The organism is Singulisphaera sp. GP187 (genome assembly GCF_900129635.1).
GTDB lineage: Bacteria > Planctomycetota > Planctomycetia > Isosphaerales > Isosphaeraceae > Singulisphaera.
Window position 1 is genome coordinate 865,074 of the sequence record NZ_FSRB01000002.1, and the last position, 461,373, is coordinate 1,326,446.

The window sequence follows — 461,373 nt, forward strand, 5'->3', positions numbered from 1 at the left end:
TCGTCTGCGACGCCGCTTATATGGGCTTCGATCTGGTCCGGGCGATCCTCGGTGTCAAGCGATCGTTCCTGTTCCGGATGTCGTCGCGGGTCGACCTCTACACCCTCGAAGTGGCGAACCTGGAGGATTGGACCGAAGGCCCTGTCTTGTACTGGCCGAACTATGTCCAGAAGAAAGGGGAAGCGCCGATCCAATGCCGCTTGATCCGGATCCCGGCCAAGGGCAAGGGTAAGGGGTCGGTCAAACGCGACGTCTGGCTCCTGACCGACGTCCTCGACCCAGCCCGGATGTCGGCGGCGACGGCCGCCAAATTCTACCGCTGGAGATGGCGTAATGAAGGACTATTTCGCACATACAAGCGTATAATCAATAAATTGAAACTCGCTAGCCGCACGGTGGCCTTGGTGCATCGCGAGGCCGAGTTGTCACTGCTGGCCACGCAGATCCTCCTGGCGCATGCCGACCTGGCGCTTCGGCCGGCGTCGGCGTCGGCGACCGATGGCCCAGTGATCAGCCCCCGCAAAGTTCTGATCGAGATCCGCAAGGAGATCGACGCGGCCGTGAAACCCAAGGCCAAGTGTTACCACAAGCGACTCGCGGGCTGCCGCGCCGGGTGCCGGAAGCAGAAGAGCCCGAAAGCCACACGCAAGTGGCCTCGTCGCAAACCGCATAAGCCGCCGAAACCGCCTGTGCTCCACACCCTGACTCAGGAACAGAAAGCCTTGCTAAACAAGCACATGAGTGCAGTAGGATGAGGCATCAGTAATCGACGTTGCGTGGCACCCGGAAGGGATCACCGTATCCATCGGAAAGCGTCGGTTGCTTTGCCGGATGCGCGGGCCGCCTGGGGAGCGATCGGTCCCTTCTGTCAGGAAGGGGTCAGTCCGTCCACGGGGGGCGAGTCGCGGGGAAAGCTGATCGTTACGAGGAGCGAGGCGTCCTCGATTCCGAGGACCGAGTGGAGTTGCTCACCCGGAACGTAGAGCAGTTGGCCCGCCGCCAGTTCGTGGGTGATGCCAGCGGTCGTGAACGCGATCCGGCCTTCCAGGCAGTGGACCGTGATCGCTCCCCGGGTCTTGTGGGGAGGGATCTCCTTGCCTCGGGGGATGATCAGCCGGATCGCCTCGAGGTTCTCGTTCTTGATCAGGGTCGTTGTTTTCGTGCCGGCCAGCGCCGGCCCGAGTGGGCGGACATCAATGACCTCGCCCGGATTTGCATGAGGAATCGCCATGAGACTCGCTCCTTTTCGTGCCCTTACCACGGACAAGAGTCGACGCGGGATCGGATGAGGGTGGAGGGGAGGCGAACTGTCTTCAGGAGATCGCTCGGCCCCCTCTTTACGCGTTCTCAATCGTTGGTCAACGTCGAAGGATTACCGAGCCAGTTCAGGCTCGGTTCGTTCCGTCGCGGGGCGATCGAGCCCGCCCACGCTGTCCTGCTCTGCCGTGATCGACCATCCGGTCTTGAGGCCCACCACGAACCAGCCCAAGGCGAACAGGCCGGCGGCGAAAATCGTGTCTCCGACGACTCGCATCCAGCGAAGCGAGTGCATCGTCGGCGTCTGCATGAATTCGGCCGATCGCGCATACCAGGTGCCGTGCTCGACGCTCGCCCAGGTCTGCAACAGGCCGACCGGCAGCAAGCTCAGGAGTACCATCAGCGACAGCCCAATGTTGATCGCCCAGAAGGCGAAGGCCAAGCTCCCGGTCTTCCAGATATGGCGCGTTGTCAATCCCTTCAGGCAGAACAGCATCAGGCCGATCCCGAGCATGCCGTAGACCCCGAAGAGCGCGGTGTGGCCGTGCACCGCCGTCGTGTTCAGCCCTTGCATGTAATAGAGGGCGAGCGGCGGGTTGATCAGGAAGCCGAACAGGCCCGCGCCCACGAAGTTCCAGAACGCCACGGCGACGAAGAAGAGGATCGGCCATTGGTACGCCCCCACCCACGGCCGCACTCGACTTAGCGTCAGGTTCTCATAGGCCTCGAACCCGATCAGGACCAACGGGACCACCTCCAGTGAGCTGAACGTCGCTCCCAGCGCCAGGATACCTGTCGGGGTGCCGGCGAAGTAGATGTGGTGGAACGTCCCGATGATCCCGCCGGTCAAGAAGACGGTCGTCGAGAACAGGACCGCCGCGGTGGCCGTGGCCGTCCGGAGCAAGCCCATCCGCGTGAACAGGAAGGCGATCACCACGGTGGCGAAGACCTCGAAGAAGCCCTCGACCCAGAGGTGAACCACCCACCACCGCCAATATTCGGCGATCGCCAGGTTCGTCTGCCGATGCCAGAACAAGCCAGGGACATAAAACAGCGGGATTGCGGCCGAGGCGAGCAAGAAGAGCGCCAGCAGGTGCCGGTTCTCTCCCGACCGGAAGGCGGGCCACATCGCTCGGACCATCAGGAGCAGCCAGAGAAACAGGCCGACGGTCAGGAAGAGCTGCCAGAACCTGCCCAGGTCGACATATTCATACCCTTGGTGGCCGAACCAGAAGTTCATCGCGAGGCCCATCCGCTGCCGGGTGGCGTACCACTGACCGACCATCGAGCCGACGACGATGATCAGCAAGCAGACGAACAGGAAGTTGACGCCCAGCCGCTGGAATTTCGGCTCGTGCCCTGAGATCGCCGGCGCCATGAATAAGCCGGTGGCCAGCCAGGCGGTGGCGATCCAGAAGATCGCCAGTTGGGTATGCCAGGTGCGGGTCACGGAATACGGGATCCACTCGGCCAGTGGGAAGCCGTAGAAGCCCGAGCCCTCCACGCCGTAGTGCGCCGTCAGGATTCCACAGCCGATCTGGACGAGGATCAGCGCCATGACGACCCAGAAGTATTTCAAGGTCGCACTCATTGAGAGCGTGGGCTGGAAGGCGAGCAACGGGTCCTGGTCGGGCAACTCATGGCTGTCGTCCGTCTTGCCGTGTTGGATGGCGAAGTACCAGGCCAGGGTCCCGATGCCCGCCAGCAGGACCACAAAGCTGATCAACGACCAGATGACGATCGTTCCGGACGGCTTGTTGTCGATCAAGGACTCGGCCGGCCAATTATTGGTGTAGGTGATCTCACCGCCGGGCCGATTCGTGGCGCAGACCCAGGAGGCCCAGAAGAAGAAGGCATTGAGCTGCCGCATCCGTTGCGGGTCGCGAATCGCGTTGGCTGGGATCGCGTACGCGTCCCGCAGCTTGTGGGCCTCCGGATCATTGCCGAACAGCGAAGCGTAGTGGTTGCCGATGTCCTGGATCGCCGCGGCCCGTAACGGCGAGATCACCAGATCCCCCGTCTTCGGGTCATACGTATTGCGGCGGATCTCGTTTTTCAGCCGCGCTTTCAGGGCCGCTTGATCCTCGTCCGTCAGCGCGGTGAATGGCTGATCGTGATCGGCTCGGGCCCAATGGTCGAGCAGCCAGGTCGCCTCCCGGTGCAGCCAGTCGGCCGACCAGTCGGGCGCGACATAGGCGCCATGGCCCCAGACGGAGCCCACTTCCTGGCCTCCCATCGACTGCCAGACATTCTGTCCGTCCTTGATGTCTTGACCCGTGAACTGGACTTGACCGTCGCTCGTGACAACCCGATCGGGGATCGGTGGGGCCATCCGGTAGACTTCGCGCCCGTAGTAGCCGAGCACCGCGAACGAGGCGGCGATCACGGCCCCGAGGCTGACCCAGAGCTTGGTGTAGCGGATGGTTGCCGCGCTCGCTCGCGCGGAGGAACCGTCACTGGTCGTTCGCAACTCCGCGTTCTTGTCGTCCATCGTCCTCGTCGTCTCCCCAAACGATGCGCGCACCGGGACCCGTTCAGGCCGTGTCGCCTTGTCACGCCCGCTGCGCCAATCTCAATTCTCCCGAGCGACCTCGCGGTCGCTCCGAGACTCGGTGCCCTTGTTGGCACCGGCTCTCAGCTTGGAGTGTCCCGCGCCTTGGTTGGGTGCACGGAGTCGGTGGCACTCACTGTGCACGAGTGGACTCGTGCTTGGAATGAACCTATCTTTGATTCCCGGGGCCTGCCGCCGCCCCATCCACCAGCCTCAGGCTCTTGGTCAAGCCGTCTCGCATCCGCTGGGCGCGGACGAGGAATGCGTCGGCCTCCTGCAACGGGCAGAGGTCGCGCACCGTCGCTTCGAAGAGCTCGATCCAGCGGCCGAAATGCGCTTCACTGAGCGCGTCGATCAAACGGTGCCGCTCCACCGGCCTGCCGGAGTAGCGGCCCGTCCGCAGCAGGGCCGTCGACCAGAAGTCGATCATCCGACCCAGATGGCTTTCCCACTCGTGGATGTGTGCCTCGAACACCGGTCCGAGTTGCCCGTCCCGACGCGCCCGCTGGTAGAACTCCATGACCACGTCGTGGATCAGCCCTTCCGTGATCCCTTCGGCGTCCGGATGCGGAAGCCCGACCGGTTCCGTCAGGGGGAGCCGATAGGAACGGTGTGGGGCCGGTTCACCCATCCCATGAACGCTCGCTGGGCGTTCCATGTGTCGATCCTTTCTGTTTCCCATTCAAAGGCCGCGATCCGCGAGGACGCAGGCGCCTGCGGCGCCGCCTTTTAGGAGTCCGGCAGATCGGTCTTCGCCACGCGAAGGAATTTGAGGATCGCCGTGCGATCGATCGTCCCCAGTCACTGAGTCTTTGGCCATCCACGCGGAAGGGCGGCGAACGTCGGCCATGACACCGCCTCGGCGCGCCTGACAGGGCGACCCACCGCCCTCTTTGAGATCGTGGAACGCCGATGAATGCCCTCGACCGTGGGGGACTCTAAATCTGTATTCTGAATCCATATTATAGTGGTCCAGGCGATTGTCAATCGGCCGCTGGCATTTCCTCCTCTCGGTAGGGCGCAAGCGCGCGAGGCGTCACCGAGTATCTGACCCGATTCTCCGACGACAGCTTGCGACTGGCGATCGACTTGGCCTGTCACCCTGACCAGGTGGTCTCGGCCGACGAGATCAGCCGGTCGTTTGCGATTTCGCGACGGCTCCCACTCGCCCAGCAAGCGTTCCTGAGCGTCCTCGACCAGTTCCGCCGTGAACAACTCCTGACCCGTCGGTCCGAACTGGTCACTCTGCTCGATAACCCACAACGACGCGGGGCTCGGCCCGAGAATTCGGACGAGGAATGACGGCTCCTCTGACCTTCGAGGCCGAACCTTACGACAGTCGAGTGAAAACCTCCTGATTGGTGGGTTCCGTGCAGTCCCGAAGGGGGAACCGTTCATCGCCAGGGGGCGCAAGCCTTGAAAATTAAGATATGATTAAAGCAGAATTGATTTTTGCATTTCCTACAGGGGCGACCGTCAAACGCGTAGGCCGGCTCTGACGGTCGACCCGCCTGGGCTGCAAAATGCGTGCATGACTTGTTGGGCTTGCAAGAGTCGCTGCGATCGCGTGGTAAATCGTTGGTGCGAGTCGAGTCACCGGCGGCTCGCCGACGTGAACGACTGGCACGCCTGCCACGCGGTCATCTGCAACAGCGCCAGGTCCTTCTCCGTCAAGCCGGCGACATCGCTGCCAATCCCGACGGGACTTTCCTGGAACAAGGCGGCGAGGAAAAGCGACGCCGCCAGGTACGACCCGGCAAGCGTGGGATGGCTCTGGTCCGGATCGTGCAAGGCAGGCTGGTCGTGTTCGCGGAGAAAGGTCTGCCAGGCCAGGCCCACCGGAACGATCGTTGCGCCGAGTTCCCGGCCGATGCTGAGGTAGGCGTCGGTGATCGCCTGTTGCGATTCCGGCGCATGCCGTCGTGCCCAGGTCAAGTAGAGAACCGTCTTCGCGCCCGCGTTCTTGATCGCTTCGTCGAAGAGTCGGACATTCTCATGCATTCGCTTGGCGTTCTTGATCGGCAGCGTGCTTTGCTCCTGCAGTACGACGTGGTCGTACTGGCCATCCCCGATCGCCTTCAATGCTTCGCCAGCGTTCCAGTGGGTGCGAAGCGATGCGCCGCCGGCGCTGATCAGGCGATGCTCGAGGTGTTTGCCCCGCGCCGCTGCCAGTTGCGTGAGCAGGCCGGGGAGATCGTTGCGCGCGGTGAAGCTATTGCCGACGAAAAGGACCTTCCTCGGCGGCGGAGCCACGTCTCGAATCTCTCTCGCCATGTTGCCCTCTTGATTCCGCAACCTCAACAGGGCCCCTCGTTTCTGGCATGATCCGCCGCCGTCATTCCCTTGAACGCTCCGGAGTGTCGCGGTGCGCTGGCGTCAGGCCGTTCACCCCGGTAGGCTGAACTGAGGTCCCGGCGGGCGCGGCCGCGCTCGCCCGCCAGGGACAGTCTATTTGGTGACGGGGTAGTAGAAATAGGTCCCAGTCGCCGGGTTGTAGTAGAGCGGATAACGGTAGCCGTCGCCCGGCTCGTAGGTCTGATTCGTGAGGTAAGGGGTCGAAGCGGCCGGGGTTGCGTACGTCGGCGCAGAGGAGTAGCCGCTGGAATACGTGGAGTACGGATCCGACGACCCGTAGTAGCCATTGCCATAGCCATTGCCGTAACCATAGCCATAGCCATAGCCATTGCCGTAACCGTTGAGCCCATAGCCGAGACCACCGAAGCCGAATCCCCCGTAGTATCCCCCACCGCCGTAGAATCCCCCGCCTCCGCGGTATCCCCCACCGCCGTGATATCCCCCGCCTCCATGGTATCCCCCACCGCCATGGCCGCCACCTCCACCGTGTCCGCCCCCACCGCCGCCATGCCCACCACCACCACCGCCGTGCCCGGCAAACGTCGGCGTGATCGAGCATGCCATCACCACCATTGCCAAGGCCGCCGACTTCCGGGCGAATCCGCTCATGAGGCTCATTGCTGCTCTCCCAAGTCTCGAGAAGTTGTGGAGCCGACCGGGCCTAACGCCAAGTTGACTCGCACAATCTTGCTACGTCGCTCGGGAGAGTCGAGGTCGTTTCCTGGCCCGGATCATCACGAATCTTTCGAGACGCTCGCCAGGTGGTGCGCGCAGTCGAGCGGCCCAAGACCAACCCGGATGGTAGACGGAACTGGGAGATCCCTCTTGCTGGCGCGCATCCAATTGGTTCGGAGCCCCGACGGGGCGACCACTTCTCAAGTCCGATCTGAGAAACCGAATGCCCCCGTTGGGTCACCATTCCCTGGCAAGAGTCGATCGACTCTTCTTCTCTTCGCCTGGACGCGGCTGCCGTGATTCTGGCGATCGCGGCCGGCTGTCGACGCCTCAAGCGAAATCTGCGTGAAGTGTGATCGGAGCCTCTCCAAGTCGCTGTCCGTTGCGGCTCGGATTGTGAAATGTGGCTCGTGATCGGACTCGCCTGGCCGTTTGAGATCGGTTGGCCCAAACTTCAAGTTGGCTTCGACTCCCACGATCAGGAATCGCTTGCGAGCGGGCGAAACGTCATGCCGGTGAAATGTGCAAGTCGGCATTTTTCCTTCGCTTGAGAACGGAAAGGACGCCGATCAGGATCAAGCCGATCCCAAAGGAAATGAACGAGGCCGGCTCCGGCGCAGCAACCACGGGATGCGTGGGATCCGTCGGAGTGACCGTTCCAGGGTTTGTTGAAGGGTCCGTCGGAGGCGTTAAGGTCCCGGGTGGCGGGCCGGACGTTTCTGACGGAGCCTCGGTGCCAGGAGTGGTAGGCAAGGGGGCCGTCGGAGGACTCAATGTCTCGGGTGACAGTGTCGGTGTTTCTAAGGGGTTGCCGATTGGATGAGTGATCAAACAATGCTCGCGTGCCTGGGCGTCTCGAGCGAGCAGTCGACCCAGAAACGGGTGATTGTGGGTGAAACGACCGGGATTTAGCGCGTAGCGACTTCGAAGTCCGTCGTAGAACTTCCCCTGCGGTAACATCCCGATGCACTTGGCGTCAGTGAGCAACGGGGCCAGCGTGGGATGGTAAAACGTGAATCGGCCAGAATTCAATTCCATCCTCGTCCCAAGCTCACTCCAGCGGGCCGTTACAGGAGCATGCCCTGTGAACGAATAGACAGTAAGTTCGTGTCGCGAAACCATCAATCCCATGCCTTGAGCTCCAGGGGCGTTAAGCTTAGCTCACACTTTCGAATCCTAGTGTGAAAAAATGCAGGCTTCCATGCCTTGTTGCGAATTAACCACCAAGCCGTCGTGGTCGTCACCGTTCTGCGGAACCGGACTTGTTGAGGCCTCCTGCCCCTTGTTCGCAAACGATTCCGTCGGCTCCCGACGAGCCGGACTCACTCTGGCTTCGGAGTGGAGGCCCGAGCCCGTTGGCTCAGATCCCCTCCATAGCGGTGCGGAGGACGGACCCTCGGAAGACTTGTGCCCGCTCATCCTCGCCTACGCGGGCCAACCGCATTCGTGACCCCTACCGGCCTCCCGAGCCTGTGGGAACTCACGGGAGTTCGAAAAATCAGGAACAGGAGGGCCGATGAGGCCGCCGAGGTCGAACCCATCGGCGCGAGTGAGAATGGCGTCGGCGAAGCTCGGTGCCCGGTCCGTTCGTTGGCCAGACGTTCTCCCGTTGTGGACTTTCCGCTCACCCGCCTTCCGCCTCCCTTTATTCTGGACGACTCGGGCCAATCTGCCGGTGGTCCGAATCTCGGGGATTCACAGCGAGGTTCTTCCCAAAGTTTGTGGGGACTTATGGGTCGTGTCCGGCTCGCCGCGCGATGAATGCTTAACTTTGCCGTCTGAAGTGGCGAAAGGAAAATGGGTTTCGCTCGCCCGTCGTGTCACCGCACGCTGACCAAGATCGGCGTTTCAGCTCCCGCTCGATGGACGATAGACACCATCCACGATGGGAGCAGCCCTCGCGTGCTCAACCTCCGGCAATCCATGACGAACGGCTCCGTGGTGAAAGCCGTGCGTCTTGATTTGTCGAATCGGCTGGTATCTTCCTTGCCTCAGAGCAACGTAAACATGGAGCATGCATGCCTCTGCATTCGCAAATTGGTTCGCACAACTTTTCGAGGAGCCGCGAATAATAGATTGGCGGCTGACTGACTCAAGACGTGGTGTTCTTGCTGTCAGCCCATCGCCCGCGCGTGGGAGGAGTAGAGTCTCCCGTTTCGAGCCTTTTCAAGGGAGGCGGCGATGCGTCGCTTTCGATTCTCGATCACGGCAGCCAGCGTCTTGCTGGCGGTAGCCCTGGCTGGTGTTCCGGCCGCCTTCGCCCGTGGTGGCGGTGGTGGCGGACACGGTGGTGGATTCGGTGGTGGCGGGTTCCACGGTGGTGGATTTGGTGGTGGCGGGTTCCACGGCGGTGGATTTGGTGGTGGCGGGTTCCGCGGCGGAGGATTTGGCGGTGGCGGGTTCCGTGGTGGTGGATTCGGTGGTGGCGGGTTCCGTGCCCCCTCCTCCATCGCGCCAAGGACATTTAGCGCCCCCATGGGAGGATTTCGCGGTGGCAACGTGATGCGAGCGCCCGCAATGGGCGGATCGCGAATCCAAAACTTCTCCGGGGCGCGTGGGTTCCAGCCCGGCCGTGCCTCGGTCGGCACGCGTGCTCCGGTCGCCAACTTGGGCAATCGAGCTGGCGTCGGCAATTTCCGAAGCTTCGGTAATCGTTCTCCGGTCGCCAACTTTGGCAACCGAACTGGCATGGGCAACTTCCGGAGCTTCGGTAACCCAGGATTCGCGGGTGTCAATCGCGTCAGCAGCATCAACAATGTGAATCGGACCAACATCGTCTCCAACCGGTCTCAGTTCAACAATTTCGGCGGCCGAGGTTTTGGGCGTTTCGGGCGTGGCTTCGGCTTCGGCTGGGGCTTCTTTCCGTTCGGCTGGGGCGGCTGGTGGTTCCCGTGGGGATTCGGGCTCGGGTACGGCCTGGGCGGCTATGGGTATGGCGGCTATGGGTACGGCGGATACGGGAATTGGGGTTATCCGTACGGCTATGGGTATGACGACTATGGATACGCGCCGACGAGCTGGCTGTACGGTGGGAGCCTCTATGGGTATGGCTATTCGCCGTATTCGAACCCCTACTACGATTCGTTGACCGGGGTTGCGGTCGACCCCTACAACTATGCGCTGCCGATCAATACAGGGAGCGCACCACCCGCGGACGCCGCGGCCGATGAAGCCGTCGCGCTCTTCGGCTCGGCGCGCGACTCGTTCAAGGAGGGCAGCTTCGCGGCGGCGCTCCAACAGGCAGACGCCGCGCTGGTCAAGAGTCCCAACGACACGTCCTTGCACGAGTTCCGTGCGCTCTGTCTGTTTGCGCTGGGACGCTATGACGAGTCGGCGACCGTTCTGTACGCTGTTCTCTCGGTGGGACCCGGCTGGGATTGGCCGACGCTGATCGGTCTCTATCCCAACATTGACGTCTACACGACGCAGCAGCGTGCCCTGGAGGCCTATTGCAACGCCAACCCGCAATCGTCCTCGGCCCGATTCGTGCTGGGTTACCACTACCTGACCCAGGGGCATATCGACGCCGCGGCGAGCACGCTCAAGCAGGTGGTCGCATTGAAGCCGAGCGACACCCTCTCGGCGAAGTTGCTCGAAACGCTCGAGTCCGTCCGCAAGCACGCGGCGGCGGGCGGCACCGAGGCTGTTCAGCCGTCGCCGGCTCCCGCGTCGGTCCCGGCCGTGAACACCGCCCTGCCTGAAGGGGCGACGATCAGCGGCGCCTGGACCGTCCAGCCGAGCCCCGATACCTCGGTGTCGCTGACGATCCAGGCCGATGGAGCGTTCCACTGGCAGGTCGCCCAGAAGGGCCAGACTCGTGAGTTCGCAGGCCACTCGAATTTCGGGGGTGGCATCTTGACGCTGGTCCCGGACAAGGGCCTGCCCATTGTGGGTCGCGTGAGCTGGACCGACCCCAGCCACATGACCTTCCGCGTCATCGGCGACCGCCCTGATGCCCCGGGGTTGAGCTTCACGAAGTGAATCGAATCGCGTAACCGGTTCACAAAATCAAACACACCTGCCGGTCACCGACCGGTGCGCCGCCTGGAGTGATCCAGGCGGCCACGACCCCAAGAGGTCGTCAAGATCACGACTGGTTTCGCTGTTTTTCTCAGCAATCGAGATCCTTCCCTTTGGCATAGAATGTACACGAAGCAAGGAAAATTATCGTGATTGCTTATGCCCTGCCGTCTGGGTGGTGCCTGGCCGCAAATGAGGGATCAGGTCGATCCAGGTCACTGTCCTCGGGTCGTCGAGTGCGACGTTGACCGGTTGGAGCAGGGCTGGGTCGGGTCGACTGTAAGGAACGCCCGGGGAGGGTGCATTCCCGGGCCCTCCCGGGTTGATTTATTGAGTCAACCGAACGGCCTTCGTCCGAATGATCGGAGCTTGTTCCCGTTCGGTGGCGAGTGGGAGGACGGGAAGAGAGAACGTGTGAGTCGTCGTGACAGTCTCAATCCAGGGTGTGACTCCCCACTCCCCCACCCGGGGCTGGTCTGGAGCTTCCCCACGAATGGCGAGCGATCCTATGACCGGTGCTGGCGCCATCGGGCGCCGGGCTCCATGTCACCGAACGAGTTCGAACGAATCACGCCCGCCTTCCTCGGGGTACTCCATCTTGAGGACGTCGCTCGGCTGCGAGGCGAGTGCCTTGATGTAGGCCACCGTGGCCTCCTGGCGATTCCGCTCCGCCTGGGCTCGATCGAGGGCCAGAGCGGACCCGAGGATCAGCAGTCCGCCGAAGGAGGCGAGAGCTTGCCATCGTCGCTTCGACGCTCGCAGTCGTTTGACCTGGATATCAAGTTCCATCGAAGTGATTCCGTGTTGCCTAACGCCAAGGAACTGAGCGGCCGGCCACAGTGGCCTCTCGCTCAACCATGTTACTGCGGCCGGCCCGCTCCAGCGACAGGGTTAGGCGGCAGCGTCACGATTGGCCAGGCACCCAAATTGAACAAAACGGGAGGCCAGGGTGACCTGTTCGGACGCCCGGCTAATATGCTATTCTACTTAAACTACTCAAGCTTCCTCGCTGAAGTGCCTGGCGACTTAGCCCCTCGCTGATCTTCGCGCCCCAGGTGGCCGGGATCTTGAGCAACCGATTCACCTCGTCGTACAACAATCCCGCCTCGACCAGCTTCCTCACCGTCAGTAGGAGCACGTCGTCGAAGAACTCGCCCATCTTGTCGGCCCCGAGAAACACCACGGCAAGGTGTTTGCGCTCATCCCACTGAACTGTCGAAGTGGTCTGTTCCGTCAGTGTGGTGTGAGCCCGATCTCATATGGCGCATCTCGGGACTATAGGCCACTGGGGAACCCCATGGGGTTTCTACTGTCATAACCCCTTTTGTAGTACCAGCCAATCGCGATTTCCAGTTCCGTCGATTTCCCCGCCACCGCCGCCAGAACGCATCCAGAATCACCGGGACTCTGTCGCCAGGGCCTATTGAGTGGTGCCCCATCGTCCCTTATTCTCAATAAGGATAGCTCAAGCAAAATTCTGACGATGCGAGACCCCAATGAAGAATCTGATGATGTGGTCCGTATTTGCTCAGCTAACGATGGCTGGCTTGGCGAACGCCCAGACGAAAGACCCCTGGGTCGGCAGGCGTGTCTTCACGCGGTTCGGGACGGTCCTCAAAGTCGGGAATAAGGTCGTGGACGATGAAGGACGTACCGCCAGCATCACGGCTTCGGGAAAAGACCGGAAGTCTAGCCGTACCTACCGAGTCCAGCACGTCAACGGCAAGTGGCTCTGGCTCCAGGACGAGATGAGCGGGATCAGCGGTTGGGTGCAGGCCAAGCACGTCATCCCCTACGAGCAAGCCATTGATTTCTATACCAACCGGATCAGAGCGAACCCTGAATCGCATCTTTATAATTCAAGAGGGCTAGTATGGCACGAGAAGGGAGAGGCTGACATCGCCATCGCCGACTACAATGAGGCCATCCGACTTGAGCCGAATGAAGCCTTGTATTTCAACAATCGGGGTATCGCCTGGAAGGACAAGAATGAATGCGAGAAGGCTCTCGCCGACTTCAACGAGGCAATTCGACTCGATCGAACTTATGCCAGAGCTTTCAAAAATCGGGGGGACACTTGGAGAGTCATGAAGAACGACGAAAAGGCCATCGCTGATTACAGTGAAGCCATTCGGCTCGATCCCCAATACGTAAACGCATACAACAGTCGTGCCCTCGCCTGGAAGGACGAGAAGGAATACGAAAAGGCTATCGCCGACTACACTACAGCTATCCGAATCGATCCGGGCTATGTCCATGCGTACAATAACAGAGGCAACGTCTGGCTGGACAAGAAGGAACACGAAAAGGCTATCGCTGACTACACTACAGCTATCCGAATCGATCAGGGATATGTGCATGCGTATAACAACAGAGGCAATGCCTGGAAGGACAAGAAGGAGCACGAAAAAGCCATCGCTGATTACAATACGGCCATTCGGCTCGATCCCAAATATGCCTATGCTTGCAACAACAGAGCTTTGGTGTTGAGCAGTAAAAATGAATACGGGAAAGCGATTATGGATTGCAACGAAGCCATTCGTCTCGGCCCAGAACATGCGTGGGCATTCAAGAATCGGGGTGACTTCTGGCGGAATAAGAAAGAGTATGACAAAGCCCTGTCCGACTACAACGAGGCCACCCGACTCGACCCTAAATTTGCCGAACCCTACAACGGACGTGCTTGGTTGTGGGCTACCTGTCCCGATGAAAGGTTCCGAGACGGGAAGAAGGCAGTGGAATCAGCCACCACGGCTTGCGAATTGAGCGAATGGAAAGATACAAATATCCTCGGTACCCTCGCCGCCGCTTACGCCGAGTCGGCAAATTTCGATAAAGCCGTAGAATGGCAAGAGAAGGCTCACAGGCTTTCGACCGACACCGAGAACAAGAAAGAGTTTGAGGAGAGGCTGAAGCTCTATAAGGACAAGAAGCCGTATCGGGACACTAGGTGATCGACCGCAAACCTGTCTCAGGTTGGCGCCACAGCCTCCACGACCAACACGTCGAATCAAGCCAGGAACGACCGGATTGGCCAGGCACCCAAATTGAACAAAGCGGGAGGCTTGGGTGACCTGTTTGTGCGTTCGGCTAAACTGCTATTCTGCCTAAGCTGCTCAAGCCTCCTCACCGAATTGCCTGGCGGCTTCGTCTCTGGCGGCTTAGTCTTAGTCCGTCGATGGTGGCGATCGGAAAATGTCAGATCCGACCTATTGCTTTGATGGCGGATCTGACACATGATTCCTCCGTGAGCACGGCGAACGAGCAACCCCAAACCCTGTTCTTTCTCCACGGCGAGATCAAGACTCCGCCCTTCTCGGAAGCGGCGAGGCTCGAGGCGGGGGCGTTGCTCCGCCGGCTCCAGGATTGCGAGATCTTCGGCATGCCCCACTCCCGTCCCATGCCCAGCATCGGGCCCCGGTGTCACGAGTTGCGGATCAAGGACGAGAACCGGCCCTGGCGGGTCGTCTACCGTGTATCGATGCGGGGACGATCGTGGTTGCCGATGTGTTCGCCAAGACCACTCAGCAGACGCCGAAGGCCGCGATCGACCGTTGCAAGGCGCGACTCGCCCGGTACGATGAGGCTCTGGCCAAGGCGAGGAAGGAAAGACCTAGTGGATAAGCACGAACTCGAAGCGTTGGAGGCGGCTGGCTTCCGGGCCACGACCGTGGCCGAGTTCCTCGGCTTGACGGAGGTCGAGGAGAAGATCGTAGAATTCCGCGTGATGTTGGCTCGGGCCGTCCGCGAGGGCCGTGAGGCGAAGGGGCTGACCCAGAAGCAACTCGCCGGGGCGATCGGGTCGAGCCAATCCCGGATCGCGAAACTCGAATCCGCGACGGCCGACACGTCGGTGGACCTGATGCTGAAGGCGCTGTTCACGGTCGGCCGTCAAGTGCCCGAGGGGCTGGCGGTCGCGTCATCGAGCCCGGAGCCGAAGCCAGCGAGGAAGCCCAAGGCAAAAACGAAGGCGTGACCGGCTAGGCGTGCCAGAATTCCCCCATGGGGGAATTAGGGTGTTTCCTTCTTGGCCCGCCACTCAAACGAGAACCACGCTCCGTCGGGAGTCTGGAGAACCGTGTGGATCACGATTGGCCAGGCACCCAAATTGAACAAAGCGGGAGGCCTGGGTAGCCTGTCTGGACGCCCGGCTAAACTGCTATTCTGCCTAAACTACTCAAGCCTCCTCGCTGACGTGCCTGGCGATAGCCCATCTGGAGCACCTCACCGCAAACCCAAGCGAGACAGAGCCACGTGCGGCGTTGCTCAGGCCCAGACGGAGCGGTCGAGCGAGCGGTATCCGACGGCCTCGGCGATGTGTTGGGGGAGGATGATCTCGCTTTCTTCGAGGTCGGCCATGGTGCGTGCGACTCGGAGCACCTTGTCGTGGGCCCGGGCCGAGAGGCCGAGTTCCTCCATGGCAGCCTTGAGTAGGCTGAGCGCCTCGGGCCGGAGCGGACAGAACTTGCGGACTTGGCGGGGCGTCATCCGGCCGTTGACGACCGGGCCCTTGTTGCCGAAGCGTTGGGCTTGGCGGGTGCGGGCCTTGAGGACCTGGTTGAGGAACTCGGCCGAGGTTGGCCCTGGAGGCGCCTCGGTGAGTTGGGTGAACGGGACGGCGGGGACCTCGACGTGGAGGTCGATGCGGTCGAGGAGCGGCCCGGAGATTTTGCTGAGGTATTTTTCGACTTGGGGCGGGGTGCAGTTGCAGGCGCGTCGCGGGTCGCTGCGGTATCCGCAGGGGCAGGGATTCATGGCGGCGACGAGGACGAAGTCAGCGGGGAAGGTGGTGCTCCGCAAGGCTCGACTGATGGTGACGTGGCCTTCCTCAAGGGGCTGGCGGAGAACTTCGAGGGTCTTGCGATTGAACTCGGGGAGCTCGTCAAGGAACAAAACGCCTTTATGTGCTAAACTGATCTCCCCCGGCTGGGGCGTGCTGCCGCCGCCGACGAGTCCGGCGTCGCTGACGGAGTGGTGGGGCGATCGAAACGGTCGGACGGCCATGAGCGGCTCACCGGGGCGGAGCAAGCCCATGGCGCTGTAGATTCGGGTGGTCTCGAGGCTCTCGGTTGGCGTCAAGGAGGGCATGATCGTGCCCAGCCGCTTGGCGAGGAGCGTCTTGCCGGTGCCAGGAGGGCCGATCATCAGGACGTTATGGCCGCCGGCGGCGGCGATGACGAGGGCCCGCTTGGCGTAGTCCTGTCCTTTGACGTCGACGAAGTCTTCCTCGCCGCGAGTCAGGCGGCGGAAGACTTCTTCGAGGTCAACCGATCGGGGGTCGATGTCGAGCTGTCCGGAGAGGAATCCGACGGCCTCGGCGAGGCTGCCGATCGGGAAAACCGGGATTCCTTCGACGACGGCGGCCTCGGAGGCGTTGGCCTCGGGGACGAGCAGGCCGTCGAACTTTTCGTGGGCGGCGGCGAGAGCCATGGCGAGGACGCCCTTGATCGGGCGGGTTTCGCCGGTGAGAGCGAGCTCGCCGACGACGGCGTACCGTCCCGGTCGTTCCATGGCGGCCTGGCCGCTGCCGACGAGCATGCCCAGGGCGATCGGGAGGTCGAACCCGCTGGCCTCTTTTTTGAGGTCGGCCGGTGCGAGGTTGATGATAATGCGATCAATCGGCCGGCGATATCCGGAATTCACCAGGGCGCGTTCCACCCGGTGGGTGCTCTCGCGGACCGCGGCCTCGGCGAGGCCGACGAGGACGGTTTTGGGCATTGAGGAGGAGGAGATATCAACCTCGACCTCAACCGTGACAGCCTCGATCCCGACGAGGGTGAAGGAGGCGAACTTGGCGAGCATGAAGGCCTCGACCACCCGTGTGATAAGCATCGCCGTCAGCGCCATTGCCGCGGCATGATCGACATCAGTTTAGCATGAGAGGGCGGGCGAATCATCCTTGCACTCGAAAATCTAGCGAGGCGTTCAGGCAACAGTCCTGCGGGCTGGCGACTCGATGAGGGCGTCTTGCTCGTCAGCCCTCCAGAACCGAGGCGGCAGACTGGATTTTACCCTCTCTTGCCTGAACTGCTGAAATGTTGACGAAGTTGCAATTGGATTAAGTAAACATTTCGGTTTGTTTATGGCTGATTGTTCGTAAGGTGTTTGATTGGAATTGAAAAGCGGAGCGTCGAAGAGTTCATGAGCCTGGAGGTCGACGAAGCCGAGTTGTTGGCGAAGGTCCGGAGGAATCTCGATCGCCTCTGAATCCAGTTCTCGGAGATCTGGCCTTACGGACGATTTTCCGGAGGACGGGCAGGCTTGTCAGGATGACCGATGAACGAGTTGGTCCGATGGGAGCCGGAACCGAAGAGCGGTGACGAAGCCCAGTACGTCGCCGGCCTGGATCAAAAGGGTTGGGCATTGGAACGGAAGTCGCCGAACAGGCTAATGGCCTCGGAGGCTAGGTGCCACTCAGCGGACTGGGTCGGCGCAGCGACCCAGGGTCGGTCGGCGGCGTGGAGGCACTGAAGTGACATTGAGTCGAGGCGCGCGGCGATCGATTCGAACTGGCGGATGTACTGGGTGTGAACCGTCACGCGTCTTTTGGTCGCGTTGGCTTCGACGCGTCCCGGGAGGTACTCCAGGTGGCAGCACCTGCAAAGGGGGGGCTTGGGATTATTACAGGCCTGGAACTCGGCCGCGTATTCCCGTGCCGACCTCCCCATGGCGGCCAGGCTGCGGGCTCGCGCATAGAGCCGCCCCCCTCGACCAATCGACCGATTAAGGGTCACCCAGGCCGATAGCGAGACTGCAAGCAGCGCGATCAATACCATCAGGCCCCGTAACGAAAACCGTGGCACACGCATAGCTCTGTCCTTGACCGGAGGGGACCGATCATCAAAACAATCGACGCCCCTGGTTGATGTTGAATCTCGATCTTCATGCGTTGGTCCAACCGAGCCCACAGCACCGTCGGCAGCACCAACGTTCACCCTGCAATTCCTCGTATCGAGTTCCATCGCAGAGAGAGCAAACCGCACCCCCGTCGGCCTTCGGAGGCAGGACTTCGACAAGTTCCGCCAGGCCGGCTTCCGGAGCCCAGCGGACGACGACGGAAGCGATGTCCTTCGGGGCCTCCAGCACCACGGGCGGGAAGCCTTCGTTGTCATTCACGGTGATCGCTCGCCCGTCCAGACCCAGGTATGCCGAGTGTCCGCCCCCGCTTTTGAGGCGGACGACCTCCTCGTTGAGGAACACCTCATCGACGACCTGAGGGCGACCAGCACGGCATTCCGCCAATTGGAGTTCACGCAATTGCCGGAGTCGCTCCCGCAACTGCTCGTCGATGGGTAATCTCATGGAAGTCAACTCATCGTCCGCACGAAGAACGCGGGTGTAATTGGCCCGATCATGAAGCCGTTATGGCCGGCGGCGGCGATGACCAGGGCCCGCGTGGCGTAGTCCTGGAGGCAAACTTGGCGACCATGAAGGCCTCGACCACCCGTGTGATGTGCATCGCTGTCAGCGCCATCGCCGCGGCATAATCGACATCAGTTTAGCAGAGCAGGACGTATCAATCATCCTATCGTTTGAAAATCAACGGTTCGGACCGGCACGCTTCGACTTTCTCTGCGGGAATGACGGGACGGCCAAGCTCGGTGGATGCTCGTTGGGCCAGGCAAGTTCTGAGTTTCGGGGCCGTGGCTCGACCACGTTTCTCTCGAATTTTCGCTCACTCCTGATGAATATCGACAGTGCAGCAGTGTGGATGCGTTGTCGTTGGGGTCGTCTGCGTGACTCGCCTGGAATCGCCTTCATGCGCGGTGCGGAGAGCGAGGGATTCACGAGACGATCGTCACACTCTGTAAAAGTTGCCGGGGAGGTGAGGCGGGCCTTCCAATGATCGCCCGAGGTCGTGGCGTTCGTGCCCTCAATTTCGGCGGTCGCAAGCGGTCGAACCGGAATCGGGGACAAAAGCCCAAGATGGAGTCTTGACATGTAACAGACGATTTTGGAAGGGGTTAGGGCGGATTCGGCGGGTCATTTTCACGGGGGGACGGCGAAATTTGAAGGTGGGGGGCGGCCTTTGGCGACTCATTTGCTTTAAGCTCGTGCGAGTTTCCCAAAGAGAGGCCAAGCAAGAGGAATGACCTCTCGCGTCTTGAGTGCGATCTCACCAACTCCGATTCCGAGTTGTCCCATGTCCGTCCTGTCACACCGAACTCCCGCCATCGAAACCCTTCAGCGAATGACGAGTCGCCTGGCCGACTCGAGCTTGACCATTGACGAAGCGAGTCTGCTTCGGTCCATGATCCATCAGTTAATGGACGAGATTAGCGCGGTGGTACCGGCACCGGATCGGATCGTCTGGCCCGACGATGGACGAGCCAACCGAGGCGGTCCGGTCTCGGCCGGCAGTGAGCCGACCGGCTCGTACCGGGTCCCGGCTCAGGAGCGAGAGACATCGGGCGCGTCGATCCCCAACGCGGTCGCCAGATCGGTTTGATGCTCCTGTTCGTCGATCAGGATCTCGCGGATCTGCTCGGCGATGGCGTACTCCCCGAGCGCCTCGCACTGGCGGGCCCGCTCGCGATAGGCCCGAATCGTATCGTTCTCGTTCTCGAGGTCGAACCGGAGCATGTTCTCCTCCGGCTCCGACGTCTTCACGGGCTTGACCGTGACCGTCGGCTGGCCGCCCAGATCGTCAATCTGGCCGGCGATCGTCAGGGCGTGAGCCAATTCCTCACCGGCATGGACCTCGAACTCCTTGGCAATACCCTGTACTGCGCACCTTTGATGGCCTGCGATTCAACGACGTAAGCGATGATCGCCTGGTATTCTCGGGAGCGGTCCTCGTTTAACAATCCGATCAATTCATCGTGTGTAATTGCCTTGCCGCTTTCCGATGCTTTTGATTTGTCAGCCATCGTCCACCCCCCCCAATGGTTCTCGTAAACCGGCCCAACACGCGGTCCTTTGCCAGCATAAAAGGATGCCGAGTCCCGTTCTGTCTTTCCGGTTCGGAGAAGATCAACGAGAGCCCTCTCCTGGGGGGTGGAGAGGAGAGGGGAAGCGAGTCGAATTGGGTTTGGAGGCTGGACCTTGCATCTGAGAATGGTCGAGTACCCATCCAGGGCCGAAACGTCAACGACGGTAGCCGCCATATCCCCGGCGGAAGCGAGGGGCGTAACTGTACCCGCGTCGGAAGCCCGGCGCGGAGTAATAAGGAGAGCGGGACACGTACGGGGGGAAGACGTACAACGGTGCGTAGTACGAACCCCCAGAGCCGAAGCGGTAGCCGGGGGCGCGGTAGCCGGAATAGTAATTCCGATACCCGAATCCACCGAAGCCGAAGCCGCCCACTCTCCCATAGCCTCGGGAGTAGCCGCCGCCATGGTGATAACCGCCTCCGCCGTGTCTGCCGCCGCTTCGAGCAAACGCCGTCGACCCCGACCCCGCGACAACGGCCAGCACCAAGGCCGCGGTTCCCAACACGCTCGATACCCGCCTGAACCAGGCACTCATCGGAATTCTCCTTCGAGAGGCGCGAGCCTCGTCGCGGAGCGAGGAACGCTCGCCCCTGCGTGGACTCCTCAGCTTGCGAGTGTCAGGAAGACCCCCCAGGTCTCATCCTCACCCGGCATTCTTCCTACGAGGGGAAAAGGCAAACTGGTCAGAGGATGCTTACTTTTTTTGATGCGGGCACCCCCCGATCCTCACGCATGGTTCGAGCCTCCGCCCGTCCGTCCGACCCGCCTCGCGGATGATGGGTGCGGGAAAGCCACGTTTTCCTTCGGACTCTGTCACGAAAGGTAGAATCATCGTAACCTGAGTAGGGAGGTCGACCTCCTTGGGAAGACAGCAGGGTGAGGCGACTCGCTGAACGACTCGTCAGACCGCGATGGGTGCGGTCCCCTGCCCCCACAAAGGATCTTCCCGCAATGAGTTCCTGCGCTGGGGGCAACCGACAACCGGTTGTCCCCAGCCTCATGGCGATTTCGCCGCGAAACGCCGCATGACGACCAGAAGTCTTGTGGGGTTTTGTCGAGTGGGTCAGGCCCATTCTTTCAAAGAAATGAAAATGAATTAATAAATTTGTTTTAGGTTGGTTTTTCTCGACTTGTGGGTTCCACTCCAGCGGCCTTCTTGGACTGGGTCGCTTTGTGCGATTCGATAGGCTTGCAACTCTTGATAATGCGTTTAAGGACGGATCTCCCGTTCAGAATTGCGCGGTCTGATTACCCCCCCTGGGACCGCGGGCGTCCCGCCCACAATTCAATTATCAATTTCAAAATTCCTTCCAAGAGCGGGCGGGACACCCGCGGTCCCAGGGGGGGGAGAAGAGCAGAAGAGGAGGACGGGCCGGTGCTATTCTTGGCTCGAACGGCACCGATTGAGGCTGCGCTTCTTCGATTGAAAACTGCCTCGATTGTCCAGAACCCCCAAATTCAAGTGGGCGATTGAGTGAATGGGTTGTGTGTCAACACGCCGACACGATTTTCCCGTCAGTCCCTGGAAGGGAGGGGAGCCGACGCTAGAATCTCAGAACGACCTGAACGCGTTTGTCGCAGGGCGTTCGAGACTTCGAAGCACCTTCAAGACTTCCAGGGCCCGTTGAAATGGCACTTTTGACCCTGCCTCTGGGAATTTGTTTGCTCGTTCTGGCCGATCCGACCATGTCGACGGCGGTTGGGACCGGCAAGCTGGGGCGGCCCGCGGATGGCGGACCCGCGGTCGAGGTGCCGTTGAACATGCCGTTTGACGTCGCGTTCGACTCGGGGGGCAACCTTTACCTTTCCGACACGATGAACCACTGTATTCGGCGGGTCGACGGTAAGACGGGGGCGATCACGACGGTTGTCGGCAGCGGGACCAAGGGGTTTTCAGGGGATGGTGGGCCTGCCTTGAAGGCGAAGTTGGACGAACCCTACGGAATTGTGCTCGATTCGCGCGGGAACCTTTACTTCGCCGATCGGCTCAATCGCAGGGTGCGCCGGGTTGATGCGGGGACGGGGATCATCACGACCGTGGCGGGGGATGGGTCCAAGACTTATTCGGGCGACGGTGGTCCTGGGACGCGGGCGGGTTTGGTCGAACCCAACGGAGTGGCGCTGGACCCCAAGGAAGCGCGGCTCTTCATTGCCGACGTGGCGGACAATCGGGTGCGCGTGCTGGACCTCGGGACGGGTGAAATCGCCGCGTTCGCGGGGACGGGCCGCGGCAAGTTCGCGGGGGACGGCGGACCGGCCTTGGCCGCCTCGATCGCGGGGGCCCGCGCTGTGGAGGTCGGGGCCGACGGCACGGTCTTCATCCTCGAACGGCAAGGCAACCGGCTCCGGGGCGTTGACCCGCGGGACGGCCTGATCACGACCCGGGCGGGCACGGGGGCCAAGGGGTATTCGGGTGACGGCGGCCCGGCGAAGGAGGCCACGTTCGACGGTCCCAAGGAATTGGCGATCGACCGCGCGGGGAACCTGTTCATTGTTGATACCGAGAATCACGCGATCCGGCGGATCGACGCCCGGACCGGCCTGATCCGGACCGTGGCCGGCACCGGTCGCCGGGGCGGTGAGGGGGACGGTGGCGCGGCCACCTCGGCCCTGTTGGACCGTCCCCATGGCGTGGCCGTGGGGCCCGATGGCGCGGTCTACATTGGTGACACCGGCAACCACCGGATTCGCAAGGTCGGCCCGTGAGTCGGGGACTGACGACGACACGTCTCGGGCTGAGCGGAAACGACGACCTCGGACTTTTTGCTATGACGAGCTTGATGGCACCACGGTGCTCTGACACGGGAATTCCCCCCTTCGTGCCCCATCCCTGGGTGCGTGGCGGGCACACCCAGACGATTGTGGGTCGCTATCTTCCCGGACCGCGGATCAAGTTCCCGTCGACGTCTCACGTGATCGACGTCGACCAGGGGGATCGGCTTTGCATCCTCGATTCCGCGCCGGAGGGGTGGGTGTCGGGGGACCCGGGGGTGGTCCTGATCCACGGACTCGGCGGCTGCGCTCGAGCGCCCTATGTGGTGCGCGTGGCCGCTCGCCTGTTGCGGTTGGGGATCCGGGTGGTTCGGATGAACCTCCGCGGCGCGGGTGCCGGGTTCGGATTGGCCCGGGGCATTTACCATGCGGGCCGCACCGAGGACGTGCGGCGGGTGGTCGACTGGCTCGGCTCCACGGCTCCCGGTTCGCCGCTTGCCGTGGCTGGGTTCTCCCTGGGGGCCAACCTGGCGTTGAAACTGGCGGCGGAAGCCGTCGACAGGCCGGTGGAGGGACTCGACTCGGTCCTGGCGGCCAATCCGCCGATCGACCTGGCGGCCTGTTGCCGACACATCCAGCGTCCGGAGAATCGGATTTACGACCGCAATTTCGTACGCCTACTCCGTGCCGAAGTGGCCCGGTTGCAGGCCCGCTTTCCCGACCTGGAACCGATCGACCTGACGCCTGCAAAGACCCTCCTCGACTTCGACGACCTCTACACTGCGCCCCGGAACGGTTTCCGAGACGCCGTTGATTATTACGCTCAGAGCAGTTCCGGGCCGCTGATCCCCCGGATCCAGATTCCCGGCTTGGTGATTCATGCCGAGGATGACCCCTTTATCCCTCCTGACCCATTTCGCTATATTAAATTTCCTCCCGGTTTGGCATTGGAATTGAATAGCAGTGGTGGGCACCTTGGCTATTTCAGCCGGACGCGCTGGGGTGGAAATCGCCGTTGGCTTGATGCACGCGTTGCGGCCTGGTTCGCAACGCGTTGGGGACGCGTCAACCCGCCTGTTGGATCTTGAGTCGACCTCTCGGACTGAGCCGACATCCCGCTTCGATAAGACTACGGAGGAGTGAACGACCATGCCTGACCGGCTTTTTAATAAGTATCGAGCGGCGATCGAAGTGCTTCAGAGCGGTCGCGACGTTTTGGTCGAGGGCCTCGCCAACGACATCCTCGATCAAGGGGAAGACTTGATTGAAGGGGGATTCCTCTTCAACGAATTCCTGGAAACCCAGGGAACTCGACTCCATTTTCTCGGCTTGCTGGTGAGTCAACTCGAGCAGTCGGCCGAGGCGCTCGAAGAGGCGAGTGTCCCGCCGCCCCCTCCCAAACCTCCGGCCAAGCGTCGACCACGTGCGAAAGCGAAAAAGCTCGAGCAGCAGGCCACCAAAAAAGAGTCGACGGACGAGCACTAAATCAAAGCCAGGGTGGGACCCGACCCGGGCCCGAGAGTGGAGATCAGGCGTCCCGGTGCCGGGCGGAGCGATGGACTTCGCCCCGGACAAACGCGGAAAGTTGCTCGGGATGGCCGAGGTTGAGCTCGCAAGGGATCCACTCCCCGGTGGATTCATCCAGGAGCGCGGCGCGGACCGAGCCTTTCGGGTGGGTGGACGGGTGACACCAGATGAGTCGATCGTCCTCGTTGGTGAACCCTTGGCCGTCCCACTGGCCAACCCCCCCCACGGCGGTCCGTAACGCGGTTCGAATCGCCAGGATTGCCTCGATCGCCGCGGGAGAATGGCTCATCGGCTCGGGATAGACCCGGATGGCATAGATCGCGCGGACGGTTTCCAGATAGTCGCTGAGCCAGCGGACGGCCGCGGGCGGGCCGCCCGAGTCGAGGCTGTCGATGTATTCGGCAACCTCTTCGGCTCCCAAGGTGTTGGGGGCGACTGGGTTGCATTCGATGGTGGCCCAGACGTTTTGCGAGTCGTTCGGGTCGGGACCGATCGCCAGATAGTTGCCGAGCGTGCCCGGATGATCCACGGACCAGACCGCGCCGATGTTGGCGGCTCGCTGAAGAGTGGCCAGAGGAATTTCCCGGTCGCTGGCGGTCAACAGGCGAAGATAGTCACCCATCGGCCGACTCCGTGACGAGGTTGCCCGTGAGTGCGACTGAACCCCGCACACCATCGGTTCCCAACGGACGCGCCTCGTCGCCGACGTCGATTCGTGGGGTGGTTGCGGAGTCCGGCCGGAAACTCGCACAAAAATAGACTAGCAGTGCCCCATCTATCACGCAAGGGATTAAGAATACCAAAGCGGAATCCCTGGAGAACCATGTTGATATTTCGCCCGCAAGCACGCTTCCCAAGAGCGAACCAATCCCCGCGGTAAGGACCGTTAAAAGGGCTTGCGCACCGGCGCGTCGCTCGGCGGGAGCGCGGCTGTCCATGAACACCTGCCCGCCGATCGTGAAGCAAGCGACGCCGATCCCTTGGAGTGGGATCCCGGCCAGGATGACCCAGAGGGGCGGGTCGACCACCAGGCTCAAGAATCGAACGGCCAGAGCGGCGATGCCGATCGCCAAGGTCCCTTGAAACTGGAACCGCCGAAACATCCCAGGGAGGACCGCCAAGGCGGCGATTTCGGGAACCTGGCCGAGGGTCATGGCCGTGGAGATCCAGGCGCGGGGCAACCCGCGCGACTCCAGGTGGGTGGGCAACACTTGATAGATGAACGGCGTGGTCAGGCAGACGCAAAAGGCGGTCCGCAAGTACACCTCGATCTCGCGACGACGGAGCATCGCGACCGCCGCGCGAAGGCCTGAAGTGGTCCGGGCGCCGACCGCCAGCGGGGGCGTATGCGGCAACGTCAGACTATAGACCGCGAGGACGAGGGAAAGGCCGGCCGCGACCCAGAACGCCTCATAGGCCCCTTGCCCGGCGCTCGACGAACCCACGCTCGACATCAGCACCGAGACGAACCAGCCGGCAACCATCCAGCCGATCGTGCCCCAGAGCCGCACCCCGGCAAATTCGTTTTGCGGTTTGGCCAGGTTGCGAAACGCGAGCGTCGCGCCGATCACGGTCGTTGGCGCCATCACCAGCCAGTAAGCGAGGAACCAGGCGAACAAGGGCCAGGGCGTGACCGAGACCCCCACGGCCAGGGCGGCCAGGATCGCCGCCCCCATCAGGTAAGCGAGGGCCAGGAACCGTTGGGCCGGCATCAGCCGGTCGACCAACTGGCCCGCGCCCAGGGGCATGGCGAACGACCCGAGAGCCAAGGTCGCGAAGATCCAACCGCGGCCCCGGCCATCGATCCCAAGGTCCCGCAGGTGGACCGCCAGGAGCGGCCAGAACGCCCCTTGGATCGCGTAGATCAAGGCCATCATCCCGGCGAGCCGCCACCGCGTTCGTGCGTCGATCCCTCCCACCGTCGGGTTCTCCTTTGAGTCGTTGCGGACCACCCGGGATGATGATCAAAAAGTTCTTGAAATTCGTATGCGCCGACATCGTGCATTGTGGATTCAAAAAGAGTTCAGTGCGGCCTGGCCGATCCGACCCGACCCGACGATCAGGGTTCGAGGCCCCGTTGGCGTCTGCGTTCGGCCTTGCGCTCGAGCCGGTTGGCCCGCCGTTCCTGAAAGGTGGGGGGTGGGGGGGCGTTGGGATCGCGGGGCTTCTGAAGCTGCTTGAACATCTCGGCCGCGCCCCGAATCATCCCGTTGCCGAGGATCGATTGGCCGAGGTTCTTGAGGGAGAGGTTCATCGCCTCGCGGTCGATCTCCGGGTTCTTGAGTGTGCCCCGGATCGGCACGCTGATCCGCTGGTTCTCCACCATGGCGCTGAGGACGGGGGCATTGCCCACCATCGCGGCCGTGATCGGCAGGCTTGCGGTCAACTCGAGGTTGCGGTCGAAGTCGACCCAGCCTTCAAGCTCGACTCGGGTGAGCTGGCCCAGCGGCAAGGCCATGCCCTTCTGATAGACCCGGCGATCGGCGATCGTCAGCGCGACCGGTTCATCCAGCTTGATGGTGGGTCGATCAGTCCGCCCGAGTAGGTTCAAGAGCTGCTCTGCGAACGGGCCGGGGAGGAACTCGACGGCTTCGAAGACGACTTGCCCCTCCACCTTGGCCTCACGCTTCACCGGGCCGCCGAGTGGGAACTCCGCTTCCTCGATGTCGACGGAAACTCGCCCGTGAGCACGCGTCGCTCGGTCGAGCACCGGGGCCACGTACGAGAGGAACCGTCGCGAGACTTCATCATTGATCTCTGCGTTCGCGATCGACGAGTTTTCGTCGAGCGTGAGCGTCGACCCATGCTCGCGATCGAGGGTGAGCACGGGCTCGAGGTGGATCCGACCGCCGTTCAACGAGGTGTCGATCACGTCGATCTCGAGCCTGCCCTCACGGGTTCGCGCCACGATCGGCAGCGGGCCGACGCGGAGCCCGTAGATATTGGCATCGGCAAACTCGAATCCGAACTCGAGGTCGAGCGACTTGAGGACGTCGGGCAGCGACGCGCCCGCCACTGGACCCTTGATCCGCCACGCCCGCGGCTTGCCCGAAACGCGGGCTCCGGGCTCGACGCGTTCGGCAAGCAGGGTGTTGATCGCATCCCAACGCGGGGTCAACGAACCATGGAGGTCGGCGTTGCGCTTGCCCTTGGGGTCGGTCAGGCGACCGGACCCCTCCAGGGTTGCGTAGCGGCTCGCCAGGACGAGTTCGGCCACCTGAAATTCGTTCGTATCGGTTGGGCGAAGCACGTTGAGCGAGAAGGTGATCGGCCCCTCGTCACGAACGACTTCGTTGGCCGGGCCGGAGGTCATGAGCGGATGGAGGTCGACCTTGCCCACGAACCGAACGCCGTCGTCGGTCGATTCGGCCGTCGCACGCGCCGACCAGGGGCCGGTCAGGCCCCCGTTTGAGGCTCCATCACCGGGCGCGATGAGTTGCCGGACGGCCCCGAGGTCACCGGCAAACCCCGCCGAACCGCGAAGGGCTCCGGTCCCGCCGAGACCCGAGACCCGGATCCCTTCGGGAGCCAACGCGAAGGCTGACGGTCCCGGCGCTGCGGTCGTGGGAGTCAAGACGAACTCCCCCGCGCTCCGGTCATAACGTCCCTTCGCGTCGACCCGGATCGGCTCGTCTCCTGGTTTCGCGTTTTCGGCAAGGGCCGTGAGCGAGACCGCGAGGCGGTCGATCACGACGCCGGTCGAGCTCCACTGGGCCTCAAGGTGTCCCTCGGCGCGGCGCGGGGGATCGACCCAGACGATGGGAGCCTTGGCATCCAGGGTCACGGAATTCGCATTCGGCCCCGACTTGGTGGTGAGCTTGACCGTGGTGTCATCGCTCGCGAGATCGAACCGAACCGAGTGCAAAGCCGCGGGCAGACCCGAGGCGGCCGCCGTTCCGTCGAGCGCGAGATCGAGATGCAGGAGCTCGCGCCGGAGCGGACCCGCCGCGAGGCCGTCGACCTGCAAGCCGCGGAGGTCGGAGGTCAACCTCCCTTGGAAGCGGGTCCCGTCGCGGTGATAGCGTCCCGAGAGTTCGCCCGCGCCGGCCAACGCGATGGCGCCGAAGTCGACCAGGTCGCGAAGCTGTCGCTGGAGGCCGCCGAGGTCGATGGTCCCCGACCAGTCGATTCCGCGGTCGACATCCCCCTGCCCCGTCACGTTCAAGAAGGCGGTACGCACGGCCACCCGCTCGAGCGCGATCCCCTGCCCTTGATCGCGCCTCGCCAGTCGGCCGGTGAGCGTGGCTGGCTCACGGAGAGTGAAACGACGTCCGTGATCCTGCGCCTCCAGGTCGCTGATTTTCGCCTCGAGATCCCAGCCCTGTCCCTGCTGTTTGGGATCGTCCCGCGACTCGATGCGGACCTTGGCCGAGCCGCGGTCGAGCGCGATCCCGTCGCGCAGCCGGAGCGCATGGGGCAACTGGCGCGCGACTGCGGCGAGGTCGAGCGTCCCCTCGACTTTCGCCACAGCATTGGCCGAGGCCGGCCGCTGACCACTGGCCTTGATCGAGCCGAGCGGCGAGGTCAGGTCGAGGCGGTGGACGACCCACGTTCCCGCGGTTTCGGTCAGGTTCCAGGACCCGGTGACGCGGTCGAGCCGGAGGTGGTCGCCGGCCAGACGCGAACCGGTCGCGTCGACGTCGAGCAGGCCAAGATCTCCCGAGACCGCCCAGTTCCCTGCCTCACGCCCGAGCGAGAACTGGCCGTCCAGGTGCCCCGCCGATTCCAGGCCGGGCACGCTCACGGCCCAGGGCCAGCGTTGCGCCTTGACCTCCACGACCAGCGTGTTCGCCGGCTTCCAGCGCTCGAACCGGCCCCCGATTTGGAGCTTTGCCGAATTCCGAGTCGCGGGGTTTTCCAACTGCAAGTTCCAGGCGATCGGCCGAGGGGCGGCGGGGACGTCCAGGGTCAGGTCCGCACGCTCCGCCGTCACGGGGACTGGCTGCCCTGCGGTTCGGAACCTGAGTCGGGCGCGTTGCATCCGGATGTGCAAATCGGTGCCTGGGTTTTTGCCGAGAACCGGCTTGATCGCCTCGTAAAGGTCGATCGAACCGTCGGCGTGCCGCTCCACGTCGAGGCTCGCGCTCTTGAGGTCGAACGTCCCGAGCCGAGGGCGCTCAAAGAGAATCTGCCGGAGGTTCCGGTCCCAGACGGCGTTGGGCGAGGCGATGACCTGGTCATGCTGGGCGTCGCGGAGCACGAAGTTAGTGAGCCGGGTCGGGCCGAACCACGAGAATCGGATCGTGGCGAAATCGATCCCGGCGGGCGCGAGTGCTCGGTTCGCCTGCGCGAGCAACCACCGCCGCGCGGGCCTCGTTCCCAACCCCCAAGGGATTGCGGCGATCGCGCACACAATGAGGATCAGCACTCCGGCCAACACCTTCCAGCGGCGCCGAGTCATCCGACCTAGGTTTGAAGTTGCCATGGGTCTCGAGATGAACTCCTCTTCCGCACGCCTCAAGGCCGGGCTGATTCTCATTGAGTCCGCGATCGAGTGGCTCGACTTGCGGCTTCTCCATCTTATCCGGGTGCAGGGGTTAAGAGACAGGCAGGCTTTGGAGAGACAGTGGGGAATGGGGCGGGACTGATTTCAAGGGGGAAGAAACCGTCAGAAGGAGACAGTCGCCACGTGACCGGGGGCTTCGTCACGTCGGAAGACAGGGAGCTGATCGCTCCCTGTCTTTGGGCCTTTGCATGGGCGGGCCCGTTTGAGTCACGGTCGATCCCATTTTCGAGGGTGTAGAATCGGCCAAGGAGACGAGAGGATCGAGGGGATTTGGTGTGAAGCGTCAATCGGGTCAGGCGGTCCTCGCCTTGCGACGACGCATCCAGGCGAATCCCAGGCCCATCGGGAGGGCGGTGGAGACCAAGACGAGGGTTGAGGGCTCGGGGACGGGTTGAATCGATTCAAAGGCGAAATTGTCAATCATCAGGCCCATGGACGGGTCGACGAATTTGACGCTGCTGAACGCGGTGTCGGATACGACCCCAAAGAAGGTCAGGGATTTTGACGAGAAAGCCAGATCACTCTCAATCGTTGTCGGGATGGTTTCCCCTGTCGAGAGGATGACTTGGATGTCTCCCGGCTGAGCGGTCATCCCCCAATTGAACAGGCTGCCCAAGTCTGCGCCGAATGCATAGGTGTTGGGGTTTGTGAATGTCGCTGTAACCGTTGTGGAGCCGTTGTCATTCAAGTTGAGGTATTGTGTCGTGCCTGATGTGTCGTAGTAGCTGGATTTCAATAAGAATAGACTGCCACTGCCGTGCGGATCTGTAAATGTCACGCCGCCGAAGTCGGACCCGGTCGTTGCCCCGTAGTAGTGGAATTCGTCAGTTCCGAGCGACGTTTCAAAGTCGATCATTGTTTGGCCCGAAACGGCGGCATCAAAATCGGCGCGGTTGTTATAGACGACGAGTCCCGCCCTCGCCTGTTCCGCCACCCCGACCATGAAGCCCAGAACCGCGACCACAAGCCCGATCCGCCTCGTTGTCTTCATCATCGAATGACTCCTGTGCGGCGAGACTTCGCCGATGCCTGCTAGCATGGATTCAACATGAATCCGGGGGCAGCTTCGCCCGGACTGAGAGCAGGATCATCCATGAATCATGCCGGTCAGGCAAGGGCGTCTTTTGTTGTTGGTTGAGGATGCCACCCCAACAGTGCGCGATCAAACTGACATGCCATTGCACCGAGCATTTTATAGCCTTGACGACCGATTTGTGTCAGCGTTGCAGTTAAGGATAGCCGGAATCTGTGTTTGATTAAGACAGGCATGCGAGCGTGCTTTCCGTCTCTGTGAGTGTGGCCCTACTCCCCGAGGTTGGCTCGCGCCGGAAAGTGGTGGGGCGGGAAGGGGGAGGAGTCGAAGCGGTGGTGGATCATCGACCATCGACTCCTGACTACTTTCTCTTGCCCCGAACGACGTCGCGAGCGAGGACCGCACGCGCCGGCTGAGAGGGATGCTCAACCGTCTCGATCCCATTGCCGATCCCACGGCGGCATGCGAAACTCGCGGGGCATGAGCCGAAGACACTTGTCATTGGAACGCTCACCGATGAGGAGGCCTGGAATGTGGGATCGACGTCGCCGGGCGGTGCGAATGGTTTGCCTCGGGGCCTTGTTTCTTTTTCTTTCCCCGGGCGGGGCGGAGGCTGGTCGCGTCCGCGGCACGGTCGTCGACCGCGCGGGGAAGCCGGCGGCCGGCGCGTTGGTCTGGGCCGCGAAGCTCAGCTTCCTCGAAGCCCGCGAGACCCAGGAGGCGACGGCCGACGGCTCGGGGGCCTTTGACATTGAGGTCGGGCCGGGCGATTGGCTTGTCTTCGCCCTCCGTGGCGATGAAGGCGGCCGGGGCGGTTGGGGCTCGATCGCGAAGGTCGGGGATGGCAAGGACCCCGCGCCCGTGGCCATTCGCCTCGGTGCGCCCACCCGGTTCAAGGGCCGTCTGCTCGACGCCGAGACCGGCGATCCTGTCACCCAGGGGCGGTTCGCATTGGATGATGCCCGGCTCCTGGAAGTGGACGCCCAGGGGCGGTTCGAGGCGCCGGGGCTGGATTTGACCAACCACGAGGCCTACCCGCTCTGCCCCGGCTTCGAACGCAAACGCATCCTGTTCGACACGACCGGCCGACCCGACGCGGAGCTGGAACTTCGGCTGCCGAAGGCGGGAAAGATCGTCGGGCGTGTCCTTGACGAGGACGGTAAGCCGATCGCGGGAGCGAGCGTGGGGCTGAGAACCTCAGGCTCGATCTTCTCCGGCTCGGCGCTGTGGGAGAAATGCTCCGCTGACGGCCGGTACTCCTACGATGGCAAGCCGTTCGGCCGCACGGGCCGACTCGCCGCTCGCGCCCCCGGCTATCAGGACCAGGAACGCGAGGACGTCGTCGCCCTCGACGCTGCGGTGCCGACAGAGATCAACTTTACGCTTCGGCCCGATCCGCGAAAGGGATCGACCGCGACGGCGAAGACGGTCGCCAAGGCCCTGAACCGGCGCACCGTGTCCGGCACGATCGTCGACTCCGATCGCAAGCCGGTCGCCGGGGCCGTGGTGCGCTGGGACCTGCTGGTCAGCAGCGACAGCGTCCCCGAGACGAACTCCGACGCCGAAGGCGCATTTCGCCTGGAAAACGTGCCCGACGCGGCCAATGTCCTCTCGGTGATGGCAAAGGGGCTTGCCCCCGCCTTTCCGCCGGTCGAGTCCGGGGGCGACCTCCAGGTGACGGTGGAACTGAAACGGGGCGTCACAATCCGGGGACGTGTCGTGGACGAAGAGGGCAAGCCCATTGAAGGAGTGCGCGTCGTCCCCCAGATCGATAACCCCAAGCCCAACTGGGCCGGCTTCGTTTACCTCGACACCCTTCAGGCGGAGACCGATCGCGACGGCAAATTCACCCTGGAAGGGATGCCCGAAAACGTCAGGTGCGACGTCGTGGCCGAGGGGCGGAGCGCGGCCCGCCAACGGCCGCTCTCGCCTTCGGACGAGTCGAAAAACGAGGTGGTGTTGCTCGGCGGGGGCGCGATCCGCGGCCGAGTTGTCGACCCGCTGGGGAATCCCGTCAAAAACTTCCGGGTTCAGGTTGGGATTCCCAAGAACGCCAAACCGGGCGATCCCGTGGGCGGTTATTTTGCGGGGTATGGGGGCACGGGCCTGGCGTTCACCCGCAACGACGGTGAGTTCACCATCAGCGGCCTGACGGCCGGGAACATCCACCGCCTGACCGTGATCGCCGAGAATTTCGGCGCGGGCGTGGCGGAACGCGTCGAGTCCCAGTCGCTCGGCCGCCTGAAGCCGGCCGACGATCTGACGATCAGGCTCGGAGTCGGGCACACGCTGCGGGTCCGCGTGATCAGGGAGAAGGGCAAGGTGGTCGAGGGTGCCCGGGTGACGATCATTCAGAACGAGGGCCGGGGCGGCTTCCAGTGGGGGTACAGCGACAGCTCCTGGGACGACAGCGTCACCGCGCAAGCCAATGCAATGGGCTGGGCTGAGTTCCCCAACCTGGCGTTCGGCAAGGGGACCGTCGTCGTGAGGGCCAAAGGCTTCTCTCGGACGAGGCTCGAATGGGTGAATGACGAGGAGGAAGTCGACATCTTTGTCGAGCCCGAATCGAGACTCGCGGGGACCGTGCTCGACGAGTCGGGGAAGCCAGTCTCGGGATCGCGAATCATGCTCTCATGGGGAAATGGTGAGATGATGAACATTCTTGTCGACGAGAAGGACGGCCGGTTCCTGGCCGACGAGTTGGGCTCGGGCAAATACTCGCTGAACGTCATTCCCAGCGCCGGCCCCGCGCTCTACTCTGGCTCGGTCGATTTGGAGCCCGGAAAGACGGTCACGGAAGAAATCCGCGTCAAGAGACCGACGCCGGCCGCGGCGCGTGAGAGAAAGTAATCGCAGGCAGTGGCGTCAGGCGGGCAATCGGTAATGCCAGACCGAGCTTACACTGCCAGCGGGGCGGAAACGGGGGAAAGAAGCCGAACAGGTAGAGGAATCATCGGACATCGGCTCCTGTCCCCTTTCCCCCACCTGGCAGCCATACTGGAGTAAGCCGTCATAGACCTTCGCCTTCCGGCAACCGAACGTGCAGCGGAGCGGGTAGGGCCTCGCGGAGCCAAGCTGGCAAACGACGACTCAGCCATCGAAGCTGTCCCACACCCAGAACCTCTCACGTTCGAGGGCCTGGAGGACTTTGCTCGTCGGGAGCATCCTTCTCGGGCTTGGCCAACTCCAAAGCTTCTCGTTCGATCTCTGCGTGCCGAAATTGACTCCCCTCAAACCAATAGCAGTTCACTTTGGCTTGTCCGGGATTGATGAAGCCAGCCGTCATTCTCGGGCCGCCTGTCTTCAACTGCACGATATCACCTGACTGTATTGACATGACTGCCTCCCTTGGGGCCGGAGGGATGATCGTATTGGGGTGACCGCGATTTCAAACGAGGCCCGACCGTGGATCGTCCTTTGAAGCCAGCCGCCTCATCTACCGTCGCCGCCCGCGCCAATTCCACCGTCACGCGGCACCCCAAGACGTGCGCAAACGTCGCCAGGTTCGAGTCGGTGGGGTTCGGCACCTAAGCAGGTGGTCCTAGTTTTCGTTGACATTGAATCATGTGCAAGCCGCTGGGTGCCACGGGTTGTACTCAACCCGTGAGCCTAAAACCCGGGCGATCGCTCACGGGTTGAGTACAACCCGTGGCACCCAGCGGCCTTTTGCATCACTGCGGTCGCCCATCAAAAAGCAAAGAAAACCATGACCCATGGCTTAGCCGTTCTCAATCTTGGACAAAGTGGCCGGTCGATCCCGGTCTTCTCCTGGAGGTCGGTCAGGCTCATCGACGGTCAGGGCGGCGGCGATGTGCTGGAGGTTGCCGCTCATGTCGTCCCAGTCGATGAAGCCGAAGTCGAGCATTGACTCGCCTCAGGTATCTCCCGTGCTTTGTTTCGATGTTGAATTATACGCAAACGACGCTGATATGTGAAATGATGCGCCCGAAAAAATGCCAGGATCGGGGTTGCAGGCGGACGTAAAAGTAGGGGGTGCCAACGGGTTCGGCTTCGCGTTGAAACGTGAGCCGGCTGTCCTCAGGGCGGCAAAACCGTCGGTGGTTGGCTTCGATCTGGTTGTTGTTGGGGAACCGTCCTTCCGGATGACTTGAGGCTCAGCCGAATTCTCATGGCCGGGCCGCTCGGGGATGAGTTCCTCGTGAAGTCGAGGTTGCGGTGATCTCCGGCTACGACTAGCTTGCTACGGAGTCGGATGCCCATTGACCTCCGAATCGTGGGCGTACGGACCTCCCACGGTCGATGAGCCGGCGCCTTTTGATCCTGATTCGGGGGTTGGTGGCCTTGGTCCTGCATGGTCGGAGATCAGGGTTGGTGTCTGTCCGGAAAATCCGCCGAAGGTTCAGGACCCGAGCCATGAATCAAACAAAGAATTCCTTTTATGCCTATGAGATGAGCGATATTTCGCAGATGGCGATTCAGACGGCCCCGGTCGGCCGCGACTGGATGGACGCGTCGGAGCGCCGGTACGCGTACCGCTGCCTGCCCTTGACGATCGCGAACCAGGCCGGCTGGGTCATCGCCTGTCCGGCCACGTTCGTCGTCACCTGGGACGGCCAAAACACGAGGGACGGCCTTCGAATTGACTTCGGGCCTTCCGTCGAGCACCGCGATTCCCGGGTCTTGAGCCACTTCGGCAGCGGCATCCTGACCATCGCCATCCCTTACCTGTTCCGGACTCCGGAAGGGATCAACCTCTGGACGAAGGGGCCGTGCAACCAGTTCAAGGACGGCGCACAACCTCTCGAAGGGATCATCGAGACGGACTGGCTACCGGCCACCTTCACCATGAATTGGAAACTGACCAGGCCGAATCATCCCGTCCGGTTCGAGCGTGGCGAACCTATTTGCATGGTCGTTCCCATGGCTCGCGGTTTGGCGGAAAGCTTGGAGCCGCGGCAACTTCCCATCGGTGCCGACCCCCTGCTCCACCAACAGGTTTTCGACTGGGCTCGCTCCCGCGCCGACTTCAACGCCGCACTCAACACGCCGGACAGCGAAGCGGCACGCCGCGGCTGGCAGAAGGAATACACGCTCGGGGTGATGGCCAACGGCGTGCGTGCCAGGGAACATCAAACGAGCCTTCGGCTCAAAGAATTCGCGAAACCAGATGCATCGACTCCTTAGCTTAGCCGACCCCCATTACCTCCACCTTCGACTCCGCGACCTACCGGCCGGTGATCCGAGCCCTTGGGATGTCGGGCTCGAATCATTGCGGTGCGGCGAACGAACCTCAGCGGGGAGGGGTGTCGGAGGGGAGGTGCTGGGTGACGAAGGCGGCGACCTGCTTTCCGAGCCGATCCTGCCCCTCGGCGATGAAGTGAACGCCGTCTGGGGTCATGATCTTGGCGGTGGCCTGGGCGTCGGGTAAGGCGGCTCGCAAGTCATCGACGGGCACCTTGAGGTCGTTCATCACCTGGAGGGCGAGCGTGTTGTATTGGTCGATGGAGGCTTGAGTCAGCTTGTAATCCTCCTGGGTCCGCGCCTTGGCGGCTCGGTCGTCGACGATCGGCGTGGAGGTGGCGAACAGGACGACCGCGCCCGTCTCCTTACGGATCCGCGTCACGATTTTTCTCAGGTTGGCCTGATACTGCGCGGGCGGGACCTGGAACGTTCCGGTCGACTTTGATTGCTTGGTGTCGTGAATCCCGCAGTTGAAATGGACGACGTCCGGCTTCTCGCGAATGACCCACTCGTCGAGGTGCTTGAGTACGTTCCGGCTGTCGCCCCCGTTCGGCGCGGGACTGACGATGATCGCCTTACCGGCAAGTTCGGTTTTGACGATAGGTGCATAGCTCATGCGGATGGAGTCGCCGACGAGGACGACCTTGGGCGGCGGCTTTGGCGCCGCTGCTTTTTCCGCGGCCAAGCCCGAGGTGACGGCGAGCATCGCCGAGGCGAAAGCGATCATGAGGCGCATTCGAGGGGTCCTTCGAGGACAGTCTTTACCTGTTCAAAGCGGCCGGGGCGATTTCGATCGGCGCGCGAACGGGTTCGGCTCGCTTGCTCCACCCAGCGTAGGAGGCGGTTGGGCCGAGATCAAGCGATCGAGGGAACTTCGCGTCGCTCACCTGGGTTCGTCATCATGGTTGGCTCTTCGCGATTGAGCGTGGAGAGTTGGTTGCGGTGCGATCTGGGCTCTGGCAATGTAGGGCGACCGATCGTTTGTCCTCCCGCTTGCTCGGCTCGGGCTGGTGATGCAGGGAGGCGAGGAGGCTCTGCCCGTGGCCCAGTCTGCTGGATACTCAGATGTTGCCGTGACGACTCCCCCGATCAGGGCGGAGCGGTGGGCCTGGGGGATCTGCTGGTTGATGTTCGCGTCAACCGTCCTCAACTATATGGATCGGCAGTCGATCGCGCTGGTCGGGCCGATGATTCAGAAAGAGTTCAAGATCAACTTTGTCGACTTCGGCTGGGTCTTGGCCTCGTTCCAGTTGACTTATGCCCTCTTCCAGGTGCCGGCGGGCTATTTGGTGGATCGCTGGAACGTGCGTTGGGCGTATGCAGGCGCCGTGGCCTTTTGGTCGCTGGCAGGGATGGCGGCGGCGTTTGCGCCGACCCTGGCTGTGCTGATGGTGCTGCGTGCGTTGCTGGGCGTGGGCGAGTCGTTCAACTGGCCTTGTGGGTTGCGTGCGAATGCGATGATCCTGCCTCCGGCCGATCGCAGTCTGGGCAACGGAATCTTCAATTCGGGAGCCGCCGTGGGGGCGGTGCTAACCCCCTTGGTGGTGCCGGTCGTGGCGGCCAAGTACGGCTGGCGGACCGCGTTTGTGGTGGTCGGGCTCTTGGGCTTTCTCTGGGTTGGGGTCTGGTTGATCGCGCTTGGCGGGCGGCGGCGCGACATCTTCGCGGGCCGATCGGCTTCGAAGCCCGTGTCGGCCGACGACCTGATGGCGAGCGAGAGCCCGTCGACGTCGGGACTCTCGCGCCAGGCCCTCTTCGGCTTCGGCAGTGTGGTGGTCGCCGCCCTTGTCGTGTCCTCGTCGGCCGTTCAGTTTGGAAAACCGGCGATCTGGTGGGGAATCACGGTGCTCATGGTCGGTCTGTTGCTGGCCGCCCTGCGCCTTCCGATGCATGCGCTCAAAGGGGCCGACTGGGCCCAGAGCCTGGGCGAGATCGTCAGGCTCCGGCGATTCTGGATCTTGGTCTTGGTCTCGATCACGATCAACGTTTGCTGGCACTTCCTGATTAACTGGCTGCCTTCGTTCCTGATCAATGATCGCGGTATGAAATACCTTGCCGGCGGCCTGTTCAGCACGGTGCCGTTCTTGGCGGCCGACGTGGGGAACATTGGCGGTGGGGCCTTGTCGTCGTTCCTGGCCCGTCGGGGGATGAGTGCCATCAAGGCCCGACTGCTCGTCATCGCCCTCTGCACGCTCTTGATTACCGGCGGGGCGTTGGTCGGTTCGGTCTCGAGCAACTTCCTGGCACTCCTCCTGATCGCGTTCATGGCGATGGGGACCGCGGCCTTCATGGCCAACTACTTTGCGTTCGTCCAGGAGGTGTCGCCCTATCACACGGGATTGGTCGCTGGAATTCTGGGGGGACTGGGGAATCTTTTTGCCGCTGGATTTCATCCCGTCGTCGGCTGGGTCAAAGACACCACCGGCAGTTTTGGGGTCTTGTTCGTGATCGTGGGCCTGATTCCGTACCTCGGATTAGGCGCCCTGGTTTTGGGGTGGGGGAGCGAATCGGAGGAGCTGAAATCGAGCTAGACGGTTTTTGGGGAATCTGACATGATCCGCCGCGATCCTGTCAAAAGGGCGTACGCCTCCTCATTTCTTCTGGGGCGACGTCCCGGTCCGGACCGACTCTGGTCCTTCGCAAGGTGGTGTCGCAATGAAGCGTCTCATCCTCGGTCTCGTCTGTGCGTGCTGCTGTCTCAGTGGCTGCGAGCTGCTCGATCACGACAAACGGTCGAAGTCGGGCGACCTGGTTCACGAACACGAGCAGTCGGAGGAGACCGACAATGTGGGAGCGGTCAAGTCGCCGCCCCCCAAAGGATTCTTTCACGGGAGCCGGCTCCCAGGCGCACTGAGCTCCGATGCCCGCGACATCGAGCGGAGCCTGGGAGTTCCCTGACCGAGCGAGGTGTCATGAACCCGATCGTGCGGGCCGCCTTGAATCGACTGCTCGGGAGCCGAGGGGAGCGTCACGCCGCACGCTACCTGCGTGAGCAGGGATTTCGCATTCTGGCGAAAGGTTACCGCACGCCCCTCGGCGAGATTGATCTGATCGCACGCGACGGGGACGTGCTGGTCTTCGTCGAGGTCAAGTCACGCCGGCAGGGGCAACCGGCCGAGGCAGTGACCCTGGAGAAGCAGCGGCGGCTCACCATGGCCGCGCTCCAGTTCCTCGCCCGACACCGACTGCTCGAAAACCAACAGGCGCGGTTCGACGTCGTGGCGATCGTCTGGCCCGACGACCGCAAGGCCCCGACCGTTGAACACTTCCGCAACGCCTTCGAGGCGGTCGGCCGGGGCCAGATGTTTCGATGATCGAATGAATTTTCAAGCGTTGCTTGGTGAGTTGCTCCCGCCTGACCACTTCCTCGGCCATGATTACTTTCACTTTTTTGTGTATTGAAACTAGGCATGCAAGGCAGCGCGCTGCGCGGAACCTCGCGGTGTGTTGCACATCCTGAGTATTGAGTGGCGGGGTGATTGCAAAAGGTGGTGTTAATATAGAGAAGGGAGTCAAGCAGGCAAAGTTTGAGGCGAAGGATTCCGTTGAACATTGGAATGAAGACCGTCCTGGCATCGAGCTTGCTTGGCTAAGTGCCGACGACACCGCCGGTTGGTCTGGCCAGGAGTTTGGCTAGGGTTGACCGGTCGGCACTGGTCGCTCGCGATGAGCCGATCAAGGAGGGGACATCCAATGATGACGCTACGATCACTTGGGTTGGGCCTGCTGGCGATGGGTTTACTGGTCTTGCCCGCGAGGGGGGATGACAAGGACAAGAAGGTGGTTGTGGATCTTCCCGGTCCGATCGACAGCCTAGACGATCTTCAGGACTCGGGCCGAATGCTGTTCATGATGGCCGACGCCAACCGGGACGGTCAGATTTCGCAGCAAGAAGCGATCGACGCGGGGAATTTGCTCGTCGGCGGCTACTTCTTCCGCGCTGACAAAGATGGCAATGGAAGCGTCAGCAAGGAAGAAAGCGATCAGGCGCGTGAGGCGCTGCTGGCGCGGCGGCCGATCTTGCGCGTGATCGTCCAACGTGCGCAAGCGAAAGACCCCAAAGTCACGGCCGCGACGCGCAACGTCCAGCAGGGGGTGATGAGCCTGCTCGACACCAATGGCGACGGTCAGATTCAGGCGCCCGAGGTGAAGCAGGCGGTCCAGACGACCGTCCAGAGCGTGTATGCCGTGGCCGACACCAACCGCGACGGCCAGATGAGTCCCAGCGAAGTCAATGCCGCCATAGCGGGCGCCGTGCGGTCGGTCGTTCAGGCGATGTATCAGAAGGCCGACGCCGACGGTAACGGTCAACTGAGCCAGGCCGAATATGACAAGGCGATTGTCGAGCCGGCCCACGTCGTCTTTCTCGTGCTCGACGCCAATAACGATGGGCAGCTTTCTCCCCAGGAGTTCCAGGCAGCCGAGCGCGCCCTGACCAGCCAGATCCGGAAGATGTACCTGCCCGAGCCGGCCAACTCACCCAAGAATTTGATCGAGTCGGGCCGCACTCCGGCCCAGGCCGCCCCGGTGCCGAACTTCAATGCGTTGGGTGTTCGTCCCGCCCAGCCGCAACCCGCGCCGACTCCGACGCCTACGCCCGCGCCCCAGCCTCGCCAATAACGACCCGCCGGTGGAGGGATGACAGCGACGCGTTCACCCGCGGTCGCCCGGACGACGAACTGGAGTTTACGAAACCGCGGAGGGGAAGGTTTTGGCCTCTCTCTCCGCGGTTTTTCGTTCACGCGTTGCAAGTGAAATACGTTTTCCGAGCCTGATCTCACCCTCGATGGATGGGACGCGGCGGTATTGCGGGTCAGGCTGTCCGTGCGGCAGACAGAATTGCGTCGAGGGCCGCCATTTGGTTCAGGCCGTCCTCGGCCGGTTTGCTCAGACGCCCACCGTCGGCCACGGCCCGCGACATCGCATCAACCATCCCGCCGTACTGGTTATCGCCGTCGAAGACGAGCTCTTTGACCGCGTCAGCCGTGCGGAGCTGGGCGGACGGCCGGGCCGGAGGAAGGTACGCGTCGGGAACTTCGATCACGCCGGTCGTGCCGACCAACTCGTAAGTGCAGCGTAAGGGTTGCTCGAAGCTGCAATCGACTTGCCCGAGCACCCCGTTGGGGAACCGCAGGCTGGCCGTCAGGGAGAGGTCGACCCCCGTGGGGCCGAACCGAGCGACCGCCGCGTAGGTGTCGGCCTCAACGCCGGCGAAGAGCCGTGCCGTGCTCACCCCATAGCAGCCGACGTCCCAGAGCGCTCCGCCGCCCCGACTGGGATCGAGTCGCCAGTCGCCCGGGTCGATCGGGAAGGAGAATGAGGAACGGACCAAGCGGAGTTCGCCGATCGCCCCTTCCGCCACCAGCCGTCTGAGCGCCGCGGTCCTCGGCTGATGGCCCCACATGAACGCCTCCATCAAAACCACGCCGCGTGACTTGCAGTGGGCGACCATCTCACGCGCCTCGGCGAGGTTGAGCGCCAGTGGCTTCTCGCAAAGGACGTGTTTCCCGGCGTCGGCCGCCGCGAATACCCATTGGCGATGGAGTTCGTTCGGCAGCGGGATGTAAATGGCATCGACATCCGGGTCGCTAAGCACCTCTTCATAGGAACCGAAGGCGCTCGGAATTGAGAACTCGGTCGCCCAGGCGCGGGCCGTTTCGAGGTTACGGCTGGCGATCGCTTGCAGGTGGTTCTGGGCGGAGGCGCGGATCCCGGGAATGAGACCACGGCGCGTGATCCGGGCGCACCCGAGGATGCCCCAGCGGAGCTTCGGGTTGGCAGTCATGGGCGAATCGGCTCCTCGGTTTCAGGGCGTTTCAATCAGACCTTGGCCACCTTCGCCGAACCTCGGTTCGAGGGCAAGGGGGCAACGCGAGCAACGTCGATAGTTTCCAGCGGCATCGTGATTTCTGAGGCGAGCGGGGAGCGTAAGCTCCCTGTCCCCTCGCAATGCCACACCCCATGGTTTTCCGCCAGGAGCTTCCTGGGACCGCGGGCGACCCGCCCGCTCTTGTATTGAATTGAAAGATCAAATTGAATTGCGGGCGGGTCGCCCGCGGTCCCAGGGGGGGCGATCGCTGACCTGCGGGCGGGATTCGCTCACCTTGGGAAGGCGAGCGAAAGCTTCACGCAAGCTAGCGCGCAACAAAAAACGCCCCGACCCTTCGATAAAGAAGGATCGGGGCGTTTGTAAAGGATTCCGGCGATCACCGACTTTCGCGCCAAAGGCACTATCATGGGCCTGACGGGCTTAACGGCCGTGTTCGGAATGGGAACGGGTGGGACCCCGTCAGTATGTTCGCCGGAAAAGCACTCGGCAAGCGATCAAGCCTGCCGAGCACGTGTCAGTCGTTCAGGTTCGTGTGGTCATCACGCAAGCTCAAACCGCGCGTTTCGATGGGCATGACCAACCGTCTTCGAGTCTCTTCACGACGCGTGGTCCCCGTATTGGATGGGATCCGTCGCCGTGTGATCGATCGAATGCGATCGGTGAATGATGCAACCCTGATTCCTGTCCGATTCGAGTCCCAATCAAGGGAGCCGGCGGACGGATCGGGGTGGTCAAGCGATCGGCTGTTAGGACCGGTCGGCTGCGGCGATCACTCGCCGTGCACTCCCGGCCTATCGACCTGGTCGTCTTCCAGGAGCCTTCGCACTTGCGTGCTGGAAACCTCGTCTTGAAGAGGGCTTCGCGCTTAGATGCCTTCAGCGCTTATCCTTTCCCGACCTAGCTACCCGGCGATGCCCCGAGCGGAACAGCCGGTACACCAGAGGTCGGTCCTCCCCAATCCTCTCGTACTAGGGGAGACCCTTCGCAAGTTTCCTACGCCCACGGCAGATAGGGACCGACCTGTCTCACGACGGTCTGAACCCAGCTCGCGTACCGCTTTCATTGGCGAACAGCCAAACCCTTGGGACCTTCTCCAGCCCCAGGATGCGATGAGCCGACATCGAGGTGCCAAACCTCCCCGCCGCTATGGACGCTCGGGGGAGATCAGCCTGTTATCCCCGGAGTACCTTTTATCTGTTGAGCGACGGCCTTTCCATCCAGCACCGCCGGATCACTAACGCCGACTTTCGTCCCTGCTCGACTGATGGGTCTCGCAGTCAGGCACCCTTCTACGTTTGCGCTCATGTTGCCAGATTGCCGACCTGGCCGAGGGTACCATTGCACTCCTCCGTTACTCTTTGGGAGGAGACCGCCCCAGTCAAACTGCCCGATGAGCATGGTCCCGGTCCGGGCTACGGACCGGTGAGGATCAGAGTCATTTCAGGGTGGTATTTCACCGATGGCTCCCCGACGGCTGGCGCCGCCGGATCACGGCCTCCCACCTATGCTACACAGAAAGGACGCTGACCCAATGCCAACCTGCAGTAAAGGTTCACGGGGTCTTTCCGTCTGACCGCGGGTACGTGGCATCTTCACCACGGCTACAGTTTCACCGGGTCCCTCGTGGAGACAGTGCTCCAGTCGTTACGCCATTCATGCAGGTCGGAACTTACCCGACAAGGAACTTCGCTACCTTAGGACCGTCATAGTTACGGCCGCCGTTTATCGGGGCTTCGGTCGCCAACTTCAGCTTACGCCTCATCGGCTCCCTTAACCTACCGACACCGAGCAGGCGTCAGACTCTATACGTCCTCTTGCGAGTTGGCAGAGTCCTGTGTTTTTGATAAACAGTCGCTAGAGCCGATTCTCTGCGGCTCTCCTTACGGAGAGCACCCCTTATACCGAAGGTACGGGGTCATTTTGCCGAGTTCCTTCACGAGGGTTCTCCCGAACGCCTTCGGATACTCGCCTAGCACACCTGTGTCGGATTGCGGTACGGGCCGGATGGTTCGTCCCGACAGGGCTTTTCGTGGCCGGCTTGGCATCAGGCTTCCAGATCGAATGCTGTCGGCCTTGCGGCACGGGGTATTCTAGCACCCCGACCTGACTGAAACCGGCGTCCTCTGTCGTTCAACCTTACCATCGGGTGGCGGAATATTAACCGTCTGTCCATCGGCTACGCCCTTGGGCCTCGCCTTAGGTCCCGACTGACCCTGGGCGGATTGACCTTCCCCAGGAAACCTTGTGCTTTCGGCGGACAGGCTTCCCACCTGTCTTGTCGTTACTCGTTCCGGCATTCGCACTCGCCCACGCTCCACAGATCGTTTCCATTCTGCTTCGTTGCGGTGGGCGACGCTCTCCTACCATCAGTTTTTAACCTGATCCGCGACTGCGGCACGACGCTTAGTCCCCGTCATTTTCGGCGCGGGATGGCTCGACCGGTAAGCTGTTACGCACTTTTGAAATGATGGCTGCTTCTAAGCCAACATCCCGGCTGTCACCGCGATCCCACTTCCTTTGCCACTGAGCGTCGATTTGGGGGCCTTGGTCGGCGGTCTGGGTTGTTTCCCTTTTGAACGTGAAGCTTATCCCCCACGTTCTGACTCCCGGGGTCCGTCACGCGGTATTCGGAGTTGGGTTTCGGAGGGTAGGCGGGAAGCCCCCCTACCGAATTCCGTCGCTCTACCCCCGCGTGATATGTCCCGAGGCTGGCCCTAAAGCCATTTCGGAGAGAACGAGCTATCTCCAGGTTTGATAAGACTTTCACTCCTCCCCACGGGTCCTCCCCCAGTTTTTCAACACTGGTGGGTTCGGTCCTCCACGACCGGTTAGGGTCGCTTCAACCTGCCCATGGGTAGTTCACCTGGTTTCGCGTCTACTGCACCCGACTAATTCGCCCGATGAAGACTCGCTTTCGCTACGGCTCCCCCCCTGAAGGGGTTAACCTGGGGCCGGATACAGTAACTCGCCGGATCATTATGCAAAAGGCACGCGGTCACGCGGTCTCCGAAGAGACATCGCGCTCCCACCGCTTGTAGGCACGGGGTTTCAGGTTCAGTCTCCTCCCCTCATCGGGGTTCTTCCCACCGTTCGGTCGCCCTACTGGGTTCGCTATCGGTCGTCATCGAGTGCTTAGCCTTGCGGGATGGTCCCCGCCGATTCAGGCCGGGTTTCACGTGCCCGACCCTACTCGGGTACCGAAGAGGGGAGGTTGCATCGTCGCTTACGGGGCTATCACCCGCTCTGGCGCTCCGTTCCAGGAGACTTCAGCTGACGCTCACTCATCCCATGTTATCGGCCCCACGACCCCGAGTGGTGTCCCACTCGGTTTAGGCTGATCCCCGTTCGCTCGCCGCTACTGAGGGAGTCTCGGTTGATTTCCTTTCCTCCGGGTACTGAGATGTTTCAGTTCCCCGGGTCTCTACAGGCATTCCAGGATCGACGTTCGTTGGGCAACTCCCCTGGACTTATCGCAGCCTTCCACGCCTGTCTCTCTGATGACGCCTAGGCATCCCCCCCGTGCCCTTAGGAGCTTGACCACGCCGATCCGGACGCCGCGGTTTCCCGAAAGAAACTCGACTGCCAGACTGGCGAGGGGTCAGTCCCCGATCTCTCTTCGATCGAGTGCCCAGCGTCTCGCGACGCAGGAATCACTCTCACTTGGGTAACGATCCCAATGTGAGGTCGGTTGCTTCGCAGCAAGCGACTCTCACGCATCCGTAAGGGTTCCACTGTATTGTGGAGAGATTCTTCTACTTTGGTCTGCCACGACCACTTCGTTTGCGGTTCTCACTTGCGTGATCTAACCACCGAATTGGAAAAGAGCTGACCGAACTCCCACGACGGACCCGCAAGGCCGAAGCCTTGAAGTTCCCTCCTGAGAATCCGCACTGGCCGCTGGCCAGGGGGCAACGCCGCGAACGGCCCTGCCCCGCACCCAGCAGTGCAAGCAGCAAACAGTGAACCTTGACAAGAAGAAAACCCCTCTTACGAGGGGCTTCTTCCCTGGTCGATCGTGTGCGTGTGGTTCGAGAACCTTGGTGGGAAGCCGGCGTAAATACCATCTGATCAAGGAGCCGGTGCCGATGCGGCCCTTCTTGAATCGTCATTGTGACCGAAGCCACGTCGAACGATCCTCAGAGCCGAGATTTTCTAAGAAAAATCCTTAGAAAGGAGGTGATCCAACCGCAGGTTCCCCTACGGTTACCTTGTTACGACTTAGTCCCCATCACGGGTTTCATCTTCGGCGCCTGCCTTGCGGCTCCGGCGACTTCGGATGCCCCCCGCTTTGGTGGCTTGACGGGCGGTGTGTACAAGGCTCAGGAACACATTCACCGCGGCATGCTGATCCGCGATTACTAGCGATTCCAGCTTCATGCGGGCGGGTTGCAGCCCGCAATCCGAACTGAGGAACGGTTTTTGCGATTAGCGTGACTTTGCAGCCTAGCAACGCTCTGTCCGCCCCATTGTAGTACGTGTGCAGCCCCAAGCATAAGGGCCATGAGGACTTGACGTCATCCCCGCCTTCCTCCGGCTTAACGCCGGCGGTCTGTCTAGAGTTCCCACCGTTACGTGCTGGCAACTAGACACAGGGGTTTCGCTCGTTAGGGGACTTAACCCAACACCTCACGGCACGAGCTGACGACAGCCATGCAGCACCTGTGCACGTTGTACCTTGCGGCCTCACCGACGTTTCCGCCGGCTAATCCGTGCATGTCAAGCCTGGGATAAGGTTTTGCGCGTAGCCTCGAATTAAGCCACATACTCCACCGCTTGTGTGAGCCCCCGTCAATTCCTTTGAGTTTCAGCCTTGCGACCATACTCCCCAGGCGGGGTACTTCACGGTTTCCCTACGACAGGGAGCCCATCGGCGAGCCCCCTATCCAGTACCCATCGTTTACGGCCAGGACTACCGGGGTATCTAATCCCGTTCGCTCCCCTGGCTTTCGCGTCTCAGCGTCAGTAGGCATCCAGGACCTCGCTTTCGCCACGGGCGTTCCTTCCGATCTCAACGCATTTCACCGCTCCACCGGAAGTTCCAGGTCCCCCTATGCCCCTCCAGACTCGTCGTATCCGCGCCCCTTCCCCGGTTGAGCCGGGGGATTTCAGCGACAGACGCACGAACCCGCCTACACGCGCTTTAAGCCCAATGATTCCGAATAACGTTCGCACGGTTCGTCTTACCGCGGCTGCTGGCACGAACTTAGCCCGTGCTTCCTCCAGGGATCAATCAAGGCCTTGCGACCCTTTTTCCCCCTCGACAGGAGTTTACAACCCGAAGGCCTTCATCCTCCACGCGGCGTCGCTCGGTCAGGCTTGCGCCCATTGCCGAAGATTCTCGACTGCAGCCTCCCGTAGGAGTCTGGGCAGTGTCTCAGTCCCAGTGTGCCGGGCCACGCTCGCACGCCCGGTAGGCATCGCAGCCTTGGTGGGCCATTACCCCGCCAACAAGCTAATACCACGACAGCCCGTCCCAAGACGCCGAAGCTTTGGCAAAACACCGATGCCGGTGTCGTTGCGTCGCTGGGGATTACCCGCGGTTTCCCGCGGCTATACCCAATCTTGGGGTTGGTTACCGTCGCCTTACTCACCCTTGCGCCACTGGCCTTGCGGCCCGTTCGACTTGCATGCCTAATCCACGCCGCCAACGTTCATTCTGAGCCAGGATCAAACCCTTCGAGATTGGTCGTCTCCCCGACTCCGAAGAGCCGAAGATCCGGTCCTCACCTTCCAAAGGGTTGAGGAATTTGCTAACTGGTCGCAGCTCGAGGGCACCGGGGCAAGCCCCTGCTCCCTCGTGCTGTTGGCTGTTGGATCCGTCTCCGTCGCGATTCGACCTCCAACCAAACGGGGTCGAGACGACTCAAACGGCTCCACGCCGGCTTCCCTCAAAGGTTCTCTGTTAACCACAGAACCACGATCGACCGGATTGTCAAAGAACGAAGCTGCCGCCGAAGCAATTGGCCGGAGCGACTTGCCCGTGAAGGCGTGTCACGCCGGCCCACCCTACCGACAACATCGCGGCCCGCTGTCTTGGTCGTCGGTTTCCCGCCGCCAGGTCAGCCGGCCGTTTCGTTGTCACCCGTGGTGACACAGGCGACAGGGAAATAATATCCGGATCCGGACCGAAGTCAATCGTTTGCTCGTAAATCTCTCGTCGAATTTTCTTAAAACCTACTTGGCAAGGATGTTAGCGTCTGAGGATTTCGTTGGTCGAGGGGGGTGCCACCACTGACGGGGGGGATCAGTGCGATCTCCTCGCCGGCTTTGATGCTCCGTTGGTCATCGGCGTACTCCGAGTTGATGGCGACCATCAGGCTGGAAACCAGAGGGGCCAGCTCGGGGCAGGTCCGGGCGATCTCTTGCCTCAGGTGGGCGACGGTGGCGGATTCTGGGAGTTCGAGGGTGATCTCGGGCCGCCCTGCCTTCTGTTTGGCCAGGGCGAAGAGTCGAATCGTGAGCTGCAAGCGACGGCTTCCTTTATGTATGGCCCGGGGTGAACGAAGGTCATGACTCGGGGATGAGACGGAGAAGCGGTCACTTTAGGCCATGCATGTGTCATCCCAAAGACAGGGAGCGATCAGCGCCCCGCTCGCCTTATGGGCGGGCGGAAGAGGGAACCCAGCGTTGGTAGTCATCGGGGGTGTCGAGATCGTCGAGAATGCTGGGTTCGGACACTTCGACTTCGGCAACTTCCGAGGGATGGAGGGCGATGAGTGAATTGAGGCCCGCACCCTGTGGTAACTCGCGGCTTTTGAGTGCCATCGTCCAGGGAAGGATGATCGGGTGTCCGCGTCGACCTTGATAAGTGGGAATGAGGATCGAGTTGGGAGCGGTCTCATGATGGTTCACGAGCTGGGCGACGAGGGCGGCGGTGATCCCTGGGCTGTCGGCTGGTGCGAGCATGACTGCCGAGGGGTGGTCCGAACTTTCCAGATGAGTCAGGCCGAGGTCGAACGTGGCCCGCATTTCGGGCGGTCGGGTCTCCGCGACCACCACGATGGCCCCTGCCCTCTCGGCTTCGTCGATCAAGGGACCGGCGCCCGCCGCGTCACGTGGGGGAGTGACCACGACAACCGGCTTCGCACCCCCCTGCTCCAGGGCTTGGACCACTCGCGCGATGACCGTTCGGCCCTCAATGGACAGGATCAGCTTGGGACGCCCCATCCGTTCACTTCGTCCGGCGGCGGGAACGATCGAGGCGATCATGGGGGGGTGAGCCCGGTAACCGGGACCTCGTCTGGCGCCGGCTCGAGCGCCGGGCGACTTGCCTGTCCTCCCGGTCCGCAGTTGCGCCGTGCAATCAGCTCGGCCACAATACTGATCGCGATCTCGGGGACGGTCTGCGAGCCGATGTCCAGGCCGACCGGCGCGGCCACGCGACCGAGCACGGCCTCAGAGAAACCCATTTCCCGCAAACTCGCGAAAATGAGGCGGATTTTGCGGCGACTACCGATCAGGCCGACATAAGACGCGGGCGTCGGGGCCAGGTGATAGAGCGCTTCCTGGTCGTGGCCATGTCCCCGGGTGACGATCAGCGCGTAGGTTTGCGGCGTGATCTCAAGCGCGGGGAGGACTTCGTCGATCGGTCCGACGACGATCCGCGTCGCCATGGGAAATCGCTCGGCGTTGGCGTATTGATGACGGTCGTCGACGACCCAGACCTCAAAATCCGCCTGGGCCGCGAGGTTGGCGACCCCCTGCCCGACGTGTCCTCCCCCCACCACGATCAGGCGGATCCGCGGTAAGGTCGGTAGAAAGGCGACCCCAGCCTTGACGCTGGGCCGAGGCCGATCGGAGAGCGGAATCACGCCTTTGACCGCGGCTCCCGGGGTCTGGGTTGCCGGCCATGCCGCTGCGAGCGTCCCGTTATGATCGAAGAGAAACCGGCAGCCGACCGCGGCCCCCGCGCGTTCCTCGTCGATCACGACAGCCTCGGTGTACCCTTCGCCGGCCTGGAGGAGTTGCTGGTAGACGCGGAAGTAGGCGAGCGGATCGAGCCCACGGAGGGCCTCGGCGGCGATCACCATCTTGCCGCCGCAAATCAGGCCGTCGGCCCAGGCATAGTCGTGATCAAGAATGAATAAATGGATCTCCGCGCCGGTCTCGCCGATACGGCGGATCGCCTTCTGCTTGACCTCGGCCTCGACGCATCCCCCCCCGAGCGTACCGGACTGACCGCCGTCGGGGTCGACGACCATCAGGGCCCCCGCCTTTTGGGGAGTCGATCCCTTGGTCTCGACCACCTGGCAAAGGATCTGTTCCCGCCCGCGCTCGAGGGCGTCGGTCAACCGTTGCAGCACGTCGCGCATTGCGCCTGGGCCCTACCCGATCGAGGCAAATCGTGAAGCTGCCACCACGCCAAGGCTATCCCGTCCGTCGCCATTCGACAATCAGGCACTTCGCTCACCCAGAACGATTGTCTCGACCCTCGTTGGTCCAAGGCCTTCCTCAGGGGCGCAACGTCTGACCCGTGTCGGCGTCGAACCAGGCCGTGCGATTCGGGTCGATGCGAATGGGAACGCGATCGCCGACCCGGATCGGAGTGCCGGGAAAAATCCGCAGACTGAGTGGGTGCGGCCCGAGGTTGAGCGTCGCGAGCGTCTCGTGTCCGAGCGGCTCGAGCCGGAGCACCTCGGCGGACGCCTTAAGAGGCTCGGATGCCGTGGATTCCCCATCCGTCAGGGTGATCTGCTCGGGGCGCACGCCGAGGTCGACCCGGGCCGGTTTTCGAGCGAGCAGCGGTTCGGTCCAGCCCGAGCCAAGACGTATCGTCCAGGCCGACTCCAGGGGCGTGCCCTCGACCCGAATCCTGATCGAGTCGCTCGACCATTCGAGTTCGCACGGAAGGATATTCATCGGTGGACTGCCGATGAACCGGGCGACGAAGCGGCTCGTCGGGTGGTGATAGACTTCCAGGGGAGTTCCCGCCTGAACCACCCGGCCTTGGTCCATCACTGCGATTCGGCCCCCCATCGCCATCGCCTCGGCCTGGTCGTGGGTGACGTGGATCATTGTCGTTCCGAGCTTTCGGTGAAGGTCGATCAACTCAGCCCTCATTGAGGCGCGGAGCGGGGCGTCCAGGCTCGAGAACGGCTCATCAAGGAGAAACACGCGCGGTTCACGGACGATCGCACGCCCCAGCGCGACCCGCTGACGTTGGCCTCCGGAAAGTGTCGCCGGCCAGCGGTTGAGGAGATCGTCCAGGCCAAGCCGGGCCGCGACTTCCGTGACGCGCTTCACGATCTCCGGCTTCGGGAACCGCCGGGCGCGCAGGCCGAACGCGAGATTTCCAAAGACCGAGAGATGGGGATAGAGCGCGGGGCTCTGGAACACCATCGCGAGGTCGCGATCCGCGGGAGCCAGTCGATCCGCCCTCCGTTCGCCGATCCAGAGTCCGCCCGCTGTGGGCGTTTCTAGCCCGGCGATCAACCGCAAGAGCGTGCTCTTGCCCGAACCCGACGGGCCGACCAGCACGAACAGTTCGCCATCAGCGATCTCGAGGTCGATCGCCGAGACCGCCGCGACCCCCCCGGATAAGTCTTCGAGAGATTCTTCAGTGCGACCTGAGCCAATGACTTGCCCCGCTCTCGCTGGCTTGAATCCCCGGCCAATTCGTGTCCGGACTCAGCCGATCATACCGTGACGGGACCCTCCATGGTGCATCCGGCATGGACGTTTCTCTACGAATGTCAAAGGCTGGAGTCGCCTGGCCGGGCGACCGGTTTCGATGGCTTGGTCGCCCCTGGGGAAACACTCGGTTTTCCGGGCCTTTCGTCGTGGTCAAGGACAAGGGATTCTTGTTGCTCCGGGGTGGAGGCAGTGTTAAACTTTCCTTAAAAGTGTGGTCGATGAGATCATGCACGTACTTCGTGAAACGGTGACGCGGTGGTCGACCTCTTTTTCGACGAGGGAGTGGCCCGATGTTCCAGCTCAAGAATGGGTCGAATCGGGATTGTGACGGGGTGACTCGGCGCGATGTCCTCCGAGTCGGATCGCTCTCGGCGCTCGGACTGGGGTTGCCCGACCTGCTGCGGGCACGGGCGATGGCTGGGTCGCCGGGCAAAGAGGTGTCGTGCATCCTGCTCTGGCTTCAGGGGGGGATCAGCCATATCGACAGTTTTGATCCCAAGCCCGAGGCCCCAGCCGAGATCCGCGGCGAGTTCGGGGTCATCGATACCAAGGTGGCCGGCATCCAGGTTTGCGACCCGCTCCCCCGGCTCGCTCAACATCAGGACAAGTTTTCGATCCTCCGCTCGCTCAACCCGCGCAATGGGTCGCACGGAGTGGCCGACGCTTACATGATGACGGGCCATCCGTTCAACCAGTCGGTCACTTTTCCTTCGTTTGGGTCGGTCGTTGCCAAGGAGAAGGGGGATCGCAACAGCATGCCCCCCTACGTGCAGCTTGGCGTGGCGATCGACCAGCGGTTTGGTGGGGGCGTGGCCGGCTTCCTGGGGGATCAGTTCAACCCGTTCGTCCTTCCCGGCGACGCCTCGAGCCCGAGCTTTACCGTCCGCGACGTGTCCTTGCCCGGCGGCGTGGACCAGGAGCGGTTCCAGCGCCGGATGAAGGTGCTGGAAACCGTCGACACCTGGCAGGCCCAGTTCGAGTCGAGCACCTCGGCGCTCGAAGCGGCCGACACGTTCTATGAGAAGGCGTACAACCTGGTCACCGCGCCCCAGGCGAAGAAGGCGTTCGACATCGGTCGCGAAGACCCGCGCATCCGCGATCGCTATGGTCGGCACTCGCTGGGACAGGGTTGCTTGCTGGCGCGCCGGCTGATCGAGTCGGGCGTCCGGTTCGTCACCGTGACCGACGGCGGTTGGGATACCCACCAAAACAATTTCACCGCGCTCAAGGACAGGCTGCTTCCACGCCTCGACTCGGCGCTCTCGGGCCTGCTTCAAGACCTTTCCGACCGCGGCATGCTCGAGTCGACGATCGTCCTGACCTTGAGCGACTTCGGTCGGACGCCGAAGGTCAACCCGTCCGCGGGACGCGACCATTGGTCTACGGCCGGCATCGCGCTTCTCGCTGGTGGCGGGATCCGCCCCGGAGTTGCCGTGGGATGCACCGATGCTCTGGGCGAGCAACCCACCGAGGCTCCGTACTACACGGAAGACCTTGCCGCGACGCTCTACCACGGTCTCGGCATCCCCCTCGATACCACTCACACCACGCCCGACGGCCGCCCGATCCAGATCAACTACGAGGGGCGGCCGATTCGAGAGCTTGTCTGAGGGATTCGTGACCCGGCTTTGAGTTTCAGGCGGCTGATTTCGGCCGCCTTTTTTATGCGCCTCGCCTGACGAGATGAGGTTGCCTCATCGACTTGAACGGGACCTTGAAGTGGGGTCGATTGGCTGGATTTGCGCAAAAAAAAACAACGATCCGCCAATGGGCTAAAAACCAGTAGGATTTGGGTGTTTCTGCAAAAGGTTTACCCGAAAAGAGTTGCGTCGCTGCGTCGACTGCAAACCATGACAGGATAACGACTTGCTGCGTCCGCTCTTTTCAGTTGGTTTTTAGCCCATTGGCGGATCGTTGAAAAAAAAACGAGGACGGATGGCCGGTCGATGCCGGCCATCCGCCCTCGATGAATCAGAAGCCCTGACCCGAGGGGATCACGGACTGGTAGGAGGGGAAGCTCGTGGGGGCCGAGCAGGAATCGCAGGGGGCGGGGGCGGCGTAGACGACCGGGGTCGCGCAAGCCTGCTTCTTGTGGTGGAAGAGACCGCCGAACAGCTTCTTGCGGGGGAAGCCGCACTTCGGTGCCGGCGCACAGACCGGGGCGGGCGCACAGACCGGGGCGGGCGGGGGACAGGGGGCAACCACGACGGTCGCGACCGGGGCGCAAGTCGCGGGGGACTTGCAGCGCTTCTTGTGGCAAGCGCTGGCATCGCTGCTCAGCAGAAGGGTGCCGAAGAGACCGGTCAGGGCCAGGGTCAACAGTTGTCGTCGCATGGACTTGTCTCCTAGATTACTTCATACTCAAACTCAGGACCCCACGGGAGGTCCGGCAATGCGAGTCTGCCGATTGGGCAAAATTGTGTGCCTCTGGAAGGATAGAATAAAATAAGGATCGCATTCGTGCAACGGATTTCCTTCAACTTGGGAAAATTAGGTGGGATAGGTTGTGTGGTTTGGATATTGCTGGATTGTGGATCTTTCGATTTCAGGTGGCATGATTCGACCAGGCATGTGCGTGTGTGAGCGTAATGGCGAATTCTGAGCGCAGTCGAGCTGACGAGCACGAGTCGATCCGGCTGTTCTCCGGAGCGCGGTGGTGGTTGGCCTGTGGGGTCGTGTTTGCCACGACCTTGGTGGCGATCTTGCCGACGACGGGGGACATCGGCCTGACCTGGGACGAGCCGGCCTACCGGTACAGTCAGGTCATGTCGGCGCAGTGGTGGGAGCGGTTGGCGCAGGCGAGGTCGAGTGAGGAGATCTCGACCCTGTTTGACCCCGACGTTCTGCTCTACTACTGGCCTTACGGCCGGCACGGGATCAATTTTCATCCCCCGCTGGCCGGGCAGTTGAACCTGGCGACGCATGCGCTCTTCGGGCGGTGGGTGAAGGATATCCCGTCGCGGCGGTTGGCTTCGGTTTTCGAATACGCGTTGACGATCACGATCGGGTTTGGGTTCTTGACGCGGCGGTATGGGGCTTGGGTTGGCGGTGTGATGGCGGGGGCCTTGCTCTGCATGCCGCGAGTCTATGGAGACGGCCATATCGCGGGGACCGACATGCCCGGGCTCCTGCTTTGGGCGGCCACGGCCCTGGCGTTCTGGAAGGGCCTGTATGAGCCGAGGGCGCGGCGGTGGCGAGTCCTGGTGGGAGTGCTGATCGGCTTGGCGTTCGTGGAGAAGATGGCGGCCGTGCTTGTGGTCATCCCACTGCTCGGTTGGCTGATTCTCAGCCACCTGCCGAGGGCGTTTCGCCGGGGAGGCGGAGCGAAGGCGGCCTGGATCGATGGCGTGCTGACCAGCTTGGCCATGCTCGTCCCGCTCGGAATTGCATTCGTCGAGATTCTCCGCTTGAAGGCGAAACTCCCGCCGCCGTTGAACACGAACCTCTTCATCGCCCGGCCGCCGAGCGTTCTGCCCGGCATCATCCTGGCCCTCCCGTTGATGGTCTGGATCGTTCGTCGGCTGCTCGGACGGGTTAATCGTGGGAGCCCGGTCTGGGGGCCGGAGCGGCCGGCGCTTGAGACCTGGACGGCAATCTTGGCGTTTGCACCCGTCGTGAGCTGGCTCGGGAACCCGGCCTGGTGGCGCGAGACGCTACCGCGGTTGGCCCACTATTACATGCTCAACACCGACCGCCGCGGGTCGCTTCCCGACATCTGGATCCTCTACCTGGGCCAGCTCTACGAATTCAGTCTTCCGTGGCACAACGGCTGGGTCTTGATCGCCGTCGTCACGCCCGCGGCGATCGTTTTCGCGGCGCTGGCCGGGATGATTTACGCGATTCGGGTCGTGCGCCAGGATCGCATCCCGCTCTACTTCCTCATTCACTTCTTGACCTGGCCGATCCTCCGGATGCTGCCGACTCCCGCACATGATGGCGTTCGCCTTCTCCTGCCGGCCTTCTTTTTCATGGCGGGGCTGGCCGGCTGGGGGACGGTCTGGGTGGCGGACGGCCTGGCACGACGGCTTGGGGCCCGCACGGTCTGGACTCGGAGCGTGCTGGCCGGCCTCGTTCTGCTGAGCTCGGCTTGGCAGTCGGTTAAGGTCCATCCGTTCGAGCTGTCGTACTACAACGAGCTGGTCGGAGGGCCGAAGGGGGCGCGTGAAAAGGGCTTTGAGCTCGCCTATTGGTACGACGCCTTCAATCCCTCGGCGATCGCGGCGATCAACGAGCTCCTGCCGCCGGGGGCCGCCGTGAGCTTCTTCACGGGCAAGGTGGAGGCCCCGACGTTTTCGGAGCTTCAGTCGTTAGGGGTCTTGCGCGGGGACATTGACCTCGGGATGAAGGACTCGAGCAAGTTCCCCCATGGCTGGTTGCTTACCCAGGATGCCAAAGCCTCTTCGCAATCCCGGCTCTTGTTTGCCATGAAGCCGTTATACGCGCTCGCTCCCGCGCAGCTCGATCACTTGAGGGTCGCGTCGGTGGCCGATCCGGTGGCCGTCTCCCGCGCGGTGGCGTTGAATCTGCTTGCCTCCGAATCGGGTGTGCCGGCCCCTCGCGCCGAGGTCCCTGATTGGGTCCGCGAATCGGCCCCGTGGCTCGGTCGGTTCTGGGGAGAGGGGCTCACCAGGGCTCCAGTCCTGAGGGTCAATGAACCTCTGTTCGAGTGGGCTCATGACGATGCGAGCGGTCTGCGAGCCGCCGCGCAAGCGATCGTCGCGGCCGCGCCCGCGATCGTGAAGGGGGACCCCATCGTCCTCGATCCGGGGGCCACTGCGCTGCTGGCCGTGCTGACCCGGTTCGACAGCCCTGGCTCGTCCAAGGGACAGGTCCCGGATCGCCGGTTTGCGGCACAGCTCCTCCGGACCCGCCCGGAGGCGCTGACCGAGGCCATCGAGATGATGATCCGTCGCCCCGATGCCGTGCGGACCGTACTGACGCGATACGCCTACACCGACGCGGCCGCGATCGGCGGTTATCTCGATCAGGACTTCGCTGTCAGGCCCTCAAAAACGGGGCGTTAGAGCGGTTTACCCCCCGGGGCATTTTTTTGTCGGGGCTGTGCTCACCCGTCAATTGAGCGTGAGCACGGTCTGCCAGCCAGGGTCTTTGCATCACGACGGTTGCCTAAAGAAAACCGGGCTCCTCAGCAGAAACTGTGGGTGTGGTTGCCAAGGTCATGGGCTAGCGAGAGCCTTTGAAGAGAAGTGAGGTGCATCCTGGGCAGACTCCGGATTAGGATTGGTTTACCACAACTAAGCCCAACCGGAGCCCACCCAAGATGCAACTCAAGACTATCCTCAATCGCGTCCATCCGCTCAAGTCCTTCGTCTATGAGCAGGTCCGCCTGGTTGAAGAATCGGGAGGGCCCGTCATCGAGATCGTCATTCAGCCCAGAGCCAATAGCCAGCCCGTCTGCTCCGGTTGTGGCCGAAAGCGACGCGGATACGACCGTCAATCCCAAAGGCGTTTTCAGTTCATACCGCTCTGGGGGATGGCCGTCACTTTTCTCTATACGATGAGACGAGTCGATTGCCCAGGTTGCGGGGTGGTCGTCGAGATGGTCCCCTGGGCCGAAGGCAAGAACCACCTCACTATCGCCTATCGCTGGTTCCTGGCAACCTGGGCGAAACGACTCTCCTGGAAGGAGGTCGCCGAGGTGTTTCACACGACTTGGGAGAACGTCTTCCGATCCGTGAAAATGGCGGTGACCTGGGGCCTGGAGCATCGCAACCTCGACGGTATCAAGGCCATCGGCGTCGACGAGATCCAGTGGCATAAGGGGCACAAGTATCTGACTTTGGTTTACCAGATCGACGACAACGTTCAGCGACTGCTCTGGGTCGGAGAGGACCGAACGACCAAGAGCTTCCTCCGCTTCTTCCGGATGCTGGGCAAGGAGCGGTCAGCCGCGATCAAATACGTTTGTAGTGACATGTGGGGTCCTTATCTCAAGGTCATCGCCAAAAAGGCCTCGAAGGCGATCCATGTTCTGGATCGCTACCACATCATGGCCAAGATGAACAAGGCGATCGACGAGGTCCGTGCCGACGAGGCGAAGCGCTTGAAGCAGAAGGGAAAGACACCGGTGCTGAAAAACTCGCGTTGGTGCCTTCTGAAGCGGCCGGAGAACCTGACGGAGAAACAAACCGTGAAGCTCTCCGAGTTGCTGAAGTGCAACTTGAAGGCGGTGCGAGCCTACCTGCTTCGCGAGGACTTCCAGAGATTTTGGGAGTACCGAAGTCCGGCATGGGCCGAGAAGTTTCTCAAGGAGTGGTGCACGCGGACGATGCGCTCGAAGATCGAGCCAATGAAGAAGATGGCCCGGACCCTACGATCGCATGAAGGGCTGATCCTGAACTGGTTCAGGGCGAAAGGGACGATGTCCTCGGGGGTCGTCGAAGGTCTGAACAACAAGGTGAAATTGACCATGAGAAAGTCGTACGGTTTTCGCACAAGCGAGGCGATAGAACTCGCGTTATTTCATACGCTTGGGGCGCTCCCTGAGCCGAACCACACCCACAGATTCTGCTGAGGAGCCGAAAACCGAGACCAACGGCCTAGTTCTACTGTATCGCCGCCCCGTTCTGAATTAAACTCTTTTAAGATACTCACTTCTGATATGGGTGCTTCAACGAGCGAGGCCTGCGATGGACCCGCGATTCCACACCCGATTGAGAGAGATGCTGGCTCAGGCGGATGTCCCCCCGAACCTGGTGGAGGGCTTTCTGTCGCGTCTGGAGACCTTCGTCGTTCCTTACGCGGCCTCCATGGCCAGCGAGGAGCAACGACGACATACCGTGGAATACTTGACCGGACTGATCTCGAAGCTCGAGCACAAGACGGGCGAGGGAATCGCCTACTTGCATGACCAGGAGCGACAAGCCCTCCAGAAATTCATCGGCCTGAGTCCCTGGGATCATTCACCTCTGCTGCGGACGCTTGCCAAGCAGGTCGGCAACGAACTGGGCGAACCCGACGGTGTGATCGTCTTCGACCCCTCTGGCTTCGTCAAGAAGGGGACCAAGTCGGTGGGCGTGATGCGGCAATGGTGTGGCCGAGTCGGCAAGAAGGAGAATTGCCAGGTGGCCATCTATATGGGCTACGCATCAGCACGCGAACATGCTCTTGTCGACACGCGTCTTTATCTTCCTGAGGAGTGGACGAAGGATCGGAAGCGTTGTAACGCGGCCGGGGTCCCTCGAAAGATTCAGTTCCAGACACGCCACGATCTGGCGTTGGAGATGCTGGATCAACATGGCCCGTTGTTGCCGCACACGTGGGTGGCGGGGGACGACGAGATGGGGCGTCCCTCGCCATTTCGCTTGAAATTAAGGAGTCGGAACGAACGGTATCTGTTGGCGGTCCCCTGCAACACCTTGATCCGCGACCTCGAAGCGCCTCCGTCGGAACGGGGGGGCCGGGGACCGGCCCCTTGGACTCCGTTTCGGCGAATCGACCACTGGCGAGAGACCTTGGCGGAGTCGGCCTGGACGACGATCGAGGTCCGCGACGGGGAAAAGGGTCCTCTGGTCGTCGAGGTTGTGAAGTGTCGAGTCCGGGCGCGAACACCGACCAATGGGACAGGGCCGGAAGAGCTCATGTTCATTACTCGTGAGAAGCAGTCGGACGGAAAATTCAAGCATGATTATTATTTATCAAATGCCGATCCTACGACCCCTCTGAAGGAACTGGCCCGCGTAACCAAGGCGGCCCATCGAATCGAGGAGTGCTTCAAGCGAGCGAAGGGAGAGGCCGGCTTGGGCGACTACCAGGTGCGGACCTGGACTGCCTGGCATCGTCACCAAACCTTGGCCCTCCTCGCCGCGTGGTTCCTGAATCAGGAGACGCGGCGGGGAAAAAATCCGGACCGCCGCGCTGAGTTTACCGCAGCTCCGACAACTGCTCGCCGCAGCGATCGAGGAGCACCTCAAGGTCAACCAAGTCGAGGTACAAAGCCGCCGCAGCACGCGCTGGTCGCAACGCAACGAGTCGGCTCGGTTGTATCACCACTGGTCGCGTAAGGTCTTACCGCCGTTGAAGACGCAGCTGAGAACCTAGCGGATACAGTAGAACTAGGCTCCTCGCTCGTCTGCTTGCTCGCTGCCGACGGCCAAGGGTTCGTCGAGCTCTCGGTTGGGCCGATGGGTTCGGGCGACGGTCAGGGCCAGCAGGAGCGCCACCGCGCTGATGGCGGCGGCCTCCCAGAACGGAGCGGCCGGGCCGCTTCGCGCCAGCAGGAGATTGGCGACGACGTAATTCGCCATTCGCGCCAGGGTCTGAGCCGACGAGAGGACGCCGAAGACGGCCCCTTGTTCTCGATCGGGGGTGAATCGGGAGAGTAAGCCGGTCACGGTCGGGCTGGCCAGGCCTTGGCCGACCCCGACGATCAGGGTCGCTCCCAGCAGCACGGGGATGCTTTCGGAGAGTGCGAGGCCGACGAATCCGAGTCCCACCGTGGCCACGCCGACGAGGATCAGTCGGGCTTCACCGTACTTGGGGACCAGGCGACGGATGAACCCGCCTTGCACGAGGGCGCTGACGAGTCCGAGGTACGAGAAGCCAAAGGCCGCTCCGCGCGCTTCCCAATGGAAGCGGTCCCGGAGGAAGAGGCTGAACGTCCCTTCGAGCGCGGCGAAGGCGAGGACGACTAGAGATCCGAGGACCACGAGCCGGCCCACACCGGGAATCGTCATGGTGTCGACGATCCCTCGCCAGCTCACCACCCGTGCGGCTTGGCGGGCCTTGGTGTCCTGAGGGAGCGACTCGGGGAGGCGGGTGAAGACGAGCACCCAGGCGAGCGTCGAGAAGGCGGCCGCCACCAGGAACGGGATCCTCAGCCGCCAGGCCGGATCGACGGGCAACTCGAGTAGGAGGCCTCCCATCAGTGGTCCCAGCACGAAGCCGAGGCCGAACGCCATGCCGATCAGGCCCATCCCGCGTGCCCGGTTCTCCGGTTTCGTGACGTCGGCCACGTAGGCTTGCGCGACGAGGATGTTGCCGCCGGAGGCGCCGTCGAGCATCCGAGCCAGGAGCATCACCGTGAAGTTCGACGAGAGACCGAGGATCAAGAACGAGAGCGCTGTGCCCGCCTGACTGACGATCAGGACGGGTCGACGGCCGTAGCGGTCGCTGAGGCGGCCGAGGATCGGACCGGCCACGAGTTGGCACATCGGATAAGCGGCGAACAGGAGGCCGATCTGACCGCCCGAGAACCCGTATTGCTTGGCGAAGGGCGCCAGCAGAGGCATGACGATGCTGAAACCGAGCAGATCGATCAGGACGATCGTGATCACGACACCAAGCGGAGACATTAGCGGCGGTCCTCCCCCGACGCCACTTCCGCGGCGACATTCGTTGAATCGGGCCCATAGCGGGCCTCGCGCATCTGATCGGCCCGGGCCTTCACTTCCAGAAGGAGCCGGGCTTGGGCGACGATCACCGCGTAGATGACGGCAAAGGCCCCGAGGTTGAAGGCGATGGTCGCTGCGGCGATTCCCAGGTGCCAGAGCGGATTTAGCCCCTGCGTGTCTGCCGCGGCGCCGAGCCAGGCGGTAATTGCGATCAGGCTCATGCTCCAGAACTCGAAGCGAAACGCCTTCCGCTTATTCTTCTTCGCCTGGTCGTTGATCCAATCGGGGAGCTGGTAGACTCGCACCACCTCCTTGGCCCACTTTCCGGTGGCCAGGAAGTAGGTGTAGGCGATCGAATGGACACCGAGCGTCGCCATGGTGGTGAACAAGGCGAACAGCAAGTGAATTCCGCGCCAGATCGAACCCGGCCCGCGCGGCTCGCCGCTGGCTAGCAGACCAAGGACGAAGCTGGCGATCAGGAGGGAGCCATCGGTGACGGCAAGAACGAGGAAGTAGCGAAGCATTTTGCCACTCAGCGGAGCATTGCAGCGAACCTTCTTCCGAGGTCGATCGCTCTAAGGTACGCGAAGGCTCCCGGTCTTGGCAACGTGAGGCCCCTCACGACCTCTGGCCCTGCGCGTTATAATTCTTCTCCCGATGTCCCTTGACCACCGAACCCCTTCCTTTGCCTCGAGGCGGAGCCGCCCACGTGAACGACGCCTGGATCGCCGACCGGATGAAACAGATCGAAGCCTCGGGGATCCGCAAGGCGTTCGACATGTCGAAGTCCATGAAGGACCCGATCAACCTCTCGATCGGCCTCCCCGACTTCGATGTCGACACCCCCGTCAAGGCGGCCGTGATCGAGGCGATCGAGCAAGGCCGCAACGCCTATACGGTCACCCAGGGGATCCCCGAGCTCCGCGGCAAACTGCAGACCGCGGTCGATGCCGAGTTCCACCATCCGGACCGGCAGGTGATCGTCACCTCGGGCACCTCGGGTGCGTTGTTGCTGGCGCTTTCATCCGTCGTCAACCCCGGGGACGAAGTGATCGTCTTCGACCCCTATTTCGTCATGTACGGCAACCTCGTGGCACTCGCCGGCGGGACGACGGTCCTGGTCGACACCTACCCCGACTTCCGGATCGACGTCGAGAAGGTTGCCGCCGCGATCACGGGGCGGACCAAGTGCATCGTGGTCAACTCACCGGCCAATCCGACCGGCGCGGTCGCCACGGCCGAAGAGATGGAGGCGCTTGCCAAGCTCTGCCGCGAGCGCGGGGTCCTGCTGATCAGTGATGAGGTCTATCGCGCTTTCTGTTACGACGGCTCGTTCGCGACCCCCGCAACCTGGAACGACGAAGTGCTGGTCGTCGACGGCTTCAGCAAGGCCCACGGCATGACCGGTTGGCGACTCGGCTTCGCACATGGCCCGGCCCACGTGATCCAGGAGATGGCCAAGCTTCAGCAGTTCAGCTTCGTCTGCGCTCCGAGCCTGGTTCAGTACGCCGGAGTCGTTGCGCTCGACCAGGATCTCAATGACCGGGTCGAGGCCTATCGCAAGAAGCGCGACACCGTGGTGGCGGCCCTCTCCGAAGGTTTTGAGCTCGCCTGCCCCGAAGGCGCGTTCTACGCGTTCCCGCGTGCCCCGTGGGGAACCGCGACCGAGTTCGTCGCCGAGGCGATCCGCCGCAACGTGCTCATCATCCCCGGCAACGTCTTCAGCAAGCGCGACACGCACTTCCGGATCTCATACGCCGTCGACGACACGACGTTGGCACGCGGCCTCGACGTCCTCCGCGCGATGGCACGCACCCCGGTGACCCAGGCCCACTCCTAAGACGAACCGTCGATTGCGGCGGAGGGCGATGGGAACAGTCGCCCTCCGTCGATCAGTTTGGGCCGAGCCGAAAACGCCACGACGATCCGGCGAAGGGCTCGCACGGATCGTCGTGGTCTTTGTTACCGGTGCTGGCTGAGGCTCAGGCGCTTTCTTTCTTGCGCTCCGAAGCCGACTTGGCGGGGGTCAGCGGGAGCGGCGGCGTGTCGAAGAGGTTCTTTTCCTTGCGGACGACCTCGGGGGTCACCACGAACCGCCCCTTCTCCTTGGCGGAGCGATCGGGCAGCTCGTACATGATCTCGAGCATGATCTCTTCGACGATCGACCGCAGACCGCGGGCGCCCGTGTCTTTGGCCTTGGCCTTCTTGGCGATCTCGATCAGGGCCTCGGGGGTGAACTCGAGGTCGGCCCCTTCCATCTCGAAGAGCTTGCGGTACTGCTTGACCAAGGCGTTGCGGGGCTCGGTCATGATCTGGACCAGGGCGTCGACATCCAGGGGCATGAGCGGGCAGACCACCGGGAGGCGGCCGACGAACTCGGGGATCATGCCGAACTCGAGGATGTCGTCCGACGTCACCTTGTCGAGCAACGATCCGAGCTCAACGTTGTGCTCGGCCTCGGACTGGCTCCCGAAGCCGATGGTCTTGCGGCCGACCCGGCGGGCGATCAGGTTGTCCAGGCCGACGAAGGTCCCGCCGCAGATGAACAGGATGTTCGTCGTGTCGAGCTGGATGTACTGCTGCTCGGGGTGTTTGCGACCGCCTTGGGGCGGCACGTTGGCCACCGTCCCCTCGAGCATCTTGAGGAGGGCCTGCTGCACCCCCTCGCCCGAGACGTCACGGGTGATCGAGACGTTGTGGTTCGTCTTGCCGATCTTGTCGATTTCGTCGATGTAGATAATCCCGCGCTGGGCACTCTCCAGATCGAAGTCGGCGGCATGGAGCAGTTTCAGGAGGATGTTCTCGACGTCCTCACCCACGTAACCGGCTTCGGTCAGCGTGGTTGCATCGCCGATGGCGAAGGGAACGTTGAGGATCCGGGCGAGGGTGCGCGCCAGGAGGGTCTTGCCGCACCCGGTCGGGCCCATCAGGAGGATGTTCGACTTGTCGATTTCGATCGAGCTGTCGGCGTCTTCGCCATGCACCAACCGTTTGTAATGGTTGTGAACGGCCACCGAGAGGACCTTCTTGGCGCGGTCCTGATCGATGACGTAGGCGTCGAGCTGTTCCTTGATCTCACGCGGGGTCGGAATGTCGGTGAAGAGGGTTTTGGGGACCCCTCGTCGTCGTCGCTCCTGGTCGAGGATCGACTGGCAGAGCTCGATACATTCGCCGCAGATGTAGACGTCGCCGGGGCCTTCGACGAGGGGACCGACGTCGCGATAGCTCTTACGGCAGAACGAGCAATACGCGTTTTTCTTGTTGCCACCGGTCGTGCTCGTCGGAGCACTGCCGCCGCCCCCCCCGCGCTTTCCGCCTCCGCCCGACGACCCACCACCCGTAATGTCCTTACCCGATGGCATGCATAATCCCTTTCGCCCCCCGTTGGGGGAGACGCCCTGCCGGCGCAAAAGCGGCCGGGCGGTGAGTTTGGGTCCGCTTCAATCTTGCGGTGGAGCGTCCTAATCCCGCGGCATCATTGCGGTTGAGAAGTGGGCCGTCGACGTAGCCGCGTCCTGCGGCGGCCCAATCCTACAACGGCCGCCTCGATACAATCCATTCCACCCGTCTCTTGAAGAGATCAAGAGCACCCTCGTCATCCGCCAACTGACCCATTCTAGAGTACGATTTCGCTCCGAGCAAGGCCGCCGGATGGAATCGAGACGCGAACGCGACGCTGTTGCGGATACTCCGCGACGGTCGGCTTGTGTCAGTCGTCCGACTCGAAATCCGGGAATTTCGCCTCGTGTTTGGCCACCCAGGCGACGAGACGCCGGCTCGCCGCTCCAAACGGATAGCTTGGCAGATTCTCGGGCTTTTCCCAGATCGCTCGGACCAAACCCGGCCCTGGCTTCAACGTTTCGCTCAGCCCGACCCCGGTGGACGCGTCGAGCTGAACCCGATGCTTGGTCACACTGAATCGGACGGTCTGCACGACCGGCCCCATGCGAACGCGGACACCCGTTAAGCGCTGGATTCCCTCCGCCAGATCCACCGCGTCGGCAAACGACCGCCCCGCGGGATCCACACCAGTGAGGTGGATCGTCGGAAATTCCCAGAAGTGCTCCCAGAGCCGGCCGGGACCGCGCTGGACGATCAGGACCCGACCGCCCCGGGCGATCAGACCGCAAGCTTCCGCCACCTCCAGTGGCGGCGGCTTGGGCGTGGTCGTCGGCACTTGATCCTGAATCCCCAGGACCCGAGCGCCGCATTCGGCGGCGACTGGGCAGACAAGGCAACTTGGGGAGCGTGGAGTACAGAGAAGGGCGCCGAGTTCCATGAAGGCCTGGTTGAAGACGCCGGCTCCCTCGGGGGGGACGAGTCGTTCGGCGGTTTCCCAGAGCCGGGCCTGGGTGCGGCTCGATTTGAGGTCTTCGCGCCAGGCCAGCCAGCGTGCCAGCACGCGCTGGGTGTTGGCCTCGACGATCGGAGCCGGTTGATCGAAGGCAAACGACTGGATCGCCCCGGCGATGTACCGACCGACTCCCGGCAAGGCCCGGATCGCCTCTGGGGTCGTGGGGAACGCTCCACCATGCTCGGTCACCACGGCGCGGGCGGCCGCGTGAAGTTGACGGGCGCGGCGGTAGTAGCCCAGCCCTTCCCAGGCCTTGAGCACCTCGGTTTCGTCCGCGGCGGCGAGGGCCTCGATTGTGGGGAACTGGTTGAGGAACCGCTCGAAGTAGGGGATCACGGCGGTGACCGTGGTCTGGACCAGCATCATCTCCGAGACCAGGACGCGGTAGGGGTCCCGATCGGCTCGCCAGGGCAACGGGCGTTGCGCCTCCGCGTACCAGGCCACGAGCCGCTCACGGATTCGTGCGACCCAAACCGGGTCAAGGTCGGGACTTGCCGTGGCTTGCGGTGCGTCTGGAACGGTTGTTTCGAACTTCAGCTTACGAGTGCGTCCCACGGAAACCCGGCTCCCTCGTTCCGGGCCATGCGGCGGCTCCGGGTGCGACGGGTTCCGTACTCGGAACCCGTGTGTCACAACAGGCCAGGGTGGTTTCCACACGGGTTCCGAGTACGGAACCCGTGGCACCCAGCGAACTTCCGTGGTCGGCTCGCTTTGCTCCGCCTGGTTCAGGCGGCTCGTCCGCTTCCCTTCTTCGAGGACTTCGCCCGTTCCTCGAAGATCTGGCCGATCGACTCGACGACGTGGCGTTGGGCCTCCTCGGCCAGTTCCGGATACATCGGCAGGGCCAGGGTCTCGTTCGCGGCGGCTTCCGAGTGGGGGAAGTCGCCCGGGGTATGGCCGAGTGCGGCGAAGCAGGTCTGCAAGTGGAGCGGGACCGGGTAGTAGATCTCGGTGCCGATCCGACGCGCGGCCAGTTGCTCGCGGAGCGAGTCACGTACGGCCGAGGGGACCCGGATCACGAACTGGTTGTAGACGTGGAACCGGTCGGTCGACTCGGTGGGCAGGCCGATCTCGCGGGTCGACTTCTGGCCCTCGAAAAGATTTTGGTAGCGTCCCGCGACCGTGCGTCGTGCTTCGGTCCAGGCGTCGAGGTGGCGGAGCTTGACCCGGAGCACGGCGGCTTGAAGGGCGTCGAGCCGGGAGTTGAAGCCGACCTCATGGTGGTGGTACTTCGGCTCCATGCCGTGAACCCGGAGTCGGGCGATCCGCTTGGCAAGCTCGGGGTCGTCGGTTGTGACCATCCCGGCATCACCGAACCCGCCGAGGTTCTTGGACGGGTAGAAGCTGAACGCGGCGGCCGTGCCGAGTCCGCCGGTGCGTCGCCCCTTGTACGAGGCGCCGATGGCCTGGGCCGCGTCCTCGACGACCGCCAGTCCATGCTTCTTGGCGATGGCGTTGATCGTGTCCATGTCGGCCGTCTGGCCGTAGAGGTGGACCGGAATGATCGCCTTGGTCCGGGGCGTGATCGCCGCTTCGATCAGGGCCGGGTCGATGTTGTACGACTCCGGGTCGATGTCGACGAAAACGGGCTTGGCCCCGGTGCGCCAGATCGCCCCGGCGGTCGCGAAGAACGAGTAAGGGGTGGTCACCACTTCATCGCCGGGGCCGACTTCCAGCGCCATCAAGGGCAGCAGGAGGGCGTCGGACCCAGAGGCGCAACCGATCCCGTGCTCGGACTCGCAGTACTGGGCGACCTCGGCTTCGAGGTTGGAGACTTCGGGACCGAGGATGAAATACTGACTCTCGATCACGTCGCGGACCGCTCGATCGATCTCGTCGCGAATCGTCTGATACTGCGCCTTCAGGTCGAGGGCGGGGACACTCAAGGACTCAATCGAGAGACTCATCGCCTTCACTCCTTTGAGGCCCCGGACCGTACCCGAGGCGGTTCTCCATCCATGGAGAAAATCGGCCGACGCACGCTAGTCCTTCGGTCGATTTGTGTCAAGAGAGGCCATTACCGTGAGGCCTTCCGAACCCTCGTGATGATCCATCGGCGCGTAAAGCTTTGCCAGATCATCGGATGAGGCGAAAGCGGGGGCCTCGTCGTCGCTGTCGAGCCGGGCAATTCGTTCGGCGACAAGTTGTTCCAGGAGTGGATCGGGCCCCAGGGCGGGGCCGAGTCGGAACTCGACACCGGGGTGGGCTTGCCTCAAGCTGTCGCGCGCAGCGGTCAGGTCGCGCAGCAAGTGGACGCCCGCCGAGAGGAAGTAGGGGATCATCAGGACCCGAGTCGCACCTTGGGCCACGCACCGTCCGCCGCCCTTGAGGATATCGGGCGCGGCGAGCTCGAGGAAGCAGGGTTCCACGATCGGGTGATCGCCCCGCTCGATGAACCGGGCCGCGAGCTGATGCAAGTCATCATTGGCCGGCGCGTGCCGGCTCCCGTGAGCGATCAGGAGCACGGCGGTCAGGTCTGCGGTGGGCGCCATCAGTCTGGGCTCGTTGATCTTTCGTGAATTCAAACGGGAGACGGCAAGGACCCGCGACGAGTCTTTGCCGTCTCCCATTCTAATCATGAGGTCCGCGCGACGATCAAGGTGGATCACCGCCGCGCGATCAGGAATTGCCGATAGTGCTTAATCGGGAGCGCCGCCAGTCATTTTCGCTTTAGCCTGCAACAAGGCGTGTTCGTGAACGAGTTGGTTCATTTCTTTCTCCAGTTCCTTGATCAGTTGCTGCACCCGAGAGTGCTTGGCGACTGGTGGTGCAGGTGCGTTGGCTCGCTCTGCGGGCTGTAACACTCCTGATAACTTTCCCAGCCTTTCGTCAAACTCCTTCTCTGTGAGGCCCGTTTGCAAGCTCGTTTTCGTATTGGGGTCGGGATGTTGTCGGCTCGTGATCTGACGAAGTTGGCGGAGCCTGTCTGCGATCTCGGCGTGGACCTCATCGGTGTGACGGATGATGAGAGTGACGCTCAGAAAGAAGGGAGTGACCGATCCGATCGGTCCTGTTTTGTTGAGCGGCCTTCCATTCGCGCCCAACAAGTCTTGATTCCCAATCCTCCAACTACCAGGGGCGACGGATGATGTGAGAAGTTCGATCACGGGCTCAAAGTCGGCTTTGGGCCGATCGCCCGAAGGGGGAGCCTTTTCTTCCCCGTTTGCAGTGACGGTGGAGAGGCCGACCAGGTCGCCGACGTAGTAGGTCTTTGGGTAGGTTCTCGAATGCGACTCGCGAGTGGTGGATTCGACCTGGTCAGCCTGCGGGGGCTTAGCCGGAACGGTCTCGCCAGGCGTGTCGTCCGGTGCTTGGACGGCGAGAGCCACGACACCGGTCATCACGAACCCGGCCATGATCGCCACTGCGACAGCGGTTTTCATCTTGGTCAACCCCATAGCGCTCAGGACTCCTTCCATCAGCGCGGCCACCGGGGCCGAGAGGACCCCCGTTAGCGCCGCTCGACCGGCCGCGATCCGCATCGCGGCTTGAATTGTCTCTTCGGACAAAATGCGGGGAATCGTCGCCGCCGTGGTTTGGCGCGAGGCCCCGATCAAGAACCCGGTGGAGAGGGCGACGCCCTTGCGCGTCAATCGGTCTCGCAGCAACCGGCGGGCCCGAGCCATCCGGCTTCTCACGGTGCCGACCGGCCAGCGGAGCTGTTCCGCGGCCAATTCGTGGGTCAGGCCCTGGAAATAACAGAGGACGATCGGGGCGCGGAGCCGCTCGGGGAGCCGCGCAAGCTCGTCATGGAGCAGCGGTGCAACATCGTGGCCGTCGAGGTCTCCGGCGGGGGCCTGAGGATCCAGGTCCGCCATGGCGTTTTCCCGCCTGATTCGGAGGGTTCGGTTCGCCCGAGCCCGGATCGCCACACGATAAGCGACCGAGTAGATCCAGGGGCCGAGTGAAGCCTCGAGCTGGATCGCCCCCGCCTTGCGGACGAGGACGAGGAGGGTCGCCTGAAACGCGTCCTCGACGTCGTCGCGGTCGCGGAGCAGGTTGCGGCAGACGGTCAGCACAAGCGGGCCGTAGCGGGCGAGCAAGGCCTCGAAGGCGGCTTGGTCGTTTCGGGTGGCGAACCGCTCGAGGAGTTGTCCGTCGGTCAAGCCGGCGAGGGTTCCGCCGTGGAAGATCCGCTGAATCTGGGGGAGGACCGCGCCGCCGAGTCCGTTCGCCATGGCCGCTGACACTCCGTGTGAGAAGGCTCTGCCCACTTAAGATAATGCGGCGAAGCCCGGTTTCAATCTCGATATTTCTGACTTTCGCTCATTGCGGAAACCAGTCGCCGACCCGGCAGCGGAATCCGGGGAGCAATTCGCCGCCGTCGAATTCCTCGTCGGCCGTAAAAACGGTGAATGCGCTAGGGCTGTGGTACACCGTGACGGACCGAGTTCTCGGTTTCACGATCCAGACGGCCTTGGTGCCCGCACCAAGCCAGTCCGCCACTTTTTCGTCGACCTCTTCGACCGTGTCACCTGGCGAGACGACTTCGACCGCCAGGTCGGGAGCGCCTGGCCAGAAGGCTTTGGGGAGGCCGGTTTGTGGGAGCCGCTCGCGGCGAACGAACGCGATGTCGGGGGCAAGCACCGTGTCGGGGTCGGTCGCGATCTTGAAGCCGGTCTCTGCCCCGACGACGACGCCGAGTTGATGGTCCGTCACGAACTGGTCGAGAGGGCGAGCAATCCTCATGATGATGAATCCGTGTTCGAAGCCCGCCGGTGACATGGATCTTAGTTCTCCTCTCACCAGTTCAAGTCGAGCTCCGGTGTTCGGCATTTTCCAGAGTTCATCCGCGGTCGTGGCGTGGGAAATGCTCATGCTTACCTCGGTCAAAGCAATTCGTGTTTGCTTAATCCTTCTTGGGCCGATACCAAACGACGTTGTGAGTGGAACCACCGACGGCGACGATGTCGGGGGTGCCGTCACCGTTGTTGTCGGTGACCTCGACCTGGTAGGCACCCGGGAAGTGGTCGTCGATGACGATCCGCTCGAATTGAGGAAGGGGGCGAGGGTCGGCGGCAATGCAGGGCAAGCTGCAGCAAAGGCCGATCGGAAGCAGGAACGCGGCCACGGAACGAGACGAGAGCCGGGATGTTAAGGCCTTGGCCGCGCTGGTGAATCCAAGGTGTTTCACAGGGTGATCCTTTGGGCCTCAAGTGGTGATCGACCGTCACGTCAGTTCATGTTTGCCCCAGCCGGCGGGAGGCCCGGCGGTATCCTCGGGCTTGACGCGGAGTTGGGCGAGGTCGATCTCGTTGTGGATATCGGACTCGGCCGACTTGAGGCGGTTCTCGAGCCGTGCGATCCGCACGCTTAGGCCTCGTCGGGGGCGAGGCACCTTGCGAGAGTCCAATTGAGGTTGCAAGTCGTGGTGGGCCGGCGCGTGCCGGTTCTCGTGAGCGATCGGGAGCACGGCAGTCAGGCCTGTGGTTGGCGTCATCAGATCGGGCTCGTCGGTCCGAGGCGGGCCGGAACAGGTGCTGTTCTCCCTTGATTTACTGTAACAAAGAACGATCCGCGTTGGGAACATTGCATGGACGCTACCTCCTTACCGCTCCGAGTGATTCCAGGGAGTAGAGAACTCGCGTCGAGACCTCGGCCCAGGAATGGATTCCGCCCCACTGACTGAAGGCGTCCACTGCATTTCTCATGAGTCCCTGCTCATCGCGATTAACCTCATCATCTTTCTTGATGACTTTCCATCCTTCCAAGGGCTTGAACTCGAAGTGAGAGTCGTCCACGGGGCCGTCGCGAGTGACGGAAAGAAATCGGAATGTTTTGGTGGTTCTAGTCTCGGGCTCGATGATGACGACGACCCGGGGAAGAGACTGGATCTTGTCAAAGTCAACAAAAACGTGCTGGATCCAGTTGTCTTTTGTCGGATTCCGTGGTGTGAATCTTATCACGGCGGAGTTTGCCGTTTCTTCGAGCAACTTGATCGTGAAATCTCGCTTGATTTCGGCGACATGCATGGAGAATAGGAAAGGGAAGCTCTCATCGCTCAAGAAAGTGGAGAGGGTGTCTGCCAGACGAGCATTGAGCCAGGCTCTGACGCCGAGCATCACGAGCGATTCTCGCGGCCCATCCTTCATGCCTCTTGGTTTGTCGACAACCAGAACCTGCTTTGATGAGTGCCTGTATTGATAGAGGCGCTCGCCACTTCGCATCAGGCTCTCGTGAGGAAGTTTGGATTGCCCTTTGACCTGATCGGTCGCGATGAACGAATGGTCGGGAGACTTCATCAGAAATTTCCCCTCATACGTTTCTTTATACCTTTTCGGGGATTTGTCAGTCCGGGAAAACGTGACGTTGAGGGTACGTGCTCCACCATTCTTCTCCCATCGAGCGAGAAGCGCTTCTAGGCCGAGGATGGATGGCGTACTGGTGTCGGCGTTGAGCACGAGTTTCGGTGGCGACTTGTCACGATCGGAGTCGGCCTGCTCCGTTTGCCGTAAGTTGGCGGGTGTCGCTGGGCCAGCCTCGTTGCTCGGGGGTTGGGCGGCAAGAGCAACCAGACTTGCCAGAACGAATCCTGGTAAGAGGGCGACTGCCGTGGCGGCTTTCAGTTTGGATAACCACATCGCGCTCAGGACTCCTTCCATCAGCGCGGCCACCGGGGCCGAGAGAGCCCCCGATATCGCCGCTCGACCGGCCGCGATCCGGATCGCGGCTTGAATCGTCTCTTCTGACAAAATGCGGGGAATCATCGCCGCCGTGGTCTGTCGCGAGGCCGCGACCAAGAACCCGGCGGAGAGGGCGACGCCCTTGCGTGTCAATCGCTCACGGAGCAGCCGGCGCGCTCGCGCCATCCGGCTCCGCACGGTGCCGACCGGCCAGCCGAGCTGTGCCGCGGCCAATTCGTGGGTCAGGCCCTGGAAATAACAGAGGACGATCGGGGCGCGGAGCCGCTCGGGGAGCCGCGCGAGCTCGTCATGGAGCAGTGGTGCCACATCGTGGCCGTCGAGGTCTCCGGCGGGGGCCTGAGGGGGCAAGTCCGCCACGGCGTTTTCCCGCCTGATTCGGAGGGTTCGGTTTGCCCGGGCCCGGATCGCCACGCGATAGGCGACCGAGTAGATCCAGGGTCCGAGCGAAGCCTCGAGCTGGATCGTCCCCGCCTTGCGGACGAGGACGAGGAGGGTCGCCTGAAACGCGTCCTCGACGTCGTCGCGGTCGCGGAGCAGATTGCGGCAGACGGTCAGGACGAGCGGGCCATAGCGGGCGAGCAAGGCCTCGAAGGCGGCTTGGTCGTTTCGGGCGGCGAACCGCTCGAGGAGTTGTCCGTCGGTCAAGCCGGCGAGGGTTCCGGCGTGGAAGATCCGCTGAATCTGCGGGAGGACCGCGCCGCCGAGTCCGTTCGCCATGGCCGCTGACACTCCGTGTGAGAAGGCTCTGCCCGCTCAGATAATGCGGCGAAGCCCGGTTTCAATCTCGGTTTCTGCGAATTCTCTTGAGGTTCAGGGGGCGAACACGTCAGAAACGCGATAGCGAAATCCGGGCAGCAGTTCACCCCCGTCGATTTCGTCGTCGCCCGTGAGAACGACCACGACATTGGGGGCGCTGAAGACCGTGACGGTCTGCGTCTTTGGCTTCACGATCCAGACCGCCAGCGCCCCGGCTTTGAACCAGTCGGCGACCTTCTCGTCGACTTCCTCAACGGTGTCGTTCGGAGAAACGACCTCGATGGCCAGGTCAGGAGCGCCGGGCCAGAAGGCCTTCGGGAGACCGGTTTTCGGGATCCGCTCACGGCGGATGAATGCGACGTCGGGGGCCCGCACCGTGTCAGGGTCGGTCGAAAGCTTGAATCCGGTTTCCGCCCCGAAGACTTTGCCGAGTTGATGAGACTTTACGAATGGCTGGAGCGAACCCGTGATTTCGGCGATGATCGATCCATGCTCGCTTCCCGCTGGTGACATGGATCTTAGCTCTCCTCTCACCAGTTCAAGTCGAACTCCGGTGTTCGGCAGTTTCCAGAGTTCATCCGCGGTCGTGGCGTGGGAAATACTCATGCTCACCTCGGTAAAGCAAGTGATTCTTGCTTAATCCTTCTTGGGCCGGTACCAGACGACGTTGTGAGTGGAACCGCCGACGGCGACGATGTCGGGAGTGCCGTCACCGTCAATGTCGCCGCCGCGAAGGTCTTGGGCGGCGATGGCGGTGTCGATGACAGTGCGGTTCCAGGTTTTGCCGTCGAAGTCATAGCCGAGCAGGCTCGTGCCCTGGCCGCGATAGCCGGCGAAGACCTCGTCGTCGCCGTCACCATCCACGTCGGCCACCCAGAGGGCGTGGCCATCTTTGAGGGTCGAGTCGATCACGGTTCGGGGGCCGAACTTCGGTGAGATGAACGGTTCTGTTGGTTCGGATAGGTAGATGGCCACATCGGTTCCGTGCCAGGGCTCGACCGTCGCCAGGAACCTGCGGCCGTCCTTGAGCCGACCGACGTGGATCTCGCTCGCTCCTTGCTTGGGGGCGTCGCCAGGCGCGCCCGGGACGAGAGTTTCGGTTCTGTAGAGGGCCGCACCGCTATAGGCAAAAACAGAGTGCATGGTCACCCCGAGATTGCTTGCTCCGAGAACGACGTAGATTCCGTTCGCCATGAGATCGACCACGTCGATCGCATGAAGGACGGGAGCTTTGCCGATCTCCCGAGGCAACTGATGTCCCTGATCACTCGTCACCGGATGGGCGAGACGCGGCTTTGGATCGACGCTCTTTGAAGTCAGACCGGCTCCGCCTCCGACGCCGCCTGTTCTCTCCTGGTCCTTAGGCAATTCTACAGGAAAGAGGACCAAGTGAGCCGGCTCCTCGGCGAAGGTGGGGGGCTTGGCCGAGGGGCCGAAGAGAGGCGCGACAACCAGTTCGGTCCACTTCACCACTCGCATGTCTTTTTCGCGGTCTTGACCGGCAGGACGTGAGCCGAAGGAAGCCGAAGTCTTGCCAATATGAGCCTCGGAATGCATCCAACGAAGCCGATGGATGCTCGGAATATCGGCGACCGGCACGAGCGTCCAGGGGTCGTCGAGTCCTTTGCCAGGGTGCGCTAGCAAGAGCTTGCCCTTGGCGGGTTGATTCATGGCGAACTCGTAGGCGATGGCGATCTCGGCTTTACCGTCGCCGTCGAGGTCGGCCGTGGCGGTGCTGATGATTCCGGGGGTTTGCTGGGGGTTCGTGACGATCCGCTTCTTCCAGGTTGGGTTCTCATACCAGGCGCAGGTGCCGCCGCCGAGGGCGACGACGTCGGGCTTGCCGTCGCCGTTGACGTCGGCGACCTCGACCTGGTAGGCACCCGGGAACTGGTCGTCGATGACGATCCGCTCGAATTGAGGAAGGGGGCGAGGGTCGGCGGCGACGCAGGGCAAGCTGCAGCAAAGGCCGATGGGAAGCAGGAACGCGGCCACGGAACGAGACGAGAGCCGGGATGTTAAGGCCTTGGCCGCGCTGGTGAATCCTCGGTGTATCACGGGGTGATCCTTTGGGCCTCAAGTGGTGATCGACCGTCACGTCGGTTCATGTTTGCCCCAGCCGGCGGGGGGCCCGGCGGTGTCCTCGGGCTTGACGCGGAGTTGGGCGAGGTCGATCTCGTTGTGGATATCGGACTCGGCCGACTTGAGGCGGTTCTCGAGCAGCGCGACGCGCTGTTCGAGCAGGGCGATCCGCGCTTCGGCCTCGTCGGGGCGTCGGGGGCGGGGCACTTCGGGGTAGTTCAGTTGCCGTTGCAGGGCCGAGAACAGGTAAAGCGGGTCGCGGCCTCGGTTGGCGCGGGCGATTTTCCCTTCCTTTTCGCCGAACAGGATCGGGAATTTCGGCTCGAAACCGGGGTTTCGTCGCTTCTGTTCTGTTACGTAGAAGGCGGAACGGACGAAAATCAGGTCGGCAAAATCGACGTCGCCCAGGCGTGCGCGAAGCAAGAGGATGTAGTCGTGCCAGTCTTCGGTGAAAAACGGATCGGCGGCGATGGCTTCGAGGCCCTTGCCATAGCCCAGGCGGTTCCGTGACATCGCCTCGAACTGATAGACGAACAGACCCGAAAGGGTCGGTCCGTCGGCCTTATAGCGGGCCTCGCGCTCCAGAATCAGCAGCGCCTGGTCCATCGGGAACCGGCTGGTATCGTGCTCAGCCTCCGCGATGACGTGGGTCTGGAACGGGGTGAAGTAATGGCCGATCCGCACCATGGCCGGCGCCATGAGTCCGATCGTCTTGATCTCGGTGGCGAGGTAGGAGACCGCTAACGGAAGGCGGGTGGTCGAGAGGAGTTCCTCGCTGATGCGTGAGAGGACGTCCTGCGACGGCAAGCCGTCGAGCACGCGCTCACGAAACGCGTGAAAAAAATAGGCCTGCTCGATGTATTCCTCCCGATCGAGCACCGGCATGAAACGCTCCTTGTCTGTCTCGGCTGGGGGCACCCCGACCTCTCGCGGCAAAAAAAACGCCGTACGGTGAGGATTGTACACAACGGATCCGCTTCCCATGCACCCTTTTCCGTCGTCGGCGGGTCTCGACTCGGTGCACTTGCTCAGGCACGCTCCCAGCAGCGGGGAATTGCTGGAACGGCCCGAGCCGTCGGCATCGGGAGGGGACCGCGGGGGCTGACCATCAGCAACTTCACGTTTGATCGCCATACTGATCCGTTGCGTCGAAGGAGTCGCTGAGGTTAACCTTCAGAAAAGGGAGTGCGTTTTTGAGCGGTTTCACATCCAGGCTTTTTTGTATCACCTCCGCGCATCGCCGTCCTGTTCGGTCATCGCGCCGACCTTCTGAGACCGGGAGAGGATCCCATGAATCCGCAGGTGAGTTCAATTGTTGACGTGATTTTGGATCGGACGCCGGAGGAGTTGATCGGCGGTGTTTTTATGGCTCTGGTGCTCGCTCTTGGGCTCTCCGGCCTGTTTCACCTGATCCGTCGGAAGGTGAGCGACACTTCGACTTTGATCATTTGCTTAGCGCTCGGCTCCAACCTGGTTGCGATGACCGTGGCCGGGGCGTTCATTCGGTCCAAGTTCATTGGTGGGAGAGCGTCGGGGCGAGACGCGATCATGGCGGGACCGCATTTTCCACCCCCCGGAATGGGTGGGATCCGTTCTTCGTTAATCGCCAGTCGGATTTTCGAAGCGGCTGATCTCAATAGTGATCGCTTCCTGAGCGCGGACGAGGCGGCCTTTGCGGCCGCCCAGTTTGTCAAGGAATCCGGCGAGGGGGGGGACGCACCGCTCGATGAAGGTCGCCTGCGTGCCGCGATTCGAACCCGGCTTTGGCCGCACGGCGGCATGGGGATGGATGGACCTTCGCATCCCGGCGAACGGCCCTGGGCGAACGGCGAGGGAAGAAACCAGCGTTCCTCGCAAAACCGGGAACAAACGCCGCACGGAGGCTGACGAAAATCGTCCGATGGGAAGCCCAACGGCCGGAGATCCTCGCTTGAACCGAGCCGCGCACGCAGCGCAACTGGAGTCAGCGGTTACCGATTGACGTTCCGAGATACCGAGCGCAACCCAATCGCTTACTCCACCGCGCTGTGAGCGCGGCTCGGTTTAAGAGGTGGTCGTTGACTCCACTCCGTTGCGTGCGCGGTTTCGGAGAGTTTCCGGGAGGTCGATGCCTTGCGAAGCGCCGTCTCGGCCCTGCTTCTCACCGCTTATGGTGGTCTGCTCGGCTGGCTGACCTTGTCACCCCACTCCGTCGCTCCTCTCTCCTGGGAGAATCGGCTCCAGCTTCATCCGTTGCGAACCACGGCCGAGTTCCTCGCCGTTGGGGGCTGGCCGATGTTGGTGAACGTTGTGGGGAATCTCGGGGCCTTTATGCCGCTGGGGCTCCTCTGGCCGGTCGTCAGACGGGGACGGACCAGTGTCTGGCGAGTCGGGTGCCTTTCCGCCGCGCTGAGCCTACTGATCGAGACGATCCAGTACGGTTCGGGACGACGGATCGCCGATGTCGACGACCTGCTTCTGAACACCCTGGGGGGGTTGCTCGGATATGGGTTGTATCTCGTCCTGTACCGTTATGTTCCCATCCTCGTGGTCCCTTCGTCGCACCCGGATTTGGTGACGAGCGAGGGAGAAACCGGGTCGTCGGAATAGCTAGGCCTTGAGTTCCGGGACGGGCAACAGCGGGTACGTTTCGAGCAAGCTGTCTCGGGTAATCTCGGTCTGAGGCGTGAAAAACCGCGCGGCGAGCCGGGAGGAGCCGAGACAGCACTCCTTCTCCAGGAGGTAATAGCGGTTGTACTGGTCGATGAGGCGGTTGACGTGATCGACGCCGAGCTCGTCGAGGAATCGAGTCCAGCGGCGGTTGAACCGGACCGCGCTGGCGATCAGGTCGAGCGCGATGGTTCGCTGACGCCGGGGAGGGGCGGATTGGCGGGCCCAGGTGGGGGCTTCCGCGCCACTCAGGGGCCAGAGCGAATCGAGGGGCGCGGCGAAGACCGCCACGCTCGATTCGGGACCGGTGACCGCGCTGGACCACTGGCGGAGGCGGACACGAACCATGTCGAGCATCGCGCTCCGTTCGCGTTGGCAGCGTTCATGCGTTCGTTTGATCGCGTATTCGAGATCCTGCCCACGCCTGGCGAAGGCAGGAAGGTCGAACAGGCCGATCAACTGATTGATCTCGGCGTTGCCGCCGATCGTGGGAGTCGCGTCGTCGTCAGGCTCGTCCATCCGAGGTCTCGTCGAAAGCTGTGGCTCAGGGGGCGGGTGCGGGCGCGGGAGGCTTGGGCGCGGTGGCCAGGGCACTATTGAGGCTACGGCGATAGTGCCAGAGCTGACGCTTGACCCCACGCTGCTTGGTCCGTTCGGTCCATGCGCTGGCGACCGCTTGCAACGCGGTTTCGGCCGGTTCGCCCCGAACTACCGCGGCCCGGCCCTTGGCGAGGTCGGCGAGGTAGCCTTCGGCGTCGGGGATCCGAAGTCCTGGGATCACCCGGGAGTCGGCAAGGGTCTGGATGACCGCATCGGACCACTGGCGCGCATCGACACCGAGGCTCGCCCTCGAGTCGGGCGGTCCCTGGCTGAGCAGAGCGGGTCGAACCGCCAGCATCGGGAAGTCGGGGTCGGCACGGACCCGGCTGGCGATTTCGGGGCTGATGAGATACTTGGCGAAGTCGAGCGCCGCCTCGCGTTTCGGACCCTTCGCCGCGGCGCTGATGGCCACCAGCCAGCCGCCCCCATAGGGCAGATAACTGGGCCGATTGGGGGGCGAGGCCGGCTCGAACTGGTTGCGGTCCGGATTGAACACGCGCTCCGAGCCGGGCAAACGGGCCACACCGATCGACTTGCCGTCCCCCCAACTCGCGGCGTCCTCGGCGCGATCGATCATCATCGCTGCCTCACGACCGCCGAACGCCTGCCGCGCGGCCTTGATATCGAACGCCTCGCTGGTGGGAGGCCCGTAAGCCTTCAACGCTGTCAGACCCCGGAGGGCCTCGACGAACGGCGGCGAGTCGATGCGGGGAGCCATCGAGTCGGCGTCGAAGAGGAACGAATACTGGTCGTGGTGCTGCCCCAGGCTGGCGGCGCGTGCCAGGTAGGTGGCATCTCCCACCCCTTCCGGATCGGGGCCGAGTGCGAGCGCGACACCGGACCGAGGCTTGCCGTCTTGACCCCAGTCACGACCGTGAAAGAACTTGGCCAGGGCGTCGAACTGTTCCCAGGTCTCGGGGAGCTTCAACTCGATCCCAGCTTCCTTCGCCGCCGCCCGGTTGGTCTCGCTCTCGAAGGCGTCGCGGTGATACGCCAGCACCAGGGCCGAACCGCCGTAAGGAAGGCCCAACCTCACGCCACCGTACTTGATGACCTGGTCACGATAAGCCGGGAGCAAGTCGGCGAACTGGAGCGGGTCGGCGGGCCGCTCTCCCGGCGGCACCTCGGCTTGCCCGGGCTCGGGCCTGACGGAGGGCGCGGGGGGGCGGGTGACCGCCTCGGGTAAGTCGGCCAGGAGGCCGAGATCGACCAGTTCACCCAAGCGGTCGCCGCGGAAAAGAAAGACGTCGACCCCTTCCGACCGGGGATCGACCGGTTTCTCCCGAATCGTAACCTCGGCCCCTCGGTTTGCGGACCACTCGCCGCGCTGGGCTGTCAGGGTCGGGAGGATGCCAGGGTCTCCGATCGCCGCGGCGACGATCGTGACGCCCTTGAACGGCTGCTCAGGGGCCGTGGGTGTGTTCGAGCTCCCGGTGCAGCCCACCGTGCTTGTCAGGAGAACGAACAGACCAAACCGGCATCGCGGAGTCACCAGCCTCGTCATTCCGGCAGACCTCAACGTGATCCGAAAAGGCGTGGCTCCGGGACGCGAGCCCGGAGTGAATCCAATGGTACGCAACGCGGCATTGAGCGGTCAAACAGCGCGACCAAAGCTCAGCGGGGCGAGGCCTCGGAAAACCGAGGCCCCGCCCCGCGGGGTGCTCATCAAGGGTGCATCGGAGGGGCCGAACCCAATGAACGTAAACGTGATTTGGGTCGCTTCGTCTTCGCTGAGACTTAGCTTCTTAGCTTAGTGGTCGATTCCCAAGCGGTAGCGGAGCTCGTCAAACTGATCGCGGTAGACGTCGTCCGTCGAGTGCAGGTGCTCGGCCTCGGAGATGAACTTCAAGCTGTCGTCACGACGCAAGCCGTGGTCGAGGAGGATCGCCTCGAACGGCTCGAGGTCGTTGGCATAGACGAAGAGCAGTTTGTGCTCGTCGAACTGCACTTCCATCGGACCGTTGGGATTGAGCGCGGCCAAGCCCGTGCAACCGTCATGGAGCAAGAGCGGCTCATAGTCATAGAGCGTGCTCTTCAAGATGACCGTATCCATGTGCTCACGGTAGAGGTCGGCGTGCGCTCCGGGCTCGCTCTCATGGCTAGATTCCATGACGACGTCCACCTCGTCCCCCAAGGGATCGAGCAGATCCATCAAAACATCAAAGAGCCGCTCGGAGGAAACCGAGGCGGCGAGGACCGGCATCTTATTGCCCGTCTCGGGATCGCAATAAACATCGCGGCGATATCCTTCGCGAGGAATCACCTCAAGACCGAATGAGGGGCGCACCGCATCGGTCAGCGCGAAGTTCCCGTATCGTCCTACGCTGAGATGAGCATCAAGCTGATCTTGGCTGAGGTCGTCGAAGCTGGTTCGAGGCATACGGCTCGTGTTGGTACGCAACACCCGCTCGAGGAAGCGTGAGAGAAAATTCATGGGAAAGGGACCCCTCCTAACCGCGACGAACATTGGGAATGTTTCGTGAGAATCCTCGGTCACTGCGTCGAACGACCTCGGGCTTCCGCCCGAACCTAGCCATCCCAGGCGTTCGTTCGACACCGCGCCCAAGGGAGCCGAAAGCCACCCCGGGGACGGTCGCCTTTCCTTTGGCACCGCTTCAATGCCGTTCTTCTATATATACCACGTCCAGCGTCGAAAACCCGCCCGAGCTGAAAAACAGAGTGAAGCAAAAACAAGGAGCAGACCGATGCGAGAACGAGGTAATTCGATCGGTCCCTGATCGAACGGCCCGTTGGTTTCTCGTTGCGAAAAGATCTATTCGCAAATCCAGTACCAGTCGTACGACTCCACGGGGAAAATCCCCCTTCGGCCTAGCCTGGTCGAAACTTGAGTCTTCTTGGTCGTCATCGGCGTGCGCGCGTTGGGGAAGTCAACGATGCAATCCGACCGGTCCTTTTTGTAAACTTTGCGCGTCTTGCATACAAGTCTTCCGCTTTTCTCATCCCCGGCGTGTGACGCGGGAATGCAACATTCCTTCTGTCTCACGCTCGCTCCGCGTTTCGCACGGCCCCGGCACGCAGGAGTGGTCCAGGTGGAATCGTGCATGAGGTGATGGATTTGCGGCTGGCGGATTGACTGGGTCCTTGCGCTTCCCCAAGCCATCGCCCAGGCTCGTCGGGGCTGTTATACTGGGTTCCCCTTGCGGAATTCCGCATGATTGAGGAACGTCCGGAACCAGGTACTGACGAGGGCTGTTGGACATGGCGATCGACCGGGTGGATGCCTATATCGACGCTCATCGCGCGGATTTCGTGGAGCAGCTCAAAGCGCTGATCCGGATTCCAAGCGTCAGCGCCCAGCCCGATCACAACGCGGACACCCACCGCGCGGCCGAGTTCATTCGCGACGACCTCGCGGCGATGGGCTTGCAAGCCGAGCTGATCGCGACCAAGGGGCATCCGATCGTCTTTGCCCAGAACCCGCCCCGCCCCGGTCTTCCCACGCTCCTGATCTATGGCCATTACGACGTTCAGCCGCCCGAGCCTCTGGAGCCCTGGATTTCCCCCCCCTTTGAACCGACCGAACGCGATGGCAACCTCTATGCCCGCGGTGCGACCGACGACAAGGGGCAAATGTTCACCCACCTCAAGGCCGCGGAGGCCTGGCTCAAAGGGGCGGGTGAGCTTCCCTTGAACGTGAAGTTTCTGATCGAGGGGGAGGAGGAGGTTGGGGGGGCGAACCTGGAACAGTTTGTCGCCGACAACCAGACAAAACTCGCGTGCGACTATGCCGTGATTTCGGACTCCAGCCAATTTGCCCCGGGCATGCCGGCGATCACTTATGGACTGAAGGGGTTGGCCTACTTCGAGATCCTCGTCCAAGGGGCGCGAGTCGACCTCCATTCGGGGACGTTCGGGGGGGCCGTCGCCAATCCGTGCAACGCCTTGGCGGAGATCCTCGCGAGCCTCAAGGGGTCGGACGGCAAGATCCAACTCCCTGGTTTCTACGACTCGGTCAAGCCGTTGGAGGATTGGGAGCGGGCGGAGTTCGCCAAGCTGCCGTTCTCGGAGGCCGAATTCCAGGCGAGTACCGGTGTGCCGTCACTGGAAGGGGAGTCGGGATATACGACGCTCGAGCGGAAGTGGGCCCGACCGACCTGCGACGTGAACGGGATCTACGGCGGTTACCAAGGTCCTGGACCCAAGACCGTGCTCCCGTGCAAGGCGGGAGCCAAGTTCAGTTTCCGTCTCGTCCCCGACCAAGATCCGGCGACGGTCGCCGAACAGCTTCGAGCCCACCTCAAAGCGGTCTGCCCGCCGGGTGTCACCTATGAGCTCATCGTTCACCACGGTGCGCCCGCCGTCCTCGTCGGAGTCGACAGCCCCGGCGTTCGGGCGGCCGTCCGCGCCGTCGAGGTGGGCTTCGGCAAGGCGCCGGTCTTCATCCGCGAAGGGGGCTCGATTCCCGTCGTCGGTCTGCTCAAGGACCAACTCGGCGTCGATACCCTGCTGCTCGGCTGGGGTCAGAACGACGACAACCTGCACGGGCCGAACGAGAAGTTCTCCCTGGCCGACTTCCAGAACGGAATCAAGGCCAGCGCTCACCTGTTCGAAGAGCTGGTCAAGGAGGGAGATCGATCGAAACCCGCGGGGCCCTGAATTCGAGGCGACTTTCGAACCTCCAGGGAGTCGCGGGTTGTCTTGAGGATGAATGCGAAGCTCAGCACGGGTGGGTGTTCATCCGTAGGCCGTGACTTCGAGGGAATTTCCAGCTCGGAGGGCGACCGATCGTGGCCGGGCCGGCCACGATCGGTCGCCCTCCGGGGTTGCGATTACGCTTTGGTGCGTGCCGTGTGTCATGGGGAATCCACCCCTGGCGACGACTGCCGGTCGCTTTATCGAAGTTAGACGTTTCTATCCATCACGAGACCTTTTGTTTTCTAGGGTCGTTCGATGCTCGATATCAAATATCTCTTGGCCAACGTTGAGGCCGTCAAACAGAATTGCCGCAATCGAAACGTCCCGACTGATATCTTGGATGCCGTTGATGTCGTCGTCGAGTTGGAGCAGAAGCGGAAGACGCTCCTCCAGGATGTCGAGGAAGTTCGGCGGCTCCAGAATGCCAACGCTCAAGCGACGGGTAAGGAAAAGGACCCGGAAAAGCGGCAGGCGTTCATTGCCGAGGGGAAACAACTCAAGGCCTCGATCGGCACCAATGAGACCGAGCTCAAGAGTCTTGATGCTCAATTGAAGAGCCAACTGGGTCGGATCCCGAATCTCACCCACCCCGCCGCTCCCGTCGGCGCTCTCGAGGACGAGAGCCTGGAGCTTCGCAAGGTGGGCACGCCTCGTGTCTTCGATTTTAAGGCCAGGGACCACGTTGAGATCGGCAAGGCGCTCGACCTGATCGACTTCGAGAGTGGTGCCAAGGTCTCGGGCCATGGCTTCTACTTCCTCAAGAATGATGCGGTCTTGCTTGAGCTCGCACTCCAGCAGTTTGCGATCCAGACGCTGGTCAAGAAGGGGTTTTCCCCGGTCGTGACGCCCGACCTGGCGCGGAACCAGATTCTCGAGGGGATCGGGTTCACGCCGCGAGGGACCGAGACGCAGATCTACTCGGTTGAGGATTCCGACCTCAGCCTGATCGGCACCGCCGAAATCACCCTGGGCGGAATGCACGCCGATGAGATCTTCGACGAGGCGGTGCTCCCGCTGAAGTACGTCGGGCTCTCGCACTGCTTCCGAACCGAGGCGGGCGCCGCGGGGCGGGCGAGCAAGGGGCTTTATCGGGTTCACCAGTTCACGAAAATCGAGATGTTCGCGTTCACGACGCCCGAGGCGTCCGACCAGACGCACGCGGAACTGCTCGCGATCGAGGAAGAGATCTTCACCGCCCTTGGCATCCCTTATCGCGTCCTCGACATCTGCTCGGGCGACCTTGGGGGCCAGGCTTATCGCAAGTACGATCTTGAGGCCTGGATGCCGGGTCGCGGCGAGGCCGGGGAATATGGTGAGGTCACCAGCACGTCGGATTGCACCGACTACCAGGCGCGTCGGCTCAACATCCGCTACCGGCCGTCCGCCCAGAAGGGAACGCGATTTGTCCATACCCTCAACGGTACGGCGCTCGCTTTGAGCCGGGCCCTGATCGTCATCCTCGAGAACTATCAGCGTGCCGACGGCCTGGTGGATGTCCCCCCCGTGTTGCAGCCGTATATGGGCAAAGCGATTATGGGCCAACGGCCCTGAGTTGTCCGACATGAACCCCCCGAATGTCATTGCGTCCATGAGGGTACCGAATGCGAAACCCGCTGCTGGTTCCCGACCTGCGCGAGTTGATCCAGGCCGGTGAGACGGCGGCGCTTCGCGACTTTTTCAGCGATCACCACCCCGCCCAGGTCGCCGAGATGATCGAGGACCTCCAACTGGTTGAGGGGGACACGATCCTCGGCCTTCTCCCGGCTCGGAACCGCGCCGAGATCCTCAGTTACCTCGATAGCGAGCGCCAGGTCCACCTGATCGAGTCGATGTCGCCGGCAGAGTCGGCCGCCCTGCTCCACCTGATGTCCCACGACGAGCGGGCCGACCTGGTCAACCGGCTCGAAGAGGACAATGTCGACCGTATCCTCCCCCACCTGGCGCAGGCCGAACGCGAGGACATCCGTCGGCTCGCCAGCTATGAGCCGGGGACCGCCGGCTCGGTGATGACGACCGACTACGTGACGCTTTCCCCCCAACTGACCGTCCGCGAGGCCCTGGAACGGCTGCGTCACGATGCGCCCGACAGCGAAACGATCTATTACAACTACGTCGTCGACCCCCAGCGAAAGCTCGTCGGCTTCGTTTCGCTCAAGACCCTGATCCTCTCGCGGAGTGCGTCGGCCCGGATTGGCGACATCATGCGGCACGACGTGATCTTCGCCCGGGTCGACGAGGATCAGGAGTCGGTGGCCCGCCAGATTGGTAAATATGACCTGATCGCGATCCCCGTCGTCGATAGCGCGGACATGCTGGTCGGCATCATCACGCACGACGATGCCATGGACATTCTCCGGAAGGAGCAGACCGAAGACATCCTCGCCTTTGGTGGTGTCTCGAAGGATGCCGAGGCCGATGAGGAGTCGTACTGGCAGGGGCGAATCGTCGAGGCGGTCCGGCGGCGGATCGGCTGGCTGCTGATGCTCTTTCTCGCCGGCACGATCACACGCTTTGTGGTGCACTCGTTCAACTGGGTTGACGACCGGTTCCCGCTCCTCGAGTTTGACACCTTCATCCCGCTCCTGATCGGGACGGGAGGGAATGCGGGGAGTCAGAGCGTGGGAACGATCATCCGCGGCCTCGCCCTGGGCGATATCCGCACGAGTGACACCCTCAAGGTGGTCGGCCGTGAAGTGCTCACCGGCCTGCTTCTGGGGATGCTCCTGGGGGTTCTCGGATTTGGGTTTACCTGGTTGATCCTCGGCCATCCCCCGATCTTCGGGGCGGTCATCGGCCTGGCGATTCTGGGGATCTGCATCTGGGCCAATGGCGTTGGGGCCCTGGTTCCCTTACTGGCGCGCCGGTTTAACATCGACCCCGCGGTCGTCTCGGCACCGTTGATCAGCACGCTCGTGGACGCCACCGGTCTACTGATCTTTTACTCGATCGCCATTCTGTTGTTGATTCGACTCGCCGTGTGAGGAGGCCGCCGCATGCGTTTCGCCGAAATGACCGCCCCGGAACTTCGTGCCCTTTCGCGCGAGCGCACGCTGATCATCGCACCGATCGCCGCGTGTGAGCAGCACAGCCGGCACCTGCCGGTGTTCACCGACTCGATCCTGGTGGCGGCGGTGGCCGACGCAGTCGAGCGCAGCCTGCCCGAGCAGGTGCTGCTCCTCCCCGTGCTCTGGATGGGGGCGAGCGAGCATCACCTGCCGTTCGGCGGCACGTTGACGGCCACGCTGCCGACCTATGAGCTGATGCTCATGGAGTTGCTGACCCCCCTGCTCCGCGACGGGTTCCGGCGGACCATGCTCTTGAACGGCCATGGCGGGAACATCGACCCGCTTCGGATCGCGCTGAGACGGCTCGACACTCAGTTTCCACAGGCCGTGCTGACGGGCGCTGCGTACTGGGAACTCGCCGAGGCCGAGATTGCCGCCCTCTGTCAGGGGCCGCGCAAGACGATGGGCCATGCCTGTGAGATCGAAACATCGATGATTATGCACCTCCGCCCCGACCTGGTGCGCAAGGACCTGATCCTCGACGATCCCGACCCGGACACCGGCGCACTCCGTTCCATCACCTGGGCCCGCGACTTCGGTCGGCGGACCGACCATGGCGCTGTGGGTTACCCGGAAGCGGCCGATGCCGACCGCGGCCGCAAGATGCTCGAGGCGATCGGCCACAAGGTCAGGGCGGTCGCTGAAGGGGTCTTGAACCTTCCGCTGAGCTGAGTGGGGGCTCAGGTGGGCTGCCTGGGTGAATCCTTGGACCACTGGGAAGCACCCAGGCCATTGCTCTGGACATCAATCAAAGAATGGCCGGATAGGCATGTTCAGGAGTTGGTGTAAAGCCGACCCGCGCGGGTTGATGTGGCCCACTTCGGCCGGTAGCGGAACCAGACCAGGGCGTCGGAGTGGGCGTAGTAGGTAAGGCCGAGCACCCGAAACGAGACCATCGCCGCATAGAGGGCGAAGACCCAGAAGCCCCAGAGGCCGATGGCGGCCAAGCGAAGTGACGGGATCGCGAACAGGACGGTCCAGAGGAAGCCGCCGCAGAGCATGACGCTCAAGCCGGCAACCAGGGCCGGCTGAACGTAATCCCAGCCGATGCGTCCGATCGCGACGAGGACCGTGATCGGGTTGGCCGCGGCGAGGCTCTCGTGCAGGAGCGCCGCGGCCAAGGTCATTGACGCGTAACCGGCGCCCATGATGATCAGGTCGGCGAAAACGATCCGGTCGAACCAGTCGATATTGCCGCAGTACATCCAGTAGAGCACGGTCGGGAACCCCCCCACGGCCGCGCCGAAGAGGGCCGCCCAGATCCAACGGCCGAGCCCTTCGGAGATCGTTTCCGGGTTCCACTCGGGCCAATTCGGCTGATCGCCCTCTCCCATGGCGCTGGCGACCAGCATCTGACCGAGGACGAGCAGGGTGTATCCCAGGGTCATCGAGAAACTGAATAAGAGGGGGAGGAAGATCGGCAGGGCCAGCAACCCCAGGGCCCAGTTCGCGCGGCGGAACGGATCGACGATCGCGATCCAATCAAACACGGGGAGCGAGAGTCCGAACAGGACCGGAGGCATGAACACGAGCAAGGCCACTCCGGGCCCGTCACTGACCGGGTGAAGCAGGCAGGAAACCAACCCTGAGCCGCGGAGCCGGCGATTCCGTTCTCGTTGACCGGCCCGGACCGTCCGGATCTCCGCGATGGTTGGAACGACAGGTGCGTTGGGATCGTACCAAGTCTTGCGCATCTCAGCCGCCCCACCTCGGTCGCTCACGGAACCAGCCCAACACCCGGGCATGGCGATGGTAGAAGAGCCCAAGCACTCGCAGGACGACCATCGCCCCGTAGCAGAGAAAGACCCAGTAGCCCCAGTAAGCCAGAGCGGAAAGCCAGGGGCTTTGGACCTCAAGAAGGACCGTCAACGCGTACCAGGCCACGGTCAGGAACGTCGCGATCACGATCGACGGGAAAACCCAGGCCCACCCGACCCGCCAGATTGCTCGGACGACGGTCCCGGGGTGAGCCCCCAGAGGATCGTCATACAAGATTGATGCCAGCAACGCGACTTGACCGTAGATTGCCCCCACGGCCGCCAGCTCCACGAGGATGATCGCGTCGAACAGGTCAACATCCCCACAATATAGCCAATAAGCCACCGAGGGGAACCCACCAAGCAGGCCGCCCACCAAGATGGCCCAGATCCAGCGGCCAATCCCGTGGAGCATCTCCACCGGATCCCAGTCCGGCCAGCGGGGATGATGGACCTCGCCCACCGCGCTCGTGGTGACCACTCGCCCCAGGAAAAGCAGTGTAAAACTCCCCAGCGGCAGAAGCACGAGTCCGGAGGGAAGCAGGGCGAGCATGGTCCCGAGCGGACCGCTGACGCTCCCGGCTCCCCAGGCCAGAACGATCGTCAGGAGCGGGATCGTGGCGAGCCAGAAAACCGGCGGCATCAGAATCAGAAGCGCGATCCCGGTCTCACCCCAGAGCGGGTAGAGCAGGCTCTCGCGCAATCGGGTCTCCGGGTGGGGCGGAACCCGGATCAGCCCGTTCCAACGGGACTTGCTGGATGCGGTCGACGGCTCCCGAGGGGAACGAACCCGCGTGGGGGAGTAACTCGAAGGCCGGGAAGTGGAGGCCGCCGCCAATCCGTAGGCTCCGGCGGTTGCTTCAGGATCGGGATCGGGATTCGGATCGGCCCCGACTGAGGGGGGCGCTGGGATTGCGATAGCCTTGGCGTCTGGGACCCGGAGTAGTCCGCCGCAGGCGGGGCACTTGCCGACGCGGCCGGGGACAGCCCCGGCCGCTCTCAGCCTCATGCCGCAGGCACAGACCAAAATGGTGACGTCGGCCACGATTTTGGGGTCACCTCACCGCAACGGTTTTCGTCTCTTCCGCTTGCGCCGGGGCCCGCAGGGTTTTCAGGAAGGCGATGACCGCGTCGCGATCGGCGCCGGGCAGTTCCTTGAAGCGTACGGCCACGTCGCTCGCCTCGCCCCCGTGGAGCACGATCGCATCCTCGAGCGAGTCTGCGCGGCCGTCGTGAAGGTAAGGGGCCGAGTCGGCCACGCCCCAGAGCGGGGCTGTTCGCCATTCGGCGGGAGTCGGCTGCTCCGAGACCGCGAATTTATCGTTGCGGACCGCCGGTTGGGGGATGATCGAGCCGTAGTATCCTGTGCTCGACTCGAGCTCGACCCCCATGTCGTGGAGCAGCATGTCGGAGTAGATTCCCGCGATCGGTCCGAGCTTCTCCGAATGGCAATCGGCGCAGCCCACCTTGGCAAACAAGGCGTGCCCGGCCTCGACCTGGGACCGGCCCTTCGCGTCGGAGGGAAGGACCTGGGTGGGAGCGGCGAGGTCGCGGATGAAGTCGGTCATCATCACGCACTGCTCGTCGGTCAAGTCGGTCCCTTCCGCCTTGTAGGCGAGCTGACCGAGGGGGACGGCTTGCGGCCGGCCGGGATTGGAGAGGCCCAGCTCGTTGGCGCAGGCGGCCTTGACGAAGTCATTGAGCGTGGCGAACTCGAGTTTCCAGCCGAACCGACCGATCCGGCCGTCGGCGAGCCGGGCGATCCGGCCGCGCACCTTGGAGTCGCGGGCGCCGTTGAGACCGACGAGGCGGGCGGCGGTCGAGTGCTCGCGTTGATGGGAGAGCAGGGTCTCGTCCGCGACGGCGTCGATCAGGCCATCGCCGAACAAGGCCGGGGTATTTCTCTGGGTGATCACGACTTCGGGTGAGCGCGGTCGGGTCCGGTCGGTCAGCACGCTCAGCGGGATCGACGGCTCACGCGGGAGCGAGCTATGAACCAGGTTCAACGTCTCCTGGAGTTCCGGTCGAATCGCCTTCTGGTGAACGACGCCCGAGGGGGGCACCTTACTCTTGGGATCGCTGGAGAGCCCGTAGACGGTCACGTTCCGAGCGACCGGACCGCCGCCCCCGGCTCCGCCTTGATTGTGGCAGGCGAGGCACGAGGTGGCGTTGAAGACGGGCCCGAGGCCGTCCCCCTTGGTGAGCGGATCTTTGACGGTCCAATCGTGATTGAACAGCGTGCGGCCCTCGGCCACCGATTCCGCACTGACCACCTTGGGCCCGGATCGGCTCAGCCGTTCGACGACTTTCCAGGCCGGGGCCAAGACCAATGCCAGGACGATCCAGTGCGCCGGGCGCATGCGCGAACGTGCGGCCATATTTCGGTCTCCCTCTCCGCGGCAGGTCGAGTTGCGGGCGATGTGTAGGACGACTGTAAGAGGCGAACCCAAAGGTCGAGGCCAGCGCCTGGCGGGGGAACTGGCCGGACCATTCGATCAGATCAGAGCCGATCGGTTGAGTGCAGTTCAGAATCAGAGCCGATCAGATCGGTTCAGGCGGACGGCGAGGAGTCGTTGCCTTTTTTCCGGGAGGCGTCGCCGGTCATCTCTTCGAGGACCGACTGGACTTCTTTGGCCTGGCGGGCGTCAAGCGGGTGCGACTTCAGCAAGTGGAGCACGAGCAGGCCGGTCTCCCCCTGGTAAAGCTTCTCGACCAGGTTGTTGACTCGCTTCTGGCGGACTTCCTGGGTCGTGATCGCGGGCCGGTAGACGAACGCCAGTTCGCTCCGGTCGCTGGTGACCACTCCCTTGGTCTCGAGTCGGTCAAGCAGGGTGGCGACGGTGGCGTACGACCACTGACGCCCGGCGGCGCGGAGGGTTTCCAGAACCTCACGGACCGTGGCCTGGCCTCGATCCCAGAGGACCTTCAGTACATCGAGTTCCGAGTCGGGTATGGTCAGTGGACGCTTGGCCATCGGCGGTCATCTCAAAAATCGAACGGGTCAAATCCGCCCCGATCTCGCGCCCCGTTGGGACCCCGCGAGCCCGGGGCCGGGACGGACCGTCTCTCCCGGCTTTCGTATCCTAAGACAACTGTCTCACAACGTCAAGCCCCTCTGTTCTGACAAACGTCTGGATTTCGCTCGGTGTCGTCTCGAACTCTCGATTACCGAAACTGTTAAGGTCGGAGGGCGAGTGGAGCGAATGGGCGGCCAATTTCGTATTTCTTGATTGATTTCGCGGTGGTGGTCGGGGAGATGTTCTTCGATTTTTCTGCTTCGGAGGTGTCGCGGAAATAACAAACTGGGATATCCTCCGAAGAAGATCAGGGATAATTTGAATCATTGAGGTCATCATGATGGCCAATTCTGGCCAACCGGTTGTCGACACATCGCGGAGGCGACAGATGGAGCGAGGGCAACCCCCCCGCGGGTTGCTTTGTCCTGGTTGCGGTTCGGGTCTGGAACCGCTGGACGAGGTTGCGGGCGATGATCATCGACTTCGTTGCCCGCAATGCCGCGAGACCTTTCGCGCGCGCCGTCGCGAGCCGAGTGACGAGCTGGCCGCGGCCCGTCCCAGCACCGAACCGCCGCCGCCAGGATCGATCTCCTTGTTCTGGCGAGGCCTGGCGCTGCGCTGGCTGGAGAATGCGTATTGGACCGGAGTGTTTGTCGGCTCGGCCGGTCTGCTCGTCTTCGGGGGATTTCTGCCGGTGATTCGAGGCTGGCTCCGGGACGAGGTTCGCGGCTGGGGTGGGGTTCTCGAGACCTTGGGTGGGGTCCATGTGATTACCGAGACCCGCGACCCCGACGCGGATCTGGGGCCGGTGCTCGCTCGGTCGGATGCCCCCCTGCTCTTCTCAGCCATGGACGACGTGGCGCGACGGCTCGGAGTGAAGCCTCCCGGGCAGGTCCGGCTGACGTACCTGCCGTGTTGCGGGGTCGTCGCCTGGGAGCGTTCGCGGGCCCTGATTCTCGGCCTGCCCTTGTTACGGGTCCTGACCATGGCCGAAGTGCGCGCGATCCTGGCGCACGAGCTCGCCCACCTGGCGCGGGGCGACGCGACCCGCGCGGCCCGCTCGGTTCGGTTTGTCGAAGGCCTGCGCCAGGCGCTCGACCAAGCCGCGGGTCAAGAGCACGGGCCGCTCGGCTTCTTGGCGCGGACCTGCTTCCGCTGGTCGTCCCGCCTGATCGGCCCGATCGCTCGCGGGCAGGAGACCCGGGCCGATCGCTCGGCGGCCGCGATCGCCGGCGGCAGCGCGGCGGCCTCGGCCCTGGTGAAAGTCGCGCTCGTCCAACCCCTCTTTCGCGAGGTCCTCGAACACTACGACCCCGAAGATCTCGAGGCGCCCAATCTCTACGCCTTCTTCCGCGCCTTCTGGTATCGACTCCCCGCCGAAGTCCATACCGCGTTGCGGCTCCAAGTGCTGACCGACGGCGGCGCGCACGACCCCGCGCACCCTCCCCTGCCCGACCGCCTGGCCCTGCTCCAGTCCTATCCCGACCCCGCCAGCGTCATCGGAGACACGATCCCCGCCACCTCGTACGTCGGCGATCTCGAGACGCTTGAACAGATGCTCCACAACCGACTATTCGGTCTCCCCGCCATCGAACCGAGCGTCTTCCACAAGCTGAGGGTTTGAGCCCTCGATCGGAATCCTCAGTCGGGAACATGTGTCCGAATGAAATTCCCTGGGACCGCGGGCGTCCCGCCCGCTCTTCCATTCGATTCAAGTGCGGGCGGATCGCCCGCCGTCCCGGGGGGGGGGGCTCCGCCACCCCGGCCACTCAGATCAACCAAGGAATATGGGGCCAACGACTTAATTAAGAATCACGGTGTCGCCCAAACGGACCGCTCCCACGCGAACGACCGACGCATAGACACCGGCGTTTCCATGGTTCCCCTGGACCACGGTGCGGAGGACCCGTGGGTCTTTGGGCAAGTCTCCCTGGCTCAGCGTCGTCATGATGCAGCGCGGGCACGGCCCGTTGATCCGTAGCTCGGCTTCCCCGATCGTGAGCGTCCGGCCGATCCAATCCTCCTCGACGAAACCGTCCGTGCCATTGGTGGGTTCAATGACGAAGTTGGGACGGAACCGGCGCACATCGAATCGGCTTTCGGGAGCCAGGGCTTGCAGGCGGTCGAGTGTCGCTGTCGTGAGCAAGTGAACCATTGAGTCATCGAAGAACGCGCCCGCCGGGAGCGGAAATTCGAAGACTTCGTCCGGATTGGGGAGCCAGTCATGGTCGGGCCAGTACCCCTCGGCCGTGGCACCCTCAACGCCCGCGCGTGCCAGGCGCACCGGTCGCCCCACGGCATCGGACAGCCGCCTCTCGACGTTTGGCTGGTCGGTGGTCACGGAGTTGCCGTCCGGCAGGGTGATCCGGGCCGACGGCAACGCCAATGGCCCGGCCTCGGCGAACGGTTCCGGGTATTCCGCCCGGAAATCGAACAGGTTGGGCCATCGCCTCGGGTTCTTCGCACTCGCGATCTTCCCGGTCTCGGCGTCGACCAGCGCATAGATCCGGTCGCCGAGCAATCCGCGTTCGGTCACCTTGGTCGAGTCCAACACCTCACCGAGCATCGACTTGACGGGATAGCGTCGGATCTCGCGGACTCGACCGATGACAGCTCCCGGAGACTCAGGCATCGTCGTTCCCCTTTTTTTCCTCTGTGTGCGACACTCCGCGTACGCTCGGGTCGTGACGACGGATTCAGAACCACATCGCCTTGTCGGCGACGTTGATCAGCGGTTCGCCGCGGCGAAATCGCTGGACGTTTTCCACGAGGGTGGCGAGGTGACGCGCGGCGATCACGGGGGAATAGCCGGCCGTGTGAGGGGTGATGATGACGTTGGGGAAGTCCCAGAGCGGGTGTTCCTTGGGGAGCGGTTCGACCTCGAAGACGTCGAGCGCGGCCCCGGCGATCCGCTCGGCACGGAGGGTGGCCACCAGGTCGTCGAGCACGACGATGGCGCCTCGACCGATATTGATCAGGTAGCTGGTCGGACGCATGTGCGCGAGAAGCTCGGCGTTGAAGAGGCCGAGGGTCTCCGGCGTGTGGGGAGCGGCGATGACGACGAAGTCGCTCGAGGCAAGCAAGTCGGGGAGTCGGTCGAGCCCGTCCAACGAGGTCACTCCCTCGGGAGTCAGCTTGCGATCGGCGTAGCGGTCCACCGCGCGGACGTTCATTCCGAACGCCAGGGCACGACGGCCGATCTCGCTGCCGATCGCTCCGAAGCCGACGATCCCCATCGTCGTGTCGGGCAGGAAGATCGTGGCCCGATCCATCGCGTTGACCGTTCCCGGGCCCGCGGCGTTGTTGACCCGCGCGGACTCGCCGCCGACCGGTTCGTAACGATGCTCGACCTGGCGCCGGACGTAGGTATGCAGGTTCCTTGCGAAGCAGAGGACGTATCCCATGACCTGGTCGGCGATGACGTCACCGAACAGGCCGCGGGCATTGGTCAGCACGCAGGGATGATCCACGAGCTCGGGGAAGATGTAGTGCTCGAGGCTGACCGTGAACGCCTGGACCCAGCGGAGTTGGCCGGCTTGGGCAAGCAGTTCGGGCGTGATCTTGCCGAGGAAGGCGTCGGCCCGGGGCATTGCAGCCAGGGCCTCGGCCGGGTCGGCGGCGTTGACCCAGCGGGCCGTGGGAAACTTCGACCGGAGGATGGCGAACCGCTCGGGCTCAACGGCGGGGTGGATCACGATCTGGGTCGAACTCATAGCGGTCTCCGAGGCGGTGTACTCCGGCAGGTCTGTGCCAGCCGTTCGGCAATCCGCGCCGCGCCGTCGGCGGGGAACGGGGGGGCCCCCGGTTTCAATGCCAGGGCCTTGTCCAGGTGCGAGGTGAGCTTGAACTCGGCGAAGGCTCGGGCGGAGGCCGGGACGCCTCCTCCCCAGCTTCGCAGGGCGCGATCCAAGGCGCGATGTTCGGCGAAACCGGTCCTGGGAGGATAGATCATCGGCGTCCCCGAAACCATGGCCTCACAGGTGGTGCCATAGCCGGCCTTGGCCACGATCACGTCGACCGAGGCCGCCAGGTCGGCCCCCGTCCAACCGGTCGCCCCGATCGCGTGCAGGTTGGCCAGCGGACCCCCAGGGGCCTCATGAAAACCCACGAAGTGAATTCCGCGGCTCTGGAGCCGTTCAAGCCGCTCCCAGCCGAGATTTGCCTGGCCGTACCGGCCGACGTAGAAGTAGACGAGCTTGACCGACGGGGAAAGCCCGAGCTGTTTCACCAGCTCGTCTCTCCGGTTCCGGCCGGGGGTTACGACCATCCCCACTTCAATCGTCGGAGCGAGTTCGGACATCCGGAGCGCTGGCTCGGCCCGGAACAAGGCCGTGGCCTGGCGATAGTCACGACGCATCGCGGCGACAAAGGCCGCGGCTTCTCCCCCCAGGGCCTTGGCATACGGGGCATAGATATCGGCCCAGGTGAAGTTGGCCAGCAAAAACCCGGGGATCCCCGCGCGCCGGGCGGCCACCAGCGGTACGGGCGGGACGTCGCAAAGCACGGCCGCCGTCCCCTCGTCGCGCAGCTTGGCGGCCTCCTCGTCGACCCGGGCGATCGCCTCGGCATGCACGCGGCCCGCCATCGCCAGTGTGGCCTCGCCGTCGGTGGCATTGCTGTCGCCGGGCGGGTTCAGGGCACCCACGTCGGAGACGTGAGCGTCCAGTTCCGCCGGACGGCGGAGCCGCTCGCGCCAGTGATCGAACAGGTTCGGATGGCAACGGACCGTGACCGGAATGTCGGTTGGCATCCGGTTGATCACTGCCACCGAGCGGTTCAGGTGGCCAAAGCCGTGGCTCGTCACATACACGGCCAACCCGCCGCAACGTCCCATGGAAAACCTCTACCTGCCGCCACGATGGGGGCGTATTGAATTTGGCCAAGACGGGTTGGGCGAGGATAACCGACTCGGCGATCGGCCGGCAAGACCTTGCCAACAGGGGCGGGTGGCCCCGCGATTCTTCGGACCTGAACGCCTTGACGCGTCGTCATTGGCCTGGACTTTTTTCGAGGGTTGGCGCTGGATGAGGCGCGAAAGGCCTTGGCGATCCGGTCGAACCGACCGGCCGCTCGGGGCTGTTGGCGGTTCAGGAAGGGCTTTGAGCGATGTCTTCGCCTCGACTCTTTGGTCCGGCGGTTCGGACCCGATCGCCGCGCGTCTCCCGCGTCCTGGTGGGCAATCCGCCTGCGGGGGGGCGCGTTTCGACCTCGTCGATTCCTTGGGGTCTGCTCGGCATGCTCGGCCTGCTGGCTGTGATCGAATGCGGGGTGGCCCGGCATCCGCTTGATTTTTCCGACCCGGTCAGCCTGAGCTGGCGGCTCAGTGCCCAGGCGGCTGAGCGCGATGCACCCGGGTGCACGATCCTGGGGGTGGGCGACAGCCTGGTCAAGCACGGCGTCATTCCGTCCGTGCTCGAGGCGGAGACGGGAGAGCGGACCACTAACCTGGCGATCGCCCGCGGACCCGCGCCGGCGACCTACTTCCTGCTCCGTCGCGCCCTCGACGCAGGCGCCCGGCCGAAGGCGATCGTGGTCGACTTCAAGCCGGGGGTTCTTGTGGGCAGCCCGCGCTACAACCTCCGTTACTGGCAGGAGATCCTCACGGTTCGGGAATGTCTGGACCTGGCGCGAAACGATCACGGCGGCTCGCTCCTGATCCATCTCGCCCTGGGTCGGCTCCTGCCGACGTTTCGGGGGCGTCTGGAAGTCCGTGGCGCCATTCTGGCGGCGCTGCGGGGCGAAGACTCCCCGATGCGGCTGCTTAACCGGATCTGTCAGCGGAACTGGGGGGTCAACGACGGCGCGAACGTCGCGGCCAGGAACCCCGCCTTCAACGGCGAGGTGAGTGCCGAGCAGCACAAGACACTGCTCTCGCACCTTTGGTACTGCCATCGCGTGAACAAAACCTATGTCCGCCGCATTCTCGATCTGACGGCGGAGCACGGAATCCGGGTCTACTGGCTCCTTCCCCCGGTCTCCCCCGCGCTTCAAGCGAAACGCGAGGAAACGGGGGCCGAGGCCGGATCCCTGAAATTCGTCCGCTCGTTTCAGCAACTCTATCCTGAGATCACCGTCGTCGATGGACGCCACGCAGGTTACGACCCCACCGCGTTTGTCGATGCGACTCATCTCGACGGTCGGGGAGCCTTGACCCTGTCGACCGAACTCGGGCGCTTGCTTCGGCGCGACCTCGCCGGTGGCTCAGTCGCCTCGTCCCGCTGGGTCAACCTTCCCCCCTATCGTCCTGATCCCTCGCCCGTCCCGCTCGAAGACGTCGAGGAATCCCGGATCATCGTGAAGTCCGGCCGCTGATGAGTCGCTCGCCCTGGTCGCGTGGGTCTACCCCCGTTTCGCAGGGTGGGCACGGCCCACTAGGTTTCAACCTGAGAAAGACGTTTTGCCCTGAGTGTCAAAAGGCAAGGTGGGCCGTGCCCACCCTATCTACCTTCTCGCACACGCTGTTAGAGCGAGATCGAATCGGCCGGTGCCAACTGCGGGGCGAAATTGAAGTCTTTGCGACTGGTCCAGACGATCCCGCCCAGCGTCAGCATTCCACCGAGGGCAAGCGTGGGTGTGACTGCCTCGTGGAAGAGCCAGATTCCCCAGATGACGGTCAGAATGGGCGAGGCGTTGCCGACCGAAGCGACCTGGCTGGCATCGAGTCGGCGCAGCGCCTGGTTCTGAAAGGCCAGACCGAGGATGGTCGACACCAAAATCAAAAAGGCAAGCCCGCGCCAGGCGGCCGGTGAGGCGGCCAGAATCGCCGTCCAACTCGGCCGGGTCGCCAGCGCGATCGGCAAGTCGAGGAGACTGCCGAGCAGGAACGTGGCCGCGAGCACCGGCAGCGCCCCGTGCTTTGCGACCAGCGGCTTATTGACCGTCATGTAGGCGCCCCAAGACACCACGGCTCCCACGAGGAGGAGGTCGCCCCAGATTGCGTCTCGACTCTCCGCGCCCCCCTGCCAGAAATTTCCCAGGCCGATGATGACAACGCCCAGGATGCTGGCCAGAACGCCTCCGAGCCGGTCGAGATTCAAACGTTCCTGGCCCAAGGCGCTGGCGAGGAGCAGGACGACCAGGGGGACCGCCGCATAGAACAAGGCCACGTGCGATGTGGGCGCCAGCCGCGTCGCGTTGAGAAAGAACGACTGATTGATCGGCACGCAGAGCGCCGCTCCGATGAGGAGCCGCAGGCCATCGTTCCGAATCAGGCGGCTCAGGCTCCCCTCACGCCAGACGACCGGCAGCAGGCAAAGCCCCGCGCAACCAAATCGAATCACCGGGACGAGCCCCACCGGCAATTCGCGGACGACATATTTCGCGGCCGTCGCCGTGGTCGATCCGATCAAGACCATTAACGCCAGGGAGACATACGCGCCAAGCTCCCCTACCCGATCCGAACTCGTCTCCCCGTGCACGATCTCCGTCACCGACATAGCGATCAACCGCCTTCTCGACAGCATCAGTGCTTGCTTCCGAGCGACCGGTACGCGGGCGCTCGCTACATTCCCCATCCTAGAGCAGAGGGCAAGGCAGAAGGTTCACCTTGATTGGCGTATGCCTAGCGTCAGGCGACTTGCCGGATCCACGCCCGCGCTTTTCATAAAGTGAAGTCGCATACAGTCAATCCGAGCGTGCGTGGCTGGGTAATTCTGCTCGTGAGGCGAAGGCAATCGCTGGACGATCCTGGTGGCCATTTTTTTTTGAGGGAGTTGAGCCTGCGGCCGGGTACTTCTTCAAAGACAAGATCGAGAGTGGAGTATCAGACCGATGGGGAAAGCGGGTGCGAGCAGAGTCGAGCGGCTGATCCAGACCCTGTGGGACGCAGGGTCGGTCGGCTCGCTGGACGACGCAGAGTTACTGAGGCGATTCCTCCGCGGCGATGCGGCTGCCGAGGCAGCATTCGGGGCCCTGGTCCAGCGGCACGCGCCGATGGTGCTTCGCGTCTGCCGTGATGTGACCGGAGATCCCCATGACGCCCAAGACGTTGCCCAGGCCACGTTCCTGATCCTGGCCCAAAAGGCCCACTCGGTCCGTCGCCATGAGACGCTCGCCAACTGGCTCTTCGGCACTGCCCGCCGAGTTGCCGCTCGGGCGAGCCGCGACTCGGTCCGCCGCCGCCGGCACGAGCGCCGGTATGTGGAGACGGCTGCGGAACGGCGCCCCTCGGATCCCACGTCGGATGGTCTTGATCGGGATTGGTCCGGGTTGTACCAGGAGTTGGATCGGTTGCCCGAGCGCTACCGGGTGCCGATCGTCTTGTGCGACCTTGAGGGTTTGACCCACGAACAGGCCGCGATCGCGATGGAATGCCCCCAACGCACACTTCAGACTCGGCTCTATCGCAGTCGTGAACGGCTTGGGCGGCGGCTGGTTCGCCGCGGCCTGATGCCGGCGGTCGGACTTATGGAGGGGGCTTTCATTGCGGAGGCGAGGTCGGTCGCGATCACGACGGCCTGGGCAGATTTCACGACCCATGCCGCGACTCAACTGGCGCTGGGTCGGGCCGCGGCCGCGGTGGCTCCGGTTGCCGTAACCGTACTCATTCAAGGGATGAACCGAGCGATGTTGCTGACCAGGCTGAAGTGGACCGCGACGTTTGCCGTCATCGCCGGACTCTCGGCGGGCCTGACTCACGAGCTCGCCCGGTTTACGCCGGGCGCCGGGATCCAAATGCCGAAGGGGGAAACGGGAGGGGACATTCCGCCCACGCATCGGAGTCCAGTCGGCTCAGGGCAGACGACCAAGGGTGGAAGTGCGGCGAAGCCGCCCGCCGAGGCTGCGGAGCCCGCGCAGCCAGCCCCGTTGACGACCCCAATCACGGTCAGTGGCCGGGCCACCAACGGAGAGGGAAAGCCGGTCGTTGGTGCCACGATCTTCCTCGTTTCGTCCAACGACACGGATCCCCCCCTTGGCACGACGACCACCGACCACGACGGATCGTACACATTCCGCGAGGCTCGCCTTCGCGTCTCTCAAACGCGGGAGGACATCCCCTCGCAGGGAGGCTTTCAGATTTTTGGCACGGCGCCGGGCCACGGCTTTGCGTGGCATGGCATGCGCGCCTATCAACCCCGGCCCCGCCCCGCAGCCTGGAGGGTCGCGGGCGAGGACTACACTATTTTTCAGGGTGAGCCGCTGGTCATGGACCTGCGTTTTTTGCCTGCCGCGACTCTCGCCGGTCGCGTTGTCGACGAAGCTGGCCGGCCGGTGCCGGGCGTCAGGATCCGGCTCATCGACTGTGACTACCTCGACACCGAGCACAAAGAATCGCACCCCAACTGCCGGGAATTCTGGTCCATTCAGTCCGCCCCCCGCGTCTTTACGACGTCGGAGACCGACAAGGACGGTCATTTCCGCCTGGAAGGACTCCTACAAGAGGCCGGCTATAGGGTCCACGTGCAGCACCCGGATTATGCCAGGCTCAGCCTCTACGCCGCGACGACCGCTCGGCCGACGACGGCGTTCGAGTACCCACGCCAGTCGATCGGTTTTGGACAGGAGCGACCGCCGGTCCAGACCGGGGAGCTGAACGTGATCCTGCGCTCGACGCGGCGGATCGCCGTCCGGACGGTCTACGCCGACACAGGGCGGCCGGCGCCGAAGGTCCGCGTTTCCGCGTCCCAAAAATCCGCCGGTGCTAGCGCAAACGGCATCACGGATGCCGCCGGCAAGCTCCTGTTTTGCCTCCCGCCTGGCGAGTATGACCTCAGGGCCGATCCGACCGATGGAGGCGCGACTTGCATCCGCACGCTATCGACACTCAGGGTGACTGATGAACCCGCCGAGCAACCGCTCGAGGTTCGCGTGAATCCAGGGTGCATCCTGTACCTCGAAGTCGTCGACGCGAAGACGGGCGAAGGCATCCCCGGGGTCACGTTCCTGTCCGAGGCCGACGGCAAGCCCGGATCACGGTCTTCGGTACAGAGCCGGTCGGGCTACATTGATAATCCCCGATCCGACGCCAAGGGCCAGCTCCGCGCCGTCGTCGAACCCGGCGACTGGGTCTACTCGCTGGGGTATATCCCTGGATCCGCCGGTTACGGCCAGATCTCCCTGGAGAAGCAAGTTTCCCTTCCCGCCGGGCAGACGATGACCATTCGTTTCGAACTGGACAAGTGACAAGTTGGGCCATGGGAGGCGATGCGAGCCTGGGGTGGCCGGGTCAAAGTGCGGTACGACCCGGCCGCCCGTTTCATGAACCGGTGAGGATATGCCCGGCCTCTTGCTTCGCGAGCCCGCCGCGACCTCTCCCTGGGGAACCCTCGCCAGAGTGATTCCCGGTTCCTCGAAGGAAATCGGGAATCCGTCGATTCAGACGCCGGCGATTCCCTGGCCCGAGTTAAGCGGAGGCCGTCCCGCGACCGGCCAATGATCGCTCCGGCGCTCGTGCGCTCGCTGGAAGGCGCGTTCCCGCTCCAGACGAGTTTGCTCGTACAGGTCGAGGTAGAGGTGTTCTTCGATCTCGGTGAAGACCTGTCCTCGGCGACCCATCACGATTCGGGCCGTGTCGAACATCTGGTCCAGCGGGAAGCCGGGCGCGACCTTGCCATAAAGCACTGCGGTGAAAGAAGGAACGTGCTTGGGCAACAGCGGGCCGGCCGGCAGGACGTTGCACATGACACCGATCACCGTTCCGGTATTCAGCATGCTGCCCAACCCGGTTCGGGTGTGGTCGCCGATGAAGCAACCGACCTTGGCCTGCTTGGTGCCGATCGGGTCGCCACCAAGCGGGACGAACACTTCGCCGTAGTCGTTCCGCAGGTCGCTATTGGAGGTGATCGCCCCCAGGTTGACCCATTCACCGACGTAAGCGTGCCCCAGGAACCCTTCGTGGTATTTGTTCGAGTGGCCGTGAACGACCGTTGCTTCGACTTCGCCGCCGATCCGGCAGTTGGGGCCGAGGGTCACCCCCCCTCGCAGGTTGGCGCGGAAGAGTTGGGTGTCGCGGGCAATGAAGCAGGGCCCTTCGATCCGGGTGAACGGCTGGACCCAGGCGCCGGCCGACACCGTGATCGGCCCATTCGTGGTATCGAACACGGTGTACGGGTCGATCCGCGCGGTCTCGTGAACGAAGAGGCGATTGGCCGGTCCCACCAGCGCGGCGGTCGTGAGGTGGCGGTTGCTCAGGCCCACTTTTCCATCGGCGTTGAAGTCGCGCACCAGGTGGTCGGCATTCTTGACGACGATGTCCCAGGGGCGTTCGATCCATTCCCCGCCCAACTCGACACCGCCCAATCGGGACAATTGCTCGTCAAACCAGGTGCCGGCGTTGTTTGACTCCAGCCCGATCGCCTGATCCGGGCCGACCAAGGCACAGACCGGCTGGCCGTTGCACAGGCCAACCCAAGGCGTGGATGCGTTGGGGACCTCAAGCTTGGCGGGAGGCACCCAGCGGCTGTTGACGGCCAGGACGGGACCACGTGCCAGCCAGTCGCGATCATTCACCGGCGTTTGCGGATCGAGCGCTTGCTGGAGTGCGGCCAGGTACGGGCGAATGACGACGCCCCTGCGGTTTGGACCCGGACCGACACCGAACGCTTTGACGATTTTCGAGCCGAGAGTGTTCGATCCCAGAAGGAGAGAGAACACCGGACGGGTCAGAGTCAATGGCTCAAGGCCTGCGACAGCGTTGTCTTCAACCAGGCAGAGACGCATGAATCCCTCCGTAGCTAGATCGGCGTTTCGACCTTCGCACGCACCGCGTCGTGCGCGGATGAGAGCAGCGATGTCGAGATTGCCGTCCTTAGCCGGCATCGCGATCGTGATTATAGGCCGCGATCTGCAAAGCCCGCCAGATCGGAACCTTTTAACTAGCCCGAATTTCACCGTCCCTGATGATCGGAAACATCCAGATGAACCAGTTCATCCGAGTCCAGGTCGAGTCGAGCGACCGTCCAGGTCGGGGCGCGATGGAGCGCACCCGGGTTGATGTATCGAGTCGGCCCATGTTTTTCGTCGGCCGGAACATGAGTATGGCCAAACAGCAAGTAGTCGGGGCCGAGCGCGGCCAGGCGGCGGATTTCCCGGGTCGAGTCTCCGTGAGTCACCGCGATCCGCCGTCCCGCCAGGGTGAACTCGCCCCCTTTTCCGAGGCAGACCCCGCCTCCGAGGGTCATCGAACGGCACAGTTCTGATTCGTCGAAGTCATTGTTGCCAAAGACGTAATAGCAAGGTAGGGCCGAACATTCCTCGACAACTTCACGGTTGGTCAGGTCGCCGCAATGGATGAGGGCGTCCACCCCTTGGGCGATCAGCAACCGCACGGCGCGTTGGGTTCGTTCGACGCGGTCGTGGGTATCGGAAAGGATTCCGACTCGCATCATGACTCCTGTTGAGAAGAAGCGTCATCGGTCCCTCAATTCGATCGAGGAGATCGGCTCGAGGTCACTCTCGCTCTGGCCGAACGTGGAATCCGGCGGTAAACTAACCCGTGGAGAACACGAGGCCCGCGCACTCCTGGTCACGATTTTGTCCTGAGGACGCGGTTCTTGGAAGGCTCTGTGCCGCCCTTGTCACGGGCAGGCACGCGGCCGACCGCGAGAAAGGTCGGTCGCGGGAAGGGAGTTCTGGTTTCGGTCCGCAACGCCGGATCGCGGCTCCCCGTCCCTGGTTTTTCCCGCGTTTCGCGGGGAGGTATCGCATGTCGATCGCAATTCGTTCTAAGCGTCTCATTGCGTCGGAACACTCGACGTCCCTTTCGTCCTCTTCCATTGTCGAGCTTATTTATCAGGATATTGAGGCTCCCGAGCAAGCCGAGGTTGCTCGCGAGGCCCCCGAAATGCGCGCCGGCAGCGTTTTGGAAGCCCCTGATGCCGGAGAGGGTCGCCACGGCCTCGTGGAGCATGAATTTACCCATGGCCGGAGCCAGAGCTGAGCGGTCGGGCCAGGATCTCTCCTGGGACACCGGAGGCCCCACCGCCCCGTTCTACCGGCCTTTACGGGTTACTCCCCGCTAGGGAAGGACCGCTGATCCAAGGGTCGGACGTCCCACCTGTCCTCAAATGCCCCGCCTCCCCCCTCTGACCAAACCGGTGGGGAGTGCGGGGCATTCTGCTTGGTTCGCTGGCTCAAAGGGCGAGCGGGGAGCGTCCGTTGCCCCGTGCAAAGTCCTGAGCACTTCGATGGTGTCCGCTTTGGTCGGGCAAGCGACCCGAGGTGATCTGATGCTTGCCGATCGATCGGCGACCCGCGCGGGCAAGGTCAACGCGGGAGCGGTCGCACGCTGACCCTCGAACCCGCGGAGGGCTTCCGTTCCTCGGTTCGAGGGCGTTGTGCCGCTTGATTGCCGGGCCGATCTTGGCACGAAGATTTCTCGGTCATCGTCAGCCGATCTGGCCCGGGGCCGCGCAGGCTCGGATGACTCGCACACTCGAAAAAAAAAGGCGTGCGGATCGCCCCGTCTCCGGCAGCTATCTTATGTGGCGACAAGAGCCGGGAGTCGGGGAGATCGAAGACCATGGCAAGTGGGCAACTGGGGTCCGCCTTGCGGACCATCCATCGGCTATTCGCCGAAGGCTCGGTCACCGGGGTCTCCGACGGCGAGATCCTCGAACGCTACCTCTCCCGCGGGGATGAGGCGGCTTTCGAAGCCCTGGTGGCGCGACATGGGCCGATGGTTCTGGCCGTCTGTCGCCGGACGCTCGATGATCGGAGCGACCTCGACGACACGTTCCAGGCGACGTTCCTCGTCCTCGCCCGCCGCGCTCGGTCGGTCCGGGATCGGGTCGCGCTCGGGGACTGGCTCTACGGCGTTGCACGACGGGTCTGCCTGCTGGCCAATCGCTCCGCGGCGCGGCGGCGGAGGCACGAGCGGCAGGCGGCCGAGCGGCGGAAGGCTCGGGAGGTGACCACCGTAGCGAACGACGAACTGGGGCCAGTGATCGACGAAGAGATCGAACGGCTGCCCGCTCCCTATCGACTGCCCACCGTGCTTTGTCTGCTGGAGGGGAAGACCCAGTCGGAGGCCGCGGCCGAGCTCCGTTGGAGCGAGGGGATGGTTCGCGGCCGGCTGGGCCGGGCCAAGCAACGGCTCCGGGCCCGCTTGATCCGCCGAGGCCTGGCACCGGCCGCCACGCTGGCGGCCCTCGCCCGCGAAGGGGTGGGCGCGGGGGCTTTGCCCAGTGCCTTGATCGAGACGGCCGCCCGCGCGGCGGTGGGCGGCGGAGTGTCGGCATCGGCGGCCGCGCTGACCCAGGAGTTGATCAATACCATGTTACTCAAGACGGTGATGCTGTCCGCTACCCTCTTCGTCGCGGGCGCGATCGCCCTCGCGGCCTCCGCCGCCTTGATCCCGGGCGGGGATCAGACTCAGTCCGATCGCCCTCGGGAAGTCCTCAGCACGTCGCGAACGCCCCGTCTTCCCGCGGCACAACCTGACCCCACTCCGCCCAACCGGGTCGGAATCGCCTTGGTCCTCGGACAGGTCCTCGATCCCGACGGCAAGGCCGCGCCCGGGGCCCGGGTCGCAGTCGTGCACCGGTCCAATGCGACTCGACAGAGCGATAACAAGCAAGGCGGTATGCCGTTGAAGCCGTTGGGGATGACCCGGGCCGACGCTGAAGGGAGATTCCGCCTCGAAGTCCCCCGCGAATCGCTTGACCTCTTCCCCACCTATTACGCCCTCGCCACGGTCGAGGGGCACGGCTTCGGCATCCGAAGCTTCGATCCCGGACTCGATCGCCAGGAACTGACGATCCGGCTGACGCCCGATCAGGTCATCCACGGCCGGCTGTTCGATCTTCAGGGCCAGCCCGCCGCGCATGTCACGGTCGATGTGACCGCGTTCGGCAATGAGTCCGCCGAGGGAAACGAGATGGTCTCTTCCGATTTGCCTCTCACCAGCGTGTCGCTCTGGCCCGCGGCGGCGACGAGCGACGACCAGGGCCGATACACCTTGCGTGGCATCGGCCGGTTCCCGCTCGTCGTCCTCCACGTTCGCGGCGCGGCCTGTGCGGATCAGAGCCTGGTTGTCAGAAGCGACAAGCCGGTCGCCGTCAGGGAGGTCTCGCACGCGCTGGCGCCGGCGATGATCATGCGGGGTCGGGTCACACTCGAGGATACCGGGGCACCGATGCCCGGGGCACGCCTGGTGATCCACAAGGGGAGCTACGATGGCTGGACGGGCCCCGGAATCGCCATCGATGCCGACGCGGACGGCCGTTACCGCGTCAATCTCCCGCCCTACGAGGGCGAAGGGGACGACTACAACGGTTACCTGATCTGGTGTTACCCGTCCGGGGACACTCCCTACATCGGCGTGACGAAGGAACTGAAATGGCCCAAAGCGAAGCGCGGGCACACGCTCGACTTCGCGTTGCCCAGGGGCCAGTACCTGCGCGGGAAGGTTACCGAACGCCCTTCGGGCCGTCCGGTCGCCGGGGCGAGCCTGATCTACTCGCAGCGACTGCACGGCAACAAAGACTATCGCGATAACCTTATCCTCGGATGGGATAACGCGGCGGTCTCCGGGCCCGATGGCACATTCCGGGCGACCGTCATGCCGGGGCTGGGACACCTTAGCGTGTACGGCCCCACCCTCGACTACGTCTACCCGGACATGGGAAGTTTCCAGATCTTTAGCGGGAAGCCCGGCGGTTCTCGGATGTTCGCCCATGCCTGGGCGATGCTCGACCTGAAGCCTGGCGAGGATCGGGATGTCCCTGTCACGCTGCAACGTGGCGTGACGGTCCACGCCCGGATCGTCGGCCCGGACGGCCGGACCGACCCCGACGCGATGGTCCACTGCATCCTGAACCAGCATCCCGGGATCGTGCGGCATGCGGGGTACGGCCTCCCCGCACGCGGTGGGCGGTTCGAGTTCACCGGATGCGACCCCGAGCGACCCGTCACCGCGCTGGTCTTCGACTACGGCCGACGACTGGGCACGACCGTGACCATCTCGGGAACGCAGGCCGGGGAGGAATTGACGATCCGGCTTGCCCCGTGCGGCTCGGCTTGGGCGCGGTTCGTCGACGAGAAAGGACAGCCGCTCGTGAGCTACACGCCGCACCCGATGGCCGTGCTCGCCCCCGGACCACGTTCGTACGTGAAGCCTCCACAACGCCTCCTGGCAACGGAAGACCAGATTGGATTTCCCGCCCCGTCGAGTCCGAAGGCGTACAAGCAGCGCGAGCAGACCGACTCGGAAGGGCGGGTGACCCTGTACGGGCTGGTGCCGGGGGCGACCTACCGGATCGGCGGCGCCGCCGACGATGCCTGGAGGGAGTTCACGGTCGCAACGGGCCAAACCGTGGACCTGGGGGACGTGACCATCAAGGATTCCGAGTGAGCGAGGTGACCGCCATGACGATGGACAAGGGGCCTTGGGCGGCGTTCGAGCCCTCGGCCGACGACCCCTGGGACCTCCGCAAAGTGGCCCACCTCCACCGTCGCGCCGGCTTCGGCGCGACCTGGGGCGAGCTCCAGCGCGACCTCGAGGCCGGCCCGGCCGCGAGCGTCGAACGGTTTCTGCACCCGGGGCACGAGTCGCCCGATGAATGCCAGGTGCTCGATGGCCTCCGCCAGGGCGTGCTCCGCTCAAGAGACCCGGAACGGCTCAAGGCGTGGTGGCTCTATCGGATGGCCTTCGGCGCCGACCCGCTTCGCGAGAAGATGACCTTGTTCTGGCACGGCCATTTCGCGACCAGCCAGCGCAAGGTGGACGACATCGCGCTCATGGTCGGGCAGAACGAGCTCTTCCGCCGCCACGCGCTTGGCAACTTCGCGATGCTGTTGACCGAGGTCCTGAGCGATCCGGCCATGCTCGTCTGGCTCGACGGCGTGGATAACCGCAAGGGACGCCCCAACGAGAACCTCGCTCGCGAGACCCTGGAGCTCTTCACGCTCGGACGTAGACACTTCAACGAGCGGGATGTGCGCGAGTCGGCCCGTGCCCTGACGGGTTGGGTTCGCGGCGAAGGGACGGACTCGTTCGAGCCCTACCGCTTCCCGTTCGACCTGACGCAATTCGACTCGGGGGAGAAGACCGTCCTGGGCCAGTCCGGTCCCTGGAAGGGGGACGACCTCGCCCGGATCGTCGCCCGACATCCCGCCACTCTTGAATCCCTCGCGCGGAAGTTGTATCGCGGCTTCGTCAGCGAAGGCGACGACCCCTCGGCGGACCTGATCCGCCCTCTGGCGGAAGCACTTCGGGGCGAGGGGGACGGGATCGGCCGCGCCGTCGGTTTGATCCTTCGATCGCGACATTTCTACACCCGCGCGGCGATCCGCCAACGTATCAAGGGCCCGGTCGAGTTCAACGTCGGATTGGTCCGCGCCCTGGAGGTCCCGCGAGGGTCCCTGAGCTTGCCGGGGCTGTCGGCCTCGTGCGACCGCCAGGGCCAGGAACTCTTCTTCCCGCCGAACGTCGCCGGCTGGGAGGGGGGGAAGCCTTGGATCAACAGCACCACCCTGATCGAACGCTCCAACTGGGCCGCCGACATACTCTGGGGCGACTCCGAGACCGGCCAGAGTCCCTACGATCCGTCGGCGTGGGCAGAACGTCACGGCCTCGCGGCCAATCGTGTCACTTCGGCGTTCACCGAGCTGCTGCTGCAAGGCGACCTGGGCGCCGAGGCCCGCGCCCTGATCCTCAGCGCCGGGAGCAAAGGAGGGGCCGAGGGGCTGCGAAAGGCGTTGCTGAGGCTCGTGAACTGTCCCGAATCCCATCTGGCCTGAGGAGGTCTCCATGAATCCGACTCGCCGAGCGATGTTGCGACTTGGCCTGGGCACGCAGGCACTGCTGGCCTGTGGGACGAGCGTGCCGACGTTTCTGGCAAAGTCGGCCCGAGCCGTCGAAGGCCGGCGAGACCGCGTGCTTGTCGTGGTCCAGCTCGATGGCGGTAACGACGGGCTGAACACGGTCGTGCCCTATCGCGACGACGATTACCGCAAGCACCGGCCTCGGCTGGCGCTGGGGGCAGACCGGGTGCGCAAGATCGACGATCGCCTGGGATTTCACCCCGCGCTCGGAGGCTTCTCGAAACTCTTGCAGGGGCATCGGCTGGCGATCGTGCAAGGGGTGGGGTACCCGAACCCGAACCGCTCGCACTTCGAATCGATGGCGATCTGGCAGACCGCGCGGCTCGACCCCACCCGCGACGCTCCCGGATGGCTGGCACGCCTTCTCGACGGCATCGCGACGGATGAGGAGGGGGACCCCTGCGCACTGAGCGCCGCCGACGGGTTGCCACTCCGCTCCCTGTCAGGCGGCCGACGCTACGTGCCCACTCTGACCGGTCCTGAGCCGTTCCGCCGGCGGCTCGGCGATCTCGACGGGGCCGACGCCCTGGACCAGCGCGCGGCCCTCGACCGGATCGGCCACCAGCATCGAGGGACCCCCGGCTCGCTCCTCCAGTTCGTCGAGCGGATGTCGACCTCCACTTGCCTCAGCGGAGGCCGGCTTGACGCCGTGCTCGACGCCGCGGCACCAGTCGGCTCGTCCTACCCGGAATCGCTCGGGCTTGCCCGCCGGCTTAGGCTGGTCGCGCAGCTCATCAAGGCGGGGCTGTCGACCTCGATCTATTACACTGCGCTGGGCGGTTTCGACACTCACGCCGATCAGCGGGAGAAACACGAGGGCCTGCTCTCCGAGGTGGGAGATTCGCTTCAGGCGTTCCTCGACGATCTGGACGCGGCCGGACACGGCGAACGCGTCCTGACCCTGGTCTTCTCCGAGTTCGGCCGGCGCCTGGCGGAAAACGGTAGCGGAGGGACCGACCATGGCACGGCTGCGCCCGTCTTCCTGCTTGGCAAGGGAGTCTGCCCTGGCATCCACGGCGTGGCCCCCGACCTTCAGCACCTGGAGGACGGCGACCCGAAGCACACGACCGACTTCCGCCAGGTCTACGCGACGCTTCTCGACGATTGGCTGGGCGCGTCGAGCCGGGACGTCCTGGGCGAGCCATTCGCCCACGTGCCGATCCTCAGGAGCTCAGAGTCGGCACGCGGGTCATAGCGAGCCGGGTTAGTCCGACGACGCCGTCTTGCGCTTGCCGCGACTTAGGCCGCATCGCGACGATGCCTCGACCGAAGCTCGGGTGCGTCGCAAGCCATGGGAATAGCAGGCTCGACGCGGTGATCGATGATCGCCCCGTCTCGGCGATAGCCGAGGCCGCCGTCGTCCTTCGCCACTTCGTCGTGGACCTCACCACCGCCAAGCGTGACACCCAGCCAGACCCCCGAGTGCGGGTGATCCTGGTGAAGACCACGCCTCACACCAAGCGCGGAGGCCGCAACGGGGCGCGGTCGGCCCTCCCTGCGACGGTGTGCCGCGGATCGCCACGAACCTCAGGGATGTCCCTGTTGATGCTGAATGCGGTATTCGGAAATTTAATTACTGAATTTAATGGGGTGTTTAAGATTTGTTTGTTTGTTTGTTTGGATTTAGCCCCAACGGGGCGGTCCAAGGTGGCCCAGGGCAACGTCCTGGGGATTCGGCCACGAGGATAAGCAGCCCTGAAAGGGCGACTTAAAGGGTTATGTTGGCATGACCTACCTCGCAAGGCCCCGCTCGGATTAGGCCGCCCTTACAGGGCTATGGAATGTGAGCATGTCGATTTTTCGGGGCGTTTCCCCGGGCTACCTTGGGCAGCCCCGTTGGGGCTGAAACCGGCGAGAGCGTGTGCCACTCGACGGTAAATCGCCGTAGGTCTCGCCCCAGCCTACCTTCGTGGGGTTAGATTCGGGAAGTTATTTGCGTCCCGTTCCTGAGGGTGAGTCTTTCTCGCATCAGACGCTTGCGTGGTTGAGTCAAAGCCGTAGAGAAAACTGAATAACTAACAAATTTGCATGAGTCAATCTATTGTCTCTCTCCACCGAATGATATCCCGAGTGGCTGAGGGATCAACGCGGCCTCCCCGGAGCTGTGGCAGGGAAACTCGAAGGTCGAGGATCGCTTGCGGCTTACACCCGTCGTAGATATCACGAAAGGCGGATCGCCACCTCAGCCCTCATTTCAAGGAAGGCGTCGTCGCTCACTTTGCGGAAGACGGAGGAGCGAATCTTGCCTTGTTTCAGGACGGGAGAACAAGACCCAGCGGCTGAGGCGTGAGCGGTGCGAGCATAGCGAGAACTCGTTTCGCAATACTGGCAATAATGGAATTGATGGGAATTTGTATGGTGGGGCAAGCAAATTGAAAATTGAAAAATGAAAAAGTGTAATAAATTGATATTTGCATGGGAGTCAAATAATTGAGAAGTAGGTGTTGCGCGATTTCGCCTCGTTTTTCTGGAGGGTCTACTCTAAGGTCGCCAGTTCGCGGCGTTAGACCGGCCTGTGATCCGCAAGAACCGCTTCGGCAATCGGAGCGAACGTAGAGCCGATACTCAAGCGGTGTTGATGAGCGTCTCTCGGACCCTGCAACAACGCGGTCATACCCCGCACAAAATGATTGTCGATGCCATTGTCTGTCGCCTGACTCCCTACGGTCCGACTCCCTCCGTTACCGTTCGATTTGACTGCAGCCGGCTAAGGTTTTTGAGACTGGAGCAAGGATACCGGAATCCCGCGAATTTCGGCCTCCGGGGCAGACAGGCGGCCCGGTTTTCTTGCGACAGACTCAAGTTTTTCGATTTTGCTTGCACCGGTCCCCGATGCAGGTAAAGTCGTTAACGGTCATGCTTAAGCAAGGGATGAAGAAATATAGGGGTTCAACATAGGGTGTGCCGGCGGGGTCGATAAGATTGGAGTCGATCGCCACCTTGCGCCGGCCGCTTATTCTCGCGGCCCGGTTGAGTCCGGCCCGCTAACTAGGAGGTTGCGATGGCAGACATCACGATCAACGGTATTACGGTCGATCCCTTCGATACACCCCATGTCGGCTTAGCGAACGCGTCTCCGGCTTTGAGGGGTGCCGCCACCGCCCTCTCCACCGCGGCCGCCACTCTGCCGTCGGAGGACACGAACTATGTACTCATCCAGGCGAAGGGCCCACTGACGGCCGCCTACCGGAAGGACCTTGAGGCGGCGGGTGCAAAGATCTTGGAGTACGTGCCGGAGAGTACCTACGTCTGCCGGTACGAGCCGGCCGACCTCGATCCGGTCCGCAAGCTACCGTTCGTGGAGTGGGCTGGGCCTTACCTCCAGGGGTTCAAGGTGGCTGCGTCCCTCACTCCGGATCCGATCGGGCGGATGTCCCTGATGGAGGCCGCAGTCGGCACCCCGGCGGTCATGCGCAAGACCCCAAAGGTCGTGGATGTCGTGTTCCATGGGGACGTGAACGTGGCCGCGGCGGCTAAGGAGGTGGCGATCGCGGCCGGGATCGACCCGACCGACGTGAAGCCGTCCCGGAACAAGGTCCGGTTGACAGTCCAGGCCAACCGGCTGAACGACCTGGCCGCCTTGGACGTGGTCCGTTCGATCGAGCCGGTCTTCCCGGCCAAGCTGCACAACGACATCGCCCGAGGCATCCTCGGACTCGACAGCTCGAACCCCGGATCGCTCCCGTTCGAGGGGGGAGGGCAGACGGTTGGGGTCGCGGACACCGGGTTCGACAAGGGGTCGACCGCATCTGTCCATCCGGCGTTCACAGGACGAGTCCAGAGGCTTTACGCCCTCGGCCGGCCGGGGAAGTCGAACGACCCGAACGGGCACGGCACCCACGTTGCCGGGTCGGTGCTTGGGGATGGCGTCTCGGCGGTACTGGGCACCTCGATCCGGGGGACGGCCCCGAAGGCCCGGCTCGTCTTCCAATCGGTCTTGGATGCGGGAGGCGGGCTCGGCGGGCTGCCCACGGACCTAAGGGACCTCTTCAGCGACCCCTACAATTCCGACGGTGTCCGGGTCCATACCAACTCTTGGGGGAGCACCGTCGGGGACAGTCGGTACGACTCCCAGGCGTTCGAGGTGGACGACTTTGTCTGGAACAACCGAGATTGCGTGATCTGCTTCGCCGCCGGGAACGAGGGTGTGGATGCGGACGGCGACGGGCTCATCGATCGATCGTCGATTACCCCGCCAGCGACCGCCAAGAACTGCATCACGGTGGGGGCGAGCGAGAACAATCGCCCGAGCTTCGCTCTGACCTACGGATCGGGCTGGCCGTCGGATTTCCCGGCCAATCCGATCTTCTCCGACAAGACGGCCGACCACCCGGAAGGGATGGTCGCATTCAGCAGCCGCGGGCCGACCAGCGACCAACGGTTCTGCCCGGACGTGGTGGCCCCCGGCACCTTCGTGCTCTCTGCCCGCTCTCGGGACACGACGAAAGTCGGGTGGGGCCTGTCCGCCGACCCGCAGTACATGTTTGACGGTGGGACGAGCATGGCCACGCCGCTGGTCGCGGGCTGCTGCGCTCTCATCCGGGAGTACTTGATCGGTCAGAGGAACCTGTCGACACCGAGCGCTGCCTTGGTGAAGGCGATGCTGATCAACGGGGCGTTGGGCATTCCAGGGCAGTACACCCCGACTGAGGCCGGGCCGATCCCGAACTTCGCGGACGGGTTCGGACGTGCGGATATGGCGGCCGTGCTTGGCCCGGGGGAGGTCCAGCTCGCCCTCGTCCAGGATGAGGGCCGTCAACTCGACACCGGGGACGAGGAAACGGTTACCGTTCAAGTCCCGGCGGGGGTCGCCGAACTGAAGGCGACGCTGGTCTGGACAGACCCGGCGGGGGCCACTCTCCAGAATGACCTCGATCTGATCGTTCGTGCGGGAGGCCAAGAGTGGCATGGGAACGTAGCCTCGGGTTCCCTCGCGTTCGACCGGGTGAACAACGTCGAGCAACTGATCTGGCCGTCCCCGCCGGCGGGCCAGGTCGAGGTTGTGGTTCGGGCGTTCCGAATCACACGGTTCTCGCAGCCGTTCGCTCTTGTTGTCCGGCTGAGGTAGGAGGGCTGCGAGTTGGAGGGCGGGAACGGGGCCAAGGGGCCGTCACCGGCGAGGTGGCGGTCCCCGCCTCCAGCGTTCTCCCTCCAATATTGAGAATTCGGCCCGGGTGGCCACGCACTTCAGTGGGGAGGCCTGGGAGGTTCCGAGAGGTTGGTGTGGCCGTAGCCGAGGTCGGGACTCCGCTCGCCGGGCTCGTAACAATAGACCGAATACTGGCTGCCCTCCCAACCCATGGGGAAATATCCAAGGCAATACAAGTTCAGGAGGGGGAGGAAGGGATTCGGACCGGGGATCAGGTCGGCCACGAGTTCTCCGAGCAACGCCTCGCTGATCCACGACTGGGCGGCACAAAGAAGCCCCCAGGCGACGACCCGATCTCGGTCTCCCCACCCCGTGGTTCGGCTCGGGGGCAGAGCGGCGAGATCCGGGATCACGCATTCTCCAACGACGTTCGGATTGCCCGCCAAGGGCCAAAGCGGCGGAATGAGCCGGGCCCGTGCGGCGGTAAGCCCCACGACACGAGCTTGGAGGTCGGCAACGACCCCGCCCAAGGCCTTTTCGGACTCCGCCCATCGCGGTCCCCAAGGTTCGTACGGATCGATCCCCCAGCGATCCCGGTGGAGCAGCTCGAGGCTCCCGCCCAGCCATTGCAGTTCCTCGACCTTGGATGCCGCCGTGCCGAGCGCACGCAGGTGAACTTGGACGAGTGACTCGGCCATGCCCCGGGGTGGGAGCTGCCCCGGGGATGCGAACCAGGAGATTGAGCGTGCCGCGGCGAGGGACGATCCCAGTCGCCCCGCCGCCGCTCCATAACAAGTCAGGACGTCGTGGTCGATCAAGGCGGAGAACTCCCTAAATTCTGAGAACCGTCGCGTGACGGAGGAAATCTCCCGCCGGAATGGAGTTCAGGGGCAGTTTCGCAGGATTTCCTCCGTCCCCCTCGTTGTTGTTGTCTCAGACAACGGGCGCGGTCGGCAACTCACCGGCGGCGAGCGCTTTGACATCAGCCGTGGTGAACGCCTTGCCTGCGATGCCCCAACTGCCGCTTTTCACCTCCTCGATGACCACCATGGTGACCGCTCGCAGATTCTCACCTTCGATGGTGACCATCGCGTCGGTGAGCTTGCGAATCATCTCCTCCTTCTGGGACTCCGAGAAGACGCCCTCAATGACCTTCACCTGAACGAGAGGCATGGTGCATACTCCTTATAGTAAATGCGGAAAAGTCGATTCTGTTAAAAATAAGTATAGGCTGTGATGTTTGTCTTGGATGGCCGCGGCGCCACGGTTCACGATGGGCCGGGCAGGAGAAGTTGTCAGGAACCCCGTTTTTCTTGGGGGCGTCCTCATGGCTTCTCCCGCCTTGAGTCGTCAGGGAGGTCCCATAAGCGACATCGAACACTCTCCTGGCCACGTTGAGGCGGATCCGGCTCAATCCTGGATCAGAATGTTGTCGCCTGGTCCTCCGTCGAGGATGTCGAGGCCCGGGCCGCCGACCAGGACGTCGTCCCCCGCGCCGCCGGTCAGGGTGTCATTGCCTGCCCCGCCGATGAGGACGTCGTCGCCGTTGCCGCCATCGGCAGTGAAGGCGATCGAGCCGGCGGCGAGGCTGGAGCCGTCCACCACGTCATCGCCGTCGCGGGCATTGATGATCAGCCGGTCATTGGCGGCCTCGGCGCCCTTGATGTTCACCTGGGCGGTGAGACCGATCACGGAGACGCCGCTCGCATCGCCCAGGGCGGTGATGGCGTCGTCCCCGTTGGTGCCGTTGACGATGACGGTATCGGCCTGGCCGTCGCCTGTGCCGCTCCCCGGAGTGGCGGCCAGGTCGAGGTTGACCTGCTTGAGGTCGGTGCCGGTCAGGTCGTTGACGGTGATGGTGTCGGCTCCGCCCAGGGCGTTGACGTCGACCCCCTCGACGCCGTTGAGGTCCATCGTGACGTTGCCGACGTCGCGGGTCAGGCGGGCACGCTGGCCGTTGGCGGTGATGGCGATCTGCTCGTTGATGTTGGCGCCGTTGAAGACTAACGTGTCGTTGCCGTCCTGGCCCTCGACGGTGTCGCTGCCGTCGCCCGGGTTCCAGACGAAGGTGTCGTCGCCGGCGCCCATCAGCGCCACGTCGGTGCCCCGGCCGCCGTTGATAAGGTCGTCCCCCTGGCTACCGATCAGGGTGTCGTTGCCATCGCCCCCGTTGAGGGTCAGGGCGATCGCGTTCGCCGGGAGCGCACTCGCGTCGATGCGGTCGTCGCCCGCGAGACCGTTGACCGTGAGTTGGTCGCTCGACGCCTCGCTCCCCGCGATGTGCACCGAGGCGGCCAGGCCCGCGACATCGATGCCGGACGCCGAGCCGGCGACCGCGATCCTGTCCGCGCCGTTGGTGCCGTTGACGATGACGGAGTCGCCGGTCCCTATGCCGCTCCCCGGCACGTCGGCCAGGTTGAGGTTGAGTTGGGTGACGCCGGTGCCGGTGAGGTCGTTGACAGTGACGGTGTCCGCGCCGCCCAGGGCGGTGAAGTTGATCACCTCGACGGCGTTGAGGTCCATGGTGATAGAACCGACGTCGCGGGTGAACCGGACCCGGCTGCCGTTGGCCGAGACGTCGATCCGCTCGCTGTCATTCGAGCCGTTGAAGAGCATCGTATCGCTGCCGTCCTGGCCCTCGACGGTGTCGCTGCCGTCACCCGGGTCCCAGCGGAAGGTGTCGTTGCCAGCGCCCAGGAGGGCGACGTCGTTGCCCCGGCCGCCGTCGACGAGGTCGTTGCCGTCGCCGCCGAACAGCCTGTCGTCGCCGCTGCTGCCGAAAATCGCGTCGTTGCCGTTGCCGCCATCGGCCGTCAGCTTGATCATGCCAGCGGGAAGTGCGGTGGCGTTGATGGTGTCGCTACCCCCGAGCGTGTTGATGAAAAGCGAGTCGCTGGCGCCTTCGGACCCGTTGACCGCCACGTCGGCCGGCAGGCCGGTGACCGCGAAACTGGACCCCGCGCCGGTGACGCCGACTGCGTCGCCGTTGTTGGTGCCGTTGACGATCACGGTGTCGGCCTGGCCGTCGCCCGTGCCGCTCCCCGGAGTGGCGGCCAGGTCGATGTTGACCTGCGTGAGTTCGGTGCCGGTCAGGTCGTTGACGGTGATGGTGTCGGCTCCGCCCAGGGGGGTGACGTCGACCCCCTCGACGCCGTTGAGGTCCATCGTGACGTTGCCGATGTCGCGGGTCAGGCGGGCACGCTGACCGTTGGCGGAGATGGCGATCTGCTCGTTGTTGTTGGCGCCGTTGAAGACCAGCGTGTCGTTGCCGTCCTGGCCCTCGACGGTGTCACTGCCGTCGCCCGGGTTCCAGACGAAGGTGTCGTCGCCGGCGCCCAACATCGCCACGTCGGTGCCCCGGCCGCCGTTGATGAGGTCGTTGCCGTCGCCGCCGATCAAGGTGTCGTTGCCGTCGCCGCCGGTCAGCGTGTCATTCCCCGCGCCGCCATCCTCCGTGAGTTGAATCAGCGTGGCGAGGCCGTTGCCGGCCGTGATCATGTCGTCGCCGCCGTTGCCGTTGACGACCAGGCTCTCGGTGGTGCCGATGTCCAGGGTGAAGGGGACGGGGCTGACGCGATCGAACCGGACTCGCGAACCGTTGGCCGTGATCGTGAAGTTCTCGGCGCCGTTGCCGCCGTTGGACTCGACGGTGTCGATCCCGGCGCCGCCCTCGTTGAGGTCGCTACCATCGCCAGGGTTCCAGATCATCCGATCGTTACCCGCCTGGCCGAAGGCCTGGTCGGTCCCGGCGCCGCCGATCAGTACGTCATTCCCGGCGCCGCCGAAGAGTAGGTCGTTGCCGCCCTTGCCCAGCAGGGTGTCGTTGCCCGACTCGCCGAAGAGCATGTCATTGCCGCTGCCGCCCGTGATCGTGTCGTTGCCGTCGCCGCCGAAGAGATTCGCCTTCGGTAAGCTACCATTGGCCTCGTCCAGGAAGAGGTTGTCGTTGCCGCAGAGCCCGAAGATCTGGATCTGAGTGGTGTTGGCGACGGTGGCGATCCTGCCCCTGATCCTCACCGCGCCGCCGTTCACGAGGATCGTCCCGGCCGCGTCGCGGGAGACCCCGATGGTGTTGTCCGCCGCATCGCCAATCACCGTTAATAGGCCCACGCCCTGCGCGACGGAAAAGGTGGCCGTGACCGCGGGCAGGACGCGGCGATCCAGCAACTCGAGGCGATTGAGTTCGACGAGTCGAACACGTTGCGACGATCGCGGACGGCCAGATTGACGGGTAAGAGCATCACGAAAATAACGCTTCCACATGAGTGTCGTCTCCAAAGTTGTAAGGAAGCCGCGGGAAGCCCGAAGGCTCCCTGAATGGAATCTGGGTACGAACCTTCGACGCCCGACCTTGCTCGAACGGCTGGTCACGTCGGCACTCGAAGTTCTTCGCGATCCCCTGGCGAAGACCAAAAGGCCGGCCTTTGGAGGGATCGCCGTCTCACGCCACGATCGGAGAACCTCTCCACAGGCGTGTTCAAATGACCGGGCGAAACCCGGCGCGTTACGCACGACCCGTACTGGGGACGAGGGCCGCCGCCGCCACTCGTCGCCCGCGATAGGGTTAGTGGTGCGCCCGTTGGTAGAAGAAATAGTCGGCGGTGTAAGGCACTCTTGCCACGTCGCCTGGGAAGGCGCCGGGGTGGATCGGGGCGTTGCCGCCCACGGTGTTCAACCGCTGGATGTAGGTCACGTGGCGGAAGAGACCGTGTCCCTCGGTGGATGCCGCTCCGAGCAAGAGCCAGGGAATGGCGTTGGGGTCTGGGGTGCAGTGATCGATCACCGTGCCGACCACTTTGCTGCCGCCGATGCTCTCCCAAGTGGGGCCGGCAAAGTGCATGCCGATGGCACTGTCCTCGCCCGCGTCGGCAAACAAGACCGCCGCGGGCGCCACGAAGTCCCAACTCGTGCCGTTCCAGCGGTAGATCTGTACGCCCACGCCGAACGCATGGAAGAAGACCTTGTTCCCCACCGGCACCTGTAACTTTTGACAATCTCCCAGGTCTGGAGCCTGGTTGTCATGGCCCGAGTCCGCCCCCGCGGGAGCGACGAACGCGAAGAATAGGAGCAGAGTCAGGGCCAGCGCGGCCGGCGCCACGTTGACGGGGGAAAACCGAAACAAACGTTGAGTTCTTGGCGTGCTCATTGTTGGTTTCCTTGGCCTTGGAATTGTTGAGAAGACGCGGGGAATCCGTAACAAACGTTGAGTTCTTGACGTGATCATTGTTGGCTTCCTTGGAATTGGAATTGTTGAAAAGACGCAGGGAATCCGTGAGCCCCCCCCCCGCAGGGCCGGACTTGGCTTGTCAGTCCACGAGCAGCCTGGCGAATGAGCCGACCGCGCCCTGAGGACCGGGGTTGAAGCGATCGACTCCTGGATTCGACCGACTCATTTTCTCTGTTCCCGGGCGGTCTCAGCACTCGGCCCGGATCACATGCGGCGTAACGGTCTGCGATGACATCTCCTCCGCGGTGCGGTACAATGCCTGATGAGAACGACTTTCCCCGACTCCACACGTGTCAATCCGGGTCGGCGTGCGTGTCGGCCAAAAAATCCAAAGAATCCGCTGGCACCCGACGGGAGTGGCCATGGCCAACACCGAGTCGTTCGCGCGCTTGATGGCTCGGCTCCGCTCCGGCGAGGACGCGGCCGCGCGGGAGGTGTTCGAGCGGTTCGCCGGTCGGCTGGTCGCGCTGGCCCGCGGCCGGTTTAACCGCCTCCTGGCTCGCAAGGTGGACCCGGAGGACGTGGTGCAGTCGGCCTTCAAGAGTTTTTTCGTCCGTCACCGCGAGGGGAAACTGGACGTAGGTGACTCGGGCGGGTTGTGGAACCTGCTGACCCTCATCACGCTGCGCAAGTGTGCCGATCGGGCCGAGTATTTCCTGGCAGAGCGGCGTGACGCCGCAAGGGAGGCGACCGGCTCGGCCGGCGGGGACGGGCCGGACGCCTGTCTGGGGGCGTTGGACCGCGAGCCGCGGCCGGAGGAGGCGGTGATCCTGGCCGAGACCGTCGAACGCTTGTTCCGGGACGCGACCACCCACGAACGCCCCGTCCTGGAGTTAAGCCTCCAGGGCTACACGACCTCGGAGATCAGTGTTCGGCTCGGCCGGGCCGAACGCTCGGTCCGCCGCCTGCGTGAGCAGATCCGCGTGCGGCTCGAGCGCCTGCAAGAGGCGGATTAACGTGCGGGAGAGGCTACGCCGATGGACGACTCCGCCACCCTGCCGGGTCGAGCTCGGGACGAATTCGAGGACGTGATCCGGCGCTTCGAGGACGCCTGGCAGGGCTCGGCGCGGCCGGAGATCCTCGCCTACCTGCCGACCGGCGCCGATCGCACCCGTCTGCTCACTGAGCTGGTCCACGTCGATCTCGAGTACCGGTTGCGGGCCGGCGAGTCGGCCCGGGTCGAAGAGTATCTGGCCCGCTACCCGGAATTGACCGCTGAGCGGGCGGTCATCCTCGAGCTGATCGCCGCCGAGCACGAGTTTCGCCGGCGCCGCGAGCCCGGCCTCGCTCTCAGCGAATTCTTCCAGCGGTTTCCCGAGTACCGCGGCGAACTGCCGGGACAGATGACCCAGACGACGATCGACGGTCGGCACGTACCGCTCGGGCCAACGGACCCGCGGGCGGAGGCCCTGCCCGAGGTCTCCGGCTATGAGATTCTGGGGCTGCTCGGCCGCGGCGGTATGGGGGTCGTGTACCGAGCCCGGCAACTCGGCCTCGGTCGCATCGTGGCGTTGAAGATGATTTTGACCGGGTTTCAGCCCGGCCCAAAGGAGCTGGCCCGGTTTCGCGCCGAGGCCGCGGCACTCGCTCGCTTACAGCATCCCAACATCGTCCAGATTTACGATGTCGGCGAGACCGGGAGCAGGCCGTACTTTGTCTTTGAGTTCGTGGCCGGCGGCAGCCTGGCCCAGTACCTCCAGGGCACGCCCCAGCCGGTACGGCCGGCGGCCCAACTGGTCGAAACCCTGGCGCGGGCCGTCCATGTCGCTCATGCCAACGGCGTGATCCACCGCGATCTCAAGCCGGCCAACATCCTCCTGAGGGACGAGCGGGGAGACGCGAGGGGCGAGTCCCGGGAGGCCAGGCCGCTCGCGTCGCGCCTCGCGTCCCTCGTCCCCAAGATCACCGACTTCGGCCTGGCCAAGTGCGACGACGGCGACGGGGAGGCGGCGGGCCTTCGCGGTCACACGGTCACGGGCGACTTACTCGGTACGCCCAATTACATGGCCCCCGAACAGGCGATGGTGCCCCGCCAGCCGGTTGGCCCGGCTGCGGATGTCTATGCCCTCGGCGCCATCCTCTACGAGCTCCTGACCGGCCGGCCGCCGTTCACGGGGGAGACGCCCCTGGCGACCGTCCTGCAAGTGCTCCACAACGAACCGGTTCCCGTGACCAGCCTCCGGCCCAACGTGCCGCGGGATCTGGAGACCATCTGCCTGAAATGTCTCCGCAAGGAACCCCGCCAACGCTACGCCACTGCCCTGGAGTTGGCGGAGGATCTCCATCGGTTCCTTCGCGACGAAACGATCCGGGCCCGACCAGTCAGTGCGGTGGAGAAACTGAGGCGTTGGGTGCGCCGCCGCCCGGCGGCCGCGGGACTACTCGCCGCCGGCCTGCTAGCGCCCGCGGTGGCCCTGATCACCATGTCGCTGCTTTCAGCCCGGTTGGTCCGCTCGAACGCCTTGGATAGTGCCGCGCAGCAAGCTGAGCTGCTTGAAGAAGCCACCAAGGAGTACAGCCGAAACGTCCAGCACGTGGAGAAGGCGGGCTTTACGGTCAACAAGACGGTCCCGCCTACGCCTGGCACCGTGCCGCTGAGCATCCCGGCTACCTATCTGCACGACGTCGGCCAGCAGTTGGGCCTGACCGGTAGGACCGGCGTCAAGGTGCGCCAGTACAGCGACTACCCGTTCCCCTGGCGAACCGACGGTGGCCCGCGGGATGAGTTCGAGCGCGAGGCGCTGCGGCGTCTGCGTCGGAGCAAGGGGCGGGAGACGGTCCATCAATTCACCGAAGTGGGTGGGCGGCGCGTTGTCCGCTACGCTCAGGCACGTATCATGGAGCGTTCCTGCGTCCAGTGCCACAGCACACACGATCAGTCGCCGCGGAAAGATTGGCAGGTCGGCGACGTGCGCGGGGTCCTCGAGATCATCCGCCCCCTGGACAAGGACGAGGCGCGAGTCAGTGAGGCCCTCCGCCTGGCCCTGCTGCTGAGTGCGGTGGTGTCGGGCCTGTTGCTGGGGGGAAGCATGCTCATGGTCTGGGCCGGCCGCAGACGCACCCAGGTCGGGTCGTGAGCGGAGGATGGAAAATTTCAAGCGACGGAGGGGATCTTGACAGACCATTCCTCAACTCGAATCCAATCGGGACGCCGCTCGCCTACCGCGCAAGAGTTGAGGTGCGGCATTGGCGGAGCAGGATCGTACGGATAAAATGATCAGATCAAGTGCATCTCGACGGACTTTGCGGTGGAGATCCCAACTTGCCTGCGATTTCAAAGGCTGAAGCAGCCGAGAAGCTCGCCAAGGTCGTAGAGAAGGCGAAGCCGACCGACCTCGTGGAAATCTTCTCCGAGCTCTTTCCGGAAACGCCCTCGCCGGCCTCCCTGGTTGCGGGCGATCTCGTCAAGCACATCCGAAGCGGTCTTGAGGCGGAAGAGATCGTCGACCTTTGGAGCGTCGTGTTCCCGGAGGACCGCAACGTTTGGTACGACGAAGAAGAAAAAGCGATCCGCTTCAACGAAGAGATGGTCGGGTTTGCCGACTGATTGTGGGCGATGCTCGACCTCACGATTTGGAGCCGACCGTGCCCGCCACCGCCCTCCAGCACTTCCAGGAAGACATCGCACGAGCCAAGGCGATCGTCGGTCATGCGGACCCTCTTCCACGCACGAACGACGCCGAGCAACTGCTCCGCTCCGATTTGTTACGCAGCGTCTGGATGTTCGCGGTCGGGGCTTTGGACGCTTACACCGACATCGTTGCCGCGACGGCGAGTTCAAAGAGCCGGCAGCCCGCGATTGTCCTACCGGAGTGGGTCTACGAGATCAAATTTCCGATCAGAGCGATCCTTGAATAATATGATAATCCAAATTGGCGATGGAGGATGGCGGCCCGTAAGATGATGGAGCGGGAGAACGTCATCAGGTTCTCGGCGATTCAATCGCTCTTCAACAAGTTCTTCCGCAAGGGCCACAAGTTCTTCGGTGATCTCCTTGATGGTTGGATCTCACGGCCGGATGCGAAGATTCGGCTCTTCGGCGTTTCGCGTGCCGATTACCTCGCGATGAACGACCTGGACAAGCACAATGCGAGAAAGAACGCGAACGATCAGCTCGAGGACAGGTTCCGCGCCATCTTCCAGAGGCGGCACGACTGCATCCACAACTGTGATCGGCCGCGGATGTCGCCGCAGCCCCTCGACAAAGGTGGTACCGTTCTGAAGGTCATCCAGGACATCGAGTACCTCGTGAATCGAAGCAACGAGCATATCAATACGGAATTTCGACAGTTCCTTGTCAGCACGGGATGCTCGGCAGTGACGATCGGACAAACTGGTTATTGAACCGCACCTTCGACTCTAATCGCCGATCTTCGCCAGGCCATTGACCGGTCGTAAGCCATTTTACTCTTGAAAGATAGGGCTTATGCCCTGGTAGATGAAGTTCGCCACAACGCTCGTCGCCAGCGACACAAGCATGGGCACCGCAGAAGAGTCATTAGTCAGGCACCCAAAGAAGGCAAGGCGGGGGATCTGAGCGATTCGTCAAGCCTCCTGTCTGGGTGCTCATTTTCGCTGAACTTCCCAAATGTCCCAATTGAAGTGCATGGCTGTTTGTCCGGCTGGTCATGGAGAAGGCCTGAGGTTGCTTTCGTTATTTGCATGGCGCAAATGGCGAGACTGGTCAAGCGCCGATTGCATGAGTGACAACCTTGATCCGGTGGATCGCATGTTGGCGCAGAACGGTCGTCGCGGTGTCGATCAGTCCTGGAGATCAGAGGCGATGAGCGACGAACAGGCGTGGGACGACAAGTCACGAGACGAGCTCCGCGAGCAGCTTCGGTCTGCCATTCTTGGTGAGCTTCGGTTGGCGAAGCTTGGGCATGAGGAAATCCTCCAGAACTGCACTGAGGTTTACATTGAGGATGCTCCTCAATCCGAGAGGGAAGGATTCATCCAGTTCTCTGCGGACGAAATCGAACGAACGGCGACTCAACTTGCATCTGAACGCGCGACATGGTCCGACGAAACCGATTGCGATCGTCTCGACCGCGTCGAAAACGCCTTGCGTGAGCGAGGGATACTCCTCTGGCAAGTCTCTCCCTGCTGCGACACTTGCACAAGAGCCGAACTCTCGGATCGGATTGGCGTCATCAACGAACGTGATCCAGGCTTTCGCGATCGCGCCCGAGGGTATTCTTTCTTTATTGATCAGAACCTGCCCGAAAGTTTAGCCGACAATAGCCATCTGGATGTCTATCTTGCCTACGGTTGGGTCTCGCCAGGCAACTCCGAAGTCGCTCCAGATGTCTATCAGAAGAACGCGATCGTCATCGGTCGTGAAGTTTGTCAATACTTGCGAGACGAGGGCTTTGAGGTCGATTGGAACGGTGATTTGTCCCGCAAGATTGGTATCACGCTGAATTGGCAGCGCCGCACGATGCTTCAATGACGTTCGTGATCCGGCGAGTCATCAGTGCCTCCATCCGATTTTAGTCGTGTGTTGTTATGAATCCCGGAGAATTACGCGGCGGATTATCTCTGTCGCACGGATTTCGTGCTTTGCAGGGAATTCTGACATGAGCTTCACATTTCGGGTAGGTTCCCTGATGCGAAGTTAAATGTGTTTATGTGAAAGAAATCTTGAATTCATCAATAGTGCTGACATTTTGGCAATATCGGGTGTTACATAGTGGATTGAATGAATAGTTTGATGCGGTTGGTGCAGGCTGCGTCAAGAATTAGGGATGCCCCCATTCCGACGCCTCGCTTTGCGTTCGCCCGCGAGATCCGCCCTCGCCTCGAAGCGTTGAAACGAGCCGCCGAAGGATGAGGAACGGACGGAGAGGAGGAGGCGGGAGCCCGCGCGATGCCTCCGAGGGCGGGTGGAAAGCGGCTGGGTTCCCCGCAACTTTACAACGGTGGGCGGTTTGGGCCATGATACTCGCCTTGGTCCTTGAACGACCGTCGCGGAGGGACTGCCCGTGGGAGGCTTCTACAGCTCGATCCAGGTTCGCGGCGAGGACCACGACGCGGTCCGGGGCGTGCTCGAGCGCCTGGCCCGGACGGACAAGGACCGCTACTGGGTCGGCCCGGCCCTCGGCGGTTGGGTCGGGGTCTACCCGAGCCTCCACGTTCAGGACTCAGGCGTTACTCACGACCTCGCACGCTCGCTCCGAGGCGAACTCATCTCGCTTTTTGTCTACGATGACGACATCTTTGCCTACGAATGCTATCGCGATGGCCAATGTGTCGATCGGTACAACTCCCGTCCCGATATGTTCGGTCTCTTGCCCGAATCCGCGCGCGAGCCGTTGCGAGGCCGGCCTGAAATGTTCGAGCACCTGGCGACCGACCCCGAGCGATTCGCGCAGCTCCGGACTCGGCTCGCCGAACAGCAAAGCGGACCCGTGGTGTTCGCCTCCGAGCTCCTCACACTGATCGCCGCGGCGCTTGGTATCGAGAACGTTCAAACTTCTTATGAATACTTGATTAAGGGCGAGAACGACGTCGAAGGTTGGGACAGGTTTGTCCATATCCCCGACCTTCGGACCGAGCAGGCCCGGCATCACGGGATTGACAAGGCCCTTCAAGAGGAGGCCCGGCGCCTCTTGCGCGAAGGACTTCTTCTCGCCGAGCTCGGCGGCCGGCGAAGCCGGGCCATTCCCTCGCCGCACTGGTGTCCGGCGCCCGACGGTGCGGGGTTTCTCGTCGCCTGGGCCCCGGCGGAGTTCACCAGCCTTGAGGCGGTGCCCCTCGAACGATGTGGCCCTCCCTGGTCCGCGGGGCCGATCGCGACCGGGCTGACGATTGACCCGAAGGTCTGGCAACTTGCTCCGAGCCCGTCCGGGCGCTATCTCGCCATCGCATGTACGAATTCCAATCCAAGAGGTGCGGCCTGGGACCTGGTCCACCGGCGCTGCGTGGCTCGGATGCCAGACGGTTACTCGGTGCTTCAGGTCGATTTCTTGCCTGACGAATCGGCCATGGTCTGCGTCGCCTCGTCCCTGGACGAGGGCGTGATCGGGATTGTACCGCTCGGTCCCGGCGAGCCTCGGCTCATCGCGTTTTCGCGACCCAACAAGCGGGTGGCGGTCCACCCGGCCGGGGGAACGCTTGCGGTGCTGGATGGCCGCAACCGTCTCTCGGTGCTCGAACTTACCTCGGGCCAGGTGGATCGGGCTCGCTTTGTCGGTGGGATTCGGCCACCCATCGACCTGGCGTATCTGCTCGGGCCGGACTATCCACGCGACTGGCTTACGTTCGACGCGGAGACGTTTGAAGAGGTGTTGCGGCAAAGGGAAGAGGAGCTCCTCCGGGATCACGAGTCGCAGATCCGGTCTCAGCCCGCCGCGCAAGTGGAATCGTTGATGAAGGAATCGCGTGCCCGGATCGGAGCGGCGGGTAGGCATGCCCGCGTGGCGCTGGCGGAGACTCGATCGCCCGGCTGGCTTGAAGAAAAGGCGTTTTCGAGCGAGTTCGTCGTTCAACTGGCGTTCGACCCCGCGGGAGAACGGCTGTTCGCGGCGACTCTCCTGGGCGTGCGGGTCTATCGTTGGCACGACGTCCTCGCCGCGACCGGCGCGATGCCGCCGCCCGCACTTGCGGTGGACCTCGAGCCCTGGTTCGAGGAGACGCCCGAGGGACCTGTGTCGCGCAACAGTTTCGTGGCGGCTCTCACCCACGACCCTGAACGCGACCGACTGCTCTTCGGCGGCCAGGAGGGGCTGGTCCGCTACCTCGACCTGGCCGACGGCCGTACGGGGGTCCTGGTCGAACCGCCGGGCCGCAAGCCGATCGGCCACCTGGCGCTGTCGCGTGATCGCACGGTCCTGGGCGTCACCTCCGGCCCCGATATCAACGAGGAAGGGCCGACTCGGCGTGCCGCGACGATCCAGTTCTGGGACTACTCCGCCCTTTGCCGCAGGCTGTAGCACGCCTCACTTCCGCATGGCCCACGAGGGGAGTCGTTAGCCAGGCACCTGAAGAAGGCAAGGCGAGGGATCTGGACTATTCGTTAAGCCTCTCGTCCGATCGCCTATTTTTGCTAAACCTCCCAGATATCCCAATTGAAGTGCATGGCTGTTTGTCTGCTGCTTTTGAGCAAGGCGAGCTGTGTAATGGAAAAATGAACTGACACTGATAGTCCCTTTGGGCGGTGTGATCAGGAGGCGACCGATGACGGGACGCGAGCTGATTTTCAGGCCGACGGCGTTAACGATCGCATGTACCGACTTGGATCGGTCCCGGCGTTTCTACAAGGATGTGCTGGGTGCCTCCCCTGACCCCCGCGATGGTTATGGCTGCCCATGGTTTCGGCTCGGGGCCTGGTCCATCACCCTGATGCCGAATGCGGCCGAGAGAAGCCAGTCGTCGTTTCCGGACCATGCCATGACGATTCTTTGGCTGGAGGTTGACGACCTGGGGGCCGCGGAGCGGCTCTTCGCCCGGCATCAGGTCGAGGTGATCCAGCCGTCCGACGGTCAGTTCATGATGATCGCCGACCCGGATGGCCTGATGATCGAGGTATGGCAGGCCGAATGAATTCAATCGAGGGGAGTCGTTTGCCAGGCACCTAAAGAAGGCAAGGCGGAGGATCTGGGCGATTCGTTAAGCCGTCCGTCTGGGTGCCCATCTTTGCCGGACCTCCCAGATGTCTCAATTGAAGTGCATGGCTGTTTGTCTGGGCCTGTTTACGTGGAAATGTGTAAGAATATTGGGGCCGAGTTTGTGGACAGCGAGGTCCTGCGTCCCAGGGCGTCCTAAAGGAAATCCGAAACCGTTCCCCATGCGTCGAGATTCGACAGTCGATAGGCCCGCTCGTCATCGCTGTAGAATGCGGACAAGTCACCGTCTTGCGAGATTACGAATGCGATGGCCCCGGGGACCGCGCGGACAAACTCGGCGGCAGATCGGTGTCGCATTCCGCCGCCGTTTCCTTCATCGAGCAAGTGGCCCGTGACCGCATCGTGAAGGGCCAACGTCGGTATCGCACCGACGATTTTCGCGCCAAAGCCACACAAACTCAGTTCGCTGTCGAAAACGACGGCTCCGTCGGTCGCCGACAACCTCCCGTACATCCGTGCCACGCGCAGGAGGTGTCCCCGTTGCAGCAGCCATTGTTTGCGGCCTTCGGAGACGTTCTCGCCCGCGCGTTGTATCAACGTCACGATCGTCGACTCGAAAGCGCGAAAGAGATTGCCTTTCGCTCGAAACCTCGGTTCCACGCAAGGACAATGACGATGCGGAATGATCAGGAAGGCTCCTCCATCCGGTGAGTTGATGACGTCCGCCATCATCGTCGCCCAGACGTAGAGGAACCCGTCCACGAGCAATTCCGCCGACAGAACAGGGTCGCCCTTGATTGCATCAGGAGGCTGCAGAAATTCCTCGCAGAGCTGTCGCACCAGTCCACGAAAAGGCAGGACCGCTTTGTCGAAGGCGATCAATTCCCTGATCTTGTTTCCCCGCAGATGAAACACGGGGCCGGGCTGGATCGTGGCGCGGAGTTCCCCTGGCCCGTCCACTCGGACCGTCAGCGTCCCTTCCGGGAGGGAGACTTCGGAAATTGCCTCCATGTCGCCTCGGGCCGAATGCTCCTGAAAATCAAGAATCTGGAAGGCCCTGAAGCCTTGCCGTGCATCCCCAACGATCCTGACCGCTGTGTTCGGATCGGAGATGGCCGGAGCGAGGTAACGGATTGCCTCGACGGAATTCATGCTCGGCCAAGGGACGTCGAACTCGACGGTGTGTCCAAATGTTTCATTTCCACAAATAACGCGAAATCGTGGGTATCGGCCTTCATCCGGGATCAGGCTGGCATGAAACAGGAGCTTGATGAGCCGGGAGAGGTCATCAATGCCGGCGACGTCGGGATCGAAATACGGCATGAGTTTCGCCGCCAGCTCCTCCGGCCCCTCGAACGTTTCGTCCGACGTCTCCAATTCCTGCAATGGCTTCATAGTTGATCTCCCGACACGGGCGCAGAAGGAGAATGGGACACTGCTGGTGCTCCCGTTCTGGGAAAGACCAACTTTGGGGGAATCGATTCCCGGAGGTGCATCGACCCATCCCGCCCGCGGCATGCCGAGCCGCAGGCCTTCGCCAACCAGGGGCCGTGTGGCCTTCCATTACCGCTGGTGTTCCCGTTCTGGGAAAGACCAACTTTGGGGGAATCGATTCCCGGAGGTGCATCGACCCATCCCGCCCGCGGCATGCCGAGCCGCAGGCCTTCGCCAACCAGGGGCCGTGCGGTCTTCCATTCGTCGATGACAGTGAAGTTTCAGGACCTGAATCGCCGCCGCCCTTCCCTTCCCTTCCCTTCCCTTCCCTTCCCTTCCCTTCCGGCCGGCCTCGTCTTCGGGATGGGACTATTTCCGTCGCAACCGGCGGAAGAAGCGGGCGAACGGCTCGTCCTCGACCGGCGGCGGTCGGTCAACCGCCTTGAGCTTGGGGCCCCCTCGAGGGACCTGCTCCTCGCCCGGGCTGAACTCGAGGCCGCTGGACGTCCAGTGGCCGCTCCGCCCCATCTCCCGGCCCTTGGCGTAGAGTTCGTGCATCTTCGCGGCATCGAATGCGAGCGGGTTGTCGTCGAGTTGCCATTCCTCCGGGACCGCGGCGACGTGTAACCCCGCCCCGACGTCACGACAGAGCACGTGCAGCTTGAGCAGGTCGTCGTCCTGGCGGCCCGCGAGGAGGCCCAAGAGGGCCTCCTCGGTGACCGCCCTGACCCGTCGCTCGACCGCCTTGCGGGTCGGGGCGAGCTTGCCCGAGAGCACCACGTACACCTCCGCCCGCCCGTGGGTCGGCCCCGCGGCCCCGTTCGGCCCGACTCCGAATACAGAGGCCGGGAGGAAGGCATTGGCCCTGACCGCGCCGTCCACGTGCAGCTCCGTGTGAATCCGGCCGTCGATCTCGACGTCGATGGGCACGGGCGGGAACACCGCCGGGACGGAGCACGAGGCGAGGAGGATGTTGCAGAAGAGCACCCGCCGGCCCGGAGCGGCGCCGGAGGCGATCGCGCCGAGGTCCCAGATGACGCCCGTCTTTGAATCCAGGTCGGTGGTCGCGACGTAGAGCCGGCGCCCCTTGCGGTGCTCCTCGGCCACCCGCCGCAGGAAGTCGGGCGTGACCTCGTCGTCGATCCGCTTGCGGAGCGGGGCCGGGTCGGCGAGCGAGTCGCCCCAGGCGAGAGCCGTCAGCAAGGATCGACGATGAAAGACGTCGCGTTCGCCGGTCGCTATATAGAACTCGCCCAGGCGATCGTCGCAGTCCGGCCCGAGGAAGGCGAAGATCGCGATGAGGGCGCCGGTGCTGACGCCGGTCACCACGTCGAACTGGGGGCGACGCCCCGTCGTGGTCCATCCCTTCAGGATCCCGGCCGCGAAGGCGCCGTTCGCCCCTCCGCCCGACAGCACCAGCGCCGTGCGGGCCGGGACCGGAGGGCGTGACTCCTCCACTGGGACCAGGACGGTGTGCGCGGGCACGTCGGGCGAGGGATGGCGGCGAGCGATGCTGCCGCAACCGGTCGCCAGGACCGCGAAGACCGCGACCATCGATCCGACTCGCCGTCGCAAGGGAGTCTTTCTTGTACTCACGGGTTCGTGCTCGACGGTGGAAACGAAGTGTGCCATCGATTGCCGCCACTCCATCCGCCCGTCCCCGCGACTCCAGCTCGCCGGGCCAGGTTCGGCTTCGCTCACTTGCGACCCACCGCTCGGATGACGCCTAAGGTGCCCCCTCGTTCGCTCACGCCGAGCCTTTCGAAATCCTCTTCTCGCGCGGGCATGACCTGGAGGAAGGCCAGGGACATTTCATCCGTGGTCTGCTCACCCCACCTGACCCGCTTCGGCGGCTGGTTCGGGTTGTGGATGTTGTCGGCCGAATTGTCATGCACCGATTCCATGACGACCCGCGTGCCCGCAACCAGCTTCACGGGGGCGGCGTACTGGTAATAGACCTGCCAGTTGAAATCCCAGTCATCGATCCAAAGCAGCGAGAACGGCTCGCCTTTCGGCGGGTAGGCGGTCAGCTTGAACTCGCGGCCGATGAGGTGCATGTGGGGGAAGCTGCCCACGACCTCGACATCGATCGGCACTCTGAGTTCAGCCCGTGTGCGATACGACCGTTCGCCCGGCGGGATGTCGATCTTGAAATCGATCAGCAAGAGGTCCACCATCGACCTTCGTGGCGGCTGGTCGGTCAGGTAGAACCCGACGCTGGACTGCTCAACCTCGGGCTTGCCGGTCGGGTGGAGGTGGAGGTTGAGGACGAAATCGGCTCCGGGTTCCCACGGCATTGCGATGCCGTCGGGCAGCGGGATGGGGTCGCGGCCGGGGGTCCACGTGGCCAGGCTGCCGGGGAAGAGTTGGCCGGGGGGAGTCCCCGCGCCATCGAATCCCGGGGCTGGGTCGGCCTCATCCTGCTTGCGAGAACGGCCGGTCACGTCGACCGTCAACTGCGCGTGGTGGACCACCCGACGGTTGGAGGGCCGGAACTCCGCGGCCTTGATGAATTTCCCCTTGGGGATCTCGAGTGCGAAGACGAAATTGCGATAGGCATCGCGGCCCTCCGCCGGGACCTCGTAGGCCGCGGGCATCGCTACCACGATATCGGGCTCGCCGAGCTTCCAACCGTCGGTGAACCGAGGAGGGGCCGGCAAATCCTTGCGGTCCCCCTCCGGCTTGCCTTGGGTCACCCAGCGGGCGATGTGCTCAATCTCCTCGGCCGCCAATCGTCGTTCCCCGACGAAGCTTCCGTGCCCCTCGACACTCTTCCAGGGGGGCATGATGTGCTCGGAGATCACGCTCTGGATCATCGTCGCCCGCTTTTTCGCGTCGGCGTAAGTCAGCAACGAGAATGGGGCGACCTGCCCCGGTCGATGACACTCCACACACTGCCGGAAGAGAATCGGAGCGATCTGCTTGTTGAACGTCACCGGCGCCGGATCGGCGGCCGGAGCCACGGGCTGCCCTTGGGCGGCACAGGGGCTGCAACGGGCGAGGAAGACCGCGAAGGCACAGGCGAACCCGACGATAGAGGGTTTCATCGAAGTCTGTCTCCTAGTGGATATCAGGGATGATGCATCCCACGGCCTTGGTATGTGGTTGGGGGACGGGTCGCCCGGCCAAGATTGCGTCCAGGGAGTCGCGGAGGTCGTGCAAGGTGACCTGGGGCCGCCGCTTGCCGAGACCGGCGTAGCGGTTATCGACCCGGCCGAGGTAGAGCAACTCGCCCGCGGGCGAGAGCACGGCTGCTTCCGGGGTGATGGTCGCACCGACCTTCCGCACCCAGGCGTGCCGCTCGTCCCGCACGACCGGAGGCCGAAGCTGATGCTCTCGGGCGTGCTCGCTCGCACCTTCGATGGATAACTGCGGGTCGACCTGGACCAGGAACAAGCGCACGCCGCGTGGCTCGTAATCCGCATGCAGCCGATTGAGCTCCGGTATGTACGAGTCGGAGATGGGGCAATCGGGCACGAGGAAGACGAGTACGACCGCCCGCACCTTGGAGTCATCAAAAGGCCGGTGGGTCGAACCGCCGATGTCCACGAGCCTGCGTTCCCGTGGCCGCAGGTTGCCTCCGACGTTGTCACTGGCCACGCCCTGGCCGCATCCGATTGCGACCGTGACCAAAGCGAGAGCCATGACGATTGTCATCGTTGCCCATAACCCGATTCGGCAGGGATCAAATAGACGTAGTGTCACCAATGGGTAATGTAAATAAACGGGGGGCATCGTGGTTGCTTCACTCCTTTCATCGGGAAACTCTCGGCACCCGGCAACACCACGGCGGGGGACGCCCCCCGGTCGGGCCGTGCTCATCCCTTCGGCTTGTCGGTCTCACGCTTCCTCGTGAAGGGGAAGGAGCCGCTCCGTTCAGTGGGGATCCGGTGTGGCCTCGCAAGGGACGGCCACGCGCGCCTTGCGGAAATTGGCGCCTCGATCACGAGCCCGACCGTTCTTGCCGGCTTGCTGGGCCTCCACGAACGCGATGAGGTGGAGAACCTCGGCGGAGAGTTGCCCGCGTGCTCTGAGAATCTCGACCGTTTGCTGCAAACCCTTCTTGGCCCGATACAACAACCGGTGGGCTTCGCGGAGGGTTTGGATCGTCTCTTCGCAAAAGAAGTCGTTGCGCCGCAGGCCCAGCGTGTTGAGGCTACGGACCCTCGAGGGATAGCCATCGATCCGCATGTATCGTGGGACGTCCTGAGTGACCTTCGACTGGCTGCCGACGAAACTGAATCCACCGACCGTGACCTCGTGGACGACGGCCACTCCATTGGCAATTTCCACATCGCTCTCAACATGGACGTGGCCGCCGAGGACCGTGCGCTCGGCAATCGTGATTCGGTCGCCGAGCTGACAGTCGTGGGCGACGTGTGCGCCGGCCATCAGGACGTTGCGGCTGCCGATGCGGGTTGTGCCATCCTCTTTCTCGGAGCCACGGTGGACGGTCACGCATTGGCGAAGAACGTTGTAGTCGCCGATCTCGACCCGAGTGGGAGTCCCCTTGTAGGAGAGATCTTGAGGGGCGTCCCCGAGTGTTACAAACGGGCCGATCGTGTTGAACTCACCCAAGGTCACGTCACCCATGATGCAGACGTGGGAGATCAGGCGAGTGCCTTGTCCGATCCTGACGTCAGGCCCGATCGTACAAAAAGGGCCGATCTCCACGTGGAATCCCAACTCCGCGCGGGGATCGATACGCGACAGTGAGGTCAGTTTGGTCAAGTTCGGGTTCCCCAATCCTTCGAGGCGGTACACAGCCATTCGCCGTGGGAAATGTCAGGAGGTTCCCATGATCCTGTCAGCGGGCAATGGTTTCCCGGAGTTCCTTGGCGGCCCGTCGCATCGCCTTCCTGGCATGTTTGAGGCGAATGAAGTTCCCGAAGAAGTCAAGCGGGCCGCCGGCGGAGGCGCACGTGATGGCGGCGATTTGCCGGTTGTCTGGGCCGACGACCTCGGCCTCGACACACGCCCCGCCGGTGAACATCGGCAGTGGGACCGGAACGCCGACGACCGTGCCCACGATCCCAGCGACATGGAAGACCGCGTTTGTGTAAGGCCGGGAGAGTCGCGCGACCGTGATGACGCTCCGTACGCGGGCGGTATTCGCGCCGGGCCGCTCGACGACCGGTCGGATGGTGCCGAGTTGATCGCGAAGGGCGATCGAAAGCTCCGCGGTCAATGCGGGGCGACTGCTCGAGTCACGCCCGGCTCTGCTCTGCTCGTCGACCATCCAACCGGCCGGCTCGATGTAAAACGAGTCGATCCGTGCGAGGGCCTCAGGCGTTGCGTTTCGGGAGAGATTCCGTTGCTTGCCAAGGCCGCCATTGATGTGGAAGGAGTCCTTGGTGAGCCCGGCGTAGTCGCTGAGTACGCCGCTCTGCGTGGGTTGATAAGGGTCGAGAGACTTGCAGCCGGAGGACATCGCCGCAAGTCCAGCCAACAGACACGCGGCGACTCGATAGACTTGTGTGGTCCAAAATTGCGGCGCTGACACGAGAGCTGTGTGCACGGGTCCGTCCTTGAGAATCGGCCCAGTCCCTGGGCTCGTGGCCACCAGCCCGGGAGTCGAGCCGGCATGCCGTCCGCAAAACTCGTAATGACTATTTACGCTGTTTCGGTCAGTGGGTCAATATGGCTTCAGCGAGCACCGAGGTGATTTCGCGAGCCAGACGGTTTCCGCCGCACCCGGTGGTGTCATGACGGCGAGGATTCGAGCGGTGGTGCAGAGCATCGCTCGAATGTCCGAAGAGCGAATGCCCCGCACTTCGGCTCTGCTCATTTGGCCAGACGAACTTGTCCCTGCGGCAGAATTGCGGTAGAAATCCGTTGGTGTTCCTCTCCGCGGCACCCCGCTGGTTCTTACAGAGTTGACTGTCAATGGCTGACGAAAGCGTTCTTGCACACAGTGACAAGCGTTCACGGATTATCGTGGCCGCTCAACGACTCTTTCTGCGTCACGGCTTCAAGCGGACTTCCATCGAAGACGTCGCAAACGAGGCGGGGGTTGCCAAAGGCACGGTCTATCTTTACTTGGATTCCAAGGAGGCGCTCCTCTCGGCGGTAGCCGAGCGCTTCTGCGAGGAGACACTCACCGAGGCCAGTGCCGCGCTCGTTGAGCCCCGACCACCAACCGAGCAGTTGGTCGGGTTCCTGGATGCGTACGTCGGCAAGTTCAGCCGCCACATCTCGCAGACGCCGGAAGCGGCCCAGGTCCTAAGATCCCATAAGTCGATTTTGACAGAGGTCGGTAAATCCTTCGATGCTCGGCTCCTGACACTGCTTCAGTCAGCCTTGAAGACATTGGGGATTGAGCGAGAAGACGCGGCCGACATGTTCCTCGCCGCTGCATGGGGGGCCTTCAAGACGGGCGATCCGGCCCCAGAGCCGTATCGGGCACGCTTGGCCGCGATGATCGACATCCTGATCGTGGGCTTGAAACACCCCTAACGCAGATTCAAGCGACCTTTTGTACAAGAGGTTCCGGTCGGTCAAAACCGAACCGTAGGACAACACCGACGCGGTCCTTGACCTCCTGAGCGGTCAGAAGCCGGTCCGGCTCGACGATCGCCCTCTTGCCGTGGCCCCACTTCGGCTCGATCGGGTTGAGCCACGGGCTCTTCACCGGCTGTCGACAGCCGGCCTCCGAACACCCCCTCCTGCTTCACCCGGAGGTTGTGCGCCCGGATCCAGGACCGCACCCGCTGGCTGATGCGCCAGGACGCGTGATCCCAGACCTGCAACAACGCCGTCTTCCCTCGGGACGCCAAGCAGTCGCACACCCGTGCGGAATCAAATCTCGGAGCGAAAATTGACATTTGTTAATAATGTTGTCATTTAAGCGGTGTGGGATATTGGATGGTGTCTCATGGGAATGATTTTGTCCAGCTTGCGCATGCCGCGTCAAGAATTAGGGATGTCCCCATTCCGACCTGCGGGTTCGCCGTGGGACAGTCCGCCACGCCGTCCGAGCCACACGGACAAGCGGCGGCCGTGGCTTCGTGCGCTGCTGGGTAAGGAAATCTGTACGACTCTTGAACATTGTTGCATTGCACGTGATGGGGCCTATTGAATGTACGCTGGGTTCAAAGGTTCGAATGCCTGCCTCGCCGCGTCCTCGTGCCTCTGGATTTCCCACAACGTGTCGATCAGGTGGCAGTTCTCCTGACGAGTGCGCCTCCCGGAAGGATAGATCGGGCCGTGGATGAAACCTTTCCAGATCGCTTCGCGGCGGAGCGTGACGGATCGGCGAGCGAACCAGGCCGACTCGCGGCGTAAGATCGCCCGAGCCTTGGAACTTTTCGGCACGGTTGCCCAGTCGGATGCGCAGCAGGCGAGTCGCGTCGTCCGATCAGCCAGCATGGCATAGAATCGAGACTGCCGTTCGTACGCCGAGTGAACCAAGAGACCAAGGAGGATTGGGATCTCAACCGCCAACCGGACCCGGGACGGGAGTTGAGAGATCAGGAGGGTCGGGATCGCGAGGATCAAGAGGATCCAAACGGTGGAGGCCGGCGGCAGTGCGAGCATGATGCCGAGGATCGCCACTACGACCATCCAAAGACGGATTGTGAACCTCGGGAGTCGCATGCTCGTCTCTTTCGGACGGATGGCGCCGAACGGTTTTTTGGGGGGGACTCCCGAGACATGTGGCTATTGTACCAGCGAAGGCCAGGGTATCGTGCAGGCCACTCGCCCGACCTGGACGGTTTCTGAACTCAACAATCGGCCGCTGGCCGGGTCATGCCGACGGAGTTCCGGGGTAGGGTTGCAGAGGCAGAGATTCAGGCCGCCGCCAGGCTGCCTAGCCTGGCGGCATCATCAAGCGCGTTCTCTCGGAAAGTACAGTCTCTGCCCAACTGCGAGGCCGAATTCTTGGGGTTCAGAGTGGGCGACAAGGGTGGATCGGGTCGAAGGCGAGTACGGTGAGTCGCAAAGCGATCCACGATTGGCACTGTCGTAAGCAGTTATGTATGGGAATTCGCGCGGAGCGAGGATGGCCACGGTGAGTGCACCCGCTCTCCGATCAACCTATCGTCTTGTCAATCGTATCGCGATTTCCTGCGGCTTGCTCCGAAGCCCCCCTGTCAGGTTCAGGGCGATGACGTTCGGCAAGCCGATGGTTGATCTTGAGGGCGGAGCTCAATGCGGTGGACCGGTTCGGCTTACTCCGCCGCCTTCACCTCGATCTCGTCCAGCAGTTTGTTGACTGTCTCTTCCAACGACTCGCCTCTCAGTTCCTTGGCGCGGATGATGCCCTTGGCATCCAGGACGAAGATCGTCGGGTAGTGTGTGACGTCAAGCGCTTCGATGATCTTGCCTTCCGACCCGTTCCACCAGTGGGTCCAGGGCATCTTCTCGGTGGCGAGGAACTCGGTCAGCGTCTCCTTCTGTTCGTCCACGCTGATGCTGACCAGGGCGAACGGCTTGTCCTTCAGGCGGGCGACCATTCCGCGCTCGTGTGGGATCATTTCACGACAAGGTCCGCACCATGTCGCCCAGATGTCGAGGACGACGACCTTGCCCCGGTAGTCGGAGAGTTTGACTTCCTTGCCGTCGAGGGTCTGGCTGGTGAGTTCCGGGGCCGGTTTGCCAATCGAGAGGTCGGGCACGCGGTCACCGAACAATTCGAGGGCGATCTTGCGGTATCCCTCGAGGTCTTTCTTGCCACGCTCGCCTCGTGCCAGGGACCGCTCGACGTAGCTCTTCCCTTCATGCGCCTCGAGATCTTTCCGGACCGACTCGTCGGCCTGGATCCGCTCGGCACGCTGGATCGCCTCCTCGGTGTGACGGATCAGCGTCTTGTACGCCATGATTCGGACCTCGCGATCGGGGTTCCGGGCGATGATCTCGTAGACGAACTTCTCCGATTCCTCATCGGGCGAGATCACGAGTTGTACGATCACACGCTTGATCTTGGGATCGGTCACGTAGGACGAGCGGAGCCTCTGGATCGTGCGGGCTCGCGTGGTCGGATCCTCGAAGCTTCCATTCACGGCACGCTCGAGCGCATCGAAGGCGAGCGGGTCGCCGGGATTCTTCTCGGCGAATTCGAGGAATCGTGCCGCGAATCGCGCCGGGGGCGTTTTCTCGAAGGGAATGTAGAAGCGTTTGCCTTCGGCCGTCGACTTCGCGAACTCCTTTCCCATGACTTCGCGGAATGCCATTTCCGCATCGTCGTACTCCTTCTTCATCGCCTCGAAGTCGGCCGCCGGCTGCGCCGACTTCGGGGTCTGCGCTGGCGCGGTGGTGAGGGTGAGAGACACGAGAAGCACAGTCATCAAGGCATGTTGCATGACGATCGCTCATATTCTCTTTTGAAGGGAAGGGAGGCCCAAGCCTGAACGCGGTGTTCAATCAATACTGATCGGCGCTGAGCACTTCGCCGCCGTTGCGGGTCGAAAGTTTCTGGTAGACGCCGAGCTTCGATCCCGTCGCGAGGGTGAGCCCGTAGTCGGAGCCATTCGACGCCGGGGTCCGGCTCGCTCCGGCCGGCATGCCGTTGACCTGGGGCGAGGGGATGGTCCACGAGTCGATCGAGTCCTTGAGGAAGTGGACCGAGCCATCGCAGAAGGCGGCGTTCACCCCACCGGGATGGAAGCTCATGGCATCGAAGGTCGCCCACTGGGCGAGTGCGTTGTTGCCCGGATCGTTGGCCGGGTCGGAATAGCGCCGGCCCCAGTTGGGCGGAAACCGGGTCTCGAGGCACCAGTCGCTCGGCTGGCCCACGTGCCACTGGTGCAGGTAGCTTTGAGACCCGGTCGTGAAGACGCCGTGCCCGTTCTCGGAATACATGAGCGTGTTGCTCGTGCCGTCGGTCACGGAGGCGATGGTGATCGGTCCCCCTGCGATGATCACGCCGCGCGCGTAGCTGGACAATTGCGGGTCGGTCGTGAGGCCCGACGGCCCCTGGACAGCGCCGAAGGCGTTCCAAGGGCCCACGTTGCCCGAGTAGTGGTTGTGAAACTGCAGGAAATTCGGCGGTCCGTACGGGATGGGGTTCGACTTGAAGGCGGAGGGATCGCTGGGGCAGAAGAGCGTCGAGAAACCGGTGCCGCCAACCGTGTAGTTATCGGGGAAGAAATAGGAGAGCGTGAAGTTCGTCGCGTTGTAGATTGCATTCTGCTCCAGGTAGGGGCAGATGCGGACCAGTGACGAGAATCCGATGCTCGGGAAGTTGAAGAGCATGGCCGGCGGATAGACGCCGTTGGCGGCTTCGTAGCTGCTGGCCGCCAGGGCGATCTGCTTCAGGTTGTTGGTGCACTGGGCACGGCGGGCGGCCTCGCGCGCCGCCTGGACGGCGGGGAGCAAGAGCGCGATCAGGACGGCGATGATCGCGATGACGACCAGGAGCTCGATGAGCGTAAAACCTCGACTTCGACGACTCGGAAGGCGGGGGTTTTCGGAGTGCATGTCCAGATCCTCAAACTCATTGAAATGAGGGATGGATGGTTGAGAGAGGCAGGGACGGTGGGAACTCCGGCCTGTCACTGGGCGCGGGAGGGGATGCTGGCGGTCTTGCCGTTGCCGTTGCCATTGCCGCGTCGGGCGGCCGCCTTCTCCGGAATGACAAACCCGGCCGGCTTCGGGACGTCAATCGACCCGGCGCCTCGGACGGTATCGTCGCCGCCGCACCCGGCTCCGGCGACGAGCGAGACACCGATGCTCAGCCCAAGGATGACGGATCGGCAGAACCGGATGTTGCGATTCTTCATGGGAGTGGATCTTTCCTTATCAGCGAGTGCGATTGGTCTGATCGGGGACCCTCGGGACGCTCGCAAGCCACGATTCGGGCGAGTTCGACCAGGTGATGCATCGTCGGCAGCAAGTCGCGAATCGGCCCGGCGCAGTCGGGGTGCTGGGCGACGTAGGCTTCCGCGTCGAACGCTTCTCCTGCCAGGAGACGACGCGTGATCTCCTCGGTGAGTTCGGCGAGTCGGGAATCTCCGTAGGGGGTCGGGGGAACGCTCGGACCGCCTCGATCGATCATCCTTTCGCCTCCAGCAAGCTCCGCGTGTGGATCAAGGCGCGGAGCAGACGCGCTTTCACCGCCCCTTCGGTGATCCCGAGCGTCTCGGCAATCTCGGCCGCGCCGAGCTGCTCGAGGTAGCGCATCACCAACACCTCGCGATCACGCGACGAGAGGGCGGCCAGCGCCGCCATGACCTGGTCGCGCCGCTCTTTGCGCGAGAGCCGATTGCTCGGGCTTGTGTCGTTTGCCAGGAATCGGCGTGTGAGCGCCCGAGTCGAATCATCGAGCCACCCGCCAATCCGGTCCTCCCGGGTAATGCTCCTGCGCTGCGAGACGATGTGCCGCCGGTGGGTGTCGATCACGCGCTCGCTGGCGAGCTGGCGCAGCCAGCCGAGAAAGGGGAGCGGCCGGTCACGCAGGTATTCGTCCATCCGCGTCGAGGCGTCGGCCAAGGTCTCCTGGACGACGTCTGAGGGATCGACCCGGGAGGCGAGCCGACGATCGAGGCGGAACGCAACCATCCGCCTCAGGTTCTGGCGATAGAGCTCCAGCAGCTCCTGACGAGCGTCAGCGTCTCCTCGGAGGGCTTGGTCGATCAGCTTTTGAACGACCCGGGTTGTCTCGGTCATCGGCGATCCTCCTACCCACAGACCCCGTGATCGCGCGAAAAAGGATACGCGAGAAATTTCTCGATTTTCTCACCCAAAGCAACACAGTGATTTCATGCTCGCGCTCTGGCCGCCGTCTCGCCGAGTTCGAGGACGGGGGGCGTGATCACGACACGGGAGGGCGGCGAGCGAAAACAAAAAGGGGCTCAGGGATCTGCCACTCCCGTCGGTTGTGTTGAGTCGGGATGTGTGTGGTGGGATCGGTCCTTGAGCAGATCGTCGAGCCGGGCGGCCGAGAGCAATGTATGGCGATGCTCTGGTCCCAGAACGCGGCGCTGGGCGTCGAGACAGCGCCGGAGCAGCGTCTCGGCCTCGTCGAGCCGGCCTCGGGTCCGGAGGAGGGCGGCGAGGCTGCTGGCGACGTAGAGGGTGGAAGGATGCTCGGTGCCGAGAGACTGTCGCCGCGCCTCAAGGCTCTGGCGGAACAGAGGCTCCGCTTCCTCGAACCGCCCTTGCTGGTTCAGCACGTGGCCCAGGTTGTAGAGGGCGGTCACGGTGTCGGGATGGCGGGCGCCGAGGATTTTGCGGTCGGTGGCGAGCGACTCGCGGAAGATCTGTTCCGCCTCGGCGTACTTTTTCTGCTTCTCGAAGGAAACGCCGAGGTTGTTGAGCGTCGTCAGCGTGCTCGGGTGCTCCGGTCCCTTGCTGCGCCGCTGCTCGTCGACCAGGCCCCGGTAGAGCGTCTCGGCCTCGTCGAACCGACCTTCCTGGAGGAAGACGTCGCCCAAGTTGAAGCGGGCGGAGAACATGATGTCCGGATCAGGTTTCGAGGCGAGACGCGCGGCTCCGAGGGAACTCCGATAGAGCGACTCCGCTTCCTGGAGCCGCCCCTGGGTCCGGTGGACCTCCGCGAGGTACTCGGCGGTTCGCAACGAGGTTGCGTGCGAATGCCCGAGCGTGCGGCGTGCCTCGGCCAGGGACCGGGTGAGGAGCGTCCGGGCCTCGTCCCAGCGGCCGAGGTGCGAGAGCAGATGGCCGAGCCCCGACGCCGCTTCGAGCCGGTCCGCCCGATCGCGATCACCCAGGCGTTCGAAAAGCTTGTGAGCCGCGCGATAGTGGGACTCGCTCTTGAAATACTCGCCGAGGCCGTGATAGGCGCGGCCGACGGCAAGCTGAATCGTCGCCTCGATCTCGGACTGGCCGGCGAACGACGAGCCGACCTTCGCCGCGGCGCGGTCCAGAGCTTCCGATAGCGTCAGGCGGTTCGCGGCGGGGTTACTCGCGGGCTCCGCTCGATCGAGCAGGCCCTCGATCAGGAACCGGTTGATGGCCGCGGCCTTGGCGGCCTCGCCTCGGGCCTCTTGCTCGGCGACGAGCATGAGTCGCTTCTGCCGTACGGCCTCGCGCCAGTTCCAGGTGATGCCGGCGAAGCCGACGACTATCGCCAGCCCGAGGGCCGCGACGAGCCCCGCCTGAATCGGCTTGCGCCGGCACCAGCGCCACGACCGCGCCAGCGGTCCGACCGGACGCGCGACGATCGGCCGGCCATCGAGGAACCGACCGAGGTCCTCGGCGAGGTGCCAGGCCGTCTCGTATCGATTCGATGGGTCCTTCGCCATCGCCTTGGCGATGATCGTCGCCAGGTCGAACGGGACAGCGGGGTTCAGACGCCGGAGCGGCGTCGGCTCCTCCTCGGCGATCCTCCGGAAAATCTCCTGGCGATCGTCGCCCGTGATGGCGGGTCGCAACGTCAAGAGCTCGTAAAGAGTCGCGCCCAACGAGTAGATGTCGGTGCGGCGGTCAACCAACGCCCGTTTGCCGAGAGCCTGCTCGGGGCTCATGTAGCGCAGCGTGCCGGGCAAGTCACCCGTGACGGTGAGGCCGGCGTCCCCCTGGACGTCGGCCATCCCGAAGTCGGCCACCCAGAGCTCGCCGCGCAGGTCGACGAGGAGGTTGGCCGGCTTGATGTCGCGGTGAACGACCCCTTGGTCGTGCGCGTAGCCGAGCGCCTCGGCCGCCTGCACCCCCAAGCCGGCGACTGCGCGGAGAAAGGCGCGACTGCGTAGTGACGGCCCTCCCGAAGCGTCGGAATGGTCCGATCCGCGGGCGGGTTGCGAACCGTGACGGCTCCCCTCGGGCTCGCGCCGGAGCGGGGCCAGGCGCCCCGAGAGTAGCCCCGCCGCAACGGTGCTGAGTCCCTCGGAGGAAGAGTGACTCGCGGCCACCTCGCTGTGGCCATCGACCAGGTGGCGGAGCTCGCCGACCAGGTCGGCCAGGCTCCCCCCCTCGATGAATTGCATCGCGTAATAGGGGACGCCGTGGACCAGGCCCACATCATGCACCGGGACGATCCGGGGGTGTTGGAGCCAGCCGGCCACTTGCGCTTCAAGCTGAAATCGCTGCAAGGCGCGGGGATCCATCGCCGAGGCCTGGGGCAGAATCTTCAAGGCGACCCGGCGCTTGAGGGCCACTTGCTCGGCCTCGTAGACGACGCCCATCCCTCCTCGGCCCACTTCGCGGAGGATCCGGAAGTTGCCGAAGACCGTACGCCCTTCCTCGTCCCTCCCGGCCTCCGGAAAGTCCTCACCGCCGCCCTCCGCAAGCTCGGCCAGGCTTCGCATCGCCGGCAGCAGGCTCCGGAGCATCTCGGCCCAGGCCGGATGCTCCTCGACGATCTTCTCGATGTCGATCGTCTCACCCCCGAGGATCCGCTTCGTCGCCTCCTCCACCAGATCGACAAGCACCGGGTCAAGGGCTGCAAGATCGGCAGGCGACCCCGAGAGGCTCGAACGAGTGCCGCCCGAGGGCGACGAATCCAAAGGCTGGCCGACGGAGTGGCGCGGGGCTCGAGCGTGCCAGGACGCGACCTCGACGTCATCATGGTTCTCAGGATGCGGCATCGCGGAGACTCACGCGGGATCGACCCCGGCAAACGAGGATCCGAGCGTGCTCAATCAAGCCCGCCCGGCGAGATCGGCTCGCAATCGACGACGAGGAACAGCAGCCAGTCCGGGGGAGGGAACCGTCCGGCCGGGAGAGAAGCGATCGGGAGAGGTGGAGATAAGAGCAATGCGTCCCAAAAATCCCTGGCAGGGGATCTCAAACCCTCTCGAGGATATCCATCTTCAAGCCCATTTGACCAGACCTCTCGCTCCCCATATCGGCAAAAAAAGGGCCCGCTCTCCCGCGGATGAGTGACTCGATGATCTATCTTTCGTTCCGTCCTCCAACTCGTCAAGGATCATTTCCTGCTAATTTGATCGAGATAGTGGCACATCGGTCTCTCGAGGAGAATTGCCAGAAAACTCAAGCGAGAGATGGCCGACCGCCCAGATTTCCGTGGAATCACCAGCGAGTGACGCGAAGGATCGGTTTTTCAAAATCCGTTTGAGAAGAAAAATAGGCCGGTCGGTCTCAGCTCAGGTCTTATATGATGACCTCGCAACGGCCTGAGGAGACGAGCAAGAAATGGGGGCCCGATCACGGCACGTCCAGCCCTGTTTTTCTGACGGGCCCGGCGGTAAGACCAGGACGCGCGGGTTCGTACCTGAACCTCACTGATCTCGAGGACGGAAACCTCAAAAGGGAGGTCGACATGCTCGGCTTACTGACGCGACTCGGAGTGATTGCCTGTCTCTGGCTGGTGACCCAGTTCGGGACGACGGAGGCTCAGGAGTCCGTCGGCACGAAGGAAGTCCGTTACCGGGAGAGCCGCACGGCCATCGCGAACCCGGAACGCGGCTTTTATGCGCCCAGGATGAGCGAACGTATGGACGGGCTGGAGGGGCTGCGGGCACGCGGGATCACGCTGCTCCTCGTCGAGATGGACCTGCGGGATTTCAAGGACCGTGAGCTCAGCCCGGAGAAGCTCGCCGAGTTGCGGCTCGCCTTCTCCAAAGCCAGGGAGAACGGGCTGAAGGTGATCTTCCGCGCCGCGTACGGCTTCACCGGGCGGGATTACCAGGCCGACCCCAAGGACCTGGGGCGGATCCAGGGCCATATCAAGCAGCTCGGGACGGTCTTCGCGGCGGATCGCGACGTTCTCTTCGCAGTCCAGGCAGGATTCCTCGGCCCCTGGGGGGAATGGCATGGATCCAACCACGGCGAGACCCCGTCGCTGGAGGCACGCCGTGCTGTGCTCTTCGGCTTGTTCGAGGCGGTTCCGTCACCAGTCGCGGTGCAGGTCCGGCGGCCGATGTTCATCCGCGACCTGTTCGCCGGCGAACCCGACCTGACGGCCGAGACCGCCTCGAAGGGGGTGTTGCTCTCGAGGACCGGCTGGCATAACGACGCGCTCCTGAGCCTGCCGACGGACATGGGGACCTACGCGGAGCGGGGCTGGGATCGGGACCGCGAGCTCCGCTGGTGCGAGAACCAGGGGCGTTACACGCCGTTCGGCGGCGAGACGGTCCCCAGTTCGGCGAGGACGCCCATCGAGCAGGTGGTTCGAGAGCTGGAGCAACTGCACACCACGTATCTGAACAGTGCGTATCACCGGGGGACGCTCGACGGCTGGCGAAAAGCCGAGCACCTTGGCGAGAACGCATTCAGCCACATCGAGCGACGGCTCGGCTATCGGCTGGTGGCGGATCGGCTGCGCTACCTGGCGGTCATGCCGGGCGAGCCCATTCGCATCGAGTTGGAACTGAGGAATGTCGGTTTCGCCGCACCCGTCCTGCCGCGCGAGGTCGCGATGGTGCTGAGCCGGGGAGACACCCAATACCGGGCTATTGCCGACGCGGACCCCCGGCGCTGGGACCCGGGTGTGGCGATCCGCGTCGGTTGCGAGCTGCGCCTGCCGCCAGACGCTCCCCGTGGCCCTTGGACGCTGTCGCTGCACCTGGCGGACCCGTCGCCGGGTCTCCGGGACGACGGCCGGTATGCCATCCGGCTGGCCAATGAAGACATCCGCTTCATCGAGCAATCCGGCTGGAACGTTCTGGCCGAGGACGTGGAGATCCGCTGACGATTGCTAAGGGGGACACAAGGCCGTCGGGCAGCTCGCGGTCGACGAACCCGGCGAAATCTCGGGCGGTGAACGAGGCGAAGCCTTTTCCGGCCCAGTTCCCGGAAATGCTCGACACCATGACGCCGAAGCGTCTCGCGTCCTCCTGCTCCTCGGTCCATCGGCCACGGGTAGCACGGATCGGGGCGGGGCGCAAGTCAGCTTGTTCCAGGCCGCGGGCCTCGATCTCCTCATTCCTCATTTTCCGGGGCTGGATCGGCGCGGCCACAGGATCGCGCCTGCCACGCCGATGAGCAGACCGAAGATCGCCCCGCCCACGGCCCCGACGGCGAGGTCGATCGCGAAAATGACGAAGGGCGCGAACCCGGCAGACTCGAAGCCCATCGTCCCCGGAGCCGGGGGGAGTGTGTTCACCACCGTCATGGCCCGGTAGCCGCCGACGGCGAGTCCGCCGATCAACCCAAGGATCGTGACAAGGATGACCATGGCCGAGCGGCCAAGGATCGACTTCAATCGGGCACTTCGCGCGGACGTGGGCATGGCAGGCTCCTTTCGGGTCTCTATCTGGATCTGGCGGAACGTCCGCATGCCGTGCCATCGCGGAGGAACCGCTTGCACCTCCAGCCCGGCCGGAAGGCAAGAGGCGGGTCGGGATCTTCCGCGGGCGTGAGCCTCCAGGCCGTGCTACGGCTTGGGGATGCCGACATTCAGCAATCCCCAGAAACAGCCATTGCACGTAGCAGTCGCCCAAGCGTCGGAAAACCTTGTCGCGACCGCTACGTCGAGGGGCTGATAGTGAGGATGTTACTTGAATAGGGAAATGAGCATGTGCGTCGACGGCTTCGAGCCATGCCACCTTTGTGGCAAGAGTTGTGATGCATACAGGCTATCCCTTGTTTTTGCGAATCATCATTGAACGTGTGACATAAAATTGTGCAGTCGTCAATATTGTTGTTGTTTCTCTGCTCCTGGCCCCACTCCTTGGGGCCGTATGCGGAATTGCGGAGAGTCCCGAAGGAAAACGGTCATTCCGTATGAGAGGCGATGCGCCGTGTTCAGATTCCCTTGATACGGCCTGTTTGCGGGGCTGAGCGGGGAAATCGAGCGACCTGACGGCCCAACGACCGGCACTATCCCCGGCCACGTCACCGGAGTAGGATGGCCGGAGAGTGAAGCAACTGAACCGATCCCAAAGAGGCGGACCGCGGAGGGAATCAGCATGGCGATGATGCGTGTCGCGCAGGTCTCGAGCCCCAAGGGCTCCTTCGAGATCGTGGAAAGACCGATCCCCGAGCCAGGAGCGGGGACGGTGCGGATCAAGGTGCAGGCTTGCGGAATCTGCCACAGTGATTCGATCACCAAGGAAGGGCTATTGCCGGGGATCCAGTATCCACGGGTTCCCGGGCATGAGGTCGCCGGGGTGATCGACGCGGTCGGCCCCGGTGTCCCGGGATGGGCGGCGGGCCAGAGGGTGGGAGTCGGATGGAACGGCGGCTATTGCGGTTATTGCGATCACTGCCGCCGCGGGGAGTTCTTTGCCTGCGTGCGGGGCCAGGTCACCGGCATCACCTATGACGGTGGCTATGGGGAATACCTGATCGCCCCCGCCAGCGCGGTCGCGCTCATGCCCGCCGACTTGCCGGCTGTCGAAGCTGCGCCACTGATGTGCGCCGGCCTGACCACGTTCAACGCCCTGCGAAATAGCGGGGCGCGTGCGGGCGATGTCGTTGCCGTTCTCGGGCTGGGCGGCCTCGGACATCTCGGCGTCCAGTATGCCGCGAAGATGGGCTTCCGCACGGTCGGCATCGCGCGGGGGAAGGAGAAGGAGCCGCTCGCCCGTCAGCTGGGCGCGTCGGTCTACATCGACAGCCTTTCGCAGGACCCGGCGGAGGAGCTCAACAAGCTGGGCGGGGCCAAGGCCATCCTGGCGACGGTGACCAACGGCGAGGCGATGAGCGCAGTCCAGGGCGGCATCGCGGCGAACGGGACGTTGCTCGTCATCGGGGCGGCCGAGTCGATGCAGGTCTCGCCCCTGCTCTTGCTCTCGGGGTGCCGTTCCGTCAAGGGTTGGTATTCCGGGACCTCGATCGACTCGCAGGATACGCTGGCGTTCAGCGTGATGGCCGGTGTGCGCTCGATGAACGAGACCTTCCCGCTGGAAAAGGTTGCCGAGGCCTACGACCGCATGATGAGCGGCAAGGCGCGGTTTCGGGTCGTCCTGACAATCGGGGAGTAGGCCAAAGCGAATCGTTTGAGCAAGGACACGCATTGTGATCTTGGAATCGCATTACGTGTCCAGGCTTTCCACGATTACGTTCCTTGCCAAGGGTCGATAATCAGGGCTCCCCACGCCTCGAAATGCTTCGTGTTTCGGGGGCGGACCTTCGCTCAAGGCGAGGTTCACCACCTCGGAGCGTCGGTTCTTCGCATCGGCGAGATTCCAGGTCATTCGGCACCTCCATGATCGAACTGGCCACGCTAGCCAGCCTGCCACGTTTGAGGACTTTCGGCAGGGACGCATTGAAGCCCCCCGCCCTGCCCCGCAACTTCATCACCAAGGTGAAGGAAGCCGACGGACAAATTGCCTATTTTGCCGGCGTGATACCCTATCCTTCTCGCATGCATCGCAACTACAATGCTTGCTTCCGTAGGGTGAACGAGGTTGGCGGTGGTAGTCCGCCCCGAGGTTGCCCTTTTCCGATTGCTCCCCCAAAGCCCAGCTTCGCCTCACCGAGACGGCAGCAGGTCAGCGCCGGCAGCGTCGGGTCGCAGGGGGTGTCCTGCAGTCATGCCTACCAGAGGACGAGGGTGTCCCCCGGGAAAACGCGATGGCCGCACGCGACTCATTCAACAGCCGGACGTCCGAACTCGGCCCCCCCGCGCCGGAGTCCCTGGAGCCGCTACGGGCCGTGCACACGACGAACTTCCCCGCATTGCTGCGGCAGTTGGGCGTGTCTCTGCTGGTAACCACCTACCAAGCCGGCAAGCTGGTGATCGTCCGCGAAGAGGGAGACCACCTCAACGCTCACTTCCGCCTCTTCCACGCCCCGATGGGTCTCGCCCTCGACGGTGGCCGGCTGGCCATCGGCACACTAGTTCAAGTGCATGAATACGTCGATGTTCCGGCGGTGGCCTCCAAGCTCGACCCGCCCGGCCGGCACGACGCCTGCTTCCTGCCCCGCGCCAGCCACCACACGGGCAACATCCAGGGGCACGAGATGGCCTGGGACGCCGATGGGGCACTCTGGGTTGTCAACACCCGGTTCTCCTGCCTCTGCACGCTCGACCGCTCGGCCAGTTTCACGCCGCAGTGGCAACCGCCGTTCATCACGGCGCTGGAGCCGTCCGACCGCTGCCACCTCAATGGCCTGGCCATGGTCGACGGCCGCCCACGCTATGTCACGGCGCTTGGCGAGACTGACGAGCCGTCGGGCTGGCGCGCGAACAAGTCCAAAGGCGGCATCGTGATGGATGTCGCCTCGGGCGAGGTGATCACCCGTGGCTTGTCGATGCCCCACTCGCCGCGTTGGCATGGCGGCCGGCTCTGGGTCTGCGAATCGGGCACGGGGACGCTTGGCACGATCGACATGACAACCGGCAAGTACGAGCCGATCGCCGAGGTGCCGGGCTTCACACGGGGGGTCGACTTCGTCGGCAACCTCGCCTTCGTCGGCCTCTCTCAGGTGCGGGAGAGCGCTGTCTTTAGCGGCATCCCGATCACCGAGCGACTGCCCGCCGACGAGCGGACCTGCGGGGTCTGCGCGATCGACCTGAGGAATGGCCAGGTCGTTGCGCTCTTGCGTTTCGATACCGCCGTGCAGGAGGTCTTCGCCCTGACGGTTCTACCGGGCCGACGATACCCGGAACTGATCAACGACGACGCGAAGCTGCTGGCCAACTCATTCGTGGTGCCCGATGCGGTGCTCGCCAACGTGCCGGCGTTTCTGCGCGGGCCGGCGCAAGCGACCCTTGGTGCGGCGGGATCAGCCGAGCGCAGGAGTGTGCCACGCGGGACGTTCAGGAGCGTGTGAGACAGGTTTTCCTCCATCAATGTTGTTCAACTCCAGTCACAAGGCATAACGATGAGTTTCCATTTGGCGCAGAATCCGCCGAAGGCCGTGAGGGGAACGCTCGAAGGTCGGCAACGTCGACGGCAACGACCGACGTTGATGGCGCTCGAGGAACGCCAACTGCTCTCGCTGTTCACCGTCACGAAAACGACCGACGACGGCAGTGACGGCACGCTGCGCTGGGCGGTCGGCCAGGCGAATGCGGCCTCCGAGTCCAGCACGATCGAGTTCTCTCCCCTATTCAACACACCTCAGACGATTACGCTGACCCAAGGCAGGACTTCCGGCCTCGAATTGACCAACCAGAGTTGGTCGGAAACGATCCAGGGCCCGATGGTGAAAGTGAGGGTCAGCGGCAACGATGGCAATGTCAATAACGTACTCTCGGTCTTGACCGGCGTGACCGCCTCGATTTCCAACCTTGAAATCACCGACGGATATGATCCTGACTTTGTCGCTTATGGCGGCGCTGGCCTGTTCATTGGTTTCAGCGCGACAGCGACGGTGACCAACTGCGACTTCAGTAACAACGTCGCCCAAAATGCCGGCGGCAGCATCTTGAACTTGGGCACCGCAGCTCTGACCGGATGCACCATCAGCAACAGCCAGTCCCCCCATGGCGGCGGCATTGCCAACGGCTCGGGCGGCAAGCTGACGATGACCAATTGTACGATAAGCGGCAACCTCGCGATGGATAGCGTGGGTCCCAATGCGGGAGGGGGGGGCGGCCTCTACAACGGTAATGTGGCGGACCTGACCAACTGCATAATCGAACGAAATAGCGCCGCCGAAAAAGGCGGTGGCGTCTTCAATGTGCTGGCCAAGACGGTGAACATGACCGCCTGCACCATCAGCGGCAACGGCACCGCCTCTGACGGTGACGGCGGCGGTTTCTACAGTGAAGGTACGCTGAATCTCCAGGGATGTACCATCAGTAACAACTCGGCCAACCGGGGGGCCGGCGCCTTCAGTGTCGCGGAGGGGGAATATATTGGCGGTGTCTTGAACTTGACGGACTGCACCGTCAGCGGCAACACCTCCAGCGCGAGCGGCGGCGGCCTGTACAGTGGCGGCATCAGTGTGAGCCTGGTGAATTGCACCGTCAGTGGCAACGAGGCACGCTCCGGCGGCGGTGGTGGATTGCTCTCCAGCCACGGCACCGCCACGCTGACCTCGAGCACGTTCAGCGGCAACACTGCTGGCCAGTACGGCGGCGGCCTGTACAACTATTACTGCACGGCGACGATCACCAACTGTACTGTCTTCAAGAACTCCGCCGGCCCTGGCTATTACGGCGGCGGCCTGTACAACGACGGCTACTCGGCCACCCTGGTGTTCTGCACCTTTAGCCAGAACTCGGCCACCTACGGCGGTGGCGTGTATAACTATCATACCGGCACGGTGAACCTGCAAAACAACATCGTCGCCGGGAACACGGCTTCCAATCAGGGCTCCGACGCCGGCCCCGACGTCTATGCCACCGTCTCCTCTCTTGGCGGCAACTTGATTGGTGTGGTCGACAGCGGAAGCGATGGTTGGCAATCCTCCGACTTCACCACGGGCACGCGCACCAACCCGCTCAATCCCCGTCTGGCAACGTTGGGCAATTACGGCGGACCGACCCAGACCATGGCCCTTCTGCCCGGCAGCCCGGCCATCGGCAATGGCGTACCCGTCGGAAAGATTCTGACCGATCAGCGCGGCCAGGGGCGATCCGGGCGTAGCGATATCGGAGCCTTCCAGAGCGGCGGTTTCATCCTCACGCCGGTCGCCGGCAGCAGCCCGCAATCGGCCGTCGTCGGAAAGGAGTTCGCCCACCCGCTGATCGTCACCGTGAAGGCCAACAATCCGGTCGAGCCGGTCGACGGCGGCGTCGTCCTCTTCGTTGCGCCGGCGGCCGGCGCCTCCGCCACGCTCTCGGCCGCCACGGTGATCATTGCCAACGGCCAGGCCGGCGCGACCGCCATCGCCAACGCCACGCGCGGCGCGTACACCGTCACCGCGACCGCCGCCGGCGCCGCGTCGGCTCGCTTCGCCCTGGCCAATTCCGAGGCGCCCAGCCTGGTGGTGACGGACTACCAGGACGTGGTGGACGCGTTCGACGGCCTGACCAGCTTGCGCGAGGCAATCGCGTACGCCAACAGTCACCCCGGCCCCGACACCATCACCTTCACCCCGGCCGACTTCTTCGGCAAGTCACTCCGAACGATCCGGCTTCTCGCCGGCCCGCTGGTGCTGACCGATCCGGCGACCACGACGATCCACGGTCCAAGGGCGAGGCGGCTGACGATCAAGGGCGACGGCCGGAGTCGGGTCTTCGACGTCCAGGCTGGGTCGGCGGCGCTGTCGGGGCTGACGATCGCCGGAGGCCGGGCCGACCACGGCGGCGGCCTGCGCAACGACGGCGGCACGCTGGTGCTGTCCGGCGTCATTATCCGCAACAACTCCGCCCGTGGCTTCGGCGGTGGCCTGTTCAACACGGGCCGGGCGCGGCTCACCAATGTCATCATCGGCGGCAACCACGCCCGCGTCGGCGGCGGTATCGCCAACCTCGGCAAGCTGGCGCTGGCCCGCGTCACCATTGGCCACAACTTCTCCCCCGTCGCCCGCGGGCTGTTCAGCCGCCGCGCGGCGACACTACTGCCTCGATGAGGCCCGGTCGGACCGCGGGCGGTGACGCTGGCAACGGCGCCACCGGATCGCGCCGCGGGCCGCCAGGGAGCCTGTTGGCCATATCCCGGCCGGTGCGCTATTTTAGGTAGAGAACCCACCGCAGAATCGACGGGGACCGGAGGCCGCTAGTGTCTTTCACCGTTCATGAGGTGAGGTCGAAAAGGGGGCATTCGTCAATAATGCCGTCATTTGGTCAATCTGGGATATTGCATAGTGTCTCACAGGAATGAGTTTATCTGATTTGCGCAGACTGCGTCAAGAATGAGGGGCGTCCCCATTTCAACGCCCCGGGCGAGATGTGCGGACCGTCAGCAGGGTCGTGAACGATTACTTATCGAAGTACTCGTCCGCTACCGGATTCCACTGATCCAGCGAGATGGATTTGATTGTCTTAGCCTTGACCGGTGCCCACTTTCGTAGATCGCAATGGACGCACTCACGGGCCATCAAATTGCCGTAGAACCAGGTGAGATGAAAGGGACGCCCGCAATTTGGGCAGGGCCAAAACAATTTCCTCCAATGAGCGACCATGATATTGCCCAACGCCGGCAGGGCGGCAATTAATATGAAAAGGATGTCATAATTTAATCCAAAGCGGGCGATGAAGTCGCATAGCAACGATCCGAATGCGAACCATGGTGGACATAGAAGGATCGCCAACCAGAACGCACGTTGTCGTCGCCTAAATTCGTCCCAAGCAGGGTCCATGGGAACCTTCGAATTGGTTCGGGATACATCGGTCTATGTGAACTTGGGACGAGAGCCCAAGTCCGTCGCCGCTCAGCACGCGATGTCTAAGCGGGTGGACTCGGTCCCCCTATAATTCAGTATGATTCGCACACCAATTGACGACGCAACCCGTGATGAACTCCAAGCCTTGCGCCGGAACCCGATTCCGCCGCGGGTCCGTGATCGTGTCGAAATGATCCTCCTCTCCGACGCGGGCTGGTCGGCCCCTCGCATTGCCATCCACCTGGGGGTCTGTGGCCAGACCGTTCGCGACGTCCTCCGGGCGTTCCTCGCCCGCGGCCTCGAGGCGCTGTATCCCTTCCGCTCGGGACCCGCCCCCAACCTCGCCAATCGCGACCGTGTGGCCGACGAGTTGAGGCGGTTGCTTGCCGAGGAGCGAACCTGGACCAGTCGGCAACTCAGTCAAGCTCTCGCCGAGCAGGGGATCGTCCTGGGTTCCAAGCAGGTCCGCCGCCACCTCAAGCGAATCCAGGCCAGTTACCACCGCACGGCCTGGACCCTGAAGCATAAGCAGGATCCGGTCAAAGTGGAGCGAGCCGGCCACATCCTGGACAACCTCAAGGCGAAGGCGGACAACGGGGATTTGACGCTCTACTTCCTCGACGAGTGCGGCTTCGCTCCCACCCTGCCGGTCGGCTATAGCTGGTCGTTGCCCAAGCAGCGCAAGTTCATCCGCTACGAGGCTTCGCAACGGCGCCGGGTCAACGCGATGGCCGCCTATCGGCCCTATGGCCGCACGCCACGGCTGGAGGTGTTCACGGCCGAGCGGACCTGGGATTCGTATGACCTGCTTGGATTCTTGAAGGCGTGTAAGCGCTCGAGATTCCCAGGGGGGAGGCCGCGATTGGCACTCCCGTCACTCCGCGCATCGGACCGCCCTTGGATCACTTCCGCTTGCGACGATCCGCTCGTTTTGCGTCGCGACGCCGTGCCCGCTCACGTGATTCCTCCAGGCGATGCGTCAGCACGTGTCCCGGATGGTTCCGAGCCCACCGATCGGGCAAGAGGTCCTCGACTCGTTCCGGGGCCACGCTCAGCGTCATCAGCACGTCCTTGACGTAGGCCCACGGCTCCAGACGATGACGCTTCGCCCCTGCCACTATCGTGCTCAACACCGCCGCTCGCGGTCCCGCATCCACATTCCCCAGGAACAACCAATTCTTCCGGCCGATGGCTTGGTCGCGGAGGCGACGCTCCGCCACGTTGTTGTCGATCGTCAGCCGGCCGTCCTCGGTGTAGCGGCACAACGCCTTCCACTGATTCCGCGCATAGGTCAGAGCCTGGCCCAACGCCGATTTCGGCAGCGACTGGTCCGCAAGCCGATCGAGGTCCCCTCGAAGCCGTTCCAGGATCGGCACCGCTTCTTGCGCACGCAGGGCCTGTCTCGCCTCAACGGACAACCCTCGGGCGCGATCCTCCACGTCGTATAACCGGCGGATCGCTTCCAGGATCAAACCCGCGTTCCCCGGCGACGACGACCGCGCATCGTAGAACTTGCGGCGGGCGTGCGCCCAGCAAGCGACTTCAAGGATCGCCGAAGGCGACCCGAGATAGAGTCCGTCATATCCGGCATATGCGTCAGCCTGAAGATAACCCGCGAAGCCGGCGAGGAACGTCGCCGGCCCGTCGCGTTTGCGACTCGCCGTATGGTCGTACACGTCGTAGGAATGATCCTCGTCCCCATGATAGAGCCAGAACCGTGTCGTCAGGCTCCCGGGAGCCTCGCCGCCCAGCGCCTTGACGGGGGTGTCATCGGTCCAGATCACCGGAGATTGGAGCACGAGCTGCTTCTGGAGGTCGTAGAGCGGCCCCATCAACTCGGCGGCCTTGCGGACCCAATCGCACAGCGTCGCACGCGGCAGGTGCAAACCGTAGCGAACCGAGATGTCCTCGAAGCGGTACAGGGTCAAGTGATCGATAAACTTGGAAATCAGCAATTGCGAAAGCAGACCCGCTCCCGCGATGCACCCCGGGAGCGGCCGCTCCGGTCCGTCGGGGCTTTTCACACCGTCGTGGCAGTGCGAGCACGCGTACTTGGGAAGGACGTGGACCCGGACCTCCAGGCGAGCCGGGATGAATTCGAGCTCACGCCGCTCATCCTCGCCGATGCGTGCCTTGGACCGGCCGCAGCATGAGCAAGTCTTGTCCGCCTCGGGCACGTCATGTTCGATGCGGACCTGGGGCAGGCGGCTGAAATCCAGCGTCCGCGATGGCCGGGACTTCCTCGGAGCGGCCGGCGTCGGGGCCTCCGGTTCGGCCTCGGGAGTCACCTCGAGGTCCTCGCCGAACGCGAAGAGATGACCTTGTCCGGGATCGTCGCATCGTTCGCTACGTCGCCCGTAGACATAGCGGCGGTACCGCTCCAACTCCTGGCGCAGGCGGTCGTTCTCTTGCGCCAACTCCTCATTGGCCCTGGTGGCTTGATCGAGTGCGGCGAGCAGGTCCTGGATCCGTTGCTGCATCGCATCGACGGGAGGGGCCGCGTCGCCAGAGACTGGCGGCGACGCGGGCGATTCGGGGCCGGATTGGGCATTTCGACCGAGAGGAATAGTCATCACTTGAATTATCGCATGCTCACCTCTGATTTCAAGTGGTTTTCCCGGGATTCTCCCTGTTTTTCTCAGGCCTCCGGTATCGTTTTCGTTGCTGGGCGTTCCCCAGGTCGATGCCGCCCAGGAGCATGGCGAGTTGGGCGGACCGGAGTTCGATCGGGGCGTCGGAGGAGGGCCGGAGGGGGACCTGGAACGAGCCGGCTTCGAGGCGATAGTACCAGATCGCCAGGCCATCGACATTCCAGTAGAGGATCTTGATGCGATCACGTCGGCGATTCAGGAAGAGGAAGAGATGGCCGGAGAGGAGCTCCTCCTGAGGGAAGGCTTGGCTGACGATTCCCGAGAGCCCGTCAAAGCTTTTTCTGAGGTCGACGGAGTCGGCGTGAAGGAGGATCCGCACGGTGTGTGGGACGCTCAACATGAGGTGTCCTCCATCCTCGCCGCGACGCGGGCGACGGTCTCGACGACCCGGCAGACGAGTTCGTCGCCCGCGGCGATGGGCAGGAGGATTCGTCCGCCGTCGGGGAGTCGGATGGTGAGGAATTCAGCGGAATCGCCGGATCGCGACTCGGGGGCGGCGGCGAGGATGACCGGCACGAATGCCGGTTCGCGAGCCGGAGAGGGGACAGGGCCAGGCGAATCCGAGGCGAGGCGTCGCTTCCAAGCGTGGAAAGACGCGGTCGAGATCCCTTGGCCGTGGCAGAACTGGCCGATGGTGAGACCGCTGTCGGACTGCTGTTGCAGTCGCCGACGCCAGAGGACTGGGAGGGCAGGATTGGCGGCACGTGGCATCTTCTGACTCCGGAGGACGAACAAAATGGTCCGTCTTCCAGGCTATCAGGCGGCACAAGACTGGCTATTTCGAGCGCTTACGAAGGCGTTGCCATGGTCGAGTCGCCCGCGTGTCGTGGTACTGGACAATGCCAGCTTCCACACGAGCGCGGTGATCCGACAGGCCCGTCAGGAGTTGGCGGCATCGGGAATCTATCTCTACTACCTGCCGCCGTATAGTCCGGAGTTGAACCTGATCGAGTCGGTGTTCCGACAGGTGAAGCATCAGGAGATCCCTCAACGGAGCTTTCCGACACGCTGTGAATTGCGGAACGCCGTGGAGACTGGGTTCTCCAACTACGGCGAGCACCTTCCATCAAAAACTCCAAAAAGATTCCGTCCGGCCGCTTAGGAATAGGCCGGGGATAACTTCCGTGGTTGGCATCGGTTAGGATGTCAGACCAGATGTTTGGAGGGAGTATACGGGAGGGTCACATGGAAGCCTACACACCGACAGTCCAACGGATGATGAAACGGCTCTTCGGCTCGTTGAAAGAGAACGACCGGCGGCGGTATGCGGCGATCGAGGCCGCGAAGTTGGGGCACGGCGGGGTCGAATACATCGCGGGTGTCCTGGAGTGCGACCCGAAGACGATCCGGTTAGGCCTCGGGGAGTTGGAAGGCGAGGACGACCTGGACACGGGCCGCACTCGCAAAAAAGGGGCGGCCGGAAACGGTTGATCGAGGTCGACTCGGCCATCGAAGCGAACTTTCACAAGGTCCTTGAGGACCACACCGCGGGCGACCCGATGCGACTTGAAGTGAAATGGACCAACTTGTCGCGGCGCCAGATCGCCAAGCGGATGGAGGAATTGGGGACACGCGTCAGTCGCGACATCGTCTCGAAGTTGCTCCGGAAGCATGGTTACCGCAGGCGGAAGGCGGTGAAGAAGAAGACGATGGGGCCGCGCCACCCGGATCGCAACGCCCAGTTCGAGAATATCTCCCGTCTCAAGAAGAGGTACTTGAAGGCCGGCTTGCCGGTAATCAGCATCGACACGAAGAAGAAGGAATTGCTGGGCGATTTCCAACGCGACGGGGTGATCGATACTCAAGAAACGATCGTGGTCAACGACCATGACTTCGGGAGCATGGGCTCGGGTACTGTGATCCCGCACGGGATCTACGACGTGGGGCGGAACCTTGGATTCGTCCACCTCAACACCAGCCACGACACCAGCGAACTGGCCTGTGACAGCATTGCGGCTTGGTGGGAATACCACGGTCGGTTGGCCTATCCCGGGGCAAAGAAACTGCTGGTGCTGTGCGACGGCGGAGGTAGCAATAGTGCGTCGAGATATGTATTCAAGGAGCAACTTCAGAAGTTGGCGAATCGGCTGGGCATCGAGATCCGAATCGCCCATTACCCGCCGTACTGCTCGAAGTACAACCCGATCGAGCACCGCCTCTTCCCGCACGTGACGCGGGCCTGCCGCGGGGTGATCTTTCGAACGTTGGAGACGGTCCAGTACTACATCTCCAAGACCGAGACTGCCACGGGCTTGAAGGTGGCAGTGCGAATCCTTGAGAAGGTGTATCAGACCGGCATGAAGTGCGCCGAGGGATTCAAGGAGGGCATGAAAATTGTCTTCGACAAAGTCCTGCCCAAATGGAACTACCGGGCTCTCCCCAAACCAGCATGAAAACGGGAAGTTATTCCCGGCCTATTCCTTAGCAACGCGGAACAGCAAGGACATGCATTGTAACGCTGGCCTGAGTGAAATTGAATCGTCGAAACGGAGGTGGAGCAGTCCCAGGCGGTCGGCCACCTCACGCAACCGCGGTTGACTCGAAGCGAAGTAGCGCCCCAGCAACCAGCCATGACTCCGCTTCAACAGCCGAGCGAGTACCCCGGGCAACTCCCCCGAGATCGACGCCTTGCCTTCCCGGAACAGTTGGCCCGTGTCATCGAATGAGCAACAGGTCGTTCCCCAGCGTGAAGCCTTCGACCATCCCCTCACGCGTCGAGTCCAAGCCGCGGCGATCCTCGATCGGGCAGAGCCAGTGTGACTTCACCAGGCCGGAGGATAGCGCCTGGGCGGCCACGCTCCCCGCCTCGGCGGCTTTGAGTGCTCGACACGCCCCCATCGCGTGACGTCGGGGTCGACGAGATGAGCGAGAGCGATCGTTATTGCTGAGTCTCCTGGGTGAATCTGAGGATTTTCCCAGATTCTGATGCCAGGGTCCAGAGTGCAATACATGTCCTTGCTGTCAGGGATGTCCCCATGTCGACGCCCCAGCAGGGTTAGGAATCGGCGGAAGGTGGGCCGGGTGAAGATCGGGGCGAAGGCGTCCCGGAATCCGCGGGAGTCTCGGGTGGAATGGGCATGAGTCCGCCTCGGGCGGTGCGCGTCGAGAAGTCTGTTTAGCCTCTCGTCGTACCGCCCGAGGCGGACTCAGAACTGCACAAGTCGAGCTTAGTGGCGGGCGTTCTTGCCGGCTGCGCCGGGCCGCGGGGGCGGCTGCATCTGCTGGAGCTTCTTCGAGGCCTCCAGACCAGCGTCCGGGCGGGTCTCATCGACCGTCGGCGCAGTCTTACCGCCACCCTCGCCGCCGCAGCCGGGGAGGGCAAAGAAGACCGCCAGAACGAGGCCGACCGACATCATTCGCACGAAAGACATGAAGCAATCCTCTTCGCGTTTGTCAAACAGTAAGGGATAGGCCGGGCGTTTCGCATGACCGGCCTTCGGGGCGTCGATGATTCTGTTGGAGAGTCGCAAGGAGGGCTCGAACGACGACCTTCTCCCGTTGAGGGAGAAGTTGCCCCACGGGGGCGGATGAGGGGTCGACCGCCGCGGGATCTCATCATCGGCCCGGGCACGTCCCGCCTTCCGATCCGAAGGTCTCAGGTCGTACTCCTCATCCGGCCTTCGGCCCGCTTCTCCCGCAAGGGGAGAAAGGTTTCGCGTCGCGAGCGTTTCCCGCATCTCGACAAAACAGACGTCGACTCACAACGAGTCGGAGCTGACGATCTCGCCGCCGGCCCGGGTGCCCACCGCCCACCAGGTCGAGATCGCGATCGTGTCCTTGAAGAACCGGACGGAGCCGTCGGCCATGCAGGCGTTGACGCCGCCGGAATGGTTGCTCCCCACGGTGATGGCGTCGATGGCCTGACCCGGCGGATAGTTCTCGGCCATGCACGAGATGCCGTTGGGCGTGTTGACGTGGGTGTAGCTGTTAAACCGAAGGGTGTTGGCATGCGAGCCCGCCCAGACCGCGCCGGCGATCCAGGAGTTGTTCGTCTGTCCGGCGGTGGAGGTGGTGGCGGGCAGTCCGCGGCAGGCCTGGACGAACGCCATGGCCTGCGCGCTGCCTCCCGAGTCGGCCGAGACGGTCGGCACGGGGCCGAAGGTGACCCGCCTCGCATCCGCTGAGCCGCGGGTGACCGTAACATCGTTAGGCCCGATGCCGACCAGCCGCTCGCTGAACGCCACAGTGTTCGACGTGCCGTCGATCACGCCCTCGAGGCCGATCGTCCTGCAGTTGTTGGGGTAGTTCGTTCCCACCCTTGTCTTCCCGGGCTCTTCCTTCATTGGAATGATGATACCGCTCCAGGTCGACATCGACGCCGGTCCGCCGGCATTGGCGCAGTAGTTTGTCCAGGAGGACGCGAGCCATGGCCCCGTGCCTACGCTCTCCGACGGGCAGATGAACGTCGCCACCCGCGCCCGGCAGACCGTCTGGTAATTCTCCGTCGCGTTCGCGCCGAACGAGTAGTTCGCCGCGTTGGCCAGCTGCTGCTGCTCCATACTCGGCATCAGCGACGCGGCCCAGCCCAGCGGCCAATCGCCCATGGCGGGTTTCGCAGGACCAGTTTCCCACATGTTGCCCGCCAGCGGCGGGAAGCTATTGTGCGTAGACACATAGTTATGGAGCCCCAGACCGATCTGCTTGAGGTTGTTGACGCACTGGGCGCGGCGGGCGGCCTCCCGGGCCGCCTGCACGGCCGGCAGGAGGAGGGCGATCAGGACCGCGATGATGGCGATGACCACGAGGAGCTCGATGAGAGTGAATCCCGAGCGCCGACGCAAGGCAGGGAGACTCATGCGCGTAGTTCCTTCCTGGAAGGAGACGTGATAAACGAGATGTTCGCACGATAGAGAGTCGCGGGACCGGCTCTGAGAAAGGGATGGTCCCGTCAATCTAATGTTAGATAATGCTTGGCCGCCCAGGTCAAGGGTGCTCTGAAGAAACTAGGAGGAGAATCACTCCTAAGGTCAACGTCCTCCACGGGTTCGAAGACGTCGGAGTCCCCGAGGATTTACTCTTGGAGGGTCGAAAAGACAGCCATGTTAGGAGACGGTCAAAACGAGGGCGGGCAGCCTGGGGACGAAGTGGCCCCGTCTCGGCCAGGCCTACTGGCAGTTTGGTCAGTTTTGGGGACGAACTGGGGGACGGTGGACCATCTCTGTCGCTACGGATTACACTTGTCACATCAGGGGAGTGACCCCACACCGCCGGATCCGAGGTTGGTGGTCGGACAGAGCGCCACGCTTTGACCACGGTTTTGCGCCACGGGGACATTCGACGTGATTCGGGCCCTCGGCCGGTCATCACTCTGTGGGATCATGTTCCCATGACACAAGTGGAATCAACGCAATGTGTTAATATTGCCGTTGTGTTGGTAGTATGGCAAATTATGTATTGGCTCACAGGGATAAAATTATCCAGCTTGCGTAGTCCGCATTAAGAACTAGGGATGTTTCGATTTCGGAGAAAAAAGGGGGACATAGCGATTTATGCCTGCTCCTTCCGGGGACGCCCCCGGGGACGCAAGCACGACTCCAGTCCCAGCCGGATCGCCGTCTCCCGGGTCCATGATTCCCCACCATAAGGTCGGCCTCGGGATACCGAGTGCCGCAACCGTTCGAGGTCGCCGACGGAGAGGGGTTCGTTGACCCGCTCCAGCCACCCCTCGTCCCGGACCGACACCTCGCCCTTCCACAACCACGGATCGCCACGCTGCCAACCGGGCAGACTCGACCACTTCCAGTCCTCGGCGTGCGCGACCAGTTCGGCACGCAATGCGTTGCGTTCGACGTAGCGGAGCACCGTGACGAGATGGCCGTCGTCCTGGACGGGGAAGGCTTTGAATCGCCCCTGCCAGACGTGGCCCGTGGTGCCGTAATGGCGATGATAACGGCGTGCGTGCGCCGTCAGCAGCCATTGCATCCAACGGCCGAGGTCACCATCGCCATGGGGCCTCACGAGGAGGTGAAAATGGTTGGGCATCAGACAATACCCGAGCAAGTCCACCGGTACGCGGCTCCCTGCGTCAGCCATCGCCTGGACGAAGGCGTCGTAATCGCCGGGCTTGTGGAAGACGGCCTCGCGGCGGTTGCCCCGATTCAGGACGTGATACCAGAGGCCAGCGACGGAGGCACGAGCGGTTCGCGGCATGCCACACACGATAATCGCCGTGGCGTCTGCTGTCAATAAAGTGCTATGTCCCCATTTTTTTCCCGGCGGGCGACTCAGCCTTGTCGGCGAGCACATGCACAGGAAGAAACGCGGGCTTGGGCTGGTCGCGCCGCTGAAGTTCCCTCCGCCACCAATAAAACGACGGCGCACTCACGCCCTCGGCCAGGCAGAACGCCCGGACCGACAGTCCACTCCGCTTCCACCGGGCCAGAACCAGCCGCCAGTACGGCTCCCGCCCGTTTCTCGATCCTGCCACTCGGCCCATCGTTCACCCCCTTTCGGCCATGCTCCGATCGTAGCATGGGCCACAAGAAGGGGTTCACCGGACGCACACGGTTTTGGCGATCCCTGGTGATCGCGCGGTGTTCCAAAAGCTCACGCCCGGATTCCGGCAACTCCTGCTCAACGGCCTCGCCCCCGCGGCCTGAACCTCCGCCAAGCCGCTTGCCAAGCTCAAAAGCCCGGTCCGAGACGCCGTCGCAAGGGGTCTCCTCGGATCAGCGTGCGCGCTGGCACGACAAGGTCGTCAAAACGGCAAAAGTCAAATTTAGTGATTCCAAGAAATCTACCAAATTCTGATGCCAGGATCTAGATCGCAATGCATGTCCTTGCTGTTGCTGAAGTGCCTGGCCTCTGGGGCGCCCTTGGCCTCTGTGACGCTTTCGAGTCATTGAGCGGGTTCCCCGCTCGGTGAGCCGATCCTGGACGAGCGAACCGCCAATCGAGTCCGGCAACTTTGCTGTAGACTCTGGAAGTTGGGTGATTCATTTCAGGGGGATCGGGGCGAGAAGCTCTCTGAGTGCCCTCGAGAACTTCTTGTCGTTCTCTTTGACCTTTTCCCAATCAACTGTCGAAAACCCAGGAAACCTGAGAGTTTGGCGTAACTCAGAATCCCTAGCACCCACGCGTATCGAGCAGGCCCTCATCATTAAGGCCCACCCAGTCAGTTTCTCGACTAACCCATTGCTTGGCCATTCCCGTACAGTGATTCTCTCGGCCAATGTTTCCTTGGAAGGAAACCTAAAGGGATCTCGAACAACAGGTGTATTTAATAAAATTTTATCGATACAAATTGGTGTAAAATGTTGTTTATTGTCAATAATTTCAAGTTTTTGAAATGGGCATGCCACGGACATATCAACTGAAGCAACCAAAGAGTTTCCTCTCTCGGTTATCTGTGTCAGGCGATATTTCCCATTCCCAACTAGGTCCACCTTGCTAGACCTTACGGATCCGCCAAGCAACGACTTGATATCGAATGACAGCTTGCAAGGCTTGCTTGTGTGGATCAAATCACCAGATAACTCAAATTTGTCCATAATTTGCATTATAGAGAATTCAATGTTGGTGTCATTGCTAAGCAGCACAGAATAGCTAACCGGATCATAAAGAAGGACTTTATGATTGCATGAATACAAGATCGGAGTTCCATCTGCCGCGTCTTGGAGAAAGAAGGCGAATTGGTCGGGCGATTGATAGAACGCTTGGAACCGCATGTAAAAATCGTCTTTTTCTTTGAGGTAGCCGCCAATTTCAATGCTCTTGCATTTCTCGTCCGAACTGCTGATGCGCGGCGCCAAACTGATCAGATCGCCGGCCGATAGTACTTCGGCTGCTCTGGAAGGAACGCCGATTGTGAGGAGGTGCGAGAAAACGACCGTAGCAAACAGGCATGGTACTGCACGCATCATTCGAACCCCTTTTCGATAGCGGAATAGATTTTTGGTTTCCCTGTATACCCTGAATCACAAGGAGCGTTAGCATCCGCAACGCGGAACGTGCGGCTGTGCTTTCTAAACGACAAGGTCCGAAAGCGTCAATGCGTCCTCGCACTATCTCCTCAGATTGTGGCAACTAAGGAATAGGCCGGGAATAACTTCCCGTTTTCATGCTGGTTTGGGGAGAGCCCGGTAGTTCCATTTGGGCAGGACTTTGTCGAAGACAATTTTCATGCCCTCCTTGAATCCCTCGGCGCACTTCATGCCGGTCTGATACACCTTCTCAAGGATTCGCACTGCCACCTTCAAGCCCGTGGCAGTCTCGGTCTTGGAGATGTAGTACTGGACCGTCTCCAACGTTCGAAAGATCACCCCGCGGCAGGCCCGCGTCACGTGCGGGAAGAGGCGGTGCTCGATCGGGTTGTACTTCGAGCAGTACGGCGGGTAATGGGCGATTCGGATCTCGATGCCCAGCCGATTCGCCAACTTCTGAAGTTGCTCCTTGAATACATATCTCGACGCACTATTGCTACCTCCGCCGTCGCACAGCACCAGCAGTTTCTTTGCCCCGGGATAGGCCAACCGACCGTGGTATTCCCACCAAGCCGCAATGCTGTCACAGGCCAGTTCGCTGGTGTCGTGGCTGGTGTTGAGGTGGACGAATCCAAGGTTCCGCCCCACGTCGTAGATCCCGTGCGGGATCACAGTACCCGAGCCCATGCTCCCGAAGTCATGGTCGTTGACCACGATCGTTTCTTGAGTATCGATCACCCCGTCGCGTTGGAAATCGCCCAGCAATTCCTTCTTCTTCGTGTCGATGCTGATTACCGGCAAGCCGGCCTTCAAGTACCTCTTCTTGAGACGGGAGATATTCTCGAACTGGGCGTTGCGATCCGGGTGGCGCGGCCCCATCGTCTTCTTCTTCACCGCCTTCCGCCTGCGGTAACCATGCTTCCGGAGCAACTTCGAGACGATGTCGCGACTGACGCGTGTCCCCAATTCCTCCATCCGCTTGGCGATCTGGCGCCGCGACAAGTTGGTCCATTTCACTTCAAGTCGCATCGGGTCGCCCGCGGTGTGGTCCTCAAGGACCTTGTGAAAGTTCGCTTCGATGGCCGAGTCGACCTCGATCAACCGTTTCCGGCCGCCCCTTTTTTGCGAGTGCGGCCCGTGTCCAGGTCGTCCTCGCCTTCCAACTCCCCGAGGCCTAACCGGATCGTCTTCGGGTCGCACTCCAGGACACCCGCGATGTATTCGACCCCGCCGTGCCCCAACTTCGCGGCCTCGATCGCCGCATACCGCCGCCGGTCGTTCTCTTTCAACGAGCCGAAGAGCCGTTTCATCATCCGTTGGACTGTCGGTGTGTAGGCTTCCATGTGACCCTCCCGTATACTCCCTCCAAACATCTGGTCTGACATCCTAACCGATGCCAACCACGGAAGTTATCCCCGGCCTATTCCTAAATTTGACTCAGGAAGAGTCCGTTTAACGCCCTTCTGGATTCGACCCGGCGAAGCAGCCCCCCCCCACGGGGTTATGAAGCACCCCGCCTCCCCGGATCGATGTTGGTGCAATCATGTTTGATTCGTGATCAGTGCTTAATGACTCAGTATCGGATCTCATATTTGAACTTGAAATTAGGATCATGGTGGAGGAATCGTCGGGGATCGCACTCAAATTCCCAGGGCCCTTTCTTGTAGACAAACGGATTCTTGGGCTTAGGCAGATTTTTATACCATGGAGGGGGGGTGAGGTCCATGTTTGGCCCCTTGCTATCAGGCCATCCATCCCACCATGGTGTGTTGGGAGGTGTCCATGGCATGTAGGGTGGAGGTGTCGGAAAGAGTGGGCCATCTCCAGGATTGAAAGGATTGGGGACGGAACCACTAGGAGGGAGAGGGTCTGGGGGAAATGGATTTGATGGCGGATCCTCGGGGCCAAAAGGAATCGTCCCGATTGGCCCCAGGGGAAGGGGATAATTTCCGGTCGGATCAACGGCCTTTAGGGGATCGTTTTTAATGTAACGATTGAGATTGGTATCCCCGGCAGCAAAGCCAACCAGATCCTGGCTAATCCACCTGCCACTCGTCGGATCCTCACTCCGATTAAACGCTAGGTTCAGTCCTACCCTCGGGTCATAATTCGTCTCTGCGAACTTAAACCGGTCTCCGTTCGAGAAGTTGGTCTCATTCAGCACCTGCCCGAACGCACCATATTCGATGTGGTCAATCACGGCGCCGGTGTTATTCACTATATCACCGACTGTCCCAAGGCGGTCGGGTAGATACCACGCCACATTCCCTGAGGGCGTGTCGCGAGCCAGGACCGTATCGACTCCCACTGCGCTAGGACCGTTGAGATATCCCGCGGTTAGAGTACTTGAACCGTTGAAGTCAAGGAGCGGAGAAGTCCCATCGAATAGCGTCCAAGTTGTCGATCCTCCCTCCGCCATTCCGATCCGACGGTTCATGGCATCGTATGTGTATGTCGACAAAACTGTTGTCACTCCACCTACCACCTGGGATACCTCGATCAGCCGATTACGGAAATCCCAGGTGTAAACCGTCTTGTCGCCGCTGGAAATCTCCGTCTTGCTCGACAGATTCCCCTCGTCGTCGTAGGCATAGTTGAAAGTCCCATCCGACAACAGACGATTGCCTGTGCCCGTCGAATAGCCGGTTGTGTTCCGGTTGCCGTTAGCATCATAGCCGAACGACTCATTGGCAAACGAGCCATTGGTGTGGGACACGCCCGTCAACTGGTTGTCGTTGGTGTACGTGTAGCCGAGCGTGTCGCTGGCCGAACCGCCGGTCGACGTCCAGGTTTTCACCTCCTGCGTCAAGCGGCTCGCCGCATCCAGCGTGTAGCCATAGGACGAGACCACCGTCCCACCCGTGAGCGCTGTCTCGTGGACGAGGTTAGTCAGGCGATCTGCCGCGTCGTAGGAGTAAGCGGTCGCCAGGACTGTCGACGTTCCCGTAAGGTCCGAGTAGCGAATCAGGCTCGTCCGCCGGCCCGCGTCATCGTAGGTGAAGTCCACCCGCTTATTCGTCACTCCCGTACCGGACTGCGTCAGACGTACCAGTTCGTTCCGTGAGTCGTAGACATACGACGTCACGCCTCCGAGGCTGTCGGTTAAGCTCGTCCGATTTCCCACCGCGTCGAAACCGTAGGTCAGAGTCACTTGCGGAAGGCCCGTGGTCCCCGCATCGTCCACTGTGATCAAACGATCAGCATTATCGTACGTGTAAGCGTAATGGCTGACGTTGTCGCTGATGCCGGTCACCCGCCCCGCCGCGTCGTAGTTCATGGTGATGACGTTCGTCGCCGCGCCGCCGCCGATGGGGATCCAGGACTCGGTCGTTGGGCGATCATCGGCGTCGTAGCCGAACTGGCGGATTCGCAGGTCGCGGTCAGTCACCTGCGTCAGGTTGCCTGCCAGATCGTATGCATAGGTCGTCACCTTGCCCCGCGGGTCGGTCTCCGTTGTTTCGCGGTTTGCAGCGTCATAGCCATAGCTGGTCACATTGCCTACCGGATCGGTCAGGCTCGTCAATCGTGAGTGCAAATCGTAGGTGTACGTGGTCGTTCCGCCACCGGAGGGGGCCCTCTGGCTCGCCAGACGGTCGCGGACGTCATAGGTGTTGGTGATGACATGGCCGAGCGGATCGGTCATGGTCGTTGCATTGCCGTCGGCGTCGTAGCCATAGCTGGTCGTCTGATTCAGTGGGTCGGTGACGGCAATCCGGCGGTCGAGGTTGTCGTAGCTGTAGGTTGTCTTGTGGCCGAGCGGGTCACTGACGCTGGTAAGGTTGCCCTGGAAGTCGTAGTCATAGGTGTAGGTGACTCCTCCAAACCCTCCCGAGCCGCCGGAGCCACCCGAGCCACCCGGGTTGAAGGCATTCAGGATCATCGTCTCGAGCCGGCCCAGATCGTTGTACGTGTATTGTGTGGAGTGATTGTTGGGATCAGTGACGAGGGTCAACTCGCCAGCCAGGTCGTAGATGTATGTCGTTCGGTGCCCCGCGGCATCAAGGATGCCCGTCAGGCGATTGTCGTTATCGTAGTTGTACGAGGTTGTGTGACCCAGCGGATCGGTGCTCGTCTTGAGGTTGCCCCGGGCGTCGTAGGAGTACGTCGTGTGGTGGCTGGTTCCCTGGTTGACCGGATCGGTCATGCCGATCCGCATGTCGCGTTCGTTGTAGGCGTAGGTGGTGACGTGTCCCAGGGCGTCGGTGACGCTGGTGACGTTGCCGTCGGCGTCATAGGTGTAGGAGGTCGACTTCCCCGCCGCCGCCTGCACCGGATTCTGCTCCGAGAGCACGCGGCCGGCCTGGTCGTAGGTGAACGTCGTCGTGTGACCGAGTTCGTCGGTGATCGAGGTGAGGTCACCGGCGGAATTGTAGCCCGAGACCACGTGGGGTGACCCGGCACCGGGGTAAGTGACCGTGGTGAGCCGGTCACGTGCGTCGTAGGCGTATGTGGTCGTGTTCCCATTGCGACTGGTGTCGGTAAGCTTCTGGCCGGCCGAGTTGTAGGTCCAGTCTTCGTGCAATCCGTCCGGGTCGGTGCGACGCAGCACGTTGCCGTGAGAGTCGAGCGTATACGTGGTCGTGTGTCCGTTGAAGTCGGTGATCGACGTGGGAACTTGATAAGGCCCGTAGGTGATCGTCTCGATGTTGGGGGAAGAACCACCCGAGCCTCCCGACCCCCCTGACCCACCCGCACTGGGGCCCGGTCGGGTGATCGAGGTAATGTTGCCCAACGAGTCGTAAGTGAACGTCGTGATCCGGCCGAGCGCGTCGGTCTGGGTCACCGGAAAACCACGGTTATTGTAAGTGGTGGTCATCGATGCCCCGGTGGCGTCGGCGACACCGGTGAGGTGGCCGCTCCTGTCGAAGGTAATCGTCGTCGTGCGGCCGTTGGGGTCGGTGACACTCGCGTTATAAGCGGTAGAGAGTCCCCCGCTATCCCCGGGGGCCAGCAAGCCGTGGTTCCGCGATGGCGAGACCGAGGTCGACGAGGTGCCGTCGAAGAGGGTCTCACTGGCGAATTGACCGAAGGCGTTGTAGTAAGCGGTGGCGGTGTGGCCGTTGGGGCTGATCTCGGTCGTGATCAGGTGGTTTGCGGGGGTCGAGTAGCCGTACTGAACGATGGCGCCGTCAGGATCGGTGATTGCGGTGAGGTTGTCGTTGGAGTCGATGGTGATTGTCGTGACCCGGCTGGCGGGATCGGTGATCGCGGCCAGGTGGCCGGAGCCATCGTAGGCCAGGGTCGTGACCAGCCCGACCGGGTCGGTGATGGTGTGCAGGGCGCCGGCGGCCACACCGCTGGCGAGGTAGGCGTAGGAGGTCGAATTGCCGTTGCGGTCGGTTTGGGAGGTCTCCCGGCCACCGGTGTCGAACTGGATCACGATTCCGTCGGGGTAGGTGTGAGTCCAGGTGCCGTCGAGATTGTGGACCAAGGTGGAGGGAGAAATGCTCGTCCCCCGGAAGCCCGGGGTGGCGGCTTGCCGGTCAAACGGCGCCACGGTGATCATCCCGACATTACCGTAGCTCGAAGGGAAGGGAACGGAATCGAGCGGGAAGAACTGGTTGGAACCGGGGTCGGCCAGGAACAGCCGCACCTGTCCCGTGCCGTCGGTCAGAGCAATGCTCGGCCGGCCCGCGCCGTTGAGGTCGGCCGCCACGATGTTGCCCGGTTGGTAAGCGTAGTTGAACGGTCCGGCCGTGTGGAGGGTGCCATTTCCCCAGATTCCGGAGGACGACAGCGGGATGATATCGAGGTAGTTCCAGGCATTATTGTCGTTGACGGGCACGGCGATCTCCAGGCCCGAGTCTGGACCGTTGAAGTCGCCTGCCACAAGTCCGATCGTGGATTTGTCGGACTGACCGACGGTCTGGTAGGTGGAGGTGAAACTGAAACTACCGCTGCCGCTTCCCGTAAAGAGGTCCAGGCTGACGAAGGGATAGAAGCCGAACTCGGCCACGTTCATGTTGTTGGACTCGACGACCAGATCCGGATGGCCGTCGTTGTTGTAGTCGGTTGCGACGACGCCGATGGCCGTGTGCCCCGAAGGGAGTGCCAAGGCCGTGGCCGACCCCATGGAGCCGCTCCCCGTGGCGAGCATCACGTCGGCCAGCCCGTTGTCCGTTGCAAACGCCAGGTCGTCCTTGCCGTCGCCATTGAAGTCGCCGAAGACCATCGAGTCTGGTCTGGAACCCGAGGAGACGCCGTTGCCGGCCGAGGAGACGACGGGTGTTGCGAAGGTGCCGTCGCCATGGCCGGTGTAGATGGCGACGGAGTAGTTGCCCGAACCGGAGCTTGGGGCCAGGAGGACCGCGACGTCGAGCACGCCGTTGATGTGGCCGGTGAAGTTGCCGAGGGCGACGGCCTTGCCGATCGTCCCGGTCGGAAGAGTGTAGGAACTGCCCGCGGTGAAGCCCCCCGCGCCGTTGTTGAGCCGGATCGCCAGGGTCGACGAGTCGGCCACGACCTGATCGATCCAGGAGTCGCCATTGAGAGCCCCGGCCACGGTTCCGACGACTCCCCCATAGGTTGTGACCGCGGCGGCCGTGAAGTGCCCCGCCCCATCATTGGCCAGGATCTGCGAGTCGGTGACAGCGGAACCCAGGGCGAGGTCTTGAACATAGGATTGGCCGTCGTTGTAGACCGCGTCGAATCGCTCCGACCCCTGCTTACCCCGACTCAGAAGCGCCGACTCCCCTGGGGTGACCTGGGAAATGTGCTCCAGGCCACCGATGCTCCAGCCGGCTCCCAGTGCGTCGCTTGCCGAGTTGACGACGTTGACGTACCCTTCCCCGGAGGTCGTCAAGAACGTCGCTCCGGTGAGAACGGAGCCGAAGACCTCGGTTACGGTTACGGTGTAGGGATAAACGCCCGTGGGTAGCGCCGAGGCGTCGACCTGGAGTGGGATGTAGTATGTGGTTCCGTCTACCAGTCCACCGGGGGTCGGATAGGTCGTGGCGCCTCCCTGAATCACCCCTCCCAGACTGACCTGGGCTGAGATGGAGCTGATCGAAGAACCGTCGCCGGCAGGTTGTGCCGTGAATTGATACTGGACGACGGGATGCGAGTGAGCCTGGTCCGAGCTGTACTGCAGGTCGAGACCGTGACTCAGTCCCTGGGACTGATAGGTGACCGTTTGGTGGTCCTGAAAGTACTGGCCGGTGAGTAAACTGGCATCCGAGGCGAGCATGGGATCCAGGCCGCTGGGGGGATTGGAACCTCCCACCAGGTTCCCTGTTGGATCGCAGTCGGGACAGGGCGGATTGGGAGCGGAAGTCGGCGGTGCTGGTTGTTCGATCAGACAACCCGAGTACGAGACGCCACCGCTGCCTCCACTTCCTCCACTTCCGCTGAGTTCCTCCAGTGACATGGCGTGGAAGGCGGACGACTGCGGCGGTTTCGCGGCGGCGAGTGAAATCGGGCCGATCGAGTTCAGCGTCAGCCCATCCGCTGACACAACCATGCGCGTGACGGCGTCCTTGCCGCCAGTTTGCATGTTCATTCGCAGCAAGTTCACGACCGCTCCGGGGCGATAACCGGCGGTATTCGGCAGTGTCAACTCAACGGGCTGGGTCAGATCGATCCCCACGGAACGATAAAGCAGCATCGCGCCTCTCAGCGATCCCGGCATATGCTGGTACGCCAGTGACGCGGGCAATTCGGCCACCGAGATCGTCCCCGCGGTGACGGCTCCCTTGGAATTGGCCGGTAGGCGGATCGCAAATCCTGGTATCGCCGAGTTGGTCACGCTGGCGGCCTTGGATGGATCGGTCCGGCTGAAATCGGCGGGGGCCGACCAGTCGATCTTGGGCAAAATCAGCGGCTGGACGATCGCATTGTTGGCATTGGCATAGGGTTGATGACCAAGTAACTGCTCGACTGGCGCCGTCAGGTTGAGCCAATCGTCGCTGTTCGATTTGGAGTCGCCAACCTTGATCGGCCCTGGATTCGTCGGCACCCCGGCCAGGGTAAAGTTCCCGTTGGCATCGGTCATGGCCTTGGCATCGCCGATCGCAACCGGGATGCCTGAGCGGGGCGTGCCCGACTCGTCGACGACATGCCCCGACAGTTCGGTGGTCGTTAGCTGAGCTTCGTTGACCTGAACCGGTATTTTCAGGGCGGCCTCATGGACCCCATCGCTGGCAACGACGGTGAGGGTCATCGTCCCGGCCTGACCTGGTGCCGGGGCGAAGATCAGCTCGCCGGTCTGGCGATTAAAGGTCATATGGTCGGGAAGAGGCTGGGGAGTAATTGTATAAGTAACGTTCTGGCCAAAGAGACCGCCGGGCTGGATCGTGAGGTCGAGGGTTGACCCAATATTAATGTTTTGCACTGTTGACGTGACGATAGGCGGATTAATTACAGGGGAAAGCGTGGTGGAATCAAGAGGCTTTCCGCTTGGGGACTGGGTCGGTGGAATGATCGTCGTGGGTAAGGCTGAAGCCGGCGGAGTGCTGACCTCGGGCGTCGTTGTAGCCAATTCCGGGCTGGACGTTGAGTTCGGGGTGGGTGGGGTGAGGAACGCCGTCAGGTGGTGCCGCGCCGCATAGGCCGGATGCTGCGCGAGCACCATGGCGAGGCAACCTCCCCAGCCATTGCGAGCGGCATAGGCCGAATGCTGCTTCATCGCCGTGGCCAGGGCCCCGAGACCCTGGCGCGTGGCCGCCTGGCGATCACTGACGAGCTGTTGCGCAAACGCATCGAGATCGGGTCGTGTGTTGCCGTCGTCTCGCAATTTGAAATGAGCCTGGGCCGTCGATACCGGGATGACGCTCGGCTTCCAGCCGCTGTGGCTGAGCATCTGGCGGGGCTCGAGAGAATCGAAACGAGGAGTGAGAGGCTTCCGTTGTCGGCGGCTCATGGGTGCGGTCCTTCCTCGTGAACGCCTTGCGTGCCGTCGCCGGCACCGCGCAGGGCGATGCCGTGGAGCTGACGCAAGGGTTTCAATAGTAGAGTGATCAAGAGTGGGGCGAGCGGCACACCCAGCGCCGAAGGGGGGGGGGACTTGTCGTCGGGTGATTTTAGATCTGCTTCGGATCCTGATGAATGGAGTCATCGTCAAATCGGAACGTTGGGACACTTCAACCATACCCCGAACCGAAATCAAGCAAAATGTTTTCCGGACAGCGTGATCAGGCGGGTGCAGCGTAATCCCTGGCGAGATCGAACGGATTGATTTTTCAGGAGTTAGGTCAAGCCGCCGCTCCGAGAAAAAACTTCGAGGAAGTCGAATAAGTACTCCCGACGGCAGGGGCGGATCCGTAGCAATCGATTTTTTGACATGCCTGATGATTTTCTTGGCAATTACGCGTAAGATTGTTTTCAATCCAAAGCCTGCTTGATCGCCTTGTAGTTGGCGTTACTCATTGTTTATCGTTGGCGAATTTGGTATGACCTTCATGAATCTGCCCGATGGCCGCCCGCTGGTGGCCGACGAGGGAGTGTTGCTCGACGCTGCGTCGGGTGACGGCCGCCTCGTCCTCTGGCTACCCGGCGCCCAGGCAGACGGATTCCGGCACTGGGATCGCGTGGGCACGGCGGCTGGCGCAATCGTGACCGCGATTGACGGCCTCTGCTCCTTGCCAGTGGTCTTGAGCCCGGCACAGCAGCAGACCGGGATGGGTTTGCCGGCGTTCCTCCGACGCTTGGTCAGGTCGAAAACCGAACCAACCTGGAAACTCCCGGGCGGGGGAACGTGCGCGCGATCCGGGCCGAGGCGGACTGATCTTGTGCTTGCGTGGTCCGATGACGGAAAGGACTCGCTCGACGAGGCTCGGATCAGGGGCCGATGGCCAGCCTCGCAGGAGATCCGGCGGATTGGCCGGGGCTTGTGCTTGGTTTTTGGCATCGAGCCAGCGCAGGTCAAGACGGATGTAGCGTCGTCGGCCAGCGACCTGCCACCGATGATCCCCTCGCGGCAGCTCGCCGCGAACGCGCTGGCCGAGGTGCGTCAGTCCGGGGATCGCTCCCGTGAGGTCACGGCCTTGATCGATCTCGCCGTCTCCTACTTGCACAAGCTCGACGCCCAGCCCGCGGTGTCACTCCTGGAGGAAGCACGCGACGGGGCACGCCGGCTCGGTGACCGGGTTCGGGAACTCGATGCCCTGGTCAACCTGGGCCAGGCCGCGGTCATACTGGGCCGGCCGGAGCAGGCAATCGAGATCCTCGGGCCGGCGTTGACCTATGCCCGCGAGACCGGCGACCGTTACACCGAGAAGGTCGCGCTGGAACGCCTGGGACTCGCGTATCAAGGTCGGGCCGATCCGATCCGGGCGCGGGAGCACTTCGAGCAGGCGCTGGGGATCGCCCGGAGGGTGGGGGATGCCCAGCACGAGGCGATGCTTCTGTGGTATGTCGCGATCGCCGAAGCCGATCTGGGCCGACGGGACCGGGCGATCGTCCGCGGAGAAGAGTCCGTCGACTTGCTCCGCCGATTGGGGAAGCCGCAAACCGAGCGGTACGCCCAACATCTGGCCGACTATCGAGCGGGCGGTGGCTCGACAACGCCGGCCCTGAGGGCGGGAGGAATCTTCGACGCCAACGTCATCACAACCCAGCCCCAGACCCAGGCCTCGACCGCGGCCGGCCCCGGCCTGTTGCGCATGGCGCTGACCGCGACGAAGGCGGCCGCGACGTTCGCCGGTTCGGGATTCAAGACCGTCCCCCTGGACGTCTACCGGGCTCGACTGGCGACATGCACGCCATGCGAAATGTTCACCGGCGTACGTTGTCGGGTCTGCGGTTGTATCTCCGCCGCCAAGGCGAGATTGCCTCACGAGGACTGTCCGGCCGGAAAATGGCCCTCCTGACCCGCAGTCTCGGGGCCGCTTGGGGCCAGGAGGAAACCGCAATCCCTCGTCCAGTCGATCAGTCAATTCTTTAGAGCGTGAATGGTGAAGATAATTTGAGTTATCGTCCGTGGGCGTCGAGTGCTCGAGGATGGCCTGAGGCATCAACCCGGATGCGATCAGTGGACAATTCACCAGCCGGTCAGATGCGAGCTTATTGACACGCGACAGTCGTCAGCCCTACTTTTGTGACTCCCAGAACATCTTCCGACCTCTTCCTGCGATCGGGATCACCGACATTGATGAAGGAATCGGCGGCGATGTCCCGCGGACTGGCCTCAGTCATCGTCGCGTGCTCCGGTCAAATGGCCATGACCCAGCGATCCGTGGCCTCGCTGGTGAGGCACACGCGCGGCCCCTGGGAGCTGATCGCCGTTGACAATGGATCGATCGATGGCACCGCCGCGTACCTTGCCGGCGTTCGCGACGTAGCGCCGTTTCCCGTGACGATCGTGAGTCACGCGGCGAACCAGGGGGTCGCGGCCGCCTACAACCAGGCGCTGGCCGTGGCGCGCGGGACCGACCTGGTCCTGCTCGACCCGACCGTGGTTGTCACGGACGGCTGGCTCGAACAGCTCGTCGCCCTGGCCGACTCGGACCCGACGATCGGGATGACCGGCCCGGTTTCGAACGACGCTTGTCCTCCGCAACTCGTCACCGACTGCCTCTATGTCGATCTGGAGTCGATGCACCAATTCGCGGTTCGGTGGCGACGAGAACGGCGCGGGAAGTGGCTCGAGGCCTCGAGGCTCACCAGCTTCTGCCTTCTGATCAAGCGACGCGCCCTCGTCGAGGCCGGCGGCTTCGGTGAACCACTCGGTTCGGGCATGATCGACGACCACGAACTTGGAGAACGGATGCGCCGGGCGGGCTATCGGGGGGCCGTGGCCCTGGATCTGTTCGTCCACCGCCACGGTGACCGGGGGGGCGCCGGATCAGGGATCAGCCCCGCGGTGGCATCGACGGCAAATCCGGCGCGGATCAAGCCGAATGGGCCGAGGCGGAGCGGGAAGGTCTTCGGGATCGGTCTGCCGCGGACCGGGACCACGTCCGTCGCCGCCGCGATGATGGAGCTCGGCCTCAAGACCTGCCACGCCTGCTTCGACGACGCGCTGTACGATCGCGGCGAGGCGTTCTTCGACACCCCGGTATATCTCGACTATCCCAAGCTGGACCAGCGGTATCCGGGGTCGAAGTACATTCTGACCTGGCGCGACCCGCACGCCTGGTTTGCCTCGTTCACTCGGAGTCTGGGCCCCTACTTTCAACGGTTACGAACCGAGAGTCAGCTCTCGGCCGACGCTCAAATCGATCGCCGATGCTACATCGAGGCGTTCGGCACGGACGAGCCCGACGAGGAATCATTCGTCGCCCGGTATCGGGAACACCGCCGCCAGGTCGAGGCCTACTTTCGCGACCGCCCGAACGACCTACTCGTCTTCGACCTCACCGATCGAGGCGACCCTTGGGATCCCCTCTGCAAGTTCCTTGGCCTGCCGCGACCGGCCATCCCGTTTCCCCACGTGAATGCCCGGAATGTCGACTACTGGAAGCAAATCCATCATGCGAACAAGTTGTAATGTAATGTCGCGCCGGGTGTGCGATCGGCGATTCTCACCGGCGAAGCCAAGGAAGGTCCGCGGCGCACGACCGGTCACCGGTTCCATCGAGGCGTCATGGGGGATCCGGTCATGACCAGCCCCGCACTTCCCGCGCTGACCTCGGTGATCGTCCCCTGTCTCGGTCGGCTCGAGTCGACCCGCCGGAGCGTGGCGGCTCTGCTGCGGCACACCCGGCGCCCCTGGGAACTGATCGCCGTCACCCGGAAAGCGGCCGGGGTCGTCCCGGCCTACCTGGCCGGGATCGGCGATGCCAACCGCGTCCCCGTCAAGGTGGTGGTCGCCCCCGACGTGAAGCGCACCCGGGCCGCCTGGCACTTCGGCATTCAAGAAGCGCGGGGGGACTATGTGGCTCTGCTGGGAGCGGGCACGAGCGTCACCGATGCCTGGCTCGATCAGCTCGTCGCCCTGGCGGATTCGGATCCCGCGATCGGCATGGTCGCCCCGATGAGCAACGCCGCGGCCCCCCCGCAACGGGTCGAATGGTCCGCCGAGTCCGGGGATGGAGCCGGCCATGACCTTGATGAATTCGCCGCGCGATGGCGGGCCGAGCATCGAGGGCGCTGGTTCAGGGCGGAGTCGCTCGGCGGCCGCTGCCTGCTGGTCAAGCGCGGGGTGCTCAATCTCACTTCCGCCGGGACGAGTCGCGCAGGCCAGCCGACCGAACTTCGACCGGACCGGCTGTCGACTCGAATCCGGAGCGCCGGCTTTCACCTCGCCGTGGCCAACGACCTGTTCGTCCACGAAGGGAGGGCACGCTCCGCCTCCTCGGCCGTCGCGGTTCGAAACGAAGCGACCACACCAGGGCGTCGATGCCGGGTGAGCCTGACGATGATCGTCCGCAACGAGGCGGCCAACCTGCCGGATTGCCTGGCCTCGGTGGCCGACGTGTTCGATGAGATCATCGTCGTCGATACCGGGTCGACCGACGGCACGGTCGAAATCGCTCGCTCGTTCGGCGCACGCGTGTTCGACTTCGTCTGGGTCGACGACTTCGCCGCGGCCCGCAACGCGGCCCTGGCCCGCGCGACCGGTGATTATGCCTTCTGGCTCGACGCCGATGACCGGGTCGAACCGGCCCAACGCGATCGCTTGCGGACCCTGCTTGCCGGCCTCCGCTCGGCCGACTCGGCCTACGTCGTCCGCTGTGCCTGCGACGCCGATTCCAGCGGCGGGGGAGCCACGGTCGTCGACCACGTTCGACTCTTCCCGGTTCGCGAAGATGTCCGCTGGACGTACCGAGTTCATGAACAGATCCTGCCATCGTTGCGCCGTGTCGGGGTCGACGTGCGGTGGACGGACTTGGTCGTGCGCCATGTCGGCTACAACGATCCGATCCTCCGCAAAACCAAGCTCGGACGCGATCGGGCGATCCTCGAATCCGAGTTGGCCGAGCGGCCCGACGATCCGTTCGTTCTGTTCAATGTTGGCCAGGTGGCACTCGAGGCCGGTGATGTCCGCGATGCGCTCGGCTACCTGCGGCGAAGCCTGGCGGGATCGGCCCGATCCGACTCGATCACCCGCAAGCTGCACGCCCTGATCGCGCGGGCGCATCAGCTCCTGGGCGAATCGAATGAGGCACTCGCCGCCTGCGCCTTGGGGCTGGAATCGGAGCCGGACGACGCCGAGCTCTTGTTCCGCAAAGGTGTACTCCACCGGCTGCGTGGGGAGCCGGATCAGGCCGGTGCCTGCTGGCGACAGGTCCTGACCTTGCGTCGGCCCGAACGGTTCGCCAGCGTGGACGAGGGGATCTATGGACATGTGACTCGACGCAACCTGGCGGCCTTGGCCGAGGAACGCGGAGACCGGGCCGAAGCCGCCTTACACTGGTCGGCCGTGCTCGCCGAGCGCCCGGGAGAAGCCGATGCCCTGCGGGCGCTGAGCAGGTTAGGCCAGGCCCAGGTTGCCGTTTCTTTCGGAGGGTCGGCCTCGTGAGCCTCCGCCGGCTTCTTTTCGCCTCGTGCCATAGCTATATCGATCCCTCCAGCGGCGCCGCGTGGGCAACGCGGGACGTGCTCGAACTGCTGGCCGCGCGCGGGGTCGAGTGTCGCGCGATCTCGACCGGGGTGCTCTCGTACGAACGCGAGACCGCGCTGGCGCCGATGCTCAAGGCTCTGGAAGTGCCGATCCGTCAATTCGCTGTTCCTATGGACAACGGAGTAGCCGTTGATGCCTGCTCGTTTGAGCTCGGTCGTGTGGGTGTAACCCTGGTTCGCACGGCCTCGAGCCGGATCGAGCGGGCGCCTGACCGCATGGAATCGCACGCGTTCCTCAAGCACTTCGAGCGAACTCTCGATGAGTTCAAGCCGCAAGCGCTTCTGACCTATGGAGGCCACTCGGCGAACCTCGCCCTCATGGCCCAGGCCAGACAGCGAGGCGTGCCCGTGGTCTTCCACCTCCACAATCTCGCCTACGATGTTGGTCCCACATTCGCCAACGTCACCGCGCTCATCGTTCCTTCGGAGTACGCTCGACGGCACTATGCGCGGCGACTCGGTCGTGAGTCCGTGGCAATCCCGTCGCCCTTGATTCCCGCGCGTACCGTGGCCATCGATCGCGACCCACGGTACGTGACGTTCATCAATCCCCAGGCGGCCAAGGGAGCCGCGGTGTTCGCACGGATCGCCGCCGAGCTCTCCCTGCGTCGTCCCGAGATCCCCTTTCTCGTGGTTGAGGGCCGCCGGTCGGCCGATGGCTTGGCGGAGGTGAAGCTCGATCTGTCGGCACTTCGGAATCTCAATCGGCTCCCCAACGTGTCCGATCCTCGGGCGATCTATCGGTTGACCCGGATTCTTCTGGCTCCGTCACTGGTCCGGGAGACGTTCGGCCGCGTGGCATCTGAAGCCATGGCCAACGGAATTCCGGTTTTGGCGAGCGACCGGGGTTCCTTGCCGGAAACCTTGGGGGATGCGGGGTTCGTCCTCACCATCCCCGAACGATGCACGCCCACGAGCGACGCTGTACCAACGGCTCATGAGGTCGCCCCATGGGTCGCGACGATCGAACGACTCTGGGATGACCCGGAGTGGGAGGCGACGCACCAGGAACGGGCCAGGGTGGAAGCTCGGCGATGGGACCCCGATTTTTTGGCGAATCAATATCTATCGTTCTTCACATCACATGTTAGTTGATGTTGCTTCAATTGTTTTGTTGTCTCGCATTGGGATCGAAGTCGCTTGAACCGCTGACTCCGCTCCCTGTCTTTGGGAGTTTCATTTCAGTGGCTGGGCAGGTGGGGCATGGCGACCATCCAGGGGGTGACGTGAGCATAGATCCAGACGATGACGCCGACGATCAGGGCCAGCGCCACGCTGTGCCAGAGGACCGCGCGGAGCAATTCGCCCTCGCGGCCCCCTTCGCCGGTGGCTGCGGCGGCCACGACAATCGACTGGGCGTCGATCATCTTGCCCATGACTCCGCCGGTCGTGTTGGCCGCGGCCATCAGGATCGGGTTGAGGCCCAGCTTCTTCGCCGTGATCTTTTGCAGGTTGCCGAACAGGACGTTGCTCGACGTGTCGGAACCGGTCAGGGCGACCCCGAGCCAGCCGAGCATGGTGCCGAACACCGGGTAGAGCCAGGGGCCGGTCCGGGTGAACGCGAGGCCGAGCACGGCGTCCATCCCCGAATACTTGGTGACGAACCCGAGCGCGAGCATGGAGAAGATCGCGGCGATCGCCGGGACCATGCGCGCCACGGTTTGGGCCAGAGTCATCGCCATCGACGCCGGCCCGACGCCCAGGAGCAGGCCGCTCAAGATCGCCGCGAGAAAGACGGCGGTGCCGGTGGATGAGACCGGGACGAGGTCGAGCGTCGCTTTCTCGTAATCTTTTGGCTCGGGACGCGAGTGGCCGGTGACGGCTTCTCCCTTGGCCACCTGCTCGTGGAGGCCGGGCATCGCCGGCTTCCAAGAGGTGTGGGTGTCCAGCCAATCCTTGACGGCGGGGGTGCCGAGGGGTTTGACCGCCGGGATTCCCCAGACGAGGACCGTCAACGAGAGGAGGGCGAACGGCATCCAGGCCCGCGCGACCCGGCCGGCCGTGAGGGGTGGGTGGGTCGGATCGAGCGGTCGGCCGGCTTTGTCTTTGTCCGACTCCTCCTCATGCGCGAACCGCCACTCGTCCCTGGGCCTCCAGAACTGGAGGAGGACCACGCCGGCCACCAGGCTGCCGACGGCCGAGACCAGGTCGACGAGCTCGAAGCCGACGAAGTTGGACCAGGCGAACTGGATGCCGGCGAACGTGCCGCCGATCACGAGCAGGGCCGGCCAGACGGCGAAGGTCTGCCGCCAGCCAGTCATGGTCCGGACCAGCCAGAACGGGATGATCAGCGAGAGAAAGGGCAAGATCCGGCCGGCGGTGGCGCTGAGGGCTTCGACGTCGAGCTCGGTCACCTTGCTCAAGGTCAGGATCGGGGTGCCGATCGCCCCCCAGGCCACCGGCGCGGTGTTGGCGATCAGGCAGAGCATGGCCGCCTGAAACGGCTGGAATCCGAGGCCCACGAGGAACGCGGCCGAGATGGCCACGGGGGCGCCGAAGCCCGCGGCCCCCTCAATGAATGCCCCGAACGAGAAGGCGACCAGCACGGCCTGAATCCGGCGATCTCCGGAGAGCCGCGCGATCGACGCCTTCATGATGTCGAACTGCCCGGTCGCCACCGCGATGTCGTACAGGAAGACGGCCGCCACGATCAGCCAGACGATTCGGAACAAGGCGAAGCTGACGCCCACCCCGACGCTGGCCAGGATCATCGCCGGCGGCATTCTGAAGACGGTCGCCGCCACCGCAGAGGCGGTGCCCAAGCCGCAGAGCGCCGCCTGCCATGCCCCCATCTTGCCCGACGCCAAGAGCCCGAGCAGGACGAGCACCGGCAGCGCGGCCATCAGCGTCGAGAGTGGCCAATTTCCGAACGGGTCATAGACTTGCGTCCACACGGCGAGGTCGCTCCTGTCCTGGTCTGGTCGTTTGGGCACGCGTTCGACCGAGGGGGCGAAGCCGACTCGCCGCAACCCGCCCGGCGGAACGTCAATTCCGGCGGTCGAAACTCTTGCGAGCGGGCCGTTTGGGTGGTGAGGTCGTGCCAGGTGCAAACCATACGGCATGGCCGAGGGTCGCGAAAGGGCCTCGAAATCCAACCTCGAGCCCCAGGTGGGCTCGTTTCGCGGCGCCTTTGGTGGCCAAACTCGGCGAACATCCTCCCGGAGCACCCTTGACCGCAATGGTCACTGAGGGTTACTCTTTGGTCACGCCCGTAACATCGTTTCGGGCAGGCGGGGTGACTTGGTAAGGAGCGGACGGGTGCACATCGAGATATCGACCCGCCATGGTGGCTTGGTGCCCGAAACTCAGGCATACATCCACGATAAGGCCGAAAAGCTGCTCAAATACTTCGGTCGGCTGATGGCGATCGAAGTCGAGGTCGAACACCTCAAGCACTCGTGGCTCGTGGAAATCTTTGTTTCGGCCGAGCACAAGCACGACTTCATCGCACGCGAAGAAGGGCCGACGCCTGAATCGGCGATGGACCAGTGCGTTCACAAGATCGAACAGCAGCTTCGCCGGTATAAGGAAAAGGTGACGCACCACAAGGGTGAGGTTTCACTCGGTGAGATCTCGCCCGCGTCGGACGACCTTCCTGAGTCTCCGGAGCCGGCGTGACCCGATCGGATGAGTTTCGACTGCGCCTAGTTACTCCCTACGCCCAGGTTTGCGAGCGTCGAGACGTCCGGGTTGCCTCTCCGTCGGATTGACCGACCGAGGCATTCTGTCTGACGGTTTTGAGTTCCGACGCCAGGCGCCAGGTTGGTAGGCCGGTGGCACGTCGATGGAGGGCTGGATGAAGTTATCGGATTTCGTGGTGAGTGAGGCGATCCTCGTCGATCTGCAGGCGACCGGCAAGGAAGAGGCGATCCGAGAGATCGTGGGCAGCCTGGCCAAGGCCGGCCGGCTCGCCGAGGGAGACCTCGAAAGCGTCTCCCGCGCCATTCTTGGTCGTGAAGAACTCGGTTCGACCGGGATCGGTCAGGGGGTCGCCGTACCCCATACCCGGCACCCGACCGTCAACCGCCTGATTGGGACCGTTGCGCTCTCGCGGCGAGGCGTGGACTTCGCGGCCCTGGACGGCGATCCCGTGGACATTCTCTTTCTCCTGATTTCCCCTCCGAACCAACCCGGCGATCACTTGCGGGCTTTGGAGAATATCTCGCGTCACTTGAAGGATGAACGCTTCGTCAGTTTCCTTCGGCAAGCCAAGACGCGTGAGAACGTCGTCGACCTGCTTGAAGAAGCCGACCAAGGGGCGCCCTGAGCGAAGCTTCCGCCCTTGGCCCGGCTGAGCTGAGTCGAGCCGGCATGGGGGCGAGGATGGTCCGCCGGGTCGTCCGTCATTGCAAAGTGTCGCTTTGCCAAGCCCTCGACCGACCCGGTGGATTGCTTGTTCTTCGGCGTCTCCCCCATTAGCCAGCTTGGGGGATCAATGGAATCCAGTCGAGACACACGGCCCGAGACCGTCGGTGGTCAGAACTCCAGTCCGTGGTCTCTTGTGCCCAGGCCGATCGAGCCGCCGATGAGCCACGATTCGCCCGTCGTCCGCCGCCAAGTCGAGATCATTAACGCTCTCGGCTTGCATATGCGGCCCGCCGACAAGTTCGTCAAGCTGGCACTCCAGTTTAAGGCGGAGGTTCGCGTAATTTATAACGGTAACGAGTTCAACGGCAAGAGCATTCTCGACTTGACGTCGCTGGCCGCCGAATGCGGCACTCGACTCGAGGTGGAAGCTCGCGGCCTTGATGCCGATCAGGCCGTTGAGGCGTTGTCCGCGTTGGTCCAGGCGAAGTTCTACGAGAGTGACGAGGGAGCCCAGGAGCCCGCCCCATGAAGGCCCGGGATCCGCGGCCCAAGCGTACGCCTCACGGGCGAGGCCCCACCGGCCACCGCGGCCCTCGTGTCGATCCGCCTTGCCATACCGAAGAATGGGGTCATGTGGTCCTTCCCCCGGTCAAGCTCCGGACGATGCAGACGCTTCGTGGAGTTGCTGTCAGCCCAGGGGTCGCCATCGGACCACCGCTGGTGGTCGATCCGCGCGGTCAGCGCCTGCCCCACCGTGCGATTTCCTCCGAGGCTGTCGCTTCTGAGCTCGAACGGCTGGAACGGGGGATCGAGTCCGCGCACGGTGAGGCCGAAGCCGCCGAGGCTGAAGCCCGCGAGCGACTTGGACCCCAGTACGCCGACATCCTCGCCGCCCATGCCCGGATGATCACCGACCCCACCCTTCGGCGCGACGCGCGTGCGCGAATCGAGCACGAGCGGATCTCCGCCGAGCACGCGGTCAGCGAAGTGCTCGACGCCTACGCGTCTCGGCTCGAAAGCATGACCGACTCGCATCTGGCCGCCCGAGCCGCCGACGTCCGCGACATCCAGCACCGAATCCTCGCCCAGCTCTCGGGCCAGCGTCGGTCGACGCCGATGGACGAGGTTGCCGTGCCTTCGGTGATCCTTGCCCATGACCTCTCACCGAGCGAGACGGCGGGGCTCGACCCGAAGCGGGTGCTCGGGTTTGCAACCGAGGCGGGGGGACGGGCCAGTCACACCGCGATCGTGGCCGAGGCCCTGGAAATCCCGGCGGTGGTCGGTCTGGGACGATTTTTGGAACTGGCCCGCGAATGCCGGATGATCATCATCGACGGGGACGAGGGCCTGGTGGTCCTCGACCCCGACCTGGCCACCCAGGAGCGGTATCGCCGCGACGCCGCCGCGCGGGCCGCCCGGTTCGAGGGGCTGGCCGGGCTGGCCAACCTGCCCGCCGAGACCCTGGACGGGACTGCCGTCGGACTCTGGGGCAATATCGAGTTCCCGGGCGAGGTGGCCGCCTGTCTGGAGCGAGGCGCCGTCGGAGTCGGGCTCTACCGCACCGAGTTTCTCTACCTCAACAGCGAACGTGCCCCGACGGAGCAAGAACAATTTGAAGCCTATGCGGCGGTCGTTGAATCGCTGAAAGGGCGTCCGGTCACGATCCGAACCCTCGACCTGGGAGCCGACAAGCTTGTGGCCTACCAGAACGTCGGTTACGCCGATGCGAATCCGGTGCTCGGGCTTCGGAGCTTGCGGCTGTCGTTGCGCGAGCTCGAATTGTTTCGGACCCAGCTTCGCGCGATCCTCCGGGCCAGCGCCCTGGGGGATGTTCGTGTCATGTTTCCGCTGGTCTCGACGCTCGGCGAACTCCGCCGGGCCCGCGCCATCCTGGGGGACGTTGCCGCCGAACTGGCCGCCGAAGGTGTCTCATTCCGGCGTGACCTGCCGGTTGGTGTCATGATAGAGGTGCCTGCCGCCGCCGTGATGGCCGACCAAATGGCAAAGGAGGTGGACTTCTTCTCGATAGGGACCAACGACCTGATCCAATACACCTTGGCCGTGGACCGAACCAACGAAACCGTGGCCGATCTCTATAGCGCCGCCGACCCGGCCGTGCTTCGCCTGATCGCCATGGTCGTCGATGCCGCCAGGGCCCGTGGGATTGAGGTCAGCATCTGCGGGACGATGGGGGGCGAGCCGCTCTATACGATGCTGCTGCTCGGGCTGGGCGTTCACCAGCTCAGCATGCCGCCGCACCAGTTACCTGAGATCAAGCGAGTGATCCGCGGGGTCAGTGTCGCGGAGGCCCGGTCAATTGCCGCCGAGGCGCTCCACTTAGAGACCTCGCAGGCCGTCGTCGCTCTTCTCGATAGTGCCTTACGCCATGCTCTGCCCGACACCCCGGCCTCCTCAGCCCAGGACCGAGCCGGCTAGCCCCGGCAGGCCCGCTCAACCGAACCATGGCAGCCTCGGCTCGGAGTCGACGCCGCCCGCGACCACGATCCAACCGAATGGACCCTCTTGACCGCCCTCCGACCGTACTGATTTCGCGAGCCCAACGAGCAAGCCCTCGGGGGCCTCAAGAGACGGACCGAACGACGGACGGGCGTTGCGGACCCTCACATGGGTTCGATGTATGCCGCGATGATGACAGCGACCAAGGTGCGACTCCGCTTCGCTAAGCACGGCGATCTTCGACTCATCAGCCACCATGACTTGATGCGCTGCCTCGAGCGTTTGCTCCGCCGCGCCCAAATCCCCACGGCGACGAGCCAGGGATTCAACCCACGCCCCAAGGTGGTCTTTACCCTCGCCTTGGCGCTCGGGATCGAAGGGCGTCGCGAGGTGGTCGAACTGGAATTGGCCGAGCCCATGGAGCCGGCCGAGGTCCTCAGACGCCTCCGCGCCACGACACCGCAGGGGCTCGAGTGGCTCGACGCCGAAGGGGTCGCCCCCGGTCGTGCCGCACAGCCCGAGTCGGTTTCTTATCTCTTGGAGATCCCCGCGGACCGTCAGGACGAGGGCCGAACCCGCCTGGCCGCCTTTCTGGCCAGTGAACAGTGGCCGTATACCCGGCATCGCCCCGATCGGACCGTCGCGATCGATCTCCGTCCGTTCCTGCTCGAGGCCGAACTCGACTCGCTCGGCCTCCTTCGTTTCCGCATGAAGATGTTACCCAGTGGTTCGGCCCGGCCTGAAGAGATTATCGACGCTCTTGGCCTCCGCGACCTGCTGGGACAGGGATCGGTCCTGGTTCGTACCGAAGTGGAACTGGTCCCTTAGCTCGAGGTGGGTTCCCGTTGTGACGGTCCGTCAGCGCACCCGCAAACGATCTGATCTGCACCTGCTTCCTGGCGGACGCCGCCGCGGAACCCATTTACCCGACCAATGCCAACCGACTTGATTGTGTTAGAAAGATGACCGTATGAAGAAAGAAATGCTGATCAACGTGCTCCAGCCCGAGGAATGCAGAATTGCCATCGTTGAGGATGGCATCCTTGAGGAGCTGTACGTCGAGCGCACCAGCCACGAGAGCTATACCGGTAATATCTACAAAGGCAAGATCGTTAACCTCGAACCGGCCATCCAGGCCGCGTTCGTCGATTTCTCGGTCGGCCGCAACGGCTTCCTGCACGTCTCCGACGTGGAGCCGCAATATTTTCAGCGTCATCAGGCCGCCGAGGCCGAGGCGTCTGGCCCTTCCTCAACCTCCACCACGGCCCTCGGCTCGAACCGTGGGGAACCGAGGCGCGATCGCGAGCCGACCCGTCGTGGCCGCAACGAAGAGCGCGACCCGGCCTCGCCGTCCGCTCCCCCGCGCCCCGAAGATCGGTACCGTGATCGCGAGCGGCCCGAACTCTCTGAGAAAGGCCGCCGCGACCGCTCGGAACCCCGCAGCTTCGGCGAAGGTTTGGCCGACGACGACATTTTCTCCTCCCGATCGTCGGCCGGCTCACCACCGGCTCGCCCCACTCCCCCCGAACGCGTCGACCCGCGCCGCAGTCGGCCCGAACCTCCCCTGCCCTCCTGGTCGGACGAGGTGACCCAGGCCCGCGCTCCGGAGCACGCGCCGAGGGGCTTCGAACCCGATGAGCCTCGCTCGCGGGCCAGCCGGACGGCCGAGCCGTTCGACCCCGATCTGCCGCCGAGCCGCACCCAGCGATCGCGCCAAGCGCCCCCGCCGAGCCGCCCCGTTGTCGACCCCGAGATCGTGGATTCGGGACGTGGCCGGATCATTGACGCCGACCTCCCCTCCGAACCGCAGCCGCCGCGCGATGCCCGTCGTTCTCGGGGACGCGGTCGGCCCGAACGCCCCGCGCCGGAACCGGAGCCCCTGTTCGAGCCCGATGTCGAACCGGTTTCGGAGCCGGTCTTTGAAGACATTCCCGAAACCCCGCGACGCCGCGGCGGCCGAGCCGCCATTCGCTCTCGCGGCGGCGAACGTGAGTCGCTCGGCGAACGACCCCGAGAAACGGCCCCCGAGCGTTCCAGGCCCCCCGCCGTGGAACGAGGCGCCGAGATCGAGGTCGAACGGCCTCGGGAGCGGGTCCGGGAACCCGAACGCACCCGTGAGCCCGAACGGGTTCGTGAGCCCGAGCGATACCGCGAACCCGAACGAGCCCGCGAGCCGGAACGCGTTCGCGAGCCGGAGCGCGTCCGAGAACCGGAGCGCGTTCGGGAGCCGGAGCGAGCCCGAGAGCCGGAACGGGTTCGGGAACCTGAGCGAACACGTGCTCCTGAGCGTGCCCGCGGACCGGAACCGGAGCTTCCCCGCGAGCGTAAGGCGCATGGCCGTGCCGGTGAGCCGGGCTACGTTCCTCGTCGTGAGCGTTCCCGAGCGCCCGAGACCCCGTTCGGCTCGGACATTCCCCCGGCTTCGCTCGAATGGGCGGAGCTGGTCGCCGAGCCTGACATCGACGAGATCGAGGGCGAAGGGGGCCCGGACGAGTTGGGACCGGAAACCGGCAAGCTCGACGGGCCTCGCCGCCGCCGTCGTCGCCGTGGCCGGCGCCGCGAGCGTGAGCAGCCCGAGGGAACCCCGACGGTTTCGGAACGACCCGGCTTCGGTCCCGACATTGAGGACGAAGACGATCTCGAGCTTGACGAGCCGCTGGAACGCGAAGTCGCTCGCCGTGGGCGGGTTGAGGACGAAGAGCAGCTCGTGATCGACGACTTTGACTTCGGCGACGAGCACGCCGGGCCGGACGAAGAGCACGACGATTTCCTCGATGAACATCCCTCCGCCGCCGCCGTCGATGAAGAGATCGACCCGGAGCTCGAGGAAGAAATCCGTCGTGAGATCGCCGAGATCGCCGAGCTGGAGCGTGAAATGGGCCTGCGAGGGCCCGTCGAAGCCCGACCCCGCCGGGGCGACGGCGAGCCCGACACGGGACGCGGTGGCCGGTTCACCCGGGGCCGTGGGCTGGTCAAGCCCCCGATCCAGGAGGTCTTCCGCCGCGGCGACGAGGTGCTCGTTCAGGTCATCAAAGAGAGCATTGGCACCAAAGGCCCGACGCTCTCGACCTACATCAGCATCCCGGGCCGTTACCTCGTGCTGATGCCTGGCCTGAACCGGGTCGGTGTCTCGCGCAAGATCGCCGACGAATCCCAGCGCCGCAAACTCCGCGAGATCATGACCGAGCTGAACCCGCCCAAGGGACTCGGCTTTATCGTGCGGACCGCCGGCCTGGAACGGACCAAGCGTGAGCTGGCCCGCGACCTCGCTTACCTGCTCCGGCTCTGGAAGGTCATCCTCCGCCGGATCAAGAAGGCCAAGACCCCCGCGCCGATCTATCAGGAATCGGACATGATCACGCGGACCATCCGCGATATCTTCACGTCCGAGATCGATACGATCTGGATCGACGAGCCCGCGGCCTTCGAACGCGCCCAGGAGTTCCTCAAGGTCGTGATGCCCCGGTTCGTGAACCGGCTGAAGCTCTATGACGAGAAGGTGCCGCTCTTCCACAAGTACGGCATCGAAGACGAGATCGCCAAGATTCAGCGCCGGAATGTCCCCCTCCCCGAGGGAGGCTCCATCGTCATCGATCAGACCGAGGCGCTCGTCGCCATCGACGTGAACTCGGGCAACTTCCGGGTCGAGAACGACGCCGAGAAGACCGCCTACGAGATGAACCTCCGGGCCGCCAAGGAGATCGCCCGGCAACTCAGACTCCGCGACCTCGGCGGAGTGATCGTCAACGACTTCATCGACATGCGTGACGAGCGGCACCGCCGAGGGGTCGAGAAGGCCCTGCGCGACGCCATCAAGCGGGACCGGGCACGCACCAAGGTCCTCCGGATGAGCGCGTTCGGGCTCATCGAGATGACCCGCCAGCGGATTCGACCCAGCCTGAAACGCTCTGTCTACGAAGACTGCTCCAATTGCACCGGAGCCGGCGTCGTGAAAACCGTCGAGAGCATGTCGATCGACGTGATGCGTCTGCTGGCCCTCGCCTCCCACCGTGAAGATATCCGGCGCGTTTCGGTCGTGGTCTGCCAAGCCGTGGCGACCTACTTGAACAACCGCAAGCGCCGCGAGATCACCCGGATCGAGACCGAAGCCAACATGACGATCCAGATTCGGACCGAGCCCGATGCGGCCGCCGAGCATCTCCAACTCGAGTGCTACGACGGCAACAACAGCGAAATCCGACTCTTCCCGCCGCCTGCCCCCACCCATCGTGGCCGGCACTAATTGATACGATCGGAATCATCCGAGGCCCCTGTTTCTCGCGAAACAGGGGCCTCGGATGGGCCTGTGGGAGGGGCGGGTTCCCCCTTGGGAACCGCGCGTGGCTTTGTTGGTCTGAAGCGTGCCCTTTCTTTTCAGGACTTAACTCGGTAACATTTGACTTTTTCCGCGTCCTCCCCACGAATCCAGAATGGGGTCGTTTTCCCGACGCGGGATCAAGACAGCGGAAAAGATCGACGCCGGTCCCTTCCATACAAGGTCCGGGTCGTGAGGAGCTTGACGGATGTACGCGATTTTTGAAGACGGTAGCCATCAGTTTCGGGTGAGCGAGGGAGACCGGGTCATCGTCGATCGGCGTCAAGGCGACGCCGGAACCGAAGTCGTCTTCCCCAAGGTCCTGCTCATCGCCGGCCCCGAGGGAGCGAACATCGGCGTTCCCGTGATCGAGGGTGCGCAGGTCCACGCCAAAATTGTCGACCAGTTTCGCGATAAGAAGATCATCGTCCAGAAGTTCCGCCGCCGCAAAAACATGCGCCGTCGCAAGGGACACCGGCAGCACTACACGACCGTCCTGATCACGAGCATTGCCGCCACCGCCTGATCAGAGGCTCCGCACCGCGGCCAAGCTCGCTTGAACTTCAGAACCGCGTCACGCCTTCGGGATTCCCTCCCGAAGGCGTGACGCGGTTTTTTTTTTTGCCCTGCATTCATCCTCTCCTTCCTCGAATCGAGGTGGTGGTAAGCGACCACTTTGCGGTCGAACACACTTTTTTCGGTACAATCGGCACAAAATGGGTTGGTTGGGGTCTCTTTTGTCCGTTGCGGTGCATTTTTGCTGGGGGACTAGACAGGTTTTGGTAGAATGGGTGAAGACCGACTCGCCTACGGCAGGTTCATGGCGTCTCGGTTCAACTCAGGAGGGGGAACGAAGTTTGGGCGGAGCCGACGGGTCGAGCGGAATGGAATCGATATTCCGAAAAGAGGAAGGCGATTGTCTGGAAGCCCCATCCCGTAAAGCCGTTATGTTCCGTCAAGAATTGGTTTGGATTTTGTGTGAATCTTCCACCTCGTACCGGGTCTTGTGGAAAGCTTCGACTTAGGGTACATCTTCGAAAACTCGGCACGTCTGTTCAGGTGGACTTGGAAACACTATCTTCCCAAGCTCGATACGCTTCGGTGAGGAGAACGGGACGGCCACCCCGATAACCCAACTTCGGATGAGAGTTTCAGGGGGATTCGTCACCAGCTTTCTTCGCTCAATCGCCGATGAGTTGACGACGAACCAATACGCAAGACAACGCGACAAACTTACAGTAGATATTCGGGAGAGCGTCCATGGCAACGGTTGGCGCACAGTCGAAGGGGAATGCATCGGAGACTCGAGGGGCGCAAGGGCGTTCTGGGATGGTCGTCCCGCGAGTTTTCAGCACCGAGGGAATCGACCCCTTCGATCAGGTGGACTGGGAGTTGCGGACGGCCGAGATCAAGGACGAGCGGGGCCGGGTCATCTTTCAGCAGACCGAGTGCGAGATTCCGAAGGCCTGGAGCCAGCTCGCCACCAACGTCGTCGCAAGCAAGTACTTCTACGGCGAAATCAATACGCCGGAGCGTGAGAAGAGCGTTCGTCAGCTCGTCAACCGCGTTACCCGGACCCTCTCGGACTGGGGCCGGGAAGACGGCTACTTCGCCACGGACGAGGACGCCGACCGGTTCCACGACGAGCTGACCTCGCTCTGCGTGAACCAGTACGGCTCGTTCAATTCCCCCGTCTGGTTCAACGTCGGTCTCTTCCACCAGTACGGGATCGCCGGTCCCGCCAATAACTGGCGGTGGGACGAGGAGACGCGCAGCGTCGTCAAGGCGGAGAGCGCCTACCAGTATCCTCAAGGCTCGGCCTGCTTTATCCAGAGCGTCGCCGATGACATGCAGGACATCATGCGGGTCGCGACCGCGGAGGCGATGCTCTTCAAGTATGGTTCGGGGACGGGGACCGACCTGTCGACGCTCCGTTCGAGCCGAGAGAAGCTGACCGGCGGCGGCCGGCCGTCGGGCCCGGTCAGTTTCATGCGGGTCTACGACGCCATCGCCAGCGTCGTCAAGTCGGGGGGCAAGACCCGTCGCGCGGCCAAGATGCAGACGCTCAAGGTCTGGCATCCCGACATTCTTGACTTCATCGAGTGCAAGACGAAGGAAGAGAAGAAGGCGTTGACCCTGATCGAGATGGGGTACGAGGCCAACTTCAATGGCGAAGCCTACGCCTCGGTGATGTTCCAGAACGCGAACCTCTCGGTCCGCGCCACCGACGCGTTCCTCCGCGCCTCGGAGACGGGCGACGAGTGGACGACCCGGTCCGTCACGACCGGTCAGCCGTTGCAGTCGTACCCAGGGCGGCTCCTGATGGACAAGATCGCCGAGGGGACCTGGTTCTGCGGCGACCCCGGCATGCAGTACGAAGACACGATCCAGCGCTGGCACACCTGCCCCAACACCGCGCCGATCAATAGCAGTAATCCGTGCAGCGAGTATATGTTCATTGATGACTCGGCGTGCAACCTCGCGTCGATCAACCTGATGAAGTTCCGTTGCGAGGACGGCACGTTTGACGCGAAGGGGTTCCGCGCGGCCTGCCGGATCTTCATCACGGCGCAAGAGATTCTGGTCGATCACGCGAGCTACCCGACCGACCGGATCGCCGGCAATAGCCACAAGTTCCGTCCGTTGGGACTGGGCTACGCCAACCTGGGCAGCCTGCTGATGGCCGCGGGCCTGCCGTACGACTCGGATCAGGGGCGGGCGTTGGCCGGTTCGATCACGGCGATCATGCACGGTCAGGCCTACCTGACCAGCGCTGAGCACGCCGGGCACCTCGGCCCGTTCGACGGCTTCCCGCTGAACCGCGAGCCGATGCTTCGCGTCATGGAGATGCACCGCGACGCCGTGGGGTCGATCGACCGCTCCGGGCCGCCCGACCTCGTGACCGAGGCACACGCCGTTTGGGATGAGTGCCTCGAGTTGGGCCGCCGCAACGGCTATCGCAACAGCCAGGTCACGGTGCTCGCGCCGACCGGGACGATCGCGTTCATGATGGATTGCGATACGACGGGGATCGAGCCGGATATCGCGCTGGTGAAGTACAAGCAACTGGCCGGCGGCGGCATGCTCAAGATCGTCAACAAGACGGTCCCGATGGCGATGCGGACGCTCGGCTACGACGAGCCGGCGATCACCGGGGTTCTCGACTACATCGACGCCCACGACACGATCGAGGGGGCCCCTGCCCTTCGCGACGAACACTTGCCCGTCTTCGACTGTGCGTTCGGGCCGCCGCAAGGGGGCCGGAGCATCCACTTCCGCGGTCACTTGCGGATGATGGCGGCCGTGCAGCCGTTCCTCTCGGGGGCGATCTCGAAGACCTGCAACGTTCCGAACGAGGCCACGGTCGACGATATCCGCGAGGCCTACCTCGAAGGCTGGAAGCTGGGCCTCAAGGCGCTGGCCATCTATCGCGATGGCTCCAAGGGGAGTCAGCCCGTGAGCACCAAGACCGAGACCGAAGGCGCGGCCGACAAGGCCGCTGACAAGGCGGCCGCCGCCAGCGTCGCGGCGGCCACGGCCGCGGAAACGGCGGCTGCGGCCGCCGCCCACTCGCTCGCGATCGTGGAAGCGAAAACGGCGGCTGTTGCGGCCGCCGCCACCACTGCCGTCGCGCCTGCTCTCAAGCCCCGTCGTGAGCGGCTGCCCCACACCCGGAGAGGCTTGACTCACAAGTTCAGCATCCAGGGGCACGAGGGGTATGTCACCGTCGGTTTCTACCTCGACGGCCGGCCGGGCGAAGTGTTTATCACGATGGCCAAAGAGGGGTCAACCATCGGCGGCCTGATGGACGTCTTGGGGACCTCGATCTCGATCGGACTTCAGTACGGCGTGCCATTGGAAGTCTTCGTCAACAAGTTCGCGCATAGCCGATTCGAGCCGGCCGGATTCACTCAGAACCCGGAAATTCCGATCGCCAAGAGCGTTGCCGACTACATCTTCCGCTGGCTTGGCATGGAGTTCATCCCGGGCTATCGCGAGGCCAACGCTCCGCAACGGCCGGTTGAGGACGCGGTGGCCGAGTCCACCCCCGTCGTCAAAGTGAACGGGCACCGCACCGCCACCATCGACGACCTGGAGCATGTCGAAGCGGTTCGTGAAGCGAACCTGACGCCTCCCACGCCCAAGCTCGAGGCGACGCTCCGCGAAACCGGTGTCGGAGCACGCGAGAAGCAGTTCGCCCACTTCCAGAGCGACGCCCCCTCGTGCGATAACTGCGGCTCGCTGACCGTCCGGTGCGGCACCTGTTACCGCTGCTTCAACTGCGGTAATAGCATGGGATGTTCCTAATCCAAGGTCGCGTCGTCGTCCTTGAGGGAACCGGATCAACGGTTCTCGCGATCGACAAGCTGTAGACCAAGGCCCCGGAGGAACCTCCTGTCATTCACTCCCGTGAATGACAGGAATTCTCTCCGGGGTTTTTGCGTTCTTGATCTTCCCTGGGACTGCGGGCGTACCGCTCGCAATTCGAACGGATTTCTTCAGACGCTGGCGGCTCGGCTCGTGAGGTTTAGCCACGAGTGGATGTGCGGGGTGCCATGGAAGTGCCAGACGAAGGCCGGCCCTTCGAGCTTCCAGATGTCCCAGGGTTGGCCGTGGTGGCCGTCCTGGTAGAAGGTCAAGCGGAGTTGGTCCACGCCGCTCACTTCACCAAGGCAGTTCTGAATTTCCAGGGCGTCGAAACGGTGGAAGGGACGGATCAGATCCCTCAATAATTGCTGAACCATTTGTTTTTGCTCGCCGTCGAGCTCGGCGACGGCCAGTCCACCGCACTCGAATCCGGTTCCCTGGGGGCGGGCGGAACCGGTCGTTCCCGTCATCTTTGGGGTGAAGAACGCTTGGATACGTTGCCTCGCGTCGAAGCTCGCGTACAGTGCGTTCGCCTGCTCGGTCTGGTACCGCCAGACGTTGCCCCCCTGCCCTGCCCTCTCCTGGTCCCCAACAGCGTGGCCATGGAAAATTGGCCCGCTGAAGGCGGCCCCCGCATGACGGTGGCCGTCGGCGCGGAGGGTGTTGTGGCGTCCGGTGAGCACCCATTCGAAGGGTTGGTCGGTATCGGGCTCACCGAACAGGGCCACGTGGTAGTTCGCGAACCCGCCGAAATCGTCGTTCATCTGCCGGTTGAATCGCTGGTAACCCTCTTCGCTGCAGAGGTTCCTGAAGATCTCACGGCAGAGCGCCTGCTGCTCCGTCGTCAGGTCGCCGATCGTTGGTTTGACGATGGCCCAGTTGTTCTCAACCCGCGTTCTGAGCGGGTGCTCGAAAGGGAAGCAGATCTGGGCCTTCCGAGTCTCATCGAGGCTTCGAAAGAATCGGGCGATCGGGGTCTCTGTACCCGTCGTCGCTACCTTTCGAGGCGTCGAACCGCCGACAACCCCATGCGACCCTGCCGAAGGGATCGAGGCCGCCAATGCGGTGGCGCCCACGGTCTTCACGAACTCCCGACGCGAACGCTCTCGGCCGCGCCTTGTTGGGTCCGCGAGTGAGTTGTCCTCGATCATTGGGAGCCCTCTCCGCGATGAATTGATCGATCGCGAGTGAGTCGAATTGCTCGTGACCCGTAAGTTCTTCCCTCTTCGCCTCTCATTTTAACGGATGACTTGGTGGAGAATCGATCCGGAGCCTCGCAGACCCGATTGAGCCGACCCATTTCCACCCACAAAAAAACCCCTGGAAATGATCCAGGGGTGAGGGAGTCCCGATGAGAGGGGAGCCGCCATTCGCGGGTTTCGACGCATTCAATCGGACCGCTTGGCGGACGATTTCTCCGGCTCAAGCTTCTGATACCCCAGGCGCTGGACGACTTGGAGCACTTCTCCCCACGTGGGGAATGACCGGCCACTCGTCGTTTTATACGCTTGCATTGCCTGCATGAACTCCACTTCCGCCTGGGAGTAGTCACGCTCGCAGGTGGCCGGATCGATTAGTCGGCGCCGACCACTTCCTTTGCGAGCGTTGGCGGCCCGCTGGGCGGTCTCGGTGGCTCGGCGATTGATCCAGGTCGAATCATCACCATCTGCGGGAAGGCTATCTGAGTCGGTCGGGCCGGTGAGCAAGGGGTAAGTCATGGAGGTCCTTCCTTCATGGAATGGATCGGCCATTGATGCGACAACACTCGTGACCGTCGAGCCTATTCCGAAGAAAATCGGAGAGAAGTTCTGTCGCTCATTCGCCAGAGATCGAATTCTGAGATGATCCGCCGCATGATGGCGACGACTGGAAAAAATCCTCTAAACACCCTAGTGCGATTGGACTGTTTGGGCAAGGAAAGAAATCTGGTCCGATTGGGCAATTTGGAGGTTCGCCCTGTCGTGGTTGGCGTAACCCTCGCAACCGGCAAATTGCCTCGTTGCGGATCGCACTCGAAGCAAACGGTTTGAACCCAAGAAGCCGGGATCAAACTGGCTGAGCCGCCTCAGGATTCGTTTGACAGCGTGGAGTTGGTCCGTTGATGAATGTCTTGGTTCCGCTCAATCGATCCGATTGAGATCAAGAATGTTTGGGTTTGTAGATCGGACTCACCGCGATCACGAGGGCAAGTTGGGCGACGGTGGGAAGCTGGGCGATCGGAAGGAGGCCTTCGACGCTCTTGGTGTTCGGATCGGTGGCCCGAATTTGCATCCCGAGTTCGACGAGAGTGGTCTGGAGCGCGTTCCAGTCGGCGCCTCGGATCATCACGCCGACGCTGGTGCCCTCAATCATGACGTTGGCACCGAGGGGTGAGGCAAACGGCCCGTTCCCCCCGGCCTCCATGTACTGCTGATAGTCCTGGTAGACGCCGATCAGGCTTTGGCCAGCTTTGGCGAGTGGGCCGTTTTTGACGTCGCCGATATCGGTCGTCGCGGGAATCTGCAAAGGGTTTGACATGTTTGTACGACCCTGGAATCTGAGAGATGATGGGTTCGTCGCGCTCAGGGGCGTTGAAGAGAGCGATGCCCCCTCTTAAGAGCTTACACGAGGCAAATGACCTGCGATAGTCGCGTGCCCTTTCTTGGCGAGAATCGCGATCGATCTCTCTGGCGAGGGACGGCTTGGGGCCGGCTTCCCCGATGTCGCGACGGCCACAAGGTTGGTTTGCGAACGTGGTTTCGAACCATCGTGGCATGAGTGTATGCGGAATCACTGTGGCAATCGGGAGTCGGATATTTTTTCGGATCAACCCCTGAGGGGGGCCCGGCTGAGCTCTGACGGTGATCTCACGACGCGCGCGGGGTGAATTCGGACCCTGGACTTGATCGTGCGAGGACAGTATGCTGGCCCGCGCTGTCGAAGCTTGAACCAGCCCCTTTCCGTGAGTCCGGCGAGGTCCGTATGCCCTCTTTCACGTTGACCGACGTCGGTCGCGATCTCTGGGTCGAGAATTTTGCGATCGACGCAGCGAGCGTTGAGTCACCTTCGCCTCACACCTGGTCCGTGACCAAGCGCTCGCTTCGGGGCGGGCGTCGCGACGGCGTCGACTTGATTCAGGTCAATAATGGTCTCTTTACGTTTTCAGTCGTTCCCACTCGGGGGATGGGCCTCTGGAAAGGGCAGCTCGGCGGCGATCGGGTCGGCTGGGACTCGCCCGTTGGTGACGGACCCGTCAATCCCGCGTTTGTCAACCTGATGAATTGGGGAGGACTCGGCTGGCTCGAAGGGTTCGACGAGCTCGTCGCGCGTTGCGGACTCGAGAATAACGGAGCGCCCTACGAGGAGAAGGTCACGAACCCTGATGGTTCGGAGCGGCACACGACCTACGGGTTGCATGGCAAGATCGCCAACATCCCCGCCTCGTTCGTCGCCGTCCACGTCGGCACGGAACCCCCCTACGAAATCGTGGTTGAGGGGCAGGTGGAAGAGTCGAAGCTGTTCGCCCCGCAGATTCGGATGACGACCCGGGTCAGCACCACCCCCGGTTCGAACCGGTTGACGGTCCGCGACGAGTTTCTCAACCTCAAAGATGCGCCCGGCGAGATGCAGGTGCTCTACCACTGGAATTTTGGCCCCCCCTATCTCGAAGCAGGGTCCCGGTTCGTGGCGCCTGTGAAGGCGATGGCACCGCGGGATGCGTGGGCCGGCACGGCGATCGATCACTACGAGACCTACCGCGGACCCGAACCCGGCTTCACCGAGCAGTGCTACTTCTTCGAGCTCCAAGGCAGTCGTGACGACGGGCGCACGGTGACCATGCTCCGCAACAAGGCGGGCGACAAAGGAGTCGTGCTCCGGTTCTCCCCCGCCCAGCTCCCGGCGTTCACGCTCTGGAAGTGCACGGGCGGACTCAAGGAAGGATATGTCACCGGGCTCGAGCCCGGCACCAACTATCCCAATCCCAAGCCGTTCGAGAAGGCCCGGCAACGCGTCGTCGCCCTCCCCGCGCACGGCCGCTACGTGACCGAGACGACCCTCGAAGTGCTCTCGACGGCTCCGGCCGTGGCTGCCGTCGAAGCCGAGATCCAGGCGATCCAGGCTCAAATCAATCCGACCATCCACCGCAATCCGACCGAGCCGTACGGGCCGCTGGACTGAGCCCGTTAAACTCGGACGCCGGCTTGGTGCCGATCCGCTGGGAGTTCGTCCGCGACCGCGAGGGTACCCACCGCGACAGAACCCGGCCTGGAGACGTTCGTCATCCGGCAACGGGTGGAGTCGGATGTGCGTGACCTGTACGCGGAGACGCACCGGCAGGTGGACCGGCTCTTGCTGCCGCGCGTCCTGGAGCACACTCGCGGCAATCTCCAGGCGGCCCTCCTGCTCGGGATCGCCCGGCAGACCTTGCGCCTGAAGCTCCGGGACCTGGGGCTGTCCGCGACGCGCCCCGGCGAAGCGGAGGAAGACGACCTGGTCTGAACCCGACCGCTCCACTCCCGCGGGGACGCGGCCAGGTCTCCCGGCCGGATCGTCGTCGTGGCCGATGTTCCACCCGGCCCGGTCAATCTGCTCCCACAGCGATGCCCGTCCGGCGTTCCCAGGCGGTTCCGGGACCCCGCGCCGCTCTGTGTGCGTGCCCCTCGCGACTCCTTTTCTCGCTCCAAACTGTAACCCCGGCAAAGGCTTCGATCTGGTCCTCCGGTCGGGACCCGCCGAGGAGGTTCCGTCTCGCCAGTTTGGTACAAGTGTTGCAGGTGCGTAAAGTATTGCTTTGTGGGGATTCCAGTGCTCCCTGCGCACGATTGTTTTGAGTTGAGAGAATGTTATATGGTCGATTGACGTAATTATGTTAAAACCCAATCTTATTACCTGGAAACAATCCGATGAGTGAGCAACCGACTGTCGCGGATTACATCGTCCGACGGCTCGCACGCGAGGGGATCACCGACTGCTTCGGAGTCGCGGGGGACTTCGCCTTCAAGCTCTGCGACGCGGTCGCGGAGAGCGAGGCGATCCGCTGGATCGGGTGTTCCAACGAGCTGGACGCGGCGTACGCGGCCGACGGCTACGCCCGCGTGCGGGGCTGTTCGATGCTGATGACCACGTACGCCGTCGGCGAGCTGTCCGCGCTCAACGGTGTGATGGGGGCCAAGGCCGAGCGGTCGTGCGTCTTCCACGTCGTCGGCATGCCGACGATGCGCAAGCAGCGAGTCCGCCAGATTGTCCACCACACGCTTGGCGACGGGGAGTTCCAGAACTTCGCGAACATCTCGGCGCAAGCAGCGTGCGTCTCGGCGGTGATCACCCCCGACAACTGCGTCCACGAGATGGAGCGGCTGATCGCCACGGCGCGGGGGGAGAGCCGGCCTGCTTACATCCTCGTCGCGGGCGACTTTGCCGTTACGCCGGTTACCGGTTCGGCACCGACCCCGTACCCGAAGCCCGCGAGCGGCCCCGACCTTGCCAGGGCCGTCGCGGCGATCGCCGAGCGGGTCGAGGCCGCCCGGTCGCTGGCCGTCCTCCCCGCCTACACGGTCTCGCGGTTCAAGCTCCAGGACAAGCTCCGGGCGTTGATCGAGGCGCTGGGCTGCCCGTTCGCCGCGATGGCGATGGACAAGGGGATCCTGACCGAGGCCCATCCCCAGTTCGTCGGGATCTATTCCGGTGCCGCTTCGTCCCCCGCCGTCCTCGAGGCGGTCGAGGGGGCGGACGTCGTCATCGACGCCGGCGGTGTCAGCTTCAACGAAATCAACACGTCCGCCTACACGAGCCGCGTCGACCCCGGGAAGCTCGTCACCATCGGGGTGGATCACGTCCGGGTCGCGGATCGGATCTATAACCCCGTCCGGATGGGCGACGTCTTCGACGGTCTGGCCGGTGCGGTCAAGAAGAAGTTCGGATACTCGGCGTCGCCGAGGGAAGTGCCGACCCCGCCCGGCGGGAAGCCGGACGACCCGATCACCGCGGTGAACATGTATCCCCGGTTTCGGGACTTCCTGAAGCCATGGGATCGGATCGTCCTCGAGAGCGGCAGCATGAGTTCCGGGATGATCCCGCTTCCGCTCCCCGAAGGTGCGGAGGTCCAACTTCAACCTCTCTGGGGCTCGATCGGGTGGGCGACCGGGGCCACGCTGGGCATCGCGCTTGCCGACCCGTCGCGGCGGACCCTGCTCTTCACCGGGGAGGGCTCGCACCAGATGACCGCCGCCGACGTCGGGACCATGGGGCGTCACGGGCTGAAGCCGGTCATCTTCGTCCTCAACAACGGGGGCTACATGGTCGAGCGGGCGCTCGAGGCGGATCCGGACTGGGTCTACAACGACCTCGCCCCCTGGAACTACCACGCCCTGCCTGCCGCCCTGGGCTGCCGGGGCTGGTTCACGGCGAAAGTCGCCACGCTTGGCGAGCTCGACGCCGCGCTGGCCAGGGCCGCCACGGGCGAATCGGCGAGCTACATCGAGGTCGTCGGAGGCCGGATGGACTTCCCGGCAGGACTCGCCATGGCCCATCAGAGCCTCGACGCCCTGTACGGGAATGGTTAGAGCGCCGAACGTTTGCGACCGATCCGAGCTTCGGTGAAGGCGACGGAAATTGTAGAAATGCTGTCATGTCGTCAAGTTAACGTTGCATGCGGAGCGCGATCCGCGGAACGGCCTCCGGAAATCCGAATGACATTCTGCAGACCCTCCAGGATCGCGCCCAACCTCACCGAGAGGGGCAACCATGAACACCGGGAGACAGCGACTTGTCGCGAGGGGCGCCATGGCCGCGTTGGCCCTGGCGGCCCTGTGGGGCGTCGGCGGGGATCGGGCTGCGCTCGCCGCGGAAGGCGACGAGGTCGAGTACACCTTCGGCCGGCCGGTGACGGACGACGAGCAGACGTATGACTGGTACCGCAAGACCCACTCCGACTGGGCCGCCAAACGCTATGGCGTGGACCCGAACGCCGTCGGCGACGGCATGGACACCTGGCACTGGTGGTGCGGCGTCGACAACCCAGGGTTCTGGCGCGAGATGGCCAAGCTCACCAGCAAGAATGAAAACGTGCTCACCGCCCGGATTGATCTTCTGCGGATGTTGCACACCTTGCCGCGTTCCCAGCGGTGGGAAAAGATCGGGCTCATCAACGATCCCGATTGCGTGGCCGCCGACAAACCGGACCAATACGGCCTCCGGATTGACCGGATGAAGGACGGCACGCTCACCTGGGATCCGGACGTTTTCGGCTTCTCCAGCGGTGTTGTCGGCCTGCAACTCTTCAAGAACTAGAACTTCGACGCGAAGAAATGGTCCATCGACAAATACCTCGATGATGCGCGTAGTGTCGAGCCGCCGTACCTCGTTGGGATGGCCTGCACCGTGTGCCACACGGCCTTTAACCCCAACCGGCCGCCGAAGAACCCGGCCGAGCCGAACTGGGAAAACTTAGATTCTCACATCGGCAGCCAGTACTTTCGCGAAGGGATGCTGTTCGGTTTCGACATGCCGAAGGATTCCTTTGCCTGGCAGTACCTGCACAACCAATCGCCGGGCACGAGCGAGACGACGCGCTTCCCGACGGACTTCATCAACGGCCCGATCCTGATCAACTCGATTTACCGCCTGAATGATCGCCTCAAGCTGGCGCACGCGGATCGAATCTCGCCCGAGCAAAAGGTCATGATGCAGTCGATCAACAAGCACCTCGGCTTGCCCGAGAACGACGGCATCGGCGGAACCGACGCCGAGCCGACGTACCGCTCCCCGAGGGTCCTGTCGACCGGGGCCGACTCGATGGGCCTGGTGATCGCCGGAACCCGCGTCTACGTCAACGAGGGGTCCGGACACAAGGATTGGTTGCCAACCTGGGCCCTGAACCCGTACGACCTCAAGGGGAGCCGGGAACGCGGCTTCAAGCAAGAGGAATTCAACATTCTGGGCAAGATACGCAAGGATCCCAAGGCCCCTGGATGCAGACCGAGGCTCGCATGCCGAACATGGCGCTCTACCTGAGCACCCACGATGGCTTCCCGCTCAAGGATGCCATCGAGGCCGAGGGAAGAGGGGGCAAAAACGGCAAGGATTATCTCGCGACGGACGCGGATGTTCTCCGCAAGGGGAAGATCGCCTTCGCCGATCACTGCGCCCGCTGCCATAGCAGCAAGAAGCCCGACAACCTGCCCGAGGATGCCGAGGCTCAGAAGAAAGCCTGGCGCGAGCTTGTGCTGCGGGACGACTTCCTCGCGGACAACTTCCTGTCCGACGACGAACGCTACCCCTGCTCGGAGCTGGGTACGCACATCGGGCGCACCCTGAGCTCCAACTGGGATGCGGGCGGTGGCTACGGGCAGATGTCCAGCCTCGGGTTCAAACTCAACCAGGAAGGCACCGAGCAGGTGTTCGACCATGACAGGGACGGCAAGCCAATCCCGCTGTACAACCCGCTGACTGGCAAGCACGACATCAAGTTCACCACCAAGAGGCTTTTCTACCGCACGCCGCCCCTGGTGAGCGTGTGGGCGACGGCGCCCTACCTGCACAACAACTCGGTCGGATCGTACAACGGCGACCCGTCCGTGGCTGGCCGCATGGCCGCCTACGAGGATGGCATGGCCAAGCTGCTCTGGCCAGAACGGCGGCTGGGAGTCCGTTCGATGTTGGTCACCACGCAGGACAGCAAACTTCCGGACTTCCTCCCAATGCTGATGAAGGTGATGTCGGAGTTCTCGGACTTGTCCGGCCTGGACCTTGATCTGGTCAACGTTCCTAATTGGACACCTGTTAACTTGATTATGAGACTGCACGCGAAGGACGTGACGTCGGTACTGCAGGACTACGTGGACGGCATCCTGCAGGGCGAGCCCGGGGAGAAGTTCGCCGAGCTGCGGTCGAAGAACCAGGCGCTTGGCCAGCAGCGGCTGATGGAGAAGCTCGTCGAGGTCAACATGTGCCCGGACTTCATCGAAGACCGGGGCCACACCTACGGGCGTGAACTCGGTGATGACGACAAGCGTGCGCTCATCGAGTACATGAAGCACTTCTGAGCATCGGTCACGCCTCGATCGTGCGCCGAGTCATTGAGCGGGACGATTGTCGTCAAAGCGAGGGCAAAATGACCGCCGTCAATCTTCAAGCGACTGACACGACTTTGGAAACGAGAAATACCGGAGCGGAAATCGTCGAGAGGGTGGCCAAGGCGCGGGCAAGCTTCCGCGGCGGTCGGACGCGCGACGTCTCGTGGCGTCGCGCGCAGCTCGAGGCTCTGAAGCGGCTCCTGAAGGAGGAGGAGTCCGCGATCTACGAGGCGTTGTGGGCCGATCTCCGCAAGCCCCGGCTCGAAGGCTACCTCACCGAGGTCGGCTTCGTGATCGCGGAGATTGGCGATGCCCTGCAGCACCTCGACCGGTGGATGAAGCCGGAGCGGACGCACACGTCGCTCCTGGCCCAGCCCGGGAAGTCCTGGACGACGCCCGATCCCCTCGGCGTGGTCCTCGTGATTGGCACCTGGAACTACCCCGTCCAGTTGCTCCTCGCGCCTCTGGTTGGCGCCCTGGCCGGCGGCAACGCGGCGGTCCTGAAGCCGTCGGAGATCGCGGCGCGCACCTCGGCCCTGATGGCGGACCTGGTGCCGCGATACCTCGATCCGGAGTCCGTCGCGGTGATCCAGGGCGGGGCCGACGAGACCCAGGCCCTGCTGGAGGAGCGGTTCGACCTGATCTTCTTCACCGGGGGCAGCCGGGTCGGCCAGATCGTGCTCGAGAAGGCCGCCAGGCACCTCACTCCCGTCGTCCTCGAGCTGGGTGGCAAGTCGCCGTGCCTGGTGGACCGGGACGCGTCGCTGGAGGTCGCCGCCCGGCGGATCGTCTGGGGCCGGTTCAGCAACGCCGGCCAGACCTGCGTGGCTCCCGACTATGTGCTGGTGCACGAGGCCGTCGAGATGGAGCTGCTCAAGCACCTGCGTGCCGCGGTGGCGGCCTTCTACGGCGACGACCCCAGGACGAGCCCCGACTACTGCCGTATCGTCAACGACCGCAACTTCGAGAGGCTGTCGAAGCTGCTCCGCGACGGCGAGGTCGTCTGCGGGGGCCAGGCCGATGCCAAGGAACGATACATCGCCCCGACCATCCTCCAGGGAGTGCCGCCCGAAGCGCCAGTCATGCGCGAGGAGATCTTCGGCCCCATCCTGCCCGTGCTCGCCGACCCCAGCATGGACGCGGCGATCGAGTTCGTGGCGGACCGACCTTCGCCCCTCGCGCTCTATGTCTTCTCCCACAACGAGGCGACCCAGCACAAGGTCATCGATCGGACGAGCTCGGGCAACGTCTGCATCAACGACGTCCTGATGCACATGGTCGTGCCGGAGCTCCCCTTCGGCGGCGTCGGCGAGAGCGGCATGGGCCGCTACCACGGCCGATGGAGCTTCGAGATGTTCACCCACCGCAAGGGCGTGCTCGCCAGGTCGATCCATCTCGACCTGCCCGTCCGCTACCCGCCGTATTCCGACGGACACCTGGCGTTGCTGAGGCTCATCGATTGATCTGATCCGAGGAAGTTGCGGGATGAAACACAGGGCGGCGGGTCGATCGAAGGTCGTGATCGTCGGAGGGGGATTCGCGGGGCTGCGGGTTGCGAAATCGCTCCGCAGTTCCGCGGTGCGGGTCACGCTCCTCGACCGACTCGATGATCACCACCCTTGGGTTCGCCGGGCTGTACCTCCTGCTCGCTTTTGATTCTCGAGCGTGAAGAAGCGGTTCCGCACGATGGGGTGTCAACCCGTATCGTGGGGAACCGTTCTTTTTTTTTCTCACTTGTGAATTGATCGGATGAAAATCCGAGGTGATGATCTGGTCGTAAGCAAAAACTATCGTGTGTAACGCCGAAAAGTTGGGGTCTGGTCGGTTCGGAAGCCCCAGTCGTTCTCCACGATCACACCACCCACGAGGGCGGAGGCCGAGACCGTCAAATTCGGGCCGACGACGATGCCGACGTGGCCGGTTGCGTCGGCGTAGCGGTGCGCCTCCGCGACGACGTCACCAGGCAGAGGGCTGGTGACGACGTCCCAGCCACTGATTGCGACCTTGGGATCGGCCCACTCGCCTGCCGTCGGCGGCCGGCTGAATATCAGGTACATCGAGACCTTGGGCGGCGGCGTGACTCCGGCTTCCACCGCGACATCGAAGACGAATTTATTGCATTTGTTGGTGTTTGCCGCGAAATCATCCTTCGCGACGCTGTACATCCAGGCCTTCGAACCCACCTTACTCCGCGCAACTCGTACGATATCGGAAGCCAGAGATGACACGGGCGACTTCTCCATGACCTTGGGGGGAATAAAAGCGGTAAGAACGATTCTGGGACCCGCGTGGTCCGGCCGCTTGGGCCTTCGTTGAAGTCACCGAGCGGCCTCCCTCCGTCTCTCGTCCGCTGATCGTGGCCGATCCGCCTTGGTCAGACTCCAGTGGCTTGTTCGGGCGTTATCGATTCCCGAAGTAGACGCGGCCGTCGCTTGTTTGTGACGGATCGCCGTCGCCGCTGAGGTGAGGTTTCGAATCGGCCGAGCTTGTGTGGTGTTCGGTGTTACTGACGATCGGCGGACGAATTGCGGAGCAATCGCAGCGCGTTGGCGGTAACGAGCAGGCTGGTGCCCAGGTCGGCGGCGATGGCCATGGCCAGGGTGGCGTAGCCGAGGGCGGCAAGCAGGAGGACGAGGGCCTTGGTTCCCAGGGCCAAACCGATGTTCTGACGGATCCGGGCCAGGGTTTTCCGGCTGTGGCGAACCAGCCAGGGCAAGGCGTTCAGGTCGTCGGCCATCAGGACCACGTCGGCCGTATCGAGGGCCGCGCCGCTGGAGATGCCGCCGAGTGCCACGCTGACCCGGGCGGTCGCCAGCGCGGGGGCGTCGTTCACGCCGTCGCCGACCATGCCCGTGGCGCCATGGCGCGCGTCGAGTTCGGTGATCGCGTTGACTTTCTCGGCGGGGAGCAGACCGGAGCGGTGCTCGATGATCCCGAGCTCCTGGGCCATGGCTGCGGCGGTCGGTGGGTTATCGCCGGTGAGCATCACGGTCTGGATCCCCAGGGCGTTCAACTCGGCGAGAATGCGCGCGGCCTCGGGGCGCGCCTGGTCGGCGAGCCGGATCCAACCGAGCGGGCCGGACTGAGCGCTCAGGGCGACGGCCGTCCCCGCGTTCCGTTCGGCCGAATCGAGTCGGGCGTGGAACTCAGGGGGGCAAAGGCCGGACTCGTCAAGGAAACGATGGCTGCCGATATGATACTCCACCGCATCGACGAGCCCCGATGCGCCCCGGCCGGGCTCGGCTCGGTAGCCGTCGGCCAGCGGAACGATCAGGCTGCGCTGGCGGGCGTGGCGCGCGATCGCGCGGCCGAGGACATGGCCGCCGCGATCGCCCAGGGCGGCGGCGATCCGAAGCACCTCTTCGCCATCGCTCCCGTCGGTGGAGACAACCTCGACGACGTCGGGCTCGCCTCGGGTGAGCGTACCCGTTTTGTCGAACGCGAGGACCCGAAGCTGACCGAACTCTTCGAGAAATTCTCCGCCCTTGACGAGAATCCCACGCCGGGCCGCCGCCGTCAGGCCACTGACGATCGCCACCGGGGTCGAGATGACCAAGGCGCACGGGCAGGCGATCACGAGCGCGACGAGTCCGCGACCGAACCATGTCCCCCATTGGGCCGAGCCCGGCGGCGTTCCCGTGGTGATCAGGAGGACGGGGGGGACGATCATGATCAACGCGGCAATCGCCATCACGGTGGGCGTGTAGATCGCGGCGAACCGGCCGATTCGACGCTCCACCGGCGCCCGGGCGGCCTGGGCGTCGCGGACCTGCGCGATGATCCGTGAGATCAGGGCATTGCCGATCGGTCCGGCCGCGTCAATCTCGAGCGCCCCCTCGCCGTTGACCGTCCCCGCGAAGACCGGGTCGCCCAGCTCACGCGGCACCGGGACCGACTCACCGGTGATCGCTTTTTGATCGACGCTCGAGCGGCCGGAGACAACGGCCCCGTCGATCGGGATCCGGTCCCCTGCCCTAACGTGGACGCGGTCACCTGCTTTGAGCTCGCTGGCGGCGACGACCCGGATCGTGCCGTCCGCGGCGACGACCTCAGCGGTCTCGGGCGCGATCTCCAGCAGTCGCCTGACAGCCCGGCGTGCCCGGTCCAGGCTGAACCGCTCGAGGGCCTCGGACAGGCCGAAGAGGAAGGCCACAGTCGCCGCCTCGTCCCATTGGCCCAGGGCCAAAGCGCCTGCGACGGCCACGGTCATCAAGACGTGGATGTCGAACCGGAACTTGACGAGCCCGCGAATGGCTTTCGGAAACAGCTCATATCCACCGAAGAGGATCGCCAGTAGGTAGGCCGCTCGCTCGAAGCCGGGATACCCTGATGAGGTCGACCCGAGCACGACTCCGACCAGCAGCGCCAGGCCCGATCCGAGGGTCGCCGCCCAGCGGCCGTTTCTCGTCCACCATCCATCCGCTTCGACGCTTTCCTCGACGAGCGAGGCGCGCATTCCTGCTTTTTGGGCCACGCGATCGGAGAGTTCACTCGGACCGATCCGCTCCGGCTCGTAATCGACCGTCATCGACCCGTGGATCAGGTCAAAGCCGAGGGCGAGCACGCCGGGAGCCTCACCCAGAGCGGCGCGGAGCTGTTCCATCTCGACGGCGCAATCGAGGCCGGCAACCTTGAACGTGCAGCGAGCTCGGCTCATGTTGGCAGTCCTTTCCGTCCGTGAGCAGGGGCACACGGCCCCGTCGTCCTGGGCCGCTTCGATCGGCGGGCACTCGAGGGATCGGGCGTAAAATCTGATCCGGCAAGGTCGCCCGTCGAAATTATAAGGTGAACGACGTCTTTCGAGAACGCAATTGCCCCGCCCCGTTCTCGAAGTTGAGTGGATCAGGCCGGGTTGCGGCTCCCTGCTCCTCGAGTCGTTGCCTTGCGTACTCGGGTGAAATCACGATAATCATGGAATGGTGGACGTCTGTCGGGTCAGGGTCGAGGACCGTATGGCACACATGTACTTGATCCGCTACGGCTTGATGGCTCGGGTCGGAAGGTTTTCCGCGGACTCGGCCGACTTCGAGCGTGGCATGACGGTCGTGATCCGATCGCATCGTGGGACGGAACTTGGCGAAGTGCTCGCGCCTCTGTCCTCGGCGCCAGGCGAAGAAGAAACGCCGACCCGTGTGCTTCGCATCGCCGGTTCTGACGACTTGGAGCAGGCCCGCCAAGCCGAGTCGACCCGCCCGAGTCGATTCGAGATTTGTCAGCGACTCTTTCAGGATGGTGTTTGGCCGATGGAACTGATCGACGTCGAACCATTGCTCGACGATCGCCGGACGGTCCTCCACTACCTGGGGCCGCATCGCCTGGACGTGACCGGTTTGCTCTCGGCCTTTCGCTCGACGTACGACCTTGACGTGATGCTCGAACCGGTCGGCCGCGACGTGCCGGATGAGGAAGTGGCTGAAGACAATGTCGAAGCCGGAGGCTGCGGAAGTTGTGGCTCCGACGGAGGGGGTTGTGGCTCAGCAGGCGGGGGTTGTGGTACGGGCGGCTGCTCCGACTGTGGGGTCAAGAAGCTGATTGCGGGGAGTCGTCGCCACGCCGCCCGGTGATGCGTCTGGGTGTGCGTCTTCGGATGTCCTGCGGGAGTGGGGCCAGGATGTCCTGCGGGAGTACATCTGGGAGGGCCGCCCGGTGATGCCGCTCGGAGAGCCGCAATTCACCGGGACTTGATTTGCGGCGGGCGGACGCGGTCGCGGAGACCGTCGAAGTTCGAGTCTTTCTCGAAGGACTCCCCGAGGAGCTTCGGATTGGTCTTGGCGACCTCCGTGAGCTCCTCAACCACGCGCTGGACGAGGCTCGCGTTGGACTTGGCGGCCGATGCATAGGCGCGGGCGAGAGCGTAGTGGGACTCGCCCAACATCGACTGATACCGTTTGGCCTGCACCAGGCCGGCTTGCGCGACCTGGATCGCCGCTGCCGGCTGATTGGCCCGGAGGAGGTCGCTCGTTCGATGATGATAAATGCTGACCGCCCGTTTGTATTGGGGGATGAGCTCATCGAGACGAGGATGCTCGACCAGGTAGGCGAAGTCGGCCACGGCTTTGCAGTTCTTGAGCTTACGGAGAAGCATCGCGCGGTAGAATCGCGCCTCGAGGTGTTCGGGTTCAAGCCGGAGGATCTTGTCCAACTCGAGCAGCGCTTCGTCGGGACGATTGCGATCCCGGAACTGGGTGGCGCGGAGGACTCGAGTGTCGAGGTCGGCCTCTTCATCACTCATCGGGATCGGCTCGACGTGATTTGAGTCACGAGCCGTCCCGGTGCGATCGGCGGAGCCCATCGCCTCCAGGCGGAACTTGAGCGTCAGGACTTCGTTTTGGCTGCCCGTGAGCAGTTCGATGCGGTCGAGGTCGGAAACGACATGGTCTCCCTGCCCTAGCCGGCTACGTACGTAGGTTTGGTTGCGGGTCGAGACCGTGTGGTCGGGGTCGAGCTCCAACGCCTTGGTGCACTCCTCAAGCGCGGCGTCGTACTGTCCCAACATGAACAGGCAGCCGGCGAGTTGAGCGCGTAAGGCGACGTTCCGCGGGCGTTGGGCGATGCACCGTCTCAGGTGCTCGACGGCCGCGAGTTGGTCGCCCAGGCGAAACGCAACCGTCGAGGCGCGGTAGTGGCCCCAGAAGGAATCGGGGCGGGCCTTGAGTACCGCCTGGTAATGAGCGAGGGCGGCGCGTGCATGCCTTGGTTCCGCCTCGATGCCTCGCAGGTAGTCTTCGATCCAGAGCGCCGATCGGGCCGGGTTGCCTGGGGGAATCGCGATCGGTCTCGCGGTGGTTTCCTTAATCTGCTCGAGGAGTAGGCGGCGCTGGGTTTGGAGCGGACCGAACGGAGTTCGGCTCACGACCTGATCGAGCAGAGCCTGAGCCCTGAGCCAATCGTCGGGTGACTTGGGACGCTCGCCGAGGGCCCTGGTATAGCGGAGAATTTGCTCCAGGAGCCAGGCCTCGAGCTCAGAGCGTTCCGGTTCGGGCAGGTTGCGCACGTCGTTACGGAGTCGCCAGTCGGCGTCCTCGAGAACGTTGTACCGATCGAGATGTTTGCGTGCGTTTTCGGCGGCAACTCCCTGCTTCTCGGGCGACCAATTCCCGAAGCGACGGAAGAGGAACACGTCGGCTTCGTCGTGGTCCCAGAGGAGCGAGAGCTTGTCCTCGGCCTGTCTGCGCAGCGTGCTCTGGAACGAAGACCAGAGGACGGTCATGGCGGTGGCGCAGAGGACCAGGGCCAGGACCGTGGCGGCCAGGGCGAAACGTTGACGGCGTGCCCAGCGGCCGATGCGAAACCGCCAGGGGGGCTCCTCGGCGAACGCGAGGGGCCGGCCGGTTCGCCAGCGGTCGAGGTCGTCGGCTAATTCCGACGCCTGGCCGTAGCGGTCGGCCCGATCGGGGGCCAAGCATCGCGCCAGGATCGAGCGCAGGCCTCGCGGAACCGAGGAGCGTCCTAGCCATCGCAGCGCATCGTCACCGTTACGCCCCGATTCGACGAGCATCACGGCGATCTCTTGCCGAGTCCGGGCCTTTGCCTGCGGGAGGTCGGGGGATCGGCCGGTGAGTGTCTCCAGCAAGACGATCCCGAGCGCGAAAATGTCGGCCCGATGCCGGTCCGCGGCGCTTGGGGTCGACGACCGTTGCGATTCAGCCACCGCCTGCAGCCGTTCGGGAGCCATGTAGGCGAGAGTACCGCCCGTGTCGGCCGGTAAGTCCGAGGCCCCAGGGAGTCGCCAGCCGACCGCCAGGTTGAAGTCGAGCAGCATCGGATTGCCGTCGGCCGTCAGCAGAATGTTCGACGGCTTGATGTCGCCGTGCGCCACGCCCCGGACGTAGGCATGGTCGAGCGCTTCGGCCAATCGAGCGACCGTCCAGGCGGTCGCGGCCGGGTACGACAACCCTTCGACGATTTCGCGGGCGGGCCGGGCCAGATTGGCCTTGGGAAACTCGGGCGCGGAGACCCGGTCCAGGTCGGAGAGTAAGTCGCGACCGGACTTCGGGCGGCTCCCGATCCGCCGCCGTTCGGCCAGGACGCTGGCCAGGGTTGCCCCGCCGAGGAAGGGGAGGCAGATGAGCTGAAGCGTCCCGTTCTCGGCCGACCCATGCCAGAGCACCTCGACGATGTGCGAGTGCCGAGCGCGGGCCAGTAGCCTCGGCTCTAGGGTCAGCCGGGTCGAAATCTTCAGGACCACCAACCGGTCGTCGAGATTCGTCTGCTCCGCGAGATAGACGCGTGCGAACGACCCGCGCCCCAGTTCGCGTTTGAGGATGTACGGACCGATCTCGTCCCCGACTTCGGGCAAGATGTCCGGGTCGGACCACTCGCGGAGTTGCGTCGAGCTCAGGGCGCCATGGAGCCGGAAGAGCCGATCGAGCGACGCTTCGCGGTCGGGAAACCGTCGTAAAAACTCGCTGGGGTCGGGGGCGAGCCCGTTCGACTCGGCGAGACAGAACTCGTGGTAGATCAACTCGACGATGTCGGCCGGATGGGCGGTCGACATTCGTCCCAGGAACGCCTCGACCTGGGGTCGTTCGCCCCGATCCCAGCCCTCCGTCAACTCCGCGACGATCGCCTCGAGCGACCCGGCGGCGAGTGGGCTGGAATCCGCCGGGGTCGGCATCGTTCGTCGGTCGATCACCGGGAACCGTCGCGGATGGCCCACCTCGGCACGGAAGGGGTCCGACAATTCCATCGCGCTGAGATCGTCGCATAGAGCTCGTCTTTGAGTCATCACCGTGACCGCTCCTCCCGCGGTCGGCTTGGCTCGGGATACCTCCAGGGCAAAGAAGGCACTCCCTCGCCTCAATTCGTTGGTTTGAGTTACCGATGCATCGGCCCCAAAAGGCAAATCACGCTCGCCTGCCCAGTTCGCGAGGCGCGATCCACTTTTCTGTGTCTTTCTTTTGAGACGGCTGGGAGAACGGAACACCGCGATCCGGCTCGGCTTCGCGCCGCCGACTTGTACCAATGGAAGTTCGGCGTGGCTGTCGAGACCCATCGCTCAGGGCGCGGATCCATCGAAAACCAGGTGCAATCCGCTCAATTCATCGCGTCGAGCACTCTTTCGACTGTAGCAGTCAACCATTGTTGGATCTAGGGGCAAGAACCTGATTTACCACCCGTGGATCAGCACGTCGATAGGCTCTTGCTCGAACGGGTCATTATACCGAAGCACCCAGAAAAAGATCATGAAATCACAGGGAATTCGCTTCCAGCCAGCGAAATGTTCAATGAATCTGGGATCTTAGCCTCGAGAATATGGACGCTTGTCAAGGTGTTGGTGATAGCCTAGCTTGCTTACTCGGCCAAACCCTCCCCGGGTGGGGCCGAAATCGGTCGCCAATGGGGAAAGGGGGGATCTTGGTTGTCCGGGTAGATTAATCATCGACGTCCGGGGCGGTTTGCTCCAGTCCCGGTTGCTGGTGGAATCATCAATCAAAGCGAAGCCGGCCGTAGTCTTCATAACGATGGAAGCTGGGCTGGGTCAGGGGGGCTGAGCTGGTCAGGATCGGTTTGTTGTTGCCTGCGCCGTAATCATAGCGGCAGAGCGCGAACCGCCACTCATCGCCGGACTTGGGTCGCCCGCCGGAGGGTCCGAAGATCGACCAGGGGATTCGGCCTTCGACGGTCCAGCCGAGATCGGCGTCGCCCGGTTGATCGACCGTCCCCCGACGGGTCGCGACCGCCTTCATACCGAGTGGAGGGCGGGCGGCCAGGGTGGCGAAATCGAAGCCCCGCTTGGGGAACGCGAGCTCGAGGATCACCGAGCGAGGATTGACCTGAAACTCGTAATACTCGGGCCGCTCGGCGTGTGGCTTGAAGAAGAGCTCGAAGACGTCCCCTTCCCAAAGGTGGTCGTTGCGCTTCGTCCCGAACGAACGGAGGTCGGTGTCCTCCATCTCGGCGGCGAAATAGAGCGCTTCGTCGTCCCAGACCAGGCGGGCTCGTGTCACCTTCGGTCCCTCGGTTTTAGTCCAGAAGATGGGGAATTGATCGATGACTTGGGCGTTTGCCCAGGATGGATCGTCGAGTCGGCCATCGATCGTGGGGGCGGCGCTGACCTTTCGACAAATGGCGTCTTGCGTGGCTGGTGGAGTGGCTTGGTCGTCCGCAACGCAGGGGATCACACCGAGCGCGAGCCCTGCGAACGCTGTCAACCATCGGGTGCAGGTCATTGTGGGACGTCCTCTCCAGCGAAATGCGGTTTGTCGATCAGGCCGGTGTCCCGGGCTGAGGCCGCGAGCTCTGAAAATAGCCGAACCTTCGGGTTCAGGCAATCAGTGCGGTTTCCGGGCAACAAAGGGGGGGATGCCCGCGGCGGTTCACCCCTTTGGGTCCTGGGTTGACCAAAGTGCCACTCTCGACCAGAATCCGCGGGCTTGGGGGGGAAGGGGCGTGTCGAGACCGCCTGTTCTTTTGGCTGGAGCCGACAAAGGATGTCCGACCGTCGCATCGCCTGGGGACTGATCATTACGGCGGTTCTGGTCCGCGGGGCCGCCGTGTTCGTCTTACAGAGCCACCGGGTTCCCCATAGTACCTATGAGCATGGCGAGATTGCCGAGAACTTGCTCGCGGGGCGCGGGTTCTCGGTCCGTTTCCTCGGATCCGATGGCCCCACTTCGCAGCAAGCGCCCGTCTATCCCTGGATTGTGGCCGGGGCCTATGCGATCGGGGGCGTCGAGACCCCGCGCTCGCTCCTGATCCTCGAGCTTGGACAAGCCGCACTGGGGGGGCTGCTGGTGGTCGCGGTCCTTGCCCTGGCCCGCGAGGTGGCGCCCGGCCGACCTTGGGTCGGTTGGCTGGCCGGTTCGATCGCGGCGCTCCATCCGACCTTAGTCTATGCGGCCACGCACGTTCAGGTGGCGCTGCTGGCGGCCACGCTCGTGACGGCGGCCCTGGCCTGGGGTTATCGGACGGGGCGCACCGGGCGGGATCGCGATGCGCTGGTCACGGGGGGCTTGCTGGCTCTGCTCGGGCTGACCGATCCCATTCTGGCCCTGGTGGTCGCGGGAGTCGGGTGGGCCATTGTCATGGGTCGAGGGATGCGGGGAGCGGTTCGTCCGCTCGGTCTTGTCGGGCTCGCCTTGGCCGCCGGAGTTGCCCCTTGGATCCTCCGGAACGGCCAGGTGCACGGCGAGCTCGTGCTGATCAAAAGCACGTTCGGCTACGCGTTCTGGCAGGGCAATTGCACGCTGAGCGAGGGGACGGACAAGGTCGTCCGCGCCTCGGTCGAGCGGGCCCTCAGGCCGAAACGCGGCGGTCTTCAAGGGGTCAACGACTCACTTTGGGCCGCCCGGCACGAGGCGGGCTACCTGGATGACGTGGCGTTGACCACGGCCGATTACCAGGAGCTCGGGGCGGTTTCGGAACCGGAGCGTTCCCGGATCCTCTTTCGCAGGGCGCTGGTGGATCTGAAGGAAGCGCCGGGGCGTTACACGTCGCTCTGTCTTCGTCGGCTCCGTTATTTCGTCTTCTTCGACGAGACGAACCCCAAGACTCGGAGCCTGATTTATCGGGCGAGCCATTTGACGTTGACGCTGGCCGCGGCCCTCGGCTTGTTGCTGGCCCGCGCTGACCTGCGGTGGAAGCTAGGGCCGACCGTCGTTGCGGTGGCCCTGATCGCGCTTTTTCACTCGCTCACGATTGTCTCGGTGCGGTTTCACATCCCGATCGAGCCGCTCCTGGGTCTCTGGGCCGCGGCCGCCGTGTCGCGATGGGGAGCGAACTCACCGACGACCGTGGATCAGATCGAACGACTCGGGGTCGAACGCGGGCGGCTTGCCGGTCGCCCTGGCCTGTTTCACCCGGCCACCTGAACCGGAGAGGCCGGGGGCCAGGCTGGTGGCGCAGCCCACGGCGGTGGTGCTGACCAGGAAGGCGGCCCCCCAGATCACGGCTTGCACCCAAGCCGGCGAGGTGAGCGAGGCCAGCCAGGCGCAGAGGAACGTTCCCAGCGGGACGAGGACGCCGATCGAGACACAAGCAACCGTGCGCGGCCAGGCCGATTCGCGGGAAGCGATGGGGATCCCCATTTCGAGGGCCTTCATCCGCTCCGCGTGGTCCCACGCCTGCCGCCTGTGAAGGATGCACGAAATCCAGGTCGCCGTGACCAGGAGCATCGCCAAGATAAGCCCGACCACCACGAGGATCCCCCAGGAAATGGTCGGACTGAAATCGACTGGCTGCATGATGAGCTCCTGTACCAGAATGGTCGGACGATCAGCCGCGACTGCCGACCACGTCGAAGGCGTCCTCATCAATGTTGGCCGGCTTGTGGGTCCGGTAGTCTTCAACGTGTGGCCCGGCCCACCATCGCTCGAGTTGGCGATAAGCGAGAACCGCCCCGCTGATCACTCCCCCAAGTCCCACCACCCCGGCGGAGATCCAGAGGGGAATCTGAGCGGTATTTTCCTCGTGGGACGCCATCCAGGCGAAGAAGAAGACGGCCGTCGGAACGCCGAGGCCAAACGCGAGGCTGAGGCGTGCGGGACCCCAGAACGGTTCGTCCTTCGGCAGGGTCCGTCCCAGCTCCAGCGCTTTCATTCGCTCGGCATGTTCGAGTTCCCGCACGAGCCGCGCGTGCCTCAAGCCGAGGCTCACCGGGACGAGAATGATCGGAATCGACATGCCCACGATCGGGATGACGGCAATACTCGGGTCCATGGCTCAGTATCTCGCTTCGGAAGGATGACCGTTTGAACCACGCTGACTGACGACGTCGAACTCATCGGGATCGACGGTGGGCTTGGAAGTCACCCCGCGCCGGCGACTTGGCTCGAGGGGAGACAATGAGGCCGGCTGATTGAGCAGGAGGATCGTCCCGCAGATCAGGCTCGTCACTCCGAGCAGGCTCGCGGCGCTCCAGATCGGGAACGAGAAATTGGGTTGGTTTGAACTTGCCAACCCGGCCACGCCGATCAGGCTCGCCGGCATCAACATGACGAAGCCAACGACACTCCGGCGGGGCGAGGAAGCGGGCGAATCGGCGGCCAGGTTCCAGCCCAGATCCATGGCCTTCATCCGCTCCACCGCGGACTGCTTGCCGCGGTGCCAGGCGAAGAGGAGGCCAAACAGAAACGCCAGAAACGCGAGTTCAGGCGTGTGGTAGCCGGGAGTCGCTTGCCAGGGCCTGGATTGGGTCGCGGCAAGCATCGTCGCACCCGCGATCAGGATCGGTACGACGAGAACCACGTCTTTCATCGGCAACTCCTGACGCTCGGGACTCTGTTTCTGGGAAGTCTTGGGGGGTTCTGGTGCGGAGCGGGTGACTCGGGCCCCATCGGTCGCAGCCTCTCGCGATCGAGGGGGGCCGATGGTATTTTAAGTCACTCCCGAACATAAACCACGATGCTTTTCGTTTCGGATACCGGCCCAGAGGATTCACCGATGGCACGCGACCACGTGTTGGCAATCGATCAGGGAACGACCAGCACCCGAGCCGTTGTCTACGACAACCGCCTGCGGACCGTCGGCCAAGCGCAGGCTGAAGTCTCGCCCACCTATCCGAAGCCGGGTTGGGTGGAGCATGACGCGGGAGCCATCGTCGGGTCGGTCGGTCCGCTCGTGACTCAGGCGCTCGCCGACGCCGGCCTCGGCGCGGATCGGATCGCGGCCATCGGTCTGACCAACCAACGCGAGACGACCGCGATCTGGGAGCGGCGAACCGGCCGTGCGATCGCGCCGGCTCTGGTCTGGCAGGATCGCCGGACCAGCGCCTTTTGCGAGCAACACCGCGAGCGAGGCGCCTGGATCAGCGAGCGCACCGGATTGGTGCTCGACCCCTATTTCTCGGCCACCAAGATCGCCTGGCTGCTCGAGAACGTTCCCAACGCCAGGCGTCGCGCCGAGGCGGGCGAGTTGGTGGCCGGAACCGTCGACAGTCTCTTGATCTGGCATTTGACCGGGGGCCTCAAGCACGTCACCGACGTCACCAACGCCTCCCGCACGCTCTTAATGGACTTGCGGACTCTTCGCTGGGCCGATGACCTCTGCGACTTCTTCGCCGTCCCCCGCGGAATATTGCCCGAAATCCTTCCGAGTTCCGGGGAGTTCGGGCGCACCTTGGGCCTGGACTACCTGCCGGACGGCCTCCCGATCCTGGGTGTTGTGGGGGACCAGCAAGCGTCGCTCGTCGGCCAGGGGTGTTTGCAGGAGGGACAGGCGAAGTGCACCTACGGGACGGGGGCGTTCCTGCTCGTGCACACGGGGTCGAACGTCGTTCCCTCGACCCGCGGCCTGATCACGACCTTGGCCGCGACCCTGGGCGATGGCCCGCCGCAGTATGCTCTGGAGGGGAGCGTGTTCGTCGCCGGGGCGGCCGTACAGTGGTTTCGCGACGGCCTGAAGGCCGTCGGCGCGGCCCCCGAGATCGATGAGCTCAGCTTGCGCGCCGACCCGAACTCCGGCGTCCTCTTCATCCCCGCCCTGACCGGCCTGGGCGCTCCGCACTGGGACCCCGAGGCGCGGGGCACCCTCTTCGGCCTGACCCGGGCCACCTCGCTCGCCGACCTCGCCCGCGCGACTCTGGAAGGGGTCGCCTACCAGATCACCGACCTGATCGACGCGATGAACGCCGACTTGCCCTCACCGCTCTCCGACCTGCGGGTCGACGGCGGCATGGCACGCTCCGACCCCTTCCTCCAGTTCCAGGCCGACTTGCTCGGCCTTCCGCTGCGACGGAGCCCCCAGCCCGAATCCACCGCGCTGGGCGCTGCCCTCCTGGCCGGCCTCGCCGCCGGAGTCTGGACCGACGCTTCGACGGCCGTCGATCACCTCCAAGCCGGTGGCCAGACGTTCTCACCCGGTAAGGACGCCGCCTGGCGAACCGCCGCCTCGCAACGCTGGCAGCACGCGATCCAGACCGCGAAAAACTACTATCGAAGCTGAGCGAGGATTCGCCGCCCGCCCTTTTTTACCCAGTGCAATCCGGATTCCCTGGGACCGCGGGCGACCCGCCCGCATTTGAATTCCTCATCGGAGTGTGTCGTCGTTTCGGATGGATTCCAACGTCCGCGATCGAGCCATTCGGAGCGATCCCGAATCGGTAGGATCTCCCCTTGGCCATTGAGTCGCCGCTACAATGCCCATCGAAACGTCTGAGGACCTCATCGTAACGGGACTTCGGGAACGCGCGTTCGCCGAGACCATGAGATGACGCACTGGCCCGCCTCGAATTCCTTCCCATTCGGCCCGTCCCACCGAATCCACTCCTACTGAGGGCTGCTTTCGTGAGAATGCCTTTCTCGACCCTGTTCACCGTTCTGGCTGCAATGGCCCCGGCGATTGCCGCGGCGGAGGATTCCGACACGCCGTTGCCCCAACTCGCCACCGAAGTGGCCTTCCCGAACCTGAAGTTCGACCGCCCGGTCGCTATGGACTACCCGAACGACGGCAGCAACCTGCTCTTCGTGGTCGAGCAGCATCAGGCCAAGGTCTGGTCGTTCCCCAACGACAAGGAGACCAGCCAGAAGCAACTGTTTCTCCAGCTTCCCGCCCCGATCAGCAAGGATAATGAGGAAGGGCTGCTCGGCCTGGCGTTCCACCCGAAATACAAAGAGAACGGCCAGTTCTTCGTCTACTACTCGGCCGATGACAGCGCATCGGGCGGACCGCGACGTCGATCGGTCGTCTCCCGGTTCCGGGTCTCCAAGACCGACCCGCGCGTGGCCGACCCCAAGAGCGAAGAACGGATCTGGATCGGCCCCGATGATCCGTTCGGCAACCATAACGGCGGCTGCATCGCGTTCGGACCCGACGGCTTCCTCTACATCACGCTCGGTGACAGCGGCTCGGCCGACGATCCGTTGCGCTCGGGCCAGAACCCCAAGGATCACTTCGGCTCGATCTTGCGGATCGACGTCGACCATCCGGCCGACGGTAAGGCGTACGGGATCCCGAGCGACAACCCCGCGCGCCGCGACCCGAAGTTCGCCCACTGGGCGCCCGAGGTCTACTGCATCGGCCTGCGGAACGTCTGGAAGTTCTCGTTCGACCGTGAGACCGGAGACCTGTTCGCCGGTGACGTCGGCCAGAACCTTTATGAGATGGTCCACCTCATCAAGAACGGTGGCAACTACGGCTGGAGCATCAAGGAAGCCTTCCACCCGTTCCTCCCCCAGCGGAGGACCAAGGCGGATCCCGCCAGCCCGATCTCCCCGCCGCTGGTCGAATACCCCCACAAGCCGACCCCCGAGCGCCCCGACGACGGCAAGAGCATCACGGGCGGATATGTTTATCGAGGCAAGGCCCTCAAGGACCTGGTCGGCGTCTACGTCTACGGTGACTTCGACACCGGGCGAATCTGGGGCCTCCGCGAAAAGGGCGGCAAGGCGGTCGCAAGCGCCGAGCTGATCGACCTCAAGCCCGCGACGAAGCTGCCGATCGCCGCCTTCGGCGAGGATGCGGAAGGCGAGTTGTACATTCTTGCCTTCGGCAGCAAATCTTCCGCCGATGGTCGAATCTACCGGCTCGTGCCGAGGAAATCGGGGCTTTGATCGAGCCCGAGGAAAAGACGCATAAATCAGTCCATGCGAAGGCCCAAAGACAGGGAGCTTACACTCCCCGCTCGCCTTTCAAAGGCGAGCGAAATCCCTGGAACCACGATCGGTACCGATCCTTGGTGATTGGTCTTCGCTCGCCTGAAAGGCGAGCGGGGAGCGTGAGCTCCCTGTCTTCCGACGGACGAAGAGCCCCGGTAACGTGGCGACGGTCTCCATTTTGCAGCCCCGAAGGGCGACCGTTCGCGGTCGCCCTTCTCTGGAAACGGGACCACCAGCGAAGCAACAGGGATAGCCCACAACGGTTGATTTCTGATCGAGCGCCTCGGGTCAGGCTCAGGCGATGATCTCCTTGACGACGTCCCCGCTGACGTCGGTGAGGCGGTAGTCTCGGCCGACGTGACGGAAGGTGAGACGCTCGTGGTCGAGGCCGAGCAGGTGGAGGATCGTGGCGTGGAAGTCGTGGACGTGGACGCGGTCTTGGGCGACGGCCACGCCGTAGTCGTCGGTCGCTCCGTGGACGATCCCCCCCTTCACGCCGCCGCCGGCCAGCCATGACGAGAAGGCCTGGTGGTGGTGTTCGCGGCCGGCGTGACCGGCCTGTTCGTGGTATGGGGTGCGGCCGAACTCGGTGGTCCAGACGACCAACGTGTCGTCGAGCAGACCGCGCTGCTTGAGGTCGGTGAGGAGGCCGGCGATCGGGCGGTCGACCTTCTGGGCGAGTCCGGCGTGGTCTTGCATGTTGCCGTGCGAGTCCCAGTTGCCCGACGATCCGGTGTCGATCAACTCGACGAACCGAACCCCCCGCTCGGTGAGCCGGCGGGCGACGAGGCACTGCCAGCCGAACCCGGTCGTCTGACCGCGTTCGAGGCCGTACAGGGCGAGCGTGGCGGCGGACTCTCCCGAGAGGTCGAAGGCGTGAGGCGCTTCGTTCTGCATTCCGAAGGCGGTCTCGAACGACCGGATGCGGGCTTCGAGCGCGGAGTCGGCCGAGCGCTCGGCGAGGTGGCGGCGGTCGGCCCGCGCGATCAGGTCAAGCTCACGCTTCTGCCGGGTCTCGACCGAGATCAGAGGGCGGATATTGGGGATCGGCGTCGGACCGGGGACGACATGGGTGCCCTGGTGGCAGCCGGGAAGGAAGTCGGACGCCCAGGTCTGTGTGCCGGCGTACGGGGCGGCGGGGGCGATGACCATGAATGACGGCAGGTTGTGGTTCTCGGTGCCGAGGCCGTAACTGACCCAGGCGCCGATGCTCGGCCGGGCGAAGGTGAACGACCCGGTGTGCATGCCGAGCGTGCCTTCGTAATGGTTCGTGTGGTCCGAAGACATCGACCGGATCACGCAGAGCTCATCCGCGCATTCGCGGACGTACGGGAAGAGGTCGCTGATCTCCGTGCCGCACCGGCCGCCAGGCCGAAACTCCCAGTTGGGACGTTTGAAAAAACGTTGAAATGCCCCCTTCTTGCCCTGCCAGTTGTCGACCGTGATCGACTTGCCGTGCCCGGCCATCAGCAGGGGCTTGGGGTCGAACGAGTCGACGTGGGAGACGCCGCCGGTCATGTACAGGAAGATGACGCGCTTGGCCTTCGGGACGAAGTGGGGTGGCTGGGGCGCGAGCGGGTCGGCCGTCGAGCCAGCAGCCTGTTGTTCGGCGAGAAGGCCCGCCAACGCGATTGCGCCGAAGCCCCCGGAGGCGCGGCCGAGCAGTTCACGACGTGAGATCATGGGTTGGTTTGAGGATTCGCTCACGGGAGGCTCCCGTCAATCAATGAAGAGGAATTCGTTGCGGGAGTAAAGCGTGCGCGCCAGGGCCGACCAGGCCAGGACGTCGGCCTCCGGCGGGGCGACGCCCGACGACGCGAGGTCGTTGCGCTCGGCGGCGAGGAAGCCAAGGGCGTCCGACTCATCGTCGGCCGATGGCGGCCGGGAGAGGGTCGTCTCGAAGGCGAGGCGGAGGCGTGCCCGGTCGTCCGGCTCGGCCGTCAGAAGCCGGCGGGCGAGCGCCGCGGCCTGCTCGTGGACGAACGGGTCGTTCATGAAGAAGAGGGCCTGCGTGGGGACAGTCGTGGCCGACCGGTGCGGCGTGGAGGAGTTGGGATCGGGGCCATCGAAGAGGGCGAGGTAGGGGTGCCGTTTGAGCCGCTGGGTCATGAGGTAGACACTGCGCCGGTTCGACGGGTAGACGGCGGCGAAGGGGCTGTGTTGGGTGAACCCCCAGGATTCGACGGGGGGGAACGGATGCGGGCCGGCAGGGCTGGTGTCGAGCGTACCGGCGGTGAAGAGCATGGCGTCGCGGATCTCCTCGGCGTCGAGCCTGCGGCGGGGGAACCGCGCGAGCCGGTCCGCCGCCGAGTCTCCCGCTCCCGCGGATTGGTAGACGCTCGAAAGCATGATCAAGCGGTGCAGCGACTTGACCGACCAGCCGCCGTTGATGAATCGGCGGGCGAGGTCGTCGAGCAACTCGGGGTGCGTGGGGGCGAGCCCGCGCCGACCGAAGTCGTTCTCGGTGGCCACGAGGCCGCGGCCGAAGTGGTGCTGCCAGACCCGGTTGACCATGACGCGGGGAGTCAGCGGGTTCGTCGGCCGGGTCAGCCAATCGGCCAGGGCGAGCCGGCCGCTTCCTGAACCGGGGGGCACGCGATCGCCGCCGAGGATCTGGAGGAATCGGCGCGGGACTTCCTCGCCGGGCATCGTCGGCTCCCCACGCTTCTGGACGCGGGCGTCGTGCGGACTGCCTTCGGTCACTCCGTAGGCCATGGGAAAAGGACCGGCCTGCTGGAGCGCCGTTCGAGCCTGCTCCGCGGTGGCGCGGCGGGCGTCGCTCTCCTTGATTTCGGCAGTGAGTCGGGCGAGGGTTTCATCATACGACTTCTGCTTGGCGGCGGCCTCGACGGGTGGGACCAGCGGCACGAGGTCGCGTGGTCGGTTTTTTTCCTCCGAGCCGGGGAAGGCATAGCGGGTGCTGTCGAAGATCCCGTAGAGGGCGTAGTAGTCGGCCGCCGAGATCGGGTCGAACTTGTGGTCGTGGCAGCGGGCGCAGCCGAGGCTGAGGCCGAGCACGGTCTGGCCGACCGTATCGATCGTGTCCTGGATCGTCAGATGCTGATAGTTTTGCGGGTCGAACCCGAACCGGCGTGAGGTGGCGATGAACCCGGTGGCCGTCACCAGCTTGGCGTGCCGCGCGGGGTCGGTCGCCGCGATCAAGTCGCCGGCGACCTGCTCGCGGACGAACTGGTCGTACGGCGTGTCGCGGTTGAAGGCATCGATCACATAATCGCGATATAAGTGCGCTTCGCGGACGGGGAAGTCGGCCGTCTCGCCGGCGGTGTCGGCGTAACGGACGACGTCGAGCCAGTGCCGTCCCCAGCGCTCGCCGTAGCGTGGGCTGGCGAGCAGGCGGTCAACGACCCTTGCAAACGCGTCGGGCGCGGGGTCGGCCACGAAGGCGGCGACCTCGGCGGGGGTCGGCGGCAGTCCGATCAGGTCGAACGAGGCACGGCGGATCAGGGTCCGGCGGTCGGCCGGGGCCGCCGGCTTGAGGCCTTCGGTTTCGAGCCGGGCGAGGATGAACGCGTCGATCTCCGTGCGCGGCCAGGCGCGGTCGGCGGTCGTCGGCACGGCCGGTTTGGCGGCCACCGGCTGGAACGACCAGAATCGGCGGTCCTCATCGGTGATTGCGCTCGAGCGAATGGCGACGGGCGTGTCCCCACCGGGCCAGGGCATGCCTCGCTCGACCCACTGCTTGAGGACGCCGATCTGCTCGTCGGAGAGCTTCCGACCGGGCGGCATGGCGAGGTCGCCTTCGTGGTTGACCGCCTGGATCAGGAGGCTTTTCGCCGGGTCACCGGGCACCACCGCCGGGCCGTTGTCGCCGCCCTGGATCAGGGCCGCCCGGGCGTCGAGCCGCAGCCCTGACTCCTGCTTCTTGGCCCCATGGCACTTCGCGCATGACGCGACCAGGATCGGCCGGACCTTCTGCTCGAAGAACGCCTCGCCGGGGCCGTCGGGAGGCGCAGCCATGGCGACCGTCTCAACCAGGATCGTCGCGAGCCACGCAAGTCCTAACTTCATGAACCGTCCCTGTCGCTGTTGGAATGATCGAATGCTTCGGGATTTCATGACCTCACAACTCACGGGCACGAACTCCTCCAGGATGCACCGAAATGGGGCGATCCGCAAGGAAGTACCGAACTCCCTCGCCGAAGGGCCGGGGATTGATGATGTCGGCGGAGTCTGTCGCAAGGAAACCGGGCCGTCTGTCTGCCCCGGAGGCCGAAATTCGCGGGAGAAACTCGTTCCCACGCAGAGCGTGGGAACGAGATCACGATATGATATTGAATAGTGGTGAGTTGATGATTTTTGTGTTTCCAGGGGCCTGCGCTCCTGGTTAGGAACGGTTGCCCCTCCGGGCCGCAAGATGCGGACTTATGCGTGTTCGACTTTGTGAATTTTTATGGAACGGATGCGTTTCGCAAGGGAGGATCGACCTGGTCCAGGGCCAGGTCGAATCCTCTCACTCTCGCGATATCGACCCACCGTGCGGCTCCCTCGCCGGAAGATCTTCAAGCCAAGAAGAAGCACCCCGAGGAACGGTTTCGGAGCAACGTCCCGAACGATAGCGCACAATGTGGCAAGTTGAGCTGTCAAGGAAGCGGTTGCTTGTTGTGCGGAATGTTCAGGGATGGGGGCATGAATAATCCGCTGTGGGGCGCGAAGAGCTTCGTGAATTGGAAAGCGGCCTGACGCCAACGGGTCGGAATGCACTGATACCGTAAAGCGGGGATCAGTCGCCACTTTGGATTGCGTTTGTCTCCACCCAAAGGTTTCAGGTTGCCCGAACTGCGGCGTTCAGGCTCTCTCGAGCCGGTTTTGTCCTCATCAAGAGCGGTATCAAGGAGTTGCGCGATGAATGGGATCGAGGAGCAGGACGACGGTGCCCAGGGGCCGGGCCGGCGGGGGCCGGTGCGGCGGGGTGCGGGCCCACCGCCACCTCGCCCCGGTCTTCCGCTTTGGAGTTTGGCGGTCCTTGGTCTGGTCAGTCTTGGACTGGGGGCGATCGTCTTCCTTTACAACGCCTGCAAGATCGAGGTGGGTACCGGGGAGCAGGCGGTCTTGATCCGTCGCGCCGGGCTCGACCTCGACCGGGATATGGAGCTGGCACCCCCCCGGAAAGACGGTAAGACGTATTACAAGGGGGTGCAGACCGAAGGACCGAATGGTGGCGTCCTCCTTGAGGGCCGCTACTTCTACAACCCGTTCTTCTGGTCGTGGGAGGTGATCCCCCAGTTCGTCGTCCCCAGCGATAAGATCGGCATCCGGGTCGCGCTCAGCGGTGACGACCTTCCCGAGGGGCAGATCCTCGCCGAGCCGGGGCAGAAGGGGATCCTCCGCGAGGTCCTCAAGCCGGGACGCTATCCTTACAACCCGTATGCACAGACGATCGAGCTCCACGACCTGGTGACCGTGCCCGCGGGCTTCCGGGGCGTCGTCACGCTCCTGTCCGGAACCCTGCCGAAGAATCCGAATATCTTTCTCGTCGAGGAGAACGAGCGAGGCGTGCAGGCCAAGACACTCGAACCCGGCACCTATCCGCTCAACCCGTACGAGACGCTCGTCAGCCTGGTCGATTGCCGCTCGAAGCGGTTCAACCTGGCGCAGGATACCGAGATGGACTTTCTCTCGGCCGACGGCTTCCCGATCACCCTTGATGGCGTTGTCGAGTTCCACGTCCGCCCCGAGCAAGTTGCCGAGGTTTTCGTGAAATACAACGAAGACAGGAATGGCGACGCGATCGACGAGGAGATCATCACCAAGATCATCACCCCCGAGAGTCGTTCGCTCTGCCGGATCGGCGGCTCGAAGCTCTCCGGCGGCGAGTTCATCAGCGGCGACGCGCGTGAGAAGTTTCAGCGTGATCTGGTCGAGAGCCTCACCGCGAATTGCAAGAAGCAAGGGATCGAGATCCTCGCCGTGGCGATCACCTCGATCAAACCTCCCCAGGAGATCGCTGAGCCGGTCCGGCTCCGCGAGGTCGCCAAGCAGCAGTTAGCGCAATATCAGCAGGAAAAGGTCCAGCAACTCTCCGAGGCGCAACTGCGGGTCCAGCAGGTCCTCGCCGAGCAGAAGAAGAAACTGGTCGAGGCCGAGCAAGGGGTGGTCGAGAAGACGACCCGGGCCGAACAGGACCAGCAAGTGGCCCTGACCCTGGCCGGACAGAAGCTTAAGGTTGCCGAGACGCAACTCGCGGCCGCCAAGGATCAAGCCTCGGCGATCACCGCCAAGGCGCAGGCTGAGGCCGACGTGATCCGGTTCAAAAACAAGGCCGAGCTCGCGGGCCTGTCCGCCCGCGTCGCGGCGTTCGACGGCGACGGCGGGGCCCTCGCCCGCAACATCATGATCGGCAAGCTGGCGCCCTCGTTCCAGACGATCCTATCGAACTCCGAAGGCCCACTGATGGATCTCTTCAGCCAGTTCACCCGCAACCCCGAGCCCGTCTCCCGTTCGTCGCCGCTCGCGGACGACCGGGCCGGCACGACCGCAGCGATCCGACCCGCGGCGACGGAATTGCCCCAACCCCCGTTCGCCGTCGAGGAGGCCCGGCCATGAATCGTCGCGAATACCAAGCGCTGGCGAAGGGGCTCGCGGTCCTCGCCCTGATCTTTGTCGTCGGCTATGTCGGCATCTGGCAATGGACGTTCTGCCGGGTCGAGGTCCCCCCAGGCTCAAGCCTGCTGCTCCGCTACAAGGGCCCCTGGCCGTTCGGCAACATGGAGCAGGTCGCCGAGGGGACGCTGGTGCAAACCGATTCCAGCGGCTACCCGCTCAAGGTGGGCGTCCTCGAGTCGATGCCCGGCCCGGGTCGGCATTTCTACTCACCTTTAGAGTATGAACAGAAGCTCGTTCCGGACCTGATCATCCCTCCTGGCAAGCTCGGTGTCGTGCTCGCAAAGTTCGGCAAGCCTCTGCCCGCGGGCACCTACCTGACCGACGCCCTGGGATATCGCGGGATCCGCCGCCGCGTGCTTACCCCGGGACGATACCGGATGAACGAATACGCCTATGCCGTTGACATTATCGACGTCGATGCCTGTGTGGAACCGAACACCCGGGTCAAGCGCAAGGCGGGCGACCCCACGCTGATCCCACCGGGGTACGTGGGCGTGGTCACGAACAAGATCGCCGACCCGCGGATGAAGCAGGTGCAGGGGATTCAGAAGGAGGTGCTCCAGCCCGGCATTTACTTCCTCAACCCGGTCGAGAAGCGGATTGACATCATCAGCGTCGGCTATGCTGAGACGTCCCTGACGGTCGAAGCCGCGAACTCGGCCACCGATATCACGAGCCCAATCGCGGTCGATCGCCAGGGCAAGCCGGTGCCCAAGGAACCGCTCTATGCCGTGGGCAAGGGGATCGAGTTCCCCTCCAATGACGGCTTTCTGATCCACCTCGACTTCACGGCGATCTGGGGGATCACCCCCGAGCAGGCGCCTGAGGTCGTGCGCCAGTTCGGCATGCTTGGGGACGTCGAACAGAAAGTGATCCTCCCCCAGATTGGCTCGATCTGCCGGCTCCATGGATCGAAACGGGGCGCGGTCGACCTGCTGGTCGGCGACACCCGCGAGGCGTTCCAGAACGAGACGTCGGAGGAGCTTGAGCGGGTGCTGGCCGCCAAAGGGCTCTCGCTCCTGTTCGGCCTGACCCGGCACATCTACGTCCCGGCCCAGGTTCGCGAGCCGATCCAGCGGGCGAAGATCGCCGACGAGCTGACCCGAACCCGCGACCAGGAACAGCTCACCGCCAAGACCGAGGCCGACCTGACCGAGGCCAAGGCGAAGGTTATGCTCGAAGAGCGGCGCACCATCGCCTCGACCACAAAGCTGGTGGCGGAGGTCGAGGCCGAGGGGGAAAAGAAGGCCAAGGAGATCGAGGCGACCACCGAGAAGTTGATCGCCGAGACCGATGCCAAGACCGCCGGATTCGCGGCGCAGACGACCACCACCCTCGGCCAGGCGGCCGCCAAGTCCATCGAGCTCGTCCGCGAGGCCGAGGCCGACCGCTTCCGCCTCTACGTCAAGGCGCTGGGCGGCCCCGACGCCTACAACCGCTACGTTTTCGCCGAAGGCCTGTCCGAAAAGCTCCGGCTCGGCATTTTCTACGCCGGCCCCGGCACCTTCTGGACCGACCTTAAGGGCTTCGAGCAAACCCTGCTCGGCAAGCTCGCCTCCGAGTCGCCGCCTCAGACCCACACCGATCGGCCCAAGCTCGCACCTATGGCCGGGCCGAGCCGGTAACCGCCTTTCGTCACTTGGGCCTTGGAGGGGGCATGGACCCTGTTCCCCTCCAAGGTCCGGCTTGGCACCAGGTGGGTTTATTGGGTGTATGTTGAATGGATTGGTGGCGAAGATCCCCTTCACGGACGCCCTTCGCGGTGGTTTCGTCGGTAGGCTCCGGGGGTCGAGCCGGTGGCTCCGCGGAACGCGGCGATCAGATATTCGACGTGCGAGAAGCCAGCGCGGTCGGCGATTGCCTGGAGCGGCAGTTCGGTCTCGATCAGCAGCCGTTTGACGCGTTCGAGGCGGACCGCGGCGATCGCGTCGTGGATCGTCTGGCCGATGGACGCCTGGAAGCGGCGGTGGAGCGAGCTCCGCGAGACGGCGACATGCTCGAGGACGTGCTCAATACGAATGCCGTCACACGCGTACTCGCGGATGAACCGCATCGAGTCGGCGACGATTGGGTCGGAAATCGCCATGACGTCGGTTGATTGCCGGGTCGCGACCCCGACGGGAGGAACGAGGCCTGGAGCCGTTGGTTTCCGCTCGCCCTTCATCAAGTGGTCCAGGAGCTTGGCCGCCTCGTAGCCGATCCGCCGGCAGTCCGGGATGACACTCGAGAGCGACGGGCGCGCCAACTCGCAGGCGAGGGTCTCGTTGTCGACGCCGATGACCGCCACCTCCTCGGGGACGGCGACGTTCGCGGCTCGGCAGGCGTCGAGCGCCTGGACGCCGCGAAAGTCGTTGCACGCCATCAAGCCCAGGGGTTTGGGACGGCTTGCGATCCACTGCGAGACCCGTTGGATCTCCTCCTCCCAAGCGGGGAGTTGGTGCCCCCAGGAGACGGATTGGGCCTGGAGGTATTCGTCGCAGGGGAACCCGGCGGCCCGCACGGTCGCGGAGAAGGCGTCGGACCGGAGCCGGGACCATTCGAACTGCGGGTACCCGAAAAAGGCGAAGCGGGTGAACCCGCGTCCCAGGAGATGCTCGGCGCCCATGACACCGATGGCGTGCTGATCGCTTCGGAGCGTCGGTAGGCCGGATCGCGGCGCCTGGTCGTCGAGGTCGATCGTCGGTATCCCGGTCTTCAGGATCAGCTCGGAGAATTGCGGGAACAGGGTGGTGATGATGCCGTCGCCGTTCCAATCGCCCAGCCATGGAGGCACGGGATCCTGGAGCGATCGGGGCTCGAAGAAGACGGTCCAGGGGCCGTTCTCCCGCACGTAGCTGACCATGCCGTGGAGGATTTCACGGCCGTAGGCCATCGACGTCTCGATGATGAACGCCACGCGAGGAGGACTGGGACGCGCCTTTCTCCGCATCACTGGAGGTCCCGATCCGGGTTTCCTATCCTCTCGGCGACTCGATGTCGAGCCCGAGAACCTAGCCGCGGCCAACCAAGGCCGTCGACTTCGCTTCCGCGACAAATGCTACATCGCCCCGAGAATCCCGTCCAGCGCCCGCGATTCGGGTCGACCTAAAGCGGAAGCATATTCCCTGGCGAAGGTGACTCGCGTACGCACACGCGGGCATGCCGAATCACCGCCGACTGGGAGGAGCCGTCTCCTGCTCATGGCCCCCTTCACCACGTCGGCAACGATTTCCCCCGTTCGTGATCGAGAATGACACCCGGCTGTCGGACGAGGGAGTCCGCGCCCTTCGGAAATCGAGCCCCCCATACGTCCTGTCACGCTCGGAAGCCAGCGACGAGCCCGCAATCGATGGATTCGCAAAATGCGGGGAATATAGCGGGGAATTTGTTGGTATCAAGAGGTTATTGGGATTAAAGGAATTGGATTCATTTCGTGAATGTGTCGGTCGTTTATGTGCCTGATTCGCGTTCGGTCGTCATCTGGGAGCGGGCCGCATGGCCGGTGACGACGGCTTGCATCGTTGTGACACAATTCCTTAGTTGCTTTTGCATAAAACCTCTGTAGGCGAACGAATCAATGGTTGGCTATTATGCAATATCCATGCGGTTTCCTTGCCAGTTGCCAGTTGCCAGTTGCCAGTTGCCAGTTGCCGGCTGCCTTGGATGCTGGCAGGTGCCCTCCCCTGCACTCCTCTTATCCCATTTACGAGGAACTCCGGCCAGTAAACCTCTCCATCACGTTCGTACGCACTTCATGTGAACTCTCCATCACGTTCGTTATGACTTCAATGAATCTGAGGAGGCTGATGATGCGACGGGAGAAAGGTTTTACCCTGATCGAGTTGCTGGTGGTCATCGCAATTATCGCCGTACTGATCGCGCTCCTGCTGCCGGCCGTGCAGAGCGCCCGCGAAGCGGCCCGCCGCGCCCAGTGCATCAACAACCTGAAGCAGTTGGGCCTGGGGGCCCAGAATTACATTTCCACGTACGAAGCCATGCCGATGCAGAGCAACTACAACACGTCGGAGTCGCAGGACCAGGGCTTCTCGTGGTCGTGGGCCGTGGCTCTCCTTCCGCAGATCGAGCAGGCGGCCCTGTTCAATTCGATGAACTTCTCCCAGGGGAACTACGGGTTGCAGATCACGACCGCCGGGTACACGCAACTGGCGGCCTTGCTCTGCCCCTCGGAGTCGATCGGCCAGCGGCCGGGTTATCCCTGGGGGACGTCCAGTTACGTGGGGAACTTCGGCGGCCCGGGGCAGATCATGGCTTACAGTGGGACGATCGTGCCCCCTAAAGACCTGTTGCTTAACGGCAGCATCGGCACCGTGGGCTGGGGCGGCGGCGCCGGGATCGTGCGGATCGCGTCGATCACCGACGGGACGTCAAACACCGCCGTCTTCAGCGAGCACTTGATCGGCCTCGGGATCTCGAACGAGCTCGCGACGATCACCCCAATCTCGCGGAACGCCAAGCGCGTGATCTTTCCCGGCACCAATTCGTCGGCGATCAACACGGGCGCCGCCGGCGCGATGGCGGCCGCCAAAGCGTGCATGAACTTGCCGGCCACGACCCTCGCCAACGCGACGGCCTCACCCTACCTGGGATACAACTGGCTGCTGGCCTACCCGACCCACGTCTGCCTCATGAATTACATGCACGTGGCGGCGCCGAACTCACTCCAGTGCGGCAACGCGAGTGACATCTCGTACGTCCAGTTCGTCGGTCCTACGGGCGCGGCGGCGGCCTCGAGCAATCACGCCGGGGGCGTGAACCTCGGGATGGCCGATGGCTCGGTCCGATTCATCAAGAACTCGATCGACCTGCCGACGTGGTGGGCGCTCGGGAGCCGGTCGGTCGGCGAAGTGGTCAGCGCCGACGCCTATTGACCCGTTGAGGTCGGGCGAACCGGGGCAAGGGTGCCCCGTCCGCCAGGCGCTCGTATCAGGACAACCCCTTGTATCGGCACGGCGGCTTCCCGGCACGAACGGACGAGGCGGGGCGACCGAGACTCTCGCCCGCCGGGAAGCTGAACCGACGACTTCGGCTTCGGCACCAAGCTCATGAGGCGGATCCATCCATGGGACGAACAACCAGGCGAACAATCAGTCTCTTTCTGGTGGGCTGGGTCTTTTGCGGTGCCGGCTGCGACTCGGAAGATAAGTTGGCCGGGACGCCGACGAACCTGCCCCCGAACTCGATGCCGCCGGCGCCCCCGCTGACGCAGTCTCCGGCCGACCTGGCCAAGACGGTCAAGGGAGGCTCGAGGAAGGGTCTGGCCAAGGCCCCGAAGGCGCCGCGACTGTGACCGCTCCCGTGGCGACCACCTTGGTCGGGAAGGTTCACAACAACGAGTCGGCTCGCGCCTGGACTTCGGCTTCGCGGCGCGGTCGACGGGGTTTTCCTCTTTTCTTATGAACGACGGACAGGCTTTGCGGTGCATCGTTGACTTGCGATGATCGTGAGCGCGGCGAATTCGCGGAGGCTACGACGGTGATGCTTCGGAACGGGTTACTGATCGCAATGGTGCTGATGTCGGCCGGTGTCGGTGTTTCCGGAAAAGCGGGCGAGCTCATGGCGGGCGCGGCCGCCGCAAACCTGACGGCCGACGACTCGCTGGTCATCGGCGGTGGGATCGGGCCGCATAAGTCCAACGGCCAGGAAGGCGAGTTGCGTGCGACGGCCTTGGTAATTCAGGATCCCCAGGGCGCGAAGGTTGCCCTGGTCGAGTGCGACGTCCTTATGGTCAATCGCGACGTGCTGGACCGTGCGGCCCACGCGATTGAGAAGGCGACGGGGGTGCCGTTCGACAACATCCTCATCAACGCGACCCACACCCACCACGCACCGACGACCGTGTCGATCCACGGCTACCGGCGCGAGGAGGCGTTCACGCAGCAGGTGGGCGACAAGGTCGTGGAAGCGGCCGTCGCCGCGCATCAGCGGCTCACCCCGGTGACGATGGACTTCCGACTTGGCGAGGAATCGTCGGTCGGGCGCAACAGCCGCCTCCTGCTCAGCAACGGCATGATCTATTGGACCGGCTCGCAGGAGGACTTCGTGCGGCCCACCGGCCCCTTCGATCCCGAGCTCCCGGTCTGGGCCTTTCGCCGCAAGGACGGTTCGGTCGAGGCGCTGATGTTCAACCACTCGACGCACACGATCGGGTCGAAGAAGCCCGGGGTTCGGTCGCCCGGCTTCTATGGGATGGCGGCGCAGGAGCTCGAGCCGGAGCTGGGCGGCACCGTTCTTTTTTTTGAAGGTGCCTCGGGCTCGACGCATAACTTGGACCTCAATGGCCCCGAAATGACCACGCGCATCAAGCAGGCCGTGCTCGGCGCCCTGGGCAAGGCCAAGCCTCGTCCGGTTGACGTGGTCCGGGGGATCCGAAAAGAGGTCGCCATCAAGGTTCGTGACTTTGACGATGCCGAGGACGACGCGGCCGTGGTGGCCTATGAGGCCCACAAGATCAAGGACCCCAAGATCGCCCAGTTCGTCGTCGATATCTTTCGCGACATGCGCAAGGAACTGATGCCGCTCAAGGGCCAGGAGCGGAAGACATGGGTCCAGGCGATCCGGATCGGCGACACCGCGGTCGTCGGCGTGCCCGCCGAGTTTTTCACGGTGCTCGGTCAGGACATCAAGCGGCGCTCGCCGTTCCGCTACACTTACGTCTTCGAGCTCGCCAACGACTACATCGGCTATGTCCCCGACCACAAGGGCCACGAGTTGGGTGGCTACCAGACCTGGACCGGCCTCCACAGTTTCGTTCCCCCGGGGACCGGCGAGATGATCGTCGACGAGGCGCTCTCGCTGCTCAAGACGCTGCACGACGAACCCCGATCCACGGCCCAGGCCCGCTGAGAGATCGGTTTCGAGGCGCGGGGGTGCGAGCCCCGCATCGTCGATGTACGCGCACTTTGCTACGATCCCAGGCGGGGATCGTAGGTTCTCCCTGCCTCCTCCTCCATTCCTGCTGAGGTCGAATCGATCTCTCACGCCCCATTGGCTCAACGAGCGATGTTTATGTCGTTAGAATTTCAGGCTGTGCGCCGTTCGTCTTGTTCGGCTTGGGGGATGCTCGGGGCTTTGGTTGCCCTCGTCTTAGTCGCCTTCGGCGGCGCTTCGTTGGCGGCCCCACCGGCCCCGAAACCGCTGTCGCCGGCTGAGGAGCGGACGACGTTCCGGCTGATCGACCCCAAGCTACGGATTGACCTGATCGCGTCCGAGCCGGCCGTTGCCAGCCCGGTGGCGATCGCCTGGGACGAAAACGGCCGGCTCTTCGTGGTCGAGATGACCGACTATCCCGCCGGGCCCCGGTCGGGCAAACTTCGGATGCTCGAGGACCTGGACCGCGATGGCCGTTACGAGGTCGACAGGACGTTTGCCGAGGGCCTGAACTTCCCCAGCGGCGTGCTTCCCTGGGCTGGCGGCGTGCTGGTCACGGCTGCTCCCGACATCCTGTTCCTCAAGGACAACGACGGTGACGGCGTCGCCGACGAGCGGCGGGTCGTCCTCACCGGTTTTGTCGAGGGTAACTCGCAGTTGCGCGTCAACGGCCTGACCTGGGGCGCTGACAACTGGGTCTACGCTGCCAACGGCCGGAGCGACGGCTCCGCGCAGCGGCCTGGAGAGCCCGCCGAGAAGGCGGTGCCGCTGCGGAGGCACGACTTCCGCTTCCGTCCCGAGACCGGCGAGGTCGAGGTCGTCTCCGGTTTCAGCCAGTTCGGCCTGCCGCGCGACGACTGGGGGCGGCGATACCCGTCGTGGAATACGATCCCGATCCGCCACGCCGTGATCGAGGAGGCCGTGCTTAGCCGCAACCCGTACCTAGCCGAGTCGGCGTCGGTCGCCGCGATTCTCGACCCCGCCGACGGCGGCCGTGTGTTTCCGATCAGCCCCGCGCCCACGACCTACAACCGCGAGTCGACCGCTTACTTCAACGCCACCTGCGGCCCGACGATTTATCGGGGCGACCTGATGGGCGACTCCTATCGAGGCAACGCTTTCGTCTGCGAGTCGCTGACGAACCTGGTCCAGCGTCGCGTCCTGGACGACCGTGGCACCACCTTTCTGGCCCGCCGCGTTGAGCCCGATCGCGAGTTCCTGGCCTCGACCGATCCCGCGTTCCGGCCGGTCAACCTGACGACCGGCCCCGACGGAGCACTCTACGTGGTCGACTTCTATCGCGAGATCGTCGAGCACCCGCAGTTCGTGCCCGAAGAGCTCCGGAAGTCGATCGAGTTCCGCCGCTGGAACAACCGGGGACGACTCTGGCGGATCGCGAACGACGACGTGAAGCACGACCCCTGCCCCCCCTTGGGAAAGGCGTCGACGGCCGAGTTGGTCGCGGCGCTGGAGGAGCCCAACGGCTGGCGCCGCGACACCGCCCAGCGGTTGATCGTCGAGCGGCACGACCGGGAGGCGATCCCGGCGCTCCGGAAGCGCGCCGAGGCCGGATCGACTCCGCTCGGGCGGATCCATGCCGTCTGGACCCTCGACGGCCTGGGCGGTCTCGAGGACGCGACCTTGGCCAAGGCCCTGAGCGACGCCAGCCCGGGCGTCCGCGAATGCGCCGCCAAGCTCGCCGCCCGCCGACCCGGCCTGGCCGACGCACTGGTGAAGGCGGCCGACGACCCGGAGCTTCGCGTTCGATTCCAGGTGGCGATCGCGCTGGGCGATCTGGACGATGGCCGCGCCCCCACGGCTCTGGCCAAGATCGCGGCGCGGGACGCCGACGACGACTGGGTGCGGCTGGCGGTCTTGAGCGGCCTCGGCGAGAAGGCCTGGCCGTTCCTGCACGCCCTGCTCGTCGCGGAGCCAGGCTGGCTCGCCGCGCCGACACTCGGACAAGGGCGCGTGTTGGCGTCGACCGCCGCCATCCTCGGAGCTCGGAATCGGCCCGAGGAGCTGCGATCCCTCGCGGCCCAGCTCACCCCTGCGCCCGGCGAGACGACCGTCGCCGGCCGGATCGCGCTCCTCGTCGGGCTGTCCGACGGGCTGGCTCGCGCGGGTCGGCCGTTGCACGAGCTGCTGAAGGCAGGGCCAGCCACAGAAGGGTACGAGGGGATCGCCGCTCTCCTCGACCGCGCGGCCAAGACGGTCGCGTCTGCCGAAGCATCTCCGGCCGACCGTGCCCAATCGCTGACGCTACTGGCCCGCTGCCGCCCCGAGGCCGCGGCGGTGGCCATCCCCGCCCTGCTCCACTCCGTCGAGGCCGACGTCCAGTCGGCCGCGGCGCGGGCCGTCGCCGAGGTCGGTTCGGCCGAACTGGCCGGCCAGATCCTCGATGAGTGGGCGTCGCTCCCGACGCGCTCCCGGCGCGAGGTGCTCACCGCCCTGACCAGCTCGGTCCGGCTTGCCGATCGACTCGTCACCGCGATCGAGGACGACGTCGTGTCCCTGACGGAGCTCGCCCCGGCCGACCGCGACGCCCTCCGCCTGACCCCCGACGCCGCGCTCCGCGGCCGGGTCGAGAAGCGGCTCGCCGCGTCGGCCCCGCAAGACCGGACAGCCGTGGTCAAGAAGTTTCAGCCGGTCCTCGACCTGACCGGCGACGCCCGTCGCGGCGGCGAGCTCTTCGCCAAGAACTGCCAGACCTGCCACCAGCGCCAGGGCCGAGGCTTCCGCGTCGGTCCCGACCTTTCCGGCGTCGCCGGCCGCCCTCCTTCGGCCTTGCTCAAGGACATGCTCGACCCCAACGCCGACGTCTCTCCCGATTTCTCCACCTATCTCGTTGTGACCCAGCGTGGTCAGACGCTCTCGGGACTCCTAGCCGAGGAGACGGCGTCGAGCCTCAAGCTGCGCGGGGCCGAGGGGGTCGAGCAATCTGTGCTTCGTTCCGAGATCGAAGTGTTGCGACCGAGCGGACGAACCCTGATGCCCGAAGGGCTTGAAGAGGCCCTCGGCATGCAGGGGCTGGCCGACCTGATCGCGTTCCTTAAGCAGCCGTGAGCAGGTTCGTCGCGGCACCGAAGGGGGAACCGTCAAATGCGAAAGGCTGGCTCTGCCGGTCGCTCTTCTGGGGCGGTTGGGTGCCTGGTGCCGGCTTGCACGCCTCATCCCGGTCCCCCGAATCGCCCTCTTTGGGTGCCTGGCCACCGACTCGCCCCATCTGTTCAACCGTTGGCTCACGCCTCCCAGCGGCCCGGGGCCGTTGGCCATCCACGCCGATCGGTTCGAAGTGTACGGTTACGCCCTACCCGATGGCGGCCATTTGGGCCGCCACCTGACGACGGCCGGTCCGCAGCAGTTCGGTGAGTACGATCAATTCGTGGGGCGGTTGCACGAGGCGGTCGTGGCCTGGCAGGAATTGGTTGCTGAGCGGGCCGCACTGATCGTGCTCAGAGAGGTCGTCGGAGGGCTCGTCACCGACGAGGAACTCAAGGCCTCCCTATCCTTGGTGCCGAATTGGCTCTCGGAGCGCTGAGCGCCGCTCTCCAGGAACTGTCGTGCACGAAAGGGCATCAGGTCCGGGACCCTTAGTTACCTGGCCACGATGGAACCCACATAATAGGATTCGATAGATGTTCAAGGTTCCCCGCTTTACCTTCTTTAGGTGCCTGGCCACGACGCTGCGCTCTGGCCACGACGCTGCGCGTCCTCATGTTCTCGCTCCTCCGCGTGGGTCAGAGTTAGGGTGGCCGACCTCTTGATTCAGGTGGGTCGCAATCCCTTTTCCTTAAGCAACTGATCGGCCCAAGCGGCCCGCTCTTTGTTGAGCGGAGGGACCGGGTCGGTCTTGTAATCGATGGCCATGTCGTACGCCGCGCGATCGTAAACGTGTTCCAGCACCGCTTGGAGATCGAGCCTGACCTCGGGATCTTCCGGCCGAAGTGGGATCGGAACCGAGGGCAATCGCTGCGAGAGGTCGATCTGCCACAGGAGCCCGCGGGGACGTCGCGTGGTCTCTGAAATATGAATGAAATAGTCGCATGCCGGTATGATTTCGCGAATGAAGAGGGGGATACCCCCACGGAGGAGATCGATCTCAACCCAATGGCTGGGTGAGTTCATGACCTCGCGCCGCTTCTGCTCGAAGCTCGTCCGCCCTCGAGAGCCGGCGACCTTGTTCGTCGGACTGAGGATTTCGATCACCGTCACGACAAGATGTTGCGCGCGATCGATGATTTCCAACCTCGCCTCGTGAATCTCTTCCTCAATCAAGGTGGTGACGACAATCGGTTCCGCCACATTGAGGGCGAGACCGCGCGTGGGGGCACTTGCCGATCCCTCCTGGCCGGGTCGACCTGCGATTCGAAGCTCGGGAATGAGCCCAGCGCGGCCAGGATCGTTCTCATCGGAAATATAGACACGTTCTTCGACGCGAACGTGATATTTCGGCCGGAGCTGCCGATTCAACGTGGCCTGGATTTCGGAGATCAGGCCGTGATGCACGTCGAGCCAAAGCCTCGACTCCTCGAGATAAGGATCCAAGCCCGGAAATAGCGATGGCATTGCGAGAGGCTCCCGAGCAAGCGAGGAGGCCGACGGGTGAGAAGTTGTCCTCTCAATAGAGGCTACCTGGTCACGACGCCCCGGGGCATACTGGCTTCCCAAAGCCGGCGCAAGCCACTAGACTGACCGGAAGCGACGCTCGCGCACCAACCATCGAAGAATCTAGGGTCCACCCACAATGGCGACGGCAGCCGAAGAGCAGCGGGCGGTCATCCTCCGGGGCGAGGACAACGTGGCGGTGGCCGCCCGGCCGATCCCCAAGGGATTCGTCATTGCGGTCGGCGGCCGCGCGGTCGAGGTCCGCGAACCGATCGCGCTGGGGCATAAGGTGGCGCTCTTACCGATCGAGACCGGGCAGCCGGTCCGGAAGTACGGGCAGATCATCGGGTTCGCCTCGAAGCCGATCGCCGCCGGGGCCTGGATCCACGTTCACAACGTCACCGCCGAACTCTTCGACCGCGACTACGCCTACGCGTCGGAACAGGCGCCTCCGCTCCCCACGATGGTGCCGAGGACGTTTCAAGGGTTCCTCCGACCCGACGGACGGGTGGGCACGCGGAACTATCTCGCCGTGATCAGCACGGTCAATTGTTCGGCGAGCACCTCACGCTACATCGCCGAGCGGTTTCGGGGCGACGACTGGCGGAAGGATTATCCCAACGTCGACGGCGTGTTTGCAGTGACCCACAAAGGGGGATGCGCCATCCCGTTCGGTGGACCCGACCACAACACGCTCGAACGCGTGCTCGCCGGGTTTGCCAACCACCCCAACGTGGCCGCTTATGTGATCGTCGGCCTCGGGTGCGAGGTGAGCTATGCACAACACCTGGTCGAGACCCAGGATCTCGTCACTCTGGGTGGGGTCAGGAAGAGCGGTCGCCAAGTCGAGCCGGTGCGTCCTCGGGTGCTGAATATCCAGGAGCAAGGGGGGATCAACAAGACGGTCGAGGCGGCCGTCGCGGCGGTCCACCAGTTGCTCCCCGAGGCGAACGAGTGGGCACGCACCGAGCAGCCCGCCTCCAAGATCAGCCTGGCGATGGAGTGTGGCGGCTCGGATGGCAACTCCGGGGTTACGGCCAACCCCGCGCTGGGGGTCGCCGCCGACCTGATCGTCGCTCAAGGGGGGACCGCGATCCTCGGCGAAACCCCCGAGATCTATGGCGCAGAGCATTTGCTCACCCGCCGCGCCGTGAGTCGCGCGGTGGGCGAGAAGCTGGTCGCGCGGATCAAGTGGTGGGAGGATTACACCCGCCTCTTCGGCGCGGAGATCAACAACAACCCGTCGCCCGGCAATAAGGCGGGGGGCCTGACGACGATTTACGAGAAGTCGCTGGGGGCGCTGGCCAAGGCCGGCTCGACCCCCTTGGTCGACGTCGTCGAGTATGCCGAGCGTGTCGACACCCCCGGGCTCGTGTTCATGGATACGCCCGGCTACGACCCGCCCTGCACGACCGGCCTGGTTGCCGGTGGCGCCAACGTCCTGGTCTTCACGACCGGGCGGGGGAGCGTGCTCGGCTTGAAGCCGACCCCGTGCATCAAGGTGGCGACGAACACGCCGATTTTCGACCGGATGAGCGACGACATGGACCTCAACGCCGGGACGATTCTCGAAGGGGAGTCGGTCGAGAGCGTGGGTCGGCGGCTCTTCGAGATGATCCTCGACTCCGCGAGCGGGGCGAAGACGAAAAGCGAACAGCAAGGCGTCGGCGAGGAGGAGTTCGCCCCTTGGCACATCGGGCCGACCCTCTGAAATTCATGCGTGGCTCCGGCCTCGTCGCGGCGGTTTTTGCCCTGGCGGTTCTCGAATTGGCCTGGCTCGGCTGGTTCCTGGTCGAGCCCTTGCCGAACGCGGGGAACGTCGGTGGGACGGTGCGCCGTTGGATGTTCCTGGCGCGCGCGCTGCCGCAAGTGGTGCCGGGCGTTCGCTTCGATCAATCGTATCTCGGCATGGCGCTCGACGAGCTCGGCCATTTCGAGAACCTGCCCCAACGCGTTCCGATCGCGCTGGCCGCCGCGCTCATCGCCGGGGGAGCTCTGGCCCTGGGCCAGGGGGTGCTCCGGGCGCTTCGACTCCATCGCCTACTCCGCCCGATCGAGCGGCTTCCGCTCGCTTACGGCTTGGGGACGACCGGACTTGGTCTGATCACGCTCATCCTCGGTCGGTTCGGAGCGCTCGCCCCCTGGCCGATCCGGCTCGGGCTCGGCGCCTTGATCGCGGTGGAGCTGAGCTTGAGCCTCCGCGATTCGCGAGCGAATCCAGGACGCAACGCTCCATCGGGCACGTCGCGCCTGGCGCCCGCGCCGTCATCCGGACTGCCCGCGCTGATTGGGCTCAGCCTGTTCGCGATCGGTCCGTTCTTGGTGATGATGGCGCTGGGGGCGATGTTGCCGACGATCGATTTCGACGCGATCGAGTATCACCTCCAAGGTCCCAAGGAATATTTTCAGGCGGGTCAAATTCGCTTCCTGGCCCATAACGTTTATACGAGCATGCCGTTCAGTGTGGAGATGCTCCACCTGCTGGGCATGGAGGTGTTGGGCGACTGGTGGCGAGGCGCATTGGCCGGGCAGTTGCTGATCGCGGCCTATGCACCGGCCGCGGCGGTGCTGATCGCCCTGACGGCCGGGCGGCTGGCGTCGCCACGCGCTGCGGTCATGGCCGCGGTCGTTTATCTGACAACCCCCTGGATCTACCGGCTCGGGGTCTTGCCCTATGTGGAAGGTCCGCTCTGCTACTACCACGCCGCGCTCGTCTGGTCGACCGCCCGGGTTTGGTCCGTCGCCGACCCGAGCGTCCGGGCCCGGTTCTGGGTCGTGCTGGGAGGACTCGCGGGGGGAGCGATGGCCTGCAAATACCCGGGCCTGATCTCCGCGGTCTTGCCGTTCGGGGCCGTCGCCCTGGTGGAGGCACTTCGACGCCGGTCCTGGCCGATCGTCGCCGGCTTCGTGCTCGGCTGGGCGATCGTAATGACGCCGTGGTTGGCCAAGAACCTTGTCGATACGGGCAACCCGGTCTACCCCCTGGCCAACCGCGTGTTCGGCGGCCGGTACTGGGATCAGGCCCGCGAGGCGAAGTGGAACCACGCGCACGGGCCCAAAGACGTCCAACTCCAGGCGCTCTGGGATTCGATCGTCGACGTGGCCGGTCGGTCGGACTGGCAGTCCCCGCTTTACGTCGCGTTGGCCCCCCTGACACTGCTGCGCCGGGGTTCCCGACGATCGGCTCTGGCACTCTGGGGCTATGTCCTCTACCTGTTCGCAACCTGGTGGCTGCTCACTCACCGGCTCGATCGGTTCTGGCTCCCCCTGCTCGCTCCACTGGCCGTCCTGGCCGGACTAGGCGCGGATTGGATCCGGAGCCGGGTCTGGTCGGTCCTCCTCGGCCTGCTTCTTTTCGTTGCGATCGTCACGAACATGGCTTACTCGTCGACGGCCTTGACCGGCTTCAACGAGTGGACCGGCAACTTGCTGGTTCTCCGTCGGTCGATTCCGGAGATGCTCAACCCGCCGCTGACCCGGCTCGACGCCGCACTGCCGCCCGACGCGAGGGTCCTCTTGGTCGGCCAGGCGGCGGTCTTCCATTTCCGGCACCCGATCGTCTACAACACGGTCTTTGACAACGAGACGATCGAGACCCTGACCCGCGGCCAGACTCCCGACGAGGTGGCCGCGACGTTTGAAAAAGGTGGCATCACCCACGTGTATGTCGACTGGTTTGAGATCGAGCGGTATCGATCGCCGGGCAACTATGGGTTCACGCCCTACGTCACGCCCGAGCTCTTCGCCGGCCTGGTCGCCGCGGGGGTGCTGGACGAGCCGGAACCGATGGGCAGTCGCCAGCAACTCTTCAAGGTTCGGGTTCGAAACACAGGGAGTTGACGCATGGACGCACTCACGATCGTGACCGGTGGCGCGGGGTTCATCGGGAGCCACCTGGTGGATCGGCTGGTGGGCCTCGGCCGACGCGTCCGCGTGGTCGAACGGCCCGGCGCCGACGCCGCGCATCTGCCGGCTGCCGTGGAGCTGGTCCGGGCCGACATTCGCGATCGAGCGGCCGTGGCCGAAGCCTTGCGCGGCGGCCGATGGGTCTACCACCTGGCGGCGAACCCGAATCTCTGGGTTCGCGACCGCGCCGAGTTCAGCGCGGTGAACCATCAAGGGACCATCCACGTTCTCGATGCCGCGCTGGCGAGCGGGGCCGAACGGGTCTTGCACACGAGCACCGAGAGCATCCTGACCTGTACCCGGGCGACCGGCCCGATCGGTGATGAGGTGCAAGTGCAACTCTCGGACGCCGTCGGTCCCTACTGCCGGTCGAAGCTCCTGGCCGAGAACGAGGCGATGGCCCGCGCCCGAGCGGGCCAGCCGGTCGTCATCGCCAACCCGACGATGCCGGTCGGCCCGGGCGACCGCGGCCTGTCGCCCCCGACGCGCCTGATTCGCGACTTTTGCCGGCGGAAGCTCCCCGCGCGGATGGATTGCACCTTGAACTTGATCGACGTTCGCGACGTGGCCGAGGGCCTCATCCTCACGATGGAACGAGGCGAGCCCGGCCGCCGCTACCTGCTCGGGGGCGAAAACCTCACGCTCGTCGGCCTGCTCGGGATCTTGTCCGAGCAGACGGGGGTTCCCGTTCCGCGGTGGCGGGTCCCCTACCCTCTCGGACTGGCCGTCGCCCACCTCAGCGAGTTTTGGGCCGACTACGTCTCGGGGCGGACTCCCAAGGCGACCGTCACCGGCGTCAAATTAACCCAACGCACCATGCACTTCGACGCGTCGCGAAGTCTTGCCGCCCTGGGGCTGAAGCCACGACCGGTCCGCGAGTCGCTGGCCGACTCCGTGGCCTGGCTCCGCCAGGATGGCCAGATCGAAGCGGGGCCGGGAGACAGGTTAAAAACCTCAGGCTCCACAAGCCACCACCGTTCCCCAGCGAGTTCGACCGAGGAGCCAGTGAGGGGATGAGCGGGGCGTGATTTTGATCCCGTGGCGCCGATTGCGGATTTCGGGTGCGAGCCGCGATGCATGGAGGGCGGCCATAGGCTATCCTTTTGACAAGAGAAACGCCGTATTTCGGGAATCTCGTGAGTTTTCTAACGATTTCGTCCTGGCGTCGTCGGCCGCCTCCACTATAATGATGGATGTTTGTGGAACGGCCTCACGGGCGATAAAATCCTAGCGTTGCCAATGGCTTCGGTCTCAGGACTCGAACATGCCCGCACGCCTGGTGGCACTTGATGAAGGAAGTGACATCCCTCTCGACCGGACCATGGTCGTTGTGGGGCGTCACCCCCAGTGTGATGCGCGACTGGATTCGCTGCGGATTTCCCGTCACCATTGCTGCATGACCCAAGACAATGGTGATGTGGTCGTGCGGGACCTGGGAAGTACCAACGGCATCCGGATCAACGGTCAGCGCGTGGAGTTGGGGAGACTGCGTCCGGGCGACGAACTCTCCATCGCGCATATCCGCTATCGTTTCGACGGCGGTCAGGCTCATGACCTGACCTTGGTGGATGGGAACAGCCTTGCCGACGTCCCCCACGAGATTGTTGGCTCGCTCTCTCCCCTGGCCGAGTCGTCCGAAGAAGCCCCATTGGAACCGAGGCCGTTCGCGGAGCCGACTCCCGAAGAGAACCCGCTGGCACGCGCGGTGCGCGGGCTGCTCCCGGCAGGAGTCGCTGACCGTTGCCGAATTCAGGTGATTGTCCAGATGCGTGATGATGCGGCCGTGGCGGAGAAACTCGACGCATGTCGTCCCAACTCGTCCCCATGACCCCGGGGACTTTTCCGGCGATCCCCCTCCAGCGTCCCATCTTGCTCATTGGCCGGCATCCCGAGTGCGACGTCCGGCTCGATTTGCCCAAGATCTCGAGACGGCACTGCTGCGTTGCGCTCGCTTACGACCGGGTGATGATCCGCGACCTGGGGAGTCGAAACGGTCTCCGCGTGAACGGACGACTGATCGAAGAAGCGCAGCTCCATCCCGGTGACGAGGTGGCCATCGGGCCCATTCTCTACCGCGTGGAGAGTTTGATCGCGCCCCCGCAGTCACCCGTCCCCGCCCCGGCACCTCGTCCTGCCGTGAAAGTTGCCAAATCACCAAAACCTTCGAGTCTCCCTTCCTTGCCGACTCCGGTGAACGACGCCGATAGCGACTTGATTCCCCTCGACTTCTGATTCTGAGTCCTCTGTTCTTGTCGATCGCTCGCCTTTCAGGCGAGCGAAATTTTTATTGATTCGATAAGTCGCGCCGGATTGGCTTCATTTTTTCATGTAGTCCGTAGGTGAGGCGTGCTAAGTTCCCTAGGATTACTGGAAGAATCCGTGGCTGCATGCGCGTCTCTGTTCGACTCACTCGACACGTTCAGGGGTGACCGAATCCGGGCGCCCGTGAAGGAGGTTCTCGATGTTCCGAGGTTTCCGATTGGCTTTCGCCTTGGTTGTCGTCGCGACGGCCTCGGCTGGACAAGCCCATGCCCAGTATTACGGTGGGTACGGCGGATATGGCTGGGGAGGGTGGGGAGGCGAAACCCCGCAGGGGAGTATTGCCCGCGGCCTTGGCTTCTATAACATCGGCGCGGGGATCTATAACCAGGACACCGCGGTCGCCAACTCGATCAATGCCGACACCATCATGCGATGGAATCAGTATGTCTGGTTGGGGCAGCAAGAGGCGAACAAGCGCGAGTACATCCGCAGGGCACGTCGGGAGCAGCGCGACAGCAAGTCGGGCGATGCGATTTACAAGCGACTGCTCGAATCTCCGAGCGCTGGCGACATTTCCAATGGTGACGCGCTGAATGTGATCCTCGGCCAGATCACCGACCCGCGCATTCACAGCTCAGCGCTCCGCCTTGCGACGCAACCGCTCGAGAGCGACGTGATCAACGACATTCCGTTCCAGAACGCGTCGGAAGGGATCACGCTCAGTCTCAATCAACTGACCGCCCAGGAAGGCTGGCCCCTGGCCCTTCAAGGGGACGCTTTTGCCGAGGAACGTGCCGGTTACCAGGCGGCGATCGCCGACGCTTTGAAGGAAGACGAAGAGGGGGAAATCTCGCCAGCCACCCTGGCCAAAGTTCGCGCCGCGGCCTCGCGGATCCGTGCGAAGTTCGAGGCCAATCGTCCCAATGATCCTAAGACGATGGTCGAGGGTGAGAACTACGTGAAGGCCCTCGCCGGCATGGCTCGGATGCTGGAGAGTCCGCAAACCGAACAGGTGCTGGCCAAACTCAAGGACGTCAAGAAGACCACCCTGGGCAACCTGCTCGGCTTCATGCACACGTACAACCTGCGGTTCGGACCGGCGAAGACCCCATCGCAACGCGCCGTCTACCAGGGACTCTACCCCTTGATGGCGGCCCAGCGCGACACGCTCTTGAAGGACGCCAAGCTCGACCAAGGAGAGCTGGCCGCGGCGAAAAACCGGCCGACCGACTTCTTCTCGGGCATGCATCTCGACTATCTTGCTCCCAAGGTCAATCAAGACGAGAAGAAGTAATCATCGGTCGAAAGCCACAGCGTTACTTACGACTCCTTTCGCTCGCCCCAAGGCGAGCGGGGAGCGTAAGCTCCCTGTCTTCTGCTTTTATCACGAGCCCAGGTCACGAAGACAAAGAGCTTGCTTTCGACTTCTTTCGCTCGCCTTTTTCAGGCGAGCGAAATTTCTTGAACTCGTTTTTAGCGGCCGGCTTTCAGCGACGCAGGCACCAACTCCGGCAAGTACTTGACCGGTAGGGTGCCGTGGGCGAGTACGGCTTCGTGGTAGCGGCCGAGCTGGAAGTTGGCTCCCAGGTCGCGCTGGACCTTCAAGCGGAGGCGATTGAAGGCGGTGCGGCCGACGAAGTAGGTCGAGAGCTGGCAGGACGACTGCTTCGACCGGATGATCTTGCCGACGGCTTCGCCCTCGGTCTGGAAGGCGCGACCGGTGAGCAGCTCCATGGCCTGGGCGTCGGTCAATTCGCCGGCGTGCATCTCGTGGTCGAGGATCGCGTTGACGACCGCGCGGAGGTAGAACTTCAACTGGTGGAGCCGGAGCGCCAGGTCCCCTTCGCCGAACCCCTGGTCGAGCATCATCTGCTCGGTGTAGACCGCCCAGCCTTCGGCGAACGTACCCGACGAGAGGATCTTGCGGATCAGGGATGGGTGCAAGTTGCTCGCCTCGAGCTGGACGTAGTGGCCGGGGTACGCCTCGTGGATCGTCAGGATCTTGAGCATCGACCGGTTGTATTCTTGCAAGTAACTCGCCACCCGGTCGGGCTTCCAGTCGCTCGGCGGCGGGCTGATCGCGTACTCGCTCGAGCCGCGGACGTCGAGCGGAGGCGCGGGGTTCAGGTAGGCGACCGAGTTGCCCCGTTGGAACTCGGGCATCTCGATCACACGGCACTGGTCGGGCTCGGGAAGCGGCAGGATGTCGTGCTTGGTGATGAACGTCTTGATCGCCGCGACGGTCGCCCGCGCATCGGCGACGAGCGTCTCCGGAGCCCCGTGAACCTTGCCCAGTTCGGCCAGGACTTGCCGGGTCATGAGCCGTCGGCCGTCGGCGTCGTCCGGGGGAATCGGCCGGCCCGGGAACGTGGTTCCCCAGAGTTGGCGGGCAATCACGGCCATTTCACGTTCCACCCGAATCGCCTCGGCCTGGGCTTCGGCGAGCACCTCATCGGCCGAGATTCCCGAGTCGAGTTCGAGCTCGAGCTTGCGGACGAATAAGTCTTTGCCGATCCTCCAGGAATCGGTCGCTTGCGGCAGCACGGTCTCGCGGAGGAACGTCAGGTAGTCCTCCAGGGCTGTGACGATCAGCTTGGCGCGGGCGCCGAGCTCCCCTTCTCCTTTGGGCTCACCGGTGAGTGTGAACAATTCCTCAGTATAGAACCCGATTGCCCCCTTGGTCTGGAGGATCGCGGTCTCGAGTTTTACCCGCGTCGGAATTTTTATCGTCGTCTTGGCCTGTTCCACGACCCTCGGGATGAACGCCATCCGCGCGATTGCATTCTTGAGATTCGTCGGCTTGGGGAGCGTCGATTGGGTGAGGAGGAGGTAGATGCTTTCGGTGAGATAACCGCCGTAGACGCGCGGGTCGTCCTCGAACGGCTGGAAGTTCTCGGCCAGCCAGATTTCGCGGGTGAGGTGGTGCCGCAAGATCTCGTAGTCGATCTGTGCGTTGCGAGAGAGCTTGGCGAACGTCACCTGACGCGGCAGCTCGGCCAGGGCCTTCCGGTCGCGTTCGACGTGTGCGGCTCGGGCTTCGGGGGAGAGGTCATCGAGCGCGTCGTCGAACCGATGGTCCCCCTGCCGGGTCGCCGTTAGCGGCTCGTCCTGGAACACTTGATCGAGGTAGACCTTGAAGTAGGTGGCGAGCGTTCCGTCTTCGCCGGACGGTGTCGGGAGGTCGCGGGCGAAGGCCGCCGAGGCATTCCAGAGAACGGCCATTGTGCCGAGGATTACCGCCAATCGGATCATGCTCGTTCCTCTCCCAAGGTTCATTCAGGATCAACTCGCCGCCTCGCGTGCTCGGCGGTGGTTGGGTTCGACAGCGCCGATCTTACCGGAGCCTGCGCCGCGGGGCCAAGCGTGACCGCTTAACCCCCTACGTTGACAGCGTTCTCGGCGGACGCCTATAATTCGGACTCGGTCAGACGAAGCGATTGTCGACGCTGTTCAAAGGCAGAATCGCCGGGGCTGAAATTCAAGCGTTGGATTTCTTTTCGTAAGAAGGCAGGAGCGGGACGAATGGCCGTTCGAGTTGGTATCAATGGTTTTGGCCGGATTGGCCGACTTGTGTTTCGGGCGTTGGCAGCGCGGCCTGACGACTTCGAGGTTGTCGCGATCAACGACCTCTCGGACGCCAAGCACCTCGCCCTCCTTCTGAAGTACGACAGCGTTCACGGGCCGTTCAAAGGGACGGTACAGGCCGGTGAACAGTCGCTGATCGTCAACGGCAAAGAGATCAAGATCACCCAGGAGAAGGATCCCGCCAACCTTCCTTGGAAGGCGTTGAAGACCCAGGTCGCCCTCGAGTCGACCGGCTTCTTCACCAACCGGGCCTCCCTGCAGAAGCACCTCGACGCCGGTGCCGACCGGGTGATCCTGAGCGCTCCGCCCAAGGACAAGCTCGACGCCACGATCGTCCTCGGGGTCAACGACAATATCCTCAAGGCCGAGCACCGGATCATCTCGAACGCCTCGTGCACGACGAACTGCCTGGCCCCGATGGCCAAGGTGCTGCATGAGTCGTTCGGCATCGAGAAGGGCTTGATGACCACCTGCCACGCCTACACCAACGACCAGCGTGTGGCCGACCAGATCCATTCCGACCCCTACCGGGCCCGGGCCGCGGCGATCAACATCATCCCCTCGACCACCGGCGCCGCCAAGGCCGTGGGTGAGGTGATCCCCGACCTCAACGGCAAGCTCACCGGTTATTCGCTCCGCGTTCCGGTTCCCGATGGCTCGATCACCGACCTCACCTCGCAGCTCAAGCGCGATGTGACCAAGGAAGAAGTGAACGCCGCCATGAAGGCCGCCGCCGATGGCCCGCTCAAGGGGATCATCGAGTACGCGACCGACCCGTTGGTCTCGAGCGACATCATCGGCAACCCGCACTCCTGTATCTTCATGGGCGAATGGACGAACGTCATCCAGGGGAACCTGGTCAAGACGATCGCCTGGTACGACAATGAGTGGGGCTACTCCTGCCGGACCACGGAATTGATCGCCAAGGTCGCCAAATTCGGTTGATCGGTCGCGTCTGTGACCCCATCTTGATGCCCAATGTCCGAGATCAGTTCGGACATTGGGCATCAAGCATAAGTTCCTCCCCGAGCTAACTAAGGATCCTTGCGTTGTCCAAGCAGACCATTCGTGACCTGGACCTGAGTGGCAAGAAGGTGCTCGTCCGGGTTGACTTCAACGTCCCCCTGACCAAAGAAGGCGCGGTCTCCGATGACCGTCGGATCAAGGCGGCCCTGCCGACCTTGAACTTTGCCCTCGAGCATGGGGCGAGCCTCGTCCTCGTGAGCCACCTGGGGCGCCCTTCGGGCAAGCCCGAAGAAGACGCCGCGTTCCGGTTGGATCGGGTGGCGGAACGGCTGCAAGAGTTGCTCGGCCGGCCGGTCACCAAGGTCAATGACACCGTCGGACCCGAAGCGCAAGCCGCCGCGGCCGCCTTGGCTCCGGGGGGAGTGCTCGTTCTCGAGAACGTGCGGTTCAACCCGGGCGAGAAGAAGGGCGACCCCACGTTCGCCGCCGCCTTGGCCGGACTCGCCGACGCCTACGTCAACGACGCGTTCGGGACCTGCCACCGCGACGAAGCGTCGATGGTCGCCGTCCCCGAGTGCTTCCCAGCCGATCGCCGCGCCATCGGGTTCCTGGTCGAGAAAGAGTTGCAGATTCTCGATACCCTGCTGAAACACCCCAAGCCGCCCATGGTGGCGCTGATGGGCGGGGCGAAGGTCTCCGACAAGATCCTGGTCATCGAGAACCTGCTCCCCAAGGTCGAGCGGCTCCTGATCGGGGGCGCGATGACCTACACCTTCCTCAAGGCGCAGGGACATCCGACCGGCAAGAGCCGGGTCGAGGCCGACAAGCTTGACGAGGCCCGCCACCTGCTCGAGCTGGCCGGCGACAAGCTGGTCCTGCCCCAGGATCACCTGGTGGCCACGTCGCTCGACCCGAACGCCGAGACCAAGGTCGTGGCGGGGACCGAGATCCCCGACGGCTGGCTCGGCCTCGACATCGGCCCGGCGACCGCGGCCGCTTACGGCGAACTGATCAAGAACGCCGGTACCGTGATCTGGAACGGGCCGATGGGCAAGTTCGAGGATGAGCCGTACCGCAAGGGGACGGTCAAGGTGGCCGAGGCCATGGCCGACTCGGCAGGGGTGACCGTCGTCGGTGGCGGTGAGACGGCCGAAGCGGTCGAGGAATTCGGCTACGCCGAGAAGATGAGCCACGTCTCGACGGGTGGAGGCGCCTTTCTTGAGTGCCTCGAAGGAAAATCGTTCAACTCCTTGAAAGTCATTCCCGATCGTTAAACGATAAGGGCCGCTCGTTCATTTTTTTGGATCGGGGCGGATCGTCCCGGGCGAGATTCAACGTCTCGTCCGGGTTGGGGGAGCGAACAGTTTTATGGCAGAGGTACGCCAATCGCCGGCCGCTCGCGAGGCCAGGCTCGCGGTTTTGATGGGTGCGGAACGTCCCCTGGTGACGCCTTCGCTCCTGAATTGTGACTTCGCGCGGATGGCCGAGGAGCTCGAGGCGCTCAAGCAGGCCGGGACGATCGCGGTCCACCTGGACGTGATGGACGGGCACTTCGTGCCCAACTTCACGTACGGTGCGCCCGTGATCAAAGATTGGCGGCCTCGGACGGATTTTCCGTTCGACACGCACTTGATGATGAGCGACCCCGGCCGCTACCTGGATGATTTCATTCGAGCGGGCTGCGACGTCATCATTTTCCACATCGAGGCCGTGCCGGAGCCAACCCCCCTGCTCCGCCGGATCCGAGCGGCCGGTTGCCATGCGGCGCTCGCCCTCAACCCGCCGACGCCCGTGTCGGCGATTGAGCCGTTTTTGGATGAGTTGGATGCCGTCCTGGTCATGAGCGTGATGCCCGGCTTTGGCGGGCAGGCGTTCGAGCCGTCGGTTCTCGAGAAGGTCCGCACTTTGCGGGCGGCCCGTCCCGAGCTGCCGATCTCGATCGATGGCGGTATCAATCCGACGACTGCGGCCGAGGCCGTCGCGGCCGGAGTCACGCAACTGGTCGCCGGCTCGGCGGTGTTCCGCAACGATGGCAACTACGCGGCAGCCCTGGCCGAGTTGGTCCAGGGCGCGCGCCGCGGGATCGAATGAGGTGGGGGTCCGGCCCTAAGGGCTCGGCCACCGTCGTGCGAATGACCCAGGTCGTTTTGATCCGGCCCGGCGCGACCGCCTATGACGAGCAGAATCGTGTCCAGGGGATCCTTGATATCCCCTTGAGCGATCGAGGCCGCGTCGAGGTGGTTCAGCTCGCCGAAAAATTAGCCGAGCCCTGTTCCGGGATTGCCCGGCTCACGGCGCTTTATTGTGGGCCCGGCGAGAGCGTCGTGCGAACGGCTGAGACCGTTGGCAAGGCGCTCGGACTTCGCCCGAAGCGGATCGACTGTCTCCGCAACCTCGATCAGGGACTGTGGCAAGGGCTTCAGTTCGACGAGATCAAAAGGCGCAACCTCAAGGTCTTCCGCCAATGGCTCGACGACCCCGTCACCGTCTGCCCCCCTCTGGGTGAGACGATCGAGAATGCCCAGGAGCGGATCAAGCAGGCGCTTCGGCCGCTCATCCGCCGCCACCATGACGAGTCGATCGGACTGGTCGCCGGAGAGCCGATCGCCCAGCTCATCGCCTGCTACCTCCGCCGCGACCCTCGGGTCCAACTCGAGGACCGTGTCCCCACCGGCGGCTTCGAGCGCATCGAGTTTTCACCCGACTCCGAACGCAACGGCCACTGAAAAAGCGATTTCCGGCGTTCTCCTGTCCGATGAACAGACAGGCATGGAGCCGCGAGGGACAATGCGGGGTCGACGGCCCTCGTTCGTTTTTTTTTTTGCTAACGATCCACCCGCTCCTAAATTCTGCTTTGAGGAATCACGGACCTCGGCCAATGAGACATCGACCGACGGTGAATGCCTGGCATGGACACTTCGAACCCAAGCGGGTCCCCGAAGGGGTCTGGATGCGTTGCGATGGCTGCCAGGCCACGCTCTTCCGCAAGCAGGTCGAGGAGAACCTCAACGTTTGCCCGGAATGCAACCATCACTTCGTGGTCTCGGCGGTCGACCGGATCGCCCAGTTGCTTGACCCCGACACGTTCGAGGAGTGGTTTCCGGATTTACGGCCAGGGGATCCGCTGGGGTTCAACGACCGTCGCCCCTACCCCGATCGGGTCCATGCCGAGCAGGAGCGGACCGGCCTGAATGAGGCGGCCGTCGTCGGCCAAGGGTTCATCAAGGGGATCCGGCTCGTCTTTGGCCTGACCGACAGCAGCTTCATCATGGGAAGCATGGGGTCGGTCGTGGGGGAGAAGCTCACGCGTGCGATGGAGGAAGCGACCCGTCAGCAGCTCCCGCTGGTGATCGTCTCGGGGTCGGGGGGTGGAGCGCGGATGCACGAGGGGATTCTCTCCTTGATGCAGATGGCCAAGGTCTCGGCCGCCCTGGCCCGGCACCACGCGGCGGGCGGCCTGTTCATCAGTGTCCTGACGAATCCGACCATGGGAGGGGTGGCCGCGAGCTTCGCCTCCCTCGGGGACATCATTCTGGCCGAGCCGAAGGCCCTGATCGGGTTCGCGGGCCCCAAGGTGATCGCCCAGACCGTTCGGGTCCAGCTCCCGAACGGCTTCCAGACGAGCGAGTTTCTGCTGGAACACGGCTTCCTCGACCGCATCGTGCATCGACGCGACCTGCGGAGCATGCTCGCCCAGTTGATCGGCTACTTCACGCCTTGACCACGCCACCTCGGCCGTCTTGTCCCAGCAGCTTCAACAGCAGGTTGTCGTGGGGATAGGCGTGCCCGAGGTACTGGCGGAACGCCTCGGCCTGCTCGACCCCCACCTCCGACCCGCGGCGGGCGCCCCACTTCGCCTGGCTGTCGAGATATTCATCAATGCCATGCTGACGGAGCAGCCAATTGCGCTGGCTGGCGTGGCAGGCGAGCATCTCCCGCTTGAGCGCGAAGACCCGCGTGACGTCGACGTGGAACCCGGCCGCCTGGAGCCGGCCGTCGCGATCCCCGCCTTCGATGGCGTCCACGTAGTAGAGGTGCGGGATCTTCTCGAGCGGGGGGGCCGGCTCCCATTGGCGGGTGACGTAGTTCGGGATCGGCGCGGTGAAGCAGGCGTCGCGGACCAGGAGGCTCGTCATCTCGTGGTCGCAGAGATAGTCGGCCGGTGGGGCCGTCAGGATCACGTCGGGCCGGATTCGCCGCAGGGCCTCGGTCACGCGCCGGCGGGACTCATCATCGTTGAAGATGGCCAGGTCGCGGAATTCCAGACAGAGGCAGTCGGCCCCGAGCAAGTCGGCCGCCGCCGCGGACTCGGCGCGGCGGATCGCGGCGATCGCTTCGGCATCATGCTCCGCGCTTCCGCAATCGCCGGGCGTCATCGTGGCCAGGGTGAGGTGACAGCCCGCATCACGCAGGAGTGCCAGCGTGCCCGCACACTGGAATTCAATGTCGTCAGGATGGGAATGCAGGGCGAGAACGCGGATCGGCGCGGTCATGGCGATCTCCGAAAGTGCGAAAACCGAAACAAAGGAGTCCCCAGCAAAACCAGATCCCTCGCCAGTGAGGGCCGAAGTCCTGCGGAAAAACAGGCATTCTCACCATTTTACCGCAACTCAGCCACCGTCTTTCGCGCGGTGAATCCCCTTTTTTTGGGAAAATGTTCTCGCGTGCGCTAGACGACCTGTGTACATTAGCCACAAAGGGTCAGTTGGTGATCGTCCGTTCGTAGGACGGTCATTGGCCTCGACACAAGCGATCTGCCCACCTCGGAGCCTTCCCATGGCCGACCTTGAAATGCTGACGTCGCGGCAGCGAGAGATTTACAACTTTATCCGCAGCAAAATTCAAGGGCGTGGCTACGGGCCGACCGTCCGTGAAATCGGGATTCAGTTCCAGATCAAGAGTCCCAACGGGGTGATGTGCCACCTCAAGGCCCTTCAGAAGAAGGGCCTGATTCATCGCGAGCCGAACATGTCGCGCGCGATTCAATTGCTCGACGACCCGACCTCGGCCCCCGTCTCGGGCTTGAAGCTGCTCGGGCGGATCGCCGCCGGTCAGCCGATCGAGGCCATCGAGCAGGATGAGGAACTCGGCTTCGCCGAATGGGAAGGGGCCGACGACAAGTTCGCCCTGCGCGTGTCGGGCAACTCGATGATCGAGGAACACATCGCCGACGGCGACTTCGTCGTCATCAAGCGGGCGGATCAGGCCCGTGACGGCCAGATCGTTGCCGTTCGTGACGACGAAGGGGAAGCCACCCTCAAAAAGTTCTTCCGCGAGCGGAACCGAGTGCGCCTTGAACCGGCCAACAAGACGATGAAGCCGATCTTCCGCGACAACGTCGAAATCCTCGGGATCCTCGTTGGCGTCGTTCGCAAGTATTGAGCATGGCTTGACGTCTTAAGACGAAGGGCCTCGCGTCGGTTTTCAATTTCAACGACCCGATCCAGGGCGAGGAATCGCCCTGGATCGGGTCGTTGTTTGATTTCCTGACGCTCCCCGCTCGCCTTTTGGGGCGAGCGAAGCGATGCGTTTAGACGGGCTTTTTCGGCTTGAACCAACGGGAAAGAACCCGGTCGAGTTGATCGGGGATTTCCATGCCCAGGTTGTAGAGCATGTGGTTCAGTTCGCCCGGGTCGTCGAAGTTGAATTGCTGGCTGTTGGGGGCGTGCCAGAGGATGTAGTTCTCGCTTTTCTTGAAGTCGAGATAGACGGCCGCCAAGCTGTTGTCGCGATAGATCCAGACGGCGATGACGGGCTTGCTCCCGGAACCACCCATGCGGATCGACGGGGTAAGCATTTCGATCTGTTTATTTGGCATCCCTTGAATCGCGACTTGCCCCGCCGACCGCCCGCGCACGGACGGGATGACGACCAGGCGGTAGGGGCCGACCGGGACCAGGCGGTGCGCCGGCTTGTTTTTGTTGGGTGACCTGAGGGCGGCGATCGCTTCCTGCCAGAGGCTTCCGAGGTCGCCGAGCGTGAATCGGTAGGGGTCGGGATTCGCCAGGCCAACGATTCCCTTCTCGCCCGGTCCCGGGTCGTCCACAAGCGCTTCGAGGTTGATCGATCCGTGCTTGGAGTGCGCCGTCAAGCGATCGGCGTTCGACGCCTGAGAGTCGGACGGGCCGAAGTCGGCGTCGAGTTGGGGGTCGTCCTCGAAGGAATCGAGTTCGGCGTCGAGTTGTTCGACCACCCGCGCGGGGACGGCCTTTTCGAAGGCGCGGTCGAGCCGCACGCCGGCGTCGGGCACATGAAGCAAGTGGGCGCAGACGTTGTCCCAGATCGCCTCGGCCTTGGTGCGGGTCTGGCGTTGCCAGCGGACGCGTTCGATCAACGGGTAGACGACTTCGGGCCAAAGCTCGAGGCTGGCCGGGTCGTTGGCGGCGTTGCGGGTCGCATAGCGGAGCACCGCAGTCCGGAACTTGGCGTCGTCCCGCCAGACCTCGGCGACCCGGTTCCAACGTTCGACGAGCTCGTCGTCGACCTCGGTCCGTTCGGGAGCAACCTTCTGGAGGTCGCTGAGGACGGCCGGGATCAACCCGGGGTTGAGCCGTCCCTTGTCGTCGGTCATATGCTCACGAGCATATTTGCTGGCTTCGAGCAACTGCTTGCGGGCCTGGCGGAACTTCTTCGTCTTGGCGGGCGAGTTGCGGCTCAAGAGATACTTGGCGACGACGATCGGGCTGAGCGAGGATCGGACGTCGGGGCGCTCATCCAGAAGTTTCGCCGCGCTCGCGATCGACTCCTCCGAGTTCCCGGCGAGCATGATCGAGGTCATGCCGAGAATCAACCGCGCACGGTCGGCATTACGTGGGTCGAGCGGGCGGCGGAGCAAGAGCCCCTTGCGCCGCGAGCCTCCCAGGAGATAAGCCAGGTAGTGGCCGCAGAGATAACGCTCGTCGGCCGTCAGCATGATCGGCTCGGCCAGGATCGAGTCGAGCATCGACTTGGCCAGAGGAGGCGCGGCCATCGGTGCGGCGAAGGAGAGCTGCGGCGCGGCAGCAGCAGCGGCCGGAGCCGGAGCCGGTGTTGGCGACAGGGCATCCGGCTTGGTTTCGGTGAGTGTGATCGTTCCGTTCGCCGAGTCGGACTGGGGCCGCTCGCCGTCCGTCCGGGGAAGTTGGACGGTCACCGCCGTGCCGCGCGCGAGTTCCCGCTCCATTTCCTCGCGAAGCCGCCGCGCGATCTCCGAACCCGAGCCGGGGCGCTGGTCGGGCTTCTTCGCGAGCATTTGGAGAATCAACGTCTCGAGGCTCTCGGAGAGCGCCGGGTTGCGGATTCGAGGCCGTTCGGGAACGGCGTTCACGTGCTGAGCGATCACCGACAGCGACTTGCCGGTGAACGGAATCGAGCCCGCGGCGTTCTCGTAGAGCATCACCCCCAGCGAATAGAGGTCGGTCCGGTAGTCGAGCCGCTGCCCGCTCGCCTGCTCGGGGCTCATGTACTGGGGCGTTCCGCGGATCGTCCCCGACTCATCCGACTGTTCGGCCATGACCGAGAGTCCGAAGTCGGACAGCTTGGGCTGGTCGGTGGCGGTCAGCAGCACGTTCCCCGGCTTCATGTCGCGGTGGATCACCCCTTGGTGGTGGGCGTAGTCGAGCGCATCGGCCACGTGGGCCAGGATCCGCAGCCGCTCCGCCAGGGTGATACTGCGCCAACGTCGCAGGTAGCTGGTCCCATCGACCTCCTCCATGACGAGATACCAGGTCCCGTTGGCCTCGCCGAAGTCATAGAGCCGAACGACGTGATCGTGGAGCAGCCGCGCGAGGATCTGAGCCTCGAGCCGGATCCGCCGATTCACTTCATCGCCGCTCTGTTCCTTCAAGACCTTGATGGCGACGCTGCGCTGGAGGATCTGGTCCGTCGCCCGATAGACGGCCCCCATGCCCCCTCGACCCAACTCCTTCTCGAGGGAAAATCGCTGGTTGAGGGTCGTTCCGATCACCGCAGGACTCCCATGGAAAAATTCGCATCGGAACGAGGATTCGTTCTTCGGGACTAATTATCAATATAGCTTGCACAGGCGCCATCGGGGAGCCACCATCCGGAATGAGATCGCGGCGGTTGACATTCCCGCCGGAGACTCGAAACTGAGGCCGAGGTGAGTGAGGGCTGGCGGTCGTTTTCTCGACGCGCTACAGTGGGGATCGCGACCTTTCTCCCGGCCCTCGAGTCCCGGAGCGTGCCATGCCTCTCGAAACTCGCCGCGAGTTTACCCAACACGCCTTGCAGGCGTTGACCGCCCTGGCCTTGATCGAAGGGCTGGCGGTGCGCCGCCTGTTCGGAGCCGAGACTCAGCCCATTGTCGACCGCTGGTTCAAAGAACTCGAGACAATCAGTCGTGACATTCACGATCACCGAGTCAAAGACCTCGAGTTCCAGAACCAGCTCGAGGCGCTCTACCGGCGGGTGGACCTTCCCTCCTTGTTGAAAACGCTCGACTTCGAGCGAATCGCGGCCGGCGTCACCTACCCCGCGCTGGGAGCGAAGAGCCTGCCGGTCGACTTCAAGAACGTCTCGGGCATCTCCACCACCCAAGTCTACGGCCGGCAGATTTTCGCGATGAGCCAAGGCCGCTCGGTCATTCCGCACGGTCATGACAACATGGCCACCGGGTTCCTCGTCCTCAAAGGCAGCCTCCGGGGCCGGCATTACGACCGCCTGGAAGATCACAAAGATCACTACATCGTCCGCCCGACGGTCGATCGCACCTTCACCCCCGGCGAATACTCAACCGTCTCCGACCACAAAGACAACGTTCACTGGTTCCAAGCGCTTTCGAAAGAGCCTGCGTTTATCTTTAACATCCATGTGGATGGCTACAACCCTGAGAACCCCAATAAGCCGAACCGAGTGTACGTCGATCCCACCGGCGAGAAGCTCTCGGGAGGACTGATTAAAGCCCCCAAGATCACTTATGGGGAAGCCAATCGGATGTACGGCTGACGCGTGGGATGTGGTTGTCATTAAGATTGAACGTGTTGATGTGATTTTTCTTTCTGTGAAATTGGAGTGTACCGGGCGGTCACGCTTGTGCAGTCTCGGTTCTCATCCCTGGGACTGCGGGCGACCCGCCCGCATTCTTGCTTTGCCATTGCCTTCCCTGGGACCGCGGGCGTCCCGCCCGCATTCTTGTTTCCTCGGGAATGCTGTTGTCCAGGTCTTCGTAAAATTGGCATGCAAGTTGACTTATGTTTTGCGTTCGGCTCTTCGAGCGTAGAAACGCCGACGGCCCGTCCCAAAGGACGAGCCGCCAAGTGAACCGGGTGGCCTTCGAGAGAAGACCGAATCCGCGACGGGTCGGGCCAGGAGCCGATTAGCGGTTGTCCCGCTCCCAACTCTCGATCGCAGCCTTGTACCAGGCAGCTTCGCTGGCGCCCGGCATCCGATTGCGTTCGGCCTGGACCAAGCGATCGACCAGGGCATCATTGCCCAGCGCCTTGACCCGCAGGTTTTTGCGGAGTTGCGCAACCTCGCCGGCACCGGCTTGTGCGGATTTGTTGCCCGGCCCTGATCGTGCCGAAACGCCGATCGGAGATCCCTTGCTGAACGCCCAGAGCGCGGCGACGATCAACCCGACGACGATGACAGCAAGAATCCATCCTCCACCCATCTCCAACCCTCCGATTGATACCCAGCCTCTGATCTGAAACCGATTCGTCTCTCATTTGGGATGGCCGACCAAGGGGAAGGGCCAACCGAGACTCGTCCGCCCGTCCTTGGAGTCCTTCAGGGTATCATGTCTTCGACTTCGGTCGAGAGGGGGGGCCGATGGATGTGATCGGGGTGAACGATGGGGAATCGCTCGCGGGGAACGATTCTTCGGACGCTTCATCGACCTCGTCACTTGCCAGTAACCTTTCGCGGTCGCTCTGGATTTCGCGAGGATGGGTGTCTCCCTCAAGCCCCTTGGGAGGAGGAAAATCTGGGGAAAACGTGGGTTCGGGCTTCTTCTCGTCCTTCATGGAAGCCTCTCGATCCTGGAAAAAATCATCTGGGGCCGATTGTCAAAATATCAGGATTGTTCCATGCAATTCATGCGCCGCCGAGTTTGGCTCGATGGCCCGTCTCAGGGCAGTTGGATCGTCGCTTTTGGCGATTTGTGTGGTTGCCATCGGGATTAAGGGGTGGCCGAAGCACCACGGGATCGCCCTGAAACGGAAAGGTGGTGAAGTCACCTCCCCGGCCTGGCCGATAAAACGAATGGCGGTATTCCGTTTTGACACGGTCAGGAGGTCCCGCGACGGGGTTCCGGACCGGTGGCCCTCATCAGGCCGCCCGGGGTTGACAGGAATCCCGACAAGGTTAGAGTCGGCGCTTCGGATCGTGTCGTTCCGGCCGATCGATTTTTACGGGTCTTTCCCATCAACGAGCCCGCTGTGTCCCTCGATCCCAATTCGCCGAAGCCAGTCCATCGGTCCGTGCTTTTGAACGAGGTCCTCTCGTGGCTCCCTCCGCGCGAAGGGGCCGTGTGGGTGGATGGCACCGTGGGCGCCGGCGGGCATGCGGCAGCCCTGGCGACTCGGGTCGGATCGACCGGCCGGGTCATCGGGCTCGATCGCGATCCTGAGATGCTCACCCTGGCCGGGCAGGCGACGAGCGGATTGCCGGTCTCGTTGGTGCAGGCGCCTTACAGTGATCTGGCCGAGGTCCTCTACAAAATGGGCCTGGACGGGGTCGACGGAATCCTCCTCGATCTCGGCCTGTCGTCGGATCAACTCGCCTGGGCGGAACGTGGTTTCAGCTTTGCGGCCGACGGCCCGCTCGACATGCGCTTCGACCCCAATGCGTCGTTGACGGCGGCCGAGATCGTGAACACCTGGAAAGAAGAGGAACTGGCCAACCTGTTCTTCGAGTACGGCGAAGAGCGGTACAGCCGGCGGGTGGCGAAGCGGATCGTGGAAGGTCGGCGGATCGTGCCGATCACGACCACCGGCCGGCTCGCGGAAATCGTGCGCAAGAGCATCCCGGGGAAGTGGGGACCGATCGACCCGGCCACCCGGGTTTTCCAGGCGCTCCGGATCCGGGTCAATGACGAGCTCGACCATCTGGATTCGATCCTCGAGCAACTTCCCGACTTGCTCCATCCGGGAGGCCGCGCGGTCATCATCAGCTTCCACTCGCTGGAGGACCGGCGCGTGAAAGTGGCGTTCCGCGATGACCCGAATTTGAAAGCCCTGACACGCAAGCCTGTGACGGCATCGGCTGAGGAGATGGCTGTCAACCCCCGAGCGCGAAGCGCGAAATTGAGGGTCGCCGAGCGATGTCCCATTCAGGAAGTTCCGCCGTTGCCGTCGTACAGCCGCTCGAAAGAGAGGAGGGGCGACCGTTGAGTGAACACGACCATCTTCCCGACGCGGCGCTCGCTCCCGAATCGGAGTTCGAGGCGACGTACGAACACGAACAAGCACACGAAGGGGACGAAGGCGAGCCCAGTGGGCATGAGCATGCCCCGACGAAGAAGGGCTCCCGCTTTGCGTTCGCTCAGCGTGGCAAGCTCGGCTTTACCAAGTTGAAGCGTGAGACACGGTTTGGCATTGCGGCGTTGCTCTCGTTCTTGATCCTGGTCTCCGTCCTGCTCGTGAATAAGGGCTCCAAGAAGGGGACTAAGCCGCCGCTGCCGATGGCCATGGCTCCGCCAGAGGCTTCGTCATCCGACTCCTCGAGTTCGAAGCCTGAATCCGCCTCGGCTCCGGATAAAGCCAAGCCTCGAGTCAAGAAACCGGATGGACCGAGCGAACCCAAGACAGAGCCCGGGACACCGCCCGCTCCCATGGAGCCGAATTCCGATTCCTTGGTCGCAGAGGGGACACGCCCGCCGCGCTCGGATACGAATCTGCAGGATGCGGGGAATGTAGAGATTCGTCCGGTCGCCTTGGAGTCGGAAACGACCTCGCCACTCCCTCCTCCGGCCACGCAGTCGGCCCTCGATGGCCTCGATTTGGGGGCGGGAAAGGAGGCTGATAAGGAATTCCCGCTGCCTGCCGATCCCTCCGTCGCCGCGGCGACGAATGAGTCGGACAAGAACATTGCGACCGCTCCGGAACCCGCGCCCGCCCCGGCCCCGGCGCCGGCCCCGGGGGCCGAATCCCCCTCATTGCCGCCGAGCGAGACGGAACCACCGAAACCGGCTCAGGGGGGCACTTCCGAACTTGCGCCCCCTGTCGGCGCAGAAATGCCCGACGGGAACGCTCCGCCGCAAGCGGCCGCTCCTCCCATGCCAGCGTCCGAAGCGAGTGCTCCTCCAGCCCAAGCGGCCGCTCCTCCCAAGCCAGCGTCCGAAGCGAGTGCTCCTCCAGCCCAAGCGGCCGCTCCTCCCATGCCAGCGTCTGACGTGAGTGCTCCTCCGGCTCAAGCCGAGGTGCCATCGAAACAATTAGCCGACCCGGGACCGGGGCTCCCGCCTCCCAGTACGGCTCCGGCCTTGGGAACGGACCAGGCGCCGGCCACGGCCAAGGTCGCTGCGCCGGTCCCGACGGATGTCGGATCGGCCGCGGTCCGGCCCGCTGTGGACGTTCCCAACTTCGCACCATCGCCGGCGAGTGACGAGGCGGTGGCGGTGTCCGCCGCCCCGCCCGAAATCAAGCCGGGCGAAGGAATCCCGATCCCGAATGCGGGAAAGGGCCGCAGCCTGGATGAGGACCTGGGAACGAAACTCGCTCCGGCGACCGCGGCGGTTGGTGCCTCCATGGCCGCCGCAGGTTCAGGTGCGGTCGCGGCTAAGGCGGAGGCTGAGGAAAGCGGCCAGGACCTGCTCACCTCCGAATTGCATGTGGTCCAGAGCGGCGAGAACTTTTGGACGATCTCCAAGTACTACTACAACTCCGGTCGCTACTACATGGCCTTGTGGAAGGCGAACAGCCGGACCGTCTCCGCTGCCGACCAGCTTACCGTCGGCCAGACCATCGTGATCCCACCCCTGGAAGCGCTTGACCGCCGCGAGATCGTGCCGCCCCGAAAGGCGAATGCCGGTTCGTCGTCCTCATCCGCCCGGACGAGTTCACCGATTCGTAAGACGTCGCGCTCCAAGCCGAAGGAAGACGACTCGACTCACCCGGGGGCGCAGTCGTCGTCGGAGGTCGACCTGATTCTGCCGATCGACAACTCACTGATCACCCGGCGGAATCGTTTGCAATCGAACGATGAGCTCGATCCTCCTCCCGAGAAACGCTATCAGGCGTCCCGGCCGCGCTACAAGGTTCGCCACTCGAGCGAGACGTTGCGGAGTATCGCACGGGAAACGTTGAAGGACCCCCGTCGCTCGGACGAGATCTTCGACCTGAACCGCGACATCCTCAACGACAACCCCCGTCCGAAGTTGGTCGAGGGGCAGATCCTCGTCTTGCCCGAAGACGCCCGATTAGGTCGGGCGTCGCGGTGAGAGGATCGTTCTGAGCGCGCATGAGTGGTTCGCCGTACATAAACGCTCACCTGAACATTTCAAATTCCAGGTGGGGGAATGCTTGTCGAGGGTCAGGAAAGCAAGGTACGGAAACCGCGTTCGACAAGCCGGTTTGTGTCAATCCGAAGGGGCGACCGCTCATACCAGTCCTACAGCGGTTTGTCGTCGAGGAACGCAGGCACACTCTCGCCGGTTTCAGCCCCAACGGGGCGGCCCAAGGTAGCCCGGGGCAACGCCCCGGGGAATTAACATGTCCGCATTCAAGAGCCCTGTAAGGGCGGCCTAATCTGAGCGATAGTCTTGCGATGTAGGTCATGCTGCCATAATCCTTTAGGTCGCCCTTTCAGGGCTGCTGATACTCGTGGCCGAATCCCCAGGGCGTTGCCCTGGGCTTCCTTGGGCCGCCCCGTTGGGGCTGAATTTAAACAAGCGAACATGAGAATGCTTGCTGTGTGCGTCCAAATCGCCATGATTCGTGCGCCATCCGACGGTAAACCCCTGTAGGTTTCACGGTCGCCCGTTCGGGGCTACAACGCAAGGAAATATGACGAAGATTCACCAGGGGGGCACCTCTGGCTATGAACGGTCGCCTCTCTGGGACTGCAATTCGCGTGCATTCCTTTTTTTGATTTTTAGGATCGCTCCTGCTCTTGTTGGACATCGCTGGGGAGAGCGGGACCGGGTGATCATGCAAGGCACCCTGATCTCAGGTTGGTGATGGTGTGATGGAATCGATTTCGCCGTACCGACTCCCGCGCGGAGATCACCCGGGTGGGGTGATTACGCTGGGTGGTCGGTACCGACTGGGTGGTGGTGTGGGGATGGTGGATCAGGGTGTGGGGGCGTCAGGCGGAGGTTCGGCGAACGAGTTGGTAGCGGGAGCGGAGCCAATCCGTGGCGACCGCCTTGTCGTCGAAGTGGAGGGCGCGATCGGCGAGGATCTGGAAGGTTCGCACACCCTTGCCGGCGATCAAGACCGCGTCGCCCGGCTGGGCGTCGGCGAGCGTGGCTTCAATGGCGCGACGGCGATCGAGCTCGACCCGGGCGCGGCCGGGGCGGCGGAAGCCGGCGAGCAAGTCGTCGATGATCTGATCGATGTCCTCGGTGCGCGGGTTGTCGGTGGTCAGGGTCACGCGGTCGGCGCCCGCTTCGGCTGCCTTGGCCAGGCCGAGTCGCTCGCTTCGTTCGTGAAGCCCTTCCGCGCCGAAGACGCAGTGAATCCGCTGGGCGCCGATCGCCCGAAGCGCACCGAGCGCGCGCTCGAGCTCGGCCCCAGTTCGCGCTTGATCGATCCAGACACTGAAGCCCTGCCCTTCGACGATGGGCTCGAGTTCCCCTGGAATTTTCGAGGCGGACTCCAGGCCGGCCAGGACCGCTTCGACCGGCAGTCCGTGTGACCAGGCGACCGCGGCCGCGGCCAGCGCCTGCGAGATCTGGGCGGTGCCAATCAGTTGCGACTCGACGACCACTTCGCGAGCGAAGCCACGCAGGAAGAACCGCGATCCCCGCGCGTCGAGCCGATCGATCTTCGCGGTGACGTCGGCCGGGCGATCGACCCCGAAGGTCACGAACCGCGCGTCGAGGTTGACGGCTCCAAGGAGCGCGGCCTGCGGGTCGTCGGCGTTGACGATCGCCGTGCCACCGGCCACGACCTTGCGGAACAGGCGTGCCTTGCGGCGGCGACGGGTCGAGAGACCGTCGTCAGCATCCGCCCCGGCCAATGAGGCCAGGTCGGTCACCACGGCAGTGTCGAACTCCAGACCATCGACATTGCGCTGGTCGAGTGCAACCGCGGGGACTTCGATTACTCCCCCGGCACAGCCGCGTTCGACCATCGCGGCGAGCATTGAGGCCAGGCCTTCGGCTCCTGGAAAGGTATCGGCAACCGAACGGGTCGTCACTCCGTCGGACCAGCCGAGCGAACCGATGAGGCCGAACCGGACGCCGGTCGCCTCGAAGATCGACCGGATGAACAGGCTTGTCAGAGCGCGCCCGCAGGACCCGGTCACCCCTAGGATCGAAAGATGTTTGGATGGGTCGCCCGCCAAGGCCTGGCAGAGCCTGGCCAGGGCGGCGCGGGAGTCAGGGACGATCACCTGAAGTCGGCCCGCCTCCGGGCAAGGCCGTTCGACCACCACCCCCGCCGCGCCGCGTTCGAGCGCCTGCTCGACGAACAAGTGCCCATCGTGCCGGGCCCCGCGCACCGCGACGAATAACTGTCCGGGATCGAGCCGGCGACTGTCTGCCGTACACCCGGAGACTTCCCAGTCGTGGCATCCCACGAACTGGGCCTCGGGCAGGAGTCGTCGCAGGCTGACCGATGGGATCCCTTGCTGCGGCAGACGGTCCACAAACCAGCGTGCCATCGGCTCTAGCCTCCTTGCCAGCCATGAACCCGGCCCGTCATGGACCGAGTGCCTCGCCACCTTTCGGCCCCAAGGCGGCGGCATTTTTGGCCAAACCTCGAAAAAAGGCAATGCCAGAGTCAGGCGGTCGACGATAAAGACAAGTTATCCTTCCACCGGCCCAATCGGCATCGTTCGCGAGGCTGATCGATTCGGGGACGAGTACTGTGCCACGGAGCCAGGGAACACCATGGATCTCCTCGACGACGACGAGTTGGAGCGGTCGGCGGTCGTGGCCAACTGTCGAATGAACCGGGAACGGAATCTTGTTGGCACCAATGGCTACGCCAAGGAACTCGGCTTCAACCCGCTCGACATCCTCCAGGAGCGGACCTCCCGCGGCGGCCCGGCCGCCTGGCTGGACCTCTGCTGCGGCAGCGGCAAGGCGCTGATCGAGGCCGCCCGGATTGTCCACGACCAAGGCCTCGGAAGGATGGTCACGCTCGTCGGTGTCGATCTGGTCGGGATGTTTCTCAGGCCCGACCCCGACCTGCTCGGCCTGCGGCTGGTGAAAGCGTCGCTGAGCGACTGGTGCCCGGACCGACACTTCGACGTGATTACATGCGTCCATGGACTGCACTATGTCGGCGACAAGCTGCGGCTGATCGCCCGCGCCTCCTCATGGCTGACCGAGGACGGCCTGTTCGTGGCGAGTCTCGATCTTCAGAACCTGAAGCGGGGCGATGGCGGGTCGGCGGGCCGGCGGGTCGCGACTGCGCTGCGGCGGGAGGGGCTGGAGTACGATCCGAGGCGCCGGCTGCTCCGTTGCCGGGGGAAGCAGTCGATCGATCTCCCCTTCCGCTACCTGGGAGCCGACGACCGGGCCGGGCCGAACTCCACGGGCCAGCCCGCCGTGAATTCGTTTTACGAAGGGGTTTCGGGAACCTCGCGGGCTGGCTGACCGTCTTCCGCGCGGTCCAAGGGGGCCTCCCTGGACCTGGTCCTCGGTGGGACAAGCTCCGCGCAAACGCAAGAGAGCGTGGCAATGTTGCCACGCTCTCCGCGGGTTCGACGTTGGTCTGGGCGTCGGCGCGGGGATCACGGTTCGGTCGCGATCCCCCCTGCCTTTCCGATCAATGCCTGAACAGGAACTCTTTCGAGTTGATCAGGACCCATCCCAGGTCTTCGACGGCCTGGCGACGGTCGGTCGCGGCGTTCAGGTGCTTGACGGCCGCGGCCATCTCGCTGGCGTTGGGGTCGCGAGCGAGGGCGACCACGTAGAGATCCTTGGTGATCTCCTCGGGCGTCTTCGTGCTCTTGGCGAGGGTGGCCATGCGGCCGTTATCGTCACGGAGCTTGCCGTTGACGGTGGCGCCTCCGATGAGCTGCAAGGCCTGCGAGAGGTTCGAGTCGCTCTCGCGTTCGCATTCGCAGGCCAGCTCGCGGGCGGGGCGGCCGAACGTCTTGAGGAACGGGTTCTCCATCTTGCCATCGGGGATCTGGGTCGCGCGGAAACCCTTGGGCAGGTTGTCGAACGTGGTGACGGTCGACGTGACCGTCGAGATGGCGTCGAGGAGAACCTCGGCGGGCAAGAGCTTGGTGAAGGCGTGCGAGAAGTAGAGCGTGTCGTCGCCATTGAGCTCGTTCGTACGAGCGCTGAGCTGGTAAGTCCGGCTGACCAGGATCGACCGAATCAGCGACTTGAGGTCGAACTTGCCTTGAACGAACTCTGCGGTCAGGCCGTCCAGCAGCTCATCGTTCGAGGACGGGTTCGAGTCACGGAAGTCATCGACCGGCTCCACGATGCCACGGCCGATCAGGTGATACCAGACCCGGTTGACCAGGCTCTTGGCGAAGAACGGATTGGCGGGACCGGTCAGCCAGGTGGCGAGCGCCGCCCGACGATCGGTGATCGCCGGGTCATCGAGTACGGGGCCGCCGAGCACCTTCGGCTTCATGACCTGGCCCGTTCTCGGCTGACGCACTTCTCCATCCTTGGCGCTGAAGACGACTTCATCTTCGGGGAGCGCCCCCTTCTTGTGGCGGACCCGGGCGAAGAAGGCGGCAAAGCCGTAGTAGTCGTCCTGGGTCCACTTCTCGAACACGTGGTTGTGGCACTTGGCGCACTGGATGCGGACGCCCAGGAAAAGCTGAGCGGTCGTTTCGGTCAGGTTTTCCGGGTCACGGCTGATCCGGTAGTAGTTCGCCGGCGGGTTCTTGAAGGCCGAGCCGTCGGCCGTCAGCAACTCGCGGACGAACTGGTCCATCGGCGTGCTCTTTTCGAGGTGCGCGCGGATCCAGCGGTTGAAACCAAACGTCCCCTTGGTCTGGATCAGGCGGCCGTTCGACCGGAGGATATCGGCGAACTTCAAGGTCCAGAAGTCGTAGAACTCCGGGCGGACCAGCAACCGGTCGACCAGTTGGGCGCGGCGGTTGGGCGCGGGGTCGGCCAGGAACGCCTCGACTTCGTTCGGACGCGGCAAGACACCGATGGTGTCGAGGTAGGCCCGACGGATGAACTCCGAGTCGGTGCAGGGCTCGGACGGGCTAATCCGCATCCGGTTCAGCTTGGAGTAGACCGTTTTGTCGATCACGTTGTCCGTGGGAACTTCGGCCAGCTTGAAGCTGGGGACCTCGACCAGGTGGGTCAGCCGGACGTTGGCGACCAGGTTGAGGTAGTGGGCGATGATCGCCACTTCGCCACGCGACTTGAAGGTGACGTGGCCGTCCACATCCACTTCGGCGATCTCGGGATTCGACGAGTCGTAGTAGCCGATCGAGGTGACGTCGCGCACCGTGCCGTCGGCCATGTGGAGCAGGGAGACGACCTGCTGGGTTTTGGCGACGTCGTTGAGGACGCGCGCCCCCGGCAGGATCTCGAGCCGCACGGGGGCCACGGCGGCAGGGTCGTCCTTCCCCCCCTCCTGGATCCAGTCGTGGAGGAATTCGTAGGCCTTGGTGTTGCGGATCAGCCGGAGCCCCCCCTCGTGGGGCAGCTCGCCGAGCGGCTTACGGAGGAGCAGGCTGGTCGCGGCGGCGAGCGGGTTGATCCGCCGTCCGGCCGCCTCGCGGGTGAGCGTGAAAAAATCTTGGTCGGGGAGATAGCCGCGGAGGCTGAGCCGGAACCCCCCCTTGCCGGTCGGGGTGCCGTGGCAGGCTCCCATGTTGCAACCGGCCTGGCTCAGTGCCGGCATCACATCGCGGCGGAAGCTGACCGGCGCCGGCTGGCCCATCTTCTCAACGTTGACGACCATCGTGGCTTCGACGCTTCCGCGTCGCGCGGCGATCGTGGCCGTCCCGTCGCTGACGGGCACCACCCGCCCCTTGGGGGTCACGGTGGCGATCTCGGGGTTGAGGCTGACCCATTCCAAGGCGCGGGTCAGGTCGCGCACCGTCCCATTGGCGTAGGTCGCCGTGACGATCAACTGGCTCGTCGCTCGCCGGCCTCGCAGGACCGCGCCCGAGGGTTCGATCGCGACTGAGGACGGAGTCCCGATCATCACGGTCGGATCGTCGGCCCCACGGACCGGATCCGCCTGCCAGACCAAGAGCGCGGAGAGTGCCAGCGCCCATGACCCCTTGGTTCGTCGAGCGTTCATCGATCGCTCCTCGTCGTCGAATTTCGAAACGGAGGCGAGAGAGTCGCTCTTTCGGGACCGCAGTCAGCGGCCGGCCGAAAGCGCGGCGGGTTTGACGGAGGCTCTCGTCGAGTCATCGTCGTAATTCTCAAACCATACTCGAACAGTGACGGTTGTTTCAAGCAAAGTCAAACAATTTCTCGAGGAGCGGTCGGCCGGTCTCGCCGGATCAACCCGCCGCGTTCCGGGACGGATCCCGTGGCTGCGACCGCCCTTGGTTCGCACTCCGGCGTCCGATTCTTGGGCGCCGAGCCGGCCCGGCGGCTCTCGAGAAGCCCTTGAGGGAGCTCGGTCCTCAGCCGCTCTGGCCTTGCAGCAATAGGTGAAACGGGTAAAATTAGCAGTGTAGAAATGCCCATCCCGGTGATTCCGGACAAGTTCACCCACCCCGACTTGAGTCTCTTGCTCATTTCCTTCGTCGGATGTGGTAAACTGGACAAGACCGGTAAAAGCCGGTAGCCTCGTGACCAATAATTTCCGTCCCGCCATTCCCAAAAATGGCGGGGCTCGGGTGTAGCTTTATCGTATGTGTCTCCGAGGACCGGCGACACAATCCCGGGCGGTTCAAGGAGGAGACGGCAATGGCTTTGCGTGGCTGGAGTGGCGTGGTGCGTTACGGCGTACCGGGGTTGTTGTTGGGCCTGGCTGTTATGGGAGGGTTCGGCAATGTACGGGGGCCTTCAGCCTTGGCAGAGGGCCTGCCTGGTGCGGAACGGTCCCGGGTGGCGGCAGCGGCCGGCAACGACGCTTCGGGCACCATTGCCTTTTCGACGTCGAGCAACGGCGGAACATCGCAGTTACTTTACTTGATTGATACCAAGGCCCATGCCTTTGCGATCTACCGGATCGATCCCTCGAACCCAAAGGGAGCGGTTCAGCTCGCGGGCTGTCGGCAATACCAGTGGGATATGAAGCTGAGCGAGTATAACAACGCGGAACCGAATGTCGCCTCGGTCGAGTCGATGATCAAGACCTTGGGACACCCGGCGCGTTAGTTTCGAGGGAACGTGGGCGTGTTCGCCGTCGCGATCCCTCCTCAGCCGATCTCGGAACGCGAATCGAACCGAATACGACCGGCCGTTTGAGGCCGACTCCGACCGCGAGGAGCACGTCCATGGCTCAATTCTATACCCTCGAAGAAGCCGCCCGCGTCCTTGGAATGAGTCCCGAGGAATTGCAGGGTAAGGCGCAGCAGCGTGAAGTCCGCGCGTTCCTTGATGGTGGTTCGTGGCGGTTTCGCGTCGTCGATGTTGATGAGTTGGCACGGCGCCGAGGACTCGGCAGCGATGCCGAACTGCGGCTCTCCGACCTGGATGTGCCTGTCACCCAGGCCGAACTGGGCGATGATTTCGACCTCTCCGAATACAACCTCGGCGTGGCGGACCCCGACCTGGGGCCGGCGACGATGGATGTCTCCGGGGCGGACATCAACTCCGATCATGATATTTTGCTCGACGACCTGTCACTTCCCCCGAACCCGATGTCCGCATCGAGCTCGGTGATCATCGGGATGCACAACAGCGGCGGGAAACTGCCGGGCGATTCCGACGTTCGCCTGATTCCCGACGCGCATCAACCGGGGGGACGCCCGAGCGACTCCGACGTCCGGTTGGCCTCGCCCACCAGCTTCAAGCCACCGAGCGACTCGGACGTGACGCTGATCGCCGACGACACCTCCGACTACCAGGCGCTGGCGTCGCCGAACGACACGGCCGTCCGCAAGAGCCCAGTCTTCGGTTCCTCGGCGGAAGTGCCGGCGATCCACGACGAGGAGGAGGCCGATAGTGATTTCGAGCTGACCCCCTCGAGCGTGATCGATGCGTTGCAGCCCGACTCCGGAAGCGACTTCGAACTGAGTGCGCTCGAGGAGCCGAGCGACGAGTTCGAGTCGACCCCGATGCTCCGACCGGGCGACTCGGATGTGACCGCCGCGGACCCTGGGTTCTCCGGGATCAACCTGTCGCGGCCGAGCGATTCGGGAATCAACTTGCAGATGGCGCCCGGCCTGGGTCTGAATGCCGGGGCGAGTTCGATCGAGCTCGCTCCCTTGAGCGGCGATGACATCAAGGCGATGCCTTCCCCGCCCAAGCCGACCAAGAAGCCCGGATTGGCGGCGACTCCGCCCCCCGCGGCCCGCAAGGGCGAGAAGGACATCTTCGACGACACCGATTTCGAGGTCGACGCGTTGGCCTCGGACGGCGACGCGGACGACAAGACCGTTCAACTCGAGGCGGCCAGCGACTTCGAGCTCGAGGAAGCCGATACCGGCTCCGAAGTGTTCGCGATCGACGAGGACGACGTCGACCAGAACGCGGCCACCGCGATGGGCCCCGCCCTCCTCGAAGAGGAAGACGACGACGGGTTCGAGGAAGCGACTTCGGGCGAGATGGCCAGCGCCTGGGACGTGGAGAGCGAGGGCGACTCGCCTTCCTCGGCGGGCCGAGCGGCCACCGCGCCTTCGGTCTTGGCCGCGCCGGGAGCTTCGGCGGAGTGGGGCGGCCTCTGGGTCACGATGCTCGGAGTCGCCACTCTGTTCATGCTCTTCCTGGCCTTCGTGTCGATGGATCTGGTGCGCAACCTCTACGATTTCCAGGGCAACTCGCCCGCGTCGGGGATCGTTAAGAGCCTGGCCGGCTTGATCTCGAGCTGATCCGCGATCTTTTTTTCCCTTGAGGACCCGTTCGCCGGAGTGCGAACGGGTTCCTCCGCCTGATTTTTGTGTGCGGGATTCTCGGTGGACCGGTCGTGCCGAAAGGAGTCGGAACGGATGGTCGAGCCTTCTTGGCTCTCACGATCAGCGCGGCTGGCGGCCTTCGGACTGGCTGGTCTTTTGACCGGTTGCTCTGTCGTCCCGCGGTCGCGACTCGACGATTGCCACAAGCTGAGCCAGACCCTCGAGGCCGATAAGGCTCGACTCAACGACAACCTGTTGAGTCTGCGCTCGCAACATAACGACCTCGCCCAGCGCGCCGATGACGACGCCCGGCGGCTCCTGGCTCGGGATGACGAGGTCAACCAACTGCGGGGGACCGTCCAGGCCTACCAGGACGAGCGCGACCAGCTCGCCGCTGACTATGCGCGGGTCAAGGGCTTGCTGCAAGTCTCGGCCAACCCGGTCTCAACCTCCTTGATCCAACGCTTCGAAGGGTTCGCGAAGGGGCGGCCGGGTTGTGAGTTCAACCCGCTCACGGGGGTTTTGACCTTGTCGTCCGATGCGCTCTTCGAGCCCGGGAGCGACCAGCTCAAGCCGACGGCCAAGCCATTGCTCCAAGCGCTTGCGGCCTCGTTTCAAGACTCGAGAGCCAAGGATGTCCGGATGCTGGTGGCCGGCCACACGGAAGCTTCGTCGGTGCGGCAGGCGAGCCTGCGAGAGGACGAGGCCCCCGCGCCGGGGCACCTGAGCCTGGATCGAGCGACCCGGATCCGCGACCGGCTCGCCGTCGAAGCGCAGATCGACCCCGCGCGGATCGAGGTGGCCGGATTCGAGGCGGCCGAGTCCTTGATGGATGAGTCGGATGACGCGTCGCGGACTCGAAATCGCCGGATCGAGATCCACCTGTTCGGCGTGCCACCGACGTCGGGCGCAGCCGCCGGCCCTTGACTTCGACTCCGATCCCCTCGCATAATCCAATTTGTATTGAAGGTTTGAGGGTTCCACCCGCCCCCACCTTTCCTTTTGCGATCCTGGAGCAGGAACCATGTTCAAAGCTCTGTGCACCCTTTGCGGGGCCCTGGTCGTTTCTAGCGTGAGCGTGGCCGGCGCGGCCGGAATTCAGGGAGATTACGTCGAGGCCCGCACGGCTGATGTTTTCACCGGCCCTTGTTTCTCCAATGCCGAAGCTTTCATCTATGGCAAGCAGGCGATCATGGCCTGGAAGGTGACCGAAGGCGCGTACAACGGGGTTGAGCTCAACGGCTTGAGCGTCGCCGCGGCCCTGCAAGCGACGACGACTCTCTCCGAAGACAAGCCCGATCAGGCCAGCGCGGTGATCATCGTGGATGCCAACGCCAACCCGCGTCAGCGCGAGGCCTTGATCGCCATGGCTCGTGAACTCGGCGGCAAGCGGCTGGCCAACGTGGTCGTTGTCAAGTCGGCGCGGATCAGCCTGAAGGTCGAGGCACACTCGGTGGCCGATGCGGCGGAGACCCAAGCCGCGCACGGCATGCCGCACGCGCCTCGCGCCTCGTTCTGGGCCGCCAACCTGGCTCAGATCGTCACCCGTCCGCTCGACGAAGGCGACCACTTCTGCGGCAACGAAGTGGTGGCCTACACTCCGCTCTCCAAGGGCGTTGTGGCCGTGCCGGCCTACACCCTCGGCAACCAGTACAAGGGGCAAGGTCTGGAGTCGACCTGGGACGACCCGAACTGCCGCAGCAGCTATGTCGGCCGTTTCACGCTTTGAGCCCAAGGCCGAGGTTCTCGGCCGATCCGGTTGACCCATGATGCGCCGAGGGGAGGCCCGATCCGACCATCGGGCCTCCCCTCGGCGTTTTCGCGTTGATGACGCATCCAGCATGAGCCCATGTGGGACAAGGCGGCGGATTCCGCCGCACTGACGACTCCTCAAGACGCTTGAGAATCGAGACCCCTTATGCGTTGGAACCGTGTTCTCGCCCTGGTCGGTTTGCTGCTCCCCGTCAGCGTTCAGGCCCAGGAGTTGTTCAAGCTGGAGCCGTTGAAGGAGGCACCTCCCGCGGCATTGGCCGGACCCATCAAAGAGGCGCTGAACGCCGAGGGGATTCGGGTCGTCGACGACCAGGGGAAACCGTATGCCGACATCTGGTTCCGCAAGGCGACTCCGGCCGCCGGCAAACCGGGCGGTCCTCAGGGACCGATCCTGTTTCCGACCCTCAAGACGGGGGAACTGATCGGGGCGCTTCGATTCGCCGCGGAGGGGCGCGACTTTCGCGACCAGGCCATTTCCAAAGGGGTGTACACCCTGCGTTATGGGCTTCAGCCCATGAACGGCGACCACCTTGGCGCGAGCCCGTTCCGCGACTTCGCTCTGCTCTTGCCCGCGGCGAAGGACAAGACGCTCGGCGACCTCGCGCAGAAGCCGTTGCACGAAGAGAGTGCGGAGTCGGCAGGGACCAGCCACCCCGCGATCTTGATGTTGCTCGAGGCCCCTGAGTCGGCACCCAAGGGGGAGACTTCAATCGTCCACGACGAGGAAAAGAACACCTGGGGCGTCGTCTCGACCCTGAACCTCGTTCCCAAGGGCGAAACCGCGGCGTCTCCGCTCCCGGTTCAGCTCGTCGTGATCGGCGTGGCGGCGAACTGAGCGCCCGGCTTCCCTTGCATTCGAAGCGTTGATTGTGACGGAACGTTCCTGGTTAAGCTTCGCTGAGCCCGTCATGACCTTATAAATGATTGGTAATCTGACGGCGGTCAGGATCGTCCGCAATCCCTTTTTTTTTCAACGACCTGCCAGAGAGTGAGGAATCATCCTCGTTCCCACGGTCCTCCGCTATGCCTTACCCACAAGTCGTAAGTCGTTAGCAATCCGGAGGTTACGGAAGGGGGCTGTGGCCCGAGCTGGATGCCACAACTGGAGGACTCTCAAGCACTTGCGCCGATGACCCTCGCTGGACACCGGGCCAGACCCCCCACTTGTGGGTAAGGCATAGCGGGGGACCGTGGGAACGAGTTGCGAGAGGCTTCCTGGCCTGTATCGGGTTGTTGTTATTTTTGCTTTTGACGAGGTTGCATGCCGCTCCCCTTGCTGTTCGCCCTTTTCCTGGCCTTTGGGCTCGAGTCGGCAGGCCCGTTCCATCCCCTGACTCAGGCCGAGCTCGGGAGCCGGGTCACAGCCGTGCTCGGCCTGGTGGCGTCGGTCTCCCTGGCGTCGATGGGGGTCGGCCTCTGGGTTTCGAGTCGGGTAGGGCGTGCCGGGAACGCAAGCCAAGCGCTGCGCCGTGGGTATTCGCGGTGCGCTCGGATTCTCGAGATGGGTATCCTGGTCAGCTACAGCGCGATCATTCACCAGTGGCAGTGGCCTCGCGTGGTGCGGACCGCGCTGGGAACCGGTTCCGTGGCCGTCGTTGAGGAAGCCCTGATCCTGCTCCCGTTCGTCCTGATGCAACTCGTGAGTTGGTGGGGCCTTTATCCCGCCGAGAAGAAACTGCGGGCCGGTTTTGGAGTGACCCGGACGACCGGCCGTGGCCGTTACGTTCTGCTCCGGGCGCGGCAGACCCTCGGCCTCGTGCTGCCGGTCCTGGTCGTGTTCTCGCTCGGGCAAGACCTGGTGAGTCGCCAATGGCCGGGGCTGTCGGCCAGCGCCTGGGCGTTGCCGCTCGAGGTCTGCCTGATGGGCGTGCTCGTCCTGGTCCTCTCGCCGGTCTTCATCCGGCTGGCCTGGCCGACCCGGCCCCTGCCCCACGGGCCGTTGCGCGAACGCCTCGAACACCAGGCGCAGCGGCTTGGCTTCCGCTGCTCCGATATCTTGATCTGGGATACCGGGCAATCGGTCGTCAACGCCTGCGTGACGGGATCGTTGCCCCGGTTCCGCTACGTGCTCCTGACCGATGCCCTGATCGACTGCCTCAACGACCACGAGATCGCCGCGGTCTTCGGCCACGAGATCGGTCACATCGCGCATCGCCACCTACTCTATTTTGGCTTCTTCTTCCTGGGGAGCCTGGGCGTGTTGGCATTGCTGGGCGAGGCGATCGACCCCCCCTTGCTCGCGCTCTCGAACGTCCTGGGGGGCCAGGCGCACCCGATCCTGGCCACGATCATCCAGGCGGCGATGGTCCTGCTCACGGCGGGTCTCTACTTCCTCGTGGTGTTCGGGCATGTTTCGCGTCGTTTCGAGCGGCAGGCGGACGTCTTCGGCTGCCGAGCCGTCTCGTGCGACCAGGTCGAATGCCCGCCCCACCACGACCTCGATCGGCTGCCGGGCCGAGCCGCGTCGGCGTCCGGACTCTGCCCGGTCGGGATCCGGATCTTCGCCAACGCGCTGACGAACGTCGCCAACTTGAACGGCATGGAGTTCCAGACCCGATCCTGGCGGCACGGCAGCATCGCGCGACGGATCGCTTTCCTCGAAGGGCTGGAGGGAAAGCCCGAGGCGGTGACCCGATTCCAGTCGGGCGTCTCGCGACTTCGGGTCATCGTGGCCTTCGGGTTGATCGCGGCCGTCTTGATCGCGCTGGCGACCGGCTCGGTCGAACACTTGCGTTGAACGCCGGTTCTGGCGGGCCGACTCCACGCCGGGGCGCTGCTCGGCGAATGGGGGCTCCGGCTTGAGGAAAAGTCAGGCGATGTGGCTTTGTCGGTTGGACTGACTTTGGTATAGTCCGCGGACATCTTCCGGACCCGGACAAAGGACGTGTCCGCCCCGCGACAAGGAGGTCGTCGCCATGCCTCAGTGGCCCATCCGAGTCAAGTTGATCGCTGGCTTGACCTTGGTCGTCGGCATGATGCTCACCCTCATGGGCGGGTCGATCTTCGGCCTGCACGCGTTCCACGCGAGCAACCTGAAACTGGTCGACCAACTCCACGAATTGGGGGCATCGAAGGAACTGCTGCAAGTCGTCGTTCCGCTCGAGAGCATGGGGGACATCGACACGCCGGCCGAACGGCTCGAGCTGGAAACCAAGGTTCACAAAGCTCAGAAGGCGTTGCTCGACTATCACACTTGGCTTCGCAAGAATACGACCCAGGGCAACCGCGCCGACGACGGCCGCGACGAGTTGGGGCTGGCCTTCCTGATTGACAGCGACCTGACGGCGATCCTGAACGAGCTGAACCAAGGCCCGCCGATCGAACCGAGCCTGCCCGGGACGACGACCTACCTGGCCCGTCACCCCGAGGCTCAGCCGATCGCCGTGGCCGGTTCTCAGGACCCGCTCAGGCTCAGCCAGACGATCGCGCGGCTGAACCATCGGGTGATGGAACTTCCGGACATCCTCCACCGCGATTTTTACGCGGTCCTCACGATGTCGAAGAACCAGTATCAGACCAGTCGGGTCATCGTCTGGACCTCGGCCCTGACCGTGATGGGGATGCTCTGCGGACTCTCCGCCCTGTTTCACCGCTGGGTCTTGTACCCGGTCCGGCTCTTGCAACGGGGGGTCCGTCGCGTGGCGCGGGGTGGCTTCGACTATAAGATCGACCTCAAGACCGGCGACGAGATGCAGGCCCTGGCCGAGGCGTTCAACGACATGACCGCGCGGTTGAGCGTGACCTATGCCGATCTCGAACGCCAGGTGCATGAGCGAAGCCGTCAGCTCGTTCGATCGGAACAACTGGCGGGGGTCGGGTTCCTGGCCGCGGGGGTGGCCCACGAAATCAACAATCCGTTGGCATCGATCGCATTCTGCTCCGAGGCGCTCGAGAACCGCCTGGGGCCAATGCTCGACGCCCACGAGGGCGCTGACGCCAAGGTCGTCCGCAATTACTTGCGAATGATCCAGGAAGAGGCGTTCCGCTGTAAGAACATCACCGAGAAACTGCTCGACTTCGCGCGCTGCGCGGAGATTCAGCGGGAACGGACCGACATGGCCGGCCTCATCCAAGGGGTGGTCGAGATGATCCGTCATATGGGCAAGTATCGCGGGAAACGGATCGTCTTTCAGCCGCGTGAGGCCGTCATGGCCCACGTGGACAGCCAGGAGATCAAGCAGGTCGTCCTGAACCTGGTGGTCAACGCGCTCGATTCGATGGAGCCGGAAGGCACCCTTCGGATCGAGATGCGTCACGCCGAAGGGATGGCGGAATTGGTGTTCGCCGACGATGGCTGCGGAATGTCGCCGGAAGTGCTCGAGAACATTTTTGAGCCCTTCTTCACGAAACGTAAGGTGGGCAAAGGGACGGGGCTGGGCCTGTCGATCACGCATCGGATCGTCAGCCAGCACCAAGGGGAGATCATGGCGACCAGCCCCGGTGAAGGGGCGGGCGCCACGTTCATGGTCCGGTTGCCGATTCGCCCGGCCGATGACACCCCTCCCGAGTCGGCGATGGCTTCCAAGAATCATCGCGCGGCCTGACGCCCGAGATTTGATAATATTCTGACACGAAGGTGGGGAACTCTCCCCGATTCGGTTGAGTCTCACGGAGGAGACCTGTCTCATGGAGAAGTCCCACCAGGGTGGCCTCAGAATCTTGTTCGCCGACGACGAGGCTCACCTGCGCGACCTGATGCAGATGGAGCTTCCGCGCCTCGGCCATGAAGTGACCGTCTGCCCCGACGGGGCCTCGGCCTTGCGGGCCTTGGAGAAGGGCTCGTACGACGCCGCGCTGCTCGACCTGCGGATGCCCGGCATGACCGGCATCGAGGTCCTCGGCAAGATTCGTCAGCTCAATCCCGACACCCAGGTCATCATTCTGACCGGGCACGCCACCGTCGATACCGCCGTCCAGGCGTTGCGGCTGGGGGCGTTCGACTACCTGACCAAGCCCTGCAAGTGGGCCGAGCTCGAGGTGATCCTGAGCCGGGTCAGCGAACGCCGCGACCTGACCAACAAGGCGGCCGCGCTCGAGACCCGCCTGAAGAGCGCGGAGGGGTCGCCGACCCTGATCGGCGAGACCCCGTCGATGCTCTCGGTCCGCCGCCTGATCGACACGATCGCGCCGACCGACGCCAGCGTGATGATCCTGGGCGAGACCGGCACGGGCAAAGAGCTGATCGCTCGCAGCCTGCACGACAAGAGCAAGCGCGCTACGCACAGCTTCATCCCGGTCAACTGCGGGGCTTTGCCCGAGAACCTGGTGGAAAGCGAACTGTTCGGCCACCGCAAGGGGTCGTTCACCGGCGCGGACACCCATCGCAAGGGGCTCTTCGAGGTCGCCAACGGCGGCACCCTCTTCCTCGACGAGGTCGGCGAGCTCGATAAGAGCGTTCAGGTCAAGCTGCTCCGGTTCCTGGAGTCGGGCGAGATCCGCCGGGTCGGCGAGAACGACCCGTTCCGGGTCGACGTTCGCGTCCTGTGCGCGACCAATCGCGACCTCCGCGAGATGATCGAAGCGGAACAGTTCCGCGAGGACCTGTTCTTCCGGGTCAACACGTTCGAGATTCACCTGCCCCCGCTCCGCGAACGCAAAGGGGACATCCCCGCGCTCGCACGCCATATGCTCATGCGATATGGGTCGCGCCGGGCCGACCTCGACACGGCACTGACCCCCGAAGCCATCGCCGCGCTCCAGACGCACGATTGGCCGGGCAACATCCGCGAGCTGGCCAACGCGATCGAGCGGGCCACGATCCTCTCGGGCGGCGGCCCGATCTATCCTGAGCATCTGCCGACCCAGGTCCCCTCGCGGCGCTCGTTGTCCACCATGGCGTCGTCGGCCTCAGCCTCGGCGGTCGCCGGCCCTCATTTCCAGATTCCCGACGGGTCGCCCACGCTTCGGGACATCGAGATGAAGTACATCCAGGTCATTCTGGAGAAGCACAACGGCAATAAGCCGGCGGCCTCCAAGGAGCTAGGCATTAGCCTCAAGACCCTCTACAATAAGATCAATCAACTTCAGCAAACCTGAGCGCGCAACCAAGGCGACCCGGGCCGGCGCGCGAGTGGATGAAAACTCGATGCGCACCACCTCGCTCCTCAAAATCCTCGGCGCCTTGCTGCCGGCCATCTGTCTCGGTTCCGTCGGGAGCGCCGAGGCGCCCCCCGGCGGCCGCCGCGACGCTCAGGCGGCCCTGAAACCCTACGGTTCGCTCGTGGGCAAGTGGCGCGGCTCGGGTCAGCCCGAGCGTGGGAAGATCAAAGGGGCCTGGCGTGAAGAGGCGTCCTGGGCCTGGAAGCTTAGCGCCGACGACGCGGCGCTCGAAGCCACGATCGACAAGGGCAAATACCTCAAGTCGGTCGTGCTCCACCCTGGTCCCAAGCCGAAGACGTATACCCTCGCCGCCACCCTGGCCGACGGGTCCTCACGGACCTACCAAGGGGCGGACAACGGCAAGAAAGCACTCGTCCTGACTGCCGATGGCGCCGGTGACGGGGTCCGCCGCATCACCCTCACGCCGCTCCACGAGACGCGTCTCTTGATGAAGCTGGAGGGGCAGGACCCGGTCAACCGGATGTTCTATCAACTCGGCGAAGTGGGGTACACCCGCGACGGTGTCGCCTTCGCCGCGGGTGAGTCCGGTCCGATCTGCATCGTCACCGAGGGGCGGGGAACGATGACCGTTTCCTATCAAGGCAAAACCTACCACGTCTGCTGCTCCGGCTGCCGCGACCTCTTCAAGGAAAACCCGGAAGCCGTGCTGGCCGAGGCCGCCGAACGCGAGCGTGAGAAGGCCAAAGAGGCGAAGTGACTCAGGACGATGAGTCGACTTTTGTCGCCTTGAAGAGGTGACCATTTCTACCCAGGGACGCAAGTCCCTGGGTACAAGACAAGATGAAATCTGAATTTGTTATTGCGGCCCCAAAAGGGCGACCGTCAGCGCTGGCCCACGCGTTTGACAGTCGCCCCTCGTCCGAACGCTCAGGGCGTCTCGGCTTTGACCGGGACTTGCACGGCGTGCCAGATATTATGGTCGGCGTCGTCTTGCACCAGGGCCACCACGGCCAGGTCGTCGAGATCGAGGGGCGGCAGCGGGTGCGCGAAGGCGCGACCGCGGGGGCTGCTGGGATACGCTTCGAGGTAAGCCTCCTGGCTCTTGCGGAGCTCGGCGAGATTGACGGTCGTCTCAATCGCCGCTTTTCCCTGTTCGAGGGGCTTGCCCTCGACCCCGCCCGGGAAGGCGCGGACGACGTTGTGATGGAACCGTAGCCTGTTGCCCCCGGGTATCGGACTGACTCCTCGACCAGAACCAGGCGGAGCTTCGGCTTGGGTTCTTTGGCGGCGTCTTTGTCCTTGTCATCGGCGCCATCGGCCTTGGGCGCGGCGGGTGTGCATGTGGCCTGGGCGTCGATTTTGATCTCATCGCCGGCGCGGGTGGCGGTGAGCTTGATCTCGCACCGCTTCTCCGCGTCGAGCGCCGGCTCGATCACCTTGCGGTAGTCTTTGTATTTGCCCTCGGCGCCCGCCATCGAGCCGCCACCGCCGCTTTGGCTCTTGCCATTGAAGAAGGTTGAGGGTGTGCCGCGTACCTCCGTACCGTAATAGGTCTGTCGGGCGATGGTGTCGGGGCTGGTCAGGGGGTCGGGGCCGGGGATGTGCAGGTGGTGCTGCAAGCCGATGAACTCGGACGGTTTGTAGGTCTTGAGCAGGGCATCGAACGCGACGTCGGCCGCAACGCAAGGCGGGCACTCGGCGCCTGTGAAGATCTCCATGAGGACGACGCGGGTCCCCTTGCCATCCGGGCGGCCCGCATAGGTCTCGGGCTTGAACGGGGGCACTTTTTCGTGGTACTCGGCGTCGAGCTTGGTGTCGATTTCCTTGATACGGCTCTCCGCCTCCGCGGCGATCTCCTCCTTGCCGGCGAGTCGAGCCGAGCGGGCGAGCAAGGCCACGAGATTGCCCCGGAGCTCCAGGGAAGCGTCGGCCGGCAGCGCTTTGACCGCGGCCTGGCCCAACTCCGTGGCGAGCGCAGCGTAGTCCTTCTTGCCTTGCAGGGCTTTGAGGGCACGCGACTGGACCTCGCCCGTCCACTCGGCCCCATAGGGCTTGGCCTCGTCGCTCCACTTCTCCACCTGGGCGCGGACCTCATCCGGCCCGAGGCCGGCGGCATCGGCCCCGCTCAGGAGCAACTCGTAGGCCGCGGCGTTCGCCGGGTGGCCGGCGTTCTCCTTGATCAACTCGAGAACCTTGGCCGTCCGTTCCTTGGGGTCTTTCACCTCCTGGACCTGGGCGACCTTCTGGCGAATCGGTGAGTTCGCCAGATTGGCCACTTTCTTGGCCTCGGTCTTCTCGATCCGACCGGGATAGCCTCGCCCGCGGAACTGGATGTTGCCTAACCCTTTCGTTCGGGCTTTGTCCAGGACGCCGTCGAAGACCAACGGCTCGCCCGCTTCGGGAAACCGGATCGTGATCTGATCGCCCTTGACCGTTCCCTCGGCCTTCTTGATCGGTCCAAGCATCGATTGGGCGCTGGTGACCGCGCCGGCAAGATTCCCGTCGGTCGCTTTGACGTCGAAGATCGCGAACTCGTCTTCGCCAAATTGCATGATCACAAGCTTCCATGCGCCGGCGACGTCCGGCGCGTCCGCGTCCGCGTCTGCCTCAGCGAGTGCGGCCAGGATCGGCCGCGCGCCCGATCCGCCGATCAGGGTGAATAAGCAAGCGATCACAAGAGCCGAAATCCGGTGCATGGGACCTCCCTAGAGGGGGTGAAACGAGGTGCCTGGTCGTTCCCCAAACCATGGGGACGCTACGATAGAGAGTAGTCAACGCACCAATCAAATTGCCAAAAGATTATTGGTGGTCCGTGGGTTGGCCGCGGCGAAGCCTCGAACGAACGCTTGCTTGAACTGAAGCGGTGGGTGCTTATAATAGAACCGTCCTGATGATTCCCCCCCCCGTGGTGATGCCAATCGGTCGGCCTTCACCAACGCTGCATGTCCCAAATCGAGGGGGGAATTCCGATGGCGACTCAAGGAACGCAACAATCCACCCAGACCACCGTTGAGCGCAATACGCATCGGCTCGATCGACTGATCCATGAGGTTGAGATTCTCGTGGACCTGCTCGAGGAACAGCGCTTGGTGGAACCGTCGTCACTCGTTCCGCTCAAGAAAGAATTGCGTGAGATGCAGCGGGGCAAGTAGGCGCCTACATCGGAAGGTCACCTGTCGAGGACGAAAACGGGCGGGCCGTGCCCAATCTGCAAAGCCCTGAATCGGCCGGGATGGGCCACCCGCCTGAACTTTCGCCCCTTCGCACTCCAGGGCGGGTGTCGTTATACATGGCGATCGCGCGGGTGTTGATCGTTGACGCTTCGCTGACGTTTTGCTGACGCTTGTTTGACGTGCCTTACGTTGCCGGGTGGCGGGCGGTTGACGCGGTCATCCCGTGGCGACGACCGCGTTGAGTTGTCTCACTTGTCTTCCTCAACCACGGCTCCCGAGACGGCCGGGGGAGTGTCTGGATCGCTCCCTTGGTGGACTTTTTGATAGGCGCGTTCCGAGGCTTCCGCTTTCTTGCCGATCGGTGAGGTTTTGAGGACGGCCCCGCCGATCCCGAGGATGATGAGTCCGGCGGCAAAGAAAGCGACGAAATCCTTCGTTTCCGACCAGCGCGTGGCGACGAAGTACCACTGATAAGGCGGGAAGAAGCGAAACAGGACCACGTGATGGAACCCCTCCTCGGCCACGATCTGCTTGATCGAGGCGGCGCCCAGCAGGTAGACGATGAACCCGAGGACGCACATGAACCCTCCGACCGGAAACCGGAGGTCGGGGTAGCCCCACGAGAGGAAGGCGAGCACGGCGACGAACCCGGTCACACCGCCCGCGAGAATCAGGGTGTCCTTGGGATCGAAGTAGCTTGATCCCTTCTTTTTCTTTCGCATCCGCTTGGCCTTCGCCTCCTTCTTGAGGGCTTCGGCGGCTTCCTGCTCGGCGACCTTCTGGCGAACTTGCTCCATGGCCTCGGATCGCGACGGCAGGACTGCTTCCGTTCGCTTGCGCCCTTTCCCGCCCTCGAGCGCGGCGAGGTCGTCGAGCAACGACAAGGTGTCATCCTCGGCGTGGGGCGACGCCGGCATGGGGTCCGTGTCCGACCGCTGCGAGGCGATCGCCTGGGAACTGCTCCCGGCGGCTTTCATCGCGGAGTGTGACGTGTCGGCCCCGGTTCCGGTCCCGGCTCCGGGCACTCGCACTCCGGCCCCGCAACCTTTGCAACGGATCTTCTTGCCCGCTAACTCGGCGTTCGTTGCGTACTTGCGCCCGCACGACGGGCAATGAAACCTCACGACGGATCCCTCGGCCGACTCGCTGGGGGAACCCGATGACGCGGGCAGCGAACCCATGATTCCACATCCGCCACAGAGATATTTCCGCCCTGCCCGAGCGAGATCCACCTGGTTCACGTGCCCGCAATCGCGGCAGGTCACTTGGAGTGCCATGAGAGACTCGCCCTCCAATCGAAATCGAAATGTTAAGGAAACATGAGTGAGCCTCTCGAGGAGAGGCCGGATCCCGGTTCGGTTGGCCGGTGGAACGGAACGGATCGAACCGGGCCGTACGGCTGACCATTGGAGAGAAGTCGGCCGATCGCCGCATCAAATTGTATCAGACTCATTTGGAATGCAAAGGTCATGTCGTGACAATGGTGATGGGTGTCACCATAGTGGACATTGAAATGGGTTGTGCCCCAGGAGCACGGGATTTCGGGAAGACAAGAAGTACGGGATATCATTGGAGTCGTTGACGCATTGTAATGGCGAGGGCGGCCTTCGATCTCTCCTGCGCCTGGCGGTGGCGTGCGGAGGCCGTGGCCAGAAGGGCCGGGCAACTTGAGGATGGAAGGGAGCCTGCGATGGATGGGAATCTAAGGCGACGTCAGTTCTTGCAGTCGGCCTCGGCGTTGGGACTGGGAGTGGGCCTGGGGAGTGGGATCGGGCTGGGTGCGCTCCAGTCCGCCCGCGCGGACGAATTGAAGGTCGGGCCCGACGCGGTTCAGTTTCGGCCGGAAATCGAGCCCGTGGTGCGCTGGATCGAGGAGACGCCTCACGATCGAGCGCTGGAAGTGGCCGTCGCGCATCTCAAGGACGGACTCTCCTACCGCGACCTGTTGGCCGGCCTCTTTCTGGCGGGTATTCGTAATATTAAACCGCATCCGGTCGGTTTTAAGTTCCATGCGGTCATGGTCATGAACTCAGCTCACCTGCTGGGGCAGACCGCGGCGGCCTCGGACCGGCTGCTCCCCTTGCTCTGGGCGCTCGACACCTTCAAGAAGTCCCAGGCAAAGGACATCCAGGAAGGGGACTGGACTCTCGGCAAGGTCGACGAGGCCCGGCTGCCGAAGCCCGGCAAGGCGAAAGCCGAGTTCATCCGGGCCATGGAGGCCTGGGACCCCGAGGCCGCCGACACGGCCGTCGCCGCCCTCTCCCGGAGCGCGGGGGCCGCCGAGACCATGGAGCCGATCTGGCGGATGGCCGTCCGCGATCAACGCGACATCGGCCACAAGCCGATCTTCGCCGCGCAGAGCTGGCGGACCCTGCAGGCGATCGGCTGGCAGCACGCCGAACCGGTCCTCCGCTCCCTCGTCTTCGGCCTGCTCTACCTCAATGGCGACTCCCGGCCCGTGGCCGTCGGCCCTTACGAGGCCAATCTCGAGAACGCAGGCAAGGTGCGTGACGACTGGCAAGCCGGCAAGCCCGACCCCGGCGCGACCCGGTCGCTCCTGGAAGTCATGCGTCAGGCGACGCCCGAAGAGGCTTCGGCCGAAGCGGTCAAGCTCCTCAACCAAGGGGTCGCGGCCAGCTCGCTCTGGGATGCCGTCGTGCTCTCCGGCAGCGAGATCCTGATGCGTAGTCCGGGGATTCTCGCCATCCACGCCGTGACTTCGGCGAACGCCCTGCACTACATCTACGGAGCCAGCGGCGATGACACGACCCGGCGTCTGGCGCTGCTCCAGGGCGTCGGCTGGCAGCCGCTGTACCGCGGCCGGATCAAGCCCAAGGGCGGTCCGACGATCGATGACCTGTCGTCGTTGAAACACGAGGTCGCCAAGGGGGACGACGCGGTCGCCGAGATCTTCGAGACGATCAATGAAGGGGCCGAGGGCCGTGGCAAGGCGGCCGGCAAGACCGTGGCCTATCTCGAGCAAGGGGGCTCGACCGATCTGATCTTCGCGGCGGCGCGGCGGATGATCTTCCACAAGGGGCGTGATAGCCACGACTACAAGTTCGGCGCGGCCTCCTGGGAAGAGTGCGAGCTGGCGAGCGATCCGAAATGGCGGGCACCACTGGCAGCCGCCATGATGTTCAATCTCCCGGGCGCGAAGACCGAGGAGAGTCCCTTGATGAAACGGGCCCGTGAGGCGGTCGGAAGCATGGTCGGTTGATCCGAACTCCGGCTTCCGGAGGAACCGAAGGGATGGCCGGGGCCCGGCCTCTTGCTGGCTTCAAGAGCGCCGGGCTTCTGGGATTGGATTTAGCCCCGCATGTCGGCCTTGAGCGCCTTGTATGCGGCCACCGCCATCCGGTCGCACGCTTCGTTCTCAGGGTGGCCGTTGTGACCGAGGACGTGGGTCACGCGCACCTTGTGGCGGGTGAGGAGGACGTCGATCCGCTGCCAGAGGTCCACGTTCATGACCGGCTTCAAACGTCCTCCTTCTTTGCGCTGCCATCCCTGCGACTTCCATTTCGGCATCCACTCGGCGATCCCCTTGGCCACGTACTGGCTGTCGGTGATCAACTCGACGCGGCAGGGGCGGCGGAGCGTGGCCAGGCCTTCGATCGCTCCGGTCAGCTCCATCCGGTTGTTCGTGGTCGTCGGCTCAGCCCCCGAGGCGTCCATGGTCTGGCCGCTGGCCGGATGCTTGAGGATGTAGGCCCAGCCCCCGGGGCCGGGGTTTCCGCTGCACGCACCGTCGGTGAAGAGCCGCACAATATCAGGAGCCGCCGTTGAATCCGTCGCCATAAGCCTGTCCTTGTCTTCGTCTCTTTGCGGCCTCTCGACGATCGCCCCGCGCGGCGATCAGCGACGATCTTATCGCGTCGGGAAACTTGGGCAATGGCACCCGGTCGGTTTCACGCGAGGGAGCGATCGGCCCTTGGAATTAGAGAATTAGCATGGCATCGCCATAACTGTAGAACCGATAGCGTTCCCGGATCGCCTCGGCATAGGCCGCGCGGACCAGGTCGACCCCGGCCAGCGCCGCCACCAGCACGAGCAGACTGCTTCGAGGCAGGTGGAAGTTGGTCAGCAGCGCGTCGAGCCCTTGAAACACATGGCCGGGCCGCAGATAGAGCGCAGTCTCCCCCGAGAACGGTCGGATCGTTCCCGTGGTCGAGCTGGTTTCCAGGATCCGGGCCGAGGTCGTGCCGACGGCCACGATCCGTCCCCCTTGGCTCTTGTGCTTGTTCAAAACGGTGGCTTCAAGTACGCCGAGCTCGGCCCACTCCGCGTGGAGTCGGTGCTCGTCGATCCGCTCGACCTCGATCGGCCGGAACGTCCCCAGGCCGACGTGGAGCGTGGCGTCGACGCTGGCGATGCCGCGCTCGGCCAGTCGGCGGAAGACGTCGTCCGTGAAATGGAGGCCCGCGGTGGGCGCGGCGACCGCTCCGGGAGCGCTCGCATAAAGGGTTTGGTATCGGAGTCGATCGCCAGGGTCTTCACGCCCTTTGCGAATATAAGGGGGGAGTGGGATCTGGCCGTGCCGGCCCAGGAGGTCATGGGCCGCTTCGTCGGACTCCGGGCGCACGATCCAACGCCCTGCTTCGCCCCGCGCTTCCAGCGTCAGCTTGAGTCCGTCGCCGACGACCACCCGCTCGCCTTCGACGGGGCGACCGCGGGTGGTGGCCAGGATCTCCCAGGTCCCCTCCGGCAATGCCCGCAGGAAGAGACCCTCCCAGCGGCCGCCGGTGGCCTCGCGGAGGCCGATCAGGCGGGCCGGGACGACTCGCGTGTTGTTTCGGACGAGAATATCGCTGGCTTCGAGTAAATCAGGAAGCTCGGCGAACGTCCGATGCTCCCAGCGCTGCTCGTTCCGACGGATGACCATCAGCCGCGATTGGTCCCGTGGTTCGACCGGGTGCTGGGCAATCAACTCACCGGGGAGCGTGAAATCAAATTCCGAGGTCTGCAAACCTCTTCCTCCTGACCATCCTGAACGGGCACAATCTAACGACCTCGGGGACTCCCCACTCGACGTGGAACGGTTTCGCTCGCCGCTTTTGGAAAACCTCAGGCCCCTAGTCTCGATTGTACCGACCCGTGCAAACTCTCGCCCGACGACTTGAGACGGCCGAACGCCAGCCCTGGCCGGTCCGGCCCGTCCCGATCACGTTGGTGATCACCGACCTCGACGTCGGCGGGGCCGAGCGGGCCTTGGTCGCCCTGGCGACGGGGCTGGACCGCGGACGCTGGCAGCCCTCGGTGATCGCGCTCGGGGCCGAGGGAGCCCTGGTCGAACCGCTCCGCGCGGCGGGAGTCGAGACCGAATGTCTCGACGTCGATCGCAGGCGACCCATTCCAGCGGTCCGCCGGTTGGCCAGGGCGCTGGGCGCTCGCTCACCATGGCTCGTGCAGAGCTTCTTGTTCCATGCGAACATCGCCTCACGGTTCGCGGCGACCCTGGTGGGGTCCCCTTGGGTGGTCGGCGGCATTCGGGTGGCCGAGCATCAGAAACGCTGGCACCTGAACCTCGAACGCTGGACGTCGGCCCTGTCCCTGGGGTCGGTCTGCGTCTCGCAAGGGGTTTTCGAGCATCTCCGCGACGTCGGCCGGGCCGACCCCGCGCGGCTGGCGGTGATCCCCAACGGCATTGATCCCCGGCCCTACGACTCCGCGATTGCCTGCTCGCGTGAGTCGCTCGGCGTTCCGGCCGATGCCCGGCTCATGCTCTCGGTCGGCCGCCTGGACGTGCAAAAAGGGCTTTCTTTTCTGCTCGACGCCGCCGAACGGGTCATCGCCGCCCAGCCGAACTGGCACCTCGTGATCGTGGGTGATGGCCCGGAGCGAGACCCGCTCCACCAGCGAGCGGCCGCGAGCCGGATCCTTGCGGACCGGGTCCACTGGCTCGGCAGACGCAACGATGTCCCCGCACTCCTCAAGGCGGCCGACTTCCTCGTTCTCGCGTCGCTCTGGGAAGGGATGCCCAACGTGGTCCTCGAAGCCATGGCAGCCCGCCGCGCGGTCGTCGCGACGGCCGTCGAGGGGAGCCGTGAACTCGTGATCCCCGGCCAGACCGGCTGGCTCGTTCCCGCGGGCGATTCCGACCAGCTCGGCCAGGCGCTGCTCGACGCGGGCACCGACCCCGACCGCCTCCGCCGCTACGGCGAAGCGGGCCGTACCCGGGTCGAAACCGCCTATTCGACCCAACGCGTGGTGCAGGCTTACGAGCGGCTCTGGGGTGGAATCCTCGGCTTTACGGCCGGCGCACCCGACTCGGGCGATTGCGAGGCGGCCCCAACGTTGCTGAGCGATTAGTCGTTCGCTTCGTGATCCCCGGCCGAGGGCGGAACGAGCAGGCCCGCGATGGTCCGGGACAAGGATGCAACCAGTTCGGAATCGTCGGTCTCCTCCTGGAGCCAGTTCAGACGACGCGCTCCCAGAATCTGGCAGATGCCCGCGACGAGCAAGTTGAACGCGAGGTCGGAATCGAAGCCGAGGCCGGAGTCCGAATCGCCGAACGCCCGGCGGATGTCCGCGATCCCGCGCAGCCGGCCCGAACGCAGCGCGGCGAGGGTCTCGGGATCAAAGGTCGAAAGCCGCAGCAGAATTTGCACCGTGGCGGGCCGCTTCGCCAGAGCCACGACGCAGGCCTGCACGCACTGAGAGAAGCGAACCCGCGGCGGCAACGCCCTGAGGTCGTCGTCGCAGAGCAAGAGCAGCTCGGCCGCACTCGGCATGAACGTCTCGTCGGCCGCATAGGCGGTGATGAGCCCCGAAAGGCCGCCAAAATAACGATAAATCAGCGCCTTGTTGGCCCCGGCCCGCCCGGCAATCGCCTCCACCGTCAACGGCTTCCCCGAGACCAACTCAGCCTCCAAGGCCGTCAGAAACGCCTGCTTCGTCGCTTCACGTTGATTTGCCTTCTGATTCATGGCGGCCTATAGTAACGGTAACGTTGCCGTGACTATTAGTGTCTCTCTGTGAGGAAGGTTGGAGGATGGTGACGATGTCCGAACGGTACTTGATCCTGGGCGCCAGCGGAACGGTTGGCCGCCGCGTCCTGGCAACGATGAAGGGCCTCGGCCATGCCGTCAAGGGGGCGTCGCGGCGGAACGGGGGGCCTGGCGACGTGCGTTTCGACTTGCTCGAGCCGTCGACCTATGCCCCGGCGTTGGCGGATGTGAGCACGGTCATGCTGATTTCCCGGCCGGGCGATGAGGAGGCTCATCTCCACGCGGAGCCGTTCGTCGAGGCGATGGTCCGGCACGGCGTGGCTCGGGTTGTGGTGCTCTCGGCCCTTGGCGCCGAGCGGCGCGTCGAGTTCTCGCTGCACAATGTGGAGACGTTGGTCGAACGATCCGGCCTGGGTTGGACGCACGTTCGCCCGAATTTTTTCATGCAGATGCTTGCGCTGCCGCCGCTCAGTACGGAGATCGCGACCAGGAGCACGTTGAGTCTCCCCTTGGGCGACGCCAAGGTTGCCTACGTCGACGCTGACGATGTCGCGGCGGTGCTGGTACGGGCGCTGATCGACCCGTCCCTGTCAGGCCAGGGGCTCGACGTGAGCGGTCCCCGTGCGCTCGGTCACGACGAGGTTGCGGCACTCGTCTCTCGTCAGGTGGGTCGGGAGATCCGGTACGTTCCCCTGGACGAGGAGTCCGCGCAGCGGCTCCTGGGCCTTCGCGGGCTGAGCCCGGCCCACGTCGAACGGGTCCTGCGGTTCTATGCACTGACCCGACAGGGCTGGTGCGCCACCCCTGACGCCACCGTGTCTCAGCTGCTCGGTCGTCCGCTCGGCACGTTTGAGGCATTCGTCGTTGCAAATGCCACGGCGTGGTGAGGGACGGTTGACCTTGGAAGCTTGACCGCAAAAGTCAAGTTGAGTCCGGAAAGAACGCTGATGTTATTTTGTGATCACTGAATTTGAAGTCATGAAAATCATTTTTTAGCCTCCTTTTCGTACGGCGGTGTGATTTTCGTGGTGCGGCTTCCTCGGTTGAAACGGCCGAGGTGATACGCTGACGTATGATCGATTGCTGCAGGATATGGACCGCGATGTCAGATTGTGGCGACTTGCTTGTCGCCGAATTCGTCGTGAACCCGACTCTAGGGGAGATCCCATCAGTGGCTACGGCCCGGCATGGGGGAGATGTCGCTCAGGTTCGGTTCGGGTTAATTGACGAAACACACGACACTCTGGAGCCGATCCACCTGTCGAGAAGTTACCAAGCGTGCGACCGACGTCGCTCTCCCGGCGCTCGTGGCGTGGATTCGGCTGCTCCACGAATCTCCGTCGCGGGCGTCGGGAGGCTTTCCTGCTGGATCCGGGTCGGTGCTCAATCGAAGGCCAACAGGCAGGCGAGCGGGGAGCATCGGCTCTTTGTCTTCGTGGGAGCGAGCAGTCAAAAATGGTGGGCACGGCCCCCCTTGGAATCGCCTTCGATAAGGCTAAACAGGTGGCCTGGTCTTCCTTTGTCTTGAATGATGTGCAAGCCTTGGGTGCCACGGGTTGTACTCAACCCGTGAGCCAAAAACCCGGGCGATCGCTCACGGGTTGAGTACAACCTGTGGCACCCAGCGGCCTTTGTATCGCTGCGGTCACCCATCAGAAAATCAAAGAAAACCGAGATCAATGGCTTAGGGCGCCGTCACCGCGGGGATGCGGCGGAGCGACTCCAGGGTGCGTTTGAGCCTGACTTGCCGTGGGCTCTCGGCCACGTGGTCCGCGAGGTTCCGATCTTGTTTCGGATCCTGAAACAGTTGGTAGAGTTCAGGCGTGTTGATGCTGTTCTCAATGAAAACGTGATCCTCATCGATCACGGAGTCCATCGTGACCACCCGCTCGGTGTCGACCTCCTGTCCGTCCAGAGGCTGTTTCTCCAGTTGGGAGAGGATTGGGTCGGGACGTTGGGGGTCGGACGAGTCCCAGTGGCGGGCGAGGCTGCGTCCGGGGAAGGGGTTCTTGACCTTGGGGAGGAGCAAGTCTCCGAAGGTTCGCGGCAAGTCGCGATGGGCGACGGGAACTCCAATCCTCCGGTCACGCAGCGGTGGAGTGCCCGCGCGATCCGTTGCGGCCGTTGCCAGGGGCGGAATGAGCAGGAGAGGAACATGGGTTAGCTCGTTGTAGAGGCTGGACCCATGGCCGAAATGGCCGTGCTCGCCGAGGTGTTCGCCATGGTCGCCCGTGACGACCACCCAGGTATTGTCGAGCATACCCGCTGTGCGGAGGTCTCGGAGGAAGCGGCCGAGTTCGGCATCGAGGCCGTGGAGGCATTCGTCGTAAAGATCGACGAGCCGCTGGGTGACGGTGTCGAGTTCTTGCTGACGCTGGGGCCGTTGCTCGGGCGTGGCGGAGTCGCGTGCCCTGACCGCGAGCCAACCCCCGTTGGGCGAGGCCAGCGATTGCTTGGGGACGGGCCCGTTCCAGAACTCTCGGCGGGAGTTCGGCGAAGGGAGATAGGGGCCGTGGACGTCCATGAAGTTCAGGAACAGGAAGAAGGGGCGCGGAGCGTCGTCGGCCTTTTGGTTTCGGCTCTGGACTTGGTCGAGCCATTGCCGTGCGTCGCTGACAATTTCACGCGCGGGGCGGTGAACGAAGAAGGGCGAGACGCCGGGGACCGGTAATCGCGCCCGACGCATCAGGTTCATGGTGAAGGCGCCGAGGGTCGAGTTGCAGATCGTTTCGTTCAGGTCGATCGTCTGGTTCCGGGGATAGTCGACATAGGAGTCGAACCCGCGTCCGAACCCGTATCCGGCGTTGCAGACCCGGACATTGGCCACGATGCCGGCGGTGGTGTAGCCATTCGCGCTCAGGTGCTCGGCCAGCATCGGGGACGGGCCGAAATAGGGGCGGTCGACCCGTGCGCCATGCTGGTAGGGCCAGAGACCCGTGAACATGGTCATATGCGATGGCAAGGTCCAAGGGGCGGCCGAGCGGGCCATGTCGAAGGTGATTCCCTCCTTCGCCAACGCCTCCAACTCGGGGGTCGTCCGTCGCCCGTAGCCGTAGAGGCTCAAGTGGTCGGCGCGAACCGTGTCCATCACGATCCAGAGCAAGTTGGGGGCCCCTGCTCCCGCCCCCGGGGCGGGCCGAGACCAAGCACGCGCGGGCGCGGCGGCGACTCGGCTCTCCTGCACGAAGGCATAAGTGGGGAGCATGACGACCACGAGGCCGCCCGCCCAGCACGAGCCGCGGTTCCAGGCCGCGGTCGGCCGCACCAGCCAGCCTCGAATTCGATAGCCAATGCCAACCGCCAGGATGACGACCGCGACCGGGTGGAGCCCGGGGAGAGTGAGGAGCGGCCCGAGCAGGAGCAACGTCCCCAGGACCAAGCCCGCCCAGGTCCAGGCCCAGGCGATGGCCCGCTCCCCTTGCCTCTGCCCCTGCCCCTTCGACGCGAGCCAAGCCGTCAGGCCCAGCACCGGCGCGACCAGCCCCAAGGTCCAGGCCGCGATGAGAAGGGTCTCGGCGACCGGGATCATCCAGGCGGCATGCCGGCTAATCATCAGGCTGCTCCAGCGCACCTGATGCAGCCCGTGGAACTGCCCGAAGACGAGCGCCAACTCGAGGAAGCCCGCCGCGGCACCTACGGCCAAAGTTGCCCCCACTAAGGGGAAGACACCAGGCAGGCCGCTTGCCGGAGCATGAGAAGCGGGACCCGCCGCGGCGGTTTCTCGCTTGAGCTGAGCCGTTCCGCCGCCGAGCCTTTGACGGAACGTGGAGCTGGGACGGTGTTGGTCCCGGTCTCGGCTCGAATGATCATGAGAGGATGGGCTTGTGTCGACCGGCTGGGAGTGATCGTCCGCCGGATCGCGGGTCTCGCCGGGAACACTGGCGCGATTCGTTCGCTCTGCCATATCGACCTTGCCCTCTCCGTCCGACCTTTCGAGGCTTCAAAACGGTTCGCCGGGAGTTGAACGGAAACCTCGAATTCTGTCCAGTCAGATTGCCGTCTGGCTTCGCGTCTCGGCCGTGGTCCTTTTCTTTTTTGGGGCCTCGCATTCCCATGAATGAGACTCTTCGCTAGAATCCCCCCGCTTTGGTCAAGGCGTCCGGGCGGATCGAAGCCTTGGGGCGGTGGAACCTTGGGACTTTTCGCGGTGAAGGCGAACGGCCCCATCGACGAAAATCCCAAGAAGTATCGGGGGCGACCAGGAAGTGTTGCCTCGTTGTTTTGTTCGGGAAGGATTCCCTGACTATATGCGCGATGGCCGGCAGGTCTTGCGGATCCTGGGTCTTTGTGTCATCGGCTTGGCCTTCATGCCGGGTTGCGCGAGCATGCGTCGCCACGTGTCGACGCCTGACCTGCGCCCCTGCACGGACGGATTCGCCTACACCAAGGACGGCTGGATGCTCGGCGTGCGCCACATCCGACCGGCTCAGCCCGACCCGGGCAAGCTGCCGATCGTCCTCTGCCACGGCCTGGGGCTCAACGCCACGTTCTGGACCCTCACGAATTCCCATCTCCCCGAGCAACTCGCTGCGCGCGGCTACGAGGTCTTCCTCTATGACAACCGAGGATCGGGTGAGAGTGCGCGGGTGGGCCGGATCGGAAAGATCAACGCGGCGTTGCGCCAGACGCTGCTCCTGGAATGGGGCGACGGCACCTGGAACGTCGACGAGATGGCGCTCTACGATGTCCCGGCGATCCTCGACTATGTCAAAAAAGAGACCGGCCAGGAACGGGTCAACTGGGTTGGACACAGTCTCGGAGGCATGCTGCTGTTCTCATTTCTTGAGCTCAGCCCCGACGCCGGCCGGATTGCGAACTTCGTCGGCATGGGAAGCACGATCATCCTGGCGGAATACCCGCAGAAGAGCATGCTGCAAGCGAACCGAGGCTTGCGAAAGCTGACCTCGGTCGTCAGCACCGGGCGGCTCGGGCGTCCCTTGATGTTCTTCCAGCCCCCCGGTCTCGATAAGATCGACCAGTTCTACTACACCTCGTCGGTCGTCGACAAACAGACCGTCCGCGGGTTCTACGGCTACACTCTGGAAGATCCAGGGCGTTCGGCACTCAAACAGCTCGACCCCTACCTCGAGCACGGCCACTTCCTCTCGGCCGACCGCAAGATCGACTACGCCGCGCGGCTGGGAGAGATCCGCACGCCCACGCTGCTCGTGGCCGGCGAGGCTGACACCATGTCCGACGTTGCCTCGACCAAGCTGACCCTGGCTGCCCTGGGAAGCCTCGACAAGTCGTTGATGCGATTCGGACGCGGCGATGGTCATGTCGCCGATTACGGCCATTGCGACCTCGTCTGGAGCCGCAACGCGTCCAAAGAAATCTTCCCGCCAATGATCGACTGGCTTGATCGCCGTCAGCCAGGCCCGGCATTGGCCACGCCGCAGCAGCCACAGCCGGTGCTGGCAACTCCTCAAAATTGATCGGGACGGCGTGATCTTTCAGGCGAGCGAAATCTTGGGCTTCTTGGCTCACGTTTACGCCTGAAGACAGGGAGCTTACGCTCCCCGCTCGCCGTTCAGGCGAGCGAAAGCGTGCGGGCGGCGAGCGGATGGAAACGTTGGGCGCTACGGCGTTGGGTTGCCGGTCAAGAACGCCTCGATGCAGATTTGCGACCAGGTCTCGAACTGGTCGCGTTGACGAATGAGGTCGGACACGAGGATGAACTCAGCCTCGGCGAGTCCTTCCTCGCGGGGCACGATATCGGCCGTCTTGAGGTCGTAGACGTGGACGACCCCGAGATGAACCTGGCCGACCGGCGTTGAGTCGTCGTTGATCAGGCCGACCAGGCGGATTTCACCAGCGCTGCCGAGGGCAATCTCCTCGTCGATCTCGCGACGCATCGCCATCTCGTAGGCGTCGAACGTGGCGCGACCGTCCGCATCCGACTCGTCGACGTGGCCCCCGACCCCGATCGACTTGAGGCGATGGAGTCGTGCTTCGCCCTGAGACTTGCCTCGGGTGTAACTAAAGACGGCGTCGTCACAGCGAAACACGACGTAGGGGATGATCTGCTTGAAGCTTGGGTCGTCCTCGACTTCGGATCGGGGCAAGAACCGCGCCAGCTCGGGGACGAGCAACGCATGAAGATAGCGATCGGCCTCGGCGGAGAATCCCTGGAATCGTCCCAGGCGGTCCAGCTCGGCGCTCGGAACAACAAGAACACGGGCGGGGTGAGGGTGGCTCACGATGATTGGCCTCGCGGACACAGAAACGATGGATTCGGAACGCAGCGGTGCGCTCATTCCATTATCGGCCGTGAGGGCACCTCTCCCGCAACGCTCACTCCGAGCGAGATTGCTTTTTTTTGACAGGGGTGATAGTGCGGGTTTCGCAGGCGGATCGGAATGAGCTTCCGTGCGAGATTGTCGGCCCGCTTGGCTGATTGGGTCATAGGATCCATGAATGTTTTTGCGTTCAGCAAAATGATCGGCGAATGACTGTTTTTAGTGGTAACGGACGGTCGGGTGGCGACATCCTTTTTATAGGGAAGCGTCATCCTTGGCCTCTTGAGGATGATCCACGCGAGTGCCATCCCAAAATTCAAATGAGTGGTTTCTTGAACAGGTTCAGAAGAATCAGGTGCGTCTGCGCGCGTATGTTCGTTCCCTCGGGGTCCGTGCCGAGTGGGTCGACGACCTTGCGCAGGAGGCTTTGCTCATCGCTCTGAGGCGGGTGGACGAGTTCGACCGGGCCGGTGATTTCGGAGGTTGGGTCCGGCAGATCGCGCGGCGGTTGATTGCGAACGAACGGCGCAAAGAAATGCGCCGTGACATCATCCTGTCCGACCATGCCACGGATATCCTCCTGGAACTCCATGGCGAGTCGCTCAATCCGGGTGAGCTCCAAGAACGCGAGGAGGAAATCGTCCGGTTGCGCGAGTGTGTGTCCGGTCTCCCGAAGCGGAGCCGTGAGCTTTTGCAGCAACGTTACTTCGAAGACCTGAGCCCGGGGGCGATTGGTAGCCGCCTGGGCCTGCCGTCGAACCAGATCCGGCAGACACTGTTGCGGTTGCGCCGCGTGTTGTTGGCGTGCATGGAGCGTCGCACGGGAACCCCCCTCGCTTAGATCGAACTGTCATGACAGAATCCGACCGAAAATCGCTTGACGATGTGTTGGCTCGTTTTCTTGATGGCGATCCCGAGCCGAGCGACGGGGAGGTACTGGCCGCGGCGATGCGTGACGACCAGGAATTTGCCCAGGAAGTCATTCGGCTGTTGACGGTCGATGACCTGCTTCGGCAATGTGCGGTTCCCGACGACCTCGCCTTCCTCGAGTCGCTCAAGCTCCGGCTCAACGGCGAATGCGGAGACGACGAGTTCGCGGGCGAGTTTGAACGCCGCTTGCGGGCGCGCGATTCTCGGAAGAGTGCGGGCCGGCCCTGGCTCTCCCGGACGATTGCGGCCGTGGCGTGTGTTGCGGCCATCGTGGCGGGTGGACTACTGGCCCTCCGGAGGCCGAAGGCCGAGACGCCCGAGCCTCGGAATCCGCCTCGGACGACGGTGGCGGGAGGTCATGAAAAACCTCCAGGCGGTGGCCTGAGTGCGCTGACCACCGCGATTGGGCTCGCCATGGTCGTCAAGCTTGACGACGTGCTCTGGGTGCCGCGGGAAGGCCCGCACCCGTCGGAAGGGGAGCTCGTGGCGAGCGGTCGCTTGCAATTCCGCTCGGGGCGGCTCACGCTCTCGATGCTGACCGGGGTCGTGCTCGTGGTGGAAGGGCCCGCGGACTTTGAATTGGTCGCCCTGGATAAGGTCTTTTGCCGCCGGGGCCGGCTCCGGGCGCGGGTTCCCAAGGGAGCCGAAGGGTTTGTCGTGGCCTCGCCCGGGTCGGCCGTGATCGACCTGGGGACTGAGTTCGCCTTGAACGTCGAGACCGACGGGAAGTCTCGGGTCATGGTTTTCGAGGGCCTGGCCGAGGCGGCGCTGCTGGACGCGGCGGGCTCGCCCAAGCGGACCCAGCTTGTGGCCAAGAGCAAGGAGTTCGAGCTCGACCCCGACCGTGACCGGATCGCGGAGTCGGTCGCCCGGCCGGAAGGGTTTGTTTCGACCTCGGAGATGGACCCGCGGTCATTGGTCCTCGACGCAGACTACGCCGCGACGGTGCTGCGATCGGGGCCGCGCGGTTACTGGCGGTTCGAGTCGCTGGCCGACAACTTGGTCCCCAACGAGGTGGCCGGCCGCCCGCCGTTGCGAGTCTCTGGGCCGATTCGTCTCACTGACCCTCGCCAGGGCAATGGCTGCGCTGTGTTCGAGGCCGGCGCGCCCGAGCAATTTCTGGGAACCGACGCACTCTGGGAGGTCGCCGGCAAGTCGGGGCACGCGGTCGAGTTCTGGTTCCTGTCCGACGTTTTCAGCCATGCCTCGCTCGTCGGGCTCCTGCCGCCCGAGGAACTCGTTTTGCCGGGTCAGTTCTCGCGTTACGTGCATACGTTACTCGTCGAGCTCACGGCCCGAGAGCGGCAGTCATTGAACAAGCCGGCCTCGATCCGGTTTTTGCATCGCTGGCCGCTCGACACGACAGTCGGTTGCAATCTCTTCTCCCAGGACGTTTACGTCCCGCGCCGCTGGCACCATGTCGTGGCCCAGAAGAACGGGGTGCGGATGGACCTTTTCTTCGACGGGGTGCTGGAAAGCTCGATGCCGATTGTCACCGAGCCACCGACCTTGGATTGCCGGCTTGTGGTGGGACGAAGGTCGCCCGACACGGGCGACCCCAAGGATGTCCGGCCATTCGTGGGCCGGTTCGACGAGCTCGCCATTTACGATCATCAACTCTCACCGGAGGAGGTGCTGCAACATTTCCGATCGGCCTCTCAGCGGGCCCATGCCGACTGATGATGCCGTCAGAGGTCGGTCCGACGGATCACTGGTCTCGTTGATCGTTCACGTACGAGTTGTGCGGGCTCGCCCGCGGTCTCTCTCATTGAAATCCCGGGAGGTGACTCATGCGACGACGCGGATTCACGCTGATCGAACTTCTGGTCGTCATTGCAATCATTGCGGTTTTGATCGCCCTGCTCTTGCCCGCCGTGCAGGCCGCACGCGAGGCGGCGCGCCGAGCCCAGTGCATCAACAATCTCAAGCAGATTGGCCTGGCGATGCACAACTACCATTCGACCAACGACTCGTTTCCGTCGGGTGAACTGTGTCCGCTCAACCTTCAGGGGGCGCGGACCTTCTGGACTGCGTTCATCCTGCCGTACCTTGAGCTGGGGACGATCGGCAACGCCTACAACTACAGCATGAGCATCAACGTCACCATCAGCGGTGGCGCGGCTTACGGACCGACCAATTCGACGGTGACCCAGGCGGCGATCAATACTTACCTCTGTCCCGACGACACCGGCGGCACCATGAACCGGGGGAATTTTTACTGGGCGCGGTCGAACTATGTGGCCACCTATAATCCCGACGGCTTTATGGTCGAAAGGAACGCCCCGTTCACCTACGACCAGTCGTGCAACACCGCGGTCAACCCCTCGACCCGCAAGTCGCTCTTCAACTTCAATATCACACGTGGCCTCAAGGACATTCTGGACGGCTCGTCCAACACCGTCGCCGCCTCCGAGGTGATCCACGGCCCGACCAACACCAACGATGGTCGCGGTACGGCCTGGTATGACTGGGGCGTGCAATACACCCACTACCGCCCGCCCAACACGCTCGTCCCCGACTTGGTCTGGCCCGCAAATTACTGCGTGAGTACCAAGCTCAAGGCCCCGTGTACGACCACCACGGTCAATTGGTGCCAGCAAGCTTATGCCGCTCGAAGCTATCACTCCGGCGGTGTCAATGTCCTGATGGCCGATGGCTCGACCCGGTTCGTCAAGGACAGCATCAACCTTCTCACCTGGCAGGCGATCGCGAGCATCGACGCCGGCGAGGTTGTGTCGTCCGATGCGTTTTGAACCCACCCGGCCGCATTCGAGAGCACTTGAGATGAAACGAATGGTGTGCTCATGTCTCGTTGTTTGCCTCGTCGCCCTTCAAGGCTGCTCAAAGCCCGCCGGCCCGCAGACGATGCGGGTCTGGGGCGACGTGACTTACGACGGTCAGCCCGTGGAGGAGGGCAGTATCGACTTCGTCTCCCCCGAGGGGGCGACCCCGGCCCAGGCCCCGATCAAGGCGGGGCGCTATGACCTCCCCGCGCTGGCCGGCCCAGTGGCCGAGAAGAACTACAAGGTTCAGATCAATGCCCTCAAGAAGTCGGGCAAGACGATTCCCAACATGATGGGGGATGGCGAACCGACCATGGAGCTCCTAGTCAACACGATCCCGGAAAAGTACAACGTGAAATCGGATCTGACGGCGAACATCTCGTCCGACGCCTCCAAAAACCAGTTCGACTTCAAGCTGGAAAAGCCAGGACGCTCCAAGTAACCGCGACTGCTCTGAACCCGTCGGCACTGTGCTGGGTCCGATACGGTTCGCTCCGACGGTTGGTGGGAGCGAAGCCGAAGATGGTGGGCACGGCCCACCATGGAATCGGCCCGAAAAAAATGGACAGGTGTTTTACTTTCACGGGCTTGTTTGCGTAGATAGGATCGGGCGATTCCGAGAGGGATCCGTCCCCTCGGAATCACCCGCTCACTTCATGAAGCTCAACTATTGACGCTCTCGAGGCTGGTGTCCGCCTTTTCGCCGCCGAGCTCGGCCTCCATCTCCCGGAACTCCTTCGATTCGGTCTTGCTTCGCCAGACCGCCCAGGCGACGGCGGCGATTCCGAACAGGCCGAGAAGATAGAGGATCCAGCCCTTGCCGCCCTGGGTGGCATGCAGGATGGGACCGATCGACAGCAGGGCGACCATGTTCATGACCTTGATGAGCGGGTTCAAGGCCGGGCCGGCGGTGTCTTTGAGCGGGTCGCCGACGGTATCGCCGGTGACGCTCGCCTTGTGCGCTTCGGAACCTTTGCCGCCGTAGAGGCCGTCCTCGATCAACTTCTTGGCGTTGTCCCACGCGCCACCGGCGTTGGCCATGAACACGGCCAGGAGCTGGCCGACCACGATCATGCCCGCGAGGTAGCCGCCGAGAGCGTACGGGCCGAGGTAGATGGCGACCAGGATCGGCATCATGATCGCCAGCACGCCGGGACCGATCAGTTCACGCTGCGCCGCGGCCGTGCAGATGTTGACGACCCGGCCGTAGTCGGGCGTCTTGGTGCCGGCCCAGATTTCCGGGTCGCGGAACTGGAGCCGGCACTCCTTGACGATCAAGAACGCGGCGCGGCCGACCGCGCGGATCAGCATCGAGCTGAACAAGAACGGGACGGATCCACCGATGAGCATGCCGATGAACACATAGGGTTGGGCGACCGAGAGCTTGCCCGCCTCGGCCAGATATTGCGCGGTGGTCATCTCGCCGATCTTCGACTCGCTGCCGACCGCGATCACCGCGATAAAGCTGGCGAAGAGGCTCACGGCGGCGATGACCGCCGAGCCGATCGCGATCCCCTTGGTCTCGGCCTTGGTGGTGTTGCCCACCGCGTCGAGGTCGGCGAGGATTTGTCGGGCCCGCTTGTAGTTTTCCTCACCCATCTCGTCCCGGTCGTAACCCATCTCGCCGATGCCGTTGGAGTTGTCGGCCACCGGGCCGAAGACGTCCATGCTGATCGTGTTGCCGGTCAAGGTGAGCATCCCGATCCCGCACATCGCCACGCCGTAGGCGATGAAAATCGGGCTCGCCCCCGTGTAGATCAGGACCGAGCACAAGAGCGCCACCGCGATCACGCCCACGGCCACCACCGTCGACTCATACCCCAGGGCAAACCCCTGGATGATGTTGGTCGCGTGGCCGGTGGTGCATGCCTTGGCCAACGACCGCACGGGCTCGAAGTGGGTGTGCGTGTAGTAGCTCGTGCTCTTGTTCAGGGCGATCGCCAGGATGATCCCGATAAAGCAGGTCCAGGCCGGCCGCATGTCGAGCCCGCCGTAGCCGAAGTTGGACCAGAACGGCTGGCTCGCGGAGAGAATCGGCTTGTCGTAGTCGCGGACGAAGGTGCGGAACGCGGAGGCCTTCTGGTCGGTGGTCTTGGCCTTGTCGAGCGTCTGGGCATCCTCGAATTTTTTACGATCGGCCTGGAATTCCGGGGTCACGAGGTAACCGCCCAGGGCTTGCGGATATTCCTTGATGTACTTGTCGTCGAAGTGCAGGTAGCCCAAGCCGAGCAAGAAGAAGCCGATGACGCTGATGATCGAGCCGAGGACGAAGCCACGGTGGACCGAGTGCAGGGCCTCATCGCTGGTGCTCTGCGGACCTGCCTTGACGGTGTACGTGCTGATGATCGACCCGACCACGCCGATCGCCCGGACCAGGAGCGGGAAGATGACGCCCTTGTGCCCGAAGCTGGCGTAGCCCAGGATCATCGCGGCGACGATCGTCACCTCATAGCTCTCGAAGATGTCGGCCGCCATCCCGGCGCAGTCGCCGACGTTGTCCCCCACGTTGTCGGCGATCGTGGCGGCGTTGCGCGGGTCGTCCTCGGGGATGTTCGCCTCGACCTTGCCCACGAGGTCGGCCCCGACGTCGGCCGCCTTGGTATAGATGCCGCCGCCGACCCGCATGAAGAGGGCCAGGAGCGTGCCGCCGAAGCCGAACCCGAGCAGTACCTCGTAGGCGTGCTCGCCGTAGGCCATGAAGATCAAGGTGCCGCCGAGCAGGCCGAGGCCGTCGGTCAGCATCCCGGTGATCGTGCCGGTGCGGTAGCCGAGCTGGAGCGCGGCGCCGTAGCTGGTGCGGGCCGCCGCGGCCACGCGGAGGTTGCCGCGGACCGCCAGGCTCATGCCGACGTAACCGACGGTCCAGGAGAAGGCGGCCCCCATGAAGAAGGCGGCCGCCCGGCCGATCGCGACATGCTCCTCCGCGCTCGAGACGCCCCACATGATCCCGGTGATGATGAAGACGAGGAGGATGATCGCCCGGAACTGCTGGCTCAGGTAGGCGTTCGCCCCCATCCGGATCGCCTGGGCGACCGACCGCATTTTCTCGGTTCCCTGGTCGGCCCCCAGGACCTGTCCGACCAGCATTCCCGCGTACAGCAAGCCCGCGACGGCCACGCCCAGGACAACCCAGAGCGCTCCCCGCTCGACCGAGTCGTAGTGCGGGTCATTCTGGAACGCAAAATATTTGAATCCCGAGCCGGCCGCCGGTGCGGCTGGCGCCGGTGCCTGCGCGAAGAGCGAGGGAGGAGCCGCCAGGGCGGCCCATACGATCGCCACGATCGAGATGCCGTGCCATCGTCGCATGAGAAAGACCTCCACATCCTCGGTGCACTGTGAGGGGGGACGTCCGGTCGCCGCCGGTGGCCAAGTGCCACGTCGCCGTTACTTGCGGATCGGTTCTGGTCTCGTTCGGGAAATCCGGCTATCCGACCGGTGATAAACAGGATTAGACAAAACCGGGTGGCACTCGGATAGGGAGTAGACAGGAAACCCGTGAACCCGCTCGACTTGCATCCCGGACCCGAGGCGTTGCGAGGCCAGGACGCCACATTTCGGTATTTTTTATCGACGCATCAATGCGTGAGTTTTCTGGCCATTCCCGAACTTGGCTTGTTTGTCGCTGGCCGGCCGGGAGGGCGCGCTCGCCTCGCTCCTCCTCCCCCCCCCTGGGACGCCCGCAGTCCCAGGGGAATTGAACCTCGTGGCACGACGGGGATCGGCCCCTGGCTTCACGATTTACGTCCGATCCGGGAGCTTGGCTCCGGTGATTGACCCTCGCGTCGCCTTGTCCGGGAGGTCGGCTCGGATTAGGATGACAGAGGAGTCGACCGCGCCGTCGCAATGGCACGCGGGCTTGGGTTTTACGGGACAAAACGCCATGAGTCAGAATTTCTTCGGACGGCTCGGTCAAATCCGGCATGGTCTGGCTGTCTCGACGCTGTTCGCCTTGACCGTCTTCGTCACGCTGCTTCCTGCGGCCGCGTTCGCCGTGGACGCTCAGCCGAAACGGAAGGACAGCAATGCGTTCATTAAGCCCAAAGAAGTGGTGCTCAGCGGTTCGGTTGAACCGGCCGAAGCCAAGGCGGGTGATGTCGTCACCTACACGGTGACCGCCAAGGTCGCTCCCGGCTGGCACATCTATCAATACAAGGCGAATCCCGAGGGAGGGGTCACACGGGATACCTACTTCGACTTCTTTGATCCCGCGGGCCTGAAACCGGTCGGCGACTGGACGGCGGCGAAGAAACCGATCCGGAAAGCGGAGCCGGCCTTCAATAACGAAATCCTCGAATTCTATGAAAACGAGGCCCGATGGAGTCTCAAGCTCCAGATCCCTCCCGGAACGGCTCCTGGCCCGAAAACCCTGCGCAATCAGGCGATCTTTCAGATCTGCGACGCCAATAGCTGTAAGCCTCCGGCCCGCTCGACGCTTCCCGACGTCACCTTGACGGTCGTGCCCGGAGTCGGCGGCGGAAGCAACGCGGCGGCCACGGCACCGACGCCACCACCGTCCTCAAGCGAAGCGACGGTGGCCGCCGCCGACGTGGCTCCGACCGGCGATGTGGCCAGCGAGGCTCGGAAGGGGTTACTTTCGCTCATCCTCGTTTCGGCGACGGCGGGGCTGCTTGCCCTGGTGATGCCGTGCGTCTGGCCGATGATTCCGATCACGGTCAATTTCTTCGTGAAGCAAGGGAGCAAGAACAAAGGGAAGACGACCGGGTTGGCCGTCGCCTACTGCCTGGCGATCATCGGAGTCTTTACCTCGGTCGGGGTTCTCGTCTCGTTCTTCTTCTCGGCGACCGCGCTTCAGAATCTTGCCAATAATCCGTGGCTCAACGCCTTCGTGGCGTTCCTGTTTCTGGCGTTCGGACTGAGCCTGCTCGGCCTGTTCGAGGTTCGGCTGCCCAACTTCCTGCTGAACGTGTCGTCCAAGGGGGAAGGTCGAGGAGGGATGATTGGCGTCATGTTCATGGCCCTCACTCTCACGATCACCTCGTTCACCTGCACCTTTCCCGTCGTCGGCGGCCTGATCGTGATGGCGGCCAACGGCGAGTTCTTCTACCCGATCGTCGGTCTGGCCACCTTTTCGTCGGTGCTGGCGTTCCCATTCTTCCTGTTGGCCCTGGCCCCCGGCCTGGTGTCGAAGATGCCGAAGAGTGGTGACTGGATGAACTCGGTCAAGGTGGTCGGTGGCTTGATCGAAGTCGGCGCGGCCTTGAAGTTCATCAATTCCGCGGAGATCGGCTTCGGCGTGGTCCCCGAGGACGCCTGGTTCGACGCCCCGCTGGTCCTTTCGGCCTGGGTGGGAATCGCCGCGGTCTGTGGTCTCTACCTACTCGGACTTTTCCGCACGGACCATGACCACGAAGAGGTCAAAATTGGCCCGGGCCGACTTCTGATCGGTTCGCTCTTCCTGGCCTTGGCTCTCTTCCTGGCCCCTGCCCTGTTCGGCAATCCACCAAAGAGCCCGCTCTGGGACCAGATCGTGGGCATCCTTCCCCCCGACGTCGGCGATCTCGATCGCCCTGGTGGTGGCGCGGTCGTCGAGGAGGGGAGGAAGAAGGCGGTCTCGACCGATCCCGCGACGGCCGAACGCGAGGAGAAGAATGTCCACGGGGTTGTCTGGGGCATGAGTTACGACGAGGCCCTTGAGGTGGCCAAGGCAAGCAACAAGCCGGTCCTGATCGACTTCACCGGGGTCAATTGCGTAAATTGCCGGAAAATGGAGCAGACGGTGTTGAACAAGAAGCAGATTGTGGGCCTGCTCTCCGAATTCGTCACCGTGCAACTCTTTACCGACAAACCCCCGATCAGCTCGCTGACCGTGGAGCAACGCATGGACGTTGCGGAGAAGAACCAACTCCTCCAACTGGACTTGACCAAGGAAACAACCAACCCGTTTTACGTCGTCCTGAATCCCGATGGCCAATTGATCCAGACCATTGGCGGATATAACAACCCTCTGGTGTTCGGCAAGTTCCTCAACGGGGCGCTAACCAAGACAAAGGATCAGGACAAGGCCAAGGTGGCTCAGGCCGATCCGGTGCACTAACGCCGGATCGGATACCTTCGATCGATCACGCCTTGCCAAGCTTTTGCCGGTTCGCCAGCACTTCGGCGGGATCGTTGACCGGGTTGAGCGGCGCCTCGCCCTTGAGAATGCCAAGCACATCCGCAACGATCGAGCTCGCCATGTTGCTCAGCCCCTCTTCCGTCTGGGCGGCGCTGTGCGGGGTCAGCATGACGTCGGGCCGGCCGATCAAGGGATGATCCTTGGGAGGCGGCTCGACCTCGTAGACATCGGCCCCATAGCCCCAGAGCCGCTTGGCGTCGAGGGCCGCGGCGACGTCGGCTTCGACGGTGATCGGCCCTCGAGCCGCGTTGATCAGGATCGCGTCGGGGCGCATCTTGGCCAGAACATCACGGTTGATCAGGTGGCGGGTACTCGCGTCGAGCGGGGTGTGGACCGTCACATATTCCGAGGCGGCGAGCAGTTCGTCGAGACTGACCCGGGTCGCCCCGGCTCGGGCTTCCACTTCGGCGGGGGCGGCGATGATGTCGTGGTAGAGCACGCGCATTCCGAAGGCCGTCTTGGCGACCTCGCCGACCCGCCGGCCGATCCGGCCGAAGCCGATGATGCCGATCGTGCGGCCGAGCAGGTCGCGACCCATCATCGAGGTCCGGGCGTGGTAATCGCCCGCCGCCAGGGCCGTCATCATCTGGGGGAAGTGCTTCGACAGGCCGATCATCATCGCGAAGACATGTTCGCAGACGCTCTGCGTGTTCGCGCCCGGCGTGTAGACCACCTGGATTCCGCGCTCGGTCGCCGCCGGGATGTCGATCTGGTCGTAGCCGACCCCGTGTCGACCGACCACCCGGAGCCGGTCGGCCCGGTCGAGCAAGGCGGCGTCGATAACGCCCCCGGTCCTGATGATCAGGCCGTCGACACCGACGATCTCACGTCCCAACGTCTCGGGATCGGTGCCCGAGGCCATTCGCAGCTCGGATCCTTCGCGAAGCACGCTCATCCCGGCTTCGTGCATCTTGGTCAAGGACAGAACGATCGGCCTCTGGGACATGAGTTCGGCTCGCCTTTTTTTTCGTTGGGGAGGGTCTGCGCGGAGGGGCGATTGCGCAGGTCGTTTGGGAATCGTCGATCGCCGCGACCGGCCGCCGCGATCCAAGGCGACCAGACTACCACAACGGTTCCCACGCGCGATAGGATTGGGCGCACGTCGAAAAAAGAGCCGGGCGAGAGCGGTTGCGAGACATGACTTTTCACACTGTCGGTAAGACCACGCGCTGATGGGTAATTTGCCGTCGAGTGAGTCCGCGGAAGGATCTCCATGCTGGGGCGTGCTCACGATCGTCCTGATCTCGATCCTGATGCGGCTGGCGGTGATCGTGCCGTCCTTTGGCACGCTGGACGACCCCGATCGTTACCTGATCCTGGCGCGGTCGCTGGTCGCTGGGGACGGGTTTGCCGTGAATGGGCGGCCCACGGCCTATCGTCCGCCCCTTTACCCCCTCTGCCTATCTGTCTTGCTCGCAACGCTGGGCGAGGATCGGCTCGCCTGGGGGATTGCGGGCCTGCACCTGGCCGCGGGGGCGGCGACGGTGGTTTTGACGGCGGTTGCGGCGAAGCGGTGGGAGATGACCTCGGCCCGGGTGCTGATTGCCGCGGCGATCGTGGCCTGTGACCCGGTTCTGGTCGCGCAAAGTCGTGCGGTGATGACCGAAACTCTGGCCGCATTTCTGGTCGCCGCGAGCTTGGCGGCCCTGGCGTCGAGGCACGCGCGAGGCCCCGTTTGGGGCGGGATCGGCTTGGGCCTGGCCGCGCTCTGCCGTCCGAGCCTCTTGCCGGTGGCCGGCCTGGTTGTGTTTGCCGCATTGGCTTTTGGGCCTGGAACCGTGGGAGAGCGGCTCCGACGCGCGAGCCTGGTGGCGGTCGCGACCGCCGTGCTGCTCGCCCCTTGGGCGTGGCGGAACGCTCGGGTGTTTGGGGAGCCGATCGGGACGACGACTCACGGCGGCTGGACCCTGGCCCTGGCGAACAATCCGGTCTATTACGCCGAGGTACTCGACGGCCCGTCGGGGGCGGTCTGGTCGGGCGCGAACCAAAAAGGCTGGTTCGACGCGACGCTACGGGCTGTCAAGGGGCTGCCGGAACCCGCGGCCGACCGGAAGATTCGGGCGATCGCGCTGCGGTTCATCGCCAGTCGTCCGCGCGATTTCGTTCGCGCCTCGGCGGCCCGCCTGGAGCGGTTTTGGGGCTTTGCTCCCGCCGGTGCGGTCTATTCCCGGGTGGTTCGGGGTGTCACCTTGATCTGGACGGTCCCGCTCTGGCTGGCGTTTGCGCTCGGTCTGACGCGCCGGGGGCTGTGGCGCTGGCCCGGGGTCGCCGCACCTGCCTTTGTGTTTGCCCTGACGGCGGTCCATTCGATCTACTGGACCGACATGAGGATGAGAGCGCCCATCGTACCTGCGATTGCCTTGATTGCGGCCGGGGCGCAAACCCCCCTTCTTTCGGCATCACGCCCCCGCGGAATCCCATCGAGTCGAAGCGTGAATTGACTGATCGGAAAAAAATTCAAAATCCTCGCGAATTCTAGCTGTTCAAACCGAGAAGAAACGTTAGGCTTATGACAGCCGCTCTCGGCGGGTTCCCTTTAGTTAGCCGTTTCGGGTGCTAGCCTCGCCAGAACGCTCATTTCGCAGAGGTATGACAGTGGCCAAGAAGCTCTACGTCGGCAATCTCACGTACGACACCACGGAAGACAACCTGGTGGAATTGTTCAGCGAGTATGGCGAGGTTCTCTCAGCGCAGATCATCATCGATCGTGACACGAACCGCTCGAAGGGTTTCGGGTTCGTGGAAATGGCCGATGGCGCTGACGAAGCGGCCAACGCCCTGAACGGTCAGGACTTCCGGGGTCGGAACCTGACGGTCAACGAAGCGCGTCCTCGTGAGGATCGCGGCGGTGGTGGTGGCGGTCGCGGCGGCTACGGCGGCGGCGGCAGCGGTGGTGGTGGCGGCGGTCGCGGTGGCTACGGTGGCGGCGGCGGTGGCCGTGGCGGCTACGGTGGCGGCGGCGGCGGTGGTTACGGCGGTGGCGGTGGTGGTGGTTACGGCGGTGGCGGCGGCGGTCGTGGCCGCTATTGATCCGAACTCGAAACTCAACGTCGCGGCGGTTCTGAGACAGCCGATTCACTCCGCCGCTACTTCGGGATTCGAGCCGCTTTGATGCCGACGTCTTGACCACTCTACCTCATTTGCGTTTCCCCACAGGCCGGCCGGCTTCGGTCGGCCTTCGTTGTTTCCCGGGGCCAGCTTCCTTCCCTATCACCGTCATGGGGTTCCCCGATTTCAGGGAGTTGCGCTCATGTCTCTGTGGAACGATTTACGCGGGCGTTCCCCGTTAACCGACCCGCGCTCGCTGGGGAGCTCACTCCTCTTCCACGTGATCCTACTCGTCGTGGCGTCGTTGGCGGCCTTGAGCGTGGCCGTTCCCGCGGCGCCCGAACGTTCGCGGGCATTACGCGGCGAGCTCGACGCGGTGGACAATCGTGCTTCCAAGGACGGGGGAGGCGGCCCGGGCGAACGGGGCGGCGAGGGCTTGATCGAAGCCCTCCCCGCGGCGAGCGGCTTGACTCCGCGCGGCGAGGGGCTTGACCCCGCGGCTGATGCCCTGCTGGCGGAGATTTTGCCGACGGCCATGCCGACCGACGCCGCACAACGCGCCTTGCCCGGTCCACAGACATCGGGCCTCGGGGTCTTGCCGGGAACCGGGATCGGTGGTGGTGGCGGTTCGGGCGGGGGATCGAATGGAGGCGTGGGTCGGGGCGTGGGGCCCGGCACCGAGTTCTTCGGCGCCCGCGAGCATGCTGGCTCATTCACCTATGTCATCGACTGCTCGGGAAGCATGGCGACCCGGAACGCACTCGACGTTGCCAAACGCGAGCTGCTGGCGAGCCTGGCGCGGCTTCCGAGCGACGCGACCTTCGGCGTGGTCTTCTACAACCTCCACGCCACGACCCTGGCGGATCTGCAAGGACGTCGCGGTCTGATGGCGGCGACTCCCGTGAATAAGACCCGAGTTCGTTCGCAACTCGACGCGATCGTGCCCGATGGCGGCACCGATCACATGGTGGCCCTGCGGGAGGCGCTCAAACGTCATCCCGAGGTGATCTTCTTCTTGACCGACGCCGATTTGATGACCAACTCGGATGTCGTCGAGATCCTCGCCGAGGCCGGCAAGACTCGGATCCAGGCCATTGAATTCGGACGTGGGCCGGAAGTGGGGAGCTCGGGCCCTCTGAAGAAGCTCGCCACGTCGACGGGAGGTTCCTACCGTTACCTCGACGTCACCAGCTTTCCCAGGCGATGAATGCCCTCGCTTGTACGCTTTGAGCTTTGAGCTGGCGTGCGGAGGATGAGGGGCCTCTCCCTGCTCGGGGGCGAATCCTGGTGGGCCGTGCCTACCCGACAAATTGGGGGATCCCCTGCGCGCGTTCTCCAACGCCTCGATTCGGGTTGACCCCCCTGAGGTTCTCCCCTACCATCCCGGCGCGGGGGAGGGCCTTCCCTTCTCCTTATCCTGAATGAGTGGGCTTCGCTCGAGCGATTGACGAAGGCGTTTCGACGCTCCTCCCGACTCATTCGGATTCGTTCCCCTTTCTCCTTGCGCGGAATGCGAGCCCATGCGCACTGCGATAGCTTTCGCGGCGGCCCTTTCGATCGTGGTGGCCGCCGTCTGGCTGACGGTCGAGACCAGGCGCAATCGCTTGGTCTGGGATCACTTCGATGTCGTCAAGAGGGGCGTCCTCTACCGGAGCGGACAGCTCAACGGGGACCAGCTTCAGGCCGCCGTCAAGCGATACGGGATCAAGACGGTCGTCAGCTTCCAGATCCCCGGCAAGGAGGTCTATTCCGAGCGTGACCTCGCGCGGTGGATGGGCATCGACTTCATGAACTTGCCGATGCCGGGAGACGGCTCGGGCCAGGAGTTCCAGTTCCGCGAAGTCCTCAAGGCCTGCGACGATCCCGCGCGGCGCCCGGTGTTGATCCACTGCGCCCGCGGCACCTGCCGCACAGGCGCCGCGACGGCGCTTTATCGGTTCGAGCGTGACGGCTGGACGGTCGAGGATGTGGTGGCCGAGATGAAGCGGCAGACCTATCGCGAAGGTTGGCTTCCGGGTTATGTCTTCGGCATGGTCCGTAACCGCCCAGGTCAGGAGATCTTCCAACCGGCGGTGGCGTTGGATCGCAACCTTCCGAGTGGTAGTGGTGAGGCACAGCAGGAGACGATCCATGTCCGTTGAACCCGTCGTCGACGTTCCCGCCCCTGATGAGCGGAGCCTTCAGCAGCGACAGATGACGGAGCTCTGGGCCTGGGCACTCGTGCTGACAGTGGCGGCCGGGTTCATCCTGGTTGGCGGAGGTCGCCAGGACCTCGGTCCGATCGAGGCGCGGCTCGGGATCGCGGCCGGCGAGCCGTTCGGCCCGCTCGGTTTCACCTTTGGCGGCTGGGAGCCGAGCCTCTGGCCGGGCGAGGTGGTTCCGAGCCAGCTCTGGGGGTGGGGTGAAGAGGGGCGGATCACGTCCGCCTCGGTGCGCTGGCCGGCGGCGATCGCGGGACTCTTGGCGGGCCTGATCCTCACCCGACGCGTGATGGCGACGTTGGGGATGCGCGCGGCGATCCTGACGATGTTGTGCTGGTCGGGCTCGGTCGCCTTGATGGACCGATCGGCGGGGACCGGGCTCGCCTTGATCTCGGGTCTGGCGATTGTGGCGACCCTCGACCGGATCCTGGGCCGCGGTTCCGGCTGGGTGGCCGGGCTCTGGGCGGCGTTGGCCTTCCTGTGCGGAGGCTGGCCGCCGCTCGCCTTGATTGGGCTGGCCACCATCGTGCTGGGAAGGCGGGAGACCGGCCTGAGCGTGGGGCTGCTCGTTCCGCCCATCCTGGCGGCCGTGGCCTGGTCGGTCTGGGCCTTGAACGTGATGTCGACCGAGGCCTGGGCCGCGGCGCTGGCGCTTCCCTTGACTCAGAAGACGGCCTGGTTTTTGCCCGTTACGGTTTTTGCCCTGGGGCTTCCCTGGAGCCCGTTCGTGGCGCTGGTGGCGAGTCGCTCGGTCCGTGACGGTTGGTCGGCGCCGGGACGTCTCCTCATCATGGGCTGGCTGCAAGTGGCAGGCGCCTGCGTGTTGGCGGGGACCGTGGTGCCGGGCCTGGCCTTGGCCGCCGGTCTGCCGGCCCTGGCCGGCCTCGCCGTGGTCGCCGCCGCCTGCTGCGACCGGTTCTGGAGCGGAACGGTTTCCGCGGTCACGCACCGCCGCGCCTTGGGGCTCGCGGTCACGATCGCCCTGCTCTGGATCGTCCCGATCGTGGTGGGGGGGATCTACCTCGGGAGCGCTGTTTCTTATTATCGGGGGCTAGCGATCCTCTTGATCGTTCTCGCCGTGCCGGTCGCGGGGCTCTGCTACAAAGCGGTCACTCTGTCCGACCCGCGTCGCGCACTCATCATGGTGGCCCTGGTGACCGTCTGCCTCAAGTTCGCCCACATGGGCTATTACGCCCCTGAATGGAATTACCGCCGGAGCCAAGGCCCCTGGGGCCGGGCCATCGGCCAGTGGATTCCCCCGAATTGGCCTGTCTACATCACCCACGCCTGGTCGCCCGACCTCGCGTTCTCGATCGGTCGACCGGTCAGGCAACTCGCCTCTCCGAAGCTCCTGACGTTTCTGAAGGACAAGCCCACGAACCACGTCCTCTTGCTCGATTCCGAGTTCGAGAACTGGCCGGCCGATGCCCCTGCCTTGGTGAAGGTCGCCTCGTTCCAGGACGAGTACGGCGGCACCCGGGTCCTGGCCCGAACCGCCGGGGAATTCTCCTGGCGAATCGCCCGCCAAAGTCCGGTGAAATAGAAGATTTGCAGCCAATGTAGCAAATCGGGGTCCTGGGCGGCTTGAATCCCTCGGCTTGGAAAACGAGTGGGATTGGCGGCTTCCGGCCGACCTTTTGCTTGAGGAGATTCCGCAACATGGCGGAATCTCCTCTTTTTTTTGAGGAAAGCGAAGAACGAAGTCACCAGACGCGGATTGCGCCGTATGGTTGTGGTGCATGGCACGCACGGCGTGATATCATGCAAGCGAATTCGTAAAGGTGACCCGTGATTCTCGCCTTGCCGGAAGGCCTGCGGAGAATTGAAAATCAGAGATAAAGGCGACCCGAATCGTTCCGTGAGGGGCTGACTTAGAGATCACAGAGAGGGTTCACCACGATGCTTGGTAAATTGAAAGATATGTTCGGGTCGTTGAAGCCAAGCGGGGCGGCTCAGTCGGGGGGAGCCACGCGCCGAGCCCGGGTGAACCTTCAGCGTCGATTCACCCTGGTCGCGCTGACCGGGCAAGGGAGCATGTCGCGGGTCCATCGCGCGGTGGATAATCAGACCGGTCGGGTCGTCTGTTTGAAGATCCAGATCCCCGAGAAGAACGAGGCCGCCGCGGCTCGTTCGGCGAAGGCGACGCGGCCGCCTGAAGGGGAGATCAGCAGCCAGGTGATCCATCCCCACGTGGTCAAGACCTACGACTACGGCCAGTCGACCAAGGGCGAGCACTTCCTCGCGATGGAGTTCATCGAGGGAGTCAGCCTCAAGTTCGTGCGGGAGTTGCACTCGACCAACCTTGGGGAGAAGCTCGAACTGCTCGCCCAGGCCGCCGAAGGCTTGGCCGCGGTTCACGCCCACGGCTTCATCCACCATGACATCGGCCCGCAGAACTTTCTGGTCGACCGTGACCAGCGGGTGAAGCTGATCGATTTCGGACTGGCGGTCCCGAATACGGCCTTGTTCAATCGGCCGGGCAACCGGACCGGCACGCTGCAATACATGGCCCCCGAGCTGATCCGCCGCGAGGCAACCGACGAGCGTCTCGATATCTTCTCGTTCGGTGCCCTGGCCTTCGAGCTGCTGACCGATCGGCTCCCGTACGACGCTGGCCACAACAACTCGATGGCGATGCTCCTGCAACGGATCAATACCGAGCCGCTCGACCCGGCGATCGCCAACCCTCGGCTTCCGTCCGAGCTGACCGACCTGATCCGCAAGCTGATCGCCCGCCGAAAAGCGGATCGCTGGCCGTCGATGGCCAACCTCGCCGATGCCTTCCGCTCGATCGCGGTCGGAGCCCCGGTCTGAGAGTCTGTCTCAGAAGGTCAGTCTGAACCGGGCAATCAGGGGTGTTTGGGTGCCACGCGGTTCCGTACTCGGAACCCGTGCCCCCAGGCCAAGGCATTCCCGCATGGGTTCCGAGTATGTCACGCGACAGTAAGTTAGGCCGCGCAATCGCGACACGAAGTTTGTCCGCGCAATCGCGACAGTAAGTTAGGCCGCGCAATCGCGACACGAAGTTTGTCCGCGAATCGGTATGGCTTTACAGTAGAGACTCGTTCTTTCGCCCGTCGTCCGTGGAGAACGGCTCATGCCACGCCACGTCCCCCTTCCCATTCGTCAAACCATCTGGAATCGCTTCCAGGATGGACAGGATGTTCGGACCATCGCCAAGGATTTGGGCCTCTCCTTACGCACCGTTCGGCGGTTGTTTCAACGTTTCCGTTCCGAGAACGCCGATCCGCTGGCCACGTCCTACGACCGTTGTGGAGTCGCGACACCTAAGCCCATCGAGACCCTTGTACAAGCCGTGCTGGAGCTTCGCCGCGAGCACCCAACCTGGGGGGCGGGGTTGATCCGCGTGATGTTACGTCGCAACGGTCTCGACGGACCGCTCCCCGCCACTCGGACTCTTCAACGGTGGCTCCTCCGAGCCGACCTCGCGCCCGCCCCGCCGGGACGGCGGCCCTCGAGCGATACTCTACGGGCTGCCAGGCCTCATGAGGTCTGGCAGATGGACGCCGCCGAACTCGTTCCGCTCCAGACCGGGCAGCGAGTTTGCTGGTTAAGAATCGTTGACGAGTGCAGTGGCGCAGTCCTTTGGACCGAGGTTTTCCCCCCCGGCCCGCTGGAACCAGGTCTCGCCCGCGTCGACCCAGGATCAACTCCGCCTGGCCTTCGCCCGCTGGAGCCGACCCGATCGGATCCGGGTCGACAATGGGACGCCGTGGGGTTCGGCGCGGGGCGACCTGCCGACGGACCTCGGACTGTGGCTGGCCGGGATAGAGGTCGGTATCGACTACAACCCTCCGGCAACCCCCCAGGACAATGGGGTGGTTGAGCGGTCCCAAGGGACGGCCAAGCGGTGGGCGGAACCGCAGGCCTGCGCGACCCCGGAAGAGTTGCGGGAACGCCTGAAGATTATGGACGACATTCAGCGTGGCGAGTATCCCAGCGTGAAGGGCCGGAGCCGATTGGAAGCGTACCCCGAGTTGGCGAGCTCCGGTCGCGAATTTACACCGGCGTGGGAGCGGGACAACTGGAGTCTGGAATCGGTCAATAGGCACCTGGCCAACTCCACAGGTCGACGATGGGCAGGAGCAACTGGATACATTTCCGTATACAATAGAAATCTTTACATCGGAATTCTCGACAAAAATAAGCATGTTTATGTGAATTTTGACCCCTTGGCTTGTGAGTGGGTAATCGCGGACACCGAGGGGCGACAGTTGAGCCGGCAAGTGGCGTCCGAGATTAGTCGCGAGCGGATCATGGGATTAGCGGTGACGAACAAGTAGGTGTCAAACGAACAGGTTGCGGACAAACTTCGTGTCGCGATTGCGCGGCCTAACTTACTGTCGCGTGACAAGTATGGAACCGCATGGCACCCGGAGAAGACCCAAAAGCTTCGGTGGGATTCGCCTTCCGGGACAGACTCTGAGCGGAGTGAGGAACAAAGACCCGTACGACCTCACCTCCCGCCGAGTGGGAGGGAGGTGGGGTGGCAAAGGACCTCGCTGGCCTCCGATCAAGCCCGGCGGGTGGCCCGCACCACGCGTGGGTGGTTGGCGTGGTCGCGAATGGTGGGGGCGAGGGTGAACTCGGGTTGAGCGGCGATCAGGTCGCGCACCGCCTTTTCCTGGTCCGAGCCGATTTCCAGGATCAGGTGCCCGCCCGGTTTCAGAAGGCAAACCGCTTCGGCGATCAAGGGGGCCACGACCCGGAGGCCGTCCGCTCCGCCGTCGAGCGCGGTATGCGGTTCGTAGAGGCGCACTCCCGGCTCGAGGGTCGGGATCACGTCGGTCGGGATGTAGGGAGGGTTCGACAGGATGACGTCGAACGGTGCGTCCCCGGCGACCGGTCCCAGGCGATCACCTTGGCGGAACTCGATGCGATCGGTGAGGCCGAGCTTCTTGGCGTTCGACTCGGCGACGGCGAGCGCCTCGGGGCTGAGGTCGATGGCCACGAACCGCGCTGTCTTGTGCTGATGGACGCAAGCGAGGGCGAGGCAGCCCGAGCCGGTGCCGACGTCGACGGCCCGAGGCGCTTCGAGCGGTTTGGTCAGATTGAGGAACTCCACGACCACGAACTCGGAGTCGGGCCGGGGAATCAGCACGGCGGGAGAGACGGCCATCGCCAGCGAGTAGAATTCCTTGCGGCCGACCAGGTAGGCCACCGGCATCCCCTCGGCGCGGCGGCGGACGAGGTCGCGGAACTCGGCGCGCGGCTGCTCGCCGATGATTTTTTCAAAGTCGGTGTAGAGCTTGACCCGTTCCCAGGTCAGGACCTTGGCGAGAAGCACCTCGGCGTCGAGTCGAGGACTCTCGGCCCCCTTCCGTTTCAGGAAGTCGGTGGTCCAGGTCAGGAGTCGACCGACCGTCCAGCTCTCGCTCGAGTCGGGAGCGGCCGCCTGTGCCGGCACAGGCTCTGGGGCATTTGGCATGGAACGAGTCCGCGACGCATCCGTGTCTCTGGGCATCGTGAGTTATACCTCGCCGAGCTGCTCGCGGCGGTCATGGTCGATCAGGGCCGTGGTCAGCGGGGCGAGGTCGCCTTGCATCACGCGGTCGAGATTGTGCATGGTCAGGCCGATGCGGTGGTCGGTCACGCGATTCTGGGGGAAGTTGTAGGTCCGGATCCGTTGCGACCGATCTCCCGAGCCGATCAAGGTCCGCCTCGCCTCGGCGCGTTCGGATCGTGCCTTCTCCTCGACCTGGTCGTAGAGTCGGCTCCGAAGGATTCGCATGGCCTTCGCTTTATTCTTGTGCTGGCTCCGCTCGTCGCGGCAGTTCACGACGATGCCGCTCGGCAGGTGCGTGATCCGAACCCCACTCTCGGTCTTGTTCTGGTGCTGACCGCCCGGCCCCCCCGCGCGCATCACGTCGATATTGAGGTCTTCGGTCCGGATCACGATCTCGACTTCCTCGGGCTCGGGCAAGATTGCCACGGTCGCCGCCGAGGTATGAATCCGTCCCTGCGTCTCGGTGACGGGGACCCGCTGCACGCGATGCCCGCCGCTCTCGAACTGGAGGTAGCGGAACGCCCCCTCCCCCGAGATGCTGAAGGAGACTTCGCGATAGCCGCCGAGCTCGGTGGTCACCATATCCAACGGTTCGAAGGTCCAGTGCATCTGGTCGGCGAATCGCTGGTACATCTCCCGCAAGTCGCGCGCGAACAGGGCCGCTTCGTCCCCCCCGGCGCCCGCGCGAATCTCGACGATCAGGCCGGGGCGGTCAACGCCTGCCTGCTTGTCGTAGATCAGGTCGCGGAGGGTTTCCCCTTGCTCGTTATGCCGGGTCCGCAGCGACTCGAGCTCGGCCTCGGCATAGGCACGCATCTCGAAGTCGGGTTCAGCCGCGCAGAGCGCCTCCGCCTCGCTGATCTGCTTGCCGAGCTCCAGGTAACGGCCGTAGGGGAGGGCCACCTTGGCCAGGGCACTCCGTTCCTTGGCCATCGCCGTGAGCCGAGAGACGTCGGAGGTCAGCGCGGGATCGAGGAGCGCGGCTTCCAGCTCGAGAAAACGCAGGTAGTCGGACTGCAACTTGTCGAACACTCAGGACCTCGCAGAATCAAAGCGGCTTGCGGCCGCGACGGTCCATGGACGATTCGGTCAAAGCGAAAGTGAAGTCGAGAAGAAAGGCCCGTCCATCAAAACCCGACGTGATTTAACCCGGCTCCGCGCCGTGGGACCACGGACGGGAAGAGCCGGTTCAATCAACGACCGACGGCCCGACGAGGCAGCAACTGCGATGAGTGCCGCCCGGCGGGCCGTACCACGAAAGTCAGGGCTGGAAACTAGGCCTTGGCCGTTGCCTCGACCGCGGCGGCTTCCTTCTTGGCCTTGCCGTAGGTCCCCTGGAACTTCTTGTTGAACTTGTCGACCCGGCCCGCAGCGTCGACGAACTTCACCGAGCCGGTGTAGTAGGGGTGGCACTTCGAGCAGACTTCGACCGCAATCTTGGGCTTGGTGCTTCGCGTCTTGAACGTGTTGCCGCAGCCACAGGTCACGTCGCAGTCTTGGTAATTCGGATGAATGCTGTCTTTCATGTTTTGATCCAATCTATGCGGGCTCCACCCATGGGTGGGTGGATCGTCTCGCCACTCAAGAAAACCAACCGGGGCTGCCGCCCAGTTCGACCCAGAGATTGTAGCAAACTCAACGATTGTGGGCGAGGAGGGAACGATTCCTTTTTTGGGTTCGCTCACTTTTCGGCCGGCTTGCTCTTTTCATCCTTCGGAAGCGGCTTCCCGTCGAGCAGCGCCATCACGTCTTTCTCAACCTCTTCGTAGGTGAATTGGTTGTTGGGGTCGTCCATGGTGTACCGTTTCACTTCCTTGCCGTCGGGACCGTAGATGAATACGGCCGGGATTGCACCAATGTTCAGTTTCTCGTAGCCGACCCCCTGTTCTTCGTCGAGCAGGTAATTCGGGAAGGCCGCTTTCTTGGCGGTGAGGAAGTCGATGGCATCCTTGACCTGCTTGGGCTCGGCGGGGTCGTCGAACGAAAGCGAGGCCACGGAAAGGCCCTTATCGGCGAACTTCGCGTTCATCTCGACCAAGTGGGGGAAGTTTTCCTTGCAAGGAATGCACCACGACGCCCAAACGTCGACCAGGGTAAACTTCGCATTCTTGTTCGCCACCCGCTTGAGAAACTCGTCGAACTTGACCGGTTCGAGCTTGGCCGCTCCTGCCGTCGCAGCCACCTCGACCTTGGACGTGGCGTCAGTTTCGGCCGGAGTGGTGACCTCGGCCTTTTCCGGCGCTGGCGACGCATCCGTGGTTGGCACGGCGGGCGCAACCTGTGCGGTTTCGGACGGAGTGGATGTTGGTGCCGTCGACGCGTTGGTTGCGGGGGCAGGCGTGGCACTTGGGTCGGACGACTCGCCGCAACCCGCGAGTGCCAGTGCGAGTCCCAGGAGGGGGCGGTGGGATGCGCGAAGGATTGAGTTCATGATGTTTCCCTCCCAATCATGATGGAGCCGGTTTGTGAAGTGGCGAGGTTTTCCGCTTCGCTCCGCTCGCGGTGCGGAACGACTCAGGCTTAGGCTGGCTTTCTGGGGAGTCGGCCGGAGGTAGGTTGGGGTTGGTTCAGCGATAAAGCAAGCCGCCGCCGATGGGATGGATCGACGGCGGCCAGGTTTGAGTCGGCCCTTGCGGGGCCCACGCTACGCTACGGGACGAGCGATCGGGTTCACTTCTTCTTGTTGTAGCCGATGCCGCAGCCGACGGCCCGGGTCTCGGCGATTTCAACCGACTCGCCCTTCAGGACGGAGTCGACCGCGTCGCGGACGTACTTCTTCTCGACACTCGCCTCTTTCGAGTTGTCATCGAACGCGCCGGAGTAGCGGATCGTCCGAGTCTTGTCGAGGACGAAGAACTGCGGGGTCCTGGACGCGCCGTAGGCTCGGCCGACATCCTGGCTCGCGTCGTAGCCGTAAGCGAAGGGGTAGCTCTTCTCCTTGACGCGTTCTTTGATGGCGGGGAGCCGGTCGGAGTCCATGTCGTTGACGCAGACGGCGACGACCTTGACGTTCTTGCCCTTGTAGTCATTGGCGAAGTCAATGACGCGGTCTTCGTAGGCGGTGACCGCGGGGCAATGGTTGGCGAGGAAGACGACAACCACCACGTCTTCTTTGACATCCCCGAGGCTCAGGGTCGTCTCTTTGTCGCCCAAGACGGCGGGAATGCCTGAGAAGGCCGGGGCCGCGTCGCCCGGGGCGACGGCCGAGTTGTACTTGCCGGCGCCGGCGAAGACCGGGCTCGCCACGAGGGTCAGGGCAGCCAGGCTCAAGAACATCTTGCGCATCGGTGCGAACTCCTCAAAGGGGAAGGATGAACCGAGTCGAGCTCTCGACGTGAAAGGCCGCTCACGGTTCCGAGCAGATTCCTTAAAGGGCCCCAGCCATCCCAAGGGGCCCCTTTTACCGCCGTGTCGGTGGTGTGACCTCAGCTTTTGGAGAAAACCGAGGATCCCGCAGTGGTAAGAGCGTCGAACGTGGCGGCACGATCCCATCTATTCCGAAACGTGCTCACCCTTTTCGTTCCCGATTATAAGGGGCCGTTCGGTCGAGTCAACGGCTTGGGAAGCTGACGATGGCCTCGACCGTTTGCGGTCAAGCCCGATGGCCCGCCCAGAGGACGGCGTTGCCGATCACCTTGCGGATCGAGGGATGAACCAGGACCGGGAAGGCGTCATGACCGGGGCGGAGATAGACCACGCGTCCCTTATCGATCGTCCAGGTGAGTCCGCTCCGCATGGTTTCCCCCTGGTCCCAGGTGGAGACCAGGACGACCGTTTCGGGCGTGGGGACTTTGAACGGCTCGGCGAACATGTCGGTCTTGGCGATGGTGAACGGAGCGATGCCTTGCGCAATCGGATGATCGGGCGTTTTAATCGTGATGTGTTCGGGCTGGCCGTCTTCGCGCCAGCGGCCCGGCTCGCACGAGGTGCCCATCAATTCCCGGAACGGCTTGCTGGCACAGGCGGCGTGGAGCGCGACGAACCCGAGTTGCCCGGCCGTGACGCGCTTGACGATGGCCGCGACCCGTTCGCGCGGTACGTCGTCGTGGCGGAGCCGGCCCCACCAGACGAGGACGTCGGTGTTGTCGAGTGTCTTATCATCGAGCCCGGAGCCGGGATCGCCCAGGCGGGCACGGACGACGTTCACGCCGTCGCGTTGGCCGAGATACTTGGCCAGGGCGCCGTCGATATCGTCGGGGTAGACCGATTTTTTCGCGGTTCCTTCGCACCAGACGCAGACCCGCAACGGGCGTTCATTCGGAGCCGCCTGGAGCCGAGACGAATTCCGTTCGCTCAGGAAACCGAGGGCTGACACTCCCGCCCAGGCCGTTCCGCGCACAAACGAACGACGATCGACCAGCATCTCGTCAACTCTCCTTGCAAACGCTTCGCGTCCGGAACAGTCTCAGGTGGGCCGATTTCATCGCACGGTAGGCTCAGCCTCTCGGCGAGATCAAGTCGCGGAGAAGCGGAGATTCAGAGCAGGGTTGTCATGCTAACCTGTGGACCGCCGCTCACGCAAGAGCGTGCTGACCGAGCGGTATTGACATGTTGACAGGATCAACGGCCGGACGATCCGCCGAGCCGGAACGCCAGCGGAAGTAACGCGCCCAAGGTGTACAGACCCGCGCCATCGACCGCGATCGGAAGCTCGGGACGAGCGAATTCGGCGAGGACCTGGCGGCAGGCGCCGCAAGGCATCAATAAGCTTGGCTCGGCTCCGGCCGGAGCGTCGACACAGGCCAGGGCGAGTGCGTCGATGGCCGTCTCTCCCGCCAGGATGGCGGAAAAGAGTGCCGTGCGCTCGGCGCAGATGGTCAATCCGTAGGAGGCGTTCTCGATGTTGGCGCCGGTAAAGATCCGGCCCTGCGCGAGAATGGCCGCTCCCACGCGGAACTTCGAGTACGGGCAATAAGCCGACCGGCTCGCCGCGCGCGCGGCGTTCATCAGATCATCCATCAGGACAGCCATGGCATGATGCTCGGCTGAGGTCGGAACGAATCCACGATCCGCGGAGCGTCGCAACCACCCAATGGGGCTGGCCGGACGCGCCGCGGAGCCGGGGATGACGGGACGACTTGCTTGGCTGACGTCTTTACTGACCGCCGAACTTCACGTCCTGGATGTCTTCTTCGGGCGAATGCGGGATGAAGTGCCAGGAGATTTCGGTGGCCACGATCTGGAGGAACTTGGTCCGGAACGCCGCTTTGCTCGCCCCCGCGCTTTCGGGGATCGGCCCGCGGATCGGGAAGACCGTGTCCTTGTAGGCGTCGTAGATATTCTGCGATTCCTTGGGCTGGTCGAGGATCGGCTTTCCCTTGCTGTTCTTGGGATGAGCCAGCTCGAACGCCTGAATGTGGGTCTTCGAGTTTCCTTCGAGCAGTCCGGGACTGGTCGGGCTGGAGACCTGGAACGACTCGATCTCGAGGAAGATCACGATGTCGGCCTCGAAGGCCTTGGCCGCTTCGATCGGGTCGGTCCAGTCGGGATGGCCTTCGATCCAGGTCCAGGTCTTCTCGAGGTCGACCACCTGGATCTTCTTGACCTTCTCGCGGAACAGCTTGCCGACTTCACGAGCGACCTGGCGATCGAGTGACTGATACTCGGTCTGAGTGCCGGCGAGCGCGTGGGCGAGAATGACGACCTTCTTCCCCTTGAGATCGGTTTTGCACGGGGGAGGGATCGTGGGCTCGAACGGCTGAAGGAAATAGAGCACGGTTCGTGGATCACAGCCGGCGAGGGCCAGGAGCCCTGCGGTAGCGATCACGAAAGTGGCTGCGGCGCGTCGCGTCCTTGCGTGCGGCCGAGGGGTCTTCATAACACCCTCCCTAAGAACAAGCGAAGTGTCCAGAACAATAGGCTCAAGGCCACGGTGGCCACGACGAGGCCGATGAGGGGCTGCTCCAGCGTTCGGAACCCGAGTGGCCGCCCCAGGGCCGCACAGGCGACCAGCCAGGGAATCAAGGCGACGCAAGCGGGGGCCAAAAGGCTCCCCGCGGGATTGGCCCGCCAGGACGAGTGGAACCGTCCCCGAACGGACCAAGCAAACGCCGTCGTCATCCCGCAGGTCGGACAGAGGTGGCCCGTGACCACCGAAAACGCACAGGGGGGGAGGCCGAGTTGAGTGTGCGTGCCGAAGCCGCGATCATCGGGCTTCAGCCAACGCGCGATCATCAAGACCACCATCAGCCCCACAGCTAAAATTATCAGGGCGCAACGGGTTGGCCGTCCCAACCGAGATCGCTCAAGCTGCCGATTCATGGTGGGCCGATCGGACGAGATGACGTGATCCGAAGCGTACGCATGGGTCGAAACCCCAGACACATGACAGGTCGCGTCAACTTACCGGAGGTCTCGATTTGAGGCAAGAGCAACCGCGGGCCTGACCGACAGTCGGTTGAATCCGCCTACAACATCCAATGAACTTCTCGACACCCGCCTCGCTAGAGCTGCTCGACCCAGGCCTCGGCCTCGAGCGTGCAACTCTGCATCCGCCGCTCCACCTCCTGGCGGCAGGCCTCGATGGTTTCACGATCGGCGTCGGCCGGCACGTGGACCGCCTCGGGGACGACGCAGGCGGCCGGTTGGAACGGCCGGGGGACGGCGAACCGATCCCAACTCTTCGCCCGCCAAGGGTCGCGGAACGCCATGCCGACCCCGACGATCGGCAGCCCGGTCCGGCTCGCGAGGTAGGCTAGACCCTGGTGGACGTGCCGGCGCGGTCCTTTGGGACCGTCGGGGGTCACGCAGAGGTGGCCGCGATCGACCCGGCTGGTCATCTCGCGGAGCGCCCGCGCTCCACCGCGAGTGGTCGAGCCCCGGACGACGCCGAATCCGAGCCGCTTGACCACCTGCGTGATCAACTCACCGTCGCGGTGGTCGCTGATCAGGATCTGCATCTCGGGCCAGGCCCAGAAGTAGGCGGGGAAGAGCATCACCTCGTGGAAGAATGCATAAATGTAGCGTTGGCCGGTTCGTCGCGCAAATTCGGGGTTGAGCGTCGGGTCCGCATACCGGAAGTGGAACGGGCAGGTCCCCACCAGCCGGCGGACCGTCCATGCGCCCGTGACGCCGACCGCACGGACCAAGAGCGGATGCTGAATTTTCATCGGCCCTCCCTGGCCAGACTGATCCCCCGGAATGAGAGGGTGGCACCTCAACGGCCCGTTACCTTAGTCGGCTCGGCGATTTGCCGCCAGCGAGAAAGTTCGAGTCGTTGGCCTCAACCTCAGTCTTAGTCTCCGCTCAGGGAGGGCTCCCCGCCGCCAGGCCCGCGAAGGGGGCGGTGTTGGTTTCGGTCCGACAGGAGAACTCCCCGACGGGCGTGACCACCGCGTGCGTTTCCAGGGGATGATAGGTGGTGGCCATCCCTGGATCGCGGGCGTGTCGCAACCCCAACAGGGCAAGCGCGTCCTTCACCGCGCGGTAGGCGAACCAATAGCCGATCAGATTTGGTCCGGGCAAGGGGGCGAGAATCAGAGTGATGGGAGAGATGAGAATGTTGAACCCCAACCAGGGAAGATGGCGACGACGACAACGGGCCATGTAGTCGACCCAGTGGGCCTGCGCCTCCTCGCCTGACATTGTGGCCGGGTGGTACATCTCAATCGCCGAGGCCGTGCGCAGGCGGGCAAGCATCGACTCATCGTCGGGCATCCGACTCTGGAGCTTCTCCCAGAAAGCACGAACCCGCCCCGCCGGTCCGCGGTCCGCCTGCGACCATGCCGTTTTGAGGCTCTGGGCCTTGCGTTCGATCCAGCCGCGCAACCCATGATGGGGGGGATGCTCCTCCCGCGCGGCCGACTTCTCGGCGTGGAAGACCGCTTTCCCCTTCGTAGTCAGGTGGAGTTGGATCTTCAAATCGACACCCCCTCGTCCCTGCTTCGGGCCGGTTCCGCGAAGCCCTGCCCCGCAAGACTCGAACAGCCCTATTACGAAGGCTGCACGGAGCCGGTTCGTCGAATTCAAAACCATCCGACCCGAGCCGTACCGGGACTACTCTTGCGAATCAGATGCCCAACTCGCCTTGGATTGGGGCCACTTGTCCACCATGGAGAATCAGTCGTGTCCGTCCTCGAGCCCATGGCGAATCCGTCACGCTCCTGTTTGGATTAGCGGATCGTCACGAAATCATTATGGTTGAAGAGCACATGCACAAGGCTTTCTCGGGCCCGCTGCGCGGGGTCGGCGGCGGGCTTCACGGTGGTGGCCGGTCCGGAGGTGAATGGGTGGAGGCCCGCCTTGTCGGCAAGCCGACCGGCCTGTTCGGTCAGGTAGGTCTCGCAGGCGGTCCGCTCCTCGGGGGCGGGGGCGCGGCCGAGCACTCGTTGGAAGGCGGTCGTCACGAACGCGGGGTTATCCGCGCGGGCCGGGTCGGACTGGAGCTCGCGGGAGATCGCCGCCGCCAGGAGCCTTGACTGTTCGAATGCGATCGGGCTATTCGCCAGCGCCAATGCCTGCTGCGGGACGACGCTCTCGGAGCGGCGGTAACAGGACGTTGCGTTGGCAGAGTCGAACAGCTTCAGGAATGTCACGCGCTTCTCCTTGGCGTGCCGGAAGTAGAGACTCCGACGTTTTGATGCGAGACCGGCGTTCGGGTCGAGGTCGGGCCCGCCCAGGTTTTCCTCGAGGTTGCCCGCCGCGTGCAGCAAGTTATCGCGAACCGCCTCGGCTTCCATCCGCCGCGGGTTCATCCGCCAGAGCGATCGGTTCTCCGGGTCGTGTGCCAAGTTCGGGTCGTTCGACCCCGTGGCTGTCGACTGTCGGCGATAGGCCTCGCTCGTGACGATCAGGCGGTGGATCTGCTTCATGCTCCAGCCGTTGTCCATGAACGCATTCGCCAACCAGTCGAGGAGTGCGGGGTTCGAGGGGCGTTTGCCGTTGAGGCCGAAGTCGAATACGGTCGCGACCAGCGGGGTGCCGAAGTGTCGCAACCAGATGTGGTTGACGGCGACCCGGGCCGTGAGCGGATTCTCCTTCGAAGTCATCCAGTTCGCCAGAGCGAGCCGACGTCCCGTGCTCGTCGAGGGATAGACCGTGCCGAGGCTCACGTAGGTGGCGCTGCCGTTGTCGAGTGCGCCGCGTGCGGTGTCGAACGCTTTTTGAGCCTCATCCCGTTTCTTGAGGGCCGCGGCGACCGCGGCCTGCTTGGCGGGAAGGTCGACCGACTTGAGCGACCGTTCCGGCCCCTTCTCCTTGGGGGTCTTGCCGGGTCGGAACGCAGCAGCGATCGGCGAGGCCAGATTGGCGTCGTTGAGTGCTTGCTCGGCGGCGAACCGGTCCACTTCGGCCTTGGCGACGGCGGCCGTTCGCTCGGCCCGCCCTGCCTCCAGGGCCAGACCGGGGGCGTCGGCGACGGGCGGGGTGGCGTACTTGGCGCGATCGGCGGCGATTTTCGCTTCGATGGCCGCGAGGTTGGCACGCGCCAGGGTCAGCGACCGCGACGCCAGTGCGGCGGCCCCCTCGGCTTTGCGGGTCGCCGTATGAGCCGACTTCGGATCAGGAGCAATCACCTCGAGCACGGCCGCATCGACGAGGGTCCGAACCGCCTTGGCCAGGGCGGTTCCTTGGGTGGCGACCTCGGCCCTGGCTTGGGTCAGCGTCTCTTCCTGGACGAACGCACGCGCACCGGGATAGTAGGCCTGCGAGGGCAACGCGACAGCCTGGACCGGGAACTTGCCCTGGCTGAGGACCCGCGGGAGGCCGGGATCGAGCGGCTTCTCCTTCACCGGCCGCTTCTCATCGCCCCGCTCGAAGAGGAAAGTCGGCGACTTCGGGTCCTTGTCGTAGACGCGAACCAGGCCGTCCTTGAGCGGGTCGGGCTGGCCGGCGACCCGATCGGTGCGGACTTCGTGAGGTTCGAAGAAGGCGCGGAACTTGTAGTAGTCTTCGTGCGCGATCGGGTCGTACTTGTGGTCATGGCACCGGGCGCAGTTGATCGTGAGGCCCAGGAACGCTTTTGAGGTGTGCTCGACGATGTTGTCGAGCCAGACGTTCCGGTTGAACTTGTACCAGTTCCGAACGAGGTAACCGGTCGCGCGCAGGGCCTCGGGATCGTCGGGCGCGGCCTCATCGGCGGCGATCATCTCGACGACCATCCGGTCGTATCCCTTGTCCTTGTTGAGTGATTCGACGATCCAGTCGCGCCAGCGCCAGATGTGGGGTTGGCTTTCACGGACCTCCTGGTTGTAGCCGTCCCAGTCGCTGTAGCGCCAAACGTCCATCCAGTGCCGTCCCCAGCGCTCGCCGTAACGGGGGCTCGCCAGCAGGCGATCCACGACCTTCTCGTAAGCGTCGGCCGAGGAATCCTCAAGGAAGGTGTGGAGCTCGGTCGGGGTCGGGGCCAGGCCGGTCAGGTCGAGCGCGATTCGACGGATCAAGGTTTCCTTGTCGGCGAGCGGTCCGGGGACGATCCCCTGCCCCTTCTGCTGGGCGGCGAGGAAGGCGTCGATCGGGTTGCTCTTGAGGGGGACGCCCGCTATCGAAGGGACGTCGGATCGAGCCGGCCGCTGAAACGCCCAGTGTCGGCGCGGGTCTTCCGGCTCGGCCTCGCCCGCGGGAGACTCGGCTCCCTGGTCGATCCAGGCCTTCAAGGTGGCGATCTCTTGGGCCGAGAGGGGCTCGCCTTCAGGAGGCATTTGCAAGCCGTCCGCCCCGGTGACGACCTCGATCAGGAGACTCTCGGCACTCATGCCGGGGACGACCGTCGGCCCGCCGTCTCCCCCTTTTTTGATCCGCGCCGCGGTATCGAGCCTCAGACCGGCCTTCGCCTTGAGCACCCCGTGGCAGGCCACGCACCGTTTGGTGAACAGGGGCTTGATCTCACGCGCGTAATCGACCGTTTCGGCCGCCGAGAGGATCCCAGGCAGCGCGAGGAGGCCGAGCCAGGTCACGAGCGTCGTCTTCATGGCGATTCACCGCGGTTCGAGGAAGGAGGCCCGCGAGGGTGCAGAGAGCGTGAGTTCGCGGACTCGAGACCCAGAGGATGGGCGAGCCCGCGCGGGATTGTTCACCGGGAACGGTCCGATCCTAACCCAAGACCTACGGCGCTACAAGAAAATGTGTCGACACCCGGAATTGAACGGTGAACGTCTGATAAGGTAGGGTCGATTTTGTTCAAGGAGGAAATCGGCGATCGACGAGGAAAACTCGATCTCGGAAACGAAGTCCGTTCCTGCGGCCTAGGAAACTCGGACGATTGCGGTTAATGGAGTGCGAAACGATCGGAATCGTTCCTAGACAACTGAAGAAGACGCGTCGGGATTCACACGGCTAGGTTTTGATAGCCTTCGGAGCGGTTCCACCTTCCGCCTGCATTTCTCCGGCAGATCATTGTAGCGAGAGTCGGGAATCTGGTTCACGAGGTTGGGAAATGCTGACAGAAGCGCGGCAAACCCTTGAGTTCGCCGATGACGCGTCTTGTCACAGAGCATGTCCAGGACGAATGGAAGCCCGATTGAGATGTCCTCGCCCCTTCGATCCAGTTTAGGACGGATAAGTGGCCATGCACCTAGCGAGGGCTGGTTGGGCAGTCTGGGTTGTCCGTCGAGGCTCTCTTTAACAACAATTTGCCGTCAAGTGGCGCACCCTCTCCGATTTCAGCCCCAACGGGGCGGTCCAAGGAAGCCCGGGGTAACGCCCCGTGAGATCGACATGTTCGCATTCAAAAGCCCTGTGAGGGTGACCTAATCCGAGCGGCGGTTTTGCAACGTATGGTCATGCTGGCGTAGCCCTTTAAGTCGCCCTTTTAGGGCTGCTGCTCCTGGTGGCCGAGTCCCCAGGGGCGTTGCCCTGGGCTTCCTTGGCCCGCCCCGATGGGGCTGAATTTGAACAGGAAAATTGCAAATGTGTTCACGACTTATGTTCAGTAAGCTGTGATTCGTACGCCATCCGACGGTAAACTGCTGTAGGATGCCTATTTTCGCTGAATCACTCGGGTGTCCCAGTTGGAATGACCGGCGATTTGAGGAAGCAGTCGGCAACGTTTATCGGAAAACCGAAGCAAAGTCAGTCACCACTGGCCCCGGGACCGGCGGTACTTTCTGCGATTGAATATTGTAGCAACGGATATTAGTGATATTAATGATGTGAGTAATGTGATAAGCACGCTGACCCGGGCGGCGGAGCCAGAATACTCGCTTTCCTTTCTGGCGTGCCATTCGGCTTGGGGAGTCATCCGATAGGCCGTCACGGCCCCCGTTTCGGGGCTTGTGACGACCAAAGTTCCCGGCGGCGGGGACGGAGAGGCGGGTGTTTGTGGGGCGTGCACAGCGATCTGGACCTTGTGGTATGCGGCCTGTCTCCTGAGTTGCTCTCGATACGTCACCAGTGACATCACCAGCCCGATGAAAGCGACCACGATCATGAGCCATCGCACGGTGAACCGAAGCCGCATCACGGTACTCCAATAGTCGGGCACGGCACTGGACTCGGGCCACCTTCTGAAACGGCATCAAATCGGCGGCCGCTCTCAGGTCGAGGAACTCAGCCTCAGGGCGACATGGGCCAGAGCGCGACCACCAACGTTCTGAATATTAAACCCAGGGCCGTCTCAGCGCCCGCGCTCACTCATTGCTTCCGGCCGGGATCGAAGGCACGCGAACCCTTCGATTTGAGGCTACCGCACGTCTGACGGTCGGGCAAGACGACGGAAGTAAGGAGGGTTTTGTCGAAAATGCAGGCAGAGGCGGTCGAGCTGGGTACGCGGTTCGTGCTTTTTCTCATCGCTCGCGATGACGAATCCGATTTGTGACAAAGAATATGCGCTCGCGATAGGTTGAGCCGAGTCTGGATCTCGTGATAGGTTTCCAAAGGACAGGGAGCTTGTCGGGGTCGTGCTGATTTCGGCGGTTGGGAAGGAGCCCTGCCCATGACTCGGGACCACGGACGGCCAGTTCGTCGGCCAAGCACTACCTCTTCCTTGGGCTCTCGTGCGCGGCGGAGGTCCGCAACGCCGGTTGTCGAGGCGCTTGAAACGCGGCAGCTCCTCTCTCTCTATACCGGGCCGTCGTCGACCCGGCCGATCGCTTCCAACGGCTCGCTGTTCACGATCAGCGTGACCGGCGGGGGCTACCAGACGGTCAAGCGGCTCAAGGGGGGCCAGTTTGCGATCAACCTGTTCGCCACGAATCCCAACAGCGCTCTGACGATCACGGCCCAGCCGCGTCAGGCGCACTTCAATACGAGTCAGATCAAGATTGGCAAGATCGACGTCAAGACCGGCCTGCTCGGATCGATCGACGCGGGCGCTGCGAATCTGCTCGGTCCGATGAGTGCGCTCCAGGGTTCGGTCTCGTCGATTCAACTCGGCAGCATCGGTCGCAACGCAACTGTGGATGTGAGTGGAGACCTGGGGAAACTGAACGCCGCGAGCGTGGAGCTGGGGCCGACGGGACGGATCCACGTCGGCGGCAACCTGACCGGGTCGGTGGGCGGTTCCATCAATCTGGACGGTGGGCGCTTCGTCGTCGATAACGACGCGACGGGCACGTTCAATCCGGCGAGCCTCATCGTGCAGCACGGGGGCGTCTTCGCGGTCGGTCACGACCTGAGCGGCGGGTTCAACGTCGGCGGTGACATCCAGGCAAACACCAACGGCCTGATCAATATTGGCCATGACCTGGGTGGGTTGACCTTGGGGCGAGGCCTGAGCCTCCAGGGGGGCCGGCTCATCGTCGGGAATGATATCAAGACAGCGGCAACCGTTGCCAATTCCGTCAAGACTTCCGACAACGGACTCCTCTTTGTCGGTCGCGATATCGCCGGCGGTCTGACGGTCAATGGCGATCTGACGCTCGACTCCGGGGGCAGCGTGATCGTTGGCCGAGACCTGGACTCGCTGACCGTGGGAGGCGACTTCGACGTGAAGCCCACCGGCGGCCTGTTGGCCGTCAAAGGCAACCTGGTCGGCCTGACGGTCAACGGGGCGCTGAACGGCAAAGGATCGCCCACGGCGGTCGACCTCTTCGTCGGTCTTGACCTCTCCAATCTGGCGGTCCTCGGTGGCGGGGCGTCCCTGGGGGGAATCCAAGAGGCGAACCTCGACGTTGGCAAGAATCTCTCCGGCCTCAACGTGCGCCACGGCATCTTCAAGAGCTTCATCACGGCGGGGGTGTTGATCGACGGAACGGGCAGTGGCGCGTCGGGTGCGGCCGCGAACATTGGGGCCGACGGGGTCGACGCGGTCCTCAACTCGGAGCTTCGCGCGGGGGTCGAGATTCGCAACTTGACGATCGGCGGCGACGTCCGGTCTGAGTTTGCGCTCAACCCGAACGCGACCGGCTATCCCACCCGGATCATCGCCGGCGAGGATCGTCAGGGGCACTACCTGACCGGGGGCAACATCGACAATTTCCAGATCCTCGGTTCGTTGATCGATTCGGTCATCGCCGCGAGCGTCGCGCCCAGCGGTGGTAACGGCACCTTGCCCCCTTCGGGTTACGGCCCGCCGCCGATCCCCTCGACCGACCCCGGCGACGGGACCTACGACGCTCCCGCCGGGGTGATCTTCGGGGGGAGTGTGGCCGCCCCGGTTCCTTACATCAACTACACCGAGATCACCTACTTCAACGAGACCTTCAAAGAGATCGCGTACAACAGGCAACTCGACCCGGTGATTGACGACTCCATTCTTCCCGGCACGATCAACGTCAGTTTTGCGTCGAGGCCGTTGACCCAGGCTCAATTGAACGATCCCTCGGTCACGACGACCAATTCGGGAGGGGGCACGTCGACCACCGGGACGACGACCCTGAACTTGCCACTGCCCACCAAGTCGACGGTTCTTGGCGGGGTGGTCTCGCACACGCACGTGGGAGAGGCCGACTTTGCCGGGATCTTCGCCGCGGACACCCGTGGTGTGTTCATCGGAACGTTGCCGGACCGTTGACAGCACCCGCCGCCGTTCCGCCTGGGCCGGTGCGGTGGTTGTTACGGGTTCCCCCGCCCTTGCGGGTCTGGGCGATCTTGGCTAAGGTCAAACGATGGATCGGGAGTCGGTCGAGACAACGCTCTCGTGGTCCGATCGATTGGGGTCATTCCGCATAAAGGTCGGGAATTACGTGCCTACAATGGCCAATGGCAAGGCTCGGCAGCAGGTTGAGTTGCCAGCAGAAGTCACGCCGGTCGGTCCCGGCTCCGTGGCGGTCCGGACCGCATTGACGCGGGGCGTCGAGCGGATGCTCCAGAGCGATCCCGCGGCCAGGCAGGGAGTTGCCGAGGGGGTCCACGGAATGCGGACCTCGACGCGCCGCCTCCGCAGTGCGCTCCGCACCTTCGGCACGCTCGTGAAGGCCGAATGGTCGTTGCCGCTCGAGCAAGAGCTCAAGTGGCTGGCGGAAGTGCTGGGAGCGGTGCGCGATCTCGACGTGCTCCGCGACCGTTTGCTCCGCGCCTCGGGGGACGCCCCCGAGGCGCTCGCCCCGCTTTTTCGGACGCTGGCGGTGGAGCACGAGCGGGCTTCCGGGCGGCTCAAGGCGGTCCTTCAGGGGGATCGCTATCGTGCCCTGATCGACCTGCTGGAGCAGTCCGTCATCGTCACTCCGGTTCGGCGGGACGCCGAGAAGCTGCGACGCTCCGAACTCCCGTCCCTGGTCGGGGAAGCCTGGAAATCCGTCAAGAAGCGGGGACGAGCGCTCCGCCCCACCGACCCCGACAAAGATTTTCACGAGGTCCGCAAACGCGCCAAACGCGCCCGGTACGCGGCCGAGGATGTTGCCGATGCGCTCGGCAAGAATCGTGCGCAGGAGGCGAGGCGGTTCGCCGAGCTCGCGACCAAGGTGCAAGACATCCTGGGGGAACACCAGGATGCCATCGTCGCCGCCCAAGAAATCTCGCGAATCGTTGCCCTTCATCCCTACGACATTCCGTTCACCCTGGCGGCTCACCGGCTGTTCAAGCGGCAGATGCGTCTGGCCGATCGTTCACGAGAACGGTTCTTCAAAGTCTGGAACCAACTCGATCGCAAGAAAAATTGCCGTTGGCTCAACCCCTGACCGGAAACTTGCCTACTCAAGCGCGAGTTGGATCCTCATTTCGACTTTTTTCCAGAATCCGCCTTCCGCGTGGTTGGGATTGGTCTAGACTTGATTGTGGGCGAAATCGAGCCCAACTTCCTTCGCGGCGAGTGGCTCTCGGAGCGAGGGAAGTCGGCGGCAGGGGTTGAAGAATCGCCGGGATGCTGTTATGATTGAGCGTCGTACGAATCACAACCTGTCCAATCCGAACGGTGGCGAGGACCGCCGCAGCGCGTCGCGCTACGATACGGGGCCGACGTATGTCGTTCTGAGTTGGACGGAGGGGGAGACGTTGCTGAGCGTCGTCGCCACGCTCCGTGACATCAGTCTGAGTGGAGGCTCCGCCCTGGCCAAGAACGCTCCCTGCGTCGGGACCATGGCCTGGTTTCGGCTCCAAGGCGATGACACTTCCCCGTGGGTCGCGGCGACCATCGTGGCGGTCTCCAAGACGGGGCTGCTCGGCCGTGGGCCGCGACTGATCCGCTGGAAGTTCCCGGAAGCCTGCCCTTATCTGATCTTCAAAGCGGCGATCAACGGCTTCAGCGCGAGCCAGGACGTCGACGACGTCACGATGCCGGGATACACCCGGCGCGACTGGCGAGGCTGATCGCCGCGAAACTCGGACCTCGAGCCCCAAGGCCAACGGATTCCCGCACCGGTCCTGCCGACCGCAATCCAGAAGGGCACGCGGGCAACGCGGAGCGAGGCGTTCGGGATTAGCGTGACGAACCTTCTGAGGCGTCCAGGAGCCTGCGTTCCAGCCGCCAGGTGTGCTCGTCGAGGATATTGCCGCGTTCGGAGGGATCGGCCTCGGGGCCGAGTGTGATGCCCGTCAACCCTTGCGCTCGGCTTCGGATCCGCTCGACGTCGTCGACCCAGGGGCGAGGTGTCTCCCAGCGCCGGACCGATCGATCGTAACTGCCGGTAAGGAACGAACGGCCGGAAGGGTGGAAGCTCACCGCGGAGACCTTGCCTTGGTGCTCCAAGGGGGGCCCGATCGTTCGGCCGGTGGGGAGGCTCCAGAGGCGGGCGGTCTGATCATTGCACCCGGTCAGGAGCGTGCTCCCGTCCGGGCTGAACGCAACCGAGATGACGCTCGCGCCGTGGGGCAACGGCGGGCCGACGGGTCGACCGGTCCTGACCTCCCAGACCCGGGCGGTGTCGTCCTCGCTTCCGGTGGCGACGAGCCGGCCGTCGCGGCTGAACGCAAGGCAGTAGATGAAGCCTTGGTGCCCTTGGAGCACCTGCTGGATCTGGCCGGTGGCAACGCCGTCGGCCACCTGCCAGAGTCGCGCGGAGCTTCCGTCGGCCGTGATGATCGTTTTGCCGTTGGGTGAGAATCCGAGGGCCATGATCTCCGACTCGAGGGGGATCGAGGGCCCCAGGAGTCGTCCGGCGTACGGGTCCCAGAGGTGGGCGGTCGTCTCTTCGCCGGCGGCCAGGAATGCCTTGCAGTCGGGCCGGAACGCCACCGTGACGACCGCGCCCGAGAGTTTGAGGGGGTGGCCGATCGGCCGGAAGTCGGTAGCGCTCCAGAGTCGCGCGGTCCCATCCGAGCTCCCGGTCAGGAGGGTCGCCCCGTCGGGACTGTACGCGACCACGCGGATGTCTGTCTTGTGGGTCTTGGACAGGCCGATGGGCTCGAGGGTGACGGCATCGCAGACGCGGGTTGCTCGGCCGGAATCGGCGGTCACGAAGGTTCGGCCGTTGGGGGAATAGGCAAGTGCCAGGAGACGCTCGGCTCCCGTCCGCTTGGCCAGGAGCGGTCGCGTGGTCGGTCCGTCCCAGGTTCGGGCGACCGCGTCACCGCTCCCGGTGGTGAGAGCACGGCCGTCGGGGGTGAACGCGACCGCTGTGACCGCGCCCAGATGCTCCATCGGCAGCCCGAGGGGCTGGCCGGTGTCGGCTTCCCAGAACCGGGCGGTGCCGTCGTCACCGCCGCTCGCTAAAACCTGGCCGTCGGGGCTGAACGCCAGTCCGTAGACCTCCGACCGATGCGCCACCTGGGTCCGGATCCGCAACTGGGTGGCGGTGTCCCAGAACTGGATGTTGCCGTCTTCGTCTCCCGTGGCCAGGACTTTGCCGTCGGGGCTAAACGCCAGGCAGTTGACCGCCGAGTTGTGTGCCAGAGGAGCGCCGAGCGGCGCTCGCGTGTCGGTCTTCCAGAGTCGCGCCGTCCCATCCTCGCAACCGGTGGCGACCAACGAGCCGTCAGGGCTGAAGATCGCCGGATGGACCGGGGCCGGCTGGTCCGCCAGGGTGGGGCGCAGCGGGCGCTGGGTCGCGGCGTCCCAGAAGCCGACCGAGCGTCCGGTGACGGTGAGAAAGGTCCGGCCGTCGGGGGCGAATGCCACCGTTTCCACCGAACCATCGTGGACGAGGGAGGGGCCGAGAGGCCGGCAGGTCGCGGCGTCCCAGAGCCGCGCGGTCCGATCGGAGCTGGCGGTCAGAATGACCTTGCCGTCGGGGCTGAAGACGGCGTTGTTGACGTAGCTCCCATGTTTCAGAGACGCTCCGACCGGTTCGCCCGTCTCGGCGTTCCAGAGGCGGGCCTCCCCCTGAAGCTTGCCTGCGGTCATGACGCTGCTGCCGGTCAGGAGGGTCCGGCCGTCGGGCGAGAGGGCCACGGACCAGACGGCGTCGGGATGGACGAACATCTGGCGGAGCGGGATCATCGGCGCGTGCCAGGCGTCGAGGTTGCTCAGGATCGTTCGCCTCAGGTCGGAGGCGCCGGCCGGGGTAATCGCCAGGGCGTGCGCCAGTCGGAGCATGCCGAGGCCGGTCGTCCCTTGCTCGCAGAGGTTGATCCCCTTGTCGAGATCGAGGCTGGCGGCGAGGTCCTCGGATGCGATCCGAACGGCCTGCTCGCGGACCCAGGCCCGATGGACGACCCCGGTGGCGATCGACATCACGACCAGGAGGCCGGCCAGTACGGCCGCGGCGGCGCGGACCCAGGCCCGGTGCCGGCGCGACCAACGCGCCAACCCCGCCAGCCGCGACTCGGGCTGAGCCAGGACGGGCTCGTCGGCGATCCAGCGCTCGATGTCCTCGGCAATCGACCGGGCCGAGCCGTAGCGATCCTTCGGATGTAGCGCCATCGCCTTCAGGCAGATGGCCTCGAGTGCCGACGGGATCGGCCCCAACGCCGCCGCCGAGGGCGCCCGGAAGTCCCCCCGCTGGACCTTCGCGAGCAGGATTCCCGCGGGAGCGTGATCAAACGGGGCCAGTCCCGTCAGGAGATAGTAGAGCGTGGCCCCGAGGTTGTAGATGTCGCTGGTCGGGCCCAGGTCCTCAATGCGTCCGGCCGCCTGCTCGGGACTCATGAAGGCGGGGGTCCCGACCGTCGCGCCCGGCAGCGTCTGGTCGCTGGCCGAACCGGTGACCAGGAGGGCGGCCGTCTCTCCCGCGACCGGCGGTTCCGCCGTGTCCTGACCCATGAACTTGGCCAGGCCCCAGTCGACGACCAGTGTTTCGCCGTGCAACCCGAGCATGACGTTGCTCGGCTTCAGGTCGCGATGGAGGATTCCCCGGCTGTGCGCATAGTCGATCGCGTTGCAGACGTCATTGAACCGGCGCAGCAAGGCGAGCAGGGCGACCGATCGTGCACCGGCCGCGTGAATCGGTTCGCCGGACAAGTGAAATCGGTCGATCGCCGCGGCCAGGGTCTCCCCTTCGATGAATCGCATCGCATAGTAGGGGCGGCCATCGGCCGATTGGCCCAAGCCATAAATCGGGACGATTCCCGGGTGCTCGAGATTGCCGGTGATCTCCGCCTCACGAATGAACCGAGCCCGGTTCGCCGGGTCATCGGCGAGCCGCTCTTGAATCGCCTTGAGAGCGACCTCGCGGCCCAACTCCTTGTCGCGGGCCACGAAGACTTCGCCCAGCCCTCCCCGGGCATGCGCTCGAATCAGGACGTACCGACCTCTGGCTTGTAACGAGGAGTCGATCGGCTCCTTGGACCGGTCGGTGGGGACGTCGGTCTGTTGACTTTGATCGACTGTCGCCAGCGGGTCATCGTCGTCGCGTTCGGTATCAGCCGAGGCCATGATCGTCAACTTTCACCGCATTCATCGCGGTTGGTTTCGGATCGAACTGAAAAAATGCGATCATTTACAATGACGCATGGGTTTCGGTCGTCGAAGCCAGGTCCGACGCAACCGGTCGGACGTGGAAGTCGATGACCAGGGGGAGGTGGTCGGAGGCCCGTTTGGCGAGCGGGGTCCGGATGACGCGGGCCTGATGAACCACGATCCCACCACGCGCGAACGCCTTGTCCAGAGAGACGACCGGGAAATAGGCGGGGAAGGAGCGGAACCGCTCGTGGGGAACGGTCAGTTGCTCGAACCCCTGAGTCGCGAAGGCCATGCGGGCGAGCGTGTTCCGCCAGTCGTTGAAGTCGCCGATAATCAGGGTCGGCAGGGTGTCGGACTCGCGGAAGCAGTGGTGCTCCAGCAGGTGCCGGACCTGCCAGTGGCGCTCGCGCTCGGCCAGGCCGAGGTGCCAGTTGATCAGGTGGAGCGGGCCTTCCGGAGTTTCGACGATGGCGAGCTGGGCGCCTCGCGGCTTCCTGCGCCGCTGGCGGAGCGAGATCTGGTGGGTCTGGCGGAACCCCCAGCGCGACAGCACGAGGTTGCCGTAGCCTCCCGCCCCGAGGTGAACGTTGAGCTGATAGAGATCGGCGGCCGATTGAATCGCGTCGGCGAGCCGTCGCGGTTGGTCGTCGTGTCGGGTCCGCCGGACGTTCAGGTCGACTTCCTGAAGGCAGATCAGGTCCGGCTCCTGCTCCGCGATGACCCGGATGATCCGGTCGATCCGGTAGCGTCGGTCGCGGCCACCGATCCCTTTGTGGATGTTATAGCTCAGCACTCGCATGAATCGCCGCGTCCTTCGCCGCTCGGATCGTTCCTTTGGAATCGAATCGAATTGAATCGAACCCGGTTCCCCTCCTCAAAAAGTGGCCGAACCTCGATCCGATCAATGCGTCCATTCCCCCGAGAAGACCTCGGTGGCCGGTCCGGTCATGAAGACCGATTGGTCTGCGCCGGACCACTCCAACTCGAGGTCACCGCCGGGCAGGTGGGCGACGATCTTGCGCTCGGTCCGTCCCGTCAGGACGCCCGCAACACAGACGGCACAGGCGCCTGTGCCGCAGGCCAGGGTGATCCCTGAACCCCGTTCCCAGGTTCGCATCCGGACCTCACCCGGCCCGACGACCTCAACGAAATGGACGTTGACCCGTTTCGGAAATGTGGCGTGATTCTCGATCAAAGGACCGACCCGTTCGACCGGGAACCGCGCCACGTCGTCGACGTAGACCACCGCGTGCGGGTTGCCCATCGAGACGGCCGTCACGCCCAACGTCCGGCCGTCGATCGTGAGGGGAGCGTCGACCACGGGGTCGCCCGGAAGTGTGGTCGGGATCGCAGCGGCTTGAAGGATCGGGGCCTGCATATCGACCCGGACCCGCCGCGCCTCGCCCCCTTCGACCTCGAGGTCGAGCGTCAGAACTCCGCGTCCCGTCTCGATCGTGACCCGCGGCCGGCGCGCGATCCCGTGGTCGTGGACGTACTTGGCGACGCAGCGAACGCCATTGCCGCACATTTCCCCTTCCGAACCGTCGGAGTTGAACATGCGCATCCGGGCGTCGGCTCGTTCCGACGGGAGGATCATGATCAGGCCGTCCGAGCCGATCCCGAAGTGTCGATCACTCACGGCGATCGCCAGCGCACCGAAGTCGGCGGGCGCCTTCTGGTCGAAGGTGCTCACGTAGACGTAGTCGTTGCCGAGCCCGTGCATCTTCGTAAATTTCATGGACCGGGAAGCTCCGATTCAAACCAGGTCACGTCGCCCGGCAGTGGGGCGGCCGCGTATTCGAGATGGATCACCCGCCGCCGGCCGGAGGCCTCGGCCGGGGAAGAGGCGTGCAAGATCAAAGGGCGCATCAGGAGCGCTCCACCGCGAGGAACGAGGCAAGTCTCGGGAGGGACGCGCGTCAACCAGTCCCGAGTCGCTTCGGCTCCGAGCCGGCCCGCGGCGTGCGAACCCGGGACGACCCGCAGAGGCCCGCGCTCCTCGTCGCTGTCATCCAGGTGAACGCGCACGGTCAACATTCGCTCCAGAACCGAAACCGGGGGCTGAACGTGGGGAATCCCCCCTTTGATCGTCCAGGGGCCATACCCGGCCGCGTCCGTTCGGGCCTTGACCGCAATGGTCAGGTCCTGGTGCCAGGGGACGCCCCAGTTCGCCTCCGGGGTCTTATCGAACAGGAGGCCTCGAACCACGAAGGCGCCCGGTCCGAGGACGGCCCGAGTCAACGTGGTCAAGGGGGCGGATTCGGCAAGAGCGCGGCTGGCCGGCACGACGCTGAGGACGTTCCGCATGGCGTAAACGCTGCCTCCACGCTCGAGGACCAGGCCCTGCGGTGGGATCGCATCGATCGCATCGATCAACTCCGAAATGACTCGGGGATCGATCAGGTCGGCCACGATCGCAAACCCCGCGCGTTGGAGAACGCCGGGCAACTCTGAGTGGCGGCCAACGGGCGCGGTCAATCGAGCCGAAATCTCCGGAACCACCTGTTGCGTTCCTCCTTTAAGAGAAAACGTTACCAAAGGGATGCAGCGTCGTGCAACCGGCCTGGAGTTCATTCGACGGAACCGCTTTTGCGGTAACGCTCTTGTTTCCGGAGGCCATCCGGGTCTACTCTTTTGAACAGGAGACCCGATCGCTTTTCCCTTTTGAGGTGCCCCATGCTGGGTCTGGCCGCGCCGACGCCTTACGACTTGCGCTTTCGTCTGCTCGGCATTCCCGTTCGCGTTCACCCCTTGTTCTGGCTGATCATGGCCGTTCTGAGTGGGGGTGAGAACCACCTGGACAAGGTGCTCATCTTCATCGGGTGTGCCTTTCTCTCGATCTTGGTCCACGAATACGGGCATGGCCTGATGTCCCGGTTCTATGGCTACCCGCCGACCGAGATCGTCCTCTTCTGGATGGGGGGCTATTGTGCCTGCGATCTGGGACGGCAACGACCCTGGCAGCGCCTGGCCGTGCTGGCGGCGGGTCCCGGGTCGGGGTTTGCGCTCCTGGGCTTGGTCTTTCTCGTGGGCAACCTCTTTCTCGGGATCAGTTTCGCGGACGATCTGGAACTGATCCGAATCATGGTCGGTCTCAGCTCGGGCCAGAACCTGAGCGGTGCCTACTTCCAGCTCTCGCCCATCGCTCAGTCGGTCTTCTGGGTCCTGACGGCCATCAACTTGATGTGGGGTCTGCTCAACCTCCTGCCGATCCTCCCGCTCGATGGCGGTCGGATCACCGAAGTGCTCCTGACGATGTACAACCGGCGGCAGGGTATGCGGTGGGCCCACATCGTCTCGTTGCTTACGGCCGGCGCGCTCGCGATGGTCTTCTTTCAGCGGAATCAGATTGGCCCTGGCATCTGGTTTGCTTATTTTGCGTTCCAGAACTACCAGGTTCTGCAAACCCTGCACCAGTCGGCGAAGTACGGTTTGGTGGAGGACGATGCCGACTGGTGGAAACGCTGAGTCGAGGGCGTTTCATGGTCCAGGGAGTGATCGTCGCGGTTCTCGTCGTGACACTAATCGCCGCTCTCGTGGTCGGCCGGCGCGCAAGTTGGTTGGCCGGAACGGGGTCGAACGGCTTTTTGATTCGATACCGGACGAGGGACTCGATCGACGTGCGCGGTCGTGTACCCAAGGGGAAGGTGCTCGAGATCAAAGAGTTCTGCGTCCGAAACCTCGCGGCGGATCGGCCATTCACGATTCGGGGGACCTGGGGGCCGGGGAAGACCTTGTCGCTGCGTTGTACGGGGGCCTTGAGCGCCGCGGAACGCCAGCGGGCTCGGAACTTCCTGATCCAATGTCTTGACTGAACAACACTTAGACCAAAGAATATCGACCGTCGGGGTGCGCTCTTTCCTTCCTCGGGGCGTTGGTCAACAATTCAGTGCTACGGCCGCGCGGTTTGCCCTGGATTTGAGACGAGAGTTTGGTCGGATTCCCTCGCTATCCATTAAGTCGATATTTATGCGACCCAAGAAGAAAACCACTCGCACGTCGAAATCAGATCGTCCCTCAAATCCTTCCATGGCGCCCGACCCCGAATCGGTCGCGGAGGATGTCGCGGCGACGGGGCGGGCTCTGGTCTTGCCCGAACGTCCCGAAGGTGCGCCGGTGCTGCCCTCGCGGCTCCCGTTGCTGCCGCTCCGCTCCGACGTTGTTTTTCCCCAGACGGTCGTCCCGCTGGTGGTCAACCGGCCCGGTGGGATTAAGCTGATCGACGAAGTGCTCGGTGGCGACAAGATGATCGGCCTGGTCACCCAACGCCATCCCGACACCGAAGAGCCGGGGATGGATGACCTCTACCCGACGATCTGCGTCGGGACCGTCTTGAAGATGCTCAAATTTCCCGACGGCTCCACGCGGATCGTCTGCCAGGGGCTCTACCGCGCCAAGTTGACGAAGGTCGAGCAGCTCGAGCCCTATCTCATTGGTCAGATCGAGCCTTACGACGACGTGGTGGCCGAAGGGGTCGAGCTCGACGCCCTGGTCCATCATGTGAATCGGTTGTTCCAGCGGATGGTCGACCAGAGCCAGCAAGTGCCCGAAGAGCTCCAGGTCGCCGCGATGAACACCCGGGAGCCTGGCCGGCTGGCGGACCTGCTCGGTTCCAGCCTGCCGTTCTCGATTGAAGAGAAGCAGAAGCTCCTGAGCGAGATCGACGTCCGCGCCCGGCTCGAAAAACTCGGCCAGTTCCTCTCGCGGCAGCTCGCGGTGCTCGAGCTCTCGAGCAAGATCCAGGAACAAGTCGGGTCGGAGATCACCAAAGCCCAGCGCGACCATTTCCTCCGCCAGCAGATCAAGGCAATCCAGGAAGAACTGGGCGAGGGAGAAGGGGATAACCCCGAGCTCGACGAACTCTGGAAGCGGCTCAAAGCCGCCAACCCGCCCGACGACGTACTGACCGAGGCCGAGCGGGAGATCGAGCGGCTCGCCGGGATGCATCCGAGCTCGGCGGAATACTCGATCGTTCGGACCTACCTCGACTGGATGGCGATGCTCCCCTGGTCCAAGTCGAGCCGCGACCGGCTCGACCTGCGACGGGCGAAGAAGGTGCTCGACACCGATCACTACGACCTCGAGAAGGTCAAGGAACGGATCCTCGAGTACCTGGCGGTCCGCAAGCTCAAGAAGGACATGAAAGGGCCGATCCTTTGTCTCGCCGGGCCTCCGGGCACGGGAAAGACCTCGCTGGGCAAGAGCATCGCCAAGGCGCTCGGACGCGAGTTCGTCCGGATCAGCCTGGGCGGAGTCCACGACGAGGCAGAGATCCGAGGACATCGCCGGACCTACGTGGCCGCGATGCCCGGCCGGATCTTGCAAGGGATCCGCAAAGGGGGGACGAATAACCCGGTCTTCATGCTCGACGAGGTCGACAAGCTCGGGTCCGACTTCCGGGGTGATCCCTCGGCCGCCTTGCTCGAAGTGCTCGACCCCGAGCAAAACGCCTCGTTCCGCGACCATTACCTCGACGTCGATTTCGACCTGTCGAAGGTGATGTTCATCGCCACCGCCAACATGCTCGAGTCGATCCCGGCCCCCTTGCTCGACCGGATGGAGGTCCTCCAACTCCCCGGTTACAGCGAGGAAGAGAAAACCCTGATCGCTCAGAAGTACATCATCCCCAAGCAACTCGAGGCGCACGGCTTGACGGCGGGTGACGTCGTCTTCTCCGACGAGGCGGTCGGCAAGATCATCGCCGACTACACCCGCGAAGCCGGTTTGCGGAACCTCGAGCGTGAGATCGCCTCGATTTGCCGGAAGGTCGCGCGGAAACGGGCCGACGGCAAACGCGGACTGACCAAGGTGGCGCCTGCCCAGGTTCCCGAGGCGCTCGGCCCCCCCCGCTATTTCCGCGAGGTGGCCGACCGGACCGGCACGCCCGGCGTGGCCACCGGCCTGGCCTGGACCCCGACCGGAGGCGAAATCCTCTTTATCGAGGCCACCGCCATGCCCGGCAAGGGCGGGTTGACCCTGACCGGCCTGCTCGGCGAGTCGATGCGTGAGAGCGCTCAGGCGGCCATGAGCTACATGCGGAGCCACGCCAAATTGCTCGAGATCGAGGCCTCTTGGTTCACCAAGAACGACGTGCATATTCACGTGCCGGCGGGTGCGGTGCCCAAGGACGGTCCGTCGGCCGGCGTGGCGATCTCGGCGGCCTTGATGAGCCTAGTCCGCAAGAAGGCGATCCATCAGAACTTGGCGATGACCGGTGAGGTCACCCTGACCGGCCGGGTGCTGCCCGTGGGCGGGGTCCGCGAGAAGATCCTGGCCGCCCGTCGTGCGGGGATCCTCGCCGTCCTGATCCCTCGGCACAACGAAAAAGACCTCATCGAGCTCCCGGCGGAGGTCAAGGCCGACATGACCTTCCACTCCGTCGACACGCTGGATGACGTCGTTCCCAAGCTTTTCCCCAGCGAGCGCGGGTCAAAGAAAACGACCTCGTCGCCGGGAAAAAGTGCCAGTACCTCGCGAACGATCGCAACGCCCCATGACCGCAAAGCGGGCGCGGTGGACAAGCCGACCCGTCGGCCTCGGTCCGCCTGACCGGAATCGACCGGCGCGCTCGGGACCGAGCAGAGCGACGCGGAGTCGGTCCCGAACGAACGCATTGCAACACAAAAGGGATCTCGTTGCGGACGAGATCCCTTTTTTTGTGGTGGGTTTCACCAATCATCTCGGGAGGTTCCGGCCGATTTGCCGCCGGCGGTTCCCCAATGCCAAGACGCTTCCTCTTGACATTGAGGACGTTTCCTCCGATAGGATTAGGGAGGTCGTTGTTCCTTGATCACTTCTCGAAACGCTCGATGAACGAGTCAGCATTGCAGGGGGTTGAGGTGAGTTGGCAGCTTCGTCTTCATTGGTCCGGCATCCGGGTCCTGATGGTCGCGTTCGCGGTCATTGGGTCCGGGCTCGATGTCGTCCCGGTCCCGATCCTTGCGGCGGTCGGCTTTTGCACGCCGTTGTGTGAGGAACTTGACGCGACCGATTGCGAAGGCGAACGTGACGAAGCACCCGATGACCTGAATGACTTGACCTGGTCGTTGGTTCCGATCGCATCGCGGTCGGATCAGCGCTGGCTTCACCCTGAGGCTCCCGGGTTCCTCCAGGCGTCTTGGCCGGGATCAGGGGGGACAACCCACCTTCAGACCACTCCGCTCGCCACCGCGGTTCCCACCTCGATTCGACTCTGCCGCTTCATGTGCTGAGCCGGATCGACTGATCCTCCCATTCCACATCGAGGGACGTCCCCGAGCGGTCGCTCCTCGAACGTGAAGTCGCTGGACCTCGCACCGAGTCGGCTTCGCCGTTGAGCCGATGACCTTCGCGCCCCGCGAAGGTCTCGCCTCAGCGTCGATTGAGGCTCCTTGGCGTGACGGGTCCGCCGCAATTTCTCACCAAATACTTGGGAATCCAGTCACTTGGGAGCGGTAACGATGAATCATCCGAAGTCGGATCGAAGGGAAAACGACGGGTTTTCGAACGCGGCCGTGTCTCAGGAGCAAGACCGAATCAACGGCAGACGCTCCCTCGAACGGATGGGACTCATCTCGTTCGAACGACTGCGGAGGAACCCTTACTGGGAACTCGACATCCTTGGCCTGATGCGTGGTCCTGAGCGGGAAGACCGGCTGATGAACCTGGCGGCGACCGACGATCGGGACGGCTCCGAAGGGAGTCGAGAACTCCCGTGGGCTGAGGAGAGCCCCCGCTCCGCCCCTGATCCCGAGCGATTGCTGCTCTGAGCCGCGGAATGTCTTGGCCGGGTGGAATCAAGGACGATCCCCCCCTCTGCCCGGCCAAGCAACGAACCGGAGGTTACTGTCAGGCAGGATCAAGGATGATCCCCCCCTCTGCCTGACGGATCGAGGTCTCGTAGGAAACGAAACGGCCGGGCAGAATCAGGAGGATCCCCCCCTCTGCCCGGCCGCTCGATGATGGGTTGCGAGGCTCAGCTCAGGGTGACGACCCCCGACCGCTCTCAGCGAGCGCGGAGCCGCCAGCGACGAAATCCACTCAAGACCGGAATTTCTTCGCGTGAACGGAGAAAGACGGACTCCGAAGCCATGACGTCGGCGAGGGTTTCGATCAAGAGATCGTTCTCGGCGGGGTTTCGCACGCAGAACCTGAGATGTCCTCGGGTGTGGTGCTCTTGCCCGGGGCCGGTCACGACCGAGCCAATCTCGAGCCCACGATAGTTGGAGCATTCCCGCACGAAGATGCCGCGACAGGCCAACGCATCCTGGAGCTGAGGCGAGGTCCAGGGCGTGTCGACCAGGCTGCAGACGACGAAGTTCGCCATCGGCGGCGCGAACGACGGGCGTTGCCGGCCCGGCCAGAGCGGACGGACGCCGGGCAAGTCCCAGAGCCGATCGGTGAGTCGGGCCGACTCGGTCCGGATCAGTTCCACGGTGCGTCGCAGGTAGTCACGATCGTCGACCGCCGCGATCGCCGCGACCTCGGCGGCCGTCGTGACGGTCCAGGGCTGTTGGCTCCGTCGGAGCATCGCCACGATGTCGGGCGAAGCCACGGCATAACCAATTCTCAGCCCAGGGAAGGCGTAGATCTTGGTCATCGACCGCAACACGATCAGGTTGTTGCGGGTGCTCGTTGCGCCGATCAGGGTCCGCTTCGCCTCATCGGGCAGAAACGGCAGGTAGGCCTCGTCGACGACCGTCATGAGCGACGGCGAACGATCGACCAGGTTGAGCAAGCGAGTGCGGTCCCAGGCGCGGCCGGACGGATTGTTGGGATGGCCGGTCCAGAAGACCCCTCGCTTCCCTTCCGGGAACGTTTCCTGGGCCCACCCGAGCACATGCTCGTCCCAGATCTTGGTGCGCATCCCGTTCTGGGCCGAGGTCCGGCGATACTCGCCGTAGCTCGGCTCGACCAGGTGCGCGGCCGGGGGTTTGGGAACGCCGAAGCTCCGCCTGCGACGGCCGGCGGTCTCGCGAACCATCTGACCAATCAGATTGATCAGCTCTGTCGTGCCCGCACCGACGATAATCTGGTCGGTCGGCACCCCGTGAAATTCGGCCAGTCGCTCCACGAGCCGGGGTGAGTTCGGCTCCGGATAGCGATCAATGGTCTCGGTGGCGGCTCGAACGGCGGAGACGGCCACGGGGGGCGGCCCCAGGGCGTTCAAAGGGGCGGAAAAATCCAAAAGCGGCCGGTTGCCCAGCTTGAGCCGCGCTCGGATATTCGCCTGGTTTCCGCCGTGTTGGATGGGGTTCTTCGCTCGGTGGTCTACCATGCGGTTCGGTCGATGAGGAACTTAGGAATAAAGAGGGTCCCCATACTTAAACGACGGCCTGTTGACAGCGGACCCGAGGTTGCCGGCGCCGGCCGAGTTCTTCCGTGGAATCACGGGTTTGTGCCGAAAGTGAAGGATTTCACGATCGGTTCGGAACCTGAGATTCCTCAGAAGAACGGTCGAATATAACCGCCCAGAGTTCCGTTGCAAGAGCCTGTACCCACGGATTGTTAAGCAAAGGGACACACCGCCTACATCAACCAACCATAAATCAAGCTTGAAATTCAGCCTGATCCGCCGCGCGGACGACCTCGAAAAATGGGCTCCGAACGCTGCAAAAAGTCGTCAGCCAACCGCCTGAGTCGACCCGAGATTACGGGAACCGCCCCACTCGAGGACGGCCTGATGGCTCTCAGACCGGCGGAAACCGACTGGAAGGGGATTTGTCTGTGCAGATCTGCAGTTTTTTGTCCGACGAACTGACCGTTTGTTCGCTTTCCCGTTTGGGGCAACGCGTTCACGGAAATGCGTTCCCGACCGTGCACCGACATCGGCCGGTTCAGCTGCTTATGCATCAACGAATTCCTGTTTGGTAATCACTGATGTGCCCGACCGGGTTCGAACCGGCACCGTCCGCCTCACAAGCGGGCATGCTTCCGTTGACACCACGGGCACAGCGGAAGGGGCGGGAGTCGAACCCGCAAGGCTCATCGCTCGCCCGCTTTCCAAGCGGGTCCCGTCGCCAATCGGGTCGCCCTTCCCCAAAAGTAATCGCACTTGCATTGCCAAAGTTGCTCCCCCTGGGACCGCGGGCGACCCGCCCGCAATTCCATTCAATTCAGTTTGAATTCAAGAGCGGGCGGGACGTTCCGCCCGCCTTCTTGTTTTGACTGGAATGGTCGTGTTCCAGGCATCCAAGTCCGGCTCCCGACGAGAGGGTCCATTGCCGGATTTCATCGAACTGCCCCGGCCAGGATTTCGACCCCGGAACTCCTCGGTCGAAGCGAGGGATGATCGTCCGTTTCACCATCGGGACTGATATGTAAGCGATTGAGCATGTTTAGGAAGCAATGGTGATCCCGTTTGATTCTGCAATGAAGAGAGATCCCCCACCCGCCTGAATGGTTCGCGGGGATTTGCGGGGCGTCGCGAAGGGTGAAGAGAATTTTAGGCTTCCTTCAGGTGTTGCTTAAGTCTGTTTTCTAAGATTCGTCCATGACGCGAGTGATTGCTCGCAACCGAGGGAGAAGGGGACGTCGGGTCCCGCTCTCCGCCAGAATGATTTTTTCAAGGATGCCAGACGATGTCCATGCATGGCGATCGAAGGCTAGTGACGGCACTGCACTGGTTTCATAAGCATTTTCTCTGGATCCTGATCGCGACGTACGCGGTTGCCGCATATGCGCCGGCGGCCGGGCTCATGATTCGCTCGGTCTCGTTCGGCACGATCCACCTGTTCGGCGGGTCGACGCATCTGACGTTGCCGGCGGTGATGCTTGGCCTGCTCCTGTTGAACGCCGGTCTCGGGGTGCGCACGTCCGAATTGAAACGGTTGCTCACGAACCCAGGGCCGCTGGTCTTTGGCCTGGCCGCCAATCTGCTCGTGCCGATCCTCTTCATCGCGTTGGTCTCGCTGTCGATGGACTTCTGGCATAACGCGGATGAGTTGCAGAGCATTCTCGTGGGACTGGCCTTGGTTGCCTCAATGCCGATCGCGGGGTCGTCATCGGCCTGGGCGCAAAACGCCGACGGGGACTTGGCGCTGAGCTTGGGCCTGGTCTTGATCTCCACGCTGGTGAGTCCGTTGACGACCCCGCTGTCGCTGCACGCGGCGGGCTTGATGACGCAGGGAGACTACGCCACAAGTCTTCACCAACTCGCCACGCATGGAACCGGAGCGTTCCTCATTGTCTGCGTCGTTTTCCCTTCGCTGCTTGGAATCCTCCTGCGGCAATTGCTGGGAGATCGGTTGACCGACCGCATGCGGCCTTGGCTGAAGCTCGCGAACTCGGCGAATCTGCTGGTCCTCTGCTACTCGAACGCCGCGATCTCGCTCCCTCAGGCGGTGGCCCAGCCCGACCTCGACTTCCTCGCCGCCATCCTCGCGATCACAGGCGGGCTCTGCATGTTCGCGTTCGGGTCCGGCTGGGGACTCGGCCATCTCCTCAGGCTGCAAGCGGGGGGACGCGCATCGCTGATGTACGGCCTGGGAATGAACAACAACGGCACCGGACTGGTGCTCGCCTCATTCGCATTCGCCGATCACCCGCGAATTCTGCTCCCGATCATCATGTACAACCTGGTCCAGCAGGTGGTCGCCGGCGGGTTCAACGCTTTGGCCGCCAACGCCCCGAAACTGGAACCGCGTGGGCTCGCCACGGCGGCAGGGTGAGGTCGACGATTCGCGAGTGGAACGGAAACAGGAGTCGATCCCACCGCTCCGAACGCGGGAACGACGGTCGAGCCCCGGCCCACTCACAAGTCCCAGGCCCCGGTATCGATCCGGGCGGCCAGCCTTATGGGAGCTGGCCAGGCGCCTGCCACGCCTGGGAGGATGGGCGTTCTGGTGGACGCCGATCGTCGCGGAAATTGATACATGATCTAATTTTTTAGATTTCAATGACCGAGGGGAGATTCGAACTCCCACGCCCGTTCAGGGTACGAGCCTCTCAGACTCGCGCGTCTGCCATTCCGCCACTCGGTCGAGAGGCTGAGCAACGAAGCGGTTCGATTCGCGTTGCCCGCCAGTGGCTCAGGAGGGATTCGAACCCTCAGCATCTCTCGGTCTAAACGAGAGTGGTCTGCCGATTGCCTACCGAGCCATCGATCATCAAAGTTGAGTTGTTGAAATGTATGAGTATGAAGATGATAATGAGAAGCTCGCCGAGCATGGAGACGTGGGGTCACAATGCTGTTCATCAGGTCTCAGCCAGAACGAGGGTAGTGAGTAGCTTCATGATTTGGATTCGCGTTAGGTTTGGGTTGCCGTTTCTGGCTTCACTCCCTTCAGACGCACTCCCCTGCCCTGATGTTCGCGCGAATCTCAAAAGAATCAACGACCCGCCATCGAGCTAAGAACCCCCCTCGTTCCCACGGTCCTCCGTGGGAATGCCGTCCCCGACGCTCTGCGTCGTCTGGCCTTCGAAAGCCGAGGACGCAGAGCGTCCCAGACTGCATTCCCACGGGGGACCGTGGGAACGAGTCGCGAGAGGCTTCCTAAGCCGTTGGTCTCGGTTTTCTTTGATTTTCTGATGCGTGACCTCGGGGATGCAAGGCCCACGGGGTGCCACGGGTTGTACTCAACCCGTGAGCAATTACCCAGGTTTTAGGCTCACGGGTTGAGTACAACCCGTGGCACCCAGGGCTTGCACATCATTCAATATTATGGATGACCATGTCCACCTGCTTAGCCCTGGATCGGGGCGTTGAAAAGAATCGGAGAGTGGCATCCAGAGGTTGGGAACCTTGGCCACACAGCCATAAGCTGTATCGATAGTACAATGCAAAATACGGAATTGCGGAGTGGGCGGAGAACCCGCTCTTTTTCGTGATCCGCTCGGTCCGCGCGAGTCGCGAGAAGTGACGGCCTCACGTTCCCAGTTTATGGGTGTCGAAACGTTTGATGAGGCTGGGTTTCTTCTTGTGGAGCTGGCGGAGGGCCTGGATTTTCGCGTCGACCTCGGCGGTGCGGCCCGTTCGCGCGGCCAGTTCACGGAGATCGGCGAGGAGGGTGACGGCCTGGTCGTACTCCTTGGCTTGCCCCGCCGCGATTCGATCGTCAACCTCCTGCCAGGCGGCCGACTCGCGGCCGGCCAGGTCGTCGAGGTGTTTCGTTCGGGCTTCGGTCCGTTCGCGTTCCTTGCGGGCGCGCTCCTTGGCTGCCTTCTCGGCCGCTGTCAGCCTCTTTGCTTCGACGATCTCGTCGCGGGCCGCGAGGAGCTGTCCGACCGTCCGCCGCGCTGCATCCGCGGCGGGTGCTGTCCCGGTTGGCCGGGTCGCGTCGCGGAACTGCCTCGCCAACTCCGCGCGGAGGATCAGGTCTCCTTCCTCGGTGAGGAAGCGGAGGAGATAGGCATCCTTGTCGGCTGCGGAAAGTTGCTTCACCCACCCGCGCATCACGTCGAGCGACGGCGCGGCGGGGGGCTCGCCCGCGCTGCCGCGTGCGGCGGCCTCGATCAACTCGTCATCGATCCAGAGGAAGCTGGCCAGCTCCTTGAGCGGCCCCGAGAGCTTCGCAAGGCCGGGCGGGACGGGGGGCTCGAGCTGCGCCTCCACTTCGGGATCCTCGTCGAGGACCAGAAATCGGAGCGAAGCGAGCCATCCCAGGTAGAGGGCCCGGAGGTCGCCGCGCATCAGGTCGCCCCGGAGCGCGATCAACGAGGCCATCCAGGGCTCACCCTCGGTCCATTCGTCTCTCGATTCGTCATCGGATGTGAAATCGACAATAATATGGTCACTTTTGGCTTTGAACGAGAGAGTCTCGTCGCTGCCGTATGGTGCGGCGGCCTTAATGTCGAGGAAGCCCTTGGGGAGGCGAAACATCAACTGGTGAGTGCCCCAGTTGGTCACGTAGACGAAAGCATCGAAGTAACGCTCCACCAGGGCCTCGGGATCGCCCCGGAAGTCACCGTAGTTGTATGTGTTCGTGAAGCTTGTCGCCGTGATTTCTGCTCGCGAAGAGATGGCACTCAGCTTGTCCATCTCTTTTTCACTGAGGGGCTGATCGATCGCGCGGAACTCGTAGTACTGATATTCGCTCATGCTCGGCCGAACCTCAATCGCTGGGATTGATTGGGGGTTGAATCCAGAGGGCATGACTGCAATTTAAGTCGTTCCCTCTGATCGGGGGAAGTAGGGGCTGGTGGCGATTTGCGAACGCAGCAACCAGGGACCGTGGATCGCCTTTAGGGTTTGGCCTCATCGGACGCGCAGAGAACACCTTCGCCCGCCGAGGTTGGTGGCGGGCGAGGTGCTCGAACGCCTTGCGGCCGCCAAGGAGCCCTTCTCGTGGGAATTCTTGCTTGAACTCAACCGGACCCTGGTTCGTTGAGCCGGACGTGCCGCTGGTTGGGCCTCGCGGCCCACCGACGCGACAGAGATGGGTCGTCAGCTCGGAGCGATGGGCTCAGGATGGGAAGCAGCGCCCGAAGGCGACCAACAAACGGGGAGACCCCTTCAGGCGGATCTTCCTGCGGATCAAGGCCCAGGCGAGGTTCCGCTCCTTCGCCAGGAAACCGAGCCAGGTCCGGCTGTCGGCGACGATGCGGAGGTCGGCGGCGCCGACGTGCCCCGGCTCGACCTGGATCGACTTGCCTCGGATGACGACCGTCGCCGCGGCGGGCTCCTCCCCGGTAAATTCGAAGTGATACGTGGCGTCCAGGCCCGCCGAGGCGTGCCGCTGGAAGGCGTGAGGGAGTACGGACAGGAAGGACCGGATCGACCTGAGCCGTCGGCCGCCGCCGACCCGCCTGGGCTTCTTGTGGGGGAACCGCTTCGAGACGTACGCCTCGGCGTCCGAGCCGCGGACGACGTAGACCGACTCCTCCTTCTCCCGCAACGGGTTGACGACCTCGTTCATGAAGCCCTTGCGGTCGGCCAGGAAGGGGCCGATCACGTCGTCGCCCGCGGGGCAGGCCGCCATGCAGTAGGCCGCCTTGTACTGGGGCCCGAACCCGAGGCTCTGCCACATCGAGACGGTCTCCGGGTCCTCGACCCGGCTGCGGTAGTCGCTTGCATTCTTGCTGTCTGCGACCTGCTCGACCCAGTCGGTGAATCCCCCGAGGAACTCCCGGTAGTTGTGCGTCAGGCAGGCCGTGAAGTCGAAGTGGCCGTCGGGGGCGATGGCGCCGACCGGGCACGCCGCCACGCAGAGCTTGCATTCCAGACACGGGTTGTAATCGATGGGCCGCGACTGCTCGGCAATCTCGGCGTCGATCAGGATCGTCGCCAGGAGGATGAAGTTGCCGAACTTCGGGTGGATGACGTTGCGGTGGATGCCCATTTGACCCAGGCCCGCCGCGACGGCGACAGGCTTGTGTGAGACGACCCAGACCTTATCGGGGAAACGGTCGATCTCCATCGGGAAGCCCATCGACGGGTTCACCGCCCGGACCCCCTCGGCCTCCAGGACGGAGACGATCTTGCTGGCGACTTCGTTGGTATGGTCCCCGACGTGGTGGAATTCCAAGTTGGCGACCGACCGGGCCGGGCTGCGGATCGGTTCCCGGTTCATCCGGCAGACGAGGCTGATCAGCCCCTTCGTCCACGGGTAGAGGCCGAGGATCTCGGCCCGCTGGTCGTCGAGGTCGTGCCGGTCGATGGCCACGAAGCCGACGTCATCGGCCCCCGCGTCCAGGCAAATCCGCCGCAACCTCTCGAACTCGATTCGACTCGGACGAGGGTGAGGCTCGGATTGTCGAAAGCGGACTACGCTGGGATGGTCATCAAGCTTGGTCATGGTGCTTTCCTCGTCCTGGATCTTGCCGGCCCGTTCCCATGCCCGACCTAGGCGTTCGATCGGGCCGGAGCGCGACGTCGATCTCAATGTCCCCGGAGCCGGCAATGGAGCCGACACTATGTTGTATATGCAACAATATGGCCAAAACGAGAGACGCTCAAGGTTCGGTGGCTCCCTCGCTCCAGAGCCGATCGACGGCCTGCCCGAGGGCGGCGGTCGCCTCGCCCCCCAGCATCGCCACGGCCCGCTCCTGGGCCTGCCGCCAGGCGGGGACGACCGCTTCGAGGAGGGCTCGTCCCTCGGCGGAGATCCTCAACGGGCGGGCTCGCTTGTCGCCCGACCCGTCCACCTCCAGCCAGCCGTTCCGCCTCATCAGCTCGACGTCCCGACTGAGGGTGGACTTGTCCATCCTGAGAAAGCGGCAGAGGTCACCCGGCCTGGCGGTCCCCATCCGGGCGACGGCGACCAGAAGGTTCAGTTGGCCGACTCTCAGCCCGTGGGGCCGCAGGGCCTCATCGTACAGCGCGGTGACGACACGGTTGAGCGTCCGCACCCGGACGCCCAGGCACTCGCCCGCGATGAGTTCGGCGGCCGGCATGTTGTCCTTCGTCCCCGCCATTTGGATTCTCCATCTCCAAAATGATTGTATATGCAACGTTCCGGAAAGTCAATCGACACGTTGAGGCCACTTCGGGAAACAAGAGGCCCATTCCAGGACAGAGTGGTAGCGGTGCGAGATCTGGGGCAGAAGACGCACGCGCAAGGGGACGGGCTCCGAAGGTTGTTGGTCTTGATCCATTGACAGCCGGATCGCCTGGTCCGCAGGGCTTAACCCGACTTTCTGTTCCGAGGATTGTAGGACACCGCTTTCAGCCCCTGTTTCGGGCCGGTGGGATGGGCCTGACCGGGCTTCTTGACGGCGTTCCCGGACTGGAACCGGTTGGTCCCGGCTCCGAGGACGAATCGCTGGCCGGGTCGGCCCGGCGGGGTGAGTGGCGACGCTGAGCCGTTCTGGATCGGAATGGGGGCCGAGACGACGCGGTGGATCGAGTCGACCTGGGCCACGAAGTCGCCGCCGGGCCGGTTGTTGCCCGAGGGGAAGAAGCCGTAGAAGTCGCCGTCCAGGCCGTTGCCGGCGACGTCCTGGATGCCCCCGGAGAGAACCGTGAAGGTGAACTTGCCCCCTCGGATCTGGCGGCCACGGTTGAGCGTCAGAGTGACCGATTGAGCGGCCGTGGGGTTGTTCGATGCCGTCGTGCTGGCGTTCGTGATCAGGATCGGCGTGTTGCGACGCGCCCCGACGAGGACCAGTCCGGCGAAGCGATAGTTGGCCCCGTCCACCAGGCCGAACTGGTCGAGACCGCTTCGGTCGTCCTGAAACGCAACCCCGATCCGCCCGCTCAGGCGGTCGAGGATCAGGTCGGTTACCTTGGGCCCGACGGTATCGATGATCAACCGGTTCATGATGAGTGCGCTCGTGGTCACCCCCGCGCGGCTCGTGGCTTCGGCGGCGATGGACGAGTAGGTGCCGTCCGCAAGGGGTTGGAGCACGGTCGCTTCCCACACTCCGGCGGCGTTGGTGACGGCGGAAGCGATGTAAAGCCGGGTGGCCGGATCCCCGGTGCCGACAGAGACCCGCACGACTGAGCCGGGTTGGCCCGTGCCGACGAACGTGGGTGTGTTGTCCCTGGTGATTCCGTCCGTATTGGAAATCCCGGTGTCGCTCGCCAGTTGGAGTTGCCCGAACAGCGGGACGGGCCGGTCGGTCTCGGCGATGACGGCCGTCCCGTTCGCGACGGTCGCGCTCCCGCCGATGCTTGCGATCGTCGTCGTGACGGCGTAGACACCTGGTAAGAAATAGGTATGCGTTCCCATCACCCGGAAGGTCAGACCGTTGGGGAGCGACCCGACGACGGAGATCGTCCCGACCGAGGGGACGCTGCCGTCGCCCCAGTTGATCATGGTGAGGAAGTCGCCCGGCGTGGCGTCGGGATCGGTGGTCGTGAAGCTGGCGACGAGCGAGGTGACCGCCGTCCCCGCGGGACCGGAAACGGTGGCGCCGACTGCGACGATCGGCGCGTCGGCCACCGTGACCGGTGAGGTCGTGTTGACCGGCGGCGCCGAGGAGATGGTTGTAATCGTCACGCCGCCCACGGTCGTGGTGGTGGTGGTGCCCCGGTCGGCAATTGTCGTGGTGACGAAGAGGCTGCCCTGTTCGCGGTAGAGGTGCGTCCCCGTGACGTAGAAGAGGCTCGGATTGCTCGCGTCCTGGGTCACGATCCCCGATGAGGAGGTGCCGTCGCCCCAGGCGATCGTGGTGACGTAGTCGGCTGCCTTGGCTCCAAAATCGGCGTCCGTGAACCGGGCGACGATCACGTCGACGACCTGCGTCCCCTCGATCGCGTTGATTGGCAAGGGGGGGAGAACCGGGACCACCGGATTGGTCCCTGTGTTCGTGATCTGGATCGCCTCGAAGTTGATGAAGTTTACGACCTGGCCGTTGAAGGTCAGGCTCGTCGGGGTCACGGTGTAAGGCTGATTCTGGGCGTCGAACCTTAGCGTGTCGGTTCCCGGGCCACCGTCCAGGAAGGTGGTGCCCCCCGCGCCGAGGCTGGAAGCCGAGAGGCTCACGAGATCGTCTTCCGACCCCGTGTTGACGACGGTCGCGACTCCGGGAGGGGTCGCGACGAGAGTCACCAGGTCGGCACCCCCGTTGGTATTGATCGTCAGGCCGGTCAGCCCCGTGGCCGCGACCGGGTTGTTCACGACAACCGTGTCGTTGCCCAGTGACGTATTGAGAATTGCGTTGGTCTTATTGGCGAAGTTGATCAGCTCGAAGGCGGGGGGAAGCACTGCGCTGTGGATCTGCGTCGTCGCGAACCCGCCGATCGTCGGCCCGTTGACCACGTTGATCGACTGCGGGCCGGCTGGGGCGTTGAACGTGAAAGAAGCCGCCGGGACCGTATCATCGATCGGTTCCAGGCCGGCGAAGCTGATCGTCGAGCCATCGAGATTGATCAGGCCGGTGGTCGGGTTCAGGGCGGTGTAACTTTCGTTGGTCGCGGTGAACGTCCCGGCCGAGCGCTGAAGCACCAGCCGGTCGTTTCCCAGGCCGCCATCGAATTGGATCCCGTTGGCCGGGATCGGATTGCCGCCGGCAAACTCGATGGTGGTCGTATCGTCACCATCAAGCGTGTTGAATTCCAGATGCTCAATGGTGCCGATGTCGAGGTTGAACAGGCCGAGGTTAGTGCGATCGAACCGGAGCCGAGTGCTATCGTTGGGATTCACCTGGAGGAGGAACTGATCGCCTTCGGTGGGCGAGCCGTTCACCCGCACCGTGTCGACCCCCGCGCCTCCATCAATGACGTCGCTGCCGTCGCCGTTGTTCCAGATGAACAGGTCATTGTCGCCGTCGCCAAAGAGCTGGTCGTTCCCTGGGCCGCCGACGATCGTGTCGGCCCCTGCTCCGCCGTGGATGACGTTGGCGTTGCTGTTGCCGATTAGCGAATCCGCGGCCGATCCGCCGATGATGTTGTCAAAGCCACGCACCCCTGCCGTTCCGGTGGCCGGATTGACGGTCCCGAGCATGAACAACTGACCGCGGATCTCACCGCTCGGCTGGTTTGGTAGCGTGGGGAGATTCACAGAGATGCGCCCGGCGAACAATTCGGCGATCAGAGCCGGGGTCAACGCCTGCGAATCCGTTGACAGCCAGGTCCCGGCGAGCAGGCCCGCGGGAACGGTCGACCCATTCAGCTCGCTCCCCGCAATGTCCCGGACGATCGGTCCGTTGACGCCGACGGCCTGGTTGTGGAAGTGAGCCCCACTGAGCGACGTTCCCTCGAGCTTGCGGTAGGCGATCGCGAACGCAAGCTCGGTCTGGGCCGCGTTGAGCTGGAAGACACCGTAGCCGCTGGCCTGTGACGGTGAAACGGGCCCCGGTTCCTGGACGCCGCTCAGGAGGGCGGCGAACAAGGTCGAGGTCGAGCCGGGCGCCAGGTCGACCTCGACGGTGGCGGTGTAGGCCGAGTAGTCCAGCGTGTTCGTGCCCGAGCCGCCGTCGAGGAAGCCGCCCGAGAGCGTGGCGGCATCGGAGAAGCGGATCGTGTCGTCGCCGCCCCCTGCGTTCACGCTGGTTGCGATCAAGGTTCCGAGAATATTGAATTGGTCGCTGCCATTGCCGGCGTTGACGGTGAGGCTCTCCAGGTCGGTGAAAACCACCGGGCCGCCGATTCCCACCACGCTCCCCGGCGCAATCGCGACCGTGCGCCCGGTCGCGTCGATCGTATCGTCGAGGATCGCCCGATTGTTTCCCCCTTCGCCGTTAAGGACGAACGAGGCGGCCAGCAGACTGGCCGGGCTGTTGGCGGTGCCCACGTTGAACGTATCGTCACCACCGCCGGCGTTGACGATCAGGCTCACGGCCGGATCTGATGCGCTCAGGGGCTGGTCGCCGGGGGTGGTTGAGTCGAAGTCGAAGTCGCTGTTGAATCCGCTGTCACCCAAGCTGAAGCGGTTGTGCCGGAGCAGGCCGCCGGCTTGATCGAACGTGATTGTCTCGGCGGCGGCGGTCCCCGTGAACGTGGCCGTCTTGCCCACGAGCGTGGCCGTGAAACCTTGCGGCGCAATCGCCAGGCCGCGAACCGTGGCGCCACCGCCGATCGCACCGATGAGCGAGGCGCTGCCGGTCGCTAGGTTGATCTGATAGAGCCCGGGAACACCCGCCACGACCAGGGCGGCATAACCGGTTTGAGTCCCGCTCGTCGTGGTGATGTCGAAGCCGAGGATCGCGTCCGCATCGACGCCCAGTGCGCCGACGGTGATGAGCGCACCGGCGTTCGGCGGGTTCTGGATCGCCAAGATGTCGAGGCTCGAGTCGATGGCGTAGAGCGTCGTCGTCGTGGCGAACGGGAAATTGTTCGAGTAGGCCGAGCCGACGATCTTCGGTGCCGTGCCGAAGTTCGGATCGCCCGCGGCATAGGCCAAGGCGCTATCGGTCGCTGCCACGGTGCCGGTATCGGCGCTGAGCCGCAGATTCTGCCCTGCGTTGCTCGTGACCCTGACGCGGTCGGGAACCGGATTGAAGTCGAAGCCGAAATCCGTGCCGTTCAAAGAAGGGGAGAACGGCGCGGAGCCAACCGCGGTCGCCGCGCCCGTGACCTGGTTGATCGCATAGATCCGGCTGCTGCTTCCCAAGCCGTAGAGGCCGCCGTTGACCGGGCGGAAATCAATGCCGAGCACCGTCTCGCCCGACTGGAGACCCGTGATCGGGATCGAACTGGTGATCGTCCCTGGCGTGGCCGTATCAAACCGGATCAGCGCGTCCCCCGTGGTCACGCCAAACGCGGTCGCCATCAGCGTGCGGTCTTCGCACGCTTCGAGGTTTCCGAGCACCCATCGACGTCGGGCCGAGTTCCGATCACGTGCATCGATTCCACGGCCTGCATTTCGCTTACCGCGCAACAGGGAGGACATGTTGCACCTTCAAGATGAGGGAGGACCGGACTGAGTCCACGACGGTGGCGACTTCGCCAGCACGCATCCCGTGGAGATCTTCGCAATGATCCCAATGAATCATGCGCAAAACATGCGGGTCAATCTTTGCGCGATCATGCGGACTCATGCTACAGGGGCGCGGAGGCGCGAATCTAGGTGGTTTTGGTAAAATTTGCCAAAATCGGTGTCCGAGGCAGGTGGCGGCGTGATCTTGGCCGGGATCTTGTACTTACGGTTGACGCGTCCGGAGCTCGTCACAGGCGAGCGATCGAAAGTTCGGTCAGAAACTGTCCCGCTCTGATCGATATTTGGCCGGCCCTGGAGAAGGGGCACTTCCTCCCGATCGCTGGAAGTTGGTTTCGGATCACCACATTCGTTGAAGTCATCTCGTCGGAACGCCGTTCGCATAAGGCCGGTCCATCGATCGGCTGATTGCGGCTTGGGGTCTGTGGTGAGTCGGCCGTTGTGATCGGAACTAGTGATGTGGTGTGGTCACAATCACAGAAGGTTGTTGATATAAGAATGTTTGTATTTATTAATGCGTGTTTTTTTGTGTCGTGAGTTTGGTGGAGGCGAGCGTTTGAAGTGTTTAGTTTTTTATAAATTTTGATTATTTGTGGCTATTGTTGCTGGCTGTTTTCTTTTCGAGGCATCTCCGGCCCTCATGGAGCAGCCGTTCAAGGGTTGGGACGCCTGGCCTCAATGGGTTGTTTTCTGGAATTTGTGATTATAAACGAGATTGTAGCAAGGATACCGGGATCTCGTTCCCACGCTCTGCGTGGGAACGAGTTACTTCCGCGAATTTCGGCTTCCGGGGCAGAGAGACGGCCTGGTTTCCTTGCGACAGCATCTTATGAACTCGTGTTTTGCTTGATGCCACGGGTTGGAGTCAACCCGTGGCATCAAGGAGCGGCATGTCGGTCCAAGGAAGATCATGGCCCGCTGATTCGGCTGCCCATCGGGCAAGCCGGTCAACGAATGGGAGACCAACTCACTGGCCGGTTTGCCCCTGGGCGGGGCGTGGGCGATTGGCCGGGGCGCCGGGGAGTCGCTTGGCGGCCGGGTCGGACGGCGGTTTGTCGAGGGCGAGGAAGGAGAAGAGGTCGGCAAGCTCTTGGGTGGTCAGTTGCTTTTCGATGTCTTCGGGCATGAGGGAGAGCTCGCTGACTTTTTTCTCTTCGACCTCGTCACGGGTGATCGTCTCCTGTTTGCCGCCTTGGATTTTGAGGATGACCCGTTGCGGGTTGTCCTCGACAACCAGGCCGGTCAGCACGCGACCGTCGGTGGTGGCGATCATGGTCGCCTGGTAGGCGGGGCCGATCACGAGGCTGGGGTCGAGGACGTTCGAGAGGAGTTGCTCGAAATCCGAGCGGCCGATGCCGGTGATGTCGGGACCGACCTCCTGCCCTTCGCCGTAGATCTTGTGGCACTGGGCGCAAAGCTTTTTGAAGACCTGCTGGCCGGCGAACGGATCGCCCGGGTTGTTCCGGAGCAGGTTACGCGCTTGTGCGATCACCTGCTCTCGCCCCGGGTTGCGTTGTTCGCGCACGCTTCCCCAGTGGGCTTTGACGAGCTGGGTCAGCTCCGGGTCTTTGCTCTTGGAGAGGCGGCGAATCTGGTTGACGTTCAAGACGGAGGGGGAGAGAGTCTTGGCGGCAACCGCCTGGACCAGCGGCTTGCTCCAGGCGGTGCGCTGGGTCAGGAGCTCAATGGCCTTCGGTTGGAGCTCGGGCTCCATCTTCGGGTATGCGGCCAGCACCAGGGACGCGACTTGGGGTTGGTCCACCCGGCCCAACGTCGCAAGGATCCGGCCCCGGAAGTCGGCCGAGCTCTTGCTGGGATCGGCAAGTGCCTCGGCGACGGCGTCGAGCACCGAGCCGTCGCGTGCGACGATGAGGGCGGTGAGCGCCTGCAGCCGTCGCGTCTCAGACTGTTGCGACGAAGCGAATCCACGTCGAGCCGTCTTGAGCCCTTCCGGATCTTTCCAGGAGGCGGCCAGTAGCGCGGCGTCGAGCGCGATCGGTGAGTCGGGCTGATCTGCCAGACTGGTTTGCAGGATCGGCCCCAGCCCCGCTTTCAACGCCTCGAGTCGAGGACCGGCGATCTCGCCGTCCTGAATCCTGGTGGCCAGGGCGGCCAGCCCTTTGCCGGCTGCGTCGTGGTCGGCGTTTCGTCCCGCCGTCAACATCGCGATCAAGCCGACGATCGGGCCGGCATCATGGTTGCGCCGGCCGAGGATCCGGTCGATGACGCGCGGCATGAGCCCGATCAAGTTCGGTGAGCGCTTGAGCTCGATCTTGCGGACCTGGGCGACGAAGTCGTCCCCCTGCTCTTCCAGGAGCGGATGGAGGTTTTGCCAGACGATGTGCGGGATCAGCACGTCGTCGCCGCACCGCGAGAGCACTTCGAGGAGGATGGGCATCGGCTCCACACCGGCGAGCTTTCGTGCGGCGATCGCGACTTGGACCAGCACGTCGCGATCGGGATCGGCGGTCAAGGAAACGACTTTCTCCCGGACCGTGGCGTCGACCTGGCGGAAGTTGCCCGCCGCGCGAACGCCCCAGGCCCGGAGCCCACCATCGGCGAGTTCGAGGACCTGCCGGTGGAAGCCGGGCTCAAGGGCCCCGGTGCCGACCAGTGACCAGAGCGCGTGCATCCGCGTTTTGCGAGGCAGCTTTTCGTCGAGCACGAGCGTCTGCAACGCCGGTTGAGCCGTCGGATGGGCCCGCTCGATCAGGATTCGCTGGGCGATGTCGCGGTAGTAGACGTTCGGGCTCTTGAGCCGTTCGATGAGCTGAGCGTCGGTCTCCTGGGCCAGGTCGATCCGAGGAGCACGCGGGTTGTTTTCGTAGCGGACGCGATAGAGCCGTCCTTTGAGGCGATCGATCCCGTCGGGGTCGCGGCGGGCGTCCTGGTAGCAGTGATAGCGATCGTACCAGTCGAGGATGTAGAGGCAGCCGTCGGGCCCGGTCTTCTGGGAGACGGGCATGAACCAGGCGTCGTTGGCGGAGAGAAAGTCGGGGGCACTCTTCGCGCGATAGGTGGCTCCATTGCGTTCCAGGGTATCGACATTGATGCCGTTCGCGTGGATGTTCCCCATGTAGAGCCGTTCGCGGAACTGGGCGGGGTAGGCGTCGCTGTCGAAGAAGTGGATGCCGCAATACGCGGCCTTTTGATGCTTGTAGTCAACGATCGAGCCGAGCTTCCAGGTGAACGGGGGATATTCCCCCCTTGGCGGTGGTAATACCCGGTCTCGGTCAGGTGCCAGAGGTGGTCGATCACGCAGGCGCTTGCGAATGCACTTCCGTCGAGATTCCAGGCGATGCCCCAGGGGTTGCTCGTCCCTTCGCAGAAGACCTCGAAGTCGCGTGTCTTGGGATGGATCCGGAAGATAGCGCAGGTGAATTTGTATTCTTTGCCGCGATGCTTGATGTGGCTCTGGTTGAAGACGCCGTTCCAGCCGTAGAGCCAGCCGTCGGGGCCCCAGGTCAAGGAGTTCGGCAGTTCGTGGGTGTCGTCGCGGCCGAATCCCGAGACGACGACCTCGCGGGTGTCGGCCTTGCCGTCGCCGTCCGTGTCCTTGAGGAAGAGGATGTCGGGGGCGTTCGCCACCCAGACGCCGCCGTGTCCCACGGCGATGCCCGAGGGAATGTTCAGGCCTTCCGCGAACAGGGTGAACGAGTCGGCCTTGCCGTCACCGTCCTTGTCTTCGATCACCTTGACCCGGTCCCGCCCGACCCCGGGAGAACTTCGCGGGTACTCGAGGCTCTCGGTGATCCAGATCCGGCCCCGCTCGTCGAACGTCATGGCGACCGGGTTCACGATGTCGGGTTCGCTGGCCACGAGCTCGACCTTGAAGCCGTCGGGAACGGTCATCTTCGCAATCGCGTCAGTGGGCGAGAGCGCCGGGCCGGGCGGCTGGTCCTGGGCGTGGGGAATCACCTCCTGGGCCGTCACCTGCGCAGGCGACGAGAGACCGCCGCAGAGGAGCAATGCGGTCAGGAACCGAAAACGGACGCGATACCGATGCCTCAACGTCTCCATGCCTCGTAACTCCATCACTCGGGAACCTGTCCGGTCGGGGTGGCTGGGCGTTTCTTGTGCGAATGGTCCGGGGGGTTGCACCGAAGTTGCAACGCGACCCGACTGGTCTGTTTCCTGATTCATTGAACTGGGATCCCAAGAAATAAGGTCAGGGGGGCTGTGCCTGGCGGAGTGATCGAGGAAGTTCGGCTGTCGTCCGTCCGCCGGCCCGCTCATCATAAGGGGATCCGCGGCCGACTCAACGGAGTTTGCATTCCGCTCGAGTCGACGATCCAAGCCGGCCACGATCAGGCACCGTCGCACGGCGATGTCGGATCGGTTCCACCGTGAGCGGATCCCATCGCCTTGCCAACTCTCCAGCCCTCCGGGCTTGAGGAGCACGTGACGATCCAAGGCGGCTGCCGTCTCGATGGTGAGCGCAACATGAGGCCGGCGTGTCATGCCGGCCCTCCCACCTCTCGTGTCTGGTTTGATCGCCATCCAGGTTCTCATCGCGGGCCACCACGGGGCAAGTAAATTCCCGCCTTGAGCTCGAACAAATTCAAGCGAAAGTCCAGGCTTTCAAGCCGGGTGTCTCGATCGAAACCCATTGGTCTTGCGAAGGGAGAGGCAGGTGTGCCGCCGAGGTCGCCCCAGCCTCGGCGGTTCGTTCTCGCGTGGTCGCCCTCATGTTGGGAGAGAATGCTGGTTTGTGAATATTCATTGTGGATTTGCTTGCGTGTTCATGCAAGAATATAGAAAAAATGCCGGAATCTCGTTCCCACGCTCTGCGTGGGAATGCCGTCTGCGACGCTCCGCGTCGTCTTCCCCGGCGGGTGGGGCCGCAGAGCGGCCAGAACGGCATTTTCTCGCCGAGCATGGGAACGAGTTTCTCCCGAAAATTGTGGCCTCCGGGGCAGACGGACGGCCCGGTTTCTTTGCGACAGACTCGTTCATTCGAGTGAATATTTCTTGTCCTCCGGAACGTAGAGCTGTTCCAGTTCCATCTTCATTTCCTGGACCAACTCCGGCTGATCCATGGATCGATCACGCGTCTCGCCCGCATCCTCGACCACGTGATAGAGCGCAAACCGTTCGCGTTTGGCATCGGCCAGCAGCTTCCAGGGGCCGCGCCGCATCGATACCCTCCACGGCCCGTCTTCGGCGTAGTCGAACTGCCAGTGGAGTGGCCTCGGGCGGTCGACCGACTTGCCGTCCAGCAGGGGTAAGATGTTCACACCGTCCAAGGTTCGGTCGGCCGGAGGGGCCACGCCGGCCAGAGCGCAGAGGGAAGGCATCAGGTCGGTAAAACCGATCGGCTCCGCGCACTCGGTCCCCGGCTTGACCCGAGCGGGCCAACGCACGATCGCGGGCACGCGATAACCGCCTTCGTACATCGACAGCTTCATTCCGCGAAACGGCCCGGCCGAACCGTGCGAATGGATCGCGTTCGGATAGCCAAGCAAGGCTTGCGGACCGTTGTCGCTGGTGAAGAGGACTAACGTCTTGTCGCGGAGTCCGCGCGTGTCCAGGGCCTCGAGCAGGCGGCCGACCTCGTGATCGATCAGGCTGACACTGCCGTAGTAGTCACGCATCGTCTGATCTTTCAAATCGGAATACATCGCCCTGTATGACTCGGGCGCGGCGACCTGCTCGTGCGGGGCATGGAACGTGACGAAGACGGCGAACGCCTTTTCGCCGGCGTCAGCGATGAACTTCAGGGCTTCGTCCACAACCAGCGTGCTGGCGTGCCCCTTGAGCGGCGCGACCCGCTTGCCGTTGCGAACGAAGTTGGGCGGGTTTTGGTGGGCGGTATTGTTCTGGGTGGCAAACCAGTGGTCGAACCCGAAGTCGCCCGGAGTGGGCTCACTCCCGTTAAACCGGCTGTTCAAGTGCCATTTTCCCGACAGGCAGGTCGTGTAGCCTGCGCTCTTGAGCCGCTGGGCAATGGTAATCTCGGTACGCGGCAAGTGAACGCCGGAGTCTCCGCGGATCCAGTCGCGAACACCGACTCGGTTGGGGTTGCGCCCGGTGAACAGGGCCGCCCGAGACGGGGAACAGATCGGAGCCCCCGAATAGAATGAGGTGAGGCGAACTCCCTCTCCAGCCATTCGATCGAGATTCGGCGTCTTGATCCGCGAGTGCCCAAAGCAGCCCAGGTCGCCGTAGCCGAGGTCGTCGGCAACGAGCACCACGATGTTGGGCTTCGCGGTGTCGGCGGTCGCAAGACAAGAGAGAATGATGGCGAGCGTGGTCGAAAGCATTCAAGCGGTCTCCCTGGCAACGGAGCGGGAAGCCTCCTACTCTACGAGATCATTCGATAGGTGCAAGAGCCTCGCATGTGCTGACTTGTGCGAGCATGACGTCCGGAGCCGTGCGCTCATCCGCCTCGGCCCGGCAGCGGCGGCATCGAAGCCAGGCGAGATCCGGCTTGGAGTTGTCGCAACCCGCCCGATCGCGGCTTCCCGCCGGTCTCCCCGCGCGGATCCTCCCTGCGCCTCCGAGTCAAACCTCCCTTCCTGTACGGATGCGAACTGACTATCATCGGCAGGCAGGCAAAGCCGGGGGAGGCACGTTTCGTCCCGGTTCGGCGAAACGGTTGCTCCCGAGTCGAATGCCGTTCGACGTCGTCCCGAGCCGGGAGAGACTTGCTAATGGCCGGGCGAGCTGATGCGTCACGCGAGCTGCGTCTTGGGCTCTACGCTCTCGAGAGTGGGGCGATCGACGACGAACAGCTCATCTCGGCCATCCGCGCCTGGACCCGCTCCAGCGACCGGGCCTTGTCCCAGATTCTGGTCAGCCGGGGCTTGCTCGAGCGGGATTCACTCGCCCGGCTGGAAGACCAGGTCACGCGCGATCGCGAACGGTCCCTTGCACCCGCCGGCGAAGCGACCGCCGGCCAACCGCCTGAGCTCGAGCCGGACGCGACCGTCGCCTATGCCGGGCGTTCCTTCGACGAGAAGGACGGCAGCACCGTGCCCGGCGGCTCTCGGTTTCAAATTCTCAAGCCGCACGCCCGCGGCGGCCTCGGTGAAGTCTTTCTCGCCTTTGACGGCGAGTTAAAGCGCTCGGTCGCCCTCAAGGAATTGCAGCCCCGCCGCGCCCATGATCCCGATTCCCAGGCCCGCTTCCTCCTTGAGGCGGAAGTCACCGGCAAGCTGGAACATCCCGGGATCGTGCCGGTCTACAGCCTGGGCCGGTACGCCGACGGCCGCCCCTACTATGCGATGCGGCTCATTGAGGGGGAAACCCTCGGGGCGGCGATCGAGCGGCTTCACCGCATGGGGGCAAGCGCGGCCAAGGCCGCCGACCGGACACTCGCGTTCCGGCGGCTCTTACGAAGCGTGATCGATATCTGCAACGCCGTGGCCTATGCCCACAGTCGAGGAGTCGTTCACCGCGACCTCAAGCCCGACAACATCATGCTTGGTCCGTTCGGCGAGACCCTCGTCGTGGATTGGGGCATCGCCAAGTCTTCGTTCGCCGACACCCGGAACCATCCCGGCGAATCCGCGGCGACGCTGGTTGCTTCGGCGGACGTGTCGATGACTCAGCCCGGCTCAGTGATCGGGACCCCCCGGTACATGAGCCCTGAACAGGCGGCGGGCGACCTCGAACGCGTTGGGCCGGCGAGCGACATCTACAGTCTGGGGGCGATCCTCTACTGTCTACTTGTGGGACATGCCCCGTTCGGGGACGGCGACCTGGCGAGCGTGCTGGATCGGGTGCGCCGAGGGATTTTCCCCGCCCCGCGCCGGGTGCTTCGGTCGGTCGACCCGACGCTGGAAGCCGTCTGTTTGAAAGCGATGGCTCTGGACCCCGCCGAGCGTCACGCCTCGGCCCTCGACCTGGCCAACGAGCTCGAAGCCTGGCAGGCGGACGTCCGCTATCGCGGCGAACAGGAGCAGGCCCTGAGCCAGGTCAAGGGCTCGTTGACCCGGCTCTGTCTCGAGCGGGCGCACCAGGCTTTCGGCCGCGACGCTCACGCCGAGGGAATGCTTTGGCTTGCCCGTGCGCTGGAGAATGCCCCCGCCGACCCTCCCGAACTCCAGCGTCTGATTCGCACCAGCCTGTGCGGCTGGCACTCGGGGGGGAAGCTGCTGGAACGGACACTTCGCCACGCCGAGGAAGTTCATGCCCTGGCCTTTTGCCCCGACGCTCGAAAGCTTGCGACCGGGGGCGCGGGCCAGAACGCCATCCTCTGGGACATTTCGACCGGCTCGCGCCTTTCCTCGTCGCTGCAACACCAAGGCGCGGTTCGCGCCCTGGCGTTCCACCCGGATGGGGCGTCGGTCGCCACGGCCGGCGACGACGGCATGGTCCGGCGCTGGGATGCCGTCACCGGCAAGCCGCTTGGCGATCCGCTTCGCATCGGAGGATCGATCGCCGCGCTGAGCTTCAGCCTCGACGGTTCGAAGCTCGCCGTGACTGCGACCGGGACCGGGACCGGGGGCGCGGGTCAAGCGATTCTCTGGGACCTCACGACTGGCCTTCCGCTCCGCGAGCCGGGGCAGAGCGAGTGGCGGGCCCTGGCCGTCGCGTTTTCCCCGGACGGCAAGACCCTCGCGGTGGCGTGTGAGGACGGCCTGGTTCATCGGCTGGAGGTGGCGACCGGTCGGTCGACCGGAACGCCCCTCGAGCATGGTGCGGCCGTCCCGGTTCTCGCGTTCGACCCAGGCGGACAGATGCTGCTTTCTGCCTGCCTTGATGGAACCGCCCGGCTCTGGGATCTATCCACGCGGGTCGTCACCGTGACGTTGCCCCATCAGGGAGCGGTCCACTCCGTCGGGTTTCGGCCCGATGGAGACGCGTTTGCAACGGCCTGCGAAGACGGGACCGCGCGGCTCTGGGAGACTCGCACCGGGCGACCGATCGGCGAACCGCTTTCTCACCGGGCGCGGGTCACCTGCCTTGCGTTCCGACCGGACGGGACGATGCTGGCCACGGGCAGTCCCGACGGCACGATCCGGCTCTGGTGCGCGGCCAGCGGCCTGCCGATCGGCCCTCCGTTGGCCCAGGGCGGAGCCGTTCGAGTGCTGGTCTTCAGCCAAGACGGCCGCCGACTTGCAGCGGGTGGCTCCGACGCGACGGTGCGGTGCTGGAAGGTTCCGAACCCCGTCGAAGGCGTCCCCGAACGCGTCTCCTGCTGGGTTCGCGTCACGACCGAGCTCGAGTTCGACTCCGGCGACGCGATCCGCCGGATGGACGGTCCCACAAGCTGGGAGTGCCGCCGCCGCTTGACCGACCTGGGGGGACCACCGCTTCGGTAATAAAAAGTTCAGGTTTTAACCACGAATAACACGAATGACACGAATCATTTGAAATTAAAATTGTTGAAGAATTTAAATTATTAAATTAATCTTAAATTGCTGCTCTTTTTTATTCGTGTCATTCGAGTTATTCGTGGTTGAAAATTTTTCTGTATTGTGCTCGAACCCGTCTCTGGGAGGCGAGAGGGGCGAGTGAATGCCCTGCTCTGTTCGGTGTTGTCTACGAACAGAAGTTCACCAGGGTGGGGTGAGGCGATTCAAGGCGGCACGGAACCGGTCGAGGGGGCCACGAGAGCCTTGAGAAGGGGCCAGGTCGACCGCCTCGCTTGGGTCATTCCGGAGGTCGTAGTATTCCTCGTGTCCGTCGCCATGGCGATGGTAGACCTGGTCGTCGGTGACGACGGCACGCATCAGGTCGGTGGCTCCGGGGTGGTAGCGGAGCGAGACGGGCCGATCCTGGTCGGGCGAGAACTCCGCGAGGGCGGCCCCCTCGACCACTCGATCGGGCGCGGATTCGGAGTCCACTGACGGAGGGAGGAAGGAACGCCCGGGAAACGGGGCCCTGGCCTGCGGGATTCCGACGAGGTCGACGAGCGTCGCCGGGAGGTCACGCAGGCTGACGGCCCCGGGGACGACGGTTTTGGCCGGGAGCCGATTGGGGGCGATGACGATTAATGGGACATGGATCTCCGGCTGATAAACGCTCTGCCGGTGGCCCACGATCGGGTAGCCGTTGTGGTTGTGTTCGCCAAAGTGTTCGCCGTGGTCGGAGGTGACGACGATCACGGTGTCTTCGAGTCGGCCGAGTCGACCGAGCTCGGCGACCAGCCGGCCGATCTGACCGTCCAGATAGGCGAGGCAGTCGTCGTAGGAGTCGCGGGCGAGCCGCAGCTCTTCCGCGGTCCGTTGACGAGGCACTTCGCCGATCCAGTCCCGCAGGGCCCGGCGCTCGGTCAGCGTGGCAGGGCGACGGCTGAAGGGGTGAGCCGCACCGCTGGGGACGAGGTAAGGGTCGTGGGCGTCAAGATAGTTGAGGAAGACGAAGTAGGGGCGGTCGCCCTGGTTCGCGATCCAGCTCAGGGCCGCCTGGTTGATCTCCGCGGCCCCCTTTCGATGGTGCGATAACTCGAGCGGATGGCTCGCCTCGCGGCCGGCCGCCGTCCAGAGCTGATCCAGGAGCGGCTCGAGCCGCCGGCAGATCAGCCAGCCGAGCGCGGAGCTGCGGAGAGTCTCCAGGGGCGAGACGACGAAATCCTCGTAGTGCCCGAAACCCCGGCTCAAGCCGTACTCGGCCGTGCAGAAGACCGTGTTGGCGGCGAATCCGGCGGTCGCATATCCCTGGCGGCCGAGATACTCCGCCAGCGTGGGGTAACGCGTGTCGAGCGCCCGGTCCGGGCCGACGGACAATTCCCAGGGCCATCGACCTGTAAACATGCTTGCGTGCGATGTCAGGGTCCACGGTGATGTCGCGATCGCCCGCTCGAACCGAACGCCCTGGTCGGCCAGGCGTGCCAGGTTCGGCGTGGTGTTGCGCGGGGAGCCGTTGAGGTTCGTGGCATCGGCGCGGACCGTATCCATCACGACCAGAAGCACGTTCGGAGCGCCCGGCCGGGCCGCTTTGTGGGACGAACCGCTTCGTGCCGCCCACCCATCCCGGCCGGACGCGATTGCCCCCAGGGCCACCAGGGCCAGGCCGAGCGGTGGCAGGCTCGCTCGGACCATGCGTCGAAAACGTCCGCGGTGGGCCTGGATCGTCGGTGCGATCCAACAGGCGAGGCCCGCCCCAAGCATCAGGGAGCAGCTCGCCCAGAGCCCGGGGACAGCCAGCAACGGTGTCGTCAGCGCGAGAGTGCAAAGCAGCCAGGCGGCGAGGAGACCGCCCCCCTTCGGAAACGGACGAACCAGGATCGTCAGGAAGAGGCCGACGGCCCCGAAGAGGACCAGGTTGGCCACCGGAATCATCCAGAGGGCATGCGGACTCTTCCGGAATAGGCCGTGCTGGGTCAGGTGGACGCGAGCGAGGAACAGGCCGAGCTCGACGAACCCGACCACCAGTCCCGCCCATGCCGCCGCGATCACCAACGCCAGCGGGTTCGCGGGCGCTCGTCCACTGCCGACGTCTTCAACGGGGCGCGGAGTTGCTCCTGCTGATGGCTCCATGGTCGCTTCTCCAACCCGGCGCTGGGTCTGCCCCGATCCGCCTGGGATGATTCGGGGCGCGTACCCTGGTCGCCCGTCCCGAGCGCCGTCGACGCCCTCGGTTTTGGTCAGGATCGATTTCATGAGCGCTCGCCTCGCAGGATGACTGCGCAGAGCGGCTCAGCGGCGGACCGGAATGCGGTACGTCGCGGGAACAAGGGCGCACAAGGGGACGTCCCCCAACCCGAGGGCGAGGTCGGAGCATCCTACGATTTGCTCGGGAAAAGGACGCCGATGCGGGAAGTCTTAGCGCTCTCGTACGACGATGGAGCGCCTCCGTCTGGTCCGGGGCGAGCCACGAAGGCGGAACCCCCGCGCATCCCCTCAACGCTCGGAGCGGGCGTGGTCCCGGCTCCCGGGCGATCCAACCATCCCGCCTGGTCTTCTAACTCCGGCCACGGAGCTTGATTGCGAACGCTCTGGTCGCGGCTCGCGCCGTCGCCAGGACGAGGCCCATGAGGGCGGCGATGGTGGAGGCCAGAGGGAGGGTCGTCTCAGGCCCAAAATAGGCGAATATGACATCGCGCATGGTGATTAAAACGCCTTTGTCCTTGGATTCATCGGGACCACGCGGCCATTGGGGTATGGTCGAAGCGGGGATTCGGCCGGCCGGCTCGGCGTGGGAGTCAGGAACGTACACAACCGCGAAGCTCAAAAAAGGACGGCCTTCACGCAAAAACGCGCTGTGGTGTTGTCATTCTTGGACCCGTGCCGGGCATGTCTGCTGTTCGTTATTCCAAGTCGGCGTCATTTTGACTCCGATGGACTTAAGATTCCCGATAAGATCTTTCGAAAGTGCACTCCACCCCAGGTTGCAGCGGCTGTGGACCGATGGCAACCGGGAGTGGAGTTGGACCTGATTGGGATTGCGAGACACCCGACATGCAGGGTGGGAACCGTACATCGGCGATCGGGGCCGGCCCTGTTGCAACCGCTTTCGCTCAGGTCTTGAACTGGAGCGGCTTACCGTCGGGTGGCGCGGGTCTTCTGATGCGAACTTCCCGCTTCTGCCAGTTGCTTTGGGACTGGCAAAGGCGTCAGGGCCTTGCTGGTGAGTGTTCCCGCGGACGGGTTGGCGACGTCAAGATGAAGCGACCGCTCTCAACCCACTCCCGTTCGCACGTGAAACGAAAGACGCTGCCTCGCGACGATGGCTACTTGCTGGATTGGCGGATCTGTTCACGCATCCGCTCTTCGGCTTCCCGGAGTTCGGGCGTGAACTCCGCGCCGAAGTCCGACGCCTGGAACACCTGACGGGCCTCGCTCTCGCCGTCGCCGTGGATTTTCAGGCCGCGTTTGGCCCATTCGATGGCCTCTTCCTTCGAGTCCACCTGAACGATCACGTAGCCGCAGATCAGCTCTTTCGTCTCGGCGAATGGCCCATCGGTTACGATGCGTTTCCCTTGGGAGAACTGGACGCGTGCGCCTTTGGAACTGGGCTGGAGCCCCTCGCCATTGATCAGGACGCCGGCCGCCGCCATTGCCCCCATCGCTTTCCCCATTTCGTCGAAGACCTTCTTGTCCGGCAAGATCCCCGCCTCGGTGTTCTTGTCGGCCTTGAACATCATCATGTAACGCAGCTTCGGTTTGCCATCCGGTGTCGGCGGCTGAATTTCCGGACCGGTTGCACCGGGGTTCCCTCCGGGGGCGTCCGATTCCTGCCCCGCCTCCCCAGACTCGAAAAAGTCCGGCGGGAAGTCGGAGAACTCGGTCACCTGGCGAATCTCGATCTGGCCGGTTCCGCCGGTCGTCGCCGAGGGGCCGTCGGCATCGAAGGGGACGCGCTTGGCCCATTCGATCGCCTCTTCCATTGACTTGGCCTCGATCATCCAGAAGCCGGCAATCAGCTCATTCGTCTCGGCGAACGGCCCGTCGGTCACCGTGAGCTTGCCGGCCGTGTTGTGGATCCGGAAACCTTTCGAACTCGGGTGCAGTCCCTCGCCCGCGAGCAAGGCGCCGGCCTTCACCAGTTCCTCGTTATACTTGCCCATGGCGGTCAGGATCTTTTCGTCCGGCATCACGCCCGCTTCGGTCTGGGCATCGCTTTTGATCAACATCATGAATCGCATGCGCGTCTCGCATTCTGGTTGATGGTTGGGATCGAGGCGTTCCGACGTTCTCAGGCGGCTGAACCCTGGCTCTACAGAAACGTCGAACGGGGAATCGTGGAATCGACGTGGCGACCGAACTTTTTTTTCGGCCGTGAAAATGCTCCCGATCGATTCGATCCGGGTGGGGACTCCCCGCGGCTTCAGGACGAGCTTCACGGATCCAAAACGGCGACTACGGCTTCGCTCCCGATGGCTTGCCGGATTGGAGAAGCTGGTCGCGCATCCGCTCCTCGGCTTCTCTGAGTTCGGGAGTGAACTCGGCGCCGAAGTCCGAGGCCTCGAAGACCTGACGAAGCTCGAGCTCGACCGCTCCGTCACCGTCGAGAGCCGGCCATCGCTTGACCCACTCGAGTGCTTCCTCCTTCGACTTCACCTCAATCATCGTGAAACCGGCGATCAACTCCTTCGTCTCGGCGAACGGCCCGTCGACCACGGTCGGCTTCCCGCCCGAGAACTTGATACGAGCGCCCTTGGAGCTGGGCTGGAGCCCTTCGCCGGCGAGCATCACGCCTGCTTTCACGAGTTCTTCGTTGTATTTGACCATGGCGGTCAGGAGTTCCTCGCTCGGGAGCACGCCTGCCTCGGTTTGCTTGTCGGCCTTACGGATGATCATGAACCGCATCGTGTACTTCCTTTCTGAATTGGGCTTCCGGGCGATTCGACCGTCTCACCTCCCGGGTTCTACCATCACGTCGAACGCGGGGGAGTGAGATCGACAGGCTCCGTCATTTTTTTTTCGGAAGTCTTGGAATGGCGTGGCACGGTCTTGGCTTAAGCTGTTCCGTTGGTGAGGCTTAGGCGAATCCGTCGTCATCCGCTTCCGTGCGAGGGGCCTTGGCCTCGTCGTTGATCCGACGGTCCCGTAGGGTCCGCGATTGCGGACCATCTTCGGTTGCGGCCTCGTTGGAGCCGAGGTCCGCAATGATGACCCATCGCGGATGGCCCGCAATCGCGGACCCTACAAATGCGGACTTCCGCGACGTCAAAACCGCAATGGGACCACGAGAGAAGCGAAGAGAGCAAGGGATGGTGGGTTGTGCCTACCCTGCGGGGGAGATTGTGTTTAGAACTGGATATTCTTTGTTAATTCATCGTAGTTTTATGATGAAATCGGTGGAGTATTGACTTTTTACGCTGCTTGAGATTTGCCAGTTGACGGGACGACCGTCTGCCTCAACTTCTGGCTCCGGACGGTCGTCCCTTCGGTGCATGCGCGATGGGGATCTTACTTGTCTAACCCCTTATCAAGGGTTCACTCCTGTGCGGTGAGCGGACGACCGTTTCGGGGGCGCCGCGAACCGAACCGTGCTCCAGGCCCTGCCGAATTAAGCCAGGGCCCGCTTCAAGAGGTTGTGCGTGATCTGTTGAACGCGTGCGTCGGGACCGTGCGGCCGGCTCCAGTGCGACCAGGGCAGCACGTGTCCTGGCGGTGTGCTCAGGCCTTGGGCCCAGAAGATCGTTGCGGCGTTGAAGACAAAGTTCCCTTTGGGCCCGGGATAGAGGGTCGCGGTCCACTGCTGCGGATTCACGCCTCCTTGCCAGGCCGTGCCCGCGGCGACGATCTCCAGGCCGGGAATGGCGGCGGGCTCGCCGTGATACTCCCAGCCGATCAGGCCGGGAATGCTGTCCCCTTGCTTGACGTTGGTCCCGGCAAACATCCAGTGGTCGGGCTTGGCGATGATCCAGTCCCCTCCTCCGTTCACGGGATCGACGTTTCGCGCGCCCATCAGCAGCCCCTCGTCAGGTCCGTGATGCGGGAACGGACCGTGGTCGCGTTCTCGACCCACCGCGTAGGCGTTCTCCGCGCCGTACGGGCCGCCGCGGAAGATGATCCGGTTCGGCTCCCCGGCACTGCTGTCACGATAGGGCGTGACCCAGCAGATGGCGTTGCCCGACAAGAAGAGCAAGTTGACCCCTTCGTCCCGCAGCTTCTCGACGCTCCGGAACTGGCGGATGTCCCAGTACTCGTCATGCCCGACGCTGAGGAAGGCCTTGCACTTGAGGCCGCGGTCGGGGCTCAGCATGTCGCTGTTCGAGCAGTAGGCGACGTCATACCCGTGCTGCTCCAGCCAGTAGGCGAGCGGAAACTCGAAGGGCAGGAACTCGCCCGACCCGACGGTCAGCGGGTCGTTCACGACCCCTTGATGCTGCGCTTCACGGCCATAGGGGCGGTCGAAGCTGACGTCGGCCCAGGGACCTTGCACCCCTTTGGGATGGGTGTAGATCGAGTACTTGTTCGGCCAGGAGTTATAGGCCTGCCAGGTGTTGTCAGAGCACTGGAACAGGATATCGGCGGGTCGGTCGTCGCGCACGATGAACACGACGTAGCTCTGCCAGTACGCTTCCCCCGCTTCGGGAACCGTGGTCAGGCGGCCGAGATAGACGCCGCTCAGCCAGTCACCGGGAATTTTGAGGCGGGTGCTCGACTCCCAACGGCATTCGTGCAGGTTCTTTTCCGCGGGCTGAGGGGTGGGTTGCGCAACCCCTTCCAAGGGGCCGATCGTCTTGACCAGACGCGCGCCTCGGCCTCCGTAGTAGCCCATCCGGAAGATCTCGAGGCGGAACTTCCGCGCCGGCTTGGTGGAGACGAAGATCTCGATCTCGTCTCCCGCCTGGACGCTCTGCTTCGAGCAAAACCCCTCGATCCAGGGGGAACGGAAGCCGTCGCCATCGACGCGGACCCGCGTCAGTTGCCAATCCAAGGCGCCTTCCCGCTGATTCTCGGCGACGATCCGATTCTCTTTGTCATTCTCGGCTCGCTCATCAGCGTTTGACTCGCGTGCGGCACCGGCTGCCGAGCTCAACGCTCCGGCGGCGATTGCGCCTCGCAAAAAATCGCGGCGTGGGAGAGACAATTCGTCGGGGGTTGACATGGCGGGGAAAACCTCGGCGGTGGGAGGAACGAAGGCAAGCCTGAGCATTGTAGCCGCAACAGGATGGGTCTGTTAAGAACCTATCGCGGCCGGTTGTTCTGTTCCGGCAGACTACCAACGCTGACGGGAAATAGGCTCCCTGGGCGGGTTGGAAACGCGTTGATTTCACGAACCAGGGCTCATCTGTCCGGTTGGTCGAGGAGAACACGATGAGTTAGAATGTTCTCGATCGCGAAGTGAAGTTGCTCGAGCCTGGCGAGCCGGGGGCGTCGTGATTTGCCGCTGGTGCGTGAGCGAAGTGTTGTAGCGAAGTGTTGTTTGGAATCATTTTCAGTAAAAGGTTGGTGTTTATGCGTAGGATTGCTGCATTAGTTTGGACATCGTTACTCTTGGTGGCCTGCCTGATTCCCAGTTACTTGCTGCGAGTGAACGAGAGCCAGGTCCACGTCGGGATCTCGCATGCTGATAAACTGGTTCATGCTTTCCTGTTCGCCGGTTTTGGATTTTTGTGGATTCTGGCGGCTCCCTCTCGCCGGGGCTTGATCGGTGTGCTCGTCGTCGGCATCCTGCTCGCGGCCTTGACCGAGATCGGCCAGGGCTTGCCGATCATCGGCCGGGATACGGATCCGCTCGACGGCTTGGCCGATGTTGTGGGACTGCTGATCGGTCTCATCGTCGGTCTCGGAGGAGTACGCGCGCTGAACGGATGGCGGATGAGACTGGAAGTGGGACCGCTCGAAGAAGTCGCATAGTGCCGTTTTCCCGGTTCGCGGCAACATCGTCAACTCGGCGACCTGGCTTGCATCTCAAAAGTGGACTCTGGTTAACCGGCGGCCGTAGTGCTAGAACCACAACGAATCCGGTGAAGCGACCTCACTCCAACCTTTGGGATGTTTTCCATGCAGCTCGGAACCATCACCTACAACATTGCCAAGGACTGGGATCTTCCGACTCTCTTGAAACGGCTGGCTGCGCTGCATTACGAAGGAGTCGAGCTCCGCACGACCCATGCCCACAAAGTCGAGGTCGGCCTCAATAAGGACGAGCGCAAAGCCGTCAAGAAAATGTTCGCGGATTCGCCGGTGGCGCTGGCAGGGCTGGGGAGTGCCTTCGAGTACCAAGCGGTCGATCCCGAGGTGGTCCGCAAGAACGTCGAAGGGACGAAGGAGTACGTCCAGCTCGCGCACGACCTCGGCTCACCCGGCGTGAAGGTTCGCCCCAACGGGATTCCCAAGGGGGCCGACCTGGATGCGACCTTGAGGCGGATCGGTCGCGCCTTGCACGAGGTCGGCGAGTATGCCGAAGGATTCGGCGTCGAGATCCGCGTCGAGGTCCACGGCGCAATCACCCAACTCGTCCCCAACCTCGCCAAGATTATCGCTTATGCCGATCATTCTAATGTCTACGTTTGCTGGAATTCGAATCCAACCGATGTTGTGAACGGTTCGATTCGCGAGAACTTCGCCCTGGTCGCTCCCAAGATCCGCGAGGTCCATCTCCGCGACCTGTTCGACGAGGCCTATCCCTGGACCGAACTCTTCGCGCTCCTGACCGCCCAGAAGTATGACGGCTTCAACTTGGCCGAAATCCCGGAAAGCAGTGACCCGGAACGAGTCTTGCGCTACTTTCGGGCCCTCTGGCTGGCCTATCAGCCTCAGGCGAAATCCTGATCGACCGACCCTTGAATCGTCAGATTCTCAGGTGAGCGGGGAGCAAGACACTCCCCGCTCTCCTTTAAGCCGTTGGTCTCGGTTTTCTTTGATTTTCTGATGGGTGCCAGCGGGGACGCAAAGGCCGTCGGGTGCCACGCAACGTCAGTAACTCGGCGTCGTCAACAACGGATGTAACTCTCACCGGACCAGAGAATTACTGCCGCTCCGTGGCTGCGGTTCGTTCGAGAGAAGGGGGGGCAAAAAATCGCCGTTCTTCGTCATGATGGGTGCGGCTAGCAACCGGCACTCACCTGGATTGAGGAAGAACGGCGATGAAGGCAGCTCGGACGCTGCAAGGCTTGCAGCAACCGCAGTCGTTGATCGGCTATGTCCGACAGTTTCTCACCCCGACGGTCTGGAAGCAAGCCCGAGGGGTTGTTCCTCAAAGGCGGTCGGCGCCGCGGTGGGATCTCCAGCCACTGGTCGTGGTCATGCTCGCCATGACCTGGGCCACCGGCGACTCCGAGTCCGAGAGGTTTGAGAAGGCCCGGGGATACTACGTCGCCTGCCATGAGTCGCGAAGACGCCCGGGAAAGACCCTCGTCGGCTTCCAGAAAGCGATGCGACGCGTCCCCATGCGACAACTCAGGGCGTTGGCCGCGGGGGTTCGGCAACAGATCCACGCCCGACTGGGGTCGCGGCGGATTGTCGACGGCTTCGAGCCGATGGGCTGCGACGGCTCGCGGATCGAGTGCCCCCGCACCCCCGAGTTGGAACGGGGACTCGGGCAGGCCGGCAAGAACGACGCGGCCCCCAACGTCTGGCTGACGGCGTTCGTCCACTTGCCCACGGGACTGCTTTGGTCGTGGCGACTCGGCCCGGGCACCGCGGCCGAGCAAGAGCATTTGAGGCACTTGCTCGCCACCCTCTCGCCCGAGGCCCTGATCGTCTGCGACGCCGCTTATATGGGCTTCGATCTGGTCCGGGCGATCCTCGGTGTCAAGCGATCGTTCCTGTTCCGGATGTCGTCGCGGGTCGACCTCTACACCCTCGAAGTGGCGAACCTGGAGGATTGGACCGAAGGCCCTGTCTTGTACTGGCCGAACTATGTCCAGAAGAAAGGGGAAGCGCCGATCCAATGCCGCTTGATCCGGATCCCGGCCAAGGGCAAGGGTAAGGGGTCGGTCAAACGCGACGTCTGGCTCCTGACCGACGTCCTCGACCCAGCCCGGATGTCGGCGGCGACGGCCGCCAAATTCTACCGCTGGAGATGGCGTAATGAAGGACTATTTCGCACATACAAGCGTATAATCAATAAATTGAAACTCGCTAGCCGCACGGTGGCCTTGGTGCATCGCGAGGCCGAGTTGTCACTGCTGGCCACGCAGATCCTCCTGGCGCATGCCGACCTGGCGCTTCGGCCGGCGTCGGCGTCGGCGACCGATGGCCCAGTGATCAGCCCCCGCAAAGTTCTGATCGAGATCCGCAAGGAGATCGACGCGGCCGTGAAACCCAAGGCCAAGTGTTACCACAAGCGACTCGCGGGCTGCCGCGCCGGGTGCCGGAAGCAGAAGAGCCCGAAAGCCACACGCAAGTGGCCTCGTCGCAAACCGCATAAGCCGCCGAAACCGCCTGTGCTCCACACCCTGACTCAGGAACAGAAAGCCTTGCTAAACAAGCACATGAGTGCAGTAGGATGAGGCATCAGTAATCGACGTTGGGTGCCACGGGTTGTACTCAACCTGTGAGCGATTGCCTATGTTTTTGGCTCACGGGTTGAGTACAACCCGTGGCACCCAAGGCTTGTGCAACATTCAATGTTGTGGAAGACTATTTTTCGCTTAGGTGTACTGCTGTTCTCGCGTCGGCGGATTTTGGTTACAACGCATCGGCCGAGATGACTTCGCCCCCCGCCCGTGTCGCCAGGGCACGCCAGGTGGCCAGGTTGATGGAGTCCTTGACGAACCGGACGCCGCCGTCGCCGTTGAGCGTCAAGACCCCGCCGGGGTGTGGCCCGCGCGCACTCAGCCAGCCGATGCCGTGGCCGTAGACATCGGCGGTTTTGCTGTTGGGGGGAAGGTAGGCGTTGAACCCCACCATCGCCTCGGTCCCGACGATCCAGGCTGCGCCTCGTGTGCCGCTCCAGGAAGTGGCACCTGCCGCTAACGGGGTGAGGTCAGGGTTGTTCATCGCGGGGGTATAGCCCCCCGGGGCGACCTTGGATGGGCTGACCTGCGACGCGATGTTGGCGATCTGGCGATCGCGGCGCATCGGGGTTGGACCGGTCGTGTCCTGGCCGAGGCCGAGGAGGCATTGCGAGAGGAACATGGTGTTGGTCGTTCCGTCCGTGATGTCGGCGATCCGGGTGGCTGAGTTGTTCCAGAAAACGCCGTCGGTCGGGTATCGCATGTCGTAATACGTGCCTGTGCCTGACCCGGCGTTCGCGATGTAGCCCGTGCCGGCCGTCGCGGCGCTGAAGTAATAGTTGGGGTAGAACGGCGGCTGGCCGTCGCTGGGACAGAGGAAGGCCGCGACCACGGTGGCGGCCGAGGTCGTCTGTGCGGGGACGAACGAAAAGACCGGAGGAGTGGTGGTCACCGCCAGGTTAAAATTCATGGTGTTCAGGATGGCGGCCTGTTCCATGAACGGAAGAATCCTGGCGAAGACCGAGAACCCGGTGCCGGTTGAGCCGCCATGGCTCGGAAAGACGCTGTGGGTGCTCTCATAGTTGTGCAGAGCCAGCCCCATCTGCTTCAGGTTGTTGGTGCTCGCGACCCGCCGGGCTGCCTCACGGGCCGCCTGCACGGCGGGGAGCAACAGCGCAATCATGACCGCGATGATCGCGATCACAACCAGCAGTTCGATCAAAGTAAAAGCGCGACGTCGCATGAGAATCGCTCGTTAGATAAAACTGTGAAAGAGTGGGGTATGATGATGGAATAGACGTGGTCGCTCGCGCTGCGCGTGCGTTATCGCCGGGCGCACCGGTACCGGGGCTTGCGCTAGGGATGGCAAGTCGGTGTCGAGTGCACCTCACGATGCGGTGCTCAACGCGGCGCGAGAGAGGGCCGGTATTAGCGTGGCGGCGCACGGGGCCGGGTCGAGAGCGGAGCGTTGACGATCGAGACGACCGGAGCCTTGTCGACTTCCCTCGCCAGGACGAGGACCGCACCCGCGACCACAAATTGCGCGGTCGGGATCTGGCCCTGGCTGAGGAAATCACAGAGTGGGCAGGAGTGGGAGAGGCTGAGGCTGGCAGCCTGGTCACCCGGTTCGTGGTCAGACCCGAGCACGGCGATGTGGACTGAACGATCGACGAGGCTGTGAAGAAATGAGGACCCGCCGAGCGCAATCGTCCCGTAGCTCAGCGAGAGGAGAACCGCGAGTCGTGTGAGACTGCCACGGTGAATGACCAAGATACTTCGTCCCCGATGCGATGGAACGTTTCCCCAGAGAAAGCTTCACGTTCGCGAACGATGCCGCGACAATGAGAGTCCTCTTCTCCTCAGGGAGAGTGCCGCACCGGGCCATTTAGTTCCTCGGGGAACCCTTTGTCAGAACGGGTTGGCGCAAGAACGAGGCCGTGGTCGCCGTTCGGAGACAACCACGGCCTTCGGGATGTCCAAGTGTTCTGAAATGCAATTCTGTAGAGTAATCCCAGTGGATCGGAAACCGCCCCCTCCCCCCCCTGGGACCGCGGGCGTCCCGCCCGCTCTTAACTGGATTTAAATTATTGAATTATTGAATTGAAACAAATTGAATTGCGGGCGGGACGCCCGCGGTCCCAGGGGGGGAGGGAGAGGGTTGTCGGCTCACCGGAACGGCTCGATTACCGTCGGCGCCCCAGGTGCTCTGAGGCAGCGACATGCTCATGCTTGCCGATGTTTTCGGGGCGATCGCGAACTGCGATCAGATGGATGCTTCCGGACCGGGTCGCCACGGCGAGCAAGCCTCGTTCAGGGGAGAACGCCAGGCCCATCGGGCGGGCGACGCCCAGGTTCAACGAGCCGGCCCGCAACGGGAATTCGCCCAGGAGCCGGCGCGTGGCGGCGTCGATGAGTGTCAGGCCCGCGCCCTGGGGCAGGATGCAGGCGATGCACCCGCCGCGAGTGGCCACGGTCTTGGGCCAGGGGATGACGACGGCGTCGCGGTCCGGCGTGGTCGCCGTCAGGATCGAGTCGTCCTTGCTCTCGGTCAGGTGCGGGGCCTCGCTCTGCTCAAGGTTGGACCGACTGATGAGCGCTGGCCGTTCGCGGTTCGCCAGGTCGACGGCGGCGATCTGGTTCGAGCCGAGCAGGGTCACGGCCGCATAATTTCCGCTTGCCGACAGCTTGATTCGAGCGGGGTCGTCGCCGGGCTGGTCGAACTCGAGGCGGCCGACGACCTGGGGAGGCGTGGCGCCAAGGTCGAACACTTCGAGCGCGGGGGCGGGCCGTTTCGGGTCGCCCTCCCCCCGACCGGAGGTTAAAACCAGGGCATGGCGACCGTCGGCCGTGACGATCAGGTCGTCCGGGTACATCCCGGCGGGGACGGGCTGGCCGACCGGCTCGCCTTGAAGGTCGAACGCCCGCCACCAGCCTGGCTTGACGTGCCGTTCGTCGCCCGACGGCCGGACCAGCACGTAGAGGCGATCTCGGGTGGTCCAGACCGCGACGGGCTTGCCCTCGAGCTCGAGGTCGCGGGCCACCTCGAGTTGCTCGGCCTTGGTCACGTGGTAGAGGACCACCCGATTGTAGCGCGGGCAGGTGACGGCCAAAAGCTTGCCGTGATCGGCATAGGCTAATCGTTCGGTGCGCTGATGACCGGTGCCGACGCGTTCGACCTCGGTCAAATCATAGGGCTGAAGACGCAGCTCCGAACGGCGGTTCGCCTGGGCGGCGAGCCCGTAGATCGCGCCCGCTCCGACCAGGGCCAGGATCGGGATGAGAACCCAGGCGACTCGACCGGAAGGGTGCTTTTTGCGGAACGAGACTTTCGGCTCGGTCCCCTGTTTGATCCGGACGATGTTCTTGCGATGCCGCACGACGAGGAGGCTGAACAACCCGATCGTCACGACGCTCATGGCGAGATGCTCCTGATTCCAGGGGTCATCGACCCGGCCGAAGTAGACGGCCAGGAAGACCAGGCCTCCAAGCATCGACGAGAACGACACAAACCGAGTCACGACCAACGCCAGCACGAACCCAACAAACGCCGCCAGGCTCGCCACCCAGTTGAGCGCGAGCAATGCGCCCAGGCTGGTGGCGACCCCTTTCCCCCCCTTGAATTTCAAATAGATGGGAAAGTTGTGCCCCATGATCGTCGCCAGGGCCACGAAGACGCCGAGCTGCGGCACCGCGTGCCCGGTGAAGCGGGCGACGGCCATCGGGAACAGGTACGTCGGCAGGAACCCTTTGGCGAGGTCGAGCAAGAACACGTAGACGAAAAAGCGGAACCCGAGCACGCGGCCCACGTTGGTGGCGCCGATGTTGCCCGAGCCCACCGTGCGGATGTCGACCCCGCGCGCCCAGAGCGCCGTGAGGTAGCCGAACGGGATCGCGCCGATCAGGTAGGCGACCGGGATTGTCAGAATGGCCAAGGAGGTCGAGTTCACTGGTCGCGTCCGATCTTCAGCTTTGGCTTTTCCATGTCGCCCAGGAAGGCGGCCCTGCGCGACTCGAAGATTTCGTTGGCCGTGGCGTAGTCGTCATGCCGCCCGATGTCGAGCCAGTAGCAGTCTTGCCGGAAGCAATGCACGGGAGACCCTTGTTTCCGCATCGATTCGAGCAGGTTGGGCATCGGCAACGGCTCGCCGGGAACGAGCAGGTCCCACGCGGACGGGTCGAGGATGTAGACGCCCATGCTGACCTGGAACGAATATTCCGGCTTCTCACGGTAGCCGGTCAAGACGTGCGCGTCATCGGCGTCGTCGAACTCGAGGACGCCGAAGTCGATCCGGACCTCTCGCGGGTAAGACGCGACCGTCGCGGCCGCTCCCCGCTCGCGGTGGAATTCGTACATGGCGCCATAATCCAAAGTTGTAAGAATGTCCCCATTGATCACGAGCACCGGCTCGGTGGGCCGTTCGAGCAGGGTCAGACCCCCCGCGGTACCGAGCGGCGTGACCTCACGGCGGTAGTCGAGCCGGGTGCCGAACTTCTTGCCGTTGCCGCAGAAGGCCTCGATCAGTTCGGTCAGGTAACCGGTGATGATCGTGACGTCGCTGAAGCCGAAGCGGGCGAGTTGGCGAAGCACCACCTCGATGATCGGCATCGGATCATCTTCGCCCAGGGGCATCAGCGGCTTGGGGAACACGTGAGTGAACGGGCGGAGCCGCGTCCCCTTGCCACCCGCGAGGAGGACCGCTTGCATTGTGAGAGGCTCCTATCAAAATAAGGGCAGATCACTACAAGAGAATTCGGATCCATTCGTCCCGTCTTGTAGGGTGGGCACGGCCCACCATCTTTTTTTCGGTTCTCGCTCCCAAGCAGGCGTAGAGGAGTTGGTCACGCCCTGCCCTGCTCTCCCAGGCCTCTTCCCTGGTGGGCCGTGCCCACCCTACGAAAAAAAGGGTGGCCTTATCGGCGCGCTTTCTTTGCGGTGGCTCGATTGCCGTGCGGTGTCCGTCGGGTTCTCGACCCGGCGACATCCTCGAAAACCTGGACCAAGCGACTGACATGCTTGTCGAACGATTGCTCGAGACCCAGTTGCATGGCACGCTCCGACATCAATTGGCGACCGGCGTCGTCGGTCATGCGGTCGATGGCGCCGATCATCTCGCCGAGGGCGTCGGGGGCCGTCAGGATGTAGCCTTCGCGGCCGTCGGTCATGACCTCGCCGGCCCCGTTGCACGAGGTCGTGATCACGGGGAGTCCGCACGCCAGGGCCTCGAAGACGACGAGCGAACAGGGGTCGTAATAGGTTGGCAGCACGAAGAAGTCGCTCGCCCAGAAGCAAGGGCGGATGTCGGGGGTGTACCCTAGCCAGTGAACGGTATCGGCCAGGTCGAGGTTGTTGGCCATGCGGCGGAACCGCGCGACCTTGCCGCCTCCACAGACGAGCAAGTGGACCGGGCGGCCTTGGGGATCGAGTCGCTTTCGCTCGGCCAACGCCTTCAGGAGTGGCTCGAGCCCCTTGAGCGCGAAGTTATGGCCGACGAACAGGGCAACCAGGTCGTTCGGCGCCAGGCCGACCTTGTTGCGGAAGGCGCAGCGGTTGGCCGCGGGGTGATCGACCTGCAAGCGACCGGCGTCGATGGCATTCGGGATCACATGAACGCGCGATCGCGGCAGATGGTGGTACTCTTGGAGATGCTCCTTGACCATGTTGCTGACGGCGATCACGCGCACCTGGCGCTGGGGATCGTATTGCTTCTGTTCGATCGCCTCATAGGTCCAGAACTTAGGATTGGCGAGCTTGCCCAGGCGGTAGAGCGAGCGTTTGAAGCCGGCGGGGAACCGCTTGGCGTTTGCTTCGAGGCTTCCCCGATGAACTCCCCCTTGGGGAATGATGACGTCGTGGTGCCAGGTGTTGATCAGGCCGACCGTGCAGTCGTGCGACGCCTCGCTGAGCGCCTTCTCCGAGTTCTTTGCGAAGCTGCGGATTCGTCCGGTGCGGGTCCGTCCGTCCGCTGCGACCGGGATGCAATTCACCTCGGGCGGAAGCGCTCCCTCACGCCATGACTCGGCGTAGAGGTCGACCTCGTGCCCTAACTGGATGAGGTGCTGGCAGAGATCGACGACGTAGGTCTCGGCTCCGCCTCGCGTCGGGTCGACCCTCTGGAAATTCAGGGCCAAACGCATCGTTCTATGTCCCCCAGACACCGGCCATTGATTCGGTTTGGATTCAAGAGCGCCCGTATTTACGAATTATTATGAGAGAAATACCGCTCGGCCTTGATTCGGATCATTCGTGCCTGCCAGCCAGGTCGCCGCAGTTTAAGCCTGCGGCGGTAGAGTACCCAGAACCTCATCACATCGCGGTCGTTGATCCCAGGCACTCCACGCGTCGAGAAGAGCAGTTGACCGAGGTCCTTCCACCGCCAGCGGTCGGGCCAGAGCCGGTGCTCCTGGGTGCGGTGAAGGTCGATCAGGGTCAGGCTTGGCAACGGGTCCGGAGCCGGTTCCATCGCGACGAAGAAGTGGCAGAGGTAGAGGTCTTTATGGAACACGTTCGCCCCGTGCAGGGTGGCGACGATCCGGGCCATCTCGGCGATGACGCTCCGTTTCCAGGCCGCGAGCCTCGCGGGCGTGTGGGCCGCCACCAAGTCAGGCATGGCTTCGTTGAGTGCGAGGCAGCCGGTCAGCTCGGCGATCATCAGGAAACTTTTCAGCGTTCCCCAAGGGCCGATCTGCTCGCCGGCCGCGACCACCTCGGGGACGGCGATGCCGAGTGCCCGGACTCGTTCGAGGTGGGCCCATTCGGCCGCCGCGGGGGTGTGCTTCCCGTTGGGGTGGATCAAGGCGCCGAGTCGCGCCGGCCAGGGGAGTTGGTAGTGCCGCTTCAGGTAGACCGGGAGCGGCCCTGACGGGGCATGGAAGACGACCCGGGCCGTCGATCGACCCTGCTTGGCGTGGAGGCGATCGCGGCTCTCCAGATCCATCACCGTCGCTTCGAGATCGGCCGGAAAGGCCGCGCGGTGGCGTTCGGCGAACCAGGACCAGACGGTGCCTCGAACGAGTCGTTTCCAGAGCGTGCCGTGACTCATCGCCGAATGCCCTCCCAGGACGCGGGCCGGCGATAGCGGTAGACCCTGACCCCTGCCCCTCCATGTCCATCCTGCCGCTCGGGGAACTCCACGACCGGATCGGCCGCATAGGCGAGCACCGCCCTGAGCGTCGCGGCGCGGCGGCTCTCGGCCTCCAACTCGCCGGTCCCGACGACCACGTAGCGCAACTGCGAATCGGTAAAGGCCTGGCGGACGTGCCAGTAGTCGTAGCTCCGCCGGCCCGAGACGAAGGCGGCCCAGCCGCGCGTGTCGAGCACCGCGTCCGCCGGGTCCGTGTGAGCGGCCAGCCAGCGGCCGGCGGCCCAGTGTCCCCACCGGCTCGGATGAATCGGCTTCGATTGGAGCCTGACTCCGGCCGTGACCAGGGTCAGCACGGCGACAGCGCCGGCGATTCGCGCGAACCGAGGACTCCACCGGAGCTTCACGGCGATGCCACGCATGCAGACGAACGTGCCGGCGGCCGCCCATGGGATCGACGCCGCCACAAGTGTCAGTGTGTGACGATCGGAGAGATAACCCATCTTGAACGCGTGCCGGAACAGGACGAGACTGAACAAGGCCAGGTAAACGGCGATGAGCCGAGGCCCCCATTGCGGCGGACTCGGTTCACCATCAGGCGTTGGCTGGTGCTCTTGGTTCGGCGCACAGAGCTGCCGAATGAACCGAGCGCGGGCGACCCCCCAAACAGCGAAGACCGCGAACAGCCCGCAGAGGCATTCCGCCCACTGCAGGCCGAGTCTCACCACGATTCCCGGCGCGGTTGCGATCGCCGGTTCTTCCGACTCCTCCTTGGGAGCGAAGTCCCACCGAGGGTCGTTCAAGCCTGGCGGCAGCCATTGTTTGGCGCGGCGAACTTGCGGCTTCCGCGGTCCCATGCCCATGGCCTGTCTCAAGGCCAGCTTTTCCGAGACCTCTCCCTTGAGCAGAGCGTACGCGCCGACGATCACGAGGAAGGAGAGGCCGAGTGCGGGCAATCGAGCCAGTGCGATCCGCGTCCGAGGCCGAGGAAGCGTGGCCACTCCGACTCCGCTGCGCGTGATCCAGGTCAGGGCGACGGCGAGCGGAACGACGAGGACCTCGGGCCTGGCCAGGAATCCGAGCCCGGCGACGAGTCCACAGCCCAAGGGGGCCTTCCAGCCGCTCGAACGGAGGCTGATCTCGCCCAGCCAGAGTGCGAGAAGCGCGGCGAACAGGGCCAGACTGTCGCTCAGGGTATCGTGACCGATCGCCGCGGGGAGCGGCAGCACGACGTAGATCAGGACCGCCACCCAGGCGATCCGAGCGTCGAACAGGGTGCGAGTCAGCCCGTAGAGGGGAATCAGCAAGGCGAGTGAGGCCAGCGCGGCCACCGCTTGCGCGGCGATCCGCCAGGTGTTGGGCCCCTTCCCGTTGATCGCGGCGACGAACGGTTCGCCCAGCGCGACGAGGGCGGGATAGAGCGGGTGCTGGTCGGACCCTCGGACCACGTCGATCCAGGGTTTGCTCTGGAAATCGCGAGCGGTCCGGAGGAATTTCAGGCCGTCCTGGGCGGGCAGCACCGACCGGGCGATGCCGGTGATGTGCAAAGCGGCCGCCAGCAGGACTAGCGCGAGCAGAGAGCGGCGGCCAGACATCGAGCGAGTTCCTCCTTGAACCCGAACGGCGCGGCACGATCCATCGTCCGCGGGCCGCATAATACGTCCAGGTGTTCACACGGTCAATGGCAACCGAGGCCGCGCCCGCACCTCGTTCCAGAGGTCTTCCAGGCTCGCTTCCCAGGAGATTTCCGGGCCCCAGCCGGTGTGCTCCACGATCCGCCGGATGTCGGCGCGGGAGTCGCCGGGGCCGGCGCTGGCGGCGCGATCAGGATCGCTCGTCACCCGAACCCGCTCCCCGCTCAGCCGGTGGAGCCGCTCGAGTCCGTCCCCCACCCGCTGCGACTTGCCGGTCCCGACATGATAGACGAGCCCAGGTCGACCGTGCCGAGCCAGCGCGATCAAGGCGCGGGCGACGTCGCGGACGTCCACGAAGTCGCGCCTCGTGTCGAGACAACCGACGCTCAACTCTTCGACCGAGGGGTCGCTGAATTGGGCGGCGAACCGACCCAACGACTGGGATTCGGGCGTTCCCGGGCCGATCGGGTTGAAGATCCGCGCGACCATGACCTCGACCGGTGGTCGCGCTGCCAGTCCGGCGCAAGTGGCCAGCCACTTGCTCAGCCCGTAGGGCGTCTCCGGCCGGCAGGGATGGCTTTCGCCGACGGGAAGCTCGTGCTCGTCCACCGGTCCGAGTTCGGCCGCCGAACCGGCCAGGATCAGGCGGACGGGGCGTCTGCGTTCGCGGAGCGTGTCGAGCAGCAGGGCCGTGGCCACGCTGTTGGCGTTGTAGAGGTCCGCCGCGGACGCTGGCGGTGTCTTGCCGGCGAGGTGGTAGATGATCGACGGGTTTGCCTGCTCGATCGCCGCTCGGAGACTTTCCAGGTTCGTCAGGTCGGCCTGGAGGAACGATTCCGCCGGCCAATCGGCGGGACGGCGTCGGCCGATCGTCACCAACCGCCCGCACGAGTCCGGGGATCCGCGCAGCGCGTCGCGAAGCGGCCGGCCGAGAAATCCGCTGGCTCCCGTCACCAGGGAGACTGGCATGCGTGCCTCGTCCATTGGTAGTTGCACCCCTTTTTGCCCGTTACAGGAACCGTTTGGCGGCGGCGAAGACCCGGTCGGGGGTCAGGTCGCGCATGCAGCGGTGATGGCCGAGGGGGCACGTCGGTCGCTGGCAAGGACCGCAAGGGACGGGGTGGAAGAGATGGGCCGCGTGCGGATGATAGGTGCGCGTCCAGGCGATGTGCGTCGGTCCGAACAGGGTCAGGACCGGGACGTTGAACGCGGCGGCGAAGTGGCGAGGGCCCGAGTCGGTCGTGATCAAGAGGGTTGAGCGCTTGACGCAGGCCTTGCTCAGGCCGATGCTCAACGTCTCGTCGGCCAGGCTCAGCACATCGGGGTGGTCGGCCTTGGCCGCGATCTCGCGGGCGGCCTCCCGTTCACTGGGCCCGCAAACGGCGAGAACCTTCGCACCCGACTCGAGAGCGAGCCGGCGCGCCAGGATCCCGAAGTATTCGGTGGGCCAACTTTTCGCCGGACCGTAGGCCCCGCCCGTATTGAGGGTGACGACAGGCGCGCCGCGGCTCAATCCCAGCCGCGACCAGGCGAGGTCGGCGGCCGCCTCGTCGGCTTCGGTCGTGAACAGCTCGGTCCGCAGCGAATCGACCCGACAGTCCAGGCGACGGACGATGTCCAGGTACGACTCGACGATCGGGACCGGCAGCCGTTTGCCCTTCGCATCGACGGGGGTTGAGAGCCGATCGGTCAGGAGGAATGCCCGACCTCCTCGGCCATAGCCGATCCGCCGTTGAGCGCCCGAGAGCCAGGCGACCAGCGCGGAGCGAAACGAGCCGGGGAGCAGAACGGCCAGGTCGAGCCTCAAGGCGCGGAGCTGGCGAACGACGGCGCGGGTTCGGACGTTGGGGTCGCTCGACCTCGGATCGAAGTGAATGAGCTCGTCGAACCAGGGGGAACCGCCGAGCGTTGGCGCGACGTGGGGCTTGATCAGGCCCACCAGGTGAGCGTCGGCGAAGCTCCGTCTCAAGGCACGGATGGCGGGCGTGGCCATGACCGTGTCGCCGATCAGGTTCGGGCAGAAGACGGCGATCTTCATGGGTGGCCATTCACGCTCGGGGCCGCCACCGGCGCCGCGAGTCGCGTGGCGACGGCGGCGTGGAGCAAGGGGATCATCAACTCGTGGTGCCCGGTCAGGGCGATCCCTTGGGCGCCCGGACGCTGCAAGACGTTGAGCAGGCCGCGATATTGCTGGTTGAAGTCGAGGTTCGCGGTCGTCAGGCCATCGAGCGAGCGGCCGAGATTCCGCACGATCGAGACCGCCTTCAAAAAGACCTCGGGCAAGACGACCGCACTGCCGAGGTTGAGCCAGACGCCGCCGGCAAGTTGGGCGACCAGGTTCGTGAGGAGCCGGAAGTCGTCGAGGGTGGCTTTGCCCAGGGCGGCGCCGTCGAGCTGAGGGGTCATGTGAACGATATCGGTCCCGATCGCCACGTGGACCGTAAGCGGGATCCCCTTGCGCCGCGCCGCGACGAGCAGGCTCGCGTTCAAGCCCGGACCGCCCCGTTCGAGGATCACGTCCGCGAGCGCGGCGCCGAGGCCGCACCCTTGCGCGGCTGCGCGATCGCAGGCCCAGGCATAGAGGTCGGACGTCTCGCGGGCGAAGCCGAAGGTCCCCGCCATCAGCCGGGGACCGACGTCTTCGCTCGTCTTGCCCGCGATCGCTAGCTCGAGGTCATGAATCGCGGCCGAGCCGTTCAGGGCCAGGCCGGCGAGCACTCCCCGCTCGACCCAGTCGATCAAATAAGGGGCGCACCCCGTCTTGACGACATGCCCCCCGAGGGCCGCCACCACGGGGCGCCCTGCCTCGTGGGCGGTGACGATCGCGTCGCGCAGTGCCTTCAGCCCCTTCGCGGCCAGTTGATTCGGCAGGCCGTCGAGCCAATCAGCGATCGTCGCTCCGGGCGCGACCGGTCGTCCCAGGTCGCTGAGCTGGACCTTGCTCGGCCGCTCCGACAACGCTTCAAAGCGCAGCTCGTTCAGGTCGACGGAGTCGAGATCCATAAAGGGAATCCTTTCCCGGAAGGAGATTCGGCAAGACGGATCGGCCCATCAGGTCGGCCTAACGAACGGCTCCAGCGCTTCATCAAGCACGGTTTGTCCCGACATGATCTCCAAACCGATCCGGAGGGCGCGGAGCGGCACGGCTCCCAGGTTCGAGGCGCGAAGCTTCACCAAATCCTTCTGCGTGGTCAAGACCAGATCGGCCTTCAGGCCACGGACCCAGGTGGTCAGGTCGGCCACGTCGGCGGCGGTATAGGAATGGTGGTCGGGCCAGGCGCGGAAGCCGACCAAAGGGCCGGTGAGCGGCTCGATCGTTTTCCGGAAGCCGTCCGGGTTGCCGATCCCGCAGAACGCCGCAACCGAACGGCCCGCCAACGATTCGATCGATGTCGCTGGCCCTTCGGCGTCCAGGAGGTCGAGCGGGGCATGTCGGGCTTCGACCCAGCGCAGCGGACCGGCCCGTCGTTCGGCTTCCGCACGAATCGCTTTGCGAGTCGACTCGGGGACGAGGTCGGCGCGTGAGAGCACCACAACCCCCGCGCGCCTCAGCGAGCGCACCGGTTCGCGGAGCAAGCCTCGGGGAAAGATCCAGCCGAGACCAAACGGCTCGAGGGCGTCGAGGAGCACGATGTCGAGGTCACGCTTGAGTCGGCGATGCTGGAATCCGTCGTCGAGGACGAGCACTTCGGACTCGATCTCCTCGACGGCCACCTCGGCGAGCCGAACCCGGTCCGCGCCTTGGAGGTGGGGGACGTCGGGCAGGTTCTCCTCGAGCACTCGCCCCTCGTCGTTGACCCCGTCGTCTTGACCGTACCCTCGGCTGAGGATGGCGACCCGGATCCCTCGGGCGCGATACCAGCGCGCCACCCACTCGACCATGGGGGTCTTGCCGGTGCCGCCAAGCGTCAGGTTGCCGACGGCGATCACGGGGATGGCCACGCCTTGGACGGCGGAACCTCCCCGATCGTACCGCGCATTGCGAACGGCGACGGCCAGGCCATAGCCCGCCGCCGCCATTCGTAAACCAACACGGGCGAGACGGGCTCCCGGGCTGCGTGACTCGCCACGCACCAATCGGAGGAACCCCGCCTCGCTGAACCAGCCCGTTGAGTGGCTCACGCTCCCATGGCGCGAATGATTGCCTTGGCCATCTCAAGGGTGCCCACGGCGGACGGATCGTCACGGTGCGGCTTCATGTCGTAGGTGACGTCCTTGCCTTCCTTGATCACCTTGGCGACACCGGCGTCGAGTCGCTTGGCGGCCTCGGTCTCGCCGAGGTGCTCGAGCATCAAGACCCCCGAGAGGATGAGGGCCGTCGGATTCATCTTCCACTGGCCCTTGTACTTGGGCGCGGAGCCGTGGGTGGCTTCGAAGACCGCTCCCGATTCGCCGATATTGGCGCCCGGGGCAACGCCGAGGCCACCGACCAGGCCGGCGCCGAGGTCCGAGATGATGTCGCCGTAGAGGTTGGGCAAGACGAGCACGTCATAGAGCTCGGGCTTCTGCACGAGCTGCATGCACATGTTGTCGACGATCCGATCCTCGAACTCGATGTCGGTGTATTCCTTGGCCACCTCGCGGCTGACCTCGAGGAACAGTCCGTCCGAGTACTTGAGGATGTTCGCCTTGTGAACGGCGGTCACCTTCTTCCGCCCGTGCTTGCGGGCATATTCGAAGGCGTACTTGACGATCCGTTTGGAGCCGGAGATCGAGATCGGCTTGATCGAGATCCCCGAGTCGGGGCGGATCGTCTTGTTGTTCAGCCGCTTGATGTCGGCGATCAGCTCGGCCGTCTCGGGCTTGCCCTGCTCGAATTCGCAGCCGAGGTAGAGGTCCTCGGTATTCTCGCGGACGATGACGATATCGACCTTCGAGTTCGAGAAGAAGGTGCGGACCCCTTCATACTGCTTGCAAGGGCGAACGCAGGCGTAGAGGTCGAGAGCCTGGCGGAGATAGACGTTGACGCTGCGGAAACCGGTGCCGACCGGTGTGGTGATGGGGGCCTTGAGGGCGACCTTGGTGCGGCGGCACGACTCGATGACGCTGTCGGGGACCGGGGTCCCGACTTTCGCCATGATGTCGACGCCCGCTTCCTGGACGTCCCAGTTGATCTTGACGCCCGTCGCCTCGATGCACAGCCGCGCGGCTTCCGCCAGCTCCGGCCCGACGCCATCGCCGGGAATAAGGGTCACTTCATAAGCCATCGCAGGTCCGTCTCCCGCCGTGCGGTCCAGAGTTTGGTGTCGCAATATCGCGTCCACCCTTGATTTGGGCGTTGCGAACACCGTTCCAATTGGGATATTCTAGTTGGGTCCGAAGCGACCAACGTAACCACACCCCGATGCGCCGTCAAGCAGCCAAACCGGTTGGTCGTCCCAGGCCGCAACGTCGGAGCCTTCATCGATGATCTGCCCCCCCCACCCTCCCGCGAAGTTGGTCCAGGGCTGGATGGCCCGGCATCAAGATCCGACGAGCTTCGTGCTCCACATGATCGGGATTCCGCCGACGATCCTGGGGATCCTCATGATCCCGATTTACACCTACCTCTTCTCCCTGCCCGTCTTCCTCTTTTCCCTGGTGCTCTTCGTCGGCGGTTACATGATCCAGTTCCTCGGTCACGCGCTCGAGGGGACCGACCCCGGCGAGGTGATCCTCTTGAAGCGGAAACTGGGTTGGTCGTACGTGGATGTCGCTCCGCCCCGCAAATCGCGGCCGGGGACGGCCCGATCGGTTTGACGGTTCCGCCGCGTTGAGTTGGGCGATAGTTTGAATTTCAACGTTCAGGCAGGAACTCACGTGTGTTGGGCGTCCCGTTCCAGTGGGGACGGTTAAGGCTTGCCGATTGGTGCAGCCTTTGTTTTGGAGGTTGGCCTAGGACGGGCCAGTCAAAATCCGTAGAATCCGCCCCATCGCTTCAAGTTGCACTTCTGCTACAACCGATCATTAGGAACAGGTCGATCGGACGAACTCCCGCAATGGGCCAAGGGGCTGGTGCGGAGACAGTTCGCTCAGGGAAACGGCTCGACCCTCAGCGGATGCAGTCATTTCCCTGAAGATGGATCGACGGTTTGGCCATTACGAGGTGTCGGGGACCAAGGTGGTTCGGACGTATGGACGCGACCGGCTGCCGACCGCGGTGTGAGGGATCAGCGATCGAAGGTCTCCGTTGCTGGAGCCTTCACCTTCACGACCCGGGACCACTCGTCACATGGCGATCTTAGTCAAGGACGGCCTGGCCATGCGATTGACGCGAATCAAGAAACGGCTCGCTCAGACAGCAATGGTGGCGGCAGCCTGGGCCGCCTCCTCAGGCTGTCAGCGGCTGCCCTACATTGACCAATCGAAGGCCGTTCCCCATGAAAAACTGGGGACGATCGGGGATGAGGATAAAAAAGTCACCCAGGCCCAGTTCCTCAGCAGTTCGATGGCGCTGCCGATGCCCAAGGTGCAGAAGCCGCGCACCACGAACGACCCTGAGGCCCAGGAGATCTGGGAGCTCACCCTGCCTGACGCCATCCGGGTGGGCCTGGACAACTCCGAAGTTGTCCGCGTCATCTCACTCGGTGCTCAAGGCATCCCGGTCGGTGGCTTCGAACCCACGCCGTTGAACAACGGGGCCGGTTCCGGCATCGCCAGCGCCCTTGGCGCTAGTCCACTCCAGACGGTCTACGACCCCGCGATCCAGGAAACGCAAATCGCGCAGGCGCTCTCGTCCTTCGACACCAACTTCACGACCAGTTTGCTCTGGGGGCACAGTCTCGCCCCGTTCAATAACGCGATCTCGGCCGGTACGATCGTCGGTGCTTCGCGGTTCCCGATCATCTTCGATCAGGACACCGCGCAGTTTCAGACGGGCGTTCAAAAGCGGACGGCCACCGGTGCCCAGATCGGCGTGACGCATAACATCAGCTACCTGTATTCGAATAGCCCGACCAATGCGACCCCGTCCGCCTATACGACCAACCTCCAGCTCAGCTTGACCCAGCCTTTGTTGGGAAGTGCGCCGCTGGCGGGGGGCCAGGCGGGTCCCGCGGTCGGTCTCGAGGCCAACCGGGCACCCATCGTGATCGCCCGGCTCAACGCCGATGCCGCCGTCTGGCGGTTCAAGGCCGAGATCATGGCCCACGTCCGCTCGATCGAACAGCAGTATTGGAGCCTGGCCCAACAGCACGTCCAGCTCTGGAGTAGCGAGAAGGCGGTCGAGCTGGCCGAGGAAATCAAGAAGCGTGAAGAGTCTGAGCTCGAAGTCGGCCGCGGCACCGTCGCCGACGTCGCCGAGGCCACTCAGCGGCTCGAGCAGTTCCGGCTCGATTTGGTGACCAAGACCTCCGACGTCATCACGACTGAGCGGCAGCTTCGCAACATCCTTGGCCTTCCCCCGGCCGACAGCCGGCGGATCGTTCCGGTCACCGCTCCGAGCGAGGCACGGCTTCAGCCCGACTGGGATTCCAGCGTGGCCCAGATGCTCTCGTTCCAGCCCGACATCGTGAGCCAGCAACTCGTCGTCCGGGTGGCTGAACTCCAGCTCCTGATCGCTCGGAACCAACTCTTGCCGGTCTTGAACTTCAACGCCCTCTACCAGTTCAACGGGCTAGGAGCCGACCTGGATTCGGCCGAGTCGGTCATGACCGGGCGAACCATCCGGGCGATCGATCCCTTGGTCTCCCAGCAGCAGCGTGCGGCCGGTCTCAACGCGTCGCCGGGCAACTACAACAACTTCCAGTCGTGGCAGCTCGGGTTCACGTTCCAGATGCCCTTGGGCATGCGTGCTCCCCTGGCGAACACCCGCCAGTCGCAGTACGTTCTGCTCAAGCAGCGGGCCTACCTGCAGCAGATCGTCCACCAGACGACCCACTCGCTCGGTCGGTTCTTCCTCGAGGTCGACGCCAACTACAAGCAGTTCAAGACCGCCTCTCGGCTGCGAGCCGCGGCGGCTCAGCGACTTGAAGCCCAGCGTGCCTTCTACGAGGAAGGCCGGATCACCATCGACCGCTACCTGGACGCCGTCAGCCAGTACGCCAGTGCCGTGGCCCAGGAGGCGCAGTTCAAGACGACCTACAACATCTCGATCGTGGCTCTCGAAGAAGCCAAGGGGACGCTGCTCGCCTACGACAACATTGCCGTGGCGGAAGGCCCGCATCCCCAGAAGGCCAGCATTCAGGCTCGCGACCAGCAGGCGGCCCATCGTCAACTGCCGGTGGGTGGTACCGGCAACTACGCACCGCGACCGATCACCGGACCTCCGGTTGCCGACCCGGTCGTACCAATGGCACCCCTGGGCTCGGAACCTGACGGACCGCGACCTCTGCTTCCGGCCCCGGTCGGCCCCCTCGGCCCGCCCCCGACGCCGGTGAATCCGACCATACCGGCGGGTGAGCCGCCGATCCTTTCGCGGACGACGAATCCCGCGCCCGCTCAGCCCTCACGGCCGGCCCCGGCTCCCGTTGAACCCAACGTGATTCCTGCCTCGGCCACGATGGCGACGCCCGCCTCGGCCGCCGAAGCTGATAGCGACTTGCCCCCGCTTCCCGTGCCGATCGATCTGCCGCCGCTCCCTCCTCAGTAAGTCAGACGGTGCGCGGAGTCCGAGGCACAACGACACTAATGCCGGGCCGGACCTTCTTGGAAAAGAAGGTCCGGCCCGGGTTCGTTTGACGCAAAGCTAAGGCAATCGAAAGGCGCAAAGACGTGCCGACGTCGGCCGAAGACGGAGCGCGCTCCGCCCTCCCTCCGGAGGGCCGGCCCCGATCGAAAGTCCACGCCGATTGTCGGAACCTTGTTGACCATGCCCTACCAACTCGATCAGAATGAGTCGCAATCCAGCTCGACCGTGCCCGGCGTGCGGACTCGGGACTGAGCGGCCTGGTCTGATCCCTCGTTCTGGAAGGTCGATACGATGGAAGGCTCCCAAGGCTCTTGCGGCGGCAATCGGCGACGTTTCCTGAAGACGGCCGCGGCGGCCGGCCCGGTCCTGGCGGCGGCTGGCCCCTTGCTGGCGGCCGATCCCAAAGCGCTTCCCATGATCACTCTGGGGAAGACGGGTCAAAAGGTCTCCCGGCTCGGGATGGGATCGAGCTGGTCGGTCGACCCCAGCTTCGTCCAGGCCCTCCTCGCCTCCGGCGTCACCTATATCGATACGGCCGAAGGTTATGAAAACGGCAAGTCGGAGAAAACCATCGGCGAGGTCCTGGCGCGGACGGGCAAACGCAAGGATGTGTTTCTCGTCACCAAGACCCATGCCCCTCGCAAGATCAGCGGCGACTTCAAGGCGTCCGCCTTCTTCGAGAAGAAGGCTAAGGAAAGCCTCGAACGGCTCCAGACCGACTACATCGATAGCTACTTCATGCACGGGCTCACCGGCTCGCAGATTCCGATGCTCAGCGACCCGGCCGTGAAGGCGGCGTTCGAGCAACTGAAGGCGAAGGGGACGATTCGGTACGCGGGACTGAGCTGCCACGACGCTCAGTTGGTTGAGATCGTCGAGGCCGCCGCCGCATGCGGTTGGATCGACCATATCATGATCCAGTACAACTACCGGACCATGGACGTCGATGCTCTGAAGCGCGCCGTGGACAAGGCCTCCAAGGCCAACATCGGCCTGGTCGCGATGAAGACCCAGGGGGGGCGAATGAGTTCAAGGGGGCCGGCGAGTCGCCGCACCTCAAGGAATTCATCGCCAAGGGGTTCAAGCAGGAGCAGGCCGCGATCAAGACCGTCTTCGCCGACGAACGGTTCCACGCCGTCGTGAGCGAGATGACCAACCGCGACATGCTCCGTGAGAACATCGCCGCGACCCGCGACCCGATCACGGCGAAGGAGGCCCGGCTGCTCGAGGAGCATCGCCAGCGGACGTCGAATCTCTACTGCCACGGCTGCGGCCACTTGTGCGAAACGGCCGCTCACGGCGTTCCCGTGGCCACCGTGCTCCGCTACCTGCGGTACTACGAGGCGTACGGCAAGCGGCAAGAAGCCCGGGCACTCTACCAGGCGCTTCCCGCCCAAGCTCGCGACCTGGCCTCGGCCAATCTCGCGGCCGCCGAGGCGGCCTGCCCCTACGGCCTGCCCGTCGCCCAGCTCGTTCAGATTGCCGATCGTCGAATGAGCTGAGCGGGGAACCGACGAATGACTGGCGGCTGACGAACGCTCGTTCGTCAGTCGTCAGCCTCATCCTCGGATGGATTCGGAGCGGGAGTCGGCGTCGTCACGTCGTCAGGAACGGCGTAGGTCCCGTCGATCCAGCGTCCGAGATCGACCAACCGACAGCGATCCGAGCAGAACGGAAAGCTCGGTAACTTGTCGATCGACTCGATCTCGAACTTCTTCGCGCAGGTTGGGCAACGGCCCCGGATCATTTTCAAGACGTCCCAGTGCTAGTTGGCTTCGGCGCGTCGGACTTGGCCGGGGTCGAAGAGCTCGATGACGACGACTCCGACGGCTTATCAGCCGCCGCGTGTTTCTTGTACGAATCACTGCGGTAGTCGGTCTGGTAGAATCCCGATCCTTTGAAAATGATCGCGGCTCCTCCGCCGATCTTGCGGCGGAGCTTGACTTCCTGGCATTGCGGGCAGACGGTCTGCGGGTCGGCCTTGATCGATTCGAAGGACTCGAATTCGTGGTTGCACGCGTCGCAGATGTAGTCGTAGGTCGGCATCGGAGATAGACCTCGGTTCGGATTCGTCAGGACTGGGCGGGCTTGACCGACACGGCGACCTTGGAGGGTCTCAGGACGCGTTCGCGAATCCGATAGCCTTTGCTCAGCTCGTTCACGACGGTCCCCTCGGGGTGGTGGGCGTCGGGCTGCTGAACCAGTGCGTCGTGCTCGTTGGGATCGAACGGCTTGCCCAGGGCCTCGATCGGCTCGACGCCGTGCTTGGCCAAGGTGGCGAGCAATTGCTTGTGGACCATGTCCAGGCCCTCGTGAATCCCGGACGGGGCCGTCGCTTTCAACGCCACGCCGGCCCGCTCGAGGTTGTCGATCCCATCGAGCAGGTCACGCGCGAGTGAACCGACCGCATAAATGCGGTCGGAATCGGCTTGCGTCTTTGAGCGCTTCTGAAAGTTCATAAACTCGGCGCGGGTGCGCTGGAGTTGGTCAAAGTACTCGTCACGCTGGCGCTGGACCTGGCCAAGGTCCTCCGTGGCCGACGCGTTGTTAGGCTTGGGCTCGCCGGCGATGTCATTTTCGCTCTGCTGGGTCGTATCGCTCATGGGATATCCTCCTCGCGGACCGCGCGACGGGTTCGGTTCGACTCAACTCGAAAAGATCAGGACGCGCCTGGTTCCGCCCCGTCGGCATCCTCGGTGAAGTAGTCGCGGAGCTTCTCGAAGAAGCTCTTTCGTCTCGGGCTGACGTCGAGATGCTCGATCTCGGCCAGCTCGCGAAGCAGTTCTTCCTGGCGAGGGGTCAGGTGTCGCGGTGTTTCCACGACGACCTCGACGAGTTCGTCGCCGCGTCCTCGCCCACTGATATCGGGCATCCCCCGTCCCTTGAGCCGGAGCACGTCGCCGCTCTGCGTTCCTTTGGGAACGTGCAGGCGGTCAGGGCCGTCGAGGGTCGGCACTTCAATGTCGGCGCCGAGGGCCGCCTGGGGGAAGTTGATCGGGACCTGGCAGACCAGGTCGTTGCGGTTCCGTTCGAAGAACGGATGCTTGCGGACCAAAATCTGGATTCTCAGATTGCCCCGAGGCGCGCCGGGGTCGCCCGGTTCCCCTTGGCCGCGGAGTTGGAGCCACATGCCGCTCTCGACGCCGGGCGGAACGTCCACTTTCAGATGGGCGACGGCGTTGACTCGCCCCGCGCCTCGGCAATTCGGGCAGGGGTCGGTGACGCGCATCCCTTCGCCGCCGCAGGCCGGGCAGGTGGTGGCCACCTGGAAGAACCCACGCGACTGGACGACCTGTCCCTGGCCGCCGCAATAGTTGCAGCTGACGGCCACGGTCCCTTTCTTGGCGCCCGACCCTTTGCAGTCGCCGCAATATTCTTGGCGGTTGACATCGATCGGCTTGGTCGTGCCCCGGGCCGCCTCGACCAGGTCGATCTCGAGCTTGAACAGGAGGTCCTGCCCGGCCCGAGGTCCTCGGCGTCGCTGGCCGAAGAGGTCGCCGAAGAGGCCGCCGCCGAAGATATCGCCGAACGCCGACATGATGTCTTCGGCGTTGCGGAAGTCATGGACCCCTGCCCCCTCGAGGCCGGCGTGGCCGTAGCGGTCGTACCGCTGGCGCTTCGCCTGGTCGGAGAGGACTTCGTAGGCTTCGGCCGCTTCTTTGAAGCGTTTCTCGGCGTCGGCGTTGCCGGGATTCTTGTCGGGGTGATTCTTCAGCGCCAGTTGCCGATAAGCTTTCTTGATTTCATCCTGAGAGGCTTCGCGCTTGATTTCAAGGACTGCGTAATAGTCACGCTTTGTGGTTGCCATCGGCATGGCGTCTCGCTCAGGTCTGGGGTATCAGGGGCGGCGTGCGGCAATGTTCCAGGATAGCATCTCAGGCCAAGTCGTGACACGGCCCAATCCCGTCCCATCTCGACAACTCAAGAGGAATCGCACAGTAAAAATGAGAGGCCTGGACAGCTTTCGGGAGATATGGCGGTTGGTTCGAGGCGGTCGGCCAGCAAGCGGAAAGAGGACCATAGGTCAGGCCCACTCGGGAGCGAGTGGGCCTGACCCCGGGAACGTTGCGTTGCGAACCGAACCGATTAACGGACCGACCCTTCGACGCGGGTCGCTCCGTCTTTCTCGTCGTCTTTGATGTTGGTGATCATCGCCTCGGTGGTGAGCATGAGGGCGGCGATCGAGGCGGCGTTCTGCAGGGCCGAACGCGTCACCTTGGTGGGGTCGACGATCCCGGCCTTGAACAGGTCGACGTACTCGCCGGTGTTGGCGTTGAAGCCAACGGCGCCGGTACGCGACTTGACCTCTTCGGCCACGACCGCACCATCGTGTCCCGAGTTGGACGCGATGTGGCGGATCGGCTCTTCCAGGCCCCGCAGGACGATCGAGGCGCCGAGCTGCTCGTCACCCTTGAGGGTGTCGCGAAGCTTTTCGACGGCCGGAATCACCCGGAGCAAGGCCACGCCGCCGCCGGGGACGATTCCCTCTTCGGCCGCCGCGCGGGTCGCATGGAGCGCGTCTTCGACGCGAGCCTTGATCTCTTTCATGGCGGCTTCGGTCGCCGCGCCGACGTTGATCAGAGCCACGCCCCCGGAGAGCTTCGCCAAGCGCTCCTGGAACTTCTCCTTGTCGTACTCGCTTTCCGTCTCTTCGATCTGGCGGCGGAGCTGGTCGATCCGCTTCTGGATGTCGGCCTTCTTGCCGGCGCCTTGGATCAAGGTGGTGCTGTCTTTGTTCACCTTGATCTGCTTGGCCGTGCCCAGTTCCTTGAGGGTCAGGTTCTCAAGCTTCAGGCCCAGGTCTTCGCTGATGACCGTTCCGCCGGTCAGGATCGCGATGTCAGCGAGCATCGCCTTGCGGCGGTCACCGAACCCGGGAGCCTTGACGGCGGCGATGTTCAGCACGCCACGGAGCTTGTTGACGACCAAGGTCGCCAGCGCTTCGCCGTCGACGTCCTCGGCGATGATCAGCAGCGGCTTGCCCGACTGCGCGACCTTCTCGAGCAGGGGGATCATCTCGCGGAGACTGCTGATCTTCTTCTCGTGAAGCAGGATCAGGGCGTCGTCGAAGATGACTTCCATCGTCGTCGGGCTGGTGACGAAGTAGGGGCTGAGGTAGCCCTTGTCGAACTGCATGCCCTCGACGAACTCGAGCGTTGTGGTCGCGGTCTTGCCTTCTTCGACCGTGATCACACCGTCGCGGCCCACCCGCTCCACCGCGTCGGCAAGCATGTTGCCGATCTCGGCGTCGTTGTTGGCCGAGATCGTGCCGACCTGCGCGATCTCTTCCTTCTTGGAGACGGGCCGCGAGAGGTTGTCACGCAACTCGGTGACAGCCGCCTCGACCGCCTTCTCGATCCCTCGGCGGACGGCCGTCGGATTGGCCCCCGAGGTGATGTTGCGGAGCCCTTCGCGGAACAAGGCGCGGGCGAGGATGGTGGCGGTCGTCGTGCCGTCGCCGGCGGTGTCGGAGGTCTTCGACGCGACGACGTTGACCAGCTTGGCGCCCATGTTCTCGAACGGATCGGGCAGCTCGATCTCCTTCGAGACCGTGACGCCGTCCTTGGTGACGGTCGGGCCACCGAACGACTTGCTGAGGATCACGTTGCGCCCGGTCGGGCCGAGCGTGGTGCCCACCGCGTGGGCCAAGATATCGACGCCTTCGAGCAGTTTGCGGCGCGCGGCGTCGGAGAAGAGCAGTTGCTTTGCCACGGGTCAGTTGTCCTTCTCTTGTCGGATGGGCACGGCCCACCAATCTTATGGAATGGTGGGCACGCCCACCCCACGGCCGGTTACTTGACGATCTTCGCCAGGATGTCGGACTCGCGGAGGATCTTGATTTCCTCGCCGTCGACCTTGATCTCGGTGCCCGAGTACTTGCCGAAGAGAACTTCGTCCCCTTCAACCACGCCGATCGGGGCACGCTCGCCCGAATCCAGCAACTTGCCCGGGCCCACGGCGAGCACGCGGCCACGCTGCGGCTTCTCCTTGGCGGTGTCGGGCAGCACGATGCCACCAGCCGTCTTCTCCTCAGCTTCAATCTGCTGGATCACAACGCGGTCTTCGAGCGGGCGAATCTTGGCCATCTGAGTGCATTCCTTATCACGTTCGGTTCGACCCCGTGCCGACGGGGCCGAACGTGGTTCCGGGGAAAAGATCGTCGATTCCAAAGCAGGCCGGACAGCCGGGATTACATCATCCCCATACCGCCCATTCCGCCCATTCCGCCCATGCCACCCATTCCTCCCATGCCGCCCATTCCACCCATGCCTCCGCCGTGGTCATCGTGGTGACCGGCGGCTTCCGCCTTCTTCCGGGGTTCGGCGATGATGGCTTCGGTGGTCAGGAGCAGGCCGGCGACGGAAGCGGCGTTCTGGAGGGCCGACCGTGTGACCTTGGTGGGGTCAACGATGCCGGCGGCGAACATGTCGCCCCAGGCGCCGGTGTCAGCGTTGTAGCCGAAGTTGGCTTCCGTGGACTTGAGGATCTTGTTGACCACCACGGCGCCGTCGATGCCGGCGTTCTCGGCGATCGAGCGCGCGGGCTGCTCGAGGGCGCGGCGGATGATCTGGACGCCCATCGCCTGGTCGCCGGTGAGCTTGAGGGCGTCGAGCGCGGTGATCGCACGGATCAGGGCGGTGCCGCCGCCGGGGACGACCCCTTCTTCGATCGCGGCGCGAGTCGCGTGCAGGGCGTCCTCGACCAGAGCCTTACGCTCTTTCATCTCGGTCTCGGTGGCCGCGCCGACGTTGATGCGGGCGACACCGCCGGCGAGCTTGGCAAGACGCTCTTGGAGCTTCTCGCGGTCGTACTCGCTGTCGGTCTGGGTGATCTCGCGGCGGATCATTTCGACCCGGCCCTTGATCTCGTCCTGGGTGCCGGCCCCTTCGACGATCGTGGTGTTTTCGCTGTCGATCGTGATCTTGCGGGCCCGGCCGAGGTCGCTGAGCTGAATGCTCTCGAGCTCGATGCCGAGGTCCTTGAAGATCGCCTTGCCACCGGTGAGGACGGCGATGTCGCCGAGCATCGCCTTGCGGCGGTCACCGTAGCCGGGGGCCTTGACGGCCGCGACCTTGAGGATGCCGCGGAGCTTGTTGACGACCAGGGTCGCCAAGGCTTCGCCTTCGATGTCCTCGGCGATCACGACGAGCGGCTTGCTCGACCGGGCGATCAGCTCGAGCAACGGGATCAGCTTCTGGGGCGAGCTGACCTTCTCTTCGTAGATCAGGATGTAGGCGTCTTCGAGGACGACCTCCATGCGGTCCTGGTCGGTGACGAAGTGGGGGGAGAGGTAGCCCCGGTCGAACTGCATCCCCTCGACCACGTCGACGGTGGTCTCGTTGCCCTTGCCCTCTTCGACGGTGATCACGCCGTCGGTGCCGACCTTCTCGAAGGCGTCGGCCAGCTTCTCGCCGATGATCGTGTCGTTGTTCGAGGCGATGGCGGCGACCTCGGTGATCTCCTTCTTGCCGGAGACCTTCTTCGATTGCCCCTTCACGTGCTCGACGACGGCCGTGACCGCCTGATCGATGCCTCGCTTCAGCGCCATCGGATCCGCGCCCGCGGCCAGCGCTTTGAGCCCTTCCTTGAAGATGGCCTCGGCCAGGACGGTGGCGGTCGTCGTGCCGTCGCCCGCGGCGTCGGAGGTCTTGCTGGCGGCCTCCTTGACGAGTTGGGCACCCATGTTTTCGTAGGGATCGGTCAGCTCGATCTCCTCGGCCACGGTCACGCCGTCTTTGGTGACGGTCGGGCTGCCCCAGCCCTTGTCGATCACGGCGTTACGGCCGCGCGGGCCCAGGGTGCTCCGGACGGCCCGGGCCAGTTTGGTCACGCCGCTCGCCAGCTTCTGGCGGGCCTCCTCATCGTAGGCCATCATCTTCGCCACGGTGGATTCTCCTTCGACGCGGTCGGGAGCCGTCACTCGTCGTACCTGAGGCCGACGACGACGCGAGGGTCGACCGCTCACGCGGTTTCCCCTTCGTACTGAAAGTTCGTGGAACCCAATGCAACTGGCATACCGTCACTTTGAGGCTTTTTTAAGTCGTTTGGGAATGATGACTTAGGATGACCGGTGCGAGACCGCCGGTCGTGGCATTAACTGCCGTTTTGGCAGGCCTTGGTCATGTTTGTCATCTTCCGACCAGGAGCCCGTCGGTGGTGGGAGTGGGACGGAGGGGGTTGCTGAGATGAGGGCGCACCCCCCATGAAAAACGGCTCGCCCCCCGAAGTCGGAGGTGCGAGCCGTTCGGGCGAAACGCCCCATTGGGCGGGGCGATCAGCAGAGTTCGCTGATGACTCTGCCGGTCGAGCCGATGGAGATTGGGCGCCCTGCGCGGTTCTTGAAGCTGGTTTCGGGGTCGATGCCCATCTGACGGTAAAGCGTGACGAGCAGGTCGGGCGGGGTCACGGGGCAATCCTTGGGGACTTCTCCCCGGGAGTTGCTCGAGCCGATGACACGGCCTTGAGCGAACCCACCGCCGGCCACCAGCACGCTCATCACCTCGCCCCAGTGGTCGCGTCCTGGAACGGGGTCGATGCCGGCCAAGCCTTGGTTGATCCGCGGGGTTCGGCCGAACTCCCCCATGACCAGCACGACGGTCGAGTCGAGCATTCCGTGCATTTCGAGGTCGTCGACCAGGGTGGCGACGGCGCTATCGACGATCGGTAAGACGCGTTTCATCCCCACTTCGAGGCTGGAGTGGAAGTCCCAGCCGCCATAGGTCAGCGTGACGAACCGGACTCCGGCCTGGACGAGCCGACGGGCCATCAAGGCGCTCTGGCCCCAGATGTGGCGTCCATAGCGGTCACGGAGCTTCGGGCTCTCCTTGCGGATATCGAACGCCGCGCGGGTGGCGGGGCTGGAAACCATCGTGAACGCATTCTGGCTGAATTGGTCGAGGCCATCCATCAGGCCCGAGGCGTCGACGTCGCGGCGGACGTGGTCGAAGGCGCCGAGGAGGCTGCGCCTTCCTTCGATCCGAGGAAGGTCGACACCAGCGGGAGGGGCGAGGTTCGGCACCTGGTAGCCGTCGGAATTGGGATCGCCGTCGGCCGAGAACGGGTTGTAGCCGAGCCCGAGGTAGGCTGCGCCGTGGTATCCGGGGGCGAGCCCGACCGAGTGGGTCTGGGGAAGACCCACATAGGCGGGCATGCCCGGCGTCTTCGGTCCTTTCAGCTTGGCGATGATCGAACCGGCCGAGGGATACTGAGGCGCCAGGTCCGCGGCCGATGAGCCGAGCACCCCCGTCAGCATCCAGTGGGCGGCCGCGAAGTGGTCGCCGTTATGGTGGTGCATCGAGCGGATGATCGACATCTTGTCCATCATCCCCGCGTGCTGGGGAAAGAGCTCGGAGATTCGGATTCCGGGCACGCATGTCTCAATCGAGTTGAGCGGCCCCCGAAAATCGATCGGCGCATCGGGCTTGGGGTCGTACGTTTCATGCTGCGGCGGGCCGCCGTCGAGCCAGACCAGGATCACCGACAGGTCGCGACCCTTGGGCTGTCCCGCCGCCTTGGCGGCCGCCTCGATCCGAAGGAGATCCGCGAGGTTGAGGCCGGCGAGGCCAAGAAACCCCGCCTTGAGGAAGGAACGCCGGCTTGGCCCCTGGGCTCGAGGCGAAGAGTGACCCATCAGTTCCAACATCGGGGGAGTCTCCTCGGCGGTAGGTGGCGTGCTGGGGGGTAGGCGATGCATCGGAGTGGGATCCGCTCCGGATCCAAGCCCAGTCCGTCAGTCGTTGAACTGAAACTCCTTGGCGTTGATCAAGGCCCAGACGATATCCTCGAAGGCCTCGCGTTTCTTGTCGGCGTGGGCAGTCAGGTGGGCCAAGGCGCTGGCGGTCTCGCCGCTGGAGGGAGTCCGGCCGAAGGCGGCCCAGAACAGTTCCTCCACCTTGGCTTCGTCGGTTCTCGGGTCCTTGGCGAGCGCTTCGGCACGGCCGCCGGCCGCGGCCAGCTTGGCTTGCACCTCGCCGGAGTTGAGGAGCATCAGGCTTTGCCCCAAGCTGGCGTCGCCGACTCGCTCGCACTCGCACGGAGTGTCGCGTTTGGGCCGACCGAACGTGTCAAGAAAGGCCGAGACTACACTCTCGTCGGGCAGCTCGATGGCGCGAGTTCCCGCGGGAAGTCCGGCAAATGCCGTCGGCACTCCCGAGACTTGCGAGATGGCGTCCAGCAAGACCTCCGCGCCCAGCCGCTTGGGATAGTGGCGGGCGAAGCTCTGTTTATCCTTGCGGTTGTACTCGTTCGGGACGCTCGAGAGCCCGTAGAGCCGGCTCGTGCAGATGGTGCGGACCAGCCGCTTGAGGTCGTAGCCCTGCTTGACGAAGTCGTCCGCCAAGCCGTCAAGCAGGTCGGGGTTCGACGGTGGATTCGTCAGCCGCAGGTCGTCCATCGGCTCGACGATCCCGCGCCCGAAGAAGTGGGCCCAGTAGCGGTTCACGAGTGCCTTGGCAAAGAACGGATTCTGGGGGGCGGCCATCCAGTCGACGAGCTTCTGACGCGGATCCTCGTTGCCCGCGATCGCGACCAGATCGCCTCCGAGTCCCTTGGGAGCCATCACCTGCTTCGTCTTCGGCTGCGTGACCGAGCCGGTCCGGGCGGTGAAGATGACCTCGTCGTTCCGGCCGATCCGCTGAGCGTGCGCGGAGGGCTTCCGGCCGATCCGCGCGAAGAAGGCGGCGAACCCGTAGTAGTCGTTCTCACTCCACTTTTCGAACGGGTGGTGGTGACACTTGGCGCACTGGAGCCGCATCCCGAGGAACACCTGCGCCGAGTCGTCGACGAACGCGTCGGCCGCCTTGATCCGGCGATACCACTGGACCGGCGGCGAAGTCTCGGGCGTGCCGCTGGCGGCGAGAATTGCGCGGACGAACTGGTCGTAAGGTGTGTTTTGGGCCAGGTTTTCGCGAATCCAGTCGTAGAACCCGAAGGTTCCGTGCTGGGCGGTTGGATCTCCCTCGCGCTTGTTGCGGAGGATGTCGGCCCATTTGATCGCGAAGTAGGTTGCGTATTCAGGGCGATCCAGCAGCCGGTCGACGAGCGTTGCCCGCTTCTCGGGGCTGGGGTCGGCCACGAACGCCTTGATTTCGTCGGCGGTCGGCAGGGTTCCGATGATGTCGAGCGAGGCGCGGCGAATGAACTCCGCGTCGGTGCATGACTCGGAGGGCAGGATCCCGAGCGCGTTCCACTGCTTGAGCGACGCAACGTCGATGAGGTTGTTGGGCCGGAACTCCGGGGCGTTGGCAATGGGCAAGCCGAGGGGAACGGTGGCGCGAAACACGGCGACCTGCCCCTGGTAGCGCGCCATGATGCCCGCTTGGCCGGAGAGTTCCCGGGTGGCGACCTTGCCCCCCTCCGCAACGTCGGCCACCTCGGGGTCGTTCGACTGGTATTGTGCCCAGCGGGTCACGTCCTCGGTGGTCCCATCGGTATAGTGGGCCGTCACGATCATCTGCTGTGAGGTCCCGCGGGTCATGACGCGGGAGTCGGGATAGATTTCGATCCCCGAAACCGTGGGGTCGGTCGCCTTGCCGACGGGCATCCCTCCCCCGATCCAGCGGCTGATCACGCGATACTCTTGCGAATCGGCTTTGAGCCGCTTGCCGCCACCATGCGGGACGGTCGCGGTTCCCTTGGTCAGGAGCAGGCTCTGCTCGGGCCGCGCGGGGAAGAGCCGTCGCCCGCGCCCTTCCTTGACCAGTGCCTCGTAGTCGAGGATCGGCTCGAAGCCGAGCAGGCTGAGCCGGAACCCATTTTGGCCGCTGGCCTTGCCGTGGCACCCGCCGGAGTTGCAGCCGAGCTTGGTGAAGATAGGCACGACCTGGTTGGCGAAGTTGACCGTCCGCTCCGCGGTGAACTCGGTGACGGTCACGGGCACGTCGACCGTCCGCTCGCCCCACCGCACGGTGATGGTCGCCGCGCCGTCTCCCTTCGCGGAGATCATCCCTGAGGCGTCGATTTCCGCGACCTTGGGGTCTGACGACCCGAACTTGGCCTGAGCCGACTCGTCCCGCGCGGCGGAGTCACTGGCAATCACCTCGACCGCCAGTTGCTGGACCGAGTCGGGCCCGCGGAGGACCACCCGAGGCGGAACGACCCGGAGCGAGTCCGCCACGGATCCAGCTTGGGGCGGCTGATCGGCCCAGGCGGCGGTGGCGCAAAATCCCCAGAGGAGGAGGACGCGAGTCGCCTGGAGGGACGTCGACCAAGGGTTCGAGCGAAGAATCCGTGTCATCCGCCGTCGTTGCATCGCAGAGCGTCTCCCTTGGCAGCCTCCTTTGATCGGAGGGGTTCGATGTTCACTCTACAATCCTCCCACCGCCTCGACAACCTTTTTGTTAAATACTTCTTTCACGTCGCGGCGATGCGACGCGGGAATTCGTTCGCATTTTTCCGTCTTCGAATCCGCGGCGGGGTCTGGACGTGGCCGCCGCGGATGTTTATTCTATGGGGGCAGTCTGACCGGGTAGCTCAGTCGGTAGAGCAACGGACTTCAACAACGGAACGCCGAACGAAGCAGAAAGTAATAGGAGCCTCTCGCGGGAAGAAACCGAACCGCGAAGAGTGAATGCCGCAGTATGCTGGGACGCCCTGAGAGCTTCACCACCACAACGTCGCCGGTAACGGCAAGCGTGAAGGTCTGAAAAGGTGAAGATTGGGTAATCAGCAGGCAAGGGACCGGCGGATCGCCGGCCTCGGCCCCAGAGACTAGACGCGGCACGCCTGAGATGGCGATGGGATAGTCCAGACGCTCAACACCTGAAGAGTGCTTTTTTCCTTCAACGCGAAGGCTTCAGGGGGTCGGTGAAAGCCGATGAGGTACGTTAATCCGTTGGTCGAGGGTTCGAGCCCCTCCCCGGTCACTTCAGAATCGTCTTGTTCCGTGAGACACCAATCATCCCAGGCTCGGAATCGAAAGGTTCCGAGCCTGGGATGATTGTGATTCCGCCCTTCCCTTCCTGACGCACGGCTCACCCGACATCGATCTCCTCAGGTTGGTTTCCTGCCCTGCCCTGCCCTCTCCTCCCGGGTCGGCACTCTGCTGATCCATTGACTTTGGTTTCGCCAAATTCCCAGGATGTCGAACTCACGGCGATGCTTTTCGTGGGCGGATCGAACAGGCCATCGGTTGAGTGAATGAATCGCCACACTCACCGCGTTAGTCGAGACTTGTGGATGCAAGTTGTTGAGTGTTAACTGCTTTGTTTAATCAGTATTTATGAATGTATTAATTGGAGGCGTTTTTTCACAGCCTCATTAGCGGACCCTACGATTCAGATTGGCTTCGCACCCACGCTGGGGTAAAGTTATGTCCGCAAGTCATTGCGGTGGCAAGGGACCGAAGCCGGCCCCTCGCCACTCATGGTGTCAACCGCGTTAGAGCCCTTGTTTTTCCAGGCTATAGGGCACGACCTTCACGCCACGGTTCGACCTGAGCGGCAGCAAGGCATGCTTGAGCGCCGCCTGTTGCTCGGTCCAACGCAAACCCGCCAGAGGCGTGACGTTTGGGGCCTGCTGCTCGGGGTCACGGAACTCGTTGGCATCCAGCAAGGAGACGATATCTCCCTTGCCGAGTTCGAGCGTGTTGATCAGGTCGGCCGTGGCGGCGAGATGACGCTCTGCGTGCTCTGCGCCCCCGGCATCAATGAGCACCATGAGGCCGATGGCGATATCCGCCTGCTTCAGGTCGGACACGAGCGCAACGAGATCGCTGTTCTCCCACGCTTTCCGGTAAAGGCCGCGAACCGTCGGGTCGCCCGATTCCACTCCCAAGGTCACCCGGCGCAACTGGAGTTGGCGATACGTCCGCCACTGCTCGAGCGTCGGCCGCGGCGATGCCAGATTGTCGAGGAACGCGTGGACGGCCTCGAGCCTGGGGGCCTCGCCGGTCGTCGCGCACAACTCACTCCGGGCGATGGTTTCCAGCAGGGCCACGATCTCGTCGTTCGGCCGACGCAGGACGTCGCTGCCCGCCAGAAAGAGAGTGCGATACTGGAGCAGGCGCTGGCCGTAGAGCTTGGCAACTTCGCGCGTGTGGGTGGCGAACTCCGGGATCGATCGTTGGTAGTGCGGAGCCGCCGCTCCCCCGCCAAAGGCGATCCCATCGGCGTGGCCCAGCGTGGCCTGGAGGATCAGGGCGTTCTGGCTGTCCGGCGGCAAGAAGGGCAAGACGCCGTAGGTAGCCAGGTACTTTTCGCGATGCGCGAACCAGGCCGTCGCGTCCCACTCCACGATCCGCCCAAGGAAGTCGTACAGCTCATCCGACGAAAGGGGCTGGGCCTTCGAGGGGGGGTCGGCACGTTTCAGGCGACCCGAACTCAGCGCCTCGAGCAGGTCGAGGGCCGTCGCTCGGATCGAGGCGTCGAGGTCGCTCGCTTCGGCGAAGAACAGGGTGCGTCGCTTCAAAACCATGTTCACCCCCTCACGGACTCGATCGATCGCCTGGATCGTCGTGTCGAGTCCCTTGAGGTAATGGATCCCGTGGATGAACGCGCGCTGCCAGCGGCCTTCCCGATCGAAGTGATAGATCGGCCCATCGCCGTAGTAGAGCGAGAACGCTCCCTGCTTGAATCCGGCGAAGATCGGATCTCCCAGGGGGGGGCGAAGCATGACGCGAACGCCGTAGAGCACGCCGGTATCAAGCAGGCATTCGGCTTCGGTCTGCAGGGCCATGTCGGCAAGATCCTCGGTCGGATTGGGGGTCGGAAGCAAGCGGCGAGGAGGCGACTCTTTCTCGATCCCAAGTCGAGGCTGGCAACCCGGGTCGGTCGTGAGAAAGCGCCCTCCGCGCCCATCGCAACTTGCATTATACTCCCGCGCCGAGCGGCGCGAACCTTCGCTTTGCCCCAAGATTTCTGACGAGAATCGAATCCGTCAGGAAACCCACGGAGGGAACCTTGGCCCCAACGTCCCTTCCGCCACTCTTCGGACCCGAGGCCGGAGTGCCGCGTGGGCGGCGCCTCCTCGAGCCCGTGCTGATCGGCCTGCTGGCCCTGACGTTGAACCTCGCGGGCAACGGTCGAACGAGCCTCTGGGACCGCGACGAGCCGAGATACTCGGCCTGCGTCCGCGAGATGCGTGCGCGGGGCGATTGGATCCGGCCGACCTTCAACGGTGAACCGCGCTATCATAAGCCAATCCTGATCTACTGGCTGATGCGCGGGGGAGTCGCGCTCGGGGGCGATAACCCGTTTGGATGCCGCCTGGTCTCGTCGCTCGCGGGAGTCGGCACGTGCCTGCTCGTCAGGGCGATGGGCCGGCGCATGCTCGGCCCTCGGGTGGGGACGCTCGCCGCGCTGATGCTCGCGACGGCGCCGATCATGGTCACCGAGTCGAAGCTCGCGACGACCGACGCCACGCTGACGTTCTGGCTCGTCGGGGCCCAGTTCTGCCTCTGGGAACTGGCGCGGCGGCCCTCGCGGCGGCTCGCCGCGGGGTTCTGGGCGTTGATCGCGCTGGCGACGCTCACCAAGGGGCCGGTCGGCGCCGCGATGATTGCGGTCTCGGGAGTCGTCTCCTGGTGGTGGGGAGGGCCGACCGCTTGCTGGAGCCGGCTGCGCTGGCGCTGGGGCTTGAGCGGGTTCTTGCTCGTGGTCGCCCCCTGGCTCGTGACGATTGGCCTGGTTTCCCATGGAGAGTTCTTTCGCTTCGCCATTGGAGAACAAGTGATTCACCGGGTGGCGAGCGGCATGGAGCAACATACCGGCTACCCGGGCTATTACCTCGTCACGACGCTCGGCACGTTCCACCCCTGGTCGGCCCTGTTGCCCGCGGCGCTCTTCGGAGCCTGGTCAAGGCGGCGGGAGCACCCCCTGTTCGGCTTTCTGTTGGGGTGGGCCGTCGGTCCACTCGTGCTGCTGGAATGCGTCCAGACGAAGCTGGTCCACTACTATTTGCCCGCGATCCCCGCGTGTGCGCTTCTGGCCGCCTGGCTGATCGCACTGGTGGTCAAGGAAGGGGTCAACCTCAGGCGCTGGCCGTTGGGACGGGTCGGAGTCGGCCTGCTGGGCGGCACCGCGGTCGTGCTTCTGGTCGGTCTGGTCGCGGGAACATCAATGCTTCCCGCCAGCCTCCGCAGTCCGCTCCTGTTCCTGGCGATCGTTCTGGCCGCCGGCACCACGTACGCGATCGTGCTGATCGTTCGCGGGTTGACCGAACGGGCGGTGGGAAGTCTGGTGGCGACCTGGGCGATCCTCATGCTCGCCATGGGCGCGTGGCTGCTTCCGGCAGCCGAACCGTACCGAACGCCTCGGATCGTGGGCGAGCGGTTCGCGGCGCTCGCAAAAGCGCATGGCGCCCAGCCGATCCTCCACTCGTACCAAGAGCCGAGTGTGATCTACGCGTACGGTCACCCGTTGCCGACCGTCCGCAACTGGTCGCAAGTCAAGAAGCTGGTGCTCCGGTACGGCGCCGTGACCACGGCGGTCCTCCCCCGAGAGCTCAGCGCCTTTCTCGCTCGGCCCGAATATGAAGTGGAACGACTCGGTCATCTGACCGGCTACAACCTCAACAAGGGGCAGTGCGAGTCGCTCGAGTTCATCCTGCTCAGAATGAACCCGTCAGTGCGGCTCACGCATCTCGAGCAGTCGCCCATAGAGTGAGCGGAGCTGGGCGGTCATCGTCTCGTGCCGGAACTGGTGTGCGAACCGCTCACGCCCTTCGCGCCCGAGTGCCTCGCGAAGCGCGGGGGCGGCAGCCAACCGGAGGATCGCGGCCTGAAGCCCCGGCAGGTCGCGCGGCGGAAGGAGCACGCCGGTCTCGGGCAGCACCACTTCGCGGGCTCCATCGACGTCATAGCTGATGACCGGGCGACCGGTCAGCAGCCCTTGCGGCAAGACCCGCGCCAGCCCCTCGCGCAGGCTCGGATGGACGATGGCGTCCATCGCGGCGAGCAGTTCGGGAATTCGCTGTGGGGGAACCAGGCCCACGAACTGGAAGGCGTGGCGGAGCCCGAGCCGCTCGGTCTCGGCGATCAGACGGTCGCGGAGCAGGCCGTCGCCGATAAACACGAACCGGACCTTCGGGTTGGCCGCGAGCACGGCGGGCGCCACCGCGAGGATATCGTCGTGCCCCTTGCGTTCGAAGAGCCGGGCCACCGTGCCGAACGCAATCGCATCGTCGTCCAACCCAAGCTCGTGCCGGACCTCCACGCGAGTCCTGGGCGGGTTGAGGAACGCCTCGACGTCCATGCCGCTGTAGACCGTGCTGTACTGCTCGGGTCGCCCGACTCCGGCCTCAAGGGCCTGGTCGGTCATGGCGTCACAGACGCTCACGATCGCGTGGCACCGGTTCGCGGCCCACCGTTCGAGCGCCACATAGGCCCGGTTCTTGAGCGCGGATTCGGAAGGGCCGAACGGCAGCCCGTGGATCGTGTGGATCACGGCGGGAACTTTTTCATGCCAGGCCGCGGCACGCCCGCTGATCCCTGCCTTGGAGCTATGCGTGTGGACGACCTCGGGCTGCAAGCGGCGGATCGCCTGGCGAAGGAGGCGATAGGCCCGAAAGTCGGTCCCCGGGCGCACCGCGCGGACCAACTCGGGCATCAACTCGACCTTGAGGCCCAGTTGCTCGGCACGGCCGAACAGATCCCCCTCTGGCCCCTCGGCCGGCCCGGTGATCAAGGTCACGTCGTCGCCGTACCGATGATGCAAGCCTTCGACCGTCAGGAGCGTGTTTTCCTGGGCCCCACCGATAATCAATCGAGTAATGACGTGAATAATTCGCATGAATGTTAATCAATAACTCAGACAGGTCAGCGTGAGGGGACGGGATCGACCTCGTCAGCGTGGCCGTAGCGGACGACGAGCATGAAGAGTCCTTGAGGGGGGGCGGTCGGCCCTGCCTCGCGCCGGTCCTCGGCGACGAGCGCCTCCCGGACCCGAGACTCGGCCCAGCGCCCGGTGCCGACCAGTAGGAGCGTCCCCGTGATCGATCGCACCATGTTATACAAGAATCCGTCGGCCTCGACCTCGACCCACACGGAGTTCTGCTTGCGTGTCACGGCGATGTCGAAGATCGTCCGGACGCTGCTCGTGCGGTTGGGCCACTGGGTCTCAAAGCTATGAAAGTCGTGCCGCCCCTTCAGAGCCTGCGCCGCGCGATGCATCGCGGCCACGTCGATCGGCTGGTAGACGTGATAGCTGTAGCGGGTCTGGAACGGGTCGGCGATCCGGCCGTTGTCGATCACGTAGCGGTAGCGTTTCGACTTGGCGTCGAGGGTCGAATGAAACGCTTGGGGCATGTCCCAGGCGTTTCGGATCCGGATATCGTGCGGAAGCGTGGCGTTGAGGGCCTTGACGAAGACCTCGGGCGCGTGCCGGGAGACCGTGTAGAAGTGGGCGACCTGGCCAATCGCATGCACGCCGGCGTCGGTTCGGCCGCTGGCGTTGGTGACCGCCGCGGCACCGGTCAGGCGCTGGATCGCCTCTTCCAGGGTTTGCTGGACCGTCCGCCGGTCCGGCTGGCGCTGCCAGCCGGAGAAATCGGTGCCGTCGTAGCTCAGCAGGAGCTTGATATTGCGCATGGGAAAAGAGTTCACCCCAACGCCGCCGCGGGCCGACCTCGACGCCGTTGCGATGTCTGACCTCGTTCTGCTCGCTCCAATCGTTCCGACTCAGGCCCCGACCGGTTTGAGCTTGAGCAACTCCTCGGCGATCTGAACGGCGTTGGTTGCAGCCCCCTTGCGGAGGTTGTCGCTGACGCACCAGAAGAGCAGAGCGTTGGGGTTGTGGAGGTCCTGGCGAATCCGGCCGACGAACACCTCGTCGCGGTCGGAGCACGAGGCAGGCAGGGGATAGAGCCGCGACGCCGGGTCGTCAACCACGACCAGGCCGGGAGCGCTCGCCCAGACTTGGCGGGCCGCTTCGGGAGTGATCGGCCGTTCGGTCTCGATCATGATCGACTCGCTGTGACAGTTCAGCACGGGAACGCGAATGCAGGTGGGGCAGACGTCGATCGTGTCGTCTCCCATGATCTTCCTGGTCTCGAGGACCATTTTGATCTCTTCCTTCGTATAGCCGTTGGGAAGGAAGTCGTCGATCTGCGGGAGGCAATTGAACGCGATCGGGTGGGCAAACTTGCTCGGCGCAGGGGCGTCCTGACCGTTGACGTGGGCCTCGGTCTGCGATTGCAGTTCGTGGATCCCCTTCTGACCGGCCCCCGAGACGGCCTGGTAGGTGCTCACGATGACCCGGCGGATCCGGAAGGCGTCGTGCAAGGGCTTCAGGGCCACGACCATCTGGATCGTCGAGCAGTTCGGGTTGGCGATAATCCCATGGTGCCGACCCACGTCTTGGGGGTTGACCTCCGGGACGACCAAGGGCACCTCGGGGTCCATCCGGAAGGCACTTGAGTTGTCGACGACCACCGCCCCAGCGCGAGCGGCAATCGGGCTGTACTCGCGTGAGATCGACGCCGGCGTGCTCGAGAGGACGATGTCGACGCCGAGGAAGGCCTCGGGGGAGAGAGGCTCGATCGGATAATCCTTGCCGCCGAACACCACCGTTTTCCCCGCGCTTCGCGCCGAAGCCAGGAATTTAATCGACCCGATCGGGAACTTGCGTTCCTGAAGCAGGCGGATTATGACGTCTCCCACGGCACCACTCGCCCCGACGACGGCAACGCTCTTCACGGCGGTCTCCCTCTCCCTGGCAAAAACCCAAATGAGCCGGTCGGCCCCAGTTCGACGAACAAAGGCCATCGAACGCGAAGACACGTCGATTCGAAAGTCGGTTCGCGTCGAGAATTCTTCCACGCAGGATCGTCTATCATACGATTCGAGCGGGAAAGTTTCCAACATCACCGGCGTGTCGGGACTGTTGGGCCTGTGCGACGAGGCCCTTGGTCTTTAGAATAAGGGAATCACAGTCCGCCGAAAGTTCTTCGTGAGGTTGGCCCGTTGAAAGTTCTCGTCATCGGCAAAGGAGGGCGGGAGCACGCCCTCTGCTGGAAGCTGAAACAGTCACCCCGGGTCAAAACGGTCTTCTGCGCCCCGGGCAACGCAGGCACCGCGCTCGATGCGCAGAACGTCTCGATCGAGCCGGGCGACTTCCGGGCTCTGACCCAGTTCGTCAAGCGGGAAGGAGTGGGGCTGACCATCGTCGGCCCCGAGGAACCGCTCACGAACGGGATCGTCGACGCATTTCAGCGCGAAGGGCTGCGGATCTTCGGCCCGCGGCGCGATGCCGCCGAGCTCGAAGGCAGCAAAGTCTTCGCCAAAGAGCTGATGCGCCAGGCCGGCATCCCGACCGCCGACTACCGGATCTTCCGCTCGGCCCCCGATGCCGAGCTCTACGTGCTCTCCCGCGAGGTCTCACTCGTCGTCCGCTCCAAAGGGCGTTCGACGCTCCGGCATACCTTGCTCTGCCGGACCGCCGCCGAAACCCTCGAGGCGATCGACCGGATCATGGATCCGCGCGAGCAGCTCGGGCCGGGGGTCCAGGTCGAGATCGAAGAACGCGGCGAGCGCCGCGTCTTCAACAACGCGGCCGAAGCCCGCGACCACGTGCTCGGCCGCCCGCTCGGCCTGGTCCTGAAGGCCGATGGACTGGCCGCCGGCAAAGGCGTCTACGTCTGCGACAACCTCCGGCAGGCCCTTGAAGCGATCGACCAGATCATGGTCCGGCGGATCTACGGCAAGGCCGGCGACCGGATGATCCTCGAGGAACGGCTCGACGGCCAGGAGACGAGCATTCTCGCCCTGACCGACGGCCGAACGATCATTCCGCTCGAATCGAGCCAGGATCACAAGCGGGCCTTCGACCACGACGAAGGGCCGAACACGGGCGGCATGGGTGCCTACTCCCCCGCGCCGATCGTCACGCCCGAGCTCATGGAACAGGTTGAACGCGAAATCCTCGTTCCCGTGGTGCACGCCCTGAAGCGGGCGCGCCGGCCGTTTCGCGGGGTGATCTACGCCGGCCTGATGCTGACGAACCAAGGGCCCAAAGTCCTCGAATTCAACGTCCGGTTCGGTGACCCCGAATGTCAGGCCGTCCTCATGCGGCTCAAGAGCGACCTGTTCGAGGTCCTCGACGCCGTGGTCGACGAACGACTTGACACGATCAATCTCAAGTGGGATCCCCGCCCGGCCGTCACCGTCGTCATGGCCGCCGAGGGCTACCCCGGCCCCTACGAACGCGACCGAGTGATCAACAACCTTGAAGAAGCCGACCGCATGGCCGACGTCAAGGTGTTCCACGCCGGCACCAACCTCCGAACCGACCCGACCCTCGGTCGCGACGGTCGAATCGTCACCGACGGCGGCCGCGTCCTCGATGTCACCGCGCTGGGCGCAACGCTCGCCGAAGCGCAGACCCGCGCCTATGAGGCGGTCCGGGCGATCCGCTACAACGGCGCTTGGTATCGCCGCGATATCGCGGATAAAGCGATCAAGGCCTCCGGATCCTGAACGCCCGATCCCGGCCGATGTTGACAAAAAACGACGCTCGGAGCCATTCCCCAATGGCTCCGAGCGTCGGTTCCTGCCCACTCCGCGCATCGCGGTCTCACCCAACCCCGCTCGCATACATACTGCACGCTTGCTTGTTTGCATGGAGTGTGCGAGACTCATGGGGACGGATTGATATCAAGATCGACCCGGCCCTTGAGGGGTTCGCGCCCCGACTCGGTTCGGTCTGATCTTGGCGGCGGTGCCTTTGGCGACGGCTAGGGCCGGATGATGGAAACCAGGGACGAACGAATAGGTCTGCTTGCCGGTATAGGGAGCCTCGGGGACGTTGGGCGGGATGACCGGGCCCTTCTGAAGGTCGACGTGATTGGCGTAGAACGCGGTCGTCGGCTTGTCGGGGGTCGCAGTCGAGTTGTCGATCTTGCCTTCGACCTTCGCTTTGATATCCCCGACCGGGAGCACCAGATTCCGGCTCGTGCCGAAGGTTGGGACCGTGGTCCCGCCTTTCTGCGTGACGAACTCGGGCTGGACCGACGCGGCGAAGACCGAGTTGGTGACGTCACCCGCGACCAGGACACTCATACCGCCAGCGTTCTGGGCGTTCTGCGGCACGGGGGGAGCCGCGGGTTGGGGTGTGGGGCTAAACGCACTGACCGAGGCCTGCCCCGACACGGTGTTGATGATCGTCGAGAAGTTCTGCACATAGCCCGACAGAACGTTGGTATTCACCACGTCGCCGCCGAACGTCGCCTTGCTGATCGTGCGGTCGACATAGACGTTCGAGTTCAGGGCACCTCGATTGGCCGTCAGGGTGTTGACCACATGGGACAGGATGTCGACCGTGTCCATCCCGCGCCCGAAGACGAGGTTGCGGGCTCCGTTGGGAGCGACGACGAGTACGTTGTTCGTCTCTCCCCCAACCGAGAAGTTCGTCAACTTCGCTTGGCCGGTGCCGGTGGCGTCGAAAACGAGTGTCGAGAAGTTCGTGGCGTTGCCACCCACGCGAACGTTTCCAATTTGCCCGGTCAGTCCCCCTTGGATCCGGCCGTCGGCCAGGAACGGAGCCACCCCCGACGTTCCGGAGACGACCCAGGTCCCGCCATATCCCGTGGCATTGGCATTCTGGTTGACGAACTGGCCCGGGGGAGTGTCGGTGTTCCCGATGATCTCGTTGGCCTGGAACAGGGAGAGGCGTCCCGAGACGTCGAACTCGACCGCATGCTGAATGGTCGTCGGCGTCGTCGAGGTTCCGGAGGCGGGAACCTGCTGTGCGCTACTGATCGACTTATCGATGATGATCCGGGTGCCGCCAAACTGCGGCAGGCCAAGGACGACCTTGGCGATATCGCTCTGCGCGGTCGACGCCGGGGGATTGACCTGACCGACCGTCGTGTCCACCCCGCCGAACTGCAGGGTGTTCACTCCGTCAGGGATCGAGATGGTGACCGGGGCCGGCGTGCCTGTGCTGCCGCTGGGCGTCGTGTTCGCGAGCCAGAAGTCGGGGATGGCGATCGAGAGCGGGCCGTTGCCCCCGGACAGTTGCTGCGACTTGCTGGGGAGTTCATCCAGTTGCTGGAAGAAGACCTTGCCGTCACCGTTGGCCCCCTTGGTGACCTGGCCGACCAACCGGCTCTTCTGGGGGTCGAGACCGCCAATCGTGATCGATTTGATTTGGGTCTGCGAATTCAGCGGAGCGGGCGTCCCATCCGCGCCATTTTGTTTGGTGACGACAAGTGATCCGGGGCCGATCAGTTGCAGGACCCACTGATCACCGTCGATATCAGTCCCCGAAACCACGCCGGAAAGGAGTTGCCGATCTTCCAAATTCTCCGCCAGCGGGCGCAGAGCACGGTTCCGTGTGGTGGGCTTCCTTGTCGACATAGACCAGACTCCCAAAACGCAAAGAGGCAAACCGGCTCGAGTCACCGGCAGGGAGACACGCGACCTGACGCGTCCTCGCCCGTGCCATGGCAATTCATGTGGCCTTTCTCGATAATCGACGCCCCCCGCCGCGTACTTGAGAAAATCCGCAAAATCCTTTCAATCCCGACAATCACTACGCGCTCTCTTGCTCGTAAGAATCTTACGCCGCTCCGAGGCAGTCGCCCCGGTGGCGCTTCCTCATTATTAGTTTTGTGCGAGGCCGCTGACCCTCGGGCCGGTGAAACCTCACCGAGAGATTCGCACCATGAAGCGTTCGTCAAGCAGTCGACGACGTCCGGGCATCCACATCACCCTGGGCCGCGCGGCCAGACTCCACCGCCTTGTCAGGTTCCTGGCCGTCACCCCCCGAAGTCGCGAGACCATCCTCGGCGATCTCCAGATCGGGCTCCGCACCTTCTATCGCGAGCTCGAGTTACTCAAACGCTGTGGCGTGAAAGTTCTTCAGAAGGATAAGGCCTATCAACTCCTCGCGACCGCCGAAGACGCGGAGGGCCGACTGCCATTCCCCGACCCCCAGCTCAGTTTTGCCGAAATGGCCGAACTGTCCCGCGGCCCGGGCGAGGCCGCCCGCCGATTGGCCGAACTCCTGGCAAGCGTGATCAACAGTCCCGCGCCGGCCCCCAAGCGAAACCGAAAGTCCGGCACGTCGCGCTGAGTCCCCACGACGGCCCGGCCGAATCCGCGGCCGGCTCGCCCGGGCCGCGCCCCTCACAACCCAGATCACCGAAACCACCCTTCTTCCCCACAACCGTTCCAAGCCGCCGCCGTTCCTCGTTGGTTCTTTGAACCGCGACGGCTTCCCCCTCTCCCGTGTCCCAGGTCGCTCGTGCCTCGCGGACAAAAAACCGCCGCGAGGGGTGAAATGCTCGCCGTTGGACCGAGGCCCAATCGCAGCTAAGATCACCGATAAGTTTTGTGCTGCCTGGAGTTAGCTCAGGCCGTCAGGTTCGGCGCATGAAATGCCTAAGACGACTCGGCTCGCCGTCGATCCGGCCCATCCGACCCCCCAAGGGTCGACGTTGAGGGTCAGACCCGAGAGAAACGCCGATGAGACGTCCCGGATTCACCTTGATCGAGCTGTTGGTCGTCATCGCAATCATTGCGGTCCTGATCGCCTTGCTCTTGCCCGCGGTTCAGGCGGCCCGCGAAGCGGCGCGGCGGATGCAATGTACGAACAACCTCAAGCAAATCGGCCTGGCCATGCACAATTACGAGGGGATTCATCTTGTCCTCCCCTCCGCCCGAACCAACTCGCCTCACTACTGGTCGTCGCTGGCGCAGATCCTTCCTCACCTGGAGGGAGGAGCCCTGTACAACGCGATCAATTTCGACCACTCCACCGCTCCGAACGCGCGCAACAACTTCGACATGGCGAACACCACCGCCATCGCCTTCATGATCCCGTCCTACGCCTGTCCGAGCGATCCCAAGGCCGACCGTGTCACTCCCGACCTGGGCCCGACCAATTATTTCGCCGTCGCCGGCACCGGCCTGATGTCCAACGGCAACGGGAACGGCCTGATGTTCGACGGCTCGCGCGTCCGGTTCGCCGACATCACCGACGGCCTCTCGAACACCTCGGCATTCGTTGAGTCGATCAAGGGGAGCGGAATCGACGCCACCGCGCCAGCGACATTCGACCTACGGGCGCATTACAAAGGGGGAGGAGGTTACAGTTCCACCTTCACCGAAGAGGCCTGCGACGCGATCCCGGCCTATAGCGGCACTCGCGGCAGCCGTTGGTTTCACGGAAGCATGTCGGGGGGCTCCACGCTCAATCACTACTGGCCCCCGAACCACAAGAAAGCCGACTGCGCCGGTGACACCAACGGCCTGCTCAGCTCCCGGAGCTATCATTCCGGCGGAGTCAACGTCCTCTTCGCGGACGGCCACATCCAATTCCTCAAAGACAGCGTCGCCCTGACGAGTTGGCGGGCACTCGCCACCCGCGGCGGCGGAGAAGTGATCGGCAGCGATCAGTTCTAGTAAGAACATGCGTGATTTTGTGGGGTGGGCACGGCCCACCATCAGAATCACCGCGGAGCAGGCCCCCCCTTTTCACCCGAAATCCACTCGAGTCTTCACGCCAATCTTCATTCCCATTGCAACCGATCCCGCAACGGCAGCACGAGACAACATGCACGTTCACACCAGGATTCACTCATGATAACACGTTCTCTCGGGATCCTGATTGGCCTCCTCATGGTCCTTGGTGAGGCCCCGGCGTGGTCTCAGTTCCCCCAGGATGCGCCCCGGATCGCCTTCATCGGCTTGCACGGCGGAGTCTTCGAGACGCTCGAAAGCTTTGCCAAAGGGCTGAACCTGCGTGTGGAGTACATCTCCGACGATCAGATCGCCCAAAAGGCGAGCGACCTCTCTGTCTACCGCCTGGTCTTCATCCAGCACACGCGAGAAGAGGATCAGGACGCCTACCGCGACCAGTTCCTCGCGGCCAAGCGTGCCAATCCCGCAACGCGGATCTTCGCCGTGGGGCGTGAAGGGAGCGCGGCGGTCGCCTTCCTCAAAGACCGAGGGGACGCCAATCCGGTCGAGACTGACCCGGAAGTCTCGAAGTATTTTCCCCGATCCCGCGAAAACCTCCGCCGGTTCCTGATCTACGTTTCGATCAAGTATCTCGGCCAGGCCGGGGAAATCCTTCCTCCCGCCGAGTCCGACGAAACGGCGACCGGCCCCTATCATCCCGACCACGACGGGCGATTCGAATCCGTTCCCGCGTTCCTGGCCTGGTCGTCCACCAAGGGACGCGAACCAGGCCGGCTCCCGCGCGCGGCGATCATGGTTCACACCGCCCACCTCGACTATCAGCAGCCCCGGGTGGTGGACGCCCTGATCCGTTCGTTGGAGGCGAAGGGGGTCCTCGCGGCCGGTTTCACCGACGGCGGCCCCCAGGCCGCTGACACCAAGCCGGTCGACACGTTCAAACCCGACGTCATCATTCACACCTGCCACAGCGGTGAGACCGTCGAAGAACGGACCAGGCTCGACGCCCCTCACATGCATTCCCTCTTCTTTCGACGGAACTCGATCGACTTCTGGCAGCACAACCTCGGGGGGTTCACCCAGGGCGACGCCGCCTTTCAGGTGATCGGTCAGGAACACCTCGGCGCGATCGAACCCCTGATCGGCGCGGGGACCGTCCACGGCGGTGGGAGTGCCGAATCGTTCACGCCGATTCCCGAGCGGATTGAACACATCGTTAAGCGGGCCTTGTCATGGATCGCGCTCCGCAAGACACCTCACGCCGAGAAACGAATCGCGTTCGTTTACTACGACCGCGAAGCCGGCCAGAACGAGCTGATGCGCGGCAGCGCCACCGGCATGCACCTCCATGCGCCCAAGAGCATGGTCAAAGTCCTCAAGTCGCTGAAGGCCGACGGTTACTCCCTGAATGCCGTCCCGAACCATGAGAATGAGTTGATCGACTGGCTCAAGGAGCGGGGACGGCAATACGGCATGTGGAACCAGAATGATTTGAACCGCCTGGCCACGAGCGGTCAGGCGGTCCTGCTTCCCGTCGCAACCTACCTCGAGTGGCTCAACACACGCGTTCCCGAAGCGGTCCGCGGCGAGGTCGCCAAGCACTGGGGGCCTGCCCCCGGCAACGCAATGGTCTGGAAGAATGACCAGGGCCAAAGCTTCATCGTCATCCCGCGAATCGACCTGGGCAACATCATCCTCCTGCCCCAGCCGTTGCGCGGCGAGGGTCAGGATCCGAGCTTGCTTCACCAAGGTTTGACGCCCCCGCCTCACAACTACATCGCCACCTATTTCTGGCTTCAAGAATCGTTCAAGGCTCACGTATTGGTCCACTTCGGCACGCATGGCTCGGAGTTTTTCCTGCCGGCTAACCCAGTCGGGCTCTCCGACCGCGACTGGCCGGACATCCTCATGGGTTCGACACCGAACATCAACCCCTGGATCATCGACAACGTCGGCGAGGTCGCCCCCGTCAAACGGCGGGCCTATGCAGTGACGCTCGGGCACCTGACGCCGCCAATCGTCACCGCGGGCCTCTCCGACGACCTGCTCAATCTCCATAGTTTGATCGACAAATGGGACAGCCTCGAAGCCGGTGCGCTCCGCGAAGGGTTCCGCCGCCAAATCACGTCCGACGTCGTCCGGCTCCACCTGGCAAAGGAGGCGGGACTGGCCGAGGAACCACGATCGCCGCTCACGCCCGAGCAGATCCACCAAGTCGTCGAGTACCTCCACGACATCGAAGGCGAGACAACCCCGATCAGCCTCCACGTTCTGGGCGAGCCGCCCCGCGACGATCTGATGGTTCCGTTCCTCACGACAATCCTCAAGAGGAAATTCCTCGAGGCGCTCGGCCAGGTCGTGCCCGTCCCTCCGGAGGAGACCCGCCTCCCTGGTGATCGCGTTCTCTACCTCCGCCACAAGGCGGAAGAAGCCGTCGAACTGGTCGTCAGACGTGACCTCAGTCCGATGGACGCCGTCACGGCCATCGGCGGCAAGTCAGGCGCAAACCTACCGCCCGAGGTTCAGAAAGGGCTCGTGCTCGCGATCGACCTGAATCGCCGGTTCGCCAAGACAACCGACGAGATCGACAACCTCCTGGCCGCCTTCGACGGCCGCTTCATTCCGCCCGGCCCGGTCAACAGCCCGATCCGCAACCCAGGCGCCGTGCCAACGGGTCGAAATCTCTACATGCTCAATCCCGAGGAGATCCCGACCAGACCGTCATGGGAACTCGCCAAGAAGCTGGTGGATCAGCTCCTCGAGCGCTCGCTCAAGGAGAAGGGGCACTGCCCGGCGAAGATCGCGTTCGACCTCCGGCCACACGCCACGTTTCGTGACTACGGCGTGATGGAGGCTCAAATTCTCTATTGCCTGGGCGTCGAGCCCGTCTGGGACGAACGCGACCTGGTCAACGACGTGCGGGTCATCCCCTCCGAAATCCTCAAGCGGCCGCGCGTCGACGTCTTCATCGCCCCGGGCGGCCTGTACGCGCTGAATCTGCCCGGCCGGCTCGAGCTGATCGATAAGGCGATCCGGCTGGTCGCCGAACTGGCCGAGAACGACAACGTCGTCCGGATCAATTCCGAGCGGGTTCGCGAGGAGTTGACGGCGAAGGGTCTTGAAGCAGGCCGGGCGTTGGCGTTGTCCCGGGCCCGGATTTTCGGCGTCGCGCCGGGGGAGTATGGGTCGCCCGGCAACTTCGCGTACATCCAGCAATCGGGGTCGTGGACCACCCGCGACGAGGTGATCGCCCACTACCTGTCGCAGGCCAAGAACGTGTACACCAAGGGCCATTGGGGCGAACCCGCGCCGGAAGCGTATGACCGCCAGATCCAGGGGACCGACACCGTCTTGCGAAGCTGGTCCGACCACATGACCGGGCCGCTGGCCAATAAGTACATGTGGCTCCACGGCGGCCAGCTCGCGATGGCCGTCGAGCACCTGACGGGGAAGGCGCCCGAGTTCCTGCTCTCCGACGTCCGCGACTTCGATCGGGCCGGCGTCATCCGCGCGGAGGATGCGCTCGCCCGTGAGTTTCGCGTGCGACTCTTCAACCGCAAATGGATCGAAGGGATGATGAAAGAAGGATACGCCGGGGCCGACCAGGTCGCCGACATGGTCTCGAACAGCATGGGGTGGGAGGTCGTCCGCGAGGGGAGCATTCCGCGGCAGACCTGGGAGGAGATTGATGCCATCTTTATGAAAGATAAACTCGGGTTGTCGATCGGACAATGGTTCGAGTCGGAGAACCCATTCGCGTTCCAGGAGTTGTCCGCGACGATGCTCGAGTCGATCCGCAAAGGCTACTGGAAGGCGGATGCCGCGACGACGCGACGGTTGGTGGAAGCCTACGCCCGCTCCGTCGTACGGCACGGCGACAACGGTGGCTTTCGGAGCGGAGGGAACGGACCGCTCCGGCAATACGTCGAACGAACCCTGACCAACACCGGAGTCGCGGAACTGGCGGGGCTCGGAAACCAGTACCATGCACGGTTCGACGGGTCCGCCCCCCCGTTGCGCCCGTCGCCGGCTTGGTTCCGGCCCCCGGTCCCGGTCCCGGCCCCGCGCCCGTCGCTTCCACGGCCCTGGGATCCACTCCGCCGCCGCAGTCGTCCCCCAGCCAGGGCCAAGCGAACGGTTCGGAGGTGAAGCCGCAACCCGAGGTCGCGAAACCGCCGACCGAGAGCCAGGCGAAGGCCGACGCCCCTCCTGCCAATTCCTCCGCATCGAACGCCGCTCCGGTCCGCGGCCAACGCCTCGAGCCCTCACCCCCCGCAACGAATCCGAAGCCGGGCGCGGCGGACCTCACGGTCTGGGTCCTCGGAGGAGCCACCTTGGTCCTGATCGTGGGCGGATTCCTTTGGGGAAGGAGGGGGGCATGACCGATCGGCTTGTCGAAATCCTGTTCATGGTCACCGGCGTCCTGCTGACACCGGTGCTGGTCGTCCTGGCCGTCATGTCGGCCGCCACCCTCTGGATGCTGGGCGGTCTCGCCCGCGAGGCTCTCGAGCGCCGGCGGGCACGATCGGTTTGGAGAACGTACCTGGCCAGCCTCAAGGCGGGGAGCGACGAGGAGGGCGCCGCGTTCCGCCAACTGACTCTGAGCGGCGACCCCGCGCGATTTCAGGCCTGGTTTCGCGCGGTGGATCATCGGGGCCAGGCCGGCCTGAGGAAGGGCCTCGACGACCTCGAGATCGAGATGGCCAGGCGCCTCTCCTGGCTTTCGTTTGCGACCCGCGTCGGCCCCATGCTCGGCCTGGTCGGCACCCTGCTTCCACTCGGCCCCGCGCTCCGCGGCCTGGCATCGGAGGACCTTGGCTCGCTGGCCGAGAACCTCGAAATCGCGTTCACCTCGACCGTCTTCGGGCTCCTGATCGGCGGCCTGGCCTACGCCGCGAGCGTCCTTCGTCGCAATTGGTACGACCAGGATCTCAGCGACCTGGAATTCGTCCTCGATACGATCCGCCCCAAGCAGGAACAAGCCTGCCTCGAGAGTCCGATCGGAGCGCCTGCTGATGCGTGATCGCCGTCCGCGCCGCTGGGAGACGCGCGAAGAGAACGACCCACTCGCCGGCCTGGTCAACCTGTTCGACCTCTGGATGGTCTTCTCGATCGCCATCCTGATCGTTTTCGCGGGGTCGACCCGTCGGGCCACGACCCCAAACGGCGCTCCATCCCAGGCAGGCGATCCCCGATCGGTCAACCTGCCCCGGGCGCAATCGATCAAGCAATATCGCGTCAGCCAGGAGAAGCTCGAAGGCTCCGGTGAAAAACTCGGCACCGCCTACCGCCTTGCCTCCGGCGAAATCGTCTGCGTCCCCGATTCCGATTCCACCGCGGGCCGGCCCGCACGATCGGATTGACCCTCTGACTAGGCCCTCCAAAGGACGTCGCCGAGGAAGGCCCCCCCGACACTCGGCGTGTCGTAGTTGTGCCGTTGGCCCCAGAAATCAAACCCAATGGCGGGTTGCCCGGTGTACTTGAAAGTCTGATTCTCTTCCAGCGGGACGATGTGGATATTGGCGTCCCAAGGGTCGCAAACCGTCGCGTACTTCTTCCCCATGAAGGTGCGGACCGTGTCAACCACCACCCAGTGGCCACCGCCACCATTCCAGTCGATCCCGACAATCATCGGCTTGACCGAGATGACGACGCCGAAACCGCCCGTAACCCCCACCTCTTGGATGATCTTGCCCGGGACATCGCTGGTCGCCAGCCGTTTGAAGTTCCAGCCGGTCATCTTGAGGTCAGGGTGATTCAGCACCTGAAGAATCTGCGGGTTACTGAACCCCCCAGACCCCAGCGGGTTGGGACCGAACATCGCCGTCGCTTTCGCGAGGATGTCGGCCTCACTGAACAACGCTTTCGTCCCCGGGGCAATCTTGTTGATCTTGAAGGCGGCCATGATCACACAGGCCACCCCACACGAGATTTGCTGCTCTTGCCCGAAGACCCAGTGGACGTCGCCGAACCGCGAGATCCGAGAGAACCACGCCATAATTCCCCCTGAACCAAATCCGTTCGGCCAAAGTAGGACGCGTACCCTTGCGCCCGACCTCGGCGTAGAAGAACGCGGCTCAGTGGCGTTTGTGACGGGAAACCCCGAAACTGGCGTTCTTCCCTGTCATCGAATCCCCTGAGACCAAAGACGCGCGGATGGCATCGTGAGAGGCGGAATCCAGCAATGTCGGGCGTATCTACCTTTTGCCGGGATAAGTCGGGGCTGCCCGTTGCGACCGAGGCAACGGGCAGCCCATCATCAGTGTGGGGAATCCCACAATGAAGGTGGGAGTCGAACCTGGATGATTTCGCCCGGCTTCGCTCAACGGGTGACGAGGGCGAGCTGGGACGAGCCGCGTCGCGTCATTCGCACCCGGAATGGGCTAAGATTGAAGACCTCGACGCCTTCGGAGTCGCGAGCCGTCTGGCACTTCCATGGGGATTTCTGGAGATTGGGCTATGTCATCCTCATCTTTGCCAATCGTGACGCCGCCAAGGCACCGCAGCCAGGGCAAGCCCGCGCTCGCCGCTTGGGTTTGGGTCCTCGGTTTTTGCCTGGCGGTGCTGATTGCGACGTACATGATCTTCGTCGAGCCGCCACCGCCCCGCAAGATCGTGATCGCGAGTGGAGGCCGGAACGGGGCCTACTTCCACTTTGCCCAGAAATACGCCGAGGAATTGCAAAAGGAAGGACTGTCCGTTGAGGTGCGGGAGACGGCGGGTTCGGTAGAGAACCTGCGCGCGCTGGGGCAGGAAGACTCGGGCGTGGCGGTCGCCATCATTCAGAGCGGCCTGGCCAGCCCCGACGAATTACAGCGGTTTTATGCCCTGGGGAGCCTCTACCGCGAGCCGTTGTGGGTCTTCTACCGCGGCGACAAGCCGCTGGAACGCCTCAGTCAGCTCGCGGGCAAACGTATCGGTGTCGGTCCGCCGGGCAGCGGGACCTACCCGATCGCCATGCAGTTGCTTGCCGCCAACGGTCTGATCGACTCCAAGACCGCGAAGGAAAATTCGCGGGCGGTGCTGGTCCCGGAGAAAGTCGCGACTGCCGCCAAGGCGTTGCAGAACGGAGAGTTGGATGCCGCGTTCTTCGTCGCCGCCTTCGAGGCCGACTACATTCAGGACCTCCTGAACGATGGCCGTGTGAGTCTCCTGAATTTCGAACAGCACGAGGCCTATCATCGCCGTTTTCGATTCCTGTCCCCGGTCACCGTGCCGGCAGGCTTGGTGGACCTGGGCCAGAACATTCCGAGGCAGGATGTCGCTCTGCTGGCGCCCACGGCCGTGCTGGTGGTTCGTAAGGATTTCCACCCCGCCCTGGTCCCACTCCTGCTCACGACCGCCACCCGGATCCACGGCAAGGGGGACGCGGTTTCCGAACCGGGTGAGTTCCCCTCCTCCTCGTATTGCGACTTCCCCGTGAGTGACGACGCAAGGCACTTTTACAAGTCCGGCCCGCCCGTGCTGCAGCGACTCCTCCCGTTCTGGGTGGCTTCGCTGGTCGATCGGGCCAAGGTCATGCTCATCCCGTTGATCATGCTGATGATGCCGTTGCTCCGGGTGACTCCCCCGCTGATGCGCTGGCGGACAAGGCGGAAGATTTACCTCTGGTATTCCGACCTGCGAGAAATCGACCAGCGACTGATCACCGGGCTATCGGGCCCTGAGTTGGACATGGAACTCACGCGGCTTCAAGACATCGGGAGCCAAGTGGCCTATGTCGATGTTCCACTGAGCTACATGAAGGAGTTTTATCACCTCCGCTTGCACCTGGCGATGTTGCAGCAGCACGTCATCGAGTTGCTGGGGCGAGCCGACTCGATTGCGGGGGACCCGAAAACGCAAGAAAGCCATGAAGCCTCCTCAACAGAATCGGTGGATGCGTTCTGACTCAAGGTGTCATCGATCCTGGTCGGCTGAAAATCGACGCGACATCAGCGGAGAGGCCCGCCTTGCTGTCGCGTTCGATCCGGCAGGCGGCGACGAGGAGACATCAACTGAGATAATCCATATCCGTACTCCCGAATCGAGCTTCTCACTGCCTTCGAGTCCCTATTCCGATGCGGAATGTACGCCAGCGAGGGGAGAGTAATCATTCTTCCACCAACGCTTCAGGCTCTGGAGACGTTCGTAGTTCATCGCCCGCTCGTACTGCAGGTAGAGGTATGCCTGACGTCGCGCGTTCTGGTTGGACTCGCTGGCGGCGGCCTTGAGGTTCTTGAGACGGGCGAGCCGCCGCTCCTCCTGATGCTCCTCGCCGAAGGTCGCGACGGCCGCGGCTTCACTCGGGATGGCGCGGTCCATGGCGCGCTGCTCGGCTACGGTCAAGTACCACGACATCGCGACCTCGGTCGTCACCAATTGCGACGGGTCGGAGTCGTCTTGATCGGGCCAGTGTTCCTTGTCGTCAATCGTGACGTTGGCCGAGTTCTCGAAGATGACGGTCGTAAAGAAGGCCTTGTTGTTGGTTAACCGTTGGAACACGTCGCACAAGGCGGCCACCTGCGCGTCATTGCGGAACATCGACGACGAGACGCGGGCCGCGAGGAACCCGTCGGTGACGCTCGTGAAGAACTGGAACCCCTTGAGGGCCTTCTCCATCGCGCTGGCGACGGGGAGTGGATAGCCAAGGCGATCCCGCCGGCTCACCGAGTCGCGAATCTGTACGAGCAACACACCCGAGCAGTGGTCGGCCAGCCATTCGCGGTTCATCGAGATCCAGGCCGCCGCGACGTCCACGCCGTAGTTGTCGTAGTATCCGGCGTCCACGACGCGCAACGGCGGATCGCTCGGCAGGTTCACGGCGGGGGAGACAAAAGGAAACGTGGCACTCATTCGCGCGGCCGTCGCGAGCCGCAGCCCCCGGTCCTGCGCGGCGAACTTCTTATAATACTCGGTCGCCGAGAGCGAGTACGGCCGCAACTCGTTGCCGGCCGTCTCATCCTCCGACAGGGCGGCCGCCCGGTTCTGGGCCATGGCGCGAGGAGGAACGCCAGTCGGAGTGTCGAGCCGTCGCAGGTCGAGATTGCTAATCAGGAGGCGGCGGCCGTCGTCCACCGTCATCGGCGAGAAGATCAGAGACGGCAATCGACCTGCCCCCTCATCGTTCCGCAGGTCGGCGAAGGGCAGGTCTTCGAGCCCTCGCCAATCGCGCTCCAACGCCATGCCCCGGTCGTCGCCGACACGGAACGGCAGGAACATCTTCACCGGATCGCGCAGCGTGATGTGCCGCGCGACGGGCCAGAGGCTCTGGAACGGGATGGAGCGCGGGAGGTCGAACTTCCGGCCCGAACGGAGCCAGGCGACGTAATACGACGCGCCCACCATGCCCCCCGACGCCCCTGAAATCATTCGGACATGGTCATGGAATTGGCCCAGCTCAGCCGTATTTTCGAGCCGACTCAGCACGACCGTGCTCCAGTAGCCCGCCCGGATCGCACCCCCGGACACACAGACGACCACAAGCTTTGGTTTATCAGCGCCCTCACGTTCGTGGATGTATGCCAACCAGTTCTTCAACGCCAGGTCGTTGGAGGCGAGATGCTTGTCCGGCGTGTCGTCGCCGAAATTCGCTTCCTCGTTCACCAGCGTCGCCCGGGTGGCGTACGAGAGATTCTCAAAGCGGAGCTTGAAATCGTTGTGATTGGCCAGGCCGATCCAGACGAAAATCCCCAGCATCAGCACGACCCGTTGACGCCAGCGGACCAGCGAGACGACGGCTGCGGTGAGCGATGCCATCCCGAGCAGGACGCAAATGCAGAAGGCCGGCGAAAGGCCCCGGTAGCCGACGGACTGAAACCACGGAAGCGGGGCGTCGAAATCGTAGAACAACGTCAAGGCCGACAGCCCGTACACGGTGATCATCACCAGGAAGAATGTCACCATCGTGACTCGCTTGCGTCTTCTGAGGGCCGAAGTTGGGTCGGTCGCATCCGCGATGCGCGCCTCGGTCCACGGCGACAACGCATCCACCAGGGGCCGCGATAGCTTTCGGGTCACCCATGGGAATGTGTAGATCCCAAGCTTAATCATGCCCAATCCGAGTGCGACACCGCCGCACCAGATGGCCACCCCAACGAGCCAGGCCCACGGGTTGCGCGTCACATCGGGCAGGCCGTGGAACCAGGCGTGCTGTTGGCGCTGGGCGTCCACCACGGGCGCATACTTCGGCACTCCCGAGCAAAACCAGGCCCCCGGAAGCACGGCTGGAAGCACCAGCACCGTCAGAAATGGCAGTCGCATGAGCCGGAGGAACCGGGTCAACTCCCAGGCCGTTGGTGCCTCATCTCGGCCCCGCTCTAAGAATGCCCAACGCCATTTGAACGACCACCGGCTGAGGAAATCCGCGACGCGCTGCATCCCGACCTGATGCTGATCTTCATCGAGCAAGAAATACGAGCTAATTCCGATAATTGCAAGCAGTAAGGTCGACTCCGTCGCCGCGAGCAATCGGGTCACCGGCTCTTCGTTCCAAAACAGGTAAGGGATTCCGATCGCGTTCCCGATCTGGCCATACACGATCGCGTACAACACAATCAGGATGGCCGCCTGGCTTGGGTGATCGGCGAGAAACCGCAGCAAACTGCCAAGCAACTCCCGATAAACGAAAACCAACCCGGCCAACACAAGGAACGCCAAAACCGTCTGGAAATCGTCCAAGGCCACACTCCCGTTGAAGGGGGCCGAGCCCCGATAGCAAGCACGGCGAAGCGACTCCAGAGGAACTCGGAGCGACGATCGTAGAGCTTCGCCGAACCCATCATCAATTCGTAAGCAATTCACGACCTGTCAGCGGCCAGGATCGGAATCTTTCCGAAGGGTAGGCACGGCCCACCGGGGCTCGCCTCTGCGGGACAACCGTCACCAATTCATACCAACACGCTGGTCAAAAGGTGTTCCTTGGAGGTGAGCCTTCAGCCTGACATGATTGTCTAACAACATAGAAATTCAGGTGTGTGAGAATGATGGTTTGCGGGTTTATTGGTGTGCGAAAGGCTGCATTCTACCACTCGTAGGTCATGCCGAACTGGCCGATTTGGAGGCTGGATAGGTCGAGCTCGCTCAACTCTCGGAGGATCTGCTTGCGGTAACGCGCCTTGATGTGGACGGCGATGATGGCCGCTTTCCGCTTGAGCTTTTGGACCTCGAGCCCGAACAGGGCGGGGGTCAGGTGCTTGGAGATCGAGGCAAGTTCATTCATCGCGTTGGGGAATGCGGCCTCGAGGAAGACGGCGTCGAGGTGATCGGCCTGGTTGGCGTAGTTCCAGAGGAGGTCCGTCGGCCCTGTGTCTGAAGCGATCAGAACGGCGGATCGGGAATCCTCGATCAGGAAGCCGAGGGTCGGAACGACGTGGTTGACCGAGATCGGGGTGATCTTCAACCCTTCCACCTCGAGCGGTTGGTCCGGCTCAAGCCGCTCAAGCCTCAGGAAGGGGGCCGAGCCTTCGGAGAGGGCGACGAAGTCAGGCCAGGTTCGGTCGTTGAAGATGTCGCCCCGGAGGCTTTCGAGCACGGTATCGCTGCCGTGGATTGTGACGCAGTCGGATTTCCCCTCGTACGCATTCTCGACGAAGATCGGCAGGGTGGCCGTATGGTCGATATGAGTATGAGAAATCAGGACGTGTTTGATTTTTGCCTGCTTGCTCGGCGACCCGTGGATTCCCAGGCTGCCGGCGTCGATGGCAACGGAATCGTTGATCAAGTACGAGATCAAGTATTGGCTGGGCTCTTCGCCATCCGTGACGATCGACGATGGCACGAGCATGACTTTCACGTGTGGAATTCCCTTAATGGACTGTGGTCCAGGGTAAACCGGCTCAGGCGGGCCGTCAACATGCCAGAACCGCGATCGAGTGGGGCCAGCCGACGACTTGACAGCCGCGGAACCGGGGCATAATCTCATGCCCGGCGGGCCAGTGGAACCGCGGCGCGATCTTTTATTCCCAATGGTCGAGAGAGCGGGACCTTCCCTCATGGATTCCAGCAAGTTCGACCTCATCGTCATCGGTTCCGGCCCGGCTGGCGAAAAGGGGGCCGCGCAGGCCGCCTATTTCGGCAAGTCAGTGGCTCTCATCGAGAAAGAACCGGACCTCGGCGGCGCAGCCGCCAATACCGGGACCCTCCCCTCCAAGACGCTGCGCGAGACGGCCCTGTTCCTCTCGGGGTTCCGCAACCGCGACCTCTCCGGAGTGAACCTTAGCATCAAGCACCAGGTCACGATCCGCGATTTTCTGGTTCACGAGCAGCACGTCACCCAGGAGGAGCGGATCCGGATTCTCGACAACCTGTCGCGGCACCGCGTCAAGCTGTTCCGCGGCGCGGGCTCGTTTGTCGACCCGCACACGATCAGCATTCGCTCGAACGATGGGAGCGAGACCCGGATCCAAGGGGATGTCGTTCTCATCGCCGTGGGGTCGTCACCGTTCCGGCCGCCGATTTACCCGTTCGACGATCCGCGGGTCTGGGATTCGGATACGATCCTCCAACTCCAACATATGCCCAAAAGCATGCTCGTTGTCGGCGGCGGAGTGATCGGCTGCGAATACGCCTGCATGTTCGCGATTCTCGGGATCGAAGTCACCGTGGTCGAGCAGCGTGGCCGGGCGGTCGGCTCGCTCGACGCCGAGATCGCCGCCTCGCTCCAGGCTCAGATGGAGTCGATCGGGATCCGCTTCATTTTTAATGACTCGGTCGAATCGGTTACGGCGAACGAAGCGATCGACGTCCGGCTCAAGTCGGGCCTGGAGTTGCAGCCAGGGGCGATCCTGGTCTCGTCGGGGCGGAACGGCAACACCCAAGACTTGGGGCTGGATCGGGTCGGAGTCGCGGTCAACGAGCGGGGCGTGGTGCGGGTGAACGCACAGTATCAGACCGAGGCGGCTCACGTGTACGCCGCGGGGGACGTGATCGGCTCCCCGGCCCTGGCCTCCACCGCGATGGAGCAGGCCCGCGTTGCGATGGTCAACGCCTTCGACCTGAAGTACAAGAGCGACATGGCGGTGATTCTGCCCTACGGCATCTACACCATCCCCGAGTGCTCGATGGCCGGTGAGACCGAGGAGTCGCTCCAGAAGCAGGGGATCGACTACGTGGTCGGCAAGGCGACCTACGACTCGAACGCGCGCGGTCACATCATTGGCGACGACAAGGGATTTCTTAAACTCCTGTTTGCAACCGAAGACATGCGGTTGTTAGGAGTTCACGTCATCGGTGAGCAAGCGACCGAACTCGTCCACGTCGGGCTGACGGCCTTGCTGCTCAAGCAAGGGGCCGACCTGTTCATTCGGACCTGCTACAACTACCCGACGCTGACCGAACTCTACAAGTACGCCACCTATGACGCGCTGGGGCGTCGGGCCGCACTTCAAAAGTAGCCGGTCCAGGCGTGCGGGAAAAAAGACACTTCTCGCGGATCACCACCGCAGTTTTGACGTAAATCTTGCTGTAAATGGCAGTGAATCGCGTTTTTCTCGTTCCCACGCTCCGCGTGGGAATGCCGTCTTGGACGCTCCGCGTCCTCTGGCGACTGACATTTCCAGAATCGAAGACGACGCAGAGCGTCGAAGACGGCATTCCCACGGAGGACCGTGGGAACGAGGGGGGATCTCAATCCCTTCCGTGGTGGTGATCAGCGGGAAGTCTCGGAAAAAAGATGGTGGGCACGGCCCACCATGGATACGGCGATGCCGAGGCGAAAGTTTTTTTACGCGTTCAGTTCATCACTATATACAGCAAGTCATTCGATTGCGTAGATGTCAAAATGCCCGCATTTGCTGCATCGATATGGCACCATTTTTGATGAATCAAAAACAAGGTTGGATTGTGCGTTGGAGATTCCTTGGCGGAAGGCAGTCAACGGGTTCTTCGCCGTCTGTTCTCCCGGAATAACGAACTCCATGCGCACATGTTCAAGAAGTGGAGACCCTGAAAACCGAATGATGCCTTGTTGTTTCGTCCCGCCGCACATAGAGCATACTTGTTTTGCATCGTTCATGTTGCGAACTCCACGGACGTCGGAGCTAACTTGGTGGGGGAAAGGATCCTCTCTCGGGGGGGGGGGCAGAAAAGGGGACGGAGGGAATTATCGTAATTCGCTCTTCAGGGCCCATTTTTATTGAGAATTCCCTCCGTCCCTTTTACTGCCTCGTCCCCTTTACTGTCCCCCGCGGTTATCTATCAGAAGATCAAAGAATACCAAGACCAACGGCTTAGAACGGGGTCATTCGCCCTTCACGCCGGTCTCGGCGTCCAGGAGGAGTTGCTCCACCGCCTCCTCCAATATCTTGCCCTTGAGGTTTTCGTGTCGAATGATCCCGTTATGGTCGATCACAAAGGTAGTTGGCCACGCGTGAACGTTCCATGTCTTTGAGATCGGTTCATTCTTTGCGCCTGCATCCTGCCAGGATCGCCAATTGATCTGGCGCTCTCGTACGGCTCGCCTCGCGGCGTTTCTGTCTTGATCTCCATTGACGCCGAGCAGGGCGAAGGGTTTACCCTCGAATCGCTTCACCATGGCACGCTCGTGGGGAACCATCGCCATACAGGGGCCGCACCATGTGGCCCAGAACGTCAGCACCACGACCTTCCCACGATACTGAGTCAATCGGAACGGAACGCCGTCCAAGTCATCGGCTTCGATCTCGGGAACCGTTTTGGAAATGGCAAGCTTCGACAATTGGAAATAGTGTGGCCTTGCCAGGTCGGTCATACGTGTACCGGACCATTCGACATCGCCGAAATCGCCGACGATTTGCTCGAGGAGCCCAATCGCGTCGTCCTTCAGCCGGTCAGAATCCAGTTCCTTGAGGTAGCCCGTCGACCCCTTGCCGAAGTTTTCCTCGAGCCGTTCGATCCAGTCGGCGTCCATTTCTAGGATCGCTCGTTCGCGGAGCCACTTCTTGAACAGCGCCAACTGGAGGCAGGCCATCGCACGAGTCTGTCGGTTGGGACTCTTGTCGAGGTACGCCCGTAGCCACTTCTCGGCGACTGGCATGGGCCAGAGGGTCACCTGCGTCGCGGTCTCCACGAACTGGACGCCGTGGAGATCCAAGTGGTCACGCGACAGGATGCTGGCAGCCTTCTGAGCTTCCTCTGTAAAGCGGCCATGGCGGACCACCGTGGCGAGGAAATCCGCAGCCACGGGTTCCTTTGGATTTCGCTCGGCCCAGCTCACTAGCCTGACAGCATTCGATACGGGCTTGGGCCGCTTCTCTTCGGCTTGTTTGTACTGCTCAGGGATCTTGGACTGGTGCAACGCCTTGACGTACTCGTCGAAGTCCTTCGCGTACCGGCTGACGACCTCGCGTGCTTCTTCCCTGAGTTGAGCGTCCTGGTCTTTGGCATCACTGAACGCGAGGAGTTCTCCCGGCGTACACAGGAGGAGGCACCTACACATGATGGCGAGACTCAGCATTGGCAAGCTCCATAACGCGTCGTTTTTCGGGGTTCGCTACCCTCGCTGGCTTCGCCCCACTGATGCTGAACGTCAGGCTCGCGGGGCCCAGAAGTCGCGATCGTCGAGCATCCGATCGGCCAGGAGTGGCTTGTCCATCGGAGACCCCCCAACCAGATCAACGCTCGAATCTGTCGCCAGCCCTTAGGATAGCCGGCCAGCATCTCTGCGACAAGTGTAAAATGTAGGCCCTCCGGATTGAGGGGGTCACTCCTCGGAACGGAAAAAATCTATCGAGCTCTCTGGCGGGTCGTTGAAAAAAAGAGGGTGGGCCGTGCCCACCCTTAAAGAGATCGCATGTGAACTCTTGTAGGGTGGGCACGGCCCACCATGGATCCCGCGATTCCGATGCGAAAACCTCTTGATTCGCTCAGCGGCTCATTCGGCGGCTTCGTCGGCCACCGATGAAGCTGTCGAAGACGTACGAGCCCAGGTCGTCGGCCGAGCAGTAGGCGGCGACGCCCTGGGACACTCGCGCCATCTCCTCGACGAAGTTGACCAGGCCGAGATAGAAGTAGTCTTCGATCAAGGCGAAGCTCGACACCCGGATCCCGGCCGCGGCGCAGCGGCGGACTTCGGCGAGTGTGTGCGAGGCCGACTTTTCCGAGGGCGGGTAGATCAGCACGACTTCGCGGCCTTCAAGGTGCGCGGTCGGCTCGCCGTCGGTAATGACGATGATCTGCTTGTTCTGCGCCCCTTGCCGGCTCAGTAGGCCACGGGCCAGGCGAAGCCCCGCGTGAATGTTCGTGAAGTGCTCAGGGACGCGCTTCGGTGGATTATCGAGGTCGAACCGCATCCGGACGTGGCTGTCGAAGAGGCTCACCGGCTTGGGGGCCGAGTTGAGTAATTCTCGCTCGGTGATCCGGTTCGCGTAGGTATAGAATCCGACCATCTGCAACGTGTCTTGCGAGTACTGGGCACGGACCATCGCCTGAAGCGCCATGGCCACCTTCTTGGTCATGGCGTACTTGCCGTAGCGGCCCATGGAGCCGCTCATGTCGATCAGCACGACCGTGGAACAGCGCGACTGGAACTCGGTGTCGTGAACGACGTAATCCTCGTACCGCAAGTGGATCGGTGATCCCCCCCCCTGGCGGACCAGGCCGTTTTTGAGGGTTTCGTGGAGGTCGAGGTTCGCCAGCGAATCACCGTAGACATAGGGCCGCGAGTCGTCGAGCCGGACGGTGCCCTCCCCTTTCTGGGGCGTGTCGTGCTTGCCGACGGCGTCGCGCTGAAAGGTCTGGAACAGGTTTGATAATGCACTTTCCTGAATTCGTCGCAGTCCTTTGGGACTGACCTGCCACTTACCTTCGTCGTCCTGCTCGATCAAGCCTTGCTTCTCGATCTGCTGAAGCAGGTCGGGAATCTCATCCTCCTCGAACTCGTCGAGGTTGCGGAGGACCTGTTCGCCATGCTGGAGGAGGTACTCCGAGAGCTGGTCGAAGGCCTTGTCCGCCGACTGAGGCTGGAACTCTTGAGAGCCGTCCCACTTGCTGTATTCGTAGAAAGACACAAGCACTCCTTCCTCAGTTGGGCGCGAGCTTCAGGCGTTCGTCCATCAGCGCTTGTACGAGGTCGACCCGGCCTTGGACGACTTGTTCAGCTTGTTGTGGACGTGCAGCCCTTCGAGGATGAACTCGGCGGCGGCGGCGATCGAGATGTCGCGGGCGTCGGTGTCGGTCAGTTCGGGCTGAACCTGGCGTGCGAATTCATCGGCCCGCTTGCGGAGGTGAGGCACTTTCTCGATCCGCGCAAGCACCTCCTTGGCAGGAAGCGTGTCGCCCATCTCGATCCCATTGCCCGACTCGAAGTAGCCCACCGCGGCGCGGAACTCGCGGGCGTCGAGGTGCTGAGCGAACACGTTTTTGACCGCCTCGTCAACGATCCGACTGATCAGCTTATCCTCATTCCCATCGTCTTCGGACATCGTGAGCTCGAGCTTGCCGCGCGAGCTGGTCGCCACGTGGGCCAGGTCGGAGACCCGCGGCACGATCCAGCGTTCGCCGCAGAGCAACGCGCGACGCTCGGAGTTGGAGACGACGTTCTCGAGGTTGGCGATCGACATCCGGACCGAGACGCCCGACTGCTGGTTGACGTGCGACGACGCGCGTGCCAGTCGCGAGATCTCTTCGATAATCTCTTTGACGTAGATGGGAATGGCCAGTTCGCCGCCGGTCCGGTCGAGCCAGGCGTTCTGGTCGCTGATTGCGATCCCCAACTCGCGCGTCAAGGGATAGTGGGTGCGGACGACCGACCCGATCCGGTCCTTCAATGGCGTGACGATTCGACCTCGGTTGGTGTAGTCTTCGGGGTTCGCCGAGAAGACCATGCAGAGGTCGAGGGTGAGCCGCACCGGGTAGCCGCGGATCTGGACGTCGCGTTCTTCGAGCACGTTGAACAGGCCGACCTGGATCTTGGGCGAAAGGTCGGGCAGCTCATTGATGCAGAAGATCCCGCGATTGGTCCGGGGGATCAGGCCGAAGTGCATGGTCAATTCGTTCGAGAGGTAGCGTCCCTCGGCGTGCTTGATCATATCAATCTCGCCGATTAAGTCGGCGATCGTCACGTCGGGGGTGGCGAGCTTCTCCTGGTAGCGCACATCGCGGCCGACCCAGTCGATTGGGGTGGCATCGCCGTGGGCCGCGACCCGGTCGCGCGCCTCTTTGGAAAGCGGAGCGTAGGGGTGGTCGTTGACTTCCGACCCGGCGATGATCGGCATGGCGTCATCGAGCAGGTGGACGAGCTGGCGGAGCATCCGCGTCTTGGCCTGGCCGCGAAGTCCGAGAAAGAGGATGTCGTGCCGCGAGAGGATGGCGTTCTGGATCTGGGGGACAACCGTCTCTTCATAGCCGAGGATATCGGGGAAAAGCGGGCGACCCGCCTGGATCGTGGCGATCAGGTTGCGCCTCATCTCGTCCTTGACGGACTCCATCCGATAGCCACTTGCCCGCAACTCGCCCAGGGTTCTGGGCCGCTCCGTCGCCATACTGCACCCTCCGCTAGAACTGTCGGCGCGTTCAGGTAACGCCTCCAGTCATGCTAGGCAGCGGTCGTACCGAAGTCAACGCGGTCCAACCGAGGCGCAAAGCGAGGCCAACGCCGAGGGCGGCGGCTGGCCATGGCCCTCGGTGCGTGGTCGGATCGTGGTTCGCCTTGCTCGTTTCGAGCGCGGCGTCAGAAGTCGAAGAGCCGGCTGACGCTCTCGCGACGGTGGATTGACTGAATCGCCTCGGCGAACAGGCCGGCGACGCTGATGACCTTGCAGCACGGGGCGAGCGGCTCGAACCGGTGACCGATCGTGTCGGTGAGGACCAGCTCCTTGATGGGGCTCCGGGCAAGCTTCTCCGCCGAACCTTTGGAGAAGACGCCGTGCGAGACGCATGCGTAGATGTCGAGGGCCCCGCGTTCTTTACAGGCCTTGGCCATCTCGATGAGGGTGCCCCCCGAGATCGTGAAGTCGTCGACAATCAGGACGTTCTTGCCTTCGACTTCGCCGACGATGTCGAGCATCTCGGCTTTTTCGTCGTGCGAGTGCCGCACCTTGTTGCCGAAGACGACGTTGGTATGCATCATCTGCGCATACCGATAGGCCTGCTTGCCGAATCCGACGTCGGGCGAGGCCACCACCAAGTCGGGGATCTGTTTCTTCCGGAAGTAGTCGACCAGGACCGGCATGGCGTAGAGGTGGTCGACCGGGATCTTGAAGAACCCCTGGATTTGCGGGCTGTGCAGGTCCATCGTGAGCACGCGGTCGGCCCCGGCCGCCTCGATGGCGTCGGCACAGACCCGGGCGCGAATCGAGACGCGCGGTTCGTCCTTCTTGTCTCCCTTGGCGTAGGAGAAGAACGGGATCACCGCCGTCACCTGGGTGGCACTGGCGCGTCGGAACGCGTCGATCCAGAAGAGCAACTCCATGAAGTTGTCGTTTACCGGATACTCCGTGCCCTGAATGATGAAGACGTCGCGGCCGCGCACGTTCTCCAACACGCGGACGAAGACGTTCCCCTCGCTGAAGGTCTTGGTCTCGGATTGAGCCAGGTCGATACCGAGCTTGGCGCCGATCTCGCTGGCCAGGCTCTTGCTGGCCTTCCCGCTGAAGATTTTGAGCTCACCGAACGGGTCGTTGTCTTTGGACGAGGCGTTGCAGACGAGAGATTTATCCATGCCGGAAGTTCTCGAGCTGAACAAAGGCGGGAAAGACAGGGGCCACGGCGGCCCGTGGCTTGGGTGGCCTTCGAGGATCGGCCTCGCTTACGGTTCCTCGAAGAGCGGAAAGCCCGCATCCGGCGTTTGCCGCGACGCCTCTACTATACACCAGATCTTAACGATCCACCGGGTCCTCTACCAGCCAGGTCGAGCCCCACTCTCTTACCGGACCCGACTTGCCGAGGTCGACTCGGTCAAAATAATCCACCTTGGTTCGTTACTCCTCGATTACAATAATGTTGGAATTACGACTGTCGGAATCCCACGTTAATCCGTGCTGACAATGAGAGGATCGCTGGCATGCGTCAACCGAAGTCCATGGCCCGATGGTTTTTGAGCCTCGTTTTGACGTCGTCGCTAGTCTTGTCGATCGCGGCCGGTCTCCTGAAAACTCGGGCCGAGGCGGGCTCCCCGCGCACCGGTAAGTCGGCGTCGCGAACGATTCCGGTCGAGCGGACTTCGTTTCTGGAAACGCCCAAGTTGAGCCTCGAAGGGGGCGTCGATTGGATTAACTCCGGACCGATCCGACTCGAAGAGCTGCGCGGCAAACTCGTCCTGCTCGACTTCTGGACCTACTGCTGCATCAACTGCCACCACGTCTTGCCCGACCTCGCCAAGCTTGAACAAAAGTACAAGGACGAACTCGTCGTGATCGGCGTCCACTCGCCCAAATTCGACGAGGAGCGTCAGACGGAGAATATTCGTCGCAAGGTCGCCGAGTATCAGATCAAGCACCCGGTGATCAACGATGCCAACCAGGTCCTCTGGAATCGGTTCGGGGCCGATAGCTGGCCGACAATGGTCCTGATCGACGTGGACGGCACGCCCATCGGCAAGGTCAGTGGCGAAGGCAATTACGCGATCCTCGACCACGAAATCGGCCTCCGCGTCGCGAAGCACAAAGCCAAAGGGGATCTGAACACGACCCCGCTCCAGTTCTCCGCCGAGAGCGATAAGCCGGACACCGCGCCCCTGCTCTACCCCGGAAAAGTGCTGGCCGACGAGAAGACCAAGCAACTCTTCATCGCGGACACCGCCCACAACCGGATCGTCCTGACCGACCTCGACGGTCGGAAGGCGGTCGTCGTGGGCTCGGGGGGGATCGGCCTGGTCGACGGCGACTATGCCAAGGCGGAATTCAACCGCCCCCAAGGGCTCTGCCTGGTCGAGAACACGCTTTACGTGGCCGATACCGAGAATCATGCGATCCGGGCGATCGACCTCAAGACCAAGAAGGTCAGCACCGTCGCGGGCACGGGCCAGCAGGGGCATCGCCGGTCGGGAGCCGGGGCGGGGAAGGCGACCAGTCTGAGCAGCCCGTGGGACCTCGTCTTGATCCCAGGGACCAAGACCTTGGCGATCGCGATGGCCGGCACCCACCAAATCTGGCGGTACGATATTCCGTCGGATTCGGTCACCATCTGGGCGGGCGAGGGCCGGGAGAACATTGAGGATGGCCCCGTCCACACGGCCCTCTTCTCTCAGCCGAGCGGCCTGGCGACCGACGGGCACAACCTGTTCGTGGCCGACTCCGAAGTCTCGGCGATTCGTGAAATCGTCCTCGATAAGAGGAAGCCCGTGGTTCGTACGATCGTCGGCCAGGGCCTCTTCGTGTTTGCGGACGTCGACGGCAAGGGCGATGTCGTCCGGCTCCAGCACTGCCTGGGAGTCGCTTACGGCAACGGCAAGCTCTACATCGCCGACACGTATAACAACAAGATCAAGGTCTGCGACCCCGCAACCCGGGCGGTTGAGACCTTGGTCGGCAACAAGCAGTCCGGCGAGTCCAATGATCCTCCCCGGTTCTACCAGCCCGGCGGGCTGAGCGTGGCGGGAACGAACCTCTACGTGGCCGATACGAACAACGGTTTGATCCGCGTGGTCGACCTCGGCGAGAAGACCGTCAAGACGCTCGAGATCGCGGGGCTGACGCCCCCGACGCCTCCCAAGCGGAATCCCACCTTCCCGAAGGCGAAGACGGCCACTCTCGAGCCGACGAAGGTCGGACCCGGCAAGGAACTGACCTTCGAGGTGACCCTCCCCCTGGAGCCTGGCTACAAGGTCAGCCCTGACGTCGCGATGCCCTACCTGGTCGAAACCCCGGAGAAGATCGGGATTCTCGCCACCGCGGCGACGGGGGGGCAAAAGCTGGATCCGCCCGCGGAATCCTTCACGATCAAGGTTCCCCTGGCGGGGCCGACCAAGGCGGGCGATTCGTTCACGGTCAAATTGTCGGTCGGTTCGTTCGTCTGCAGCAAAGACTCGAGCCTCTGCGCCGTGAAGAACTACGTCTGGACGATCCCGGTCACCGTGGCGACCGGGGCACCCGATCAGATCCGAATCGGCGGATCGACGGCCGAAAAGAGCGTGAAGGCCACCGACTGACCGATTGCCGCCAGCAAAAAAGACAGGGAGCTGACGCTCCGCTCGCCTTCCAGGCGAGCGAAATCCCTTGAACTACGATTGGTGTCGTCCCTTGGTCGTTGTTCCTCGCTCGCCTTACAAAGGCGAGCGGGGAGCGTCAGCTCCCTGTCTTCCGACGGATGAAGTGCCCCCGATCACGTGGCGACAGCCTGGCAAAATGCGCGCATTACTTTTCTGACTTGCAATCATCTCCAAGATTCACCGGTCTCACAAACCAGCGGTCCCGGTCCCCTCCAGGAGTCTGAGACCGACGGGGAGAGCGTCGCCCAGGGCTTGCCCTTGTTGCTCCGCTTCGAGTTCGTGGTACTCGCGCACGGGGCGGCGGATGACCTCGTCGGCTCCGAGTTCTTCGAGGCGTTTGAGAACCTCGGCCCGTAAGGCTTCATCCAGGTCGCGCGCCCGGTCGCCCGAGACGCGCGCGAGCTGGGCCAGGGCGAAGATGGCGTCGGTCGTCTCGCGGCCGGGGGCGAACGGACGTTCGAGCAACGAGCGCGTCCAACGCTCGGCGGCCTCGCGGGGGACGACCGTGTTGGCCGGCCCGTACAGCAAGACCCGAGCCCCCAGTCGGCCGAGGCACCAGAGGAGGTGGTGGGCCACACCCTCGCGGGGCGACAGCTCTTTTACGAGTACGTTGCCGTAGGAGACTTTCAGGTCGGGGGCAAGGCGCTCGAGGCTGGCGGCGCACCGCCACATCTCGGCGAGCTCGTGCGCCTCGGGGCGAGGCCGGCCCCCTTTTTTCGCCGCGGCGGCTTTGCTCGGCACCAGGAAAGGGACCAGGCGGCGCGAGATCTCGTCGTGGTGGGCGCGCGACAGGCCGGCCGAGACCCGGCGCCAGAGGATCCACCACTCGGCCCAGCACTGGAGGTCCTTCGCGTGGCGGACCCCCTGGTGGAAGACGGGCCAGGCGGCCTTGATCCGGGTTTCGTCGAGCGGGTAGCCGGTCCCGGGGCGGAGGCAGAACCCGGCCAGGTTGTACCAGCGCGACTCGTGCCTTGGTCCTTTGAATCGCGCCTCGGCCAAGTCGCGCAGCGGCTCCCACATCGCCCGCAAGGCCGAGGGGGGCCACTGGTCGCGGGGGGCGTCGAGAAGCTCCTCGAGCCGTTTGATCAGCCGGGACGGACCGAATTCCTCGCTCGGGGTGACCGGGCCGAACGCCACCTGGATCGCCTCGATCGCCTTGTCGAGGATCGACTGCTCGATCACGACGCGATCGTTTTCCCGGTCGGTGACGGTTCCCGATGGAGCGGGAGTGCCCGCCGGCCCTCGGAGCTGGATCTGCAATCGCCAGCGGCGGTCGTCGGTGCGCGACTGGCACCAGAGCTCGATCGTTCCGACCTCGGTGACTCGGGCGGCCAGCCGCACCGGGACGCGTTCGGCCTTCGCCTTCCGGCCGACGCGCATCAGGCTCTGGAGCGGGGGGAGCTCGCGGATCGAGTCGGGGTCGGTGGCGACCAGGTCGCCCGGCTTATCGTCGGCACGGACCGAGCTGCTCGCCAGCGGAAAGGCGACGGGTTGGCCCATGAGCAGGTCGAAGTCACGATTGTCGATCGCGATCTCGTCCCCTTCCTGGGCATCGCGCGGGACGACGCAGAGCCAGGGGCGATCGACCGTTTCGGCCTGGAAGCCGACATAAAACGAGCGTGCCGTTCCGCCGCCGATTCGGATTCCACCACCGCGCCGGACCACCCCGTAGTAGGCCGCCCCGTAGGCGACCGCCAGGTCGAGCGACGCATTCGAGAGGACGCGCGGGGCGTACGGCGCCCCTGGATCGTCAGGAAACCAGGAGGAGACCACCTCAACCAGGCGGTCACGAACGACCGTGGGTGTTAGCGCTCCCCCATTGAAGAGGATGGCGTCAGGTCGTGCCGGACGGTCGTCGGGAGCGTGCCCCCCCTGCCCGACCACTTCGGCTCGATGCCGACGCAAAAACGCGTTCAAGTGCTTCGGGATCGCCGGGTCGGAAACGAACGGCAGGCCGAACTCTTGCAATCCGAGCTTGGTCACGCGGTCTGGTTCTTCGCCGCGGGCGACCTTGGGGAAGAACCCGTCACGCACGATCTCAAGCGTTTCGCCCCGCGTCAGTTCCGACTGGATGCTGCCGCCGATGATCTTCGAGCCGCGACCGGCGATCGTGACCGGCCAGCGCTCGACCGGCAGGTCCCCGTCCCCCAACAGCTTCTCTTTGGCCGTGCGGCAGGCGTGCCGCAGGGCGCTCCACTGCTCGGCGTCGAGTTTGATGCCGCCCAGCTTCTTCTCGACCCGGTGGGCCAGCGCCAGGTCGATGTTATCGCCCCCGAGCATCAGGTGGTCGCCGACCGCGACCCGGCGGAACCCGGGACCGGTCGGCGTCTCGACGACGGTGATCAGGCTGAAGTCGGTCGTGCCGCCGCCGATGTCGCAGACCAGGATCAACTCGCCGCCGCGCACCTCGCGCTGCCAACCTTCCTGGTGGGAGACGATCCAGCAGTAGAACGCCGCTTGCGGCTCTTCCAGCAGGATGATCGTTCCGAGTCCCGCCTTCTTCGCCGCATCGACGGTCAACTCGCGGGCCGCTTCGTCGAACGAGGCGGGGACGGTCAGCACGACTTCTTGTTGTTCCAGGCGGAGGGTCTGGTCATCGCGAGCGAACTGGTCGTTCCAGGCGTCGCGGATATGGCGGAGGAAGTCGGCCGAGGCCTCGACCGGCGAGACCTTGCGTGCTCCGGGCGGGCTGGCCCAGGGGAGGATCTCCGCCTCGCGATCGACGCCGCTGTGACAGAGCCAGCTCTTGGCGCTGGCGACCAGGTGTGCGGGCACCTTGGCCCCCTGGATCCGCGCGAACTCGCCGATGATCCGATCGGCGTCGTCCTTCCAGGGGAGCCTGGCCGCGCCGGCGGGCAGGTCATGCGTGCCCGGCAGATAGAGAAACGAGGGGAGCATCGGCCGAGGCGCCGTCTCGCCGGGCGCCACCAGTTGGGGGACCGAGAAGAGGCGGATGTCGGCCGTGGGCCGTTCCCGCCCCTTAGTATCCACATACGCCACGGCGCAGTTGGTTGTCCCGAGATCGATCCCGACGATATAACGTGAGCGTGCCATTCCCAACCGATCCCCCAAGGTCGCCGAAGCTAGACACCCGATATTTTAGAGCTTCGGGATCGTCTGACAAACTGCCAGGGTCAATTCCATCCGTCTCGATCACGAAGGGCCGGCGACGACGAAGTTGACCAGCTTGCCGGGGACGACGATCACCTTCTTGATCGCCTTGCCCTCGAGCAAGGCGGCCACCTTCTCATCGGCTCGGGCCGCGGCCTCGATCGCGTCGCGCCCCGCATCGGCCGGGACGACGACGCGTCCGCGGACCTTGCCGTTGACCTGCACCGGGATCTCGACCTCGTCGTCCTTTAGGAGCGCGGGGTCGAAGTTCGGCCAGGGGTGGTACGAGAGCGTCTCACCGTGGCCGAGCAGCTCCCAGAGTTCTTCGGCGATGTGCGGAGCCATCGGCGCCAGCAAGAGTGTAAACGTCTCCATGGCCGACTTCGGCCGCACGTCCTGGCCGGTGAAGGCGTTGGTGAACTCCATCAGCCGGCTGATCGCCGTGTTGAACCGCATGGCGTCCAGGTCGTCGGACACGGCCGCGACGGTCCGCGCCACGAGCTTGGCCTGCTCGGGCGTGAGCGCGACATCCTGGACCTTCGAGTCGACCCGCAGCTCTTCGGAATCGGCGTCGACGATCATCCGCCAGGCCCGGCTCAGGAACCGGAAGACGCCCTCGACCCCCTTCATGTTCCAGGGCTTGACGGCCTCCAGGGGACCCATGAACATCTCGTAAAGCCGCAAGCTATCCGCGCCATACTCGTCGACGACGATGTCGGGATTGATCACGTTGCCCCGCGCCTTCGACATCTTGTGGGCCCGCGCGTCGATCCGGATTTCGGGGTCGTCGGCCAGCACGAACCCCTCCCCCTTCTTGACCACCTGCTCGGGCTCGAGCTTCACCGCCTTGACCGGGTGTCCATCGAGGTGGGCGTGGCCGTGCTCAGTCTCCTTGACCTTGGGGACCGAGACCCATCGATCCGACTCGTCTTGATACCCCGTGTATTCGGTCTCGCCCAGGATCATCCCCTGGTTGACCAGCCGCTGGAACGGCTCAGGGGTGCTGACGTGCCCGCGGTCGAAGAGGAGCTTGTGCCAGAAGCGACTGTAGAGCAAGTGGAGCACCGCGTGCTCGGCACCGCCGACGTAGAGGTCGACGGGCATCCAGTACTTCTCGAGCTCGGGGTTCCAGGGGCGCTCGTCATTGGTCGGATCGAGATAGCGCAAGAAGTACCAGCACGAGCCGGCCCACTGGGGCATCGTGTTGGTCTCGCGCTGGTAGGTGCTGGAGTACTGGATCCAGTCCGTCGCCTTCCCTAGCGGCGGCTCGGGCTTGCCCGAGGGACGGAAGTCGGCGAGCTCGGGCAAGAGCACCGGCAGCTCGGCCTCGGGGACGGCCTTCAGGGTCTCCCCTTCACCGAGCAGGATCGGGAACGGCTCGCCCCAGTAGCGCTGACGGCTGAACAACCAGTCACGCAACTTGTAGTTGACCGTTTTGTGTCCGAGCCCTTGTTGTTCGAGCCAGGCGGTGATGCGGATCTTGGCCTGGTCGGTCGGCAGTCCGTCGATGGAGACGCCGTCGACGCCTCCGTGGGAGTTGACCGCGATTCCGTATTCCGACTCGGCGGTCTCGAGCGCTGCCCCGGCGAGGTCGGCCGAGCGGGCGACCACGCGGAGGATCGGCAGCGCGAACTTTTGGGCAAACTCGAAGTCGCGGATGTCGTGGCCGGGCACGGCCATGATGGCGCCGGTGCCGTAGCCCATCAGCACGTAGTCGGCGATCCAGATCGGGACCGACTGCCCAGTGACCGGGTTGACGGCCGACGCGCCGATCGCCACCCCGGACTTGGTCTTGGCCAGGTCGGTTCGGTCGAGGTCGCTCTTACCGCTGGTGGCGCGTCGGTACGCCTCGACGGCCTCGCGTTGTTCGGGCGTCGTCAGGCGATCGACCAACGGGTGTTCGGGGGCGAGTACCATGTAGGTGGCCCCGAAGAGCGTGTCGGGGCGGGTGGTGAAGACGCGGATTGCATCGCTGCCCGGCGACTCGGGCCATCCGCCGGCTCGACGTGCTTCACGCCATTGGCTGACATCCGGCCCGACGAAGAAATCGACCTCGGCCCCTTCGCTCCGGCCAATCCAGTTGCGCTGCATTTCCTTGATGGCCCGGGGCCAATCGACGAATTCGATCTCCTCGGCCAGTCGGTCGGCGTAGGCGGTGATTCGGAGCATCCACTGCTTGAGGGGCATCCGGACGACCGGGTGGTTCCCCCGCTCGCTCTTGCCGTCGATCACTTCCTCGTTCGCCAGCACCGTCCCGAGCTCGGGGCACCAGTTGACGGGGACCTCGGCGCGATAGGCAAGACGCTTTGAATCGCGATAAGCGGCAGGATCGGTTGTGCCTTCGGGGATCGGCAACTCGGCGATCGGCCGCCCTTTCCCGGTGCGGGATCGGCCGTCGGGGTCGGTCCAGGCGAAGTCGGGGTCGTACCAGGTGTCGAAGAGCTGCAAGAAGATCCACTGGGTCCACTTGTAGTAGTGGGGGTCGGTGGTATCGATCTCGCGGTCCCAGTCGTAGGAGAAGCCGAGCGACTTGATCTGGCGTCGGAAGTTATCGATGTTGTTCTGCGTGGTAATCCGGGGGTGTGTGCCGGTTTTGATGGCGTACTGCTCGGCGGGGAGTCCGAAGGCATCCCAGCCCATCGGGTGGAGCACGTTGAACCCGCGCATCCGTTTGTACCGGCAAACGATATCGGTTGCGGTGTACCCTTCGGGATGGCCGACGTGGAGGCCCGCGCCGCTGGGATAGGGGAACATGTCGAGCACGTAGAGCTTGGGTTTGCCCGGCGAGACGTCAGGGGTCCGGAACGTCTTGTTCCGCTCCCAGTAGGCTTGCCACTTCTTCTCGATCCGCTGGACGTGATATGCGGGCATGACCGACGCTCTCCCCACCTTAGCTTAGCGCAGCACGTGAGCCTGACAAAAAAAAGAAAGCCCTCCGCAGGTTCGGGGGCCTATTCCTCACGCCCTTTCAGGATAACGCGATTGCGCCGTTGTGGCCAGCGCGGGCGGATCGGCGAACGATTGCAACGGCTGGGCGGATCCTGGCGGTTCGGGGGAGTGATTGCTCGGTTGATCCCTTCTACAAACCGGGGAAAGAGGGTTTTACAAAGGGCTCTCGGCCGGCTCGATCGCGGACTTGAAGAAAAAAAGTAAAAATCTTCGAGCTCGCGACGCACTCGGCCAAACGGAGTGTAGACTTGAGTCGAAAGCAGGGATCCGGGAGAAGCCACTTCGAGAGGGTTCCAAGCACGTTCGGCATCCCGCTTGCTTCTCTTGGTGTGAAGCCTGACAGAGCGCTTCACCAAGAGGATCCCCCGAACCCTGGTATGGAGATTTGCAAATGGTCCTGCATCCGCTGGCCTCGTTCGTTCTGCGCCCGCGTCGCGGGATGATACTCTTGGCCGCCGCCATGCTCATGTCGACGTCCTTGGGTTGCAGCCAACGCCGGAGCGCAATGCGTCCGATCTTTCGGTCGCCCCGAACCCGGGTCCTTCGGCCCGTGCTGATTCCCAACAATTGCCCGAGCGGGAATTGTGGTGGGACCACGATTGGGTCGAGCCAGACCACGATTGAGACGGCGCCGACAATCCTGCCCGCCGCCCCGGGCTCCTCGACGTTCGAGTCGGCGACTCCTTCGCTCGACGCCCCCGTGTCTCCCCGGATCGACGAGCCCGTCAAGCCCGCGGGTATTTCGCCCCCCCGGCCCAATGCCGTGCCCGAAGAGCCGACTCTGGAACTGACCCCGGCCAATGAGGCTCCCCCGACCGCCAGCCCCGGCCCGAGCTCGAGCCTCGCTCCCAACCGGAATACGCCGAGCACCTCGCAGGGAACCGGTCGACGCAGCCTCTTTGGACGCCCAAGGGAGGCCTCGCTAAGGGAGCGACTCCGCCCTTTCGTCAATGACCCTGACGATCTCTTCACCCCACCCAAAGCCGATCGACCGTGGAAGTACGTGGTGATGCACCACAGCGCCCACGCCTCGGGAGGCCTCAACGAGATCGACCGCGAGCACCGCAAGGTGCTCGGGTGGGAGGGGTGCGGCTACCACTTCGTCATCGGCAACGGAACGGGCAGCCCCGACGGCCAGGTCGAGGTTGCCCAGCGGTGGTCGAACCAGAAGCACGGCGTTCACTGCCGCGATGGCAAGACCAGCGAGGTGAATGAATACGGGATCGGCATCTGCCTTGTCGGTGACCTCGACAGCGCCGGTCCCACCCCGCGTCAAATCGAGGCCTCCAAAGCGTTGATCGACTACCTGGGCGACCGCTATCAAATCACTGGTGATCGGATCGGCACCCATGCCACCCTCGCCGCTTCCCCCACGGCCTGCCCTGGAAAGCACTTCCCCGTCCAGGCGATCCTGGGTTCCCGCAACTATGCTCAGCGCTAAGACTCATGTTGACGTTTACGGTTTGGCCTCGCATCAAACGATCTTATTTGGCTCCGTCGCTCTGGTTGATCGCCTGGTACTGCAAAGTCACTGATCCGAACCTCCCTGGGACCGCGGGCGACCCGCCCGCTACGTACCAGAGAACACAGATGGGTATTTTCCGTTTTGTAGGGTGGGCCCGGCCCACCATCTTGGAGGAGCACCTGCAAATCGTCAGGCGATCCCGGTCGCGCGGGGCGGGTGGGTGCCCCCACGGCGGACCGCCTCGTGGAGAAGGGCGATCACGCTCATCGAGTCGGTAATCGTGCCGTCTTGAACCATGGCCCAGGCTTCGGACCACTCGACGCGGCGGACTTGCAGCCGTTCCGATCCTTCGGGCTCACTGATCCCTTGCTCCAACTCGGTCGCTCGGTAGATGAACCCGAGCTCGTCGCTCACCGAGTTCGACAAGTGCGACTTCGCGATCAACTCGAGCCGCCCGGCGGTTAGCCCCGTTTCCTCGCGGAGCTCGCGTCTGGCAGCGTCCTCGGGGGACTCGCTGGCGTGTCCTCCCCCCTCGGGGATCTCCCAGGAGTACCGTTGGAGCGGGTAGCGATACTGGCCGACCAGCCAGATCCTCCCCTGCTCATCCACCGGGAGGACGCCGACGGCCTGGTTCCGGAACTGGACGACCCCGTAGATCCCCGGCGCGCCGTTGGGGTGGAGGACCTGGTCCTCCCGCACCGCGATCCAAGGGTTCTCATAAACGAGCCGGCTCTCCAGCGTCGTCCAGGGGTTGCGATGCTCCGGGTCGGACATCAAAGGAAAATGCTCCGGTCGCGTGGGGATCGCCCACCAACTTCGTCTTCGCTCACGACACCAAAAGAAACAGGGAGCGTGAGCTCCCTGTCCCTCGATCTCCGGCCGATTTCCCTCGTGCTACGAGGAAATCGTGATATCAACCTTTGAGGGCGGCCTTGAGGGCGGCGCCCATGTCGGCGGGGCTCTTGGCGACGCGGATGCCGGCGTCTTCCAACGCGTCGATCTTGTCGGACGCCTTGCCGGAACCGCCCGAGATGATCGCCCCGGCGTGGCCCATCCGCTTGCCGGGAGGAGCGGTCTGGCCGGCGATGAACGCGGCCAGCGGCTTGGTGAACTCGCCCGACTTCTTGAGCGCGGCGGCCTGCTCCTCGGCGTTGCCGCCGATCTCACCCATCATCAAGACGGCCTCGGTGTCGGGGTCGGCCTCGAAGAGCCGAAGCGCGGCCACGAAGTCGGTCCCGTTGATGGGATCGCCGCCGATCCCGACGCAGGTGCTCTGACCGATCCCGAGGTTGGTGAGCTGCCAGACCCCTTCGTAGGTCAAGGTGCCCGAGCGGCTGACGACGCCGACCTTGCCGGGCTTGTGGATGTAGCCGGGCATAATCCCGATCTTGCACTGGCCAGGCGTGATGACCCCGGGGCAGTTGGGGCCGATCAGCGTCGTGTTCGGGTGGTGGGCCTTCAAGTAAGCCACCGCGCGGGCCATGTCGAGGACCGGGATGCCTTCGGTGATGGCGATGATCAAGGGGATCCCCGCGTCGGCCGCTTCGAGGATCGCGTCGGCCGCGCCTGGCGGCGGCACGAAGATCATCGTGGCGTTGGCGCCCGTGGCCTTGACGGCTTCGGACGTGGTGTCGAAGACGGGGACGCCCAGGACCGACTCGCCCCCTCGACCGGGGGTCACGCCGCCCACGAGGGTCGTGCCGTAGTCGCGGCACTGCTCGGAGTGGAACTTGCCCGCCTTGCCGGTGATCCCCTGGCAGATCAGCCGCGTATTCTTATCGACCAAGATACTCATTCGTCGAATCCTCTTTAGGGCGTAATTCCACGCCATCGGCAAGGGAGACGGCCGGCGCGTCGAGCGACCAACGACCACCGGCGAGGAGGGAATGGAATTTACGCGGCCCCTTTGGCAGCGGCGACAACTTTCTCGGCGGCGTCCGTCAGGCCCGTGGCCGTGATGATGTTCCGGCCACTCTCTTCGATCATCTTCCGACCGGCCTCGACGTTCGTTCCTTCGAGGCGGACGACCAGCGGGACCCGGAAGTCGAGCTCGCTGTAGGCGGCCAACAGGGCCGCGGCGATGATGTCGCACTTCATGATGCCGCCGAAGATGTTGACCAGGACCGCCTTGACCCGCGGCGAGGACAGGAGGATCCGGAACCCTTCGAGCACTTGGTCCTTGCTCGCTCCGCCACCGACGTCGAGGAAGTTGGCCGGCTCGCCGCCGTGGTACTTGATCAAGTCCATGGTGCTCATGGCCAGCCCTGCCCCGTTGACCAGGCAGGCGATGTTGCCATCAAGGCTCACGTAGCTCAGCCCGCTCTTGCCCGCGCGCAGCTCGGCGGGGTCTTCCTCCGCCACGTCGAGCAAGGCGGCGATGGCGGGGTGACGGAACATGGCGTTGTCGTCGAAGTTGAACTTGCAGTCGAGCGCCATCACGTCGCCCTTGTCGGTCACGATCAAGGGGTTGATTTCCGCCAGCGAGGCATCGGTCTCGAGGAAGAGCTTGACGAAGTTCTTGAGGAAGACTTCACCCTTCTTGGCGGTCTCCCCCTTCAACCCGAGCACCTGGCAAACCTTGCGGGCCTGGAACCCGGCGAGGCCGAGTCCGACGTCGATCGGTTCGCGGTGGATCTTTTCCGGGTGCGTGTGGGCGATCGTCTCGATCTCAACTCCGCCCTCGGTCGAGGCCATCAACACGGGGCACTGCAAGGCGCGGTCGAACGCCAGGCCGAGGTAGAGCTCGCGGACGATGTCGTGTCCGACAGTGATCAGCACCTTGGAGATCGCCTGGCCCTCAGCGCCCGTCTGGTAGGTGACGAGCGTCTTCCCGAGCAGGCTGGCGGCCGCCTTGATGGCGTCCTCGCGGGTACGGACGAGCTGCACCCCCTTGGCCATGCCGTCGGGGCGAGGCGCTTGCCCGCTGGCGATCTCGAGCGCCTTGGCGCGGTCGTCGTTCGGCCCGATGGCGACCCCTTTGCCTCGTCCACCGGCGTGGACCTGGGCCTTGACGACGATCAGGCCCTCCTTCAACTGATCGAACGCGGCGCCGGCCTCCTCGGCGGAGGTGATGACAATCCCGTCAGGGACCGCGACCCCTGCCGATCGCAGCAGGTCTTTCGCCTGATACTCGTGAACTTTCATATTTCGCCGAACCCTTCGTGGACCATTCGCCGCGGATCGATCGGCTCGCGCCGTCTATCCCCGAGGCGGTTTTACCATAGGGCTTCGTCCCGGTTCCAGACCCCAGCCGTCGAATCAGGTCATTCCACCAAGGGGTTCCCGCAACCGGCGAGCCTGTCTTGCCCCCTCACTTCCCGCGATGATTTCCCTTGCCTTCGCGGAACTCCCGCTCGATCTCGCGTTCGATCTCGGCAATCTCGGCGTCGGTCGGAAACCCCATCTCATTGCCCATCATGGCCCGGGTCTCCGGCATTTCCTCAATGTCGCGGAACTCGTTGAGCCAGTACGCCGATTCGCTCGAGGAGAGCGTTTGCCCGCGCGCCTTTTCCGGATTGGGCGGGGGGGGGACCTCACGCGGACTTCGCTTCCGCGATTCGATATCGGCCAGGAACAGGTCGGCGGTCAGGACCTTGGCTTTGCGCCTGGTGGCCGCCTGCCGGATCCGATTGTCGGAGGAGACGACGGTCAGTGTTTTGGGGGCGGAATGCGCGGCGATCAGCATTTCGATTCGCTGGTCGGCATCCTCGTCGTTGACGGCGTAGAGGATCGTCATCCCTTTGTGGCGTGATTGAGGAGGGAGGTCGTGCGGCGGGGTGGCGGCGTCGAAAACGACCGTGGTCAGGTGTGCTTCCAGAGGTCCGAGCGCGTCGGAGAGCTTGTTGAGAAACAGAGTCCTCGCCTTACGGAAGTGATCGGGACCGACCCGCTTCCCCACGAGGCCCTGGGCGAACATCACGTTGTAGCCGTCGATCAAGAGGCGCATCCCAAGCTCGGAGCGGGGCAGAGGCGAAGCAGCGGTAGTGACAAGTTTCAGTCTAACATAAATCATCCTCAAATTCGACTTTACGCGGTTTCCGACCGGCTTGATGGAGAGGTCAAGGAGCCCAACGCGACATCAGCCAGGCCATTCGCAAACCAACGGCCGGCCCACGTTCGGACCGCCATTCGTGGAATCCGCCCACGCTTCGGATTGAATTCAAGAGAAGAATGGGCGGGTCGCCCGCGATCCCAGGGGGGGAGGGAGGGACTCCCAATCGTCCCGACTACTTGGCCGTTGCTGGTTTCGTCTTGGGAATGGTGGGGTCTCTGTCGAGCTCGTTGAGCCGTTGCCGGACCCAGGCTGGGTCCTTTTTCTGTTCTTCCGTGGCGCCGTCCTGACCGCCGCTGCTGGTTTCACAGCCGGCGATCACGACCGCGAGCATGAACAGTCCGACACCGATGAATTTGCGGCACTTCATGACAATGGATCTCGGAGAGTAACGGCCTCGCCGACGAGAGCGAGGGATGAGGAGCCAATGGCCACGACTGGGGGCGATATCAGTGTTCAATACGCATCCGCGCTGATGACCTCGCCCTGATTGCGGGAGCCCAAGGCCCACCACGTCTGGACATTAATGGTATCTTTGATGAACTTGACCGAGCCGTCGCACAGGCCGAGGTTCACACCGCCGGAGTGATTGCTGGCCGCCGTAATCCAAGAATTGAAGACGCCTGCATAGTAAGGGTTGACGATGCCGTCTGTGGTGCCCACCGGTTGGCAGCCTGGGCCATTGGGCGTCATTCCGTGCGTATAGGCGATGAACCGGAGCGTATTCCAGCGTGCCCCGCTCCAGAGCATCCCATTATATTGGTTGTTGCCGGCGGGCGGGAGATTCGACTGGGGCACATTTTTGCACTCATTGTAAACAGCGAGGGCTTGAGCGCCATTGCCGTTGTTGGATGTGATCGGGCTTTTGAGTTGGAAGGTGACCCGTCGGGCATTTCGCGACCCGGCGATCACCTGCTGCGTTGTGTTCGAGAGCCCGACCAACTTTTCGCTGAACATGCCCGTGTTGGACAAGCCGTCGGTGACCGAATGGATGCCAACCGGTCCTGTCACGTTGTTGGTGCCGCCTGGGTTGCCGTAGTTGTCGTTGGCCATCACGACGATAGGCCCGCCGTAGGCCAGGAAGGTGGACGGCCCGCCAATATTACCCGCGTAATTTGACCAGGATGGGATGAGCGGCCCTTGGAGGTCCTCCGAGGGGCAGATCAGGCTACTCACTTTCGAGTAGGTCACAGTGACATAATTGTAAGGCTCGTCCGCGCCGAAGCTAAAATTTACGGCATTGAAAAGCGGCTGTTGCTCCATCCCCGGCAGCAACGAGACCGCCCAACTTAGCGGTCGCTGGACGGCAACTGGGGACGCAATCGGTTTGGGAATATTGGTCATCAGTTGAGGGAAGCAGTTGTTGAGCGAGGCGTAGGTATGAACCGCCAAGCCCAGTTGCTTCATGTTATTGGTGCATTGGGCGCGGCGGGCCGCCTCTCGGGCTGCCTGGACCGCGGGCAGAAGCAAGGCGATTAAAACGGCGATGATGGCGATGACAACCAGTAATTCGATCAGGGTAAATCCCTGACGACGCGATGAGATGTTCATGATCGAGATCTCCGGGGAAAAAATACCGGCTCGCGACGTGTCCGGGTCGCGTTTCCTCTCCCTTGGGATGCGGCCTGATTTCGGTCGCGAATCGCGACTCATGGAGCTCCGTCCGCGCGGTCTGATTGTTCCCAATCAGCACGGGTGGAACGCTCGGCGCGGACAAAGACCGTCGCTGTGAAGCGGCTGGCCACCATGAAGGGGGGAGGACTTACCGTCCCTCGTTCCGACGAAGGCCGCACGACACCAGGGGAAAGACTTCTTGAATACTACTAATTTGCCGGAGCCCCGCGGATCTCTCAGGACAAGGCCCCTTTTTTTGAAGTTCGACTCCCCCGGATTGTCGAAACCCAGGGACCCGTAAGGCCATCCGCCGCGCAGAGCCGATCCGCTCTCGCGGATCAATCCACCGTGCCGGCACGGGGAGACGCCAATTGGAAATGGCGCTGGACCTCGGCTTTGGAGAGTGGCTGGTTGTAGATGGCGACCTCATCGATCCGGCCGTAGAACGGACGGCTCGAGCCGGGCTCGTGCTTTGGCCGAGTGGTGAGCCGGCCCAGGAGGAATTGGCCGGCCGGGGTCGCCTTGCCGGGCGCGACATGCAGCGGCGGGCTCGGATTGCCATCGACGAACACCTCCATCTGATCGCCGTTGATCTGGCCGACGAGATGGTGCCAGCGGTACGGAATATAGTACTGGTCAGAGAAGGTGTAATCGCCCCCGTTGGCACCGGGAGGCAGACGATGAACGAACCGAATCGAGGCCGGTTTGTGCAAAGTCAGTCGGTTACGAGATGTGAGTTCAAGCAGGAACGTATGGCGGTTCGAGTCGGCCGGAGTGAGTAGACTCGCGAGTGCGGCATGGGCGATTGACGTCGGCAAGAACCAGAGTTCGACCGCGTACCCGCGGGGATCGAGTGGCTGCCATGGCTCAGGCAGCGAGAGATATTGGCCGGTGTGACCGGTGATGAACTCGATGCTTCGATTCCCCTCTGAGACCGTCGTCTGGCGAATTGGCCCGTGGATGAGGAGGGGCAAGCCGCCGCTGACCTGGTTCGGAAACGAATTCTCATCGCGGCTCTCGAATCGCCAGTAGCCCCAAGGGCGCGAGTCGAGCACGGCGCGGGGATAGGCGGGGTCGAGGGTCAATGGAGTGGCGGCGAGATCCGAGGGGGCAGCGAACTGTTCGGCCCCCTCGATCTTGTCAATCTGGCCCGCGCCCGGATTGATCTCGAACGTCTTGCTCTCCGAGAGCAACTGGCTTCGCTGCGGGGTGCCGGCCGGGCTCAGGACCGTGGCCTCGACCATGCCCTGGTAGACCCGTCCCCGGGCGCGGCCCTCGGTGGTGTGGTTCACCGCGAACTCGGTCCCCAGGTCGACGACGGCCGTGCCCGGTCCCGAGACAACGAAGCCCTCGGCCCCCTCGGGGACCCGGGTCCGAAGCTTACCTTGGCGGCAGAAGACCTGGTCAACGGACACCAGGTCGAGGTCGGCCGGCCCCTCGACCACGATCGTCACGCCGTTCAGCATGGAAAGGGTGGCGCGTCCTGACTGGAGCCGGAGTCGGCCCGCCTTGAGGATTTCTCCGACGGCGAGCCTGGGGCCGTCCGTCGCGGACCAGCGAACTCCCTCGAGCTGGAGGATCATCGCGAGGCCCACGTCGTGGGAGCCGAGCGACGCGTTCACGATGAAGCTGGAGTTCGGCGCCGGCTGAGGGCCGGGAGCCGCCCGACGCGTCGCGATCGAGAAAACCGTCCCCAAGCCGATCAGGACGAGGGCGGCCGCGGTTGCGAGGAGCGGAACCCAGGCTCGTCGCCGTCTCCGAGACCGTCCCTCGATCGGATCGTCGAGCACCAGTCGTGCGACGGCTTCCTCGATCGTGTTGGAATCGGTGGGGCGCTGCACGCTCCAACCGATCTCGTCTTCCAACTGGAGCCAGCGCGGTTGCGACGACTGCACGGCCTTGAGCATCCCGAGAAGGCGGATCTCTTCGACGAACGCTTTCCGGAATTCGGAATCCTCGCGAATGCGCGCGAGGAGTTGGTCGTAACGGGCTGGTTCGACCTCACCGCTCATCCAGGCTGTCAGCAATTCTTGAAGGTCCGGCTCCATCAATCCAGTTCCTTCCGCAGACAGTTACGCAAAAGTTGATTCGCGCGGTAGTGCAAGTTGTAAACGGCCGCCACCGAGGTCACCAATTCTTCGGCGAGTGCGGCAGGCTTTTCCCCGTCCAGGCCGGCGCGAACCACCCTGCGAAGCTTTTCGGGGAGCTGGCCCACACAACGGAGCAATGCCTCGATCGTCACGTCATCATCCTTGGCGGTTGCTCGGTCCAGGTCGTCCTGGACGGTGTGCGCGATCGCTTCGCGGAACCGCTCCAAGGCGTTGTGTCGCCGACCCGCGCTCCGAAAGTGATCCGAGAGCTTGTTCCGGGCAATCCCCTTCAGCCAAGCTCCGAAGTCATCGCCACGTCGGAAGGTGCCGAGGTTCCTGAACGCGACGATGAATACGTCTTGGGCCAGGTCATCCACATCTTCGAGGTGGTGAACCTGACTCGCGATGTAGCTGCGTAGCGACAAGCTGTAGGCGCGTACGAGGTGGCGGAACGCGTCCCGGTTGCCCCGGTCGAGCTGGTCCAGTATCACGACGACCTCAGACGGGTCGAGCATGAGTGATTGACCCCTTCGCCTGAGCTGAGGATTCTACCCCTAATGAGTTTGCCGGGAAGGTCGAGATCTCACAGGCCGTGAGGCGAGTTTTTGGAGCGACCCGCGCGATCGTTGGCAAAACGATGGTTTGCCAGGTGCCACGGGGTCCCAACGCGGACCCCGCGCACCACGCCTCTTCCTTTTGTTCTCGGCTCGAATCGGCCTCGCGAGAGCGGTTCTTGTCAGGAGTCGGACTTCGAGCCTTGCTGCACGATCCCGCCCAGCGTGTAGCGGACCTCGCCGCTGACGATCACGGTGTGGGCACGGCCCCGGACTTCCCAGCCGCCGTAGGGGGTGTTGCGGCTCTTGGAGAGGAACTTCGAGGGGTCGATCGTCCAGCGGGCTTCGGGGTCGATCAGGGTGACGTCGGCATCGGCGCCGGGCTGGAGGGTTCCCTTGGGGATCCCCAGGAGCTGGGCCGGGTTGATCGTGAGCTTGCGGATCATCTCGGGCCAGCTCAGGTGCCCGGGCTCGATCAGGCCGAGGATCGAGATCGGCAACAAGGTCTCGAGCCCGACGATGCCGAAGGGAGCCTGGTCGAGCTCGCGCATCTTCTTCTCGGGAGCGTGCGGCGCGTGGTCGGTGGCGAGGATCTCGATCGTCCCGTCCTTGAGGCCGCCGATCACTGCTTCGACGTCGCTCCAGGTTCGCAGGGGCGGGTTCATCTTGAAGTTCGAGTCAAACGTGCGGAGCCGTTCGTCAGTGAGCGTGAAGTGGTGCGGGCAGGCCTCGGCGGTCACCCGAACCCCGCGACGCTTGCCTTCGCGGACGAGCTCAACCGATCGGGCTGTCGAGATATGCTGAATATGGAGCCGGCCACCGGTGATCTCGGCCAGGCGGATGTCCCGCGCGACCATGATGTCCTCGGCGGCGGCGGGCATTCCCCCCAGGCCGAGCCGGGTCGACTCGAAGCCTTCGTTCATCACGCCGCCGCCGGTGAGCTCAGGCACCTGGCAGTGCTGCATGATGACGCGATCGAACATCTTGGCGTACTGGAGCGCTCGGCGCATCAAGGAGGCCGAGGCCACCGGCGCGCCGTCGTCGGTGAAGCCGACCGCGCCGCCGGCCACCAACTGACCGAGCTCGGCTAGCTCTTCCCCCTTGCGACCCTTGCTGACGGCCCCGACCGGGTAGACGTTCACCTTGCGGGCACGCTGAGCCTGAAGAATCACGAATTCGGCGGCCGCCTGGTTGTCGATGGCCGGGATCGTGTTGGGCATGCAGGCGACCGAGGTCATTCCGCCGGCCAGGGCCGAGGCCGCTCCCGTGGCGATTGTCTCGTCTTCCTCGTTGCCCGGTTCGCGCAAGTGGACGTGGGCGTCGATCAGGCCTGGGCAGACGATCAGGCCGGTGGCATCGATGACCACCTCGGCGTCGTCCGATGCCCCCCCGGCGGGCAGAATGTGCCCTCGGCTGATCCAGAGGTCGCCAATCTGGTCGATTTCCTGGCTGGGGTCGATGATCCGCCCGCCCGTGATGTGGATCGTGACCACGTCAGGCATCCCTTTCCGTTGATGAGTCGCCGCCGGTCGCTTTGGAGTCCATCTTCCCGCTCAGGAGATAGAGCACGGCCATGCGGACCGCCAGTCCGTTGGTGACCTGATCGAGAATGGCCGAATTCGGACCGTCGGCCACCTCGGGCGTCAGCTCGACACCGCGATTGATGGGGCCGGGGGCCAGGACGAGCAAGTTGTCTTTACCTTTGAGGACCCGCGCTTGCGTCATCCCGTAAAGTTGCGAGTATTCCGAGACCGAGGGAAACAGGGCCTTCGCCTGGCGCTCGAACTGGATCCGGAGCACGTTGACCACGTCGCAGTGGGGCAAAACCTCGTCGAGGTGATAGGCCACCTCGCAGCCGAGCCGCTCCATGCTCCTGGGCACCAGGGTCGGTGGGCCGCAGAGGATCACCCGTGCCCCCAGCTTGGTGAGGCCCCAGATGTTCGACCGGGCGACCCGGGAATGGCTGATATCCCCCACCAGTGCGACGGTGAGCCCGTCGATTTTTCCTTTGGCGCGGCGGATGGTCATCAGGTCGAGCAGCCCTTGGGTCGGATGCTCGTGGGCCCCGTCTCCCGCGTTGATGATCGAGCAGTTGACGTGCTGGGCCAGCAAGTGAGGGGCGCCCGGGGTGGCGTGCCGCACGACCATGAGGTCGGCCCCCATCGCCTCGATATTTCGCGCCGTATCGATGAACGTCTCCCCTTTGGAGAGGCTCGATGAACTGGCGGTGAAGTCTTGCGTGTCGGCCGAGAGCCGCTTGGCAGCGAGGCTAAAGCTGGTCCGCGTGCGGGTCGAGTTCTCGAAGAAGAGATTGAAGACGATGCGGCCTTGGAGCGCTGGGACCTTCTTACGGCTTCGTTGCGAGATTTCCGCGAACGAGTCGGCCGTGTCGAGGATCGCCACAATCTCTTCGCGCGTGAGGTCTTCGAGCCCGAGCAGGTGCTTGCGGGTCCAGGCCGTCGGCGTTGTCGACGAGGCGTGCGGTTCCATAGATCTGATCTGGTCGATCTCCCCTGAGGGGGGTTCGGCAACAAACAAAGGTCAGTTTGGGGCGGCGATCCGAACGATTTCGTCCACCGGGTCGATCGGTCGGGCGCGGACGCGAACGCGCTCGGTCCGATCGGTCGTGACCGCCAGGCCGACGACGTCGGGCTGGATCGGAATCTCGCGGTGTCCGCGGTCGACCAGGACCGCCAACCGGACGCAGGCGGGCCGGCCCAGGTCGCAGACCGCGTTGATCGCGGCGCGGACCGTCCGACCCGTGAAGAGGACGTCGTCGACGAGCACGACCTCGGCCCCTTCCACGTCGAACGCGATCTCGGTGCCCCGGAGGACCGGCCAGCGCTCCCCTTGGCCCAGGTCGTCGCGATAGAGCGTGATATCCACCGCGCCGACCGGCACCGCTTGACCCACCAGAGGAGCGAGGAGCAGCGCGAGCCGTTCCGCGATCGTCACGCCGCGGGTACGAATCCCGACCAGACGCAACGGAGCCCCCGCGCATCGATCCTTGGCGATCCGCCCCGCCATCTCGTTGAGGATCTCCGCCAACCCTGCGGCGTCACGGAGACGAGCTTCTCGCTCGGTCATGGGCGGTCTCTCGAGAGCAGTTCAACGTCCAAGCCCGACCCGGATCGTAGCAATCCCCCCAAGCCCTTGCAAGCAAACGGGCCTTCCGGCGAAACGGCCCTGGCATGGTCCGTCTTTCCGTCCGGCCGGGAAACGCTTAGGATAGGACCATCATGGACTCGATCCCGCCGGAGGATTTCCCGCGATGAAGATCATTCTGGCCAATCCCCGCGGTTTTTGTGCCGGGGTAAACATGGCTATTGAAAGCCTTGAGCGTGCTCTCGATTTTTTCGGGGCCCCGCTCTACGTTTACCACGAGATCGTCCACAACAAGTATGTGGTCGAACGGTTTCTCCGCCGAGGCACTGTCTTCGTCGAATCGCTGGAACAAGTCCCCGAAGGTGCTCCCCTACTCTACAGCGCCCACGGCGTCTCGCCCCAAATTCGCGAGCAGGCACGCCAGCGCAACCTTCGCGCGATCGATGCCACCTGCCCGCTCGTCACAAAAGTCCACCTCGAAGCCGTCAAGTACGCCAAGGAAGGGTACACGATCATCCTCATTGGCCATGAAGGGCACGATGAGGTCATCGGCACCATGGGCGAAGCTCCCGATCGGATGATCCTGGTCGAAACCGCCGAGGATGTCGACCGCCTAGAAGTCCCTGATCCGTCCAAAATCGCCTATCTTACCCAAACAACCTTGAGTGTGGATGACGCGAACCAGGTGATCTCGGCCTTGCGGAAGAAGTTTCCGCTGATCGACAATCCGCCCAAGGATGACATTTGCTACGCGACGCAGAACCGCCAAGAAGCGGTGCGCGAGCTGGCGCAGCGGGCCGATGTGGTGTTGGTGCTGGGCAGCCAGAACAGCTCGAACAGCAAACGGCTGGCCGAGATCGCCAAGGGGCTTGGTCCGCACTCGCACTTGATCGACGGCGTTGCCGAAATGAGCCCCGAGTGGTTCGACGGCGTGGAGTCGGTTCTGATCACGGCCGGCGCCAGTGCGCCTGAGGACGTGGTACAGGAGTGTATCGAATACCTGCAACGGACCTATGGAGCGACGATTCAGGAGGAATGGGTTCGCGAGGAGCACGTCCACTTCCCCTTGCCCAAGTCGCTTCGCGAACTCCTCCCAGCCACCGTTTCCTTGGCCGGTTCGGACTAAGGCCAAGGGGTTTGCCATCTTGTAGGGTGGGCACGGCCCACCCCTTTTGTTCTGCTCGTGGAATCGGTCTCAGCCTGATTCGTCCGAGGTACTGGCAGGCTGAAGCCTTCCTTCCAAGTTGGAATCCGCTGTCGTTCACTCGCGCAGGCGAATCCAGGTGGGCCGTACCCACTACGAACCCGCTTGGCTTCGTCCTCAGTCGCTCCTCAGAAACCGTCGTCGTTGCCTCGGGAGCCCGATTGCGACCGGCCCGAGGAGGCGTCGGAGTGCTGCACCGAGAGCAGGTCGAAGTCGGCTTCCGAGGGCGCACCGAAAAGGTCGTGCTGCTGGTCTTCGTGGTCCATCTCCGCCACCATCCGGCCTGCCTGCCGGGTTGCCGCCACCGAGAGCGCGGTGACCTGGATCAGGGTGATCGTGAAGATCATGGTGAAGCCGAGAAAGAGGAGCAGCGACTCGAGCGAGTCCAACTGCCTCGGCCGGAGGGGCCAGGCCTGCCACGTCGTTTGCTCGAGGAAGTAGAAGAACCAGACCACGGCCCCCGTGGCGGCCAGTGAACGGGTGGATTTCCCCGCCTCGGGCGCCTGCTCAACCCCAAGATGGGCCATCAGGTCGCAGGAAAGGCTAGCGATCAGCGCGAACTGAGCCCAGCCCAGCGCCTGCCCGATCTCCATCCGCAGCCATTCGTGCCCGACCTCGCTGATTCGCAAGCCGAGCTCGGCCCCGTGCTCGAGAAACCAGAAGAACGCGTCGCAGAAGCACATCAGCAGGAGCAGGCCGCTCCGACGCTGCCAGCCGGCGTCGGACCAACGCCCCCAGAGCAAGTAGGTTCCGAGCAAGCTTCCCCAGACGACCGGCACGTCGCTCCAGTGCCATAATCGTGTCCGAAAGATCCAGAGCATCGCCCCGGGACGGAAGAAGAGCCCAATGTGGCCCAAGATCATGGTGACGCACGCCACCAGCAGCGCGAACGAGAGGATCCCGAATCCGAGGCGGCAGAGCTGGTAGGTCCGTCGATGTTGTTCGCGTTCCGGATCCATGGGGTGGCTCGACTCGGTGGGGCATTCATTCGGCGAAGAGCGTCAGTCGCGAAGCGACCAGCGACCATCCATTCTAATGCGAGTCGATCCGTCTCGCCAAGCAATTACCGAATCCATTCAGAGTCTCGGAGCGCATCAGGGCCCGGCATCCTTCATGTCTCCGACCTCACATCTTTCGGCCAACCAATTCGCCGATGCCACCGGGGAGGTCATTGGATGCGTCGACTCACCGTGGCATTGGACGTTCCGACAACGCGTTCAGTGCATCGCTAACTTGCGCCTAAGATGCACACACTGCATCGTTACTCGTATCGTCCTATCGCACGATCATAGCCACAATCGA

341 protein-coding genes, 4 tRNA genes, 3 rRNA genes and 5 pseudogenes (1 of these 353 cut by a window edge) are annotated in these 461,373 nt (G+C 63.7%); 155 read left to right on the forward strand and 198 right to left on the reverse strand.

The genetic code is table 11. The features are described 5' to 3' along the window. On the forward strand, positions 1–755 hold the 3' portion of the coding sequence (locus BUS42_RS27895) for a transposase (protein WP_074304734.1). It extends 613 nt beyond the left edge of the window; only the last 755 of its 1,368 coding nucleotides appear in the window; its start codon lies beyond the left edge, outside the window; its stop codon occupies positions 753–755. Positions 756–868: 113 nt separating this feature from the next. Here BUS42_RS27895 and BUS42_RS27900 read toward each other — a convergent pair whose 3' ends face one another. From BUS42_RS27900 to BUS42_RS27910, 3 genes are all read right to left on the reverse strand, one after another. Next, entirely contained in the window at positions 869–1,231 is a 363-nt protein-coding gene (locus BUS42_RS27900) for a cupin domain-containing protein (RefSeq protein WP_074312495.1), read from the reverse strand. Positions 1,232–1,372: 141 nt separating this feature from the next. Further along, positions 1,373–3,679, reverse strand: coding sequence for a nitric-oxide reductase large subunit (locus tag BUS42_RS27905; protein ID WP_074315414.1), 2,307 nt, complete (start codon positions 3,677–3,679; stop codon positions 1,373–1,375). A 298-nt stretch (positions 3,680–3,977) separates the two neighbouring features. Continuing rightward, positions 3,978–4,466 (reverse strand): group III truncated hemoglobin, encoded by a 489-nt coding sequence (locus BUS42_RS27910; protein ID WP_143206542.1) that lies wholly within the window; start codon positions 4,464–4,466, stop codon positions 3,978–3,980. A gap of 413 nt (positions 4,467–4,879) precedes the next feature. Here BUS42_RS27910 and BUS42_RS27915 point away from each other — a divergent pair, with 413 nt between their 5' ends. Further along, on the forward strand, positions 4,880–5,110 hold the full coding sequence (locus tag BUS42_RS27915; protein ID WP_074312499.1) for a hypothetical protein: 231 nt from the start codon (positions 4,880–4,882) through the stop codon (positions 5,108–5,110). Between the two features lie 291 nt (positions 5,111–5,401). On the opposite strand, the gene BUS42_RS27920 is transcribed toward BUS42_RS27915, so the two are convergent. The 3 genes from BUS42_RS27920 to BUS42_RS45470 all read right to left on the reverse strand — a co-directional run bounded on the left by BUS42_RS27920 (position 5,402) and on the right by BUS42_RS45470 (position 7,465). Then, positions 5,402–6,082 (reverse strand): SGNH/GDSL hydrolase family protein, encoded by a 681-nt coding sequence (locus tag BUS42_RS27920; protein ID WP_143206543.1) that lies wholly within the window; start codon positions 6,080–6,082, stop codon positions 5,402–5,404. 174 nt (positions 6,083–6,256) lie between these two features. Continuing rightward, a complete protein-coding gene (locus tag BUS42_RS27925) occupies positions 6,257–6,781 on the reverse strand; it encodes a hypothetical protein (protein ID WP_074312503.1) in 525 nt (174 codons plus the stop codon). 564 nt (positions 6,782–7,345) lie between these two features. After that, entirely contained in the window at positions 7,346–7,465 is a 120-nt protein-coding gene (locus BUS42_RS45470; protein WP_254053836.1) for a PEP-CTERM sorting domain-containing protein, read from the reverse strand. A gap of 1,554 nt (positions 7,466–9,019) precedes the next feature. On the opposite strand from BUS42_RS45470, the gene BUS42_RS27935 reads away from it, so the two are divergent. After that, positions 9,020–10,819, forward strand: coding sequence for a tetratricopeptide repeat protein (locus BUS42_RS27935; protein ID WP_074312507.1), 1,800 nt, complete (start codon positions 9,020–9,022; stop codon positions 10,817–10,819). Positions 10,820–11,404: 585 nt separating this feature from the next. Here BUS42_RS27935 and BUS42_RS27940 read toward each other — a convergent pair. Continuing rightward, the gene (locus BUS42_RS27940; protein ID WP_074312509.1) at positions 11,405–11,647 is read right to left on the reverse strand and encodes a hypothetical protein; all 243 of its coding nucleotides are present in this window, start codon (positions 11,645–11,647) and stop codon (positions 11,405–11,407) included. A gap of 707 nt (positions 11,648–12,354) precedes the next feature. Here BUS42_RS27940 and BUS42_RS27950 point away from each other — a divergent pair. Further along, a complete protein-coding gene (locus BUS42_RS27950; RefSeq protein ID WP_074312513.1) occupies positions 12,355–13,812 on the forward strand; it encodes a tetratricopeptide repeat protein in 1,458 nt (485 codons plus the stop codon). Positions 13,813–14,105: 293 nt separating this feature from the next. Then, positions 14,106–14,834, forward strand: coding sequence for a helix-turn-helix domain-containing protein (locus BUS42_RS45475; protein ID WP_254053837.1), 729 nt, complete (start codon positions 14,106–14,108; stop codon positions 14,832–14,834). 290 nt (positions 14,835–15,124) lie between these two features. Here BUS42_RS45475 and BUS42_RS27965 read toward each other — a convergent pair whose 3' ends face one another. From BUS42_RS27965 to BUS42_RS43135, 5 genes and pseudogenes are all read right to left on the reverse strand, one after another. Then, positions 15,125–16,660, reverse strand: a complete 1,536-nt coding sequence (locus BUS42_RS27965) for a YifB family Mg chelatase-like AAA ATPase (RefSeq protein ID WP_074315416.1) — start codon at positions 16,658–16,660, stop codon at positions 15,125–15,127. A gap of 545 nt (positions 16,661–17,205) precedes the next feature. Beyond that, positions 17,206–17,667, reverse strand: coding sequence for a hypothetical protein (locus tag BUS42_RS27970; protein ID WP_074312517.1), 462 nt, complete (start codon positions 17,665–17,667; stop codon positions 17,206–17,208). A 73-nt stretch (positions 17,668–17,740) separates the two neighbouring features. Then, entirely contained in the window at positions 17,741–18,160 is a 420-nt protein-coding gene (locus tag BUS42_RS27975) for a hypothetical protein (RefSeq protein WP_074312519.1), read from the reverse strand. A 1,089-nt stretch (positions 18,161–19,249) separates the two neighbouring features. Continuing rightward, positions 19,250–19,728: pseudogene (locus BUS42_RS46720) on the reverse strand (bacterioferritin). Positions 19,729–19,945: 217 nt separating this feature from the next. Then, positions 19,946–20,326, reverse strand: coding sequence for a hypothetical protein (locus BUS42_RS43135; protein ID WP_074312523.1), 381 nt, complete (start codon positions 20,324–20,326; stop codon positions 19,946–19,948). A 1,094-nt stretch (positions 20,327–21,420) separates the two neighbouring features. On the opposite strand from BUS42_RS43135, the gene BUS42_RS27995 reads away from it, so the two are divergent. The 3 genes from BUS42_RS27995 (at position 21,421) to BUS42_RS28005 (ending at position 23,988) form a co-directional block, all read left to right on the forward strand. After that, a complete protein-coding gene (locus tag BUS42_RS27995) occupies positions 21,421–22,497 on the forward strand; it encodes an NHL domain-containing protein (RefSeq protein ID WP_074312525.1) in 1,077 nt (358 codons plus the stop codon). A 113-nt stretch (positions 22,498–22,610) separates the two neighbouring features. Next, positions 22,611–23,591 carry a YheT family hydrolase gene (locus BUS42_RS28000; RefSeq protein ID WP_254053840.1) on the forward strand — a complete coding sequence of 327 codons (981 nt, stop codon included), beginning with the start codon at positions 22,611–22,613 and terminating at the stop codon, positions 23,589–23,591. A gap of 61 nt (positions 23,592–23,652) precedes the next feature. Further along, positions 23,653–23,988 carry a hypothetical protein gene (locus BUS42_RS28005; RefSeq protein ID WP_074312529.1) on the forward strand — a complete coding sequence of 112 codons (336 nt, stop codon included), beginning with the start codon at positions 23,653–23,655 and terminating at the stop codon, positions 23,986–23,988. Between the two features lie 43 nt (positions 23,989–24,031). On the opposite strand, the gene BUS42_RS28010 is transcribed toward BUS42_RS28005, so the two are convergent. The 4 genes from BUS42_RS28010 to BUS42_RS42150 form a co-directional block, all read right to left on the reverse strand. Beyond that, a complete protein-coding gene (locus BUS42_RS28010; RefSeq protein ID WP_074312531.1) occupies positions 24,032–24,652 on the reverse strand; it encodes a hypothetical protein in 621 nt (206 codons plus the stop codon). After that, the gene (locus BUS42_RS28015) at positions 24,645–25,949 is read right to left on the reverse strand and encodes an MFS transporter (protein ID WP_074315419.1); all 1,305 of its coding nucleotides are present in this window, start codon (positions 25,947–25,949) and stop codon (positions 24,645–24,647) included. The genes BUS42_RS28010 and BUS42_RS28015 overlap by 8 nt, the downstream gene beginning before the upstream one ends. 140 nt (positions 25,950–26,089) lie before the next feature. After that, positions 26,090–29,455 (reverse strand): AsmA family protein, encoded by a 3,366-nt coding sequence (locus BUS42_RS28020; protein WP_074312533.1) that lies wholly within the window; start codon positions 29,453–29,455, stop codon positions 26,090–26,092. Between the two features lie 373 nt (positions 29,456–29,828). Continuing rightward, a complete protein-coding gene (locus BUS42_RS42150; RefSeq protein WP_083670703.1) occupies positions 29,829–30,530 on the reverse strand; it encodes a PEP-CTERM sorting domain-containing protein in 702 nt (233 codons plus the stop codon). 570 nt (positions 30,531–31,100) lie between these two features. On the opposite strand from BUS42_RS42150, the gene BUS42_RS28030 reads away from it, so the two are divergent. Beyond that, positions 31,101–33,419 carry a carboxypeptidase regulatory-like domain-containing protein gene (locus tag BUS42_RS28030; RefSeq protein ID WP_074312535.1) on the forward strand — a complete coding sequence of 773 codons (2,319 nt, stop codon included), beginning with the start codon at positions 31,101–31,103 and terminating at the stop codon, positions 33,417–33,419. A gap of 274 nt (positions 33,420–33,693) precedes the next feature. Here BUS42_RS28030 and BUS42_RS28035 read toward each other — a convergent pair whose 3' ends face one another. After that, the gene (locus BUS42_RS28035; RefSeq protein ID WP_074312537.1) at positions 33,694–33,906 is read right to left on the reverse strand and encodes a YodC family protein; all 213 of its coding nucleotides are present in this window, start codon (positions 33,904–33,906) and stop codon (positions 33,694–33,696) included. A 68-nt stretch (positions 33,907–33,974) separates the two neighbouring features. Here BUS42_RS28035 and BUS42_RS46075 point away from each other — a divergent pair, with 68 nt between their 5' ends. Continuing rightward, entirely contained in the window at positions 33,975–34,100 is a 126-nt protein-coding gene (locus BUS42_RS46075) for a hypothetical protein (protein ID WP_256386208.1), read from the forward strand. 187 nt (positions 34,101–34,287) lie between these two features. Here the strand turns inward: BUS42_RS46075 and BUS42_RS43865 are convergent, their stop codons facing one another. Next, on the reverse strand, positions 34,288–34,434 hold the full coding sequence (locus BUS42_RS43865) for a hypothetical protein (RefSeq protein ID WP_159452305.1): 147 nt from the start codon (positions 34,432–34,434) through the stop codon (positions 34,288–34,290). Between the two features lie 509 nt (positions 34,435–34,943). Between BUS42_RS43865 and BUS42_RS28040 the strand changes: the two genes are divergently transcribed. Beyond that, positions 34,944–35,714 carry a DUF6065 family protein gene (locus BUS42_RS28040; RefSeq protein ID WP_074312539.1) on the forward strand — a complete coding sequence of 257 codons (771 nt, stop codon included), beginning with the start codon at positions 34,944–34,946 and terminating at the stop codon, positions 35,712–35,714. A gap of 106 nt (positions 35,715–35,820) precedes the next feature. On the opposite strand, the gene BUS42_RS28045 is transcribed toward BUS42_RS28040, so the two are convergent. Continuing rightward, entirely contained in the window at positions 35,821–36,507 is a 687-nt protein-coding gene (locus tag BUS42_RS28045; protein ID WP_074312541.1) for an SGNH/GDSL hydrolase family protein, read from the reverse strand. Between the two features lie 304 nt (positions 36,508–36,811). Between BUS42_RS28045 and BUS42_RS28050 the strand changes: the two genes are divergently transcribed. The 4 genes from BUS42_RS28050 to BUS42_RS28065 all read left to right on the forward strand — a co-directional run bounded on the left by BUS42_RS28050 (position 36,812) and on the right by BUS42_RS28065 (position 40,391). Continuing rightward, positions 36,812–38,302, forward strand: coding sequence for an MFS transporter (locus BUS42_RS28050; RefSeq protein ID WP_254053841.1), 1,491 nt, complete (start codon positions 36,812–36,814; stop codon positions 38,300–38,302). A 124-nt stretch (positions 38,303–38,426) separates the two neighbouring features. Then, positions 38,427–38,669: a hypothetical protein gene (locus tag BUS42_RS28055; protein ID WP_254053842.1), complete on the forward strand. Its 243-nt coding sequence runs from the start codon at positions 38,427–38,429 to the stop codon at positions 38,667–38,669. A gap of 14 nt (positions 38,670–38,683) precedes the next feature. After that, complete coding sequence (locus BUS42_RS28060; protein WP_074312545.1) at positions 38,684–39,085, forward strand: YraN family protein; 402 nt, start codon at positions 38,684–38,686, stop codon at positions 39,083–39,085. Positions 39,086–39,464: 379 nt separating this feature from the next. Beyond that, positions 39,465–40,391 carry an EF-hand domain-containing protein gene (locus BUS42_RS28065; protein WP_074312547.1) on the forward strand — a complete coding sequence of 309 codons (927 nt, stop codon included), beginning with the start codon at positions 39,465–39,467 and terminating at the stop codon, positions 40,389–40,391. 193 nt (positions 40,392–40,584) lie between these two features. Here the strand turns inward: BUS42_RS28065 and BUS42_RS28070 are convergent, their stop codons facing one another. The 8 genes and pseudogenes from BUS42_RS28070 to BUS42_RS28105 form a co-directional block, all read right to left on the reverse strand. Further along, positions 40,585–41,556, reverse strand: coding sequence for a Gfo/Idh/MocA family protein (locus tag BUS42_RS28070; RefSeq protein WP_074312550.1), 972 nt, complete (start codon positions 41,554–41,556; stop codon positions 40,585–40,587). Between the two features lie 412 nt (positions 41,557–41,968). Beyond that, a 5S ribosomal RNA gene (gene rrf, locus BUS42_RS28075) occupies positions 41,969–42,077 on the reverse strand. A 251-nt stretch (positions 42,078–42,328) separates the two neighbouring features. After that, a 23S ribosomal RNA gene (locus BUS42_RS28080) occupies positions 42,329–45,140 on the reverse strand. Between the two features lie 630 nt (positions 45,141–45,770). Next, positions 45,771–47,284: ribosomal RNA gene (locus BUS42_RS28085) — 16S ribosomal RNA — on the reverse strand. Together the 16S, 23S and 5S rRNA genes form the textbook arrangement of a ribosomal RNA operon. A 484-nt stretch (positions 47,285–47,768) precedes the next feature. Next, entirely contained in the window at positions 47,769–48,068 is a 300-nt protein-coding gene (gene moaD, locus BUS42_RS28090; protein WP_074312552.1) for a molybdopterin converting factor subunit 1, read from the reverse strand. Between the two features lie 130 nt (positions 48,069–48,198). Then, the gene (locus BUS42_RS28095; RefSeq protein ID WP_074312554.1) at positions 48,199–48,810 is read right to left on the reverse strand and encodes a nucleotidyltransferase family protein; all 612 of its coding nucleotides are present in this window, start codon (positions 48,808–48,810) and stop codon (positions 48,199–48,201) included. Further along, positions 48,807–49,913 (reverse strand): XdhC family protein, encoded by a 1,107-nt coding sequence (locus BUS42_RS28100; protein WP_074312556.1) that lies wholly within the window; start codon positions 49,911–49,913, stop codon positions 48,807–48,809. The genes BUS42_RS28095 and BUS42_RS28100 overlap by 4 nt, the downstream gene beginning before the upstream one ends. Before the next feature lie 139 nt (positions 49,914–50,052). After that, positions 50,053–51,176, reverse strand: a pseudogene (locus BUS42_RS28105) (ABC transporter ATP-binding protein). A gap of 348 nt (positions 51,177–51,524) precedes the next feature. Here BUS42_RS28105 and BUS42_RS28110 point away from each other — a divergent pair. Beyond that, positions 51,525–52,844, forward strand: coding sequence for a DUF1501 domain-containing protein (locus tag BUS42_RS28110; protein WP_074312558.1), 1,320 nt, complete (start codon positions 51,525–51,527; stop codon positions 52,842–52,844). A gap of 361 nt (positions 52,845–53,205) precedes the next feature. On the opposite strand, the gene BUS42_RS28115 is transcribed toward BUS42_RS28110, so the two are convergent. Next, a complete protein-coding gene (locus BUS42_RS28115; protein ID WP_074312560.1) occupies positions 53,206–53,568 on the reverse strand; it encodes a hypothetical protein in 363 nt (120 codons plus the stop codon). A 254-nt stretch (positions 53,569–53,822) separates the two neighbouring features. Here BUS42_RS28115 and BUS42_RS28120 point away from each other — a divergent pair, with 254 nt between their 5' ends. From BUS42_RS28120 to BUS42_RS28130, 3 genes are all read left to right on the forward strand, one after another. Beyond that, positions 53,823–56,258 (forward strand): glycosyltransferase family 39 protein, encoded by a 2,436-nt coding sequence (locus BUS42_RS28120; RefSeq protein WP_074312562.1) that lies wholly within the window; start codon positions 53,823–53,825, stop codon positions 56,256–56,258. A 257-nt stretch (positions 56,259–56,515) separates the two neighbouring features. Further along, a complete protein-coding gene (locus BUS42_RS28125) occupies positions 56,516–57,769 on the forward strand; it encodes an ISL3 family transposase (RefSeq protein WP_074312564.1) in 1,254 nt (417 codons plus the stop codon). A gap of 115 nt (positions 57,770–57,884) precedes the next feature. Continuing rightward, a complete protein-coding gene (locus tag BUS42_RS28130; protein ID WP_074312566.1) occupies positions 57,885–59,258 on the forward strand; it encodes an IS701 family transposase in 1,374 nt (457 codons plus the stop codon). Positions 59,259–59,309: 51 nt separating this feature from the next. On the opposite strand, the gene BUS42_RS28135 is transcribed toward BUS42_RS28130, so the two are convergent. Together BUS42_RS28135 and BUS42_RS28140 are read right to left on the reverse strand one after the other, a co-directional pair. Further along, positions 59,310–60,548: an MFS transporter gene (locus BUS42_RS28135; RefSeq protein WP_074312568.1), complete on the reverse strand. Its 1,239-nt coding sequence runs from the start codon at positions 60,546–60,548 to the stop codon at positions 59,310–59,312. Next, entirely contained in the window at positions 60,548–61,111 is a 564-nt protein-coding gene (locus tag BUS42_RS28140) for a hypothetical protein (protein ID WP_074312570.1), read from the reverse strand. Before BUS42_RS28140 ends, BUS42_RS28135 begins: the two co-directional genes overlap by 1 nt. A gap of 185 nt (positions 61,112–61,296) precedes the next feature. Here BUS42_RS28140 and BUS42_RS28145 point away from each other — a divergent pair, with 185 nt between their 5' ends. Next, positions 61,297–62,427 (forward strand): pyridoxal phosphate-dependent aminotransferase, encoded by a 1,131-nt coding sequence (locus BUS42_RS28145; protein ID WP_074312572.1) that lies wholly within the window; start codon positions 61,297–61,299, stop codon positions 62,425–62,427. 142 nt (positions 62,428–62,569) lie between these two features. On the opposite strand, the gene clpX is transcribed toward BUS42_RS28145, so the two are convergent. The 12 genes from clpX to BUS42_RS28205 form a co-directional block, all read right to left on the reverse strand. Continuing rightward, the gene (gene clpX / locus BUS42_RS28150) at positions 62,570–63,949 is read right to left on the reverse strand and encodes an ATP-dependent Clp protease ATP-binding subunit ClpX (protein WP_074312574.1); all 1,380 of its coding nucleotides are present in this window, start codon (positions 63,947–63,949) and stop codon (positions 62,570–62,572) included. 347 nt (positions 63,950–64,296) lie between these two features. Then, entirely contained in the window at positions 64,297–65,496 is a 1,200-nt protein-coding gene (gene mutY, locus BUS42_RS28155; RefSeq protein ID WP_074312576.1) for an A/G-specific adenine glycosylase, read from the reverse strand. A 170-nt stretch (positions 65,497–65,666) separates the two neighbouring features. Next, positions 65,667–66,848, reverse strand: coding sequence for a DegT/DnrJ/EryC1/StrS family aminotransferase (locus tag BUS42_RS28160; RefSeq protein ID WP_074312578.1), 1,182 nt, complete (start codon positions 66,846–66,848; stop codon positions 65,667–65,669). 75 nt (positions 66,849–66,923) lie between these two features. Then, positions 66,924–67,433 (reverse strand): sirohydrochlorin chelatase, encoded by a 510-nt coding sequence (locus BUS42_RS28165; protein ID WP_074315422.1) that lies wholly within the window; start codon positions 67,431–67,433, stop codon positions 66,924–66,926. A 147-nt stretch (positions 67,434–67,580) separates the two neighbouring features. Beyond that, the gene (locus tag BUS42_RS28170) at positions 67,581–69,119 is read right to left on the reverse strand and encodes an RNA polymerase sigma factor (RefSeq protein WP_074312580.1); all 1,539 of its coding nucleotides are present in this window, start codon (positions 69,117–69,119) and stop codon (positions 67,581–67,583) included. An 88-nt stretch (positions 69,120–69,207) separates the two neighbouring features. Next, positions 69,208–69,759: a Uma2 family endonuclease gene (locus tag BUS42_RS28175; protein ID WP_074312582.1), complete on the reverse strand. Its 552-nt coding sequence runs from the start codon at positions 69,757–69,759 to the stop codon at positions 69,208–69,210. 31 nt (positions 69,760–69,790) lie between these two features. Further along, positions 69,791–70,075: a hypothetical protein gene (locus BUS42_RS28180; protein WP_074312584.1), complete on the reverse strand. Its 285-nt coding sequence runs from the start codon at positions 70,073–70,075 to the stop codon at positions 69,791–69,793. 36 nt (positions 70,076–70,111) lie between these two features. After that, positions 70,112–70,381 (reverse strand): hypothetical protein, encoded by a 270-nt coding sequence (locus BUS42_RS28185; RefSeq protein WP_074312586.1) that lies wholly within the window; start codon positions 70,379–70,381, stop codon positions 70,112–70,114. Positions 70,382–70,481: 100 nt separating this feature from the next. Next, positions 70,482–72,302, reverse strand: a complete 1,821-nt coding sequence (locus tag BUS42_RS28190) for a sigma-70 family RNA polymerase sigma factor (RefSeq protein WP_074312588.1) — start codon at positions 72,300–72,302, stop codon at positions 70,482–70,484. Between the two features lie 93 nt (positions 72,303–72,395). Further along, positions 72,396–72,947, reverse strand: a complete 552-nt coding sequence (locus tag BUS42_RS28195; protein WP_074312590.1) for a Uma2 family endonuclease — start codon at positions 72,945–72,947, stop codon at positions 72,396–72,398. A gap of 30 nt (positions 72,948–72,977) precedes the next feature. Then, a complete protein-coding gene (locus tag BUS42_RS28200; RefSeq protein ID WP_074312592.1) occupies positions 72,978–74,399 on the reverse strand; it encodes an FG-GAP repeat domain-containing protein in 1,422 nt (473 codons plus the stop codon). A gap of 36 nt (positions 74,400–74,435) precedes the next feature. Then, positions 74,436–75,308 carry a hypothetical protein gene (locus tag BUS42_RS28205; protein WP_074312594.1) on the reverse strand — a complete coding sequence of 291 codons (873 nt, stop codon included), beginning with the start codon at positions 75,306–75,308 and terminating at the stop codon, positions 74,436–74,438. Positions 75,309–75,713: 405 nt separating this feature from the next. Here BUS42_RS28205 and BUS42_RS28210 point away from each other — a divergent pair, with 405 nt between their 5' ends. Both BUS42_RS28210 and BUS42_RS28215 read left to right on the forward strand, forming a co-directional pair. Continuing rightward, positions 75,714–76,310: a hypothetical protein gene (locus BUS42_RS28210; RefSeq protein ID WP_074312596.1), complete on the forward strand. Its 597-nt coding sequence runs from the start codon at positions 75,714–75,716 to the stop codon at positions 76,308–76,310. Positions 76,311–76,535: 225 nt separating this feature from the next. Then, the gene (locus tag BUS42_RS28215) at positions 76,536–77,012 is read left to right on the forward strand and encodes a VanZ family protein (protein ID WP_074312598.1); all 477 of its coding nucleotides are present in this window, start codon (positions 76,536–76,538) and stop codon (positions 77,010–77,012) included. On the opposite strand, the gene BUS42_RS28220 is transcribed toward BUS42_RS28215, so the two are convergent. The 3 genes from BUS42_RS28220 to BUS42_RS28230 all read right to left on the reverse strand — a co-directional run bounded on the left by BUS42_RS28220 (position 77,013) and on the right by BUS42_RS28230 (position 80,106). Beyond that, positions 77,013–77,591: a hypothetical protein gene (locus tag BUS42_RS28220; RefSeq protein WP_074312600.1), complete on the reverse strand. Its 579-nt coding sequence runs from the start codon at positions 77,589–77,591 to the stop codon at positions 77,013–77,015. It abuts the gene before it with no gap. 25 nt (positions 77,592–77,616) lie between these two features. Beyond that, positions 77,617–79,176 carry an ABC transporter substrate-binding protein gene (locus BUS42_RS28225; protein WP_074312602.1) on the reverse strand — a complete coding sequence of 520 codons (1,560 nt, stop codon included), beginning with the start codon at positions 79,174–79,176 and terminating at the stop codon, positions 77,617–77,619. Positions 79,177–79,422: 246 nt separating this feature from the next. After that, on the reverse strand, positions 79,423–80,106 hold the full coding sequence (locus tag BUS42_RS28230; protein ID WP_074312604.1) for a hypothetical protein: 684 nt from the start codon (positions 80,104–80,106) through the stop codon (positions 79,423–79,425). 785 nt (positions 80,107–80,891) lie between these two features. Between BUS42_RS28230 and BUS42_RS28235 the strand changes: the two genes are divergently transcribed. From BUS42_RS28235 to BUS42_RS28250, 4 genes are all read left to right on the forward strand, one after another. Next, positions 80,892–82,289 (forward strand): dipeptidase, encoded by a 1,398-nt coding sequence (locus BUS42_RS28235; protein WP_074312606.1) that lies wholly within the window; start codon positions 80,892–80,894, stop codon positions 82,287–82,289. Positions 82,290–82,583: 294 nt separating this feature from the next. Further along, positions 82,584–83,879, forward strand: a complete 1,296-nt coding sequence (gene serS, locus BUS42_RS28240; protein ID WP_074312608.1) for a serine--tRNA ligase — start codon at positions 82,584–82,586, stop codon at positions 83,877–83,879. A 50-nt stretch (positions 83,880–83,929) separates the two neighbouring features. Further along, positions 83,930–85,309: a magnesium transporter gene (gene mgtE / locus BUS42_RS28245; protein ID WP_074312610.1), complete on the forward strand. Its 1,380-nt coding sequence runs from the start codon at positions 83,930–83,932 to the stop codon at positions 85,307–85,309. Between the two features lie 12 nt (positions 85,310–85,321). Continuing rightward, positions 85,322–86,065, forward strand: coding sequence for a creatininase family protein (locus tag BUS42_RS28250; protein ID WP_074312612.1), 744 nt, complete (start codon positions 85,322–85,324; stop codon positions 86,063–86,065). 101 nt (positions 86,066–86,166) lie between these two features. On the opposite strand, the gene BUS42_RS28255 is transcribed toward BUS42_RS28250, so the two are convergent. The 4 genes from BUS42_RS28255 to BUS42_RS28270 form a co-directional block, all read right to left on the reverse strand. Then, positions 86,167–87,087, reverse strand: coding sequence for a hypothetical protein (locus BUS42_RS28255; RefSeq protein WP_074312614.1), 921 nt, complete (start codon positions 87,085–87,087; stop codon positions 86,167–86,169). Between the two features lies 1 nt (position 87,088). Then, the gene (locus tag BUS42_RS28260; RefSeq protein WP_074312616.1) at positions 87,089–88,195 is read right to left on the reverse strand and encodes a hypothetical protein; all 1,107 of its coding nucleotides are present in this window, start codon (positions 88,193–88,195) and stop codon (positions 87,089–87,091) included. 10 nt (positions 88,196–88,205) lie between these two features. Further along, on the reverse strand, positions 88,206–89,528 hold the full coding sequence (locus tag BUS42_RS28265; RefSeq protein WP_074312617.1) for a di-heme oxidoredictase family protein: 1,323 nt from the start codon (positions 89,526–89,528) through the stop codon (positions 88,206–88,208). Positions 89,529–89,701: 173 nt separating this feature from the next. Beyond that, positions 89,702–90,124, reverse strand: coding sequence for a BlaI/MecI/CopY family transcriptional regulator (locus BUS42_RS28270; protein ID WP_074312618.1), 423 nt, complete (start codon positions 90,122–90,124; stop codon positions 89,702–89,704). A 431-nt stretch (positions 90,125–90,555) separates the two neighbouring features. Here BUS42_RS28270 and BUS42_RS28275 point away from each other — a divergent pair, with 431 nt between their 5' ends. Continuing rightward, complete coding sequence (locus BUS42_RS28275) at positions 90,556–91,791, forward strand: M48 family metallopeptidase (RefSeq protein ID WP_074312619.1); 1,236 nt, start codon at positions 90,556–90,558, stop codon at positions 91,789–91,791. A 177-nt stretch (positions 91,792–91,968) separates the two neighbouring features. Here BUS42_RS28275 and BUS42_RS28280 read toward each other — a convergent pair whose 3' ends face one another. From BUS42_RS28280 to BUS42_RS28290, 3 genes are all read right to left on the reverse strand, one after another. Beyond that, positions 91,969–92,799, reverse strand: a complete 831-nt coding sequence (locus BUS42_RS28280; protein WP_074312620.1) for an MOSC domain-containing protein — start codon at positions 92,797–92,799, stop codon at positions 91,969–91,971. 64 nt (positions 92,800–92,863) lie between these two features. After that, positions 92,864–93,880, reverse strand: coding sequence for a D-2-hydroxyacid dehydrogenase (locus BUS42_RS28285; RefSeq protein WP_074312621.1), 1,017 nt, complete (start codon positions 93,878–93,880; stop codon positions 92,864–92,866). After that, positions 93,877–95,001 (reverse strand): glycosyltransferase family protein, encoded by a 1,125-nt coding sequence (locus BUS42_RS28290; RefSeq protein ID WP_074312622.1) that lies wholly within the window; start codon positions 94,999–95,001, stop codon positions 93,877–93,879. Before BUS42_RS28290 ends, BUS42_RS28285 begins: the two co-directional genes overlap by 4 nt. A 272-nt stretch (positions 95,002–95,273) precedes the next feature. On the opposite strand from BUS42_RS28290, the gene BUS42_RS28295 reads away from it, so the two are divergent. Beyond that, complete coding sequence (locus tag BUS42_RS28295) at positions 95,274–96,479, forward strand: hypothetical protein (RefSeq protein ID WP_083670708.1); 1,206 nt, start codon at positions 95,274–95,276, stop codon at positions 96,477–96,479. 149 nt (positions 96,480–96,628) lie between these two features. On the opposite strand, the gene BUS42_RS28300 is transcribed toward BUS42_RS28295, so the two are convergent. After that, the gene (locus BUS42_RS28300; RefSeq protein WP_254053845.1) at positions 96,629–97,630 is read right to left on the reverse strand and encodes a DMT family transporter; all 1,002 of its coding nucleotides are present in this window, start codon (positions 97,628–97,630) and stop codon (positions 96,629–96,631) included. Positions 97,631–97,937: 307 nt separating this feature from the next. On the opposite strand from BUS42_RS28300, the gene BUS42_RS28305 reads away from it, so the two are divergent. Then, entirely contained in the window at positions 97,938–100,289 is a 2,352-nt protein-coding gene (locus BUS42_RS28305; RefSeq protein WP_074312624.1) for a sigma-70 family RNA polymerase sigma factor, read from the forward strand. 192 nt (positions 100,290–100,481) lie between these two features. On the opposite strand, the gene BUS42_RS28310 is transcribed toward BUS42_RS28305, so the two are convergent. Further along, complete coding sequence (locus BUS42_RS28310; RefSeq protein ID WP_074312625.1) at positions 100,482–101,825, reverse strand: putative sugar nucleotidyl transferase; 1,344 nt, start codon at positions 101,823–101,825, stop codon at positions 100,482–100,484. Between the two features lie 167 nt (positions 101,826–101,992). Beyond that, positions 101,993–102,493 (reverse strand): metallophosphoesterase family protein, encoded by a 501-nt coding sequence (locus BUS42_RS28315; RefSeq protein ID WP_254053846.1) that lies wholly within the window; start codon positions 102,491–102,493, stop codon positions 101,993–101,995. Between the two features lie 317 nt (positions 102,494–102,810). Here BUS42_RS28315 and BUS42_RS28320 point away from each other — a divergent pair, with 317 nt between their 5' ends. From BUS42_RS28320 to BUS42_RS28335, 4 genes are all read left to right on the forward strand, one after another. Next, on the forward strand, positions 102,811–103,044 hold the full coding sequence (locus tag BUS42_RS28320) for a hypothetical protein (protein ID WP_074312627.1): 234 nt from the start codon (positions 102,811–102,813) through the stop codon (positions 103,042–103,044). Positions 103,045–103,626: 582 nt separating this feature from the next. Then, entirely contained in the window at positions 103,627–106,458 is a 2,832-nt protein-coding gene (locus tag BUS42_RS28325; protein WP_074312628.1) for a sigma-70 family RNA polymerase sigma factor, read from the forward strand. Then, positions 106,455–107,846, forward strand: a complete 1,392-nt coding sequence (locus BUS42_RS28330) for a DUF1800 domain-containing protein (RefSeq protein ID WP_254053847.1) — start codon at positions 106,455–106,457, stop codon at positions 107,844–107,846. The genes BUS42_RS28325 and BUS42_RS28330 overlap by 4 nt, the downstream gene beginning before the upstream one ends. 10 nt (positions 107,847–107,856) lie before the next feature. Then, complete coding sequence (locus BUS42_RS28335) at positions 107,857–109,125, forward strand: DUF1501 domain-containing protein (RefSeq protein ID WP_074312629.1); 1,269 nt, start codon at positions 107,857–107,859, stop codon at positions 109,123–109,125. A gap of 44 nt (positions 109,126–109,169) precedes the next feature. On the opposite strand, the gene BUS42_RS43140 is transcribed toward BUS42_RS28335, so the two are convergent. Beyond that, the gene (locus tag BUS42_RS43140; protein WP_143206545.1) at positions 109,170–109,385 is read right to left on the reverse strand and encodes a hypothetical protein; all 216 of its coding nucleotides are present in this window, start codon (positions 109,383–109,385) and stop codon (positions 109,170–109,172) included. A 1,546-nt stretch (positions 109,386–110,931) separates the two neighbouring features. On the opposite strand from BUS42_RS43140, the gene BUS42_RS28345 reads away from it, so the two are divergent. Further along, entirely contained in the window at positions 110,932–112,998 is a 2,067-nt protein-coding gene (locus BUS42_RS28345) for a S8 family serine peptidase (RefSeq protein ID WP_074312631.1), read from the forward strand. Positions 112,999–113,117: 119 nt separating this feature from the next. Here BUS42_RS28345 and BUS42_RS28350 read toward each other — a convergent pair whose 3' ends face one another. The 4 genes from BUS42_RS28350 to BUS42_RS42155 form a co-directional block, all read right to left on the reverse strand. Beyond that, complete coding sequence (locus BUS42_RS28350; protein ID WP_074312633.1) at positions 113,118–113,837, reverse strand: hypothetical protein; 720 nt, start codon at positions 113,835–113,837, stop codon at positions 113,118–113,120. Between the two features lie 115 nt (positions 113,838–113,952). Then, positions 113,953–114,192 (reverse strand): tautomerase family protein, encoded by a 240-nt coding sequence (locus tag BUS42_RS28355; protein WP_074312635.1) that lies wholly within the window; start codon positions 114,190–114,192, stop codon positions 113,953–113,955. Between the two features lie 237 nt (positions 114,193–114,429). Continuing rightward, positions 114,430–117,282 (reverse strand): beta strand repeat-containing protein, encoded by a 2,853-nt coding sequence (locus tag BUS42_RS28360; protein ID WP_083670710.1) that lies wholly within the window; start codon positions 117,280–117,282, stop codon positions 114,430–114,432. Positions 117,283–117,583: 301 nt separating this feature from the next. Continuing rightward, complete coding sequence (locus BUS42_RS42155) at positions 117,584–118,165, reverse strand: DUF3455 domain-containing protein (protein ID WP_143206547.1); 582 nt, start codon at positions 118,163–118,165, stop codon at positions 117,584–117,586. Positions 118,166–118,608: 443 nt separating this feature from the next. On the opposite strand from BUS42_RS42155, the gene BUS42_RS28370 reads away from it, so the two are divergent. From BUS42_RS28370 to BUS42_RS28405, 8 genes are all read left to right on the forward strand, one after another. Then, the gene (locus tag BUS42_RS28370) at positions 118,609–119,202 is read left to right on the forward strand and encodes an RNA polymerase sigma factor (RefSeq protein ID WP_074312637.1); all 594 of its coding nucleotides are present in this window, start codon (positions 118,609–118,611) and stop codon (positions 119,200–119,202) included. A gap of 21 nt (positions 119,203–119,223) precedes the next feature. Next, a complete protein-coding gene (locus tag BUS42_RS28375) occupies positions 119,224–121,323 on the forward strand; it encodes a protein kinase domain-containing protein (protein WP_074312639.1) in 2,100 nt (699 codons plus the stop codon). 185 nt (positions 121,324–121,508) lie between these two features. Further along, positions 121,509–121,793: a hypothetical protein gene (locus BUS42_RS28380; RefSeq protein WP_143206548.1), complete on the forward strand. Its 285-nt coding sequence runs from the start codon at positions 121,509–121,511 to the stop codon at positions 121,791–121,793. A 38-nt stretch (positions 121,794–121,831) separates the two neighbouring features. Continuing rightward, positions 121,832–122,104 (forward strand): hypothetical protein, encoded by a 273-nt coding sequence (locus tag BUS42_RS28385; RefSeq protein WP_143206549.1) that lies wholly within the window; start codon positions 121,832–121,834, stop codon positions 122,102–122,104. Between the two features lie 27 nt (positions 122,105–122,131). After that, entirely contained in the window at positions 122,132–122,590 is a 459-nt protein-coding gene (locus BUS42_RS28390) for a hypothetical protein (RefSeq protein ID WP_074312645.1), read from the forward strand. A 355-nt stretch (positions 122,591–122,945) separates the two neighbouring features. Next, on the forward strand, positions 122,946–123,698 hold the full coding sequence (locus tag BUS42_RS28395; RefSeq protein WP_074312647.1) for a DUF6891 domain-containing protein: 753 nt from the start codon (positions 122,946–122,948) through the stop codon (positions 123,696–123,698). 532 nt (positions 123,699–124,230) lie between these two features. Beyond that, positions 124,231–126,180 (forward strand): WD40 repeat domain-containing protein, encoded by a 1,950-nt coding sequence (locus tag BUS42_RS28400; RefSeq protein WP_074312649.1) that lies wholly within the window; start codon positions 124,231–124,233, stop codon positions 126,178–126,180. 244 nt (positions 126,181–126,424) lie between these two features. Continuing rightward, a complete protein-coding gene (locus BUS42_RS28405; RefSeq protein ID WP_074312651.1) occupies positions 126,425–126,790 on the forward strand; it encodes a VOC family protein in 366 nt (121 codons plus the stop codon). 218 nt (positions 126,791–127,008) lie between these two features. On the opposite strand, the gene BUS42_RS28410 is transcribed toward BUS42_RS28405, so the two are convergent. The 6 genes from BUS42_RS28410 to BUS42_RS28435 all read right to left on the reverse strand — a co-directional run bounded on the left by BUS42_RS28410 (position 127,009) and on the right by BUS42_RS28435 (position 133,678). Continuing rightward, a complete protein-coding gene (locus BUS42_RS28410) occupies positions 127,009–128,208 on the reverse strand; it encodes a putative sensor domain DACNV-containing protein (RefSeq protein WP_074312653.1) in 1,200 nt (399 codons plus the stop codon). A gap of 408 nt (positions 128,209–128,616) precedes the next feature. Beyond that, positions 128,617–129,801 (reverse strand): patatin-like phospholipase family protein, encoded by a 1,185-nt coding sequence (locus BUS42_RS28415; RefSeq protein ID WP_074312655.1) that lies wholly within the window; start codon positions 129,799–129,801, stop codon positions 128,617–128,619. 143 nt (positions 129,802–129,944) lie between these two features. After that, positions 129,945–131,294: a hypothetical protein gene (locus BUS42_RS28420; RefSeq protein WP_074312657.1), complete on the reverse strand. Its 1,350-nt coding sequence runs from the start codon at positions 131,292–131,294 to the stop codon at positions 129,945–129,947. A 13-nt stretch (positions 131,295–131,307) separates the two neighbouring features. Beyond that, positions 131,308–131,892 (reverse strand): redoxin domain-containing protein, encoded by a 585-nt coding sequence (locus BUS42_RS28425; protein WP_074312659.1) that lies wholly within the window; start codon positions 131,890–131,892, stop codon positions 131,308–131,310. Positions 131,893–132,123: 231 nt separating this feature from the next. Then, the gene (lpxA, locus tag BUS42_RS28430) at positions 132,124–132,978 is read right to left on the reverse strand and encodes an acyl-ACP--UDP-N-acetylglucosamine O-acyltransferase (RefSeq protein ID WP_254053848.1); all 855 of its coding nucleotides are present in this window, start codon (positions 132,976–132,978) and stop codon (positions 132,124–132,126) included. A 76-nt stretch (positions 132,979–133,054) separates the two neighbouring features. Then, positions 133,055–133,678, reverse strand: coding sequence for a DUF3313 family protein (locus BUS42_RS28435; RefSeq protein ID WP_074312663.1), 624 nt, complete (start codon positions 133,676–133,678; stop codon positions 133,055–133,057). A 455-nt stretch (positions 133,679–134,133) separates the two neighbouring features. On the opposite strand from BUS42_RS28435, the gene BUS42_RS28440 reads away from it, so the two are divergent. Beyond that, a complete protein-coding gene (locus BUS42_RS28440) occupies positions 134,134–134,703 on the forward strand; it encodes a TetR/AcrR family transcriptional regulator (RefSeq protein WP_074312665.1) in 570 nt (189 codons plus the stop codon). A 615-nt stretch (positions 134,704–135,318) separates the two neighbouring features. Here the strand turns inward: BUS42_RS28440 and BUS42_RS28450 are convergent. From BUS42_RS28450 to BUS42_RS28480, 7 genes are all read right to left on the reverse strand, one after another. Next, positions 135,319–135,843 carry a hypothetical protein gene (locus tag BUS42_RS28450; RefSeq protein WP_143206551.1) on the reverse strand — a complete coding sequence of 175 codons (525 nt, stop codon included), beginning with the start codon at positions 135,841–135,843 and terminating at the stop codon, positions 135,319–135,321. Between the two features lie 575 nt (positions 135,844–136,418). Continuing rightward, positions 136,419–137,549, reverse strand: a complete 1,131-nt coding sequence (locus BUS42_RS28455; protein ID WP_074312671.1) for a TlpA family protein disulfide reductase — start codon at positions 137,547–137,549, stop codon at positions 136,419–136,421. Positions 137,550–137,610: 61 nt separating this feature from the next. Then, positions 137,611–138,666, reverse strand: coding sequence for a DUF1559 domain-containing protein (locus BUS42_RS28460; RefSeq protein ID WP_074312673.1), 1,056 nt, complete (start codon positions 138,664–138,666; stop codon positions 137,611–137,613). 74 nt (positions 138,667–138,740) lie between these two features. Next, positions 138,741–138,968: a hypothetical protein gene (locus BUS42_RS28465; protein WP_074312675.1), complete on the reverse strand. Its 228-nt coding sequence runs from the start codon at positions 138,966–138,968 to the stop codon at positions 138,741–138,743. Continuing rightward, positions 138,965–139,243 carry a hypothetical protein gene (locus BUS42_RS28470; RefSeq protein ID WP_074312677.1) on the reverse strand — a complete coding sequence of 93 codons (279 nt, stop codon included), beginning with the start codon at positions 139,241–139,243 and terminating at the stop codon, positions 138,965–138,967. The genes BUS42_RS28465 and BUS42_RS28470 overlap by 4 nt, the downstream gene beginning before the upstream one ends. Then, positions 139,240–139,854 carry a sigma-70 family RNA polymerase sigma factor gene (locus BUS42_RS28475; RefSeq protein ID WP_074312679.1) on the reverse strand — a complete coding sequence of 205 codons (615 nt, stop codon included), beginning with the start codon at positions 139,852–139,854 and terminating at the stop codon, positions 139,240–139,242. The genes BUS42_RS28470 and BUS42_RS28475 overlap by 4 nt, the downstream gene beginning before the upstream one ends. A gap of 185 nt (positions 139,855–140,039) precedes the next feature. Then, positions 140,040–142,733, reverse strand: coding sequence for a serine/threonine-protein kinase (locus tag BUS42_RS28480; protein WP_074312681.1), 2,694 nt, complete (start codon positions 142,731–142,733; stop codon positions 140,040–140,042). 695 nt (positions 142,734–143,428) lie between these two features. Here BUS42_RS28480 and BUS42_RS28485 point away from each other — a divergent pair. Then, positions 143,429–144,799, forward strand: coding sequence for a DUF4832 domain-containing protein (locus tag BUS42_RS28485; RefSeq protein ID WP_074312683.1), 1,371 nt, complete (start codon positions 143,429–143,431; stop codon positions 144,797–144,799). 237 nt (positions 144,800–145,036) lie between these two features. Here the strand turns inward: BUS42_RS28485 and BUS42_RS28490 are convergent, their stop codons facing one another. After that, on the reverse strand, positions 145,037–145,339 hold the full coding sequence (locus tag BUS42_RS28490; protein WP_074312685.1) for a hypothetical protein: 303 nt from the start codon (positions 145,337–145,339) through the stop codon (positions 145,037–145,039). Positions 145,340–146,018: 679 nt separating this feature from the next. Here BUS42_RS28490 and BUS42_RS28495 point away from each other — a divergent pair. The 4 genes and pseudogenes from BUS42_RS28495 to BUS42_RS45485 form a co-directional block, all read left to right on the forward strand. After that, complete coding sequence (locus tag BUS42_RS28495) at positions 146,019–147,035, forward strand: alcohol dehydrogenase (RefSeq protein ID WP_074312687.1); 1,017 nt, start codon at positions 146,019–146,021, stop codon at positions 147,033–147,035. 592 nt (positions 147,036–147,627) lie between these two features. After that, complete coding sequence (locus BUS42_RS28500) at positions 147,628–148,830, forward strand: TIGR03032 family protein (protein ID WP_074312689.1); 1,203 nt, start codon at positions 147,628–147,630, stop codon at positions 148,828–148,830. A gap of 138 nt (positions 148,831–148,968) precedes the next feature. Continuing rightward, positions 148,969–151,521, forward strand: a complete 2,553-nt coding sequence (locus BUS42_RS28505; protein WP_143206552.1) for a right-handed parallel beta-helix repeat-containing protein — start codon at positions 148,969–148,971, stop codon at positions 151,519–151,521. 943 nt (positions 151,522–152,464) lie between these two features. Next, positions 152,465–153,055, forward strand: a pseudogene (locus BUS42_RS45485) (IS630 family transposase); the annotation flags it as partial. A gap of 121 nt (positions 153,056–153,176) precedes the next feature. Here the strand turns inward: BUS42_RS45485 and tnpC are convergent. Genes tnpC through tnpA (BUS42_RS28530) form a run of 3 tightly spaced genes read right to left on the reverse strand, consistent with a single transcriptional unit; the run spans position 153,177 to position 155,636 of the window. Then, entirely contained in the window at positions 153,177–154,847 is a 1,671-nt protein-coding gene (gene tnpC / locus BUS42_RS28520; protein ID WP_074306046.1) for an IS66 family transposase, read from the reverse strand. Positions 154,848–154,878: 31 nt separating this feature from the next. Continuing rightward, positions 154,879–155,265 carry an IS66 family insertion sequence element accessory protein TnpB gene (gene tnpB / locus BUS42_RS28525; protein ID WP_074306044.1) on the reverse strand — a complete coding sequence of 129 codons (387 nt, stop codon included), beginning with the start codon at positions 155,263–155,265 and terminating at the stop codon, positions 154,879–154,881. After that, positions 155,259–155,636, reverse strand: a complete 378-nt coding sequence (gene tnpA / locus BUS42_RS28530) for an IS66 family insertion sequence element accessory protein TnpA (protein ID WP_074306042.1) — start codon at positions 155,634–155,636, stop codon at positions 155,259–155,261. The genes tnpB and tnpA (BUS42_RS28530) overlap by 7 nt, the downstream gene beginning before the upstream one ends. A 25-nt stretch (positions 155,637–155,661) precedes the next feature. On the opposite strand from tnpA (BUS42_RS28530), the gene BUS42_RS28535 reads away from it, so the two are divergent. The 3 genes from BUS42_RS28535 (at position 155,662) to BUS42_RS28545 (ending at position 157,318) form a co-directional block, all read left to right on the forward strand. Next, positions 155,662–156,027 (forward strand): transposase, encoded by a 366-nt coding sequence (locus BUS42_RS28535; RefSeq protein ID WP_074312694.1) that lies wholly within the window; start codon positions 155,662–155,664, stop codon positions 156,025–156,027. 83 nt (positions 156,028–156,110) lie between these two features. Then, positions 156,111–156,356, forward strand: coding sequence for a hypothetical protein (locus BUS42_RS44465; protein ID WP_074306014.1), 246 nt, complete (start codon positions 156,111–156,113; stop codon positions 156,354–156,356). Further along, a complete protein-coding gene (locus tag BUS42_RS28545) occupies positions 156,353–157,318 on the forward strand; it encodes an ISAzo13 family transposase (RefSeq protein ID WP_074306208.1) in 966 nt (321 codons plus the stop codon). The genes BUS42_RS44465 and BUS42_RS28545 overlap by 4 nt, the downstream gene beginning before the upstream one ends. 262 nt (positions 157,319–157,580) lie before the next feature. On the opposite strand, the gene BUS42_RS45490 is transcribed toward BUS42_RS28545, so the two are convergent. The 9 genes from BUS42_RS45490 to BUS42_RS28585 all read right to left on the reverse strand — a co-directional run bounded on the left by BUS42_RS45490 (position 157,581) and on the right by BUS42_RS28585 (position 171,644). Further along, positions 157,581–157,763, reverse strand: coding sequence for a hypothetical protein (locus BUS42_RS45490; protein ID WP_074312695.1), 183 nt, complete (start codon positions 157,761–157,763; stop codon positions 157,581–157,583). 329 nt (positions 157,764–158,092) lie between these two features. Continuing rightward, entirely contained in the window at positions 158,093–158,296 is a 204-nt protein-coding gene (locus BUS42_RS28555; protein ID WP_074315434.1) for a hypothetical protein, read from the reverse strand. 327 nt (positions 158,297–158,623) lie between these two features. Continuing rightward, a complete protein-coding gene (locus tag BUS42_RS28560; protein WP_074312696.1) occupies positions 158,624–159,721 on the reverse strand; it encodes a DUF1559 family PulG-like putative transporter in 1,098 nt (365 codons plus the stop codon). A gap of 691 nt (positions 159,722–160,412) precedes the next feature. Then, positions 160,413–161,075, reverse strand: a complete 663-nt coding sequence (locus BUS42_RS28565) for a transposase (RefSeq protein WP_074312698.1) — start codon at positions 161,073–161,075, stop codon at positions 160,413–160,415. Positions 161,076–161,118: 43 nt separating this feature from the next. Next, positions 161,119–161,361, reverse strand: a complete 243-nt coding sequence (gene tnpA / locus BUS42_RS43160) for an IS66 family insertion sequence element accessory protein TnpA (RefSeq protein WP_143206554.1) — start codon at positions 161,359–161,361, stop codon at positions 161,119–161,121. A 499-nt stretch (positions 161,362–161,860) separates the two neighbouring features. Next, positions 161,861–162,787 carry a hypothetical protein gene (locus BUS42_RS28570; RefSeq protein ID WP_074312700.1) on the reverse strand — a complete coding sequence of 309 codons (927 nt, stop codon included), beginning with the start codon at positions 162,785–162,787 and terminating at the stop codon, positions 161,861–161,863. Between the two features lie 195 nt (positions 162,788–162,982). Then, entirely contained in the window at positions 162,983–163,948 is a 966-nt protein-coding gene (locus tag BUS42_RS28575; RefSeq protein WP_074306208.1) for an ISAzo13 family transposase, read from the reverse strand. After that, entirely contained in the window at positions 163,945–164,190 is a 246-nt protein-coding gene (locus tag BUS42_RS44470; protein ID WP_074306014.1) for a hypothetical protein, read from the reverse strand. The genes BUS42_RS28575 and BUS42_RS44470 overlap by 4 nt, the downstream gene beginning before the upstream one ends. 230 nt (positions 164,191–164,420) lie before the next feature. After that, entirely contained in the window at positions 164,421–171,644 is a 7,224-nt protein-coding gene (locus BUS42_RS28585) for an FG-GAP-like repeat-containing protein (RefSeq protein WP_254053849.1), read from the reverse strand. A gap of 589 nt (positions 171,645–172,233) precedes the next feature. Here BUS42_RS28585 and BUS42_RS28590 point away from each other — a divergent pair. The 4 genes from BUS42_RS28590 (at position 172,234) to BUS42_RS28610 (ending at position 178,441) form a co-directional block, all read left to right on the forward strand. After that, a complete protein-coding gene (locus tag BUS42_RS28590; RefSeq protein ID WP_254053850.1) occupies positions 172,234–173,652 on the forward strand; it encodes a tetratricopeptide repeat protein in 1,419 nt (472 codons plus the stop codon). A gap of 299 nt (positions 173,653–173,951) precedes the next feature. Then, on the forward strand, positions 173,952–175,271 hold the full coding sequence (locus tag BUS42_RS28595; protein WP_254053851.1) for a sulfotransferase: 1,320 nt from the start codon (positions 173,952–173,954) through the stop codon (positions 175,269–175,271). Between the two features lie 111 nt (positions 175,272–175,382). Further along, on the forward strand, positions 175,383–177,245 hold the full coding sequence (locus tag BUS42_RS42160) for a glycosyltransferase (RefSeq protein WP_159452307.1): 1,863 nt from the start codon (positions 175,383–175,385) through the stop codon (positions 177,243–177,245). Continuing rightward, entirely contained in the window at positions 177,242–178,441 is a 1,200-nt protein-coding gene (locus tag BUS42_RS28610) for a glycosyltransferase (RefSeq protein WP_074312706.1), read from the forward strand. Before BUS42_RS42160 ends, BUS42_RS28610 begins: the two co-directional genes overlap by 4 nt. Before the next feature lie 86 nt (positions 178,442–178,527). On the opposite strand, the gene BUS42_RS28615 is transcribed toward BUS42_RS28610, so the two are convergent. Then, entirely contained in the window at positions 178,528–180,240 is a 1,713-nt protein-coding gene (locus BUS42_RS28615; protein ID WP_074315440.1) for an L-lactate permease, read from the reverse strand. A 364-nt stretch (positions 180,241–180,604) separates the two neighbouring features. Here BUS42_RS28615 and hpf point away from each other — a divergent pair, with 364 nt between their 5' ends. The 8 genes from hpf to BUS42_RS28665 all read left to right on the forward strand — a co-directional run bounded on the left by hpf (position 180,605) and on the right by BUS42_RS28665 (position 192,734). Beyond that, a complete protein-coding gene (gene hpf, locus BUS42_RS28620; RefSeq protein WP_074312708.1) occupies positions 180,605–180,964 on the forward strand; it encodes a ribosome hibernation-promoting factor, HPF/YfiA family in 360 nt (119 codons plus the stop codon). Positions 180,965–181,142: 178 nt separating this feature from the next. Further along, positions 181,143–181,613, forward strand: coding sequence for a PTS sugar transporter subunit IIA (locus BUS42_RS28625; RefSeq protein WP_074312710.1), 471 nt, complete (start codon positions 181,143–181,145; stop codon positions 181,611–181,613). Positions 181,614–181,871: 258 nt separating this feature from the next. Further along, positions 181,872–182,183 (forward strand): HPr family phosphocarrier protein, encoded by a 312-nt coding sequence (locus BUS42_RS28630; RefSeq protein WP_074312712.1) that lies wholly within the window; start codon positions 181,872–181,874, stop codon positions 182,181–182,183. Beyond that, entirely contained in the window at positions 182,180–184,090 is a 1,911-nt protein-coding gene (ptsP, locus tag BUS42_RS28635; protein WP_074312714.1) for a phosphoenolpyruvate--protein phosphotransferase, read from the forward strand. The genes BUS42_RS28630 and ptsP overlap by 4 nt, the downstream gene beginning before the upstream one ends. Before the next feature lie 189 nt (positions 184,091–184,279). Next, positions 184,280–184,939 carry a TIGR03936 family radical SAM-associated protein gene (locus BUS42_RS28640; RefSeq protein WP_074312716.1) on the forward strand — a complete coding sequence of 220 codons (660 nt, stop codon included), beginning with the start codon at positions 184,280–184,282 and terminating at the stop codon, positions 184,937–184,939. A 142-nt stretch (positions 184,940–185,081) separates the two neighbouring features. After that, positions 185,082–188,354 (forward strand): Rne/Rng family ribonuclease, encoded by a 3,273-nt coding sequence (locus tag BUS42_RS44475; RefSeq protein WP_216821096.1) that lies wholly within the window; start codon positions 185,082–185,084, stop codon positions 188,352–188,354. 280 nt (positions 188,355–188,634) lie between these two features. Beyond that, entirely contained in the window at positions 188,635–188,952 is a 318-nt protein-coding gene (gene rplU / locus BUS42_RS28660) for a 50S ribosomal protein L21 (protein ID WP_074312722.1), read from the forward strand. 803 nt (positions 188,953–189,755) lie between these two features. After that, positions 189,756–192,734, forward strand: a complete 2,979-nt coding sequence (locus BUS42_RS28665; protein WP_410001727.1) for a vitamin B12-dependent ribonucleotide reductase — start codon at positions 189,756–189,758, stop codon at positions 192,732–192,734. 191 nt (positions 192,735–192,925) lie between these two features. On the opposite strand, the gene BUS42_RS28670 is transcribed toward BUS42_RS28665, so the two are convergent. The 3 genes from BUS42_RS28670 to BUS42_RS28680 form a co-directional block, all read right to left on the reverse strand. Beyond that, entirely contained in the window at positions 192,926–193,945 is a 1,020-nt protein-coding gene (locus tag BUS42_RS28670; protein ID WP_074312738.1) for a DUF3500 domain-containing protein, read from the reverse strand. Between the two features lie 237 nt (positions 193,946–194,182). Beyond that, a complete protein-coding gene (locus BUS42_RS28675) occupies positions 194,183–194,512 on the reverse strand; it encodes a hypothetical protein (protein ID WP_254053852.1) in 330 nt (109 codons plus the stop codon). Between the two features lie 421 nt (positions 194,513–194,933). Continuing rightward, positions 194,934–195,311: a hypothetical protein gene (locus tag BUS42_RS28680; RefSeq protein WP_074312742.1), complete on the reverse strand. Its 378-nt coding sequence runs from the start codon at positions 195,309–195,311 to the stop codon at positions 194,934–194,936. A 444-nt stretch (positions 195,312–195,755) separates the two neighbouring features. On the opposite strand from BUS42_RS28680, the gene BUS42_RS28685 reads away from it, so the two are divergent. From BUS42_RS28685 to BUS42_RS28710, 8 genes are all read left to right on the forward strand, one after another. Next, positions 195,756–196,952 (forward strand): aldose 1-epimerase family protein, encoded by a 1,197-nt coding sequence (locus BUS42_RS28685; protein ID WP_074312744.1) that lies wholly within the window; start codon positions 195,756–195,758, stop codon positions 196,950–196,952. A gap of 126 nt (positions 196,953–197,078) precedes the next feature. Beyond that, positions 197,079–197,273: a helix-turn-helix domain-containing protein gene (locus tag BUS42_RS28690; RefSeq protein ID WP_074312746.1), complete on the forward strand. Its 195-nt coding sequence runs from the start codon at positions 197,079–197,081 to the stop codon at positions 197,271–197,273. Positions 197,274–197,677: 404 nt separating this feature from the next. After that, on the forward strand, positions 197,678–199,336 hold the full coding sequence (locus BUS42_RS28695) for an alpha-keto acid decarboxylase family protein (protein WP_074312748.1): 1,659 nt from the start codon (positions 197,678–197,680) through the stop codon (positions 199,334–199,336). A gap of 181 nt (positions 199,337–199,517) precedes the next feature. Next, positions 199,518–200,063 (forward strand): hypothetical protein, encoded by a 546-nt coding sequence (locus BUS42_RS45500; RefSeq protein WP_254053853.1) that lies wholly within the window; start codon positions 199,518–199,520, stop codon positions 200,061–200,063. Between the two features lie 90 nt (positions 200,064–200,153). Next, a complete protein-coding gene (locus tag BUS42_RS45505) occupies positions 200,154–200,786 on the forward strand; it encodes a hypothetical protein (RefSeq protein WP_254053854.1) in 633 nt (210 codons plus the stop codon). Next, the gene (locus tag BUS42_RS45510) at positions 200,762–201,817 is read left to right on the forward strand and encodes a c-type cytochrome (RefSeq protein WP_254053855.1); all 1,056 of its coding nucleotides are present in this window, start codon (positions 200,762–200,764) and stop codon (positions 201,815–201,817) included. Before BUS42_RS45505 ends, BUS42_RS45510 begins: the two co-directional genes overlap by 25 nt. 68 nt (positions 201,818–201,885) lie before the next feature. Continuing rightward, positions 201,886–203,310, forward strand: coding sequence for an aldehyde dehydrogenase family protein (locus BUS42_RS28705; RefSeq protein ID WP_074312759.1), 1,425 nt, complete (start codon positions 201,886–201,888; stop codon positions 203,308–203,310). A 22-nt stretch (positions 203,311–203,332) separates the two neighbouring features. Beyond that, positions 203,333–203,503, forward strand: a complete 171-nt coding sequence (locus BUS42_RS28710; RefSeq protein WP_083670735.1) for an FAD-dependent oxidoreductase — start codon at positions 203,333–203,335, stop codon at positions 203,501–203,503. Between the two features lie 131 nt (positions 203,504–203,634). On the opposite strand, the gene BUS42_RS28715 is transcribed toward BUS42_RS28710, so the two are convergent. Both BUS42_RS28715 and BUS42_RS28720 read right to left on the reverse strand, forming a co-directional pair. Further along, positions 203,635–204,030, reverse strand: coding sequence for a hypothetical protein (locus tag BUS42_RS28715; RefSeq protein WP_143206556.1), 396 nt, complete (start codon positions 204,028–204,030; stop codon positions 203,635–203,637). Between the two features lie 320 nt (positions 204,031–204,350). Then, positions 204,351–206,504, reverse strand: a complete 2,154-nt coding sequence (locus BUS42_RS28720; RefSeq protein WP_074312762.1) for a heavy metal translocating P-type ATPase — start codon at positions 206,502–206,504, stop codon at positions 204,351–204,353. Between the two features lie 295 nt (positions 206,505–206,799). Here BUS42_RS28720 and BUS42_RS28725 point away from each other — a divergent pair, with 295 nt between their 5' ends. After that, complete coding sequence (locus tag BUS42_RS28725; protein WP_159452308.1) at positions 206,800–207,411, forward strand: PSP1 family protein; 612 nt, start codon at positions 206,800–206,802, stop codon at positions 207,409–207,411. Positions 207,412–207,518: 107 nt separating this feature from the next. Here the strand turns inward: BUS42_RS28725 and BUS42_RS28730 are convergent, their stop codons facing one another. Together BUS42_RS28730 and BUS42_RS28735 are read right to left on the reverse strand one after the other, a co-directional pair. Beyond that, positions 207,519–210,536, reverse strand: coding sequence for a protein kinase domain-containing protein (locus BUS42_RS28730; protein WP_074312766.1), 3,018 nt, complete (start codon positions 210,534–210,536; stop codon positions 207,519–207,521). 739 nt (positions 210,537–211,275) lie between these two features. Continuing rightward, on the reverse strand, positions 211,276–212,019 hold the full coding sequence (locus BUS42_RS28735) for a carbohydrate-binding family 9-like protein (protein WP_074312768.1): 744 nt from the start codon (positions 212,017–212,019) through the stop codon (positions 211,276–211,278). A gap of 261 nt (positions 212,020–212,280) precedes the next feature. Here BUS42_RS28735 and BUS42_RS28740 point away from each other — a divergent pair, with 261 nt between their 5' ends. After that, a complete protein-coding gene (locus BUS42_RS28740; protein WP_074312770.1) occupies positions 212,281–213,660 on the forward strand; it encodes a hypothetical protein in 1,380 nt (459 codons plus the stop codon). Here the strand turns inward: BUS42_RS28740 and BUS42_RS43170 are convergent. From BUS42_RS43170 to BUS42_RS28755, 3 genes are read right to left on the reverse strand one after another with little or no spacing between them, the layout of a single operon-like run. Continuing rightward, a complete protein-coding gene (locus BUS42_RS43170; protein ID WP_143206557.1) occupies positions 213,571–214,032 on the reverse strand; it encodes a hypothetical protein in 462 nt (153 codons plus the stop codon). The genes BUS42_RS28740 and BUS42_RS43170 overlap by 90 nt on opposite strands. A 31-nt stretch (positions 214,033–214,063) precedes the next feature. After that, on the reverse strand, positions 214,064–214,507 hold the full coding sequence (locus BUS42_RS28750; RefSeq protein WP_074312774.1) for a hypothetical protein: 444 nt from the start codon (positions 214,505–214,507) through the stop codon (positions 214,064–214,066). A 3-nt stretch (positions 214,508–214,510) separates the two neighbouring features. After that, positions 214,511–215,044 (reverse strand): hypothetical protein, encoded by a 534-nt coding sequence (locus BUS42_RS28755; RefSeq protein WP_074312776.1) that lies wholly within the window; start codon positions 215,042–215,044, stop codon positions 214,511–214,513. Positions 215,045–215,230: 186 nt separating this feature from the next. On the opposite strand from BUS42_RS28755, the gene glpK reads away from it, so the two are divergent. Together glpK and BUS42_RS28765 are read left to right on the forward strand one after the other, a co-directional pair. Further along, positions 215,231–216,730 carry a glycerol kinase GlpK gene (glpK, locus tag BUS42_RS28760; RefSeq protein ID WP_074312778.1) on the forward strand — a complete coding sequence of 500 codons (1,500 nt, stop codon included), beginning with the start codon at positions 215,231–215,233 and terminating at the stop codon, positions 216,728–216,730. Between the two features lie 347 nt (positions 216,731–217,077). Continuing rightward, the gene (locus tag BUS42_RS28765) at positions 217,078–218,337 is read left to right on the forward strand and encodes a PQQ-dependent sugar dehydrogenase (RefSeq protein WP_074312780.1); all 1,260 of its coding nucleotides are present in this window, start codon (positions 217,078–217,080) and stop codon (positions 218,335–218,337) included. A gap of 339 nt (positions 218,338–218,676) precedes the next feature. Here BUS42_RS28765 and BUS42_RS28770 read toward each other — a convergent pair whose 3' ends face one another. Together BUS42_RS28770 and BUS42_RS28775 are read right to left on the reverse strand one after the other, a co-directional pair. Further along, positions 218,677–220,065, reverse strand: a complete 1,389-nt coding sequence (locus BUS42_RS28770; protein WP_074312782.1) for a DUF1501 domain-containing protein — start codon at positions 220,063–220,065, stop codon at positions 218,677–218,679. A gap of 36 nt (positions 220,066–220,101) precedes the next feature. Beyond that, positions 220,102–222,411, reverse strand: a complete 2,310-nt coding sequence (locus BUS42_RS28775) for a PSD1 and planctomycete cytochrome C domain-containing protein (protein ID WP_083671093.1) — start codon at positions 222,409–222,411, stop codon at positions 220,102–220,104. An 834-nt stretch (positions 222,412–223,245) separates the two neighbouring features. On the opposite strand from BUS42_RS28775, the gene BUS42_RS28780 reads away from it, so the two are divergent. Continuing rightward, positions 223,246–224,946, forward strand: a complete 1,701-nt coding sequence (locus BUS42_RS28780) for an SPFH domain-containing protein (RefSeq protein WP_074312784.1) — start codon at positions 223,246–223,248, stop codon at positions 224,944–224,946. Further along, positions 224,943–226,631, forward strand: coding sequence for an SPFH domain-containing protein (locus tag BUS42_RS28785; protein WP_074312786.1), 1,689 nt, complete (start codon positions 224,943–224,945; stop codon positions 226,629–226,631). Before BUS42_RS28780 ends, BUS42_RS28785 begins: the two co-directional genes overlap by 4 nt. Positions 226,632–226,750: 119 nt before the next feature. On the opposite strand, the gene BUS42_RS28790 is transcribed toward BUS42_RS28785, so the two are convergent. Beyond that, complete coding sequence (locus tag BUS42_RS28790) at positions 226,751–227,935, reverse strand: XylR family transcriptional regulator (protein ID WP_074312788.1); 1,185 nt, start codon at positions 227,933–227,935, stop codon at positions 226,751–226,753. A gap of 856 nt (positions 227,936–228,791) precedes the next feature. Here BUS42_RS28790 and BUS42_RS28795 point away from each other — a divergent pair. From BUS42_RS28795 to BUS42_RS28815, 5 genes are all read left to right on the forward strand, one after another. Further along, complete coding sequence (locus BUS42_RS28795) at positions 228,792–229,874, forward strand: DUF1559 family PulG-like putative transporter (RefSeq protein WP_410001720.1); 1,083 nt, start codon at positions 228,792–228,794, stop codon at positions 229,872–229,874. Positions 229,875–230,065: 191 nt separating this feature from the next. Beyond that, the gene (locus BUS42_RS28800; RefSeq protein ID WP_074315446.1) at positions 230,066–230,293 is read left to right on the forward strand and encodes a hypothetical protein; all 228 of its coding nucleotides are present in this window, start codon (positions 230,066–230,068) and stop codon (positions 230,291–230,293) included. 188 nt (positions 230,294–230,481) lie between these two features. Then, positions 230,482–231,849, forward strand: a complete 1,368-nt coding sequence (locus BUS42_RS28805; RefSeq protein ID WP_254054019.1) for a hypothetical protein — start codon at positions 230,482–230,484, stop codon at positions 231,847–231,849. Positions 231,850–232,011: 162 nt separating this feature from the next. After that, positions 232,012–234,939, forward strand: coding sequence for a PVC-type heme-binding CxxCH protein (locus BUS42_RS28810; RefSeq protein WP_159452309.1), 2,928 nt, complete (start codon positions 232,012–232,014; stop codon positions 234,937–234,939). A 76-nt stretch (positions 234,940–235,015) separates the two neighbouring features. After that, positions 235,016–235,414: a hypothetical protein gene (locus tag BUS42_RS28815; RefSeq protein ID WP_074312796.1), complete on the forward strand. Its 399-nt coding sequence runs from the start codon at positions 235,016–235,018 to the stop codon at positions 235,412–235,414. A gap of 227 nt (positions 235,415–235,641) precedes the next feature. Here BUS42_RS28815 and BUS42_RS28820 read toward each other — a convergent pair whose 3' ends face one another. Then, entirely contained in the window at positions 235,642–236,442 is an 801-nt protein-coding gene (locus BUS42_RS28820) for a DUF4058 family protein (protein ID WP_074312798.1), read from the reverse strand. A gap of 178 nt (positions 236,443–236,620) precedes the next feature. Here BUS42_RS28820 and BUS42_RS28825 point away from each other — a divergent pair, with 178 nt between their 5' ends. From BUS42_RS28825 to BUS42_RS28850, 6 genes are all read left to right on the forward strand, one after another. Next, positions 236,621–238,192 (forward strand): UxaA family hydrolase, encoded by a 1,572-nt coding sequence (locus BUS42_RS28825; RefSeq protein WP_074312800.1) that lies wholly within the window; start codon positions 236,621–236,623, stop codon positions 238,190–238,192. Beyond that, positions 238,168–240,321 (forward strand): hypothetical protein, encoded by a 2,154-nt coding sequence (locus tag BUS42_RS28830; protein ID WP_074312801.1) that lies wholly within the window; start codon positions 238,168–238,170, stop codon positions 240,319–240,321. The genes BUS42_RS28825 and BUS42_RS28830 overlap by 25 nt, the downstream gene beginning before the upstream one ends. A gap of 3 nt (positions 240,322–240,324) precedes the next feature. Further along, a complete protein-coding gene (locus tag BUS42_RS28835) occupies positions 240,325–241,404 on the forward strand; it encodes an NAD-dependent epimerase/dehydratase family protein (protein WP_074312803.1) in 1,080 nt (359 codons plus the stop codon). Positions 241,405–241,651: 247 nt separating this feature from the next. Next, entirely contained in the window at positions 241,652–242,215 is a 564-nt protein-coding gene (locus BUS42_RS28840) for an FHA domain-containing protein (protein WP_074312813.1), read from the forward strand. Further along, positions 242,191–242,619, forward strand: coding sequence for an FHA domain-containing protein (locus BUS42_RS28845; protein ID WP_074312815.1), 429 nt, complete (start codon positions 242,191–242,193; stop codon positions 242,617–242,619). Before BUS42_RS28840 ends, BUS42_RS28845 begins: the two co-directional genes overlap by 25 nt. A 229-nt stretch (positions 242,620–242,848) precedes the next feature. Next, positions 242,849–243,943, forward strand: coding sequence for a hypothetical protein (locus BUS42_RS28850; RefSeq protein WP_074312817.1), 1,095 nt, complete (start codon positions 242,849–242,851; stop codon positions 243,941–243,943). Between the two features lie 179 nt (positions 243,944–244,122). On the opposite strand, the gene BUS42_RS28855 is transcribed toward BUS42_RS28850, so the two are convergent. Continuing rightward, positions 244,123–245,901, reverse strand: a complete 1,779-nt coding sequence (locus BUS42_RS28855) for a DUF885 domain-containing protein (protein WP_074312819.1) — start codon at positions 245,899–245,901, stop codon at positions 244,123–244,125. A gap of 270 nt (positions 245,902–246,171) precedes the next feature. Here BUS42_RS28855 and gap point away from each other — a divergent pair, with 270 nt between their 5' ends. The 5 genes from gap to accD all read left to right on the forward strand — a co-directional run bounded on the left by gap (position 246,172) and on the right by accD (position 250,921). After that, a complete protein-coding gene (gene gap / locus BUS42_RS28860) occupies positions 246,172–247,179 on the forward strand; it encodes a type I glyceraldehyde-3-phosphate dehydrogenase (protein ID WP_015246631.1) in 1,008 nt (335 codons plus the stop codon). Between the two features lie 104 nt (positions 247,180–247,283). After that, positions 247,284–248,474, forward strand: a complete 1,191-nt coding sequence (locus BUS42_RS28865; RefSeq protein WP_074312824.1) for a phosphoglycerate kinase — start codon at positions 247,284–247,286, stop codon at positions 248,472–248,474. 94 nt (positions 248,475–248,568) lie between these two features. Continuing rightward, a complete protein-coding gene (gene rpe, locus BUS42_RS28870; RefSeq protein WP_083670745.1) occupies positions 248,569–249,291 on the forward strand; it encodes a ribulose-phosphate 3-epimerase in 723 nt (240 codons plus the stop codon). Between the two features lie 41 nt (positions 249,292–249,332). Then, positions 249,333–249,926 carry a histidine phosphatase family protein gene (locus BUS42_RS28875; RefSeq protein WP_074315450.1) on the forward strand — a complete coding sequence of 198 codons (594 nt, stop codon included), beginning with the start codon at positions 249,333–249,335 and terminating at the stop codon, positions 249,924–249,926. Positions 249,927–250,078: 152 nt separating this feature from the next. Continuing rightward, the gene (gene accD, locus BUS42_RS28880; protein ID WP_015246627.1) at positions 250,079–250,921 is read left to right on the forward strand and encodes an acetyl-CoA carboxylase, carboxyltransferase subunit beta; all 843 of its coding nucleotides are present in this window, start codon (positions 250,079–250,081) and stop codon (positions 250,919–250,921) included. Here the strand turns inward: accD and BUS42_RS28885 are convergent. After that, complete coding sequence (locus BUS42_RS28885; RefSeq protein ID WP_074312826.1) at positions 250,911–251,693, reverse strand: PIG-L deacetylase family protein; 783 nt, start codon at positions 251,691–251,693, stop codon at positions 250,911–250,913. The two genes, accD and BUS42_RS28885, sit on opposite strands and share 11 nt — an antisense overlap. A gap of 283 nt (positions 251,694–251,976) precedes the next feature. On the opposite strand from BUS42_RS28885, the gene lexA reads away from it, so the two are divergent. After that, a complete protein-coding gene (gene lexA, locus BUS42_RS28890) occupies positions 251,977–252,582 on the forward strand; it encodes a transcriptional repressor LexA (RefSeq protein ID WP_074312828.1) in 606 nt (201 codons plus the stop codon). 148 nt (positions 252,583–252,730) lie between these two features. Here the strand turns inward: lexA and BUS42_RS28895 are convergent, their stop codons facing one another. Then, a complete protein-coding gene (locus BUS42_RS28895; RefSeq protein ID WP_074312830.1) occupies positions 252,731–255,145 on the reverse strand; it encodes a serine/threonine-protein kinase in 2,415 nt (804 codons plus the stop codon). 242 nt (positions 255,146–255,387) lie between these two features. Here BUS42_RS28895 and BUS42_RS28900 point away from each other — a divergent pair, with 242 nt between their 5' ends. Then, positions 255,388–256,146 (forward strand): cupin domain-containing protein, encoded by a 759-nt coding sequence (locus tag BUS42_RS28900; RefSeq protein ID WP_074312832.1) that lies wholly within the window; start codon positions 255,388–255,390, stop codon positions 256,144–256,146. Positions 256,147–256,516: 370 nt separating this feature from the next. Here the strand turns inward: BUS42_RS28900 and BUS42_RS28905 are convergent, their stop codons facing one another. Continuing rightward, positions 256,517–256,813, reverse strand: coding sequence for a hypothetical protein (locus tag BUS42_RS28905; protein WP_074312834.1), 297 nt, complete (start codon positions 256,811–256,813; stop codon positions 256,517–256,519). 766 nt (positions 256,814–257,579) lie between these two features. Between BUS42_RS28905 and rsmH the strand changes: the two genes are divergently transcribed. Both rsmH and BUS42_RS28920 read left to right on the forward strand, forming a co-directional pair. After that, entirely contained in the window at positions 257,580–258,533 is a 954-nt protein-coding gene (gene rsmH, locus BUS42_RS28915; RefSeq protein ID WP_074312838.1) for a 16S rRNA (cytosine(1402)-N(4))-methyltransferase RsmH, read from the forward strand. Then, a complete protein-coding gene (locus tag BUS42_RS28920; RefSeq protein ID WP_074312840.1) occupies positions 258,530–260,581 on the forward strand; it encodes a LysM peptidoglycan-binding domain-containing protein in 2,052 nt (683 codons plus the stop codon). Before rsmH ends, BUS42_RS28920 begins: the two co-directional genes overlap by 4 nt. Positions 260,582–261,447: 866 nt before the next feature. On the opposite strand, the gene BUS42_RS28925 is transcribed toward BUS42_RS28920, so the two are convergent. Beyond that, a complete protein-coding gene (locus BUS42_RS28925) occupies positions 261,448–262,968 on the reverse strand; it encodes a Mur ligase family protein (RefSeq protein ID WP_074312842.1) in 1,521 nt (506 codons plus the stop codon). A 229-nt stretch (positions 262,969–263,197) separates the two neighbouring features. On the opposite strand from BUS42_RS28925, the gene BUS42_RS28930 reads away from it, so the two are divergent. Then, positions 263,198–263,908, forward strand: a complete 711-nt coding sequence (locus BUS42_RS28930; protein WP_074312844.1) for a class I SAM-dependent methyltransferase — start codon at positions 263,198–263,200, stop codon at positions 263,906–263,908. Positions 263,909–264,080: 172 nt separating this feature from the next. Here the strand turns inward: BUS42_RS28930 and BUS42_RS28935 are convergent, their stop codons facing one another. Next, positions 264,081–266,546, reverse strand: a complete 2,466-nt coding sequence (locus BUS42_RS28935; RefSeq protein WP_074312846.1) for a DUF1549 domain-containing protein — start codon at positions 266,544–266,546, stop codon at positions 264,081–264,083. Between the two features lie 620 nt (positions 266,547–267,166). Between BUS42_RS28935 and BUS42_RS28940 the strand changes: the two genes are divergently transcribed. The 9 genes from BUS42_RS28940 (at position 267,167) to BUS42_RS28980 (ending at position 277,849) form a co-directional block, all read left to right on the forward strand. Then, positions 267,167–267,580, forward strand: a complete 414-nt coding sequence (locus BUS42_RS28940; protein WP_074312848.1) for a hypothetical protein — start codon at positions 267,167–267,169, stop codon at positions 267,578–267,580. Between the two features lie 119 nt (positions 267,581–267,699). Further along, the gene (locus BUS42_RS28945) at positions 267,700–269,235 is read left to right on the forward strand and encodes a helix-turn-helix domain-containing protein (RefSeq protein ID WP_074312850.1); all 1,536 of its coding nucleotides are present in this window, start codon (positions 267,700–267,702) and stop codon (positions 269,233–269,235) included. Positions 269,236–269,352: 117 nt separating this feature from the next. Continuing rightward, a complete protein-coding gene (locus tag BUS42_RS28950; protein ID WP_074312852.1) occupies positions 269,353–270,186 on the forward strand; it encodes an OmpA/MotB family protein in 834 nt (277 codons plus the stop codon). Between the two features lie 97 nt (positions 270,187–270,283). Next, positions 270,284–270,988, forward strand: a complete 705-nt coding sequence (locus tag BUS42_RS28955) for a DUF1326 domain-containing protein (protein ID WP_074312854.1) — start codon at positions 270,284–270,286, stop codon at positions 270,986–270,988. Positions 270,989–271,177: 189 nt separating this feature from the next. Continuing rightward, positions 271,178–271,867 (forward strand): hypothetical protein, encoded by a 690-nt coding sequence (locus tag BUS42_RS28960; protein ID WP_074312856.1) that lies wholly within the window; start codon positions 271,178–271,180, stop codon positions 271,865–271,867. 426 nt (positions 271,868–272,293) lie between these two features. Then, entirely contained in the window at positions 272,294–273,769 is a 1,476-nt protein-coding gene (locus BUS42_RS28965; protein WP_074312858.1) for a M48 family metallopeptidase, read from the forward strand. 178 nt (positions 273,770–273,947) lie between these two features. Further along, positions 273,948–275,576, forward strand: coding sequence for a sensor histidine kinase (locus BUS42_RS28970; protein ID WP_074312860.1), 1,629 nt, complete (start codon positions 273,948–273,950; stop codon positions 275,574–275,576). A gap of 82 nt (positions 275,577–275,658) precedes the next feature. Beyond that, positions 275,659–277,068 carry a sigma-54-dependent transcriptional regulator gene (locus tag BUS42_RS28975; RefSeq protein WP_074312862.1) on the forward strand — a complete coding sequence of 470 codons (1,410 nt, stop codon included), beginning with the start codon at positions 275,659–275,661 and terminating at the stop codon, positions 277,066–277,068. Positions 277,069–277,117: 49 nt separating this feature from the next. Next, a complete protein-coding gene (locus BUS42_RS28980) occupies positions 277,118–277,849 on the forward strand; it encodes a YHS domain-containing protein (RefSeq protein WP_074312864.1) in 732 nt (243 codons plus the stop codon). A 1-nt stretch (position 277,850) separates the two neighbouring features. Here the strand turns inward: BUS42_RS28980 and BUS42_RS28985 are convergent, their stop codons facing one another. Further along, positions 277,851–279,788, reverse strand: coding sequence for a hypothetical protein (locus tag BUS42_RS28985; RefSeq protein ID WP_254053857.1), 1,938 nt, complete (start codon positions 279,786–279,788; stop codon positions 277,851–277,853). Positions 279,789–280,061: 273 nt separating this feature from the next. Here BUS42_RS28985 and BUS42_RS28990 point away from each other — a divergent pair, with 273 nt between their 5' ends. After that, positions 280,062–280,244 (forward strand): hypothetical protein, encoded by a 183-nt coding sequence (locus BUS42_RS28990; RefSeq protein ID WP_074312866.1) that lies wholly within the window; start codon positions 280,062–280,064, stop codon positions 280,242–280,244. Between the two features lie 269 nt (positions 280,245–280,513). Here the strand turns inward: BUS42_RS28990 and BUS42_RS28995 are convergent, their stop codons facing one another. Further along, on the reverse strand, positions 280,514–281,542 hold the full coding sequence (locus tag BUS42_RS28995) for a zinc ribbon domain-containing protein (RefSeq protein ID WP_074312867.1): 1,029 nt from the start codon (positions 281,540–281,542) through the stop codon (positions 280,514–280,516). Positions 281,543–281,955: 413 nt separating this feature from the next. Between BUS42_RS28995 and BUS42_RS29000 the strand changes: the two genes are divergently transcribed. Next, complete coding sequence (locus tag BUS42_RS29000; protein WP_074312868.1) at positions 281,956–283,485, forward strand: hypothetical protein; 1,530 nt, start codon at positions 281,956–281,958, stop codon at positions 283,483–283,485. 89 nt (positions 283,486–283,574) lie between these two features. On the opposite strand, the gene rnhA is transcribed toward BUS42_RS29000, so the two are convergent. Together rnhA and queA are read right to left on the reverse strand one after the other, a co-directional pair. Then, positions 283,575–284,063: a ribonuclease HI gene (gene rnhA, locus BUS42_RS29005; RefSeq protein ID WP_074312869.1), complete on the reverse strand. Its 489-nt coding sequence runs from the start codon at positions 284,061–284,063 to the stop codon at positions 283,575–283,577. A 139-nt stretch (positions 284,064–284,202) separates the two neighbouring features. After that, the gene (gene queA, locus BUS42_RS29010; RefSeq protein ID WP_074312870.1) at positions 284,203–285,231 is read right to left on the reverse strand and encodes a tRNA preQ1(34) S-adenosylmethionine ribosyltransferase-isomerase QueA; all 1,029 of its coding nucleotides are present in this window, start codon (positions 285,229–285,231) and stop codon (positions 284,203–284,205) included. Positions 285,232–285,359: 128 nt separating this feature from the next. Here queA and BUS42_RS29015 point away from each other — a divergent pair, with 128 nt between their 5' ends. After that, positions 285,360–286,574: a glycosyltransferase gene (locus BUS42_RS29015; protein WP_083670754.1), complete on the forward strand. Its 1,215-nt coding sequence runs from the start codon at positions 285,360–285,362 to the stop codon at positions 286,572–286,574. Here the strand turns inward: BUS42_RS29015 and BUS42_RS29020 are convergent. Further along, on the reverse strand, positions 286,571–287,191 hold the full coding sequence (locus BUS42_RS29020) for a TetR/AcrR family transcriptional regulator (RefSeq protein WP_074312871.1): 621 nt from the start codon (positions 287,189–287,191) through the stop codon (positions 286,571–286,573). The two genes, BUS42_RS29015 and BUS42_RS29020, sit on opposite strands and share 4 nt — an antisense overlap. Positions 287,192–287,265: 74 nt before the next feature. Between BUS42_RS29020 and BUS42_RS29025 the strand changes: the two genes are divergently transcribed. After that, positions 287,266–288,099, forward strand: coding sequence for an NAD(P)H-binding protein (locus tag BUS42_RS29025; RefSeq protein ID WP_074315452.1), 834 nt, complete (start codon positions 287,266–287,268; stop codon positions 288,097–288,099). Positions 288,100–288,896: 797 nt separating this feature from the next. Here the strand turns inward: BUS42_RS29025 and BUS42_RS29030 are convergent. Further along, positions 288,897–290,855: a sulfatase gene (locus BUS42_RS29030; protein ID WP_254053858.1), complete on the reverse strand. Its 1,959-nt coding sequence runs from the start codon at positions 290,853–290,855 to the stop codon at positions 288,897–288,899. 604 nt (positions 290,856–291,459) lie between these two features. Between BUS42_RS29030 and BUS42_RS29035 the strand changes: the two genes are divergently transcribed. Continuing rightward, positions 291,460–292,647: an alpha/beta fold hydrolase gene (locus tag BUS42_RS29035; RefSeq protein WP_074312874.1), complete on the forward strand. Its 1,188-nt coding sequence runs from the start codon at positions 291,460–291,462 to the stop codon at positions 292,645–292,647. A 144-nt stretch (positions 292,648–292,791) separates the two neighbouring features. Here BUS42_RS29035 and BUS42_RS29040 read toward each other — a convergent pair whose 3' ends face one another. Continuing rightward, positions 292,792–293,412: a phosphoesterase gene (locus BUS42_RS29040; protein ID WP_074312876.1), complete on the reverse strand. Its 621-nt coding sequence runs from the start codon at positions 293,410–293,412 to the stop codon at positions 292,792–292,794. A gap of 53 nt (positions 293,413–293,465) precedes the next feature. After that, positions 293,466–293,723: a hypothetical protein gene (locus BUS42_RS29045; RefSeq protein WP_143206558.1), complete on the reverse strand. Its 258-nt coding sequence runs from the start codon at positions 293,721–293,723 to the stop codon at positions 293,466–293,468. 29 nt (positions 293,724–293,752) lie between these two features. Between BUS42_RS29045 and BUS42_RS29050 the strand changes: the two genes are divergently transcribed. From BUS42_RS29050 to BUS42_RS29065, 4 genes are all read left to right on the forward strand, one after another. Continuing rightward, entirely contained in the window at positions 293,753–294,292 is a 540-nt protein-coding gene (locus BUS42_RS29050) for a sigma-70 family RNA polymerase sigma factor (protein ID WP_074312880.1), read from the forward strand. 11 nt (positions 294,293–294,303) lie between these two features. Beyond that, complete coding sequence (locus BUS42_RS29055) at positions 294,304–296,061, forward strand: LamG-like jellyroll fold domain-containing protein (protein ID WP_074312882.1); 1,758 nt, start codon at positions 294,304–294,306, stop codon at positions 296,059–296,061. 110 nt (positions 296,062–296,171) lie between these two features. Then, a complete protein-coding gene (locus BUS42_RS29060) occupies positions 296,172–297,134 on the forward strand; it encodes a DUF1559 domain-containing protein (RefSeq protein ID WP_074312884.1) in 963 nt (320 codons plus the stop codon). 31 nt (positions 297,135–297,165) lie between these two features. Continuing rightward, positions 297,166–297,606, forward strand: coding sequence for a hypothetical protein (locus BUS42_RS29065; RefSeq protein WP_074312886.1), 441 nt, complete (start codon positions 297,166–297,168; stop codon positions 297,604–297,606). Positions 297,607–297,827: 221 nt separating this feature from the next. Here BUS42_RS29065 and BUS42_RS29070 read toward each other — a convergent pair whose 3' ends face one another. Next, positions 297,828–300,470 (reverse strand): proton/sodium-translocating pyrophosphatase, encoded by a 2,643-nt coding sequence (locus BUS42_RS29070; RefSeq protein WP_074312888.1) that lies wholly within the window; start codon positions 300,468–300,470, stop codon positions 297,828–297,830. A gap of 574 nt (positions 300,471–301,044) precedes the next feature. On the opposite strand from BUS42_RS29070, the gene BUS42_RS29075 reads away from it, so the two are divergent. Further along, positions 301,045–303,219, forward strand: coding sequence for a protein-disulfide reductase DsbD family protein (locus BUS42_RS29075; RefSeq protein WP_074312889.1), 2,175 nt, complete (start codon positions 301,045–301,047; stop codon positions 303,217–303,219). Positions 303,220–303,244: 25 nt separating this feature from the next. Here BUS42_RS29075 and BUS42_RS29080 read toward each other — a convergent pair whose 3' ends face one another. After that, a complete protein-coding gene (locus tag BUS42_RS29080) occupies positions 303,245–304,246 on the reverse strand; it encodes a hydroxyacid dehydrogenase (RefSeq protein WP_074312890.1) in 1,002 nt (333 codons plus the stop codon). A gap of 277 nt (positions 304,247–304,523) precedes the next feature. On the opposite strand from BUS42_RS29080, the gene BUS42_RS29085 reads away from it, so the two are divergent. From BUS42_RS29085 to BUS42_RS43875, 8 genes and pseudogenes are all read left to right on the forward strand, one after another. After that, a complete protein-coding gene (locus BUS42_RS29085; protein WP_254053860.1) occupies positions 304,524–305,741 on the forward strand; it encodes a dolichyl-phosphate-mannose-protein mannosyltransferase in 1,218 nt (405 codons plus the stop codon). Positions 305,742–305,895: 154 nt separating this feature from the next. Continuing rightward, positions 305,896–306,330 carry an RNA recognition motif domain-containing protein gene (locus BUS42_RS46170; protein ID WP_083670757.1) on the forward strand — a complete coding sequence of 145 codons (435 nt, stop codon included), beginning with the start codon at positions 305,896–305,898 and terminating at the stop codon, positions 306,328–306,330. 220 nt (positions 306,331–306,550) lie between these two features. Further along, positions 306,551–307,555 carry a vWA domain-containing protein gene (locus BUS42_RS29095; RefSeq protein ID WP_074312895.1) on the forward strand — a complete coding sequence of 335 codons (1,005 nt, stop codon included), beginning with the start codon at positions 306,551–306,553 and terminating at the stop codon, positions 307,553–307,555. A 313-nt stretch (positions 307,556–307,868) separates the two neighbouring features. Further along, complete coding sequence (locus tag BUS42_RS29100; protein WP_074312897.1) at positions 307,869–308,489, forward strand: fused DSP-PTPase phosphatase/NAD kinase-like protein; 621 nt, start codon at positions 307,869–307,871, stop codon at positions 308,487–308,489. Further along, on the forward strand, positions 308,479–310,092 hold the full coding sequence (locus BUS42_RS29105; protein WP_074312899.1) for a hypothetical protein: 1,614 nt from the start codon (positions 308,479–308,481) through the stop codon (positions 310,090–310,092). Before BUS42_RS29100 ends, BUS42_RS29105 begins: the two co-directional genes overlap by 11 nt. 356 nt (positions 310,093–310,448) lie before the next feature. After that, positions 310,449–311,363: a serine/threonine-protein kinase gene (locus BUS42_RS29110; protein WP_083670760.1), complete on the forward strand. Its 915-nt coding sequence runs from the start codon at positions 310,449–310,451 to the stop codon at positions 311,361–311,363. Between the two features lie 283 nt (positions 311,364–311,646). After that, positions 311,647–311,790, forward strand: a pseudogene (locus BUS42_RS46725) (helix-turn-helix domain-containing protein); the annotation flags it as partial. A gap of 352 nt (positions 311,791–312,142) precedes the next feature. Beyond that, a complete protein-coding gene (locus BUS42_RS43875; protein ID WP_074304738.1) occupies positions 312,143–312,853 on the forward strand; it encodes a DDE-type integrase/transposase/recombinase in 711 nt (236 codons plus the stop codon). A 230-nt stretch (positions 312,854–313,083) separates the two neighbouring features. Here the strand turns inward: BUS42_RS43875 and prmC are convergent, their stop codons facing one another. From prmC to BUS42_RS29180, 12 genes are all read right to left on the reverse strand, one after another. After that, positions 313,084–313,998: a peptide chain release factor N(5)-glutamine methyltransferase gene (prmC, locus tag BUS42_RS29125; RefSeq protein ID WP_074312903.1), complete on the reverse strand. Its 915-nt coding sequence runs from the start codon at positions 313,996–313,998 to the stop codon at positions 313,084–313,086. Positions 313,999–314,040: 42 nt separating this feature from the next. Next, positions 314,041–315,108, reverse strand: coding sequence for a peptide chain release factor 1 (gene prfA, locus BUS42_RS29130; RefSeq protein WP_074312905.1), 1,068 nt, complete (start codon positions 315,106–315,108; stop codon positions 314,041–314,043). A 242-nt stretch (positions 315,109–315,350) separates the two neighbouring features. Beyond that, on the reverse strand, positions 315,351–315,602 hold the full coding sequence (gene rpmE / locus BUS42_RS29135) for a 50S ribosomal protein L31 (protein WP_074312907.1): 252 nt from the start codon (positions 315,600–315,602) through the stop codon (positions 315,351–315,353). 155 nt (positions 315,603–315,757) lie between these two features. After that, a complete protein-coding gene (locus tag BUS42_RS29140; protein WP_074312909.1) occupies positions 315,758–316,507 on the reverse strand; it encodes a TlpA disulfide reductase family protein in 750 nt (249 codons plus the stop codon). Between the two features lie 239 nt (positions 316,508–316,746). Further along, positions 316,747–317,361 (reverse strand): thioredoxin family protein, encoded by a 615-nt coding sequence (locus tag BUS42_RS29145; protein WP_074312911.1) that lies wholly within the window; start codon positions 317,359–317,361, stop codon positions 316,747–316,749. A gap of 307 nt (positions 317,362–317,668) precedes the next feature. After that, positions 317,669–318,439, reverse strand: a complete 771-nt coding sequence (locus BUS42_RS29150) for a ThuA domain-containing protein (RefSeq protein ID WP_074312913.1) — start codon at positions 318,437–318,439, stop codon at positions 317,669–317,671. 197 nt (positions 318,440–318,636) lie between these two features. Continuing rightward, positions 318,637–319,101, reverse strand: coding sequence for a cytidine deaminase (locus BUS42_RS29155; protein ID WP_256386210.1), 465 nt, complete (start codon positions 319,099–319,101; stop codon positions 318,637–318,639). A gap of 70 nt (positions 319,102–319,171) precedes the next feature. After that, positions 319,172–319,894, reverse strand: a complete 723-nt coding sequence (locus BUS42_RS29160; RefSeq protein ID WP_074312917.1) for a hypothetical protein — start codon at positions 319,892–319,894, stop codon at positions 319,172–319,174. Further along, a complete protein-coding gene (locus tag BUS42_RS29165) occupies positions 319,891–320,250 on the reverse strand; it encodes a DUF2752 domain-containing protein (RefSeq protein ID WP_254053861.1) in 360 nt (119 codons plus the stop codon). The genes BUS42_RS29160 and BUS42_RS29165 overlap by 4 nt, the downstream gene beginning before the upstream one ends. A 269-nt stretch (positions 320,251–320,519) precedes the next feature. Further along, a complete protein-coding gene (locus tag BUS42_RS29170; protein ID WP_074312919.1) occupies positions 320,520–321,185 on the reverse strand; it encodes a lysophospholipid acyltransferase family protein in 666 nt (221 codons plus the stop codon). Between the two features lie 136 nt (positions 321,186–321,321). Next, on the reverse strand, positions 321,322–321,936 hold the full coding sequence (locus BUS42_RS29175; protein WP_074312921.1) for a hypothetical protein: 615 nt from the start codon (positions 321,934–321,936) through the stop codon (positions 321,322–321,324). A 251-nt stretch (positions 321,937–322,187) separates the two neighbouring features. After that, positions 322,188–324,983: a DUF1553 domain-containing protein gene (locus BUS42_RS29180; RefSeq protein WP_074312923.1), complete on the reverse strand. Its 2,796-nt coding sequence runs from the start codon at positions 324,981–324,983 to the stop codon at positions 322,188–322,190. Between the two features lie 2,012 nt (positions 324,984–326,995). On the opposite strand from BUS42_RS29180, the gene BUS42_RS29190 reads away from it, so the two are divergent. From BUS42_RS29190 to BUS42_RS29200, 3 genes are all read left to right on the forward strand, one after another. Next, positions 326,996–328,963, forward strand: coding sequence for an autotransporter outer membrane beta-barrel domain-containing protein (locus BUS42_RS29190; protein WP_254053862.1), 1,968 nt, complete (start codon positions 326,996–326,998; stop codon positions 328,961–328,963). Positions 328,964–329,144: 181 nt separating this feature from the next. Continuing rightward, positions 329,145–330,068, forward strand: a complete 924-nt coding sequence (locus BUS42_RS29195) for a CHAD domain-containing protein (RefSeq protein WP_074312929.1) — start codon at positions 329,145–329,147, stop codon at positions 330,066–330,068. Between the two features lie 190 nt (positions 330,069–330,258). Beyond that, the gene (locus BUS42_RS29200; RefSeq protein WP_074312931.1) at positions 330,259–330,696 is read left to right on the forward strand and encodes a hypothetical protein; all 438 of its coding nucleotides are present in this window, start codon (positions 330,259–330,261) and stop codon (positions 330,694–330,696) included. Between the two features lie 109 nt (positions 330,697–330,805). Here BUS42_RS29200 and BUS42_RS29205 read toward each other — a convergent pair whose 3' ends face one another. From BUS42_RS29205 to BUS42_RS29220, 4 genes are all read right to left on the reverse strand, one after another. After that, on the reverse strand, positions 330,806–334,138 hold the full coding sequence (locus BUS42_RS29205; protein ID WP_074315457.1) for a serine/threonine-protein kinase: 3,333 nt from the start codon (positions 334,136–334,138) through the stop codon (positions 330,806–330,808). 64 nt (positions 334,139–334,202) lie between these two features. After that, positions 334,203–334,964, reverse strand: coding sequence for an endonuclease/exonuclease/phosphatase family protein (locus BUS42_RS29210; RefSeq protein ID WP_074312933.1), 762 nt, complete (start codon positions 334,962–334,964; stop codon positions 334,203–334,205). Between the two features lie 102 nt (positions 334,965–335,066). Next, positions 335,067–335,903 (reverse strand): diaminopimelate epimerase, encoded by an 837-nt coding sequence (gene dapF / locus BUS42_RS29215; RefSeq protein WP_074312934.1) that lies wholly within the window; start codon positions 335,901–335,903, stop codon positions 335,067–335,069. Beyond that, positions 335,900–336,667, reverse strand: coding sequence for a phytanoyl-CoA dioxygenase family protein (locus BUS42_RS29220; protein WP_074312936.1), 768 nt, complete (start codon positions 336,665–336,667; stop codon positions 335,900–335,902). The genes dapF and BUS42_RS29220 overlap by 4 nt, the downstream gene beginning before the upstream one ends. 174 nt (positions 336,668–336,841) lie before the next feature. Between BUS42_RS29220 and BUS42_RS29225 the strand changes: the two genes are divergently transcribed. The 5 genes from BUS42_RS29225 to BUS42_RS29245 all read left to right on the forward strand — a co-directional run bounded on the left by BUS42_RS29225 (position 336,842) and on the right by BUS42_RS29245 (position 341,913). Beyond that, positions 336,842–337,633: a site-2 protease family protein gene (locus BUS42_RS29225; protein WP_074312938.1), complete on the forward strand. Its 792-nt coding sequence runs from the start codon at positions 336,842–336,844 to the stop codon at positions 337,631–337,633. A gap of 14 nt (positions 337,634–337,647) precedes the next feature. Further along, positions 337,648–337,980 carry a hypothetical protein gene (locus BUS42_RS29230; protein WP_074312940.1) on the forward strand — a complete coding sequence of 111 codons (333 nt, stop codon included), beginning with the start codon at positions 337,648–337,650 and terminating at the stop codon, positions 337,978–337,980. 214 nt (positions 337,981–338,194) lie between these two features. After that, positions 338,195–340,714, forward strand: coding sequence for an endopeptidase La (gene lon, locus BUS42_RS29235; RefSeq protein WP_254053863.1), 2,520 nt, complete (start codon positions 338,195–338,197; stop codon positions 340,712–340,714). Positions 340,715–340,974: 260 nt separating this feature from the next. Beyond that, positions 340,975–341,376 (forward strand): hypothetical protein, encoded by a 402-nt coding sequence (locus BUS42_RS29240; RefSeq protein ID WP_254053864.1) that lies wholly within the window; start codon positions 340,975–340,977, stop codon positions 341,374–341,376. Between the two features lie 228 nt (positions 341,377–341,604). After that, a complete protein-coding gene (locus tag BUS42_RS29245) occupies positions 341,605–341,913 on the forward strand; it encodes a hypothetical protein (RefSeq protein ID WP_074312944.1) in 309 nt (102 codons plus the stop codon). 236 nt (positions 341,914–342,149) lie between these two features. Here BUS42_RS29245 and BUS42_RS29250 read toward each other — a convergent pair whose 3' ends face one another. The 3 genes from BUS42_RS29250 to BUS42_RS43880 form a co-directional block, all read right to left on the reverse strand. Further along, a complete protein-coding gene (locus BUS42_RS29250; RefSeq protein WP_074312946.1) occupies positions 342,150–343,421 on the reverse strand; it encodes a pyridoxal phosphate-dependent aminotransferase in 1,272 nt (423 codons plus the stop codon). A 603-nt stretch (positions 343,422–344,024) separates the two neighbouring features. Then, positions 344,025–344,096, reverse strand: a tRNA-His gene (locus BUS42_RS29255). 2 nt (positions 344,097–344,098) lie between these two features. Next, positions 344,099–344,182: transfer RNA gene (locus BUS42_RS43880), tRNA-Ser, on the reverse strand. A 542-nt stretch (positions 344,183–344,724) separates the two neighbouring features. Between BUS42_RS43880 and BUS42_RS29260 the strand changes: the two genes are divergently transcribed. Beyond that, positions 344,725–345,813: a bile acid:sodium symporter family protein gene (locus tag BUS42_RS29260; RefSeq protein ID WP_074312948.1), complete on the forward strand. Its 1,089-nt coding sequence runs from the start codon at positions 344,725–344,727 to the stop codon at positions 345,811–345,813. Positions 345,814–346,041: 228 nt separating this feature from the next. Here BUS42_RS29260 and BUS42_RS29265 read toward each other — a convergent pair. The 9 genes from BUS42_RS29265 to BUS42_RS29300 all read right to left on the reverse strand — a co-directional run bounded on the left by BUS42_RS29265 (position 346,042) and on the right by BUS42_RS29300 (position 361,664). After that, positions 346,042–346,125: transfer RNA gene (locus BUS42_RS29265), tRNA-Leu, on the reverse strand. Positions 346,126–346,169: 44 nt separating this feature from the next. Further along, positions 346,170–346,243, reverse strand: a tRNA-Leu gene (locus BUS42_RS29270). Positions 346,244–347,009: 766 nt separating this feature from the next. Further along, positions 347,010–348,182 (reverse strand): hypothetical protein, encoded by a 1,173-nt coding sequence (locus BUS42_RS29275; RefSeq protein ID WP_074312950.1) that lies wholly within the window; start codon positions 348,180–348,182, stop codon positions 347,010–347,012. Positions 348,183–348,546: 364 nt separating this feature from the next. Beyond that, positions 348,547–349,878, reverse strand: a complete 1,332-nt coding sequence (locus BUS42_RS29280; protein ID WP_074312952.1) for a 4Fe-4S binding protein — start codon at positions 349,876–349,878, stop codon at positions 348,547–348,549. Positions 349,879–350,035: 157 nt separating this feature from the next. Further along, positions 350,036–350,497: a MarR family winged helix-turn-helix transcriptional regulator gene (locus BUS42_RS29285; protein WP_083670767.1), complete on the reverse strand. Its 462-nt coding sequence runs from the start codon at positions 350,495–350,497 to the stop codon at positions 350,036–350,038. A gap of 209 nt (positions 350,498–350,706) precedes the next feature. Continuing rightward, a complete protein-coding gene (locus BUS42_RS29290; protein ID WP_159452310.1) occupies positions 350,707–355,236 on the reverse strand; it encodes a DUF4394 domain-containing protein in 4,530 nt (1,509 codons plus the stop codon). Positions 355,237–356,368: 1,132 nt separating this feature from the next. Next, the gene (locus tag BUS42_RS46215) at positions 356,369–358,033 is read right to left on the reverse strand and encodes a c-type cytochrome (RefSeq protein ID WP_315850754.1); all 1,665 of its coding nucleotides are present in this window, start codon (positions 358,031–358,033) and stop codon (positions 356,369–356,371) included. Between the two features lie 77 nt (positions 358,034–358,110). Further along, the gene (locus BUS42_RS45530; RefSeq protein WP_254053865.1) at positions 358,111–359,421 is read right to left on the reverse strand and encodes a PVC-type heme-binding CxxCH protein; all 1,311 of its coding nucleotides are present in this window, start codon (positions 359,419–359,421) and stop codon (positions 358,111–358,113) included. 932 nt (positions 359,422–360,353) lie between these two features. Beyond that, the gene (locus BUS42_RS29300; protein WP_074312956.1) at positions 360,354–361,664 is read right to left on the reverse strand and encodes a sulfatase family protein; all 1,311 of its coding nucleotides are present in this window, start codon (positions 361,662–361,664) and stop codon (positions 360,354–360,356) included. A 390-nt stretch (positions 361,665–362,054) separates the two neighbouring features. Here BUS42_RS29300 and BUS42_RS29305 point away from each other — a divergent pair, with 390 nt between their 5' ends. After that, positions 362,055–364,670, forward strand: a complete 2,616-nt coding sequence (locus BUS42_RS29305; protein ID WP_074312958.1) for a WD40 repeat domain-containing serine/threonine protein kinase — start codon at positions 362,055–362,057, stop codon at positions 364,668–364,670. Positions 364,671–364,904: 234 nt separating this feature from the next. Here the strand turns inward: BUS42_RS29305 and BUS42_RS29310 are convergent, their stop codons facing one another. From BUS42_RS29310 to BUS42_RS29330, 5 genes and pseudogenes are all read right to left on the reverse strand, one after another. Then, complete coding sequence (locus tag BUS42_RS29310) at positions 364,905–366,953, reverse strand: sulfatase (protein WP_254053866.1); 2,049 nt, start codon at positions 366,951–366,953, stop codon at positions 364,905–364,907. Positions 366,954–368,023: 1,070 nt separating this feature from the next. Further along, positions 368,024–368,449, reverse strand: a complete 426-nt coding sequence (locus BUS42_RS46730; RefSeq protein WP_410001728.1) for a YciI family protein — start codon at positions 368,447–368,449, stop codon at positions 368,024–368,026. A gap of 108 nt (positions 368,450–368,557) precedes the next feature. Further along, positions 368,558–368,938: pseudogene (locus BUS42_RS46735) on the reverse strand (YciI family protein); the annotation flags it as partial. A gap of 214 nt (positions 368,939–369,152) precedes the next feature. Then, positions 369,153–369,602 (reverse strand): YciI family protein, encoded by a 450-nt coding sequence (locus tag BUS42_RS29325; protein ID WP_074312962.1) that lies wholly within the window; start codon positions 369,600–369,602, stop codon positions 369,153–369,155. 703 nt (positions 369,603–370,305) lie between these two features. Beyond that, positions 370,306–371,853 (reverse strand): N,N-dimethylformamidase beta subunit family domain-containing protein, encoded by a 1,548-nt coding sequence (locus tag BUS42_RS29330; protein WP_074315468.1) that lies wholly within the window; start codon positions 371,851–371,853, stop codon positions 370,306–370,308. A 350-nt stretch (positions 371,854–372,203) separates the two neighbouring features. Between BUS42_RS29330 and BUS42_RS29335 the strand changes: the two genes are divergently transcribed. The 3 genes from BUS42_RS29335 to BUS42_RS29345 all read left to right on the forward strand — a co-directional run bounded on the left by BUS42_RS29335 (position 372,204) and on the right by BUS42_RS29345 (position 375,205). Continuing rightward, a complete protein-coding gene (locus tag BUS42_RS29335) occupies positions 372,204–372,605 on the forward strand; it encodes a VanZ family protein (RefSeq protein ID WP_254053867.1) in 402 nt (133 codons plus the stop codon). A gap of 147 nt (positions 372,606–372,752) precedes the next feature. Further along, entirely contained in the window at positions 372,753–373,523 is a 771-nt protein-coding gene (locus tag BUS42_RS29340; protein ID WP_074315470.1) for a sugar phosphate isomerase/epimerase family protein, read from the forward strand. 314 nt (positions 373,524–373,837) lie between these two features. Continuing rightward, positions 373,838–375,205 (forward strand): transposase, encoded by a 1,368-nt coding sequence (locus BUS42_RS29345; RefSeq protein ID WP_074304734.1) that lies wholly within the window; start codon positions 373,838–373,840, stop codon positions 375,203–375,205. A 178-nt stretch (positions 375,206–375,383) separates the two neighbouring features. Here BUS42_RS29345 and BUS42_RS29350 read toward each other — a convergent pair whose 3' ends face one another. The 12 genes from BUS42_RS29350 to BUS42_RS29405 all read right to left on the reverse strand — a co-directional run bounded on the left by BUS42_RS29350 (position 375,384) and on the right by BUS42_RS29405 (position 389,071). Beyond that, entirely contained in the window at positions 375,384–376,394 is a 1,011-nt protein-coding gene (locus tag BUS42_RS29350) for a DUF1559 domain-containing protein (RefSeq protein WP_074312966.1), read from the reverse strand. Positions 376,395–376,579: 185 nt separating this feature from the next. After that, the gene (locus tag BUS42_RS29355) at positions 376,580–376,921 is read right to left on the reverse strand and encodes a DUF2946 family protein (protein WP_074312968.1); all 342 of its coding nucleotides are present in this window, start codon (positions 376,919–376,921) and stop codon (positions 376,580–376,582) included. A 413-nt stretch (positions 376,922–377,334) separates the two neighbouring features. Next, entirely contained in the window at positions 377,335–379,083 is a 1,749-nt protein-coding gene (gene plsY / locus BUS42_RS29360; RefSeq protein ID WP_254053868.1) for a glycerol-3-phosphate 1-O-acyltransferase PlsY, read from the reverse strand. An 11-nt stretch (positions 379,084–379,094) separates the two neighbouring features. Next, complete coding sequence (locus tag BUS42_RS29365) at positions 379,095–379,856, reverse strand: sugar phosphate nucleotidyltransferase (protein WP_074312972.1); 762 nt, start codon at positions 379,854–379,856, stop codon at positions 379,095–379,097. Between the two features lie 206 nt (positions 379,857–380,062). Further along, on the reverse strand, positions 380,063–381,286 hold the full coding sequence (locus tag BUS42_RS29370; protein WP_074312974.1) for a glycosyltransferase family 4 protein: 1,224 nt from the start codon (positions 381,284–381,286) through the stop codon (positions 380,063–380,065). Positions 381,287–381,345: 59 nt separating this feature from the next. After that, the gene (locus BUS42_RS29375) at positions 381,346–382,191 is read right to left on the reverse strand and encodes a lipopolysaccharide kinase InaA family protein (RefSeq protein ID WP_074312976.1); all 846 of its coding nucleotides are present in this window, start codon (positions 382,189–382,191) and stop codon (positions 381,346–381,348) included. Further along, a complete protein-coding gene (locus tag BUS42_RS29380; RefSeq protein WP_074312978.1) occupies positions 382,188–383,825 on the reverse strand; it encodes an ArnT family glycosyltransferase in 1,638 nt (545 codons plus the stop codon). The genes BUS42_RS29375 and BUS42_RS29380 overlap by 4 nt, the downstream gene beginning before the upstream one ends. Before the next feature lie 75 nt (positions 383,826–383,900). Beyond that, positions 383,901–384,833, reverse strand: coding sequence for an NAD-dependent epimerase/dehydratase family protein (locus BUS42_RS29385; RefSeq protein WP_254053869.1), 933 nt, complete (start codon positions 384,831–384,833; stop codon positions 383,901–383,903). Positions 384,834–384,873: 40 nt separating this feature from the next. Next, entirely contained in the window at positions 384,874–385,902 is a 1,029-nt protein-coding gene (gene waaF / locus BUS42_RS29390; RefSeq protein ID WP_074312980.1) for a lipopolysaccharide heptosyltransferase II, read from the reverse strand. Next, positions 385,899–386,867 carry a GSU2086 family protein gene (locus BUS42_RS29395; protein ID WP_074312982.1) on the reverse strand — a complete coding sequence of 323 codons (969 nt, stop codon included), beginning with the start codon at positions 386,865–386,867 and terminating at the stop codon, positions 385,899–385,901. Before BUS42_RS29395 ends, waaF begins: the two co-directional genes overlap by 4 nt. 48 nt (positions 386,868–386,915) lie before the next feature. Further along, a complete protein-coding gene (gene lpxK, locus BUS42_RS29400) occupies positions 386,916–387,986 on the reverse strand; it encodes a tetraacyldisaccharide 4'-kinase (protein WP_254053870.1) in 1,071 nt (356 codons plus the stop codon). Beyond that, the gene (locus BUS42_RS29405; RefSeq protein WP_074312984.1) at positions 387,983–389,071 is read right to left on the reverse strand and encodes an isocitrate/isopropylmalate dehydrogenase family protein; all 1,089 of its coding nucleotides are present in this window, start codon (positions 389,069–389,071) and stop codon (positions 387,983–387,985) included. Before BUS42_RS29405 ends, lpxK begins: the two co-directional genes overlap by 4 nt. Before the next feature lie 199 nt (positions 389,072–389,270). On the opposite strand from BUS42_RS29405, the gene BUS42_RS29410 reads away from it, so the two are divergent. From BUS42_RS29410 to BUS42_RS45535, 4 genes are all read left to right on the forward strand, one after another. After that, positions 389,271–389,603: an Mpo1-like protein gene (locus BUS42_RS29410; RefSeq protein ID WP_074312986.1), complete on the forward strand. Its 333-nt coding sequence runs from the start codon at positions 389,271–389,273 to the stop codon at positions 389,601–389,603. Positions 389,604–390,075: 472 nt separating this feature from the next. Continuing rightward, positions 390,076–392,433: a TolC family protein gene (locus BUS42_RS29415; RefSeq protein WP_074312988.1), complete on the forward strand. Its 2,358-nt coding sequence runs from the start codon at positions 390,076–390,078 to the stop codon at positions 392,431–392,433. 330 nt (positions 392,434–392,763) lie between these two features. Beyond that, the gene (locus BUS42_RS29425) at positions 392,764–393,615 is read left to right on the forward strand and encodes an aldo/keto reductase (RefSeq protein WP_254053871.1); all 852 of its coding nucleotides are present in this window, start codon (positions 392,764–392,766) and stop codon (positions 393,613–393,615) included. Continuing rightward, positions 393,612–393,974 carry a hypothetical protein gene (locus BUS42_RS45535; protein WP_254053872.1) on the forward strand — a complete coding sequence of 121 codons (363 nt, stop codon included), beginning with the start codon at positions 393,612–393,614 and terminating at the stop codon, positions 393,972–393,974. Before BUS42_RS29425 ends, BUS42_RS45535 begins: the two co-directional genes overlap by 4 nt. Positions 393,975–394,018: 44 nt before the next feature. Here the strand turns inward: BUS42_RS45535 and BUS42_RS29430 are convergent, their stop codons facing one another. The 10 genes from BUS42_RS29430 to BUS42_RS29475 all read right to left on the reverse strand — a co-directional run bounded on the left by BUS42_RS29430 (position 394,019) and on the right by BUS42_RS29475 (position 407,145). Beyond that, positions 394,019–394,219, reverse strand: a complete 201-nt coding sequence (locus tag BUS42_RS29430) for a DNA gyrase inhibitor YacG (RefSeq protein ID WP_074312992.1) — start codon at positions 394,217–394,219, stop codon at positions 394,019–394,021. A 2-nt stretch (positions 394,220–394,221) separates the two neighbouring features. Continuing rightward, positions 394,222–394,518 carry an FmdB family zinc ribbon protein gene (locus BUS42_RS29435; RefSeq protein WP_074312994.1) on the reverse strand — a complete coding sequence of 99 codons (297 nt, stop codon included), beginning with the start codon at positions 394,516–394,518 and terminating at the stop codon, positions 394,222–394,224. Between the two features lie 26 nt (positions 394,519–394,544). Further along, positions 394,545–395,075, reverse strand: a complete 531-nt coding sequence (gene grpE, locus BUS42_RS29440; RefSeq protein WP_074312996.1) for a nucleotide exchange factor GrpE — start codon at positions 395,073–395,075, stop codon at positions 394,545–394,547. A 56-nt stretch (positions 395,076–395,131) separates the two neighbouring features. Then, the gene (gene dnaJ / locus BUS42_RS29445) at positions 395,132–396,286 is read right to left on the reverse strand and encodes a molecular chaperone DnaJ (RefSeq protein WP_074312998.1); all 1,155 of its coding nucleotides are present in this window, start codon (positions 396,284–396,286) and stop codon (positions 395,132–395,134) included. A 272-nt stretch (positions 396,287–396,558) separates the two neighbouring features. Then, positions 396,559–398,184 carry a chaperonin GroEL gene (groL, locus tag BUS42_RS29450; RefSeq protein ID WP_074313000.1) on the reverse strand — a complete coding sequence of 542 codons (1,626 nt, stop codon included), beginning with the start codon at positions 398,182–398,184 and terminating at the stop codon, positions 396,559–396,561. 80 nt (positions 398,185–398,264) lie between these two features. Further along, entirely contained in the window at positions 398,265–398,558 is a 294-nt protein-coding gene (gene groES, locus BUS42_RS29455) for a co-chaperone GroES (protein WP_015246510.1), read from the reverse strand. A 104-nt stretch (positions 398,559–398,662) separates the two neighbouring features. Next, on the reverse strand, positions 398,663–400,357 hold the full coding sequence (groL, locus tag BUS42_RS29460; RefSeq protein ID WP_074313002.1) for a chaperonin GroEL: 1,695 nt from the start codon (positions 400,355–400,357) through the stop codon (positions 398,663–398,665). A gap of 390 nt (positions 400,358–400,747) precedes the next feature. Beyond that, a complete protein-coding gene (locus tag BUS42_RS29465) occupies positions 400,748–402,115 on the reverse strand; it encodes a DUF1501 domain-containing protein (protein ID WP_074313004.1) in 1,368 nt (455 codons plus the stop codon). Positions 402,116–402,202: 87 nt separating this feature from the next. Beyond that, the gene (locus BUS42_RS29470) at positions 402,203–404,722 is read right to left on the reverse strand and encodes a DUF1549 domain-containing protein (RefSeq protein WP_083670776.1); all 2,520 of its coding nucleotides are present in this window, start codon (positions 404,720–404,722) and stop codon (positions 402,203–402,205) included. A 1,127-nt stretch (positions 404,723–405,849) separates the two neighbouring features. Then, the gene (locus BUS42_RS29475) at positions 405,850–407,145 is read right to left on the reverse strand and encodes a radical SAM protein (protein ID WP_074315476.1); all 1,296 of its coding nucleotides are present in this window, start codon (positions 407,143–407,145) and stop codon (positions 405,850–405,852) included. 224 nt (positions 407,146–407,369) lie between these two features. Here BUS42_RS29475 and BUS42_RS29480 point away from each other — a divergent pair, with 224 nt between their 5' ends. Beyond that, positions 407,370–409,073: an ArnT family glycosyltransferase gene (locus BUS42_RS29480; protein ID WP_083670779.1), complete on the forward strand. Its 1,704-nt coding sequence runs from the start codon at positions 407,370–407,372 to the stop codon at positions 409,071–409,073. Here the strand turns inward: BUS42_RS29480 and BUS42_RS29485 are convergent. The 3 genes from BUS42_RS29485 to BUS42_RS29495 form a co-directional block, all read right to left on the reverse strand. Further along, positions 409,032–410,198, reverse strand: coding sequence for a glycosyltransferase family 4 protein (locus tag BUS42_RS29485; RefSeq protein ID WP_074313006.1), 1,167 nt, complete (start codon positions 410,196–410,198; stop codon positions 409,032–409,034). The two genes, BUS42_RS29480 and BUS42_RS29485, sit on opposite strands and share 42 nt — an antisense overlap. Positions 410,199–410,224: 26 nt before the next feature. After that, positions 410,225–410,995 (reverse strand): tRNA pseudouridine(38-40) synthase TruA, encoded by a 771-nt coding sequence (gene truA / locus BUS42_RS29490; RefSeq protein ID WP_074313008.1) that lies wholly within the window; start codon positions 410,993–410,995, stop codon positions 410,225–410,227. Between the two features lie 90 nt (positions 410,996–411,085). Next, positions 411,086–412,102: an aspartate-semialdehyde dehydrogenase gene (locus BUS42_RS29495; RefSeq protein ID WP_074315480.1), complete on the reverse strand. Its 1,017-nt coding sequence runs from the start codon at positions 412,100–412,102 to the stop codon at positions 411,086–411,088. 267 nt (positions 412,103–412,369) lie between these two features. Between BUS42_RS29495 and purD the strand changes: the two genes are divergently transcribed. Then, positions 412,370–413,881 carry a phosphoribosylamine--glycine ligase gene (gene purD / locus BUS42_RS29500; protein ID WP_074313010.1) on the forward strand — a complete coding sequence of 504 codons (1,512 nt, stop codon included), beginning with the start codon at positions 412,370–412,372 and terminating at the stop codon, positions 413,879–413,881. Between the two features lie 177 nt (positions 413,882–414,058). Here purD and BUS42_RS29505 read toward each other — a convergent pair whose 3' ends face one another. Next, complete coding sequence (locus tag BUS42_RS29505) at positions 414,059–415,762, reverse strand: hypothetical protein (RefSeq protein WP_074313012.1); 1,704 nt, start codon at positions 415,760–415,762, stop codon at positions 414,059–414,061. A 307-nt stretch (positions 415,763–416,069) separates the two neighbouring features. Here BUS42_RS29505 and BUS42_RS29510 point away from each other — a divergent pair, with 307 nt between their 5' ends. The 6 genes from BUS42_RS29510 to BUS42_RS29530 all read left to right on the forward strand — a co-directional run bounded on the left by BUS42_RS29510 (position 416,070) and on the right by BUS42_RS29530 (position 423,189). After that, positions 416,070–416,480: a hypothetical protein gene (locus BUS42_RS29510; RefSeq protein ID WP_074313013.1), complete on the forward strand. Its 411-nt coding sequence runs from the start codon at positions 416,070–416,072 to the stop codon at positions 416,478–416,480. Between the two features lie 392 nt (positions 416,481–416,872). Further along, entirely contained in the window at positions 416,873–417,811 is a 939-nt protein-coding gene (locus BUS42_RS29515) for a DUF1559 domain-containing protein (protein ID WP_074313015.1), read from the forward strand. Between the two features lie 177 nt (positions 417,812–417,988). Continuing rightward, on the forward strand, positions 417,989–421,975 hold the full coding sequence (locus BUS42_RS29520; protein WP_254053874.1) for a cobaltochelatase subunit CobN: 3,987 nt from the start codon (positions 417,989–417,991) through the stop codon (positions 421,973–421,975). Further along, positions 421,972–422,208, forward strand: coding sequence for a hypothetical protein (locus BUS42_RS45540; RefSeq protein WP_254053875.1), 237 nt, complete (start codon positions 421,972–421,974; stop codon positions 422,206–422,208). Before BUS42_RS29520 ends, BUS42_RS45540 begins: the two co-directional genes overlap by 4 nt. After that, on the forward strand, positions 422,205–422,849 hold the full coding sequence (locus tag BUS42_RS29525) for a MotA/TolQ/ExbB proton channel family protein (protein WP_074313017.1): 645 nt from the start codon (positions 422,205–422,207) through the stop codon (positions 422,847–422,849). Before BUS42_RS45540 ends, BUS42_RS29525 begins: the two co-directional genes overlap by 4 nt. Beyond that, the gene (locus BUS42_RS29530; RefSeq protein ID WP_074313019.1) at positions 422,842–423,189 is read left to right on the forward strand and encodes a DUF2149 domain-containing protein; all 348 of its coding nucleotides are present in this window, start codon (positions 422,842–422,844) and stop codon (positions 423,187–423,189) included. Before BUS42_RS29525 ends, BUS42_RS29530 begins: the two co-directional genes overlap by 8 nt. Before the next feature lie 8 nt (positions 423,190–423,197). Here BUS42_RS29530 and BUS42_RS29535 read toward each other — a convergent pair whose 3' ends face one another. Continuing rightward, on the reverse strand, positions 423,198–423,824 hold the full coding sequence (locus tag BUS42_RS29535; protein ID WP_074313021.1) for a hypothetical protein: 627 nt from the start codon (positions 423,822–423,824) through the stop codon (positions 423,198–423,200). Positions 423,825–424,285: 461 nt separating this feature from the next. Here BUS42_RS29535 and BUS42_RS29540 point away from each other — a divergent pair, with 461 nt between their 5' ends. Then, positions 424,286–425,716, forward strand: a complete 1,431-nt coding sequence (locus tag BUS42_RS29540; protein ID WP_083670782.1) for a TAXI family TRAP transporter solute-binding subunit — start codon at positions 424,286–424,288, stop codon at positions 425,714–425,716. A gap of 162 nt (positions 425,717–425,878) precedes the next feature. Here the strand turns inward: BUS42_RS29540 and BUS42_RS29545 are convergent, their stop codons facing one another. Together BUS42_RS29545 and BUS42_RS29550 are read right to left on the reverse strand one after the other, a co-directional pair. Continuing rightward, on the reverse strand, positions 425,879–428,485 hold the full coding sequence (locus tag BUS42_RS29545; RefSeq protein WP_074313023.1) for a patatin-like phospholipase family protein: 2,607 nt from the start codon (positions 428,483–428,485) through the stop codon (positions 425,879–425,881). A 343-nt stretch (positions 428,486–428,828) separates the two neighbouring features. Beyond that, complete coding sequence (locus BUS42_RS29550; protein WP_254054022.1) at positions 428,829–429,590, reverse strand: 3',5'-cyclic-nucleotide phosphodiesterase; 762 nt, start codon at positions 429,588–429,590, stop codon at positions 428,829–428,831. A 208-nt stretch (positions 429,591–429,798) separates the two neighbouring features. On the opposite strand from BUS42_RS29550, the gene sthA reads away from it, so the two are divergent. Beyond that, the gene (sthA, locus tag BUS42_RS29555) at positions 429,799–431,199 is read left to right on the forward strand and encodes a Si-specific NAD(P)(+) transhydrogenase (RefSeq protein WP_074313027.1); all 1,401 of its coding nucleotides are present in this window, start codon (positions 429,799–429,801) and stop codon (positions 431,197–431,199) included. A gap of 362 nt (positions 431,200–431,561) precedes the next feature. Here the strand turns inward: sthA and BUS42_RS43185 are convergent, their stop codons facing one another. From BUS42_RS43185 to BUS42_RS29575, 5 genes are all read right to left on the reverse strand, one after another. Further along, on the reverse strand, positions 431,562–431,819 hold the full coding sequence (locus BUS42_RS43185; RefSeq protein WP_143206560.1) for a hypothetical protein: 258 nt from the start codon (positions 431,817–431,819) through the stop codon (positions 431,562–431,564). Between the two features lie 225 nt (positions 431,820–432,044). Further along, entirely contained in the window at positions 432,045–433,238 is a 1,194-nt protein-coding gene (locus BUS42_RS29560) for a TlpA family protein disulfide reductase (RefSeq protein WP_074313029.1), read from the reverse strand. Between the two features lie 409 nt (positions 433,239–433,647). Further along, complete coding sequence (locus BUS42_RS29565) at positions 433,648–434,790, reverse strand: VWA domain-containing protein (protein ID WP_074313031.1); 1,143 nt, start codon at positions 434,788–434,790, stop codon at positions 433,648–433,650. A 45-nt stretch (positions 434,791–434,835) separates the two neighbouring features. Further along, positions 434,836–436,263 (reverse strand): sigma 54-interacting transcriptional regulator, encoded by a 1,428-nt coding sequence (locus BUS42_RS29570; RefSeq protein ID WP_074313033.1) that lies wholly within the window; start codon positions 436,261–436,263, stop codon positions 434,836–434,838. Positions 436,264–436,451: 188 nt separating this feature from the next. After that, entirely contained in the window at positions 436,452–437,441 is a 990-nt protein-coding gene (locus BUS42_RS29575; protein WP_074313035.1) for a ribose-phosphate diphosphokinase, read from the reverse strand. Between the two features lie 342 nt (positions 437,442–437,783). Between BUS42_RS29575 and BUS42_RS29585 the strand changes: the two genes are divergently transcribed. Next, on the forward strand, positions 437,784–439,868 hold the full coding sequence (locus BUS42_RS29585; protein WP_074313039.1) for a thioredoxin-like domain-containing protein: 2,085 nt from the start codon (positions 437,784–437,786) through the stop codon (positions 439,866–439,868). A gap of 246 nt (positions 439,869–440,114) precedes the next feature. On the opposite strand, the gene BUS42_RS29590 is transcribed toward BUS42_RS29585, so the two are convergent. Together BUS42_RS29590 and leuS are read right to left on the reverse strand one after the other, a co-directional pair. Next, positions 440,115–442,982, reverse strand: coding sequence for an Hsp70 family protein (locus BUS42_RS29590; RefSeq protein ID WP_074313041.1), 2,868 nt, complete (start codon positions 442,980–442,982; stop codon positions 440,115–440,117). A gap of 99 nt (positions 442,983–443,081) precedes the next feature. Continuing rightward, positions 443,082–445,910, reverse strand: a complete 2,829-nt coding sequence (gene leuS, locus BUS42_RS29595; RefSeq protein ID WP_074313043.1) for a leucine--tRNA ligase — start codon at positions 445,908–445,910, stop codon at positions 443,082–443,084. A 469-nt stretch (positions 445,911–446,379) separates the two neighbouring features. Between leuS and BUS42_RS29600 the strand changes: the two genes are divergently transcribed. Next, complete coding sequence (locus BUS42_RS29600; RefSeq protein ID WP_074313045.1) at positions 446,380–447,429, forward strand: N-acetylmuramoyl-L-alanine amidase; 1,050 nt, start codon at positions 446,380–446,382, stop codon at positions 447,427–447,429. Positions 447,430–447,642: 213 nt separating this feature from the next. Here the strand turns inward: BUS42_RS29600 and BUS42_RS29605 are convergent, their stop codons facing one another. The 11 genes from BUS42_RS29605 to pyrR form a co-directional block, all read right to left on the reverse strand. After that, positions 447,643–448,227, reverse strand: a complete 585-nt coding sequence (locus BUS42_RS29605) for an NUDIX domain-containing protein (protein ID WP_074313047.1) — start codon at positions 448,225–448,227, stop codon at positions 447,643–447,645. Positions 448,228–448,366: 139 nt separating this feature from the next. After that, positions 448,367–449,248, reverse strand: a complete 882-nt coding sequence (sucD, locus tag BUS42_RS29610; protein WP_074313049.1) for a succinate--CoA ligase subunit alpha — start codon at positions 449,246–449,248, stop codon at positions 448,367–448,369. Between the two features lie 98 nt (positions 449,249–449,346). Next, the gene (gene sucC, locus BUS42_RS29615) at positions 449,347–450,597 is read right to left on the reverse strand and encodes an ADP-forming succinate--CoA ligase subunit beta (protein ID WP_074313051.1); all 1,251 of its coding nucleotides are present in this window, start codon (positions 450,595–450,597) and stop codon (positions 449,347–449,349) included. Positions 450,598–450,763: 166 nt separating this feature from the next. Further along, positions 450,764–451,399 carry an NYN domain-containing protein gene (locus tag BUS42_RS29620; protein WP_074313053.1) on the reverse strand — a complete coding sequence of 212 codons (636 nt, stop codon included), beginning with the start codon at positions 451,397–451,399 and terminating at the stop codon, positions 450,764–450,766. A gap of 280 nt (positions 451,400–451,679) precedes the next feature. Beyond that, positions 451,680–451,874 carry a hypothetical protein gene (locus BUS42_RS29625; RefSeq protein ID WP_074313055.1) on the reverse strand — a complete coding sequence of 65 codons (195 nt, stop codon included), beginning with the start codon at positions 451,872–451,874 and terminating at the stop codon, positions 451,680–451,682. A gap of 86 nt (positions 451,875–451,960) precedes the next feature. Then, positions 451,961–453,055, reverse strand: a complete 1,095-nt coding sequence (locus BUS42_RS29630) for a DUF1559 family PulG-like putative transporter (RefSeq protein ID WP_074313057.1) — start codon at positions 453,053–453,055, stop codon at positions 451,961–451,963. A 401-nt stretch (positions 453,056–453,456) separates the two neighbouring features. Then, positions 453,457–455,166, reverse strand: a complete 1,710-nt coding sequence (locus BUS42_RS29635; protein ID WP_074313059.1) for a LamG-like jellyroll fold domain-containing protein — start codon at positions 455,164–455,166, stop codon at positions 453,457–453,459. Then, on the reverse strand, positions 455,166–455,723 hold the full coding sequence (locus BUS42_RS29640; protein ID WP_074313061.1) for an RNA polymerase sigma factor: 558 nt from the start codon (positions 455,721–455,723) through the stop codon (positions 455,166–455,168). The genes BUS42_RS29635 and BUS42_RS29640 overlap by 1 nt, the downstream gene beginning before the upstream one ends. A gap of 221 nt (positions 455,724–455,944) precedes the next feature. Continuing rightward, a complete protein-coding gene (locus BUS42_RS29645; RefSeq protein WP_074313063.1) occupies positions 455,945–457,264 on the reverse strand; it encodes a dihydroorotase in 1,320 nt (439 codons plus the stop codon). Continuing rightward, positions 457,257–458,252: an aspartate carbamoyltransferase catalytic subunit gene (locus BUS42_RS29650; protein ID WP_074313065.1), complete on the reverse strand. Its 996-nt coding sequence runs from the start codon at positions 458,250–458,252 to the stop codon at positions 457,257–457,259. The genes BUS42_RS29645 and BUS42_RS29650 overlap by 8 nt, the downstream gene beginning before the upstream one ends. A 51-nt stretch (positions 458,253–458,303) precedes the next feature. Continuing rightward, complete coding sequence (gene pyrR / locus BUS42_RS29655) at positions 458,304–458,849, reverse strand: bifunctional pyr operon transcriptional regulator/uracil phosphoribosyltransferase PyrR (protein ID WP_074313067.1); 546 nt, start codon at positions 458,847–458,849, stop codon at positions 458,304–458,306. A gap of 184 nt (positions 458,850–459,033) precedes the next feature. On the opposite strand from pyrR, the gene ispH reads away from it, so the two are divergent. Continuing rightward, positions 459,034–459,993, forward strand: coding sequence for a 4-hydroxy-3-methylbut-2-enyl diphosphate reductase (ispH, locus tag BUS42_RS29660; protein WP_074313069.1), 960 nt, complete (start codon positions 459,034–459,036; stop codon positions 459,991–459,993). A gap of 206 nt (positions 459,994–460,199) precedes the next feature. Here ispH and BUS42_RS29665 read toward each other — a convergent pair whose 3' ends face one another. Next, positions 460,200–461,030, reverse strand: a complete 831-nt coding sequence (locus BUS42_RS29665; protein WP_074313071.1) for a hypothetical protein — start codon at positions 461,028–461,030, stop codon at positions 460,200–460,202. Positions 461,031–461,373: the final 343 nt, after the last annotated feature.

Bases quoted from the DNA above. Each gene is read 5' to 3' on its own strand.
- BUS42_RS28170 (WP_074312580.1), bottom strand. From the start codon at position 69,119: ATGGCGAACGGACTCGGCGGCGCGGTCCTCCCCCAGATTCAGCGGATC.
- rnhA (WP_074312869.1), bottom strand. From the start codon at position 284,063: ATGGCGACGGATTCAACGGCGGCTCCTGATATTGTGCGGCTCTTCACC.
- BUS42_RS28125 (WP_074312564.1), top strand. From the start codon at position 56,516: ATGCAACTCAAGACTATCCTCAATCGCGTCCATCCGCTCAAGTCCTTC.
- BUS42_RS28095 (WP_074312554.1), bottom strand. From the start codon at position 48,810: ATGATCGCCTCGATCGTTCCCGCCGCCGGACGAAGTGAACGGATGGGG.
- BUS42_RS28030 (WP_074312535.1), top strand. From the start codon at position 31,101: ATGTGGGATCGACGTCGCCGGGCGGTGCGAATGGTTTGCCTCGGGGCC.
- BUS42_RS45490 (WP_074312695.1), bottom strand. From the start codon at position 157,763: ATGGGGGCGTGTCGAGCACTCAAAGCCGCCGAGGCGGGGAGCGTGGCC.
- BUS42_RS28405 (WP_074312651.1), top strand. From the start codon at position 126,425: ATGACGGGACGCGAGCTGATTTTCAGGCCGACGGCGTTAACGATCGCA.
- BUS42_RS28440 (WP_074312665.1), top strand. From the start codon at position 134,134: ATGGCTGACGAAAGCGTTCTTGCACACAGTGACAAGCGTTCACGGATT.
- BUS42_RS27950 (WP_074312513.1), top strand. From the start codon at position 12,355: ATGAAGAATCTGATGATGTGGTCCGTATTTGCTCAGCTAACGATGGCT.
- BUS42_RS29645 (WP_074313063.1), bottom strand. From the start codon at position 457,264: ATGCCTGACGTGGTCACGATCCACATCACGGGCGGGCGGATCATCGAC.
- ptsP (WP_074312714.1), top strand. From the start codon at position 182,180: ATGAAGGCCCGGGATCCGCGGCCCAAGCGTACGCCTCACGGGCGAGGC.
- BUS42_RS28945 (WP_074312850.1), top strand. From the start codon at position 267,700: ATGGCTCAATTCTATACCCTCGAAGAAGCCGCCCGCGTCCTTGGAATG.
- BUS42_RS29530 (WP_074313019.1), top strand. From the start codon at position 422,842: ATGCGTGATCGCCGTCCGCGCCGCTGGGAGACGCGCGAAGAGAACGAC.
- BUS42_RS28755 (WP_074312776.1), bottom strand. From the start codon at position 215,044: ATGAAAGACGTGGTTCTCGTCGTACCGATCCTGATCGCGGGTGCGACG.
- BUS42_RS44475 (WP_216821096.1), top strand. From the start codon at position 185,082: ATGAAGAAAGAAATGCTGATCAACGTGCTCCAGCCCGAGGAATGCAGA.
- tnpB (WP_074306044.1), bottom strand. From the start codon at position 155,265: ATGTTGAGCGTCCCACACACCGTGCGGATCCTCCTTCACGCCGACTCC.
- BUS42_RS45500 (WP_254053853.1), top strand. From the start codon at position 199,518: ATGAACACCGGGAGACAGCGACTTGTCGCGAGGGGCGCCATGGCCGCG.
- BUS42_RS29385 (WP_254053869.1), bottom strand. From the start codon at position 384,833: ATGCCAGTCTCCCTGGTGACGGGAGCCAGCGGATTTCTCGGCCGGCCG.
- BUS42_RS29195 (WP_074312929.1), top strand. From the start codon at position 329,145: ATGGCCAATGGCAAGGCTCGGCAGCAGGTTGAGTTGCCAGCAGAAGTC.
- leuS (WP_074313043.1), bottom strand. From the start codon at position 445,910: ATGCCCGCATATCACGTCCAGCGGATCGAGAAGAAGTGGCAAGCCTAC.
- accD (WP_015246627.1), top strand. From the start codon at position 250,079: ATGAGACATCGACCGACGGTGAATGCCTGGCATGGACACTTCGAACCC.
- mgtE (WP_074312610.1), top strand. From the start codon at position 83,930: ATGCGAAACCCGCTGCTGGTTCCCGACCTGCGCGAGTTGATCCAGGCC.
- BUS42_RS29350 (WP_074312966.1), bottom strand. From the start codon at position 376,394: ATGCGACGTCGCGCTTTTACTTTGATCGAACTGCTGGTTGTGATCGCG.
- BUS42_RS29630 (WP_074313057.1), bottom strand. From the start codon at position 453,055: ATGAACATCTCATCGCGTCGTCAGGGATTTACCCTGATCGAATTACTG.
- BUS42_RS29300 (WP_074312956.1), bottom strand. From the start codon at position 361,664: ATGCTTTCGACCACGCTCGCCATCATTCTCTCTTGTCTTGCGACCGCC.
- BUS42_RS28010 (WP_074312531.1), bottom strand. From the start codon at position 24,652: ATGGGTGACTATCTTCGCCTGTTGACCGCCAGCGACCGGGAAATTCCT.
- BUS42_RS28965 (WP_074312858.1), top strand. From the start codon at position 272,294: ATGCCGCTCCCCTTGCTGTTCGCCCTTTTCCTGGCCTTTGGGCTCGAG.
- BUS42_RS28670 (WP_074312738.1), bottom strand. From the start codon at position 193,945: ATGATCGAGGACAACTCACTCGCGGACCCAACAAGGCGCGGCCGAGAG.
- BUS42_RS28360 (WP_083670710.1), bottom strand. From the start codon at position 117,282: ATGTGGAAGCGTTATTTTCGTGATGCTCTTACCCGTCAATCTGGCCGT.
- BUS42_RS29240 (WP_254053864.1), top strand. From the start codon at position 340,975: ATGAACGAGTCAGCATTGCAGGGGGTTGAGGTGAGTTGGCAGCTTCGT.
- BUS42_RS29375 (WP_074312976.1), bottom strand. From the start codon at position 382,191: ATGAGTCACGGCACGCTCTGGAAACGACTCGTTCGAGGCACCGTCTGG.
- BUS42_RS28775 (WP_083671093.1), bottom strand. From the start codon at position 222,411: ATGAAGTTAGGACTTGCGTGGCTCGCGACGATCCTGGTTGAGACGGTC.
- BUS42_RS28820 (WP_074312798.1), bottom strand. From the start codon at position 236,442: ATGCCATCGCTATTTCCGGGCTTGGATCCTTATCTCGAGGAGTCGAGG.
- ispH (WP_074313069.1), top strand. From the start codon at position 459,034: ATGAAGATCATTCTGGCCAATCCCCGCGGTTTTTGTGCCGGGGTAAAC.
- pyrR (WP_074313067.1), bottom strand. From the start codon at position 458,849: ATGACCGAGCGAGAAGCTCGTCTCCGTGACGCCGCAGGGTTGGCGGAG.
- BUS42_RS29225 (WP_074312938.1), top strand. From the start codon at position 336,842: ATGCTGGGTCTGGCCGCGCCGACGCCTTACGACTTGCGCTTTCGTCTG.
- lon (WP_254053863.1), top strand. From the start codon at position 338,195: ATGGCGCCCGACCCCGAATCGGTCGCGGAGGATGTCGCGGCGACGGGG.
- BUS42_RS28505 (WP_143206552.1), top strand. From the start codon at position 148,969: ATGGCGCTCGAGGAACGCCAACTGCTCTCGCTGTTCACCGTCACGAAA.
- BUS42_RS29160 (WP_074312917.1), bottom strand. From the start codon at position 319,894: ATGAAGACCCCTCGGCCGCACGCAAGGACGCGACGCGCCGCAGCCACT.
- grpE (WP_074312996.1), bottom strand. From the start codon at position 395,075: ATGAGCGATACGACCCAGCAGAGCGAAAATGACATCGCCGGCGAGCCC.
- BUS42_RS28060 (WP_074312545.1), top strand. From the start codon at position 38,684: ATGAACCCGATCGTGCGGGCCGCCTTGAATCGACTGCTCGGGAGCCGA.
- BUS42_RS29025 (WP_074315452.1), top strand. From the start codon at position 287,266: ATGTCCGAACGGTACTTGATCCTGGGCGCCAGCGGAACGGTTGGCCGC.
- BUS42_RS29590 (WP_074313041.1), bottom strand. From the start codon at position 442,982: ATGGCACGCTCACGTTATATCGTCGGGATCGATCTCGGGACAACCAAC.
- sthA (WP_074313027.1), top strand. From the start codon at position 429,799: ATGGATTCCAGCAAGTTCGACCTCATCGTCATCGGTTCCGGCCCGGCT.
- BUS42_RS28780 (WP_074312784.1), top strand. From the start codon at position 223,246: ATGAATGGGATCGAGGAGCAGGACGACGGTGCCCAGGGGCCGGGCCGG.
- BUS42_RS28590 (WP_254053850.1), top strand. From the start codon at position 172,234: ATGACCTTCATGAATCTGCCCGATGGCCGCCCGCTGGTGGCCGACGAG.
- BUS42_RS28960 (WP_074312856.1), top strand. From the start codon at position 271,178: ATGCGTTGGAACCGTGTTCTCGCCCTGGTCGGTTTGCTGCTCCCCGTC.
- BUS42_RS28765 (WP_074312780.1), top strand. From the start codon at position 217,078: ATGCCTTTCTCGACCCTGTTCACCGTTCTGGCTGCAATGGCCCCGGCG.
- BUS42_RS28675 (WP_254053852.1), bottom strand. From the start codon at position 194,512: ATGACTTACCCCTTGCTCACCGGCCCGACCGACTCAGATAGCCTTCCC.
- BUS42_RS29230 (WP_074312940.1), top strand. From the start codon at position 337,648: ATGGTCCAGGGAGTGATCGTCGCGGTTCTCGTCGTGACACTAATCGCC.
- BUS42_RS28730 (WP_074312766.1), bottom strand. From the start codon at position 210,536: ATGGAATTGTCGGACCCCTTCCGTGCCGAGGTGGGCCATCCGCGACGG.
- BUS42_RS28455 (WP_074312671.1), bottom strand. From the start codon at position 137,549: ATGCAACATGCCTTGATGACTGTGCTTCTCGTGTCTCTCACCCTCACC.
- BUS42_RS28465 (WP_074312675.1), bottom strand. From the start codon at position 138,968: ATGAAGAATCGCAACATCCGGTTCTGCCGATCCGTCATCCTTGGGCTG.
- BUS42_RS28220 (WP_074312600.1), bottom strand. From the start codon at position 77,591: ATGGACGAGCCTGACGACGACGCGACTCCCACGATCGGCGGCAACGCC.
- BUS42_RS28805 (WP_254054019.1), top strand. From the start codon at position 230,482: ATGCTTCGGAACGGGTTACTGATCGCAATGGTGCTGATGTCGGCCGGT.
- BUS42_RS28695 (WP_074312748.1), top strand. From the start codon at position 197,678: ATGAGTGAGCAACCGACTGTCGCGGATTACATCGTCCGACGGCTCGCA.
- BUS42_RS29035 (WP_074312874.1), top strand. From the start codon at position 291,460: ATGCGCGATGGCCGGCAGGTCTTGCGGATCCTGGGTCTTTGTGTCATC.
- BUS42_RS28885 (WP_074312826.1), bottom strand. From the start codon at position 251,693: ATGACCGCGCCGATCCGCGTTCTCGCCCTGCATTCCCATCCTGACGAC.
- waaF (WP_074312980.1), bottom strand. From the start codon at position 385,902: ATGAAGATCGCCGTCTTCTGCCCGAACCTGATCGGCGACACGGTCATG.
- BUS42_RS28875 (WP_074315450.1), top strand. From the start codon at position 249,333: ATGACCCAGGTCGTTTTGATCCGGCCCGGCGCGACCGCCTATGACGAG.
- BUS42_RS28850 (WP_074312817.1), top strand. From the start codon at position 242,849: ATGTTCCGAGGTTTCCGATTGGCTTTCGCCTTGGTTGTCGTCGCGACG.
- BUS42_RS42155 (WP_143206547.1), bottom strand. From the start codon at position 118,165: ATGAGCACGCCAAGAACTCAACGTTTGTTTCGGTTTTCCCCCGTCAAC.
- BUS42_RS28595 (WP_254053851.1), top strand. From the start codon at position 173,952: ATGTCCCGCGGACTGGCCTCAGTCATCGTCGCGTGCTCCGGTCAAATG.
- BUS42_RS42150 (WP_083670703.1), bottom strand. From the start codon at position 30,530: ATGATGAAGACAACGAGGCGGATCGGGCTTGTGGTCGCGGTTCTGGGC.
- glpK (WP_074312778.1), top strand. From the start codon at position 215,231: ATGGCACGCGACCACGTGTTGGCAATCGATCAGGGAACGACCAGCACC.
- BUS42_RS28140 (WP_074312570.1), bottom strand. From the start codon at position 61,111: ATGCTTCGCTACTTCCTCGTTCTTGCCGTCACCGATGGCTCCCTCCTG.
- BUS42_RS28425 (WP_074312659.1), bottom strand. From the start codon at position 131,892: ATGGCTCTCGCTTTGGTCACGGTCGCAATCGGATGCGGCCAGGGCGTG.
- BUS42_RS28680 (WP_074312742.1), bottom strand. From the start codon at position 195,311: ATGTCAAACCCTTTGCAGATTCCCGCGACGACCGATATCGGCGACGTC.
- BUS42_RS27995 (WP_074312525.1), top strand. From the start codon at position 21,421: ATGGCACTTTTGACCCTGCCTCTGGGAATTTGTTTGCTCGTTCTGGCC.
- BUS42_RS29310 (WP_254053866.1), bottom strand. From the start codon at position 366,953: ATGAAATCGATCCTGACCAAAACCGAGGGCGTCGACGGCGCTCGGGAC.
- BUS42_RS28560 (WP_074312696.1), bottom strand. From the start codon at position 159,721: ATGAGTCTCCCTGCCTTGCGTCGGCGCTCGGGATTCACTCTCATCGAG.
- serS (WP_074312608.1), top strand. From the start codon at position 82,584: ATGCTCGATATCAAATATCTCTTGGCCAACGTTGAGGCCGTCAAACAG.
- BUS42_RS29415 (WP_074312988.1), top strand. From the start codon at position 390,076: ATGGCGATCTTAGTCAAGGACGGCCTGGCCATGCGATTGACGCGAATC.
- BUS42_RS28130 (WP_074312566.1), top strand. From the start codon at position 57,885: ATGGACCCGCGATTCCACACCCGATTGAGAGAGATGCTGGCTCAGGCG.
- BUS42_RS27965 (WP_074315416.1), bottom strand. From the start codon at position 16,660: ATGCTCGCCAAGTTCGCCTCCTTCACCCTCGTCGGGATCGAGGCTGTC.
- BUS42_RS28325 (WP_074312628.1), top strand. From the start codon at position 103,627: ATGGCAAGTGGGCAACTGGGGTCCGCCTTGCGGACCATCCATCGGCTA.
- BUS42_RS28135 (WP_074312568.1), bottom strand. From the start codon at position 60,548: ATGTCTCCGCTTGGTGTCGTGATCACGATCGTCCTGATCGATCTGCTC.
- BUS42_RS28370 (WP_074312637.1), top strand. From the start codon at position 118,609: ATGGCCAACACCGAGTCGTTCGCGCGCTTGATGGCTCGGCTCCGCTCC.
- BUS42_RS28835 (WP_074312803.1), top strand. From the start codon at position 240,325: ATGGACGCACTCACGATCGTGACCGGTGGCGCGGGGTTCATCGGGAGC.
- BUS42_RS28570 (WP_074312700.1), bottom strand. From the start codon at position 162,787: ATGATGCGTGCAGTACCATGCCTGTTTGCTACGGTCGTTTTCTCGCAC.
- BUS42_RS28770 (WP_074312782.1), bottom strand. From the start codon at position 220,065: ATGATCTCACGTCGTGAACTGCTCGGCCGCGCCTCCGGGGGCTTCGGC.
- BUS42_RS28995 (WP_074312867.1), bottom strand. From the start codon at position 281,542: ATGGCACTCCAAGTGACCTGCCGCGATTGCGGGCACGTGAACCAGGTG.
- BUS42_RS28435 (WP_074312663.1), bottom strand. From the start codon at position 133,678: ATGTCCTCCGGCTGCAAGTCTCTCGACCCTTATCAACCCACGCAGAGC.
- BUS42_RS27925 (WP_074312503.1), bottom strand. From the start codon at position 6,781: ATGAGCCTCATGAGCGGATTCGCCCGGAAGTCGGCGGCCTTGGCAATG.
- BUS42_RS29100 (WP_074312897.1), top strand. From the start codon at position 307,869: ATGCGCACTGCGATAGCTTTCGCGGCGGCCCTTTCGATCGTGGTGGCC.
- BUS42_RS28315 (WP_254053846.1), bottom strand. From the start codon at position 102,493: ATGATGCGAGTCGGAATCCTTTCCGATACCCACGACCGCGTCGAACGA.
- BUS42_RS28935 (WP_074312846.1), bottom strand. From the start codon at position 266,546: ATGAACGCTCGACGAACCAAGGGGTCATGGGCGCTGGCACTCTCCGCG.
- BUS42_RS28100 (WP_074312556.1), bottom strand. From the start codon at position 49,913: ATGCGCGACGTGCTGCAACGGTTGACCGACGCCCTCGAGCGCGGGCGG.
- BUS42_RS28395 (WP_074312647.1), top strand. From the start codon at position 122,946: ATGAGTGACAACCTTGATCCGGTGGATCGCATGTTGGCGCAGAACGGT.
- BUS42_RS27975 (WP_074312519.1), bottom strand. From the start codon at position 18,160: ATGAGATTACCCATCGACGAGCAGTTGCGGGAGCGACTCCGGCAATTG.
- BUS42_RS29140 (WP_074312909.1), bottom strand. From the start codon at position 316,507: ATGAACTCAATCCTTCGCGCATCCCACCGCCCCCTCCTGGGACTCGCA.
- BUS42_RS29575 (WP_074313035.1), bottom strand. From the start codon at position 437,441: ATGGATAAATCTCTCGTCTGCAACGCCTCGTCCAAAGACAACGACCCG.
- BUS42_RS43135 (WP_074312523.1), bottom strand. From the start codon at position 20,326: ATGAGTGCCTGGTTCAGGCGGGTATCGAGCGTGTTGGGAACCGCGGCC.
- BUS42_RS28230 (WP_074312604.1), bottom strand. From the start codon at position 80,106: ATGAATTTTCTCTCACGCTTCCTCGAGCGGGTGTTGCGTACCAACACG.
- BUS42_RS29505 (WP_074313012.1), bottom strand. From the start codon at position 415,762: ATGTCGACAAGGAAGCCCACCACACGGAACCGTGCTCTGCGCCCGCTG.
- BUS42_RS29485 (WP_074313006.1), bottom strand. From the start codon at position 410,198: ATGCGAATTATTCACGTCATTACTCGATTGATTATCGGTGGGGCCCAG.
- BUS42_RS29020 (WP_074312871.1), bottom strand. From the start codon at position 287,191: ATGAATCAGAAGGCAAATCAACGTGAAGCGACGAAGCAGGCGTTTCTG.
- BUS42_RS29075 (WP_074312889.1), top strand. From the start codon at position 301,045: ATGAGTCAGAATTTCTTCGGACGGCTCGGTCAAATCCGGCATGGTCTG.
- BUS42_RS28825 (WP_074312800.1), top strand. From the start codon at position 236,621: ATGGCGACGGCAGCCGAAGAGCAGCGGGCGGTCATCCTCCGGGGCGAG.
- BUS42_RS29150 (WP_074312913.1), bottom strand. From the start codon at position 318,439: ATGCTGGTCGATCGTCGTTCGTTTGTGCGCGGAACGGCCTGGGCGGGA.
- BUS42_RS28640 (WP_074312716.1), top strand. From the start codon at position 184,280: ATGGGTTCGATGTATGCCGCGATGATGACAGCGACCAAGGTGCGACTC.
- BUS42_RS29340 (WP_074315470.1), top strand. From the start codon at position 372,753: ATGCAGCTCGGAACCATCACCTACAACATTGCCAAGGACTGGGATCTT.
- rplU (WP_074312722.1), top strand. From the start codon at position 188,635: ATGTACGCGATTTTTGAAGACGGTAGCCATCAGTTTCGGGTGAGCGAG.
- BUS42_RS29525 (WP_074313017.1), top strand. From the start codon at position 422,205: ATGACCGATCGGCTTGTCGAAATCCTGTTCATGGTCACCGGCGTCCTG.
- BUS42_RS29245 (WP_074312944.1), top strand. From the start codon at position 341,605: ATGAATCATCCGAAGTCGGATCGAAGGGAAAACGACGGGTTTTCGAAC.
- BUS42_RS27940 (WP_074312509.1), bottom strand. From the start codon at position 11,647: ATGGAACTTGATATCCAGGTCAAACGACTGCGAGCGTCGAAGCGACGA.
- BUS42_RS28585 (WP_254053849.1), bottom strand. From the start codon at position 171,644: ATGCTCAGCCACAGCGGCTGGAAGCCGAGCGTCATCCCGGTATCGACG.
- BUS42_RS28810 (WP_159452309.1), top strand. From the start codon at position 232,012: ATGTCGTTAGAATTTCAGGCTGTGCGCCGTTCGTCTTGTTCGGCTTGG.
- BUS42_RS29470 (WP_083670776.1), bottom strand. From the start codon at position 404,722: ATGCAACGACGGCGGATGACACGGATTCTTCGCTCGAACCCTTGGTCG.
- BUS42_RS29280 (WP_074312952.1), bottom strand. From the start codon at position 349,878: ATGACCAAGCTTGATGACCATCCCAGCGTAGTCCGCTTTCGACAATCC.
- BUS42_RS28930 (WP_074312844.1), top strand. From the start codon at position 263,198: ATGGATCTCCTCGACGACGACGAGTTGGAGCGGTCGGCGGTCGTGGCC.
- BUS42_RS28950 (WP_074312852.1), top strand. From the start codon at position 269,353: ATGGTCGAGCCTTCTTGGCTCTCACGATCAGCGCGGCTGGCGGCCTTC.
- sucC (WP_074313051.1), bottom strand. From the start codon at position 450,597: ATGAAAGTTCACGAGTATCAGGCGAAAGACCTGCTGCGATCGGCAGGG.
- BUS42_RS29540 (WP_083670782.1), top strand. From the start codon at position 424,286: ATGTCATCCTCATCTTTGCCAATCGTGACGCCGCCAAGGCACCGCAGC.
- BUS42_RS29000 (WP_074312868.1), top strand. From the start codon at position 281,956: ATGGATGGGAATCTAAGGCGACGTCAGTTCTTGCAGTCGGCCTCGGCG.
- BUS42_RS29205 (WP_074315457.1), bottom strand. From the start codon at position 334,138: ATGGCCTCGGCTGATACCGAACGCGACGACGATGACCCGCTGGCGACA.
- BUS42_RS28120 (WP_074312562.1), top strand. From the start codon at position 53,823: ATGGCGAATTCTGAGCGCAGTCGAGCTGACGAGCACGAGTCGATCCGG.
- BUS42_RS28900 (WP_074312832.1), top strand. From the start codon at position 255,388: ATGCCTCTCGAAACTCGCCGCGAGTTTACCCAACACGCCTTGCAGGCG.
- BUS42_RS28235 (WP_074312606.1), top strand. From the start codon at position 80,892: ATGGCGATCGACCGGGTGGATGCCTATATCGACGCTCATCGCGCGGAT.
- BUS42_RS29640 (WP_074313061.1), bottom strand. From the start codon at position 455,723: ATGCTCGACCCGTCTGAGGTCGTCGTGATACTGGACCAGCTCGACCGG.
- sucD (WP_074313049.1), bottom strand. From the start codon at position 449,248: ATGAGTATCTTGGTCGATAAGAATACGCGGCTGATCTGCCAGGGGATC.
- BUS42_RS45530 (WP_254053865.1), bottom strand. From the start codon at position 359,421: ATGGAGACGTTGAGGCATCGGTATCGCGTCCGTTTTCGGTTCCTGACC.
- BUS42_RS28020 (WP_074312533.1), bottom strand. From the start codon at position 29,455: ATGGCAACTTCAAACCTAGGTCGGATGACTCGGCGCCGCTGGAAGGTG.
- BUS42_RS28390 (WP_074312645.1), top strand. From the start codon at position 122,132: ATGGCGGCCCGTAAGATGATGGAGCGGGAGAACGTCATCAGGTTCTCG.
- BUS42_RS28055 (WP_254053842.1), top strand. From the start codon at position 38,427: ATGAAGCGTCTCATCCTCGGTCTCGTCTGTGCGTGCTGCTGTCTCAGT.
- BUS42_RS28005 (WP_074312529.1), top strand. From the start codon at position 23,653: ATGCCTGACCGGCTTTTTAATAAGTATCGAGCGGCGATCGAAGTGCTT.
- BUS42_RS28310 (WP_074312625.1), bottom strand. From the start codon at position 101,825: ATGCGTCTCTGCCTGGTTGAAGACAACGCTGTCGCAGGCCTTGAGCCA.
- BUS42_RS28115 (WP_074312560.1), bottom strand. From the start codon at position 53,568: ATGCGACGACAACTGTTGACCCTGGCCCTGACCGGTCTCTTCGGCACC.
- BUS42_RS28630 (WP_074312712.1), top strand. From the start codon at position 181,872: ATGAGCCACGATTCGCCCGTCGTCCGCCGCCAAGTCGAGATCATTAAC.
- BUS42_RS28420 (WP_074312657.1), bottom strand. From the start codon at position 131,294: ATGAAACCCTCTATCGTCGGGTTCGCCTGTGCCTTCGCGGTCTTCCTC.
- BUS42_RS28970 (WP_074312860.1), top strand. From the start codon at position 273,948: ATGCCTCAGTGGCCCATCCGAGTCAAGTTGATCGCTGGCTTGACCTTG.
- BUS42_RS27900 (WP_074312495.1), bottom strand. From the start codon at position 1,231: ATGGCGATTCCTCATGCAAATCCGGGCGAGGTCATTGATGTCCGCCCA.
- BUS42_RS29605 (WP_074313047.1), bottom strand. From the start codon at position 448,227: ATGTCCGACCCGGAGCATCGCAACCCCTGGACGACGCTGGAGAGCCGG.
- BUS42_RS29600 (WP_074313045.1), top strand. From the start codon at position 446,380: ATGGTCCTGCATCCGCTGGCCTCGTTCGTTCTGCGCCCGCGTCGCGGG.
- BUS42_RS28410 (WP_074312653.1), bottom strand. From the start codon at position 128,208: ATGAAGCCATTGCAGGAATTGGAGACGTCGGACGAAACGTTCGAGGGG.
- BUS42_RS28285 (WP_074312621.1), bottom strand. From the start codon at position 93,880: ATGAGTTCGACCCAGATCGTGATCCACCCCGCCGTTGAGCCCGAGCGG.
- BUS42_RS29305 (WP_074312958.1), top strand. From the start codon at position 362,055: ATGGCCGGGCGAGCTGATGCGTCACGCGAGCTGCGTCTTGGGCTCTAC.
- BUS42_RS28725 (WP_159452308.1), top strand. From the start codon at position 206,800: ATGGCACACATGTACTTGATCCGCTACGGCTTGATGGCTCGGGTCGGA.
- BUS42_RS28355 (WP_074312635.1), bottom strand. From the start codon at position 114,192: ATGCCTCTCGTTCAGGTGAAGGTCATTGAGGGCGTCTTCTCGGAGTCC.
- BUS42_RS28625 (WP_074312710.1), top strand. From the start codon at position 181,143: ATGAAGTTATCGGATTTCGTGGTGAGTGAGGCGATCCTCGTCGATCTG.
- BUS42_RS44465 (WP_074306014.1), top strand. From the start codon at position 156,111: ATGGAAGCCTACACACCGACAGTCCAACGGATGATGAAACGGCTCTTC.
- BUS42_RS29260 (WP_074312948.1), top strand. From the start codon at position 344,725: ATGTCCATGCATGGCGATCGAAGGCTAGTGACGGCACTGCACTGGTTT.
- BUS42_RS29045 (WP_143206558.1), bottom strand. From the start codon at position 293,723: ATGACGCTTCCCTATAAAAAGGATGTCGCCACCCGACCGTCCGTTACC.
- BUS42_RS29335 (WP_254053867.1), top strand. From the start codon at position 372,204: ATGCGTAGGATTGCTGCATTAGTTTGGACATCGTTACTCTTGGTGGCC.
- BUS42_RS28305 (WP_074312624.1), top strand. From the start codon at position 97,938: ATGGGGAAAGCGGGTGCGAGCAGAGTCGAGCGGCTGATCCAGACCCTG.
- BUS42_RS29625 (WP_074313055.1), bottom strand. From the start codon at position 451,874: ATGAAGTGCCGCAAATTCATCGGTGTCGGACTGTTCATGCTCGCGGTC.
- BUS42_RS28555 (WP_074315434.1), bottom strand. From the start codon at position 158,296: ATGTCTTTCGTGCGAATGATGTCGGTCGGCCTCGTTCTGGCGGTCTTC.
- dnaJ (WP_074312998.1), bottom strand. From the start codon at position 396,286: ATGCCGATGGCAACCACAAAGCGTGACTATTACGCAGTCCTTGAAATC.
- BUS42_RS28470 (WP_074312677.1), bottom strand. From the start codon at position 139,243: ATGATCGATCGAGGCGGTCCGAGCGTTCCCCCGACCCCCTACGGAGAT.
- BUS42_RS29620 (WP_074313053.1), bottom strand. From the start codon at position 451,399: ATGCGCCTCTTGATCGACGGCTACAACGTGATGTTCGCCCAGGGCCTC.
- BUS42_RS28255 (WP_074312614.1), bottom strand. From the start codon at position 87,087: ATGCGCAAGACTTGGTACGATCCCAACGCACCTGTCGTTCCAACCATC.
- BUS42_RS43170 (WP_143206557.1), bottom strand. From the start codon at position 214,032: ATGCAGCCAGTCGATTTCAGTCCGACCATTTCCTGGGGGATCCTCGTG.
- BUS42_RS29550 (WP_254054022.1), bottom strand. From the start codon at position 429,590: ATGCTCGTGCCATCGTCGATCGTCACGGATGGCGAAGAGCCCAGCCAA.
- BUS42_RS29430 (WP_074312992.1), bottom strand. From the start codon at position 394,219: ATGATCCGGGGCCGTTGCCCAACCTGCGCGAAGAAGTTCGAGATCGAG.
- BUS42_RS29250 (WP_074312946.1), bottom strand. From the start codon at position 343,421: ATGGTAGACCACCGAGCGAAGAACCCCATCCAACACGGCGGAAACCAG.
- gap (WP_015246631.1), top strand. From the start codon at position 246,172: ATGGCCGTTCGAGTTGGTATCAATGGTTTTGGCCGGATTGGCCGACTT.
- BUS42_RS28535 (WP_074312694.1), top strand. From the start codon at position 155,662: ATGGTCCGTCTTCCAGGCTATCAGGCGGCACAAGACTGGCTATTTCGA.
- BUS42_RS29070 (WP_074312888.1), bottom strand. From the start codon at position 300,470: ATGCGACGATGGCACGGCATCTCGATCGTGGCGATCGTATGGGCCGCC.
- lexA (WP_074312828.1), top strand. From the start codon at position 251,977: ATGGCCGACCTTGAAATGCTGACGTCGCGGCAGCGAGAGATTTACAAC.
- BUS42_RS28175 (WP_074312582.1), bottom strand. From the start codon at position 69,759: ATGAGCATTTCCCACGCCACGACCGCGGATGAACTCTGGAAAATGCCG.
- BUS42_RS28840 (WP_074312813.1), top strand. From the start codon at position 241,652: ATGCCCGCACGCCTGGTGGCACTTGATGAAGGAAGTGACATCCCTCTC.
- BUS42_RS29145 (WP_074312911.1), bottom strand. From the start codon at position 317,361: ATGCGCAAGATGTTCTTGAGCCTGGCTGCCCTGACCCTCGTGGCGAGC.
- BUS42_RS28295 (WP_083670708.1), top strand. From the start codon at position 95,274: ATGTCTTCGCCTCGACTCTTTGGTCCGGCGGTTCGGACCCGATCGCCG.
- BUS42_RS29475 (WP_074315476.1), bottom strand. From the start codon at position 407,145: ATGGCCCTGCAGACCGAAGCCGAATGCCTGCTTGATACCGGCGTGCTC.
- BUS42_RS29110 (WP_083670760.1), top strand. From the start codon at position 310,449: ATGCTTGGTAAATTGAAAGATATGTTCGGGTCGTTGAAGCCAAGCGGG.
- BUS42_RS28665 (WP_410001727.1), top strand. From the start codon at position 189,756: ATGGTCGTCCCGCGAGTTTTCAGCACCGAGGGAATCGACCCCTTCGAT.
- BUS42_RS28740 (WP_074312770.1), top strand. From the start codon at position 212,281: ATGTCCGACCGTCGCATCGCCTGGGGACTGATCATTACGGCGGTTCTG.
- BUS42_RS28735 (WP_074312768.1), bottom strand. From the start codon at position 212,019: ATGACCTGCACCCGATGGTTGACAGCGTTCGCAGGGCTCGCGCTCGGT.
- BUS42_RS29395 (WP_074312982.1), bottom strand. From the start codon at position 386,867: ATGGATCTCGACTCCGTCGACCTGAACGAGCTGCGCTTTGAAGCGTTG.
- BUS42_RS28280 (WP_074312620.1), bottom strand. From the start codon at position 92,799: ATGCCTGAGTCTCCGGGAGCTGTCATCGGTCGAGTCCGCGAGATCCGA.
- BUS42_RS29425 (WP_254053871.1), top strand. From the start codon at position 392,764: ATGGAAGGCTCCCAAGGCTCTTGCGGCGGCAATCGGCGACGTTTCCTG.
- BUS42_RS29520 (WP_254053874.1), top strand. From the start codon at position 417,989: ATGATAACACGTTCTCTCGGGATCCTGATTGGCCTCCTCATGGTCCTT.
- tnpC (WP_074306046.1), bottom strand. From the start codon at position 154,847: ATGACTATTCCTCTCGGTCGAAATGCCCAATCCGGCCCCGAATCGCCC.
- BUS42_RS29080 (WP_074312890.1), bottom strand. From the start codon at position 304,246: ATGTCCCAGAGGCCGATCGTTCTGTCCTTGACCAAGATGCACGAAGCC.
- tnpA (WP_143206554.1), bottom strand. From the start codon at position 161,361: ATGGGCCGAGTGGCAGGATCGAGAAACGGGCGGGAGCCGTACTGGCGG.
- BUS42_RS28985 (WP_254053857.1), bottom strand. From the start codon at position 279,788: ATGCACCGGATTTCGGCTCTTGTGATCGCTTGCTTATTCACCCTGATC.
- BUS42_RS28480 (WP_074312681.1), bottom strand. From the start codon at position 142,733: ATGCCGCATCCTGAGAACCATGATGACGTCGAGGTCGCGTCCTGGCAC.
- BUS42_RS28475 (WP_074312679.1), bottom strand. From the start codon at position 139,854: ATGACCGAGACAACCCGGGTCGTTCAAAAGCTGATCGACCAAGCCCTC.
- BUS42_RS28205 (WP_074312594.1), bottom strand. From the start codon at position 75,308: ATGCCGGTGCTCGATCGGGAGGAATACATCGAGCAGGCCTATTTTTTT.
- BUS42_RS28795 (WP_410001720.1), top strand. From the start codon at position 228,792: ATGATGCGACGGGAGAAAGGTTTTACCCTGATCGAGTTGCTGGTGGTC.
- BUS42_RS29285 (WP_083670767.1), bottom strand. From the start codon at position 350,497: ATGGCGGGGACGAAGGACAACATGCCGGCCGCCGAACTCATCGCGGGC.
- BUS42_RS29380 (WP_074312978.1), bottom strand. From the start codon at position 383,825: ATGTCTGGCCGCCGCTCTCTGCTCGCGCTAGTCCTGCTGGCGGCCGCT.
- truA (WP_074313008.1), bottom strand. From the start codon at position 410,995: ATGCGCAATATCAAGCTCCTGCTGAGCTACGACGGCACCGATTTCTCC.
- BUS42_RS29370 (WP_074312974.1), bottom strand. From the start codon at position 381,286: ATGCGTTTGGCCCTGAATTTCCAGAGGGTCGACCCGACGCGAGGCGGA.
- BUS42_RS28275 (WP_074312619.1), top strand. From the start codon at position 90,556: ATGGAGCGAGGGCAACCCCCCCGCGGGTTGCTTTGTCCTGGTTGCGGT.
- BUS42_RS28495 (WP_074312687.1), top strand. From the start codon at position 146,019: ATGGCGATGATGCGTGTCGCGCAGGTCTCGAGCCCCAAGGGCTCCTTC.
- groES (WP_015246510.1), bottom strand. From the start codon at position 398,558: ATGGCCAAGATTCGCCCGCTCGAAGACCGCGTTGTGATCCAGCAGATT.
- BUS42_RS29560 (WP_074313029.1), bottom strand. From the start codon at position 433,238: ATGCTGAGTCTCGCCATCATGTGTAGGTGCCTCCTCCTGTGTACGCCG.
- BUS42_RS28165 (WP_074315422.1), bottom strand. From the start codon at position 67,433: ATGGCGCCCACCGCAGACCTGACCGCCGTGCTCCTGATCGCTCACGGG.
- BUS42_RS28415 (WP_074312655.1), bottom strand. From the start codon at position 129,801: ATGGTCGCGGTCTTCGCGGTCCTGGCGACCGGTTGCGGCAGCATCGCT.
- BUS42_RS28035 (WP_074312537.1), bottom strand. From the start codon at position 33,906: ATGTCAATACAGTCAGGTGATATCGTGCAGTTGAAGACAGGCGGCCCG.
- BUS42_RS29170 (WP_074312919.1), bottom strand. From the start codon at position 321,185: ATGAAAATTCAGCATCCGCTCTTGGTCCGTGCGGTCGGCGTCACGGGC.
- BUS42_RS29325 (WP_074312962.1), bottom strand. From the start codon at position 369,602: ATGCGGTTCATGATCATCCGTAAGGCCGACAAGCAAACCGAGGCAGGC.
- BUS42_RS27935 (WP_074312507.1), top strand. From the start codon at position 9,020: ATGCGTCGCTTTCGATTCTCGATCACGGCAGCCAGCGTCTTGCTGGCG.
- BUS42_RS28345 (WP_074312631.1), top strand. From the start codon at position 110,932: ATGGCAGACATCACGATCAACGGTATTACGGTCGATCCCTTCGATACA.
- BUS42_RS42160 (WP_159452307.1), top strand. From the start codon at position 175,383: ATGACCAGCCCCGCACTTCCCGCGCTGACCTCGGTGATCGTCCCCTGT.
- BUS42_RS29180 (WP_074312923.1), bottom strand. From the start codon at position 324,983: ATGAAGACGACGCTCGTGACCTGGCTCGGCCTCCTCGCGCTGCCTGGG.
- BUS42_RS28195 (WP_074312590.1), bottom strand. From the start codon at position 72,947: ATGAGTATTTCCCACGCCACGACCGCGGATGAACTCTGGAAACTGCCG.
- BUS42_RS28485 (WP_074312683.1), top strand. From the start codon at position 143,429: ATGCTCGGCTTACTGACGCGACTCGGAGTGATTGCCTGTCTCTGGCTG.
- BUS42_RS29585 (WP_074313039.1), top strand. From the start codon at position 437,784: ATGCGTCAACCGAAGTCCATGGCCCGATGGTTTTTGAGCCTCGTTTTG.
- BUS42_RS28990 (WP_074312866.1), top strand. From the start codon at position 280,062: ATGGCGACTCAAGGAACGCAACAATCCACCCAGACCACCGTTGAGCGC.
- BUS42_RS28160 (WP_074312578.1), bottom strand. From the start codon at position 66,848: ATGAGTCTCTCGATTGAGTCCTTGAGTGTCCCCGCCCTCGACCTGAAG.
- BUS42_RS44470 (WP_074306014.1), bottom strand. From the start codon at position 164,190: ATGGAAGCCTACACACCGACAGTCCAACGGATGATGAAACGGCTCTTC.
- BUS42_RS28460 (WP_074312673.1), bottom strand. From the start codon at position 138,666: ATGCACTCCGAAAACCCCCGCCTTCCGAGTCGTCGAAGTCGAGGTTTT.
- BUS42_RS28300 (WP_254053845.1), bottom strand. From the start codon at position 97,630: ATGCTGTCGAGAAGGCGGTTGATCGCTATGTCGGTGACGGAGATCGTG.
- BUS42_RS28685 (WP_074312744.1), top strand. From the start codon at position 195,756: ATGCCCTCTTTCACGTTGACCGACGTCGGTCGCGATCTCTGGGTCGAG.
- BUS42_RS29165 (WP_254053861.1), bottom strand. From the start codon at position 320,250: ATGATCGCGCGTTGGCTGAAGCCCGATGATCGCGGCTTCGGCACGCAC.
- BUS42_RS27970 (WP_074312517.1), bottom strand. From the start codon at position 17,667: ATGCGTGTGCCACGGTTTTCGTTACGGGGCCTGATGGTATTGATCGCG.
- BUS42_RS29535 (WP_074313021.1), bottom strand. From the start codon at position 423,824: ATGGCGTGGTTCTCTCGGATCTCGCGGTTCGGCGACGTCCACTGGGTC.
- BUS42_RS29210 (WP_074312933.1), bottom strand. From the start codon at position 334,964: ATGCGAGTGCTGAGCTATAACATCCACAAAGGGATCGGTGGCCGCGAC.
- BUS42_RS28270 (WP_074312618.1), bottom strand. From the start codon at position 90,124: ATGGCCAAGCGTCCACTGACCATACCCGACTCGGAACTCGATGTACTG.
- BUS42_RS28975 (WP_074312862.1), top strand. From the start codon at position 275,659: ATGGAGAAGTCCCACCAGGGTGGCCTCAGAATCTTGTTCGCCGACGAC.
- BUS42_RS29365 (WP_074312972.1), bottom strand. From the start codon at position 379,856: ATGCAAGCGGTCCTCCTCGCGGGTGGCAAGGGGACGCGGCTCCGCCCG.
- BUS42_RS28375 (WP_074312639.1), top strand. From the start codon at position 119,224: ATGGACGACTCCGCCACCCTGCCGGGTCGAGCTCGGGACGAATTCGAG.
- BUS42_RS28190 (WP_074312588.1), bottom strand. From the start codon at position 72,302: ATGGCGAACGGACTCGGCGGCGCGGTCCTCCCGCAGATTCAGCGGATC.
- BUS42_RS27910 (WP_143206542.1), bottom strand. From the start codon at position 4,466: ATGGAACGCCCAGCGAGCGTTCATGGGATGGGTGAACCGGCCCCACAC.
- BUS42_RS28225 (WP_074312602.1), bottom strand. From the start codon at position 79,176: ATGACGAGGCTGGTGACTCCGCGATGCCGGTTTGGTCTGTTCGTTCTC.
- BUS42_RS28335 (WP_074312629.1), top strand. From the start codon at position 107,857: ATGAATCCGACTCGCCGAGCGATGTTGCGACTTGGCCTGGGCACGCAG.
- BUS42_RS43185 (WP_143206560.1), bottom strand. From the start codon at position 431,819: ATGAACGATGCAAAACAAGTATGCTCTATGTGCGGCGGGACGAAACAA.
- BUS42_RS43865 (WP_159452305.1), bottom strand. From the start codon at position 34,434: ATGCTCGACTTCGGCTTCATCGACTGGGACGACATGAGCGGCAACCTC.
- BUS42_RS28040 (WP_074312539.1), top strand. From the start codon at position 34,944: ATGAATCAAACAAAGAATTCCTTTTATGCCTATGAGATGAGCGATATT.
- BUS42_RS28070 (WP_074312550.1), bottom strand. From the start codon at position 41,556: ATGACTGCCAACCCGAAGCTCCGCTGGGGCATCCTCGGGTGCGCCCGG.
- BUS42_RS28905 (WP_074312834.1), bottom strand. From the start codon at position 256,813: ATGGGTGGAGGATGGATTCTTGCTGTCATCGTCGTCGGGTTGATCGTC.
- BUS42_RS28320 (WP_074312627.1), top strand. From the start codon at position 102,811: ATGTCGATCGCAATTCGTTCTAAGCGTCTCATTGCGTCGGAACACTCG.
- BUS42_RS29465 (WP_074313004.1), bottom strand. From the start codon at position 402,115: ATGTTGGAACTGATGGGTCACTCTTCGCCTCGAGCCCAGGGGCCAAGC.
- BUS42_RS29405 (WP_074312984.1), bottom strand. From the start codon at position 389,071: ATGGCTTATGAAGTGACCCTTATTCCCGGCGATGGCGTCGGGCCGGAG.
- BUS42_RS28790 (WP_074312788.1), bottom strand. From the start codon at position 227,935: ATGCGGAGAAAGGCGCGTCCCAGTCCTCCTCGCGTGGCGTTCATCATC.
- BUS42_RS28185 (WP_074312586.1), bottom strand. From the start codon at position 70,381: ATGACGCCAACCACAGGCCTGACTGCCGTGCTCCCGATCGCTCACGAG.
- BUS42_RS28710 (WP_083670735.1), top strand. From the start codon at position 203,333: ATGAAACACAGGGCGGCGGGTCGATCGAAGGTCGTGATCGTCGGAGGG.
- BUS42_RS28940 (WP_074312848.1), top strand. From the start codon at position 267,167: ATGGCTTTGCGTGGCTGGAGTGGCGTGGTGCGTTACGGCGTACCGGGG.
- BUS42_RS29635 (WP_074313059.1), bottom strand. From the start codon at position 455,166: ATGGAGCCGGACCTTCAAGAATTGCTGACAGCCTGGATGAGCGGTGAG.
- BUS42_RS28925 (WP_074312842.1), bottom strand. From the start codon at position 262,968: ATGGCACGCTGGTTTGTGGACCGTCTGCCGCAGCAAGGGATCCCATCG.
- clpX (WP_074312574.1), bottom strand. From the start codon at position 63,949: ATGCCATCGGGTAAGGACATTACGGGTGGTGGGTCGTCGGGCGGAGGC.
- BUS42_RS28500 (WP_074312689.1), top strand. From the start codon at position 147,628: ATGGCCGCACGCGACTCATTCAACAGCCGGACGTCCGAACTCGGCCCC.
- BUS42_RS28785 (WP_074312786.1), top strand. From the start codon at position 224,943: ATGAATCGTCGCGAATACCAAGCGCTGGCGAAGGGGCTCGCGGTCCTC.
- BUS42_RS29055 (WP_074312882.1), top strand. From the start codon at position 294,304: ATGACAGAATCCGACCGAAAATCGCTTGACGATGTGTTGGCTCGTTTT.
- BUS42_RS28110 (WP_074312558.1), top strand. From the start codon at position 51,525: ATGTTCCAGCTCAAGAATGGGTCGAATCGGGATTGTGACGGGGTGACT.
- BUS42_RS28800 (WP_074315446.1), top strand. From the start codon at position 230,066: ATGGGACGAACAACCAGGCGAACAATCAGTCTCTTTCTGGTGGGCTGG.
- BUS42_RS29515 (WP_074313015.1), top strand. From the start codon at position 416,873: ATGAGACGTCCCGGATTCACCTTGATCGAGCTGTTGGTCGTCATCGCA.
- BUS42_RS28290 (WP_074312622.1), bottom strand. From the start codon at position 95,001: ATGGGACGTTGCGGCGGGTTGGCCGTGTATGTGACGAGCCACGGCTTT.
- BUS42_RS28955 (WP_074312854.1), top strand. From the start codon at position 270,284: ATGTTCAAAGCTCTGTGCACCCTTTGCGGGGCCCTGGTCGTTTCTAGC.
- rpmE (WP_074312907.1), bottom strand. From the start codon at position 315,602: ATGAAAGACAGCATTCATCCGAATTACCAAGACTGCGACGTGACCTGT.
- BUS42_RS28210 (WP_074312596.1), top strand. From the start codon at position 75,714: ATGAATCCGCAGGTGAGTTCAATTGTTGACGTGATTTTGGATCGGACG.
- BUS42_RS28490 (WP_074312685.1), bottom strand. From the start codon at position 145,339: ATGCCCACGTCCGCGCGAAGTGCCCGATTGAAGTCGATCCTTGGCCGC.
- BUS42_RS28450 (WP_143206551.1), bottom strand. From the start codon at position 135,843: ATGCGACTCCCGAGGTTCACAATCCGTCTTTGGATGGTCGTAGTGGCG.
- BUS42_RS28045 (WP_074312541.1), bottom strand. From the start codon at position 36,507: ATGCGCCTCATGATCGCTTTCGCCTCGGCGATGCTCGCCGTCACCTCG.
- BUS42_RS28750 (WP_074312774.1), bottom strand. From the start codon at position 214,507: ATGGACCCGAGTATTGCCGTCATCCCGATCGTGGGCATGTCGATTCCG.
- BUS42_RS27920 (WP_143206543.1), bottom strand. From the start codon at position 6,082: ATGGCGAGAGAGATTCGAGACGTGGCTCCGCCGCCGAGGAAGGTCCTT.
- BUS42_RS28065 (WP_074312547.1), top strand. From the start codon at position 39,465: ATGATGACGCTACGATCACTTGGGTTGGGCCTGCTGGCGATGGGTTTA.
- BUS42_RS29095 (WP_074312895.1), top strand. From the start codon at position 306,551: ATGTCTCTGTGGAACGATTTACGCGGGCGTTCCCCGTTAACCGACCCG.
- BUS42_RS29410 (WP_074312986.1), top strand. From the start codon at position 389,271: ATGATCTGCCCCCCCCACCCTCCCGCGAAGTTGGTCCAGGGCTGGATG.
- BUS42_RS29330 (WP_074315468.1), bottom strand. From the start codon at position 371,853: ATGTCAACCCCCGACGAATTGTCTCTCCCACGCCGCGATTTTTTGCGA.
- BUS42_RS28565 (WP_074312698.1), bottom strand. From the start codon at position 161,075: ATGCCGCGAACCGCTCGTGCCTCCGTCGCTGGCCTCTGGTATCACGTC.
- BUS42_RS29665 (WP_074313071.1), bottom strand. From the start codon at position 461,030: ATGGATCCGGAACGCGAACAACATCGACGGACCTACCAGCTCTGCCGC.
- BUS42_RS29200 (WP_074312931.1), top strand. From the start codon at position 330,259: ATGATTGAGCGTCGTACGAATCACAACCTGTCCAATCCGAACGGTGGC.
- BUS42_RS28265 (WP_074312617.1), bottom strand. From the start codon at position 89,528: ATGGCCGCACGTTCGCGCATGCGCCCGGCGCACTGGATCGTCCTGGCA.
- rpe (WP_083670745.1), top strand. From the start codon at position 248,569: ATGGCAGAGGTACGCCAATCGCCGGCCGCTCGCGAGGCCAGGCTCGCG.
- BUS42_RS29275 (WP_074312950.1), bottom strand. From the start codon at position 348,182: ATGAGCGAATATCAGTACTACGAGTTCCGCGCGATCGATCAGCCCCTC.
- BUS42_RS29510 (WP_074313013.1), top strand. From the start codon at position 416,070: ATGAAGCGTTCGTCAAGCAGTCGACGACGTCCGGGCATCCACATCACC.
- BUS42_RS46215 (WP_315850754.1), bottom strand. From the start codon at position 358,033: ATGCACGCGCTCTGGTCACTGGTCGGCACCGGGGCCCTTGAGCCCGGC.
- BUS42_RS28720 (WP_074312762.1), bottom strand. From the start codon at position 206,504: ATGAGCCGAGCTCGCTGCACGTTCAAGGTTGCCGGCCTCGATTGCGCC.
- BUS42_RS29345 (WP_074304734.1), top strand. From the start codon at position 373,838: ATGAAGGCAGCTCGGACGCTGCAAGGCTTGCAGCAACCGCAGTCGTTG.
- tnpA (WP_074306042.1), bottom strand. From the start codon at position 155,636: ATGCCACGTGCCGCCAATCCTGCCCTCCCAGTCCTCTGGCGTCGGCGA.
- BUS42_RS29435 (WP_074312994.1), bottom strand. From the start codon at position 394,518: ATGCCGACCTACGACTACATCTGCGACGCGTGCAACCACGAATTCGAG.
- BUS42_RS45510 (WP_254053855.1), top strand. From the start codon at position 200,762: ATGCCGAACATGGCGCTCTACCTGAGCACCCACGATGGCTTCCCGCTC.
- BUS42_RS29065 (WP_074312886.1), top strand. From the start codon at position 297,166: ATGAAACGAATGGTGTGCTCATGTCTCGTTGTTTGCCTCGTCGCCCTT.
- dapF (WP_074312934.1), bottom strand. From the start codon at position 335,903: ATGAAATTTACGAAGATGCACGGGCTCGGCAACGACTACGTCTACGTG.
- BUS42_RS28855 (WP_074312819.1), bottom strand. From the start codon at position 245,901: ATGATCCGATTGGCGGTAATCCTCGGCACAATGGCCGTTCTCTGGAAT.
- BUS42_RS28705 (WP_074312759.1), top strand. From the start codon at position 201,886: ATGACCGCCGTCAATCTTCAAGCGACTGACACGACTTTGGAAACGAGA.
- BUS42_RS28845 (WP_074312815.1), top strand. From the start codon at position 242,191: ATGTCGTCCCAACTCGTCCCCATGACCCCGGGGACTTTTCCGGCGATC.
- BUS42_RS28250 (WP_074312612.1), top strand. From the start codon at position 85,322: ATGCGTTTCGCCGAAATGACCGCCCCGGAACTTCGTGCCCTTTCGCGC.
- prmC (WP_074312903.1), bottom strand. From the start codon at position 313,998: ATGCCAAATGCCCCAGAGCCTGTGCCGGCACAGGCGGCCGCTCCCGAC.
- BUS42_RS29060 (WP_074312884.1), top strand. From the start codon at position 296,172: ATGCGACGACGCGGATTCACGCTGATCGAACTTCTGGTCGTCATTGCA.
- BUS42_RS29290 (WP_159452310.1), bottom strand. From the start codon at position 355,236: ATGGCGACCGCGTTTGGCGTGACCACGGGGGACGCGCTGATCCGGTTT.
- BUS42_RS29105 (WP_074312899.1), top strand. From the start codon at position 308,479: ATGTCCGTTGAACCCGTCGTCGACGTTCCCGCCCCTGATGAGCGGAGC.
- BUS42_RS29570 (WP_074313033.1), bottom strand. From the start codon at position 436,263: ATGGCGACGGAGCGGCCCAGAACCCTGGGCGAGTTGCGGGCAAGTGGC.
- BUS42_RS28980 (WP_074312864.1), top strand. From the start codon at position 277,118: ATGCGCACCACCTCGCTCCTCAAAATCCTCGGCGCCTTGCTGCCGGCC.
- BUS42_RS29650 (WP_074313065.1), bottom strand. From the start codon at position 458,252: ATGGAACCGCACGCCTCGTCGACAACGCCGACGGCCTGGACCCGCAAG.